Annotated in this window: 381 protein-coding genes, 3 tRNA genes, 4 pseudogenes and 2 riboswitches (1 of these 390 running past the window's edge); of the genes and pseudogenes, 212 read left to right on the plus strand and 176 right to left on the minus strand. The window is 60.2% G+C overall.

All coding sequences use genetic code 11. The annotated features are described in order from the left end of the window. Window positions 1-903: the 5' portion of an McrB family protein gene (locus ACS4NR_RS08345; RefSeq protein WP_456019682.1), read on the minus strand. Its footprint begins 504 nt before the window's first position; the window shows 903 of its 1407 coding nt (coding positions 1-903); its start codon is at window positions 901-903; its stop codon lies off the left edge, out of view. 295 nt (window positions 904-1198) lie between these two features. Between ACS4NR_RS08345 and mexE the strand changes: the two genes are divergently transcribed. The 6 genes from mexE (at window position 1199) to ACS4NR_RS08375 (ending at window position 11711) form a co-directional block, all read left to right on the plus strand. Next, on the plus strand, window positions 1199-2452 hold the full coding sequence (gene mexE, locus ACS4NR_RS08350; RefSeq protein ID WP_456019683.1) for a multidrug efflux RND transporter periplasmic adaptor subunit MexE: 1254 nt from the start codon (window positions 1199-1201) through the stop codon (window positions 2450-2452). A 15-nt stretch (window positions 2453-2467) separates the two neighbouring features. Beyond that, the gene (locus ACS4NR_RS08355; protein WP_456019684.1) at window positions 2468-5659 is read left to right on the plus strand and encodes an efflux RND transporter permease subunit; all 3192 of its coding nucleotides are present in this window, start codon (window positions 2468-2470) and stop codon (window positions 5657-5659) included. After that, a complete protein-coding gene (locus ACS4NR_RS08360; RefSeq protein ID WP_095136002.1) occupies window positions 5656-7077 on the plus strand; it encodes an efflux transporter outer membrane subunit in 1422 nt (473 codons plus the stop codon). The genes ACS4NR_RS08355 and ACS4NR_RS08360 overlap by 4 nt, the downstream gene beginning before the upstream one ends. Window positions 7078-7344: 267 nt before the next feature. Further along, window positions 7345-8400: a tetratricopeptide repeat protein gene (locus ACS4NR_RS08365; RefSeq protein WP_456019685.1), complete on the plus strand. Its 1056-nt coding sequence runs from the start codon at window positions 7345-7347 to the stop codon at window positions 8398-8400. A gap of 141 nt (window positions 8401-8541) precedes the next feature. Beyond that, window positions 8542-10044, plus strand: a complete 1503-nt coding sequence (locus ACS4NR_RS08370; RefSeq protein WP_095136010.1) for an ATPase domain-containing protein — start codon at window positions 8542-8544, stop codon at window positions 10042-10044. Next, window positions 10041-11711, plus strand: coding sequence for an ATP-binding protein (locus ACS4NR_RS08375; RefSeq protein WP_456019687.1), 1671 nt, complete (start codon window positions 10041-10043; stop codon window positions 11709-11711). Before ACS4NR_RS08370 ends, ACS4NR_RS08375 begins: the two co-directional genes overlap by 4 nt. A gap of 71 nt (window positions 11712-11782) precedes the next feature. Here the strand turns inward: ACS4NR_RS08375 and ACS4NR_RS08380 are convergent, their stop codons facing one another. Genes ACS4NR_RS08380 through ACS4NR_RS08400 form a run of 5 tightly spaced genes read right to left on the minus strand, consistent with a single transcriptional unit; the run spans window position 11783 to window position 18336 of the window. Beyond that, window positions 11783-12160 (minus strand): response regulator, encoded by a 378-nt coding sequence (locus ACS4NR_RS08380; protein ID WP_456019688.1) that lies wholly within the window; start codon window positions 12158-12160, stop codon window positions 11783-11785. A 44-nt stretch (window positions 12161-12204) separates the two neighbouring features. Continuing rightward, window positions 12205-13419 (minus strand): hybrid sensor histidine kinase/response regulator, encoded by a 1215-nt coding sequence (locus ACS4NR_RS08385; protein WP_456019690.1) that lies wholly within the window; start codon window positions 13417-13419, stop codon window positions 12205-12207. Next, the gene (locus tag ACS4NR_RS08390) at window positions 13413-14006 is read right to left on the minus strand and encodes a chemotaxis protein CheB (RefSeq protein WP_027612746.1); all 594 of its coding nucleotides are present in this window, start codon (window positions 14004-14006) and stop codon (window positions 13413-13415) included. The genes ACS4NR_RS08385 and ACS4NR_RS08390 overlap by 7 nt, the downstream gene beginning before the upstream one ends. Further along, window positions 14003-14836, minus strand: a complete 834-nt coding sequence (locus tag ACS4NR_RS08395) for a CheR family methyltransferase (RefSeq protein ID WP_027612745.1) — start codon at window positions 14834-14836, stop codon at window positions 14003-14005. Before ACS4NR_RS08395 ends, ACS4NR_RS08390 begins: the two co-directional genes overlap by 4 nt. Next, on the minus strand, window positions 14836-18336 hold the full coding sequence (locus tag ACS4NR_RS08400) for a response regulator (RefSeq protein WP_095136016.1): 3501 nt from the start codon (window positions 18334-18336) through the stop codon (window positions 14836-14838). Before ACS4NR_RS08400 ends, ACS4NR_RS08395 begins: the two co-directional genes overlap by 1 nt. Window positions 18337-18598: 262 nt before the next feature. On the opposite strand from ACS4NR_RS08400, the gene ACS4NR_RS08405 reads away from it, so the two are divergent. The 12 genes from ACS4NR_RS08405 to ACS4NR_RS08460 all read left to right on the plus strand — a co-directional run bounded on the left by ACS4NR_RS08405 (window position 18599) and on the right by ACS4NR_RS08460 (window position 31900). Continuing rightward, window positions 18599-18961, plus strand: coding sequence for a response regulator (locus ACS4NR_RS08405; RefSeq protein WP_456020378.1), 363 nt, complete (start codon window positions 18599-18601; stop codon window positions 18959-18961). Window positions 18962-19043: 82 nt separating this feature from the next. Next, window positions 19044-20336 (plus strand): glycosyltransferase, encoded by a 1293-nt coding sequence (locus ACS4NR_RS08410; RefSeq protein WP_456019691.1) that lies wholly within the window; start codon window positions 19044-19046, stop codon window positions 20334-20336. A 143-nt stretch (window positions 20337-20479) separates the two neighbouring features. After that, a complete protein-coding gene (locus tag ACS4NR_RS08415; protein ID WP_456019692.1) occupies window positions 20480-21349 on the plus strand; it encodes a phospholipase in 870 nt (289 codons plus the stop codon). 68 nt (window positions 21350-21417) lie between these two features. Next, window positions 21418-22323 carry an AraC family transcriptional regulator gene (locus ACS4NR_RS08420; RefSeq protein ID WP_027612740.1) on the plus strand — a complete coding sequence of 302 codons (906 nt, stop codon included), beginning with the start codon at window positions 21418-21420 and terminating at the stop codon, window positions 22321-22323. 341 nt (window positions 22324-22664) lie between these two features. Continuing rightward, a complete protein-coding gene (locus tag ACS4NR_RS08425) occupies window positions 22665-23975 on the plus strand; it encodes an ABC transporter substrate-binding protein (RefSeq protein ID WP_115984764.1) in 1311 nt (436 codons plus the stop codon). Window positions 23976-24128: 153 nt separating this feature from the next. Further along, a complete protein-coding gene (locus tag ACS4NR_RS08430) occupies window positions 24129-25055 on the plus strand; it encodes a carbohydrate ABC transporter permease (RefSeq protein WP_115985131.1) in 927 nt (308 codons plus the stop codon). Window positions 25056-25063: 8 nt separating this feature from the next. Next, a complete protein-coding gene (locus ACS4NR_RS08435; RefSeq protein ID WP_003225143.1) occupies window positions 25064-25894 on the plus strand; it encodes a carbohydrate ABC transporter permease in 831 nt (276 codons plus the stop codon). A 165-nt stretch (window positions 25895-26059) separates the two neighbouring features. Beyond that, window positions 26060-27163: an ABC transporter ATP-binding protein gene (locus tag ACS4NR_RS08440; protein ID WP_456019693.1), complete on the plus strand. Its 1104-nt coding sequence runs from the start codon at window positions 26060-26062 to the stop codon at window positions 27161-27163. 17 nt (window positions 27164-27180) lie between these two features. Then, the gene (locus ACS4NR_RS08445) at window positions 27181-28656 is read left to right on the plus strand and encodes a mannitol dehydrogenase family protein (protein WP_456019694.1); all 1476 of its coding nucleotides are present in this window, start codon (window positions 27181-27183) and stop codon (window positions 28654-28656) included. Window positions 28657-28787: 131 nt separating this feature from the next. Then, window positions 28788-30284, plus strand: a complete 1497-nt coding sequence (gene xylB / locus ACS4NR_RS08450) for a xylulokinase (RefSeq protein ID WP_456019696.1) — start codon at window positions 28788-28790, stop codon at window positions 30282-30284. A gap of 13 nt (window positions 30285-30297) precedes the next feature. After that, window positions 30298-31236 carry a carbohydrate kinase family protein gene (locus ACS4NR_RS08455; protein WP_456019697.1) on the plus strand — a complete coding sequence of 313 codons (939 nt, stop codon included), beginning with the start codon at window positions 30298-30300 and terminating at the stop codon, window positions 31234-31236. Window positions 31237-31282: 46 nt separating this feature from the next. Then, a complete protein-coding gene (locus ACS4NR_RS08460) occupies window positions 31283-31900 on the plus strand; it encodes a transglycosylase SLT domain-containing protein (RefSeq protein WP_456019698.1) in 618 nt (205 codons plus the stop codon). A 142-nt stretch (window positions 31901-32042) separates the two neighbouring features. Here the strand turns inward: ACS4NR_RS08460 and ACS4NR_RS08465 are convergent, their stop codons facing one another. Beyond that, window positions 32043-33344 (minus strand): OprD family porin, encoded by a 1302-nt coding sequence (locus tag ACS4NR_RS08465; RefSeq protein ID WP_166495839.1) that lies wholly within the window; start codon window positions 33342-33344, stop codon window positions 32043-32045. A 374-nt stretch (window positions 33345-33718) separates the two neighbouring features. On the opposite strand from ACS4NR_RS08465, the gene ACS4NR_RS08470 reads away from it, so the two are divergent. From ACS4NR_RS08470 to ACS4NR_RS08505, 8 genes are all read left to right on the plus strand, one after another. Further along, window positions 33719-35773 (plus strand): type VI secretion system Vgr family protein, encoded by a 2055-nt coding sequence (locus tag ACS4NR_RS08470; RefSeq protein WP_456019699.1) that lies wholly within the window; start codon window positions 33719-33721, stop codon window positions 35771-35773. Beyond that, the gene (locus ACS4NR_RS08475; protein WP_183779988.1) at window positions 35764-36627 is read left to right on the plus strand and encodes a DUF4123 domain-containing protein; all 864 of its coding nucleotides are present in this window, start codon (window positions 35764-35766) and stop codon (window positions 36625-36627) included. The genes ACS4NR_RS08470 and ACS4NR_RS08475 overlap by 10 nt, the downstream gene beginning before the upstream one ends. A gap of 33 nt (window positions 36628-36660) precedes the next feature. Next, entirely contained in the window at window positions 36661-39957 is a 3297-nt protein-coding gene (locus tag ACS4NR_RS08480; RefSeq protein ID WP_456019700.1) for a hypothetical protein, read from the plus strand. Window positions 39958-39971: 14 nt separating this feature from the next. Next, a complete protein-coding gene (locus ACS4NR_RS08485; protein ID WP_183779994.1) occupies window positions 39972-40946 on the plus strand; it encodes a tetratricopeptide repeat protein in 975 nt (324 codons plus the stop codon). A 183-nt stretch (window positions 40947-41129) separates the two neighbouring features. Beyond that, a complete protein-coding gene (locus tag ACS4NR_RS08490) occupies window positions 41130-42050 on the plus strand; it encodes a tetratricopeptide repeat protein (RefSeq protein WP_456019702.1) in 921 nt (306 codons plus the stop codon). A 5-nt stretch (window positions 42051-42055) separates the two neighbouring features. Continuing rightward, window positions 42056-43024 carry a tetratricopeptide repeat protein gene (locus tag ACS4NR_RS08495; protein ID WP_456019703.1) on the plus strand — a complete coding sequence of 323 codons (969 nt, stop codon included), beginning with the start codon at window positions 42056-42058 and terminating at the stop codon, window positions 43022-43024. After that, window positions 42970-43998, plus strand: a complete 1029-nt coding sequence (locus ACS4NR_RS08500; protein ID WP_456019704.1) for a tetratricopeptide repeat protein — start codon at window positions 42970-42972, stop codon at window positions 43996-43998. The genes ACS4NR_RS08495 and ACS4NR_RS08500 overlap by 55 nt, the downstream gene beginning before the upstream one ends. 158 nt (window positions 43999-44156) lie before the next feature. Continuing rightward, window positions 44157-45131, plus strand: a complete 975-nt coding sequence (locus tag ACS4NR_RS08505) for a tetratricopeptide repeat protein (RefSeq protein WP_456019705.1) — start codon at window positions 44157-44159, stop codon at window positions 45129-45131. Window positions 45132-45226: 95 nt separating this feature from the next. Here ACS4NR_RS08505 and ACS4NR_RS08510 read toward each other — a convergent pair whose 3' ends face one another. Then, window positions 45227-45532 (minus strand): hypothetical protein, encoded by a 306-nt coding sequence (locus tag ACS4NR_RS08510; protein ID WP_456019706.1) that lies wholly within the window; start codon window positions 45530-45532, stop codon window positions 45227-45229. A 490-nt stretch (window positions 45533-46022) separates the two neighbouring features. Here ACS4NR_RS08510 and ACS4NR_RS08515 point away from each other — a divergent pair, with 490 nt between their 5' ends. Together ACS4NR_RS08515 and ACS4NR_RS08520 are read left to right on the plus strand one after the other, a co-directional pair. Next, window positions 46023-46292, plus strand: coding sequence for a DUF2790 domain-containing protein (locus tag ACS4NR_RS08515; protein ID WP_456019707.1), 270 nt, complete (start codon window positions 46023-46025; stop codon window positions 46290-46292). Window positions 46293-46382: 90 nt separating this feature from the next. Continuing rightward, a complete protein-coding gene (locus tag ACS4NR_RS08520; protein ID WP_456019708.1) occupies window positions 46383-46781 on the plus strand; it encodes a hypothetical protein in 399 nt (132 codons plus the stop codon). Here ACS4NR_RS08520 and ACS4NR_RS08525 read toward each other — a convergent pair. Beyond that, window positions 46778-47047 (minus strand): DUF1652 domain-containing protein, encoded by a 270-nt coding sequence (locus ACS4NR_RS08525; protein WP_456019710.1) that lies wholly within the window; start codon window positions 47045-47047, stop codon window positions 46778-46780. The two genes, ACS4NR_RS08520 and ACS4NR_RS08525, sit on opposite strands and share 4 nt — an antisense overlap. 370 nt (window positions 47048-47417) lie before the next feature. On the opposite strand from ACS4NR_RS08525, the gene eco reads away from it, so the two are divergent. After that, a complete protein-coding gene (gene eco / locus ACS4NR_RS08530) occupies window positions 47418-47903 on the plus strand; it encodes a serine protease inhibitor ecotin (RefSeq protein WP_456019711.1) in 486 nt (161 codons plus the stop codon). Window positions 47904-47925: 22 nt separating this feature from the next. Further along, on the plus strand, window positions 47926-48231 hold the full coding sequence (locus tag ACS4NR_RS08535; protein ID WP_003225174.1) for an NIPSNAP family protein: 306 nt from the start codon (window positions 47926-47928) through the stop codon (window positions 48229-48231). A 30-nt stretch (window positions 48232-48261) separates the two neighbouring features. Here ACS4NR_RS08535 and ilvA read toward each other — a convergent pair. Next, window positions 48262-49257, minus strand: a pseudogene (ilvA, locus tag ACS4NR_RS08540) (threonine ammonia-lyase, biosynthetic); the annotation flags it as partial. A 351-nt stretch (window positions 49258-49608) separates the two neighbouring features. On the opposite strand from ilvA, the gene ACS4NR_RS08545 reads away from it, so the two are divergent. Beyond that, the gene (locus ACS4NR_RS08545; protein ID WP_166495849.1) at window positions 49609-49944 is read left to right on the plus strand and encodes a DUF2834 domain-containing protein; all 336 of its coding nucleotides are present in this window, start codon (window positions 49609-49611) and stop codon (window positions 49942-49944) included. 146 nt (window positions 49945-50090) lie between these two features. Here the strand turns inward: ACS4NR_RS08545 and ACS4NR_RS08550 are convergent, their stop codons facing one another. Together ACS4NR_RS08550 and ACS4NR_RS08555 are read right to left on the minus strand one after the other, a co-directional pair. Next, entirely contained in the window at window positions 50091-51014 is a 924-nt protein-coding gene (locus ACS4NR_RS08550; RefSeq protein WP_456019712.1) for a magnesium transporter CorA family protein, read from the minus strand. Between the two features lie 7 nt (window positions 51015-51021). Beyond that, window positions 51022-52596, minus strand: a complete 1575-nt coding sequence (locus ACS4NR_RS08555; RefSeq protein WP_456019713.1) for a RimK family protein — start codon at window positions 52594-52596, stop codon at window positions 51022-51024. Between the two features lie 92 nt (window positions 52597-52688). Between ACS4NR_RS08555 and ACS4NR_RS08560 the strand changes: the two genes are divergently transcribed. After that, window positions 52689-53807 carry a peptidase C39 family protein gene (locus ACS4NR_RS08560; RefSeq protein WP_456019715.1) on the plus strand — a complete coding sequence of 373 codons (1119 nt, stop codon included), beginning with the start codon at window positions 52689-52691 and terminating at the stop codon, window positions 53805-53807. A gap of 131 nt (window positions 53808-53938) precedes the next feature. Here the strand turns inward: ACS4NR_RS08560 and ACS4NR_RS08565 are convergent, their stop codons facing one another. Beyond that, entirely contained in the window at window positions 53939-55084 is a 1146-nt protein-coding gene (locus tag ACS4NR_RS08565; protein WP_456019716.1) for a PQQ-dependent sugar dehydrogenase, read from the minus strand. A 52-nt stretch (window positions 55085-55136) separates the two neighbouring features. After that, window positions 55137-55478 (minus strand): hypothetical protein, encoded by a 342-nt coding sequence (locus tag ACS4NR_RS08570; protein ID WP_253151762.1) that lies wholly within the window; start codon window positions 55476-55478, stop codon window positions 55137-55139. A 192-nt stretch (window positions 55479-55670) separates the two neighbouring features. On the opposite strand from ACS4NR_RS08570, the gene ku reads away from it, so the two are divergent. After that, entirely contained in the window at window positions 55671-56543 is an 873-nt protein-coding gene (gene ku / locus ACS4NR_RS08575) for a non-homologous end joining protein Ku (RefSeq protein ID WP_096796557.1), read from the plus strand. Between the two features lie 151 nt (window positions 56544-56694). On the opposite strand, the gene lpxO is transcribed toward ku, so the two are convergent. Then, window positions 56695-57594, minus strand: coding sequence for a lipid A hydroxylase LpxO (lpxO, locus tag ACS4NR_RS08580; protein WP_095136757.1), 900 nt, complete (start codon window positions 57592-57594; stop codon window positions 56695-56697). 448 nt (window positions 57595-58042) lie between these two features. Then, on the minus strand, window positions 58043-58510 hold the full coding sequence (locus ACS4NR_RS08585; protein WP_456019717.1) for an anti-virulence regulator CigR family protein: 468 nt from the start codon (window positions 58508-58510) through the stop codon (window positions 58043-58045). A gap of 393 nt (window positions 58511-58903) precedes the next feature. Here ACS4NR_RS08585 and ACS4NR_RS08590 point away from each other — a divergent pair, with 393 nt between their 5' ends. After that, window positions 58904-60490 (plus strand): ABC-F family ATPase, encoded by a 1587-nt coding sequence (locus tag ACS4NR_RS08590; RefSeq protein ID WP_095136059.1) that lies wholly within the window; start codon window positions 58904-58906, stop codon window positions 60488-60490. A gap of 165 nt (window positions 60491-60655) precedes the next feature. Here ACS4NR_RS08590 and ACS4NR_RS08595 read toward each other — a convergent pair whose 3' ends face one another. Continuing rightward, window positions 60656-61591 carry an IS110 family transposase gene (locus ACS4NR_RS08595; RefSeq protein ID WP_103369841.1) on the minus strand — a complete coding sequence of 312 codons (936 nt, stop codon included), beginning with the start codon at window positions 61589-61591 and terminating at the stop codon, window positions 60656-60658. Between the two features lie 330 nt (window positions 61592-61921). Here ACS4NR_RS08595 and ACS4NR_RS08600 point away from each other — a divergent pair, with 330 nt between their 5' ends. Further along, the gene (locus ACS4NR_RS08600; protein ID WP_456019718.1) at window positions 61922-63109 is read left to right on the plus strand and encodes an MFS transporter; all 1188 of its coding nucleotides are present in this window, start codon (window positions 61922-61924) and stop codon (window positions 63107-63109) included. A 122-nt stretch (window positions 63110-63231) separates the two neighbouring features. Here the strand turns inward: ACS4NR_RS08600 and ACS4NR_RS08605 are convergent, their stop codons facing one another. Both ACS4NR_RS08605 and ACS4NR_RS08610 read right to left on the minus strand, forming a co-directional pair. After that, entirely contained in the window at window positions 63232-64269 is a 1038-nt protein-coding gene (locus ACS4NR_RS08605; RefSeq protein ID WP_115984783.1) for an alpha/beta hydrolase family protein, read from the minus strand. 239 nt (window positions 64270-64508) lie between these two features. Further along, window positions 64509-65120, minus strand: coding sequence for an FMN-dependent NADH-azoreductase (locus tag ACS4NR_RS08610; RefSeq protein WP_456019720.1), 612 nt, complete (start codon window positions 65118-65120; stop codon window positions 64509-64511). 125 nt (window positions 65121-65245) lie between these two features. Between ACS4NR_RS08610 and ACS4NR_RS08615 the strand changes: the two genes are divergently transcribed. Then, entirely contained in the window at window positions 65246-66154 is a 909-nt protein-coding gene (locus ACS4NR_RS08615) for a LysR substrate-binding domain-containing protein (protein WP_095136065.1), read from the plus strand. Further along, entirely contained in the window at window positions 66151-66510 is a 360-nt protein-coding gene (locus ACS4NR_RS08620; protein ID WP_456019721.1) for an MmcQ/YjbR family DNA-binding protein, read from the plus strand. The genes ACS4NR_RS08615 and ACS4NR_RS08620 overlap by 4 nt, the downstream gene beginning before the upstream one ends. 118 nt (window positions 66511-66628) lie before the next feature. On the opposite strand, the gene ACS4NR_RS08625 is transcribed toward ACS4NR_RS08620, so the two are convergent. Continuing rightward, window positions 66629-67057, minus strand: coding sequence for a DUF1294 domain-containing protein (locus ACS4NR_RS08625; protein ID WP_095136069.1), 429 nt, complete (start codon window positions 67055-67057; stop codon window positions 66629-66631). After that, window positions 67054-67884 (minus strand): undecaprenyl-diphosphate phosphatase, encoded by an 831-nt coding sequence (locus tag ACS4NR_RS08630; RefSeq protein ID WP_456019722.1) that lies wholly within the window; start codon window positions 67882-67884, stop codon window positions 67054-67056. The genes ACS4NR_RS08625 and ACS4NR_RS08630 overlap by 4 nt, the downstream gene beginning before the upstream one ends. A 295-nt stretch (window positions 67885-68179) precedes the next feature. Between ACS4NR_RS08630 and ACS4NR_RS08635 the strand changes: the two genes are divergently transcribed. From ACS4NR_RS08635 to ACS4NR_RS08675, 9 genes are all read left to right on the plus strand, one after another. Then, a complete protein-coding gene (locus ACS4NR_RS08635; RefSeq protein WP_456019723.1) occupies window positions 68180-69814 on the plus strand; it encodes a methyl-accepting chemotaxis protein in 1635 nt (544 codons plus the stop codon). A 149-nt stretch (window positions 69815-69963) separates the two neighbouring features. Next, window positions 69964-70527: a nicotinamide riboside transporter PnuC gene (gene pnuC / locus ACS4NR_RS08640; RefSeq protein ID WP_095136075.1), complete on the plus strand. Its 564-nt coding sequence runs from the start codon at window positions 69964-69966 to the stop codon at window positions 70525-70527. Beyond that, the gene (locus tag ACS4NR_RS08645) at window positions 70524-71048 is read left to right on the plus strand and encodes an AAA family ATPase (protein ID WP_456019725.1); all 525 of its coding nucleotides are present in this window, start codon (window positions 70524-70526) and stop codon (window positions 71046-71048) included. Before pnuC ends, ACS4NR_RS08645 begins: the two co-directional genes overlap by 4 nt. Before the next feature lie 335 nt (window positions 71049-71383). Then, entirely contained in the window at window positions 71384-71833 is a 450-nt protein-coding gene (locus tag ACS4NR_RS08650) for a hypothetical protein (protein WP_047598518.1), read from the plus strand. Between the two features lies 1 nt (window position 71834). After that, window positions 71835-72407, plus strand: coding sequence for an adhesin (locus tag ACS4NR_RS08655; protein WP_095136079.1), 573 nt, complete (start codon window positions 71835-71837; stop codon window positions 72405-72407). Between the two features lie 73 nt (window positions 72408-72480). After that, window positions 72481-73464 (plus strand): heme utilization protein, encoded by a 984-nt coding sequence (locus tag ACS4NR_RS08660; RefSeq protein ID WP_095136081.1) that lies wholly within the window; start codon window positions 72481-72483, stop codon window positions 73462-73464. A gap of 63 nt (window positions 73465-73527) precedes the next feature. Then, window positions 73528-74208 carry a C39 family peptidase gene (locus ACS4NR_RS08665; RefSeq protein ID WP_095136083.1) on the plus strand — a complete coding sequence of 227 codons (681 nt, stop codon included), beginning with the start codon at window positions 73528-73530 and terminating at the stop codon, window positions 74206-74208. Window positions 74209-74253: 45 nt separating this feature from the next. Beyond that, entirely contained in the window at window positions 74254-75000 is a 747-nt protein-coding gene (locus ACS4NR_RS08670) for a hypothetical protein (RefSeq protein WP_095136085.1), read from the plus strand. Window positions 75001-75045: 45 nt separating this feature from the next. Beyond that, complete coding sequence (locus tag ACS4NR_RS08675) at window positions 75046-76353, plus strand: transporter (protein ID WP_095136087.1); 1308 nt, start codon at window positions 75046-75048, stop codon at window positions 76351-76353. An 86-nt stretch (window positions 76354-76439) separates the two neighbouring features. Here the strand turns inward: ACS4NR_RS08675 and ACS4NR_RS08680 are convergent, their stop codons facing one another. Beyond that, on the minus strand, window positions 76440-77765 hold the full coding sequence (locus ACS4NR_RS08680) for a sigma 54-interacting transcriptional regulator (RefSeq protein WP_456019726.1): 1326 nt from the start codon (window positions 77763-77765) through the stop codon (window positions 76440-76442). A gap of 345 nt (window positions 77766-78110) precedes the next feature. Between ACS4NR_RS08680 and ACS4NR_RS08685 the strand changes: the two genes are divergently transcribed. The 3 genes from ACS4NR_RS08685 to nhaB all read left to right on the plus strand — a co-directional run bounded on the left by ACS4NR_RS08685 (window position 78111) and on the right by nhaB (window position 81515). Continuing rightward, window positions 78111-78377: a hypothetical protein gene (locus ACS4NR_RS08685; protein WP_115984791.1), complete on the plus strand. Its 267-nt coding sequence runs from the start codon at window positions 78111-78113 to the stop codon at window positions 78375-78377. Between the two features lie 278 nt (window positions 78378-78655). Then, window positions 78656-79945: a hypothetical protein gene (locus ACS4NR_RS08690; RefSeq protein ID WP_456019728.1), complete on the plus strand. Its 1290-nt coding sequence runs from the start codon at window positions 78656-78658 to the stop codon at window positions 79943-79945. 67 nt (window positions 79946-80012) lie between these two features. Further along, window positions 80013-81515: a sodium/proton antiporter NhaB gene (nhaB, locus tag ACS4NR_RS08695; RefSeq protein ID WP_456019729.1), complete on the plus strand. Its 1503-nt coding sequence runs from the start codon at window positions 80013-80015 to the stop codon at window positions 81513-81515. 803 nt (window positions 81516-82318) lie between these two features. Here the strand turns inward: nhaB and ACS4NR_RS08700 are convergent. Genes ACS4NR_RS08700 through gnd form a run of 3 tightly spaced genes read right to left on the minus strand, consistent with a single transcriptional unit; the run spans window position 82319 to window position 85625 of the window. Continuing rightward, a complete protein-coding gene (locus ACS4NR_RS08700; protein WP_456019730.1) occupies window positions 82319-83128 on the minus strand; it encodes an HAD family hydrolase in 810 nt (269 codons plus the stop codon). Beyond that, window positions 83125-84648: a glucose-6-phosphate dehydrogenase gene (gene zwf / locus ACS4NR_RS08705; protein ID WP_204894522.1), complete on the minus strand. Its 1524-nt coding sequence runs from the start codon at window positions 84646-84648 to the stop codon at window positions 83125-83127. Before zwf ends, ACS4NR_RS08700 begins: the two co-directional genes overlap by 4 nt. Next, window positions 84645-85625, minus strand: a complete 981-nt coding sequence (gene gnd / locus ACS4NR_RS08710; protein ID WP_150368376.1) for a phosphogluconate dehydrogenase (NAD(+)-dependent, decarboxylating) — start codon at window positions 85623-85625, stop codon at window positions 84645-84647. Before gnd ends, zwf begins: the two co-directional genes overlap by 4 nt. Before the next feature lie 274 nt (window positions 85626-85899). Between gnd and ACS4NR_RS08715 the strand changes: the two genes are divergently transcribed. Further along, complete coding sequence (locus ACS4NR_RS08715) at window positions 85900-86082, plus strand: DUF6026 family protein (protein ID WP_007964649.1); 183 nt, start codon at window positions 85900-85902, stop codon at window positions 86080-86082. Window positions 86083-86281: 199 nt separating this feature from the next. Further along, window positions 86282-88030: a phosphoethanolamine transferase CptA gene (locus tag ACS4NR_RS08720; RefSeq protein ID WP_253149864.1), complete on the plus strand. Its 1749-nt coding sequence runs from the start codon at window positions 86282-86284 to the stop codon at window positions 88028-88030. A 342-nt stretch (window positions 88031-88372) separates the two neighbouring features. Here the strand turns inward: ACS4NR_RS08720 and galU are convergent, their stop codons facing one another. Beyond that, window positions 88373-89212 (minus strand): UTP--glucose-1-phosphate uridylyltransferase GalU, encoded by an 840-nt coding sequence (galU, locus tag ACS4NR_RS08725; RefSeq protein ID WP_007912230.1) that lies wholly within the window; start codon window positions 89210-89212, stop codon window positions 88373-88375. 257 nt (window positions 89213-89469) lie between these two features. Here galU and ACS4NR_RS08730 point away from each other — a divergent pair, with 257 nt between their 5' ends. Together ACS4NR_RS08730 and ACS4NR_RS08735 are read left to right on the plus strand one after the other, a co-directional pair. Next, window positions 89470-89655, plus strand: coding sequence for a hypothetical protein (locus tag ACS4NR_RS08730; RefSeq protein ID WP_007964653.1), 186 nt, complete (start codon window positions 89470-89472; stop codon window positions 89653-89655). Between the two features lie 151 nt (window positions 89656-89806). Beyond that, complete coding sequence (locus tag ACS4NR_RS08735) at window positions 89807-90094, plus strand: hypothetical protein (protein ID WP_456019731.1); 288 nt, start codon at window positions 89807-89809, stop codon at window positions 90092-90094. A 3-nt stretch (window positions 90095-90097) separates the two neighbouring features. Here the strand turns inward: ACS4NR_RS08735 and ACS4NR_RS08740 are convergent, their stop codons facing one another. Beyond that, a complete protein-coding gene (locus tag ACS4NR_RS08740) occupies window positions 90098-90328 on the minus strand; it encodes a hypothetical protein (protein ID WP_027612691.1) in 231 nt (76 codons plus the stop codon). 72 nt (window positions 90329-90400) lie between these two features. Further along, entirely contained in the window at window positions 90401-90757 is a 357-nt protein-coding gene (locus ACS4NR_RS08745) for a hypothetical protein (RefSeq protein WP_095136107.1), read from the minus strand. 212 nt (window positions 90758-90969) lie between these two features. On the opposite strand from ACS4NR_RS08745, the gene ACS4NR_RS08750 reads away from it, so the two are divergent. From ACS4NR_RS08750 to ada, 4 genes are all read left to right on the plus strand, one after another. Next, complete coding sequence (locus tag ACS4NR_RS08750; protein ID WP_041064472.1) at window positions 90970-91272, plus strand: DUF1883 domain-containing protein; 303 nt, start codon at window positions 90970-90972, stop codon at window positions 91270-91272. 30 nt (window positions 91273-91302) lie between these two features. Continuing rightward, window positions 91303-91473, plus strand: coding sequence for a hypothetical protein (locus ACS4NR_RS08755; RefSeq protein ID WP_456019732.1), 171 nt, complete (start codon window positions 91303-91305; stop codon window positions 91471-91473). A 62-nt stretch (window positions 91474-91535) separates the two neighbouring features. Further along, window positions 91536-92201 (plus strand): DNA oxidative demethylase AlkB, encoded by a 666-nt coding sequence (gene alkB / locus ACS4NR_RS08760; protein ID WP_456020379.1) that lies wholly within the window; start codon window positions 91536-91538, stop codon window positions 92199-92201. A gap of 86 nt (window positions 92202-92287) precedes the next feature. Further along, window positions 92288-93355: a bifunctional DNA-binding transcriptional regulator/O6-methylguanine-DNA methyltransferase Ada gene (gene ada, locus ACS4NR_RS08765; RefSeq protein WP_456019733.1), complete on the plus strand. Its 1068-nt coding sequence runs from the start codon at window positions 92288-92290 to the stop codon at window positions 93353-93355. An 80-nt stretch (window positions 93356-93435) separates the two neighbouring features. Here the strand turns inward: ada and acuI are convergent, their stop codons facing one another. Continuing rightward, window positions 93436-94419: an acrylyl-CoA reductase (NADPH) gene (gene acuI / locus ACS4NR_RS08770; protein WP_456019735.1), complete on the minus strand. Its 984-nt coding sequence runs from the start codon at window positions 94417-94419 to the stop codon at window positions 93436-93438. Window positions 94420-94607: 188 nt separating this feature from the next. Here acuI and ACS4NR_RS08775 point away from each other — a divergent pair, with 188 nt between their 5' ends. From ACS4NR_RS08775 to ACS4NR_RS08830, 12 genes are all read left to right on the plus strand, one after another. Further along, entirely contained in the window at window positions 94608-97070 is a 2463-nt protein-coding gene (locus ACS4NR_RS08775; protein ID WP_456019736.1) for an autotransporter, read from the plus strand. A gap of 101 nt (window positions 97071-97171) precedes the next feature. Continuing rightward, window positions 97172-98236 carry an NAD(P)H-dependent flavin oxidoreductase gene (locus tag ACS4NR_RS08780; protein ID WP_456019737.1) on the plus strand — a complete coding sequence of 355 codons (1065 nt, stop codon included), beginning with the start codon at window positions 97172-97174 and terminating at the stop codon, window positions 98234-98236. Window positions 98237-98405: 169 nt separating this feature from the next. After that, window positions 98406-99173: a molybdate ABC transporter substrate-binding protein gene (gene modA / locus ACS4NR_RS08785; RefSeq protein WP_456019738.1), complete on the plus strand. Its 768-nt coding sequence runs from the start codon at window positions 98406-98408 to the stop codon at window positions 99171-99173. Further along, window positions 99174-99854, plus strand: coding sequence for a molybdate ABC transporter permease subunit (modB, locus tag ACS4NR_RS08790; RefSeq protein WP_204894515.1), 681 nt, complete (start codon window positions 99174-99176; stop codon window positions 99852-99854). It abuts the gene before it with no gap. Between the two features lie 3 nt (window positions 99855-99857). After that, window positions 99858-100937, plus strand: a complete 1080-nt coding sequence (modC, locus tag ACS4NR_RS08795) for a molybdenum ABC transporter ATP-binding protein (RefSeq protein WP_456019739.1) — start codon at window positions 99858-99860, stop codon at window positions 100935-100937. Between the two features lie 69 nt (window positions 100938-101006). Then, complete coding sequence (locus ACS4NR_RS08800) at window positions 101007-102035, plus strand: DNA topoisomerase IB (protein WP_204894513.1); 1029 nt, start codon at window positions 101007-101009, stop codon at window positions 102033-102035. Between the two features lie 147 nt (window positions 102036-102182). Further along, window positions 102183-103808 carry an ABC-F family ATP-binding cassette domain-containing protein gene (locus ACS4NR_RS08805; RefSeq protein WP_456019740.1) on the plus strand — a complete coding sequence of 542 codons (1626 nt, stop codon included), beginning with the start codon at window positions 102183-102185 and terminating at the stop codon, window positions 103806-103808. 69 nt (window positions 103809-103877) lie between these two features. After that, window positions 103878-104108: a hypothetical protein gene (locus tag ACS4NR_RS08810; protein ID WP_095136127.1), complete on the plus strand. Its 231-nt coding sequence runs from the start codon at window positions 103878-103880 to the stop codon at window positions 104106-104108. A gap of 124 nt (window positions 104109-104232) precedes the next feature. Further along, a complete protein-coding gene (locus ACS4NR_RS08815; protein ID WP_007964939.1) occupies window positions 104233-104463 on the plus strand; it encodes a hypothetical protein in 231 nt (76 codons plus the stop codon). 107 nt (window positions 104464-104570) lie between these two features. Beyond that, on the plus strand, window positions 104571-104855 hold the full coding sequence (locus tag ACS4NR_RS08820) for a hypothetical protein (RefSeq protein ID WP_166495873.1): 285 nt from the start codon (window positions 104571-104573) through the stop codon (window positions 104853-104855). 208 nt (window positions 104856-105063) lie between these two features. Continuing rightward, complete coding sequence (gene msrA / locus ACS4NR_RS08825; protein ID WP_456019741.1) at window positions 105064-105570, plus strand: peptide-methionine (S)-S-oxide reductase MsrA; 507 nt, start codon at window positions 105064-105066, stop codon at window positions 105568-105570. 202 nt (window positions 105571-105772) lie between these two features. Continuing rightward, on the plus strand, window positions 105773-105934 hold the full coding sequence (locus tag ACS4NR_RS08830; RefSeq protein WP_166495875.1) for a hypothetical protein: 162 nt from the start codon (window positions 105773-105775) through the stop codon (window positions 105932-105934). Window positions 105935-106243: 309 nt separating this feature from the next. Here ACS4NR_RS08830 and ACS4NR_RS08835 read toward each other — a convergent pair. The 8 genes from ACS4NR_RS08835 to ACS4NR_RS08870 all read right to left on the minus strand — a co-directional run bounded on the left by ACS4NR_RS08835 (window position 106244) and on the right by ACS4NR_RS08870 (window position 111169). Further along, window positions 106244-106330, minus strand: a tRNA-Leu gene (locus tag ACS4NR_RS08835). Window positions 106331-106523: 193 nt separating this feature from the next. After that, window positions 106524-106597 (minus strand) — tRNA-Cys (locus ACS4NR_RS08840). 46 nt (window positions 106598-106643) lie between these two features. Continuing rightward, a tRNA-Gly gene (locus ACS4NR_RS08845) sits at window positions 106644-106719 on the minus strand. A gap of 60 nt (window positions 106720-106779) precedes the next feature. Continuing rightward, window positions 106780-107340, minus strand: coding sequence for a CDP-diacylglycerol--glycerol-3-phosphate 3-phosphatidyltransferase (pgsA, locus tag ACS4NR_RS08850; protein WP_003225417.1), 561 nt, complete (start codon window positions 107338-107340; stop codon window positions 106780-106782). A gap of 32 nt (window positions 107341-107372) precedes the next feature. Beyond that, window positions 107373-109196 carry an excinuclease ABC subunit UvrC gene (gene uvrC, locus ACS4NR_RS08855; protein ID WP_095136133.1) on the minus strand — a complete coding sequence of 608 codons (1824 nt, stop codon included), beginning with the start codon at window positions 109194-109196 and terminating at the stop codon, window positions 107373-107375. A gap of 2 nt (window positions 109197-109198) precedes the next feature. Beyond that, the gene (gacA, locus tag ACS4NR_RS08860) at window positions 109199-109840 is read right to left on the minus strand and encodes a response regulator transcription factor GacA (RefSeq protein ID WP_024012761.1); all 642 of its coding nucleotides are present in this window, start codon (window positions 109838-109840) and stop codon (window positions 109199-109201) included. A gap of 127 nt (window positions 109841-109967) precedes the next feature. Next, complete coding sequence (locus tag ACS4NR_RS08865; RefSeq protein WP_347814279.1) at window positions 109968-110411, minus strand: GNAT family N-acetyltransferase; 444 nt, start codon at window positions 110409-110411, stop codon at window positions 109968-109970. Next, complete coding sequence (locus ACS4NR_RS08870; RefSeq protein WP_456019742.1) at window positions 110408-111169, minus strand: carbon-nitrogen hydrolase family protein; 762 nt, start codon at window positions 111167-111169, stop codon at window positions 110408-110410. Before ACS4NR_RS08870 ends, ACS4NR_RS08865 begins: the two co-directional genes overlap by 4 nt. A 615-nt stretch (window positions 111170-111784) precedes the next feature. On the opposite strand from ACS4NR_RS08870, the gene ACS4NR_RS08875 reads away from it, so the two are divergent. Then, window positions 111785-112849: a 3-deoxy-7-phosphoheptulonate synthase gene (locus ACS4NR_RS08875; RefSeq protein ID WP_456019743.1), complete on the plus strand. Its 1065-nt coding sequence runs from the start codon at window positions 111785-111787 to the stop codon at window positions 112847-112849. Window positions 112850-112922: 73 nt separating this feature from the next. On the opposite strand, the gene ACS4NR_RS08880 is transcribed toward ACS4NR_RS08875, so the two are convergent. Next, on the minus strand, window positions 112923-114101 hold the full coding sequence (locus ACS4NR_RS08880; protein ID WP_456019744.1) for a hypothetical protein: 1179 nt from the start codon (window positions 114099-114101) through the stop codon (window positions 112923-112925). A 337-nt stretch (window positions 114102-114438) separates the two neighbouring features. Between ACS4NR_RS08880 and ACS4NR_RS08885 the strand changes: the two genes are divergently transcribed. From ACS4NR_RS08885 to ACS4NR_RS08930, 10 genes are all read left to right on the plus strand, one after another. Beyond that, window positions 114439-115308 carry an esterase/lipase family protein gene (locus ACS4NR_RS08885; protein WP_456019746.1) on the plus strand — a complete coding sequence of 290 codons (870 nt, stop codon included), beginning with the start codon at window positions 114439-114441 and terminating at the stop codon, window positions 115306-115308. Between the two features lie 96 nt (window positions 115309-115404). Next, on the plus strand, window positions 115405-115686 hold the full coding sequence (locus tag ACS4NR_RS08890; protein WP_007912303.1) for a peptidylprolyl isomerase: 282 nt from the start codon (window positions 115405-115407) through the stop codon (window positions 115684-115686). A gap of 135 nt (window positions 115687-115821) precedes the next feature. Then, window positions 115822-117690, plus strand: a complete 1869-nt coding sequence (locus ACS4NR_RS08895; protein WP_095136145.1) for an extracellular solute-binding protein — start codon at window positions 115822-115824, stop codon at window positions 117688-117690. Further along, the gene (locus ACS4NR_RS08900) at window positions 117690-118751 is read left to right on the plus strand and encodes a microcin C ABC transporter permease YejB (protein ID WP_115984821.1); all 1062 of its coding nucleotides are present in this window, start codon (window positions 117690-117692) and stop codon (window positions 118749-118751) included. Before ACS4NR_RS08895 ends, ACS4NR_RS08900 begins: the two co-directional genes overlap by 1 nt. Further along, on the plus strand, window positions 118751-119773 hold the full coding sequence (locus tag ACS4NR_RS08905; protein WP_115984822.1) for an ABC transporter permease: 1023 nt from the start codon (window positions 118751-118753) through the stop codon (window positions 119771-119773). The genes ACS4NR_RS08900 and ACS4NR_RS08905 overlap by 1 nt, the downstream gene beginning before the upstream one ends. A gap of 9 nt (window positions 119774-119782) precedes the next feature. Continuing rightward, entirely contained in the window at window positions 119783-121357 is a 1575-nt protein-coding gene (locus ACS4NR_RS08910) for an ABC transporter ATP-binding protein (RefSeq protein ID WP_456019747.1), read from the plus strand. 141 nt (window positions 121358-121498) lie between these two features. Continuing rightward, window positions 121499-122914 carry a sigma-54 interaction domain-containing protein gene (locus tag ACS4NR_RS08915; RefSeq protein ID WP_456019748.1) on the plus strand — a complete coding sequence of 472 codons (1416 nt, stop codon included), beginning with the start codon at window positions 121499-121501 and terminating at the stop codon, window positions 122912-122914. A gap of 276 nt (window positions 122915-123190) precedes the next feature. Further along, the gene (locus ACS4NR_RS08920) at window positions 123191-124582 is read left to right on the plus strand and encodes a GntP family permease (protein ID WP_456019749.1); all 1392 of its coding nucleotides are present in this window, start codon (window positions 123191-123193) and stop codon (window positions 124580-124582) included. A 7-nt stretch (window positions 124583-124589) separates the two neighbouring features. Next, a complete protein-coding gene (hbdH, locus tag ACS4NR_RS08925) occupies window positions 124590-125363 on the plus strand; it encodes a 3-hydroxybutyrate dehydrogenase (RefSeq protein ID WP_456019751.1) in 774 nt (257 codons plus the stop codon). Between the two features lie 167 nt (window positions 125364-125530). Further along, the gene (locus ACS4NR_RS08930; RefSeq protein WP_456019752.1) at window positions 125531-127486 is read left to right on the plus strand and encodes an acetoacetate--CoA ligase; all 1956 of its coding nucleotides are present in this window, start codon (window positions 125531-125533) and stop codon (window positions 127484-127486) included. Between the two features lie 111 nt (window positions 127487-127597). On the opposite strand, the gene ACS4NR_RS08935 is transcribed toward ACS4NR_RS08930, so the two are convergent. Continuing rightward, a complete protein-coding gene (locus ACS4NR_RS08935) occupies window positions 127598-128710 on the minus strand; it encodes a PilT/PilU family type 4a pilus ATPase (RefSeq protein ID WP_166495938.1) in 1113 nt (370 codons plus the stop codon). A gap of 133 nt (window positions 128711-128843) precedes the next feature. Between ACS4NR_RS08935 and ACS4NR_RS08940 the strand changes: the two genes are divergently transcribed. After that, window positions 128844-131393 carry a PAS domain-containing protein gene (locus ACS4NR_RS08940; protein WP_456019754.1) on the plus strand — a complete coding sequence of 850 codons (2550 nt, stop codon included), beginning with the start codon at window positions 128844-128846 and terminating at the stop codon, window positions 131391-131393. Window positions 131394-131432: 39 nt separating this feature from the next. Next, a complete protein-coding gene (locus ACS4NR_RS08945) occupies window positions 131433-131708 on the plus strand; it encodes a peptidylprolyl isomerase (protein WP_003225447.1) in 276 nt (91 codons plus the stop codon). Window positions 131709-131824: 116 nt separating this feature from the next. Here ACS4NR_RS08945 and ACS4NR_RS08950 read toward each other — a convergent pair whose 3' ends face one another. The 10 genes and pseudogenes from ACS4NR_RS08950 to ACS4NR_RS08995 all read right to left on the minus strand — a co-directional run bounded on the left by ACS4NR_RS08950 (window position 131825) and on the right by ACS4NR_RS08995 (window position 139372). Continuing rightward, a complete protein-coding gene (locus tag ACS4NR_RS08950) occupies window positions 131825-132757 on the minus strand; it encodes a sugar kinase (RefSeq protein WP_456019756.1) in 933 nt (310 codons plus the stop codon). Between the two features lie 130 nt (window positions 132758-132887). After that, on the minus strand, window positions 132888-134102 hold the full coding sequence (locus tag ACS4NR_RS08955; protein WP_456019757.1) for an amino acid deaminase: 1215 nt from the start codon (window positions 134100-134102) through the stop codon (window positions 132888-132890). A 43-nt stretch (window positions 134103-134145) separates the two neighbouring features. Next, window positions 134146-134910, minus strand: coding sequence for an IclR family transcriptional regulator (locus ACS4NR_RS08960; protein ID WP_027612656.1), 765 nt, complete (start codon window positions 134908-134910; stop codon window positions 134146-134148). 212 nt (window positions 134911-135122) lie between these two features. Next, window positions 135123-135512, minus strand: coding sequence for a RidA family protein (locus ACS4NR_RS08965; RefSeq protein WP_007912330.1), 390 nt, complete (start codon window positions 135510-135512; stop codon window positions 135123-135125). Between the two features lie 29 nt (window positions 135513-135541). Next, on the minus strand, window positions 135542-136339 hold the full coding sequence (locus ACS4NR_RS08970; RefSeq protein WP_456019758.1) for an amino acid ABC transporter ATP-binding protein: 798 nt from the start codon (window positions 136337-136339) through the stop codon (window positions 135542-135544). After that, window positions 136336-136998 carry an amino acid ABC transporter permease gene (locus tag ACS4NR_RS08975; RefSeq protein WP_166495890.1) on the minus strand — a complete coding sequence of 221 codons (663 nt, stop codon included), beginning with the start codon at window positions 136996-136998 and terminating at the stop codon, window positions 136336-136338. The genes ACS4NR_RS08970 and ACS4NR_RS08975 overlap by 4 nt, the downstream gene beginning before the upstream one ends. A gap of 9 nt (window positions 136999-137007) precedes the next feature. Further along, window positions 137008-137670: an amino acid ABC transporter permease gene (locus ACS4NR_RS08980; protein ID WP_456019759.1), complete on the minus strand. Its 663-nt coding sequence runs from the start codon at window positions 137668-137670 to the stop codon at window positions 137008-137010. 51 nt (window positions 137671-137721) lie between these two features. After that, window positions 137722-138570 carry a transporter substrate-binding domain-containing protein gene (locus tag ACS4NR_RS08985; protein ID WP_456019761.1) on the minus strand — a complete coding sequence of 283 codons (849 nt, stop codon included), beginning with the start codon at window positions 138568-138570 and terminating at the stop codon, window positions 137722-137724. Window positions 138571-138853: 283 nt separating this feature from the next. Beyond that, window positions 138854-139134 (minus strand): annotated as a pseudogene (locus ACS4NR_RS08990) (type II toxin-antitoxin system RelE family toxin). Then, a complete protein-coding gene (locus ACS4NR_RS08995) occupies window positions 139124-139372 on the minus strand; it encodes a type II toxin-antitoxin system Phd/YefM family antitoxin (RefSeq protein ID WP_456019762.1) in 249 nt (82 codons plus the stop codon). The pseudogene ACS4NR_RS08990 and the gene ACS4NR_RS08995 overlap by 11 nt, the downstream one beginning before the upstream one ends. Window positions 139373-139648: 276 nt before the next feature. Between ACS4NR_RS08995 and ACS4NR_RS09000 the strand changes: the two genes are divergently transcribed. Continuing rightward, complete coding sequence (locus tag ACS4NR_RS09000) at window positions 139649-140077, plus strand: thioredoxin family protein (RefSeq protein WP_456019763.1); 429 nt, start codon at window positions 139649-139651, stop codon at window positions 140075-140077. Between the two features lie 167 nt (window positions 140078-140244). Here the strand turns inward: ACS4NR_RS09000 and ACS4NR_RS09005 are convergent, their stop codons facing one another. From ACS4NR_RS09005 to cobW, 6 genes are all read right to left on the minus strand, one after another. Then, complete coding sequence (locus ACS4NR_RS09005; RefSeq protein WP_456019764.1) at window positions 140245-141804, minus strand: TerC family protein; 1560 nt, start codon at window positions 141802-141804, stop codon at window positions 140245-140247. 415 nt (window positions 141805-142219) lie between these two features. Then, the gene (locus tag ACS4NR_RS09010) at window positions 142220-143866 is read right to left on the minus strand and encodes a phospholipase D-like domain-containing protein (RefSeq protein WP_456019765.1); all 1647 of its coding nucleotides are present in this window, start codon (window positions 143864-143866) and stop codon (window positions 142220-142222) included. 172 nt (window positions 143867-144038) lie between these two features. Continuing rightward, window positions 144039-144770, minus strand: a complete 732-nt coding sequence (locus tag ACS4NR_RS09015; RefSeq protein ID WP_456019766.1) for a vWA domain-containing protein — start codon at window positions 144768-144770, stop codon at window positions 144039-144041. Further along, a complete protein-coding gene (locus tag ACS4NR_RS09020) occupies window positions 144698-145696 on the minus strand; it encodes an ATP-binding protein (RefSeq protein WP_456019767.1) in 999 nt (332 codons plus the stop codon). Before ACS4NR_RS09020 ends, ACS4NR_RS09015 begins: the two co-directional genes overlap by 73 nt. Window positions 145697-145839: 143 nt before the next feature. Next, complete coding sequence (gene cobN / locus ACS4NR_RS09025) at window positions 145840-149688, minus strand: cobaltochelatase subunit CobN (protein WP_456019768.1); 3849 nt, start codon at window positions 149686-149688, stop codon at window positions 145840-145842. A gap of 3 nt (window positions 149689-149691) precedes the next feature. After that, window positions 149692-150762 carry a cobalamin biosynthesis protein CobW gene (gene cobW / locus ACS4NR_RS09030; RefSeq protein ID WP_095136192.1) on the minus strand — a complete coding sequence of 357 codons (1071 nt, stop codon included), beginning with the start codon at window positions 150760-150762 and terminating at the stop codon, window positions 149692-149694. 98 nt (window positions 150763-150860) lie between these two features. Next, a riboswitch (cobalamin riboswitch) is annotated at window positions 150861-151073 on the minus strand. Window positions 151074-152188: 1115 nt separating this feature from the next. Continuing rightward, window positions 152189-152410, plus strand: a riboswitch (cobalamin riboswitch). Window positions 152411-152532: 122 nt separating this feature from the next. Between cobW and ACS4NR_RS09035 the strand changes: the two genes are divergently transcribed. The 4 genes from ACS4NR_RS09035 (at window position 152533) to cobM (ending at window position 154677) form a co-directional block, all read left to right on the plus strand. Beyond that, on the plus strand, window positions 152533-152730 hold the full coding sequence (locus ACS4NR_RS09035) for a CbtB domain-containing protein (RefSeq protein ID WP_456019769.1): 198 nt from the start codon (window positions 152533-152535) through the stop codon (window positions 152728-152730). A gap of 11 nt (window positions 152731-152741) precedes the next feature. Beyond that, window positions 152742-153440, plus strand: a complete 699-nt coding sequence (locus ACS4NR_RS09040; RefSeq protein WP_103366942.1) for a CbtA family protein — start codon at window positions 152742-152744, stop codon at window positions 153438-153440. Then, entirely contained in the window at window positions 153437-153850 is a 414-nt protein-coding gene (locus ACS4NR_RS09045) for a cobalamin biosynthesis protein (RefSeq protein WP_098964192.1), read from the plus strand. The genes ACS4NR_RS09040 and ACS4NR_RS09045 overlap by 4 nt, the downstream gene beginning before the upstream one ends. Window positions 153851-153930: 80 nt before the next feature. After that, window positions 153931-154677 carry a precorrin-4 C(11)-methyltransferase gene (gene cobM / locus ACS4NR_RS09050; RefSeq protein WP_456019770.1) on the plus strand — a complete coding sequence of 249 codons (747 nt, stop codon included), beginning with the start codon at window positions 153931-153933 and terminating at the stop codon, window positions 154675-154677. A 147-nt stretch (window positions 154678-154824) separates the two neighbouring features. Here cobM and nfuA read toward each other — a convergent pair whose 3' ends face one another. The 3 genes from nfuA to ACS4NR_RS09065 all read right to left on the minus strand — a co-directional run bounded on the left by nfuA (window position 154825) and on the right by ACS4NR_RS09065 (window position 158971). After that, entirely contained in the window at window positions 154825-155409 is a 585-nt protein-coding gene (gene nfuA / locus ACS4NR_RS09055; protein WP_003225494.1) for a Fe-S biogenesis protein NfuA, read from the minus strand. A 57-nt stretch (window positions 155410-155466) separates the two neighbouring features. Then, window positions 155467-156492, minus strand: a complete 1026-nt coding sequence (locus ACS4NR_RS09060; RefSeq protein ID WP_456019771.1) for an acyltransferase family protein — start codon at window positions 156490-156492, stop codon at window positions 155467-155469. A gap of 184 nt (window positions 156493-156676) precedes the next feature. Beyond that, a complete protein-coding gene (locus ACS4NR_RS09065; protein ID WP_166495902.1) occupies window positions 156677-158971 on the minus strand; it encodes a fatty acid cis/trans isomerase in 2295 nt (764 codons plus the stop codon). Between the two features lie 156 nt (window positions 158972-159127). Between ACS4NR_RS09065 and metH the strand changes: the two genes are divergently transcribed. Then, window positions 159128-162838, plus strand: coding sequence for a methionine synthase (gene metH / locus ACS4NR_RS09070; RefSeq protein WP_456019772.1), 3711 nt, complete (start codon window positions 159128-159130; stop codon window positions 162836-162838). Between the two features lie 49 nt (window positions 162839-162887). On the opposite strand, the gene ACS4NR_RS09075 is transcribed toward metH, so the two are convergent. Continuing rightward, entirely contained in the window at window positions 162888-169904 is a 7017-nt protein-coding gene (locus tag ACS4NR_RS09075) for an NEL-type E3 ubiquitin ligase domain-containing protein (RefSeq protein ID WP_456019774.1), read from the minus strand. Between the two features lie 177 nt (window positions 169905-170081). On the opposite strand from ACS4NR_RS09075, the gene ACS4NR_RS09080 reads away from it, so the two are divergent. After that, window positions 170082-170300, plus strand: a complete 219-nt coding sequence (locus tag ACS4NR_RS09080; RefSeq protein WP_095136213.1) for a DUF2970 domain-containing protein — start codon at window positions 170082-170084, stop codon at window positions 170298-170300. A 6-nt stretch (window positions 170301-170306) separates the two neighbouring features. On the opposite strand, the gene ACS4NR_RS09085 is transcribed toward ACS4NR_RS09080, so the two are convergent. Beyond that, window positions 170307-171380: an ABC transporter substrate-binding protein gene (locus ACS4NR_RS09085; protein ID WP_456019775.1), complete on the minus strand. Its 1074-nt coding sequence runs from the start codon at window positions 171378-171380 to the stop codon at window positions 170307-170309. A 523-nt stretch (window positions 171381-171903) separates the two neighbouring features. Here ACS4NR_RS09085 and ACS4NR_RS09090 point away from each other — a divergent pair. Both ACS4NR_RS09090 and ACS4NR_RS09095 read left to right on the plus strand, forming a co-directional pair. After that, window positions 171904-173562 (plus strand): nitrite/sulfite reductase, encoded by a 1659-nt coding sequence (locus ACS4NR_RS09090; protein WP_166495906.1) that lies wholly within the window; start codon window positions 171904-171906, stop codon window positions 173560-173562. Continuing rightward, on the plus strand, window positions 173546-174040 hold the full coding sequence (locus ACS4NR_RS09095) for a DUF934 domain-containing protein (RefSeq protein WP_095136219.1): 495 nt from the start codon (window positions 173546-173548) through the stop codon (window positions 174038-174040). The genes ACS4NR_RS09090 and ACS4NR_RS09095 overlap by 17 nt, the downstream gene beginning before the upstream one ends. A gap of 23 nt (window positions 174041-174063) precedes the next feature. On the opposite strand, the gene ACS4NR_RS09100 is transcribed toward ACS4NR_RS09095, so the two are convergent. After that, on the minus strand, window positions 174064-178917 hold the full coding sequence (locus ACS4NR_RS09100; RefSeq protein ID WP_456019777.1) for a dermonecrotic toxin domain-containing protein: 4854 nt from the start codon (window positions 178915-178917) through the stop codon (window positions 174064-174066). A gap of 157 nt (window positions 178918-179074) precedes the next feature. Beyond that, the gene (gene sohB / locus ACS4NR_RS09105) at window positions 179075-180106 is read right to left on the minus strand and encodes a protease SohB (RefSeq protein ID WP_095136223.1); all 1032 of its coding nucleotides are present in this window, start codon (window positions 180104-180106) and stop codon (window positions 179075-179077) included. A 204-nt stretch (window positions 180107-180310) separates the two neighbouring features. Between sohB and ACS4NR_RS09110 the strand changes: the two genes are divergently transcribed. Both ACS4NR_RS09110 and ACS4NR_RS09115 read left to right on the plus strand, forming a co-directional pair. Further along, window positions 180311-181021, plus strand: coding sequence for a histidine phosphatase family protein (locus ACS4NR_RS09110; protein WP_456019778.1), 711 nt, complete (start codon window positions 180311-180313; stop codon window positions 181019-181021). A gap of 63 nt (window positions 181022-181084) precedes the next feature. After that, window positions 181085-181402, plus strand: coding sequence for an SCP2 sterol-binding domain-containing protein (locus ACS4NR_RS09115; RefSeq protein ID WP_108592320.1), 318 nt, complete (start codon window positions 181085-181087; stop codon window positions 181400-181402). A gap of 234 nt (window positions 181403-181636) precedes the next feature. Here ACS4NR_RS09115 and ACS4NR_RS09120 read toward each other — a convergent pair whose 3' ends face one another. The 10 genes from ACS4NR_RS09120 to ACS4NR_RS09165 all read right to left on the minus strand — a co-directional run bounded on the left by ACS4NR_RS09120 (window position 181637) and on the right by ACS4NR_RS09165 (window position 195954). Continuing rightward, window positions 181637-183211, minus strand: a complete 1575-nt coding sequence (locus ACS4NR_RS09120) for an ABC transporter ATP-binding protein (protein WP_456019779.1) — start codon at window positions 183209-183211, stop codon at window positions 181637-181639. A gap of 1 nt (window position 183212) precedes the next feature. Continuing rightward, the gene (locus tag ACS4NR_RS09125) at window positions 183213-184235 is read right to left on the minus strand and encodes an ABC transporter permease (RefSeq protein WP_456019781.1); all 1023 of its coding nucleotides are present in this window, start codon (window positions 184233-184235) and stop codon (window positions 183213-183215) included. Further along, window positions 184235-185299, minus strand: coding sequence for a microcin C ABC transporter permease YejB (locus tag ACS4NR_RS09130; RefSeq protein WP_456019782.1), 1065 nt, complete (start codon window positions 185297-185299; stop codon window positions 184235-184237). Before ACS4NR_RS09130 ends, ACS4NR_RS09125 begins: the two co-directional genes overlap by 1 nt. After that, window positions 185286-187136, minus strand: a complete 1851-nt coding sequence (locus ACS4NR_RS09135; protein ID WP_456019784.1) for an extracellular solute-binding protein — start codon at window positions 187134-187136, stop codon at window positions 185286-185288. Before ACS4NR_RS09135 ends, ACS4NR_RS09130 begins: the two co-directional genes overlap by 14 nt. 226 nt (window positions 187137-187362) lie before the next feature. Further along, window positions 187363-190005, minus strand: a complete 2643-nt coding sequence (locus ACS4NR_RS09140; RefSeq protein ID WP_456019785.1) for a TonB-dependent receptor — start codon at window positions 190003-190005, stop codon at window positions 187363-187365. A 117-nt stretch (window positions 190006-190122) separates the two neighbouring features. Beyond that, on the minus strand, window positions 190123-190626 hold the full coding sequence (locus ACS4NR_RS09145) for an RES family NAD+ phosphorylase (RefSeq protein WP_027613695.1): 504 nt from the start codon (window positions 190624-190626) through the stop codon (window positions 190123-190125). After that, on the minus strand, window positions 190623-191099 hold the full coding sequence (locus ACS4NR_RS09150; protein WP_177439966.1) for an antitoxin Xre/MbcA/ParS toxin-binding domain-containing protein: 477 nt from the start codon (window positions 191097-191099) through the stop codon (window positions 190623-190625). The genes ACS4NR_RS09145 and ACS4NR_RS09150 overlap by 4 nt, the downstream gene beginning before the upstream one ends. A gap of 269 nt (window positions 191100-191368) precedes the next feature. Further along, window positions 191369-194290 (minus strand): TonB-dependent receptor domain-containing protein, encoded by a 2922-nt coding sequence (locus tag ACS4NR_RS09155; RefSeq protein ID WP_456019787.1) that lies wholly within the window; start codon window positions 194288-194290, stop codon window positions 191369-191371. Window positions 194291-194500: 210 nt separating this feature from the next. Further along, on the minus strand, window positions 194501-195448 hold the full coding sequence (locus ACS4NR_RS09160; RefSeq protein ID WP_456019788.1) for a FecR domain-containing protein: 948 nt from the start codon (window positions 195446-195448) through the stop codon (window positions 194501-194503). Continuing rightward, window positions 195445-195954 carry a sigma-70 family RNA polymerase sigma factor gene (locus ACS4NR_RS09165; protein ID WP_027613691.1) on the minus strand — a complete coding sequence of 170 codons (510 nt, stop codon included), beginning with the start codon at window positions 195952-195954 and terminating at the stop codon, window positions 195445-195447. Before ACS4NR_RS09165 ends, ACS4NR_RS09160 begins: the two co-directional genes overlap by 4 nt. Window positions 195955-196249: 295 nt before the next feature. Here ACS4NR_RS09165 and ACS4NR_RS09170 point away from each other — a divergent pair, with 295 nt between their 5' ends. From ACS4NR_RS09170 to ACS4NR_RS09185, 4 genes are all read left to right on the plus strand, one after another. After that, complete coding sequence (locus tag ACS4NR_RS09170; protein ID WP_456019790.1) at window positions 196250-197968, plus strand: hydrogenase maturation protein; 1719 nt, start codon at window positions 196250-196252, stop codon at window positions 197966-197968. Window positions 197969-198208: 240 nt separating this feature from the next. After that, window positions 198209-199072 (plus strand): LysR family transcriptional regulator, encoded by an 864-nt coding sequence (locus ACS4NR_RS09175; protein ID WP_095136762.1) that lies wholly within the window; start codon window positions 198209-198211, stop codon window positions 199070-199072. 112 nt (window positions 199073-199184) lie between these two features. After that, window positions 199185-200330: a sterol desaturase/SRPBCC family protein gene (locus ACS4NR_RS09180; protein WP_456019791.1), complete on the plus strand. Its 1146-nt coding sequence runs from the start codon at window positions 199185-199187 to the stop codon at window positions 200328-200330. Then, window positions 200327-201397: an SMP-30/gluconolactonase/LRE family protein gene (locus tag ACS4NR_RS09185; RefSeq protein WP_456019792.1), complete on the plus strand. Its 1071-nt coding sequence runs from the start codon at window positions 200327-200329 to the stop codon at window positions 201395-201397. The genes ACS4NR_RS09180 and ACS4NR_RS09185 overlap by 4 nt, the downstream gene beginning before the upstream one ends. A 107-nt stretch (window positions 201398-201504) precedes the next feature. On the opposite strand, the gene ACS4NR_RS09190 is transcribed toward ACS4NR_RS09185, so the two are convergent. Continuing rightward, entirely contained in the window at window positions 201505-201669 is a 165-nt protein-coding gene (locus ACS4NR_RS09190) for a hypothetical protein (RefSeq protein WP_166495921.1), read from the minus strand. A gap of 109 nt (window positions 201670-201778) precedes the next feature. Beyond that, window positions 201779-202021, minus strand: a complete 243-nt coding sequence (locus ACS4NR_RS09195) for a DUF465 domain-containing protein (RefSeq protein ID WP_042559423.1) — start codon at window positions 202019-202021, stop codon at window positions 201779-201781. A gap of 203 nt (window positions 202022-202224) precedes the next feature. Between ACS4NR_RS09195 and ACS4NR_RS09200 the strand changes: the two genes are divergently transcribed. Next, window positions 202225-202746: a DUF4142 domain-containing protein gene (locus tag ACS4NR_RS09200; RefSeq protein ID WP_456019793.1), complete on the plus strand. Its 522-nt coding sequence runs from the start codon at window positions 202225-202227 to the stop codon at window positions 202744-202746. Between the two features lie 62 nt (window positions 202747-202808). Here ACS4NR_RS09200 and ACS4NR_RS09205 read toward each other — a convergent pair whose 3' ends face one another. After that, window positions 202809-203078, minus strand: a complete 270-nt coding sequence (locus ACS4NR_RS09205) for a hypothetical protein (RefSeq protein WP_139053717.1) — start codon at window positions 203076-203078, stop codon at window positions 202809-202811. 249 nt (window positions 203079-203327) lie between these two features. Here ACS4NR_RS09205 and ACS4NR_RS09210 point away from each other — a divergent pair, with 249 nt between their 5' ends. From ACS4NR_RS09210 to ACS4NR_RS09235, 6 genes are read left to right on the plus strand one after another with little or no spacing between them, the layout of a single operon-like run. After that, complete coding sequence (locus tag ACS4NR_RS09210; protein ID WP_095136271.1) at window positions 203328-204179, plus strand: STAS domain-containing protein; 852 nt, start codon at window positions 203328-203330, stop codon at window positions 204177-204179. A 4-nt stretch (window positions 204180-204183) separates the two neighbouring features. Beyond that, a complete protein-coding gene (locus ACS4NR_RS09215) occupies window positions 204184-204546 on the plus strand; it encodes an STAS domain-containing protein (RefSeq protein WP_456019794.1) in 363 nt (120 codons plus the stop codon). After that, window positions 204543-204947, plus strand: coding sequence for an anti-sigma regulatory factor (locus ACS4NR_RS09220; protein WP_003225570.1), 405 nt, complete (start codon window positions 204543-204545; stop codon window positions 204945-204947). Before ACS4NR_RS09215 ends, ACS4NR_RS09220 begins: the two co-directional genes overlap by 4 nt. Continuing rightward, on the plus strand, window positions 204944-205954 hold the full coding sequence (locus ACS4NR_RS09225) for an ATP-binding protein (protein WP_456020380.1): 1011 nt from the start codon (window positions 204944-204946) through the stop codon (window positions 205952-205954). The genes ACS4NR_RS09220 and ACS4NR_RS09225 overlap by 4 nt, the downstream gene beginning before the upstream one ends. Then, window positions 205947-206822 carry a sensor histidine kinase gene (locus ACS4NR_RS09230; RefSeq protein WP_456019796.1) on the plus strand — a complete coding sequence of 292 codons (876 nt, stop codon included), beginning with the start codon at window positions 205947-205949 and terminating at the stop codon, window positions 206820-206822. Before ACS4NR_RS09225 ends, ACS4NR_RS09230 begins: the two co-directional genes overlap by 8 nt. Then, a complete protein-coding gene (locus tag ACS4NR_RS09235; protein ID WP_456019797.1) occupies window positions 206812-208755 on the plus strand; it encodes a response regulator in 1944 nt (647 codons plus the stop codon). Before ACS4NR_RS09230 ends, ACS4NR_RS09235 begins: the two co-directional genes overlap by 11 nt. Window positions 208756-210616: 1861 nt before the next feature. Here ACS4NR_RS09235 and ACS4NR_RS09240 read toward each other — a convergent pair. The 11 genes from ACS4NR_RS09240 to ACS4NR_RS09290 form a co-directional block, all read right to left on the minus strand. Then, window positions 210617-213250, minus strand: coding sequence for an excinuclease ABC subunit A (locus tag ACS4NR_RS09240; RefSeq protein ID WP_456019798.1), 2634 nt, complete (start codon window positions 213248-213250; stop codon window positions 210617-210619). Window positions 213251-213429: 179 nt separating this feature from the next. After that, entirely contained in the window at window positions 213430-215541 is a 2112-nt protein-coding gene (locus ACS4NR_RS09245; RefSeq protein WP_456019799.1) for an ATP-binding protein, read from the minus strand. Window positions 215542-215676: 135 nt separating this feature from the next. Next, the gene (locus ACS4NR_RS09250) at window positions 215677-216366 is read right to left on the minus strand and encodes a GntR family transcriptional regulator (RefSeq protein ID WP_456019801.1); all 690 of its coding nucleotides are present in this window, start codon (window positions 216364-216366) and stop codon (window positions 215677-215679) included. Window positions 216367-216717: 351 nt separating this feature from the next. Then, window positions 216718-217377 carry a DUF799 domain-containing protein gene (locus ACS4NR_RS09255; protein ID WP_115984870.1) on the minus strand — a complete coding sequence of 220 codons (660 nt, stop codon included), beginning with the start codon at window positions 217375-217377 and terminating at the stop codon, window positions 216718-216720. Beyond that, window positions 217374-217742 (minus strand): DUF4810 domain-containing protein, encoded by a 369-nt coding sequence (locus tag ACS4NR_RS09260; RefSeq protein WP_003225593.1) that lies wholly within the window; start codon window positions 217740-217742, stop codon window positions 217374-217376. Before ACS4NR_RS09260 ends, ACS4NR_RS09255 begins: the two co-directional genes overlap by 4 nt. Before the next feature lie 28 nt (window positions 217743-217770). Then, entirely contained in the window at window positions 217771-218457 is a 687-nt protein-coding gene (locus ACS4NR_RS09265) for a CsgG/HfaB family protein (RefSeq protein WP_177439976.1), read from the minus strand. Between the two features lie 271 nt (window positions 218458-218728). Continuing rightward, window positions 218729-221827, minus strand: coding sequence for an error-prone DNA polymerase (locus ACS4NR_RS09270; protein WP_456019802.1), 3099 nt, complete (start codon window positions 221825-221827; stop codon window positions 218729-218731). Next, entirely contained in the window at window positions 221803-223218 is a 1416-nt protein-coding gene (locus ACS4NR_RS09275; RefSeq protein ID WP_095136291.1) for a Y-family DNA polymerase, read from the minus strand. Before ACS4NR_RS09275 ends, ACS4NR_RS09270 begins: the two co-directional genes overlap by 25 nt. Before the next feature lie 7 nt (window positions 223219-223225). Next, a complete protein-coding gene (imuA, locus tag ACS4NR_RS09280) occupies window positions 223226-223843 on the minus strand; it encodes a translesion DNA synthesis-associated protein ImuA (RefSeq protein WP_456019804.1) in 618 nt (205 codons plus the stop codon). Then, window positions 223843-224460 (minus strand): transcriptional repressor LexA, encoded by a 618-nt coding sequence (gene lexA / locus ACS4NR_RS09285; RefSeq protein ID WP_166497276.1) that lies wholly within the window; start codon window positions 224458-224460, stop codon window positions 223843-223845. The genes imuA and lexA overlap by 1 nt, the downstream gene beginning before the upstream one ends. Before the next feature lie 205 nt (window positions 224461-224665). Then, window positions 224666-225583 (minus strand): LysR substrate-binding domain-containing protein, encoded by a 918-nt coding sequence (locus ACS4NR_RS09290; RefSeq protein WP_456019805.1) that lies wholly within the window; start codon window positions 225581-225583, stop codon window positions 224666-224668. Between the two features lie 103 nt (window positions 225584-225686). Between ACS4NR_RS09290 and ACS4NR_RS09295 the strand changes: the two genes are divergently transcribed. Then, a complete protein-coding gene (locus ACS4NR_RS09295; RefSeq protein WP_456019806.1) occupies window positions 225687-227429 on the plus strand; it encodes an amidohydrolase in 1743 nt (580 codons plus the stop codon). A gap of 135 nt (window positions 227430-227564) precedes the next feature. Here ACS4NR_RS09295 and ACS4NR_RS09300 read toward each other — a convergent pair whose 3' ends face one another. The 3 genes from ACS4NR_RS09300 to ACS4NR_RS09310 all read right to left on the minus strand — a co-directional run bounded on the left by ACS4NR_RS09300 (window position 227565) and on the right by ACS4NR_RS09310 (window position 230716). Beyond that, window positions 227565-228533, minus strand: a complete 969-nt coding sequence (locus ACS4NR_RS09300; RefSeq protein WP_456019808.1) for a Gfo/Idh/MocA family protein — start codon at window positions 228531-228533, stop codon at window positions 227565-227567. 25 nt (window positions 228534-228558) lie between these two features. Continuing rightward, on the minus strand, window positions 228559-229446 hold the full coding sequence (locus ACS4NR_RS09305; RefSeq protein ID WP_456019809.1) for a Dyp-type peroxidase: 888 nt from the start codon (window positions 229444-229446) through the stop codon (window positions 228559-228561). Between the two features lie 232 nt (window positions 229447-229678). Further along, window positions 229679-230716 (minus strand): AraC family transcriptional regulator, encoded by a 1038-nt coding sequence (locus ACS4NR_RS09310; protein ID WP_456019811.1) that lies wholly within the window; start codon window positions 230714-230716, stop codon window positions 229679-229681. Between the two features lie 210 nt (window positions 230717-230926). Here ACS4NR_RS09310 and ACS4NR_RS09315 point away from each other — a divergent pair, with 210 nt between their 5' ends. The 3 genes from ACS4NR_RS09315 to ACS4NR_RS09325 all read left to right on the plus strand — a co-directional run bounded on the left by ACS4NR_RS09315 (window position 230927) and on the right by ACS4NR_RS09325 (window position 232596). Continuing rightward, a complete protein-coding gene (locus ACS4NR_RS09315; protein ID WP_456019812.1) occupies window positions 230927-231874 on the plus strand; it encodes a SphA family protein in 948 nt (315 codons plus the stop codon). A 253-nt stretch (window positions 231875-232127) separates the two neighbouring features. Next, entirely contained in the window at window positions 232128-232322 is a 195-nt protein-coding gene (relB, locus tag ACS4NR_RS09320) for a type II toxin-antitoxin system RelB family antitoxin (RefSeq protein WP_095136765.1), read from the plus strand. After that, entirely contained in the window at window positions 232255-232596 is a 342-nt protein-coding gene (locus ACS4NR_RS09325; protein ID WP_456020381.1) for a type II toxin-antitoxin system RelE/ParE family toxin, read from the plus strand. Before relB ends, ACS4NR_RS09325 begins: the two co-directional genes overlap by 68 nt. A 46-nt stretch (window positions 232597-232642) precedes the next feature. On the opposite strand, the gene ACS4NR_RS09330 is transcribed toward ACS4NR_RS09325, so the two are convergent. From ACS4NR_RS09330 to gspG, 9 genes are all read right to left on the minus strand, one after another. Further along, complete coding sequence (locus tag ACS4NR_RS09330; RefSeq protein ID WP_456019814.1) at window positions 232643-245137, minus strand: filamentous haemagglutinin family protein; 12495 nt, start codon at window positions 245135-245137, stop codon at window positions 232643-232645. Window positions 245138-245342: 205 nt separating this feature from the next. After that, window positions 245343-246455: a substrate-binding domain-containing protein gene (locus ACS4NR_RS09335; RefSeq protein WP_456019815.1), complete on the minus strand. Its 1113-nt coding sequence runs from the start codon at window positions 246453-246455 to the stop codon at window positions 245343-245345. Window positions 246456-246944: 489 nt separating this feature from the next. Beyond that, the gene (gspF, locus tag ACS4NR_RS09340; protein WP_443536150.1) at window positions 246945-248156 is read right to left on the minus strand and encodes a type II secretion system inner membrane protein GspF; all 1212 of its coding nucleotides are present in this window, start codon (window positions 248154-248156) and stop codon (window positions 246945-246947) included. After that, window positions 248156-249562, minus strand: a complete 1407-nt coding sequence (gene gspE / locus ACS4NR_RS09345) for a type II secretion system ATPase GspE (RefSeq protein ID WP_456019816.1) — start codon at window positions 249560-249562, stop codon at window positions 248156-248158. The genes gspF and gspE overlap by 1 nt, the downstream gene beginning before the upstream one ends. 907 nt (window positions 249563-250469) lie before the next feature. Beyond that, the gene (gspD, locus tag ACS4NR_RS09350) at window positions 250470-252851 is read right to left on the minus strand and encodes a type II secretion system secretin GspD (RefSeq protein WP_456019818.1); all 2382 of its coding nucleotides are present in this window, start codon (window positions 252849-252851) and stop codon (window positions 250470-250472) included. Then, window positions 252848-253396, minus strand: coding sequence for a type II secretion system protein GspM (gspM, locus tag ACS4NR_RS09355; protein ID WP_456019820.1), 549 nt, complete (start codon window positions 253394-253396; stop codon window positions 252848-252850). Before gspM ends, gspD begins: the two co-directional genes overlap by 4 nt. Continuing rightward, on the minus strand, window positions 253389-254573 hold the full coding sequence (gene gspL, locus ACS4NR_RS09360) for a type II secretion system protein GspL (protein ID WP_456019821.1): 1185 nt from the start codon (window positions 254571-254573) through the stop codon (window positions 253389-253391). The genes gspM and gspL overlap by 8 nt, the downstream gene beginning before the upstream one ends. Further along, entirely contained in the window at window positions 254570-255523 is a 954-nt protein-coding gene (gene gspK, locus ACS4NR_RS09365; RefSeq protein WP_456019823.1) for a type II secretion system minor pseudopilin GspK, read from the minus strand. The genes gspL and gspK overlap by 4 nt, the downstream gene beginning before the upstream one ends. A gap of 8 nt (window positions 255524-255531) precedes the next feature. After that, window positions 255532-255990 (minus strand): type II secretion system major pseudopilin GspG, encoded by a 459-nt coding sequence (gene gspG / locus ACS4NR_RS09370; protein ID WP_456019824.1) that lies wholly within the window; start codon window positions 255988-255990, stop codon window positions 255532-255534. A 148-nt stretch (window positions 255991-256138) separates the two neighbouring features. On the opposite strand from gspG, the gene gspI reads away from it, so the two are divergent. Continuing rightward, window positions 256139-256519 carry a type II secretion system minor pseudopilin GspI gene (gspI, locus tag ACS4NR_RS09375; RefSeq protein ID WP_456019825.1) on the plus strand — a complete coding sequence of 127 codons (381 nt, stop codon included), beginning with the start codon at window positions 256139-256141 and terminating at the stop codon, window positions 256517-256519. A gap of 37 nt (window positions 256520-256556) precedes the next feature. Here the strand turns inward: gspI and ACS4NR_RS09380 are convergent, their stop codons facing one another. From ACS4NR_RS09380 to ACS4NR_RS09400, 5 genes are all read right to left on the minus strand, one after another. Then, window positions 256557-256937 (minus strand): hypothetical protein, encoded by a 381-nt coding sequence (locus ACS4NR_RS09380; RefSeq protein ID WP_456019826.1) that lies wholly within the window; start codon window positions 256935-256937, stop codon window positions 256557-256559. 126 nt (window positions 256938-257063) lie between these two features. After that, window positions 257064-257453 carry a hypothetical protein gene (locus ACS4NR_RS09385; protein ID WP_456019827.1) on the minus strand — a complete coding sequence of 130 codons (390 nt, stop codon included), beginning with the start codon at window positions 257451-257453 and terminating at the stop codon, window positions 257064-257066. Window positions 257454-257506: 53 nt separating this feature from the next. Beyond that, a complete protein-coding gene (locus tag ACS4NR_RS09390) occupies window positions 257507-257872 on the minus strand; it encodes a hypothetical protein (RefSeq protein WP_456019828.1) in 366 nt (121 codons plus the stop codon). Continuing rightward, on the minus strand, window positions 257869-259194 hold the full coding sequence (locus tag ACS4NR_RS09395; protein WP_456019829.1) for a hypothetical protein: 1326 nt from the start codon (window positions 259192-259194) through the stop codon (window positions 257869-257871). The genes ACS4NR_RS09390 and ACS4NR_RS09395 overlap by 4 nt, the downstream gene beginning before the upstream one ends. A 348-nt stretch (window positions 259195-259542) precedes the next feature. After that, entirely contained in the window at window positions 259543-259902 is a 360-nt protein-coding gene (locus tag ACS4NR_RS09400; RefSeq protein ID WP_095136351.1) for a DUF6124 family protein, read from the minus strand. Window positions 259903-260686: 784 nt separating this feature from the next. Between ACS4NR_RS09400 and ACS4NR_RS09405 the strand changes: the two genes are divergently transcribed. Together ACS4NR_RS09405 and ACS4NR_RS09410 are read left to right on the plus strand one after the other, a co-directional pair. Then, window positions 260687-262219 (plus strand): AAA family ATPase, encoded by a 1533-nt coding sequence (locus tag ACS4NR_RS09405; RefSeq protein WP_456019830.1) that lies wholly within the window; start codon window positions 260687-260689, stop codon window positions 262217-262219. Next, the gene (locus tag ACS4NR_RS09410) at window positions 262216-263073 is read left to right on the plus strand and encodes an HNH endonuclease (RefSeq protein ID WP_456019831.1); all 858 of its coding nucleotides are present in this window, start codon (window positions 262216-262218) and stop codon (window positions 263071-263073) included. The genes ACS4NR_RS09405 and ACS4NR_RS09410 overlap by 4 nt, the downstream gene beginning before the upstream one ends. Before the next feature lie 248 nt (window positions 263074-263321). Here ACS4NR_RS09410 and ACS4NR_RS09415 read toward each other — a convergent pair whose 3' ends face one another. Beyond that, window positions 263322-264026: a DUF6602 domain-containing protein gene (locus tag ACS4NR_RS09415; RefSeq protein ID WP_456019833.1), complete on the minus strand. Its 705-nt coding sequence runs from the start codon at window positions 264024-264026 to the stop codon at window positions 263322-263324. Between the two features lie 125 nt (window positions 264027-264151). Further along, window positions 264152-264583 (minus strand): type II secretion system protein N, encoded by a 432-nt coding sequence (locus tag ACS4NR_RS09420; protein ID WP_456019834.1) that lies wholly within the window; start codon window positions 264581-264583, stop codon window positions 264152-264154. Between the two features lie 132 nt (window positions 264584-264715). Between ACS4NR_RS09420 and gspH the strand changes: the two genes are divergently transcribed. Further along, window positions 264716-265168: a type II secretion system minor pseudopilin GspH gene (gspH, locus tag ACS4NR_RS09425; RefSeq protein ID WP_456019835.1), complete on the plus strand. Its 453-nt coding sequence runs from the start codon at window positions 264716-264718 to the stop codon at window positions 265166-265168. Then, window positions 265165-265773, plus strand: coding sequence for a prepilin-type N-terminal cleavage/methylation domain-containing protein (locus ACS4NR_RS09430; protein ID WP_456019837.1), 609 nt, complete (start codon window positions 265165-265167; stop codon window positions 265771-265773). The genes gspH and ACS4NR_RS09430 overlap by 4 nt, the downstream gene beginning before the upstream one ends. Window positions 265774-266109: 336 nt before the next feature. On the opposite strand, the gene ACS4NR_RS09435 is transcribed toward ACS4NR_RS09430, so the two are convergent. Genes ACS4NR_RS09435 through ACS4NR_RS09445 form a run of 3 tightly spaced genes read right to left on the minus strand, consistent with a single transcriptional unit; the run spans window position 266110 to window position 268293 of the window. Further along, entirely contained in the window at window positions 266110-267048 is a 939-nt protein-coding gene (locus ACS4NR_RS09435) for a FecR family protein (RefSeq protein WP_456019838.1), read from the minus strand. 31 nt (window positions 267049-267079) lie between these two features. Then, window positions 267080-267631, minus strand: a complete 552-nt coding sequence (locus ACS4NR_RS09440; RefSeq protein ID WP_456019839.1) for an RNA polymerase sigma factor — start codon at window positions 267629-267631, stop codon at window positions 267080-267082. After that, window positions 267628-268293: a secretin and TonB N-terminal domain-containing protein gene (locus ACS4NR_RS09445; protein WP_347814289.1), complete on the minus strand. Its 666-nt coding sequence runs from the start codon at window positions 268291-268293 to the stop codon at window positions 267628-267630. The genes ACS4NR_RS09440 and ACS4NR_RS09445 overlap by 4 nt, the downstream gene beginning before the upstream one ends. Window positions 268294-268500: 207 nt before the next feature. Between ACS4NR_RS09445 and ACS4NR_RS09450 the strand changes: the two genes are divergently transcribed. Continuing rightward, window positions 268501-268815, plus strand: a complete 315-nt coding sequence (locus ACS4NR_RS09450; RefSeq protein WP_086790949.1) for a hypothetical protein — start codon at window positions 268501-268503, stop codon at window positions 268813-268815. 253 nt (window positions 268816-269068) lie between these two features. Here the strand turns inward: ACS4NR_RS09450 and ACS4NR_RS09455 are convergent, their stop codons facing one another. Continuing rightward, window positions 269069-269509 (minus strand): carboxymuconolactone decarboxylase family protein, encoded by a 441-nt coding sequence (locus ACS4NR_RS09455; RefSeq protein ID WP_096797253.1) that lies wholly within the window; start codon window positions 269507-269509, stop codon window positions 269069-269071. Window positions 269510-269821: 312 nt separating this feature from the next. Between ACS4NR_RS09455 and pdxR the strand changes: the two genes are divergently transcribed. The 4 genes from pdxR to ACS4NR_RS09475 all read left to right on the plus strand — a co-directional run bounded on the left by pdxR (window position 269822) and on the right by ACS4NR_RS09475 (window position 273226). Then, window positions 269822-271255 carry a MocR-like pyridoxine biosynthesis transcription factor PdxR gene (pdxR, locus tag ACS4NR_RS09460; RefSeq protein WP_456019841.1) on the plus strand — a complete coding sequence of 478 codons (1434 nt, stop codon included), beginning with the start codon at window positions 269822-269824 and terminating at the stop codon, window positions 271253-271255. A 123-nt stretch (window positions 271256-271378) separates the two neighbouring features. Beyond that, complete coding sequence (locus ACS4NR_RS09465) at window positions 271379-271672, plus strand: putative quinol monooxygenase (protein ID WP_095136364.1); 294 nt, start codon at window positions 271379-271381, stop codon at window positions 271670-271672. Between the two features lie 197 nt (window positions 271673-271869). Further along, window positions 271870-272271 (plus strand): cupin domain-containing protein, encoded by a 402-nt coding sequence (locus ACS4NR_RS09470; protein ID WP_134786585.1) that lies wholly within the window; start codon window positions 271870-271872, stop codon window positions 272269-272271. 241 nt (window positions 272272-272512) lie between these two features. Beyond that, window positions 272513-273226 carry an ATPase gene (locus tag ACS4NR_RS09475; protein ID WP_456019843.1) on the plus strand — a complete coding sequence of 238 codons (714 nt, stop codon included), beginning with the start codon at window positions 272513-272515 and terminating at the stop codon, window positions 273224-273226. A gap of 167 nt (window positions 273227-273393) precedes the next feature. On the opposite strand, the gene ACS4NR_RS09480 is transcribed toward ACS4NR_RS09475, so the two are convergent. Further along, window positions 273394-278289: an NAD-glutamate dehydrogenase gene (locus ACS4NR_RS09480; RefSeq protein ID WP_456019845.1), complete on the minus strand. Its 4896-nt coding sequence runs from the start codon at window positions 278287-278289 to the stop codon at window positions 273394-273396. Between the two features lie 505 nt (window positions 278290-278794). Between ACS4NR_RS09480 and ACS4NR_RS09485 the strand changes: the two genes are divergently transcribed. From ACS4NR_RS09485 to ACS4NR_RS09515, 7 genes are all read left to right on the plus strand, one after another. Further along, complete coding sequence (locus ACS4NR_RS09485; RefSeq protein WP_095136368.1) at window positions 278795-279148, plus strand: hypothetical protein; 354 nt, start codon at window positions 278795-278797, stop codon at window positions 279146-279148. Window positions 279149-279417: 269 nt separating this feature from the next. Next, window positions 279418-280377, plus strand: coding sequence for an AAA family ATPase (locus tag ACS4NR_RS09490; protein ID WP_003218556.1), 960 nt, complete (start codon window positions 279418-279420; stop codon window positions 280375-280377). A gap of 5 nt (window positions 280378-280382) precedes the next feature. After that, complete coding sequence (locus ACS4NR_RS09495; protein ID WP_456019846.1) at window positions 280383-281327, plus strand: DUF58 domain-containing protein; 945 nt, start codon at window positions 280383-280385, stop codon at window positions 281325-281327. Continuing rightward, window positions 281324-281821, plus strand: a complete 498-nt coding sequence (locus tag ACS4NR_RS09500; RefSeq protein ID WP_007968588.1) for a DUF4381 domain-containing protein — start codon at window positions 281324-281326, stop codon at window positions 281819-281821. The genes ACS4NR_RS09495 and ACS4NR_RS09500 overlap by 4 nt, the downstream gene beginning before the upstream one ends. Then, window positions 281814-282893: a vWA domain-containing protein gene (locus ACS4NR_RS09505; protein ID WP_456019848.1), complete on the plus strand. Its 1080-nt coding sequence runs from the start codon at window positions 281814-281816 to the stop codon at window positions 282891-282893. The genes ACS4NR_RS09500 and ACS4NR_RS09505 overlap by 8 nt, the downstream gene beginning before the upstream one ends. Beyond that, entirely contained in the window at window positions 282890-284626 is a 1737-nt protein-coding gene (locus tag ACS4NR_RS09510) for a tetratricopeptide repeat protein (protein ID WP_456019849.1), read from the plus strand. The genes ACS4NR_RS09505 and ACS4NR_RS09510 overlap by 4 nt, the downstream gene beginning before the upstream one ends. Further along, window positions 284623-286260, plus strand: a complete 1638-nt coding sequence (locus tag ACS4NR_RS09515; protein ID WP_456019850.1) for a BatD family protein — start codon at window positions 284623-284625, stop codon at window positions 286258-286260. Before ACS4NR_RS09510 ends, ACS4NR_RS09515 begins: the two co-directional genes overlap by 4 nt. Before the next feature lie 88 nt (window positions 286261-286348). Here the strand turns inward: ACS4NR_RS09515 and ACS4NR_RS09520 are convergent, their stop codons facing one another. The 5 genes from ACS4NR_RS09520 to ACS4NR_RS09540 all read right to left on the minus strand — a co-directional run bounded on the left by ACS4NR_RS09520 (window position 286349) and on the right by ACS4NR_RS09540 (window position 304695). Continuing rightward, complete coding sequence (locus ACS4NR_RS09520; protein ID WP_456019851.1) at window positions 286349-289981, minus strand: RCC1 domain-containing protein; 3633 nt, start codon at window positions 289979-289981, stop codon at window positions 286349-286351. Between the two features lie 339 nt (window positions 289982-290320). After that, entirely contained in the window at window positions 290321-290752 is a 432-nt protein-coding gene (locus ACS4NR_RS09525; RefSeq protein WP_443535491.1) for a hypothetical protein, read from the minus strand. Continuing rightward, entirely contained in the window at window positions 290749-291054 is a 306-nt protein-coding gene (locus tag ACS4NR_RS09530; RefSeq protein WP_456019852.1) for an EndoU domain-containing protein, read from the minus strand. Before ACS4NR_RS09530 ends, ACS4NR_RS09525 begins: the two co-directional genes overlap by 4 nt. An 88-nt stretch (window positions 291055-291142) precedes the next feature. Beyond that, window positions 291143-291616, minus strand: coding sequence for a hypothetical protein (locus ACS4NR_RS09535; protein WP_456019853.1), 474 nt, complete (start codon window positions 291614-291616; stop codon window positions 291143-291145). Then, window positions 291613-304695 (minus strand): hemagglutinin repeat-containing protein, encoded by a 13083-nt coding sequence (locus ACS4NR_RS09540; protein ID WP_456019855.1) that lies wholly within the window; start codon window positions 304693-304695, stop codon window positions 291613-291615. Before ACS4NR_RS09540 ends, ACS4NR_RS09535 begins: the two co-directional genes overlap by 4 nt. Window positions 304696-305109: 414 nt before the next feature. Here ACS4NR_RS09540 and ACS4NR_RS09545 point away from each other — a divergent pair, with 414 nt between their 5' ends. Genes ACS4NR_RS09545 through ACS4NR_RS09555 form a run of 3 tightly spaced genes read left to right on the plus strand, consistent with a single transcriptional unit; the run spans window position 305110 to window position 310573 of the window. After that, window positions 305110-306354, plus strand: a complete 1245-nt coding sequence (locus tag ACS4NR_RS09545; RefSeq protein WP_456019856.1) for an exonuclease SbcCD subunit D C-terminal domain-containing protein — start codon at window positions 305110-305112, stop codon at window positions 306352-306354. Beyond that, entirely contained in the window at window positions 306351-309992 is a 3642-nt protein-coding gene (locus ACS4NR_RS09550) for an AAA family ATPase (RefSeq protein WP_456019857.1), read from the plus strand. The genes ACS4NR_RS09545 and ACS4NR_RS09550 overlap by 4 nt, the downstream gene beginning before the upstream one ends. Then, window positions 309989-310573: a glutathione S-transferase gene (locus tag ACS4NR_RS09555; protein WP_456019859.1), complete on the plus strand. Its 585-nt coding sequence runs from the start codon at window positions 309989-309991 to the stop codon at window positions 310571-310573. The genes ACS4NR_RS09550 and ACS4NR_RS09555 overlap by 4 nt, the downstream gene beginning before the upstream one ends. 173 nt (window positions 310574-310746) lie before the next feature. On the opposite strand, the gene ACS4NR_RS09560 is transcribed toward ACS4NR_RS09555, so the two are convergent. From ACS4NR_RS09560 to ACS4NR_RS09595, 8 genes are all read right to left on the minus strand, one after another. Further along, on the minus strand, window positions 310747-311004 hold the full coding sequence (locus tag ACS4NR_RS09560) for a hypothetical protein (RefSeq protein WP_456019860.1): 258 nt from the start codon (window positions 311002-311004) through the stop codon (window positions 310747-310749). Then, complete coding sequence (locus ACS4NR_RS09565; RefSeq protein WP_095136379.1) at window positions 311001-311210, minus strand: hypothetical protein; 210 nt, start codon at window positions 311208-311210, stop codon at window positions 311001-311003. The genes ACS4NR_RS09560 and ACS4NR_RS09565 overlap by 4 nt, the downstream gene beginning before the upstream one ends. Window positions 311211-311468: 258 nt before the next feature. After that, entirely contained in the window at window positions 311469-311648 is a 180-nt protein-coding gene (locus ACS4NR_RS09570; RefSeq protein WP_095136380.1) for a hypothetical protein, read from the minus strand. Between the two features lie 157 nt (window positions 311649-311805). Continuing rightward, entirely contained in the window at window positions 311806-312981 is a 1176-nt protein-coding gene (locus ACS4NR_RS09575; protein WP_456019862.1) for a lactonase family protein, read from the minus strand. Continuing rightward, window positions 312978-313280, minus strand: coding sequence for a DUF5629 family protein (locus ACS4NR_RS09580; RefSeq protein ID WP_456019863.1), 303 nt, complete (start codon window positions 313278-313280; stop codon window positions 312978-312980). Before ACS4NR_RS09580 ends, ACS4NR_RS09575 begins: the two co-directional genes overlap by 4 nt. 167 nt (window positions 313281-313447) lie before the next feature. Further along, window positions 313448-315028: an aldehyde dehydrogenase (NADP(+)) gene (locus tag ACS4NR_RS09585; RefSeq protein WP_456019864.1), complete on the minus strand. Its 1581-nt coding sequence runs from the start codon at window positions 315026-315028 to the stop codon at window positions 313448-313450. 9 nt (window positions 315029-315037) lie between these two features. Continuing rightward, window positions 315038-316030 carry an AraD1 family protein gene (gene araD1, locus ACS4NR_RS09590; protein ID WP_204896340.1) on the minus strand — a complete coding sequence of 331 codons (993 nt, stop codon included), beginning with the start codon at window positions 316028-316030 and terminating at the stop codon, window positions 315038-315040. 158 nt (window positions 316031-316188) lie between these two features. Then, window positions 316189-317511, minus strand: a complete 1323-nt coding sequence (locus ACS4NR_RS09595) for an MFS transporter (RefSeq protein ID WP_456019865.1) — start codon at window positions 317509-317511, stop codon at window positions 316189-316191. Window positions 317512-317705: 194 nt separating this feature from the next. Here ACS4NR_RS09595 and ACS4NR_RS09600 point away from each other — a divergent pair, with 194 nt between their 5' ends. Next, window positions 317706-319442: an IlvD/Edd family dehydratase gene (locus ACS4NR_RS09600; protein WP_027613081.1), complete on the plus strand. Its 1737-nt coding sequence runs from the start codon at window positions 317706-317708 to the stop codon at window positions 319440-319442. Window positions 319443-319665: 223 nt separating this feature from the next. Next, window positions 319666-320385 carry a FadR/GntR family transcriptional regulator gene (locus tag ACS4NR_RS09605; protein WP_007917986.1) on the plus strand — a complete coding sequence of 240 codons (720 nt, stop codon included), beginning with the start codon at window positions 319666-319668 and terminating at the stop codon, window positions 320383-320385. 180 nt (window positions 320386-320565) lie between these two features. Here the strand turns inward: ACS4NR_RS09605 and ACS4NR_RS09610 are convergent, their stop codons facing one another. Together ACS4NR_RS09610 and ACS4NR_RS09615 are read right to left on the minus strand one after the other, a co-directional pair. Continuing rightward, complete coding sequence (locus ACS4NR_RS09610; RefSeq protein WP_115984926.1) at window positions 320566-322950, minus strand: efflux RND transporter permease subunit; 2385 nt, start codon at window positions 322948-322950, stop codon at window positions 320566-320568. Beyond that, entirely contained in the window at window positions 322947-323990 is a 1044-nt protein-coding gene (locus tag ACS4NR_RS09615) for a WD40/YVTN/BNR-like repeat-containing protein (RefSeq protein WP_253151344.1), read from the minus strand. Before ACS4NR_RS09615 ends, ACS4NR_RS09610 begins: the two co-directional genes overlap by 4 nt. 459 nt (window positions 323991-324449) lie before the next feature. On the opposite strand from ACS4NR_RS09615, the gene ACS4NR_RS09620 reads away from it, so the two are divergent. From ACS4NR_RS09620 to ACS4NR_RS09660, 9 genes are all read left to right on the plus strand, one after another. Further along, window positions 324450-325040 carry an amino acid synthesis family protein gene (locus tag ACS4NR_RS09620; RefSeq protein ID WP_095136389.1) on the plus strand — a complete coding sequence of 197 codons (591 nt, stop codon included), beginning with the start codon at window positions 324450-324452 and terminating at the stop codon, window positions 325038-325040. 28 nt (window positions 325041-325068) lie between these two features. Beyond that, window positions 325069-325902, plus strand: a complete 834-nt coding sequence (locus ACS4NR_RS09625; RefSeq protein WP_103369834.1) for an alpha/beta fold hydrolase — start codon at window positions 325069-325071, stop codon at window positions 325900-325902. Beyond that, entirely contained in the window at window positions 325899-327380 is a 1482-nt protein-coding gene (locus ACS4NR_RS09630; protein ID WP_456019866.1) for an aldehyde dehydrogenase, read from the plus strand. The genes ACS4NR_RS09625 and ACS4NR_RS09630 overlap by 4 nt, the downstream gene beginning before the upstream one ends. Window positions 327381-327392: 12 nt before the next feature. Beyond that, window positions 327393-327878, plus strand: a complete 486-nt coding sequence (locus ACS4NR_RS09635; protein ID WP_166497336.1) for a flavin reductase family protein — start codon at window positions 327393-327395, stop codon at window positions 327876-327878. 133 nt (window positions 327879-328011) lie between these two features. Next, the gene (locus ACS4NR_RS09640; protein ID WP_027613073.1) at window positions 328012-328401 is read left to right on the plus strand and encodes a carboxymuconolactone decarboxylase family protein; all 390 of its coding nucleotides are present in this window, start codon (window positions 328012-328014) and stop codon (window positions 328399-328401) included. 58 nt (window positions 328402-328459) lie between these two features. Beyond that, on the plus strand, window positions 328460-329212 hold the full coding sequence (locus ACS4NR_RS09645) for a GntR family transcriptional regulator (protein WP_007968636.1): 753 nt from the start codon (window positions 328460-328462) through the stop codon (window positions 329210-329212). A 1-nt stretch (window position 329213) separates the two neighbouring features. Further along, window positions 329214-329777: an NUDIX hydrolase gene (locus ACS4NR_RS09650; RefSeq protein WP_253151339.1), complete on the plus strand. Its 564-nt coding sequence runs from the start codon at window positions 329214-329216 to the stop codon at window positions 329775-329777. Between the two features lie 160 nt (window positions 329778-329937). After that, window positions 329938-330243, plus strand: a complete 306-nt coding sequence (locus ACS4NR_RS09655) for an IS3 family transposase (protein WP_008047186.1) — start codon at window positions 329938-329940, stop codon at window positions 330241-330243. Further along, window positions 330240-331076, plus strand: a complete 837-nt coding sequence (locus ACS4NR_RS09660) for an IS3 family transposase (protein ID WP_456019868.1) — start codon at window positions 330240-330242, stop codon at window positions 331074-331076. The genes ACS4NR_RS09655 and ACS4NR_RS09660 overlap by 4 nt, the downstream gene beginning before the upstream one ends. Window positions 331077-331146: 70 nt before the next feature. Here the strand turns inward: ACS4NR_RS09660 and ACS4NR_RS09665 are convergent, their stop codons facing one another. Then, on the minus strand, window positions 331147-331443 hold the full coding sequence (locus tag ACS4NR_RS09665) for a DUF1330 domain-containing protein (RefSeq protein ID WP_456019869.1): 297 nt from the start codon (window positions 331441-331443) through the stop codon (window positions 331147-331149). A gap of 69 nt (window positions 331444-331512) precedes the next feature. Between ACS4NR_RS09665 and ribBA the strand changes: the two genes are divergently transcribed. The 6 genes and pseudogenes from ribBA to ACS4NR_RS09695 form a co-directional block, all read left to right on the plus strand. Further along, window positions 331513-332622 (plus strand): bifunctional 3,4-dihydroxy-2-butanone-4-phosphate synthase/GTP cyclohydrolase II, encoded by a 1110-nt coding sequence (gene ribBA, locus ACS4NR_RS09670; RefSeq protein WP_456019870.1) that lies wholly within the window; start codon window positions 331513-331515, stop codon window positions 332620-332622. 321 nt (window positions 332623-332943) lie between these two features. Beyond that, window positions 332944-333969 carry an ABC transporter substrate-binding protein gene (locus ACS4NR_RS09675; RefSeq protein ID WP_456019871.1) on the plus strand — a complete coding sequence of 342 codons (1026 nt, stop codon included), beginning with the start codon at window positions 332944-332946 and terminating at the stop codon, window positions 333967-333969. Continuing rightward, a complete protein-coding gene (locus ACS4NR_RS09680) occupies window positions 333966-334880 on the plus strand; it encodes an ABC transporter permease (protein WP_027613068.1) in 915 nt (304 codons plus the stop codon). The genes ACS4NR_RS09675 and ACS4NR_RS09680 overlap by 4 nt, the downstream gene beginning before the upstream one ends. A gap of 6 nt (window positions 334881-334886) precedes the next feature. After that, window positions 334887-335696 carry an ABC transporter permease gene (locus ACS4NR_RS09685; protein ID WP_456019872.1) on the plus strand — a complete coding sequence of 270 codons (810 nt, stop codon included), beginning with the start codon at window positions 334887-334889 and terminating at the stop codon, window positions 335694-335696. A 17-nt stretch (window positions 335697-335713) separates the two neighbouring features. Further along, entirely contained in the window at window positions 335714-336868 is a 1155-nt protein-coding gene (locus ACS4NR_RS09690; RefSeq protein ID WP_456019873.1) for an ABC transporter ATP-binding protein, read from the plus strand. 95 nt (window positions 336869-336963) lie between these two features. After that, window positions 336964-337071: pseudogene (locus ACS4NR_RS09695) on the plus strand (metal ABC transporter ATP-binding protein); the annotation flags it as partial. Between the two features lie 5 nt (window positions 337072-337076). Here the strand turns inward: ACS4NR_RS09695 and map are convergent. From map to ACS4NR_RS09710, 3 genes are all read right to left on the minus strand, one after another. Next, a complete protein-coding gene (gene map, locus ACS4NR_RS09700) occupies window positions 337077-337868 on the minus strand; it encodes a type I methionyl aminopeptidase (protein ID WP_456019874.1) in 792 nt (263 codons plus the stop codon). After that, complete coding sequence (locus tag ACS4NR_RS09705; RefSeq protein ID WP_025111624.1) at window positions 337865-338092, minus strand: ParD-like family protein; 228 nt, start codon at window positions 338090-338092, stop codon at window positions 337865-337867. The genes map and ACS4NR_RS09705 overlap by 4 nt, the downstream gene beginning before the upstream one ends. A gap of 184 nt (window positions 338093-338276) precedes the next feature. Further along, entirely contained in the window at window positions 338277-338495 is a 219-nt protein-coding gene (locus tag ACS4NR_RS09710) for a hypothetical protein (protein ID WP_166497342.1), read from the minus strand. Between ACS4NR_RS09710 and ACS4NR_RS09715 the strand changes: the two genes are divergently transcribed. Beyond that, window positions 338494-339429 carry a Ppx/GppA phosphatase family protein gene (locus tag ACS4NR_RS09715; RefSeq protein WP_456019875.1) on the plus strand — a complete coding sequence of 312 codons (936 nt, stop codon included), beginning with the start codon at window positions 338494-338496 and terminating at the stop codon, window positions 339427-339429. The two genes, ACS4NR_RS09710 and ACS4NR_RS09715, sit on opposite strands and share 2 nt — an antisense overlap. A 535-nt stretch (window positions 339430-339964) precedes the next feature. Here the strand turns inward: ACS4NR_RS09715 and metE are convergent. Continuing rightward, window positions 339965-342253, minus strand: a complete 2289-nt coding sequence (gene metE, locus ACS4NR_RS09720) for a 5-methyltetrahydropteroyltriglutamate--homocysteine S-methyltransferase (RefSeq protein WP_456020382.1) — start codon at window positions 342251-342253, stop codon at window positions 339965-339967. A 391-nt stretch (window positions 342254-342644) separates the two neighbouring features. Between metE and ACS4NR_RS09725 the strand changes: the two genes are divergently transcribed. From ACS4NR_RS09725 to yecR, 4 genes are all read left to right on the plus strand, one after another. Continuing rightward, on the plus strand, window positions 342645-344021 hold the full coding sequence (locus ACS4NR_RS09725; protein ID WP_204896328.1) for a cystathionine beta-synthase: 1377 nt from the start codon (window positions 342645-342647) through the stop codon (window positions 344019-344021). After that, window positions 344018-345190, plus strand: a complete 1173-nt coding sequence (locus ACS4NR_RS09730; RefSeq protein ID WP_041062583.1) for a cystathionine gamma-synthase — start codon at window positions 344018-344020, stop codon at window positions 345188-345190. Before ACS4NR_RS09725 ends, ACS4NR_RS09730 begins: the two co-directional genes overlap by 4 nt. 506 nt (window positions 345191-345696) lie before the next feature. Beyond that, the gene (locus ACS4NR_RS09735; RefSeq protein ID WP_027613061.1) at window positions 345697-346011 is read left to right on the plus strand and encodes a hypothetical protein; all 315 of its coding nucleotides are present in this window, start codon (window positions 345697-345699) and stop codon (window positions 346009-346011) included. Between the two features lie 33 nt (window positions 346012-346044). Further along, window positions 346045-346353, plus strand: coding sequence for a YecR family lipoprotein (yecR, locus tag ACS4NR_RS09740; protein WP_047598372.1), 309 nt, complete (start codon window positions 346045-346047; stop codon window positions 346351-346353). 1 nt (window position 346354) lies between these two features. Here the strand turns inward: yecR and ACS4NR_RS09745 are convergent, their stop codons facing one another. Further along, window positions 346355-347980, minus strand: coding sequence for an ATP-binding response regulator (locus ACS4NR_RS09745; RefSeq protein ID WP_456019876.1), 1626 nt, complete (start codon window positions 347978-347980; stop codon window positions 346355-346357). Between the two features lie 113 nt (window positions 347981-348093). Between ACS4NR_RS09745 and ACS4NR_RS09750 the strand changes: the two genes are divergently transcribed. From ACS4NR_RS09750 to ACS4NR_RS09760, 3 genes are all read left to right on the plus strand, one after another. Further along, window positions 348094-348699 carry a response regulator transcription factor gene (locus ACS4NR_RS09750; RefSeq protein ID WP_204896323.1) on the plus strand — a complete coding sequence of 202 codons (606 nt, stop codon included), beginning with the start codon at window positions 348094-348096 and terminating at the stop codon, window positions 348697-348699. 86 nt (window positions 348700-348785) lie between these two features. Next, window positions 348786-351029, plus strand: coding sequence for a hypothetical protein (locus ACS4NR_RS09755; protein WP_456019877.1), 2244 nt, complete (start codon window positions 348786-348788; stop codon window positions 351027-351029). A 105-nt stretch (window positions 351030-351134) separates the two neighbouring features. Next, window positions 351135-351329 carry a PLD nuclease N-terminal domain-containing protein gene (locus tag ACS4NR_RS09760; protein ID WP_027613057.1) on the plus strand — a complete coding sequence of 65 codons (195 nt, stop codon included), beginning with the start codon at window positions 351135-351137 and terminating at the stop codon, window positions 351327-351329. A 96-nt stretch (window positions 351330-351425) separates the two neighbouring features. On the opposite strand, the gene ACS4NR_RS09765 is transcribed toward ACS4NR_RS09760, so the two are convergent. Next, window positions 351426-352424, minus strand: a complete 999-nt coding sequence (locus ACS4NR_RS09765) for a bile acid:sodium symporter family protein (protein ID WP_253150070.1) — start codon at window positions 352422-352424, stop codon at window positions 351426-351428. 84 nt (window positions 352425-352508) lie between these two features. On the opposite strand from ACS4NR_RS09765, the gene ACS4NR_RS09770 reads away from it, so the two are divergent. The 4 genes from ACS4NR_RS09770 to ACS4NR_RS09785 all read left to right on the plus strand — a co-directional run bounded on the left by ACS4NR_RS09770 (window position 352509) and on the right by ACS4NR_RS09785 (window position 357114). Continuing rightward, window positions 352509-353297, plus strand: a complete 789-nt coding sequence (locus ACS4NR_RS09770) for an AraC family transcriptional regulator (RefSeq protein ID WP_095136410.1) — start codon at window positions 352509-352511, stop codon at window positions 353295-353297. A 139-nt stretch (window positions 353298-353436) separates the two neighbouring features. Next, complete coding sequence (locus tag ACS4NR_RS09775) at window positions 353437-355149, plus strand: amidase (protein WP_456019878.1); 1713 nt, start codon at window positions 353437-353439, stop codon at window positions 355147-355149. 225 nt (window positions 355150-355374) lie between these two features. Next, window positions 355375-355863, plus strand: coding sequence for a hypothetical protein (locus ACS4NR_RS09780; protein ID WP_456019880.1), 489 nt, complete (start codon window positions 355375-355377; stop codon window positions 355861-355863). A 273-nt stretch (window positions 355864-356136) separates the two neighbouring features. Continuing rightward, a complete protein-coding gene (locus ACS4NR_RS09785; RefSeq protein WP_456019882.1) occupies window positions 356137-357114 on the plus strand; it encodes a TerC family protein in 978 nt (325 codons plus the stop codon). A 780-nt stretch (window positions 357115-357894) separates the two neighbouring features. Here the strand turns inward: ACS4NR_RS09785 and ACS4NR_RS09790 are convergent. Both ACS4NR_RS09790 and ACS4NR_RS09795 read right to left on the minus strand, forming a co-directional pair. Next, window positions 357895-358995 carry a polyamine ABC transporter substrate-binding protein gene (locus ACS4NR_RS09790; protein WP_027613051.1) on the minus strand — a complete coding sequence of 367 codons (1101 nt, stop codon included), beginning with the start codon at window positions 358993-358995 and terminating at the stop codon, window positions 357895-357897. Window positions 358996-359291: 296 nt separating this feature from the next. After that, window positions 359292-360713 carry a purine-cytosine permease family protein gene (locus tag ACS4NR_RS09795; RefSeq protein ID WP_456019883.1) on the minus strand — a complete coding sequence of 474 codons (1422 nt, stop codon included), beginning with the start codon at window positions 360711-360713 and terminating at the stop codon, window positions 359292-359294. A 324-nt stretch (window positions 360714-361037) separates the two neighbouring features. On the opposite strand from ACS4NR_RS09795, the gene ACS4NR_RS09800 reads away from it, so the two are divergent. Together ACS4NR_RS09800 and ACS4NR_RS09805 are read left to right on the plus strand one after the other, a co-directional pair. Beyond that, a complete protein-coding gene (locus ACS4NR_RS09800) occupies window positions 361038-361523 on the plus strand; it encodes a flavin reductase family protein (protein ID WP_456019884.1) in 486 nt (161 codons plus the stop codon). A 159-nt stretch (window positions 361524-361682) separates the two neighbouring features. Next, on the plus strand, window positions 361683-362726 hold the full coding sequence (locus ACS4NR_RS09805) for an LLM class flavin-dependent oxidoreductase (protein WP_456019885.1): 1044 nt from the start codon (window positions 361683-361685) through the stop codon (window positions 362724-362726). A gap of 194 nt (window positions 362727-362920) precedes the next feature. Here the strand turns inward: ACS4NR_RS09805 and ACS4NR_RS09810 are convergent, their stop codons facing one another. The 6 genes from ACS4NR_RS09810 to ACS4NR_RS09835 form a co-directional block, all read right to left on the minus strand. Continuing rightward, complete coding sequence (locus tag ACS4NR_RS09810; RefSeq protein ID WP_247268984.1) at window positions 362921-363286, minus strand: hypothetical protein; 366 nt, start codon at window positions 363284-363286, stop codon at window positions 362921-362923. A 237-nt stretch (window positions 363287-363523) separates the two neighbouring features. Next, window positions 363524-363808 (minus strand): hypothetical protein, encoded by a 285-nt coding sequence (locus ACS4NR_RS09815; RefSeq protein WP_115984953.1) that lies wholly within the window; start codon window positions 363806-363808, stop codon window positions 363524-363526. 275 nt (window positions 363809-364083) lie between these two features. Continuing rightward, the gene (locus ACS4NR_RS09820) at window positions 364084-364632 is read right to left on the minus strand and encodes a hypothetical protein (RefSeq protein WP_456019887.1); all 549 of its coding nucleotides are present in this window, start codon (window positions 364630-364632) and stop codon (window positions 364084-364086) included. Beyond that, window positions 364633-376299, minus strand: coding sequence for a two-partner secretion domain-containing protein (locus ACS4NR_RS09825; protein ID WP_456019888.1), 11667 nt, complete (start codon window positions 376297-376299; stop codon window positions 364633-364635). 24 nt (window positions 376300-376323) lie between these two features. Then, on the minus strand, window positions 376324-378030 hold the full coding sequence (locus tag ACS4NR_RS09830; RefSeq protein ID WP_456019889.1) for a ShlB/FhaC/HecB family hemolysin secretion/activation protein: 1707 nt from the start codon (window positions 378028-378030) through the stop codon (window positions 376324-376326). A gap of 154 nt (window positions 378031-378184) precedes the next feature. After that, entirely contained in the window at window positions 378185-378634 is a 450-nt protein-coding gene (locus tag ACS4NR_RS09835) for a winged helix-turn-helix transcriptional regulator (protein WP_456019891.1), read from the minus strand. A 188-nt stretch (window positions 378635-378822) separates the two neighbouring features. Between ACS4NR_RS09835 and ACS4NR_RS09840 the strand changes: the two genes are divergently transcribed. Further along, the gene (locus tag ACS4NR_RS09840; protein ID WP_456019892.1) at window positions 378823-379641 is read left to right on the plus strand and encodes an alpha/beta fold hydrolase; all 819 of its coding nucleotides are present in this window, start codon (window positions 378823-378825) and stop codon (window positions 379639-379641) included. A gap of 45 nt (window positions 379642-379686) precedes the next feature. On the opposite strand, the gene ACS4NR_RS09845 is transcribed toward ACS4NR_RS09840, so the two are convergent. The 3 genes from ACS4NR_RS09845 to ACS4NR_RS09855 form a co-directional block, all read right to left on the minus strand. Next, complete coding sequence (locus tag ACS4NR_RS09845) at window positions 379687-380400, minus strand: DUF72 domain-containing protein (RefSeq protein ID WP_456019894.1); 714 nt, start codon at window positions 380398-380400, stop codon at window positions 379687-379689. Between the two features lie 348 nt (window positions 380401-380748). Continuing rightward, entirely contained in the window at window positions 380749-382536 is a 1788-nt protein-coding gene (locus ACS4NR_RS09850; protein ID WP_456019896.1) for a thiamine pyrophosphate-requiring protein, read from the minus strand. Between the two features lie 224 nt (window positions 382537-382760). Beyond that, complete coding sequence (locus ACS4NR_RS09855) at window positions 382761-383036, minus strand: DUF2798 domain-containing protein (protein WP_115984960.1); 276 nt, start codon at window positions 383034-383036, stop codon at window positions 382761-382763. A 125-nt stretch (window positions 383037-383161) separates the two neighbouring features. Here ACS4NR_RS09855 and ACS4NR_RS09860 point away from each other — a divergent pair, with 125 nt between their 5' ends. Further along, a complete protein-coding gene (locus tag ACS4NR_RS09860) occupies window positions 383162-384091 on the plus strand; it encodes a LysR family transcriptional regulator (RefSeq protein ID WP_456019897.1) in 930 nt (309 codons plus the stop codon). Between the two features lie 21 nt (window positions 384092-384112). Here the strand turns inward: ACS4NR_RS09860 and ACS4NR_RS09865 are convergent, their stop codons facing one another. Further along, a complete protein-coding gene (locus ACS4NR_RS09865) occupies window positions 384113-385006 on the minus strand; it encodes a LysR substrate-binding domain-containing protein (RefSeq protein WP_456019899.1) in 894 nt (297 codons plus the stop codon). Between the two features lie 176 nt (window positions 385007-385182). On the opposite strand from ACS4NR_RS09865, the gene ACS4NR_RS09870 reads away from it, so the two are divergent. The 3 genes from ACS4NR_RS09870 to ACS4NR_RS09880 all read left to right on the plus strand — a co-directional run bounded on the left by ACS4NR_RS09870 (window position 385183) and on the right by ACS4NR_RS09880 (window position 387541). Continuing rightward, on the plus strand, window positions 385183-385803 hold the full coding sequence (locus tag ACS4NR_RS09870; RefSeq protein WP_204896099.1) for a LysE family transporter: 621 nt from the start codon (window positions 385183-385185) through the stop codon (window positions 385801-385803). Window positions 385804-385876: 73 nt separating this feature from the next. Next, window positions 385877-386716 (plus strand): glutathione-dependent disulfide-bond oxidoreductase, encoded by an 840-nt coding sequence (gene yghU / locus ACS4NR_RS09875; RefSeq protein ID WP_456019901.1) that lies wholly within the window; start codon window positions 385877-385879, stop codon window positions 386714-386716. 468 nt (window positions 386717-387184) lie between these two features. Beyond that, a complete protein-coding gene (locus ACS4NR_RS09880; RefSeq protein WP_456019903.1) occupies window positions 387185-387541 on the plus strand; it encodes a hypothetical protein in 357 nt (118 codons plus the stop codon). A gap of 101 nt (window positions 387542-387642) precedes the next feature. Here ACS4NR_RS09880 and ACS4NR_RS09885 read toward each other — a convergent pair whose 3' ends face one another. Then, window positions 387643-388269: a TetR/AcrR family transcriptional regulator gene (locus ACS4NR_RS09885; protein ID WP_456019904.1), complete on the minus strand. Its 627-nt coding sequence runs from the start codon at window positions 388267-388269 to the stop codon at window positions 387643-387645. Between the two features lie 104 nt (window positions 388270-388373). Between ACS4NR_RS09885 and ACS4NR_RS09890 the strand changes: the two genes are divergently transcribed. From ACS4NR_RS09890 to ACS4NR_RS09905, 4 genes are all read left to right on the plus strand, one after another. Next, complete coding sequence (locus tag ACS4NR_RS09890; RefSeq protein ID WP_456019906.1) at window positions 388374-389474, plus strand: alkene reductase; 1101 nt, start codon at window positions 388374-388376, stop codon at window positions 389472-389474. Between the two features lie 39 nt (window positions 389475-389513). Then, window positions 389514-390302, plus strand: a complete 789-nt coding sequence (locus ACS4NR_RS09895; protein ID WP_456019908.1) for an SDR family NAD(P)-dependent oxidoreductase — start codon at window positions 389514-389516, stop codon at window positions 390300-390302. Between the two features lie 82 nt (window positions 390303-390384). Continuing rightward, complete coding sequence (locus ACS4NR_RS09900; protein WP_456019909.1) at window positions 390385-391254, plus strand: alpha/beta fold hydrolase; 870 nt, start codon at window positions 390385-390387, stop codon at window positions 391252-391254. 67 nt (window positions 391255-391321) lie between these two features. Then, a complete protein-coding gene (locus ACS4NR_RS09905) occupies window positions 391322-392320 on the plus strand; it encodes an NADP-dependent oxidoreductase (protein WP_456019911.1) in 999 nt (332 codons plus the stop codon). Between the two features lie 13 nt (window positions 392321-392333). Here the strand turns inward: ACS4NR_RS09905 and ACS4NR_RS09910 are convergent, their stop codons facing one another. Beyond that, window positions 392334-393530: an MFS transporter gene (locus tag ACS4NR_RS09910; protein ID WP_456019912.1), complete on the minus strand. Its 1197-nt coding sequence runs from the start codon at window positions 393528-393530 to the stop codon at window positions 392334-392336. 243 nt (window positions 393531-393773) lie between these two features. On the opposite strand from ACS4NR_RS09910, the gene ACS4NR_RS09915 reads away from it, so the two are divergent. From ACS4NR_RS09915 to ACS4NR_RS09935, 5 genes are all read left to right on the plus strand, one after another. Then, window positions 393774-394706 (plus strand): AraC family transcriptional regulator N-terminal domain-containing protein, encoded by a 933-nt coding sequence (locus ACS4NR_RS09915; protein WP_456019914.1) that lies wholly within the window; start codon window positions 393774-393776, stop codon window positions 394704-394706. A gap of 88 nt (window positions 394707-394794) precedes the next feature. Continuing rightward, on the plus strand, window positions 394795-395250 hold the full coding sequence (locus ACS4NR_RS09920) for a (2Fe-2S)-binding protein (protein ID WP_027613020.1): 456 nt from the start codon (window positions 394795-394797) through the stop codon (window positions 395248-395250). Beyond that, window positions 395250-397502, plus strand: coding sequence for a molybdopterin cofactor-binding domain-containing protein (locus ACS4NR_RS09925; protein WP_456019916.1), 2253 nt, complete (start codon window positions 395250-395252; stop codon window positions 397500-397502). The genes ACS4NR_RS09920 and ACS4NR_RS09925 overlap by 1 nt, the downstream gene beginning before the upstream one ends. Before the next feature lie 17 nt (window positions 397503-397519). Then, window positions 397520-398872, plus strand: coding sequence for a c-type cytochrome (locus tag ACS4NR_RS09930; protein WP_456019917.1), 1353 nt, complete (start codon window positions 397520-397522; stop codon window positions 398870-398872). An 11-nt stretch (window positions 398873-398883) separates the two neighbouring features. Then, window positions 398884-399888, plus strand: a complete 1005-nt coding sequence (locus ACS4NR_RS09935; RefSeq protein ID WP_456019918.1) for an XdhC family protein — start codon at window positions 398884-398886, stop codon at window positions 399886-399888. A gap of 87 nt (window positions 399889-399975) precedes the next feature. On the opposite strand, the gene ACS4NR_RS09940 is transcribed toward ACS4NR_RS09935, so the two are convergent. The 3 genes from ACS4NR_RS09940 to ACS4NR_RS09950 all read right to left on the minus strand — a co-directional run bounded on the left by ACS4NR_RS09940 (window position 399976) and on the right by ACS4NR_RS09950 (window position 401354). Continuing rightward, window positions 399976-400188: a GNAT family N-acetyltransferase gene (locus ACS4NR_RS09940; RefSeq protein ID WP_456019919.1), complete on the minus strand. Its 213-nt coding sequence runs from the start codon at window positions 400186-400188 to the stop codon at window positions 399976-399978. Between the two features lie 93 nt (window positions 400189-400281). Beyond that, window positions 400282-400623 carry a YajG family lipoprotein gene (locus tag ACS4NR_RS09945; protein WP_027613013.1) on the minus strand — a complete coding sequence of 114 codons (342 nt, stop codon included), beginning with the start codon at window positions 400621-400623 and terminating at the stop codon, window positions 400282-400284. A gap of 86 nt (window positions 400624-400709) precedes the next feature. Continuing rightward, window positions 400710-401354 (minus strand): ATPase, encoded by a 645-nt coding sequence (locus ACS4NR_RS09950; protein ID WP_456019921.1) that lies wholly within the window; start codon window positions 401352-401354, stop codon window positions 400710-400712. A 170-nt stretch (window positions 401355-401524) separates the two neighbouring features. Between ACS4NR_RS09950 and ACS4NR_RS09955 the strand changes: the two genes are divergently transcribed. The 7 genes and pseudogenes from ACS4NR_RS09955 (at window position 401525) to ACS4NR_RS09985 (ending at window position 409031) form a co-directional block, all read left to right on the plus strand. Further along, on the plus strand, window positions 401525-401773 hold the full coding sequence (locus ACS4NR_RS09955; protein WP_115984976.1) for a hypothetical protein: 249 nt from the start codon (window positions 401525-401527) through the stop codon (window positions 401771-401773). A 103-nt stretch (window positions 401774-401876) separates the two neighbouring features. Further along, window positions 401877-403034 carry a GGDEF domain-containing protein gene (locus ACS4NR_RS09960; protein ID WP_456019923.1) on the plus strand — a complete coding sequence of 386 codons (1158 nt, stop codon included), beginning with the start codon at window positions 401877-401879 and terminating at the stop codon, window positions 403032-403034. 8 nt (window positions 403035-403042) lie between these two features. Further along, complete coding sequence (locus tag ACS4NR_RS09965) at window positions 403043-403537, plus strand: PaaI family thioesterase (RefSeq protein WP_456019925.1); 495 nt, start codon at window positions 403043-403045, stop codon at window positions 403535-403537. Window positions 403538-403826: 289 nt separating this feature from the next. Beyond that, window positions 403827-404201: a 50S ribosomal protein L7/L12 gene (gene rplL, locus ACS4NR_RS09970; RefSeq protein ID WP_095136452.1), complete on the plus strand. Its 375-nt coding sequence runs from the start codon at window positions 403827-403829 to the stop codon at window positions 404199-404201. Between the two features lie 315 nt (window positions 404202-404516). Continuing rightward, a pseudogene (locus tag ACS4NR_RS09975) lies at window positions 404517-405065 on the plus strand (helix-turn-helix domain-containing protein). Window positions 405066-405152: 87 nt separating this feature from the next. Then, on the plus strand, window positions 405153-406697 hold the full coding sequence (locus ACS4NR_RS09980) for a class I SAM-dependent methyltransferase (protein ID WP_166497389.1): 1545 nt from the start codon (window positions 405153-405155) through the stop codon (window positions 406695-406697). A 204-nt stretch (window positions 406698-406901) separates the two neighbouring features. Then, window positions 406902-409031: a TonB-dependent receptor family protein gene (locus tag ACS4NR_RS09985; protein WP_456019926.1), complete on the plus strand. Its 2130-nt coding sequence runs from the start codon at window positions 406902-406904 to the stop codon at window positions 409029-409031. A 31-nt stretch (window positions 409032-409062) separates the two neighbouring features. Here ACS4NR_RS09985 and ACS4NR_RS09990 read toward each other — a convergent pair whose 3' ends face one another. The 3 genes from ACS4NR_RS09990 to ACS4NR_RS10000 form a co-directional block, all read right to left on the minus strand. Then, complete coding sequence (locus ACS4NR_RS09990; protein ID WP_456019928.1) at window positions 409063-409443, minus strand: hypothetical protein; 381 nt, start codon at window positions 409441-409443, stop codon at window positions 409063-409065. A 50-nt stretch (window positions 409444-409493) separates the two neighbouring features. Further along, window positions 409494-409790, minus strand: a complete 297-nt coding sequence (locus ACS4NR_RS09995) for a DUF7660 family protein (protein ID WP_097090373.1) — start codon at window positions 409788-409790, stop codon at window positions 409494-409496. 73 nt (window positions 409791-409863) lie between these two features. Then, on the minus strand, window positions 409864-410232 hold the full coding sequence (locus ACS4NR_RS10000) for a lysozyme inhibitor LprI family protein (RefSeq protein WP_456019929.1): 369 nt from the start codon (window positions 410230-410232) through the stop codon (window positions 409864-409866). Between the two features lie 41 nt (window positions 410233-410273). Here ACS4NR_RS10000 and ACS4NR_RS10005 point away from each other — a divergent pair, with 41 nt between their 5' ends. The 5 genes from ACS4NR_RS10005 to argE all read left to right on the plus strand — a co-directional run bounded on the left by ACS4NR_RS10005 (window position 410274) and on the right by argE (window position 414492). Continuing rightward, window positions 410274-410504 carry a hypothetical protein gene (locus ACS4NR_RS10005; protein WP_456019931.1) on the plus strand — a complete coding sequence of 77 codons (231 nt, stop codon included), beginning with the start codon at window positions 410274-410276 and terminating at the stop codon, window positions 410502-410504. A gap of 252 nt (window positions 410505-410756) precedes the next feature. After that, on the plus strand, window positions 410757-412076 hold the full coding sequence (locus ACS4NR_RS10010; protein WP_456019933.1) for a flavin-containing monooxygenase: 1320 nt from the start codon (window positions 410757-410759) through the stop codon (window positions 412074-412076). A gap of 58 nt (window positions 412077-412134) precedes the next feature. Continuing rightward, window positions 412135-412551 (plus strand): RidA family protein, encoded by a 417-nt coding sequence (locus ACS4NR_RS10015; protein ID WP_003225869.1) that lies wholly within the window; start codon window positions 412135-412137, stop codon window positions 412549-412551. Window positions 412552-412669: 118 nt separating this feature from the next. Further along, window positions 412670-413347: a DUF1028 domain-containing protein gene (locus tag ACS4NR_RS10020; RefSeq protein WP_456019934.1), complete on the plus strand. Its 678-nt coding sequence runs from the start codon at window positions 412670-412672 to the stop codon at window positions 413345-413347. Beyond that, complete coding sequence (gene argE, locus ACS4NR_RS10025) at window positions 413344-414492, plus strand: acetylornithine deacetylase (RefSeq protein WP_456019936.1); 1149 nt, start codon at window positions 413344-413346, stop codon at window positions 414490-414492. Before ACS4NR_RS10020 ends, argE begins: the two co-directional genes overlap by 4 nt. A 24-nt stretch (window positions 414493-414516) precedes the next feature. Here the strand turns inward: argE and ACS4NR_RS10030 are convergent, their stop codons facing one another. Beyond that, window positions 414517-415428, minus strand: a complete 912-nt coding sequence (locus tag ACS4NR_RS10030) for a LysR family transcriptional regulator (RefSeq protein ID WP_095136462.1) — start codon at window positions 415426-415428, stop codon at window positions 414517-414519. A gap of 360 nt (window positions 415429-415788) precedes the next feature. Between ACS4NR_RS10030 and ACS4NR_RS10035 the strand changes: the two genes are divergently transcribed. Continuing rightward, window positions 415789-417204, plus strand: coding sequence for a purine-cytosine permease family protein (locus tag ACS4NR_RS10035; RefSeq protein WP_456019937.1), 1416 nt, complete (start codon window positions 415789-415791; stop codon window positions 417202-417204). Window positions 417205-417307: 103 nt separating this feature from the next. Beyond that, window positions 417308-417931: a glutathione S-transferase family protein gene (locus ACS4NR_RS10040; protein WP_456019938.1), complete on the plus strand. Its 624-nt coding sequence runs from the start codon at window positions 417308-417310 to the stop codon at window positions 417929-417931. Between the two features lie 47 nt (window positions 417932-417978). On the opposite strand, the gene ptrR is transcribed toward ACS4NR_RS10040, so the two are convergent. After that, window positions 417979-418857: a putrescine utilization regulator PtrR gene (ptrR, locus tag ACS4NR_RS10045; RefSeq protein WP_456020383.1), complete on the minus strand. Its 879-nt coding sequence runs from the start codon at window positions 418855-418857 to the stop codon at window positions 417979-417981. 103 nt (window positions 418858-418960) lie between these two features. Here ptrR and ACS4NR_RS10050 point away from each other — a divergent pair, with 103 nt between their 5' ends. Beyond that, the gene (locus ACS4NR_RS10050) at window positions 418961-420352 is read left to right on the plus strand and encodes an aldehyde dehydrogenase family protein (RefSeq protein WP_456019939.1); all 1392 of its coding nucleotides are present in this window, start codon (window positions 418961-418963) and stop codon (window positions 420350-420352) included. 132 nt (window positions 420353-420484) lie between these two features. Here the strand turns inward: ACS4NR_RS10050 and ACS4NR_RS10055 are convergent, their stop codons facing one another. After that, window positions 420485-422029, minus strand: coding sequence for an MFS transporter (locus ACS4NR_RS10055; protein WP_456019940.1), 1545 nt, complete (start codon window positions 422027-422029; stop codon window positions 420485-420487). Window positions 422030-422131: 102 nt separating this feature from the next. Here ACS4NR_RS10055 and ACS4NR_RS10060 point away from each other — a divergent pair, with 102 nt between their 5' ends. Next, window positions 422132-423028 (plus strand): LysR family transcriptional regulator, encoded by an 897-nt coding sequence (locus tag ACS4NR_RS10060; protein ID WP_456019941.1) that lies wholly within the window; start codon window positions 422132-422134, stop codon window positions 423026-423028. Window positions 423029-423031: 3 nt separating this feature from the next. Here the strand turns inward: ACS4NR_RS10060 and ACS4NR_RS10065 are convergent, their stop codons facing one another. Then, window positions 423032-424201: a DUF1624 domain-containing protein gene (locus ACS4NR_RS10065; RefSeq protein WP_456019943.1), complete on the minus strand. Its 1170-nt coding sequence runs from the start codon at window positions 424199-424201 to the stop codon at window positions 423032-423034. 179 nt (window positions 424202-424380) lie between these two features. Here ACS4NR_RS10065 and ACS4NR_RS10070 point away from each other — a divergent pair, with 179 nt between their 5' ends. Together ACS4NR_RS10070 and ACS4NR_RS10075 are read left to right on the plus strand one after the other, a co-directional pair. Next, window positions 424381-424977 (plus strand): paraquat-inducible protein A, encoded by a 597-nt coding sequence (locus tag ACS4NR_RS10070; protein WP_456019944.1) that lies wholly within the window; start codon window positions 424381-424383, stop codon window positions 424975-424977. Beyond that, window positions 424974-425663 (plus strand): paraquat-inducible protein A, encoded by a 690-nt coding sequence (locus ACS4NR_RS10075; RefSeq protein WP_456019945.1) that lies wholly within the window; start codon window positions 424974-424976, stop codon window positions 425661-425663. Before ACS4NR_RS10070 ends, ACS4NR_RS10075 begins: the two co-directional genes overlap by 4 nt. On the opposite strand, the gene ydiJ is transcribed toward ACS4NR_RS10075, so the two are convergent. Next, complete coding sequence (gene ydiJ / locus ACS4NR_RS10080) at window positions 425596-428622, minus strand: D-2-hydroxyglutarate dehydrogenase YdiJ (protein ID WP_456019947.1); 3027 nt, start codon at window positions 428620-428622, stop codon at window positions 425596-425598. The genes ACS4NR_RS10075 and ydiJ overlap by 68 nt on opposite strands. A gap of 159 nt (window positions 428623-428781) precedes the next feature. On the opposite strand from ydiJ, the gene ACS4NR_RS10085 reads away from it, so the two are divergent. Then, on the plus strand, window positions 428782-429666 hold the full coding sequence (locus tag ACS4NR_RS10085) for a LysR substrate-binding domain-containing protein (protein WP_115984990.1): 885 nt from the start codon (window positions 428782-428784) through the stop codon (window positions 429664-429666). A 191-nt stretch (window positions 429667-429857) separates the two neighbouring features. On the opposite strand, the gene ACS4NR_RS10090 is transcribed toward ACS4NR_RS10085, so the two are convergent. Together ACS4NR_RS10090 and ACS4NR_RS10095 are read right to left on the minus strand one after the other, a co-directional pair. After that, window positions 429858-430463, minus strand: a complete 606-nt coding sequence (locus ACS4NR_RS10090) for a DUF6338 family protein (protein ID WP_456019949.1) — start codon at window positions 430461-430463, stop codon at window positions 429858-429860. Window positions 430464-430647: 184 nt separating this feature from the next. Next, window positions 430648-430983, minus strand: coding sequence for a hypothetical protein (locus tag ACS4NR_RS10095; protein WP_047598287.1), 336 nt, complete (start codon window positions 430981-430983; stop codon window positions 430648-430650). 186 nt (window positions 430984-431169) lie between these two features. Here ACS4NR_RS10095 and ACS4NR_RS10100 point away from each other — a divergent pair, with 186 nt between their 5' ends. Then, entirely contained in the window at window positions 431170-431409 is a 240-nt protein-coding gene (locus ACS4NR_RS10100) for a hypothetical protein (protein WP_095136471.1), read from the plus strand. Window positions 431410-431471: 62 nt separating this feature from the next. Here ACS4NR_RS10100 and ACS4NR_RS10105 read toward each other — a convergent pair whose 3' ends face one another. Further along, window positions 431472-431669 carry a DUF2188 domain-containing protein gene (locus tag ACS4NR_RS10105; RefSeq protein ID WP_096796397.1) on the minus strand — a complete coding sequence of 66 codons (198 nt, stop codon included), beginning with the start codon at window positions 431667-431669 and terminating at the stop codon, window positions 431472-431474. A 222-nt stretch (window positions 431670-431891) separates the two neighbouring features. Here ACS4NR_RS10105 and ACS4NR_RS10110 point away from each other — a divergent pair, with 222 nt between their 5' ends. Continuing rightward, a complete protein-coding gene (locus tag ACS4NR_RS10110; RefSeq protein WP_145596853.1) occupies window positions 431892-432254 on the plus strand; it encodes an NUDIX hydrolase in 363 nt (120 codons plus the stop codon). A gap of 4 nt (window positions 432255-432258) precedes the next feature. Here the strand turns inward: ACS4NR_RS10110 and ACS4NR_RS10115 are convergent, their stop codons facing one another. The 3 genes from ACS4NR_RS10115 to ACS4NR_RS10125 form a co-directional block, all read right to left on the minus strand. Then, window positions 432259-432501, minus strand: coding sequence for a DUF1652 domain-containing protein (locus ACS4NR_RS10115; protein WP_095136473.1), 243 nt, complete (start codon window positions 432499-432501; stop codon window positions 432259-432261). Between the two features lie 109 nt (window positions 432502-432610). Next, a complete protein-coding gene (locus tag ACS4NR_RS10120) occupies window positions 432611-433510 on the minus strand; it encodes a polysaccharide deacetylase family protein (protein ID WP_456019951.1) in 900 nt (299 codons plus the stop codon). A gap of 131 nt (window positions 433511-433641) precedes the next feature. After that, window positions 433642-434589 (minus strand): ABC transporter substrate-binding protein, encoded by a 948-nt coding sequence (locus ACS4NR_RS10125; RefSeq protein ID WP_456019952.1) that lies wholly within the window; start codon window positions 434587-434589, stop codon window positions 433642-433644. A gap of 292 nt (window positions 434590-434881) precedes the next feature. Between ACS4NR_RS10125 and ACS4NR_RS10130 the strand changes: the two genes are divergently transcribed. From ACS4NR_RS10130 to ACS4NR_RS10145, 4 genes are all read left to right on the plus strand, one after another. After that, window positions 434882-435868, plus strand: coding sequence for an aliphatic sulfonate ABC transporter substrate-binding protein (locus tag ACS4NR_RS10130; RefSeq protein ID WP_456019953.1), 987 nt, complete (start codon window positions 434882-434884; stop codon window positions 435866-435868). A gap of 60 nt (window positions 435869-435928) precedes the next feature. Next, window positions 435929-436774 carry an ABC transporter permease gene (locus ACS4NR_RS10135; RefSeq protein WP_456019955.1) on the plus strand — a complete coding sequence of 282 codons (846 nt, stop codon included), beginning with the start codon at window positions 435929-435931 and terminating at the stop codon, window positions 436772-436774. Window positions 436775-436822: 48 nt separating this feature from the next. Beyond that, complete coding sequence (locus ACS4NR_RS10140) at window positions 436823-437503, plus strand: SOS response-associated peptidase (RefSeq protein WP_456019956.1); 681 nt, start codon at window positions 436823-436825, stop codon at window positions 437501-437503. 356 nt (window positions 437504-437859) lie between these two features. After that, window positions 437860-438132 carry a hypothetical protein gene (locus ACS4NR_RS10145; RefSeq protein ID WP_204896064.1) on the plus strand — a complete coding sequence of 91 codons (273 nt, stop codon included), beginning with the start codon at window positions 437860-437862 and terminating at the stop codon, window positions 438130-438132. Window positions 438133-438175: 43 nt separating this feature from the next. Here the strand turns inward: ACS4NR_RS10145 and ACS4NR_RS10150 are convergent, their stop codons facing one another. The 3 genes from ACS4NR_RS10150 to ACS4NR_RS10160 form a co-directional block, all read right to left on the minus strand. Then, window positions 438176-438319 carry a hypothetical protein gene (locus tag ACS4NR_RS10150; RefSeq protein ID WP_166497409.1) on the minus strand — a complete coding sequence of 48 codons (144 nt, stop codon included), beginning with the start codon at window positions 438317-438319 and terminating at the stop codon, window positions 438176-438178. A gap of 62 nt (window positions 438320-438381) precedes the next feature. Next, window positions 438382-438693: an AzlD domain-containing protein gene (locus ACS4NR_RS10155; protein WP_166497451.1), complete on the minus strand. Its 312-nt coding sequence runs from the start codon at window positions 438691-438693 to the stop codon at window positions 438382-438384. Continuing rightward, the gene (locus ACS4NR_RS10160; protein ID WP_456019958.1) at window positions 438693-439391 is read right to left on the minus strand and encodes an AzlC family ABC transporter permease; all 699 of its coding nucleotides are present in this window, start codon (window positions 439389-439391) and stop codon (window positions 438693-438695) included. The genes ACS4NR_RS10155 and ACS4NR_RS10160 overlap by 1 nt, the downstream gene beginning before the upstream one ends. A gap of 152 nt (window positions 439392-439543) precedes the next feature. Between ACS4NR_RS10160 and ACS4NR_RS10165 the strand changes: the two genes are divergently transcribed. Next, entirely contained in the window at window positions 439544-439930 is a 387-nt protein-coding gene (locus ACS4NR_RS10165) for a DUF2784 domain-containing protein (RefSeq protein ID WP_166497411.1), read from the plus strand. Here the strand turns inward: ACS4NR_RS10165 and ACS4NR_RS10170 are convergent. Then, on the minus strand, window positions 439927-440454 hold the full coding sequence (locus ACS4NR_RS10170) for a DUF3087 domain-containing protein (protein ID WP_456019960.1): 528 nt from the start codon (window positions 440452-440454) through the stop codon (window positions 439927-439929). The genes ACS4NR_RS10165 and ACS4NR_RS10170 overlap by 4 nt on opposite strands. A 222-nt stretch (window positions 440455-440676) precedes the next feature. Here ACS4NR_RS10170 and ppnN point away from each other — a divergent pair, with 222 nt between their 5' ends. Both ppnN and ACS4NR_RS10180 read left to right on the plus strand, forming a co-directional pair. Beyond that, complete coding sequence (ppnN, locus tag ACS4NR_RS10175) at window positions 440677-442050, plus strand: nucleotide 5'-monophosphate nucleosidase PpnN (RefSeq protein WP_027612974.1); 1374 nt, start codon at window positions 440677-440679, stop codon at window positions 442048-442050. A 306-nt stretch (window positions 442051-442356) separates the two neighbouring features. Continuing rightward, a complete protein-coding gene (locus ACS4NR_RS10180) occupies window positions 442357-443091 on the plus strand; it encodes a substrate-binding periplasmic protein (RefSeq protein WP_456019962.1) in 735 nt (244 codons plus the stop codon). Window positions 443092-443224: 133 nt separating this feature from the next. Here ACS4NR_RS10180 and ACS4NR_RS10185 read toward each other — a convergent pair whose 3' ends face one another. Together ACS4NR_RS10185 and ACS4NR_RS10190 are read right to left on the minus strand one after the other, a co-directional pair. Next, window positions 443225-444619: an FAD/NAD(P)-binding protein gene (locus ACS4NR_RS10185; RefSeq protein WP_456019964.1), complete on the minus strand. Its 1395-nt coding sequence runs from the start codon at window positions 444617-444619 to the stop codon at window positions 443225-443227. Further along, window positions 444620-445183: a helix-turn-helix domain-containing protein gene (locus tag ACS4NR_RS10190; RefSeq protein ID WP_456019965.1), complete on the minus strand. Its 564-nt coding sequence runs from the start codon at window positions 445181-445183 to the stop codon at window positions 444620-444622. Between the two features lie 85 nt (window positions 445184-445268). On the opposite strand from ACS4NR_RS10190, the gene ACS4NR_RS10195 reads away from it, so the two are divergent. The 7 genes from ACS4NR_RS10195 (at window position 445269) to ACS4NR_RS10225 (ending at window position 452509) form a co-directional block, all read left to right on the plus strand. Then, on the plus strand, window positions 445269-446204 hold the full coding sequence (locus ACS4NR_RS10195) for a DMT family transporter (protein WP_095136486.1): 936 nt from the start codon (window positions 445269-445271) through the stop codon (window positions 446202-446204). 247 nt (window positions 446205-446451) lie between these two features. Next, on the plus strand, window positions 446452-449370 hold the full coding sequence (locus ACS4NR_RS10200) for a monovalent cation/H+ antiporter subunit A (RefSeq protein WP_456019967.1): 2919 nt from the start codon (window positions 446452-446454) through the stop codon (window positions 449368-449370). Continuing rightward, a complete protein-coding gene (locus ACS4NR_RS10205; protein WP_003225953.1) occupies window positions 449370-449714 on the plus strand; it encodes a Na+/H+ antiporter subunit C in 345 nt (114 codons plus the stop codon). Before ACS4NR_RS10200 ends, ACS4NR_RS10205 begins: the two co-directional genes overlap by 1 nt. Continuing rightward, on the plus strand, window positions 449711-451390 hold the full coding sequence (locus ACS4NR_RS10210) for a monovalent cation/H+ antiporter subunit D (protein ID WP_456019969.1): 1680 nt from the start codon (window positions 449711-449713) through the stop codon (window positions 451388-451390). The genes ACS4NR_RS10205 and ACS4NR_RS10210 overlap by 4 nt, the downstream gene beginning before the upstream one ends. Beyond that, the gene (locus ACS4NR_RS10215) at window positions 451387-451875 is read left to right on the plus strand and encodes a Na+/H+ antiporter subunit E (protein ID WP_095136489.1); all 489 of its coding nucleotides are present in this window, start codon (window positions 451387-451389) and stop codon (window positions 451873-451875) included. The genes ACS4NR_RS10210 and ACS4NR_RS10215 overlap by 4 nt, the downstream gene beginning before the upstream one ends. Further along, a complete protein-coding gene (locus ACS4NR_RS10220) occupies window positions 451872-452150 on the plus strand; it encodes a K+/H+ antiporter subunit F (RefSeq protein ID WP_003225959.1) in 279 nt (92 codons plus the stop codon). Before ACS4NR_RS10215 ends, ACS4NR_RS10220 begins: the two co-directional genes overlap by 4 nt. Further along, window positions 452147-452509, plus strand: coding sequence for a Na+/H+ antiporter subunit G (locus tag ACS4NR_RS10225; RefSeq protein WP_095136490.1), 363 nt, complete (start codon window positions 452147-452149; stop codon window positions 452507-452509). The genes ACS4NR_RS10220 and ACS4NR_RS10225 overlap by 4 nt, the downstream gene beginning before the upstream one ends. 127 nt (window positions 452510-452636) lie before the next feature. Here ACS4NR_RS10225 and ACS4NR_RS10230 read toward each other — a convergent pair whose 3' ends face one another. Continuing rightward, window positions 452637-453077: a DUF3995 domain-containing protein gene (locus ACS4NR_RS10230; RefSeq protein WP_456019971.1), complete on the minus strand. Its 441-nt coding sequence runs from the start codon at window positions 453075-453077 to the stop codon at window positions 452637-452639. Window positions 453078-453171: 94 nt separating this feature from the next. Here ACS4NR_RS10230 and ACS4NR_RS10235 point away from each other — a divergent pair, with 94 nt between their 5' ends. Both ACS4NR_RS10235 and ACS4NR_RS10240 read left to right on the plus strand, forming a co-directional pair. Next, entirely contained in the window at window positions 453172-453561 is a 390-nt protein-coding gene (locus tag ACS4NR_RS10235; RefSeq protein WP_456019972.1) for a DUF2946 domain-containing protein, read from the plus strand. 92 nt (window positions 453562-453653) lie between these two features. Further along, on the plus strand, window positions 453654-455786 hold the full coding sequence (locus tag ACS4NR_RS10240) for a TonB-dependent receptor (RefSeq protein ID WP_456019973.1): 2133 nt from the start codon (window positions 453654-453656) through the stop codon (window positions 455784-455786). A gap of 131 nt (window positions 455787-455917) precedes the next feature. On the opposite strand, the gene ACS4NR_RS10245 is transcribed toward ACS4NR_RS10240, so the two are convergent. The 3 genes from ACS4NR_RS10245 to ACS4NR_RS10255 all read right to left on the minus strand — a co-directional run bounded on the left by ACS4NR_RS10245 (window position 455918) and on the right by ACS4NR_RS10255 (window position 457738). Beyond that, window positions 455918-456934: an ABC transporter substrate-binding protein gene (locus tag ACS4NR_RS10245; RefSeq protein WP_097090304.1), complete on the minus strand. Its 1017-nt coding sequence runs from the start codon at window positions 456932-456934 to the stop codon at window positions 455918-455920. Window positions 456935-457061: 127 nt separating this feature from the next. Continuing rightward, window positions 457062-457259, minus strand: coding sequence for a hypothetical protein (locus ACS4NR_RS10250; RefSeq protein ID WP_027612962.1), 198 nt, complete (start codon window positions 457257-457259; stop codon window positions 457062-457064). 8 nt (window positions 457260-457267) lie between these two features. Continuing rightward, window positions 457268-457738, minus strand: coding sequence for a hypothetical protein (locus ACS4NR_RS10255; RefSeq protein ID WP_456019975.1), 471 nt, complete (start codon window positions 457736-457738; stop codon window positions 457268-457270). 402 nt (window positions 457739-458140) lie between these two features. Here ACS4NR_RS10255 and ACS4NR_RS10260 point away from each other — a divergent pair, with 402 nt between their 5' ends. Beyond that, window positions 458141-458416: a hypothetical protein gene (locus ACS4NR_RS10260; RefSeq protein ID WP_095136494.1), complete on the plus strand. Its 276-nt coding sequence runs from the start codon at window positions 458141-458143 to the stop codon at window positions 458414-458416. Window positions 458417-458463: 47 nt separating this feature from the next. Further along, the gene (locus tag ACS4NR_RS10265) at window positions 458464-458700 is read left to right on the plus strand and encodes a DUF2789 family protein (RefSeq protein ID WP_456019977.1); all 237 of its coding nucleotides are present in this window, start codon (window positions 458464-458466) and stop codon (window positions 458698-458700) included. A gap of 6 nt (window positions 458701-458706) precedes the next feature. On the opposite strand, the gene ACS4NR_RS10270 is transcribed toward ACS4NR_RS10265, so the two are convergent. The 3 genes from ACS4NR_RS10270 to ACS4NR_RS10280 form a co-directional block, all read right to left on the minus strand. Further along, window positions 458707-458907, minus strand: a complete 201-nt coding sequence (locus ACS4NR_RS10270) for a hypothetical protein (RefSeq protein ID WP_003225978.1) — start codon at window positions 458905-458907, stop codon at window positions 458707-458709. A gap of 112 nt (window positions 458908-459019) precedes the next feature. After that, the gene (locus ACS4NR_RS10275) at window positions 459020-460624 is read right to left on the minus strand and encodes a methyl-accepting chemotaxis protein (RefSeq protein WP_456019979.1); all 1605 of its coding nucleotides are present in this window, start codon (window positions 460622-460624) and stop codon (window positions 459020-459022) included. Between the two features lie 225 nt (window positions 460625-460849). After that, window positions 460850-461254 (minus strand): TraR/DksA family transcriptional regulator, encoded by a 405-nt coding sequence (locus ACS4NR_RS10280; RefSeq protein ID WP_003225981.1) that lies wholly within the window; start codon window positions 461252-461254, stop codon window positions 460850-460852. Window positions 461255-461373: the final 119 nt, after the last annotated feature.

The raw sequence follows: 461373 nt of genomic DNA on the forward strand, positions 1-461373 counted from the left end.
ATCATCGAATGCCCTGCTTTGTTTAACACCGCTGGCGGGATCTCCGATCATGCTGGTAGTGGCGACGAGTCTGGCCAATTCGCCCGGATAAACTTCAGCCAGGGTTTTGTCAGGCTCGCGCCTGGCCTTGATAAACCATGGCCCAACCAGCTTGTCATCGAGCCTCGGGGCTGTGCACCGATCACGAATGAACTGGTTGAGCGCTGTGACGAATGTCTCCCAGGTCAAATGATGAGTTGATGGCATCAACGCCTTTCTCTGGCTGTTCGGCACCTCATCGTTGAACGCTTCCGCACAAAACTCGAAATGCCAGCGCCGCTTGAACGCCGAATCCATGAAAAACACCGATTCGTCGCTGGTATTCATGGTGCCGATCATGAACAGGTTGGGTGGCAGGCATAACTGACGCTGCTTCAGCGCATCGGTCAGTCGCCGATTCAGATCGGGAAAAGGACTGGTGTGGCCAAGCAGCGCGAGCTCGGCCTCAAGGGCATCGATCACCAGATCGGAAACACTGATCGCGTAGCTGGACCAACCCTCGTCATCACGATCAAGCAACTGAAACACATCGCCAAAAATTTCCGCGCAATTACCACGGTTGATCTCATCGACCAGCAGCAGTACGTTCTGCGCTTCCTGAGCGTTATCTTCCTGAGGCTGATGACTGTATGACAGCGCCAGCGCCCGCAATAGTGGCCCGGCATGCACGCGATACTCGATCTGGTTTTCCCGGGTTCTTGGCATCAACCGCGCGACAAACTCGCCATAACTGTAATCAGGGTGGAAGGCCACTGGAACGATCTGGGTACTGTTAACGCCCAGAACCCTGGCCTTTGTTGTCCGGGCCCGATGGCTCTTGCTCGTGCCGGGCGGGCCGAAAAGGATCAACTGATGCTCAACCATGAGTGCTCTTTCTCCCTGAGCCAATGAAACAGAATAAAGTTCGCGAAAAATAGCATCATAAAGCCACTATTCAAATGGAAGACCGCTTTTACTTGGCCAAGCGACCTTTGCACTCCACGCAACACACATTTGTCATCAAAAAGATTGATAGCCCCCTAACGAAAGGTGCATGCTAGAGGGCTCGAATCGGTCTTATATCATTCCGAATGATAGTTACCTTTGCTTCATTCGATTCGTGCCATCACACCCCGCCGAGCATCATCCGCCCATCTTCAATACATTGGCGGATGATTCCATGGAACAGTCACTCAAACATTTGCGCTTCCCCTTGGCCATGTTGGCCGTGCTGGTGATGAGCGCCTGCGGCAAGACTCCGGAGACTGCCGCCACTATGCCCGCTGCCAAAGTCAGCGTGGCCAAGGTGCTGGAACAACCGGTCAACGAGTGGGACGAATTCACCGGGCGTCTCGAAGCCCCGGAAACCGTTGAAATCCGTCCGCGAGTCTCCGGCCAGATCGACGACGTCGCCTTCACCGAAGGCGCACTGGTGAAGAAAGGCGACCTGCTGTTCCAGATCGATCCGCGTCCTTTCCAGGCTGAGGTTCGCCGCCTCGAAGCCCTGGTCGCCCAGGCCCGCGCCACCGCCACCCGCAGTGAAAACGAGGCCGGTCGTGGCGAACGTCTGCGTGCCAGCAATGCGATCTCCGCCGAACTGGCCGACTCGCGCACCAGCGCCGCCCAGGAAGCCCGCGCCGCCGTCGGCGCCCTGCAGGCGCAACTGGATCTGGCCAAGCTCAACCTGAGCTTCACCCGCGTTACCGCGCCAATCAGCGGTCGCGTCAGCCGTGCGGAAATCACCGCCGGTAACCTGGTGACAGCCGACACCACCGCGCTGACCAGCGTGGTCTCCACCGACAAGGTCTACGCCTACTTCGACGCCGACGAGCGGGTGTTCCTCAAATACACCCAACTCGCCCGCAACGGCCAACGTGGCGCCACCACCCCGGTGTACATGGGCCTATCCAATGAAGACGGCAACCCGCACCTCGGTCAGATGAACTTCGTCGACAACCAGGTCAACCCGAAAACCGGCACCATCCGTGGCCGCGCGGTGTTCGACAACAGCGACGGCAGCTACACCCCAGGCCTGTATGCAAGGCTGAAACTGGTCGGCAGCGGCACCTACAACGCCATGCTGATCAACGACGAAGCGGTCGGTACCGACCTCGGCAAGAAGTTCGTGCTGGTGATGGATGCGGACAACAAGACCGCTTACCGCGCCGTCGAACTGGGACCGAAGATCGAAGGCCTGCGCATCGTGCGCAGCGGTCTGAACAAGGACGACACGATCATCGTCAAGGGCCTGCAGCGGGTACGCCCGGGTTCGCCGGTAACGCCTGAAGTGATCCCGATGGCCAGCGAGCAGACCATTGCCGCTCTGGCTCAACAACGTCAAGCGCTGGAAGCCAGCAACCTGCCCAAAGTCGCGCCCGCCAAAGGTGCACAGGGTACGACTGTGAAGCTGGCCGCTACGAACCCACGTGGTTAAGGGACGACAACTCCGATGAATTTTTCCCAATTCTTCATTTCACGGCCGATCTTCGCAGCGGTGCTCTCGCTGTTGATCCTGATCGCCGGTGCGATCTCGCTGTTCCAGCTGCCGATCAGCGAATACCCGGAAGTCGTGCCACCGACCGTGGTGGTGCGTGCCAACTTCCCGGGCGCCAACCCCAAAGTCATCGGTGAAACCGTGGCCGCTCCGCTGGAGCAGGCCATCACCGGCGTCGAGAACATGCTGTACATGTCCTCGCAGTCCACCGCTGACGGCAAGATCACCCTGACCATCACCTTCGCCCTGGGCACTGACCTGGACAACGCGCAGGTGCAGGTGCAAAACCGGGTGAGCCGGACCGAGCCGAAACTTCCCGAGGAAGTGACGCGCATCGGTATCACCGTCGACAAGGCCTCGCCCGACCTGACCATGGTTGTGCACTTGACCTCGCCGGACAAACGCTACGACATGCTCTACCTGTCCAACTACGCGATCCTCAACATCAAGGATGAGCTGGCTCGCCTGGGTGGTGTCGGTGACGTGCAGCTGTTCGGTATGGGCGACTACTCGCTGCGGGTCTGGCTCGATCCGAACAAGACCGCTTCGCGCAATCTGACCGCCACCGACGTGGTGACCGCCATTCGTGAGCAGAACCGTCAGGTGGCGGCCGGTCAACTCGGTGCGCCCCCTGCGCCGAATGCCCAGAGCTTCCAGCTGTCGGTCAACACCCAGGGCCGTCTGGTCAGCGAGGAAGAATTCGAGAACATCGTCATTCGCGCAGGCGACAACGGTGAAATCACTCGCCTCAAAGACATCGCGCGCGTTGAACTGGGCTCCAGCCAATACGCGCTGCGTTCGTTGCTGGACAACCAGCCGGCGGTGGCCATCCCGATCTTCCAGCGCCCAGGCTCCAATGCCATCGACATCTCGAACGATGTTCGCAGCAAGATGGACGAGTTGAAGAAAAACTTCCCGCAAGGCATGGACTACAGCATCGTCTATGACCCGACGATTTTCGTGCGCGGCTCGATCGAAGCGGTGGTTCACACCCTCTTCGAAGCACTGATCCTCGTGGTGCTGGTGGTGATCCTGTTCCTGCAGACCTGGCGCGCCTCGATCATTCCGTTGGTGGCAGTGCCGGTATCGTTGATCGGTACGTTTGCAGTCATGCACCTATTCGGCTTCTCGCTCAACGCCCTGTCGCTGTTCGGCCTGGTACTGGCGATCGGTATCGTGGTCGACGACGCCATCGTGGTGGTGGAGAACGTCGAGCGCAACATTGAACTGGGGCTCAATCCGTTCGATGCGACCAAAAAGGCCATGGGTGAAGTGACCGGCCCGATCATTGCCACCGCGCTCGTGCTGTGTGCGGTGTTCGTACCCGCCGCGTTCATCTCGGGCCTGACCGGTCAGTTCTACAAGCAGTTCGCTTTGACCATCGCCATCTCCACGGTGATCTCGGCCTTCAACTCGCTGACCCTGTCTCCAGCACTGGCCGCCGTATTGCTCAAGGGTCACGACGCTCCGAAAGACCGGTTCTCGCGGGTTCTGGACAAGATCTTCGGTGGCTGGCTGTTCCGTCCGTTCAACCGCTTCTTTGACAAGGCCAGTCATGGCTACGTCGGTACCGTGCGCCGGGTCATCCGTGGCAGCGGCATCGCCCTCTTCCTGTACGCAGGCCTGATGGTGTTGACGTTCTTCGGTTTCTCCAACACCCCGACCGGTTTCGTACCCGGTCAGGACAAGCAATACCTGGTGGCTTTCGCGCAACTGCCGGACGCCGCGAGCCTGGATCGCACCGAAGAGGTGATCAAGCGCATGTCCGACCTGGCGCTGAAACAGCCGGGCGTGGAAAGCGCCGTAGCGTTCCCGGGCCTGTCGATCAACGGCTTCACCAACAGCCCGAACGCCGGCATCGTGTTCGTGACCCTGAAACCGTTCGACGAGCGTAAAGACCCGAGCATGTCCGCCGGTGCCATCGCCGGGGCCTTGAACGGTCAGTACGCGAACATTCAGGAAGCGTACATGGCGATCTTCCCGCCGCCGCCGGTACAAGGTCTGGGCACCATTGGTGGTTTCCGCCTGCAAATCGAAGACCGGGGCAACCTGGGCTACGACGAGCTGTACAAGGAAACCATGAACATCATTGCCAAGAGCCACAACGTGCCGGAACTGGCCGGGCTGTTCACCAGCTACACCGTGAACGTGCCGCAGGTCGATGCCGCCATCGACCGCGAAAAAGCCAAGACCCACGGCGTGGCCGTCAGCGACATCTTCGACACCCTGCAGATTTACCTGGGTTCGCTGTATGCCAACGACTTCAACCGTTTCGGACGCACCTATCAGGTCAACGTTCAGGCTGAACAACAGTTCCGTCTCGAATCCGACCAGATCGGTCAGCTGAAAGTGCGCAACAACAAGGGCGAAATGATCCCGCTGGCGACCTTCATCAAGGTCAGCGACACCTCCGGCCCGGATCGCGTGATGCACTACAACGGCTTCATCACAGCAGAAATCAACGGTGCAGCAGCCCCTGGCTACAGCTCCGGCCAGGCCGAAAAAGCCATCGAAAAACTGCTGAAAGATGAACTGCCGAACGGCATGACCTACGAGTGGACCGACCTGACCTACCAGCAGATTCTGTCCGGCAACACCGCGCTGTTCGTGTTCCCGCTCTGCGTATTGCTGGCGTTCCTGGTACTCGCCGCGCAGTACGAAAGCTGGAGCCTGCCACTGGCGGTGATCCTGATCGTACCGATGACCCTGCTGTCGGCCATCACTGGCGTGATCATCTCTGGCGGCGACAACAACATCTTCACCCAGATCGGTCTGATCGTACTGGTGGGCCTGGCGTGCAAGAACGCGATTCTGATCGTCGAGTTCGCCAAGGATAAACAGCTGGAAGGTCTCGATCCGCTGGCCGCAGTACTTGAAGCCTGCCGTCTGCGTCTGCGGCCGATCCTGATGACCTCCTTCGCGTTCATCATGGGTGTGGTGCCACTGGTGTTCTCCAGCGGTGCCGGTGCCGAGATGCGGCATGCCATGGGTGTGGCGGTGTTCTCCGGGATGCTCGGGGTGACCTTCTTCGGTCTGCTGCTGACCCCCGTGTTCTATGTGCTGATCCGCAACTTCGTGGAGCGCAGTGAAGCCCGCAAAGCGGCCAAGGCGCAATCACTTCAAAAGCCACTGGAGGCGCACCAATGAGTCTGAAAGTCTTCCTGCCGAGTCTGCTGGTGCTGGCGTTGAGCGCCTGCGCCGTCGGCCCCGACTACAAGACCCCAGCCACGGAGGCGGCCAACATCACGGCCGCCACCGATGGCGCCGCCGGGCAAAAGAACTTCGACCGTTCGAAATTCGAAGGCATCTGGTGGCAGCAATTCGATGATCCGACCCTCAACCAGTTGGTGACGCAATCGCTGCAAGGCAACCGTGAACTGCGCGTGGCGTTCGCCCGCTGGAAAGCCGCCCGGGCGATCCGCGACGACGCCAGCAACGATGCGATGCCGACCATCACCAGCCGCGCCAGCAGTGATCTGGCCAAGGGGCAAATCCCTGGCCAGACCACCAACCGGGTCAACAGCGAACGCTACGATCTGGGTCTGGACATGGCCTGGGAACTCGATCTGTTCGGGCGTATCCAGCGCAATCTGGAAGCCAGCGACGCCGACCAGCAGGCGGCCGAAGCCGATCTGTACCAACTGCAAGTCACCATGATTGCCGAACTGGTCGACGCCTACGGTCAACTGCGCGGTGCGCAATTGCGCGAGAAGATCGCCGTGGCCAACCTGGAAAACCAGCAGGAGTCACGCAAGATCACCATCAGCCTGCGTGATGCCGGCGTCGGTGATCAGCTCGACGTCGAACGTGCCGATGCGCGCCTGGCCTCGGTCGAAGCCAGCGTGCCGCAATTGCAGGCGGAACAGGTTCGGCAGAAAAACCGCATCGCCACCCTGCTGGGCGAGCGTCCGGACAAACTGACCGTGGATCTGAGCCCGAAAGACTTGCCGGCGATTGCCAAGGCCTTGCCGATCGGCGATCCGGGTGAGCTGCTGCAACGCCGTCCGGACATCCTCAGCGCCGAACGCCAACTGGCCTCGGCCACCGCGCGGATCGGCGTGGCGAAAGCCGACCTGTTCCCGCGGGTCAGCCTCAGCGGCTTCCTCGGCTGGACGGCCGGGCGCGGTTCGCAGATCGGTTCTTCGGCGGCCAATGCCTGGGCACTCGGCCCGAGCATCACCTGGGCAGCGTTCGATCTGGGCAGCGTGCGCGCCCGCTTGCGCGGTGCCGATGCGGATGCCGAAGGCGCTCTGGCGACCTACGAGCAACAAGTGCTGCTGGCGCTGGAAGAATCGGAAAACGCTTTCAGCGATTACGGCAAACGTCAGCAACGGCTGATCTCGCTGATTCGCCAGAGTGAATCGAGCCGCAAGGCTGCCGATCTCGCGGAAATCCGCTACCGCGAAGGCACTACCGACTTCCTCGTGCTGCTCGACGCCCAGCGTGAACGTTTGAATGCCGAAGACACTCAGGCCCAGGCCGAAGTCGATCTGTATCGCGGCATCGTCGCGATCTACAAGGCCCTGGGGGGTGGCTGGCAGCCGGAAACCGTCGCCAGCAAGTAACGCTTTTCAAAGAGCTCCTTTGGTTGGCCGCAACCAACCAATTTTTTGCCCCGCGTATCATTCGGTCGCGGGGCTTTTTTGTGTCCGCCCCCTCTGTAGGAGCTGCCGCAGGCTGCGATCTTTTGATCTTGTTTTTCAGAAGCGACATCAAAAGATCGCAGCCTTCGGCAGCTCCTACAGGTCAATTCGCAAGCATGGGTTTGACTCATGGCCTTCTCTGACCGAAGCTTGCCCCTCTGCTATAGAACGCCCGTTCACGGAAATCGCATGCCTCAGTCCCGCCGCTACCTGCTCATCAGCCTTGGCCTTGTGCTGCTCGTCGTCATTGCCTGGTTAACCCTGCGCTCTACCGCCCCAGTGGTGCCAGAAGCGATCAAACGCGGCTACAGCGAAGCCCTTACGGCGGCGCGCGCCGGTCAGCCGGGAGCCGCGCGGCAGTTGTATCAGCAACTGGGACGCCCGGATCTGTCGGTCAAGCGCATTGTCTGGCTGCTGGCCGAGCTGCCCAACTATCCAAGCCCGCAAGCGCTGAAACTGGCCGACGCCCATCTGCAGAACGAAGCCCCCGAAGTACGGCTGGCAGCAATCCAGAGCGTGGTCGGACTGGTGCCCGGCGGACAACGCAGTCTGTTGCTCGGACCGATGCTCGACGATGAAGACCAGAGCGTACGGTTCGCCGCGATCAACGCCCTGCTTGGCCTGACGCCGGATCAACTGGGACTGTATTTCGCCCCTCTGCAGCAAGCCATCGATGGCTGGGAACACGTGCTCAAAGGTCAGCCGGAAAGCGCCGCCACCTATGCGCAACTGGCACGCCTGTATCTGCACAACGCCGAACTCAAACAGGCGCAGCAGGCGCTGGACAACACGCTGCGTCTGGAACCGGGCAATCTGCCGGCGCTGGTGATGCAGATCGATGTCCTCGACCGTCAGGGTCAGAGCGACGCCGCGCGCCAGTTGCTCGCCAAACAGTTGCAGGCGCAACCGGATTCCGCCTACCTGCAACACGCGCTCGGGCTGTGGCTGTTGCACCATGACCAGCGTGAGTTCGCCCTGCTCGGCTTGTCCAAAGCGGTGGAACTTGAGCCTGACAACAAGGATTACCGCTACGACCTCGCCACCACCCTGCACGCGGCCGAGGAGCTGGAAGCGGCGCAAAAGCAGTTGCAGGAAGTCGTCCAGCGCCACCCCGCCGACCGTAAGGCGCGGGTGCTGCTGATCAACTACTGGAAGGAAAGCGGCCAGTTGCAGAACGTGCAGATTCTGCTCGCGCAACTGGAACAGATGAACCCTGATGACCCGGCGTTGCAGCAGGGACTTTGAGCCTTTACCCGTTAATTCAATGACACTTTGATATCGAAACCTCGGAACCAGTCATGACTGCAAGCGGTCAAGTAATCAGGTAGAGCACAACGGCTGATACAGCCTGCTGCCTCGATTCCCCTAGTCATGAGAGGGCATTCTTTGTCTACGTCCAACGAGTTGATCAGTGCAAAAGCCGCCACCGGCATCGTCGGCCTGGATGACATCCTCGCCGGCGGTTTGTCCCGAGGGCATGTGTTTTTGCTCGAAGGTGAACCCGGTACAGGCAAAACCACCGTCGCGTTGCATTTCCTGATGGCGGGCGCCCGTGCCGGCGAACGCTGTCTGTACATCACACTGTCGGAAACCGAGCGTGAACTGCGTCAAGGCGCGGCGTCCCACGGTTGGGAGCTGAACGAGAACATTGAAATCTTCGAGCTGACGCCGCCCGAAAGCCTGCTCAACGCGGAGCATCAGCAAAGCCTGCTGTACTCGTCCGACCTTGAGCTGGGCGAAGCCACCAAGCAGATTTTCGAAGTGGTCGAGCGCTTCAAGCCGACCCGCGTGGTGCTCGACAGCCTGTCGGAGATCCGCCTGCTGGCGCAGAGTTCGCTGCGCTACCGCCGGCAGATTCTGGCGATCAAACATTATTTCGTGCGTTACGACGCCACCGTCCTGCTGCTTGACGACCTGACCACCGAGTCGCTCGACAAGACTGTGCACAGCGTGGCCCACGGGGTGATCCGTCTCGAAGAACTGACGCCCAATTACGGTGCCGAGCGCCGCCGCGTGCGCATCGTCAAGTATCGCGGCCAGAAATACCGTGGTGGTTACCACGACTTCACGATCATGGGCGACGGCGTCCATGTGTTCCCGCGACTGGTGGCTGCCGAACACCGCAGCGACTACCCGCGCCTGCAACTGAGCAGCGGAATTCAGGAAATGGATTCCTTGCTCGGTGGCGGGGTCGAAACCGGCTCCAGCACGTTGATTCTTGGCCCGGCCGGTACCGGCAAATCGCTGATTTCGATGATCTTCGCCGCTGCCGCAGTGGCGCGGGGCGAAAAAGCCGCGCTGTTCATCTTCGATGAAGAGCTGGGCCTGCTGTTCGAGCGCATGAAAAACATCGGTATCGACCTCAAGGCCCTGCAAGCCACCGGCAACCTGCTGATCGATCAGGTGGACGCCGCCGAACTGTCCCCCGGCGAGTTTTCGCATCGGGTGCGTCGCTGCGTTGATGAGCGCAACATCAAGACCGTGGTGATCGACAGCATCAACGGCTATCAGGCCGCGATGCCGGAAGAAAACGCGCTGGTGCTGCACATGCATGAGCTGCTGCTGTATCTGAACCGCAAAGGTGCGGCGACCTTCATGACCGTTGCCCAGCATGGTCTGGTCGGCGACATGCAGGCGCCGGTCGACATCACTTACCTGGCGGACACGGTGATCCTTCTGCGCTACTTCGAAGCCATCGGCAAGGTTCGCCGGGCCATTTCCATTATCAAGAAACGCACCGGCAGCCACGAATCGACCATCCGTGAATACCGCATTTCGGGCCAGGGCATGACCATCGGTGAACCGCTGGAAGCGTTCCAGGGTGTGCTACGTGGCGTACCGACTTACCTCGGCGCGAGCAATCCGCTGTTGCGGGAAGAAACCTTGTGACAGCTTCCGTATCACTGTCGGAACGGGCGCTGATCCTGGCGCCCATGGGCCGGGACAGCCAAGTGGCGCTGATGATCCTCAATGAGGCGGGTTACGCCGGGGTCATCACTCCGGATCTGGGCGCATTGTGCGCAGAACTGGAGCCTGGCGCCGGACTCTTGTTGATTGCCACCGAAGCCCTGCGCGGCCCTGAACTGGAAACGCTGCTGCATTTTCTGGAGCAGCAGCCGGCCTGGTCGGATCTGCCGATCGTCTTGCTGACCCACCACGGCGGCCCTGAGCAAGGCCCCTCCTCACGCCTGAGTGAACTGCTGGGTAACGTCACCTTCCTTGAGCGCCCGTTTCATCCGGCGACCCTGGTCAGTCTGGTCTCCACCGCCCTGCGCGGGCGACGACGACAGTACGAAGCCCGCGATCGCCTGATCGATCTGAGTGAAAGCGAACGCCGACTGCAATCGACCCTGGAAACCCTTGAGCAACAGGTCGAGGAACGCACCGCGCAACTGCGCCACAACGAAGAAGCCTTGCGCCAGTCACAGAAAATGGAAGCGGTCGGTCAGCTCACCGGCGGCATCGCTCACGACTTCAACAACATGCTCACCGGGATCATCGGCAGTCTGGAACTGCTGCGCCGGCGACTGGCTCGCGGACGCCTTGATGACCTCGATAGCCTGATCGACCTGGGCGTCACGTCAGCCAACCGCGCCGCGGGCCTGACCCACCGTTTGCTGGCGTTTTCCCGTCGACAATCGCTGGATTCCAAAGCCGTGCAGATGAACACGCTGGTGCTGTCGATGGGTGAGCTGCTGCAGCGCAGCCTCAACGAAAGCATTCAACTCGACATGCGCCTGAACGACGACTTGTGGGTGGCCGAAGCCGACCCCAATCAACTGGAAAGCGCCCTGCTCAACCTGGTGCTCAACGCCCGTGACGCGATGCCCGAGGGCGGCAAACTGGTGGTCGAGACCAGCAACCAGGTGCTTAAGCCGGAGTTCACCGAGGCCTACCCGAATCTCGAGCCTGGCGACTACGTGATGCTCAGCGTCACCGATAACGGCAGTGGCATGCCGCAAAGTGTGGTCAATCGCGCGTTCGATCCGTTCTTCACCACCAAGCCGATCGGTCAGGGCACCGGGCTGGGCCTGTCGATGATCTACGGCTTCAGCAAACAGTCCCGTGGTCATGTCTCGATCGACAGCGAAATCGATCAGGGCACCAAGGTCAAACTGTACCTGCCGCGCTTTCGCGGCGAAGAGCTGGAGCATCCGGTGTCCGATGTTCAGCAGGCCCCGGAAGCAATGGATGGCGAAACCGTGTTGATCGTCGAGGACGACCCTGCCGTGCGCGTGCTGGTCAGCGCGGTACTCAGTGAGCTGGGCTATGCGTTTGTCGAAGCCGGCGATGCCGACGGCGCCGTGCCGATCCTCAACTCGACGCAGCGCATCGACCTGCTGATCAGTGACGTCGGCCTGCCAGGCATGAACGGCCGGCAACTGGCGGAAATTGGTCGTCAGTATCGGCCGGGGCTGAAGGTGTTGTTCATCACCGGCTATGCCGAGCATGCCGCAGTGCGCGGTGGTTTCCTCGACTCGGGGATGCAGATGATCACCAAGCCGTTCACTTTCGATCTGCTGACCGCCAAGGTCCGCGAGATGATCAAGAACTGATCCCCAAAAACGACTGTAGGAGCTGCCGCAGGCTGCGGCAGCTCCTACACGGGCATTTCAGTGTTTCTTGATCAGGCCAGCAATTCCTGAATCTTTTCCTGCAGTACGTCCAGATCGAACGGTTTTTCCAGGATCGGCGCCTTGCGCGTGATCGGGCTGCCGGTCTCGCGGATTTCCTGCGGATAGCCACTGATGAAGATCACCTTCAGATCCGGGCGCAGTTTTACTGCCGGCTCCGCGATCTGCACGCCGGAGATCCCGCCCGGCAGGCGGAAGTCAGTGATCAGCATGTCCAGATGCGGCTTGCTCGCGAGGATCTCGAACGCCTGCTCGCCGTTTTCGGCCTGCAACACGCGGTACCCCTGCCCCGACAGGTAATCTGTCAGCAACATCAAGATAACCGGTTCGTCCTCGACGACGAGTACTACATCTTGTGCATCTACGCTCATGGGAAGCCTTTGTTCGGTCAATAGCTGCTGATACGACCGTGCGGTCACTCAGAGGTTGCGTCGGATATGCCGTTTTCCTGGATTGGCAGACAAACGCGAAACAGGGCGCCTTCGTTGATTTGACTCTCGACGACGATGGAACCGCCATGGGCGGCGACGATCTGCTCGGAAATGAACAGACCCAGCCCGAGACCAGCCACTACCGTCTTGGCGGAAACCCGTTCGAACTGTTGGAAAATACGCTTCTGGTTCTCTTCGCTGATGCCGATGCCACGGTCCTGAACCTCGACCCGCGCCTCGTCGCCCTCACGGTACACGCGCACCTGAATCGGGCTGCGGCCACCGTAGCGCAAGGCATTGGTCAGCAGGTTGGAGACCACCTGCTCGATACGGAATTCGTCCCAATGACCTTCTACCGGGCCGGACGCGGTGAACGACACTTCGGTCTCGGCTGCCTCTATCTGCTGGGCGAAGTTCTGCAGCAGGTTGCTCACCAGTTGCGTCAGGTCGAAACGATTCGGCCGGATCGACAGCTTGCCGGTACGGATCCGCGAGACGTCGAGCATGTCTTCGATCAGGCGGATCAGGCTTTTGATCTGGCGCTCGTCGCGATCGACCATCGCGTGCATCTTGTCGAGGGTGAACGCCGCGGCGTTGTCCCGCGCCAGGTGCATCTTGCGCAACTGGGTTTCGAGTATCAGGCCGTTGAGCGGCGTACGCACTTCGTGGGCGACAATCGACATGAAGTCGTCGCGCATGCGCACCGCCTGCTCCAGCTCCGACTGCGTGCTTTGCAGTTGCTGCAGCAGCGCTTCCTGCTCGCGACGGGCCTGCTCCAGGGCTTCGACCTGTTGCTTCATGGCCTTGCTCTGACGGTACAGGTCGACGAACACGTTGACCTTGCTCTTCACCGCGTGGATATCCAGCGGCTTGTGCAGGAAGTCTACCGCCCCGCTCTCGTAGCCCTTGAACGCGTAGTTCAGTTCACGGCCGGCGGCGCTGACGAAAATGATCGGGATGTTTTTGGTTTTCTCGGTGCCGCGCATCAACTCGGCGAGTTCGAAGCCGTTCATCCCCGGCATCTGCACGTCGAGGATGGCCATGGCGAACTCGTGTTGCAGCAGCAGCGAAAGTGCCTCGTCCGCCGACAGCGCCTTGTACACCGAGCGATCCTCGCGCTTGATCAGCGCTTCGAGGGCCAGCAGGTTCTCCGGCAGATCGTCGACGATCAGCAATTTGGCCTGGATATTACTCAGCATGCGATTCGTTCCAGCTCGACAAGCAGACGGCCGATGCCGTGAATGGGTAGGACATGGTCAGGCTGCTGAATCTTCAGCGCAGCCAGAGGCATGGTGGCGACCTGCGCGTCCTGCGGGTCTTGCACGATGGTCAGTCCGCCGCGCTGCTTGACTTGCGCCAGGCCGCGAGCACCATCGTGATTGGCGCCGGTCAGCAACACGGCAGCCAGGGTTTCGCCGTAAACATCAGCGGCGGATTCAAACAAGTAATCAATGGCCGGACGGGAATGGTGCACGCGGTCTTCAAGACTCAGCGACAGACTGCGATCCTGTTCCACCGACAGGTGATACCCGGGCGTGGCGAAATAAACCGTGCCGGGCATGATGTCCTGCTTGTCGGTCGCCTCTGCCACCGGCAGCATCAGGCGCCGGGAGAACACTTCGGCCAACTGACTGCGGCGCTCCTCCGGCAGGTGCAAGACGACGATGATCGGCAACACGTAACCCTGGCGCAACGGCGCCAGCAAGGTCAGCAACGCTTCGACCCCGCCGGCCGAAGCGCCCACCACGACAGCCTCGACACGAGGCAAATCCACGGCATCATTCATAGTTTGCGGTAGATCCGTTCTTGTTTGACCAACGGTTCGAACTGATTCGAGTAACCGGAAAAATCCAGCGTTTCCTTGCTGCCCAGCACCAGAAAGCCACGGTGGCACAGCGATTCGTGAAACAGACCGAAGGCACGGTCCTGAAGTTTCTTGTTGAAGTAAATCAGTACGTTGCGGCAGGAAATCAACTGCGTTTCGGAGAACACGCTGTCCGTCGCCAGACTGTGGTCGGCGAAGGTCACGTTCTCACACAGGCTCTTGTCGAAAATCGCGTAGCCATAGGCTGCGGTGTAGTAATCGGCAAAGGAACGCTGACCGCCGGCCTGCTGGTAATTGGCGGTATAGGCGCGCACGTTCTCCATCGAGAAAATGCCCTGCTTGGCCTTGTCCAACGAGCGCGGATTGATATCGGTGGCGTAGATGATCGTACGGTCGAGCAGGCCTTCTTCGCGCAGCAGGATCGCCATCGAGTAAACCTCCTCGCCAGTGCTGCACCCGGCGATCCAGATCTTCAGCGACGGATAGGTGCGCAGCAGCGGCACCACCTCCTTGCGGATCGCCAGAAAGTGCGACGGATCGCGGAACATCTCGCTGACCGGAATCGTCAGCAACTGCAGCAACTGCATGAACGCCGTGGGATCGTGCAGGACTTTCTCCTGCAACGCCGAGATCGTCGCGCATTCGAACTGACTTAAGGCGTGCTGCACCCGGCGCTTGATCGAAGCGCCCGAGTAATCGCGAAAATCGTAGCTGTACTTGAGGTAGATCGCCTCGATCAGCAAGCGTAATTCAATTTCGCTGTTGCGCTCCGCGGAGTGACTGCTATCCACTAAATGCGTTCCATCTTCGGTAACCACACGCGAATCAACGAGAACAGGCGATCCAGATCGATCGGCTTGGCCAGGTAATCGTTGGCGCCCGCCTGCAGGCAGCGCTCCTGATCGTCCTTCATGGCCTTGGCCGTCACTGCGATGATCGGCAGTTTGCGCCAGCGCGGATCCTTGCGGATTTCAATGGTGGCTTCAAAACCATCCATCTCCGGCATCATCACGTCCATCAGCACCAGGTCGATGTCCTCGATTTCATTCAACTTATCAATCGCTTCGCGACCATTACGGCCGATCACCACGACTGCACCCTTGTGTTCCAACGCACTGGTCAGGGCGAAGATGTTGCGCACATCGTCGTCCACCAGCAGCACCTTGCGGCCTTCGAAGACCTTGTCGCGACTGCGGGCGGTCTTGAGCATCTTCTGCCGTTCATGGGACAACTGCGATTCGACTTTGTGCAGAAAGAGTGTGACCTCATCCAACAGGCGTTCCGGCGAGCGCGCGCCCTTGATGATGATCGAGCGTGAATACTTGCGCAGCTCGGCCTCTTCATCGCGGGTCAGGTTGCGTCCGGTGTAGACGATCACCGGCGGGAACGAGCAGATGTCCTCGGTCGACATGCGCTTGAGCAGATCGTTGCCGAGCATGTCCGGCAATTTCAGGTCGATCACCATGCAGTCATAAATCGTCGTGCGCAGCTTTTCCAGCGCGTCTTGCGCCAGACCGACGGCGGTGATTTCGATGTCCTCGTCACCGATCAGGCGGGCAATGCTTTCGCGTTGCAGATCGTCATCTTCGACCAGCAACACGCGCTTGACCTTCTGGGTCAGCTTGGCTTCGAGACGGGCGAACACGTCCTTGAGCTCTTCGCGGGTGGTCGGCTTGACCGCATAACCGATCGCGCCCATGTGCATCGCCGCTTCGACACGGTCTTCGACCGAGATCACATGCACTGGGATGTGCCGGGTTTCGGCGTGTTCTTTCAGGCGTTGCAGCACCGTCAGCCCGGAATGGTCCGGCAGGCGCATATCGAGCAGGATCGCGTCCGGCACGAACTCGCGGGCCAGGTCATAGCCTTCGTCGGCACCGTGGGCCACCAGGCACTGGTAACCCAGTTCGTGGGCCAGGTCGTAAAGGATGTGGGCGAAATTCGGCTCGTCTTCCACCACCAGAATGCAGCGCGTGGCGAACGGCGCCTTGCCACGGTCATCGGCAAAACGCGGGATGTGCACCGGCGCCAGCGGCGACACCGCAATCGATGGCGGCTGCACCACCGGTGACGGGGCCGATACCGGCGGCGTGAAGGTCAGCGGGATCGCAGGGCTGTCACCCGGCTCGCTGTATTGCTGCGGCAGCACCAGGGTGAACACACTGCCCTGCCCCGGCGCGCTGCTGACGCTGATCGAGCCGCCAAGCAAGGCCGCCAGATCACGCGAGATCGACAAGCCCAGACCGGTGCCACCGTACTTGCGGTTGGTAGTCCCGTCTGCCTGACGGAACGCTTCGAAGATGCTTTCCTGCTGATCCGCCGCGATACCGATCCCCGAATCGCGCACGATGAATGCAATGCGCTCGTTCGGCTGGCCGGCGATGGTCAGGCTGACCGCGCCGTGTTCGGTGAACTTCACGGCGTTGGACAGCAGGTTCTTGATCACCTGCTCCAGGCGCTGGCGGTCGGTGTACAGCATGATCGGCGCATCCGGTTGCAACTCGACGCTGAACGTCAGTTGCTTGTCCGCCGCCAGTGGTTCGAACACGCTGCGCAGGCCGTCGGCCAGACGCGCGACACTGGTGTTTTCCGGGATCACTTCCAGCTTGCCGGCCTCGACCTTGGAAATGTCGAGAATGTCGTTGATCAAGTTCAGCAGATCGTTGCCCGCCGAATAGATCGACTCGGCGAACTTGACCTGCTCGGCCGTCAGATTGTCCTGCGGGTTCTCCGCCAGCAACTTGGCGAGGATCAGCGAACTGTTCAGCGGCGTGCGCAGTTCGTGGGACATGTTGGCGAGGAATTCGGACTTGTACTTGCTCGAACGCTGCAGTTCTTCGGCGCGCTCCTCGAGCTGCACCTGAGCCTGATTGAGTTCGGTGTTCTTCTGATCCATGGCGTCGCGCTGCTCGGCCAGGGTCTGCGCCTGTTCGGCCAGTTGCTCGTTGGTCTGCTCCAGCTCGACTTGCTGGGTTTCCAGATGCGCCTGGGATTCCTTGAGAATCCGCGACTGTTCTTCCAGCTCTTCGTTGGCGGTTTTCAGCTCTTCCTGCTGCACCTGCAACTCTTCGTTGAGCTGCTGGGTTTCGGCCAGCACTTCCTGCAGGCGCTGGCGATAACGCGCCGCTTCGATCGAGGTGCCGATGTTGCCGGCAATCAGTTCCAGCAAATCGATATCGCGATCGCTGAGCGGGCGCAGGAAGCCCAGTTCGATCACGCCGTTGACCCGGTCGTCATCGCTGGTCGGTACCACCAGCACACTGTGCGGCAGGCCCGCGCCCAGGCCCGAGCTGACCTTGAAGTAGTCGGCCGGTACCGAATCCAGACGAATCAGTTGTCCCTGCTGGGCAACCTGGCCGACGATGCCTTCGCCGCTGTAGATCTGCTGATCTTTTTCTTCCTGTTCGCGGGAGAACCCGTAGGACGCCACGCGCTTGAGGCCGCCGTGCTCTTCGCGTACGTACAGCGCCGCCACCGCAGTGCCGAGGTATTGCGCGCAGAACTGCAGAATATTGCGTCCCAGCAGGTTCAGTGTCAGCTGCCCCAGCACCTGCTCCGCCAGCTCGGTCTGGCCGCTGCGCATCCACGCCTGACGCTCCAGACGCTCGGCGCTGGCTTGCTGCGCCGCAAGGTTGGCGCTGTAGCTGTCAGACAGACTGACCAGATCACGGCGCCCGACATAGGCCAGCAAACCGCTGATCCCGGCTATAAACAGCAGGTACAGGACGATGCTCCAGATCGTGGTACGGCGCACCTCTTCGTTGCGCGTGGTGCGCAACTGCTGCTCCATGTCGATCACGTCTTCGAATTGCTTGCGAATTTCGTCGGTCAGGCGCTTGCCACGCCCGGCCTTGACCGCGCCCCGGTAGTCGCCGCTGGAGCGCTGCAGGTCGATCATCGATTGCGCGTAGTTGCTCCACTCGGTCTGCAAGGCCTGCAGACGCCGCAGACGATCGGTTTGCACGGGGTTGTCGGCGGTCAATTCGAGCAAGGTATTGAGCGCCACATTGATCCGCGGCTTGGCAGTCTCGTACGGGTCGAGGAAGTGCTCGTCGCCGCTGAGCAGGAAGCCGCGCATGCCGGTTTCCAGATCAACGGTGAGTTTCACCGCTTCGTTGGCGTTATTGATCACCCGGTCGGTGTGTTCCACCCACTGGATCACCGAGAGCAAGTAGGTGATCAGCGAAATGAAAAACACTGCACTGATCGCGCCGACGCCCAGGGGCAGACTGATGTTGCGCGTCAGGAGTTTACGGAACCGTGTTTCGTCAACTGTAGACCGAGTGGACATGGGGCAGCCTTGTCGAACTGTCGAAACCCGGGAGTTTGCCCCAAAACGGTACTATGGATCCATTTTTCTCACTGCCATGGTGGCAATTTCCTACATTTGCTGCACTTCCCGATCAGGCAACGGGTATCCTTGCCGCCCCGATTTGCAGCTAATCTTTTTCGTATCCGCTCGGGAACTTGTGGCCATGCGCCACTTACTCATGCAAGAGCCCGGCATTTTCGACCGGTCGCCGTTCCGATTTCATTTCTTGAGAGCTATCCCTATGTCCACCCCAGCGTCCACCATCCTTGTAGTAGAAGACGACGACATCGTACGTATGCTCATCGTCGATGTGCTGGAGGAGCTGGAGTTCAAGGTGTTGGAGGCGGCAGACGGCGAATCTGCGCTGAACACTCTCCGCGATCAGAGCAAGCTTATCGACTTGATGATGACCGACCACGGTCTGCCGGACATGACAGGTAGTGAACTCGCCGAAAAGGCACGTCAAATGCGCCCCACCCTGCCCGTGCTGTTCGCCAGCGGATATGCCGAAAACATCGACGTGCCTGCGGATATGCACGTGATCGGCAAACCATTCTCGATCGATCAACTGCGTGACAAGGTCAAGGGCATTCTGAACCAGTGATTGGCCTTGATTCGGCAGCGGCTGCAGATGTGCTCTAATTGCGCGCCATTTTCAGCCGCTTGCCTGCAAGGAACACTCGTCAATGACTGCATCACCCGCCACCAAAGTTCTGGTCATCGGTTACGTCTGGCCCGAACCGCGCTCTTCGGCAGCCAGCGGGCATGTGATGCAGATCCTCGATACGTTCCTGCAGCAAGGCTGGGATATCACCTTCAGCAGCCCGGCCGGCCCGGGCGAGCACAAGGCTGACCTGACCGCGCTGGGCATCCGCGAAGTGCCGATCGAACTCAACAACAGCAGCTTCGATAGTTTCATCCGTGAACTGGCCCCGGATATCGTCCTGTTCGACCAGTTCATGATGGAAGAGCAGTTCGGCTGGCGTGTCGAAAAGCAATGCCCGGACGCCCTGCGCGTACTGGAGACATCCGACCTGCAGAGCCTGCGCCACGCCCGTCACCAACGGCTCAAGGAACGCTTGAAGGACGACCCGGACAATCAGGACTTCAGCGCACTGTTCGCCCCGGCGCTGCGTGAAGAGTTCGAGTTGATGGCCGACACTGACCTGGCCAAACGGGAAATCGCCGCGTTATACCGCTGCGATCTGAATCTGATGATTTCCGAAGTGGAAATCCAGTTGCTGGTCGAACAGTTTCAAGTCCCGGACGAGCTGCTGCACTGGTGCCCGCTGATGCTCGAACCACCGCGCGCCTCGTTCGTCCCCTTTGAGGAGCGGGCGCATTTTCTGAGTATTGGCAACTTCCGTCACGCGCCCAACTGGGACGCCGTGCTGTGGATGAAGACCGCCGTCTGGCCGCTGATCCGCCAGCAATTGCCCGGCGCCCAACTGCATGTCTACGGTGCCTATACGCCGCCCAAGGCCACAGCCCTGCACAACGCGGCGCAGGGGTTTCATGTGATGAACTGGGCAGAAGATGCGCTGCAAGTGATGTCGCAAGCCAGGGTTTGCCTGGCGCCTTTGCGTTTCGGCGCTGGGATCAAGGGCAAGATCGTCGATGCGATGCTCTGCGGCACGCCCAATGTCACGACGCCCATCGGCGCTGAAGGCATGGGCGGCGCATTGCCCTGGCCTGGTGCGGTGGCTCAGTCGGCCCAGGCCCTGGCCGACGCCGCTGTGGCGCTGCACGAAGACCAACAGCGCTGGACTGACGCACAGCAGGCCGGCGTCGCGTTGTTGAACGCGCGCTATCGGCAGGCTGATCACGGCCCGGCGCTGATCGCTCGCCTGCAACATTGCCGCGACAACTTGACCGCATTACGTCGCGCCAACTTCACTGGCAGCATGTTGCGTCACCACTTGCATAAAAGCACCCAATACATGGCGCAATGGATCGAAGCAAAGAACCAGAAAAGTTGATAACTAAAGTGCAAAAGCACATTGCCAATACTTTGAAAAGAGTGCTGGCTTGTACTTTTTCCGCTTGCACCAAAGAATAACTTCCGAACTGACCAAAAACTTGACTGGTCGGAAATTAAACTTTATCTGCAACGGAATGCACCATGAGTAATTACCCTTTCAAAAACTGGATGGCGGCTACACCGGATATGGACCAACTGACCCTTGGCGAAGTGGTCTGGCCCGGCGCGCATAACTCCGGGCTGGATTACGACTTTTCGTACCCGGCGTACCTGCAGCCCACTAAAAACTGGTTTGTCTGCCAGGATGGCCCGTTCATTCAGCAACTAAGCGAGGGCGTGCGCGCCTTCGACTTGCGTCTGCATGCCGATGAACACTGGCTGGGCATCAGGAAGTTTCATACGTTTCATGGCGTGAAACTGTTCCAGGGACGTTCCTTGAGCGATCTTGTAAAAAGTCTCAACTTTTTCCTCAATGACAATCCGAACGAATTCATCGTATTGGACTTACATGAACTCCAGGGCATCAACGATCAGCCATTCGATTACAAGGGTTTCCATGAAGTCATCACCACAGAACTGGCTTCGCGGCTTATTCCCCGAAACAACAGTCATCTGACCCTGGAACAACTTAAAAAGGCCAGTGCGCTGCAACGCGTGGTGTTGGCAAGCGACTCGCACCCGGATTTCAATTCGCCCCTGTACTGGCCGAAAATCCGCCACGAATGGAGCGGTTCAAATATCACCTCTCTCGAGCAACTCGAACAACACATCACACGCACCCTGGCCAACCCGCCGGCATCCGGCAGCCTCTGGTCGTTGTCGGCCACCAGCTACGGCGAACTGGCCGGCGTCAAGCGGATCACCGACGAACTCGATCAATGGTTTGGCCCGGACTCGGGATGGGCGCCGAAGTGCAGCATTATCAATGCCGACTTCATCGGTGGCACTCCACTGATCGGCCATTGCCAGCAGGTCAACCAGTCTAAAGGTCTCAGAAAGACCCGGGGCTGAGGCGCTGGAACTGTCCGTGGCGCGCGTGCATGATGGGCGCCTGAACACCACAACAAGACGCATCGGACATGACTCGGGCAACCAGAATCACTGATCCCTCCTACGAACTGATGGACGACCATAACGGGTTGTCCATCATCTACCGTCAGCATGGTTTTCCGTGCCCGTTAGTACGCTGGCATTTTCACAAGGAATACGAACTGCACCTGATCGTTGCCAGTTCCGGCAAGGTCTTCATCGGCGACTACATCGGCAACTTTTATCCGCAAACACTGTTCCTCACCGGGCCCAATCTGCCGCACAACTGGATCAGCCAGGTGGCCGACGACGAAGTGGTGGAAAAGCGCGACATGCTGGTGAACTTCACCGATGAGTTGTTCGACAGCGGGCACCAGGTGTTCGCCGAACTCAAGACTTTGGCGCCGCTGCTGGAGCGTGCGCAATATGGCATCGAATTTCGCGACAAGGATACGATCCGTCAGGCCATGACGTTGATGCAGCGAATTGCCGATACGCGCGGCGTTACCCGTCTCGGGCATTTTTTCATTCTGATGGAGCTACTGGCGGCGACTGACGATTATCAATTGCTGTCCGGCGCCACTAACACGCAACTGGCCGACGAGCACAACATCGACCGCACCAACCGCGCGGTCGACTTCATCTTCGACCATTACGCCCGGGAGCTGACCCTGGAAGAAGTCGCCGAGCATCTGGGGATGAAGCCGACCTATTTCAGCCGCGTGTTCAAACAGGCCACCGGGCGCAACTTCATCGAGTTCGTCAATCGGCTGCGCATCAGCAAATCCTGCGAACTGCTGGCCGATGGCGACAAACCGGTGACCGAGGTGTGTTTCGAGTCGGGCTTCAACAATATTTCCAACTTCAATCGGCGCTTCCAGCAACTCAAGGGCATGACGCCGTCGCACTATCGGCGCCTCGCCGTGCAACGCCTGACCGAACAAAACCTCGGCTGACACCACCGCCCCCTGTAGGAGTGAGCCTGCTCGCGAAAGCGGCGTATCAGTCAACTGATCGGCAAACTGACACAGCGCTTTCGCAAGCAAGCCTGCTCTCACAAAAAGCATCCGACGCGATGAAACCTGTACTGATTCGATAGCCCCTTCCCACTGAAAAGCCCTTCCCTGCGTCTACCGCAACAAACCCCAGTGCAAAAAAGTATTGATTTGAGTGCGACGGATGATTTGTCAGTCCGTCGATTGAGGGCTGTAATCAGCGCACATTCTTCCTGCACCGGAAGACACAAAAACAATAACTGTCCTTCTGCCTCCCAACGGACGCAGAAAAGGAGTGCACGATGCAACCCACTGCAAAAGCTCTGCTAGCCCTCACCTGCATGACCCTCAGCAGCGTCAGCCTTGGCGCCCAGACCCTGACCATCGCCACCGTCAACAACAGCGACATGATCCGCATGCAAAAGCTCTCGAAAACTTTCGAGTCCGAGCATCCGGAGATCAAGCTCAACTGGGTGGTACTGGAAGAAAACGTCCTGCGCCAACGCCTGACCACCGACATCGCCACCCAGGGCGGGCAGTTCGATGTGTTGACCATCGGCATGTACGAAGCGGCACTCTGGGGCGCCAAAGGCTGGCTGGAACCGATGAAGGACCTGCCGGCCAGTTACGCCCTCGACGATGTGTTCCCGTCGGTGCGCGAAGGCCTGTCGGTCAAGGGTTCGCTGTATGCCCTGCCGTTCTACGCCGAGAGTTCGATCACCTATTACCGCACCGACCTGTTCAAGGATGCCGGGCTGAGCATGCCCGAGCGCCCGACCTGGGAACAGATCGCCGGTTTCGCCGAAAAACTCACCAACAAGGACAAAGAGCAGTACGGCATCTGCCTGCGTGGCAAGGCCGGCTGGGGCGAGAACATGGCGCTGATCACCACCGTCGCCAACGCCTACGGCGCGCGCTGGTTCGATGAGCAGTGGAAACCTGAGTTCAGCGGGCCGGAATGGAAAAACGCGCTGAATTTCTACGTCAACACCATGAAGAAGTCCGGCCCGCCGGGCGCCTCCAGTAACGGTTTCAACGAGAACCTCGCGCTGTTCAACAGCGGCAAATGCGCGATCTGGGTGGACGCTTCCGTTGCCGGCTCGTTCGTCACCGACAAGACTCAGAGCAAGGTCGCCGATCACGTCGGCTTCACCTTCGCCCCGCATCAGGTCACCGATAAAGGTTCGGCGTGGCTGTATTCGTGGGCATTGGCGATTCCGACCAGTTCCAAGGCCAAGGACGCCGCCAAAGCGTTCAGCGCCTGGGCCACGTCCAAGGAATACGGCGAGCTGGTGGCCAAGACCGACGGCATCGCCAACGTGCCGCCGGGCACCCGCGCCTCGACCTACAGCGATGCGTACATGAGCGCGGCGCCGTTCGCCAAGGTCACGCTGGAATCGCTGAAAGCGGCAGATCCGAGCAAACCGACGCTGAAACCGGTGCCGTACATCGGCATTCAACTGGTGACCATTCCTGAATTCCAGGGCGTGGGCACCCAGGTCGGCAAGCTGTTCTCGGCGGCGCTGATCGGCCAGACCACAGTGGATCAGGCCCTGACCGCCGCGCAGCAAACCACCGAACGCGAGATGAAGCGCGCCGGTTATCCCAAGTAACCACACTGCTCGCTCCTGCCTTTTGTAGGAGTGAGCCTGCTCGCGATGGCGGTTTTCCATCAAACCCCATTGGTGGCTGACACACCGCTATCGCGAGCAGGCTCACTCCTACATTAGATCTCCATAGGTCTGTATGACTCGGTTGTGATCACCATGAATACTTCAACTGCCAAAGCCCACATCGATCTGACCCGGCCGCAGCGCAAAAGCCGCGTGGCCAATCCCGGCTGGTTTCTGGTCAGCCCTTCGGTGGCCCTGTTGCTGCTGTGGATGATCGTGCCGTTGGGCATGACCATTTATTTCTCGATGATTCGCTACAACCTGCTCGATCCGGGGGTGAACGAATTCGTCGGGCTGGAGAACTTCAGCTATTTCCTCACCGACTCCGGGTTCCTGCCCGGCGCCACCAACACCCTGTTGCTGGTGGGCAGCGTGCTGCTGATCAGCGTGGTGTTCGGCGTGCTGATCAGTGCGTTGCTGGAGGCCAGCGAGTTTCTCGGCCGCGGCATCGTGCGGGTGATGCTGATCTCGCCGTTCTTCATCATGCCCACCGTCGGCGCGCTGATCTGGAAGAACCTGATTTTCCATCCGGTCTCCGGAATCCTCGCCTACATCTGGAAGCTCTTTGGCGCGCAACCGGTGGACTGGCTGGCGCACTACCCGCTGCTGTCGATCATCATCATTGTCTCGTGGCAATGGCTGCCCTTCGCGATCCTGATCCTGATGACCGCCATGCAGTCCCTTGACCAGGAGCAGAAAGAAGCCGCGCGACTCGATGGTGCCGGCCCCGTAGCAATCTTCTGGCACCTGACCCTGCCGCACCTGGCGCGGCCGATTGCCGTGGTGGTGATGATCGAAACGATCTTCCTGCTGTCGGTGTTCGCCGAGATTTTCACCACCACCAACGGCGGCCCCGGCTACGCCTCGACCAACCTCGCCTACCTGATCTACAACCAGGCGCTGGTGCAGTTCGACGTCGGCATGGCCTCGGCGGGCGGCTTGATTGCCGTGGTCATCGCCAACATCGCGGCGATCATTCTGGTGCGGATGATCGGCAAAAACCTGACTGACAAAGCCTGAGGCCTGCCATGACTCTTCAACAATCCCGCCGGCTGCAAAGCCTGCTGCTCGGCACCCTGGCCTGGGCCATCGCGATCGTGATTTTCTTCCCGATCTTCTGGATGGTGATGACCAGTTTCAAGACCGAAATCGACGCCTTTGCCACGCCGCCGCAGTTCATCTTCACGCCAACGCTGGAGAACTACCTGCACATCAACGAGCGCAGCGACTACTTCAGTTTTGCCTGGAATTCGGTAGTGATCTCGTTCAGCGCCACCGCCCTGTGCCTGTTGATCGCGGTGCCCGCCGCCTACTCGATGGCGTTCTACGAAACCCAGCGCACCAAAGGCACGCTGCTGTGGATGCTCTCGACCAAGATGCTGCCGCCGGTGGGCGTGCTGATGCCGATCTACCTGCTGGCCAAGAGTTTCGGCCTGCTCGATACACGCATCGCGCTGATCGTGATCTACACCCTGATCAACCTGCCGATTGTGGTCTGGATGATTTACACCTACTTCAAGGACATCCCCAAAGACATCCTCGAAGCCGCGCGTCTCGACGGCGCCACGCTGTGGCAGGAAATGGTTCGCGTGCTGCTGCCGATCGCCAAGGGCGGCCTCGCGTCCACCGTGCTGTTGTCGTTGATCCTGTGCTGGAACGAGGCGTTCTGGTCGCTGAACCTGACCTCGTCGAAAGCTGCGCCTCTGACCGCGTTGATCGCCTCGTACTCAAGTCCCGAAGGCTTGTTCTGGGCCAAGTTGTCAGCGGTCTCGACCCTGGCCTGCGCGCCGATCCTGATCTTCGGCTGGATCAGCCAGAAACAACTGGTACGCGGCCTGTCGTTCGGTGCCGTGAAATGAATATTCCTGAACCAACACCTTCCCCTTGTGGGAGCGGGCTTGCTCGCGAAAGCGGTGGGGCATCCAACAATGATCGTGACTGACACGGCCCCTTCGCGAGCAAGCCCGCTCCCACCAAAAGCTTGCCCGGCGCAATTGAATTAACTTAAGCGGAGGCCCATCACCATGGCCAACCTGAAAATCAAGAATCTGCAAAAAGGTTTCGAAGGTTTCTCCATCATCAAGGGCATCGACCTTGAGGTGAACGACAAGGAATTCGTGGTCTTCGTCGGCCCCTCCGGTTGCGGCAAATCCACCCTGCTGCGACTGATCGCCGGGCTGGAAGAAGTCAGCGGCGGCACCATCGAACTCGATGGCCGCGACATCACCGAAGTCAGCCCGGCCAAGCGCGATCTGGCGATGGTGTTCCAGACCTACGCGCTGTACCCGCACATGACCGTGAAGAAAAACATGTCGTTCGCCCTTGATCTGGCCGGTGTACCGAAAGCCGAAGTCGAGAAAAAGGTCGGCGAAGCGGCGCGCATTCTCGAACTCGGGCCGATGCTCGAGCGCAAGCCGAAACAGCTGTCCGGCGGCCAACGGCAACGGGTCGCCATCGGCCGGGCGATCGTGCGCAATCCGAAGATATTCCTGTTCGACGAGCCGCTGTCCAACCTCGACGCCGCGCTGCGCGTGCAGATGCGTCTGGAGCTGCTGCGCCTGCACAAGGATCTGCAAGCCACGATGATCTACGTGACCCACGATCAGGTCGAAGCGATGACCATGGCCGACAAAGTCGTGGTGCTCAACGGCGGCAAGATCGAACAGGTCGGCTCGCCGCTGGACCTCTATCACCACCCGGCCAACCTGTTTGTCGCCGGGTTCCTCGGCACGCCGAAAATGGGCTTCCTCAAGGGCAAGATCGCCCGCGTCGACGGCCACAGCTGCGAAGTCTCGCTGGACGCCGGCACGCGCATCACCCTGCCGTTCAACGCCGCCAACCTGAGCGTCGGCAGCGCGGTGACCCTGGGCATTCGCCCGGAACATCTGGAGCTGGCACAACCGGGCGACTGCACCCTGCAAGTCACCGCCGACGTCAGCGAACGGCTGGGTAGCGACACCTTCTGCCACGTCACCACCAATGCTGGCGAAGCCCTGACCATGCGCGTGCGCGGTGACCTGGCGAGCCGCTACGGCGAGCAACTGAACCTGCACCTGGACGCCAGCCATTGCCACCTGTTCGACGCCGATGGCGTGGCGCTGACCCGCCCGCTGCGCGCGGCGGCCTGAACCTCGAGACCTTCCCGATGAAACTGAATGAACAAAACCTGCACCGCCTCGCACCCGAGGTGCAACTGCCGGCCTACAGCCTCAGCGACACCCGTCAAGGCATCGCACACATTGGCGTCGGCGGTTTCCATCGTGCGCATCAGGCGTATTACACCGACGCGCTGATGAATACCGGTCAGGCGCTGGACTGGGCGATCTGCGGCGTAGGCCTGCGCGCGGAAGACCGCCGCGCCCGTGACGACCTCAAGGAGCAGGACTACCTGTTCACCCTGTTCGAACTCGGCGATAACGATGACACCGAAGTGCGGGTGATCGGTGCGATCCGCGACATGCTCCTGGCCGAAGACGGCGCGCAGGCGCTGATCGACAAACTCGCCGATCCGCAGATCCGCATTGTCTCGCTGACCATCACCGAAGGCGGCTACTGCATCGACGACAGCAACGGCGAATTCATGGCGCACCTGCCGCAGATTCAACACGATCTGGCACATCCGCAGGCGCCGAAAACCGTGTTCGGTTTCCTCTGCGCGGCGCTGGAAAAACGCCGTGGCGCGGGCATACCGGCGTTCACCCTCATGTCCTGCGATAACCTGCCGCATAACGGCGCGGTGACCCGCAAGGCACTGCTGGCGTTCGCCGCCCTGCGCGATCCGGGACTGCGCGACTGGATCGAACAGAACGTCAGTTTCCCCAACGCCATGGTCGACCGCATCACGCCGATGACCAGCACCGCGCATCGTCTGCAACTGGCCGACAAACACGGTGTGGACGACAACTGGCCAGTGGTCTGCGAGCCTTTTGTGCAATGGGTGCTGGAAGACAAATTCGTCAACGGTCGCCCGGCCTGGGAACAGGTCGGCGTGCAGTTCACCGATGACGTTTCGCCCTATGAAGAAATGAAGATCAAACTGCTCAACGGCAGCCACCTGGCGCTGACGTATCTGGGCTTTTTGAAGGGCTATCGTTTCGTCCACGAGACCATGAACGACCCGCTGTTCGTGCGCTACATGCGCGCCTACATGGACCTCGACGTCACCCCGCAACTGGCACCGGTGCCGGGCATCGACCTGACCGACTACAAAGACACGCTGGTGGCGCGTTTTTCCAATCAGGCGATTGCCGATCAGCTGGAGCGGGTGTGCTCGGATGGCTCGTCGAAGTTTCCCAAGTTCACCATTCCGACGATCAATCGCCTGATTGCCGACGGCAAGGAAACCAAGCGTGCCGCGTTGGTGGTGGCGGCTTGGGCGCTGTATCTGAAGGGCGTGGATGAGAATGGCGATACCTATGGGATTCCTGATCCACGGGCAGAGTTTTGTCAGGGGCTGGTGGCCGATGATGCGTTGATCACTCAGCGGTTGTTGGCGGTTGAAGAGATCTTCGGCACGGCGATTCCGCGTTCGGCGGCGTTTGTGGCGGCGTTCGAGTGGTGCTGCAACAGCTTGCGTGAGGTGGGTGTGACGCGCACTTTGGAGCGGATTTTGACTGAGTGATGCGGTGACGCTACTGACGCCTTCGCGAGCAAGCTCGCTCCCACAGGGGAACGCGTTTCAAAATGTGGGAGCGGGCTTGCTCGCGAATGGCAGCCTCACCCTGGCAAACCTGACACCCTGAGGACCTCACTGTGACCACCCGACAACTCTTCCTCGGCATCGACTGCGGCACCCAAGGCACCAAGGCGATCATCCTCGATGCCGCCAGCGGTCAGGTGCTCGGCGAGGGCGCTGCCACGCACACGATGATCAGCGGCGCCAATGGCCGGCGCGAGCAGGACACCCAACAGTGGCTGGACGCCTTCGCCCTCGCCACCCGCCGCGCCTTGCTCGCAGCCAATATCGACGGTCAGGCGATCCTCGGCATTGGCGTCTCCGGCCAGCAACACGGTCTGGTGCTGCTCGACGATCAGGGCCAGGTGCTGCGCCCGGCCAAGCTGTGGTGCGACACCGAAACCACTGACGAAAACGACCGTCTGCTCAAACACCTCGGCGGTGAAAAAGGCTCTCTGGAGCGCCTCGGCGTGGTCATCGCCCCGGGCTACACCGTGTCCAAACTGCTGTGGACCAAGGAACAGCACCCGGAGGTGTTCTCGCGTATTGCGCGCATCCTGCTGCCCCACGACTACCTGAACTTCTGGCTCACCGGTCGCGCCTGTAGCGAATACGGCGACGCTTCCGGCACCGGTTATTTCAACGTGCGCAGCCGCCAGTGGGATTTACAACTGTTGCGCGACATCGACGCCACCGGGCGCCTGCAAGCGGCATTACCGGAGCTGATCGACGCACATCAGGCGGTCGGCACGCTGTTGCCGGCGATTGCCGAACAACTCGGCCTCAATCCGAACGCGCTGGTCGCCAGCGGCGGTGGCGACAACATGATGGGCGCCATCGGCACCGGCAACATTCAACCGGGGGCGATCACCATGAGCCTCGGTTCCTCCGGCACGGTGTACGCCTACGCCGAGGCGCCGCAGGTCAGCGCGGATGCTTCGGTTGCCACGTTCTGCTCGTCCAGTGGCGGCTGGCTGCCGCTGATCTGCACCATGAACCTGACCAACGCCACCGGCGCGATCCGCGAACTGTTCGACCTCGATCTGCAGCAGTTCAATGACCTCGTGGCCGAGGCGCCGATCGGTGCCGAAGGCGTGAGCATGCTGCCATTCCTCAATGGCGAGCGCGTCCCCGCCCTGCCCCATGCCACCGGCAGCCTGCACGGCCTGACCCTGAGCAACCTGACCCAGGCCAACCTGTGTCGCGCCGTGGTTGAAGGCACCACCTTCGGTTTGCGTTATGGGCTGGATCTGTTACGCCACAATGGTTTACAAAGCCGCAGCATTAGCCTGATCGGCGGCGGTTCGAAAAGCGCGGTGTGGCGGCAGATCGTCGCCGACATCATGAACACCCCGGTGATCTGCACCGAACACAGCGAAGCCGCAGCCCTTGGCGCGGCGATTCAGGCGGCGTGGTGCAAGTCATGGTCGAACGGCCACGAAGACACTTTGGCCGATCTGTGCCAGCGCTGCGTGAAGCTCGATCTGCACAGTGAAACCCTGCCGGTTGCCGCCAATGTCGCGGCGTTCCAGCAGGCCTATGAACGCTATCAACAGCATGTCGCAACCCTATAAAGAGCAAACAATTATGTATTTGGTGTGTGGCGAAGCCCTGTTCGATTTCTTCAGCGAAGACGATGCCAGCGGTCTGGCTTCGAAAGTGAATTTCAAGGCGATTGCCGGCGGCTCGCCGTTCAACGTCGCGGTCGGTTTGCGCCGTTTGGGCGTGGATTCGGCGCTGTTTGCCGGGCTGTCCACCGACTATCTGGGCCGGCGTTTGCAGCAAGTGCTGCAGGATGAAGGCGTGCGTGCGGACTACCTGATCGACTTCGCCGCGCCAACCACGCTGGCGATGGTCGCGGTCGGCGCCAATGGCTCGCCGCATTACAGTTTTCGCGGTGAAGGTTGCGCTGATCGCCAATTAAGCCTCGCCCATCTGCCGCAGCTCGGCGCTGATGTGCGTGGTCTGCACATCGGCTCGTTCTCGCTGGTGGTGCAACCGATCGCCGACACCCTGCTGACCCTGGTGCAACGCGAAAGCGGCAAGCGCCTGATCACCCTCGACCCCAACGTGCGCCTCAACCCGGAACCGAACATCGACCTGTGGCGCGAGCGCGTGGCGACCCTGGTGCAACTGGCCGACATGATCAAGGTCAGCGACGAAGACCTGAGCCTGCTGTATCCCGAGCAGGATCCACAACGCGTGATCGAAGGCTGGCTGCAGCATCGCTGCCAGTTGGTGTTTCTGACCCGTGGCGGCGAAGGCGCAACGGTGTTCAGCCGCGTTCATGGTTCGTGGTCAGTACCGGCGTGCTCGGTGAAGATCGCCGATACCGTCGGCGCCGGTGATACCTTCCAGGCGGCGCTGATCACCTGGCTGACCGAGCAAGAACTGGACTCGGTCGAAGGGGTTCAAGCACTCAGCCGCGAGCAGATCGAGGCGATGCTCAGGTTTGCCGTACAGGCGGCCGCCCTTACGTGCAGCAAGACCGGTCCGGATTTGCCCTATCGTCACCAGTTGAGCTGAGCGCGTAGACTGTCGGCCTTTTTGCGCGCATGGGGATGACGGTTTGATGTTGGGGCGGACGGCGGGACTTTTGATACTGGCGGGACTACTCAGCGGCTGCGGCACCTCGCCGCCGCGTTCGCCGGAAGACATCTGCGAGATCTTCCGCGAGAAGAGCGACTGGTACGACGCGGCGCAAGTCACGCAAAAGCGCTGGGGCGTACCGATCCAGGTGCCCTTCGCGATCATGTATCAGGAGTCCGGCTACCGCTACGACGCCAAGACGCCGCGCAAATACCTGTTGTGGGTGATTCCGTGGGGCCGGGTATCGACGGCCTCCGGCTATGCCCAGGCCAAGGATGAAGTCTGGGCCGATTACCAGAAAAGTACCGGGCGCAACTGGGCCGACCGCGAAGACTTCGATGACGCCATCGACTTCGTCGGCTGGTACATGGACAAGACCACTTCGATCAACGGCGTGTACAAGTACGACGCCTATAACCAGTACCTGAACTACCACGAAGGCTGGGGCGGTTTCCGCAACAAGACCTACGCCAGCAAGGCCTGGCTGATGCCCACTGCGCGCAAGGTGCAGGCGCGCTCCGACGTGTATGCGCGGCAGTATGCCGGGTGCAAGGAAGATCTGAATCGCGGCTTCTGGAGCCGGCTCTGGCATTGGTTGTAGGGATGACTATCAGACCCAATCGCGAGCAGGCTCACTCCTACAAGGGATCGATGGCGAACACGCTATCCGCGGCGACCAAAATTCCTTTGTAGGAGTGAGCCTGCTCGCGATAGCGGTCATCCAGGCGCCATAGTTCTAAGGGTTACAACACCGAAAAGTTATAACTCACAATCAACCGGGTCTCATCCACATCCCGCGCAAACTTTTCATAGTTGGTGCGGTAAGTCGCATTGCGCAGGCGCAGGCTGACATCCTTGAACGTGCCTGTCTGGATCACGTACTTCAACTCGCTGTCGCGTTCCCACTCTTTGCCCTCCTGATCACTGCCCGGGACCTTGATGTGATCACCGTTGACATAGCGGGTCAGGAAGCTCAGGCCGTTGATGCCGATGGCCTTGAAGTCATAGTCGTAACGCAGCTGCCAGGAGCGTTCCTGCGCCGCGGCGAAGTCGTTGACCTGCACGTAGTTGACCAGATACGGATTGCTGCCATCGAGGTACGGCATCGAGTTGTCGCCGTTCATGCGCTGCCAGCCGGCGCTGAAGGTGTGGCCGCTGATGCCGTACGAGAGCATGCCGCTCAAGGCGCGGTTGTCGATGGAGCCGGCTTTGGCATCACCGCTGTCGGCGCTTTTCAGCAAACGCAGATCGGCCTTCAGCACGCCGTCGCCCAGTGGCTGATTGCCGAGCAAACCAATGAAGTGCTGGCGGTAGATGTCTTCCAGCTCGGCGTAGTGATACTGCGCGGTCAGGCGATCGTTGATCTTGTAGTCGAAGCCGTACATGTCGAAATGATCGGCGGTGGTGTTGCAGGCGTAGCGCTTGTTCTTGCAGTGCACGCGGATGTCTTGCGAGTCGGTGGAATCCCGTGCGGTGTACTTGTCCAGACGCGCAGCCATGAAGGTCAGATCCTTCACTTCTTTAGAGGTCAGCATCGCACCGTTGAACATGGTCGGCAGCAAGCGGCCGTCGTTGTACTTGAGCAGCGGCAGATCCGGCAGCAGTGCGCCGTACTTCAACACCGTGTCCGAGACCTTGACCTTGGCGGTCAGGCCCATCTTCGCGTACTGGCCCTTCGAGCCGCGCGGGTTGTCGCCGCTGGACGGCAGCAAGCCGCTGTTGCTGCGATCAGGGCTGGAGTCGAGCTGAAAACCGAGCATGCCCAGCGCATCGATACCGAAGCCGACCGTGCCCTCGGTGTAACCCGATTGCAGATTGAGAATAAAGCCTTGCGCCGACTCTTCACGCTTGGAAGCGCCCTGGTCACTGGAGGTGTGCCCATCACGGAAATCGCGGTTGAAGTACACCGTGCGCGATTCGATTTTCGCCGTGGTGTCTTCAAGAAAACCGCTGGCCTGAACCTGCGCGGCAAAACCTGCGCACAGCACAACGGCTCCGAAGCCAAACGACTGGCGCGGGGTGATGAGGGGAAATGGGGGACGCATGAAAAACTCCAACAGTACAGCGTTTGCGCCGGGGCGCAGTCAGCCAGAAAAATAGCTCCCGTCCCGGGTCAAAAACAGCCGGGAAGAAGTGGACACGCAGGGGTGAGCAGCAATGATGGCAGATGGCTTTGACGGCCTGAAGGCGACTTTAGTCTGAAACTGACTGGCGATTCTTCGGCCTGCGATGGGCTCAAACCAGGTGCTGGCGAGTGGCTCATGACTGCGAAGCCCCCGGTTTCATTGGGTGAAAACGCCGGCATAGGGGTTTTCCCTATACCCTGCGGGTCCCTTCCCTACGGCATTTGCGCCTTGAACGAGGCGGTTTAATCCTCCATCATCCGTCACCTGCTTATTCAACGGACGGAATTCAAGGCATGCTGGACGCCAACGCTACCCACATTACCCTTACCCTCGAAGGCGCCTCCGCCGACCTGCAAGTGCTGAGCTTCACCGGTCGCGAAGCCCTCAACGAGCCTTTCCGTTTCGACCTCGAACTGGTCAGCGCCCGCCCCGACCTGAAACTCGAAGAGCTGCTGCACAAACCCGGCGTCCTGACCTTCGGCGCCACCGGCGAAGGCAAGATTCACGGCCTGGTGTATCGCATCGAACAAGGCGATTCCGGCAAGACCCTGACCCGTTACAGCATCAGCCTGGTGCCGCAACTGGCCTATCTGCGGCACAACCATGACCAGCAGATTTTCCAGAACCTCACGGTGCCGAAAATCATAGCCCAGGTGCTGGAAGATCGCGGCATTCTGGCCGACGCCTACAGCTTCCAGCTCAACGCCGAGTACCCGCAGCGCGACTACTGCGTGCAGTACGACGAGTCCGACCTGCATTTCATCCAGCGCCTGTGCGAAGAGGAAGGCATTCACTTCCACTTCCAGCACAGCAGCAGCGGGCACAAACTGGTGTTCGGCGACGATCAGACGGTGTTCCGCAAACTCAAGGCCGTGAGCTACCAGCAAGACTCCGGCATGAGCGCCGACAAACCGGTGATCAAGCGCTTCAACCTGCGCCTGGAAACCCGCACCACCCGCGTCAGCCGCCGCGACTACGACTTCGAAAAACCGAAGATCCTGCCCGAAGGCGCAGTCAAATCCGAGTTCGCCCCGGACCTTGAGGACTACGATTACCCCGGTCGTTTCACCACCCGCGAGCGCGGAAAATTCCTCTCGACCCGCGCCCTTGAACGTCATCGCAGCGACTACAAACTCGCCGAAGGCAAAGGTGACGAACCGACCCTGACCAGCGGCCACTTCCTGACCCTGGCCGAACACCCGCGCGCTGAATGGAACGACCTGTGGCTGCTGCTGGAAGTCTTCCACGAAGGCAAACAACCGCAGGTGCTCGGTGAAAACGTCACCAGCGACGTCACCGACAACAAAAGCGATTTCCACCAGGGCTACCGCAACAGCTTCCTCGCCACCCCGTGGGACGCGCACTACCGCCCTGCCCTCGAACACCCGAAACCCAAAGTCCTCGGCAGCCAGACCGCGGTCGTCACCGGCCCGGCCGGTGAAGAAATCCACTGCGACCAGTACGGCCGCATCAAAGTCCAGTTCCACTGGGACCGCGACGGCCAGTCCGACGACAAAACCACCTGCTGGCTACGCGTCGCCAGCGGCTGGGCCGGCGCCGCCTACGGCGGCATCGCCATCCCGCGCATCGGCATGGAAGTCCTCGTCACCTTCCTCGAAGGCGACCCCGACCAGCCACTCGTCACCGGCTGCCTGTACCACAAGGAAAACGTCGTCCCCTACGACCTGCCGGCGAACAAAACCCGCAGCACCTTCAAAACCCTCAGCTCCCCGGGCGGCAAGGGCTACAACGAGTTTCGGATTGAAGACAAAAAGGGTGCCGAGCAGATCTACATCCATGCCCAGCGCGATTGGGATGAAAACATCGAGCACGACCAGAAAATCCGCGTGGGCAATGAGCGGCATGACACGGTTGAGGCCAACACCTACAGCGAATTCAAAGTCGAAGAGCACCGCATCACCCATTTGAATCGTGTCAGTGAAATGCGCGCAGATGATCACCTGACCGTCGCAGTCACCCAGCACCTCAAAGTAGGCACAGCGCAATTCGTCGAAGCCGGCAGCGAAATCCATTACTACGCCGGCCAGAAAGTCGTCGTCGAAGGCGCAATGGAACTGACCGCCAAAGCCGGCGGCAGCTTCGTCAAGGTCGACGCCGGTGGCGTGACCATCAGCGGTGCCGAGGTGAAGGTCAATACCGGCGGTGCACCGGGTGTAGGTACGCCGGCCGCGCCGTTGCTGCCAGGGCCGATGAAGGTGGCGGATGCGGATAAGGCGGGCAAAGTCCTCATCCCGCTGCCCAAACGCCTCAACGAGTCCGGTATCACGCCGTTGTGCGGCAAACAAAGCAACGGCGCTTGCAGCCGTAAGGATTGCACATGCATGTAAAAGCACTGAGCGCCCTCCTCGAAGCGCCGCGCTACGCCTTCGAGGGTTTGCCGAAAGAAAGCTCCGACCTGAGCCTGTGTTTCATCATTGATCGCGTCCGTCAGCCAGAAGCCATGAGCCGCCTCTACCGTGTCGGCGAACCCGTCGACACCCAAGGCCTGTTCCTCAACACCGACTTCGCCGAAATCGCCGCTGACGGCCCTCTCTGGCTGGTCGCCCCGTGGGGCAGTCGCCTCGCTGCAGAAGCGGCAGGTCTCTGCGAAGAGAACTTTGCCGGCATCGCCCTCACCACAGCAGATCCAGTCAAAGCACTTGCACACGCCCGCTGGCTCCTGCGTGCCAACGATGGCTCCGGCGGTCAAAGCCTGTTGAGTTATCACAAGCCAAGCCTGTGGGCCGCACTGGCCTACACCACCGCTGAACATTCACATCAGCTCTTCGGCCCTTGGCAACACGTATACAGCCCCGCACCGCTCCACTTCGGGCGCAATCGCGGTCGCTGGCTCAGTTGGCGTGCCCTTTCGGAACTTGAATGGCTGGGCGACGTTTCAGCGTTCAACCTGCCACCCTCAGCGCCAAAGGTTCAGGAGCATTTGGGATGGGTTTATTGGGCAGACGAGCAATACGCTGCCTACGGTGAACCTACCGACGAACAACTGCCCAACCTCGTGGAAAACCTCAGCGTGCTGGTTGCCCACAACATTTACGAAGGTCGTCATTTACTGAAACTGGGCCACGTCACTAACGGCCCGCTGCTCGAAACGCAGCCACAGGCAATGGCCATCCTGCAATCCAAGGAAGAGTCGTTCATCAAAGTGCAGCAGTTGCAGCAACTCACTAACAGCGTTGCTTGATGACCCCGTCCGTAAAGAATGAATGGAAGCGAAATGGAAACTGAAATTTCAGAAGCACCCGAGGTAGATCTCAACGGACCACGTGCGAACGCGTCGACTTCAGCGGTACCGGTCGAAAGCAAGCCTGCTTTGGAACTTGATCCCCAGCCTGAGGCGCCTGACAGTTGCTCTAACGCGTTCGACGAAGTGAAGGCGGCCTGCTCGACGGAATATGGCGAAGTGATTTACGCCACCAAGGAAAAAATGTTCTACCTGTTGCCTAAGCGAGCGGCCAGCTCGATCAAAGAGGCGATGAATGAACTCGAGCAACACATCAGCGCCAGCAAGTCTCCGGAAGAACGACTCAAGGGAATGAACACCGCAGGGCTTCTAGAGTACTTTCTGGAGCCCAAACTGAGTAATTTCCTGCAAGGCGAGCAAAAAAGCCGAATGCTCGAAATCGAGGCTCAGGAACCCGATATCGCGCAGCCCACCATGGCTATGCGATTGAAGGCTGTCAGCCGAGAGGCCCGGAACTCCGCTGCTTTGGACAAACTGCCAGACCAAAGCGAATACGCTCGCAATCGGGAGCTTGCCAATCAACAGCAAGCGAGCCTGCTTGAAGCCAACTCTGACGGCCAGAAACTGCAGCGCCTCTACAACGAATGGAAGAAGCTGAAAGCGATTGCAGTTGCACAGGCAAAAATTGCTGGCTACACCTACGAGAGCGGCAACCTGTTTTCCCCGGGGGCGATCGAAGCAAGAAATCGCGTGCAGACTTACTTGAAAGCCCGCGCTGCGCTCACGAAGAGTGGCAAGTTGACGACTCTGAAGGAGGCAGACTTTCAGAAAGACAAAAAGGCTTATCTGGACGCCACAAACTGCGTAATCGATGGCAAAGCCCGGATGTGTGGTTATTTAAAGGAAGTCGCTAACGAGCGCAAAAAAGTCGAAAAAGACTTCTCTGCTTATATCGATGCGATTTTGAAAGTTGCCGACTACGGATTGGCCCTACCGGAGTTTGCGCTCATTCCTGAGACGGGTGACATCAGCGCAGGTGTCGAGAAGTTCAAAGCATATCTCGAGATGGAGCAGCAACAGATCAAGCTCACCGAGCAGATCCGCACGAAATATAAAGCCTGGATTGACGCCAGCGGCCAAAACGTCGCGCCCCCCACAGGAATCGTGGAAGCGGAGCAAGCAGAGTGGCAGCGCATCCAACAAGATCGCCTTAAACTCCGCGAAGACGCTGAAGCGGCGGTTGCTGCAGCCCTGCCATTACGACATCTCCTGTGGGAACCAGAGCAGTTTCAACCAAAACCGGAAGAGCGCTTGGTCAAAGCAGAATTTCCTTTGCGCGAAGTTGCACTTTTCAATAGTCCCAACAGTCCCGTTAAACACCTGAGTCTGCTCAATCTGGAGGGCATCACAAAGGTACTGAAAAAGGACGCGAGTGAAATCGGCGCCAAAGCAAGCAAGGACTTGAAGAAACTTCCGGGAAACAGCAACGGAAAAGCAACATCGGACACTGACGACAATCCTTTCCATGAGTGGCTGCGAGCGGAAGGTGCACTAGCCATCAAAGATCAGCAGAGTGACTGGTTTGATGAGAAAGGCTGGTTTGATGTAGAGCTGTTCCATTCTTACCTGAAGTCGAAAAACTACAAGGTCGAAACCTTTGAGGATGCAGGAGCCCGCAAGGACTGGGGACTTCGTCTTCGTCAGTTGCTCTTCAAAGAAGAAGTCAGAAGCTCGTTGCGCCTGTTCGACAATAGCCCCCAAGCGCAACTCGTGCGTTGCCTCACACCGCCGCAGTCATCAATCCACACTGGCGCTAAAATAAACGGCCCGACATTCAGTGTCGCGGATAACTTCAAAGCTTCCGCCAAGGCTGAAGCAAGCCTGGCCATTGACCTCGCACGTGGCGAAGTCGAACTGATGAAAATGGATCTTCCGGGCAGAGATCAGGCCAAAGACATCCTGATTCCTTACCTCGACTACGACAAAAATCGCAAAAACCTGAATCTCGGTCGGTTCTCCATCCACCTGGGCGCCAGAGCCTGGGGATACACAGGTGCCACTCTCCTCCTTTCCTCCAGCGTGCAGTTGGGACGTGCAAACGTACAAGGCGGCCTAAATCTTCCGGAAATCACCGACGCAAAACGTCCTGAAACGACAAATTCAACCGCTGGAACCGTGAGAAGCGAACCGGTGCTGGAAGGCAATGCCGCCAAAGTTCGAGTAGAGGACGGCGCCAAAGCTCAATTCAACCTTTTTGCTGGAGTGCAGGCAGGGATCCTACTGACCGGCGCTCTGAACTGGGCACCACCAAAAGACATAGCAGCCTTGCGCACCGCGCCAACGCCCGGAATGGCTAACAGCGTCAACAGCACCAAAGCCAGTCAATGGTCCAGTCTTGCCAGACTCACTGCTGGTTTTACTGCCGCATACGGGCTTGGCACGAATGCAGACATCGGCATTTCTTTGCACGAAGGCCGCTTCATTATGCGGTTCAAGGCATCACTAATTGTCGGTGCGGGAGCGGGAGGCGAATTCCAGTTCGAAGTCGGTTATGACGGGGTTACTGACCTGATTAATCTCGTGCGTCGAGAAATCCACAAAAACCAGGATAAAACGCTAATTTTTGTAACCGATGATGCAGCTGATTACATAGACAAGCTTAACTTCCTTGGCGCTGCAGGCATGGAAGTTGCGATGTTTTATATGCAAGGCGTGGACATGGTGATGTCCTTATACGAGGCGTTAACTGGCGGTGGCAGAGGGGCGACGATTGCACATACGATCATGAACTATCGCAATCAAACTGAGCTTGAACAATGGATATTAGCAGCAACCCCTGGTGCGCTTGGCCCAATGCTCATGACACTAACCTCTGAGGCCAGCTCATTTAAGATTAGAGAGTATGGGATGCAGGAGACTGATATTAAACCTGCGGAAAAGGAATACTCAAAAGCCCAATGCCACTTAATCCAACAGCAAGCTATTGAGCGCATACTTGGACTGATTGTTCGCCAAGCTGAAACACAGGGAACAATCCCCCTTGCACAAGCACAATTTGAAGAGGCGTGCATGAGCATGAATCGCTTTGGGACAAAAGACGCCAGCGACCCTGAGCAAACTTATTGTGAAAATAGACTAGGAATTGATAACTTCATGTCTGAAGCCGTCCTAAGACTAGTTAGCGTAGATAATGACAGAATGCGCAGTCGATACAAAAAGCACGTTGAGGTGCTTGGCGCACGCCTGGATGGATATTGCAAGCGAATAAAATATTATGGCAATACATTCCTGCCGAGCGGTCAAGCCACTTATGTTGGCCCAAAGAATTAAAGAGAAGATTACTTATGTCAATCAAATCCATATTGTGCGCAGGATTATTTACCCTGACATTATGCAGCCAAGTGCATGCCGATCTTTCTTCATCACAAAAAGAGGCAAAAGAGAGAGGATTGGTACTTTATAACCAATACAAACCCGCAGCCGCAGAATTAAAAATTGCTGCAGAAGCAGGAGACGCCGAGGCGCAATATTATTTAGCGGAAGAACTTCGACAGCAAAAACAATACATTACTTCCGAGGCTCAAAAATGGTATGAATCTGCTGCTTTGCAAGGCGATTTGTACGCAATGTTAAGACTTGCGACATCAAACAATGACTTATGCGAGGTCATGAATAATTGTCCTCAAGGCTCGAAAAAACGCGCCGACTGGTTAGAATTATTAAATAAAGAGACCGTACGAAAGTCAGACGATGGTGACGGTGAGGCGATGTATATTAAATATCTGTCTTCTGGGAAATTAGAGTGGCTGGAAAAATCCGCAACAGCTAACTTCGCCAGAGGGCAGTGGCTTTTGGCAAATCGCTACAAAGAAGGTGAAAAATTTTTTCTGCCTTGGAAACGAACGGAAGAAGTCGGACGTTGGTTAAAAGCATCAGCTGAAAATGGTTTTCCCGCAGGAATGCTTGAATACTCCGCATTTCTTTATGAAAACGGCGGCGATATCGGGGTAGCCCGACATTGGATAGAAGAGGCGGCAAAAACGGGGTATGAGTCTGGCGTTAGTAGCTACGGAGCTTATCTTGCTCATGCCCCTTCTCTATATGATTTCCCGCTTGACCTAGTAAAAGGCTACGCACTGACATCGTTACTGAAGGAACTCGATGGCGGTGGAAACATACAGCCTTACGTAGATGAAGTTCTGCCGGAAATTGCTGAAAAAATGAGTGCTGAGCAGCTAATAGAAGCCAAGGTATTCGCTCAGCAGTGGAAAAGCACACATCCACCTCTATCCTTTTATCCCGGAAAATATGGATTTTGACAAAAAAGTCTTTATTGCGCCAAAGGAACGCATTTTAGAAAAATACTGTGTAAGCACGAAAACAGCTACATACCAAAATCGTCAGCAAGATACTCAGCTCCAGCGAGCAAACCAAATTGAAATTTATAAAATTATTCAACACCTCTCTTTGTATTTTCTTCATATTGCTCTGCAACACTGCGAATGCCGCTCTCACCCAGCAGCAAGAAGAAGCCAAAAAAAAAAGGTATTGAACTTTACAATCAATACAAGGCTATTTCTGCAATCGAACCACTCAAAATAGCGGCCGAAGGCGGTGATGATGAAGCACTTTATTATCTGGGTGAGGCATTAAGAAAAAACAACCGCTTCATGACTCCGGAAGCTAAAAAAGCATATGAAAGTTCCGCAAGAAAGGGGAATATCTACTCTATGATTCGCCTCGGGAGAATTGGAGACGACTTGTGTTCAACCATGAAAAACTGTCCACCGGGTGAAGAATCTCCTAGCAGTTGGGTAATCAAAGCTAAAAGCCTTGCAACTCAACGATCAACGCAGGGAGATAGCGAATCAATGTACCTGTTATATGAAATGACAGGGAACGATGACTGGTTGGAGAAATCAGCAGAGAACGGATTCGCATTTGCACAGTTCCGTCTGGCGACTAAATACCAGGAAGGAAGTGGTTCATTTTTACTACCCTCTAGGCGCAACCAAGCTATCGAACGATGGATGAAGGCCTCTGCGGAAAATGGTTACCCACCTGCGATGATGGGATTAGCCGCGATCATGATCGAAAAAAAAGATTTAGCCTCGTTCAGAAGCTGGAACGAAAAAGCAGCTGAGTCGAGCTTCGTAGAAGGTGTATTTGGATATGCATCCTACATAGGCGAAGAGAACTCAAAATACGGCTTCGTATTCGACCCGATAAAATCACATGCTTTACTGTCAAACCTGCTGGAACTTAATGGCGGAGGCAATGTAATACGAGACGTCAATGACACCTTGCCCGATATAGAAAAAAACATGTCAAAAGCACAAATAGAAATAGCGAAAGACCTCGCAAAAACGTGGAAGGCCAACCACCCGCCTCTCTCGTTCTACCCTGACAAGCTAGGATATTAATTTTAGTGAGCGTATATTTTCGGATCTTAGCGATAGTTATTTCTGCGCTCACCGAAACGTGCGCAGTCGCAGCACAAGAAAACGGATTGAGCAAGGGAATAACTTTATACAACCAGCTAAAAATAGACTCTGCTATAGCTGAACTAAAAAAAGAAGCACAGTCGGGAATCTCGGAATCACAATACTATTTAGGAGAGGCTCTTCGAAAGCGCAATCGCTACATGACTTCAGAAGCTAAAGAATGGTATGAGGCCGCTGCTGCGCAAGAAAATTTATATGCCATGATTCAGTTGGGGCGGAGTGGCAACGATCTTTGCAAAGTAATGAGTAATTGCCCTGATTCCGGTAAACCTCCTGTCGACTGGCTGAAAAATGCTCGTGCGCTTGCGGAACCTTTGGCAGAAAAAGGTGACGCGGAGGCCATGTACGTAATGTATGAAATTACATTGAATCGTGATTGGTTAGAAAAGTCTGCAAATGCCGGCAATCCAGATGCACAATTCTGGATGGCAATTGGTGACAAGCAAGGTGAGGGCTTCTTACTTCCCTGGAAACGTAAGGAGGCAGTGGGAAATTGGTTTAAAGCATCCGCAGAAGGAGGAAATCCTCGAGCCATGATGGAGTATGCCGCTTACCTTTATGAGAATGAAGGTGATCTTAAAGTTGCTCGGCATTGGATAAAAGTAGCGGCTGAGAAAGGATACAAAAGCGGCGTGAGCAGTTACGGTGCTTATTTAGCGCATGCTCCCGAACGATTTGGCTTCGAACTAGACTTGGTTAAAGGTTACGCTATCACTTCGCTTTTAAAAGATCTTGATGGCGGGGGCAACGTGCAGGTCTACGTCGAGGAAGTTCTTCCGGAAATCGCAGAAAAAATGACCTCTCAGCAAATAAAAGAAGCGGAAGACTTTGCCATTCAATGGAAGAAATCTCATCCGCCACTTTCGTTTTTTCCAGACAAACTAAGTCGCTGATTTTGATGAAAGCGTTAACATTTCTATTAGCTGCTTCACTTTTTACCATCTGTAAAGCCACCCCATTAAAACAGCAAGAACAAGTAGTCTCGCCGGGCGTAGTCCTATATAACCAACTAAAAATCGACGCAGCTTTTCCCGCATTAGAAAAAGAAGCAAAATCTGGAAATACAACCTCGCAATATTACTTGGGTGAGGCTATTCGAAAACGTAATGGCTACATGACTCCAGAGGCACTTCACTGGTACGAGTCCGCAGCAGAAAATAACAATGTATATGCAATAATCCAACTTGGACGATTCAAAAGTGAACCCTGCCAAGAAATACGCGACTGCTCACCATCAAAAAAAACACAAGCAGAATGGTTTGAACTAGCTAATGAGCTAGTTTTGCCAAAAGCACAAAAAGGTGACCCTGAATCCCTGTATCTGATGTATGAGATCACTCTTAATCGTGAATGGCTAGAGAAATCCGCAAATGCGGGATATCCGACTGCACAATATTGGATGGCTGTAAGCGAACGCCAAGGTGAAGGTTTTTTCTTGATTCCTGGAAAACACGAGGCCTCTATCAAAAAATGGCTACTACTTTCTTCCGAGGGCGGACACCCAAAAGCAATGATGGATTATCTACAAATTTTATTCGAAGAAGGAGATGTCGTAGGCATGCGCCACTGGCTTGAAACTGCAGCAGCGACTGGCGATCAAGCCGCCATAAGCAATTACGGCGCCTACATAGCGCATACACCAGACAAAATAGGCTACCCACTAGACTTGGTCAAAGGTTATGCGCTATTCACGCTTCTTAAGGAGCTTGAGGACAGTGGCGGAATCGGGAGATATGTTGAGAGAAAAAGTGAGGAAATACGCGAAAAAATGACATCAGAACAAACTGAAAAGTCACTAGAAGTGGCAAAAGACTGGAAAGCCACTCATCCACCACTTTCTTTTTTTCCAGACAAGCTTGGCAATTAATCCAGATTATTTATAGACTTCTCGAAATATTTATGGATTGTAGGCCGCCTGCATTTTCTGCCAACTTACAATCATTTTTTATTACCTCCTTTTAGCAACCCATACAGTTCCGACCCGGGAATCTGAAGGAGCAAAATAAAATATCACGCAGAATACTCATGACAACCAGAATAATTTTCACTTTATTATTACTGCTGCCACTTGGCTGTCACGCAAACACCCAGATAACGCCGAACCAAATCTCCGCAAAACAACAAGGCATAAATCTATACAATCAATACAAAGCCACCTCAGCAATCCCGTTCTTAACAACCGCTGCAGAATCGGGCGACCACGAAGCTCAATATTATTTAGGTGAGGCTCTTCGTAAGAAAAACCATTACATGAATAAGGAAGCAAAGAAATGGTATGAAGCGTCAGCAGGTCAGAACGATCTTTATGCTATGATCCAATTGGGCCGTATTGAGCATGACATGTGCGAAATCTCTAACGACTGCTCTCCTTCGCAGAAGCCGGCAATAGAGTGGTTAAACCAAGCAAAACAATTAGCCCAACAAAAAGCAAATTCTGGCGACGCAGAAGCGATGTACATAATGTATGAAATCACTCTAGATGATACTTGGCTAGAACGATCTGCAACTTCAGGAAATGCTCTTGCACAATACTGGCTTGCCACTTCACTTAAGCAAGGTGAGGGATTTTTGCTACCATGGAAGCGAAGTGAGGCAGTTGAAAAATGGTACAAACTTTCAGCTAAAGGCGGCAACCCTAGATCAATGATGGAGTTGGCTGCTCTTCTTTTTGAGAAAGGAGATATTGAAGGCTTCCGACATTGGAATGAGCAAGCCGCAGTATCAGGTTACGCAGAGTCCATATATGGATACGGTTCATACCTGGCTCACGAGCCCGACACCTATGGCTTTCCGTATGACCCTGTAAAGGGATACTCGCTTATTTTTTCTCTAAGTAGCTTGGATGGCGGGGGCGGAATGCAGGAAAATGTTAAATACAAGCTTCCCCTCATTGCTTCCAAGTTGACCCCTTCGCAAATATTAGAAGCTAAAGAGCAATCAAAAAAATGGATATCCATCCACCCTCCCCTGTCCTTCTTCCCTGACAAGCTAAGCCGTTAGCTTGTTTTATACGAATACAAGGGCACGAGAATCATACAAACGGGAGGAGTAGATAGCGTGAGGTTCGTCCAACGCGATCCCACTCCCGTTCTCAGTCAAGGCATCAAAACCGGCGCCTTCCAATCCAGCATCTGTTGCTGCGCCACCTGCAGCAAATCATTGCCGTCCTGAGCCAGCAGGTACAGCGCATGGGTAATGTGTGGAATGTCCTGAACATCGCCATGGCGGAAGCACATGCAGTGCAGGGTTTCGAGCAGGTCGCTGCAGGCGCGGATGCGCTGGACGGCGGACTCGAGGATGTCTTGGGGGTTGGCTTGGGTGTCGATGACCATTGGCGCGCTGTCGGTGACGCCGCTGTTGAGCGGGTGATAGCGGTTTGGAAGCGGATTTAGTATTGGCATACTGATTACTCAACTGTATTAGAGGGTATCCGCCAACACCGTGACCAAACGGTGGGAGGCGGCCGTGTACAGGCTTGGTCAACCGAGAACAGTTCAAACTCAGCTCGCCCGAAGGCGTCCTGCACACAGCCGCCACAGCAGTGCACTTTACGAACATGAGTGTCCGTAGTGCAAATGAAGGCACATATGCAATGAACTCTTCTCAGGTGACCAAACCCGAATCGCTGATTTTGCAGCGACGCCAAACCATACCCGCCCTGCTCCCACCGCCGAAAGCAGACAAGGCATCACCCCTTGTAGGAATCGGCACCGCATCCCCGAGAAATCATCCCTCCGCCAGACAGCCGGCATTCAGCCCGGTTAACCATCGCTTAACGCCGTAGTCCAAGACTGTACTGAACCGCACACCTCAGCCCCTGGCTGACGCCGAGTGCGGCAGGTTCGGCTGTATGGCGCCGAACGCTTATTCCGTCGCACGGGAGTCTGATTCATGAACATTCGCACGCTATTGCTCACCTCCGCCCTCGCCTGCACCGCGTTCGCCGGGCTGGCTCAGGCCAATGACACCAACGCTGCTACCCAGCCCGTTCCTTACCAGTACGGCATGCCGTTGCATGTGAACAAAGTGATCTCGCTGACCGAGCCACAGACTCAGCAGTGCAAGGTCATCACCGCTGACATGAAGTACATCGACAATGCAGGCAAGCCGGCGGAAATCACCTACCGGAAAATGTCTGACGCCTGCAGCTTCCAGAACTGACAGAAGGCTCTGATTTGCGGCTTTGCGGTAGGCGGTGAAGGGCTCGAGGGTTATGCTCGGGATCACTTCTCACTGCCGCAAGGACTCGCCATGCAGTTGTCGTTTCGCACGTTGTCGATCATCACATCTTTGTTGTGTTTCGTGCTGGCGCTGGCTTGGGGCTTTTTCCCGCAGGTGTTGCTGGCGATCTGGAGCATTGAGTACTCGAGCGCTGCCGGTTTTGTTGCGCGGCGCAGTGCGGTGCTGTTTGCGGCGTTGGGGGTGATGTTTTATCTGGTGCGCAGCGCGCCGCCGTCGCTGGGTCGCAATGCCCTGAGTAACGGGTTTATCGTCGGTTGTTTTGGTCTGGCGGTGCTGGGGTTTAGCGAATGGCTTAACGGCCATGCCGGCCCCGGGATTCTGCTCGCGGTGCTGGTCGAGTTCGCGCTGGGCCTTGGTTTTGTGCAGGCCCGGCGCGTGACGGTCGAACTGGGTGAAACGGTGAGTTAAAGCGCTCTGGAGCGAGGGCTGTAATGCTGTGGCGCGGTTTGTAGTGCCAGATCCGAACGCAGGCCGGCAATCAGTTCGTTGATCTCGCGACAGCCGTTGAGATGGCTGGCGTCGATACCGCTGACGTGCAGATCAACCTGGTCAGTCCGGTGGTCGCCGAAGACTTTGACGGTCATCGACAAGTCGGGCGACAGCGTGCACTGGCAGCGTTTAGGCAGAAAACTGCTTTCAATGATATTGCGTAGTTCCAAGGCAGACAGAAACATGGTGAACCTCTCCTTATTGATGAAACTGCCAATCAACTCTTCACGTTGACCGCTTTTGCTGCCCCTGCACGGGTGTGTCCCCGCTGATTCCCTGGTGCGGCAAACGGTTGTACTGCGAAATGCCCATTGGAGTGTAGGCGCCCGACGCCGGTGCGCTGCACTAAAGCGACGCATAAAACGTGCCTTTCATCGGGACGTTTCGCCCCTTGTGAAATCAAGTACTTGGCGCGGTGGCCAGCAGTTGGCCAGTTGCAAAATGCAAGATCGCCCCTCTTGGGTACTGCAATTTGCAAGTCGATGCCGGTTTGCATTCATCGCTGATGACAGTGAGAATGCCCGTCATCCACCCTACACTCGCCAGGAGGCTTTCATGGGTTCTTTACGCGCTCGCGCGACAATCGGTCTGCTCGTTGCCGGCCTGTCCACCCTCGCCCATGCGGCCAAACTCGAAGACGTCGCGCCGTATCCCAAGGCGGAAAACGGCTTTACTCGCCAGGTCATCCACCTGCCCAAGCAGGACCAGGAAGAGAACTTCCAGGTTGAAGTTCTCGCTGGCAAAACCCTGGAAGTCGACTGTAATCGCCAGCGCCTGGGCGGCGCTCTGGACGAGAAAAACCTCGAAGGCTGGGGCTATCCGTTCTATCGACTGGAAAAAGTCATTGGCCCGATGAGTACCATGATGGCTTGCCCGCCCGGCACGCAGAAGAAGCGCGCTTTTGTCCCGGTCGTCGGTGACGGCTTCATGCTGCGCTACAACAGCAAGCTGCCGCTGGTGATCTACGCCCCGAAAGATGTCGAGGTGCGCTATCGCGTCTGGTCGGCCTCGGACAAGGTCGGCACGGCCATCGTGGAATGACCTGAAACAGGGAGCACCAAACGTGATTACCTGCCATGTGCGATACGTGATCGATCCGTACCAACTGACCGAGTTCGAAGCCTATGCCAAGGCCTGGTTGGGCATCGTCGAGCGCTTGGGCGGCACGCATCACGGCTATTTCCTGCCCTCCGAGGGCGCGAGCAACATCGCTTATTGCCTGTTCAGCTTTCCCTCACTGGCCGATTACGAAAGCTACCGGCACATCGCGCTGACCGACCCGGAAAGCACGGCGCTGGTGGAATCACTGGTGCAGAAGAAATTCATCGTCAGCTACGAGCGCAGTTTCCTGCGCCCACTGCTGCCCTGAGTGTTATCACGCCGGGACGCCGCACACCGCGGCGCGCTCGGCGACATGGCGCAGGCTGTCGAAGTTGATATTCGCGCCGGAGTCGATCGCGACGAAGGTTTGCTCGCGAACACCGCTGCGCGCCACGTATTGCTTGATACCGGCCACCGCCAATGCCCCGGAAGGCTCGGTGATCGAGCGGGTATCGTCGTAAATATTCTTGATCGCCGCGCACAGTTCGTCATTGCTGACGGTGACCACCTCGTCCACGCAAAATCTGCACACTTCAAATCCATAAGCGCCGATCTGCGCCACCGCCACGCCATCAGCGAACGTTCCGACACTGGACAACACAACGCGCGCATCCACTTGTAGCGCCGCCTTCAGGCAGGCCGAGTGCTCCGACTCGACACCGATGATCCGCACCTCCGGTCGCAGGTATTTGACGTACGCCGCAATGCCGGCGATCAGGCCGCCACCGCCGACCGGAACGAAGATCGCATCCAGCGGCCCCTGATGCTGACGGAGGATTTCCATGGCCACCGTGCCTTGGCCGGCGATTACGTCCGGGTCGTCGAATGGAGAGACAAAAGTGCGCCCGGTTTGCTCGGCCAGTTGCAGCGCATAGGCCAGGGCAAACGGAAAACTCTCGCCGTGCAGCAGCGCTTCGGCGCCACGACTTCGCACCCCAAGCACCTTGAGTTCGGGCGTGGTCGAGGGCATGACGATGGTCGCCGCGATTCCCAGCTCCCGCGCCGCCAGCGCAACGCCTTGGGCATGATTGCCCGCCGAGGCGGTGATCACCCCGCGAGCTTTCTGCGCATAGCTCAATTGCATCAGCTTGTTGTAGGCGCCACGGATCTTGAAGGAGAACGTCGGTTGCAGGTCTTCGCGCTTGAGCAGGATCCGGTTGCCCAGCACCTCGGACAGCGCCGGCGCCGTTTGCAACGGAGTGCGCACGGCAATGTCGTAGACCGGCGCGGCGAGGATCCTTTTCACGTACTGCTCAAGCAGGGCTTGCTGGTCGGGGCTGTATTTCATCGTCATCTCCGGGCGCTCTGTGTAGGAGCTGCCGGAGGCTGCGATCTCTTGATCTTGCTTTTGATTTGAGCAAAACAAAGTCAAAAGATTGCAGCCTTCGGCAGCTCCTACAGGGAGCGTTCGTTGTTAAAACCCCGGAGACAGAAAATGAAAACCCGCCTCTAGGGCGGGTTGGGTGCTGCAGTCGTGAGCTAGCCCGCCAAGTGAGGAATGGCGGTAATAATGCTTGGCTGGCAGCGCAATACGGTGGAAGTCATGGGCCTGAAATTAGCCCGCCGACGACCGGCGAGTCAATGGCTTATTTGACGCTGGCGCTATAGGCTGGCGATTCTGCTCATCACCCCAAGGAAGGAATGCATGATGTCTGTCGCCCTGCCCCTCACCGCGTTGATTGCGTTTACCGGCTACACCGTGTCGGTGATGTTCCAGGCCGAACAGTCGTTGATCGACTTCGGTATCAGCCTGATGTCGCGCCCGGACACGGCGCAGGTGGTGATTGATCTGTATCTGCTGGCGACGCTGGCCGGGGTGTGGATGGTCAAGGATGCCCGGTCGCGAGGGATGTCGGTCTGGTCGGTGGTGCCGTATCTGTTGCTGACGGCGGTGTTTGTGTCGATTGGGCCGTTGTTGTATCTGGTGGTGCGTGGGGTTCGGGAGCGCAGGAAAGTGACTGTGGCAGATCCGGCGAGCTGATCCTGAGCCTCCGGTGCTGCTGAAATAGCTTTCGCGAGCAAGCCCGCTCCCACAAGGGATTTGTGTCAGGCACAGATCCCGAGCCATCCCGCAATCCACTGTGGGAGCGGGCTAGCTCGCGAAGGCGTCAGCTCAAGCCCCATCAATCACTTGGCCAACCGCCGCAACCCAAACAACATCCCCCCCGCCCCCAGCAACATCACCAGCAGAAACACCGGATACGAAATCCACCACGGCGTGCCCGCCGTCATCATGCTGAACTCGGACATCCCGCCAATGCTCGCAATCAGGTTCAACGGCAGAAACACTACGTTGATCAACGTCAGTTTGCGCAGCAGGTTGTTCATGCTGTTGTTCATCAGATTGCCGCGCGCATCGATCAGCCCGGAGAACACCGTGGAGTAGATCTCCGCCTGCTTGTAGCACTGGTTGTTCTCGATGATCAGGTCGTCGATCAGCCCGATCGCCTCGCTGCCGAAATGCTGTTTTTCCGCATGATTGCGCAGCCGCGTCAGCACCGCTCCGTTGCTGTGCAGGGCGTTGATGTAATAGATCAGGCTTTCGCTGAGGTTGAACATCTGCACCAGGTGCTGGTTCTGCATCGAGGCGTTGAATTTCTGTTGCAGCTCGCAGGCCACCAGTTTGATCACCTTGAGGTGGCCAAGGTAATGGTGGATGTTGTTGAACAGCAGATCGAGCAACACATCCAGCGGTGCATTGAGCGGCTGGCGTGTGCCGATGCCGTGCAGCGGCGTGTCGTCGGTCGCGATCACCAGCAATTGGCCGGGCGCAAACAGCAGGCCACAGGACGACACTTCAAACGCCAGGCTGCCACCGCCGGAGTAGTTTTCCGGGCGCTTCCAGATCAGAAACAAATGATCCGGGTGAAACTCGATTCGCGAGACTTCGTCCGGGTCCAGCGCCGAGGCCAGCGCGTGTTCGTCGACCTTGTAATGGCTGTGGAGCAAGTCGCGCTCGGCCGCATCGGGATTGCTGAACAGCATCACCTCGGCGTCCAGCCGCTCGACCCGCTGCAACGCGCCATGACTCAATGCGAAACTGCTGATCATCGGCGCTTCACCAGGCCTGGCCGCGACGTTTGAGCTCCAGCCGTCGCACGAACTCCTCCAGTACCAGTGAATACAGATCGTCCTGCAAGTAGGCGTCTTCAATGCCGGCGTCGAGGTTGGGGTTGTCGTTGACCTCGATTACTACCACTTTGTCGCCAGCCTGTTTCAGGTCCACGCCATAGAGGCCATCGCCAATCAGGTTGGCTGTCTTCACCGCCAGTTCCACCACCGCTCGCGGCGCCTCGTGGACCGCCAAGGTGCGGCACTCGCCGTTGATGTCCTGGCCCTTGGCTTTGTGGTTGTAGATTTGCCAGTGGCCCTTGGACATGAAGTACTGGCAGGCAAAGATCGGTTTACGGTTGAGCACGCCGATGCGCCAGTCGTACTCGGTGTAGAAAAACTCCTGAGCCAGCAGCAACACCGAGTGTTCGAACAGTTCGGCGGTGGCCTCCAGCAGCGCCTGCTGACTTTCAACCTTGATCACTCCGCGAGAAAAACAGCCGTCGGGGATCTTCAACACCAGCGGAAAACCGAGGCGTTCGCCGACCCGTTCGAAATCTTCCGGTCGTTCCTTGTAGAGAATTTCCGTGGCGGGCATGCCTAACTGATGGCTGTTGAGCAGGTCGGTCAGGTAGACCTTGTTGGTGCAACGCAGGATCGACGTCGGATCATCCATGACCACCAGCCCTTCGCTTTCGGCTTTTTTTGCAAAGCGATAGGTGTGGTTGTCGACGCTGGTGGTCTCGCGGATCAGCAAGCCGTCGTACTCGGCGATCCGCGCATAATCCTTGCGTTCGATCAGCTCGACGTCGATGCCCATGCGCTTGCCGACCCGGACGAAATTCTCCAGTGCTTTGGCGTTGGATGGCGGCAAGGCCTCCTGCGGATCGTGCAGGATCGCCAAGTCGTAACGCGCCACTTGTGGCGAGCGTGGTGCCCGCCAGACTTTACGGCTGAACCCGTCCAGCGCATTGGCGAACTGGTCTTCCTGATCGTCACGCAACTTGTGCAGCGCGCCGGACTTTATGCCTTCGATGTGCCAACCGTTAGTTCGCCGAAACTCAACTAACAGGATTGGACAAGGAAACACTTCAAACAACTGTCGAGCCAGATCCTGCAGCGGCTCGATATGAGTCTTGCCGAAGTAAAGAGTCAAGGTGAAACCTTCGGTATCGTTGTACAGATGATGACTGAGGGCTTTTTCCAGGGTTTTATCGAGATCGTCCAGCGCCAGACCGTAAAGCGATTTTTTCGTCAGTTCGCTGATGGTGCGCACCGATGGAATCACCTTGTGGCCGCGGGCTTCAGCCAGTAGCGAGCAGTAGTAACCGTGACCCAGGTACTTGTAGCTGCGGCACAGGTTGATTACCTGCACGCGCTTGCCCGGCTCGCTGTCACGGGTTTGCTCGAGGTATTCCTGAGCCGTGACGATGTCCTCGCTGGGAAAGTACGAGGCCCAGTCTTCCTTGCGTTCGACGATTATCAACACTTGACTGGAAGTTCTGATGGCTGGATTTAAAAAAGTTGCCGCCGGCAAACTTTGCTCGGATACTTCGCGCCAATGACCCTGTACCGCTGACATAGAGATTGATCCGTTGGAGAACAAGACCATTTCTATTAAGCACGAAGTTTTTCGAAAGTCCCGTTTCGTTACGCAACTTTTACGGTGGTCATATGAGTGCTGTTTTTCGTTTGGCGGTAGTTGAAGATCTGCCAGAGCTGCTGGCCCTGGAAATGCAATGTTTCACCACCGACCGGCTCACCAGCCGCAGCTTTCAGTGGATGATTACCCGCGCCCATGCGCAACTGCTGGTCGTCGAGCTTGATGGTCGATTGCTCGGCTACGCACTGGTACTGTTTCATCGCGGCACATCGCTGGCGCGTCTGTACTCGATCGCCATTGCCGGCGAAGCTCGCGGCAGCGGTTTGGGCAAACAGTTGCTGCAACGTATCGAGGCCTGCGCCGTCGAGCATGACTGCGCGTATCTGCGCCTGGAAGTGCGTATCGACAACCCCACCGCCATCGCGCTTTACGAGCGCAACGGCTACCGACGCTTTGCGTTGATTCACGATTACTACGAAGACCATGCCGATGCGCTGCGCCTGGAAAAGCGCATTGTTCAGCACCGTGATTCGCGCAACATCAAGGTGCCCTATTACCCGCAAACCACTGAGTTCACCTGTGGCCCGGCCTGTCTGCTGATGGCCATGGGCGCGCTGCAACCTGAGCGTTTACTGGAGCGGCGTGAGGAATTACAGATCTGGCGTGAAGCGACCACGGTGTTCATGACCTCCGGCCATGGTGGCTGCAGCCCCCAGGGCTTGGCACTGGCGGCCTGGCGACGGGGTTTTAAGGTGCGTTTGCAGCTGAGTATGGCCGGGCCATTGTTCCTCGACGGCGTGCGTGATGAGCATAAGAAAGACGTCATGCGCCTGGTGCACGAGGAGTTCAGCGCACAAATGCAAGAGACCGATATCGAGCGCAAGATTGGCACCCATCTGGATTTGCCGCGCCTGCTACAGGATGGCGGACAGCCGCTGGTGTTAATCAGCAGCTATCGCCTGACCCGCTCCAAGTCACCGCACTGGGTGGTGGTCACCGATTGCGATGAAGATTTTGTGTACCTGCATGATCCCGACGTCGATCACAGCCAGCATCGTCAGCCGATGGACTGCCAGCATGTGCCGGTCAGCCATGGCGAGTTTGAAAAGATGAGCCGGTTTGGGCGCGGGAAATTGCGGGCGGCGGTGGTTTTGTATGCCCGCGCTACGCCAACTATCGTCAGGCTCTAGAGACTTTTTTTGTGGCGAGGGGGCTTGCTCCCGTATGAGTGCGTAGCGCTCACAGGATTTTGGGGCTGCTGCGCAACCCAGCGGGAGCAAGCTCCCTCGCCACAGGACATCTGTGAAAACTTGAAGTGAAGTTACTTCAGGCCGATCTTGTAAAGTGCACCGTCCTGCTCATCCGTCAGCACGTACAGGTAGCCATCCGGCCCCTGCCGCACATCACGAATCCGCTGTTTCAGTTCACCCAACAGCCGCTCTTCGTGCACCACCTTGTCCCCGTCAAACTGCAAGCGGATCAGCTCCTGACTGACCAGCGCACCGATAAACAGGTTCTGCTGCCAAGGCTTGAAGCGGTCAGCGTCATAGAACGCCATCCCGCTGACACCGGGTGATTTCTCCCAGACATGGTGCGGATCAACGGCGCCCTCGACGCTCTTGCCCTTGGCTTCCGGGATCGGTTGCAGCGAATAATTGATGCCGTGGGTAGCGAGCGGCCAACCGTAGTTTTTGCCGCGCTCGATGATGTTCACTTCATCGCCGCCACGGGGGCCGTGTTCGTTCTCCCAGAGGGTGCCATTCCACGGATTAAGCGCCGCGCCCTGCGGGTTGCGCTGGCCGTACGACCAGATTTCCGGACGCACGCCGGACTGGCCTACAAACGGGTTGTCATCCGGCACCTTGCCGTCGGGGAAGATCCGCACGACCTTGCCTTGCAGCTTGTCGAGATCCTGCGCGGTCGGACGGTCGTTGTTTTCGCCCAGAGTGATGAACAGGTAACCGTCGCGGTCGAACACCAGTCGTGAGCCGAAATGGTTACCGGTCGAGAGCTTCGGTTCCTGACGGAAGATCACCTTGAAATCACTGATCGTCTTCAGATCATCCGACAGCCTGCCTCGGCCCACCGCCGTTCCAGCCTTGTCCCCGGCACCACCGCCCTCGGCGTAGGACACGTACACCAGTCGATCCTGTTTGAAGTCCGGCGACAGCACCACATCGAGCAAACCGCCCTGGCCCTTGGCCCAGACCTTGGGCACGCCACTGATGGGCTCTGAACGCTTGCCGTCGGCTGTAATCACCCGCAGGTTGCCCGGGCGCTCGGTCACCAGCATTCCCTGACGATCCGGCAGAAATGCCAGCGCCCAGGGATGCTCGAGGCCTTGGGTGATCGTGGTGACTTCAAGGGTGCCTTGCTCGCTTTGCAACTCTTTAGGGGCAGCGGCAAAGGCAGGCGCGCTGATCAACGCGCCGGCACACAGCGTGGCTAGAAGGGTTTTACGCAACATGCACGATTCCTTTTGTTCATTTCGAAGGCTGACAGGCGCTCAGGCCTGATGTTCAACGGTTGCTGTCGCCAGCGCGTGGCGGTGGGTTGGGGATGAATCTGGGTGGCGTACTCGGGACCGAGCGTTGCTGCTGGCCATTGCCGATGCCGCCATTGCCGACAGTGGGCGTACTGGGCACCGGCACTGTATTCGGCCCGCGAATCGCCGGCGCGCTGGGCTGCGTGCCCTGCATGCTGTTGGGATTGGCCCGGCGGATCGGGCTGTTATAGGGATTGTTGCTGGTGCCGGTGGGACTTTGCGCGAGCAACAGCGGCGCGGACAGTGCCTCGACGTCGGCATGCGCCAGGCCTGCCCCAAGAAGCAGAACAATCATGCCGGGCAATATTCGGTTCATGGGGTGGCCTCTCGATGCGCAGGTGTTAGAGCCTTCGAGTCCACGCTACGCCCTGGGTTCGGATTTGTTAACCCATCGCCCTTAAACAAGATGTAACACGGCTTGACCGTCAGCACGGCGTCCCCAGGCAAACGCTGGAAACTTTCGCCACAAGCTGCAGGTCACCTGAACATCACTCGCGGAGGACTCACCATGGCTCGGGCAATCTGGAAAGGCGCGATCAGTTTCGGACTAGTTCATATCCCTGTCGCGCTGGTGTCGGCAACGTCTTCGCACGGTGTGGACTTTGACTGGCTGGACAGCCGCAGCATGGACCCGGTGGGTTATAAACGGGTGAACAAGGTCACCGGCAAGGAAGTCACCAAGGAACACATCGTCAAAGGCGTGGCCTACGAAAAGGGCCGCTACGTAGTGCTCAGCGAGGAAGAAATCCGCTCGGCGCACCCGGTGTCGACGCAGACCATCGACATCTTTTCCTTCGTTGACGCCGAGCAGATTCCGCTACAGAACATCGACACGCCTTATTACCTGGCCCCGGACAAACGTGGTGGCAAGGTCTACGCCCTGCTGCGTGAAACATTGAGCAAAACCAACAAGGTCGCCCTCGCCCGCGTCGTCCTGCACACTCGGCAATACTTGGCGGCACTGATGCCGCTGGAATCGGCGCTGGTGCTGGTCAAACTGCGCTGGCCCCAGGAAGTACGCGGCCTCGACGAACTGGAACTGGGCAGCGAGGTGACCAAGCCGCAACTGGCCAAGGGCGAGCTGGACATGGCTAAACGTCTGGTGCAGGACATGAGCGGTGACTGGAGCCCGGAGGACTACAAGGACGAGTTTGAAGACAAGATCATGGCACTGGTCGAGAAAAAGGCCCATGAAGGCAAGATTGAGGATGTTGAAACCGTGGGTGGCGAGGAGGAGCGCAAATCTGCCGATGTGATCGACTTGACCGAACTGCTTAAACGCAGCCTGGGCGGTAAGGCGCCGGCCAAAGCGAAGGCAAAGGACAAGCCTGCCAGTAAGGCAGCCCCGGCGAGAAAGACCAAAAAGGCTTCGGGAGAGTAAGCATATCCGGTTCCTGTCAGGAAGCTGACAGGTTGGCTTTGAGAGACTCATTGCCAGCGGCGCCCACAGTTGGAATGCATTCTTTCCTGAATTCACATTCCCTGTGGGAGCCAGCCTGCTGGCGATGGCATAAACAGGCGCGGTACAGCCATCAGATCAAGATGAAGATCGCCAGCAAGCCGCCGAAGATCGCCCACTTTTCCATGTAGTAACGCGTACGGTTGCGCTTTTTCAGCTCTTTGCCGCGCAGTCGCACTTTGTAGATTTTGGTAAACAGGCGGTTGATCCCGCCGGTACGGTCGCCCGCATCGTTAGGTGCACCCGCCGCCGACATCACGGTGCGACTGAACCAGCTGTTGAACGCCGCTGCCCAGCGATATTTCATTGGGCGTTCGATGTCGCAGAACAGGATGATGCGGTTTTTGTCGGTGGTGTTTTCGGCGTAGTGGATGTAAGTCTCATCGAACATCACCGCCTCACCGTCGCGCCAATGGTAGCTCTCGCCGTCGACATTGATGTAGCAACCGGCATCGTTCGGCGTGTCGAGACCCAAGTGGTAGCGGTACGAACCCGCATACGGGTCACGGTGACGAACCAGTTTCGAACCTGGTGGCAGTTCGGCGAACATCGCGGCCTTGATCGAACCGATGCTCTGCACCAGTTCTGTGGTGCGCGGACACAGTTTCATCGCCGACGGATGGCTGTCGCCGTACCACTTGAGGTAGAAACGCTTCCAGCCAGTTTTGAAGAACGAGTTGAAACCGACGTCATCGTACTGATTGGAACGCTTGATCTCACCGGCACGCAGCAGGTCCTGACCTTCCTGGCGAATTTCTTCCCAATGCGCCTGCAACGGGCTCAGGTCCGGAAACTCCGACGGATCGAGATACGCTTTGTTCGGCTTCTTCGAAAACAGGTACAGGAAGCAGTTGATCGGCGCCAGGAACGTCGAGTGATCGCTCAACTGCCGGCCCAGTTTGTGGCGCACACGACCACGAAGGTGAACGTATGCAATGGAAATGACATAAATAGCGGCAATGATGAGTTTCACGGAAATCGTCACACGTCAAAAGTGAACAAACTGCGCGCCTGCCGGCCAGAGGCCCAGGGTCTATGCAGTGGCATGAATACAGATACTATCCCGGTGGCACTTCCTTGAGCCCATGCCGTTAGCGGCTATTGGGTAATCGGATGGCATTTTAGCCATACTTTGTAACCAATGGTGAACCTGATCTGTTAAAAACTGTCCGCAGAATCTGCCAAACGGCAGGCGCGACAATACGCTCGTGCAGGTGCAGGAGTGCTGACACAGAGCAAAAACAAACGTTGGAATACGCTTCGGCCGAGGGTCGCTATGCCGTGCCCAGGGTCGAAGACGTGGACGCGCCCAATAGGTTGACCATGGACGCCATGCTGCCTAAGGGCCCCGCCGTCATGATCCGTTACCTGACCTTCGGCGCGGCCTTTGCTGGAGACGCTGCCTTAAAACCGGCAACCGATTAATCGAAAGCGCCATTCAGCACTTCGTAAATAAGCCCGCTCGCAATGGCTACCAGAATCAAGTCCGTGCCCGCCTGCCGCCATTCGTAGCCATCGTAATGAGGCAGGCGCCCCGCCAGTCGCCCATCCAGTTTTTTGGCGATACCCGGCGGCAACGGCTTGCCGCGCGCCAGATTCTTCTGAATGCCGGGAGGCAGTGCCGGACCGGGGCTCCAGTAGTCCCTGTAGCCGTTGAGCACGCCCAGCACACCGCTTCGATCGATCACTGGTGCATAGTCCCGATTGCCCGAGTTGGATCCTTTGTTTTTGCCACCCTGATTGCCGTGACCCTGACTGTTCTGGGAGCCGCCCTTGCCGTTCCCTTTGCCATTACCATTGCCATTTCCCGGATCGGCCAGTGCGGTTATTGAGCTCACCGCCAAAGCCATGCAAGTAACAGACGCAACAAGTAATCGTGTTTTAAACATGACCGTCCTCTCATGAGACATTCCTGTTTGAAATGTAGACGATGTTGCTGGTTTTGGTTGCTCCCTTGATTGCTCCAAGCGCGGGACAAGCCAGTAGCCCGGGCCGACCTCAGCCTTGCGCGGCAATGAACACCGTTACGCAACAGCCTTCAGGTTCATTAGCGTCTGCCATACAACTGCCGCATGACTTATGCGACAATGCGCGCAATGTCTGGCATGAATCCCGCCTTTATTGCCCAACAGCCTGGACACCGCGTCCAGATGCTGCTCTCGCCCCACGCCTGCCGGCTTACCGCCAGCACTGATCGGGTCGAAAAGAAAAAGCTCCAAAATGCCCCAGAAATGGCCCAAGCGCCAAATGTGCGGCTCGCAACCCATTGATAGGTAAAGCAATTGATCTCCACAGCTAACATCACGATGCAGTTCGGCGCCAAGCCGCTCTTCGAAAACGTTTCGGTCAAATTTGGCGCGGGCAACCGCTACGGCCTGATCGGCGCCAACGGTTGCGGCAAGTCGACCTTCATGAAAATCCTCGGCGGCGACCTCGATCCGTCCGGCGGTCAGGTCATGCTCGAGCCGAACGTGCGCTTGGGTAAGCTGCGCCAGGATCAGTTCGCCTACGAAGAATTTACCGTGATCGATACCGTGATCATGGGTCACGAAGAGCTGTGGAAGGTCAAGGCCGAGCGCGATCGCATCTACTCGCTGGCGGAAATGAGCGAAGAAGACGGCATGGCCGTGGCCGAGCTGGAAACCGAGTTCGCCGAGATGGACGGCTATACTGCCGAATCCCGTGCCGGTGAACTGCTGCTGGGTCTGGGTATTCCGCTGGAGCAGCATTTCGGCCCGATGAGCGAAGTCTCGCCAGGCTGGAAACTGCGCGTATTGCTGGCGCAGGCACTGTTCTCCGATCCGGAAGTGCTGTTGCTCGACGAACCGACCAACCACCTGGACATCAACACCATTCGCTGGCTGGAAAACATCCTGACCCAGCGTAACAGCCTGATGATCATCATCTCTCACGACCGTCACTTCCTGAACAGCGTTTGCACGCACATGGCTGACCTGGATTACGGCGAGCTGCGCCTGTTCCCGGGCAACTACGACGAGTACATGACCGTGGCGACCCAGTCCCGCGAGCAACTGCTGTCGGACAACGCCAAGAAGAAAGCGCAGATTTCCGAGCTGCAATCGTTCGTCAGCCGCTTCTCGGCCAACGCCTCGAAAGCCAAACAGGCCACTTCCCGCGCCAAGGCGATCGACAAGATCCAGCTGGCGGAGGTCAAGCCTTCCAGCCGCGTGAGCCCGTTCATCCGCTTCGAGCAGAACAAAAAGCTGCACCGCCAGGCGGTCATGGTCGAAAAAATGGCCAAAGGCTTCGACGGCAAGCCACTGTTCAAGGACTTCAGCTTCCAGGTTGAAGCCGGCGAGCGCGTAGCGATCATCGGCCCGAACGGTATCGGCAAAACCACCCTGCTGCGCACCCTGGTCAACGAACTGACCCCGGATGCCGGTAGCGTCAAGTGGACCGACGCCGCAGAACTGGGCTACTACGCTCAGGACCATGCGCACGACTTCGAAGACGACGTGACGCTGTTCGACTGGATGGGTCAGTGGACACAGGGCGAGCAGATGATTCGCGGTACTTTGGGCCGCATGCTGTTCTCCAACGACGAGATCCTCAAGTCGGTCAAAGTGATTTCCGGTGGTGAGCAAGGCCGCATGCTGTTTGGCAAGCTGATCCTGCAAAAGCCGAACGTGCTGATCATGGACGAACCGACCAACCACCTGGACATGGAATCGATCGAGGCGCTGAACCTGGCGCTGGAAAACTACCCGGGCACGCTGATCTTCGTCAGCCACGACCGTGAGTTCGTATCGTCCCTGGCCACGCGCATCATCGAGCTGAGCGCCAATGGCGTGACTGACTTCAGCGGCACCTATGATGACTACCTGCGGAGTCAGGGTGTGGTGTTCTAAATCGCTGCAGGCTTGAAGAATAGCCCTGTCCTTGTGACAGGGCTTTTTGCATTTCAGGGGCGAAAGCTTTATTGGTTCGACTGCCTTCGCGAGCAAGCCCGCTCCCACATTTTGGAATGCAGTCCCCCTGTGGGAGATTCTATGTTGCTCAGCAACCCTAGAATCTCAAACTGATCGGTATTCGCCCTGATTCTTCATCAGGGTGAATGCCACTCGGCAGAGCTTGCGAGCAAGAGCTACCAATGCCTGTGTTTTCGAGAAGCCTCTGGCCAGGTAAGACTCGTAAAAAGGCTTCCACTTGGTTGAGCGACACGCCGCCATTGCGGCGTTGTAGGCTAATCGACGGATCTCCGGATCTCCTTTTTTGCTCAGGAACCTCGGGCCGTTCTTTTTCCCCGAATCGTCCACCGTCAGATCCATACCCAAAAACGCGATGAACGCGTCGCTGTTGGCAAAGTCACCGCGCATATAGGTCGTTGCCAACCCAGTTGCAGTCAGCTCTCCCACGCCCTCGATTGCTTTGCAGCGGTCAATATTGTCATCAATACCGGCCTCTTTGCTGACTTTGCGCAGCAGTTTTTGAATGACCTTGTCGGATCGCTCGAATGCCTTTTGCTGAGCCGTACGTTCTTTTTTCAGCAAGGGTTCATCGGCCCAGCTCAACATCAGACCCGTATGGTTCTGAATCAGCGTCGCGCGTCTGTGCAGCAAGCTTTTCAGTACGGTGTAGGCTTTAGGAGGCGGATTCCAAAGCCGCAGTTTGCTTTGTTCATTCGTCAGATAGCGTGCGAGCACACGTGCATCGCAGGGATCATTTTTGGCTCGCTGACCGACACCGCGACGATAGTGGCTGACTCGATAAGCATCCACCACATAGACCTGATGTCCCATCGCATGAGCCAGATCAACAGTCTCCAAATGGTAGATATTGGTGGCTTCGACAGCGATAGCGCTTTGCGCGGGCAGAGTTTTGAGCCAACGTTTGAGGGCGGCACGATCATTCTTGACCGCTTCAATAGTTTCCAAGTCGGCGCGATAGACAACGATTTCGGCCTTGGCGATATCGATACCAACAACCGTCTGCGAAGTAAGGATTGTCATGACGAATCCTCGGAGCTAGGGTTTAAGAGCTTGTTGGGGTCTACCGTTGCGCTGGCTTGTCTCTGTCGTCGGTTTACCGATGAATTCCTTATTGGCGCTTTGGGTAGAAGGGGCGGGACGAGAAGTCTCCCACGGTCTGTACTGGTCAGAGTCAGAATCGAGTCTGTAGTCCCGCCCACCCCTTCAAGTCTAAACATACAAGCGAGCCTGCTCGCGAAGAGGCCCTCAGAAACACCACCGACTCCAAGTAAATTAGTTAGCCTGCTTCCTTTTATTTCAACGCCAAGCCATGATGCCGACTCTCCCACCGCCGCCCGCGAACGAGTCCAAATGTCTGCGCAGCAACAGCCTCCGCAAAGCTCCCTGGCGATCACCCTGCAGATCGTTTCCATCGTCTTCTACACCTTTGTCGCCTTCCTGTGCATCGGCCTGCCGATTGCGGTGCTGCCCGGCTATGTTCATGAGCAATTGGGGTTCAGTGCGATCGTTGCCGGGCTGGTCATTGGTTCGCAATATCTGGCCACCCTGCTCAGTCGGCCGATGGCCGGGCGCATGTCGGATACGCTGGGCACTAAACGGGCGATTGTTTATGGCTTGTCGGGGATTGTGCTCAGCGGGCTGCTGACGCTGATCTCCACGCGGTTGCAGGCTTTCCCGATGCCGAGCCTGATCATTCTGATCATCGGTCGGCTGCTGCTCGGCGTTGCGCAGGGCTTGATCGGCGTCGGCACCATCAGCTGGTGCATGGGCCAGGTCGGCGTCGAGCACACGGCGAGGTCGATCGGCTGGAACGGCATTGCCTCCTATGGCGCAATAGCGATTGGCGCGCCACTGGGCGTGGTGATGGTCGCCGACTACGGCTTTGCCAGCCTGGGCATTGCCTTGTCGATATTAGCCGCGGGCGCCTTGGTGTTGATCCGCAATAAACCTTCGGTGCCGGTGGTGCGCGGCGAACGGCTGCCTTTTTGGGCGGTGTTCGGGCGGATTGCACCGTATGGGGCCAGTTTGACTCTGGCGTCGATCGGTTACGGCACGCTGACCACCTTCATCACCCTTTATTACCTCAACCGTGGCTGGAGCGGCGCGGCGTATTGTCTGACGGTATTCGGCGTGTGTTTCATCGTGTCGCGGCTGCTGTTCATCTCGGCGATCAGCCGTTTTGGCGGCTTCAATTCGGCGATTGCCTGCATGAGCATCGAGACCGTCGGGCTGGTGTTGTTGTGGCTGGCACCCTCCACCGCGTTCGCCCTGATTGGCGCAGGGCTGGCCGGGTTTGGCTTGTCGCTGGTGTATCCGGCGCTGGGGGTCGAGGCGATCAAGCAGGTGCCCAGCTCCAGCCGTGGTTCGGGGCTGGGGGCTTATGCGGTGTTCTTCGATCTGGCACTGGCGATTGCCGGGCCGTTGATGGGCGCAGTGGCGTTGAATCTGGGGTATGCGTGGATTTTCTTCAGTGCGGCGCTGTTGTCGGTGATCGGGCTGGGGTTGACCTTGTTGCTCAAGCGCCGCTCGATGTCCTGAAGTTTCGTACAAATCACTGTGGGAGCGGGCTTGCTCGCGAAGGCGGTCGATCAGTCGCTATCTACATTGACTGACCCACCGCATTCGCGAGCAAGCCCGCTCCCACGGGGGAATTGAGTCGTTTATTGATCTGCGGTCTGCATCCCCGCGCGGTTCGGCTTGCCCAGCGTTCGAGAAAAAAACTGCCCGGCTTCGGAAATCAGGTTGCGATGGATATCTTCGCGGTTCACGCCGTCAGCGTCGGTGCACAGCGCCGGCATGGCGCGGATCTGCTCTTCGTTGCACGGCGCCATGAATACGAAGTGCCCTGCCCCGGCCAGCAATTTGAAGTCCGGTGCGGTCGGCAGCTTGCGCGCCAGCGCGGCGGCGTTTTTGTCGAAGGCCACCAGTTTGTCGCCGTCGCCGCTGTACAGCAGCACCGGCACATGCACGTCCGCCAGAGTGCTGCGGCCGAATTTCAGGCTCAGCGGCGCCATCAGCAACAGCGCATGCACGCGCGGATCGGCCACTGGCTGCAGGTCATCGCGGTCGACAATCAACTCGCCCTGGGTGTTGCAGGCATCATGGTCGTCCGGGCGCTCCTGGCAGTACCGGCGCAGGCGATCCAGATCCGGCTGCGCGCCGGAGAGGATCAAAGCAGTTTCGCCACCGGCCGAATAGCCAATCACCCCGACCTGATCAGCGTTGATGAATGGCGAAAGCATCGGGTCGCCGAGGGTGGCGGTGATCGCTTCGGAAATCTGGATCGGCCGCCCATACAGATTGCTCAGGGTGCCGAGGCGGCTGTGGTCCTTGGAGTTGTCGCCGGGATGAATCACCGCGACCACCACAAACCCCTTGCGCGCCAACGAGGTGGCGAGGTCATGCAGCGCCAGCGGCGTGCCGGTGTTGCCGTGGGACAGCATCAGCATCGGAAAGCGACCGATCGCTACCTTGGTGTCAGCGCCTGCCTCGACGGTGTAACCCTCAAGCAGGCTGCTGTGTTCGCGGTCGCTGGAGGGATAGAAGGCGATGGCGCGCATCGGTTGCAGATCCAGCGGATCAAGGAACGTCATCTCGTGGTAACCGACACTCCAGACAGGGTGTCGCCCCGGCGCGGCATGCACTGAATTAACGCTGCCGAACAGGCACATCAGTAACGCTGCACAAAGACGCATCATGGGATGGCCCACCCTGTGTTACTCAATCGAATGATCCTTTGTGCTGCGACACGCCCGAAACCCGGTGGTTCGGTAATCCGGCGCAGCGCTGCACTCAGACGTTGATCGTTTGACTGCATAACCCGGGCCAGATTATGCAACAGTCAGAAACAAAAAACTCCGCATCAGGCCCTTGCAGAACCAGAATACAGAGTTTTTTTGAGGGGCTACCTGAACCGCAGCTGGTCTTTACGCAATGCTTATGCAGCGGCGAACAGTTGCTCGCTGATCTTCGCCTGAGCAGCGCTCATCGCGTTGTTGCGCACTTCATCACCGTAGGCCAGACCTTCGGCACGGACGATTTCGATGTCGGTGATGCCGAGGAAGCCGAGTACCAGCTTCAGATATTCTTCGTGGGCGATGCCGCTCGCCTGACCGGCATGGATGCCGCCGGAGGTGGAGACGATCACCACTTTCTTGCCACCGCACAGGCCTTCAGGGCCGGCTTCGGTGTAACGGAAAGTCTGGCCGGCAACGGCGACGCGGTCGATCCAGGCCTTGAGCTGGGTCGGTACGGTGAAGTTGTACATCGGCGCGGCGATGACGACGGCGTCGGCAGCAATGAATTCGGCCAGGGTCGAGGCGCTCAGCTCGGCTTCGTGCTGTTGTGCGGCGTCGCGCAGTTCAGCGGTGGTACCGGCAGCCACCAGGGTGGTCGACGAGAAGTGGCTGATGGCGTCGGCGGCCAGGTCGCGGTAGGTAACGACAGCAGCAGGCTCGGCGGCTTGCCAGGCTTTGACAACTTGGCTGCTCAGCTGACGGGAAGCGGAGTTGTCGCCCAGAATGCTCGAATCGATGTGCAGCAGTTTCATGTGGAATCTCCTGTAAAGAATCGCCGGCGGCGACGGAATGGAGACAATCCTACGGAAGAAACCAATAGCTGATTAGCCGCCGACAATGCGATAGTTCGTCCCACTGATAGAACGGTGGACTTTTCATGCAGGATCTCAACGATCTCTACTATTTCGCCAAAGTGGTCGAGGCCGGTGGCTTCGCCGCAGCCGGGCGTTTGCTGGGCATTCCCAAATCCCGCCTTTCCCGTCGCATTGCCGAACTCGAAGAGCGCCTCGGCGCCCGCCTGCTGCAACGCACCACGCGCCAGTTGAACCTGACCGCGGTTGGCGAGCGCTACTTGCGTCACTGTCAGGCGATGTTGCTGGAAGCGGAGATGGCCGACGAAGCGGTCGCCAGCATGTCCAGCGAGCCACGCGGCCGCTTGCGGGTGTCCTGTCCCACGGGTCTGGCGCGAGAAATGTTGCCATGGGTGATCAGCGAATTCCTCGGCAAATTCCCTCAGGTGCAACTGGAGGTGGTGTTGCTCAACCGCCGGGTGGATCTGGTCGCTGAAGGCTTCGACGTTGCGCTGCGTGTGCGCGAACTCGGCGATGAAGATCCGTTGCTGGTCACCCGCCGTCTGCGCCAGGCGCAAATGGTCGTGGTGGCCAGTCCGGCCTTTGTCGAGGGCAAGACCATCAGCCAGCCGCAAGATCTGAAGTCGCTGCCGGTGCTCGGCGCACTGGAAGCCGATCGCATGGTCCACGTGCGTCTGCTTGATCAACAGGGCAACAGCGTCGAACTGAACATGGAGGCGCGCCTGGGCATCGATGACTTCATCGTGCGCAAGGCCTGTGTGCTCGCCGGCCAGGGGTTTACCCTGCTGCCGATGATGTATTGCGAAGCCGACCTTGAGAGCGGCGCCCTGGTGCAACTGTTGCCCGAGTGGTCGTTGCCCGGCGGCTGGTTGCAGGCGGTGTATCCGCATCGGCGCGGGGTGATGCCGGCGGTGCGGGCGTGGATCGATCACCTGGTCGAATCGTTCAATGCGTGCGGGGAGCGACTGTTATGAACAAGGGAAAGATGAACGAGGCGGACGTCGCCGCCTTCTGCCTCGCCTTGCCAGGTGCACGGGAGGATTACAAATGGGGCGGCGTGCGGGTGTTCTCGATTGCCGGCAACAAGATGTTCGCCCTGCAAGGGCTGCGCGGGGATTCATTGGCGTTCAAGGTCGACAAGGACCTGTTTCTCGGCCATTGCGACCGCCCGGGGATTCACCCGGCGCCGTATCTGGCGCGGGCGCAGTGGATCATCATGCACCGGCCCTACCCGCTGGGCGCGGAGGAATTGCAGGGATTGCTGCAGCGTTCGCATCAGTTGGTGGTGGGCAAGTTGCCGAAGAAAACCCAGGCTGGATTGTTGCTTTAGCTTTTGCCTTTGGTGGGAGCGGGCTTGCTCGCGAAAGCGGTGTGCCAATGGACGAATATGTTGTCTGACACACCGCATTCGCGAGCAAGCCCGCTCCCACAGGGTTTCTTGTGTTGCTTCAGAACAATGAAAGCAGGTTCGAACCGAGAAACAGCTGGTCGATCCAGAACACCTGATGCAGCGCCACAATCACCCAGAACAGAATCTGAAACGAGACCTTGCGCGTCTTGTGCCGGAATACCTGTTGGGCGATCAGCGCGCCCGGCCAGCCGCCGGCGAGTTCCAGGGCATGGAGAATGTTCTCCGGCGTGCGCCACGCATCGGCGCGGGCCTTGCGTTTGTCCGCCCAGTACATGAAAAACGCCAGCACGCTGACCACGCCATAAGCAGTCAACGGCACCAGCGAGATCCCGCGCAGCCACATCGACAGCGAACCAAACAGTGGCAAGGCGCAGACGATCAGCAGCACTGCCAGTTTCAATTTCAGATGTTGAATACCGCCACGGGACGCGTGTCCATCCGGGCGGCGCGCGCGGGAATCATTCATGGTTTGACCGCCGACCAGTCCACCCAGCCGAACTGCCAGGTCGCCAGAATCACCAGACCAAAAACGATCCGGTACCAGGCGAACGCCGCGTAGCTGTGGCTGGCGATGAACTTGAGCAGACCGCGCACGGCGATCATGGCGAAGATGAACGCGGTGACGAAGCCGATGGCGAATACCGGGAAATCCGCCGGCACGAACAGATCTCGATATTTGTAACCCGAGTACACCGCTGCACCGACCATGGTCGGCATCGCCAGGAAGAACGAGAACTCTGTCGCGGTCTTGCGCGACAGGCCGAACAGCAGACCACCGATGATCGTCGAGCCCGACCGCGAAGTGCCAGGAACCATCGCCAGACACTGGGCGAACCCGACTTTCAGCGCGTCCTTCCAGGTGATCTCGTCCACGGTTTCGGCGTGCACCTCATGCTGGCGACGCTCGGCCCACAACATGATCACGCCGCCCACCACCAGTGCGGTCGCGACGGTGATCGGGTTGAACAGGTATTGGTGAATCAGGTCGGCAAAAATCACCCCCAATACCACCGCCGGCAGAAACGCGATCAGCAGGTTGGCCGTAAAACGCCGTGCACTCGGCTGGGTGGGCAGGCCAATCACCACGTCGAGAATCTTGCGGCGAAACTCCCAGACCACCGCGAGGATCGCGCCAAGCTGAATAATGATGTTGAACGCCATGGCTCGTTCGCCACCGAACTCGAGCAAGTCGGCAACAATGATCTGGTGTCCGGTACTGGAAATGGGCAAAAACTCCGTCAGCCCCTCTACAACTCCAAGAATCAGCGCCTGCAAGGCGGTCCAAAGATCCATCAATCCCCCAAAGAGCGATGCACGCGGGCATGCCCCGATAATATTTTTCTAACGTTCACTGCGTTCAGCGTAGCTGTACCGATTCCGCGCGCACAGGATCCACACGGAACGGTCAAAATTCCGTGAAATATCAACTTGGATTCAGGTTTTCACGCACGGGGCCGAAATCCTAACAGACAAGCCTTGATAGTGCAGCGGCGTTATACGACTTGGGTCGCGTATGCCCGACCACTCAAACGTGGTTGGATGCTGGCGTTGATTTATTACAAGAAAAAGAAATCGGAGTGACAGCGTTATGAACAGCTTGCGCAGTGTGTCGATCAGCCGACGCTTGTGGCTCATTTTGATTGTGGCCGTGGTCATGTTGTTGACCTTGGGCGTGTTGATGCTCAAGCAGATTCACGATGACCTGTATCACGCCAAGGCACAGAAAACCCAGCATGTGGTGCAGACCGCCAGCGGTCTGCTGAGTTACTACCACGACCTGGAAACCAACGGCACTCTGACCCGCGACGCCGCACAGAAACAGGCGCTGACCGCCATTCGTGGCCTGCGTTACGACCAGAGCGATTACTTCTGGATCAACGACCTCACCCCCGTGATGGTCATGCACCCGACCAACCCCAAACTCGAAGGCCAGAACCTCTCGGCGATCCGCGACCCGGACGGTTTCGCGGTGTTCAACGAAATGGTTGCGATCGCCAAAAGCAAAGGCGCCGGCATGGTCGATTACCGCTGGCCCAAGCCCGGTGCCAGCGAGCCGGTCGCGAAAACTTCCTACGTAAAACTGTTCGAGCCGTGGGGCTGGGTGCTCGGTTCCGGGGTTTACGTCGATGATGTGCAGAGCGAGTTCCGCGCTCAGTTGATCAAGGCCTCGGTGATCGGCCTGGTCATCGCGCTGATCATGGCCCTGCTGGTGATATTGATTGCCCGCAGCATCGTCCGTCCGTTGCAGGAAACCGTGAACGCCATGGCCAATATCGCCAGCGGTGAAAGCGATTTGACCCGCAGCCTCGATACCCATGGCCAGGACGAAGTCACGCAACTGGCGCATCACTTCAACGCCTTTACCGCCAAGCTGCGCCGGGTCATCGGTGACCTGCAGGTTTCGGCCAGTGCCCTGGGCCAGTCGTCCAGCGAACTGGGCAACGATGCGACTCAGGCTCAGCAGCGCAGTCAGCAGCAATCGCAGCAGATGGAACTGGTGGCGACCGCGATCAACGAAGTGACCTATGGCGTGCAGGATGTGGCGAAGAACGCCGAACATGCTGCCGCTGAAATGCGCGATGCCGAAGCTCAGGCCCAGCAGGGTCAGATCAACATCGACGGCAGCCTGCAACAGATCGACAAGTTGTCCGCGACCATTGATCAGGCGGTCGAAGTAATTCGCACCCTGGCGGCGGAGAGCACGCAGATTGGCAGTGTGCTGGAGGTGATCCGCTCGATTGCCGAGCAGACCAACCTGCTGGCGCTCAACGCGGCCATCGAAGCGGCCCGCGCCGGTGAACAGGGCCGAGGTTTTGCGGTGGTGGCCGATGAAGTGCGGTTGCTGGCGCAGCGCACGCAAAAGTCGACAGCGGAAATCCAGAGCATGATCGAACGCTTGCAGAATCATTCCGAAGCCGCAGTGAAGGTCATCGGCGACAGCAGCAAGGCCTCGCAACTGACCATCGAACAGGCCGGCCTCGCCGGTGCCAGCCTCAACGCCATCGGCCAGGCCCTGCGCAATCTCAACGGCCTGAACGCTTCGATTGCCAGCGCCACGCTGCAACAGGCGCATGTGGTCGAGGACATCAACCAGAACGTCACGCAGGCGGCCGGCCTGTCTCACAGCACGGCGCTGGCGGCCGAGCAGTCGAGTGTGGCGAGCGTGAAGCTGGGGCAGTTGAGCGAGCAGTTGAACCAATTGTTGCGCCAGTTCCGCGTTTGACACCGTTCCCCTGTAGGAGTGAGCCTGCTCGCGATAGCGTCGTATCAGTCAACCACAGAGTGGCTGAACCACCGCCATCGCGAGCAGGCTCACTCCTACAGGTTTTTCGGTACAATCCGCTCCCTCCTCAACTCCCTCAAGGAACCCCCATGTCCGGGCTTGAACTGTTTGCCGCCGCCCTCGGTGTGATCGCCGTGTGGCTGACGGTCAAACAGAATCCGTGGTGCTGGCCGATCGGCCTGGTCATGGTGTTGCTCTACAGCTGGATCTTCTATGACGTGAAGCTGTATTCGGACATGTTGCTGCAAGTGATTTACGCCGCGCTGCAAGTCTACGGCTGGTGGCAATGGACCCGCGCCGGGACGATGCACGACGGACGTGAAGTCACGCGCCTGGATCAGCGTTCGATTCTGCTCGGCCTGAGTGTGGGCGCACTCGGCAGCCTGCTGCTGGGCGCGGCCATGGCCCACTGGACCGACGCCGCACAACCGTGGCTCGATGCCGCACTGACCGCGTTCAGCCTCGTCGCGCAATTGTGGATGGCGCAAAAACGCCTGCAATGCTGGGCGCTGTGGTTCGTGCTGGATGTGATTTTCGTCGGTCTGTTCCTGTACAAGGGTCTGTACCTCACCGCAGCGCTGTATGCCCTGTTCACCCTGATTGCGCTGCAAGGCTGGCGCGAATGGCGCGCCGATCCGGCGTTGCAGCGATGAAGGTAGTTGTTCTCACCGGCCCGGAATCCACCGGCAAGAGCTGGCTGGCCGCTGGCCTTCAGGCGCGCTTTGGCGGCCTGCGAGTGGACGAATACGTGCGCTGGTTCATCGAGCAGAATCCACGCGATACCTGCCTCAACGACATCCCCGCTATCGCCCGTGGGCAGTTGCAATGGGAAGATCAGGCACGGGCGCAGCAACCGCCATTGCTGATTCTCGATACCCATTTGCTGAGCAACATCCTCTGGAGCCAGACCCTGTTTGGCGCCTGCCCGGCATGGCTGGAACCCGAGCTGCTGGCGCGGCATTACGACCTGCACCTGCTGCTGTCGCCGGAGCAGATCGACTGGACCGACGACGGCCAACGCTGCCAGCCACAACTGAGCGAACGCATGGCGTTCTTTCAGGCCACCCGCGACTGGCTGGAACAGCACGGGCAACCGTTGCAGATCATTCAGGGCGATTGGGATCAACGCCGCGTTCAGGCTTTTGACGACGTCGCGCGGTTATTGGCTGATTGATCCATCGAATAGCTCCGTTCAGGGCGAAAGTGTCCATTCCTGAAACACCTCCCTCAGCGCAAAGCTGCGAGTTCAATGGCCTTCATCGTTTTGTCAGAACATCTGTTACGTCAGTGAAACAGTCTTCGGCAAACCCCTGTTCCAGAGCTTTGCGCCGCCCTTGACCGTGTGGCTGCCTGCCCGACTGTTTCAATGCTGAAACAGCTTTTGTATCAGCGCTGCACGGCGCATCGCCAACCCATTGAAAATCAACAACAACTCAAAAGCGGCACAGCTTTCGCTCTCTCCTTCCCAACGCTGACAAGAGCCAGCCCACTGAAGAAGGAATTGCCGCCGTGGGGAATATCAATAAAGGCCTGACCTGCCTTCTGCTGATTGGATCAGCCGCCAGCACATTCATCAGTTTCAACGTCCAGGCCGAAGGCAATGGCGTGATCGTTCTCAACCGCGACGTCCAGCCCATTCCCATCGGGCGCAGCGGTGGCAAAGACCCCTACCCGACCACAGTCAATGCCAACCCTTCGGCTCGCATCAATCAAGCGATGACCAGCACCGAGCTCGATGACGGTGAATTTGCCAGTGTAGCCAGTGGCTCTTCGATTCGCGGCAATATCACCACACCCACCGCCAACATGCCTGGCATGAACACCCTGACCAATCCCAACGGCCTGCCCGGCATGGGCGGCGGTCACGGCGGTGGCGCGGGCGGTTCGATTTCCAACACCGTCAACCGTGCGATGAGTTCAGGTCTTGCTCCGCTGACCCGCATGGCCGGAGGTCAATGAGATGAATCGTTCCCTTCTGCTGCTTGCCCTCTTCGGCTGCGCCAGCGCCATGGCCGATCCAGGCTCCGTGAATAACGCCGACATCCAGAACAGTGGCATGCAGTACCGCGGCAACTTCAACGTCAACCAGGCCGCCGGCGACCAGATGCAACAGACCAACACCAAGGCGATCGCCATTGGCACCAATGCCAGCGCCACGACCATTGTCAGGCAAAAGCTGGATACCCCCGCCAACCCTTCGATGAACGCCAGCGCCACCATCGGCGGCACCTCTTTCAGTAATGGCAACGGGATTCTGGGCGTGAACCAGGGCGCCGGGGCCAACAACCAGATGGCCAACGTGACGCGCATCAGCATCAGTGCTGCCCCGCAAAGCGTTGACGACAGCGCCCTGTCGCAACAGAACGTGGCGCTTTTACCGAGCTCAGGAGCAACTGGCACCTCACCCGGCAGTCGCCAGGTCACGACAAGTGATCAGGCCTTCACCGGCAGCCGAGGGGTGATTCAGGTGAACCAGAGTGCCGGGGTGGGGAACCGTATGGCTAACACCCTGAGCATCCGGGTCGCTGACTGACCCAAACAACAAAAGCAGTGCAATTAGAAAGTACCAACACTTAACCAACTAATAAGCACGACGGAGAAACACCATGAAACCTACAATGGCTCTCAAACCTCTGGTTTTCGCACTTGCAGCAGTAATGGCAATGGCCGCTCAGGCTGGCGGTAATGATCGTGGTAACGGGCACGGCAATGGTCATGACAACCATGGACCAAAAGGCCCAACCCTGGAACAGCTTCTGCAGATCGGCGCAGGTGCCGGGGCGGCAGTGCTCGACGAACAAAACAGCGACGGCAACGTGGTGAAAAACCAGGGCACTCTCAACAACGCCAACGCCAGCGACTCGCTCAATGGTTCTAACGGCAACATGGGCGCCAACGTTGCTGCCGGCGACGGCAACCAGCAAGACAACGCCGCCGCCTTGGCTACCGCCGATGAAAGCTTCATTTTCGGCACTGCAGTTGCTGCCTCCAGTGCAACTCAAGTCAACAACAACAACTATGTGAAAAACTCGTCGACCTTCAATAACGCTACGCTCAACAACGCAGGCAACAATGGTTCCGGCAACATCGGCATCAACGTGTCCTCCGGCAACTTCAACCAGCAGAAAAACAACCTGGCGATCGCCGTATCCGGTGGCCGCGTAGCCACTGCCGCCGCGTCCGCCAATCAGTCCTCTACTGGCCTGGTTGTAGAAAACAAAGGCGTGCAGGCCTACAAAACCGACACCCTTACCGGCACCTACGCGGCCGCTGGCGTGTTTAAAGCCAAAGGCACTGCAACCATCGAAGACGACAACCATGGCGGTTGGGGTAACCGTGGCGGCGGCCACGGCGGCAACGATGACCAGAAAGCCAAGTTCGAAGCCGTGGGTACCTTTGGCCTCGCTGGGGTCACCACTCAGCAAGTGCTGACCAAAGATGGCTGGAAAACGCCTGTCGTCAACAATGCCAACATGACCAACTCGATGAACAACTTCTCCGGCAACGGCGGAGCCAACGTCTCGGCGGGTGTGGGCAACCAACAAAGCAACTCGCTGTCCATCGCTGCAGGTTGCAAAGCCTGCATGTAATCGCGATCGAAACGAAAGCCCCGGAAACGGGGCTTTTCCTCAGTCCGCAAAGGCGTATCGATCATGCGTAAGACTGCCCTTCTCGCTCTGCTTTGCCTGTCCGGCCTGACCCAGGCTGCCCAGATGCCTATCGCTGCCCTGCCCGGCGGCGTGCTCGTCTACAAGGACGTGCAAAGCATTCGTGAACGCAAGTTTGCCGACATCGTCGAACAGAAAACCGATTTCAGTTGCGGCGCCGCCGCACTGGCCACGGTATTGCGCCAGGCCTATTGGCTCGACGTCGATGAGGAGCACATCATCAAAGGCATGCTGGTCAACGCTGATCAGGACCTTGTTCGTACTCAAGGGTTTTCCATGCTGGACATGAAGCGCTACGTAGAAAGCATCGGCATGCGCGCCAGAGGTTACAAGATTCCGCCGGAGAAGCTCGAAGCAGTCACGATCCCGGTGGTGGTACTGTTGGAAATTCGCGGCTACAAGCATTTCGTGGTGCTGCAGCGTTCGGACAAGAATTGGGTTTACATCGGAGATCCGGTTCTAGGTCACAAACGCTACACCCATGATGACTTTGTCAAAGGCTGGAACGGCATTGTCTTCGCCATCGTCGGCCCCGGATACGACAAAACCAATGCATTACGCAGTCCTCCGACCCCGCTGACCGCCAAGAACAAGCTCGATTCTTTCAACCCTGTCAAAGATGCTGAATTGATGGACTTCGGGTTCATACAGAGCGACTTCTTTTAATCGCCGATTATAAAGAAATGGGGCTGGATGTCCCGGGAGCAGCAGATGAAAACCTCATACTGGCTGGCCGCCGCCTGCCTGGCAGCAAGCGCGTCAGGCTATGCCAATGCAGGATTCAAACCCATCGAAATCAAGGACCAGGAGCTCGCCGAGCTACGTGGTCGTTACGTCATGCCGGGGCGGATCATCAGCTTCGGCATTGTCATGAGCAGTACCTGGCGCAACGCCAGCGGTGATCTGATCGGCGCTGCGACGTCGATGCAAATCCAGGCCGCCACGATCAAGCCGGAATTCTATGTCTCGACCATCAAGGAACAGGGCAACGGCAGCACCCCGACTCCGGGCACTGGCAATGTCATTGGTGGTGCGGCACTCAACAGCAGCCAGGGCGTGACCCAAAGCGTACGCGCCGCCGGCGACGGCAACACCGCCAGCAACAACGTGGCAATCAACGTCAAAGAAGCCAACACCCCTCCTCCACTGGCCCCCGCACAAGGCCAGGCGCTGATGTCCGGGCAGACCATCGGTGCCAGCAATGCCGCCGGCAGCGTCGCCGTTTCGGCCAGCAGCGGTGGTGTGCAAATGGCGATTCAGGCTTCGGGCAATCAGGGCACCGCCCTGCAACAAGTCGCCCAGGGTGGCCTGCTGCAGAACACTCGCCTGCTGGGCAGCGCCAACGTGGTCAACAACATGACCCAACTCAATGTTGTGCTTAACAATAACGGCATCAGCCCCGGCGCACTGGACTGCAACCTGACTCAACTCAGGGCACTACGCAATATCGGATATTGAACTACGCTGAGTCTCGATCATTGGGCTTAAAGGGACGGCTTATTCATGTATCGATCAGTATCACTGCGCGCCGCTGTATGTTTGAGTACCCTTCTACCCGCGGCGATGCTGCAAGCAGCTCCCGACGCAGATGTGGAGACCCTGAAACAGGAACTTCTGGAGCTGAAGCAACGATACGAAGTACAACAAAAGGCCCTGGCGGTGCTCGAACAACGGGTCCGTCAGGTCGAGGACCAACCGGCAGCCCCGCAACCCAAACGCCTGGCCAAATCGCCATCCGACATGAAAGGCAATCCAAAAGTCGCGACCGGGACTGGTGCCGCAGCAGCGTCGGGGGGCGCGGCCGGGGGCAGTGGCGCTTCTTACGGCCAGTCGCTGGCCGACGACTCGCAACCGGCACAGAGTGTGTCCAACCTCTACGACGAAGCCAGCGGCTTTTTCGGCGGCGGTAAATTCAGCTTTGAAACCGGTGTGACCTACTCGCGTTACGACACCCGGCAGTTGATTCTCAACGGTTTCCTGGCGCTGGACTCGATCTTTCTCGGCAACATCAACCTCGACCGGATCAAGGCCGACACCTGGACGCTGGACCTGACCGGCCGTTACAACTTCGACAACCGCTGGCAGTTCGACGTCAACGTACCGGTGGTTTACCGCGAATCGACCTACCAGTCCGGTGGCGGCAACGGTGGTGCGTCCAACGTCACGACGGAACAGGATGTTTCGCGTGATCCAACCATCGGCGACGTCAACTTTGGTATCGCCTACAAGTTCCTCGACGAATCGGTCAACACCCCGGACGCCGTGGTCACCCTGCGAGTCAAGGCACCTACCGGCAAGGACCCGTTCGGGATCAAGCTGCGTCAGACCGACGCCAACTCCAACCTGTTCGTACCTGACACGCTGCCAACCGGTAACGGTGTCTGGTCGATCACCCCCGGGATTTCGCTGGTCAAGACGTTCGACCCGGCAGTGCTGTTCGGCAGCTTGTCCTACACCCACAACCTGGAGGAGTCGTTCGACGACATCAGCTCGACCGTCAACCAGAAAACCCCGGGCAAGGTGAAGATTGGCGACAGCTTCCAGATCGGCGCCGGTATTGCGTTTGCGCTGAACGAAAAGATGAGTATGTCGTTTTCGGTGTCTGACCTGGTGCAACGCAAGAGCAAGCTGAAACAGGACGGCGGCGATTGGGAGTCGGTGGTCTCCAGTGACGCTAACGCCGGTTATTTCAACGTCGGCATGACCATTGCCGCCACGGATAACCTGACCATCGTGCCCAACCTGTCGATCGGCATGACCGACGATGCTCCGGACTTTTCCTTCAGCCTGAAATTCCCGTACTACTTCTAAAGCACAAGATCGCAGCCTGCGGCAGCTCCTACAGAGTCAATCCCTGTAGGAGCTGCCGCAGGCTGCGATCTTTTGAGCTTTGGTCTCTAGCGAATCTGATGTTTATGCAGCAGGCGATAAAACGTCGGCCTCGACACGCCCAGCACTTTAGCCGCCACACTGAGGTTGTCGCTGTGCCGGTTCAACACATCGCACAAGGCCTGGCGTTCGGCCCGGGTCTTGTAGTCTTCCAGCGTGCCCATCGGCGTGTTGATCGAATGCTGGCTGATCAACCCCAGGTCACGGGCCTCGATCTGCCGGCCCTCGGCCAGCACCAACCCCCGTCGCACGCGGTTGGCCAGCTCACGCACATTACCGGGCCAATCGTGTTTGCCCATGGCGATCAATGCATCCTCGCTGAAGCTGCGTGGACGGCGGCCGGTCTCATGGCTGTAGAAGTGCGAGAAATGGTTGGCCAGCATCAACAGATCCCCGTGGCGCTCGCGTAATGGCGCAGTCACCACTTGCAGCACATTGAGACGGTAATACAGGTCTTCGCGAAAGCGTTTTTTCTCGATGGCGGCTTCGAGGTCGACGTGGGTGGCCGCGAGGACGCGCACATCCACCGGAATCGGCTGGCTGCCACCGACGCGTTCAATGTGTTTCTCCTGCAGGAAACGCAGCAGATTGGCCTGCAATTCCAGCGGCAAATCGCCGATTTCATCGAGAAACAACGTGCCACCGTTGGCCGCTTCGATGCGCCCGACCTTGCGCTGATGAGCACCGGTAAACGCGCCTTTTTCGTGGCCGAACAGTTCGGACTGAATCAAGTGTTCGGGAATCGCCCCGCAGTTGATCGCCACGAACGGCTTGTTGTGGCGCTGGGACTGGCGGTGCAGCGTGCGCGCGACCAGTTCTTTACCGGTGCCGCTCTCACCGCGGATCAGTACCGGGGACTCGGTCGGCGCCAGTTTGCTCAATAATTTGCGCAGTTCGCGGATCGGCTTGCTGTCGCCGAGCAACTCATGCTCCGGCTGATCAACATGAATCGTGCCTTGCCCCCTCAAACGCGCCATGCCGAACGCACGCCCAAGGGTCACCTGGACCCGCGAGACATCGAACGGCAAGGTGTGGAAATCGAAAAACCATTCGCAGACGAAATCACCGACGTTCTGCAACCGCAGGACTTCCTGGTTCAACACCGCGATCCACTCGGTGCCACTACGGCTGATCAGTTCCTTGACCGCTTCAGGGCGTTCAAGGTGAAAAGGCTGCAGGCGTAACAGCCCGACATCGCATGTCCGATCAGCGGCATTTTCCAGGCTACAACTGTCGACATCCCACCCAACCGCGCGCAAACCAGGTAATAACCGGTGACAGTCGTCGCACGGGTCGACCACCAATAAACGTCGTAACGCAGGCGCTTCGATCATGACTGTTCCTTGGCGCCAAATTTAGGGAAATTATTGTAAAAACAGTCATTTGGCAGACCCGACTGTAACACTAGCAAGAAATTGACAGCTCCTTGTATCGATTGCTTATAGATGTACAAGCTAACGAGTTATAAGAAACGAGGTTATTAGTTAGCTATCGAGTTTGAATCTTTCGCCCAGCTTTCAAAAACTGGCGAAAAATCGAGCAGCGGCAATAAAGTTGAAATTTCTTTGTGTCGTGTGTGACCCGCGACGGGGTTGCGTGCATCAGTACAAGTAACCAGCCGAACGGTAAGCCCAACCGACGGCACATCATTTGATTGGGCACGACAGAGAGACGACCCCATGACCGCCCCGCTCCGTATCAACGAAGCTCTTCTGATTGCCAACCACGCATTCAAACCCTTCCAGTGCGTGGCCTGGGCCCCACAAGACGGCAACGGCGAACTGAACCTGACCGTCATCGACCGTACCAACTCGCACATTGGTCGCAAGCAGATTCCAAGCAGCGCCTATTCCGATCCGGCGCAACTGGAACTGCTGTTGCAACAGGCCCGTGCCGAATTGAGCAAAGAGGGGCATCAACTGCAATCGTGGTCGATGCCACATTGATCAGAGGCTGACGCGGATGACTTTAACGTCATCCGCCCTGTTCTTTGTTAGTTGTCCGCTGCTGTTTATCTTCAATACCTCTGTACAACTTTTTTCAACCTGTCAGGCGCCACTGCTTGGCAGGCTTTCATTTGGTTCAAAAAGACACTGTTATGGCACAGTGCGACCCTCCACCTGTTAGTTCTGTCAGTTGAACTTGCGTGTATTCAGGGATTGAATGTTCCGCTCATGCAGTTACCGCCCATTTGGGCCTGGTCAACTTGCAAGGAGAGGCATGCATGTCACCCGAGAACGCCTTCGCGCGCCCGGCACTACTCAACAGTTCCGGGCAACTCGACAAACAATTCGCCAGCACTGGCGTTGCCCAAGTGTATTTCGCCGGCAGTGTCTCCAGCATGACCCAGGGTATTGCGCTGGATCGACAGGGGCGCGTGCTGGTCGCCGCCAAAGTCGGCACTGCGCAAGGCAGTCGGTTTGGTCTGGCACGCCTCTTCGCAGACGGTTCGGCCGACCTCGCGTTCGGCCAGCAAGGCAGCGTGATTGGCGAGTTCGAATGCGGTTTTGAGGCCACCGGTGGCAAGGTTCAAGTGTTGCCCGACGGACGAATCCTGCTGGCCGGGCTGCATTATCAAAACACCCATCGCACCCTGCCTGCGCTGGCCCTGTTCAGCGCTGACGGAATCCCCGACCCGGACTTTGGTAAAAATGGCTGCAAAGTGGTACGCCTGCCCGGCGACCTGTCCATCGGCTCCCGCGATTGCTGGCTGCCACCCGGCGTACCGGGGGCTGAAGCCTGTGACATCGCCGTGCAGGATGACGGGCATATTCTGCTGATCGCCAATCACCACTTCGAACTCGCCGACCATGCCGGAATGCTGATCCGCCTGACACCAGACGGGACGCTCGATGAAAGCTTCAATGGGCGCGGTTTCGTGATGATTCGACATTTGCTGCTCAACACGTGGCTCAGCAGCCTCGTATTGCAAGAGGACGGGCGGATCCTCGTCGCCGGCTCGATTGATTTTCCCCAAGAGGGTCTGGTGGCGCGCTATCTGCCTGACGGGCGTCTTGATGAACGCTTCGCGGTGGATGGCTTCCTGGCTTTCAAAGCCAACGGCAAAAGCGCGATGGTCAGCCAGGTCATCGAGTCGAAGGAACATCTGCACTGCTTTGGCAGCAGTCGCGATCCGATCCGCTGCCTGGCGCTGAGCCTGCACCCTAACGGCCGCCCGGACTGGCGCAACGACACTGGCCACCCGCATCTGCTGGAAATCGGCCCCAGTGGTTGCCAGTGGAGCGCCGCGCAACGCATGGCGGATGGTCGGATCATGGCGGTGGGTGCGACGATCGGCGGCGTCGAGGCAGACTTCATCGTGGCACGCTACAAAGCTGACGGCCATCTCGATCGAAGCTTCGGCAACGGCCACGGCTGGTTACGCACGCGCCTGGGCCGCAGCCTGGACACCGCCAACTCTCTCGCGATCCAGGCAGACCGGAAAATTCTTGTCGGCGGCTACTCGCTCGACGGCAACTACCGCGCCATGGTCGCGCGTTATCTGAATCAATAACTTCCCGGACTTGAACTTGCCAGACACATGCGGCAACTTGCGCGCTTCTTAATACAAGGAGCAACCGATGTCCGGTTCACTGGTTCAGGCGTTCGCGCATAACTTCCTCGGGCATTCGCCTCGCTGGTACAAGGCGTGCATCGTCGGGTTCCTGATCCTCAACGCGGTGGTGCTGTTCACTGTCGGCCCGGTCGCCGCCGGCTGGCTGCTGGTGATCGAATTCATCTTCACCCTGGCCATGGCCCTCAAGTGCTATCCATTGATGCCCGGTGGCTTGTTGCTGATCGAGGCCCTGCTGCTGAAGATGACCACGCCGCAGGCGCTGTACGACGAATTGGTGCATAACTTCCCGGTGATCCTGCTGCTGATGTTCATGGTCGCCGGCATCTACTTCATGAAGGATCTGCTGCTGTTTCTGTTCTCACGGTTGCTGCTGGGCGTGCGCTCCAAGGCGTTGTTGGCGCTGATGTTCTGCTTTCTTTCGGCTTTTCTGTCGGCGTTTCTCGACGCCTTGACCGTCACTGCGGTGATCATCAGCGCGGCAGTCGGGTTCTATTCGGTCTACCACCGTGTGGCCTCGGGCAATGATCCGCGTCAGGACAGCGAATTCAGCGACGACCGTCATCTGCCAGCCTTGCACCATGAAGATCTGGAGCAATTCCGCGCGTTCCTGCGCAGCCTGCTGATGCACGGCGCGGTCGGCACCGCACTCGGCGGGGTCTGCACCCTGGTGGGCGAGCCGCAGAACCTGCTGATCGGTCATGAAATGGGTTGGCACTTCGCAGAGTTCTTCCAGAAAGTCGCGCCGGTTTCGCTGCCGGTACTGGCGGCGGGTCTGGTGACCTGCGTGCTACTGGAAAAACTGCGCTGGTTTGGCTACGGCACCCTGCTGCCGGACAACGTGCGTACCGTACTGGCCAATTATGCCGCCGAAGACAACGCCGAACGCACCCCGCGCCAGCGTGCTGCCCTGCTGGTGCAAGGTGCTGCTGCGTTGATTCTGATTGGCTGCCTGGCGTTTCACGTTGCAGAGGTCGGGCTGATCGGTTTGATGGTGATCGTGCTGATCACCGCGTTTACCGGCATCACCGACGAGCATCGTCTGGGCAGCGCGTTCAAGGACGCCATGCCGTTCACCGCATTGCTGGTGGTGTTCTTCGCCGTGGTCGCGGTGATTCACGATCAGCAACTGTTCGCCCCGCTGATCCAGTGGGTGCTGGCACTGCCAGCGGAGCAACAGCCGGGCATGCTGTTCATTGCCAACGGCCTGCTCTCGGCGATCAGCGATAACGTGTTCGTCGCCACGATCTACATCACCGAAGTGAAACAGGCCTTCCTGTCCGGGCACATGGGCCGCGAACACTTCGAGACTTTGGCGATTGCGATCAACACCGGCACCAACCTGCCGAGCGTGGCGACACCCAACGGTCAAGCGGCATTCCTGTTCCTGCTGACCTCGGCGATTGCGCCGCTGGTGCGCCTGTCGTACGGGCGGATGGTATGGATGGCGCTGCCGTACACCGGGGTGATGGGATTGCTGGGCTGGTACGCGGTGAGTTACTGGCTCTGACAACACGCGATTAAAACTGTGGGAACGGGCTTGCTCGCGAAGAGGCGTTTCAGGCACTTGATGTGTTGACTGACACTCCGCATTCGCGAGCAAGCCCGCGCCCACATTGCCAGGGCGGTGAGCCAATGACTCTGACAACACGCGATTAAAACTGTGGGAGCGGGCTTGCTCGCGAAGAGGCCGGGTCAGGCACTTGATGTGTTGACTGACACTCCGCATTCGCGAGCAAGCCCGCTCCCACATTGCCAGGGCGGTGAGCCAATGACTCTGACAACACGCGATTAAAACTGTGGGAGCGGGCTTGCTCCCGAAGAGGTCGTGTCAGGCACTTGAAGTGTTGGCTGACACTCCGCATTCGCGAGCAAGCCCGCTCCCACATTGCCAGGGCGGTGAGCCAATGACTCTGACAACACGCGATTAAAACTGTGGGAGCGGGCTTGCTCGCGAAGAGGCCGGGTCAGGCACTTGATGTGTTGACTGACACTCCGCATTCGCGAGCAAGCCCGCTCCCACATTGCCGGGGCGGTGAGCCAATGACTCTGACAACACGCGATTAAAACTGTGGGAGCGGGCTTGCTCGCGAAGAGGCCGTGTCAGGCACTGGATGTGTTGGCTGACACTCCGCATTCGCGAGCAAGCCCGCGCCCACATTGCCAGGGCGGTGAGCCAATGACTCTGACAACACGCGATTAAAACTATGGGAGCGGGCTTGCTCGCGAAGAGGCCGGGTCAGGCACTTGATGTGTTGACTGACACACCGCATTCGCGAGCAAGCCCGCTCTCACAGTTTGTTTCCGGGTGAATCAGCGACCGAGGATGTACTTCTCGATCGCCTGTGCCACACCGTCTTCAGTGTTCGGCGCGGTGACCACATCGGCTTGGCGCTTCACCGCTTCTTCCGCCTGCCCCATGGCAATCGACAGTCCCGCGCAATGGAACATCGCCGGGTCGTTGCCGCCATCGCCAATCGCCGCCGTGTGCTCCAGCGCGATGCCGAGATGCTCGGCAATCGTCGCCAGTGCGGTGCCCTTGTTGGCCTCCAGCGCTGTCACGTCCAGATACACCGGTTGCGAACGCGAAACCTGGGCCATGCCGCTGACCTTGGCTAACAGGCGCGCCTCAAGCTCGATCAGCAAATCGGTGTTGTTACTGGTGGCGACGATCTTGTCGATGCGCTCCAGGTACGGTTCGAAACTCTCGACCACCACCGGCGGATAACCGAGACCGTGCTGTTCGCGCGGCACCATCGGCCCGTGTGGGTCTTTGAGCAACCAGTCGCCACCACTGAACACCCAGATCTCCACATCCGGCTGGTCAGCGAACAACGCCAGGGCAATCAGCGCGGTCGGCACCGGCAGGTAATGCGCCACCAAGAGACTGCCATCCGGATTGACGATGGTGCCGCCATTGAAGGCGGCGGTCGGCAGATCGACACCCAAGGCTTCGATCTGCTGCAACATGGCTTTGGGTGGGCGTCCGGTCGCCAGACTGAACAACACGCCGGCCTCGCGCAGCGAACGAACGGCGTCGATGGTGCGTTGGCTCAGGCTGTGATCGGGCAGCAACAGCGTGCCGTCCATGTCACTCAGTAAAAAGCGGATCGATTCACTCATCCCAGACCATGCCAGACGCGACCATCGCGAGTCAGCAGATCATTAGCGGCTTGCGGGCCATCTTCCCCGGCGGCGTAGGTCTGCACGCTCGCATCCTGTTGCCAGGCATCGAGGAACGGCTGCACCGCGCGCCAGCCGTTCTCGATGTTGTCGGCGCGCTGGAACAGCGTCTGGTCGCCGGTCAGGCAGTCATAGATCAGCGTTTCATAGCCGGTCGACGGCTGCATCTCGAAGAAGTCCTTGTAGGCAAACCCCAACTCGATGTTGGCCATGTTCAGCGCCGGCCCCGGCCGCTTGGCCAGCAGGTCGAACCACATGCCTTCGTTGGGCTGGATCTGAATACGCAAATAGGTCGGCTGCAACTCATCGACCTCGGTATCCCGGAACTGCGCGTACGGCGCCGGTTTGAAGCAGATGACGATCTCGGTGTCGCGCACGCTCATGCGCTTGCCGGTGCGCAGGTAGAACGGCACGCCGACCCAGCGCCAGTTGTCGATCATCACCTTCAGCGCGACGTAGGTTTCGGTGTTGCTGTCAGGCGCCACGTTGGCCTCCTGGCGATAGCCATTCAACGCTTTGCCATCGACCTCGCCGGCGCTGTACTGGCCGCGTACCGAATTGGCTCGCGCCTCTTCAACGCTCCATGGGCGGATCGCGCCAACCACTTTGGCCTTCTCGCCGCGCACGGCGTCAGCACCAAACGCGGCCGGCGGTTCCATGGCGACCATTGCCAGCAGCTGGAACAGGTGATTGGGCACCATGTCACGCAGCGCACCGGTGTGCTCGTAAAAACTGCCACGGGTTTCGACGCCGACGGTTTCGGCGGCGGTGATTTGCACGTGGTCGATGTAATGGTTGTTCCAGAACGCTTCGAACAGGCTGTTGGAGAACCGGCTGACCAGAATGTTCTGCACGGTTTCCTTGCCCAGGTAATGGTCGATCCGATAGATCTGTTTCTCGGACATGACCTTGAGCAGGCAGGCGTTCAATGCTTCGGCGGTTTGCAGGTCAGAGCCGAACGGCTTCTCGATCACCACCCTTCTGAACGCTTCCGGGGTTTCCTCCAGCAGTTTGGCCGAGCCGAGTCGGCGCACCACTTCACTGAAGAAACGCGGCGCGGTGGCCAGGTAGAACACCGCATTGCCGGTGCCGCTGTCGGCGATTTTCGCCGCCAGCGCGGAATAAGTGCTGTCGTCCAGGAAGTCGCCCTGGACGTAGCTGATACCTTTGGCGAGCTTGGCCCACAAGGCCGGATCAAGCATCTGATCGCCCTTGCCGACCTTCGCCGCCACTTCGGTACGGATGAAGTCTTCGAGTTTTTGCGCGAAGGCTTCATCGGTAATGGCGTTGTGATCAACGCCGACGATCCGCAGATTTTCGTCCAGCAAGCCGTCGCGACTGAGGTTGTACAGCGCCGGCATCAGCAAGCGCTTGACCAGGTCGCCGTGGGCACCGAACAGAAACAGCGTGGTCGGTGGTGCGGGTTCTGCCTTGGATTTTCTGCGGATCGTATGGGTCATTTCTTCGGTGTCTCCACGTGGCCGCCGAAGCCGAAGCGCTGGGCCGAAAGAATCTTGTCGCCAAAAGTGCCCTGACCGCGCGAGCGGTAGCGCGAGAACAGCGAGTTCGACAGCACCGGAACCGGCACCGCCTGCTCCATGGCCGCTTCGATGGTCCATTGACCTTCGCCGCTGTCGGCAACAGAGCCGGAGAAGCCGTCGAGTTTCGGATCGCTGGCCAGCGCGTCGGCGGTCAGGTCGAGCAGCCAGGAGGACACCACGCTGCCACGCCGCCACACTTCAGCGATGTCAGCTACGTTGAGGTCGAAACGCTGATCTTCCGGCAGGCGCTCGCTGGACTTGGTCTTGAGAATGTCGAAGCCTTCGGCGAACGCGGCCATCATGCCGTACTCGATGCCGTTGTGAATCATCTTCACGAAGTGCCCGGCACCGGCAGGACCGGCATGAATGTAGCCGTGCTCGGCGCGGTGATCCTCGGACTTGCGATCCTTGGTGCGCGGAATGTCACCCATGCCCGGCGCCAGAGCGGCGAACAGCGGGTCCAGACGGTTCACCGTCTCGGCGTCGCCGCCGATCATCATGCAGTAGCCGCGTTCCAGGCCCCAGACGCCGCCGGAGGTACCGACGTCGATGTAGTGCAGGCCCTTCTCGGCCAGGGTTTTCGCCCGGCGAATGTCATCCTTATAGTTGGTGTTGCCGCCGTCGATGATGGTGTCACCGGCTTCCAGCAAGTCGCTCAGAGTGTTGATGGTGTCTTCGGTCGGCGCGCCGGCCGGCAACATGACCCATACGGCACGTGGCTTGGCCAGGCCTGCCACCAGAGCGGGCAGGTCGGCAACGCCGGTGGAGCCCTCGGCGACCAGGTTATCGATGAAAGCGGTATTGCGGTCGTAAACAACGGTGGTGTGACCGTTGAGCATCAGACGTCGCGCAATATTGCCGCCCATGCGGCCCAGTCCAATAATCCCGAGTTGCATGTGCTGATGCTCCTTACTACAAATAAATGTGTGTCATTGGTTATAGCCCAACGCGACTGATGGAGGTTAGTCCAGAGCGTTGCGATGAAGTTTCCGGGCATTGTGCCCGATCCAGACTGATAACGCCCCGAATCCTGCCGAAGACACACCGACCATGAAAAATAAAAAAGTTCCATTCACGGGCAAAAGAAATCAAAATTGGCGCCGATAGCAAGTCAGTAGCCCCGACGCGGGGACGATTTGCAGTTGAGACACGCCATTTGCGAGGTGAGCAATGGGCACAGTACACACAGCAATGCCGCCACAAACCCTGTACGTCACGATCCGTCGCGATGAATTGCGTCAGTTGAAAGACGAGCGCGACCAGTTGAAGCAGGAGCTGGCGCAGCTGCGCTCGCTGACCCAGGGCGCTCAGCCCAAACCTCTGCCGGTGGTCCAGCGCCATCCGCACGCCTGACCTGCCCCGCCTGCTTCGGGAACGGCGCCTGTCGTTCCCGACATGATGCTCCCCTGCCCCTGATCGGCAACTAACGAAGTTTTCACACTGCCTTGGTGATACTCCGGCGCATTCTGGCCGTGCGTTTGCGCGCGGCTTCCGTTCGTCGGTTTGATGTAGCACTCCGACGGTGGTTAGTGACGATGAGCTGGAGTGCTGAATGGCATTGTTCAAACGCAGCAAAACGACTGCGACAGGTTTCGACTGGGCCGGTGTTCTCTGGCTATTCGCTTTCTTCTGGTATTTCTCGGGTATCACCCAACTGCTGATCCAGCTGACCGGCACCTCCGGTTTCAGCGGGTTCCGTCAGGCCTTCGTGATGAGTGCGCTGTGGCTCGCCCCGATGCTGGCGTTTCCCAAACGCACCAAACTGCTGGCCGCGCTGATCGGTGTCGTACTCTGGGCCTGCTCGATGGCCAGCCTGGGTTATTTCTTCATCTATCAGCAGGAATTCTCGCAAAGCGTCATCTTCATCATGTTCGAGTCGAACATCTCTGAAGCCGGCGAGTATATGACCCAGTACTTTGCCTGGTGGATGGTCCCGGCGTTTCTCGCGCACACTGCGTTCGCCTACTTCCTGTGGACGCGCCTGCGCCCGGTGTACATGCCCCGTGGCCGCGCTTTCGCCGCAGCGATCGCGATCCTGATCGCCGTGGTCGGCTACCCGCTGATCAAGCAGACCCAGCGTACCGGCAGTTTCGCCGGCGGTTTCGAGAAGTTCGAAGACCGCATCGAGCCCGCCGTGCCTTGGCAGATGGCCGTGGCCTACCACCGTTACCTCGACACCCTGGCCGGCATGCAGGACATGCTGCACAGCGCGAGCAAGGTGCCGCCGCTGCATAACCTCAAGGCGGCCGACGCCGATAAACCTTCGACTCTGGTGCTGGTGATCGGCGAGTCGACCAACCGTCAGCGCATGAGCCTGTACGGCTATGGACGCAAGACCACGCCGGAACTGGACAAGCTCAAGGATCAGCTCGCGGTGTTCGACAACGTCATCACCCCGCGCCCGTACACCATTGAAGCGCTGCAGCAGGTGCTGACCTTCGCCGACGAAGAAAATCCGGACCTGTACCTGTCCACGCCGTCGTTGGTCAGCATGATGAAACAGGCTGGTTACAAGACGTTCTGGATCACCAACCAGCAGACCATGACCAAGCGCAACACCATGCTCACGACCTTCTCCGAACAGGCCGACGAGCAGGTGTACCTGAACAACAACCGCAACCAGAACGCCGCGCAGTACGACGGTGATGTGATCGAGCCGTTCAACAAGGCGCTGACCGACCCGGCGCAGCGCAAGCTGATCGTCGTGCACCTGCTCGGTACTCACATGAGCTACCAGTACCGCTATCCGCCGACCTTCGACAAGTTTCAGGACCGTAACGGCGTGCCGGCCGGTGTGCGCGACGATCAGGTGCCGACCTACAACAGCTACGACAACGCAGTGCTGTACAACGATTTCGTGGTGTCGAGCCTGATCAAGGACTACGCCAAGTCCGATCCGAACGGTTTCCTGCTGTACCTCTCCGACCACGGTGAAGACGTGTTCGACTCCGCCGGCCACAACACCCTGGGACGTAACGAGAACAAACCGACCGCGCCGATGTACACCATTCCATTCATGGCCTGGGCTTCGCCGAAATGGCGCGAGAACCACGACTGGGACTTCGCCGCTGATCTGGGCCGGCCGTACAGCAGCTCGCACCTGATCCACACCTGGGCGGACATGGCGGGTTTGAGCTTCGACGAACTGGACCGCAGCAAGAGTCTGGTCAGTGACAGCTTCAAACCGCGTCCGTTGATGATCGGTAATCCGTACGAACGCGAGCAGCGGGCCTTGATCGACTTCAGCCTGATGAAGCCGAAAAAAGTCGACTCTGCCGCAACGAATGTCGTGCTGCAGTAACCGCATGGAAGGCGCCGGTTGCGACAGATCGCCATCGGCGTAACGCACAAATAAAAAGCTCCGTATCGCAAGATACGGAGCTTTTTTTGTTGCGGGCGGACAGGTTGCCCGCTTGTGCGAGGCTCTGCTGTGCCGGCTGAAGAGAATCGGGGCAGCCAGTATGCTCGAACGCACCCTCGCCCTTGAAAAAGCAGCCAGCGCGCTCAGAGCCCGTCAGTGAATCGCGGCGCTCGACTCAAGTTTTTTTCCAGCACAAAAACAAACGCCCCGAACAGGTCGGGGCGTTTGTGGGTGCGTTCGCGCGGGTGCTTTCACACCCTTCGCGAGGCAGATCCGGCGCTATCAGTAAGCCTTGCCGGTCTTGTAGAAGTTCTCGAAGCAGAAGTTGGTGGCTTCGATGTAGCCTTCAGCGCCACCGCAGTCAAAACGCTTGCCTTTGAACTTATAGGCCATGACGCAGCCGTTCTGGGCCTGCTTCATCAGGGCGTCGGTGATCTGGATTTCACCGCCCTTGCCTGGCTCGGTCTGCTCGATCAGGTCGAAGATGTCCGGGGTCAGGATGTAACGACCGATGATCGCCAGGTTCGACGGCGCGTCTTCCGGCTTTGGCTTCTCGACCATGCTGTGTACGCGGTAAATGTCGTCGCGGATCATCTCGCCGGCGATCACGCCGTACTTGCTGGTTTCCTGTGGGTCGACTTCCTGAATCGCGATGATCGAGCAGCGGAACTGCTTGTACAGCTTGACCATCTGGGTCAGTACGCCATCGCCTTCGAGGTTGACGCACAGGTCGTCCGCCAGTACCACGGCGAACGGTTCGTCACCGATCAGCGGGCGACCGGTGAGGATCGCGTGGCCCAGACCTTTCATTTCGGTCTGACGGGTGTAGGAGAACGAGCACTCGTCCAGCAGCTTGCGGATGCCGACCAGGTATTTTTCCTTGTCGGTGCCCTTGATCTGGTTTTCCAGCTCATAGCTGATGTCGAAGTGGTCTTCCAGCGCGCGCTTGCCACGACCGGTCACGATCGAGATTTCAGTCAAGCCAGCGTCCAGAGCTTCTTCAACGCCGTACTGGATCAGTGGCTTGTTTACCACCGGCAGCATTTCTTTGGGCATGGCTTTAGTCGCTGGCAGGAAGCGAGTACCGTAACCGGCTGCTGGGAACAAGCATTTCTTGATCATATAAGTCCTTGAAAGGGCTGTGTGTACGAGTTTCGGCGCAGTCTAATCAGGCGGCGTGCACCTTACAATGCCCCGCACTGGCTAACCGATGTCAACATAGAGAAATATTCTCGCCGATAGTTCCGTTGGCGACTTCGACCCGCAAAACAGAGTAGTTCAAACACGCAAATGCGTTGCTTCACCATACGCTGATCGCCCCACAATGTGAGGATTTGTCGGTATCATGGCGCCTTTGAACCAGCGAACGAGACTGATAGATGGCCGCGGTAAAAATCATCAACGGGTATGTGATCGACAAGAAAGACGGCAAGTGGAACCTGACCACGACCAATGGCGAACACATCGCCGGTCCGTTCGACAGCGAGCAACTGGCGACGGACGTAGCGTCGGTGTTCACCGACACTCCAGCGTCGTCCAAGCGCCGTGGCAAGGATCAGGACTGATCCACTGCGACACACACCGAGCCCTGCCCTTGCGCAGGGTTTTTTATGGCCGGGCGAAAGATCCGTGCAAACAAGTGGCCAATCGCTATAACCTTTTCACTCGGGCGCTGTCAGAGCGCTTAGCCCCTCCCTCGCTGAAGACGACACATCTATGAATATGAACAGAATGCTGCCGCTGATTGCGGTACTGGCCCTGGGTGGCTGTGCTACCTCGCAAACCACCTACCTGAACAACGGCGAACAGGGCTTGAGCATCGATTGCTCCGGCGAAGCCAACTCCTGGGCGACCTGCTACGAAAAGGCTGACGCCTCCTGCGCCGGCACCGGTTATCGCATCGTCGGTACCGACGGCACACCAGCGCCCAAGGAAAGCGACAAAACCCTGGGGGTCGATGTCGGCAACTACAAGAACCGCAGCGTGGTGGTGGTCTGCAAATAGACCCTACATGTGGATCTCGGCGAACTTGATCCCGAGCCCGCGCACGATCTCGATCAGGTCGTCGAGACGGGCGAAGGATTCGACTTCGTCGTTATCGTCCACCAGAAAATAGCTGCGACCGGCGCTCTTCTTGAAAAACACGATCCATTCGCCCGAATTCGCCGGATTCTGAATCACATGCGTGGCAGAGATAAGGCCCTCTGCATGCCGTTCCCGTACTTGCTCTCGCTTCATGCGCGACTCCAGAAATGAAAATGCCGTCACAGCATGGCTGCGACGGCATCGGTGCTGATGAGCGCTATTCTATCAGCCGGAAATACAGGCATTGGCGGCGTTTCGCACGTCATGCGGACGAACCGGCACATTGGACATGCGCTCATGCAGCTTGATGCTGCTACCGCCGGAACGGTCTTCGATATCAAACACCGCAGCCGCGCCGGTGGCAAATTTCCCGGGAACAATCACTCGCACGCCATCCTTGTGCGGTTGCATCTGCAACGCGCCACGACTGCTGGCAAGCTTGTCTGCCAGGCACTGAGCATACTCATGGGGTTTTTTGCCGGAAATCACGCTCATGGTCGGCAGGGTTTCATTGATTTCGGAAACACTCGCGCAACCACCCAAAGCCAATATCAACGGCAGACACACCACACCCCACTTCATACAAACACCTCCCATAAAGACCGTCGGACAGCAGTAATGCCATTTTTCTCCGAGGCTCACTCCATTAAACCCGCATCGAATCGCGAATAACTGTTTTTAATTGTCAAAGCAGCGCTCGACGGCAGGATAATAACCCGTTCTGGCTGATAAACTGCGCCAATCGCACATGCTATCGTTTTGATTTAGTAGAAAAAGCCCTTCTGGAGGCGCCCATGAAATTCATTCACCAGCGCGAGCACCTCAACGAAGACGACATCGTCGTCATCCAGTGCTCGCAAACCTGCAACATCCGCTTGATGAACGACGCCAACTTCCGCGCCTTCAAGAACGGCGGACGCCACACCTACCACGGCGGCGCTTTCGACACGTTTCCTGCGCGCATCACCGCACCGAGTACCGGTTTCTGGAACATCACCATCGACACCGTCAGCCGTCGCGCCATCAGCGTCACGCGCAAGCCGACCCTGACCCACTCGATCAAGATCATCCGCCGCTCCAGCTCCAAACTCAGCTGAGTCGCCCCCAACGCAAAGGTAAGCACGACCGTGGCCCAAACGACCAAATACGTCATCAAATACAAGCTCAACGGCGAACGCCGCTTCGAGTTCGCGCAACTGGAAAACGGCACCGTGGAAGAAGCCAAGGCTGCGCTGGACGCCATCCACGGCCAGACTGACGACGAGATCAGCGATATCGCCGTCAGCAAAGCGCTCTAAGTGCCGACCAGGGAGAAGTGGCATACCCTTGGCACTGTCTGTCACGAGGTTCAATGACCGCCATGCACCCGACCACCCTCGATCTGTTTGCCGACGACGCTCTCGAACAACAGCCCCGCGATGAACAGATCGGCGAGCAATCGTGGGTGTTGCGCGGCTTCGCCCTGCCGGTGATCGATGAACTGCTGCCGGCGCTGGATGCCATTCTCGCCGCAGCGCCGTTACGCCACATGATGACCCCGGGCGGCTTCAGCATGTCGGTGGGCACCAGCAGTTGCGGCGCGTTGGGCTGGATCACTGACCGCAGCGGTTATCGCTATAGCGCTGTGGATCCGCTGAGCGGCAAGCCCTGGCCAGACATGCCTGAGGTGCTGTCCGAACTGGCGCAGACAGCGGCGCAACGCGCAGGGTTTGCCGACTTCCACGCTGACTCCTGCCTGATCAACCAATATGTCCCCGGCGCGAAGATGTCTTTGCATCAGGACAAAGACGAAAATGCCTACGCGGCGCCGATTGTCTCACTGTCCCTGGGATTGCCGGCGATGTTCCTGTTCGGTGGTTTTTTACGCAGCGACAAGAGCCAGCGCATTCCTCTGCTGCATGGGGACATGGTGGTCTGGGGCGGAGTCGATCGCTTGCGTTTTCACGGAGTGCTGCCGATCAAGCCAGGCCAACATCCGCGTCTGGGCGAACGTCGGATCAATCTGACCTTGCGTGTCGCCGGGTGATCTGAAAAGTTTGACCGCAAGGCCCGGAGTGTTACCAACATCGCTGCCGGTTAACCTGAATCAAACAGGTCAACGGACTACTCGCCATGAAAAAGCTTTCGCCCATCATCAACGTTGAAGCCGATCCGCGCTGGGCTGCCGTGGTTGCGCGGGATCCACGGGCCGACGGGCAGTTTGTCTACGCGGTGAAAACCACTGGTATCTATTGCCGCCCGAGCAGCCTTTCGCGATTGCCCAAACCGCAGAACGTCGAGTTCTTCGAAAGTGCTCAAGCTGCCGAAGCGGCGGGCTATCGCCCAAGCAAACGCACGAGCAAGGATCAGACTGAAGTCGCCAGCCAGCACGCCGCGACCGTGGCGATGGCCTGTCGACAGATCGAGTCGAGTGAAACAGTGCCCGTGCTCAATGAACTCGCCGAGGTCGCCGGACTCAGCCCGTTCCATTTTCATCGCGTGTTCAAGGCTGCTACCGGCCTGACGCCCAAAGGCTACGCAGCGGCGCATCGTTCGCGCCGGGTGCGTGAACGGCTCGCAGACGGCGGCTCGGTGACTGATGCGTTGTACGACGCGGGTTTCAATTCCAACAGCCGCTTTTATGAGTCAGCCGACAAGGTACTGGGCATGAAGCCCGGCGACTACCGCGCTGCGGGACGCAACAATGACATTCATTTTGCCGTTGGCCAATGTTCACTCGGGGCGATTCTGGTGGCGCAAAGCGAACGCGGGGTGTGCGCGATTCTGTTGGGTGACGATCCGCACCAACTGGTCTGCGATCTGCAGGATCAGTTCCGTCAAGCCAACCTGATTGGCGCCGATGCCGGCTTCGAGCAGTTGATTGCCAAGGTGGTAGGTTTCATCGAGGCGCCAGCGCTGGGCCTCGATTTGCCACTGGACGTGCGCGGCACCGCGTTTCAGGAACGGGTGTGGCAGGCGTTGCGGGAGATTCCAGTGGGCCGTACCGCCAGTTACGCCGAAATCGCTCAACGCATTGGCGCGCCGACCTCCATGCGCGCCGTGGCGCAAGCCTGCGGCGCCAACCGTCTGGCCGTAGCAATCCCCTGCCATCGCGTGGTACGCAGCGATGGCAATCTGTCGGGGTATCGTTGGGGCGTTGAGCGTAAACGCCAATTGCTGGAGCGGGAAACCCAGTCTTAGCAAATCTTGCCGGGAATGCGCTCGGCTTGTTCTTTGATGAAAAAGCGGCTCCACACCGAGCCGCAATGACGCCTACTCTGTCAGCGATTGACGTCGACCACAACCCTGCCACGCAGCTGTCCGGCCAGCAGTTTCGGCGCCGCGTCGATGGCTTCGCTCAGGGCGATTTCATGGCTGATCAAGGGCAACAGGGCGAAATCCAGATCCTTGGCCAGACGCTCCCAGGCCTCGATCCGCCGAGCCTTGGGCTGGGTCACGCTGTTGATTCCGGCCAGGGTCACTCCGCGCAGAATGAACGGTGCCACCGATGCCGGAAAATCCATGCCCTGAGCCAGGCCGCAGGCCGCCACTGTGCCTTCCGCGCGGGTGCTGGCACAGGCGTTGGCCAAAGTGTGACTGCCGACCGAATCGATCACCCCGCCCCAGCGCTCCTTGGCCAGCGGCTTGCCCGGCTCCGACAAGGTTGCGCGATCAATGATTTCGCTGGCGCCCAGTTGCTTCAGGTATTCATGCTCGGACACCCGGCCGGTGGACGCCACCACGCGATAACCCAGCTTGCTGAGCAGCGCGATGGCGAAACTGCCGACGCCGCCATTGGCACCCGTCACCAGCACCTCACCCTGATCGGGAGTGACGCCGTTACGCTCCAGCGCCAGAATGCACAGCATTGCCGTGTAGCCGGCGGTACCGATGGCCATCGCTTGCGCGGGAGTAAAAGCCTTGGGCAGCGGAATCAGCCAGTCGCCATTGAGTCGCGCCTTCTGCGCCAGACCGCCCCAATGACTCTCGCCCACACCCCAACCATTGAGCAGTACCTGATCACCGACTTTATAGGCAGGATGCGAGCTGACCTCGACCGTGCCCGCCAGGTCGATCCCCGGCACCATCGGAAACTTGCGCACCACCGGACTGCTGCCGGTGATCGCCAGACCGTCCTTGAAGTTCAGCGTGCTGTACGCGACCTGCACCGTCACGTCGCCTTCGGGCAACTGCGCTTCGCTGATCTGTTGCAGGCTGGCGTGATAACCGCTGTCATCTTTGTCGATCAAAATGCCGTTGAACATGGCTGCCTCTCAATCAATGGGTTCAAATCCTCGTGCCCTGAAATAACACAAAGCAACACATTGCCCCACCCGACTTTGCGCCAATTCATAAATCCGCCCGGTAATTCCAGAGCGGACGACTATGCTTTTTCGACGGTCGTGCTTTCGCTGCCCTCCTGCTGAAAGCGGCCCTGTCGATGGAGCTGACAATGTCTTACCCGCGCCCGTTGCTTGCGATGCTGATGCTATGTCTGCTGGCCGTTGGCAATGCCTGGGCAGCTCCTGCCCCGGCCACCAAAACTTCTGCGGCCGACACCGCCCCGAGCGCCCCGACGTGGCCGCAAGTGATCACCAGCGGCAAGGCCAAGCTGACCGTGTATCAGCCGCAACTCGACAGCTGGGATGGCTACACCCTCAATGCCCGGGCCGCCGTCGAAGCCACCGGCGCCGACGGCAAACCCACTTACGGCATTGTCCAGTTCAGCGCGCACACGCTGGTCGACAAGGCCACACGCTGGGTCGCGCTGGATCAATACAAAATCATCAAGGCCGATTTCCCTGCCGATGCCAACCAGGCCGATGTCTGGCTCGCGGCGTTGCAAAAAGATGCCGAAAGCCGCAAGAAAACCATTTCCCTTGATCAACTCGAGGCCGCCGTCGGCGTACTGTCGGCGGAGCAGAAGGCCGACAGCGCCCCACTGGAGAACACCCCGCCGGCGATCATCAGTTCCGACGTCCCTGCCCTGCTTGTCTACATTGATGGCGATCCGGTCTACAGATCAGTGGACGCTACCGCGCTGCAACGGGTGATCAACACTCGCCCACTGCTACTTGAGGACGCCGCAGGCAAGCACTACCTGCACGTGTTCGATGGCTGGATGGTTGCCGACAGCCTCAGCGGCGAATACACCCGCCTGACCACGCCCCTGGCCGATCTGGAGAAAGCCAGACAGGCGGCGATTCAGAGTCGTCAGGTCGATCTGCTGACCGGCCAGAGTGACCCGAAAGACAAGATCCCCAGCCTGGCCAAACCGCCGCAACCGAAAGTCTTCATCGCCACTACCCCCACCGAACTGATCGTTACCGACGGCGCAGCGCAGTGGCTACCGATTCAGGGCACCAGCCTGCTCTACGTGAGCAACACCACCGGGCACATCTTCAAGGAAATCGGCGACCAGAACAGTTACGTGCTGATCTCAGGACGCTGGTTCCGGGCGGCCGACATGCGCGGCCCATGGACGTTTACCCCGGCGGACAAACTGCCGGCAGATTTCGCCAACATCCCCGACGACAGTCCGAAAGAGAACGTCAAGGCCTCGGTCGCAGGTACGCCACAGGCCAGGGAAGCCGCGATCGCCGCGACCATTCCGCAAACCTCGGCGATCAAGAAAAGTGCAGTGAAAATGACCGCACCGCAATTCGATGGCGAGCCGCAACTCAAGGCAATTAACAGTACATCGCTGCAGTACGTGGTCAACAGCGCCACGCCAATCATCCGGGTCGCCAACGACAGTTGGTATGCGGTGGAAAACGGCATCTGGTTCAGCGCCACCTCGGTGAGCGGGCCATGGGCCGTCGCCAGTTCAGTACCGGCGGTGATCTATTCGATCCCGCCGAGTTCGCCGATGCATTACCTCACCTACGTCAAAGTCTATGAATCCAGCGGCGACACCGTGGTGGTCGGTTACACCCCGGGTTATCAGGGGTCGACGCTGGACCCGGCCACCGGTGTGGTGGTCTACGGCACCGGTTATCCGTATACGCCGTGGGTCGGCAGCGTCTGGTACGGGCCACCGGTGACCTACGGTTTCGGCGTCGCGATGCGCTACACACCGTGGACCGGCTGGACCTTCGGTTTCGGCTTCGGCTGGAGCTGGGGCGGCAACACCGTGGCGATGGGTTGGGGCTGGGGCGCTTATCCGTGGTGGGGCAATTACGGCTGGGGTTACGCCTGGGGCCCGCGCCTGTACCCCGCGCCGCTGGCCTGGGGCGGCGCCGCTTATGGATATCGCGGCGGTGCTGTGGCCTGGGGGCCCGGTGGCTGGGCTGGCACCACCGGCAACATTTATCGTCAGTGGGGCGACCGCGCGATCGTCAGCCGCTATGGCGCCGGCTACAACGCCTGGACCGGCAATCGCTGGGCCGGCCAGGTAGGCTCGTCCTATAACTCACGCACCGGCATTGCGGCGGCAGGCCAACGCGGCGCGGTGCACAATGCCTACAACGGCAATTACGCGGCTGGACGCAGCGGTGAAGTGGTCGGGCCGAACGGTGGCGCCATTGCCGGTGGCCGGGTCACCGCAGGTAATGCTCGCACCGGCACCCAGGTCAGCGCCAATCGTGGCGCGGTGTACAACCCCAACACCGACAAGACCACGCAATACGCCGGCGTGAAAGGCCGCAACGGCGGCGCCGCCCGGGTCGGCGACAACGTCTATGCCGGGCGCGACGGCAATGTCTACAAGAAAACCGACAACGGCTGGCAATCGATGGTCAAGGGCAGCCCGGCCCGCACGGCGCCGGTCAACAACAATGCGCAGTTGCAGAACCTCAATCGCGAGTCTGCCGCGCGCAACTTCGGCAACCAGCGCACCAACAACTTCCACAACTCTTCGCAATTCATGAACCGCTCATTTGGGGGGGGCGGGGGCGGCGGTTTTCATCGACGCTGATCGCTGCATTGAAAATTCAGGCTGGCCCTGAGTCCGGGTTTGCTGTTAAAAAACCGCCTCTGCCGTCCTTGCCCCGTTTCATCGTTCGGAGTACCGCTTCAATGAGCCAATGGCCTGACACCCGCATCCTTGACCTGCTCGGCATCGAGCTGCCGATCATCCAGGCCCCGATGGCCGGCGCAACGACGTCAGCGATGGTGATCGCCGTGTGTAATGCCGGAGGCTTGGGTTCGATGCCGGCGGCGATGCTGAGTACCGAGCAACTGCGCGAAGAGCTGAAGACTATTCGTGAGCACACGGACAAACCGTTCAACGTCAATTTCTTCTGCCACCAGCCACCGGCCGCCGATGAACAGCGCGCGCAAGACTGGAAGCATCTGCTGGAGCCGTACTACCGCGAACTGGGCGTCGACTTCGATGCGCCGACACCGGTTTCCAACCGCGCGCCATTCGATGCGGCAGCGTGCGCGGTGCTTGAAGAATTTCGCCCGCCAGTGGTGAGTTTTCACTTCGGCCTGCCCGAGAAATCCCTGCTGGAACGGGTCAAGGCCACAGGTGCGAAAGTCCTCTCCTCTGCCACCACCGTCGACGAAGCGGTTTGGCTTGAGCAAAACGGCTGCGATGCAATCATTGCGATGGGGTACGAGGCGGGTGGTCATCGCGGGATGTTTCTAAGTGAAGACTTGAGCAGTCAGGTCGGTACCTTTGCGCTGGTTCCGCAGATCGTCGATGCGGTCAAGGTGCCGGTGATTGCTGCCGGGGCGATTGCCGATGCCCGCGGTGTGGCCGCAGCACTGGTACTCGGTGCGTCAGCGGTGCAAGTCGGTACCGCGTATCTGTTCACCCCGGAAGCGAAAGTCAGCGCCTCCCATCACCAGGCGCTGCGCAGCGCCAAGGAGAGTGAAACCGCGGTGACCAATCTGTTCACCGGGCGCCCGGCGCGGGGGATTCTCAACCGGGTGATGCGCGAAATCGGCCCGATGTCGGCCAAAGCCCCGGCCTTCCCGCTGGCCGGTGGAGCCTTGATGCCGTTGCGCGCCAAAAACGAAGCGCAGTTCAGCAACCTCTGGGCCGGTCAGGCGTTCCCATTGGGACAAGATTTGAACAGCGCTGATCTGACCCGGCAACTGGCGCAAGGCGCCCTGGCAAAACTGGCTCGCCATTGATCCAGCGAACAGGGTGAGACATGGCACCACCTCACCCGGTGTTCACCAGCACTTCCTGTTTAGCGGCCTTTCGCTATATATTTCGCTATATAGCGTTTCACCTTTCGCATCGGTGCAGTTCACCTCCAACAATCACTGCTCTCTGCACCCGCCCTAACGGAGCCGTTACATGACCATTCGTGCCTCACGTTTTGCCCCGACTTGCCTGGCCACCTTGCTTGCGGTATTCGCCTTCGGTACCGTTCAGGCTGATGAAGTGCAAGTGGCGGTTGCCGCCAACTTCACCGCGCCGATTCAGGCGATTGCTGCCGACTTCGAAAAAGACACCGGGCACAAACTGGTCGCCGCCTACGGTGCCACCGGCCAGTTCTACACCCAGATCAAGAACGGCGCGCCATTCGAAGTGTTCCTCTCGGCGGATGACACCACTCCGGAAAAACTGGAAAAAGAAGGCGACACCGTCAAGGGCTCGCGCTTCACCTACGCCATCGGCACCCTGGCCCTGTGGTCGGCGAAGGAAGGTTATGTCGACGCCAAAGGTGAAGTCCTGAAGAAGAACGAATACCAGCACCTGTCCATCGCCAATCCGAAAGCAGCGCCATACGGCCTGGCCGCCACTCAGGTGCTGGAAAAGCTCAAGCTGACTGAAGCGACCAAAGCCAAGATCGTCGAAGGCCAGAACATCACTCAGGCCTACCAGTTCGTGTCCACCGGCAACGCCGAACTGGGCTTCGTCGCGCTGTCGCAGATCTTCAAGGACGGCAAGGTCAGCAGCGGTTCGGCGTGGATCGTTCCCGCCAGCATGCACGACCCGATCAAGCAGGACGCGGTGATTCTCAACAAAGGCAAGGACAGCGCCGCTGCCAAAGCGCTGGTTGAATACCTCAAAGGCCCGAAAGCCGCTGCGGTGATCCAGTCCTACGGTTACCAGCTCTAAATGTCGCTGACGAGTGCCGACTTCGCGGCGATCTGGCTGACCCTGAAACTGGCGTCCCTGACCACCGCTATCCTGCTGGTCGTCGGCACGCCGATTGCCCTGTGGTTGGCGCGCAGCCGTTCCTGGCTGCGCGGCCCCATCGGCGCAATCGTCGCCCTGCCCTTGGTGCTGCCACCGACGGTGATCGGCTTTTATCTGTTGCTGGCGATGGGACCTAACGGCTTTCTCGGCCACTTCACGCAATGGCTGGGCCTGGGCACTCTGACCTTCAGCTTTACCGGGCTGGTAATCGGTTCGGTGATCTATTCCATGCCGTTTGTGGTGCAACCGTTGCAGAACGCGTTCTCGGCCATCGGCACCCGCCCACTGGAAGTGGCCGCAACCTTGCGCGCCAATCCGTGGGACACTTTTTTCAGCGTGATCCTGCCCTTGGCGCGCCCCGGTTTCGTGACGGCGGCGATCCTAGGTTTCGCGCATACCGTTGGTGAATTCGGCGTGGTGCTGATGATCGGCGGCAACATTCCCGACAAGACCCGCGTGGTCTCGGTGCAGATCTACGACCATGTCGAGGCGATGGAATATGCCCAGGCCCATTGGCTGGCCGGGGCGATGCTGGTGTTTTCGTTTGTGGTGTTGCTGGTGCTCTACTCCAGCCGCAAGACCCGCGCGGGCTGGAGCTGATCGATGATTGATGCACGTCTGAAAATCACTTATTCGGGTTTCAACCTGGATGTCGATCTGCATTTGCCGGGGCGCGGCGTGACCGCGCTGTATGGACATTCCGGGTCGGGCAAAACCACCTGCCTGCGCTGTATCGCCGGGCTTGAGCGTGCCGAGAAGGGTTTCATCAAGATCAACGACGAAGTCTGGCAGGACAGCGAGCGACGGATTTTTGTCCCGCCGCACAAACGTGCAATCGGTTACGTGTTCCAGGAAGCCAGTCTGTTTCCGCACCTGTCAGTGCTGGCCAACCTGCAATTTGGCCTTAAACGCATCGCCAAGGCCCAGCGTCGGGTCGACATGGCGCAAGCCACCGAACTGCTGGGCATCGGTCATTTGCTGGAGCGCCACCCGCAACATCTGTCCGGTGGCGAACGCCAGCGTGTCGGCATCGCCCGTGCGCTGTTGACCAGCCCGAAACTGCTGCTGATGGATGAGCCACTAGCCGCTCTCGACAGCCAGCGCAAAAACGAAATCCTGCCTTACCTGCAACGTTTGCACGACGAACTGGACATCCCGGTGCTTTACGTCAGCCACGCGCAGGATGAGGTCGCGCGCCTGGCCGATCATCTGGTGCTGCTCAGCGACGGCAAGGCCCTGGCCAGCGGCCCGATTGGCGAGACCCTCGCCCGGCTGGACCTGCCAATGGCGCTGGGCGACGACGCCGGGGTGATTATCGAAGGCCAGGTCAGCGCCTACGATGCCGATTATCAATTGCTCAGCCTGCAGCTGCCGGCCACTGAAATGAATATCCGTGTGACTCACGCACCGATGACGGTCGGTCAGGCCCTGCGCTGCAAGGTGCACGCCCGCGACATCAGTCTGGCCCTGCACAACAGCGAGGCCAGCAGCATCCTCAATCGCTTGCCGGTGACCGTAGTCAGCGAGCTGGCGGCGGACAATGCCGCGCATGTGCTGATTCGTCTTGATGCCGGCGGTACACCGCTGCTGGCGCGGATCACCCGCTTCTCCCGGGATCAGCTTGGCATCCATCCGGGCCAGCATTTGTGGGCGCAGATCAAGGCTGTCGCCGTGCTGGCCTGAATTGGTTGGCACGACGGCCACGGCGCGCGGTCAATCGCTGTAACAGAGCGATTCGCCAAGGACACCGCCATGCCCGACACCGTACTAGCCGACGTCTTACCGCCCGACCTGCATTACGTCGACGATACCCAACCCGGCCTCACCCGTAAAAAGCTGCGTGGCAAGTTCGCCTATTTCGATCCGGCCGGGCAGCGCATCACCGACCCTGATGAGATCAAACGGATCAATTCACTGGCAGTGCCGCCGGCCTACACCGACGTGTGGATCTGCGCCGATCCGCGTGGCCATTTGCAGGCCACCGGACGCGATGCCCGGGGCCGCAAGCAGTATCGCTATCACCCGCGCTGGCGCGAGGTGCGCGATGCCGACAAGTACTCGCGCTTGCGAGAGTTCGGCATGGCGTTGCCGAAGTTGCGCAAACAGCTTGAAACCCTGCTGGACGCACCCGGCTTCAGCCGCGACAAGGTCATGGCCACGGTCATCACGCTGCTCGACGCCACGCTGATTCGTGTCGGCAACACCCAGTACGCGCGGGACAACCGCTCCTATGGCCTGACTACCCTGCGCAGCCGGCATGTCGAGGTCAACGGCAGCGCGATCCTGTTCCAGTTTCGCGGCAAAAGCGGCATCGAACACCAGATCACCGTGAAAGATCGACGCCTGGCGCGCATCATCAAGCGCTGCCTGGAGATTCCCGGGCAGAATCTGTTTCAGTATCTGGATGAAAACGGCGAGCGGCACACCGTCAGCTCCCACGACGTCAACAGCTACCTGCAAACCCTTACCGGCGCCGATTTCACCGCCAAGGATTACCGCACCTGGGCCGGCAGCGCGCTGGCCCTGGCGGTATTGCGCGAACTGCAGTGGGAGTCGGAAGCCGAGGCGAAACGGCACGTGGTGGAGATGGTCAAGAGCGTGTCCAAACAGCTGGGCAACACCCCGGCGGTGTGCCGCAAGTGCTACATCCACCCGGCGGTGGTCGAGCGCTTCCTGCTCGGTGCGCTGGCCGAACTGCCACGCCCGAGAGTGCGCAAGGGCTTGCGTACAGAGGAAGTGGCGCTGGCGATGTTTCTCGAGCAAATGATGGACGCGCCTTGATCGAGGCGCACCGCTGATCTACGCTAGCGGCCTTTCCCCCTCTTCAGGACAACCGCAGACAGTGAACAATCAAGCCTTCTGAAAATGTAATCGCGACACGCGCTGAAGCGCGACTGTCAGTCTTCACGATATTTTTCGGAGGTGCCGATGACTCATGTCTCGCGTACGCCTGCCCTCATCTCCCTGAATCAAACAAGTTTTCAGTTCGCCAATGGCGAAACGATTTTCAACGACCTGAATCTGCAATTCGATCACACCCACACCGCGATTGTCGGACGCAACGGCATCGGTAAAAGTGTGCTGGCCAAGCTGATTGCCGGACGCCTGCAACCGACTGCCGGCAACGTGTCTTGCTCGGTTCCATTGGCCTATGTCGCGCAAACATTCACCGCCGACGCGGCGCAGACCGTGGCCGACGCCACGGGCACCGCTGCCGCTCTTCGCGCATTGCAACGGCTGCAGTCCGGCGAGGCGGCGGTGGAAGATTTTGACATTCTCGGCGAACGCTGGGATCTGCCCGAACGTCTGCGCCGATGGCTGGATGACGCGGGTCTACCGGACATTGCCCCCTCGGATTTGACCGAGTCGCTGAGCGGCGGCCAGCAAGCCCGACTGGCGTTGATCGGCGCCTTCCTGAGTCCGGCGCGCCTGCTGGTGCTGGATGAGCCGACCAACCATCTGGATGCCGCCGGTCGGCGCTGGCTGATGCGTGAGCTGCAACGCTGGCGTGGCGGATTGATCGTTGTCAGTCATGACCGCCAATTGCTTGAGCGGATGCAGCGTATCGTCGAGCTGACGCCATTGGGCGCCACGGTGTTCGGCGGCAATTTTTCCGCTTATCAGCAACAACGACAGATTCATCAGGCGGCAGCGCAAGCGACACTGGATCAAAGCAGAACCGAGCGCCGGCGCGAGCAGCAGCGCTTGCAAAAGGAACACGACACCATCCAGCGGCATGCCGCCCGCTCACTGCGCAACGCCAAAACCGCCAACGTTTCGGGCTTCGAACGCGCCGGCCTGAAAGGTGCCGCGAGGCAGATCATGGGCCAGGTGCGTCATGGTCATCAGCAGCGCAAATCCGGACTCGATGCACAGGTGCGCGATGCCTACGCCAAAGTACTCCCGGACGATGTGGTGCTGATGAATCTGCCCGGCAGCGCAGTGCCCGCTGCGCGCAGGGTCTGTACGCTGATTGATGCGCGTGTGCCATGGTTGCCGGCGCAACCGTTCAATCTTGCGCTGAGCGGTCCTGTACGCGTCGCCGTCAATGGTCCGAATGGCTGCGGCAAATCGACGTTGCTCAGGTTGCTCGCGGGTCAACTGCATCCCGCCAGTGGCGAATGCATCACCCATGTTCCTGCGGCTTATCTGGACCAGCATCTGCAGCTGCTGGATGACGGTCTCAGCATCATCGAGCAACTGCTCGCGCTGCAGAGTCCGTTGAGTGAAAGCGAATTGCGCAACCATCTGGCGCACCTGCAACTGGGCGCGCAGCAGGTCACTCGATCAAGTGCTTCACTGAGCGGCGGCGAACGCTTGAAAGCCGCACTGGCGGTGGCCTTGTGGGGCAAGACGCCTGCGCAACTGTTGCTGCTTGATGAGCCGAGCAATCATCTGGATCTGGCATCGGTTGAGGCTTTCGAGCAGGCATTGCAGACGTTTCCCGGCGCAATTGTTGCGGTTTCCCACGACATTGAGTTTCTACAAGCGTTGAAACCGACGCACCGTCTGGATTGGCATGCCACAGAATGGCGGCTGCAACCGACGAACTGACTGTCTATTTTTTGCACGATTGGCCAAGGCTTCTATAGTTGATCTGACACCAATTGCTGTGGTGACGCCATGGAAGACATATTTGTCGTGAAGCACTGCAACAAGATCATCATTCACGGCCGCCGCGCCGGGGAAAGCGAGCACGAGCCCGCCGAGGCCAGCAGCTGGTTTCGGATCAATGACACCCGCACCGGCGGTTTCATCGGTGATGGCTACGATCTTGAGGAAGATGCCCGACGCGAATGCCAACGGCTCAATGCGGCCAGCTCGCTACTGCCGGCGCGACGATCGGCCGGCTGATGCAATTGACAGGTGGGGTCTATACTCAAAGCAGCTGACGGACCAGCGCCCCCCAACGGCAAAGCGCTCGCCGCCCGCGGGCTTTTTGCTGCCTCTCAACGGTTTGTCTGAACGGAGGTGTTCCATGTCCGAAAAAGAGTCCATCACCACCCTCCTCACCCTGCTCGACTCCCGTCAGGCTCGCCTGGCGGCGGCCTGCAAGGAAATCGCCGACTGGGTCGACCATCAAGGCGGCCATCCGACTGCCCTGCGCATCCGCGATCGACTGAACGACATCGAAAAAGACACACCGCTGATCCGCAGCACCCTGTCGTCGCTACAACCGGTCGAGCGGCCACTGCCGCGTTTCAGATGACTGCGCCGCGATAAACGACAGCTAACCGGCGTACCGTCTGGCCGATGTAACGAACGCCCCGGGGTGTGGGAGGTCAAAACCTGTACACGTCACCCAGGAGACGGTTCATGGTTATCCATTTCAAAACAGACGGACATCTGGCTTGTGGTCACAAGGGCAGCAACCTTGCCTCAAGCCTGGAACTCAATCGCGTCAAATGCCGCAGCTGCCGCAACACCGACGCCTACAAAGAAGCACGCAAGACCCAGCGCAATGCCGCACGCCGCGCAGCGCGCCACACCAAGGCTGATCACGGTGCGTCTGACTGGCGTTCGGAGTGGATCGAACGGCTGACCGCACTGGCCGGGCCGCAGCGCCTGCCACGGGGCTTTTTCGGGCAAGCGTTCGTATAACCGCTTGATGTCGTGTTTTTAGTCCATCACTCGACGCGAATTGCCCCGAATTCACCACTCGACCCCATCAACGCCCTGGCCTTATCGTCAGGGCTTTTTGTTGAAAACACCGGCTCGAGCAACCCGTAGCCCTGAGTCAAGCTTGCAAATAGCCAACGCGCCCTCATAACCAGAACCGTATCCACAGTCACCGAGAGGCAAAAAAATCATGACCGGACAAACCGAAACCGCGATTCTCGCCGGGGGCTGCTTCTGGGGCATGCAGGACCTGCTGCGACGCTATCCCGGCGTGTTGCAGACGCGAGTCGGCTACAGCGGCGGCGATGTACCGAACGCCACCTACCGCAACCACGGTACTCATGCCGAAGCCATCGAGATCGTTTTCGACCCGGCCGTGATCAGCTACCGGCAGATTCTCGAGTTCTTCTTCCAGATCCACGATCCGAGTACGCCCAACCGTCAAGGCAACGATCTCGGCCCCAGCTATCGTTCGGCGATTTATTACCTCAACGACGAGCAACGCGACATCGCCGAGGATACCGCCGCCGACGTTGACGCTTCCGGTCTTTGGCCGGGCCGGGTAGTCACCGAAATCGAACCTGCCGGGCCGTTCTGGGAAGCGGAACCTGAGCACCAGGACTACCTGGAGCGGATTCCGAACGGCTACACCTGCCATTTCATCCGCCCGAACTGGAAGCTGCCGAAACGCAGCTGAAAACACACCTGCGTAATCGCTTCACGCACGGCGCTGGCCTCAACTGAAGGCCGGCGTCGGGCGCACCTCTGGAATCAATCATTTTGGTGAGCCCTCTGTAGCACAGTTCAAGCACCCGAGGATGAACATACGTTCATCGCAAGGATGGCCCAATGCGTCTAGCCTGCGGGTTCCAACATAGTGCCTACAGGAGTACCCCACCATGTTCTCGCACGAAAGCCTCCCGCTGATTGCCATTTTCACCATCATGCTACTGTGCGTACTGGCTGCGTTTTTACACCCGGTACACGCATTCTTCAGCTGGCTGCGCAGGCGCAAGGAACGATCAAACGCCCAGGCTGCAAAAGAGGTTGATTCGCGCTGAGTGTTTTTCCCTGACAGGCCCGGGCATGCCTGGGCTTTTTGTTTTCTGGCCGAACAGCAGATACAAAAAAGCCCAGCGTGGGGCTGGGCCTGATTAATCGTCAACGTTAAAAACATCCAGGCTTCTTAGCCACGAGAGTGCAACTCAAGTGACTTACGCCAGACTCCTCTCGTGCTCGCGTTCATGAACGTAAACCCGCGCAGGCACAAGAAGAAATGGAAGGAATTGGCGAGGAGCCAGTTAAAAATAGCGACTCGGAAACAAACAAGGGTTTGCCTCAGCTTTCGCCCGCAAACCCTTGATTTAAGATGGTGCCCGAAGCCGGAATCGAACCGGCACGCCCTTACGAGCGGGGGATTTTAAGTCCCATGCGTCTACCAGTTTCGCCATTCGGGCGGTAGCGCGGTGTAGTGCTCAAATCAGCTATCAGCAAACCTGACAGAGCCGAGCCTTGTGTAGCAGAGCGGGAAATATATACATCACGCCCCGGTGAAGCAAGTTCACAGTAGCTGATTTCAAGACTAAATCTTGCAGCACACTGAAAATAAAAAAGCCCCGTAAATCATGGATCTACGGAGCTTGTTTATAGTGGAGGCCGAGGTCGGAATCGAACCGGCGTAGGCGGATTTGCAATCCGCTGCATAACCATTTTGCTACTCGGCCTCAAACGATCGCTGTTTAGTAGCACAACAACAACCGCGTACAAACTTGGAGCGGGAAACGAGACTCGAACTCGCGACCCCGACCTTGGCAAGGTCGTGCTCTACCAACTGAGCTATTCCCGCTTGGTGTGGCGCATTCTATAGATTTCAGATGCCCCGTCAACCCTTTGATTCAAAAAAGTTTTATTTCTTTTCAACGTCGGTTTTCAGATGCGGCCAGGCGGCCCGCAGGTATTGAACCATCGACCACAACGTCAGGCCCGCCGAGATCATCAGCAAGGCGTAACCTAGCAGTACCCAGAAGCTGAAGTCGCGGGGATTGGCCAGCAGGATCACCAGCGCCAGCATCTGCGCTGCAGTTTTCCACTTGCCGAGATTGGACACCGCTACATGGGCGCGAGCACCGAGTTCGGCCATCCATTCACGCAAGGCCGATACGACAATCTCACGGCCAATGATGACTGCAGCGGGGAGTGTCAGCCACAAGTTGCCGTGTTCCTGCACCAGCAATACCAGGGCGACCGCCACCATCAGCTTATCGGCGACCGGATCGAGGAATGCGCCGAACGGCGTGCTTTGCTCCAGGCGACGGGCCAGATAGCCATCGAGCCAGTCAGTGGCCGCCGCAAAGGCGAATACCGAGGCGGAGGCCATATAGCTCCACTGATAAGGCAGGTAAAACAGCAAAATGAAGATCGGGATGAGCAGGACGCGGAGAACGGTAATCAGATTAGGGATATTCATCGGCACAACTGGCTACGAGGTGAGTTGGCATTCTACTCGCTATGCAGGTTTGCATAAATCGACTCTGCGAGCTTTTTACTGATCCCCGGTGCTTTGGCGATCTCTTCGATGCTTGCACGAGACAGCTCCTGCAATCCACCAAAATGTTTCAACAAGTCCCGACGTCGGGTCGGCCCGACACCCGCAACGCCTTCCAGCGTCGAGGTACGACGGGTCTTGCCGCGCCGCGCACGGTGGCCGGTAATTGCGAAGCGGTGAGCCTCGTCACGAATCTGCTGGATCAGGTGCAACGCCGGTGAGTCGCCACGCAGCGTGAACTCATGCGCGGCATCATTGAGATACAAAGTTTCGAAGCCCGCCTTGCGTGTTGCGCCCTTGGCCACACCCAGCAGAATGAGATCCGGCACTGCCAGTTCGTTGAGCACGTCACGGGCCATCGACAACTGACCTTTGCCGCCGTCCACCAACAGAATGTCCGGCAGCTTGCCCTCCCCGTCCTTCAGCTTGCTGAAGCGTCGGGTCAACGCCTGGTGCATGGCTGCATAGTCATCACCCGCCGTGACCCCTTCAATGTTGTAACGACGATAGTCGGATTTGATCGCGCCTTCCGGGCCGAACACGACACAGGAAGCGACGGTAGCCTCACCACTGGAGTGACTGATGTCATAGCACTCAAGACGCTGCGGCGGCTCATCCAGGTTCAGCACTTCAGCCAGTGCATCGAAGCGCGCAGCCGTGTGTTGACGGTTGGCCAGGCGTGCGCCCAGCGCCTGCTCGGCATTGGTGACCGCCAACTGCTGCCAGCGCGCCCGTGTGCCCCGCACCCGGTGGCTGATGCTCAGCTCCCGACCGCGCAGCTCGTGGATGGCGTCGATCAGAGCCGTGGCGTCTTCCGGAACCACGTTGACGATCAGTTCGCTCGGCAGGTCGCGCTCCGGACTGCTGATGTAATACTGACCTAGGAACGCCGCCATGACTTCGGCAACCTCCTCCTCGATACCCACTTGCGGAAAGAAGTTCTTGCTGCCCAACACCCGCCCGCCGCGCACGCTGATCAAGTGAACGCAAGCGCCGCCCGGGTTGACGAAGGCGGCGATGACATCAATGTCGCCCGTGCCACCTTCCATGCTCTGCTGATCCTGAACCCGGCGCAGCAAGGCGATCTGGTCACGCAGCTCGGCGGCGCGCTCGAATTCGAGATTGATCGCCGCCTCTTCCATTGCCGTTGACAGCTCATTGGTCAGGGCATGACTGCGCCCCTCGAGAAACATTACCGAGTGGCGCACATCCTCGGCATAAACCTCAGGCTCGACCAGGCCGACACACGGCGCCTTGCAACGTTTGATCTGATATTGAAGGCACGGGCGCGTGCGGTTCTTGTAATAGCTGTCTTCACACTGACGGACGAAAAAGGTTTTTTGCAAGAGACTGAGACTTTCGCGAATCGCCCCGGCGCTCGGGTACGGGCCGAAATACTTGCCCTTTGCCTTCTTCGCGCCACGGTGGATGCTCAGACGTGGGAATTGGCCGTCAGACAGAAAGACATAGGGATAGGACTTATCGTCGCGCAACAGAATGTTGTACGGCGGCCGCCACTCCTTGATCAGGGTCTGCTCAAGCAGCAACGCCTCGGTTTCGTTGGCGGTGATGGTCGTTTCGACCTGGGCGATGCGCCCGACCAGCGCTGCGGTCTTCGGCGCCAGCCCGGTCTTGCGAAAATAGCTGGCAAGGCGCTTCTTGAGGTTCTTGGCCTTGCCGACGTACAGCAGGCGCGCATCGCTGTCGAACATGCGATAGACGCCGGGGCGCCCGCTGACAGTCGCCAGGAAGGCGCCGGAATCGAATACTTCAGTCATGATCAGGCGCTGGCATCCACCATGCCGTGGCGCACAGCCAGCAACGTCAGCTCGACGTCACTGCTGATCGACAGCTTTTCGAAAATCCGATAGCGGTAGGTGTTCACCGTTTTCGGTGACAGGCAGAGTTTGTCGGAGATGATCTGCACCTTCTGGCAGCCGACAATCATCAGTGCGATCTGGATTTCCCGTTCGGACAAGGCATCGAAGGGTGAATCGTTGGTTGGCTGGAACGATTTGATCGCCAGTTGCTGGGCGATCTGTGGGCTGATATAGCGCTGCCCGGCAAACACCAGACGGATCGCCTGAACCATTTCCGGCAAACCAGCACCCTTGGTCAGGTAGCCGGCGGCACCCGCCTGTAACAGGCGCGTAGGAAACGGATCTTCCTCGCACACGGTCACCGCGACGACCTTGATGTCCGGGTGGCTGCGCAACAGCTTGCGCGTGGCCTCGAGGCCACCAATACCGGGCATCTTTACGTCCATCAGAACCACATCGGGTTTCAATTCACGGGCCTTGATCAGGGATTCTTCCCCGGACTCGGCCTGTCCAACCACCTGCAAGCCATCGATATCGGCCAGCATACGTGTAATGCCTGTACGAACGAGATCATGGTCGTCGACCACTAGCACCCTAATCAAGCAGACACCTCGCGATATGGTCTTATTGGGATGCCGGACACCTTAGCAAAAAGTGCCAGACAGACCTAGCGGCAAGCATCATTTAAAAAGTTTCAATTCATCATCGAAGGCTTGCCGGCCGTGGGTTTCAGAGCACAGGTGTATCGAAATCGAGTTGCATCCTCAGGAAACACTCGTCCTCACCGCACTCCTTGAAGCCTTTTCTCTTATACAGGCTTTGTGCCGGATTATTTTTGAATACTGTCAAACGCAGTGCCGGGAGTTTTTCGCTGTGAGCCAGGGCGACAACCTGATCAATCGCCCAGGATCCTGCGCCCTGCCTGCGAAAGGCCTCGGCTATTTGCAGCTCGCGGATGTACAAGGCCCGGCGATCATGACTGAGACTGAAAAATCCCACAGGAGCTTCACCAAGAAGGATCAGCCAGCTGTCGCGGCCATCCCAGGCAACGTCGAACGCTTCGTCCTGCCACAGCAGATCGTGGTCAATGTAATAGCGCAGCATGTTCTGGCACGTCAGCTCTCGGGCGAACGCCCGATCTGCCGATTCGGCACGACGCAATGCCCATGTCACCGGCCCACCGCCACGGGTACTACCCGTCCCTGCCATGCGCCGGCATCACGCCGGGCAATAACCAACACTTCATCCGGTCCTTGTGCCGCCACCACCAACGTACCGCTTTCAGACCAGAACGCGCTGCGACCCGCCGATTGCCATCCACCCGTGAGCCCGGCGTGATTGGCCATCAGTAACGCCATTGAGTGGTTTTGGGCATAGCCCTGCATCAGCGCGCTATCCACGCCGTAGCCTTTTTCACCGATCAGCACGCCTGCTGCGTACAGGTCGGCGCCCGCACCAGCAGCCGCTGCCGCGTGGCTGGCATGAGAAAAATCAGCGCAGACCGCCAGCGCGACGGTCTCGCTGCCTATACGTAGAGTCGAACCACCAACCCCAGGGGCATAGAAGCGTTCTTCGCCACTGTGCAAATGTTGTTTGCTGTAAACCTCAAGAGAACCATTCCCGCCTAATGTCAGCGCGCCGATCAATACCTTCGAACGTTCCTTATTGCGAATCGGCATGCCGACGACAGCGGTGAGGCCCAGCTCGCGAGCGCAATCGCGCAAGGGTTGCAGTACCGCATCCTGCGGATCGATTGCCAGGTCTGCCGCCACTTGGCCTTCGTAGCCTGTCAGCGACAGCTCCGGGAACACCAGCAGCTCGACGCCCTGCTCCGCCGCCTCGGCCATGAAGCGCAAATGACGGGCGATGTTCGCCGCCAGATCACCGGCAACGGAAAAGGATTGGGCTGCAGCGATGGTGAATCTCGACATTATTCATCCTTGGGATTGTGCCAAACACTCAGTGTGTCACAACGTCCCTGGCACTCAAGCGATAGGTAACCTCTTGAATGGGCCATAGCAATTTCTGATTGCTCAGGCGTACGGGCCTCTAGTAAGCTCGGCGCATTCATTGGAGACAGACCATGTTCAACGCCCTCTCACAGCTTCGTTCCGCCAGCGCCCTGCGCTCGGTTGCGGCTGCCCGGGTGAATGACGTTTGTGCTCCTGCCAGCTTTTATTTTGGGTATTGGTTTAGCCACTGGCGCGCCTGATACCCACCGGCGCCCATGAAAACGGGTCGCCTACCAGAGAATTCTCAACCCCCGGTCGGCCTCCCGACCGGGGGTTTTGTTTTTTCAGGCCCCAACTTTTTCAGCAACACACCAGACACTTTGAGGATTACCCCATGAACTACGCCACTTATTACCGTTACGACACTTTTAGCGCCTGGCGATTTAGCAGCCTCCGCTCGGGACAGCCTGCCGCCTCCGATCGGTCACCCACAGGTGGCAAGCACACACACGCAGCCAATACGGCCAATTGTCGAACACCCCAATAGGGCCGAGTGAGCGGGAAGCACCCGCCGCCAGCCCAGGAATCCCGAATATGAACTCGTCTGTTTCTGCTCTGCCACTGACCACCCTTGATTCTGCCAACGAAGCACTGACCCTGCGTCTGCCCAGCGCGTTGCAGCTCAAACAGCAATTGCCCCTGAGCAATGCCCTCGCCCAGCAAGTCGCAGCCCACCGCCAGGCGGTCCGCGCGATTCTCGATGGCGAAGACCATCGACTGCTGATCGTCGTCGGCCCTTGTTCGATTCATGACCCGCGCTCCGCACTCGAATACGCCGAAAAACTTTCCCGCCTGGCCCATGAAGTCAGCGACGAGATGCTGCTGGTAATGCGCGCTTACGTCGAAAAGCCCCGCACCACCGTTGGCTGGAAAGGTCTGGCCTACGACCCGCACCTGGACGGTAGCGATGACATGGCTGCCGGCCTGACCCTGTCTCGCGAATTGATGATCGAGATGATCCGTCTGGGCCTACCCATCGCCACCGAACTGCTACAGCCGATGGCCGCCGGCTACTTCGACGACCTGCTCAGTTGGGTTGCCATCGGCGCACGCACCACCGAATCGCAGATCCACCGGGAAATGGCCAGCGGCCTGAACATGCCCGTCGGTTTCAAGAACGGCACCGACGGTGGCGTGAGTGTAGCCGTCGACGCCATGCGCTCGGCAGCACATCCGCACCGACACTTCGGCGTCGACAGCCAAGGACACCCGGCGATCATTCAGACCCCGGGCAACCCCGACACTCATATAGTGCTGCGCGGCGGTCATCACGGTCCGAACTACGATCGCGAAAGCGTCGCCCGGGTACACGCCGACCTGAGCCGACTGAAGATTCCGAGCCGGATCATGGTCGACTGCAGCCACGCCAACAGCGGTAAGGACCCATTACGCCAGCCCGACGTGTTCAACGCAGTTCTCGAACAACGCCTGATGGGCGATCGCTCCTTGATCGGCATGATGATTGAATCCCACCTGTTCGAAGGCTGCCAGCCGTTAAGCCCCACACTGCGTTACGGCGTGTCGGTTACCGATGGTTGCCTCGGGTTCAGTGCGACGGAACAGTTGCTGTCGAGCACTGCCGAGCGTCTTCGAGCCTGATGATCCGAGCAGCCTTTGCGGGCTTATCAAAATCCCGCAAAGGCTGATTCATCGTTCAGACTTCACCACCGGGTTATGCCCACACCCGGATGCGGGTTGTCTCGGAAGCCTGGCTGACATCATCCAGCCGCTCCACTGAATACGACACCTGCACCACAGTTTCCCGGTGTTCTCGCCAGAAACGGTAAGGCACGATGAATACCAAGGGCTGGCCTGCGGTTTCCCGGGTAATGTCCCGATCATCGCGGTGACTGAAATACTCACCATCGCATTTCAAGTAAACCAGCTCCCCCTCCTCGGCCTGGGCATTGCCGATCACCACGGTGATGCCATCCTCGGCATCTACTACCTCCAGTTCGCCATCTTGCGCTTCCAGTACCTGCGGAGCTGCGAGATCGCCGCGCATCAATGGCGCAATCAGAATTCGCGAGCTGGCAGAGTTCCTCACCTGCGCCGCCCCTGATTCCACCCGGTAGCTGACGCTTACCTCCTGCATACGATGAGGGGCGATGCAATCTGCGGGTATCCAGAAAGACAGTGCTTCGCCGACCGCAAACTGCTCCACGAGCAACACATCGTTGATCACCGGCAGTCCTTCGACACCATGCCAGGACAGGATGATCCGGTCCCCGACAGCCATCCGGGCATAAGGTCGTACGATAACGCTAGTGCCTTGCGGAACACGGGCTGGATCGAGCGTCCCACCCACCGTCTCTTCAAGGATCGGAGCCAGCAGATCGGGTTCCGGATCACCCACATTCAGCTGCAAACGACTGGACGGCACCGGCTTCGGCTGCGCGACGCTGTACAGCGTCCAGTAAACCTCCAGCGAGCCGCGCTCCAGCGCTGCGATATGCGAACCCTTTACGACAAAGACGAGTTCCTGACCCACCTGCCTTTCACTGACCGCACGTGTGGTTTCGTGAATATAGGGCAATCCTTCGTCATCCAGTCCTTGCCAGCTCAGCACAAGTTTGTCGCCGCACAACATGTTCGGGTAAGGCGCAACCCTGACGAATGCGTTGTCGAGTGAAGGATCAAGCATTCCGCCCTCCATAACCTCGAGCATCGGTGCAGGCAGCCACGAGTCTGGAGAGGGTGCCGCTGCAGACCCAGGTCGATAGCAGAACTCGAAGTGCTTGCCGTCCACCTTCAAACTCAGAAGACCGCGCTCATCAGAGTCATCCGCTACAGGGGACATATTTGACGCTGATGCCACAGAAGAATCGCCATTGGCTTCGTATATAGACATTCGTAGCTCCATTCCTTGGATAAAACGCCGCCGTGAAGGCCGCGTCGAACGAAATCCATTGAACACCATCCAGCGATTGGCGGAAGTCAGCACAACGCCTTCCATCGGCAGGGTAAATACACCGCATAACGTAGGCTTACGAAGCAGAATCCAGCGATAACGGGCAAAAGATTGCCAAATGTTCCGACTACCCTCTCAAGCAGAAGCGAAAATTCGTACCGCTTTTAGTCCAATTTCCTTTCAGTACAGAGGATTTTTCAGACATCGCCGACCCGCAGGCCTGTTTTACAGTGGCACGCACCAACCACTGACAAGCATCTGCAAAAGAGGCAGGAACATGCAACGGAATGCGACAACCCGCTACCCCATCCTTTTGGTCCATGGCCTGTTCGGGTTTGACCGTATCGGCCATTTCGAGCTTTTTCATGATGTCAAGCAAGCGCTGAGGGAAGCAGGCGGGCAAGTCTTTGTGCCGCAGCTGTCCGCAACCCATGACAACGAAGTTCGCGGCCAGCAATTGATGTTCCAGATCGAACGCGTTCTGCGCGGCACCGGCGCCGGTAAAGTCAATCTGATCGGACATAGCCAGGGCGCGCTGGCATGCCGTTATGCCGCTGCGCTCGCGCCGGAGAAAGTCGCCTCGGTCACGTCGGTCAGTGGCCCCAATCACGGCTCGGAACTGGCTGACGCCTTACGCCTGGCGCTGATTCCAGGAGGCCTGCCGGAGCAGGTGGCGGAGCACGCTGCGACACAGTTTGCTCGATTCCTCTCGCTGCTCAGCGGTCAACCCGGCATGCCGCAGAACGCCGTCGCCGCACTCAATGCCCTGACGACTGCGGGCGTTGTGCAATTCAACAAAAAGTACCCTCAAGGCCTGCCTTCTACCTGGGGCGGCCAGGGGGCGGAACGGGTCAATGACGTTCACTACTATTCCTGGAGCGGCACGCTGCAGGACAATTTGTTGCAGGCTCTGGACCCAGTGCATTCCGTCTGCCACGCATTATCCAGCCATTTCGTCAAGGAGGCCGGACAGAACGATGGCTTCGTGGGTCGCTACAGTTCTCATCTGGGGCGGGTCATACGCGCCGACTACCCTTTCAATCACCTTGGCAGCTTGCGCCGTCCGGGCGGGTTGCGAATACCCGGCGCGGATCCTGTCGACCTCTACGTCGAACACGCGGTACGCCTGAAGGCCGCGCACCTATAGATGTACATCAACGCACCGAGTGGAACTTTGCCGAGAAATCGCTTACTGAATCCGGTAGGCTCCGCACTTTACTGAAATAGATTGGAGAGTTTCCCCATGGCTAAAGCCACTGCCCGCCACATCCTGGTTTCCAGCGAAGACAAGTGCAACGAACTCAAGGCCCAGATCGAAGGCGGTGCTGATTTCGCCGAAGTCGCCAAGGCCAACTCCACCTGCCCGTCCAGCCGTCAGGGCGGCGATCTGGGTTCTTTCGGTCCTGGCCAGATGGTCAAGGAATTCGACACCGTGGTCTTCAGCGCGCCGATCAACGTCGTGCAAGGCCCGGTGAAGACCCAGTTCGGTTATCACCTGCTCGAAGTCACCAGCCGTCAGGACTGATCCCGCGTCCGGTCTGCTGTGCAACGGCCCGCCTTTTGGTGGGCCGTTGTGTTTTGGTTACAGGATACGGCTGGCGACTGACGCGCCGCTCGCGTACAAATTGCGCTTATCGATCACCCGGCTTTAAGGCTGACAATGCGACTGGCTTTCCCGACTTTGCTGTTCACTGCCGTGGCCCTGCTGTTGGGCGCCGCTGGTGTGGACGCTACCCCGCAACACGCGTTGACCGTCTATGGCGAACCTGCCAAATACCCGGCCGGTTTCAGCCACTTCGACTACACCAATCCGCAGGCGCCCAAGGGCGGCACCATGCGCCGCTCGGCGATAGAGATCGGGCATTTCGATCACATCCTGCCTTATATAGACAAAGGCATCGGTGTCACCCAGATTGACGGCATGCTCTATTCGCCGCTGGCCCAGCGTTCGATGGACGAGCCTTACACCGTCTACGGCCTGGTGGCGCAGAAGATGGAGCGCTCGGAGGATGGCCTGTCGCTGCGCTTCTTCATTGATCCCAAGGCACGTTTCGCAGACGGCAAGCCGATCACTGCGCAAGACGTGCGCTACACCTATGACCTGTTGATGACCCAGGGCAGCCTGCGCTATCGCACGCAGTTCGCCGACGTCAAAGGTGTTGAAGTGGAAGCGCCGCTGACCGTGCGTTTCGATTTCAAGAGCAACGAGAACCGCACTTTGCCGCTGGACATCGCCACCCTGCCGGTATTCCCCGAGCACTGGTGGAAAACCCGCGACTTCGCCGGCGGCGGTGGCTATGAACCGCCACTGGGCAGCGGCCCGTATCGGGTCGGCAAGGTTGATTCCGGGCGCAGCATCACTTTTGAGCGCAACCCCGACTGGTGGGGCAAGGATCTGCCGGTCAGTCGCGGCCTGTACAACTTCGATCACTTCAGCATCGAGTATTTCGGCGACACCGATGTCGCACGCCAAGTACTGCGCGGCGGTGCCTATGACTACAACCGCGAGTTTTCCGCCACTGGCTATTCGATCGGTTACGACAGCCCTGCGCTGAGTGACGGTCGTTTGCAGAAGGCCCACCTGGCCACCGAAGCCCCGCAATCGGCGCAGGGCTTCGTATTCAACCTGCAAAAACCGATGTTTCAGGATCGTCGGGTGCGTCAGGCGCTGGCGATGCTCTGGGATTTCGAGTGGAGCAACCGGCAGATGATGCGCAACATGTACATCCGCCAGCAGAGCTATTTCTCCAATACCGCACTGGCAGCCCGCGAGCTGCCGGATGCCGCCGAGCTGAAAATCCTTGAGCCATTGCGCGGGCAGGTTCCCGACGAGGTCTTCACCCAGGTCTTCGAGGCACCGAAAACCGATGGCAGCGGGCTGATCCGCGATAAACAGCTGCAAGCCCTGGAACTGCTCGAACAGGCCGGCTGGAAACCCGAGGGCGACCAACTGGTCAATGCCGAGGGCGAGCCGCTGAGTTTCACCTTTCTGGTCAGTCAGAACGGCATGGACCGCCTGCTCCTGCCTTACAAGCGCACGCTGAAACAGATCGGCATCGAGCTGAATATCCGCCGCATCGACTCCTCGCAATACGTCAATCGCCTGATGAGCCGCGACTACGACATGATCGTCACCGGCTACCCGGTCAGCACGTCTCCGGGTGGCGAGCTGCTCAACTACTTCGGCTCGATATCGGCCAACGACCCCGGCGCCAACAACTACATGGTGCTGAAAAATCCGGCGGTCGACACCCTGATCAACGGCCTGATCCGTGCCTCGACCCAGAGTGACATGCTGCACTATGCCCATGCGCTGGATCGGGTGTTGCAATGGAACTACTACTGGATTCCCAACTATTACCCGCCGGGCACCTCCACCGTCTGGTGGAACCGTTTCGGCATGCCGGCGATCCAGGCCAGCAATGACGAAGCCATCGAGAGCTGGTGGGAAATCAGCAGCACGCCGTTGACCAACCAGCAGATGACCGCCGAGAAAATCGGGCGTGGCAGACCCGGAGGACCGCACTGATGTGGGCATACATTCTGCGGCGCCTGCTGCTGATCATTCCGACGCTGGTGATCATCCTGCTGGTCAATTTCGTGATCATTCAGGCGGCACCCGGTGGCCCGGTCGAACAGGCCATCGCCCATCTGCAAGGGATCGGCGGCGCGAGTGTCGGTGGCGGTTCCAGCGAAACCATGAGCGGCACCTCGCGTGCCAGCCGTGGCCTCGATCCGCAACTGATCAAGGACATCGAAAAGCAATACGGTTTCGACAAACCGGCGCATGAGCGTCTGTGGCTGATGCTCAAGAACTACGCGCAGCTGGACTTCGGCAAGAGCTTTTTCCGCGGCGCGACAGTCACCGATCTGATTCTGGAAAAAATGCCGGTGACCATTTCCCTCGGCCTGTGGGCGACGCTGATCACCTATCTGGTGTCGATCCCGCTGGGCATCCGCAAAGCGGTGCATCACGGCAGCCATTTCGACATCTGGAGCAGCACCGCGATCATTATCGGCTACGCGATGCCGGCGTTTCTGTTTGCGATGTTTCTGATCGTGGTGTTTGCCGGTGGCACGTCATTGAACTGGTTTCCGGTGCGCGGACTGGTCTCGGACAACTTCGAATCGCTGTCGACCCTGGGCAAGATCGCCGATTACTTCTGGCATCTGGTGTTGCCGGTGACGGCGCTGGTGATTGGCGGCTTCGCCACGCTGACGATTCTCACCAAGAACTCGTTCCTCAATGAAATCACCCGCCAGTACGTGGTCACCGCCCGCGCCAAAGGCCTGAGCGAACGACGCGTGCTTTACGGTCACGTGTTCCGCAACGCGATGCTGCTGGTGGTCTCGGGGATTCCGCAGGCGTTCATCAGTGTGTTCTTTGCCGGCTCACTGTTGATCGAAGTGATCTTCTCCCTCGACGGTCTCGGCCGCATGAGTTACGAAGCGGCAGTTTCCCGGGACTATCCGGTGGTGTTCGGCTCGCTGTTCATCTTCACCCTGTTCGGCCTCTTGATAAAACTGATCGGCGACTTGTGCTACACCCTGGTCGATCCGCGTATCGACTTCGCTGCGAGGAACGCCTGATGTTCAAGCTCTCGCCTCTGGGCCGTCGCCGTTTTGCGCGATTCAAGAAAAACCGCCGTGGCTGGTGGTCGCTGTGGCTGTTTATCGGCCTGTTCGTGGTGACACTGGGCGGTGAACTGATCGCCAATGACAAACCGCTGGTGGTCAGCTATCAGAACCAGCTCTACTTCCCGGTCTTCAAGCGCCACACCGAGCAGGAGTTTGGCGGGCAACTGCCGTTCCAGGCCGATTACCGCAGTGACTATGTGCAGAACCTGATCCGCAAGGACGGTGGCTGGCTGCTATTTCCGCCGATCCCGTTCAGCGATGACACGCCCAACTACGACCTCAATCAACCTGCGCCGAGCCCGCCCTCAAAGGTCAACTGGCTCGGCACCGACGATCAGGCGCGTGATGTGTTGGCGCGGGTGATTTTCGGTGCACGGGTATCGATCCTGTTTGCCTTGATGCTGACCGCCGTCAGCGCGCTGATCGGCATTGCCGCCGGCGCACTGCAAGGCTATTACGGCGGTTGGGTCGATCTGCTCGGGCAGCGTCTGCTGGAGGTCTGGAGCGGATTGCCGGTGCTGTACCTGCTGATCATTCTGTCCGGTTTCGTCGAGCCGAATTTCTGGTGGCTGCTGGGGATCATGGCGCTGTTTTCGTGGCTAGCACTGGTGGATGTGGTGCGCGCCGAGTTCCTGCGCGGGCGTAATCTGGAATACGTCAAAGCGGCGCGCGCGTTAGGCCTGAGCGACCGCAAGGTGATTTTCCGGCACATCCTGCCGAATGCGATGAACGCGACACTGAGTTACCTGCCGTTCATTCTCACCGGCGCGATTTCCACCCTCACCGCTCTCGACTTCCTCGGTTTCGGCATGCCCGCCGGCAGTGCCTCGCTGGGCGAACTGATCGGCCAGGGCAAGCAGAACCTGCAAGCGCCGTGGCTCGGGCTGACGGCGTTCTTCACCCTGGCGCTGATTCTTTCCTTACTGGTGTTCATCGGCGAAGCGTTACGTGACGCGTTCGACCCTCGATCCTGAAATGTGACCATGACTGATAACCTGATCGAAATCCGTGACCTGAACGTCGCCTTCCATGGCCAGCCGGCGGTGCGCAGTCTGTGCCTGGACATCCGCCCCGGCGAGTGCCTGGCCTTGGTGGGCGAGTCGGGCTCGGGCAAATCGGTGACCGCGCATTCGATTCTGCAATTGCTCCCCGAAGGCGATGCGCAAACCAGCGGCAGCATTCGTTATCGCGGTCAGGAACTGCTCGGAGCCGATCCGAAGGTGCTGCGTGAACTGCGCGGCAACCGGATCGCGATGATCTTCCAGGAACCGATGACCTCGCTCAATCCACTGCACACCATCGAAAAGCAGATCGGCGAGACCCTGCTGGTGCATCGCGGCCTGGGCGGTAAAGCGGCGCAGCAGCGCATTCTTGAATTGCTGGAACTGGTGGGCATTCAGAAGGCCAAAAGGCGCCTAAAGGCCTATCCGCATCAACTGTCCGGCGGCCAGCGGCAACGGGTGATGATTGCCATGGCGCTGGCTTGCGAGCCGGAACTGCTGATCGCCGACGAGCCGACCACCGCGCTGGATGTGACGGTGCAGCGCAAGATCCTGCTGCTGCTCAAATCCTTGCAACAACGCCTGGGCATGTCGCTGCTGCTGATCAGTCATGACCTCAATCTGGTGCGCAGCATTGCGCAACGGGTGTGCGTGATGAAGGCTGGCGAAATCGTCGAGCAAGCCCCGTGCGAAACCCTGTTTACCGAACCGAAACACCCTTACAGCTGCGTACTGCTCAACGCCGAGCCGGAAGGCGAAGCCCTGCCCCGCGATGAACGCGAGAACGTGCTGGAGGTGGATGATCTGCGGGTCGAGTTCGTCGTCGGCGGCGGGCTGTTCCAGCGCAAACAATATTTGCGCGCGGTGGACGGCATCAGCCTGAATATCCAGCGCGGCAAAACCCTGGGCATTGTCGGTGAGTCCGGTTCGGGCAAGTCGACCCTGGGTCAGGCGATTCTGAGGTTGCTCGATTCCAAGGGCAGTATCCGTTTTCAGGGCACCGCCCTCGATGGCCTCGATCAGAAGCAGTTGCGGCCATGGCGTCGGCAGATGCAGGTGGTGTTTCAGGATCCGTTCGGCAGCCTCAGTCCACGGATGTCGGTGGCGCAGATCATCAGCGAAGGGCTGGAGGTGCACTGTCAGTCCAGCGCCGATGAATGCGACGCACAGGTGATCCGCGTACTCAAGGAAGTCGGTCTCGATCCGGAAAGCCGTCATCGCTACCCGCACGAGTTTTCCGGCGGTCAGCGACAGCGCATCGCCATCGCCCGGGCACTGGTGCTGAAACCGGCGCTGATCCTGCTTGACGAGCCGACTTCGGCCCTCGACCGAACCGTGCAGAAACAAGTGGTCGCCCTGCTCCGCGACCTTCAGGAAAAACACGGTCTGACCTACCTGTTCATCAGCCACGACCTGGCGGTGGTGCGAGCGCTGGCACATGACATGATCGTGATCAAGGACGGCAAAGTGGTGGAACGCGGCGCCAGCCACGAGGTGTTCGACTCGCCGCAGCATCCTTACACCAAAGAGCTGTTGGCAGCGGCGCATCCGGGGTAGGCATAATCTGGCGCATGCCTTGATACCGAGTAGCATCTATCGCGAGCAGGCTCACTCCTACATTTGAAATGCGTTCCAGTGTAGGAGTGAGCCTGCTCGCGATGGCGTCGCCAAAGCCGAAAAATATTCAGGATCTGTCAGATGAACACCACCGAAAGCCTCAAGGACTACCAACGCGTTCGCTCGCTGGCAATCCGCTCGCTGTTCGAGATCATCGAACAGTCCAGCGAAGGCACGGTGATTGTCGATCGTGATGCCAACATCGTCTGGATGAACGAGCGTTACGCCCGGCGTTTCGGTCTTGAGTCGGCGAAAAAAGCCATCGGCCAACCCTGCGAAAGCGTGATCCCCGGCAGCCTGCTGCGTGAAGTGGTGCGCACCGGCCGGCCGATTCTGCTGGACATGCAGGACACGCCGAAAGAGCCGCTGGTGGTGATGCGCCTGCCGATCCACGACGACGCCGGGGCGGTGATCGGCGCCATCGGTTTTGCTCTGTTTGATGAATTGCGCAGCCTGTCGCCGATGCTCAAGCGCTACCTGAGCATGCAGGAAGAACTGGCCTCGACCCGCTCGCTGCTGCGGGCCCGGCAGACCAAATACAACTTTGCCCATTTCATCGGTACCAGCAGCGCCAGCCTCGAGGTCAAACGCCGCGCCCGCCGTAGTGCCAGCGCCGAATCCCCGGTGTTGCTGCTCGGCGAAACCGGCACCGGCAAGGAGTTGCTGGCTCAGGCGATTCACAGCGCTTCGCCCCGGGCGCACAAAGCCTTCGTCAGCATCAACAGCGCGGCAATCCCGGAGGCGTTGCTCGAAGCCGAATTCTTCGGCACCGCGCCCGGTGCGTTTACCGGCGCTGACCGCAAGGGTCGTACCGGCAAGTTGCAGATTGCTCAGGGTGGGACGCTGTTTCTCGATGAGATCGGCGACATGCCGTTGCCGCTGCAAAGCAAACTGCTGCGGGTGCTGCAGGAAAAGGAGTTCGAACCGGTTGGCTCCAACGACGTGATCCAGAGCGATGTGCGAGTGATCGCCGCGACTTCGACCGATCTGCAAGCCGCGATCAAGCGCGGTGAGTTCCGCGCCGACCTGTATTACCGTCTCAACGTGCTGCCGATTCAGGTTCCGCCGCTGCGCGAACGTCTCGACGATCTGCCGGCGCTCAGCGAAGCGATTCTTGAAGAACTGCGCAGCCAGCATGAACTGAGTCGCGCAGCGCTGAACCTGCTCGGACAACACGCGTGGCCGGGCAATATCCGCGAATTGCGCAACGTGCTGGAGCGCGCAGCGCTGCTCAGCGACGACCTGATCCTCACCGAAGAGGATATTCGCGCTGCAATCGGCACCTTCACACCGGTTGAACGCCCGTCTGCAACCACGCTGGACCCGTTGGCGGAAGAAACCTTTGCCGAGGCGCGGCAGCGGTTTGACCGGCAACTGATCCAGTCTGCCCTCGCGCAATGTGCGGGCAAAGTGCCGGAGGCGGCGGCTCGGCTGGGGTTGGGGCGCTCGACGTTGTACAAGAAGATGCTGGCCTTGGGTATCGCCGAGTCTCAATAAAGAGACCCAAGTCTCCAATAAAAGACAACAGCAAAAGCTTCGCGAGCAAGCCCGCTCCCACAGGGGATACGCATTCCAAATGTGGGAGCGGGCTTGCTCGCGAAGGCGTCAGCCTCTCGACAAAAATCTCCAAAGAGAGACTGCCCTTCAACTCTCAACACGCTTAAACCAATAAAACCCTTATATTTCAATGATTTGAGTATCTGGCACAGATCTCGCTAACACCTCTACCGCACCCGCTTCACCCACAAAAATAACAATCCCTGGAGACACTCCATGAGTGTGATCATCGCCTTGGCAGCCCTCGCGCTGCTGATGCTTGCCGCCTACCGTGGCTACAGCGTCATCCTCTTCGCCCCGATTGCCGCCCTCGGCGCTGTCCTGCTCACTGACCCTTCCGCCGTCGCCCCTGCCTTCACCGGGGTGTTCATGGAGAAAATGGTCGGTTTCATCAAACTGTATTTTCCGGTGTTCCTGCTCGGCGCCGTGTTCGGCAAATTGATCGAATTATCAGGGTTCTCCCGTTCGATCGTGGCCGCAGCGATTCGCTTGCTCGGCACCCGTCAGGCGATGCTGGTGATTGTGCTGGTCTGCGCCCTCCTCACTTACGGCGGCGTGTCGTTGTTCGTGGTGGTGTTTGCGGTGTATCCGTTTGCCGCCGAAATGTTCCGTCAGAGCAATATCCCCAAGCGCCTGATCCCGGCGACCATCGCCCTCGGCGCATTCTCGTTCACCATGGACGCCCTGCCCGGTACGCCGCAGATTCAAAACATCATCCCCAGCACCTTCTTCAACACCACCGCGTGGGCCGCGCCGTGGCTGGGGGTGATCGGCACGATTTTCGTGTTCTGCGCCGGCATGCTGTTCCTGCAGCGCCAACGCAACAAGGCCCAGCGCGCCGGCGAAGGTTATGGCACCGAGCTGCGTAACGAGCCGGAAACCGCCGAAGACCTGAAGCTGCCGAACCCATGGATCGCCCTGTCGCCGCTGCTGGCGGTGGGCATCATGAACCTGCTGTTCACCCAGTGGATTCCGCAGTGGTACGGCAAGACCCACAGCCTCGCGCTGCCGGGGATGGCCACGCCGGTGAACACGGAAATCGCCAAACTCACGGCGATCTGGGCGGTGCAGGCGGCATTGCTGATCGGCATCCTGATGGTGCTGGTGTTCGGCTTCAAGGCGATCCGCAGCAAACTCGCCGAAGGCAGCAAAAGTGCGGTCAGCGGTGCACTGCTGGCGGCGATGAACACCGCCTCGGAATACGGTTTCGGTGCGGTAATCGCTTCGTTGCCGGGCTTTCTGGTGCTGGCCGACTGGCTCAAGCAAATCCCCAATCCGCTGGTCAATGAAGCGATCACCGTGACCCTGCTGGCGGGTATCACCGGTTCGGCGTCGGGAGGCATGAGCATTGCGCTGGCGGCGATGTCCGAGCAGTTCATCGCGGCGGCAAACGCCGCGAACATTCCGCTGGAAGTGCTGCACCGCGTGGCTGCGATGGCCAGCGGCGGCATGGACACCCTGCCGCACAACGGCGCGGTGATCACCCTGCTGGCAGTCACCGGCCTGACCCACCGCGAAGCCTATAAAGACATTTTCTGTATTACGCTGATCAAGACCCTGGCGGTTTTCGTAGTGATCGGCACTTTCTACGCCACTGGCATTGTGTGAGGTATTCATGACGACTCTTTCGGGCAAGACCGCACTGGTTACCGGTTCCACCAGCGGCATCGGTCTGGGCATCGCCCTGAGCCTGGCCAAGGCCGGCGCCAACCTGATTCTCAACGGTTTCGGTGATGCCTCGAGCGTGATCGCCGAAGTCGGCCAGTTCGGCGGCAAGGTCGGTCATCATCCGGCGGACGTCAGCGACCCGGCGCAGATTGCCGACATGATTGCTTACGCCGAGCGTGAATTCGGCGGCGTCGACATTCTGGTCAACAACGCCGGGATTCAGCACGTGGCCGCCGTTGAGGAGTTTCCGGTGGAGCGCTGGGACTCGATTATCGCGATCAACCTGTCGTCGGTATTCCACAGTACGCGCCTGAGCCTGCCGGGGATGCGCGCCAAGGGCTGGGGGCGGATCGTCAACATTGCCTCGGTGCACGGTCAGGTGGGTTCGACCGGCAAGGCTGCGTATGTTGCGGCCAAGCACGGGGTGATCGGTTTGACCAAAGTGGTCGGGCTGGAAACGGCTACCAGTAACGTCACCTGCAACGCGATCTGCCCGGGCTGGGTGCTGACGCCGCTAGTGCAGAAGCAGATCGATGATCGTGCCGCCAAAGGCGTCGATCCGCAGCAGGCGCAGCACGATTTGCTGGCGGAAAAGCAGCCGTCGCTGGAGTTCGTCACGCCGCAGCATCTGGGGGAACTGGTGTTGTTCTTGTGCAGCGAGGCTGGGAGCCAGGTGCGGGGGGCGACGTGGAATATTGATGGGGGGTGGTTGGCGCAATAGGTAGCGCAGGCCCCCTGTGGCGAGGGAGCTTGCTCCCGCTGGGTGGCGAAGCCGCCCCCGACAATTTACGACTGCTGCGCAGCCGATCGGGAGCAAGCTCCCTCGCCACAGAATTAAGTGCTGCACCTCGGCCTGCGTGCTTGAACAACACAACAAGAGGCAAACCAATGTCCGACCTCCTCTGGCAACCCGATGCCAAGCGTATCGCCCAATCGCGCATGGATCAGTTCCGCCGCGATATCAATCAGCGTCATGGCCTGGCGCTGAGCAGCTACACCGACCTGCACCGCTGGAGCGTGGATCAGCGCGAAGCGTTCTGGCAGGCGATCGTCGACTGCTTCGACATCCGCTTTCACACCCAGCCCGACGCCGTCCTGCGTGAAGGCGCACAGATGCCCAGTGCCGAATGGTTTCCCGGCGCGACCCTGAACTTTGCCGAACACTTGCTGCGCCGTCGTGACGATGCCGTTGCAGTGATCGCCGTGGCGGAAAACGGTCAGCGCGAACAGCTGACCTGGGCCGAGCTGGCCGAACACGTCGCCGGTTTTCAGGCCAGCCTGCAAGCCGCCGGTGTCGGACTCGGCGACCGGGTGGCCGCGTGCATGCCCAACACCTGGCAGACCCTGGTGGCGATGCTTGCGACCACCAGCCTCGGCGCGATCTGGTCGTGCTCCTCGCCGGACTTCGGCACCCACGGTGTGATCGACCGTTTCGGCCAGATCGAACCCAGAGTGTTGATCACCTGCGCCGGCTACCGTTACGCCGGTAAAGACATCGACCAGACCACCAAGGTCAACGAAATCCTCGCACAACTGCCGTCGCTGCAGCACTTGATCATCGTGCCCTATGCTCGCACGCAGGCCCGTGCCGAGGATTACCGAACCCACGCCAACGTGACGTTGTGGGGCGATTTCTACCAACCCGGCGGCGAGCCGCGTTTTGTTCCGGTGCCGTTCAATCACCCTTTGTACGTGCTGTATTCCAGTGGCACCACCGGCGTGCCCAAATGCATCGTGCACAGCACCGGCGGCGTGCTGCTGCAGCATGCCAAGGAGCATGGGCTGCACGTCGATCTCGTCCCCGGTGACCGGTTGTTCTACTACACCACTTGCGGCTGGATGATGTGGAACTGGCTGGTTTCGGCCCTCGCCGTCGGCAGCGCGGTGGTGTTGTATGACGGCTCGCCGTTTCACCCGGATAACCAGCGCTTGCTCGATCTGATCGACGATGAGCGCATCAGTGTGTTCGGCACCAGCCCCAAGTTCCTCGCAACACTGGAAAGCAGCGGCATCAAGCCTGTGCACAGCCACGATCTGAGCAGCCTGAAGACCTTGCTCTGCACCGGCTCGGCGCTGTCGCCACAGAGCTATGACTACGTCTACCGCGACTTCAAGCGCGATGTGTGCCTGGCGTCGATGTCCGGCGGCACCGATGTGGTGTCGTGCTTCGTCAACGGCAACCCGCTGTCGGCGGTGCGCCAGGGCGAAATCATGGGCAAGAGCCTGGGCATGGCCGTTGAAGTGTGGAACGACGCCGGCGTTGCCGTGGTCGGCGAAAAAGGCGAACTGGTCTGCACCCGGCACTTCCCGGCGATGCCCGTCGGTCTGTGGCACGACCCTGACGGAGAAAAGCTGCGCAAATCCTATTTCAGCCTGTTCCCCGGTGTCTGGGCCCAGGGCGACTACGCCGAGCAACTGCCCCACGGCGGGATGCTGATCCACGGCCGCTCCGACGCCGTGCTCAACCCCGGCGGCGTGCGCATCGGCACGGCGGAAATCTATCGTCAGGTCGAGAAAGTCCCGCAGGTGCTGGACAGCGTGGCAATCGGGCAGCAATGGCAGGACGATGTGCGCGTGGTGCTGTTTGTCCGTCTGCAGGATGGCGTGACGCTGGATGAGGCCCTGCAACAGCAGATCCGCCAGGTGATCCGCGCCAACACCACGCCGCGCCACGTGCCGGCGAAGATCGTCGCGGTGACCGATATTCCGCGCACCATCAGCGGCAAGGTGGTGGAACTCGCGGTGCGCAATGTGGTGCATGGCGAGCCGGTGAAAAATACCGATGCGCTGGCCAATCCCGAAGCGCTGGAGCAGTTTCGCAATCGCCCGGAATTGTCGGACTGATCCCAATCCCTTGTGGGAGCGGGCTTGCTCGCGAAGGCAATCTGTCAGTCGATAACAATGTGACTGATACACCGCTTTCGCGAGCAAGCCCGCTCCCACAGGGGTGAGGTGTTAATCCATCAAGCCCCAGTCGCCTGATGATGAGGGCGCGGGCGCTGGCCCCGCTTCGGCATGCAGCTTCAAACGCAGCCGCAGATTGTTCTGCGAATCGGCATGTTTGAGCGCTTCGTCTTCACTGATGACGCCCTCCACCACCAGCCCGTACAACGCCGCGTCAAAGGTCTGCATGCCGGCCTCGCCAGACTTCTCCATGATGCCCTTGAGTTCGCCCAACTCGTTGCGGCGGATCAGGTCGGCGATGGTCGGGGTGCCGAGCATCACTTCGACCGCCGCCCGCCGCTGACCGTCCAAAGTGCGCACCAGCCGTTGCGAGACGAACGCCTTGAGATTGTTGCCCAGTGCATGCAGCAACTGCGGGCGGCGCTCTTCGGGGAACAGATTGACGATACGGTCCAGCGCCTGATTGGCGTTGTGCGCATGCAGCGTCGACAGCACCAGGTGCCCGGTGTCGGCGAATGTCAGCGCGTGCTCCATGGTTTCGCGATCGCGAATTTCGCCGATCAGCACCACGTCCGGCGCCTGGCGCAGGGTGTTTTTCAGCGCCGCATGGAAACTGCGGGTATCGACGCCGACTTCGCGTTGATTGATGATCGAGCGCTGGTGTCGATGGATATACTCCACCGGGTCTTCGATGGTGATGATGTGCCCGCTGCTGTGGCGGTTGCGGTGATCGATCAATGCGGCCAGCGAGGTGGATTTGCCGGAGTCGGTGGCACCAACGAACAGGATCAGCCCTTGTTTGAGCATTACCGTTTCCTGTAACACCGGCGGCAGCTTAAGGTCTTCGAAACGCGGAATATCGAGTTTGACGTTGCGGATCACGATTGACACGTCGTTGCGTTGCTTGAAGATGTTCACCCGAAAACGTCCGATGCCCGTACGGGAAATTGCCAGGTTCATTTCCAGATCCCGATCGAACTCGCGCCGCTGCTCGGCGTCCATCAGTGAGCTGGCGATCGCTTCGACCTCACCGGGCTTGAACGGCCGCTCGCTGAACGGCGTCAGCACGCCGTCGATGCGCGCACTGGGTGGCGCTCCCGTGGACAGGAACAGGTCAGAGCCGTGCTGGCTCGACAGACGGAGCAACAGTGCATCGATTTCCATGGCAATAAGCACCCGCGAAGCATTCAATGAACAGAAATGACCCGCTGTCGTGACGTAACGGGTCATACAGCGTCTACCGCAAGTGCAAGAATAGTAGATGCCAACGCACTGACCGACGCTCAGGATAGATGTGATGAACGCAACACCCTCCCCCGATGACGCCCAAGCCCTGATCGCCCGTATCGACTGGAGTCGCACGCCGTTGGGCGCTTCTGGCACCTGGCCGCAAAGCCTGCGCACCGCGGTGGACATCGTGATTCACTCGCCGATGCCGATGCTGCTGTTGTGGGGGCCGCAGCTCACGCAAATCTACAACAACGGCTTTGCGATGCTCGCCGGGAGCAAGCATCCGCACGCTTTCGGACAGCCGGCGCACCTTATATGGCCGGAACTTCAGGACTTTACCGACCCGATTTATCGAGCCGTCCTACAAGGCCAGGTGCGCACCTACAGCGAACGGCGATTTACCCTGCAACGCGAAGGCGTAGAGTCTGACTTCTGGCTGGATCTGACCTACAGCCCCATCCGCGATGAAAACACTCAGGTGGCCGGGATCCTGGTGACCGCCATCGAAACCAACGAACGCCGGCGCATCGCCCTCGAATTGCAACGCCGTTCCGAAGAAAGCCTCAAGGCCCAGCGCGACACTGAAGAACGCCTGCAACTGGCGCTGGCCGCCACCGATGCGGTCGGCACCTGGGACTGGGACATCGGCGAAGACCGTTTCATCGCCGACGCCCATTTTGCCCAGTTGCACGGCATCGATCCGGCCCACGCCAGCCAGCTACCGATCAGCGACTACCTGCAAGGCGTGCACCCCGAAGACCGCGCGTTGATCGCCCGCAGCATCAAGCATTGCATTACCCACGGCACCGAATACGCCGAGGAATACCGCCTGCTGAAAGCCGACGGCGAACTGCGCTGGGTGTTTGCCCGGGGCCGCTGTTACAAGGATCACCACGGGCGACCGGTGCGTTTCCTCGGCGCCGCGCTGGATCTGACCGAGCGCAAGCACACCGAGCAGGCGCTGCGTCAGAGCCAGACGGAATTGCAGCTGATCATCAATGCAATGCCGATCCTCATCAGTTACGTCGACCACGAAGAGCGCTTTCGCCTGAACAACGCGGCGTATCTAGACTGGTACGGCCTCACGCCGCAGGAGTTGTATGGCCGCACCATTCGCGAAGTGATCGGCGAAGAAGCCTACTTCCTGCGCGCGCCGTATATTGCCGAAGCGCTGGCCGGGCGGCCCTGCTCGTTCAGCCTGTACACCCCGCATCGCGACGGCAGCAGCCGGCATGCGCTGATGAATTACCTGCCGCGCCACGGCGCCGATGGCTCAGTCAACGGTTTCTATATTTTCGTGATCGACGAATCCGAACGGAAGAAGACCGAAGAAGCCCTGCGCAATCTCAATGAAACCCTGGAGGAACGGGTCAGCGCCCGTACCGAACAACTGGCCCAGGCCAATCAGCGTCTGCAGAACGAGATGTTCGAACGCGAGCGCGCCGAAGATGCGTTGCGCCATGCACAGAAAATGGAAGCGGTCGGCCAGCTCACCGGCGGTATCGCCCACGACTTCAACAACATGCTCACCGGGATCATCGGCAGCCTTGACCTGATGCAGCGTTACATCGCCGATGGCCGCGCCGATGAAATCGGCCGTTTCACCGAAGCGGCGGTGTCGTCGGCCAACCGAGCGGCGGCGCTGACCCATCGCTTGCTGGCGTTCTCCCGTCGGCAGTCGCTGGACCGCAAGACCCTCAACGTCAACGAACTGATTCATTCGCTGGAAGATTTGATCCGCCGCACCAAGGGCGACCCGATCGAACTCACGCTGCGCCTGGCCGACGACGTGTGGCCGATCAGTACCGACGTCAGCCAACTGGAAAATGCTTTGCTCAACCTGGTGATCAACGCCCGCGACGCCATGCCCGATGGCGGCGAGCTGCTGATCGAAACCGCCAACGTCTACCTCGATGGCAACGACATCACCACCCTCGAACCGGTCAAGGCCGGCGACTACCTGATGCTGGCGGTCAGCGACAACGGCACCGGTATGACGCCGTCGGTGCGCGCCAAGGCGTTCGATCCGTTCTTCACCACCAAACCGATCGGCCAGGGCACCGGGCTGGGGCTGTCGATGATTTATGGCTTCGCCCAGCAGTCGGGCGGGCATGTCAGCCTCGACAGCCTGCCGAATCAGGGTACCTGTGTGCGCTTGTACTTGCCGCGCCTGAACCTGCTGGAACCCGAACGGCCTGTCGTGGAAACCCTCGGTGCAGCGCCGACGGCCACTTGCGGGGAAACCGTGGTGGTGGTTGAGGATGACCCGGCGGTGCGCATGCTGGTGCTCGATCTGCTCAAGGAGCTGGGTTACCTCGCCCACGAAGCCGCCGACGCCAGCGCCGCCCTGCCGCTGCTGGAATCGGAGCTGCGTGTGGATCTGCTGGTGACCGACGTCGGCCTGCCGGGGATGAACGGCCGGCAACTGGCGGAAATCGCCCGCCAGCATCGTCCGGGCCTGAAAGTGCTGTTCATGACCGGTTACGCGCAGAAAGCCGCCGAGCGTCAGGGCTTTCTCGAGGATGGCATGGACATGGTGGCCAAGCCGTTTTCGATTGAAGTGCTGGCCAACAAGATCCGCGAGATGATCAACCAAACGCCGTCACTTGAGGCATAATCCCGCGCCCCGCCGTCACCCCGTTACAGGTATCGCACGATGAAAGCCCAAGCCCGCCATATTCTGGTGAAAACCGCCGAAGAGGCCGAACAGCTCAAACAACGCATTGCCAAGGGCGAAGCGTTTGATGTGCTGGCGAAGAAATACTCGACCTGCCCGTCCGGCAAGCGCGGCGGTGATCTGGGTGAAGTGCGGCCGGGGCAGATGGTCGGTGCGATTGATGCGGTGATCTTCAAGAAGCCGCTGCGCACGGTGCATGGGCCGATCAAGAGCAAGTTCGGCTATCACCTGGTGCAGGTGTTTTTCCGCGATTAAGTGCTTTGCTTTCGGGCCTCTTCGCGAGCAAGCTCGCTCCCACAGTCTGGAATGCGGTCCCCTGTGGGAGCGGGCTTGCCCGCGAACCGATTGCGCAGCAAGCGGCCATCCACCGCTTACCTGGGAATCAATGCCCCCGGCACCTGAATCACCCGACTTGCCAGCCAATGCCCCGCCTGCGCCGCCTCGACCGGACTGCCCCCCAGCAAACGCCTGGCCAGATACGCCGCACTGAACGAATCCCCCGCCGCCGTGGTGTCCACCACCTTCTCGACCTGCTGCGCCGGCACTTCGAGCGCCTCGCCATCACAACGAATCAGACACGCCTCGGCGCCACGCTTGAGCACCACTTCCGGGGTGCCGATCTGCGCGTACGCCTCGAACACCGCCTCGCAATCGGCAAAATGGAACAGCGCCTGCTCGTCATCGACGGTCAGCAACGCCAGATCAACATGCGGCAACACGCTGCGATAGGCCGCCCGCGCCTCTTCCGGTGAGGCCCACAAGCGTGGCCGATAGTTGTTGTCGAAGACGATCCGCGCATCGCGCTGGCGGGCTTCGATCAGGGTCTGGATCAAGCGCTCGCGGCCCTTGGCCCCCAGCACTGCGAGGGTGATGCCGCTGAAATACAGCACATCGTAGTCCGGCAGCGCCGCCAGAATCGGCTCGGCCGCCGGGGTCGTGAAGCAATCGCGCACCGCCGCCTCATTGCGCCAGTAGAGGAAACGCCGCTCGCCGTTGGCGTCGGTCTGGATGCAGTACAAGCCGGGCAAGCGACCGGGCAAACGCTGGACGAGATCCAGGCCAATGCCTTCATCGGCCCAACTCTGGCACATGGCATCGCTGAAGCTGTCGTCGCCGAGCGCGGTGACGTAGTCGACCTGGGCTTTGTCGCCGAGGGCGCGGGACAAGTACACCGCGGTGTTCAAGGTATCGCCGCCGAAGCTTTGCTGCAGGCTGCCATCGGCGCGGTGCTGGAGTTCGATCATGCACTCGCCGATCAGGGCGATGCGCGGGGTGTTCGGGCCCAGGGGGCTGAGGGTGGTCATTGGGAGGTGTCTCTGGATAATCATCGGTGTTTGGGCGGCCCTCATCGCGAGCAGGCTCACTCCTACAATTGGAATGCGTTCCCCTGTAGGAGTGAGCCTGCTCGCGATGGGCGCGACTCGGTCTGAAGCCTTAGAAACAAGTTTCCATACTCTCGACCACCATCAACTGCTCATCCACCAGCAACCCCACCCGCCACTTGTCGAAGGTCAGGCACGGGTGCGAGGTGCCGAAGGAAATGATGTCGCCCACCCGCAACTCAACCCCCGACGCCACGCTCATGAACGCATGCTGATCCATCACCGCCGTCACTTTGCACGCACTAACGTCATCGCCGACTGCCGGCACCACGCCGGCCTTGTAACGCAGCAACGGCACCGGCAGGCCGGCATCGAACGCCACGTCGCGCTTGCCCAGGGCGATCACCGCAAAACCCGGCTCTGGCAACGATTGCACGTGCGCCCAGACTTCCAACGCCGGACGCAGGCCTTCGTGCAGATCGCTGCGACGATCCAGCACACAGCACTGCGCTTCCTTGTAGATGCCATGGTCATGCGCCACGTAGCTGCCCGGGCGCAGCACACTGAGGAAGCGTCCGCTCGCGTTCTGCGCTTCGAACGATTCGGCGATCAGGTCGTACCACGCCGACCCCGAGGCAGTGATGATCGGCTTGGCAATGGCAAACGCGCCGCTGTCCTGCAGTTGTACCGCCAGTCGCACCAGCGATGCGGCGAACTCGCGAATACCGCTGACCGCGTGATCGCCGTGGATTACCCCTTCGTAACCCTCGATACCGGTCAGGGCCAGCGCCGGTTGCGCATTGATCGCCTGGGCCAGCGCGATGACTTCCTGCTCGCTGCGGCAACCGCAGCGGCCACCGACCACGCCGTACTCGATCATCACATTCAACTTCACTCCGCGCGAGGCGAAGTAGACGCCGAGATCGGCGACGTTGTCCGGGTGATCAACCATGCAGTAGAAATCGAAATCGGCATCGGCCAGCAGATCGGCAATCAGTGCCATGTTCGGCGTGCCGACCAGTTGGTTGGCCATCAACACCCGGCGCACGCCGTGGGCGTATGCGGCGCGGGTCTGGGTGGCGCTGGCGAGGGTGATGCCCCAGGCGCCCGCGTCGAGCTGACGCTGGAACAGCGCCGGGGTCATGCTGGTCTTGCCGTGGGGCGCGAGCTCGGCGCCGCTGTCGCTGACGAACTTCTGCATCCAGCGAATGTTGTGCTCCAGCGCCTCGCGGTGCAGCACCAGCGCCGGCAGGCTGACGTCACGCACAAGGTGTGCGCCAATGGCAGCGTCGCCCTTTTCCACAGCGGTATTGATGGCAGTCGTCATGCTTGAACTCCTCGCATTCAGTCGCGGCCGCAAGCAGCCGCGGTTATTCGTTGATACGCCGGGCGAGGCTGTTGGCACTCTCGATCAGCACCCGGCGATAGTCGTCGTAATTGTTTTTCGCATCGGCCCGTGGGGCGACGATGCACAGGGTGCAGATGGCCACGCCACTGGGGTCTTTGACCGGCGCGGCGAAGCAATGGGTGAAGGTGTCGGCCACGCTGTCGAACGAGAAGAATCCGTCGATGCCGGCCTGGCGGATCTCCGCCAGAAAGCGTTCCAGCGGCAGGCGCTCGCCGTCGGGCAGGATGTAGTCGTCTTCGTCGATCAGGTCGATGATCTGCTGATCACTCAAATGCGCCAGCAACAGGCGCCCGGATGCGGTCCACGGGATTGGCGCGTTTTCGCCAATGTCGGACGAAATGCGGAAATGCCGCTCGCCCTCCTTCATCAGCGCCACCGTGTATTTGCGCCCGTTGAGCAGGCACATCTGCGCGGTTTCGCGGGTCTGGCTGACGATCTCCTGCAAGGCGTGATCGGCCTCGCGACTGAGGTCGAAGTGACGCAGGTGCGCCTGCCCGAGGAAGTACAACTGACGACCGAGATAAACGTGACCGTCCTTGCCCACCGGCTCCAGAATCCGTCGCTCCAGCAGCGACGCCACCAGCTCGTAGACCGTGGATTTCGGGCTGCCGATACCGTTGGCGATGTCGTTCGGACGCAGCGGCTGGCCGATTTCCTTGAGGAAATCGAGGATATCGAACGCCCGGTCCAGACCGCGGGCCCGGCGTTTGATGGTGTCTTCGGTCATGTCAGTGGTTCCCATAAGAAGTGCCGGGATGGTAACTGGCCTGAGGTGTTGTGTCAGTTGGATCGAGGCCCTCACCCCCCGCCCTCTCCCGGAGGGAGAGGGAGCCTGACCGGATCGATGCAAAAAGAACTGATATACACCAGACTCCGTATCGATAGGGATCAGTCCCCTCTCCCTCCGGGAGAGGGTTAGGGTGAGGGAGAGCCTTTTACTCAAGCCTTTTTCTTGTACGCAATGCAATCGATCTCGACCTTGCAATCGACCATCATGCTCGCCTGCACACAGGCCCGTGCCGGGGCGTGTTCCGGTTTGAAGTACTCGCCGAAGACCTTGTTGAAACTGCTGAAATCCCGCGGGTCATCCAGCCATACGCCAGCGCGCACCACATCTTCCAGGCCGTAACCGGCCTCTTCGAGAATCGCGATCAGGTTCTTCATGGTCTGGTGGGTCTGCTCGACGATGCCGCCAACGATGATCTCGCCATCCACCGCCGGCACCTGGCCGGACACATGCAGCCAGCCATCCGCTTCAACAGCGCGCGCGAAGGGACGGGGCTGGCCACCAGCGGCCGTGCTGCCGGTGCCGTATCGAGTAATGCTCATGGGTACTTCTCCTGATTACAAAGCAAAAATTAGAACCGCGTGCTCTTGAGAAACTCAGCCAGACGTGGCGATTGCGGGCGTTCGAACAGTTCCTTGGGCGGCCCCTGCTCTTCGATCCGCCCCTGATTCATGAACACGATCTTGTCCGAAACCTCGAAGGCGAAACGCATTTCGTGGGTCACCAGCAACATGGTCATGCCGTCTTCGGCCAGGCCCTTGATCACGTTCAGCACTTCACCGACCAGTTCCGGATCAAGGGCCGAGGTGACTTCGTCGAACAGCATCAGGCTCGGGTTCATCGCAATCGCCCGGGCAATCGCCACACGCTGTTGCTGCCCGCCGGACAACTGCCCGGGAAAGTGATTGCGCCGCTCCAGCAGGCCGACCCGTTCCAGCCATTTCTCGGCCAGCACCACGGCTTCGTCCTTGTGCATTTTCTTTACCTTGAGCAGACCGAGAGTGACGTTCTGCAAGGCGGTCAGATGCGGGAACAAGTTGAATTGCTGGAACGCCATGCCGGTCATCGCGCGATGGCGGGCGATGACTTTTTCGGCGTGACGCACACGTTTACCGCCGACCTCGTCATAGCCGATGGACTCGCCGTCGAGCAGGATCTGCCCGCCCTGAAACTCTTCGAGCATGTTCACGCAACGCAGCAAGGTGGTCTTGCCCGAACCGCTGGAACCGATCAGCGTCACGACGTTGCCGCGCTGCATGCTCAGATCGACGCCCTTGAGCACTTCGACTGCGCCGTACTGCTTGTGCAGGCCACGGATGTCCAGCAGCGGCTGAGCGTTGTGAACGTTGGAAACTTGAGCTTGAGTCATGGCAGGGCCACCCGCTTTTCAATATGCCGGCCGAGTAATTCGATGCCGTAGTTGATGACGAAGAACAGAAAACCGGCGAACAGGTAAAACTCCAGGGTCATGAAAGTCCGGGCGATGATCTGTTGGGTGCTGAGCAGTAGTTCGGCAACGCCGATCACCGAGAGCAAGGTCGAAGCCTTGACGATTTCGGTGGACGAGTTGACCCAGGTCGGCAGGATTTGCCGCAACGCCTGGGGCAACAGCACGTAACCGAGGGATTGATAAAACGTCAGGCCGATCGCCTTGCTCGCTTCCATCTGCCCGCGTGGCAATGCCTGCAAGGCACCGCGCACGATCTCGGCAACGTGCGAGCCGCAGAACAGCGTCAGACCCAGCGCACCGGCCTGAAACGCGCTGATCTGCCAGCCCAGCGCCGGCGCCATATAGAAGCAGGCCAGCACCAATACAAACACCGGCGTGCCGCGAATAATGTCGACATAAAAGCGGAACGGCGCGCGCATCCAGAACTTGCCGTAAGTCAGCACCAGACCGGTGACGACGCCGAGCAGCGTGCCGAACAGAATCGCCAGCGCCGACACCTGCACACTGGTCAGAAAACCTTGCAGCAACGTCTCGCGTGCCACCCATAATTCATGCAACCAACTGGGAGATTGGTACATCGCAGCCTCCTATCGGCGGATCGCCAGACGCTGCTCGAGGTAACGCAGCAGCATGGCAATGAGGTAACAGGCCGCGACATACAACGCCGTGGTCACCAGCCAGGTTTCAATCACCCGGTAGCTCTCGACGTTGATCTTGCGCGCGTAATAAGTCAGCTCCGGCACCGCAATCGCGGCGGCCAACGAGGTGTCCTTGAACAGCGAGATGAAGTTGTTCGACAGCGCCGGCAACACGTTGCGCAGCATCACCGGCACGGTGACGTAGGCCTTGACCTGCCACTCACCGAGACCGATCGCCAGCCCGGCTTCGCGCTGGCCTTTGGGAATGCTCAGCAAGCCGCCACGGAACACTTCGGTCAGATAGGCACCGGCATACAGCGACAGCGTGATGATGAATGACGAGATCTTGTCCAGACGGATCCCCAGGCTCGGCAAGGCAAAGTAGATCAACAGAATCAACACCAGAATCGGCGTGTTACGCACCACCGTGACGTACACCGAGGCCAGCACCCGCAAGGCGCGATGCTTCGAGAGCAAGGCAAACGCCATCAGCAGGCCGATCAAGCAGCCGATGGCGATCGACACCAGCGCCAGTTCAAGACCCAGACCGAGCCCGGCCAGCAAGGTGTCGAAATCGCGCCATACGGCAGCAAAGTTCAACTGATAGTTCATGGTCAGCAGTACCTTGAGCGGGGCGCGTGCAGGCGCCCCACTCTCACGGGATCATTTGAATTCGACAGGGAAACCGATCGCCGGCGACGGCAGGTCGACACCGAACCATTGCTTGAAGGATGCCGCGTAAGCCGGGAACTCAACGCCGGTCATAGCTTCATGCAGGGCGGTGTTGACGAAGTTCAGCCAGTCCTGATCGCCGCGTTTGACTGCGCAGGCGTAGGTCTGTGGGCTCCAGGCGTAGGTCGGGCTGCGGTAGCGGCCAGGGTTCTGCACCATCAGGTATTTGACCGACGACTGATCGGTGGCAGCGGCATCAGCACGGCCGGAGTTCACCGCCTGATACATCAAATCGACACTGTCGTACTGATCGACCTTGGCCTTGGGCAGCGCCTGATGCACCAGTTCTTCGGCATAGACGTTTTGCAGCACGGCCACGGTGACGCTGTCGCCAGCGGCCTGCAGGTCTTCGATTTCCTTGTACTTGCTGTTGGCCGGCAGCAGCAGGCCGACACCTTCGCGGTAGTACGGCAGGGTGAACGCCACTTGCTGCGCACGACTGGCGGTAACGGTGATGAACTGGCAACTCATGTCGACCTTGTCGGTCAGCAGATTGGGAATTCGCGCGTCGGACGACTGCACGACGAACTCGACTTTGCTCGGGTCATTGAACAGCCCTTTGGCCACCATCCTGGCGATGTCGATATCAAAGCCCTGCAACTTGCCGTCCGCACCCTGAAAGTGCCACGGCGCATTGGTGCTGCCGGTGCCGACAATCAGCTTGCCCCGGGCCAGAACACTGTCGAGCTTGCTATCGGCTGCCTGGGCCATGCCCATCACAGCGGACGAAGCCGCAAGAACAAAAACACACGCTTTGAACAACGAAGGACGGCGATGCATGGCAAGCACTCCAGGATGATGTTTATTCCGCTATACCGGAACACGGTTTGTTACTACGGAATAGACAGCAGAAAGTGTGCCACAGGAATTGCAGGGAATCTGTATAGGGGTTAAATGTTTTTGGAATCAACGGGATGCAGGAAATGCGAAAAAGGAGTCAGGTGCGGGTACTGATAGGCTGCGCTACCTTAGGCTACAAATAACGAGTAGCAGGTTCCCAGATGGAGCACGAAGGGCTACTTCGGTGCAGTGGTTAGCGATTGAAGGGGCCAGCTCTCCATATCTATCGGCAAGCGGCTTTGTCGTAGACCTCTCCCCGCTCTCTTCTCCCTACCGCAATCACGGTAACAACCAAAACCTCGTTCTTTACGCGATAGACCAGCCTGTATCCAGCACTGCGAAGCTTGATTTTGTAGGCGTTTCCCAACCCTCGGAGTCGATCGGCAGGAACGTGAGGATTGATCAGACGTGTAGAGAGCTTTTTCTTGAACTGATCCTGAAGTGCTGAATCAAGCTTTTTCCATTCCCTCCAGGCTTTTCGGAAAACTCCGGCTCATAGGTCATCTATAGAGACCTTGATGGTGGGATCGTTTTCTCGCTCCTTGCATAGTGCGATCAGTTCCAGATCCTCAAGACGATTCATCATCGCCTCATACTCCTTTACGGGAACACAATAAAACGCTGGCTCATTTCGATTGAGGATTGCAACAGATTGGCCGCCACCGGCGGCCACGGTACCCATGGGGTTTCTTTTCAATTCAGAAATACTCGCAACGATATTAGAAAGGACTACGTGAGTCATGATGGTGCTCCTTGGAGTGCTGTTAATGGTGCTTAAAATAGCACTCCAAGACGGCTTCGACGCCTATCGCTTATTACCGCCTTCTCTTTTATTGAGTGAAAAAAGGTATCACGTCCCGACATTCCACATTTCCGGGCTTCGTGTCGGGCTGGTCCTTCATAAAAGTGGGAAAAATCTCGCGAATCCACAGGCCACCTGTAATTTCTGACAGTAGACCTGTTCTTCACCCTTCTTTAACGTCATCGAACCTTCGAGGTCGTTGAAAAGGAGTTCTCAATGAGCGCTGCCAATACCATTTCCAATCTGGCCCCGGTTTACCGCAAAGCCCTGAAAACCTGGCGCCCGGTGATCCTGTATTTCGCCAATCAACACTGCCCCGCCTGCGAATGGGCCGGGCCGATTTTTCGTCAGATTGCCGAGCCGTACCGTCATCGCGCCAATATCTACATGCTTAACACCCGTGAGTCGCCGCGCCATCCGCTGGTTACCGGCACGCCGACGGTGCTGTTCTACACGAACGGCAGGCTGGTGAAAAAACTCAAGGGCATCGGCACAGAGGAAACACTGGCGGCGGATTTTGCCCGGCATATTGGCAGGACCAGGGCACCGCTAGTGCAGCAGAAACCAAGGCATGACCTGCCGTGGTTGCGCCGCACATTGAGCAGGCTCTGCACAATCACGCGTGCGCATCGGCGGGTGATTTGAGGCAGTGCATTTCCCGTAATCGTTGCGGCGTCTGACACATCGCTTTCGCGGGCAAGCCCGCTCCCACAGGGGGTCAACGTTGTTCACACATTTCGTGTACGACGCGTGCACTGTAGAAGCGGGCTTGCCCGCGAAGGGGTCGGCACCGTCAGCGCAAGGCTGCTGCCTTACGCAGAATCGCGCACCAGCAACACCCGCGTCACCCGTCGTTCCTCAACGGCTTTGACGGTCATTTGCCAGCCTTCGTACTGCAGCCGGTCGCCCTTCATCGGCAAGCGATCCAGCAGGCTCATCACCAGTCCGGCCAAGGTCTGATAGTCCTCGGTCGGTTCGGCGCCGAACCCGGTGCGCTGGCGAACACGCGTCAGGTTCAATGCGCCGCTGACGACAAAACCGCCCTGCTCCTCGATCACGTCCGGGCCTTCGACTTCGCTGGCATCGGGCAGTTCGCCGGCAATCGATTCGAGGATGTCGGTCATGGTCAACACGCCGACGAAGTCACCGAATTCGTTGACCACGAAGGCGATGTGGGTCGACGCCGCGCGCATCTGTTCCAGCGCATTGAGGATCGAATAGCTGTCGAGCAGGTTGATGGTCTTGCGTGCCAGGTGCTCCAGATTCGGCTCGGTACCGGACAGGTACTCCTTGAGCAGCTCTTTCTTGTGCACGAAGCCCAACGGTTCATCCACCGCGCCGTCGCGAATCAGCGGCAGACGCGAATACGAAGAGTGCATCAATTTTGTGCGAATCGTTTCGGCGTCGTCGGCCAGATCGATGGTGTCGACGTCCGCGCGTACGGTCATCAGATTACGAATCGGCCGCTCGGCCAGTTGCAGCACGCCACTGATCATCACTCGCTCGCGGCGGTCGAACAGCTCCGCACTCGGGGCTTCGCCGTCATCCAGCAGGTCGGAGATTTCCTCGCCGACCTCCTCCGCCTCCAGCTTGCGCCCGCCCAGCAGACGCATTACCGCGTGGGCCGTGCGCTCACGTATGGGGCGCAGGCCTTGCATCGAACGCTTGCGCCGGGCCCGGGCGATCTGGTTGAACACCTCGATCAGGATCGAGAAACCAATCGCCGCATACAGATAACCTTTCGGGATGTGGAAACCCAGGCCTTCGGCGGTCAGGGCGAAACCGATCATCATCAGGAAGCCCAGACACAGCATGATCACCGTCGGGTGCGCATTGACGAAGCGGGTCAGCGGCTTGCTGGCGACGATCATCAGGCCGATGGAAATGATCACCGCGATCATCATCACCGCCAGTTCATCGACCATGCCGACGGCGGTGATTACCGCGTCCAGCGAGAACACCGCGTCGAGCACCACGATCTGCGCCACGATCGGCCAGAACAGCGCGTAAGCGGCGTTGGTCGAGCGCTGGCCGACGTGGCCTTCGAGTCGTTCGTGCAGCTCCATGGTGGCCTTGAACAACAGGAACACACCACCGAACAGCATGATCAGGTCACGGCCGGAGAAGCTCTTGTCGAATACCTCGAACAATGGCTGCGTAAGAGTGACCAGCCAGGAAATACTCGCCAACAGGCCCAGACGCATGATCAACGCCAGCGACAGGCCGATGATTCGCGCACGGTCGCGCTGATGCGGCGGCAGTTTGTCCGCCAGAATCGCGATGAACACCAGGTTGTCGATACCCAGCACCAGTTCCAGCACGATCAGAGTCAACAGGCCTAACCAGGCCGTGGGATCCGCTAACCATTCCATAAAATGTCTCGATCTCTCTTCAGTGAATTCAGGCTGCCGGGCACGGCAAAGTGCAACGCGAAGGCTCTGAAGCCGCGTTGTCAACGATAGACGGGTGTCGGAAAACCGGATGCTGCGAGTGCGTCAAGACCGCGCCATGGCGCGTGGAGAAGGTACGACTGGGAGGCTCCAAGAGGGTGTTCATGCAAATCCTGAATGAAAAATGGCCTTGGAGCGTACAGGCTCAAGGCACATTTTCTACAGCGGCAAATCATTTCAAAATCTGTAAGAGCACAAGAAATGTGATTTTCCTGCAGGCCCTTTCGCGAGCAAGCCCGCTCCCACATTGGATCTTCTTTGAACTCAGAACCTGCGTCCGACGAATAACCCCTGTGGGAGCGGGCTTGCTCGCGAAGGGGTCATCAAACACACCACATCATCGCCCGGCAAAGCGCAAGCGCGACAACTGCCGCAGATCGCCCTCTACGTAATAATCATGAGTCCAGCTGTCATCCACCGCCAACGGACTCACCTGCTTCAGCGCCAGCTTCTTCGCGAAATAGCGAAAGCGGTAATGCTCATAAAACCGCAGCAATTCCAGGCCATAGCGATCAGCCAGATCGGTGTCGCCACGAATGATCAGGAAGTTCTCGTCATTGCCGTTACTGGCCGAGGTGCTGAAGTTGTGGCTGCCGCTGATAATCGTCGGGGTATCGCTGGTGAAATCGCTGACCACCGCTTTGGTGTGCACCAGCAGGTTACCCTTCTGGCCTTTCATGTTTTCCTTGAGCCAGCCTTCCAGACCGGTGTTCAGCAATGCCGTAGCGGCGAATTCGGCGGAACGATCGGCGTGAAATCCAGTTATACGGCTCGCGGTGTTTTGCAGACCGTAACGCAGGATATCGTCATGCGGTTTGCCGAGCAGCGCGTTGAGAATCGCATCCGGCAGGCTGAACGCGGTGACGAACAACACGTCCTTTTTCGCCGCCTCGATGATCTCGACGAACTCGCGCAAATCAGCCCCGCCGCGACGTGGCGAGAACCCGGCGAACAGCGGCTGCGCGGAGTCCATCGGATTGTGCTCGGTGATCCAGTTGCGCGTCGCGCCGACGTCGGCGGGATTGGCCCAAACCTCTTCGAACGTTTGCAAATACCGCGTGGCAATCGTCTCATCGTCGAGCGTATGCACCACATTGGCCTGGCGATAAACACCATTGGCGGTGAAATTGGTGCTGCCGCACAGCACGGCCTGCGGTTGACGCTGACCCGCGCCATCGACACGGCTGAGGACGATGAATTTGTTGTGGAAAATATTGTGAGTGACCCGGCCACGTTTGTTCGCCTCAGGCAACCTGGCGAGGTTCTCTTCGTTGAAGGTTGTGCCAGGGTCATCAGGCTGGGCGTGATACAGCACGCGCACCTGAACCCCTCGGGCAAATGCCGAGTTCACTGCGTCGACAATCGCCTGCAACTGATACTCGTAGATCGCAATATCCAGCGCCCACTGCGCGTCCACCGCACGTTCGATAAAGCCCAGCAATCGCTCCAGCAGTCCGTTCTCCAGCCACAGCCGCGCCGCGTCGGGCCAGGCTTCGATGGGCAGATTTTTGTTGGCGCTGATTTGCGCGTCAAGGTCGGGAAACTTGCGCTGGAAGGCCTGACTGGCGGCCACGGCACGGTTGAAGATCACGCTCTGGTTGGCCGGATGACCGTTGTCACTGGTGATGCTCAGCGCCAGCGATTCGCCCAGTTGCGGCGCGTCCGCCGTGCCATAGGCCAGATGCACGCGATAGTGCATCGTCGTGCCCGGATTGACAGCGTAATCGGCCCAGCGGAATTTCTGCAGCGGCGCTTTATCGCTGGGCGTGGCGTGATATTGGGGGAACGTGTGTGCCTTGCCGGGAAACGTCAGGCTGTTGAACAGAAACAACCACGGTTTGTCGCCCTGCTGCTTTTCGATGGCAAACCCGAGCAGGCCTTTGCGTTGCGGCTCAGCCAGATCCATGGCCAGCAGCACGCCATTGGTGCCAGCGTAGGCTTTGACGCGGAAATCGTCCTGAGGATTGGCGACCAATACCCGCATGGTTCACTCCTTGTGATTGGGCTGGGGTGGAGCATAGAGCAGCGCTGCAAGTTTGGATGATATCCGTTTGAACCGAGGTGACCTCTTCGCGAGCAAGCCCGCTCCCACAGGTAAAGCAGCGTTCACAATGCTTGTGGGAGCCAGCCTGCTCGCGAAGAGGCCCGCTCAGACTTCACACATCATCGATATGCCGATATTCCGCATTCAGCGCCGTCGCTAATTCCCGCGCCCGTGCCAGGCGGATCGGCCCACGCTCAATGTCGATCAACAATCCCGGACACTCCAGCGGCGGTATCGACGGCAAGGCTTTCAAACGCCCGTCCGTCACCACCAGCACGCGCTGCTGCTCGGCCGGGAAGCGCTTTTGTCGCTGGGTCAGCCATTGCTGTGCCTGCGTCAACGCTGCCACTAGCGGCGTTCCACCGCCCGCCCCTAGCGCCTCCAGCCAGGTACGCAAGCCACTCGACGCCTTCAACCCTTGTACTTGCCATTTCGGCACGCTGCCGCTGGCGGTCAGCAGGGCCAGTCGCGCCCGTTGCCGATAAGCATCATCGAACAATTGCGCGAGCAAGCCCTTGGCATCGCTCAGCGCCTGATGCCTACGGGTCGAAGCCGAGGCATCGACGATCACCAGCCACAGTTCGTGGGGAGTTCGAGTGCGCAACTGGAACTGCAGATCGTCGCGAGTCTGCGGCCGACCGTTGAGCAGCGTGCCCGGCCAGTTCACCAGACCGCTGCGCGCAGCGTGGCGCTGGCCCTGGCGTCCGTGGTCGAGGCGTCCGGCACGAGGTCTGGCATTCGCCCCCGCGTCGGATCGGGGACGAATGCCGGTTACTTTTTTGGCCAGCTCGGCACTTCGCGGCGAGCGCCAGTGGCCAGTGCCGGAGCGGGCATATCGCCCCACTGCCCCTGGCCCTCGCTTGACTCGGCTTGCGTATTGGCCGAATTCTGCGCGGGTGGCTGCGGACTGGAAGAAGAGGACTCTCTACGGCGATGACGCAGGGCGAATTCCGCGACCGCGTCGATATCCTGCTCGGCAATCGCTGCCGCGCCGCGCCATGCCGCGTGCGCACGGGCCGCACGCAGCCAGACCAGATCGGCACGCAAGCCATCGACACCCGCCGCAAAGCAACGCTCGGTGATGCTCGCCAACGCGTCGTCATCCAGCGCAATGCTCGCCAAGGCGATGCGCGCCTGTTCACAGCGTTCGCGCAGTGCCTGTTGCTGGGCTTCCCACTGTGCGCAGAACGCTTGGGGATCGCTGTCGAAATCCAGGCGGCGGCGGATGATCTGCCCGCGTTCGGTTGGCGCGGTGTGGCCGCTGAGGGCGACGTTCAGGCCGAACCGGTCAAGCAGTTGCGGACGCAGTTCACCCTCTTCCGGGTTCATCGTGCCGATCAATACAAATCGCGCCGAATGCCGATGGGAGATGCCGTCGCGCTCGATCAGGTTGGTGCCGCTGGCCGCCACATCGAGCAGCAGGTCCACCAGATGATCGGGCAGCAGGTTCACTTCATCGACGTAGAGCACGCCGCCGTCAGCTTTGGCCAAAACACCGGGGGAAAACTGCGCCCGCCCTTCACTCAGGGCCGCGTCGAGATCGAGGGTGCCGACCAGACGTTCCTCGGTGGCGCCCAGTGGCAGCGTGACAAACTGACCGCTGGCGAGCAGATCGGCCAAGCCACGGGCCAAGGTCGACTTGGCCATGCCACGCGGGCCTTCGATCAGCACGCCACCGATTTTCGGGTCGATGGCGGTGAGGCACAGGGCGAGTTTCAGGTCATCGGCGCCGACCACGGCGGAGAGCGGGAAATGCGGGGTGTCGGTCATCTTCAATACTCGGTCATGGTCGGTGTGGATTCATTTCAATGTAGGAGTGAGCCTGCTCGCGATAGCGGTGGGTCAGCGACAAATAGGTTGGCTGATACACCGCTATCGCGAGCAGGCTCACTCCTACAAAATGTTGTGGTGTGTCAGGTGTCTTCTTCTATATCCAGCAACAGGTTTTCCAGGGCTTCTTTATAGGCCCCGGGTTCCTGCCACATTCCACGTTGTTGTGCTTCGAGCATGCGCTCGGTCATATCACGCAGCGCATGCGGATTGTGCTCGCGGACAAAGTCGCGGGTCGCCGGGTCGAGCAAGTAGGCGTCAGCTAACAACGCGTACTGATGATCGTCGATCAGTTGCGTGGTGGCGTCGAAAGCGAACAGGTTATCGACTGTCGCCGCCAGTTCGAAGGCGCCTTTATAGCCGTGCCGTTTGACCCCGTCGATCCATTTCGGATTGGCCGCCCGCGAGCGGATCACCCGATTGAGCTCTTCTTTCAGGGTACGGATTTTCGGCAGATCCGGCTGGCTGTGATCGCCGTGATAACTCGCCGCTGCTTCGCCACGCAGGGTTTCCACCGCCGCGAGCATGCCGCCCTGGAACTGGTAATAGTCATTGGAATCGAGCAAGTCGTGCTCGCGGTTGTCCTGGTTCTGCAACACCGCCTGCACCTGGCTCAGGCGCTGGACGAACTGCTCGCGGGCGGCGGTGCCTTCGTCAGAACCACCGTACGCGTAGGCACCCCAGTTCAGGTAGACCTCGGCCAGATCTTCGCGGCTCTGCCACAGACGCCCATCGATGGCGCCCTGCACGCCCGCGCCGTAAGCACCGGGTTTGGCACCGAAGATCCGCCAGCCGGCCTGGCGCCGCGCCGTATCGGCATCCAGCCCCGATTGCAAAAGCGCCTCGCGCTCGGCACGCACTTTCGCCGCCAGCGGATTAAGGTCATCCGGTTCATCCAGCGCCGCTACCGCTTGCACGGCCGCGTCGAACAGCCGAATCAGGTTGGCAAAGGCATCGCGGAAGAAGCCCGAGACCCGCAGCGTGACATCGACCCGTGGCCGGTCGAGCAGGCTCAGCGGCAGAATCTCGAAGTCATCAACGCGCTGACTGCCGGTGGCCCACACCGGGCGCACGCCCATCAGCGCCATGGCCTGGGCGATGTCATCACCGCCGGTGCGCATGGTCGCGGTGCCCCACACCGAGAGGCCGAGCTGGCGCAGGTGATCGCCGTGATCCTGAAGGTGCCGTTCGAGAATCAGCGTGGCGGACTGGAAACCGATGCGCCACGCGGTGGTGGTCGGCAGGTTACGCACGTCCACCGAGTAGAAATTGCGCCCGGTGGGCAGCACGTCGAGACGACCACGGCTGGGTGCGCCGCTTGGGCCGGCGGGGACGAAGCGGCCGTTGAGGGCGTCGAGCAGGCCGCGCATTTCAGCGGGGCCGCAGGCGTCGAGGCGTGGGGCGACGACTTCCCGCAGATTGTCCAGGATCGCGCTCACTTCAGCCCCCCTCGGTTCCTGTAGGAGTGAGCCTGCTCGCGATGGCGTCATGTCAGGCAATTCACTGTTGAATGACACACCGCTATCGCGAGCAGGCTCACTCCTACAAGGGGCGTGCAATGTTTCGGAGATCAGGTGGGTGGCGAACAGTTCGAGGCGTTCGCGGGTGTCACCGGCGGTGCGCCAGATTTCGTCGCTGACGCTTTGCAGCTCCGGCGGGCGCGGGCCGTTCCACGGGTCGGCAAGTGCGCAATCCAGCGGATCAAACTCCAGCTCGAAGGCCTTGACCAACGCCCGCAGCAGACTCGACTGCGCGCCCTTGCCGTCGCCACGCGGGATGCGCAGCAAGGCCAGCAAGGTATCAATGCGCAAACGTCCGGTCGGCGACTCGCCGAAAATGTGCAGGCCATCGCGGATCTGCGATTCCTTCAGATCACACAGATAGGTGTCCAGACGCGGCAGCCAGATCGCGGCGTCGGCGTCGCTGTCCATGCCCGCGTCGAGTTGCAGTTCGCGGTCGATCTGCGTCTCGCGCACCAGTTGCAGGATGTCGCGCTGCAGCTCCCGCGCACGACGCGGATCGAGCAGTTGCGCTTCGTAATATTCGTCGGCCAACAGTTCCAGATTGCGCAACGGGCCGTAGGTTTCGGCGCGGGTCAGCGGCGGCATCAGGTGGTCGATGATCACCGCTTGCGTGCGCCGTTTGGCCTGCGCGCCCTCGCCCGGGTCGTTGACGATAAACGGATAGATGTTCGGCAGCGGTCCGAGCAGTGCATCGGGCCAGCAATTCTCCGAAAGGCCGACGCCCTTGCCCGGCAACCATTCGAGGTTGCCATGCTTGCCGACGTGAATCACCGCGTGCGCGCCGTAGGTGTTGCGCAGCCAGAAATAGAACGCCAGATAGCCGTGCGGCGGCACCAGATCCGGGTCGTGATACACCGCGCTCGGATCGACCTGATAACCGCGCGCCGGTTGAATGCCGACGAAGGTCAGGCCAAAACGCAGACCGGCGATCATCATTCGCCCGTCACGGCACATCGGATCATTTTGCGGCGCGCCCCAGCGTTCCAGCACTGCCGCGCGATTGGCCTGCGGCAGCGCATTGAACATCGCCAGATAGGCGTCCATCGCCAGGCTTTGCTGGCACGGACGCAGGTCGATGCTGTCGAGATCGTTGCTGACGCCGCCGAGCAATTGCTGGATCAGTTCGGTGCCGCTGTCCGGCAACTCCGCCGTCAGCGGGAAGCCTTCCGCCTGCAACGCGCGCAGGATATTCAATGCCGCCGCCGGCGTATCGAGACCGACGCCATTGCCGATCCGGCCGTCGCGAGTCGGGTAGTTGGCGAGGATCAGCGCGATGCGTTTTTCCGTGTTCGGCAGCCGCGCCAGATCGCTCCAGCGCCGCGCCAGTTCAGCGACGAAATCCATGCGTTCGGGTTGCGCCCGGTAGCAGACCACGTCGGACTGGCTGCGCTCGCTGCGCCAAGCCAGGTCCTTGAAGCTGATCGGCCGGCTGATGATGCGCCCGTCAAGTTCCGGCAAAGCGATGTGCATCGCCAGATCTCGCGGGCCAAGGCCCTGCTCGCTGTCGCGCCAACCGGGTTCGTTGTCCTGGGCGCAGATCGCCTGAATCACCGGAATATTGCGCCGGAACGGGCGCAGATGCGGCGCTTCCGGGCTGGATTGCGCGAACCCGGTGGTGTTGAGAATCACCGCCGCCTCGACCTCGTCCAGCCAGTCCTCGACCACACTGAGGCAGCCGGGTTCTTTCAGGCTGGCGACGCCAATCGGCAACGGATTGAGCCCTGCCGCCTGCAAGCGCTGGCAGAACACATCGATGAACGCGGTGTTGGCCGCCTGCAAATGCGAGCGATAAAACAACACCGCCGCGACCGGTTGACCGGGCAGCCATTCGGCTTGCCAGTCGCTCAGTGCGGCGGTGTTTTTCTGTGGGTGGTAAATCGCCGTACGCGGCAGCGCCTGCGGTTCGCCCCAGGCGTAGTCGCGCGCCAGCCAGCGGTTGGCCAGACAATGAAAGAAATCCAGCGCATTGCCCATGCCGCCCTGACGCAGGAACTGCCAGAGGCGGTCGCGATCCTCGGCGGGCACGGTGCTCAGGTCACTGAGCTCCGGATCGGGACGATCATCGCCCGGCACCAGAATCACCTGCACCCCGCGCTCGGACAACTCCACCAGACGCTCGACACCGTAACGCCAATAGGCAATGCCGCCGTGCAACGAAATCAGAATGACCTTGGCGTGACGCAGCACTTCATCGACATACAAATCGACCGAAGCATGATTCTGCACCTGCATCGGATTGGCCAGACGCAGGTTCGGGTAATCCTCGGGCAGTTGCTGCGCCGCTTCGGCGAGCAGCGCCAGGCTGGAATCGCCGCTGCACAGGATCACCAGCTCGGCGGGGGTTTGTCCAAGGTCGGCAATGTTGTCATCCGACACGAAACCGCCGGGCTGGGTCCTGAGCAGGTGCATGGCTTAAACGCTGAGCGCGGCGCGCAGTTGCGCTTCGAGTTGCGCGGCGTCGAGTTCCTGACCGATCAGCACCAGACGGGTGACGCGCGCTTCGTCAGCGCCCCACTGGCGGTCGAAGTGCTTGTCGAAACGTGTGCCCACGCCCTGAATCAACAGGCGCATCGGCTTGTTCGGAATCGCCGCGAAGCCCTTTACACGCAGGATGCCGTGCTGCACAACCAGTTGCGTAAGCGCGTCGAGCAGCAGGCTTTCGTCGGCTTGCGGCAGTTCGATCGAGATCGAATCGAAGGCGTCGTGATCGTGGTCATCGTGATCGTCATCACCGTCGTGGTGGTGATCGTGATGGCTGTGACGGCTGTCGATATGTTCTTCGGATCCGGCACCGAGACCGATCAGCACGTCCAGCGGCAGGCGACCGTTGCTGGCTTCGATGATTTTTACTGCCGGCGGCAGTTCTTCGGCGACTTCAGCGCGAACGCGAGCCAGATCTTCGGCGCTGGTCTGGTCGGCCTTGTTGAGGATCACCAGATCGGCGCTGGCCAGTTGATCGGCGAACAGTTCGTGCAGCGGCGATTCGTGATCCAGATTCGGGTCGAGTTTGCGCTGGGCATCGACCTGATCCGGGAACGCAGCGAAGGTGCCAGCGGCCACGGCCGGGCTGTCGACCACGGTGATCACCGCATCCACGGTGCAGGCGCTGCGGATTTCCGGCCACTGGAAGGCTTGCACCAATGGTTTTGGCAGAGCCAGACCGGAGGTCTCGATCAGGATGTGATCGAGATCGCCGCGACGGGCGACCAGTTCACGCATCACCGGGAAGAACTCTTCCTGCACCGTGCAGCACAGGCAGCCGTTGGCCAGTTCGTAGACGCGGCCGGTGGCTTCTTCTTCGGTGCAGCCGATGGTGCATTGCTTGAGGATTTCACCGTCGATGCCCAGCTCGCCGAACTCGTTGACGATCACCGCGATACGACGGCCCTGAGCGTTGTCGAGCATGTGTCGCAGCAAGGTGGTTTTGCCCGAGCCGAGGAAACCGGTGACGATGGTGACGGGGAGTTTGGCCAGTGTTTTCATCGGATGCCCTTTGGCAAGGTGGCGGGCATGCGGGACGAGATCCGCTGCGAGCGTGCGCGCGGAAGAATTCGCCACCGGATCACCCCGCCCGGTTGTAGTGAGAAATCTGTCACGAGGCAGGTCTCCTGGCTGACGGTGTTCAGGCCTTGCGCCTGGCGTTCGTTGCGCCTTCCCGCGGGCTCAGTGGATTGAGCTGGCAGTGGCGTGGCAACGAACTTCACCGTTCACAGTTGCGGGGGCAGCCGCGGCTTTGACCGCGTTCCCTTCTTAGCTTCGGCGTGGGCCGAAGAACCTCGAAAGCGCAAGGCTACGCATCGGGTGGTGACCGGTCAATGGTTGGATTGGGGGCATATCCGTTGCTGCGGGGGTTGCTGATTACGGTTTCGCCATTGCGGCGGGTCACTTTTGCCAGACTTCGGGTTACGGGGTTTGGTTTTTTTGGATTGGGGGCATATCCGTTTCTGCGGGTGTCGCCGCTGGCGGTTTCGCCGTTGAGGCGGGTCACTTTTGCCAGACTTCGGGTTAAGGGGTTTGGTTTTTTTGGATTGGGGGCATATCCGTTTCTGCGGGTGTCGCCACTGGCGGTTTCGCTCTTACAGCGAGTCACCTTTTCCAAACGCCGAAAAGGTAACCCAAAAGGCTTTGCCCCGGCGTACGGCACTTCGCTGAGGCTCAGTGTTCCCTCGCTACGGTGTCCATCCGGGGGCATCGCCTACGGTTTGCTTCGCTGCACCTCCTCTCGATGTATGCGGCTTCGCCGCATGGCGCTGCGCGCCTAACCCCCTGATGGACACCTTCGCTCGGCCTGCCGAAGGGGCAGAAGATCAAAAGCCACATCAAAAGCCAGAGCCAAAGCAGGTCAAAAGATCGCAGCCTTCGGCAGCTCCTACATGGGATTGGGTGTGTTCAGTTGGAGTTTGGTCGACTGGCAGGCCGCCTTCGCGAGCAAGCCCGCTCCCACAGTTGGAATGGGTGTGTTCAGTTTGAAATTGGTCGGCTGTCAGGCCGCCATCGCCAGCAGGATGGCTCCTACAATTTAGATAGCGTGCACCCCATGCGGCGAAGCCGCCCCACTCAACACAATGAGCGTTAGCTCGAGTACCGCTTTTGATCTGAGGGCCCGTCGGCAGGCTGAGTGGAGGGATTTATCCGGGGGGGGGAGCGCAGCGACCGTTTGGCGCAGCCAAACACAGCGAGAGGAGGTGCAGCGAAGCAAACCGTAGGCGCTGCCCCCCGGATGAATCCCGCAGCGAAGGAACCCGAGCCTAGGCGAGGGCCGGACGTCAGGGCATAGACCTTTTGGTTACTTTTGGGGCGTTTGCCAAAAGTGACCCGCCGTAAGGGCGGAACCCTAAGTGGCCGTTACCGCAGCAATGGATATCCCCCCATACCCATCCGATTGACTCAAATCCCCAACCCATGCTCTCCTACACAACTTGTTACGGGTGCCCTTCACAGGGTGAAACGGGAAACCGGTGAATCATGTGCTTTACTCAAAGCCATGTCAGTCCGGTGCTGCCCCCGCAACGGTAAGCGAGCGAAGCGTCAAATCCACTGTGCCATTACGGCATGGGAAGGTGACGCTTGCAGGTCGGCCAGACGCCAACCCCTCGTGAGCCCGGAGACCGGCCCGCAACACACAGTGCGCATTTTGCGTCACTGAACATAACAAACCCGCGGTGGGCGGGCGCTGTTCGAACCTCTGCGTGCCCGACTCGCAGGGGTTTTCATGCGCTCTGTTGACCCGCTGACACTCCAGAGGGAAGCGCCATGTCGATCATCAGCAGCACCGGCAGCAACACCGACAAAATCTCCAGCACCAGCACATTGAGCCAACGCCTGACCGCCGCGATTTTCGCGTCGTTCCTGGGTGCCGGCCTCGTTTACTTCGCCGGTTTCTCGCACATCGAAGCGGTGCATAACGCCGCTCACGATACCCGCCACAGCGCCGCGTTCCCGTGCCACTGAGACCTGCCGACATGATCAAGCGTATCGCGCAAACCGCAGGCTTCACCGGCCTGCTGGCCGCCCTGCTGCTGACATTGCTGCAAAGCTTCTGGGTCTCGCCGCTGATTCTGCAGGCCGAAACCTTCGAGAAATCCGAACCTGTGGCCGTTCACGAACACGCCGCCGGCACCGCCGCTCACACCCATGACGCCGAAGCCTGGGAGCCGGAAGATGGCTGGCAACGTGTGGTCTCGACCACCGGCGGCAATCTGGTAGTGGCAGTCGGTTTCGCCCTGATGCTCGCCGGCCTGTACACCCTGCGTGCACCGACCAAAACCTCGCAAGGCCTGCTCTGGGGCCTGGCCGGCTACGCGACCTTCGTCCTTGCGCCGACCCTGGGCCTGCCGCCTGAACTGCCGGGCACCGCCGCAGCCGATCTGGCTTCGCGGCAAACCTGGTGGATCGGCACCGCTGCCTCCACCGCAGTTGGCCTGGCGTTGATTGTGTTCAGCCGCCACTGGCTGATGAAGTTGCTGGGCGTGGCGATCCTCGCCGTGCCGCACGTGATCGGCGCTCCGCAACCGGAAGTGCATTCGATGCTCGCTCCGGAAGCGCTGGAAACCCAGTTCAAAATCGCTTCGCAGTTGACCAACGTGGCGTTCTGGCTGGCCCTGGGCCTGATCAGCGCCTGGTTGTTCCGCCGCAAAAGCGATGGTCAGTACCACGCATGACAGATGACCGCGCAGCGCCGACCTTCGTGGTCGGCCTGGGCTGCCAGCGCGGCTGCCCGGTCAGCACGCTGCGCGCGTTACTCGATCAGGCGTTGCAGGCGCATCGCATCGAGCTGGAAGCGGTCAAGGCCCTGGCCAGCATCGATCTCAAACGCGATGAACCCGGTTTGCAGGAACTGGCCAGCCAGTTGGCGTTGCCGCTGTTGTATTTCAGCAGCGACGAACTGGCCAATTATCAGCAACGCCTAAGCCACCATTCGCAGATCGCCTACGAGCGCACCGGTTGCTACGGCGTTGCGGAGAGTGCCGCGCTGGCCCTTGCCGAGCAGTTGATTCAGGCACCGGCAAAACTGCTGATTTCCCGGCAAAAATACGCTCAGGCAACCTTGGCATTGGCCGGCGCTGCGTAAATTCCCGATAATCCCCCGTTTGATCATGAGCAATCTTCATCTGAAGCGTTGCCCTGCCCCGTTTTCCACAGGATTTCTTCATGACCGTCTACTTCATCGGCGCCGGCCCCGGCGACCCGGAACTGATCACCGTCAAAGGCCAGCGGTTGATCCGCAGCTGCCCGGTGATCATCTACGCAGGCTCGCTGGTGCCGGCCGCGGTGCTGGAGGGGCATCAGGCCGAAACCGTGGTCAACAGCGCCGAATTGCATCTGGAGCAGATCATTCAACTGATCACAACCGCCCATGCCAAGGGCCAGAACGTAGCGCGGGTGCATTCGGGTGATCCGAGCCTGTATGGCGCGATTGGCGAGCAGATTCGTTATTTGCGTGAGTTGCAGATTCCGTTCGAAATCATCCCCGGCGTCACCGCCACCGCAGCGTGTGCGGCGTTGCTTGGCGCGGAACTGACATTGCCGGACGTGTCGCAGAGCGTGATTCTGACCCGCTACGCGGACAAGACCGCGATGCCGGCGGGTGAGGAACTGAGCAGTCTGGCGCAGCATGGCGCGACCATGGCGATTCATCTGGGGGTCAATCATTTGCAGAAAATCATCGCCAAACTGCTGCCGCATTACGGCGCGGATTGCCCGATTGCGGTGATTCACCGGGCGACGTGGCCGGATCAGGACTGGGTAGTGGGGACGCTGGAGGATATTGCCGAGAAGGTTGCGGCCAAAGGGTTTCGGCGTACGGCGTTGATTCTGGTGGGACGGGTGTTGGGCAGTGAGGTGTTTAGCGAGTCGTCGCTGTATCGCGCGGGGCATGCGCACCTCTATCGCCCATGAAGGCCCTTTCGCGAGCAAGCCCGCTCCCACATTTGGAATGCGCTCAAATGTGGGAGCGGGCTTGCTCGCGAAGGCGTCATTGAATTTCACGCAAAAAAAACGGCGCTCACGGGGCGCCGTTTTTTATGTTCGCAGTGAACACCTTACTCAGTAGTAGGCATTTTCTTTCTGCGTGTGGTCGGTCACGTCACGCACACCTTTGAGCTCTGGAATACGCTCGAGCAAGGTGCGCTCGATGCCTTCCTTCAGGGTCACGTCGGCCTGGCCGCAGCCCTGGCAACCGCCGCCGAACTGCAGCACGGCGATGCCGTCCTCGACCACATCGATCAGGCTGACCTGACCGCCGTGGCTGGCCAGCCCCGGGTTGATTTCGGTTTGCAGGTAGTAGTTGATGCGCTCGTTGACCGGGCTGTCGGCGTTGACCATCGGGACTTTGGCGTTTGGCGCCTTGATGGTCAGCTGGCCGCCCATGCGGTCGGTGGCGTAATCGACGACGGCATCGTCAAGGAACGCTTCGCTGAACGAATCGATGTAGGCAGTGAAGCTTTTCAGCCCCAGCGCGGTATCTTCTGGTTTTTCTTCGCCCGGCTTGCAGTAGGCAATGCAGGTTTCGGCGTACTGGGTGCCAGGCTGGGTGATGAAGACGCGGATGCCGATGCCCGGGGTGTTCTGCTTGGAGAGCAGATCGGCCAGGTAATCGTGGGCGGCGTCGGTAATGGTAATAGCGGTCATGGAAACTCCTCGCAGGCTTGGGCGCAGTTTACGCCAATCATTGCGCCGGACAAAGTCCTAGTATTTTTGTCGGGAAAGATTCTCGACAGATGCGTGCAACGGTTCGCCATCGATCCGCGCTTTAAGCCACTGATAGCTGCGTTTTTCCACCCATTCGTAGCTCAACCATGACCCCACGCCAATGGCCAGCGCGCAGACGATGAACATCAGATACGGGTTTATCCCGTAGTGCCGCGCGATAAAACCGCCAACCGACAGTATCAGCACGTGCATCAGATACACCGAATAGGAACAGTCACCCAGCCATTTCATCACCCGGTTACGCTCGACGTAACGCTCCAGCGCCATGCAGGCCATCACCAGTACCGCGCTCGGCACACCCCAGTTCAACAGCCTTGGCGCTGGCGCCAGGTGATAGATCGCCAACAACGCGGCGCCCATCGCCAACAGCGGCAGCCACAGGCCGGCGCCAATCCAGCCCCGGCGATAAAGCACGCCGATGCCGATCCCCAGCAAAAACTCGTAGACGATATCGGAACGGTAAAACTCGTTGAGCCAGCCGAACGCCTGACATGCTGAAAACAGTAATGCGGCGACCACCAGCAAGCGCACCTGCCAGCGGAACACCAGCGCACACGCAAACAACACATAGAAGAGCATTTCGTAATTGAGCGTCCAGCCGACATTGAGCGTCGGATAGATCCCATAGCCGCCGGGGTTTTGTGCAGGGATGAATAACAGCGACGCGAGGAAATGCGCCCAGTCCACCGTCTGATCCGGCAACAGCGGCTGGGCGAAGACCACCAACAACGCCATCAACAGCGTGTACAGCCAGTACGCGGGGACAATCCGCGACAGCCGATACAGCAGGAATTGCCCCGGCCGCAGAATCTTGTCCTCGGTGGACAGGAAAATCACCAGACCGCTGATGACAAAGAAAATATCGACGCCGACCGCGCCTTTGTCGATGAAGAACTGCCCGACCGGGCCGCGGGCCTTGAAGTCGAAGAAAATCTGCATGAAGTGGTGGCAGACCACCGTCCACGCGGCAAGCGCCCGCAGGGCCTGCACTGAAATCAACATGATCGGCTCCTGTCCACAACTCTCAAAACCACCACCGACCCCTTGTAGGAGTGAGCCTGCTCGCGATGACGGCATGTCAGGCGACAACCATTCTGAATGGACTGACGCCATCGCGAGCAAGCTCACTCCTACAGGGAATGTGCGGTGTTGCTAAGAATTAGGACAGTCGGCCTGTATTAAACGATCAAAGATTCTCGTAGCGGTTCATGTCCAGCACGCCCTCTTCCACCGGATCGGTTTCGTGGAGGTATTGGCTCAGGTCGTGGAAATAGAACCAGAATTGCGGATGACTGCGACGGATCCCCCAGCGTTCGACGATTTTCTCGAAACGATCGGCATCCTTGGCATTCTCCATGGCATCGACAAATTCCGATACTTGCTCGGCCGGAATGTTGAAGATGAAGTTCGGATAGCTGCTGAGCACGCCCGGGTAAATGGTCAAGGTGTCCAGCCCTGGCTGATAGCGCAGCGACTCGCCCAACAGGAACGCCACGTTGCTGTGCGCGCGATTGCGCAGCAGGCTGTATACCTCGCGTTTGCCGCTGCGGGTTTCGATGCGCAGCATGCTCGCTTCCGGCAATTGGTCGATGACCTTCAAACCGGCGGCCGGGCGCGAAGTCAGACGGCTCAACGCCTGCTCGGCATTTTGCAGGGCCGGGTCGATATTCGGCCGCGAGCAATAGGCGCCGTCACAGCGGTTGATCGGATCCGGCCGCGCATTAAGGTCGCCATAACGCCCCAACAACTGCATGGCGAAGTCGAATTTCGGATCTTTCTCATCGAGTTTCAGTGCGGTCGGTTTGTCGTCGTCGATGGCTTCGTAATCGAGCCACATCTTGAACTGGCCGCTGCTCTGGTACCAATCGTTGAGGTAGCCCTCGCGGGAATCGGCCGGCATCAGGCGCAGGAAGTTCTGCTCGGCACCGTTGCGGATCAGATCGAAATACAGGCGGGTCTGCGCCTGATGGGAGACGTTGCCGAACACATCGAAATTCACCGCCAACTGGTAATAGGTGCGCTCCAGCAGCGGATAGTCGAACAGCCACATGGTCTGTGGCACCTCGCCAATCAGGCCTTTGGTCACCGACGCACTGTCAAAGTGACGGAAAATGCTCAGCAGCGCGTTATCGTTACCGGCCCACAGAGTTGACCAGCTCGGGGCCGGCAGTTCGGCGTAGCTGTCGCGGCGCAGGGCTTCGTATTCGTTGCGCTTGTTGCGGTAGTTGTGCCACAGACTCAGCACACTGCCGACGTCGTCGTTCTGCCCGGGCATTGCCAGCAACGGCGTGGCCTGGCCGCGATAGTTGGGATCGGTGATGTACAGATCGTGTTCCGGAGCCTGGAACAGCGCCCAGAAGTTATCGCGGATCACATCCGTCGCAATCTGCCCACGGCACACCGGCCCGCGAATAAAGGTGCGGACGAAGTATTCGGCGTTGTCGAGCATGAACTGATAACGCGCCTGCGCCGGAATCGCCTCGAAGGTGGCGAACGGGTTGGCCCGGCTCTGCGGGCCGTAACCCGGCAATGCATTGACCTGCCAGTTGCCGCTGTAGAACAGGCTCTTGACCCGTGCCATCTTCGCCGCGCTCAGCGGATAGGTGATGTGGGTCTTGTGCACGATCACCCCTTGCACCGGCCACAAGCGGTAATACACCTGAGTGCCCGGATCGTCATTCGGGCGACGGGTGGCGATCAGGTCGATCGGCTGCCCTGTCGGCGTGCGCGAACGCACCCATTGGAAGTAGTGCCCCGGTTCGCCGTCCTTGAAATAGAGGTGCGCAAGGTACCAGTGTTCGAACAGCCAGCGCCCGACCAGACTCTGCCGCGCGCCCGGCGCATTGAGCAGGTTTTCCCACTGGACGATTTGCAGCGCTTCTTTGGCGCTCGGCGCCAGCCCCTGCTCGTCGATCGGTGCACCGGACGCCAGCCAGCGTTGCAGGGTCTGGTATTGCTGATCGGTCAGCCCGGTCACCGCCAGCGGCATGCCTTCTTTCGGGTGAGCGCCGGCATAGCCGTCAAACTCGGCGGGCATCGCGCACATGTTTTCCCGTTGCAGGCCGAGGACGATGTCTTGCGGCAGCTTGGCATTCGGGGTCAGCGGGGTTTTGTGGCCCAGTTCCAGCATCCGCGCCATCAGCGCCGCCTGGCTGCCCTGGGCATCGAGTACCGAATAAAAGCCTTTCTGCTGCCAGGCACGTTTGCCGAAGGCGTCGTAGAACAGCCGCGTGGTCGGCGCCGCCTGAGTGCGTTCGCCGTCGTAGACCGGCATCTTGCTCGCGCCCCGCCCTGCGCCTTCGCCGCTGCCCAGATTGAGCTGGCACGCCGAGTCGTAGCAGGCGTGGCAGGCCACACACTTCTCGGTGAAGATTGGCTGGATATCACGCGTATATGAAATAGAAGGTGAGATCGCGGGTTCCTGCGCAATGGCGCCCCAGCTTAAAAACAGCAAGAAAATGCTGATGACGCGGTACGACATGCCCATGATCCCGATCGTGAAAAAAACGCCCGCGATTCTACAGTATGACGCTCGTACCAACATGAACGATATTCATGCAAAAGCAGCACGTGCTCCAAAAGCGCACAGGTTTGTTATGATCCCGCCCCTTCGTCATGGTCTTTTCGAGTAGTCCCAATGTCCGATCGCAGCGTCCGCCTTCAAGCTCTCAAGCAAGCCCTCAAAGAGCGCATCCTGATTCTCGACGGCGGCATGGGCACGATGATCCAGAGCTACAAGCTCGAAGAGCAGGATTATCGCGGCAAACGCTTCGCTGACTGGCCAAGTGACGTCAAGGGCAATAACGACCTGTTGGTGATCACTCGTCCCGACGTGATCGGTGGCATCGAAAAGGCTTATCTGGATGCCGGCGCCGACATTCTGGAAACCAACACCTTCAACGCCACACGCATTTCCATGGCCGATTACGGCATGGAAGAGCTGGCGTACGAATTAAACGTAGAAGGCGCGCGACTGGCGCGCAAGGTGGCCGACGCCAAGACCGCCGAGAACCCGGACAAGCCGCGTTTCGTCGCCGGCGTGCTCGGCCCGACCAGCCGCACCTGCTCGCTGTCGCCTGACGTGAACAACCCCGGCTACCGCAACGTCACTTTCGATGAGCTGGTGGAGAACTACACCGAGGCCACCAAAGGCCTGATCGAAGGCGGCGTCGATCTGATCCTGATCGAAACCATCTTCGACACGCTCAACGCCAAAGCCGCGATCTTCGCCGTGCAAGGGGTGTTCGAAGAGCTGCACATCGAACTGCCGATCATGATTTCCGGGACCATCACCGATGCGTCCGGCCGCACCCTCTCGGGCCAGACCACCGAAGCATTCTGGAACTCGGTGGCCCACGCCAAGCCAATCTCGGTCGGCCTCAACTGCGCGCTCGGCGCCAGTGAGCTGCGTCCATACCTGGAAGAGCTGTCGAACAAGGCCAGCACTCACGTTTCCGCGCACCCAAACGCCGGTTTGCCGAACGAGTTCGGCGAGTACGACGAGTTGCCGGTGGACACCGCCAAGGTCATCGAAGAATTCGCCCAGAGCGGTTTCCTCAATATCGTCGGCGGTTGCTGCGGCACCACCCCGGGCCACATCGAAGCCATCGCCAAAGCCGTCGCCGGTTACGCGCCACGGCAGATTCCGGACATTCCCAAGGCCTGCCGCCTGTCGGGCCTGGAGCCGTTCACCATTGATCGCAGCTCGCTGTTCGTCAACGTTGGCGAGCGCACCAACATCACCGGTTCCGCCAAGTTCGCCCGTCTGATCCGTGAAGACAACTACACTGAAGCCCTGGAAGTCGCCCTGCAGCAGGTCGAGGCCGGCGCGCAGGTGATCGACATCAACATGGACGAAGGCATGCTCGATTCGAAGAAGGCCATGGTGACCTTCCTCAATCTGATCGCCGGTGAACCGGACATCTCCCGCGTGCCGATCATGATCGACTCGTCGAAATGGGAAGTGATCGAAGCCGGTCTGAAATGCATTCAGGGCAAGGGCATCGTCAACTCGATCAGCATGAAAGAAGGCGTCGAGCAGTTCATCCATCACGCCAGACTGTGCAAACGCTACGGTGCGGCGGTGGTGGTGATGGCGTTCGACGAAGCCGGCCAGGCCGACACCGAGGCGCGCAAGAAAGAAATCTGCAAACGCTCCTATGACATTCTGGTCAACGAAGTCGGCTTCCCGCCGGAAGACATCATCTTCGACCCGAACATCTTCGCCGTGGCCACCGGTATCGAAGAACACAACAACTACGCTGTGGACTTCATCAACGCCTGTGCCTACATCCGCGACGAGCTGCCGTATGCGCTGAGCTCCGGCGGCGTGTCCAACGTGTCGTTCTCGTTCCGTGGCAACAACCCGGTGCGCGAGGCGATTCACTCGGTGTTCCTGCTGTACGCGATCCGCGCCGGCCTGACCATGGGCATCGTCAACGCCGGTCAGCTGGAAATCTACGACCAGATCCCGCAGGAGCTGCGCGACGCCGTCGAAGACGTGATCCTCAACCGCACGCCGGAAGGCACCGACGCCCTCCTCGCCATCGCCGACAAATACAAGGGCGACGGCAGCGTCAAGGAAGCCGAGACCGAAGAGTGGCGCAGCTGGGACGTCAACAAGCGTCTGGAGCATGCGCTGGTCAAGGGCATCACCACCCACATCGTCGAAGACACCGAAGAGTCGCGCCAGTCGTTCGCCCGGCCGATCGAAGTCATCGAAGGCCCGCTGATGTCCGGCATGAACATCGTCGGCGACCTGTTCGGCGCCGGCAAAATGTTCCTGCCGCAGGTGGTGAAATCCGCCCGCGTAATGAAGCAGGCCGTGGCGCATTTGATCCCGTTCATCGAACTGGAAAAAGGCGACAAGCCGGAAGCCAAGGGCAAGATCCTGATGGCCACGGTAAAAGGCGACGTGCACGACATCGGCAAGAACATCGTCGGCGTGGTGCTGGGTTGCAACGGCTATGACATCGTCGACCTCGGCGTGATGGTTCCGGCGGAGAAAATCCTCCAGGTCGCCAAGGAAGAAAAGTGCGACATCATCGGCCTGTCTGGCCTGATCACCCCGTCGCTGGACGAGATGGTCCACGTTGCCCGCGAAATGCAGCGTCAGGATTTCCATCTGCCGCTGATGATCGGTGGCGCGACCACGTCCAAGGCGCACACCGCCGTGAAAATCGAGCCGAAGTACAGCAACGATGCAGTGGTCTACGTCACCGACGCCTCGCGCGCGGTGGGCGTGGCGACGCAGTTGCTGTCCAAGGAACTCAAGGCCGGTTTCGTCGAGAAGACCCGTCTGGAATACGTCGATGTACGTGAGCGCACCGCCAACCGCAGCGCCCGAACCGAGCGCCTGAGCTACGCGGCGGCGATCGCCAAGAAGCCGCAGTTCGACTGGGCCAGCTACACGCCGGTCAAACCGACCTTCACCGGCACCCGCGTGCTGGACAACATCGACCTCAACGTTCTGGCCGAGTACATCGACTGGACGCCGTTCTTCATCTCCTGGGACCTGGCCGGCAAATTCCCGCGCATCCTCGAAGACGAAGTGGTCGGTGAAGCCGCCACCGCGCTGTACAAGGATGCGCGTGAAATGCTCACCAAGCTGATCGACGAGCAGCTGATCAGCGCCCGTGCGGTGTTCGGTTTCTGGCCGGCCAATCAGGTGCATGACGACGACATCGAACTGTACGACGATGACGGCAAGCCAATGGCGCGCCTGCATCACCTGCGCCAGCAGATCATCAAGACCGACGGCAAACCGAATTTCTCGCTGGCCGACTTCGTCGCGCCGAAAGACAGCGAAGTGACCGACTACGTCGGTGGTTTCATCACCACCGCCGGCATCGGCGCCGAAGAAGTCGCCAAGGCCTATCAGGACGCTGGCGACGATTACAACTCGATCATGGTCAAGGCACTGGCCGACCGTCTGGCCGAGGCCTGCGCCGAATGGCTGCACCAGCAAGTGCGTAAGGAGCACTGGGGTTATGCCAAGGATGAGGCGTTGGATAACGACGCGCTGATCAAAGAGCAATACTCCGGTATCCGTCCGGCACCGGGTTATCCGGCCTGCCCGGATCACACCGAGAAGGCCACGCTGTTCACCCTGCTCGATCCTGAAGCCAGCGAAATGCGTGCGGGCCGCAGCGGCGTGTTCCTCACCGAGCATTACGCGATGTTCCCGGCGGCAGCGGTCAGCGGCTGGTACTTCGCCCATCCGCAGGCGCAATACTTTGCCGTGGGCAAGGTCGACAAGGATCAGGTGCAGAGCTACACCTCGCGCAAAGGTCAGGAGCTGAGTGTGACCGAGCGCTGGCTGGCGCCGAACCTCGGTTACGACGAATGACCGCAACGGTCAGCCCCCGGACCTGCCGGGGACTGACCATTCACCGGGTTTACGCGCCTGACAATTGCCCGGAGGTTCCGGGCAATTGTGCGTTACCGGCAGACAAACCGATCCGTTCGATCTCCTGTCGCGACAATTCGATGAGCCTGGCATTTCGCGCCGCCGCCTGATCGAACAGCCTGCTCAGATATAGCGGATCGTCAGCACTCAGACCTTCGTCCTCGCCCTCCTCCAGCAACTGCGTTTCATCCATTTGCCTGAACGCTTCAGGCTGCTGCTCCTTGAGATAATCCAGCCAGAAATCGCGCTGAATCAGGTCCTCCAGAAATCTCTCGGAGCGTTCCGCGCTGACCACCTCGGCCCGCGCATTGACCAACTGCTGCGGGGTGACACCGGAGGCAAATTTCATGTTTTTCGGCTGCCCGGGCAACTCCAGTCCATCGTCCCACCCCCCGGTCAGACCGATCCGGTAACCGAGGCGAACTTCGGCTTCGTCGAAACCACTGCGCGCAGCCGCCGCTTTTGCCAGTTCATCGACCTTGTCCAGCCGAAACAGCTGTCGCGACAGCGACAACAAGGCCTCACCGCGGATGCCTGGGCGGCCCGCCGGCAAGTCGAGCAAGGCGTTGTAAGTGAAGACCTTGCTCTCCAGACCACTGAACGTAAGGATGCGCCCGTCCACGCAAGTCCCGTGTGTGGCCGAACCGGCGAAAATCACCTCGCGCAGCTCACTGTTGGCCGCCGCCGCTTCCATGACCATCCACACCCGTCGCGTCAGATCGGCGTTGGCTACGCGAAACTCCTGGGTGTCCTGCAATCGATCAAGCAAATGGAAGAATGCCGCGCTATCCGGTTCCGCCGCCAGTTGATCCCAGAGTTTGTCGCGTACGGACGCCTGCTCCGCCGGCAGATTCACCAGCCACGGCGCTTTCTGTTGCGCATGGGCCTGTTCGCTCGGGAGGGTTTCGTCGGACTCGATGCTGTCGGTGGTTTCACTGAGCCCGCCGGCAACGTCGTCAGCCATTTCCTCCAGATCGGAACTGGAGAAACCAAGCACTCGCAGGCGATTACCCGCAGCCTGATAGGTTCTGAGCCTTTCAAGCGACTCCTCCGACAGGTTGTAGTTGTCAGTCAGGTCGGTGCCGTCCATCAGCTCATCGTGCTGACCGTCCAGCGCCTGTTCGGGGATGGCGGTGATGTCGTTGCGACTGAGGTTGAGTGTCCGCAGGTGCTGCGCATCCAGCGTCCCGGCCGGCCATTCGGCCAGGTTGTTATTACGCAGATCCAGACTTTGCAAATGCTCGAAATAGCTGACGTCGAACGCATCAAGATGGTTGTAGCTCAGGTCCAGTGTTTGCAAATGCTGCAGACCGGACAGCGCGGCATACAGCGGCTCGGTGTCAGTGAAGTTGTTGCTGGCCAGCTCGAGTCGCTCGAGCTGCGGCATTTGCCGGACGCCATCAGGCAGCGCGGTGAGTTCATTGCCACTGAGGGTCAGATCGCGCAGGTGAGTGAAGGATTTGAGAAAGCCGTTGCTGCCTTCGGCCGTCACTCGTGTGCCTGTCAGGTTCAAGCTGCTGACATGCCCGAAGTCCTCGGGCAGCGGCGGCAGATCACCCAATTGCAGGCCGTTGAGATCCAGCACCGCATCGCCCCCGACAGTCGATAACCTTGCGCGCCAGCACGTCAGAATGCGCCACGCCGCCAGGCTGCGCGATTGCGAGGAGATGACCCAGTCAACGCCACGGGTTTCCCGGGTATACAGCCAGCCATTGAGTCGGCGAACGAGGGTTTCAAAGGTCTGGCTCCAGCCCGCGATCCGCTCGCCGATCTGCACATCAGTCGCACCCTCGGTACGCAGCGCCTCGATCACCTGCATGGCTTGTTCATCGGTAAGGGCCGGCTGCACTCGCTGCAGGTTCTGGCGCATCCGTGTCAGCCCGGTACTGACAGGTGCCTGCGTCAGCGGCAGCAACTGGCGGGCCACTGACAAACCGTTCTCCGCCGGCGGAAAAGTCGCCGGCACCGGCTGCCGGGCAAACGCATCCAGCGCGCCGGCAGGCAGGCCGAGGGTGTGCTCGAGCCGCAGTTGCCCCAGACGCAATTCAGCTGACGCCGCTGCGGTCAGCGGCGCACCGGTCAGGTTGATATTGAGCAGTGCAGTGCTCTCGAGTACGGCAGGCGGCAACGTGCTGATACGGGTATCGCGCAGATCCAGCCACCACAGTTGCGGCAGACCTTCGGCCCCTGTCGGCCACTGTTGCAGGTGCGTTGCCTGCAGGTCGAGGGCCTTTAAACGTTGCAGGCTGTCGACGTTCAGTTCGTTCAGCGGATTGTTCCGCAGATTCAGCTGTTCGAGCGCAGGCAATTCACTCAATCCGCTCTCCAGGCCTGAAGCGTCGCTCAGCAGGTTGTCGGCCAGATCCAGGTGCACCAGGCGCGAAAGGCTCTGCGACTCGATCGGCCATTCGTGCAAGGCATTGTCACTCAGATCAAGGGTTCGCACTTCGCTGAACGCACTGAGGAAACCGCGCATCTGCGCGGCCGCAACGCGCTGGCCGTTGAGCAGCAGCGTGCGTACATGTGCAAATGCGTCAGCGGGTAACGCCGGCAGGTCGCTGAGCATCAGCCCCGACAAGTCCAGAGTCGAAGCGCTGATGGTCGCGCCATAGCGCTTGAACATGCCCTTGCGCCAACTGGTTTTCAGGACATGGGCCAGGTTTGATCGCGCGACAAGTTCGCGCAGCGATTCCGCCGACACCACCACGCGCTGCTGCCACTGATTGAGTTGGCTATCCAGCGCGGCATATTGATCGCTCAAGGCATTGATGGCGGTGAAACGCTGCTGCTCATTCGGCCATTGCTCGAAGAAACGATTGAACACCCCCTCGGGCGATTGATTCACGCCCTCGCCCAGGCGCCGCAACTCGCCGCGGCAATAATCCCTGACCATCGTCTCTCGATCGATCAGGTGTTCCGGATGGGTCTTGACGTATTCGTACACGCCGGTGAAGTTTTCCCGGGAGAATCTTGACCAGTCCAGCGACAGTCCCGACCAGAGTTTTTCATGGCCCTGCAGCAGTGCTGCCGGCACGGTGCTGATCCCCGTGTCTCTGAGGTTCAGACGTTCCAGGGCCGGTAACTCCAGCACCCCCGCAGGCCAGTCGAACAATGAGTAGGCGACGATTTCCAGTGTGCGCAGATTACGCATGCCGCTGACGTCGAAGGACAGCGGCTGATAGCTCGAGGTGCTGACGCTCAATGCTTCAAGACGGGTCAGTTGAGCCAGGCGTGCCGGCATGTCAGCGGCAAAGGGCATTGCACTGTAGAGCGTCAGGTCAGTGAATTCCGGCATGTTCTGCAACGCCACCGGCACGTTGGTAAATGTTTCAGCGGTGGCATTGATGCGCAGCGCCTTGAGCCTGGGGAAACTGCCCAACAGTTCATCGACGTTGGCATCGGTGATGCACCGCCCCCTGACTCGCAGATCGCGCACATGCGAGAAGTCCGCCGTCAGCACCGGCAACGGGTCATCGCAGATCAGATCGAGGCGTGCCGCACTCACGTGACTATCGGCCAGCGGCGAATTGCGCCAGCTCTGCTTGAGGCTGCGCACCACGCTGGATCGGCCGCCGATCATCGACTCCAGCGTCGACTCAGGGGCCGGCACACCTTCCCATTGCGCCAGCGACGATTCGAGTTCCTGCCATTCACGCAGGCGCCTTTGCAACAGCTCGTAGATCTGCGCGTCAGTCCGGCCGGTTGCCAGTTGTTTGAGGATGAACCCGCCCGCTTGCTGATCGGTAAGCGCCGGATACACGTCCTGCACGCGCGTCACCAGCAACGGATTGACGCCTTCGCCGCGACCGCTGGCGTAATAACCGAGCCCGTGCTGGCGTACCCGCACCGGCGCCTTGAAGCGTTGCTTGTGGCCATGGCGTCTGCTCGCCAGTCGAGCCAGTTCGGCACGGTGTCGGGCCACATACCGGATCAGTGCCCGACGCAGTCCGGCGCTACGCGCAACCTGGGTAAAACCCAGGGCCTGTCGCGACTGGTCGGGCAAGGCATGGAGGATTGAGGCAAAAAAGTTGTCGCCGTGACGCGGAATGCTGTTCAGCTCTTCGCCGCGCTCGTTGTACGCCTGATAGACCGGCCCGCGCTTGACCAGATACTTGGTTTGGCCGGCACTTTCGCTGCCGACACTGTCAATCAACGGCCCGTCGAGGCTACCTTCGCGCACCTCAAGACGCACTTCGTCCGACCAGCCCGGCAGTCGCTCCAGGGCGCGCAAGGCCAGCCATTGGCTTTCGCTGCCACCCGAATTCTCCATGTGCAGGCCGGCGACCGCGTGGTTGAAGCGGCGTTGCCGGGCAAATTCACGGGAGATCTCCAACAGCCGCAACGGCACCCGCTTACCGCTTTGCAGGCGCGCCAGCTCCTCGGCGTTCGCCTCCAGCAGCACGCGGATTGCCGCCGAGCTGCCCAACCCCGGTGTCGCGGCTTGTAGCCTGGCGATTCGCCGATCGTTCAACGCGGGCTCGTCATAGAGCCTGTCGAACATCGCCGGTTGCCGGGTGCGCAGGTAGTCGGCGATCTGTTTGCGCAGTTCCAGCGGCCGGGATTCGACCACACGCGCCGGTTCGGCGCCCAGCAGCCAACGTGTTTGCGGCTCATCCAGCGCGGCCAGAATACGCTCAGGCAGTTGGCCGTCGAGCACTTCGGCGCGGGTCACCTGGATCGGTGTATGCGTCTGGCCCTCGATCAAGCCTGATTCTGCGCCGAACAGCCGGCTGGGGCCGGACAGCTGCGCTCCGTCGAAGACTTCCAGAATCAACCCGCTCGGCCAGCGTGGCATTTGCGTGAGCATTGGCAGCATCAGCAGATACGAATCATCCAGGCTGGCTCCTCGTTCGACCTGATCGATCAGCCGCCCGACCTGCTGATCCGCCTCGTACAGGCGCAGCGTGTCGGCCAGGGCCAGTGGCGCTGGCTGATGATCGAGGTGCATCTGACGCAGAGCATCATCACTGACACCACTGACATTGGCGATTTCGAGCAGTTGCGCATCCGAAAACGCCTCAGTCGAATGCCCGATGCGCCGCAGCAGGGTCAGCCGATCCCAGCTCTGCGGTCGCTCGAGATTGTGGCGCCAGGCCCCCAGTCGATTGTGCTCCAGGATCGGTTGATACGCCGCAGGATCACGCGGGTGGAGGATGCGCCAGCTTTTCAAGGCCTCGTCGTAGTGCGTCTGGTAGACCTTGCCCTGCTGGCGAATGAAGGTCTTGCCATCGAATCGATACACGCCTTGCGCATCGGGTACGACAGTCGCTGGCAGGACACTATCGCTGACGTAAGCATCGAGGTCAGGCTTCCACAGGCGGACCGAACCGTCAGGCCGCTCGACCGGGTGCAAGTGCTCGATCGCCTGCTCGGCGGAGGCCGCCTGGAGTCGGCCTGCGCCCTTGCCGACCGCGCCCATCACGCCAATCAGCGCCAGGTTCTGCGCCACATCGACCAGATGCGCCTTGGCAGCCTGGCGATCACCTTCCGACCATTCGATGGCGCCTTCGAATGACTCATAGAGCAGTTGCCCGGCCATCACGGTCATCATGATTTCGCCCAGTACCGGGACGAACATCGACACCATGTTCAAGGCCATCATCCCGAGTTCGAGCAGATGACTGAGTTTTTCTGCGCGTACCCGGGCATCGACATCCGCAGTGGGGACGGCATGGGCCCGCGCGTCGGCGATGAATTTGGCGCGGTGCTGTTCGTAGAGGTACTGCCACAGATCGGTGTTGTCGGCCCAGATCCCGGCCACGCCTTTGCGCGTGGTCGGCAACGGGTCGAGATACGGGTCAGGCTGCGGCTCGCGCTTGCCGGGGGCTTCGGGTGGCAGCTCCTTGATTCGCGCGATGGTCGACAGTGGCGGTATCAGTTGTGCAACCTTGACCCAGATCGAATGCAGCGGGTCACTCGGAGAGTCCGCAGCCTTTTGGGTGAACTGACTGAAATAGTAAGGACGGTCGGCATAAGCCACGAACTGACTGAAAAACTGCTGGTAAGCGGTCGGGCCTGGCCCGGAAGCCGCAGGGTCAGTCGCGGTGAACTTGCCTTTGAACACCTCACGCATCTGCGCCATGGTGTAACGCTTGAGCGGGTGTTGCGGGTCATGGGGAATGTAGACGATGAACTCGTTGGTGTAGCGGTAGCGCTCGCTGATGCTGAACACCACGCAACCGGTCATCCGCCGCTTCATCAGGCTCAAATCACGAAACCACACGGCCTTGCCGCCGAGCTGCGGGTGGATCTGGCCGTCCACCACCGACAGAATCATCCGGTAGTCGGCGGGTTCGATGTCCTGTTTCAGCAGCGCCCATTCGGCGGCGGCACGCAATGCGGTTTTCTGGCTGGCAATGAAGTGCCGGCGCAAGGTGTCGGTTTTCTCGAAAAACGTTTTGATCCGTGCCTGATAACGGGCACCGACGTCCAGCGAACGACACAGCGTCAGAAACTGCCTGACCGTGATGCCGATTTCTGCTGCCTGAAACTCGCCCGGGGTCGCCGTCTCGACCACGAAACCGGATCTGGCGTGATAGGCACCCGCTTCACATTCCGACGCCTCGAAGTTGTGCAATGCCGCTTGCAGCAAGGGCAGTTTCAACACTTCGAACGTGGAAACTTCAACTTCCAGCACCCCGAGTTCGAGGGGCCTTCTGAGGCACAGCAAGGTCTTGTCGAGATCGACCGTGACGTTGAACTGATCCTTGAGTGCCTTGCCGAGCAGCGCCTGGGCAAATGCATCGACGCTTTCAAGGCCGGCCATGGTTCTGTCGAGTCGGCTCTGGGCGACAAAGGCCGCCGTGACTCGCTCTTTCAAGGCTTGTTGCTGATCATTCAAGAAATGGTGATAGCCGTGCGCTGGACGGGTGCTGGCCGCTTTCATCGCGGCTTGCCGTGCGGGCGAGGCGGCAATCAGCCAATCGGGGATCATCTGCTCCAGCAGTTTGCCATGAAGGCTGGCGCTGACCGGCGCGCGGGGCAATGTCGGGGGATGAGTGGACATCCTGTCTCTCCTGAAAAATGGAAAGACAGGACACCATGTGCGCCGCGCTGATCTGCGGTACATAGTTATCGTATGGGCGCGGACGTGTTACCGGACAAGTCAGGAACCCGCGTGCGACCACGGCACAACCCGCTGGATTGACTATGCTGTCGGGACAGCCTTTCGGACGGGGGATTTATGGACGATCCAGTCGACAACAAGCCACCGAGCTTCTGGCAAATGCTGCACAGCGTGATGGCTGCAGCATTCGGTGTGCAAAGCGGGAAGAACCGGGCAAGGGACTTCACCCATGGCAAGCCCAGCCATTTCGTGGTCCTGGGGATCGGCTTCACCGCCGTGTTCGCCTTGACGCTGTTTGCCATCGTCAAACTGGTGCTGCATTTCGCCGGGGTCTGACGGCGCTCAGTGCATCAGGATCTGCAGGCCGAACGGGTAGCGATAGGACGCGGGGCGCCCCTTGGCAGAGAGTTTGCGAAAACTCACGCCGTAATCCGGCGCGGCGCCCATGGCCAGCATCTGCTGTGCCTGATGCTTGTCGATCAGTTGCAGCAGCGACAATTGCCGGTCACGTCCGCCATACCGGTCGAGATCGACGCCCTGATCGTAATCATGCAACTCCACCAGCGCCCAGCCACCCAGCGTGAAGTGCCCGCCCACCAGCGCGCTCAAGCGTCCATCGACCAGCGCCTGCAACGCCTCGGGCGAGGTGTTGACGGCGCTGAACAGCACGTCCTTGCCGGGGGTTTTGCCGGCTTCGGCAAACGCGCGCATGGCGCCGAAGGCCATTTCATCATTGGCCGACCACACCAGCGACACCTCTGGATAGCGGTTGACCAGTTGCCGCGCCTGTTCATAGGCGCGCTGCCGGGTCCAGCCGCTGTACACCAGCTGCCGCAGTCGCACCTGTGGATGCTCGGCCAGAGCGCGCTGCATGCCACGTTCGCGCAATTGCGCCGACGGCGTGACTTTGAGGCCGGAAAACGCCAGCACCTCGATCGGCTGATCGCGTGCGACCGGCGGATGCAGGCGAATCAGCTCCTTCATCATCAGGTAGCCGCCCTCTTCGTCATTCGGCACCAGGCTGCCGATGCGATCGGTACGCTCGCCGACCAGCGCCTGCTGATCGGGGGTCAGCACCGCGTTGACCATGAACAGCTTGACGCCGCTGCCTTGCGCCAGCCGCAGGATCTGCGGCGCCACGTACTGCTCGTTGACGAACATCAGATAGTCGGGACGGTTCGGCCCCAGCAGAGCCATTCTGGCCTGGGCCACGGTGAGTTCGGGCTGGCGCTGGGAATAGAGAATCTGCAAATCGACGCCCAGGTCGCGGGCCGCCGCCTGCATGAATTGCGAATAGCTGACCCAGAAGGCTTCCTGAGTTGACCCAGGATTGAGGAACAGCACCGACTCCGCTTTCGCTGCGACGCTGACAGCCGCGCCGAACAGCAGCAGGCTGAGATGGACAAACTTCAACATGAAAAATCCGGGCCCAGGGAAAAATGGCCGCGCATTATAGCCTTCGAACCTACGGCTATTGACGCCTGATCCCGCTTTTGTCCGACAATTGTCGGAAGCGGGCCCGAATCGGTCGTTTACTGATGACTGACCCAGAATACCGCTGTCCCTACGACCAGAATGATCAGGAACAGAATGGCCCAAGCATCGACACTGCTATCGCTTTTTCTTGCCTTGGTCGGATTGCTCATTGCATCGCCTCTTGTCGGTTTTATCGGTGATTGCAGAAAGACTCGATCACAGTTAAGACGATGATTGTCCCCGCGACAAATGTGGATTAATCAACAACTATTCTCGTTAGGCGATTTGGTTCTTTACATATACTCAAACATCACTTTTGCGCATAACTGCAAACGGGTATATTGCCCCGGCTCCGTTAGGGAGTGCGCGGCCGTGCGCGCGTAATTGCCGAGGCACCATCGGACTCCAGCAAGCGAAAACGCAGCGTTTTCCGAGTAGCCCAAAGCCTGAGAACAGGACTTATATGTACGTATACGACGAGTACGATCAGCGGATCATCGAGGACCGCGTCAAGCAGTTCCGTGATCAGACCCGACGCTATCTGGCAGGCGAGCTGAGCGAAGAAGAATTCCGCCCCCTGCGCCTGCAAAATGGCCTCTACATCCAGCGTTTTGCGCCGATGTTGCGCGTGGCGGTGCCTTACGGCCAGCTGACTTCCCGTCAGGTGCGCATGATGGCCAAGATTGCCCGCGACTACGACAAGGGCTACGCCCACATCAGTACCCGGCAGAACGTGCAGTTCAACTGGCCGGCGGTGGAAGACATCCCGGACATCCTCGCGGAACTGGCCACCGTGCAGATGCACGCGATCCAGACCAGCGGCAACTGCCTGCGCAACGTCACTACCGACCAGTTCGCCGGTGTCGCCGCCGATGAACTGATCGATCCACGCCCATGGTGCGAAATCGTCCGTCAGTGGACGACATTCCACCCGGAATTCGCCTACCTGCCGCGCAAATTCAAGATCGCCGTCAACGGTTCGACCGCTGACCGTGCGGCCATCGAAGTCCACGACATCGGCCTGGAGCCGGTACACAACGCCGCCGGCGAGCTGGGCTTCCGTGTCCTGGTCGGCGGTGGCCTGGGCCGTACCCCGGTGGTCGGCGCGTTCATCAACGAGTTTCTGCCGTGGCAGGATCTGTTGAGCTACCTCGACGCCATCCTGCGGGTGTACAACCGCTATGGCCGTCGCGACAACAAATACAAGGCGCGGATCAAGATCCTCGTCAAGGCGCTGACCCCTGAGGTGTTCGCGCAGAAAGTCGATGCCGAGATGGAGCACCTGCGCGGTGGCCAGACCACGCTGACCGAAGCCGAGCTGCATCGTGTCGCCAAACACTTCGTCGATCCGGACTACAAGGCGCTGGAGAATCAGACCGCCGCCCTGGCCGAACTCGACAAAGAGCATCCGGGTTTCGCCCGCTGGCGCTCACGCAACACCCTGGCGCACAAGAAGCCGGGCTATGTCGCCGTGACCCTGTCGCTGAAACCGACCGGCGTTGCTCCGGGCGACATCACCGACAAGCAGCTCGATGCCGTCGCCGATCTGGCCGAGCGCTACAGCTTCGGTCAACTGCGCACCTCCCACGAGCAGAACATCATTCTGGCGGACGTCGAGCAGAGTCAGTTGTTCACCCTGTGGGGCGAGCTGCGTGAAAGCGGTTTTGCCACGCCGAACATCGGCCTGCTCACCGACATCATCTGCTGTCCGGGCGGTGATTTCTGCTCGCTGGCCAACGCCAAGTCGATCCCGATCGCCGAATCGATCCAGCGCCGTTTCGACGACCTGGACTATCTGTTCGACATCGGTGAGCTGGACCTGAACATCTCTGGTTGCATGAACGCCTGTGGTCACCACCACGTCGGCCACATCGGCATCCTCGGGGTGGACAAGAAAGGTGAAGAGTTCTACCAGGTGTCCCTCGGTGGCAGCGCCAGCCGTGACGCGAGCCTGGGCAAGATCCTCGGCCCGTCCTTCGCCCAGGACGACATGCCGGACGTGATCTCGAAGCTGATCGACGTGTACGTTGAACAACGTACCGAAGACGAGCGCTTCATCGACACCTACCAGCGTATTGGCATCGACCTCTTCAAGGAACGCGTCTATGCAGCGAATCATTAAGAACAACGAAGTCGTCGACGAAACCTGGCACCTGCTGCCCAAGGACGCGACCCTCGACGGCATCTCCAACTGCGACGACCTGATCGTGCCGCTGGCCCTGTGGCGTGATCATGCTCACGCGCTCAAGGCCCGCGACGGCGGTCTGGGTGTGTGGCTGGACGCCGATGAAGAAGCCGAGGAAATCGGTGACGACGTCGCGCAGTTCCAGGTGATCGCGCTGAATTTTCCGGCCTTCACCGACGGCCGCAACTATTCCAACGCCCGCCTGCTGCGTGACCGTTACGGTTTCAAAGGTGAACTGCGGGCGATTGGCGATGTGCTACGCGACCAGCTGTTCTACATGCACCGTTGCGGTTTCGATGCGTTCGCCCTGCGCGCCGACAAGGACCCGTACGATGCGCTGGAAAGCCTGAAAGACTTCTCAGTGACCTACCAGGCCGCCACTGACGAACCGCTGCCGCTGTTCCGTCGCCGCTGATCGAATACGCCTTGAGCACCTGCTCAAGGCGTACTCCCCTCCTCTTCTGTATCCGAACTGGCCAGCTCATTGGCCGGATGGCGCACCAGTGCCTGATCGGTGAGCTGGCGAATCAGCACCTGACGTTCATTTCTGAAATTGTCGTGAATCGCATTCATCTGCACCGATGCCTGGTCGCGCGTCAGCTCCGCCTGTTCCTCCAGACGCGCCAAGGCCCGCGAGGTCCGAACATAGACAAGGGCGAAAGCGTCGGGATGCGCCGATTCGAGAAATTCGACCCAGAATCGCTGGCCGATACACCATTCGGGAAACGCCGAAGAACCTTCGATACGCATGACGGCCTGATAAGCCTGATCCAGTTCTACCTGCGATACCTCGACATTCAACGGGCTGCTCATCGCCCTTGGCTGCCCAGGCAAATTCAGGCGCTCCGCCAGCCCCACCCGATAGGCCAGACTGAATTCGAGCGCATGCTCGTAGACACTCGGTTGGGCGCGGCTGTTGATCTCTGCCAAGGTCTGCTCTTCCAGCGTTTGCAGGCGAAACAAGCCTCTGAGCAAATGCGTCAGTTGCCGCTCCAGCGGCGCGCCATCGATCCCGGCCGCGACCGTGGCTCGATAACACAGCACTTGGACTTCCATCTCACTGAATACCGCAGAATAGCCATCGACACTGGTGGCGACGCGCGCCGTGCGGAACAATTCGCTGCGCAGCCGCGTGTCTTCAGCGGCCGCCTCGACCACATTCCACACACGCTGGCTGAAATACGGGTACAACCGGGTGTAATCGGCCGTGTGGATCAACTGTGAAAGAACATTGAAGAAATCCCGCGAGCCGGGCGCTGCCCGTACAGCCTCCCAGGTAACGCTACGCGGTATCGCTTCGACGGCAGGCCTGCCGGTCAGCCAGCGGGCACTCTGGCCTTCATACGACACGCCGAGTAGCGGCTGATGTCGATAGACCCGGGCCATTACACCGAAACTGACGCTGTTCGCCTGCTGATACGTCGCAATCTGTCGCAAAGAGTCAGGCGACAAGGGGTTACCCATCAGGCGAACGGCGCGGGTGACCACCAACGGAGCCCTGAGTACCGCCTCCGGCACCGTGCTTATCTGGTTATCGCGCAGATCGATCAGTTGCGGTCGTTGCAAACCGGTGGTTCCCTCGGGCCAATGATCGATTGCGCAACCGCGCAGGCGCAGTCTTTCCAGATCCGGCAGTGAGCTGACATCCGGGGCATGCGCAAGATCAACATTGAAGTCCAGGCTCAGCACCCGCAGCTTTTTCAATTGCGCCAGTGACGGCACCGATGCAGAAGATAGACGAATACGGTTCTCGCTCAGATCCAGATGCGTCAGCCAGGGCATGCGTTCCAATGTCACCGGTAACTGGGTCAATTGGTTCCCTCTCAGGGAAAGGCTGCGCAAATTTCTGAAATGACGCAAAAATGCCGTCAGCCCCAGCGGCGTAGTGCCGTCCATGACCAGATGCGTGACGTGGCTGAAATCCCCGACCAGCACTGGCAACTCTCCCAAAGGCTCCGGGGCGAAGATCAACGTGTCGGGTGGCGCGTCTCCCGAGGCCCCCGGTTCTCTGCGCCAGCAGCGGATGATCGCGCGCATGGCCCGGGACTTCGCCGACTGTGGAACATCAAGCAATGCGCCATCGATCCCGTTGTACTGCGTTTGCCGCGTCACCCAACGACTCAGGACTTCGCGAATACCGAGAAACTCCAGGCGCAGCAATTCCAGTTTCATCAGCACCAGGATCTCATTGCGGCCCAAGACGTTGAGTAGCGCATGGATCTGTGCAGGGGAATGGGCCGGGTAGAGTTCCTGAATACGGCGCACCATCACTGAAACGCTCACCCCTGAGTTCGCCCAAGGCCCTGCCGGGGGCCGGTCAGCCAGGGCCATCGGCGAATAGTCGCCGGGACGTTCGCCCATGGTCCTGGCAAACGTTGTTCGCCGTTGCATGGCAAGTTCGGTGATTTTCTCCCGTAGCCCGTTCGCCCCGGCCTCGATCGACAGGCCCAACGCGACCTTGCGTTGCGCCGACAACCCATGCCAGAGGGCCTGGAAATAATGCTCGCGGGTGCGCCCGGAAAATGTTTTCAGCGCAGCATCAGTACCCTGCAGAACGCTGATGCGGTCCGCCAACACATTGATGATCACCCGCTCACTGGATGAGCTTGACGCCGTCGTTGCAACACTGCCGTGACTGCCCGACCACTCCTGTATCTCGATCGCTGAAGCCCCTGACCAGCCCGGCAAATGTTCAAGGGTATCGAGCACCAGGCGATTGGTACTGTGACCACCGCCACTCTCCAGGTACAGGCCTTCATAGGCTCGACACACAGCAATCGCCTGTTGATAGCGGCGCACCTCCTGCGCCAGCCGCAATGGTACGCGGGCAGCGTCCAGCTCCTGCGCTTCGCCATCCAGGGCACTGCCCGCCAACTCCTCGGCAACACTGGCAGGCAGATCGGCAAAGGTCTTCATCAGCAACGCCACCCGACCATTGCCCGGCGCTTCGCGGCGTCGATAGATTCGCTGGAACAACGGCTCCCGTCGACCTTGTGCCTGTTCGCCGACAATTTGCACCAGCTTGCGCGTCTGAACCACCGAATCCTCGCTCGTCAGGCCGAGCAAGGTCTTGCGCCGCTGGCTGCCGAGTGCAGCCAGCAGAGAACGGTACAGTTTCCCCCGATGCACATCCTGCTGGGTTATCTTCAGGATCGTGGTGGCGGTGGTGGCGCCATAACGATTGATTGGCGTGCCCGCTGCATCGACGACGCTGATAACGCAGTCTGCCGGCCAACTGGCCGAGGTCGTCAGCAGGTGCAATTGCAGGTCAGCGTCCGCCATGGGTGCCGACAACGGGATCTGCAGTTGCTCGATAAACTCCGTCACCGCTGCATCGACGCGAAATCTCCACACCGTGTCGAGCAGCAAGGCCGGCGGATGACCGCGATCTACATGGATCTGACGCAACACGCTGTCTTCGATACCGCTGACAGCCAGAGCCTGCAGCGCTCTGGCATCGGACAGCTCCTCGCGGGGATGGCCGAAGCGGCGAAACAGCTTCAATCGATCCCAGTCCTGAACCAGCTCGCTGTCATGACGCCAGGCCCCCCGATCGTTGGTTTCGAGCAGCGGTGAATAGCGGCTCGCCGATTCCGGCGGCGCCTGTACTTCCCACAGCCCGGTCTGAGGCTCGGGGCGCACCGCATAGTGCAGGTCATCGAGCGTCAGGTACGCCTGGCCATCGACCCAACGCAAGCCGCGACCATCGCGACGCACTCCGGCAGGCAAGGCCCGACGCTGTTGATACACGTGCAGGTCAGGCTTCCAGAGGCGAGACTGCCCCGAGGCCATTTTGACCATGCGCAAGCGCTCGATAAAAGCCGATGACCTGACGACTTTGAACGCTGTGCCCACCGCCCTGGTACTCGCAGCGAAAGCCGCCATCAGGATCAGGTTTTCGACGACATCGAAAAAGTAATCCGTCGCCTGCTCCTGCTCGCCTCTGGACCAACTGGCAATCCCTTCATAGACCTGCGAGAGCAACTGCACCGCAGTGACCGCCAATAACGCCTCTCCTACTACGGGTATGAACGATACAGCGACCAACAGCAGGTTGACCCCGATTGCCTTATAGGTGTCCAGTCGGGCCAGCCGGGTTTTCTCGTCTTCATCGTCCGTTGGGACCACTACGAGCCGAGCGTCGGCCATGGTCTGTTCGGCGTGCTGGCGATACATCAGGCTGAACGGGTCACCCGCAAAATCGATGCCGGACAACGTCACGTAGAACGCGGCACGAGGCAGGATTGAATGACTGTGCGCATACAAACGCCCATCGAGTTCGGTCACCCACGCTGCGCGCTCACTGATCTTGATGTAGCGCATGAAGAATTGGCGAAACGCTGCGCCTTTCAACCGCTGGCTCAACTGTTTCTCGAAATCGCTGAAGGATGAATACTCCTTGAGCGGGTGCAACGGATCACCTGGCAGGTAAACAACGCATCGATAGTCGTCATCGGCGTGCACACTCACCGGGCCGATAAACAGCACACCGTTAAGTGTGACACCCAGCATCTGCAAGCCCTGATAACCCAGGGTGTTGTTGCCCAGTTTGATCGTGGCCTGGTTATCCTTGACTGCCTGCAACATCTCATGCACTTCGACACTGATATGTTTTTTCATCAATGCCACGTGCCGATCCACTTCGAACCGACACCGCAGGTTCGCAGTAAACTTGCCGCGCAACGGATGGGTCTCAGCCTCCACATTGAAGACCGCACGAAGATGAGTCTGATATTGCTTACCCAAGTCGAGGGTTCGACACAACAGCGCAAACTCGTGGGGCTGGATCGATAATATATTCGCCTCTCGACCGGTTACTTTTTCGGGAATATAGATCAAGGAGGTATCGTTATAATTTGTGGCCTGAGCCTCGCTGAGTTCGAAGTTTTCGCAGGCGGCCGTGAGCAGATCCCGATCAACTGGCAACACCAGTTTCCTGCGCAAGCCCAGCAGACTGGAGGTGGAGCGCACGTGCTGAAAGATCACCCCGCCGATATCCAGCGAGTGGCCGAGCTTTTGCGACATGGCGCTGGCCAGTAGCGGTGCGCAAAACTCTTCTGGAGACTTGAGGTTCTTCAGAAACGGGTTCACTTCACTCTGGGCGCGGTGGCTGGCCATGATGCTTTGATAAAGTGTTTGACGCAGTTCATCCGATGCTGAAAGCAGCCAGCCGGGAGCATTGTTCTTGATCAACTCAAAGAACATGCCTTTTTGTTCGGGTGTTAGTACAGGCGCGACAGCCTGGACAGGTAAAGAAGACATACTGAATATCTCGAAAACTGAAAGTAGCAACAGCTTATCGAGCAGGCCTTTTAATAAAAGCGCGAATTACCGATTAAAAACCTTGAATTCAAATCAACTATTCAAACTTAAACCATACATATATACCGCCACCATAAAAAAACCCCTTTTCCCGTTACAGTAAAAGGGGTTTTTCTTTGGCGTTTTCTTACCAGAAGCGTTGCTGGGTCAAGCGGCTCCACCAGCTCAGCAGCACGCGATCCACTGAACCGCTGGCGGCCATGCCGATGCGCTCCTGCAGGCTTTTGCGTTCGGCGTAATGCAGGTGATAAACCTCGGCTTTCTTCGCCCGGTCTGCCAGGTATTCATCGCTGGTCTTGAGCTCGTCCACCAGTTGCTTGTCCAGCGCTGCAACACCAAGCCAGACCTCACCGGTGGCCACTTCGTCGATGGCCAGTTGCGGGCGATAACGGGAAACGAAGTTTTTGAACAACTGATGGGTGATGTCCAGGTCTTCCTGGAACTTCTCCCGGCCCTTTTCGGTGTTTTCGCCGAATACGGTCAGGGTGCGTTTGTACTCACCGGCGGTCAGCACTTCGAAATCGATGTCGTGCTTTTTCAGCAGACGATTGACGTTGGGCAACTGCGCCACCACGCCGATCGAGCCAAGAATCGCGAATGGCGCGCTGATGATCTTCTCGCCAATGCACGCCATCATGTAACCGCCGCTGGCGGCGACCTTGTCGATGCACACCGTCAATGGCACGCCGGCCTCGCGGATACGTGCCAGTTGCGACGACGCCAGACCGTAGCTGTGCACCATGCCGCCGCCGCTTTCCAGGCGCAGCACCACTTCATCTTTTGGCGTAGCGAGAGTCAGCAGTGCGGTGATTTCGTGACGCAGGCTCTCGGTGGCCGAGGCCTTGATATCACCGTCGAAATCGAGCACGAACACCCGGGATTTGCTCTCGGGTTTGTTCTTCTGCTTCTTCTCGGTCTTTTCCGATTTGGCCTGGCCCTTGCGCAGGGCCTTGAGTTGATCCTTGTCGAGCAGGGTCTGCTCCAGACGTTCACGCAAGCCTTTATAGAAATCGTTGAGCTTGCTGACCTGCAACTGCCCCGCCGACTTGCGCCGGCCCTTGCTGCGCAATGCAGCAAAACTGGCGAGCACCACCAGGATGGCGACCACCAGCGTTACGGTCTTGGCCAGGAAGCTGGCGTATTCGGTGAAAAACTCCACAGAGACTCCTTAAAACAATGCGCGGATGCAAAACACGCGCGGGATGGTTGCAGCATACCCATGCCTCGCCCCGTCGGCCAGCCGTGAAACCTCTGGCAACAGGCCTGTAACGAGCATTTCAAACAAGCGTATGTTTTTTCATTGACAGCACTCCGTCATCCTCATAACCTCGCCAAACCTTCAACGTACCGGGATGACGCGGACGTGGGCAGCATCTATCTGATTCGACATGGCCAGGCCTCCTTTGGTGCAGACGACTATGACGTCCTGTCGCCCATCGGCGTGCGTCAGGCAGAGATCCTCGGCCAGCACCTCGCCGAGCTGGGAATCCGTTTCGATCGCTGTCTGGCCGGCGACCTGCGCCGTCAGCAACACACGGCCACCAGTGCGCTGGAGCAATTCAGCGCCAAGGGCCTGGCGGTACCGACGCTGGAGACCGATTCGGCGTTCAACGAGTTCGATGCCGACGCCGTGATCCGCGCCCTGATTCCGGCCATGCTCGACGACGAACCGGAAGCCATCGACATTCTGCGCAACGCAGCGCAGAACCGCGCCGAGTTCCAGCGCATTTTCGCCCTGGTGATCGAGCGCTGGCTGGCGGGCACCTACGATACCCCCGGGCTGGAGAGCTGGCTGGGTTTTGTCGAGCGAGTACGGGGCGGATTGCACCGCATCCTCGAACAGGCCGTCGGCAACCAGAAAATCGCCGTATTCACCTCCGGCGGCACCATCACCGCCCTGCTCCATCTGATTACCCAAATGCCTGCCAGGCAGGCCTTTGAACTGAATTGGCAAATCGTCAACACCTCGCTCAACCAGCTGAAATTCCGCGGTCGCGAGGTGGCTTTGGCCTCCTTCAACAGTCACGCACATCTGCAACTGCTGAAGGCTCCGGAACTCATCACTTTCCGCTGAGTCCGGATAATTGTGACCCTTGCTGTAATCAACCAGCGCTATTACCCAAGAAAGGATCGAACCATGACCTCCGTAGCTGATGCCGTAAAAGCGATGCAAGCCAAGTTCAACCCAGCCGCTGCTGCCGGTCTGGACCTGGTCTTCGGTTTCAACATCACTGACGAAAACAAGCAGTACGCGCTGATCGTCAAAGACGGTACTTGCGACATTCAGGAAGGTGAAAACCCAGACGCCAACTGCACCCTGGTACTGGACAGCGCAACTCTGAAAGACATCGTCAGCGGTGAAACCGACGGCATGCAGGCGTTCATGGGCGGCAAGCTGCGCGTTGAAGGCGACATGATGCTGTCGATGAAACTGTCCGAGCTGTTCCCGTCGTAAGACTTGCGTTCGGTTTGAAGAAAATCCCGCCCCTGTGGCGGGATTTTTGCGTCTGGCCCTCAGGTTTCGTCATAAACAGGTCATAGGTGGGAGGGGGCTTGCTCCCGAAGGCGTCGTATCAGCCGCATTTTTTGCCGCCTGTCACACTGCTTTCGGGAGCAAGCCCCCTCCCACATTGGTCACGTGGTGCTCCATAAACTGCGGCATGCACCTTCTTCTATGTTGGAACTGTCATCAACCAGCAAATGATGCCGCCAACAGCTCCTGCGTATACGGATGCTGCGCATCGCTGAATAGCGCACTGGTCTCGCCACGCTCCAGTACTTCGCCATCCTTCATCACAATCAGGTCATGGGCCAACGCCCGCACCACCGCCAAGTCATGACTGATGAACAGGTAAGTCAGCCCGTGCTCTTCCTGCAGGCGCCGCAATAAAGCAACGATCTGCTTCTGCACCGTGCGATCCAGCGCAGAAGTTGGCTCATCGAGCAGAATCAGCTCCGGCTTGAGCACCAGCGCCCGAGCGATGGCAATCCGTTGCCGCTGGCCACCGGAGAACTCGTGCGGATAGCGATGTCGGGTGGCCGGATCCAGGCCAACCTCACGCAGCACATCGATCACCGCCCGCTCACGCTCGGCAGCATTCAGATCGCTGTGTACCTGCAAGCCCTCGGCAATGATCTGCTCCACACACAAGCGCGGGCTGAGACTGCCGAACGGATCCTGAAATACCACTTGCAGGCGTTTGCGCAGTGGCTGCAGCTGCTTGCCGCTCAACTGCTCCAGTGCCTCACCGGCAAAGCGAATGCTGCCCTCGGCGTCGATCAGGCGCAAAATCGCCTGACCCAAGGTCGACTTGCCCGAGCCCGACTCTCCGACAATCCCCAGCGTTTTGCCGCGCTGCAGATTCAGATCGATGCCCTTGACCGCCGCCAGCCAAGTCTTCGGCCGCAGCCAACCGCCCCCCAGGCGAAAACGCACATGCAGATCGCGCACCTGCAACAAGTCCTGCGCGACATCCCGGCACAGCGCTTCGCCCCCCGGCTCGGCGTTGAGCAATTCGATGCTGTAGGGATGCTGCGGCGCGCGGAACAGTTGCTCGCACGACGCCTGCTCGACGATCCGTCCACCGCGCATCACCGCCACCCGCTGCGCAATGGTGCGCACCAGATTCAGGTCATGGCTGATGATCAGCAGCGCCATGCCCAGGCGCTGTTGCAGCTCTTTAAGCAGCAACAGAATCCTGCGCTGCACCGTCACATCGAGCGCGGTGGTCGGCTCGTCGGCGATCAATAACTGCGGCTCGCAGGCCAGCGCCATGGCGATCATCACCCGCTGGCGCTGGCCGCCGGAGAGCTGGTGCGGATAGGCCTTGAGCCGTTCGCGCGGTTTCTGAATCCCCACCAGTTCGAGCAGTTCAAGAATCCTTTCACGGGCCTGCGCGCCGGCCAGGCCTTTGTGCAGCGCCAGGCTCTCACCGAGTTGCCGTTCGATGGTGAGCAACGGATTCAGCGAGCTCATCGGCTCCTGAAAAATCATCGCAATACGGTTGCCCCGTAACTGGCGCAGATAGCGCTCATGCACGCCGAGCAGCTCTTCCCCGGCATAACGAATGCTGCCGTCGATCCGCGTGATGTTCGGGTCGAGCAATTGCAGGATGCTGTGGGCGGTCACCGATTTGCCCGAGCCGGACTCGCCGACCAGCGCCAGGCATTCGCCGGGACGAATATCGAGGTCGATGCCATGCACCACAGCCTGGCCGTTGAATGCCACACGCAGGTCGCGTATTTCGATCAGGTTATCGCTCATCTCAAGCCCTCGGATCATAAGCATCTCGGCAGGCCTCACCGATGAACACCAACAGAGAAAGAATCAGCGCCAAGGCAAAAAAAGCCGTCAGCCCCAACCATGGCGCTTGCAGATTGCTCTTGCCCTGGCCGATCAGTTCGCCCAGTGAAGCGCTGCCGGCGGGCATGCCGAAACCGAGAAAGTCCAGCGCCGACAAGGTCGCGATCGCCCCGGTGAGAATGAACGGCAGATAGGTCAGGGTCGCGCTCATGGCGTTGGGCAGGATGTGCCGACTGATCACCTGCACATCGCCAACCCCCAGCGCCCGCGCGGCTTTCACGTATTCCAGGCCGCGGCTGCGCAGAAACTCGGCGCGCACCACATCGACCAGACTCAGCCAGGAAAACAGCGCCATGATCCCCAGCAACCACCAGAAATTCGGCTCGACGAACCCGGACAGAATGATCAGTAGATACAACACCGGAAGCCCCGACCACACCTCCAGCAACCGCTGCCCGAGCAGATCGACCCAGCCACCGTAATAGCCTTGCAAGGCACCGGCCGCAATGCCGATCAGCGCACTGGCAGCCGTCAGTGCCAAGGCAAACAGCAGCGACACCCGCGTACCGAAGATCACCCGCGCCAGCACATCCCGCGCCTGATCGTCGGTGCCCAGCCAGTTCTCGCCGCTTGGCGGGCTCGGTGCCGGCTCGGTCAGGTCGTAATTGACCGTATCGAAACCGAACGGGACCGGCGCAAACCACATCCGCCCGCCCTGCCCCTCGATCAGTTGCCGCACCTGCGCACTGCGATAGTCCGGCTGGAACGGCAGTTCGCCGCCAAAATCCTGCTCGGTGTAGCGCTTGAACGCCGGGAAATACCACTGGCCCTGATACTCGACCAGCAGCGGCTTGTCATTGGCGATCAGCTCGCCGCCCAGGCTCAGGCCGAACAACAGCAAGAACAGCCACAGCGACCACCAGCCACGCCGATGCGCCTTGAACCGCGCCCAGCGCCGCTGTCCGATGGGAGATAGAGTCAGCATCAGGCAGTCCTCGCGGTAAAGTCGATGCGCGGGTCGACCAGCGTGTAGCACAGGTCTCCGAGCAGTTTTATCAGCAGGCCGAACAGGGTGAAGATGAACAGCGAACCGAACACCACCGGATAGTCGCGCGACACCGCCGCCTCATAACTCAGACGGCCGAGGCCATCGAGGGAAAAGATCACTTCGATCAGCAACGAGCCGCCGAAAAATACCGTCACCAGCGCCTGCGGTAATCCGGCGACCACCAGCAACATCGCGTTGCGAAACACGTGGCCGTATAACACCTGACGCTGGCTGAGGCCCTTGGCCCGAGCCGTCACCACATACAGGCGCGAGATCTCGTTGAGAAAGCTGTTTTTGGTGAGAATCGTCAGCGTGGCGAATCCGCCGATCACCAGCGCGGTGACCGGCAGCACCAGATGCCAGAAGTAATCGGCAACCTTGCCCCACGGTGACAACTCGGCGAAGTTGTCCGAGACCAGCCCGCGCACCGGAAACCAGTCCAGCGCGCTGCCGCCGGCAAACACGATGATCAGCAGTAGCGCAAACAGGAATCCCGGCATCGCGTAGCCAATGATGATCGCCACGCTGCTCCAGACATCGAACGGCGAACCGTTGTGCACGGCCTTGCGGATGCCCAGCGGAATCGACACCAGATAGGTGATCAACGTGGCCCATAAGCCCAGCGACAAGGTCACCGGCAGCTTCTGCCAGATCAGCTCGGTGACGCTGGCACCGCGGAAAAAACTCTGACCGAAATCCAGTTGCGCGTAGCTTTTGAGCATCAGCCACAGGCGCTCGCCGGCGGGTTTGTCGAAGCCGTACTGACGCTCAATGTCAGCCACCAGTTTCGGGTCGAGGCCTCGGGTGGCGCGGGATTCGCCGCCGATGGTTTCGACATGACCGCCGCCCACCGCAGCACCGACACCGATGCCCTGCAAGCGCGCAATCGCTTGCTCGACGGGTCCGCCTGGGGCGGCCTGCACAATGACGAAATTGACCAGCAGAATCGCCAACAAAGTCGGCACGATCAGCAGCAGACGCCGCAGGCTATAACCCAACATGGGCGTACTCCTTTTCCTGTTGCTGCATCTGTGTGGCGGTTAGCGCCGTCGGGCTGATTTCCCACCAGGTATCGAGCCCGGCGTCATACAGCGGCGCCGTCGCCGGACGACCAAAACGGTTCCACCACACCGTGGAAATTCCCGGTGGGTAGTAATTGGGAATCCAGTAATAACCCCACTGCAACACCCGATCCAGGGCGTGAGCATGGCGCAGCAGGCTTTCGCGGTTATCGGCCTGCACCAGCCCTTCGAGCAAGTGATCGACCGCAGGATCGCGCAGCACCATGTAGTTGTTCGAGCCGGGATCGTCGGCGCCTTCGGAGCCGAAGTAATTGAACATCTCGCGCCCCGGCGCCTGACTCACCGGGTAACCAACGACGATCATGTCGTAGTCGCGGTTGCGTACGCGGTTGGTGTATTGCGCGGTGTCGACCTGACGAATATCGAAGCCGATGCCGATCTGCGCCAGGTTGCGCTTGAACGGCAGCAGCAGCCGTTCAAAGCCCTTCTGGCCGTTGAGAAAAGTGAACTGCAGCGACTCGCCATTGGCATTCACCAACTGATCGCCACGGGGTTTCCAGCCGGCGGCTTCCAGCAACTTCAACGCTTGCAACTGCTCGGCGCGGATGTTGCCGCTGCCGTCGGTTTTCGGCGCTTCGAAGACTTGGGTGAACACCTCATCGGGGATTTTGCCGCGCCACGGTTCGAGGATTTTCAGTTCCTCGGCGTCCGGCAACTCGGTAGCCGCCAATGCGCTGTGCGAGAAGTAACTGCGCTGGCGCAGGTACATGCTGCGCATCATCTGCCGATTGCTCCATTCGAAATCCCAGAGCATGGCGATCGCCTGCCGCACCCGGCGATCCTGAAACATGGGTTTTTGCAGGTTGAACACGAAACCCTGCGAACCCTGCGCGGCACCCGGCGCCAGATGTTCGCGGAGCAATTTGCCCTGCTCCAGCGCCGCGCCGGCATAGCCGATGGTGTAACTGGTCGCGGAAAACTCGCGGTTGTAATCGAAGCCGCCAGCCTTGAGCACTTGCCGGGAAACATCGGTGTCGGCGAAGAACTCGACGCTCAAGTGATCGAAGTTATAGAGACCACGAGTGATCGGCAGATCCTTGGCCCACCAGTCGGCAACACGCTGAAATTTCACGCTGCGCCCGGCATCCACCGCGCTGATCCGGTACGGGCCGCTGCCCGGCGGGATCTCGAAACCGGCGCCCTCGGCGAAGTTGCGCGTGCGCCACCAGTGCTCGGGCAACACCGGCAGCGTCGCCAGATCCAGCGGCAAGGTGCGACTGTCGTTGTTCTTGAAGTTGAAGCGCACTTGCGTCGGCGACTCCACCACTACGTCGGCGACGTCACGAAACTGCTGGCGATATTTGAGGCTGCCCTGCGTGGTGAACAGTTCGAAGGTATAACGCACGTCTTCGGCAGTGATTGGCGTGCCGTCGTCAAACCGGGCCTTGGGATTGAGGTAGAAGCGCAGCCAGCGGCGATCGGCATCCAGCTCCATCTGCTGCGCCACCAGGCCGTAGACGCTATAGGGTTCATCCTTGCTGCGATAGGCCAGCGGCGCGTAGAGCCAGCCGTCGATGTCGGCCACCCCGGTGCCTTTGTCGATGTACGGAATCAGGTGATCGAACGGGCCGCTTTCCAGCGAGGAGCGGCGCAGCGTTCCGCCCTTCGGAGCGTCAGGGTTGGCGTAGGCCAGGTGTTGAAAGTCCGGGGCGTATTTGGGGGCTTCGCCGTAGACCGTTAACGCAGGTTGCGGGGCGGCCCAACTGAATGGGCTTGAGAGCGCAAAAGCGCTGAGCAGAATGAGCCTGGATAGCATTGGCAGATCCTTTCACAAGGTGTTGCGACTGGCCTCTTCGCGAGCAAGCCCGCTCCCACAAGGAAGTTGTGCTCACCGCAGATTCCCTGTGGGAGCGGGCTTGCTCGCGAAGAGGTCAGTACAGTCACCAAACCTTCTGCCTACCTGTGATGTGCAACAGGCCGGCGATTTTTATAGGGCAGGCTTAGATCAATAAGTGACTAAAACCCGCCACCTCTGGACATTCTCAGAACTTGTAGTTGACCCGTGTGTACAGCGTCCGCCCGAACGGGTCGCCGTATTTCGGGTCGTAGCCGCTCTGGAAGGTGTAGGTCTGGTTGCTGAACGGTGGCTCGCGGTCGAACAGGTTCTTCGCGCCGAGTGTCACGCTCAGGGTTTTGCGCCAGGTGTAGGTGCCGGCCAGATCCCAGACGTTGTACGAGCCGACGTAATCGTGGGTCTCGCGGTCGGAGTCGTGGTAACCGCTGGTGTAGCGGTTGGTCAGCGCCACACCGTAGGGGCCATAGTTCCAGCTGCCGGTCAGGCTGTGGTGCCAGCGGGCCACGGCGCCGGCCGAGGAAAAGTCGCCGCCACGGAAATCGCCGAGCTTGTCGATGTAGTCGCCCTTGAGCTGCTGCTGGTACTCGTAACGGCTGACATAGGTACCTTGCAGGCCGATGCCGAAGTTGCCGTACGGGGTGCTCGGCAAGCGGTAGTCAAAGCTGACATCGACGCCACTGGTCTTGATCTTGCCGAGGTTGGCCAGCCCGGTGACGATGTGATCGATCGAGCCATCAGGCTTGCGCACCAGGCGATCCGGGTACAGCTCCGGGTTCTCGAACACCGCTGATTCGGGGAATTCGGCGATCTGGTTGGCGATGTTGATCCACCAGAAATCCAGCCCGGTGCTCAGGCGCTCGAACGGCTGATAAACGAAACCGAGGGTGACGTTACGCGCGGTTTCCGGGCTCAGTTCCGTATTGCCGCCGGTGCGGCTGTAAAACTGCTGGGCGCAGTCGCGGTTGGCGATCCCGCCATTGCTCGGATTGCCGCCTGCGCACAGCCGCGGGTCGTTGTAGTTGGCGACGGTGAACGTGGTGAAGTTCGGGTTGTACAGCTCGTACAACGACGGCGCGCGGAAGCCTTCACTGTAGGCGCCGCGCACCACCAGTTCCTTGAACGGCTGGAAGCGGAACGAGTACTTCGGGTTGGTGGTGCTGCCGAAGTCGCTGTACTTGTCGTGGCGCACGGCGGCGGACAATTCCAGGCTGTCGAGCACCGGCACGTTGACCTCGGCGTATTGCGCCGAGACGCTGCGATCCCCGGCGACGCTGGCATTCGGGTCGACACCCAGGCTCTGCACATCGGCGGCGAACTGGGCGAAGTCCTGATGGAAATCTTCCTTGCGGTATTCGCCACCCAGCGCCAGAGCCGAAGGGCCGGCGCCGAACCAGTCACCGATCTCGCGACTGACACGTCCATCAATCGCCTTCACCCGCCCTACCGCCGTCGAGTAATCGCCGTCCACCGCATTGGCCGCCAGCAGCGCCTGCCCGGCAGCGGTCTGCGCGCCAAACGGGTTGATGATGCCGTTGGCAATACCGGCGCTGACGGCGCGGTCGTTGACGTAGCCGGCCTCGATGGCATTGACCACCTTGTTCTGGTTGTACGATGCACCGACGTTGTAGTCCCAACCCACCACGCTGCCGTCGAAACTCAACAGCAAACGCTGGCCGGTGTTGTCGTCTTCATGCTGGCGCGCGCCAACGGCGGTTTCGCGCCAGTTCACATCCACCGGTTGCGTCGGGTCGAGGGCGAAACCGTTGGGGCCGGGGGTAATGCCGTTACCGGGATAGAACGTCGTGCCGGGATTGACCTGATTGCCCATCAGCGTACCGGGGCCGATCTGCGTGCGGTTTTCGTTGCGCGCCCAGAAGTATTCGAGGCTGACGTTGTGATCATCCGCGAGCTTGCCGGTGGCTTTGGCGAAAGCCGAGGTCTTCTCGGTTTCCGGCACCAGATCGAGGTAGTTCCACAGGCTCTGGCGGCAGATGCCATTGCGCGCCAGCAGGCCCGGGGCGTTGCAGCCGGAACTGGCCAGCGGGTTGGTGGCGTTGCTGCCCTGACTCCAGTTGGCCGGCGATGCGGTGCCCGAGGTGTAATCGAGGCCACGTCCGGGCTGATAGTTGTAGGTGTAGCCACGATCCTCGGCAGCCAGTCGTTGCTGCTTGTCATGACTGACCACGCCGAACACGTTGAAACGGTCATCCTGCAAATCGCCGAAGCCCCAACTGCCGCTGAAGTTACGACTTTCCCCACCGCCGGCATGGGTCGGCGTGTCGTAGTTGGTGCTCAGTTGGCCTTCGGTGAGGCTGGTCTTGGTGATGAAGTTGATCACCCCGCCGATCGCATCGGTGCCGCACAACGCCGAAGCGCCGTCACGCAGGACTTCGACACGGTCGATGGCGGCGAACGGAATGGTGTTCAGGTCAACCCCGGAGCCATTGATCGCATTGGTCGCGTTGTTGCTCAGCCGCCGGCCATTGAGCAGCACCAGCGTCTTGTTCGGGCCGATGCCGCGCAAATCGGCATACGACGCCCCGCCGCTGCTCGACCCCACCGAACGACCGGAGCCGACCGAGGACTGGTTGGCGGAAATCCGGCTGACCAGTTCTTCGGTGGTGCTCACCCCCTGCTCGCGCAGTTCTTCAACTCGCAGAATGGTGACCGGTACCGCAGTTTCCGCATCGACCCGGCGAATCGCCGTGCCGGTAACTTCGACCCGTTGCAACTGGGTTGTCGGCTCTTCGGCAGCGACCGCCGGCAAGGTATTGATCGCCAGCAGCAAGGCCAGGCTCAAACGGGATCTAACGGGTGAAAAATGGATCATGAACAGCCATCCCTGCGTTTTGGTTTATGCAGGGATGTGCAATGGACAGCAGCGTTTTATAGAGCCCGATTTAGACCGTTGGGTGATGAGGTTATGCAAAAAAATGGCACGTGTGGATCAGGCCAGCTCCATCTCCCTCAGCAACCGGGTATCCAGCCCGAACCGCTCCTGGGAAACCATCCTGAACTGCCCCTCCGCCAATTCGCAGCTCACCAGCAGATTCCACGAGTGCCGGGTTGCCGCCGAGGGGATCAGTACAAACGGATGCTCTGCCAATAACGCATCGGCGAACAGTTGTTGATTGGGGGAAGGCTTTGCGGGGCTCAACCAATATGGATTCGGCACATCCTCCGGCTGCACGATTTTCACTTTTGCTTCGCTGACGACCTCAAAACACGTGAGCACATAAGGTTCACTGTCCAGCGCATCAAAGCTGTGATTGGCTGCCACCTCCAGAATGGCCGAAGACGGATCGACTGATGCATAAACGACTCGCCGCCCGGGTATGTTCCATCGGCCACCATTGAGATTCGAACCCATGCCGCTGTCCCACGTCCCGCCATAAACCTCGGGGTCCAGCCGCCAGGCATACCAGTGCTCGTCCCAGGGCAAGGGATTCATGTGTAAACCCCGTATATCAGTTGCCCCAGATACTGCTCCACCATCTGAAACCCCAGTGAATGCCGGATCAACTCCACCGGTACGCGCCCATTCAGGTAGGTGCTGGGTTTGCGCAGCCACTCCTCGGCCCGGGACTGGCGTCCGAAGGCGCGAGTGGCCTTTTCCAGCACCAACGCATATTGGTAGGCGACGACGCTCTGCTGCGGGTCAAGCCGTACCGTTTTACCTTCCTTCAGTAATCGCCGTACGGTGCTGACCGACTTGCCGGTGATGCGTTTGACCATGTCGCCTTGCAGATAAAGCTCAGAGGTTGAAAGCATGTTGACGACATCGCTCAGCTCAAAACCTTCGTCGGTCAGGTCGACGATCAGAAAGGCATCGTCACCTATGTTCCGGCCATTCACGAGCAAGTCGACAGGTCTGCCCTCGGCCCTCTTTACCCCCGTCAGCCGGGGCACCTTGACGCTGGGCATGGCGACATCCTCCATGGGGCATCTGGCACGATCGGTGCGCCAGTGAAGGCGATGGGAATAAGCAGGCGTTTCGTATTCGAGGTGGGGAGTTCGCATAATCCATCCGTTATCAGAGGCCTGAGCGTCCAAGCCGTTTACGACTTCAATGTCAGCTCCGATGCTATAGATCGCGCTTCCGACGACCAACCTGAGAATGTCGTCGGAAATATCCCCGTTTCTGCAAAAAACTCCCCCGTTTCCGTAGGACGTTACTCACAAATTCCGCGCACTCAACTGCCGAAGTGATAACTCACATCCAGCCACCACTGCCGCCCGTATGGGTCATAGTTACCGGTTGGGTAATACGGCCAGCCGGCCGAGTCATCGTGCTTGATCTGGTTGAGCACGTTGTTCACGGTCAGCCCGACGCTGGCGCGGTCATTGAGTTTGTATCGCGCACTGGCGTTGAACACCGTCCACGGCGACAGGCGCCCGTCACCCGCGCCGTTGGTCACCGACCCATAGCGAATGCCCATCAGCGTCGCCGTGGCCTTCTGGTAATCCCAGGTCAGGCTGGCGTTGACCTTGCTGCGCCAGTCGTAATTGGTCCGCGACGTGCGCCAGTCCTGAGTCGGCGCTTCGTCCGACTCCTTGTAGAAATGTGACAGCACCAAGGTATAACCCAGCGCCGAGCTGAACGCGCCGTACTCACCAGCACCCCAGCGGATGTTGCTCTTGAAGTCCAGACCGCTGACCCGCTCGCTGGCGGCGTTGATCGCATTGACCCGTACCCGTTGCAACTGATTGGGATCGATGGCGGCATTGCCCGGATTGCGATCAATACGCGCCAGGGTCGACTGGCAGTTCGCCGAGTTGATGTCCTGGGTGCCGTTGCGGCATTCGTTCTCTTGCTGCAACAGGCGATTTTCGTCGACGGTGGTCAGCAGGTCGTCGATCTCGACCCGCCAGAAATCGGTGGAGAAATCGAAGTTGCGCGACGGCGACCAGACAAAACCATAGGTCCAGGATTTGCCACGTTCGGACTCAAGATCCGGGGTGCCGCGCTGGGTGTAGTCGACCCGCCCACGATCACACGCGCCCTGCACGCCCTGGCTGCAACCGTAGTAGTCGATCTGTGCCGGGTAGTAACCGTTGCTGTCGGACTGGTAGATGTAGTTCAGATCCGGCGCGCGAAAACTGGTGCCGTAACTGCCGCGCAGCAACAGGCTGGTGATCGGGCGCCACTCCAGGCCGAGGTTGTAGGTCTTCTGTTGCTCGCTACGGCCGCTGAATTTGTACTGGTCCCAACGTCCGGCGGCGGTGGCCAGCACGGTGTCGGTGACCGGAATGCTGAACTCGCCGCCCGCCGCGTAGCGCTTGCGCGAACCGCCGGAGCTTTGCGCCGGGCTCACGCCATAAAAAGTGCCGTCATTCAGACCGTCGTCCGGGTCGACGCGATATTCCTGTTTGCCCGCTTCCAGCACGCCGGCAAACCCGACCGGGCCGGCCGGCAGGTCAAACAAGTCGCCATTGATCGAGGCGTTGTAGCTGGTGGAAACCGACTTGCTGCGCTGGGTCAGGTTGCTGCGAAACTGCTCCCACTCTTGTGGCGTCAGCGGGCGATCGAGACGCGAGGCGTCCGGGGCGAACACCGGGTAGCCGCCACTCACGCCCAATTGCGGGCCAAGGTAGAAATCCTGAATCGATGACAGCGGCGTGTAACGCGTGGTTCGGACGCTGCGGTACTCCGAGCGGTTGGCCGCCAGATCATAGCTCCAGCCGGTGTCGGCGATCTTGTCCGAGAGGCCGAGGGTGCCGGTCCACGACGTGTCGGTCCACTTGCTGTTGTTGCTGGTGCGGCCACCGATTTCCTCTTCACCGTAACGGCGATACCAGCGCTCGAGATTGCCGCTGTTCTGATTGATGAAGTCCGGCGAAGTGAAGGTCGGGCCACGGGTGTTGTTCTGGATGTGATCGAGGCCATACATCAAGTCGGCAAACACCTGACCGCTGTCGCTGAAGTGCCAGGTGCCGCGGGTGTAGCCGTCGTAGTTTTCCTTTTGCGTCTGGATCGTCCAGTAATCGTTGTACATCTGATCGGTGCGGCAACGACCCGCGTTGTTCAGCAGCTTGTTATCGAAAGTGCCTTGATAGGCGCCGCAACCGGGGCCGAGGTAGCGATTGTTGCTCAGGTCGCGACGGTAACCGACATCCGCCAGCGGGCCGCTCTGCATGAAGCCGCGATCATCGGCCCAGATCGGATCGCGGTTGGTCAGCTCCAGGCCGAACAAGCCGTCGAAGTCACCCCAACTGCCACCGCCGCTGATTTGCAGGCGCTGATTGTCGCCACCGCCACGCTCGCTGGTGCCGCCCTTGAGATTGACGTCGATGCCATTGATCTGCTTCTTGAGGATGATGTTGACCACCCCGGCAATTGCGTCCGAACCGTAGATCGCCGAGGCGCCGCTGCTGAGAATTTCGATGCGTTCAATGACCGCCGAGGGAATGTTCGCCAGGTTGGTGAAGTTGACCTTGCCATCGTATGGCGTCGGATAATCGGCGACGCGCCGGCCGTTGATCAGCACCAGCGTGTGGTTGGGGCCGAGGCCACGCAGGTTGATCGCGCTGGCCGCCGGCTGCCAGGTGTTGCCGTAGTCCTCGCCCTGGGTCATGCCGGTGTTTTGCGTCTGCGTCGCCAGCGCGTCATAGACGTTCTTGTAGCCGCGCGCTTCCATCTCTTCGTGGGTGATGACGTTGACCGGGGTCGCGCCATCGCTCTGCGCGCGGGCGATTCGCGAACCGGTGACGGTGACTTTTTCCATGCGGTAATCGGCGCTGGTCGCCGGGGCCACAGCGGTGACTTTGGCCGCCACCGGCGTACTCGCCGCGCCTTCGCGCACGCTCAGGCCCTGGGCACTTTGCTCGACTTGCAAGCCGCTGCCGCGCAATGCCTTCTCGACGGCCTGACGCCCGCCCAACGCACCGCGCACGGCACTGCTGCGCTTGCCTTGCACCAGATTCTGGCTGAAGGAAATCGGTACGCCGGTCTGGCGTGAGATATCCAGCAAGACCTCGTCGAGCGGGCCGCTGGCAATGTCAAAGGTATAGACCTGGGCCGCAGAATCCTGCGCATACACCGCGATCGGCCCCAGCCCCATCGCCAGTGCGGCGGCGAGGGTCAGGCGCGGTAATTGTTGTTTGAATGAAATCATCAAGGGCTTCCCTGTTGAAGGCGTCTGCAGGGAATGAGCAGCGGGCCGGCGCTTTTTATAGGGCGGCGATTAGGCCAAGAAGTCATAAACCTATAACCGTATTTCACGCACCTCTGTGTAGGAGCTGCCGCAGGCTGCGATCTTTTGATTTTTGCTTTTCAGATCAAAAGATCGCAGCCTTCGGCAGCTCCTACAGGTAATGCGGTGGGCTTAAGGGCGGGATTGGATGCTGACCCAATAGGGGTTGTGCCAGGTGACGCGGATCGGCAGCGAACGCTCCAGCAATTGCAGGGTGCGGTCACTGTCGTCCAGCGGATAGAGGCCGCTCAGGCGCAGATCGGCCACTTCGGGACTCAGGTGCAGAATGCCGCGGCGATAGCGGCGCAGGCTGTCGATCACTTCGCTCAGCGGCCGGTCGCGCACTTCCAGGCGGCCTCGCACCCAGGCGCTTTCCTGACCGGTGCTGCGCTCCAGAGCCAGAATGTCCTCAGCGTTGAACAGCAGACTTTCCCCCGCCTCCACCACTTGCCGCGAACCGCCGGCGGTGACCACTTCGACCTGCGAATGCAGCATCACCAGCCGCGTAAAATCGTCGCCCTGTTGCACGAGAAATTTGGTGCCCAGCGCCCGCATCCGTCCGTGTTCGGTCGCGACCACGAATGGCCGCGCAGGGTCCTTGGCCACATCCACCAACAACTCACCCGAGCGCAACGCCAGCAAGCGTTGAGTCGCATCGAATTGCGCCACCACCCGCGTCCGCGCATTCAGGCTTAGCGCGCTACCATCCTCAAGGGTGAAATCGCGTCGCTCGCCGGTACCGGTCGCCAACTCCCCCGCTTCCGGTAGCCAGCCGTAGCGGCGCCCGAGCAACCCGGCCAGCACCGCGACACCGAGCACGCTCAAGCTGCCACTGACAAAGCGCCGCCGACTCGACGGCGCATTCAGGCTGTGCAGCAGACTGTTGCGCGGCAGCCCGCGCAAGGTCGGATTGCGCAGCAGGTTCAGGCCGCCGCCCATTTGTTCGATGATCCGCTGATGGCGCGGGTCAGCCGCGCGCCACGCTTCGAATGCCGCGCGTTCGCCAGCACTGGCTTCGCCGGACTGCAACAACGCCATCCACTGCGCCGCCTCGTCGATCACCGTCTCGTCCGGCCTCATGCCTGCATCGCCTGATAGCAACGTTTGAAGGCTTCGACCATGTACTGCTGCACACGGCTGGTGGAAACCCCGAGCCGTTCGCCGATTTCGCTGTAGGTCAAACCGTCGAGCTGATGGTAGAGAAACGCGGCTTTGGCCTTTGCCGACAAGCCATTGAGCAAGCGATCGACTGCCAGCAATGCCTCGATCACCAGCGCCCGTTCTTCCGGCGATGGATGCACCGGTTCCGGCGCCAGCGCCAGGCTCTCCAGATATGCGCGCTCCAGATCCTGGCGGCGCCAGCCTTCATAGACCAGCCGCCGGGCGATGGTGGTCAGCAGCGCCCGGGGTTCACGAATGGCGCTCGGATCTGGCAGAGCCAGCACCCGTAAAAAGGTTTCCGAGGCGATGTCCTGTGCGCTGTGCGGGCAACCCAGCGTGCGGCCAACGGCAGCGCACAGCCAGCGATAGTCCTTTTGGAACATGTGCCCAATCATCCGGTAATGCGGGTTCTGAACATCACCCATGCCTTGCTCCCTGAAACGGGTCCCACCCGCTGCGAAAATCCGTGGTTCTGCCGGGATCGTCCGGCTCTTGATCAGGCGCGACTGTGCAATAGCGCTGCGGACATTTGAAGTAATAAAAAAACAGGATAAGCAAACCTTTGAGAATAAGACGTTCCGTCGCCGCAGAAATATTGACTGACACAACGTTGACCCTGATCAGTTGCCAGCGCGCAACCACTCTCTAATCTGCGCGCTTCATCGAAAGCCAAGGACGGCTCACCGGGAGCCCGCGGCTATCCCTTCAAGGAAGAAAAACATGCGATCACTGAAGATTATTCTGCTGTCCTCGGCCTTCAATGGCCTGACTCAACGTGCTTGGCTCGAACTGCGTCAGGCCGGGCACTCGCCCAGCGTCGTGGTGTTCACCGACGAAGCGTCGGTGTGCGAACAGATCGAACACAGCGGCGCCGATCTGGTGATCTGCCCGTTCCTCAAGGACCGCGTACCGCAGGCGCTGTGGAGCAATGTGCGGCGCCCGGTGGTGATCATCCACCCGGGCATCGTCGGCGATCGTGGCGCCAGCGCGCTGGACTGGGCGATCACCAACGAACTCACACGCTGGGGCGTGACCGCGCTGCAAGCGGTAGAAGAAATGGACGCCGGCCCGGTCTGGGCCACCTGCGAATTCAATCTGCCGTCGGGCTTGCGCAAGTCCGAGCTGTACAACGGTCGGGTCAGCGATGCGGCGATTCGCTGCATTCGCGAAGTGGTCGAGAAATTCATCGACGGCGTGCAACCGGTGCCACTGGATTACACCGACCCAAAAGTCCGGGGTCGCTTGCAGCCAAACATGAAGCAGGACGACCGCACCTTCAGCTGGCACGACTGCTCGCGGTTCATCAAACGCTGCATCGACGCCGCTGACGGCCAGCCCGGGGTCTTGGCAAGCCTGGCCGGCGGGCAGTATTACGTGTACGACGCGCACCTCGATCAGCGCACCGGCATTCCCGGCAAAATCCTCGCGGTGCATGACGACGCGGTGCTGGTCGCGACCGGCGATCACAGCCTGTGGATCGGCTCGTTGCGACGCAAACCACTGCCCGGCGAAGAGACCTTCAAGCAACCGGCGCGGCATGTGCTGGCCGGGCAACTGGATGGCGTGCCGACGCTCGACTGGTCGATCGCCAGCGAGCCGTTCAACGACGAGGCGTATCAGCCGATCCGCTACCGCGAATCCGGGCATGTCGGCGAGCTGACGTTCGAGTTCTACAACGGCGCGATGAGCACCGAACAGTGCCAGCGCATGGTCGAAGCGCTGCGCTGGGCCAAGTCTCGGGACACTCGGGTGCTGTTGATCAAGGGCGGGCGCGGCAGCTTTTCCAACGGCGTGCACCTGAACGTGATCCAGGCTGCGCAGGATCCGGGCGCCGAGGCGTGGGCGAATATTCAGGCGATCGACGATGTCTGCGCCGAACTGCTCAGCGCGCGGCAACTGGTGGTCAGCGGCGTGACCGGCAATGCCGGAGCAGGCGGCGTGATGCTGGCGCTGGCCGCCGACATCGTGTTTGCCCGCGCCGACATCGTGCTCAATCCGCACTACAAGAGCATGGGCCTGTATGGCTCGGAATACTGGACCTACAGCCTGCCGCGCGCCGTCGGCCCGGCGATGGCCGAACAACTGACCCAAGCCTGTCTGCCGGTCAGCGCGACGCAGGCGCTGCAACTGGGCATGGTCCAGGAAATCGGCCCGCGCTGCCCGGATGAGTTTTCGCTGTGGTTGCTGCAACGAGCCAATGCGGCACTGAACGACCCGACCTACGCCGCCGTGCGCGAGCGCAAGTTGCGCGTGGATCAGGTGCTGATCGAGCAATGCCGGGAAAACGAACTGCAAGAGATGCAGGAGGACATGCTCTACAACCGCAACCAGTTTGCCGAGAAGTGCAGCCACTTCGTCTACAAACGCAAGGCCTGCGGCACGCCGGCGCGATTGGTGGAAGACTGGGCGCGGGTGCGTTCGATCGAGTTGGCCAGTTGATTTTGCGGTGACTGCCTTTCCCCTCACCCTAGCCCTCTCCCAAGGGAGAGGGAACTGACCAAAGTGTCTGGCGCCCCGCATCGACCTGAAATATCTCGGTCGATTATGGATTCAACGCTGATCGTTCAAGTCGGTGTATTTCTTCAATATTCCCCAATCAGTCCCCTCTCCCTCCGGGAGAGGGTTAGGGTGAGGGGCTTTTGCCTTTACAATGCCCGCACCTCAGACACCGGCCCGCCCATGGACATCGACCTCGCCCGCACCTTTCTGGAAATCGTCCGTCACGGCAGCCTCGCTGCGGCGGCGCAGAAGCTGTTCGTCACGCAAACGGCGATCACCGCCCGGGTGCAGAAACTCGAAAGTCAGCTGGGCAGTACCCTGTTCGTGCGCAACCGCGCCGGGGCGAAACTGACCGCCAACGGTGAGGCGTTCGTGGTCTACGCCAATCAACTGGTGCAGACCTGGGAAGCCGCGCGGCGCGACCTGCCGCTGCTGGACGGCTATCACAACGTGCTGCACATCGGCGGCGAAGTCAGCCTGTGCAACCCGTTGATGCTCAGTTGGGCCGCCGAACTGCGCGAGAAAATTCCCGGCCACGCCCTGCGCATGGAAATCCGCGACGGCGAAAACCTGCTGCGCCAACTCGAACTCGGCGTGCTCGATGCCGCGCTGGTCTATCAGCCGGAATACTGGCCGGGCCTGCAGGTCGAGCAGGTGCTGGAAGAAAAACTGATTCTGGTGCGCGCGCCGAACCGCCCGGATCCCTACGTCTACATCGACTGGGGGCCGGATTTCCGTCGCCAGCACGACGCTGCCCTGCCGGAAAAGGCCAAAGCTGCGCTGAGTTTCAACCTCGGCCCGTTGGCCCTGCAATACATCCTCGAACATGGTGGCAGCGGCTACTTCCGTACCCGCGTGGTGCGCAGCTATCTGGAAACCGGCGCGCTGGAAGCAGTGACCAAGGCCCCGGAATTCGGCTATCCAACCTATCTGGTGTATGCCCGCGAGCGCGACTCGGCGACGCTGCAACAGGCGTTCGATCTGCTGCGCCAGGTAATCGCCACCGATGACGACTGGTCGCAGCGCTGGAACCCGTTGAGCTGAGTCGGCCGCTTTACACCGGAGCATGGCGCAACTGACCTCAAGGTGCGGCCTGCACAAACGGCCGGATCGGCTAATCTGCCGGGTATAACAACAATACCCACAGGTGAACGCAGTGAGGCAGACCACCGAGGCATTTCGCAGCCGCTACCGTGCGGCGATTCATCCGTTGTACACCCCGTGGCTGCACGGCGCCTTCGTGCTGCTGTTTGGCGTGCTGGCAATCGGCGCCTTCTGGAGCAGCGCGCATCAGGTGCAGCCGCTGGAATGGCTGAGCGTGCCGCTGACCCTGCTGCTGTTCAACTTTGGCGTGTACATGGTCCATCGCCATCTCGGTCACCACAAAAAGACGTTCGCCAAGCTGTTCTATGCCCGACATGCCGGTGACCATCACAGCTTTTTCACCCCCGGGCACATGACTTACGACGGCGCCCGCGACTGGCGGGTGATTTTGTTTCCGGCCTGGCTGATCGTCGTGCATACGCTGGTTTTCACCCTGCCGCTGTGGTGGCTGCTCGCGCAGTTCAACACCAATGTCGCCGGGCTGTTCGGCGGCTGCATGGTCTTGGGTTATCTGGCCTACGAGGTGTTTCACGCCTGCGAGCATCTACCGCCGAATAATCCGCTGACCCGCCTGCCATGGATCCGCCAGATGCGGCATCTGCACGAACTGCATCACCGCCGCGAGTGCATGCAGGAGCGTAATTTCAATATCGTTTTTCCGCTGATGGACTACCTGTTCGGCACCCTTTACTGGGAGCCGCAACCCGCCCCGTTGCGCTATTCGAGATCGCCCATGACCCGCATGCAGCACCAGATCGATATCGCCGGCGAACCGATCGCCGTGCTCCGCTACGCCGCCAGCGTCGACCACTGGCCCGAGTGGCACCCGTCGTCGCTGAAAATCCAAGGCCCGCAAGGCCCGCTGCATGCCGGCGCGCGTTTCGAAGAAGACATTCATGCCGGCGGGCGCGCCGGCCATTTGCGCTGGGAGGTCACCGAGTATCTGCCCGGTCGCCGCTGGTGCGCCCGGGCGCGGGGCGATCATGGCCTGTCGCTGCTGCTGACCTACGAGTGCACGGCGCAGGGTGACGGCACGCGGTTCGTGCGCACTCTGGATTACCGGTTCGAGGGGCTGGGCATGCGCCTGGCCAATCTGCTGCTGCTCAAGCGCCGCATCGAACGTGAATCGGCAACCTCGATGCAGGCCTTGCGCGACATGGCGCTCAGGCACCTGACGCTGACGGGGCACCTTTCATGAAGCGCCTGCTGTTATTGCTGGTGATCCTCGTCATCGCGTTTGTGCTGCTGATGCCGACCAAGGTGCAGCCGGTGGCGTGGAAACCGCCAGCGGCTCCGTCACTGAACGAAGGGGTTTACGCAGAAAACCAGCGGCTCAAGGGCGTCGAACAGGTTGGCCCGAGCGACATCGACGGCCCCGAAGCACTGCTGCTGGAGGGCGATTACCTGATCACTGGTCTGCATGACGGGCGCCTGATCCGCACCAGCCTCGATGGCAAAACGCGCAAAGTGCTGAGTGACACTGGCGGCCGGCCGCTGGGCCTGGCGCGGCATCCCAACGGTTTGCTGGTGATTGCCGACGGGGTCAAGGGTTTGCTGTCGCTCGACGCTCAGGGTCAGTTGATTCCGCTGACCACCGAGGCCAATGGCCTGCCCTTCGGTTTCACTGATGATGTGACGATCGACAAGTCCGGGCACTACGCCTATTTCAGCGATGCCAGCAGCCGCTGGGGCTACGGCCATGACGGTGAGGCGATCATCGAGCACGCTGGCGACGGGCGTCTGTTGCGTTATGACTTCCAGACCGGCAAGACCAGCGTGCTGCTGGACAAACTGCAGTTTGCCAACGGCGTGACCCTCGGCCCGGATGACGCCTATGTGCTGGTCAATGAAACCGGCGCCTATCGCATCAGCCGTTACTGGCTGATTGGGCCCAAGGCCGGCACCCATGATCTGTTCATCGAAAACCTGCCCGGCCTGCCGGACAACCTCGCGTTCAATGGCAGCAATCGCTTCTGGGTCGCGCTGTACGCGCCGCGCAGTGCCTTGCTCGACGGCACCGCCGGGCATCCGCTGCTGCGCAAGATGATCGTGCGCGCGCTGATGGTGCTGCCGAAGCCGGTGGAGAAACGCGGGTTTGTCCTGGGGCTGGATCTTGAGGGCAAGGTGATCGCCAATCTGCAGGACGCCAGCAACGGCAATTACTCGCCGATTACCACTGCGCGGGAATATGGGGACTGGTTGTATCTAGGGTCGCTGAAGGCTACGCACATGGCGCGGTTGCCGTTGGCGGATGCGTTGAAGTGAGCCTGCTGGTTTTGTGTTAGATCAACTGACGTCATCGCGAGCAGGCTCACTCCTACAGTTGACCGCATTCCAACTGTAGGAGTGAGCCTGCTCGCGAAGGCGGTCTGTCAGTTACCGGATCTGTCGAACTTGTCCGGATCTTCGTCTTCAGGAAGATCTTCGTCCGGCTCTTCGGGAAAAGTGGTGGTGTGCGCTGGGCTGTTGGGCTCAGGGTGCGTGGGCACCGGGTCGAAACCGCCCTGCTCTTCACTGGGGAATCTGGGTGTGTTCATGTGGCACCTCGCAGAGAGTCGCTGAATGAAGACTCTGAACATTCGAGGTGCCGAGGGTGGTTGTCGTTCCAATCAATCCGCAACCGTGGGTCGGCGGATCATCCGGGGATCAGGACGGCGCCTGCAAATGGCTGACTATTTCGTCCTTGACCTTCAGACGCTTCTCTTTGAGTTTTTTCAGTGCGTCGTCGCTGGGGGCGTCCGAGGTGGCCGTTTCGGCCTTGACCACGTCGGCGTCAGCCTGGGAATACTTGTTGATCAGTGAATCCAGTCGTGGATCCTGGGTGCGTTTTTGCTGGATCTCTTCCTTCGTGCAGCTCAAGTCCTGAAACAGGTCATGGGGAACCGGCATGGAACACCTCCGTCAGTTGATCGGCAGCCGACGCGACCGATGCGTCAGCCCATATCAGAATGGCCTTGGTTGAGAGGTTCTGTCGACCACCTGTCAGACCAGCGGTGGCCGTTCGTCGCCCTTTCGGAAACACGATCAAACCTTTTCCCTCTCCGCTCCCTCCATTGCATAACGTCAACAAAAACCTGTGTGGAGATACATCAATGGACGGATTCAACCTGCGTCATCTCGTTTTGGCTGTAGCCCTGAGCGCGGGCATGGGCAGTGCCTTCGCCGCTACCTCGAACGACTTCGTCGACAATGCCGCTGCCGGTGGCATCGCCGAGATCGAGACCAGCCGCCTCGCCCTGGAAAAAAGTCAGTCGGCCGACATCAAGGCGTTCGCCAACATGATGATCACCGACCACAGCAAGGCCAACGATGAACTGGCCAGCATTGCCAAGGCCAATGACATCGAAGTTCCGGACACCACCACCCTGGTCAAACAGGCCAAGGAAAAAATCCTCGACATGCGCGATGAATCCTTCGACGCGGCCTACGCCAACAACCAGGTCAAGGCCCACGAAGAAACCATCGAACTGTTCAAGAAAGAAGCCAACACCGTGACCGACGACAAGACCAAAGGCGCTACCGAGCTGAAAGCCTTTGCACAGAAAATGCTGCCGGCGCTGGAAAAACACCTGACCGCGGCCAAAGAGCTGCAGGCCAAGCACCCGAGCAAGTAACCCGGGCGCTGTACAGCAAAAGGCCGCATTGATTAATGCGGCCTTTTGTCGTTTCAGCGCGATCAACCGCCGTCAGTATCGATGTCGGCATCGGTTTCTTCACCGGGCTTCGGGCGATCAGGCTCAGGCTCGAAACCGGGGCTGAACTCGTTGTCGTTGTCGGTGTGTTTGTTCTTTTGATCCACCGCCGGATCGGCGCTCTGCGCCTGCTCGGTGCCACCCGTGGGTTGCGTTGGCGGACTCTGTCCCGGCACTTGCGGGTCGATGGCCGGGTCGTTGCGATTAATCGGTTCGGCGTCCGGTTTCTGTTGTTGTTGCGATTGCTCGTTCATAGCCACCTCGTTTTTCAATGCTGGCGCGTCTCAAACCCGCCGGCCTTGTATATTCGAAGCCGCTACGGTGCCAACGTTCAAAACATCGCTGGTTTCAGGGGCGCCGACTAGAGTTACCGGGCACTTCTTGCGTCAGATCAAAAATATCCCTGAGCAACCGAACAACTATTTTGAACGGCAAAGGTCACTGACTTCGCACCGGTCACTTTTTACAGAACCGACCCCAATACGCTACGGAGCAACAGGCACATGGCAGCACTGCAGAACAGCACATTCGATGCGATGAAAAACAAACAACCACAACTGCTGAGCGAATGGATCAACGGCCTGGAAGCCAGCGGCGCCACCCGCAACCTCAAAGACCATGACCTGCAACAACAGACCAGCGAATTCCTGCAATTGGTGATCAATGGCCTGCAGGATGACAACGGCACCAACATCAATGCGCCGGGTTGGGAAGCCACCCGCCAGTTCCTCGAAAAGCTCTCCCACAGCCGCGCCCAGCTCGGTCAGGATTCGCAACAGACCGCCAGTTTCATCTTCGCCCTGAAGGGCCCGCTGTTTGCCCTGCTGCAAGCGCACTACAAAGAACAGCCAGCGCTGCTCGCCGAACAACTCTGGGAAATTTCCGAACTGTTCGACGCCTTCGGCATGCACACCATCCGCACCTTCCAGAAGTCCCGTGAAGCGGTGATCAAACGCCAACAGGAAGAACTGCTGGAGCTCTCCACGCCGGTGGTCAAGCTGTGGGATGGCGTCCTGGCGCTGCCGATGATCGGCACCCTCGACTCGCAACGTACTCAAGTGGTGATGGAGTCCTTGCTGCAACGCATCGTCGACACCGGTTCGGAAATCGCCATCATCGACATCACCGGCGTACCGACCGTCGACACCCTGGTCGCCCAGCACCTGCTGAAAACCGTGACCGCGATTCGCCTGATGGGCGCCGACTGCATCATCAGCGGCGTGCGTCCGCAAATCGCCCAGACCATCGTCCACCTGGGCCTCGATCTGCAAGGCGTGGTGACCAAGGCCAATCTGGCCGACGCGCTGAAGCTTGCCCTCACCCGCCTGGGCATCAGCCTCGGCAAAGCGGTCTGAGCCGATGGAACGTATCCCGATTCTCCAAATGGGCAAATTTCTGCTGGTGACCATTCAGGTCGACATGCATGACCAACTTGCCCTCACGTTGCAGGACGACTTGTCCGAGCGCATCAGCAACACTTCGGCTCGCGGTGTGCTGATCGATATCTCAGCGCTGGACATGGTCGACTCGTTCATTGGCCGGATGATCAGCACCATCTCTGGGCTGTCGAAAATCATGGACGCCGAAACCATGCTGGTCGGCATGCAGCCGGCCGTGGCGATCACCCTGGTCGAACTCGGCCTGACCCTGCCCGGCGTCAGCACCGCACTGAACGTCGAGCGCGGGATGAAACTGCTGCAGGAACGAGTAGACCGGCGATGACCGTACGCAGCAGCGGTACTCAACCCATCCATATCGAGCAGGATGTCGTGCTCGCACGCCAGACCGCCCGCAAACTCGCCACCGAATGCGGGATGCGCCTTATCGACCTGACCAAAATGGTCACGGCGGTCAGCGAACTGGCCCGCAACACCATGGTGTACGGTGGCGGCGGCGACATGGACTGGCAAATTCTCGATGAAGATCACAAGGTCGGTCTGCGCTTGACGTTCCGCGACGAAGGCCCCGGTATTGCCGATATCAAACTGGCGATGACCGACGGCTGGACCTCCGGCAGCGGCATGGGCTTGGGCCTGACCGGGGCAAAACGCCTGGTCGAAGAATTCGAACTGGACACCGAGCCGGGCAAGGGCACGCGAATAACGATCACCCGATGGACATGAATATCGCAGGGTCACTGACCCAGGTGCTGCTGATCGAAGACAGCAGCCAGATCGGCCACGCCCGGCGCACCGCGCAACGGCTCGCCGAGCAACATGGCTTTGATGAGACCGATGCCGGGCGGGTAGCGCTGGTCGCCACCGAACTGGCCAGCAACGTGCTCAAGCACGCCAGCCGCGGCGAGCTTCATCTGCGGTTGTTGCCGCGCCCAAGCGGGTTCGGCATCGAAATGCTCGCTGTCGATCGCGCACAGGGCTTTGACCTTGACGCCTGCCTGACCGATGGATTTTCCACCGGCGGCACCCAGGGTATCGGCCTGGGTGCCGTGGCGCGGCAGACCGAAGTCTTCGACGTGCACGCCGACGCCCGTGGCGCCGTGCTGCTGGCGCGTCTGTATCCGCGCAACGACCGGCACCCCGACTTGCGTTACGGCGTCAGCCAGCACTCGCTGCACAACGACCCGGCGTGCGGCGACACCTGGCACCTGGCGTACAACGGCGCCAATGTCAGTGCGCTGGTGATCGACGGCCTCGGCCACGGTGAGGATGCCGAACGCGCGGCCAAGGCCGGCGAACGGGTGTTCGCCGAGACCCCGTTCGCCAGCCCGGTGCTGCTGATGGAGGATATGCACCGCGACATGATCGGCAGCCGTGGCGGCGCCGCCGCGTTCGCCCAGTACAATGCCGTCCGCGATGGCCTGACCTTTACTGGCGTGGGCAACATCGGCGCCAGCCTGATCACCGCCGACAAGTCGCGGGGCCTGGCCTCGCACCCGGGCATCGTCGGCGGCCAATACCGGAAAGCCCAGCCCTTTGACTATGCTCACGTGAACGGACATCTATTGATCATGTACAGCGACGGCCTGCAGTCCCGTTGGAATCTTCAAGACTACCCCGGTCTGGTGCACCGCCATCCTGCCGTGATAGCCAGCGTCCTGCACCGTGACTTCTGTCGCGGCCGCGACGATGTAACCGTGCTGGTCGTTGCTCTGGAGGCCGCCCATGGCTGAGTCGCCAAGCCTGAATGCCGCCGAACAGGCTGCGCTGATCGCCCGATTGCAGAGCGAGACCGCGGCCCTGCGCGAGGAACTCGACGAAACCAACCAGGGCGTGCTGGCGCTCTACGCCGAGCTCGACACCCAGGCCGAACAACTGCGCCAGGCCTCGGATCTGAAAAGCCGTTTCCTGTCGTACATGAGCCATGAGTTCCGCACGCCGCTGGGTTCGATCCTGAGCATCAACAGCTTGCTCGCCGACGAGCTCGACGGCCCGCTCAGCCCCGAGCAGCACAAGCAGGTTGCGTTCGTCAGCAGCGCCGCCCGCGAACTGAGCGACATGGTCGATGACCTGCTCGATCTGGCGAAAATCGAAGCCGGACGGATCAGTATTTCTCCGGCGTGGTTCGACATGTTCGACCTGTTCTCTGCCCTGCGCGGGATGTTCCGGCCGATCGTCGATGCCTCGGCAGTGGATCTGATTTTCGAAGAGCCGGTCGGCCTGCCACGGCTGTACACCGACGACAAGAAACTCGCGCAGATCCTGCGCAATTTCATTTCCAACTCGCTGAAGTTCACCACCCGTGGTGAAGTGCGGGTCTCGGCGCGTCTGGAAGGCTCGGACAAAGTACGTTTTGCCGTCAGCGACACCGGGATCGGTATCGCGCCGGAGCTGCACGGCGCATTGTTCGAGGACTTCTCGCAGGTCGACTCGCCGTTGCAGAAACGTCTGCGCGGCACCGGCCTCGGCTTGTCGCTGTGCAAGCGCTTCGCCGCCCTGCTCGGAGGCGAGGTCGGGATGGACAGCAAGCCGGGGGTCGGATCGACCTTTTTCGTGATCATTCCACTGGCGCTCGCCCTGGAGAATGTCGATGAAACGTGACATCCGTCTGTTGATCGTCGACGACAACGTCGCCACCCGCTACGCCTTGCGCCGGCGCCTGGAGCGCCATGGCTACGAGGTGCTGGAGGCCGGCACCGGCAGCGAGGGCCTGGCGCTGATCGCGAGCGAGGTACTTGATGCACTGATCCTCGACGTCAACCTGCCGGACATGAGTGGCTTCGACATCGTGCGGATCCTGCGCGCCGATGCACACACCGCGCTGCTGCCGGTGATCCACGTGTCTGCCGCGTCGATCCAGACCGGCGACATCATCACCGGCCTGAACGCCGGGGCCGACGCCTACCTGATTCACCCGGTAGACCCGGACGTGCTATTGGCGACCCTGCGCACTCTGCTGCGGGTACGTGATACCGAAAACGCGCTGCGTGAGAGCGAGGCCCGGTTTCGCGAGATTTTCGTCAATGTCTCGGCGCCGATTGCCGTGCTCGACGCCAACCTGAAAGTGCATGAGTGCAACCACGCCTTCACGCAGATGATTCAGGACAACCGCAACCCGGAAACGCTCAGCGAGTGCTTTGACCAAGACCAGGGCGCGATCCTCAACGAGTTGCGCCTGCGGCTGGTCGATGGCGAGCGCTGGAAAGGCACGTTGAACATGCGCGTACAGGGCGAGGTTCGCGAAACCGAGTGGCAGATTTCGCCATATCGCACGCCGCAGCTGAGCCTGGTATTCGTCGAAGACGTCACCGAGCATCGCCACCGCGAGCGCTCGCACCTGGCACAGCTGGACGACACCACCACACAACTGGCCAAGGAAGTCGCCGAGCGGGTGCGCGCCGAATCGCAGTTGCTGCAAGTGCAGAAGATGGACGCACTGGGCAAGCTCACCGGAGGCATCGCCCACGACTTCAACAATCTGCTGACCGGGATCATCACCAGCCTCGAACTGATCCAGAAACGCATGGCCGATGCGCGTCCGGACAAGGTGCAGTTCTACGCCGAAGCCGCACTGAATTCGGCGATGAGTGCGGCGTCCCTCACTCATCGTCTGCTGGCCTTCGCCCGCCAACAGCCGCTGGATACCCGGCCGGTGGACATCAATGAGCAGGTGCGCTCGCTGGAAGAACTGCTGATGCGCACCATCGGCGAACGCATCACCCTAAAACTTGAGCTGACTAACAAACCGGCGGTTGCCCTGGTCGACCCGGTGCAGTTGGAAAGCGCTGTGCTGAATCTGGTGATCAATGCCCGGGATGCGCTGCCCAGGGGTGGCAATATCTGGGTCAACACCTATGCGGCGTATTCCCATGGCGACCCGAATCTGGCCGATGGTGCGTATGTCGCGCTCTCGGTGCGCGATGACGGCACCGGTATCGAGCACAGTGTGATCGACAAGGTGTTCGATCCGTTCTTCACCACCAAACCGCTGGGCCAGGGTACTGGTCTGGGGTTGTCGACGATTTACGGTTTCGCCCGCCAGTCCGGTGGCGATGCGCACATCCGCAGCGTCGCACGGCGTGGCACCGAAGTGACCATCATGCTGCCGGCGACGAACGACCCGACCGGTGCCGACATCCCGGCGCCGAAGGTGGATCCGCAGGGTGCCGGCGAGCATGTCTTGATTGTCGAGGACATGCCGGCAGTGCGCATGTTCGTTACCGAAGTGCTGGAAGACGCGGGTTACCGCTGCACGCAGGCGGCGGATATCGAAACCGCGCTGGAGCGCTTGCAGAATGATCCGACGATCGACCTGCTGCTGAGCGACGTCGGCCTGCCGCGCATGAGCGGCCGGGAACTGGCGGACGTGGCGCGGGGCTGGCGTGAAAGCCTGCCGATTCTGTTCATGACCGGTTATGCCGAGACCGCGATCAATCGCCAGGTGTTCCTGGGCAGCGGCATGGAAATGCTGGTCAAACCGTTCCAGATCAGCGAACTGCTGGACAAGGTCCGCCGCACGCTTGATGGCGCCTGACACACCGCTTTCGCGAGCAAGCCCGCTCCCACACTGGGTCTGTGTTGATCACCAGCCTTGTGCACCCCGCAAAACCTGTGGGAGCCGGGCTTGCCCGCGAAGGCGTCGGAACATTCAGCATCTCTATTGCCTGACACACCGCTTTCGCGAGCAAGCTCGCTCCCACACGGGATCGGTGTTGATCACCAGCCTTGTGCACACCGCAAAACCTGTGGGAGCCGGGCTTGCCCGCGAAGGCGTCGGAACATTCAGCATCTCTATTGCCTGACACACCGCTTTCGCGAGCAAGCCCGCTCCCACCCTGGATCTGTGTTGATCACCAGCCTAGTGCTCACTGCAGAATCTGTGGGAGCCGGGCTTGCTCGGAACGCGTCGGAACATTCAGCATCTCATTGCCTGACACACCGCTTTCGCGAGCAAGCCCGCTCCCACCCTGGATCGGTGTTGATCACCAGCCTTATGCACACCGCAAAACCTGTGGGAGCCGGGCTTGCTCGCGAACGCGTCGGAACATTCAGCATCTCTATTGCCTGACACACCGCTTTCGCGAGCAAGCTCGCTCCCACACTGGGTCTGTGTTGATCACCAGCCTTGTACACCCCGCAAAACCTGTGGGAGCCGGGCTTGCTCGCGAAGGCGTCGGAACATTCAGCATCTCTATTGCCTGACACACCGCTTTCGCGAGCAAGCTCGCTCCCACCCTGGATCGGTGGTGATCACCAGCCTTTTGCACCCCGCAACACCTGTGGGAGCCGGGCTTGCCCGCGAACGCGTCGGAACATTCAGCATCTCTATTGCCTGACACACCGCGTTCGCGAGCAAGCTCGCTCCCACACTGGATCTGTGTTGATCACCAGCCTCGTGCACACCGCAGAATCTGTGGGAGCCGGGCTTGCTCGCGAAGGCGTCGGAACATTCAGCATCTCTATTGCCTGACACACCGCTTTCGCGAGCAAGCTCGCTCCCACACTGGATCTGTGTTGATCACCAGCCTCGTGCACACCGCAGAATCTGTGGGAGCCGGGCTTGCTCGCGAACGCGTCGGAACATTCAGCATCTCTATTGCCTGACCCGCCGCCATCGCTGGCAAGCCAGCTCCCACACGGGACCGGTGGTGATCACCAGCCTTTTGCACTGCGCAAAATCTGTGGGAGCCGGGCTTGCTCGCGAACGCGTCGGAACATTCAGCATCTCATTGCCTGACACACCGCTTTCGCGAGCAAGCCCGCTCCCACACTGGATCTGTGTTGATCACCAGCCTAGTGCTCACCGCAGAATCTGTGGGAGCCGGGCTTGCTCGCGAACGCGTCGGAACATTCAGCATCTCTATTGCCTGACACACCGCTTTCGCGAGCAAGCTCGCTCTTACACGGGATTGGTGGTGATCACCAGCCTTTTGCACACCGCAACACCTGTGGGAGCCGGGCTTGCTCGCGATGGCGTCGGAACATTCAGCATCTCTATTGCCTGACACACCGCTTTCGCGAGCAAGCCCGCTCCCACACTGGGTCTGTGTTGATCACAAGCTCTGTGCACACCGCAAAACCTGTGGGAGCCGGGCTTGCTCGCGATGGCGTCGGAACATTCAGCATCTCTATTGCCTGACACACCGCTTTCGCGAGCAAGCTCGCTCCCACACTGGATCTGTGTTGATCACCAGCCTAGTGCTCACCGCAGAATCTGTGGGAGCCGGGCTTGCTCGCGGAGGCGTCGGAACATTCAGCATCTCTATTGCCTGACCCGCCGCCATCGCTGGCAAGCCAGCTCCCACACGGGATCGGTGGTGATCACCAGCCTTTTGCACTGCGCAAAATCTGTGGGAGCTAGCCTGCTGGCGATGGGGCCAGTGGGATCGCCGTGGTTATCGGCTCAAGGCCCGGGCCAGAAACGGTGCGGTTCGGCTCTTCTTGCTCGCGGCGACTTTCTGCGGCGTGCCGGCGGCGACGATTTTGCCGCCCTGATCACCAGCCCCCGGGCCGATGTCGATCACCCAGTCACTCTGCGCCACCACGCGCATTTCATGCTCGACGACGATCACTGTGTGCCCTGCCGTGACCAGGTTGTCCAGTTGCTCCAGCAGCCGGTCGACATCGCGCGGGTGCAGTCCGGTGGTCGGTTCGTCCAGCACATAAAGGGTCGCACCGCGCTGATTGCGCTGCAGCTCAGTGGCCAGTTTGATCCGTTGTGCTTCACCACCGGACAACTCGGTGGCCGGTTGCCCAAGCCGCAGATAACCGAGGCCAATGTCACGCAGCACCTCCAGTGAACGGCGAATCCCCGGCTGTTCGCCGAACACCTCAACCGCCTCATCCACCGTCAGTTGCAGCACCTGGGCAATGCTCAAGCCCTGCCACTGAATCGCCAACGTGTGCGGGTTGTAGCGCGCACCATGACAGGTCGGGCACGGCGCATACACGCTCGGCATAAACAGCAACTCGACACTGACAAAACCTTCACCCTCGCAGGTCGGGCAACGGCCCTTGGCGACGTTGAAGGAAAACTGCCCGGCGTCATACCCCGCCGCCCGTGCCTCGGGCGTGGCGGCGAACAGTTTGCGCACGTTATCGAACAGACCGGTGTAGGTCGCCAGATTCGAACGTGGCGTGCGGCCGATGGGTTTCTGATCAACCTGCACCAGGCGCTTGATCGACTCCAACCCCGCAGTCACCTGGCCGCTGCTGGCCTGCGGCGCATCGTCTTCGAGGCTGAGTTCTTCCGGCTCGTTCTCAATCAGCAGCCGCCCAAGTTGCGCGCCGACCAGTTCGAGCAACGCCTGACTGACCAGACTCGACTTGCCCGAGCCGGAAACCCCGGTCACCGAGGTGAAGCAGCCCAAGGGAAATTCAGCGCTGAGGTTGTGCAGGTTATTGCGGCTGATGCCATCGAGTTTCAGCCAACCGGACGGCTTGCGCGCGGTGCGGGTCTGCCGCTCGCTCTCGGCAAACAGGTAGGCGCGGGTCTGCGATTCGTCGATCTCGGCCAACCCTGCCGGCGGGCCGCTGTACAACACCCGGCCACCCTTCTCGCCCGCCGCCGGACCGACGTCGATCAGCCAGTCGGCGCGGCGCATGGTTTCCAGATCGTGCTCGACCACAAACAGCGTATTGCCGTCAGCCTTCAGCCGCTGCAAGGCTTCGAACAGCGCCTCGCCATCGGCCGGATGCAGACCGGCGGACGGCTCGTCGAGCACGTAGATCACGCCGAACAGTTGCGAGCCCAATTGCGTCGCCAGGCGCAGGCGCTGCAACTCGCCGGACGACAGTGTCGGCGTGCTGCGCTCCAGCGCCAGATAACCGAGGCCCAGATCGGTCAGGGTGCTGACCCGCTCCAGCAAGTCCTCGGCAATCCGCTGCGCTGCCAGACGTTTTTCCAGCGACAGGTTTGGCGTGTGGCGCACGTCCGGCGCACTGGCGTGGCCGCTGGCACCGTGCGCCACGCGCTGCTGACGGGCCTCGCGGGTTTGCGCATGGCTGAGGGTTTCGGCGCTTTCTTCGGCCTGCTGCAGATAGGTCGCCGCAGCCACGGGTTTCAATACTTCGGCCACTTGCAGCAATGGCATCTGCGACAGTTCACCGATGTCGTAACCGGCAAAGGTTACCGACAACGCTTCACGCTTGAGGCGTTTGCCGTCGCACAACGGGCACGGGCTGCCAAGCATGAATTGCGCAACGCGCTTCTTCATCAGCGCGCTTTGCGAGTGGGTGAAGGTGTGCAGGATGTAGCGTCGGGCGCCGGTGAAGGTGCCCTGATAACTCGGCTCCATCTTGCGCTTGAGAGCGACCCGGGTTTCCTCCGGGGTCAACCCGGCGTACACCGGCACGGTTGGGGTTTCTTCGGTGAACAGAATCCAGTCACGCTGCTTTTTCGGCAGTTTCTTCCAGGGAATATCGACGTCGATGCCCATGGTCACGAGGATGTCGCGCAGGTTCTGCCCCTGCCACGCCAGCGGCCAGGACGCCACGGCGCGTTGGCGGATGGTCAGATTCGGATCGGGCACCATCAGCGCCTCTGTTACCTCGTAGACCCGCCCTAGACCGTGGCACTCAGGGCACGCGCCTTGGGGGGTGTTCGGCGAAAAATCCTCGGCATAGAGCATCGGCTGCCCCGGCGGATAACTGCCGGCGCGGGAATAAAGCATGCGGATCAGGCTCGACAAGGTGGTCACGCTGCCCACCGACGACCGCGTGCTCGGCGTACCACGCTGCTGTTGCAGGGCCACGGCGGGCGGCAGGCCTTCGATGGAATCGACGTCCGGCACCCCGACCTGATCGATCAGCCGCCGCGCATACGGCGCCACCGACTCGAAATAACGCCGCTGGGCTTCAGCGTACAACGTTGAAAACGCCAGCGACGACTTGCCCGAACCCGATACTCCAGTGAACACCACCAGCGCATCGCGGGGGATGTCGACGTCGACATTCTTCAGATTGTGTTCACGGGCGCCACGCACCCGAACCATGCCGGCGGGTGCTTTGGAGGTGCGTTTGGAAGTCATGGGCGGGCCTTGATCGGAAAATGTGAGTCGAACACAAAACATGTGGCGAGGGAGCTTGCTCCCGCTGGGCTGCGAAGCGGCCCCAAATCCAGACGAATCAACCCGGCAGGTAAACCGCGGTTTCCGGGTTTACGACTGCTGCGCAGCCGAGCGGGAGCAAGCTCCCTCGCCACAGGGAATCAGGCATTGAGCACCGAGCGAATCATCTGCAACAACGCCTCCGGGCCATACGGCTTGCCGAGCAAATGCGTGTCCGGACTCAACTGGTGGTTGCGCGAAATGATGTCGCGGGTGTGGCCGGAGGTGAACAGCACCGCCACCGGCGGCGTCTGCACTTTGGCCCACGCCGCCAGATCGGAGCTTTTGATCAGCCCCGGCATCACCACGTCGGTGAAAATCAGATCCACGTCGATCCCTTCCAGCAGCATCTGCATCGCCACGTCGCCATTGCTGGCGGTCAGCACGCGGTAGCCTTCTTCGCGCAGCAACTCCACGGCCGAAGCGCGCACCGCGTCGTTATCCTCGACCACCAGAATGGTCTCGTGACCGCCGCCCTGTTGCGGGTCGACGTTCGGCGTCTCATCGAGAACCGGACGCAGGCTGCGCGGAAAGTACAGTTGCACCCGCGTGCCTTCGCCCACGGTGCTGTCGATCTCGACGTGACCACCACTTTGTTTGACGAAGCCGAACACCATGCTCAGACCGAGCCCGGTGCCCTGGCCATCGGCTTTGGTGGTGAAGAACGGTTCGAACACCTGCTCGAGCATTTGCGGCGCAATGCCGACGCCGGTATCGCTGACCATCACCCGCACGAAATCGCCGGCAACGATGCCTTTGCCGGTGCAAAAGTTGCTGTCCAGCCGGGTATTGAGGGCGCTGAGGACGATCGTGCCCTCGCCTTTCATCGCATCGCGGGCGTTGATCGCCAGATTGAGAATGGCGTTTTCCAGTTGATTGCGGTCGACGTTGATGTGCCACGGGTCCAGCGGCACTTGCACATCGATCTGAATGGTTTCGCCCAACGCGCGCTGCAGCAATTCGCCGACGCCGTCGAAGATCTGCCGCGGATCGCATACCGCCGGTGACAACGGCTGGCGCCGGGCAAAAGCGAGCAGTTGCGACGACAGCTTGGCACCGCGCTCGACCGCTGCCAGCGAGGCGCTGACCCGGCGTTGCACGTTGGCATTGTCCGGCTCATGCCGCGCCAGCAGGTGCAGGTTGCCGGCGATCACTTGCAGCAGGTTGTTGAAGTCGTGGGCCACGCCGCCGGTCAGTCCGCCGATGGCTTCAAGCTTCTGCGACTGGCGCAATTGCTCTTCCGCCGCCAGCCGGGCATCCACTTCGTTAGCCACCCGTTGCTCCAGGTTGCGCGTGAATTTGAGCAGGGATTCTTCGGCGATCTTGCGTTCATGGATGTCGATCAACACCCCGGGGAAACGGAACGGCGCGCCGTGTTCGTCGAACTCGCAGGCGCCACTGGCGAGCACCCACAGGTAGCTGCCGTCCGCCCGCCGCACGCGGTATTCGGCGTTGTACGGCTCGCCGGTCTGCAGCGAATGACTGACCCGGTCATGCACCCACGCCAGGTCATCCGGGTGAATCCGCGACTCATTGACCGATTGCGGCAGGTTGCTCAGGTCCTGATCCGGCGGATAGCAAAAGGTCCGGGCGAAACGCTCGTCGGCCGACAGCACATTGTTCTTCACGTCCCAGACAAACGAGCCAAGCAAGGCCCCGGCATTCAGCGCCAGACGCACCCGCTCGTTGTCGGCCCGATAAGCGTCTTCTGCCGCCTGACGCAGGCGCTCGGAGCGCACTAACTCGGTGGTCTCGACCACCATCGCCATCACGCCGGAAGGCACCCCGTCATCGTTGGCCACCGGGCTGTAATACAGATCCATCCAGACATCTTCGGGCACGCCATCGCGCAACAGCACCAGTTCCTTGTTGCGGTAGGACAAGGTGCCGCCCGCCAGACAGGTGTCGACCACGTGCCGGTTGAACTCGGCGACTTCCGGCCACCCCAGTTCCACCGGTGCGCCCAGCAGATACGGGTGGCGACCACCGGCAAACTGCGAGTAGGCGTCGTTGTAGATCATGTACCCGGCGTGGCCCCAGAGCATGACCATCGGCAAGGGCGAGGCCAGCATCAATTGCACGGTGCTGCACAGACTGGCAGGCCAGGTGTCGAGCGGGCCGAGTTCGGTGAGGCGCCAGTCGAACGCGCAAATGCGTTCGGCCATCTCGCCTTTCCAGCCGTCGCAACCGTGGCTATCGGATAAAAACTGCATCGATTGACTCGGTGTCCTGTGGTGTTTGCCCGATGTATCGCAACGCTGAACGAACGCGGCGCCCCTGTGTTTCGAGCGCCGCCGGCCGCATTGGTTTCATTGAAGGTATAGCCGATTTCTCGCTGCGGCCCGGGTTCAGACCCCGATCAGGTGTTTGAGCGGATGGTAGCCAGTTTTCATCTTCGCGGCGACGTCGAGAATCGCCTTCTCGATGCCGTTCAAATGCGTGCAGGTCAGTTCGATGGCGGCGTTCTGGTCGCCCGCCTCGATGTATTCGATCAGGCGCAGATGTTCGTTGTCACGGCAGGCTTCATGGCTGTCGTCATCGAGTGCGGCGACATACAGCGAGGCGCGGGAAATCAGCTTCTGGAACCAGTCGAGCAGCACCGGGTTGTTCAGGCTGCGCGCCAGTTTGAGGTGGAACTCGCCGAGCAGGTAAATCAATTGCTCATGGTCGCCCGCCGCGTGGGCTGCGTCCTCCAGTAGCAGGTGCTCGCGCAGAACCTGCATGGCGGCGGTGTCCTTGCGCCGACAGAGTTCGGTGACGATGCCGATCTCGATCAGCCGCCGGGTTTCGAACAGCGAGCGGATCTCTTCGTTGCTCGGCAACGACACCGATGCACCTTTATTCGGCTCGGTGGTGACCAGCCCCTCGGCTTCCAGTTGCTTGAGCGCGGCGCGTACCGACGTACGGCTGACATTGAACAGTTCGGCCAGCGACGCTTCACCCAGCTTCATCCCCGGACGCAGCGAACGCTTGCTGATCGCCTGGTAAACCCCTTGGTAGACGCGGTCGACCGTGGTTTCCAGTTTCTTCTCGGTCATTCGAACACTCCTTTAGCCTCGGGCAAACACGGTGTTCCAGAGTTGTGCGCTGTTTGCACCGATAAGTGTGGCGCAGGATATCGTCTTCGGCCTCCTGATGCAGGGTCTGGAACGATTAGGGCGAGATGACTTCGATTTGCCGACCCGCTCATTGCAAGCGTGGACGGTCAGCACTAAGGGGGGGCGAGCGATTTTGGCCGGCTGCCAAAGAAATCAATCGAAAAACACATTCCCCCTTGTGGGAGCGGGCTTGCTCGCGAAAGCGTCGGATCAGAAAAAAATTTAGCGACTGACCCACCGCATTCGCGAGCAAGCCCGCTCCCACAGGGGATTTCAGGCGTGCCGGTAATTTCAGTCCGTGCCGTATTTCGGCGAACGTGGGCCGTATAACAGGCCGGCGTGCTGACCGGCCGACAACAGGCGATTGCTCGCCACGCCAGCAATCGGGAAACCGGCATCGGTCGAACTGTTGATCACCTGCTTCACCGCCGCCGTGATCAGCATGCCGACCAGGCCGCCACCGCTGTTGTTGCCGCCCTCTTCGCTCGACGCCCGGGCCGAACCGGTCCACAGCGTGGTGCCTGATTTCAGATCGACCAGTTTGGCGGTGGCCGTCACTGCAGTTTCGCTGCTGATCACCATGTAACGCGTACCGTACTCGGTCACGGTGATGTACAGCGCAGCGTCGGCGCCGAAGATTTCCTTGAGCTTGTTGGCCGGTGCCTGATGAATGTCATCCGGGGTGGTCAGGCCGTTCTGACGGAAGGTTTCGTCCACCAGGGTGATCGGCAGCACGTAATACCCGGCCTCGGCCAGTGGGAACGTCACTTGCGACAACAGGCTGTACGACGCCTTCACGTCGGGCGAGGTGTTCAGCGGTGGCAGCACCAGAATGGTCTTCGGCCGCGCCTGCTTGTACGCCGAATAATCCACGGTCTTCGGCGCTACGCAGCCACCGAGTACGGTCAAGGCCAAACCGGCGACCAGCAGTTTCAGGGTGCGCGAGATCATTTGGCGTCTCCGGTCTTGGCGTTTTTAAGCAGAAAATCCATGTACGGGCCGGACTCGGGGAACAGCGCTTTCTCGGTGCGGAACTGCTGCACCATCTGATCGTCCTTGCCCATGCTCAGGTACAGCAGACCCAAGTGCGCGTGGTAACCCGGCGGCACGGCCTTGCCGGTGGAGCGGATCTTCTGCAGGTCGCGCTCCAGCACTTCGGCCTGAGCTTCCTTCGGCTCTTCGCCTTTGAAGTATTCGTAGACCTGCGGTTGGTAGTCTTCCCACTGGTACAGGGTTTTCGGGCTGCTGCAACCGGCCAGCAAGGCGCTGGCGGCCAGCGTCAGGGCCAGCAGCGACCGCGACAAAGTCAGATTCATGGGTGTTGCTCCTTGCAATGAATAGCGATCAGTTACCCGGTTTCCAGGCACCGGCGTTCATGCCATCGACCAGACGATTGATCGCCTCGCGCATGGCCAGATCGAGGACTTTGCCGTTGAGGGTGGAGTCGTACGCGGCGGTGCCGCCGAAGCCGATGATTTCGCGGTTGGACAAGGCGTATTCACCGGCGCCCTGAGTCGAATACACCACTTCGGAGGTGCTGATGTTGACGATGTTCAGGTTGACCTTGGCGTAGGCGACCTGGGTCTTGCCACGGCCGAGAATGCCGAACAGCTGGTGGTCGCCGGTTTCTTTGCGGCCGAACTCGGTGACGTCACCGGTGACCACGTAATCGGCGCCCTTGAGGCGCTGGGCCTGGCCCTTGATCGCCGCTTCCTGCTGGATTTCGCCCATGTTGTCGCGATCCAGTACCGAGAAACGGTTGGTCTGCTGCAAGTGCGTGATCAGGATGGTCTTGGCCTGGCCGCCGAGACGGTCAACGCCATCGGAGAAGATCCCGCGCATGTAGCTGGAGCGGTTATCGAACTTGCCCACCGCCATCGGTACGCGCGCGCCGGTCCAGACTTGCGTGGCGCTCTCGACCTTGGCCACCGGCAGTGCGCGGGAGCTTTCGGTGGCGCACCCGGCAAGGGAGCTGGCGAGGGTGCCGAGCACGGCAATCGCAACGCCTGAGACCAACATCCGGGAGATCATTCTCACTGTGCATTCCTTCTGAAAAAAACGGTGTGTCCCGGCACGGCTACGCGGTGGGGAGCGGAAAAGGGGCGGCATTATGACAAAGTGCCACCATTGGTGACAGAGATTTTTGACGCCAATCAATTGGCTTGTTTGGACACACACAAATCCCCCATGTGGGAGCGGGCTTGCTCGCGAAAGCGGTGTGTCAGCCACTTATTTGCCAACTGACACACCGTCTTCGCGAGCAAGCCCGCTCCCACAGGGGGGATTTGTGGTGTTCTGGGGTTTAGTGGAAGTCGCGGCTCTGCACGCGGATGCCGTCGAGCAGCGGACTCAGGTCGCTCAGCCGGCCAGCGATCAAATGCCGTACTTCGCCCTCCCGCTCCCAGCGGCCATCGACCTTGAGCAATTGTGAGCCGACCAGCACCTGACGCTGGCGCTCGGCCAGATCGCGCCAGACCACCACGTTGACGTTGCCAAACTCGTCCTCAAGGGTGACGAAGGTCACGCCGCTGGCAGTGCCCGGTCGCTGACGCCCGGTGACCAGCCCGGCGATGCTCACCGGCCGGCCGTGTTCGACGTCCAGCAACTCCCGCGAACTGCGGCAACGCCGCGCCTTCAGTTCGCCACGCAACAGCGCCAGTGGATGCGGCCCCAGCGTGGTGCCGATGGTCGCGTAATCGGCCTGCAGGTCCTCGCCGACGCTGGGTTTGGGCAGCAGCACATCGGCTTCTTCCTGGCTCGGTAACCCGGCAAACAGGCCCAGCTGTTTCTGCACCCCGGCGACTTCCCAGCGCGCGCGATGCCGATGGCCGGCCATCCCGCGTAACGCTCCGGAATCGGCGAGCAACGCTTGGGCGCGGCTGTCGAGCGCGGCGCGTTCGCCAAGATCGGCGACATCGGCAAACGCCCCCCGCGCCCGCGCCGCTTCGATGCGCCGGGCGTCCTCCTCGCGAAAGCCCTTGATCATCCGCAGGCCCATGCGAATCGCCGGTTGCGCGCCGCTGATCGGCTCCAGGCTGCAATCCCAGTCGCTGGCACGCACGTCCACCGGACGGATCTGCAATTGATGGCGGCGCGCGTCCTGCAGAATCTGATCCGGGCTGTAGAAACCCATCGGCCAACTGTTGATCAACGCGCAGGCGAACGCTGCCGGTTCGTGGCACTTGAGCCAGCAACTGGCGTAGGTCAACAAGGCGAAACTGGCAGCGTGGGATTCGGGAAAGCCATAGCTGCCGAAGCCCTTGATCTGCTCGAAGATCTGCGCGGCGAATTCCTCGGTGTAGCCGTTTTTCTTCATGCCGGCGGCCAGTCGCGCCTTGTGCGGCTCCAGCCCGCCGTGGCGTTTCCACGCGGCCATCGAGCGGCGCAACTGATCGGCCTCGCCGGGGCTGTAGTCGGCGGCGACAATGGCGATCTGCATCACCTGTTCCTGAAACAGCGGCACGCCGAGGGTACGTTTGAGCACCACTTCAAGTTCCGGCGAGGGATAGGTTTCCGGCTCTTCCTTGTTGCGACGGCGCAGATACGGATGAACCATCCCGCCCTGAATCGGCCCCGGGCGGACGATTGCGACCTCGATCACCAGATCGTAGAACTTAGCCGGTTTCAGGCGCGGCAGCATCGACATCTGCGCCCGCGATTCGATCTGGAACACGCCAATGGTGTCGGCACGGCTGATCATCTCGTAGGTCGCTTTGTCTTTATCAGGGATCGTCGCCAGGCTGAGATCCAGATGGCGATGACGGCGCAGCAAGTCAAAACAACGACGGATCGCACTGAGCATGCCGAGGGCGAGGATATCGACCTTGAGCAGCCCGACCGCGTCGAGGTCGTCCTTGTCCCACTGAATGATCGTGCGCTCGGCCATCGCGGCGTTTTCCACCGGCACCAGCGTATCCAGCGGTTGCTCGGAAATCACGAAACCGCCGGGGTGCTGCGACAGGTGCCGGGGGAAACCGATCAGTTGCCCGGTCAGGCTCAGCACTCGACGCAGCACCGGGCTGTCGGGGTCGAAGCCGCCTTCGAGCAAGCGTGCCAGCGGTGGTGTTTCATCGCTCCAGTGGCCGCAGCAGTCGGCCAGTGCATTGATCTGATCCGGCGGCAGCCCAAGGGCCTTGGCCACGTCACGCACCGCACCGGCGGCGTGGTAAGTGCTGACCACCGCCGTCAGCGCCGCACGCTGCCGGCCATATCGACGAAACACGTATTGCAGGACTTCTTCGCGACGCTCGTGCTCGAAATCGACGTCGATGTCCGGCGGCTCGTTGCGTTCCTTCGACATGAAACGTTCAAACAGCAGCGTGGTGCGGTCCGGGTCGATCTCGGTGATGCCCAGGGCAAAACACACCGCCGAGTTGGCCGCCGAACCGCGGCCCTGACAGAGGATCTGCTGATCGCGGGCGAAACGCACCACGTCGTGCACGGTGAGGAAGTAGCTTTCGTAGCCGAGTTCGGCGATCAGTTGCAATTCATCGTCGATTTGCTTGAGCACCTTGGCCTGCGGCCCTTTCGGCCAGCGCCAGGCAATGCCTTCTTCGGTCAGTTGGCGCAACCAGGAACTGCCGGTGTGCCCCTCCGGTACCAGTTCTTTCGGATACTCATAGCGCAACTCGCCCAGCTCGAAAGTGCAGCGCCGCGCCAGTTGCACCGAGGCGTCGAGCAACGCCGGCGGATACAACTCGCGCAACACCTCGAGGCTACGCAGATGGCGCTCGCCATTGGGGTGCAGGCGTAATCCGGCCTCGGCCACCGGGACGTGATGGCGGATCGCGGTCATGGTGTCCTGCAAGGCGCGCCGGCCACGGGCGTGCATGTGCACGTCGCCGCTGGCCACGGCGGCGATCTGCAGCTGCTCAGCCAGACTCAGCAGTGCCGCCAGCCGACGCTGATCGTCCTGCCCACGATGCAGCTGCACCGCCAGATACAGACGCTCGCCGAAGGTCTGTTTCAGCCAGCGCCCCTCCTCCACGTCATCGATGCTGTCCGGCACCCACACGGTGAACAACCCCGGCAGCGGCTCGCTGAAATCCTCGCGCAGCACCTGATACTGGCCCTTCTGCGTACGCCGCCGGGCCTGAGTGATCAAGCCGCACAAAGCCTGATAGCCCGCAAGATTTTCCACCAGTAGTAGCAGTTTCGGGCCGTTGTCGATGCGTATTTCGCTGCCGATGATCAGCGGCAGCTCTACCGCTTTCGCCGCTTGCCAGGCCCGGACGATCCCGGCCAAGGTGCACTCGTCGGTGATCGCCAGCGCCTGATAGCCGTGTTTTTTCGCCCGTTGGAACAGTTCAAGGGCGCTGGAGGCACCGCGCTGGAAACTGAAGTTCGACAGGCAGTGCAGCTCGGCATAGCCGTGGCTCATGCAAACCAGCCCTGCAGCCACAACGGCCCGCCCTCGCCCACGGCCCGATAGGCCCAACCCTGCTGACCGGCGCGGTTCTGGATCAGGTAGTAATCGCGGCGCACATCGTCGCCGTCCCACCAGCCGGATTCGATGCGCTCCGGGCCCATGAGAATCCGCGCTGAACCTTCGGCCACGCTCTGCGGTTCGCCGAGCAGCCAGCCCGGACGCTGCACGCTCGGCAAACCGCTGCAACGCTGCTTGTCGACGCCGTTCTGCCAGGCACATTCGGGGCGATGGTCGGCCTGAAAGCGCAAGCCCTGCACCGCGTCATCGCCGAGCCGTGCACGCAGACGTTCGCGCAATTGCTCCCAGGGCAAAGTCTGTTGCGGACGGTCATCGAACAGTTCCTGAAACTGCGGCACGAAACTCGGCAGGTCTTCGGCGCGCAGGCGAAAGCCGCGTACCGGGGCCTCGACCTGGACTTGTTCCAGTCGCCCACGAGCCAGTTCGAAGAGCATCGCCGGATCGCGCTCGGCGCTGAGCAGGCCGACCTTGATCAGCGTGTCCGGCAGCCCGGCGTGCTCCAGATGCAGGTCGAAACGCTGCACGCCGCTGTCACGTCCACAGAGGAACGCCGACAGGTCAGCGGTCAGACGCCGTAGCGGGAACAACAATGCCTGGTGGGATTGCACGTCGAAATTCAGTTCGATGCGCACATCGAAACGATCCGGCGGCAGGTAGAACGCCAAGGCCAGCGGCCGTGCGCCGAACAGGGTGTCGAGGTGTTTGAGCATCGACGCTTCGAAGCGCCGGGCCAGGGCCTGACGCGGCAGGCTTTGCAACTGGTTCAGGTTGCGCAGGCCCATGCGCGCCAGTGCCGTGGCGACCTGCGGCTCCAGCCCGACACGGTCGACGGGTAATTGCCCGAGGTGATGTTGCAAGGCTTCGCCGTCGGGCACCACCAGGCCGTCGTAGGCATTGGCCAGCACCCGCGCCGCCACCGGATTGGGCGCGGCGACGATGCGATGGCGGAAGCCCAACTCGGTCAGCTCCTTGCGCAGCCGTGCTTCGAACTGCGCCCAGGAGCCGAACAGGCCCAGGCTCGACTCGATCTCGAACACCACGGTACGCGGGTAATGCACGCTGACCTGCGCGCTGAAACGATAGGCCCACGCGGCGAGAAACTGCTGCCAGTGTTCGACCTCGGCGAGGTCGTAGTCGGCGGTGGCAAAACCTTTGCTCAACGCTTGTGCGGCGGTCATCGACTGGCCAGCGCGCAAGCCTAGTTGACGCGCCGCTGCATTCACCGCTTGCAAGACCCGGCGCTGGGCCGGGCCACTGAGCAGCACCAACGGCTCATCGGGATCGGCACGCTGACGCAGCACCGCGTCGAGGGCCAATTGCGGGAACAGAATACACACCCAGCGCATGACGACCTCAGTGCCCCACGGTAAACGCGATCGGCGCGGTGCGCGCCAGTCCGCCACGGCACTTGAGCACGCGCAACTGCGCCGGTCTGGCGTCGATGGCAATGCGCAACGCGGCCGGCGACGGGTTGACCGCCTCGCTCAACGGGCGCCAGGCAAACGCCAGGGTCTGGCCGGTTTCTGCCGCTACCTGCAAACGCCGCAACGCCCGATCATCGGCCTTGTGCGGCCAGCACAGCACCGCGCCGCAACTGCCCGAACGCAGGCATTGCTCCGCCGCCCACAAGGCATCGCGTTCGCTGGCCTGGATTACCGACAACTGGCGCAGATCGACCCCGGCGTTCGCCCACGCCTGCGGGTACGGCACGAACGGTGGCGCCACCAGCACGATGCGCTCGCCCGCCGCCGACAGCCGCGCCAGCGTCGGCCACACCAGTTGCAACTCGCCAACCCCTGGGCCGGCCAGGAGGATTTCGCTCAGCGCCGCTTCCGGCCAGCCACCGCTGGGCAGTGCCGCATCCAGCGCGGCATGCCCGGTGGGTTGCGGGCTGGCGGCCGGTGGCGCAGGCCGGCCCTTCCAGACCTGGCCGCCATTGAACAGCGTATCGAGTGCAACGACGGCGCCCATCAGCCTTGCCTCACCAGACCGCAGAACACCCCTTCGATGGCCAGATCCTGATCGTCGCGCACGACAATCGGCTGGTACGCCGGGTTGCGCGGCAGCAGGCGCACTGTAGTGCCGACACGTTCGAAGCGTTTGATTGTGACTTCACCGTCGAGGCGCGCCACCACGATCTGCCCGTTGAGCGCCTCGGGATTGCGCTTCACTCCCACCAGATCACCGTCGAGAATGCCGTCCTCGATCATCGAGTCGCCCTGCACCCGCAACATGTAGTCGGGCGCACGGGAGAACAGCGCCGGGTCGAGCATCAAGCGGTTATGGATGTCGGCATCGGCACCGATCGGCGCACCGGCAGCCACCCGGCCGAGCACCGGAATATCCAGCAGCTCCGGCCGCGCGGGTTGCCCGAGCAGGCGAATGCCCCGGGCCTGGTGCGGATTGACCTCGATAAACCCGGCTTCGGTGAGCGCCAGCACGTGCTTGCGCGCCACGCTGCGCGAGGCAAAACCAAAAGCCTCGCTGATTTCAGCGAGGCTTGGGGACTGACCGTGTTCGGCGATGCGTTCGCGGATAAAGGTCAGGATGGCGGTACGGCGGGGAGTAAGATTGGTCATGGAGTACATTTGTACTCCTGTGGGATTTTACTGACAAGCACCGCCAGTCGGCCCAAACCGACCATCCACAAAAATCAAAAGATCGCAGCCTCGTTTCACTCGTCAGCTCCTAAAAATAAGACGACTCGGGAACTGTGTAGGAGCTGCCGCAGGCTGCGATCTTTTGATCTTTTTAAAGATCGCAGCCTGCGGCAGCTCCTACAAGGAACGGGCGTCAGTTCAACCCACGCTCGGCCAGAAATGCCGAGATGTAATCGATGAATGCCACGACCTTGGCCGTGGCCCGCCGATGGCTGGGGTACACCGCAAGAATGTGCGGGCCGAAGGTGTCGGGGTCTATTTCATAGTCAGCCATGACCCGCACCAGACGCCCGTCGGCAATGTACGGCGCGGCGCTCCACAGCGGTGTATGCAGCAAACCACGCCCGGCCAATGCGCTGGCCAGCAACAGGTCGTAATTGTCGCTGCGTAAGCGCGGCGTCGTCGGCTGTGGCAGGCTCAGCCGCTGGCCGTCGCGCTCGGCCCACCAGAACTCGCGACTGAGCAACGGGTGCTGATACAACAGCCATTCATGCTGTTCGAGGGTTTGCGGATCCACCGGCAAACCCTTGCGCGCCAGATAGTCCGGGCTGCCGCACAACGCCAGGCGATTGCTGCCGACCACCCGGGCGATCAGCCCCGGCAAGTCGTCATGGCCTTCGCGCAAGGCCAGGTCGTAGCCGCTTTCCAGCAAATTGACGAACGCGTCGCACAGATCCACTTGCAGGCTGATCTGCGGGTATTGCTGCAAAAAGCCGTCGCACACCTGATCGAGAAACGCCCGCCCGTACGCCAACGGTGCAGTGATTTTCAGGCTGCCGCGCAGACCGTGCTGCAACTGCTCGATCTCCTCGCTGGCCTCCTCCAGCCGCTGCAACACCAGCCGCGCGGTTTCCAGATAGACCCGGCCGATTTCGGTCAGCAGAATCCGCCGCGTGCTGCGTTCGAACAGCCGCGCACCGAGTTCCGACTCCAGGTGATTGACCGCTTTGGTCAGGGCCGATGGGGTCTTGCCCAGTTGTTCCGCCGCGCGGCTGAAACTGCCGAGTTGCGCGGTAACCACGAACATTTTCAGTGCACCCAGCTTGTCCATGCTTTTTCCATTCAGGCAAAAACGTTTTTCGTGAGGGAGGCGTTCTGTCGGCCAGTGTCAGCCACTAATCTGGCCATCAGACGCAATAACAAGGAAATCTTCAATGAAAAGATTCATCCCGAGCCTGCTGGTTAGCGCTGTAAGTTTTGCCTCGATGGAAGCCATGGCCGCCACCGATCTGGTACTGGTCAACGGCAAGATTTTCACCGCCGACCGTTCGCAACCGAAGGTACAGGCGTTGGCCGTGGAAAACGGCAAGGTGCTGAAAGTCGGCAGCGATGCGCAGATCAAGGCGCTGATCGAGCCTGGCACACAGGTGATCGACCTCGGCGGCAAGACGCTGATGCCAGGCTTGATCGACAGCCATTCCCACGCGATTTTCGGTGGCCTGGAAATGGTCTCGGCCAACATGGAAGACGAAGTCGTGGCCCTCGACGAACTGGAAAAACGCCTGCGCGCCTGGCGAGACGACGGCAAGGCCAGACATGGCGATGTGCTGAGCATTGCCGGCATGAGCTCAGCGTACTGGGCGCAGGCCGAAGCGCTGGGCAAGACCTTCAACCAGGGCGAATGGGCTGACGTGCCGGTGGTGTTCACCGGCAGCGATCACCACACCGCGTGGGCCAACAACGTGATGCTCAAGCGCGCCGGCATTGACGCGGCGTTGCTCAAGAGCCTGCCCGCTGCGGAACAAGACACGATCGGCAAACTGGCCAGCGGCGAGCCCAACGGGTTTCTGGTCGATGCCGGCTGGGACCGGGTCGCCGCGAAAATGCCGGTGCCGAGCCCGGCCGATATGCTCACCGCGGCCAAATCCGCGGTGCGCTTCAACAACAGCCTCGGCATCACCGCGTGGATGGACCCCGCCGCCAACGCTGCGCCGGGCGAGGCCGTGTTCGCGCTCAAACCCACCGAGAAAACCGTCGGCGTGCTGCCGGCCTACAAAGCGCTGTCGGAAAGCGGCGACATGAGCGTGCACGTCGCAGCGTTGCTGGTCGCCAACCCGAAAAGCCTGCCGGCCGATCTCGATACCCTGGATAAGGTGCGCCAACAATTTCAGGGCATCCCCAATCTGACCCTGCCCGGGGTCAAGATCTTCGCCGACGGCGTGATCGAATACCCGGCGCAGAGCGCGGCGATGATCGATCCGTACCGCAACTCGCACAAACAGGGCGAATTGCTGATCGACCCGCAGCATTTCGGCGAACTGGTCAGCGCCATCGACCAGCGCGGCTGGTTGGTACACATCCACGCCATCGGCGACCGTGCGGTGCGTGAATCACTCAACGGCATCGAACGCGCGCGCCAGGATCGGCAGAGCGGCATCACTCACTCGATCACCCACCTGCAGATGGTCAATCCGAAAGAGTTCGCCCGTTTCAAGCCGCTGAACGTGATCGCCTCGATGCAATTGCTGTGGGCCAGTGCCGACGACTACACCACCGACATGATCAAGCCCTACGTCAGCGCCCTCGCCTTCCGCTATCAATACCCGGCGCACTCGTTGCTGAAACAAGGCGCGACGATTGCCGGCGCCAGCGACTGGCCGGTGTCGTCGCCTAATCCGTTCAACGCCATGGCCCAGGCCATCACCCGCGTCGGCCCGCTGGGTGTGCTGAATGCCGACGAGCGTCTGGATCGCGAAAGCATGTTCTACGCCTACACCCTCAACGCGGCGCGCACGATTGGCCTGGACCAGCAGATCGGCTCGCTGACGCCGGGCAAGCAGGCGGACTTTATCGTGCTCGATCGCGACGTGTTCAGCGTCGACAACAAGGCGCTGCATGACACCCAGGTGCTGCAAACCTGGTTCGGCGGACGTCAGGTCTATACCACCAGCCAATAACAACAGGATCCCCCTCGCTTTTGTGGGAGGGGGCTTGCTCCCGAAGGCGGTGTGTCAGGCGATGGAAATGCCAGCAATGCCGGCCTCTTCGGGAGCAAGCCCCCTCCCACAGGGAGATGTGTTGTGGTCCGTGGATCAGTGGCGTTTAAGGATCTGATCCATGACCCAATCGGTCTTGAGGGCTTGTTCGGCAACTGCTGGATGCTGCGAATCACCACGAATATGCGCATTCATGCCCAGCACGTGATGCCACTGAATGTGCTCGTGATGCGCGATTTCCAGGCTGATCTGCTCATCGGCAAATAGCTGCACCGGATGCTCGTCAAACACGGAGAACGCGATCCGACCCTGACTGCCAATGATCTCCACCCGATCCTCGCGCCGATCCGCCACAAAGCTCCAGCAACCCATGCCCAGCGCTCCGGAGGCAAACCTCCAACTGGCGCTGACCGCATCTTCCGCCGCATACAACCCGGCCTGGCGTGCGGTGAAACCGGCGACTTCGACGACATCGCCGAGCAGGTACTGGAACAGGTCGAAACCATGGCTGGCGAGGTCGGCAAAGTAGCCGCCACCGGCCACGCTCGGGTCGGTTCGCCAGTTGGCGCTGCCGTCCAGATCCGCCGCCGATGGCGCCTTGGTCAACGTCCAGCTCAGGTGCCGCACCTCGCCGATGCGGCCCTGCTCCAGCCATTGCCGCACTTGGGCAAAACGCGGTAACGAGCGGCGGTAATAGGAAACAAACAGGTGCAGACCGGCATCGGCAAATGCCTGCTGCATCTCGCGGCTTTGCCCGGCATTGAGCGCCATCGGTTTCTCGACGCAGCAATGCTTGCCGGCGGCAGCGACTTTGAGGCTGTAGGCGTGGTGGCTGTCGGGTGGCGTGGCGATGTACACCGCGTCCACCTCGGGGTCGTTGATCAGCGCATCGACATCGGTGTAGACCCGGGCGATGCCGTGGCGCGCGGCGTAATCGCTCACCGCTTCGAGGCGGCGGCCCATCACCGCCACCAGCGCCGAGCCGGGCGCCTTGTAGAAGGCCGGCCCGCTCTTGCGTTCAGTGACGCTGCCGCAACCGATCATGCCCCAACGCACCACGTCCATGCTCAACTCCCTATGTTTGAAACACTCAGCCGATGCGCAAGGCGCGCAGATCGAGGTGGCCATCCTTGATGGGCGGGCACCAGTAGTAGCCGCCGGTAATCGGCCGGCTGATGCGATACAGACCATCAGTGATGCCGTCTTCCAGACCGCTCATGCGCCGCAGTTGTGCCTCGAAGGCGTCCAGCGAAAAACCGAAGGCGAGGAACATCAGGCCGGCGCGATCGCCATCGATCCACGGCATCGAACGGCGCACAACGAACGCTTCGGGGGCGAAGCTTTCCTGGGCGGTACGTTTGACGTGGGCGGAGACTGGCGCGTCGTCGATCTCTTCGTTGTCGCTGAGGCGACGGCCCATGATGTTGTCCTTGTCTTCGGCAGACAATTTATGGAAACCCTTGAGGTCGTGCTGCCACTGCTGGATCGCGGCAAAGCTGCCACCGACCAGACCATCAGCGCCCTCACCCAGCAACGCGGCGGCAATTGCGGCGTCATCGTGGGGGTTTTCGGTGCCGTCTTCGTAGCCGGTCAAGTCGTGGCCGTCTTTGTGGCGGAAGGCCTCCTGCATGTCTACCAGGCGCAGCGCCGGGGCCAGCGCGGCTTCGAAGGCGTGGCAGCGATTGAGCAGTTCGCCACGGTCGACACCGTGCAGCCAGACCCACAGCGCGTGCTGGGTCGACGGGTTTTCCACGCCGACGCCGCTCATGGCCGGAAAGCTGCGCAGGCCGTCGATCTGCACGTTCAGCGCTTTGGTCAGGGGTTCACCGAAACCGAGCACCGCCGACTTGCCGTCCACCAGGTTCAGCAGGTTGTCGATCGCCTGCGGCAGTGCTTCAACCGACTTGAGAGCGAAGAACAGATGACGTGCTTGCGCAGGAACAGGGGTGGCGAGAATGCCCGGCTGGTAGTAACTCATGTGAACTCCTTGGGAAAGTGCGCGGGAGTTTACCTGTGGCCGGAGGGTTTGTGGGGTTGAAATACTGATGAGTGGCGCACGGAAGCCTGTGGCGAGGGAGCTTGCTCCCGCTCGGGGGCGAAGCACCCGCAAACCCCGCCGGCATGGTGTGTCTGGAGAAATGGCGTGGCAGGTTTTGGGTCTGCTGCGCAGCCCAGCGGGAGCAAGCTCCCTCGCCACAGGGGACCGATGTCTAAGCGGTGCTTGCATCCTGTCGCCACGCACTCGGGCTCATCCCCGTCCAGCGCTTGAACGCCCGGCGGAAGCTGCGCACGTCGCTGTAGCCGACTTCTTCGGTAATCCGCTCGATCGGCATCTCCGGATTGGCCAGCAGACTCATGGTCCGCGCCTGACGCACCTGTTCCAGCAGCGCTTCGAAGGTCAGCGCATGCTCGGTCAAACGGCGGCGCAAGGTGCGGCTGCTCATGTTCAGGTCGCCGGCGATTTTTTCGATATGACTGCCCCGGCTCAAGTCCCGGGCAATCGCCCGCTCCACCGCCTGAATCAGATCAAGTTTCTGGTGCACCTGCGCCGCTTCCAGCTCCAGCAGCGCCACTGCCTGACGCAGCGCCAGCGAATGATGATTGGGCAGGTTGACGTCCAGCCATTGCGCGTCGATCAGCATGCGATTGTGCAGGCAGCCGAAGCGCACATCGGGCCCGAGCACGCGGTGGTATTCGCTCAGGTAATCCGGCGCAGCGTGCACAAACTCCACGGCAATCGGCTTGAATTCACTGCCGGCCAAGGCCCGGCCATACACCAGCAGGCTGGCGAAAAACTCTTCGACCGCGAACACCTGCACATCGGCAAACGGTAAGCGACATTCGGCATCGAGGTGCACCTGATCGCCGATCACATCGACGCTGGACACCACGATCCCGCCGGAGGTGTGCTGGTGGCGGATGCCGAGGGCAAACGCATCGCGCAAGGTCTTGCATAGCGACAGTACGTGGCCGAGCAGCCCCAGCGTACCCAACACATTCTGCGCGCCGACCCACAGCCCCAGGCCCTGATTGGGCAGTACTTTGAGCGCACGCTGAATCATCGCCACGGCCTGGCGGTAGGAAATCCGCTGCGCCGGATCCTGCAGATCTTCGAGGGTGAAGCCCAGGCCACGACACAGACTTTCGGGGTCAATGCCTTTGTTGTGCACGACTTCGGCGAGGGTTTGCAGGAGGAACGGCGAGACCAGCGCCAGTTCGAAAGTGGGGTCTTGGACTTTTACGTTCATGGGGGCTGACATTCCGGATCACGCTTGATTGTTATTTTTGTTACCGGTTATGTCGAAGGAAGTTAGCACAGGGTTGGCCGAGTGTCCGCAGAAGCCCCCCTAACTGTCCGCCAATACCCTGCCCCGTCGGGCGCCAAGCGCTTATTTCTAGGGTGCCGGACGTTACGCGTACCGGCGCCACGTCCCACCACAATAATAATGAGGACAACCATGAGCCCGAACCGCGCCACTTTCCCCTTGCGTCTGGCACTGACTTTGCTCGGTTGCACCGCGTCCCTGCCGGCCCTGGCCACTGAAGCCGGCGTCGACAACATCGGCCCCGGCACCGACGGGTTCTTCATGCTACCGATGGAAGTCGACAGCCTGCCGCAAAACATGGTCGCGTTTAACCTCTACTACAACCATTACAAGTCGACCAAGCTCAACATCAGTTCGTTGGGCGGCAAGGTGCCGAATGTCGAAATCGAATCCACCGCGGTCATTCCGCGCATCGATTATCTGAGCCCGGTGCGGGTGTTCGGCGGACGCTTGGCCGGCTACATCGCCCAGCCCTGGCTCAAGCAGGAAATCTCGGTATTCGGTCTCAGCGATACCCGCGAAGGCATGGGCGACACCACGATTGCGCCAATCATCCTGTGGGACATGGGCAAGCATCTGACCCTCGGCGCCGCCGTGGAAATCACCGTGCCCACCGGTGAATACAGCGTCGATCGGCTGGCCAACACCAGCAACAATTTCTATACCTACAAGCCGCTGTTCTCCTTCACCTGGCTGCCGACCGACAAGACCGAAGTGTCGATGAAGACCACCTACAGCTTCAACGAGAAGAACAAGGACACCGACTACAAGTCCGGGCAGATCTTCCACTTCGATTACTCGGCCAGCTACAAGATCACTGACGATGTGATGCTCGGCCTTAACGGCTATTACCTCAAGCAGACCACCGACGACAAACAGTACGGCCACACCGTGCAATTCGCCGGGCAGGATGTGGACGACGGCGTGCGCGGCCAGGTGTTCGCGATCGGCCCGGCCTTGCATTTCACCTTTCTCAAGTACGCCAGCGCGGAGATTCGCTGGGCCAAGGAGTTTGACGTGGAAAACCGGCCAGAGGGGGAAATGTTGTGGGCGAAGGTGAGTATTCCGTATGCGTTCTGAGTGCATTTGTAGGAAGGTGCGCGCGGATTTGTAGGCTGGAAAGCTGAAAAACAGAGTGGAGGAATAGGCCTACAACGGCGGTCGAGATTGCCGGACAACGGAGGGAAACGTCCGGCAGACTCCAAAAGGGCGCTTGCAGATACTGGGCTTCGTTATCCCATGGTTCTTCAAGAGCTCATGGGGTACCTCGTCTGCCAGTGACGACAATGGGCCATTCCCCCTTAAACTGCTGAGATTGATCATGGAGATCACAATGAGCTTATTACTTTCCCCGTTTTACTCTGACTTCGAATCCGAAGAAGAGGCAGAGAGCTACGATCGCTGGTTTCGTGCCAAGGTGCAGGAGGCACTCGATGACCCCAGCCCTGGCATTCCCCATGATGAAGCTATGGCAATGCTTGACCAGATGCTGGAAGAGATGCGCAGGAAGCGCCGCGCTGCTGCTTGAATGGAGCGATCAAGCTCTGAACGATCTGGCTGACATTATCGATTACGTTGAACAATACAACTCCAACGCTTCCGTGGCTCTACAGCACAAGGTTGGTGCAGCAACGCAAAGGCTTTCATCAATCCGCTATGGTTACCGGGCCGGTCGAGTGCCAGGCACTCGGGAAATGGTGGTCAATCCGAACTATCTGCTGGTCTATCGAGTGAACGGGCGTATCAAAATACTGACGTTAGTCCACACCCGACGACAATACCCACGAACCTCATCAACATAAAAAAAGGGCGACCAAAAGGCCGCCCGAAGTACTACACGAGAGTCTTTTACAACGTCAGCTGCCCGCGTTCCTCCTCAGTCAGCTGCTGTTTCGCCTGTTCATCCAGTGCCCCCGCTCCCAGCACCTGCACCGGGCTGTTCGGGTTGTAGCCGGTCGCCGGCGCACGACTGGCGCCATCGCGGTTCGGCGCCAGTTGTTCGTTGCCGAAACTCAACACCTGCACGGTGAACACCGACGCCTGATTCTGCCGCGCTGCCGCTTGTTGCTGACGCGCCACGTCCTCAGCGGCCTGGGTTGCCGAAGACGCCGCCGAACTGGCCGAGGTGATCGCGCCGGTGTTCACCGACGCCACCACCGGTACCCCACTTGTTTTGCCTTGCACGGCGATGTTGGCGGCGTTGACCACGGTCAGCGCGGCGATGTTGACGTTGCCCGAGACGCGAATGCCCGCCTCGCCCGCATCAATGGTGCCCAGCGGCGCGATCAGGTCGATGTCTCCCGGCGCCACTTCGGCAATCGGGTTAAGGGTGGCGATACCCGCACCGGTGCTCGGCACCGATGGCGACAGGGTTACATTGCCCCAGGTGTCGTAAACCCGTTTCGGCGGGGTGTAGACCACAGTGGTTTTCGAGCCGCGACCGGCGTTGATATCGCCCTCGGCCGACCAGCCGAGAATCGAGCCGCCGAAGGTGGTCATGATCCGGCTCTGGCCGAGCAGAATGCTGCCCTGCGAGTAGAGCTGAATGTTGCCCGAACCCTGGGTGATAATCCCGGCGGTGGACGGTGGTGCTGCGCCTTCGATACCAAACACCTGACCGCCACCCGGCGTGAGCATCTGGATATCGCCGCCGAACAGGGTCTTGACCCCCGCACCACCGTAGAGCGTGATGTCGCCGTCGTAACGGAGCGGATTGCCCGCCACATCGGTGCTCGGGAACAGTGCGGCGATGGCGTTGCGACCGCGCAGATAACTGCCTTTGCGCGGGCCGTCAGCGTCGTTGTATTCGAGGCCGCCGGCGCGCAGTTCGGCGAAGTACACCTGGCGAGCGAAGATCGCCTGCTCGGCACTTGGTAGCGCGGCGTAGAACGCCTGTGCCTGCTCTGCGTCGCCGCTGAAGCCGTAGCCGAGCGTCAGCCAGCTCTGCAACTCGTCGAGGTAGGTCTTGACCACTTTGCCCGGCTGGCTGTTGAGAGAGGCATTCGGATCAGCAAGGTTTTGCGGGCTCAGGTAACGGGCGATGAACTTTGTGTAATCCGGCCCCTGCGCGCCCACGCCCGCCTGCAGTACCACGTTGGCGCCAGGCCGCGAATCCCCGGCCACTATTGCGCCGAGGCTGGTAATGCTGGCGCGATTTTCCAAGAGGATGTTGCGCCCGGCATTAATGTCCAGCGTGCCAGGGCCGGCGATATCGAAGCTGCTGTAGAGAATGTCGCGGCCCGCCGACACCCGCGATACATCTCGCGGATTGTTATGAACGAACAGGTTGCCGGTTGAGGTAATGCCCTCCTGACCGACGCCCATTTCCTCGGGCTGCACGGCTGTAGGTTGGCCCAGGTTAGTTCCGGATGCCACGATGTCACGTCCGGCAATCATCCAGACAGGGCCTGCTGCTTCGTACCAAGTGCGTTTCGAGGTATCGAAACTCAACGTCTCGCCACTGCGTATCCCTACCAGATCGCCGGTCAGGGCATAGAACCGTGCGGGCCCCTGCACATCACTCAAACCGGAATAGCTGTCGGGACCAAAAGCGAACAATGGATAACGCGAATTACCATCCGGTTTAACACCGTCACTGCCGTAGTTGCTGTTGAGTGGCTTGTTGGGGTTATTGCTGGAAAAGGCGAGGAATGACGGCCTGAACGGGGTGGCGATGGCCAGCGGGCTGGCACCGGACTGATTGATTGCGTAGCCGCCGGCGTAGATGGAATCGCCCGCCAACAGTTCGAGTTGCCCGGATGTAGAAGGCGCCAAAAGCAGGGAATACGCGGTTTTCGGCGCAGCATTGCCGACACCGTAAGCCGCTGATGGCCCCGCATAAATCGAACCTTGAGCGGCAACGGCCCGAAGAATCGCCGGGTAGACAAAACGACCATCGGTGGGCGAGGTATTGGCGCCCCTCACAGGAGACAGACTCCCATCGACCTGCGCCGACTGAGTGCTGGGCGTGAGATTGCCACCGGCGGAAAACAGATCGATGGCCGTGTGATCGGTCCACAGTGAGAAGCCGCTCAGGATGCCGCCGGTAAGGATGTTGCCGTTGCTATCGAGCAGTGGCGTGGCGTTGAATTGGCTCACACGACCGGGATCGGCAGCGCCGCCCAGCACCAGGTCGCCACGGGTGCTGAGGCTCATGCCCGAGTCGCCGGGAATCAGCACCAGGCCACCAGAAGCGTTGCTGGTCGTCGAGGTGAAAGGATCCAGCGGTCGGGTTTCACGGACATCATGCAATTGTGAAATCGCACCGTATTGCAGATTGACGCCGCCCAGCGCCCCTCCGGTCAATTGCGCCGCACCGCGCAAGTTGATCAACGCGCCTTGCAGGTCGTGCTTCGGCGGCTGAGTCCCGTTATCCCCGGCCCGCGCTTGCAGCGATGGGTTGAATGCGCCGCCGATGTGAATGTCCATGTCGCCGCCGCCGGTCATCTGCACGCTGCCATCGCCGGCGACACGCCCGGTGCTGCCCACGGCAACAATCAGCCCCTGGCTGCGTGGATAATTGACCGCATCGCCCAACGGTCTGAGCATGCCGGCGTCGCCACCGGCACGCAGGCTGATGTTACCGCCGCCCAGGGTGCCGAATCCGGTGAAGCCCACCAGGTAAGGTTCGGTATTACTGTCAGGCGTCATCAACCGAGTAGCGTAACTGCCAAAGTTGATCCACCACGCTGTGGGCACATCCGGGTTGCCCGTGCCTTGGCGCCACAGCCAGTTACCCACTGACGCACTGGCGATCTGTTCGCGGAAACCGCCATTCACCGATTGTGCTTTTGTACCGACGGAATCACCGGAGACCGAGCCACCGGCATTGATTGTCAGGTTGCCGCCCATCTGCGGATACCAGGCCTGATAGAGGCTGTCGCTGCCACCGTCGACCCATTTTTCATAAGCGGCACCCGCCGTACCCAACACCGAATTGTTATCCGAAAGATGCCCGCGCGGCTGGTTATAGAGCGGATCGATATTCGCTGATTGGGTACCAGCGGTGTACACGCCGAACGGTGAATCCATGCTCAGATTGCCTGCGGCGATCAGGTCGAGATCACCCGTGCCGGTGCGTAGAACACTGAACATCTGCGTATGGGCCTTGGCCGTTTTCCCGGGATTGTTGCCGATGCACAGTTCCGGCTGCAGATCACAAATGAATTGAGCCTCCTCGGGAACCGGTTCGTAGTCCGGCCCCATTCCGCTGCCTGGCGCCCAGACCCAACGGGCCATGGGTACGCACAAGTCGGCAATCTGCTGGCAATACTCGAGCATGTCATCAGGGACCGGCTCGTAGGGAGTAAAGAAGGGATTATCGGGAGCCCAGACCAGCTTGCCCGCCGCCGTGGTGATGTTGACGCCGTAATGACTGTCCGCCAGCCGCAGATTGCCTTCAGGGGTCAGCGGTTTGACCGCACGGCTGTCGGCCGCAGCAAGATCTGCACCCGCCACCACGCGCATCGACCAGGAAGCACTGCCCGACGGCAACATGCTGGCCAGCGCCCAGTTCTTGCCTTGTTGTGTGCCGTTGAACGGCCGCAGTTCGATCAGCGAAGTGCCTTCGGCGAGCTTCACATCGGTCATCGACGGAATCAGCGAACCGCGCAGCAAGGCCAGTTCGCCTTTTAATTTCACCCCGGAGAAGGTCGTCAGATCGGCATCGTAAACGCTGGGCAACGGCACACCCTTGGGCCAGTTCAGCGCTTGCAGGGCGGTGGCCTTGTTCAAACGGATCCCGGCACCCAGGCGAGTGTCGGCAGGCAACGTCACGCTATCGCTGAGCAGCGTACCGGCGGCGAACAGCAGATTACCGTTGCTGTCGTGGATCGCCCCCGCCAGCACGGTGCCGGCGCTGAAGGTATACGCCTCAGCCACCACGGCCTGAGTCGGCAGCAACGTGCCACCGGCCAAGACCGCGCCCTGGAGGGTCACGTCGTAATTGAGCGTGGCGCCTATCGGGAACTGCGTGCCCTCGGCCAACGAAACACCGCTGCCCGGCACGATCAGATCGCCGCCGAACGGCTGCACACCGGCAATCAGTTTCCAGCCGGCATCGTCCTGGGTTTCCGGTGGCGGTGCGAAGCCATCGTTGATGCTGCCGTAAATATCGAGGTTGCCACCGGCGCGAATGACCAGGCTGCCCGCTTCCCCGGAACCATATACGGAGGGGTTCAGCTGCGTGTGCGGATTGAGGCTGGCGTAACGGTAACCGGACAAATCCAGATCGCCCTCCACCACCAGATCACCGTCAGCCGTATTGCTGGCGATCTCCACACCGGGCCGCAAATGGAACACATCGGCGTAAGTGGCGTTGTTCAGCCCGGCGAGTTTGCGCTGCAGTAGATCGTTATTGCCCAGTGCGGCGTTGATAAAGTCATTGCTGTCACCGTGAATGCGTTCGAGCATGGCCTGATCAATCACCTGATACGGTCGGCCACTGACCGCCTGATCGACACCCTCACGGGCATCGGTATAGCGGCGCAAACCGTTGAGTCCGATGGAGCGTGCGCCCTGAATGGTCAACACACCGCTGGCGTCGATGGCGATGTCATTGCTGCCCAGACGCGGCGCGTTCAGCTCCAGCGTGCCGCGCAACGTTCCATCGTGTTGCCCCGCGAGGAAACCGGGCACGGCATCGGTGCCGTGGCGCAGGTCGATCCGCGCGCCGCTGCCCAGCGTGAGCAAGCCATCGCCGGAATTCAGTTCGACCGTGGCGCGGTTCGGCGCATCGATGATCTTGCCGTAGCTGTCGACGCGCAGTACGCGACCATGGGCATCGAGCACGCTGCTGCCAGTCAGCGTCAGACCGTTTTTCGCCGACAGACGAATGCTGCCGACTCGTTCGCCGCTGGCATCGATCAGACCGGTCGCCGTCAAGCTGCCATTGTCCACCGAGACATTGATATCGCCGGCCTTAAGGCCGTCGCCGATCACCAGATTGCCTTGCTTGAGTTGCAGGCTGCGGCTGCCGTACACCTGCCCGGCGTTCAAGCGCTGATTGAGCGCGGCGAACTGCTCGGTGGCGTCACCTCCCAGGCGCTGCGCGCGAATGTCCACGCCACCGGCCTTGTACGGCACCAGCGTGCCCCCGGCGTCGTAATAACCGCTGCTGCCGCCGACAATCTCGCCTTGCAGGTCGACCATCCCGGCCGCATCGGCCAGAGCGACGACGCTGAGGTTACCGGCCTGATTGTTCTTCGCCGACAGGTCGATCCGCGAGCCCGCAGCCTGACGGATATCGCCGTTGGCGCTGTACAGCGAGACGTCGCCGCCCCAGCTGTACTTGCTGACATCGTTGAACGGCAAGGTACGTCCGGCCATGTCCAGCACCGCACCATTGCCCAGCGTCAAATCGCCCTCGGACTTGACGGTCAGCTTGCCGCTGGCCAATGCGATACGGCTGTCCAGCACGACATCGCGGGCTTCAAGATTCAACTCCGCACCCAAAGCATTGGCCACCCCGGCAGCCCCGGCGCCGCTGAGCGTCAGGCTGTTGCCGGCCTTGAGCAGGCTGACCGATGCCGCCTCACCGGTGAGCAACGGCGTGCGCAGGTTCAGATTGCCGCCGCTGTAGCTGTAACCCGTGAGCGGATCGTAAGCGCCCTGCTCCTGATACACCGCCAGGCTGCCCTTGTGATTGGCGGTGATACGCTCGCTGGCGCTCAGGTTGACGTTGGCAAAACCCAGCGCCAGACGATTGTTCTGATCCAGCCCGCTGGCCTGAGGCATCGGGCCGTAACCCAGCTCGATCCGCTGGGCCTGAATATCCAGCGTGCCGCTGCCCGTACCGGCGCCACCGGTGATGACGCTGCCGGCGCTTTGCGTCGCGCCGTTCCAGATCAGGTTGGCGGTACGAATGCTCGCCACATCGTTGGCATCGCCCAGACCGTAGATCGCCGGGGTGACCAGCACCAGGTTCTGCAGTTTACTTTGGCCGGTCTGCGGATCGATTGTGTCGAGGCTGACGCTGCCGTAGAAATTGAAGGCATCGCGGGTGGTCAGGCTCAGCGTTTCCAGGGCCGGCGCGGCAAACTGCGTATCACCGCGCAGCAAGCGGTCGAGTACGTTCTGGTTGAGCGTGAGGCCGGCGGGCACGCGGCTGCTCACCGCTGCAAGTGCTTCGGCGCTGCCGGCATTGACCGAGCCGACCGACAGTGCGAGATGACGGGTGCCGAAACGCACCGCTTCACCGAGTTCGAACTGGTTATCCGTGGCGGCAGTGATGCTGCCGTTCGAATACAGCAGCGCCGGATCGTTGCAGGATGAAGTGGAACACACGCCAATCCGGATGCTGCCCGCACCGCTGATGCCGCTGGCCGCTTCTGGCGCCAGCACATTGGTCCAGCCGTTGGACACCACCAACAGACTCGAGGCTTGCGGCTGGTAGAGGTAGCCGGACGTTGAATCGAAGGCCACATTGCCACGCCCCAGGGTATTGATCCCGGCGCCCGCTTCGACCGTGATGCCACCGGTGGTCGAGGTGGTGCGCAACACGACTTCCGGCGCAGACAGGATGGCCCCTTCACGCAGCGTGATGTTGTCCGAGGTCCCCACGAACTTGATGATGTTGCCGGTCGTGTTGTAAATCACCTCCGGCAGCGCACCGAGTGTCAGACGTCCGGCATTGAGGTTGTTCAGCGTGTCGGCATACACCGACACGCCACTGAAACCCGGCGTCGGCGCATGCCCCGCACCGAGCACCTCGAACTCGGCACCGGCGTAACCACCGCGTAGCGCCGCGGTGCCGATCAGCCCGCCCTCGGCCGCATCAAACAGCGCTCGCCCATCGAACTGCAACGCAGTCTCTTGCTTGCCACCCGTGCTCAGGCGCAGATCGAGCACCTTGCCGTCCATTGGCGCCAACGCACGCGGCACGCCGCGCCGGGCGGCATCGCTGCGGATGAACTGGGTGAACGACGTTTCGTTGTACTGCGAGTAACGGCGCAACACGTCAGCCGACGTCAGGATCACCTGACTGGCCAGGCTGTCGCGCAGGCCGGTATTGGCAATCGACATCTGCCCGCTGCTGGTCCACGACCCATTGCGCAGCTGCAACGCCGCCGTCGTCGCAGCCGATGTCGCCTGACCATTGACCTCGACCCGGAACGCGCCCGGCAACAAGGCAAAAGTGGACGGCAACAACGTGTAAGTCCCCGCTGCCAACCCCGGTACGCCAGCGCCAATAGTGACCTGCTGGCCGATGCGCGGATCGACCGCTCCGGCTTCGGCCAGGACCGGCGCGTAACGGCTCTGATTGCCCGGCACGATGGCGTAGACCGGATTACTCGCCAGCCCCGGCAGACTGAAGGTGCCATCGGTGGCATTGCGCACCAGCGGATTGAAGCGCGCATCGGTAGAGCCGCCGCGTCCGGAAATGAAACCGGCGCCGCGAAGATCGCCACCGCCGGACAGATCGATCAGCGCACCGTTCTGCACCTCGATGTATTGCCCACCGATCGCCACGCCGTTTTTATCGCCCGTGATGCCGTTCAACACCACCGATTTACCGTTGTAGAGATAGTCGATGCCGTCCGTAGTGCCACCGTAGGGCATGACCAATCCGGCGCCGCTCACCGACGTGGTGCTGCCCGGCAGCAGCCGAACCTCATGACTGGTGGTCTGCAAATCGTCGCCCAGGACAATCTTGCCCAACGGGGCCCGCACCACACCGCCCTGTTCGATGTACGCCGCGGAAAAACTCAGATTGCCGAATACCGAGTACGGCACCTCAGCGGGTGCCGCACCGTGGCTGCTGATCCGCAGCGTATGGTCGGACACCGCAACGGCGCCCTGATAGCCAACGCGCACTTCAGCCTGGACATCACTGGCGGGATAGATTTGTGCAGCCCCGAGGTTCAAGTCTCCCGGCGTCCACAGCCGGGTTTTTTCGGCACCGTCATTGGGCGCGAGGAAACGCAGATCGCCACGGCTGTCGAGGTTCACCAGGCCAAATGCCCGTCGGCCGTACGCAACCGCTGGCGCGCCGAGTTGCAGGATCGAGCCCTGTGTACCGAACGACAGGCCATTGCCCACGTCCAGCAAATCCGCTGATGCGTTGAAGGTCGCGTCCGACAGCTGTGTCGTCGGATTATTGGTCAATCGCGGCCGTATCAGGCCGAAGCCAGCGTGGTAAGTGCCCACACCGGACAGACGCAGGTACGGCGCGCTCAAATCGACGCGGGTCGTACTCGTGGAGGCGTCGGCCAGCGACAACGCCCCGGCGTACAGCGTCAGGCTCTGGTTCATGTGCAGATTGACGTCGCCGTCAAACGACAGCAAACCGTTGCTCAACAGGCTCAGGTTATCGAAGCCGCCCGCCATCAGGCGGTCTGCGCTCAAGCGCGTCTGACCGTAGCGCAGGCCAGCGGCACCCTCGCCCGGACGCAGATCCTGCGCGAGCGGTTTGTCCGTCGGCGCCTGGCCAATGATCATCTCTCGCGGCGCCCGCACGGCATTGCTTGCCGAGTCAACGTACAGCGGTGTCTCAAGCGCAATGTCCAGACGACCGCCGGCAGCCCCGACACCGCCCGCCGCTGCACGCAGGTTGCCCTCAAGGAACAGGCCGTTGTAGGAACTCAGGCTGATCCGCCCGCCATCCGTCGCAACGCGGGTCAGCCCCTGGCCGGCGATATCCACAACGGCCTCGCTGCCGGAAGCGTCCAGCCGCGCGCCCTGACGCACGATCACATAGGCATCGGCGGCCGTGGCAGTGGCCAGTTTCGCATCGATTTCACCGCCGATGATGATGCTGCCACCCTTGCCGACCTGACCGTAAGTGCGGCCCAGCGTATCGACTGCCGTAGTGGCGCGTCCGGCGACATCCAGCACAGCCTGTTCACCGATCCAGATTGACCGGTCATGCGCGTTCGGATCGGCCACGACAATGGAGGTCGCCGGTTTGTTCGAACCGAACTGCTGCTGACGGATATCAATCGTACCGCCCCAGGCATTCAGTTCACCGTCCACGGTGATCTGCCCGGCACCGCGCAGTTTGATGCTCTGCCCCGGATCGACGCTGATCCGCGAACCGCGCCCCAGCGTCAACGAGCTGTTGGCGGCATCGATCAATCCGATCAGGCTGGCCCCGCCCTGCAAGGTCAGGCTGGCGCCGGCGCGTTGGGTCAGCAGGCCCTTGGTCGGGTTTTCCTGGAACAGCGTCGGCGTCCACAACTCCAGCGCTGTTTGCGGATCGACACCACTGACCTGATTCGGCGCGGCATCAGCGAAACGGTACACCGGCATGTGCACATCGATTGCCGTACCTTCAGCAACGGCCAGCCCGCTCAAGCCGATCAGGTTGTAGGCGGAAAAGCCCTTGCGCAACAGATCGGCAGACAGCTGCAGGGTATTGTCGGCCAGCGCCTTGTCGGTTTGACCGACGAGTATCTTGTCGGCCTGCACCGTCAGCGTGCCGCCGCCCGTGACACCGTAGCCCCGCAGATCGCCCGCAAGGTTCAGGTGGGTTTTGTCGGGCGCCGAAATCGCACTGGATTCCAGGGTCAGATCCCCGCCCTTGCCGCCCCGGGTCTTGCCGCCGGCCAATACCGCCCCACCGGAAGACACATCGAGCAGGCTGCCCGCGCCCACATCGATATCGCCGCTGCTGCGGATCGACAGCAAACCGCCATTGAGGTACGCCAGACTCGCACCATCGTCCGGGTTGGTGCGCAGGTTGCTCCACACGCCACGGGTATCGAGTTGCACACCGTCGGTCACTTTTACCTGCGTCGCCTTGTCGACCTTCGCCGTGAGCCGAGTGTCGGTGCTATCGCTGCTGAGGAACTGATTGAGCACGTTGCCCAGACGCAGGCTACCGCCACGCGCGCTCAGGTCGGCGCCGATCTGCACATCCGGGGAATACAGGGTGATGTCGCCACCGCTATCGACCGTCAGCACACCGTCAACAACAATCTGATCGCTGGCCGCGACCTTGAGCGCACCGAGCCGGAAACCATTGAGTTGATCGTTATCCAGATACAACTTGCCCTTGCGCGACTCGGACACTGCGGCGCTCAGGTTCAGATCACTGCCGGCGAGCGGACGCGCGCCGCCAATCTGCACCTGGTCCAGCGTCGGATTGAGGGTGTAGAGCAGGCCATTCGACGCCGCGACGAAGGTCGGGTCATAACTGCCAACGATCAACTGCGCCCGCCGCGCCAGTGCGGTCTGGCTCTGCTGATAGCCGTCGAGGACCGGTTTTGGCGCCTGGTTCTGCCGTTCGCCCTGATACACCTCGCCGATCATTTGCCCGTCGAGTACCGCATTGGCCGTGGCGATCACCAGTTGTCCGGCATCGCGACCCACGGTGTAACCCGACTCGAAACGTGAACGCGGAGCAATCAGCGGGCTGTAGTAATAACTGGTCTGGCCCCAGCGTTCGCTGCTGTCTTCATAACCTTTGTAGAGGCCGGTGTAGAGCAGGTCCCCCGGCGCACGCGACACTTCATACAACTTGCCGTCGGCGCCACGCAGCCAGCTCTGACGGATCTCGCCGCTCTGCACATCCAGGGTGCCGCCGGACAGGTTGATCAACGAACCTTTTTCCGTGACCACGTCATTGCCGGCAAAACTCACTGTGCCGCCCTGGGCCATCCATTCGCCGACGCTGTGGCCCTGAGTGCCGAGATAACCACCGACTTCCAACAGGCCACCGGCGGTGTACCAGCGATCTGTGGCGTAGCCGTTGGTGCCGGCCGGTACATACACCAGATCGCGCACATCGACCCAAATGTCATTGCTGTTGAGCGCGCCCTTCTCGCGGTTGACCGAGGCATCGCGCTGCTCGTTGCCTTGCACGTTGATCTTGATGCTGTTGTTTTCCATCGCCACTTTGACGCCGAGGGCACCGGACACATCGATCATTGCGCCGTCGCGCACCAGGCTGCGGCGTTGTGCGTTGACCGCGACCTGGCCACCGGTGGCCAGGGTGATCGAACCGCTCTGGAACTCGACAGTGCCGCCGCTCTGGAGCTCGATACGCGACTGGTCGCCACGGATCCGGTTATTCGCGTTGACAGCCGTCAGGGCCGCGTCGCGCTGACTGTCGAGGGCGCTGAGATCACTGCTGTCGAGCATGATCGCCGTGGCGCTGCCCTGCCCCAGCGCGACGCTGCCGCTGCTGTCGGTGCTCGGGTTGGTCAGGTGAATCGTGCCCCTCGTCGCCACTGACGTGCTGGCGAGCAATACGCCGTTTTGCACGACCTCGTGACCAGTCAGAGTGATGTCGCCCGTGGCAGACTGGATCAGTCCGTTGTTGGTGACATTACCCGCCACGGCACCGGCCTTGAAACCGGGAATGACTTCGTTGCCGAAGGTGGTGGACAGCGCATTGCCCTCGGTGCCCGAGCCCTTGCGAATGTAGAAACGGTCACCGGCGGCCAGCACGGTCTGGCCCTTGGCGGAGTTGATGTTGCCGTCGTTCTGCACTTCGTTGCCGAGCAGCAGCGCATAGCCGCCGGCATCGGTGGAAGCCGCCGGCTTGTGGGTTTCAATTGACGCACCGCGCTCCACCAGCACTTTGCCGGCCGCATCGGTGAAGGTCGGCTGACTGCCGGTACTGTCGAAATACAGCCCCCGATCGCGGAACTGGATATCGGTGATATTCGCTGCTGCCGCCACCAGGTTGCGCACGTTGACCTGGCTGCTGCCGCTGAACACGATGCCATTGCGGTTGATCAGCATCACCGTGCCGTTGCCCTTGATCTGGCCCTGGATCTGGCTGGCCCGTGCGTTCGGGTCGTTGACCCGGTTGAGCAGCGCCCAGTTCGACTGCTGGGCGAATTCAACGGTGGTGTTGCGGCCGACGTTGAAGGTTTCCCAGTTGAGAATCGCCTTGTCGGCCGTCTGCTCGATCTTCACCGTGGTTTTGCCGTCGGCTTGAGTCTGTTGCGGACCCTTGGCGTTCTGCCAACCCTGGGTCAGGCTGTTATCGACTTTCAAACCGCCCTCACCCAGACCGTCCGGCACGAACTGCACCGTGCCCAACGCGGCAGCGCGTCCGGCCGCCTGCGCCGCTTGTTGCGCGGCAATCGCCGCGACGGTGTTGTTCAGGGTCTGAATCGAACGCTGCAATTGCGCATTGGCTTTTTGCTGCTGGGCCAATGGCGGTGTCATCCCCGGCAGCCCACCCACGCTCGGACGCGCAGCCGCGGCCTGCTGCGCCGCTCCCTTGGCGGCAAACCAGCTCGAACTGAACGCCGTCTGCGCCTGCGCAGTGCCCGCCACCAGACACAACGCCACCGCGTGCGCTAACGGCTTGAGCAGCCACAGCGCCGGCTCCACGGCATCACGCTGGAAGGACTGAACGTGGGTACGACGACGGGATGGGCGAGCGAGCATCACTACGAGATCCTTTTTTGATTGCCACACTTTGGTTGCCAAAGATGCCGCAGGCCTGCAAAAAACTGCTGTTACGACATAGGCCGTTGGCGAGGGGCGCGACCGAACGGATGTCACACAAACTTCATGTTCGGCGTGTATTTCGAGCCAAAAAAAATGACGGCAACCCGAAGGTTGCCGTCATCGGTGTTACGACCGCGCGAGCTTACAAAGGACGACCGATAGCGTTGCAGACGCTGGCGTTGTTGATGTCCAGGTTGTTGCCCGAAGTGTTGGTGATGAAGTTGGCGGTCACAGCGGTTTTCCAGGCGTTAGGCACTGCGACGAATTTGTGAGCCTGCGTCGCGGTGTTGTTGCCCGGGTTGCTGTAGTGGGTAGTCAGGAAGGCTTTGACGGCTGCGGCCACGGTTGCATCCTTGTAGCACTGACCGAAGATGAAGTTGGTGTAGGCAGCCAGTTTGTAACCTGAAGCCGGGTTAGCCACCACTGGCGACCAGTTGGCAGGGTTTGCAGCCTGGGCTGGCGTCGAAGGAGCCGACACCGACGACAGTGCGAGGGTGACGTTGAGCGAAGTTGGCTGAACGCCGTTGACGCGGGCAACAACAGCGTTGCTGGTAGCGTCGACACCGTCCGGACCGACATAACCGATCGAACCGTCAACCGCGTTCACGGCAGTGGCGACATCGGCAGTGTTGGCGACGCCGACCCAGTTCGACGGCAGCGCCGAACCGGCTGGCAGACGGGCGTTGGTGAAGGTGGAGCTGGTGGCGAACTGAGTCGGGCAGACCGAGTTCAAGTGACGGCTGAGGATTTCCGAAGTGCCGCTGGAAACGTTGCGGTAAACAACGCGAATCGGCGTGGTGTCGGTCGTGCCGAGCAGTTGGCCCCAAGTGGTTTTGGCACCGGAGAACGCATCGCACAGCTGAGCGCTGGTCAGGTTCAGCGCGGTCTGGCCGGCTTTTTTGTACGGGATGGCAACCGAAGTGGCCACCGAAGGCAGTTGAATCAGCGGGCCGAACGAAGCGCCGTAGGTGGCGTTGTAGGTGTTGATTTCCGCAGTGCTGAGGATCGAGTCGCTACCGGCAAAATGCACGGTGCCGGTGGTGCTGAAACCGGCCGGGTTGTTGGTCAGGAAAGCGGTCTTGCCGGCACCGCTGCCCACGGCGGCGTAGCTGAAGTTGGCTGGCAGGATGCTGTCGGCCGAACCTTTGTACAGAGCGGCTGGCAGAGTAGCGCCACCACCGGTAACGGCCATGGCTTGAGCGGAAGCCAGGGCGGCGACGGTCAGGGAAGCGGCGATCAGAGTGCGCTTGAACATGAAGAATCTCCTTTTCAACGATGGTTGTGAACACAGGTTTTCAGGGGTCTTGCATGACACTGGGAAGACTCACCGCTGACCTTCGCAAGCGGGGTCCGTGGTTAAGTCGCACTGAGAAATTCGCAGTTTCCGGTGACAGATAAAGGAAAAAACCTCGGGAGCTGCGCGGGGTTTTTCCGGGAGTTTTCTCGGGTGTTTGCGGGGGATGGCGAGGGGTCTGGATCGTGGGTTTGGCTGAAACTGGCTGCAGCCGTTGCGGGGTGGTTGCAGATGACAGAAAGGAGAACCCGAGGATGAGGTAAACCTGACTCGGGTGATGCTGAAGCCCTGGAAAAAAGTCTGAATTATTTGTTGTTCTGACTGGCGCATTCGCGAGCAAGCCCGCTCCCACAGGTTCTTGTGGTGTGACACATATTGCATTAACAACTCTGTCCCCTGTGGGAGCGGGCTTGCTCGCGAAGAGGCCAGACCAGGCGACCTCGGAATCAGCTACTGCACCAACTGGTTGATTTCAATGATCGGCAACAACACCGCCATCACAATCACCAGCACCACCCCGCCCATCACCACGATCATCAGCGGTTCGAGCAACGCGGTCATACCCATCGCCCGCCGTTCGATATCGCGGGACAGCGTTTGCGCCGCCCGCTCAAGCATCGGTGGCAGTGCGCCGGTTTTCTCGCCGCTGGCGATCAGATGAATCAGCACCGGCGGAAACACGTTCTCCACCCGCAGCGCCGCCGCGAGATTCACCCCTTCGCGAACCTTGGCCGTGGCGTCGCTGACACTCAGGCTCAAGCGATCATTCGATAATGTCTGCCGCGCCGCCTCCAGCGCGCGCAGCAATGGCACCCCGGCACCGCCGAGAATCGCCAGGGTCGAGGCGAATCGTGCGGTGTTCAGGCCCAACACGAAACGCCCGATCAGCGGCAATTTCAGCACCCGATGATGCCAACTCAACCGCGCCGCCGGATTGCGCAGATACAGGCGCCAGCTCCAGAAAGCACCGGCGATCAGCGCCGCACACAACCAGCCCCACGCCCGAATGAAATCACTGGCGGTGAGCATCGCCAACGTCAGCCCCGGCAGATCCTGCCGCGCTTGGGAAAAGGCGCTGACCACCTGCGGCACCACGTAACTGAGCAGGAAAATCACAATGCCGATCGACACCAGCCCGACCACACCCGGATAGATGAAAGCGGTGAGGATCTTGCCGCGCAGGTTGTTGCGCTCCTCGATGTAGTCCGCCAGCCGCTCCATCACCTGCGCCAGATCACCAGACTCCTCCCCCGCAGCGATCAACGCGCGGTAGATCTCCGGAAAATCCCGAGGCCGCGCGGCCAGTGACTCGGCCAGACGCATGCCGCTGCGCACATCAGCGCGCACCGCACTGAGGGTGTGGGCGATGTGTTTTTTCTCGGCCTGTTCCACCGTCGCGCTGAGCGCGGCCTCAAGCGGCAGGCTGGCGCCGAGCAGACTCGCCAGTTGCCGGGTGGCCCAGGCCAGATCGTTATCCGACATATGCGCACTGAACAGACCGCCGCCGCCATGCTGGGCGACGTTGCTCTCCTTGTGCACCGACAACGCGGTCAACCCACGGCTGCGCAACACGCCGAACGCAGCGCCCTGACTGTCTGCTTCCAGATGCCCGGATTCGATCTTGCCGGTGGCGTCGGCGGCTTCAAAACGATAGCGATTCATCAGGCGTCCCGGGTCACACGGAGGATTTCTTCAGGGGCGGTGGCACCGCTGCGAATCCAGCGCTCACCGTCCTCGCGCAGGCTGAACATCCCGGCCTTGGCCGCCGCCGCACGCAAGGCCTGCTCCCCTGCCCCTTGGTGAATCAGGGTGCGGATGTCGTCGTCGATGCAGAACAATTCGTGGATGCCGGTGCGACCGCTGTAGCCGGTGTGATTGCAGGCGGCGCAGCCCACCGGCCGCCAGGTGCCCGGCGCTGCCGGGTCTTGCTGTTTGCACTGATTGCACAGCCGGCGCACCAGCCGTTGCGCCAATACACCGAGCATCGACGACGCGAGCAGAAACGGCTCGACGCCCATGTCGATCAAGCGGTTGACCGCCGATACCGCGTCGTTGGTGTGCAGCGTCGCCAGTACCAGGTGACCGGTGAGCGAAGCCTGCACGGCAATTTGTGCGGTTTCCAGATCACGGATCTCGCCGATCATGATGATGTCCGGATCCTGACGCAGAATTGCCCGCAAGGCCAGGGCAAACGTCATGTCGATCTTGGCGTTGACCTGAATCTGGCTGATCCCCGGCAGGTCGTATTCCACCGGGTCTTCGACGGTGAGGATGTTGCTGGTGCTGGCATCCAGTCGGGCCAGCGCGGCATAGAGGCTGGTGGTCTTGCCGCTGCCGGTGGGGCCGGTAACCAGCACGATGCCGTGGGGCTGGCGGATCAGGTGATCGAGTTTGGCCAGCACCTGCGCGTCCATGCCCAAGGTTTCCAGATGCAGACGCCCGGCCTGTTTGTCGAGCAAACGCATCACCACGCGTTCGCCATGCCCGGTGGGCACGGTTGAGACACGAATATCGATTGGTCGCCCGGCCACGCGCAACGCGATACGACCATCCTGCGGCAGGCGTTTTTCGGCGATGTCTAGTTGCGCCATGATCTTGATCCGCGACACCAGCGCACCGTGCAGCGCCTTGCGCGGCGAAACCACGTCACGCAGGGTGCCGTCGACCCGGTAGCGCACCACCGAATGGGTTTCGAACGGTTCGATGTGAATGTCGCTGGCCTCATCGCGGGCGGCCTGGGTGAGCAAGGCGTTGATCATGCGGATCACCGGCGCGCCGTCCTGGGTGTCGAGCAGGTCGGTGATTTCCGGCATGTCCTGCATCAGCCGGTCGAGGTCGACTTCGTTTTCTGCCGCACCGACTACCGCCGCCGCACTGCCGGTATCCGCGTAAGCCGTGGCGAGCAAGCCGTCGAGTTCGTCATCGCGCACGCGCTTGAGCGACGTATCACCGAACTGCCGCCGCACCTCGCTGATCGACCAGCCGGGCGTCGACGGGCACACCGTCAGCACGCCGTCGCACAACAGAATGCGCTGGGCCTTGGCCCAGGCGTAGGGAAGCGCACTCATCTCAAAACCTCCCCAACTCCAGGGTCTGGACATGTTTTTGTGGCGAGGGAGCTTGCTCCCGCTCGGGGGCGAAGCCCCCGTAAATCCGGCATGCAGGGTGTATCTGGAGGAATGGGGTAGCAGGTTTTGGGTCTGCTGCGCAGCCCAGCGGGAGCAAGCTCCCTCGCCACAGGAATGTTTTTCAGCTTGCGGGCCGAGTTCATGGCCTTGGACCCAGCGCAGGGAAGTGAACTCATCTCAAAACCTCCCCAACTCCAGGATCTGGACATGTTTTTGTGGCGAGGGAGCTTGCTCCCGCTCGGGGGCGAAGCCCCCGTAAATCCGGCATGCAGGGTGTATCTGGAAGAATGGGGTAGCAGGTTTTGGGTCTGCTGCGCAGCCCAGCGGGAGCAAGCTCCCTCGCCACAGGAATGTTTTTCAGCTTGCGGGCCGAGCTCATGGCCTTGGACCCAGCGCAGGGAAGCGAACTCATCTCAAAACCTCCCCAACTCCAGGGTCTGGACATGTTTTTGTGGCGAGGGAGCTTGCTCCCGCTCGGGGGCGAAGCCCACGTAAATCCGGCATGCAGGGTGTATCTGGAAGAATGGGGTAGCAGGTTTTGGGTCTGCTGCGCAGCCCAGCGGGAGCAAGCTCCCTCGCCACAGGAATGTTTTTCAGCTTGCGGGCCGAGTTCATGGCCTTGGACCCAGCGCAGGGAAGCGAACTCATCTCAAAACCTCCCCAATCTCTCTGCCTGGAGGTGTTCCTGTGGCGAGGGGATTTATCCCCGATGGGCTGCGCAGCAGCCCCGAAACCTGATATCCGAATCCATCTGACTGACCGCGTGCATAGGTTTTAGGGCTGCTTCGCTGCCCATCGGGGATAAATCCCCTCACTACAGGGTTACTTCTCAGGTTGAGGACTCTGTTCAAAAGCGTGTGCTCCCTTCAATCGGCACAGCTTTGATGGTCGCGCGGGGTCCCGAAGCCGGAACCGGACTCGGCACCCCCTGCGCCGCCGTCGGCAGCTGCGGCGCCTGCATGTCCGGCATCGCCCAGCTGCGTTCCGGTTGCAACCCGCCCTGGGCGCGGCGCATGAAGTCGTAGCGGTTGAGGGTGATGCTGCGCCCCGCTTCGCTGTCGCGGATGATGTACGGGCGCAGGAACACCATCAGGTTGGTCTTGCTGATTGCCCGGCGTTCGTTGCGAAACAGCGCGCCGATCCCCGGCAAGGTGCCCAGCCACGGCACCGCTTCGTTGCTCTGGCTGTAACCGTCCTGCAGCAAACCGCCGAGGACCATGATCTGGCCGTCGTCGAGCAGGATGCTGGTGTCGATCGCGCGCTTGTTGGTGACGATCCCCGCCGACGTCGCGCTGGCCGACGCGCGTTCGTCGATGCTGCTGACCTCCTGATAGATATCAAGCTTGACCGTGCCACCCTCGGAAATCTGCGGCCGCACATTCAGCTTCAAGCCCACCTCTTCACGGGTCACGGTCTGAAACGGATTGTTGCTGGTGCCCCCGCCGCCAGTGACATAGCTGCCGCTGACAAACGGAATGGTCTGGCCGACAAAAATACTCGCCGCTTCGTTATCCAGGGTCAGAAGGTTTGGCGTCGACAGCACGTTGGTGCCGCCCTTGCTCTTCAACGCTCTGGCCAACACTTTCAGGTCGAGGATCTTGCCGATGCCGGGAATGTCGACGGTGCCGTTGACGTAACCGAGGTTCAAACCCTGCGGCAGCACATCGAGACTGGTCTTGCCGTTGAGGTTGATCCCCGAACCGCCCAGATTCGCCCCGCCGATCACGCCTTTACCGCCGAGATTGCCGGTCTGCCACTGCACGCCGAATTCGCTGGCATCGTCCTCGCCGACCTCAACGATCAGGCTCTCGATCACCACTTGCGCACGGCGCTGGTCGAGCAGGTCGATGACCTCGCGCAGGTTGCGATACAACGGCTCCGGCGCAGAAATCAGCAAGGTGTTGGTGGTCGCATCAGCCTGAATCGTCACCCCGCCAGCACTGAACGCGACGTTCTGCTCACTGGCCTGATTGCCGCCGCTGCCGGTCGAACTGCTGCCCTGCGCGTAACTGCCGCCGGTACTGCCAGTGCTCGACGTGGTCGAAGTGTTGCCGCTGGTTTGCGTGCCGCTCTGCGCACTCGAACCGCCATTGCTGTTGCCGTTGCTGCCCATGGCACTGAGCACCGAGCGCGCACTGTCGCTGGTGCCGCTGTCACTCTCGCCAGTCAGCAGTCCGCGCAGCGCCTGCGCCAGTTTCGCCGCTTGCGCGTTACGCAAATAAACCACGTGCAGGTTGCTCGGATTGCTCTGCGCGTTGTCGAGTTTGTAGATCAGGTTGCGCGCCAGCTCGGTGCGCTCGGGGCTGCCGGCGCGGATGATGATGGTGTTGGAACGCGGGTCGCCGATCACCGCGATTTTCTGCGTCGGATCGTTGCCCGGCGCGTCGAGCAGATCCGCGACCATCGGCGCGATGTCGGCGGCGATGCCGTTTTGGATCTGCACCACGTCGGTGTCGATCGCGCTCGGGGTGTCGATGGTCTGGATCAACTGGGCGACGCGCGTGAGGTTCTCGGCGTAATCGGTGACGACGATGGTGTTGTTGCCGGGGTAGGCATTGATCGGATTGTTCGGCGACACGATCGGGCGCAACACCGGAATCAGGTTCACCGCGTTCTCGTATTGCAGGCGGAAGGTGCGGGTGAGCATGCCGTTGCCGGCGGGTTTGTCCGGGCTGTAGATCGGCCCGCCGAGCAGTTTCGCATCAGCCTCCGGCACCACCTGCGCGACGCCGCCGACATCGACCACGCTGAAACCCTGCATGCGCAACGCCGCCAGCAGCATGTCGTAGGCTTGGCGCGCCGGCACCTGACCTTCCGAGACCAGCGTCAGGCTGCCCTTGACCCGAGGGTCGACCAGAAACTGCTGGCCAGTGGAACGCGACAACGCGCGCACCACCGCTTGAATATCGGCATCGACAAAATTCAGCGTCACCGGCTGATCACCCAGCGGATTGCTCGGCAGTGTGCTACCGCGCGGGGCGCCGCCACTGCGCGCGCGTTCGGTGATGTTGTGCATCTGCCGTGGTTGCGGTGCGGTTTGTGCCTGGGCACGTTGCCGGTCGAGCAGCGCATCACCGCTGCGCTGGGTGTTGGCCAATGGGCGGCCGAGTTCGCTGTCCACCAGCAAAGGCGGCTGATTTGGCGGTGTGGTGGTGTTGCTGCACGCGCTCAACGCCATCAGCAGCATCGGCAACGCCATGCGCGCCGGTTTGGATCCTGACCCCTTCATGAAGCTTCCTTAGCGCCCAGCGCCTGATCCATGCGAACGGTGCCTGACAATGTGCCGGCAGTGACTTCGGTCGAATCGTTGTCGGCGCGTTGCAGACGGGCCTCGACCACTTGCAGAGAAAGTTGTGCCGGGTTGCTCAGCAGCCAGTCGAGCACCGCATCGGCTGGCGCCGCGTCGAACGTCAGCTGCCAGGCGCCGGCCTCCCCGGCCTGCAATTGATAGTGTCCGGCCAAACCGCTGGCTTGCAGCGTCTGCTCAAGCGACTGCGCGAGACTTTGCCCTTGCGGACGTACGCTGACCTCGCGCAACAGCACTTCAAGCGCTTCGGTCTGCGCGCGCAGCTTTGGCGTTTCGGCTTGCCAATAAGTGATTTTTTTCAGCGGCGGCTGGATCAGCGCGACCCACACCAACAGCGCCAGCAGCACCGCCGCCATGCCGCCGACCATACGTTTTTCGCGCAGGGCCAGCGCTTGCCAGCGCACTTGAAGCTGCGTGCTGAAACGCTGCCAACGGGCGCGGTACACCGCGAGCGATGCCTTATTCATCTTCTGCTCCGCTGTCGTCGGCGCTTTCATCGGGAGTGGTGACTTCGTCGCTCGGGCGCAGCAGCCAGCCTTCATCGTCAGCCGTCGCACTGATCCCGACCTGGGCCAATGCGGCTTGCCAATCCTTGTCCTTGTCATTGGCGCTGCGCCGGGCATCCGCCAGCAGACTCAACTGCAAGATGCCATCGACAAACGTCAGGCGCTCGACCGTGCCGGCCATGAACGGCATGCCACTGCCGGCCTGCAACACCAGTCGATTGAACGGCTGCGCCGGGTCCTCCGCCGCGCCCTTCTGCCGCGCCGCCAATTGCTGACGGGCCTGCTGCAGCGGATTGAGGATCACCGGTAACTCGGGAAAGGCCTGCTTCACCCGCTGCGCCATCTGCGCCTTGAGCTGCTGACCCTGACTGGCTTCGCGAGCCGCATACAGGTTCAAGCCGATGACCCACACCGCCACCGCCAATGCGCACAGCCCCAACGCCCGGCCCCAACCGCGATGCTCGCTGCGCTGCTGTTGCACCGCGCCCTGCAAGCCCCAACCGGGCAAAGGCCCGGTCCAGCGCTGCGCCTCGGCCATCGGCAATTCGGCTTCCGCCGGCGGTGCAGAACCGATCCAGTGCAGCGGCGTGCCACAGCTCAGCAGCCAATCGCCAATCTCGTCGTCGAACAGCGGCTGCACCCGCGCCACCTGCACGCTTTCGCGCAGCAACAAATGGCCGTCCTGCCGACAGGCCACCGTGCCCGGCAGCACCGGCAAGCTGTACGCCGCCGGGTACAAGCCGCGCAGATTCAGCCCGGCCTGCTTCAGCAGTTGCCCAAGTTGCTGCAAGCGTTGACGCGGCGCCCAGGCAATCTGCACCTGCCCCGCTTCATCCCGCGAACTGTGAGCGATATGCATGTCGTTGCAGTCGCCGAGCATCAAGGCCTGCGCCGCGCATTGCACCGCCGCTGCGGTCTTGTTCGCCGGCAATGGCGGCAGATCGATGCTCGCCAGCAGGCTGTCCGCCGGGTGCAGAAAAGCGCTCAGTGGTGGCTGTTTCGCTGACTGCCCCAGTTGGCTAAAGGTCAGGCGCTGCTCACGGATAACCTGCCCCTGCCGGTCCAGCCACGCACAGTCCATTTCACTGTCGAGACTCAACCCCGCCAGTGGCGGCAAACTCACGCGCAACTGACTCATACGCCCACCCGCGACCAAATCACTTGCGGCAGACGATCCTCGCTGCGGTGCAGCAACGCATCGAGACTGACTCGGCGCTGATCACGCCGCGCCTCGCCACGCAGACGAAACCAGTCACTGGTGATGCCGACCTTGACGCTGGTCAGCTCCAGGTTTGGCATGCGCAAGCGGTTGACGAAATCGCCACGGTTGATGAACCAGCGCCCGGCGTCACGCTCATTGATCAGTGCCTGCGCGCGCTCCAGCGACAACCCCGGCACATACGCGGCCAGCACCGGCGCGGTGGCGGTATTGCCATTGAGCCAAGTGGTCGCCGGAATCACCGTCAGGTACGGCGCCAGTTTGCCGATGACCGCATCATTCACGCCCTCGACGCTGCGCAGATCCTCGACACTGCGCAGCATCGGCAACTTCGGATTCTGTGGCTTGCGCGAAGCATTCGGCGACGTGGCGCGGCCACTGTCAAAGGCGTTTTTGCTCGCGGTGTTGTCGGCAATCTGCGGGTTCAACAGATACGGATAAGAGCCGATCACCCGTTGACTGATGCGCTGACTCAACCCGGCGCTGATACCGATCAACGCGCACAGCCGCTGAAACGCCTGCACCTGCGCCTCATCGACACGCTCGTTGGCCACCAGATTGCGCAGGTTGAACTTGCCCTGCTCATCCTCCAGCCGCCCCTCGAAACCTTGCGCATTCAAACGCTGCGCCCACGGCTGATCGAGCCGGGTCAACGGATCACGCTGCCGCGCATCCCAGAGCAATTGCCGACTGATCTCCAGACCACCGTGCAACACCCAGCGCCCCTGCACCCGCTGCTGATCCGCCTCCAACGCACGGGTCGAAACGCTCTGCCGGGTCAACATCCCCGACGCAATCACCGCGACCACCGCCGCAATCAACAGCGCACTGATGATCGCCATCCCCTGCTGGTTCGATTGGCTGTTCATCACCGGCCTTACAGCTGCCAGGAACCGATATCGGCATTCACGCCGTCGCCGTCAGGCTGACCGTCGGCACCGAGGGAAAAGATATCGATCTCGCCGTTGGCGCCGGGGTTGAGGTACTGATAAGGACGACCCCACGGGTCATTCGGCAAACGCTCCAGGTACGAGCGCCAGTTGCTATTCTTCGCATCCGCCGGCCGCTCCACCAGCACTTTCAGACCCTGAGTCATGCTCGGATAAGTGCCGTGATCGAGGCGATACAACTTCAGCGCCTGCATCAAACCACCAATATCCTGCTTCGCCGCCGTGGCCCGCGCCTGATCCGGCCGATCCAGCACCTTGGGCACCACCATCGCCGCCAGAATCCCGAGAATCACCACCACCACCATGATCTCGATCAGGGTAAAACCCTGCTGCCCTCGGGGCATCCGGCTCGGTCGTCTGGGCTGTTTGAACTGCGCGATATCCATCTCGACATTCCCTTGGCTTGATTCGATTCGACGCGCAGTGTTGCAAGAAGATATGTCAGGGATGTTGAAAATCCTCGGGAGTTTTCGTCGTCAAGCCGTCAAGGACGCGGGTTAGGGTCGAGGGCTGTATTCTGGTTTTGGGCCTTATATGCCTACGCGCTCCCGAGAAAGCGGATTCACCCTGATTGAAGTGCTGGTGGCACTGGCGATCATTGCTGTGGCGATGTCGGCGGCTGTGCGCGTGGCGGGGCTAATGACCCAAAGTAGCGGAGTTCTGCGGGATCGCTCAATCGCAATGATCGCGGCGCAAACTCGCATAGCGGAGCTGCAACTGGAAGGCCGATTGCCGACCGGTGTGAAAGCCGTTGATTGTGATCAGGGACGATTGTCGTTGCGGTGCGAGCAAGTAATCGCAGCGGCAGAGAATGGCCGATTACTCAAGGTCGGCATCCAGGTCTTCGACCGCAACCAAGACGCCCCGCCCCTGGCCCGCCTGGAAACGTTGCTCAGCCGGCCCGAAAGTCCCTAGCCCTTAGGAGTCGTCGGACCGTCAAAGACACCTGCTCCTACAAAAAACCTCTGTATTTCCCATAAAGCCAAATCACCCACGATGCACCGCACACGACATAGCTGACATGAAATGGACTCGTCGCCCAGAACCTGAGTCCTCTGGGCAGACGTTGAACGGCGTAGATCAGCAAGGGTTCCTGCCGCTGGATACTCCTGGATGTAATCAACCGGCTGACAGCGGTCATCCGCTGAGTTCTCGAGTAAAAACTTTCCCCTGATGAACCACAGTCCATGGATAGATACAGCCACTCATCAAAGTGTTTTTCCAGAACATCGAGTTTTGTATAAACGGCGTAGAAAATCATTGCGCAGTTGATCAATCCCAGCAGGATCAGCGCCCCACATGCCCAGGCAAATACTATTTCGGTGATTTCCATTATTCCGAATACTCGTGAGTTTCTTGTCCTGAAAACTCACCATCATCAAACACCCTTTTTTTCTGTCTCCACGACACCCGGACGGCTCGCGATAGCACTTGGTAGACGACCGGTTTCTCATGGTGCTTACTCGAACAGTCCTAAATATTCCGCCCAACCATACAAAGCCAGAATTCCCAGCAGGGAAAATGCATTTAATCGATATGGAATTTCGACCCACCGCCGCAAATTCAGCGGAAGGCTCCGGACATCTTCGAGGGCGCTCGGATTATCCAGTAACAGACGCGAAGGACGTTTACCGAGCAAAGCAATGATCAGGTTGAGCCTGTACCTCCGCGCCCAAAAACCCGAGCGTCCTTTCTGCTGGCAGTTGTGGAGCAGAAAGCAATTTTCAAGGTGCAATTCAATTTCGGAAAGCTTGAAATACCCGACATAGATCATCACCAGAACGTTGGAGATGATGAGCACCAGTAACGCAATGCCAGCGGCGGCGAAGAGAAGTTTGATTTCAGTCATTTGAGATTGCTTCGTAGACGATTTCACCTAGGGCTGACTTTCTGTCTGCCCCTTTATAAATAACCTCTGTATTTCCCATAAAGCCAAACCACCCACGTTCCACCGCACACGACATAGCTGACATGAAATGGGCTCGTCGCCCAGAACCTGAGTTCTCTGGGCAGGCGTTGAACGGCGTCGATCAACAAGGGCTCCTGCCGTTGGATACTCTTGGATGTAATCAACCGGTTGACAGCGGTCATCCGCTGAGTTCTCGAGTAAAAACTTCCCCCTGATGAACCACAGTCCATCGATAGGTACAGCCATTCATCAAAGTATTTTTCCAGAGCATCGAGTTTTGTATAAACCGCGTAGAAAATCATTGCGCCGTTGATCACGCCTAATAGGATCAGCGCTCCCCAAGCCCAGGCATATATCATTCGGAATACTCGTAGATTATTTGTCCTAAATACTCACCACCTTCAGTCATCTGAGTTCCTGTCTCCACGGACGCTGCCGCACCGACCACTAGCACACACACCAGTTTCCCCATTCCTTTCAATTTCGCGCATACCGCCAGACCTGCTTTCGCTCCGAGATATCCACCAGCGAGAGCTCCAGCCGTACCGCCGACCATCTTCCCTCCTTCTACAAACCTCACTTGCCTGCATTCCGCCTCGCGGTCGGACGCGCATACCTCGTGGATCTTTGGGCTGGATGCGCCCAGTTGCAGACCTATGCCGAGATAACCACCTCCCTTCATGAACTTCGCTGCTCTGGCAACACCCGCAATGTGGGTTGCATACCCGGGCAATTGTGCCGGTGCACCTGCTTTGCCCCATCGGTGAACAATTCGGCGGCTGGACAATCCCAGTGCACGTTTGAGTTTTGGATGATCTGGCAAACCGGTGCCTTTGCGTACCAGCGGCCCAAGGCTGGCATCCAGTTTCGTCATCAGACGTTTGCGTTTGGCAAAGAACCCTGGGGAGTGCAGATGACGATGTTGGGTGTATTGCTGCTGATGCAGTTGCTCCAACTCTTTGAGGGTATTTTTCAATCCTTCCAGATGCTGGCCGATCATGAATGACGCAACGCCCAGTGAGCCTGCCGATACCTCCAGAAACGGCTCAATGACCTCATGATGCTCAACCAGGAACGAAGCTTCTTCATCCGAAAGGTCTTTCAACGCCTCGTTCACCTTCTCTGCAGCGACCATCATCTGTGCTTCTTCGCGCCGGCACATGTAGTTGCGAGAGTCACTGAACAAGACCATTTGCCCAGGTTTGACCCAGTCACCGAGATGTCGATTGAGTGAGCGGAATTCGCGAAGCAGTGAGTCACCGGGCCTGATTTCGTACAACTCCCGTTCAAGCGCTTCGAGCGTCATGGGTTTCTGAACGATGTGGAAGCCCGATTCGGCGGGTTGCGGCAAGGTGTAGGCGTGCTCCTCCACCAGATGTCGTGCGGGAGGTGGCTCGGGTTTGGGCTTGAAGGCGTTCCAGGAGGCACCGCCGCTATCTGCAACCTTGCGCGGCTTCACCACCGCCCACTCACCGTTACGCACAGCATCGATGAGTTTTCGCTCATTCGCGCCTTGCATGTAGTTCGAACGATGCAGGCCCATGGCGTTCAGCAAATCGTCAAATCCGGGCAAGTCGTCCGGGCGATTCATTGCTTGTCGGAATTCTTCCATGGATTGGTAAGAATCAAGGATCTGGTCGTGCTGACCATGCAGCTCGCTTTGCGGAATGAGTCTGGCCACGTCCGTGTCCCGTTCTGAAAACGGGGGACTTTGGCGAACGGACTCAGTTTTGAATGCAGGATGGATCGCTGTTCGTTGTAGGGGAAATCCGTATTTCTGGCTTGCGGATTCCGGGCTCGAATCATCAGTGTTTTATAGCGGCCGTGCGTGGCGGATCGGCGAACTGCGCGACAGAGGGGAGCGATTTATTTTCCGAGAATAAATCCGTCCCCTCTGTCCCCAGCTCCCAACGGTTTCAGCGACTTACACAAAATCTGTGATCAACATAAATCCCTGTGGGAGCGAGCTTGCTCGCGAAGGCGCCAGAATGAACACCCGATCAATAACCAAGTGTCCCCGACACCTACATCACCCCGGCAACTGCAAATTATCCAAAGCCCGATTCACCGCCAACTCCCCAAGCATGATCAACTGCGCAATCCCCGCCAGCGCATGACGCTGCGACACCGGCAACAAGCTGGCGATGTTCTGCGCGAGGGTTTTGGCCGAAGCAAGCGTTTCACTGGCATCGACCAGCAGTTCTTCGGTTTTGTTGTCCGCCGTCACGGCGTACATCCCGCGAGTTTTACGTGGGGGCGGCGTGGACCCGGGCGGACAGAGGTAATGGTCGAGCGCGCGGTCGGCGGCTTCGTGGAGTTTCTTGGAATCGATGGATTCGTAGGGGGAAACCGAGGCGGTTTCGGGCGGGTTAGGTGTTGGTTTGATCATGAGTGAATCTCCAAATCATAGAAAAGGAGCCATCATCTTTCGCTACCAAACGAAGGGGTGGTGGCCATACGAAGGTTGGTAGACCGGTGACTTGGAAAACCGGCGCGCCCGAAGACGCCCTGCGCATGGCCACCATAAATACACAGCCCCAGAAGGGCCTGTGTCGGGTGACGCTATGCGCCAAGTCTAAGCCGGGCTACCAAACCCGATCACTGATTCGTCAGCGACCGAACCACAATAGAACCCGCCCCTAAGGCGCACAAGCCGGCGGATTCTGGCGTAGCTGTAGGCAAAGGCGCAAGGATGTGTAGCCTGGGAGAGTGTCTGGAGATGTCTATCTAAACAGTCGCGTTTATCGGGGACTTCACTCCGTCACGTTTCACTGAATAGATCGTCCCGTAATCTCGTCAACAAACTACCAATCCTCTGTTCTCAGGGTCTGCGTGGTAGCTCAAGGCAATGCCGTCGTACTTTGGTTTTGTGGCATGCAGCATTTCCTGTACCTGATACGAGGTACAAGTCCAACCATGACTGCATTGGGCGTGGGACAACGCGTCTCCCTTTTACTACCAAAACGCGTTCTTACTGGCGGCCAATGATTTCTATGGTGGTTGCTCAGCGCGGCCTTTTCTGCACTCCCCCTAAGGCTTTCATTCACACAATCGGTATCAGCCAAAAGAGATATCAGATAGGGCTATCAACGATATCGTTTTCCCTTACAGGTTGAGATCTTATTCTAAATAATTCAGAATCAGTTATCCCTGCTAGAAAACAAGGTAGAAAAATGGACTTTTTTATAATAGGTCGCAATGACAGTATCCCGCCATCTACGTCAAACGCAGCATTTTTACGGTATGACAACTGGAATGACTACTCTTACGTCACAATGTTTTACGTGACTCTATGTGATCAAGATTGTAACCAGCATAATTTAGGCAATGTTAAGATTGGATTCAAAGGCCAGACCACTTCAGCATCTACTTACTCAAAATTAATTTCCCCATTTAATTATTTAACAGACGATTTTTTCTCTCTTGGCACAGAGCTTGAATATTACGAAAAGCTGGCAAAGATTGAAAACAAAGAAGCACGGGACACGTATCTTAAATCATTACGCGACATTGTCTGGAGCGAGAAGCATTTAGAAACAGCTTTAGGAGAGGATGTTTTTAGCACATCCTTATTGAGAGGAGTTAGTTTGGCAGCGGTCAAGGAACAGTTCAAAAGAGTTCTAGATGGGGGAGTCATTAGAACTGACTTTTCCTTTTCGTACTTAAGGCTGGCAAATGAAAGGCAAGCAGGAATAGAGCTTACATTTAACGTTAAGTCAGAATCAAAGCCAAGCACCAACATCCATGCTCTTATAGGTCGGAACGGCGTCGGAAAAACAACAATATTAAACGGTATGATTCAAGCGGTAGCTGAAAGCCTGGGAACTGAAGAGGGTTTTTTTAAAGAAGGGCTTTTTGGAAAAGTCCTTATAGGGCCTGATTATTTTAGCAGTTTAGTATCTGTTTCATTTAGTGCGTTTGATCCGTTCACACCACCTCCTGAACAACCCGACCCAGCCAAAGGCACATGTTATTATTATGTAGGACTAAAGAAGATTTCGTCTAACAGCTCTGAATTAAAAACTTTAGGAGAAATTCATCAAGAGTATTTAAGAAGCCTGGCTCTTTGCATGAGTCAGCCGGGAAAAAAGTCGCGCTGGCTAAGTGCAATTTCAAATTTAGAGTCCGACGAAAATTTCGCCGACATGGAACTTTCTCGCCTAATGGACTTGACAGGGCAAGAGTTTAACATCAAGGCACTAGAACTAATCGCTAGAATGAGTTCCGGACACGCAATAGTTCTTTTGACCATTACTAAGCTAGTAGCAACTGTAGAGGAGAAAACTCTAGTTGTGATAGATGAGCCTGAAAGCCATCTTCACCCGCCTCTGCTGTCCGCTTTTTTAAGGGCCCTGAGCGAACTTCTACTCGATAGAAATGGCGTAGCCATTATTGCTACACACTCGCCTGTTGTTTTGCAGGAAATCCCCACCTCTTGCTCTTGGAAGATAAATAGATCGAGATTAGTAATTGGAACTGAACGACCTGAAATCCAAACATTTGGAGAAAATGTAGGCATTTTGACTCGTGAAGTATTTGGCTTAGAAGTAAGAAAGTCAGGTTTTCATAAAATGCTTAAAATTTCAGTTGATGCCGGTGGAACTTTTGAACAGGTAATGCACGAGTACGATGACCAACTGGGGTTTGAAGCTCAAGCAATTGTTAGGGCGCTAATTGCTAGTCGTGATTTAGAGGGCAAAAAATGAGACGTCTAAACTTGCCTGAATTCACATCTTTGCAATCATACAATCTATGCCTGGCATCTGTTCTTGACTTAAACTTAAAGGAGCGCCTAATTCGCGCCTCTGATTTTATCGAGAGTGCATCAAGCATTTACATCAATCGAGCCAGAGTCGGCAATATTTACTCCATTCCTCCGCTGACTCATCAAAGAGACGAAGATCCGATCGTAATAGCGGATATAAGGAAAAGTGAACTTCTTAAATTATATCGGTACCACATGGTTGATAGACAGCCTGGCAGAGGTCTGTACGATGTGATTTTAGTAGCAGCTAATGAAAAGTGCCCGTTCTGCGGCGGTATAGGTAGACCCAAGAGCCTAGATCACTTTCTACCTAAAGCCAACTACCCTCAGTACGCCGTGCTCCCACAAAATTTGGTACCTTGTTGCAGGGACTGTAATACAGAGAAAAGCAACGCTCTCGCCGATGTAGAAGATGAACAATCTATTCATCCGTATTTTGATGATGATAAGTTTTTTTTAGAGCAATGGGTATTTGCAAAAGTGGAACTTACACAACCATGCAGCTTAGTATATTTTTCTGCACCGCCAAACGAATGGCGCGACATCGACAAAAATAGAGCACTGAATCATTTCAGAGATTTCAACATTGGATCTCGATATAGCGTACAGGCTGCGGATGAATTAAGTGCTCTTATTGACTTGCGCCGCGGATATTTATCCAGCATATCGCCCGAGGAATTTTCAGCATACCTGGGATCAGTTTCCAACTCGACGATATATTTTTCGAACCACTGGAAAAGAGTTATGTATCAAGCATTGGCACAAGATAAAAATTTTTACGACGCAACCTGGTAATTTTTATCAGCCTCGAATCCTCAGCCCCCTGATATTAGTATAAGTCAGGGGCTAGTAATAAATAGCGAAGCCCAATTTAGCCGAATCAAATTTCCACTTCAGAAAAAAAAATGAGAAAACCAGACAAAATGTTAGTTAATTTAATTATTCGACAACAAGTCACTCACTTGACCTTGGAAGAAATAGAGGGAGATTTATTTAGCTCTTAAAAGAAGGGATCCACCTCCTTTTAACTTGTTTTATGCCAGCTATATGAAATATGATTCCCACTTCACGCCACGCATAACTAAACGCCCACTTAATTTCGATAACATTGTAAGCAAGCGTGCAAGACCAATGGAGGGATCATTGAACATTAGAAAAGAGCTTGAACCATTCAGACCAATCAATATGCCGTCATTTTTCACAAGAATCCCTTTTGTAAGATCAAAGTAAACATCTGGCTGGCGCGCCTCCGGGAGTGCCATTAGGGTTTGTTCGATGCTTTCTAAAGCCGACCCTCCATATGTGATAACAGCGTTCAATATTCTATTATAAGGCCAATCTAGATCACCAAACTGCACACCCTCAAGCGTACTTGGAATAAGCGCTTTTACGCTCTCGACATTCAGAGAAATAGCTTCAAGAATAGAGGGCGTTATTTCTGTCTTAATCTCAAAAGTTGCTACAGTTCCTTCTTGAAATATGAGGTCATGACCGCTAGCAAATGGAAGCCTAGGCATGGACTTCAACATTAGAACAATATCTTGCTGCTTAGAGCGCCGCCCCTCCGAGTCAATGATCACTCCGCTTACGATGCTGGTCATTTCTGGAAGATGCGCAAGAAGAAAATCTTGAATAAGCCGTTCTCGCGCTGAGCCTGCCGTGACAGAGTGCCCTAGCACCTTAGTCATTTCGTATTGAGCGTTTAAGGCTCTGACAGCACCATGACAATACTGAACTAACGGCTTCATTGATTTGCTCCCTGCAATGAAAGAATGCGCGAAATTCTCCACTAATTGGCGGGTAGCTGCAAACAATCGGAATCCGGTGTAACTCAATGGCAACGCTGCGTCGAACCGGTCGTTCATCCAACAAATCAGGGTCTCCTGAGACTCGGCATCTCCACCCCCTCCCCCAACCTCTCCACCCCCAACCGCACTCTCTCCCCCCCCTGCTCAATCACCACCCCATCCCCCTCCACCGCCACCAACTTAACCCCAGGCCCCACCCTCTCCCCCTGCAAAAAACTCCTCGGCGGTCCATCGTTCAAACTCAAAATCGCCACCGCCCCGCGCCCCCCCGCCATCACCCCACTCACCTTGATGTCCACCGGCGCCGTCTGGTTGGAAAACCACTGCAACGCCGGGCTGTCACTGCGCGCCGCGAGCATTTGCGGTGGCGCCGGAGGGGTGTGGGACTCGGCGGAGGTCAGGAGTAGCGACGACCAGGTCGCGACGCCGACCAGGGCGGCGAGCAGTGCGAGGGCCTGGACGGTTTGCGGGGGGGATATGCGGGTGGTGAGCATCATGGGCTGAATCTCCTTTTAGTCCCTGCTGACAGGCTACGCGGCAATTCTCACGGTTTTATTTCACACGGCTTACATGTTGGCCGTGCAGGATGTTTTTTTGGACCGGGCAGGACGCAACGGAGCGCGCAACCGATGAATGTGGGCAAGCAACAGGGCTTTACGCTGATCGAGCTGATGGTGGTGCTGGTGATCATCGGGATCGCGAGTGCGGCGATCAGTCTGAGTATCAAGCCGGATCCGCTGCAGTTGCTGCGCAAGGACGCCGAGCGTGTGGCGCAGTTGCTGCAGGTGGCCCAGGCGGAGGCGCGCGCCGATGGTCGGCCGATTGTTTGGGTGAGTGATGGCAAGGGCTTTCGCTTCAGTCGGCGCAGTGACAGTGGTCGGGGGTTCGAGCATTTCAAGGATGATCCGCAGTTGCGGCCGCGCACTTGGCAGAGTCCGAAGCTGGAGGTGCGGGTGGAGCCGAAGCTGAAGGTGGTGCTCAATGCCGAGTGGATCAATCCGCCGCTGCAATTGACCTTGTCTGATGGGCTCAATCGGCTGAGTGTGCTGCGTGATGCCAGTGGAAGGATCAGTGTGCAATGAACGATCAACGGGGCTTTACCCTGATCGAGGTGATGGTCGCGATTCTGCTGATGGCGGTGGTCAGTTTGATTGCCTGGCGCGGGCTGGACAGTGTGACGCGGGCGGACAGTCATTTGCAGGCGAGCAGTGAGCAGAGTGACAGTTTGTTGCGGGCGTTGAATCAGTTGCAGCGCGATGTGGAGATGCGTGCGGGGATTGAATTGGCTGAGCCGAAGAAGGTTGGCGTGGATGATGAGCCGCCGAGTGCACCGCCTGCGCTGACGGTGCGGAGCAGTGATAGCAAGGGGTTTCGGCTGGACATTATTCGCAGTGCGGCGGATCAACCTGGGGCTTTGCAGCGGGTGCGTTGGTGGGTCAAGGGGGATACGTTGTATCGGGCGATGGCTGAGGCGCGCAGTCGTTATCCGTTGCCGGCGCCGGGGGTTGGGGTGGCGGTGTTGGATGGGGTGAGTGATGTGCAGGTGCGGGTTTGGGAGGTGGACAAGGGGTGGCGGCAGTTGAGTGGGAATCGGCGGGAGGATCCGTTGGGGTTGGAGGTAAGGTTGACGCGGGAGACAGCGCAGGGGGTGGAGTGGTATCGGCAGGTGATTGGGCCGCTGCAATAATCTGAATCACTGCAAAAACCTGTGGGAGTGGGCTTGCTCGCGAATGCGGTGGGTCAGTTGATGATGATTTGGCTGAGTGGACGCCTTCGCGAGCAAGCCCGCTCCCACAGTTGGATTGGGTTTGGTCAGTTGGGAATGGTTGGCTTGTAAGCTGTCATCGCTGGTAGGTCAGCTCCCACAAGCCGGTAGATATTGGTCGGCTGTCGGGCCGTCATCGCGAGCAGGCTCACTCCTACAATTGGATCGTATGCGGTCTGGCAGAGATTGGTTGGCTGGTAGGCCGCCTTCGCGAGCAAGCTCGCTCCCACAGGGGGTGGTGGGGTTGGTGGGGTTGGGTTAGCTGAGGACGACTACTCCGCCGGGGAGTTCGGTGCATTTGACGCCGTAGGCGTCGCGGATCAGCAGGGCGACGCCGGCGAGTTGGTCGAGGTTGAAGCGGGCCTGAACGCGGCGTTGGCCGAGTTCGCGGTTGAGCAGCAGCAACATGCCGGGGCGGTAGCGGTTGATCTCGTCGATCATCTGGCTGAGGGTTGCGCCGTTGAATACCAGTACCTGTTGGCGCCAGTTCATCACTGCTGCGGTGTCGACGCTTTGCACTGCGCCCACTTGCTGCGCGTCGTAGGTCAATTGCTCCCCCGGCTGCAAACGCAGGCTGCGACCATCGACATTGATGTCCACCGAACCATCGAGGCACGTCACGCACACTTGCTGATCGGTATTGCGCAAATTGAACCGCGCCTGACTGGCCCGCAACCACCCTCCTCCAGCCTGCATCGCCAATGGCAGCCGCGCGGTCTGCACTTCGACTTCGCCGCTGACCAGTTCGAACCCCTGCACACCATCATCGGCAGAGCGCTGGTTGATGCGGGTCTGGGTGTTGAGTTCCAGGCGCACGCCGTCGGCCGGTTCGAAACGCTTCTGCTGGCCGACCTCGGTAATGTAATCGGCGCCGAGCCCTTCGAAGCCACCGGGGATCGTCCCGCGCACCAGCAGGAACGCCGCCGATGCCGCGATGGCGCCACCGAGAAACGCCCGGCGACCGAAGCGCCGTGGCGACTGCAGCATTTCAGCGGCAGGCTGCAGGTTGTGCCACAAGACCTTGGCCTGCTCGAAAGCCTGGGCATGTTCGGCGCTCTGCGCGCACCACTGGCGCAACGCCCGGGCGTCGGCCACGGTGGCGCGGCCGGAGGTCAGCAGGACCAACCAGTCGTGGGCTTCGCTGTGCAGATTGTCGGCCGCCGATGGCTCGGCAGGTGTCAGTCGAAAGATGTTCAAACGCGCAGATTCTCAACGAATTGATCGGGCACTATTCAGAAGACGGTTTTCCGGCCCCGCGACCGAACCGCTGAAACACTTTTCTTTCCAGTTTCGCGGCGCAGAAGCCCAATGCAGCTTTGATTTCCTTCTCGACCATGCGTGTGGAAATGCCGAAGCGCTGGGAGATTTCCAGGTGTGGCGCCTCCTCCAGCCGCGCCGCGATGAAGATTCTGCGACGCCGCGCTGGCAGCTCGTAAAGGGCGCTGAGCAGCGACTGAATTTCCTTTTGCCCACCGACCACTCGCGCCGGATCCAGCGCCTCGTCGCCGATCTTCAGCAGCTCTTCGACTTCCTCGCCGGTGAGCAGGCGCGCATCGGCCTGACGGCGGTCGGCGGCGATGTTCAGGGCCATGCGATAGAGGTAGGCGTTGGGCCGCAGCAGGTTCGGCGGCGTTTCCATGCGGTCGACCCGCAGGTAGGTTTCGTGCAGCACGTCGTTGGCCAAGTCTTCCGAGCCGAGACGGCGCCGCAAGCGCACCCGAAAGTCCTCGTAGGACGTCAGGAACAGCTGGACCATCGAACCTTGTCCGGTGTCTTTCATCCCCCGGAAACTCCTTCCCATTTGGTGCATTCCATGCGTTTCCCTGACGACTCCGGTAACAACAGCAACGTGACCGGCTGGCGCAACGCGCTGGGCGTCGGCCGGTCGATCCTGAGATTGCGAAAGCTCTCCACCAGCGCGGTATCGCGCCGTACATCACCGGTGGTGGTGACCAACCGGTTGTGCTGCACCACGCCGTCGCGCCCGACCCAGACCTGCAACACCGCGCGATAACTGCCGGGACGGGTCAGCGGCGAGCGGCACAGGTTGCGCTCGATCGCCGCTTGCACGGCGGTGGCGTAGCTGCGACTGACAGCGGCACTGGCCGGGGTGGTTTTATCCAGCGCCGATGGCACGTCCTCGACCTGCGCCACTTGCAGGGTGAACGCATCGTCGCGGGCATAACGCGCCATCAGGCCACTGCCGCCGAGCAAACGGCGCAGCGCATCGGCAGCGGTGTATTCGCCATCGACCGCCAACGAGCGCCGGCCACGACTCAACTGACTGTCGACCAGCACCGCCACCCCGGTGGCATGGCTGTACTGATCCAGCGCCCGGGCCAGGTCCTGCGCCGGAATGTGCAGCGTCATGCGCATATCGGCCGGCACCGGTTCGGCTGTCGCAGCTCCGCTGAACCAGCCAAGCAGCAGCCCCAGACTCACCCGGCGCACAAGAGTCGCTGAACGCTGAAGACCGTCCCTGGAACTGCCTCGCTGCACGGCTGACGTACCCCTGAAAACCGTCATCCTGATGGCTGTTTATGAATCTGGTGTGACGGGCGGTGCAAAAAAACCATCACGGGATTCGCGCGAGGCTTGCACTAGACTGCATTCAGAGAACGGCCGCTTCGGGCCGGCCAGGAGGCTTGCATGAAATCACTGTGGAAAATCGCCCTCGGCGGGCTGCTGCTGAGCGCCTTCGCCAGTGCCCACGCCGAACAGCCGCTGGGCTGCGTGGAGGTGACGGTGGGTGGCTACAAGGCGCCGAATTACGATTGTCTGAGTCAGCAGATGGGTAACAACCCCGAGGGCGCTGCGGCTGCGCAGAAGAATCAGGAAGCGCTGAACGTGCCGGTGAACAAGCGGCCACCGAATCAGGTCGGGCTGGCGACGCCGGCGGCGACCAGTACGCGGATGGGGAATACCTTCGGGACGTCAGTCAAACCACAGCGCCCACCGAATTAGGAAAACATCAAAGTCAAAAGATCGCAGCCTTCGGCAGCTCCTACATGGGATCGAATGTAGGAGCTGCCGAAGGCTGCGATCTTTCCACCAAACTGAAGACCAAACTTTGTGGCGAGGGAGCTTGCTCCCGCTGGGGTGCGTAGCGCCCCCAAATCTGCCGAACCGGTTTTGACTGACAGACCGCATGCAAAGGTTTTGCGGCTGCTGCGCAGCCGAGCGGGAGCAAGCTCCCTCGCCACAGGTTATGTGCATGTCAATCGCTCGGGGTCTGGCGAAAGCTTACGGCCAGACGATTCCAGCTGTTGATGGTGGTGACGGCCATGGTCAGATCCACCAGTTCCGCCTCACTGAATTGCGCTTTGGCCAACTGGTAAACATCATCCGGCACATGACTTTCCGCCAACAGCGTCACCGCCTCGGCCCAACCCAGCGCTGCGCGTTCACGGGGGTTAAAGAAGCCGCTGTCGCGCCACACCGCAATCGCATACAAGCGCCGATCACTCTCCCCGGCCCGCCGCGCGTCCACCGAATGCATGTCGGTGCAGAACGCGCAGCCGTTGAGCTGCGAGGCGCGGATCCTGATCAGTTGCAACAGCGGCGCCTCGATGCTCAGGTCGCTGGTCAGCGCCTCCATGGCGATCATCGCTTTCATCGCCTTGGGCGATGCGTTGTAGTAGTCCAGACGCGGGGACATGGCAGGTCTCGGGAAGCGGAATGATGAGTTCACGGTAAGCGCGGAGCTGCCAGCGTTACAGCCCCAATTCCACGTAATATCGCTACACCACTGCCCCCCGGCCAAACACACAACCTTGTAGGAGTGAGCCTGCTCGCGATAGCGGTCATTCAGTCACCGCCATGTTGGATGTGCCGACGTCATCGCGAGCAGGCTCACTCCTACAAGGGAGACGGTGACCAATTTCGGGTTTTTGTGCTGCGCAACTACTGCCAATCACCCAACAGCGTTAATCTGGCCGACACTTCAATCGCCCCCCGGAGCCGCGTCGGTATGGAACTTCACGTCGTGATCAATGGCCGCAAGGACCTCGCCGGCCAGTTGTACAACCAGCTGCGCGGCGCCATCGAGTCCGGGCGCCTGGCCGCTGGTACGCAGTTGCCGCCCAGCCGTCTGCTGGCCGAGCAACTGGGGATCTCGCGCAAGACCATTTCCGACACCTACGCGCAGCTGACGTACGAAAACTTCCTCACCGGAGTGATCGGCAAAGGCACCTACGTCAACGCCCGCCCGGCGCAGATTCAGCGCAAGCAAAGCCACACCGAACTGGCCAGCGCCGAGGTGATCGCGCGCTGGCGCAACCTGCCGGTGTTCTTGCGCCACCCGTCGCTGGAAGGTTCGTTGCGCTACGACTTCATCGGCGGCGCCACCAGCAAGGGCCAGTTCCCGCATGACGACTGGCGCCGTTGCGTGTCACACGCGATGCGCCAGATGGCGGGCTCCAAAGGCTTCTACAGCGTGCCCGAAGGCCTGCCGGCGCTGCGCAATGCGATTGCCCGGCACATCGCTTTTTCGCGCGGGATCAACTGTCAGGACGAAGACATCGTGGTGTGCAACGGCGCGCAGCAGGCGCTGGACCTGATCACCCGCGTGCTGATCTGCCCCGGCAGTCGGGTGGCGATGGAGGATCCGGGCTACCCGCCGGCACGCCTGCTGTTCGGCACCCACGGTGCGGAAGTGGTCGGCGTACCGGTGGATGCCGAAGGGATTGTGGTCGAGCAGATTCCCGAGGGCACGCGGCTGATTTACGTCACGCCGTCGCACCAGTTCCCGTTGGGTATGCCGATGAGCCAGGCGCGCCGCGAGGCCTTGCTGGCCCGGGCTCATGAGCTGGGCGCGATCATCATCGAGGACGACTATGACAGCGAGTTCCGCTACGAAGGGCGGCCGACGGACTCTCTGTTCAGCCTCGACCAGCGCGGCATCGTGGCCTACGTCGGCACCTTCTCCAAGACCTTGCTGCCGGAGTTGCGCCTGGGTTACGCGATCCTGCCGCCGGCGATTCTCGAAGCGGTGGTCCGCGCCAAACAACTCACCGACCTGCACGCCTCGACCCTGCCGCAATGGGCGCTGGCCAAGTTCATCGCCGAAGGTTGCCTGCTCAAGCACATCCGCCGTTGCCATACGATTTACGCCCAGCGCCGCGAGCGGATTCTGGCGCGCATGGCGACGGATCTGGCGCCGTGGCTGGAGGCGATACCGCCCAGTGCCGGGTTCCACATGGCGGTGCTATGCAAGGTGCCGATCGACCTGCCGCTGGTGATCGAACTGGCGAAAAAAGTCGAGGTCGGGCTGTATTCCATCGACATTTTCCATTATCAACAGCCGGTGAAGAGCGGCCTGTACTTCGGCTTCGGCGCCATTGAAACCCTCGATATCGACACCGCTCTGGATCGCCTGCGCGACATTCTGCAACAAGTGGCGTGAATGATTGGTCTGGGCGATTAACCGCCGATTGGTTATTGGTGATCAGCAGGTGCAGGCCTATTCTGCATGGGCGTTATCCCTCAATGAGCAGGATTCGTCCGGCCTGATTCAGGAGTGTGAGCAATGTCCAACGAAGTGATCAACACCGTCGAGGTGCGCGCTGCCGCCGGCCGTTCGGAAGAGCTCGGCCGGCAGTTGCAGAAGATCGTCGACACCTTGCGCCAGACACCGGGCTGCGACGCCTACATGGTCGACCGCTGCCCCGAGGACAGCCAGCGCTGGACGGTGAGTGCGCGCTGGCAGTCGGAAGCGGCGATGCAGGCGCACTTCAACCGGCCCGAGGCGCAGGGGTTTATCGACCTGATCGACAGCCGTCTGGCCAACAGTGTGGATTTTAATAGTTTCCCCATCGTCTGACCGGACGCCTTCGCGAGCAAGCCCGCTCCCACATTGGAATGCGTTCAACTGTGGGAGCGGGCTTGCTCGCGAAGGCGTATTCAGCCGCACCGCCGAACGATCGATTGGTCACCCAATCTTCCCGAATATTGGCCGTTTGAATACCCCACCCCGCAGACTACTGTGGTCACCACCCCCTCCTCCCAAGGTGATCCACCATGAAAGCCCTGCACCTCTTCACCGCCATTCTCGCCCTGTCTGTATCTGCTGCCGCCCTGGCCCACGACCCGTCCGAGAAAGTCACCGTCTTGCAAGACCAGATGTTGAAAAACGCCCCCGGCAAGAAAGCCATGATGATCGAAGTCGACTACAAACCAGGCCAATCTTCGATCGCCCACAAACACGACGGCACCGCCATGGCCTATGTGCTCGAAGGCGAAGTGATTTCCCAGGTCAAGGGCGAACAGGCAATCACCTACAAGAAAGGCCAGTTCTGGTATGAACCGGCCGGCTCCGAACACCTGGTGTCGAAAAACGCCAGCAACAGCAAACCGGCGAAGTTACTGGTGTTCATGGTATTGGCCCCGGACGAACAAGTGCTGATCCCCTTGAAAAACTGATGGTTGTTGGCACAGCCATAAATAAACAGGCGCAAAACGGTGTTTTGCGCCTGTTTATTTCCCGAGGCAATTAACTGATTTGCCTTAAAGCCAATAAAACTAATGCATCGCCACAACTCGAAAAATTGTCAGCTTATTTACAGGTTGGCGGGTTTAGTCTGAATCAACTGTCGTGCGCCCGTCACCTACAGCCGCGACAACTCTGACTTTCCGACTGAAGTTGCTTCACGGGAGACTCACCATGAAACTTGCGTTGGCCAGTACCTTATTGATTTCGGTTATCGCCCTCTCCGCCTGTTCAGTGCCCACCGCGCCGCGAGCGGTCTCCTCCCTCGACACGCTGCTTCCCCACCCGACCGACCGCAGCAGCGCCGCCCAGGTGCAAAGTGGTCCCGGCGTGTCTCTGGGCGTGGTTTACAGCCCGAGCACCCAGACCAACCGCGAATATCTGCGTGACTATCAGGCCAACGCCGGCACCGGTTTCGGCCAGAGCCTGCTGGTGCGGCCGATCCACGACGCCTACGTCAACACCTCGAAACCGGACATGGCCGTGGACTGGGTCAAGGCCTCGCTGCAACGGCAGTTCGGCTCGGTCACGGTGTACCCGGACATGCAGAGCCTGCGCGCGGCGCACCCCGATGTGGTGGCGATCGTCGACGCCCACAGCCAGTTGATCACTTCGCGCAGCTCCGACATCAAGGCCGATGTCAGTGCGGACTTTTATGATGCGAAGTTGAATTACATCGGCACGGCGAAAGGTTCGGAGGCCAAAGAACTGACGCCGGTGTGGGCGGACTTCAAAGGTTCGGACGAGATCGTCGCTGATATTAATCAGCAGCAGGATGTGCAAGTTCGGGCGCTGCAGAAATTTGATCAGTCGCTGAGTAATTTATTGACCAGGGCGACAGATAAAGTGTCGATGCTGGATAACAAACAAGCACATAAGTTGTATTGATAGTCAGGCCCTCATCGCGAGCAGGCTCACTCCTACAGGGGGAAAACGCATTTCAACTGTAGGAGTGAGCCTGCTCGCGAAGGGGCCAGCCCGACCACCACAAAACCAACAGACACAAAAAAGCCCCGGCATCTCACAACACCGGGGCTTCTTCATTCAAACACTACTCAGGCCAGTTCAAGCTCGGCATTCGCAGCAGCCGCAGGCACTACCGCCTGACCGCTCAACGCGAGGTCAAGCAGTTCACGGTTGGCCACCGCATACATGGCGTAGTCAGTGCCGCTCGCAGCACGGATCTCCACCAGCATGGCGCGCCAGCGCTCGATCATGCTTTCGTGCTGTGCCATCCACAGCGCCAGGCGTGCTTCCACGTCCTGAGTGCCGTCGCCCTGTTGCAGGACGGAGATGGTGATCGCACGTTGCTGCCAGTCCACATCATCACGGAACGCTTCACGGGCCAAGGCCTGCCAGTTGTTTTCAACCGGCAGCGCGCTGATCTGTTGCAGATACCAGGTGATATCCAGCGCACTGCCCACGGCGAAGTAGGCTCTGGCCACTTCGGCCGGGTCCTGACCAGTGACGTCGGATGCTTCGATGATCGGCAGCAGGGTGTACAGGTGCGAGGTACCCGCCACCATACGCGCCAGCAACTCCGGCACACCGGCCGCAACATAAGCCTGATAACGCGCCTGCCAGTTTTCACGGATTTCGCCGCTCAGCAGTTCGTCGAGCTTCAGACCCAGCTCCTTCAGGTGCGGACCGAAATGCGCGACGTCACGGGCAGCGTTCTGCTCGTTGCGACGGGCACGCAGGAACCAGCGTGTAGCACGGCGGCCCAGACGCATCAGCTCGTCCATCAGCTCCAGTTGCACGTCAGCGGAAACCTGATAGTCCAGCGCTTCGATCTGACGGAACCAGTGCGGGAGGTGGAAGATGTCACGCACGATCACGTAGGCGCCGGCCACGTTCGCCGGGCTCATGCCGGTCGACTCTTTGAGTCGTTGCACGAAGGTGATGCCCATGTGGTTGACCAGGTCGTTGGCGATCTGGGTGCTGACGATCTCGCGCTTCAGACGATGACGACGCATGGCTTCGGAGAACTTGCTGACCAGGGTCGGCGGGAACGCCGTTTCCATGTCGCGGGTCAGGTAGTCGTCGTCCGGCACCAGCGAGTTCAGCAGCTGTTCCTTGAGGTCGATCTTGCTGTACGAGATCAGCACCGACAGCTCGGGACGGGTCAGGCCATGGCCTGCCGCAACGCGCTCGTTGATCTGCTCTTCGGTCGGCAGGAACTCGATGGCACGATCCAGCTTGCCACGGCCTTCCAGATCGCTCATCAGACGCTTGTACTCGGCAATGCGCTCGTAGGCACGACGCGCCGCCAGGGACAGGGCCTGGGTCTGCTTGTAGTTGTTGCCCAGCACCAGACCACCGACTTCGTCGGTCATGCTCGCCAGCAACTGGTTGCGTTGCTTGTCAGTCATGTCGCCGGCCTGAACCACTTCGTTCAGCAGGATCTTGATGTTCACTTCGTGGTCGGAGCAGTCCACGCCACCGGCGTTGTCGATGAAGTCGGTGTTGGAACCGCCGCCATTCAGACCGAATTCCACGCGACCCAGTTGGGTCATGCCGAGGTTACCGCCCTCGCCCACCACTTTGCAGCGCAGCTCGTTGCCGTTCACGCGCAGTGCGTCGTTGGCCTTGTCGCCCACGTCGGCATGGCTTTCGGTGCTGGCCTTGACGTAAGTACCGATACCGCCGTTCCACAGCAGATCCACCGGTGCCTTGAGCAAGGCGTTCAGCAGTTCGGTCGGGGTCAGCTTGTCGGCCTTGATGTCGAAGCGTTCTTTCATCTGCGGCGAGATGGCGATGCTCTTCGCGCTGCGCGAGAAGATGCCGCCGCCTTCGGACATGATGCTGGTGTCGTAGTCGGTCCAGGCCGAACGCGGCAGGTCGAACATGCGCTGACGCTCGACGAAGCTGGTCGCCGGGTTCGGGTTCGGATCGATGAAGATGTGCATGTGGTTGAACGCAGCGACCAGTTGCAGCTTGTCGGACATCAACAGGCCGTTACCGAATACGTCACCGGCCATGTCACCCACGCCGACCACGGTGATGCTGTCTTCCTGAACATTGATGCCGCGCTCGCGGAAGTGGCGCTGTACGCCGACCCAAGCGCCCTTGGCGGTGATGCCCATTTTCTTGTGGTCGTAACCGGCGGAACCACCGGAGGCGAACGCGTCACCCAGCCAGAAGCCGTAGTCGATGGCGATGCCGTTGGCGATGTCGGAGAAGGTCGCAGTGCCCTTGTCCGCGGCCACTACCAGGTACGGGTCATCGTCGTCATGCCGCACGACGTTGGCCGGCGGTACCAGCGCGCCGTCTTTCAGGTTGTCGGTGATGTCCAGCAGACCGGAGATGAAGATGCGGTAGCAGGCGATGCCTTCGGCCGCGATCTCGTCACGGCTGCCGCCCAGTGGCAGGCGACGCGGCAGGAAGCCGCCCTTCGCCCCCACCGGCACGATGACCGAGTTCTTCACTTGCTGGGCTTTTACCAGGCCGAGGACTTCGGTACGGAAGTCTTCTTCACGGTCGGACCAGCGCAGACCACCGCGAGCAACGTTGCCGAAGCGCAAGTGCACGCCTTCGACACGTGGCGAGTAAACGAAGATTTCGAACTTCGGTACCGGCTTCGGCAGCTCAGGAATCGCGTGCGGGTTGAACTTGAAGCTGAAGTACGACTTGTTCTGGCCGTTGGCATCAGTCTGATAGAAGTTGGTGCGCAGGGTGGCTTTGATCAGGTCCAGGTAGCGACGCAGGATGCGGTCTTCGTTGAGCACCTGAACGTCGTCCAGTGCGGTCAGAATCGCCTGTTCCAGACGCTGTTGCTTGTCTTCCAGATCATCGCTGCCCAGCTTGCGCGCCAGGTAGAAACGGGTCTTGAACAACCGGGTCAGCTCGCGAGCGATGTCGGTGTGGTTGTTCAGGGTGCTGGCGATGTAACCCAGGTCAAAGCCCAGACGGATCTGTTTCAGGTAACGGGCGTAGGCACGCAGCAGCGCCACGTCGCGCCACGGCAGGCCAGCGGTCAGCACCAGACGGTTGAACGCATCGTTCTCGGCATCGCCACGGACGATGTGGACGAACGCGTCCTGCAGGGTGTCGTTGAGTTGCTGGATGTCCAGCTCCAGACCTTCCGCCGCAGTGAACGCGAAGTCGTGAATCCAGAACTCGCGGCCGTTGGTGTGGCGCAGACGGTAAGGGAATTCACCCAGCACGCGCAGGCCGAGGTTTTCCAGAATCGGCAAGACGTCGGACAGCGCCAGCGGGGTGTCGGCGTGGTACAGCTTGCAATGCAGCTCGCGCTGACCGGACACCTGGCCCAGCGGCTGATAGAAGCTCATCACCAGCGGATTTTTTTCGTTCAGGCTCAGCAGGTGCTGCATGTCGACCACGGCCGAATGCGCCGCGAAACGCTCGCGGTAACCCGCCGGGAAGCCTTTCGGGAAGTCCGCCAGCACGTTGGTGCCGTGGGCTTCGCCGAAGCTTTCGACGGTCAGTGCGGCGTAGTCGTCCTGCCAGCTGCGGCAGGCCTGCACGACTTCTTTTTCCAGCAGCAGCGGATCGATGTCGATGCGGTTCTTCGGATCGACGCGCAGGATCAACTGCACGCGAGCCAGCACGGACTCGGAGAAGAAGGTCCAGAACTCGCAGTCGGTAGCCTTCAGGCGCTCCATCAGGACTTGCTGGATCTTCTGGCGCACTTCGGTGGAATAGATGTCGCGCGGCACGTAGGCCAGGCAGTAGCAGAAGCGACCGTACGGGTCTTTGCGCAGGAACACGCGGATCTTGTTGCGTTCCTGGATCTGCACGATCGACATCACGGTGCTGAACAGTTCGTCGACCGGAGTCTGGAACAGGTCGTCACGCGGCAGTACTTCGAGCACCTGCGCCAGTTCCTTGCCCAGGTGAGCCTTGGACTGGAAGCCGGAACGGCGTTCGATTTCTTCGACCTTGCGGCGGATGAACGGGATGACCCGCACGCTCTCGCCATACACCGAAGAGGTGTACAGGCCCATGAAGCGGTGTTCCTTGATGACGTTGCCGTCGGCGTCGATTTCACGGATCGACACGTAATCCGGGTAGGCCGGACGGTGTACACGGCTCGGGTGCGCAGCCTTGGCGAACGACAGCAGAGTCGGTTCGCGCAGGTAGTTCACCGCGTAGTCTTCGATGTGCCGGTCTTCGTTGGTCAGGCCGGTGCGCAGCAGTTTGGTCAGACCGAGGAAGGAGTTCTGGTCGTATTCGATATGGCCGCCATCGGCCTGATCGACAACGGTGAACTCTTCGTAGCCGAGGAAGGTGAAGTGGTTGCCCACCAGCCATTCCAGGAAGCTCTTGATTTCGGTCTTTTCGTCGGCATCGACGGCGAATGCGCTGTGATCGAGCTTGGTGAGGATCTCCTGCACCTTGGCCTTCATCGGCTCGAAATCAGCGACCGCGACGCGCACTTCACCGAGCACCTGCTCCAGCTCTTTGCTCAGCACATTCAGTTCGGCCGCGTTGGCGCAACGGTCGATTTCCAGGTACATCAGCGACTCGTGCAGCACGCCTTCGCCGGTGCTGCCCTTCGGCAGGATTTCCAGCAGCTCGCCCTTGCTGCCACGGCGTACGCTGAGCACGGTGGTCTGCAGGGTGTGGATGCTGTAGCCGCGGCGGTTCAGCTCGGTGCGAACCGAGTCGACCAGAAATGGCAGGTCATGGTGCAGGACTTCGACCGCGGTGTGGGTCGACTGCCAGCCATGACGCTCGTAATCGGGGTTGTAGACGCGCACTTGCGGTTGCGCGTGATCGAAGCGCTCAAGCAGGCGCCACGCGGAAAGAGTACAGCCAGCGAGGTCGGAGAGGCGACGTTGGGTCAGCTCGTCCAGGGAAATGATGCCGAAGAATTGTTCAGCGAACAGCGCCACTTGTGGCAGTGCCTGTTCACTGATGTGCTGCGCCAGTGCCGCTTGCAGTTGGTGCTGGAAGTCGGCTTTGCTGGCTGCGGTGAAGAACGCCATCTGTGGTACTCCGCTTAAGCTTGTTATTGATGGAAAGCGTCGCGTGCAACACCCCTTGCGGGGCTTGTGTCGCCCTGTTCCTGATTCTCGGGCAGAGGAAACAGGGGGACAGGTGGGTGAAGCTGGACGAGACACTCAGGTCACATTCACCTTCCATTGAATGGGCATCTGCAAAAACGACTGTCGAGGCTGCCGACAATGCCTTTACGGGTGCTCATCCGTTGCGCAGCTTAATGGGTGCGACAATGTGTCTGCTTGCGGTGCTGCGACATATTCGGTCATTGGCACGTAAACCAAGGCTTTGGCAACGGTAAACACTAGCAGTCGTGGCGAAAAACAGCGGCTCGAAAGCCCTTATTTACGGTACATCTGCGCCAGAAGTGACCATTGACCTGTGTCGCGTCCGCGACACATCCTCTGACACTCTCACATGCAGAAATTCCCGAGGGCTGGCAGAATCGCGCCCAATTGCGACCAACACCCCCGCCGAGGCAGGAATTCCCCCATGCAAATGACCACCGCCCTACTGATCGTCAACCCGTGCGACGACGAAGAAGACAACATGGCCATGCTCTGCTGCCATAGCGACAAGGGCGACATGTTTCTGATGAGCCGCTACCCGGACGAAGACGAGCTGGAGATCACCCTGGATGGTGAGCCTTCGACGCTCGACGGCGTAAAGGTCACCCTGAGCAAAACCTTGCTGAAGATCGAGATTGCGGCGGCGGATGCCGATGCGTTGAATGGGGATGATGTGCTGGAGATCACTTTCAATCCGGATATGGTTGATCTGCCTGAAGTTGAAGAAACCCTGAAGAATATTCTGGATGGCACCGGGACCTATATCAGCCAGATTTGATATCGGCTGGACTGGCCTCATCGCGAGCAGGCTCACTCCTACAGGTATGGTGTACGACGATCCATTGTAGGAGTGAGCCTGCTCGCGATAGGGCCGGTACGGGCAACCAATCACTCCCCTGCTACAAAATTCCAACAAATCCCCCAGTCATTTCCCGCACTTTGCGCAAAATGCCGTTAGTCGCCGCCCCCCTCGATGGATTAAAGTAACGCCCCCAGCCCCGGCGTTATCCGAACGCCTGCGGCCACCCTTTCCAGGAACAGTCACCGATGGAACATCGTGAAGCGCTGCTGGCGCTGCGAACCTTTCTTTCAACGCAGATTCTCGGCCAGGAAAAACTCATCGAGCGTTTGCTCATCGCCCTGCTCGCCGACGGCCACATGCTGGTCGAGGGCGCTCCGGGTCTGGCCAAGACCAAAGCGATCAAAGAACTCGCCGAGGGCATCGAAGCCCAGTTCCATCGCATCCAGTTCACCCCCGACCTGCTGCCGGCCGACATCACCGGCACCGAGATCTATCGCCCGGAAACCGGCAGTTTCGTGTTCCAGCAAGGACCGATCTTCCACAACCTGGTGCTGGCGGACGAAATCAACCGCGCCCCGGCCAAGGTGCAATCGGCGCTGCTCGAGGCCATGGCCGAGCGCCAGGTCAGCGTCGGGCGCAGCACTTACGAGCTGTCGCCACTGTTTCTGGTGATGGCGACGCAGAACCCGATCGAGCAGGAAGGTACCTACCCGTTGCCCGAGGCGCAGCTCGACCGCTTCCTGATGCACGTGAAAATCGGTTTCCCGGACGCCGCCGTCGAACGCCGGATCCTGCAGCAGGCCCGTGGCGAAGCGCTGAATGGCGAAACCAAACCGGAACGCCGGGTCAGCCAGCAGGCGATCTTCGCCGCGCGCAAGGAAATCCTCGGTCTGTACATGGCCGACGCCGTGGAGGAGTACCTGGTGCAACTGGTCATGGCCACGCGCACCCCGGCCAAGTTCGACCCGGAGATGGCCGAGTGGATCGCCTATGGCGCCAGCCCGCGCGGCTCGATCGCCCTCGACCGTTGCGCCCGGGCCCACGCCTGGCTGGCCGGTCGCGACTTCGTCAGCCCGGAAGACATTCAGGCGGTGCTGTTCGACGTGTTGCGGCACCGCATCATTCTGTCGTTTGAAGCCGAAGCCGCCGGCATCGACCAGGATCGGGTGGTGCAGCGGATTCTCGACGTCGTAGCCGTCGCTTGACCCCTATGAACGCCACCCTGCCGTCCGAACCGGGCATCCGTATCAGCCTCACCGATCTGATCGAGATGCGTCACCGTGTGCGCGAGGTGCAGCTGTTTTCCACGCCGAGCCAGCGCAGCCCGCTGATCGGCCTGCATCACTCGAAATTCCGTGGTCGCGGGGTCGACTTCGATCAGGTGCGGGTCTACCAGGCCGGCGACGACGTGCGCACCATCGACTGGCGCGTGACCGCGCGCACCCAGGAGCCGCACACCAAGCTGTTCCATGAAGAACGCGAGCGGCCGATTTTCATCATGGTCGAGCAAAGCACCCGGCTGTTTTTCGGTTCCGGGCTGATGTTCAAGTCGGTGCTTGCGGCGCAAGCGGCGGCGCTGATCGGCTGGGCCGCATTGGGCCATAACGACCGGGTCGGCGGGCTGGTGTTTGGCGACAACGAGCATTACGAAATCAAACCGCGCCGCAGCAAGCAGAGCCTGCTGCAATTGCTCAACCGCCTGGTGAAGGTCAATCAGTCGCTGCACAGCGAACGCGAGCCGGATCGCGACGCCCTCGGCGTGGCGCTGCGCCGGGCGCGTGAGGTGTTGCGCCCGGGCAGTCTGGTGATCGTGATCTGCGACGAGCGCGCGCTGTCCGACAGCGCCGAGCAGCAACTGAGCCTGCTATCGCGTCATTGCGATCTTTTGTTGTTGCCGCTGTCCGATCCGCTGGACCACGCCCTGCCTGCCGCCGGGCTGTTGCGGTTCGCGGAAAGAGGCGCACAACTGGAACTCGACACCCTCAACTTCGAGCTGCGCCAGACCTATCGCGCCCAAGCCGAAGCACGCATCGCCCGCTGGGAATTGCTCGCGCAAAAACTGCGGGTACTGCTGATGCCGCTGAGCACGCAAAGCGAGATGGTCGAGCAAATGCGCGAGTTCCTCAATCCGCAGCGTCCGGGGAGCAGTCGATGAACGGCCTCGAACAACTGCAACCGCTGATTTCCCCGCCGCCGATCGACTTCTGGCCGCCAGCGCCGGGCTGGTGGCTGCTGCTGTTATTGCTGCCGCTACTGGGCTTCGCCGTGTGGCGTTTGCGCCGGTTCATTCCGACCAGGAAACGCCCGATCGTGCGCGCCGAACAGCCGCTCGATCCGGTGCGCATCGCCGCACTGGCCGAACTGGCGCAGATGCCCAAACCCTACGATGGCGCACCGGCCGGGGCCTGGCTGCAGCAGCTCAACGGCCTGCTCAAACGCCTGTGCCGCAACCACTACCCCTACAGCCAGAGCCACACGCTCAATGGCCGCAAATGGCTGGCGTTTCTCGACAACCGTTGCCCGGCTGCCGGCCTGACGCGCTGGATGGTGCTGGTCGAAGGCGCCTACAAACCCGAATGCAAACTCGACGACAAGGCTATCGCCGGCCTGACCCAAGCCGTCGACACCTGGATTCGCAAGCATGTTTGAGTTCGCCTGGCCGTGGATCTTCGTGCTGCTGCCGCTGCCGTGGCTGATGCGTCTGGTGTTGCCGGTGGCCGACAGCGGCGAGCCGGCGCTGCGCGTGAGTTTCCTCTCCGACCTCGAAGGCCTGGCGCGGCGCCGGGCCCGCGCCAACCTGCCGGCGTGGCGCCAGCAAGCACCGTTCCTGCTGCTGTGGCTGTTGCTGCTGAGCGCCGCCGCGCGTCCGCAATGGCTCGGCGAACCGTTGCCGATTGCCGCCAGCGGCCGCGATCTGCTGGTGGCGGTGGACGTGTCCGGCTCGATGGATTTTCCCGACATGCAGTGGCAGGACGAAGACGTCAGTCGCTTGTCGCTGGTTCAGCATCTGCTCGGGGATTTCCTTGAAAGTCGTGATGGCGACCGCGTCGGTCTGATCCTGTTCGGCAGTCAGGCCTATCTGCAGGCACCGCTGACGTTCGACCGCCATACCGTGCGCGTCTGGCTCGATGAAGCGCGCATCGGCATCGCCGGCAAGAACACCGCCATCGGCGATGCGATCGGTCTGGCGCTGAAGCGCCTGCGCATGCGTCCGGCGCAAAGCCGGGTATTGATTCTGGTCACCGACGGCGCCAACAACGGCGGCGAAATCGATCCGCTGACCGCAGCGAAGCTGGCCGCCAGCGAAGGGGTGAAAATCTACCCGATCGGCATCGGCGCCGACCCCGAAGACAGTGGCAGCACCGGCCTGCTCGGGGTCAATCCGAGCCTGGACCTCGACGAGCCGACCCTCAAAGCGATAGCCAACGCCACCGGCGGCCAATACTTCCGCGCCCGCGACGGCAAAGAGCTGCAAGCGATCCGGGACACCCTCGATCAACTCGAACCGGTGCCCCAGCAACCGACCCAGGCGCGCCCGGCGCAAGCCTTGTATCAGTGGCCGCTGGCCTTTGCCCTGCTGCTGAGCCTGTTGCTGGTCGCCCGCGAATTGTGGCCGGACAACCCGTTGCAACGCCTGTTCACCAAGGAGCTTTATCTGCAAAGTCCGTTGCCTGACTGGCGTGAGCGTCTGAAGCGCCTGCGTCTGCGGAGGCGCCGATGATCGCGCTCTGGCCGCACTGGTTCCGCCCTTGGTGGCTGCTGCTCCTGCCGCTGCTCGGCTGGCTGATCTGGCAACTCTGGCACCGGCAGAAACGCGCCGGGCGCTGGCAGATGATTCTGCCGCCGGCATTCCACGCGACGCTGCTCAGCGGAGGCAATGGGCGCACCAGCAAGCTGCCGTGGGTCGCCCTCGGCGTGGCGTGGCTGCTGAGCATCGTCGCCCTGCTCGGCCCCAGCTGGGAACGCGTCGAACAGACCAGCCAGAAACCTGCCGACCCGCTGGTCGTCGTTCTGGAGCTGACCCCGGAAATGCTCGCCACCGACTCGCCGCCAACGCGACTGGAACAGGCCCGGCGCAAGCTGTTCGACTTGTTGCAGGCGCGCAGCGATGCGCAGACCGCGATCGTCGTCTACGCCGGCAGCGCGCACACGCTGGTGCCGCTGTCGGATGACTTGGCGACCAGTCGCAATCTGCTCGACGCCCTCAAGCCGTCGCTGATGCCGGAAAGCGGTCATCGCGCCGATCTCGGTGTGAGCAAGGCGCTGGCGTTGCTCAAGCAAGGCGCGCTCGGTCAGGGGCGAATTCTGCTGATCGGCTCCTCGCTGACAGATGAAGAACGCCAAGGCATTCGCCGCGCCCTCGGCGAGCAATCGGCGCAACTGCTGATGCTCGGCATCGGCACCGCTGAAGGCGCGCCGATTGCCCAGGAGGACGGCAGTTTCCTCAAGGACGAACAGGGCGCGATCCGCGTGCCACAACTCGACAGTCCGAGCCTTGGCGCATTCCTCGCCAGTGTCGGCGGCGAGTACCACAGTGCGCGGCTGGACGAGACCGATTTGCGCGCCCTCGGCCTGCTCGATGGCCCGCGCAGCCTGCGCGACGATGGCCAGACCGTGCGCCTCGACACCTGGGCCGATCAGGGTTACTGGCTGTTGTTGCCGCTATTGCTGCTGGCCGCCTGCGCCGGACGGCGTGGCTGGTTGTTCTGCCTGCCATTGCTGCTGTGCCTGCCGCAGCCGAGCTACGCTTTTGACTTCGAAGACCTGTGGCTGCGCCCCGACCAACAGGGCCTGCACTTGCTCAAGCAGAAACGCCCGGCCGAGGCTGCCGAACACTTCGAAGATCATCAGTGGCAAGGGGTGGCGTTGTACGAGGCCGGCGATTACAGTGGCGCCGCTCAGCGTTTCGCCGAAGGCAGCGATGCCCACGCCCACTACAATCGTGGCAACGCGCTGGCAAAAAGTGGTGAGCTGGAAGCGGCGATCGATGCCTATGAACAGGCGCTGGAACTGCAACCGGATTTGCGCCCGGCGCTGACCAACAAGGCCCTGGTGGAAACCCTGCTCAAACAGAAGAACATCCCGCCGCCGGTCGAGCCGCAGCCACAACCGGCGCAGCCGAACGTGCCCGGCGATGAACCACCGCCAGCGACCACGCCGCCACCCGCGGTGAAAAGTGACGCCCCGAGCGAGGCTCAGCCCGGCGAATCGGCCAACGAACCGCCACCGACCACCCCGCCGCAACCGGGACCCGATGAAGTGCCGGGCAGCGATGAAGCGGAAGAAACCGACACCGTGCCTACGCTGCGCCCGAGCGAGGACAACCTCGAAGGCGAGCAACGTCAGGCACTGGAACAATGGCTGGGCAAGATCCCGGACGATCCGGGCGAACTGCTGCGACGCAAATTCTGGTACGAACAGCAACAACATCAGGATCAGGAAAAAACTCGATGACCCGTTTCACCGCTCTCTTGCTGCCCCTGCTGCTCTGCACGGCCACCGCCCAGGCGGCCGAGCTGACGGCCAGCGTGGATCGCAGTCGCCTGAACTCCGGCGAGACGGTCGAACTCACTCTTGAAACCAGTGATGTCACGCAGTTCGGCAAACCCGACCTGACCCCGCTGGAACCGCTGTTCGAGGTGCGCGGCACACGTCAGGTCAACCAGTTGAACACCCTCAATGGCGACAGCCGCGCCACCACCCGCTGGATCATCACCCTGCTGCCGAAAGAGAACGGCAGCGTGGTCATTCCGCCGCTGCAACTGGGCGAGGTGCAGAGCCAGCCGATTACCGTGCAAGTGGTCGAGAGCGACACCCGCGAAGAACAGAACAACCTGGATCCGGTGTTCATCGAGGCCAGCCTCGACCAGTCCAGCGTTTACGTGCAGGCCCAGGCGATCCTGACCCTGCGCATTTACCACTCGGTGTCGCTGTACGACGACAGCAGCCTCACCCCGCTGCAAATCGCCGACGCGCGCATCGAGCAACTGGGCGACACCCGCACTTACGAGAAAGACATCAATGGCGTGCGCCATGGCGTGATCGAGATGCGCTATGCGATCTACCCGCAGCACAGCGGCTTGCTGACCATCGCCCCGCAGACCTTCAGCGCCACGCTGGTCGACACTCAGCCCGCTCAGGACACTACCGCGCAGGGCCCGAAACCCGGCAAGCTGCTGCGCGTCAGTTCCTCAGAGATTCCGCTGACGGTCAAACCGAAACCGCTGACCTACCCGGCCGATGCGCCGTGGCTGCCCGCGCGCAGCCTGAGCCTGAGCGAAAGCTGGAACCCCGAGCCGGATCACCTTCAGGTGGGCGACTCCCTGACCCGCAGCCTGACGCTGAAGGCCGAAGGCCTGGCCAGTTCGCAGCTACCGGCCCTGCCCGCCACAGAGGCCAACGGCCTGCGCCGTTACCCGGATCAACCGGTGCTGAACAACCAGAGCGGCGAGCGCGGCCTGATCGGCAGCCGTGAAGAACGCGAAGCGCTGGTGCCCAGCCGCAGCGGCAGCATCGAACTGCCGACCGTCGACGTAATCTGGTGGAACACCTTCGAAGATCATCTGGAGCACACCAGCCTGCCGGCGCGCACCCTGCAAGTGGCCAACAACCCGAGCCTGCAGGTCGACACCCCGACCGGCAACCTGCAACCGGGCACCGCCGATAACGATGTGTTGTGGTGGTGGAAACTCAGCACCCTGATCCTCGCCTGCACCACCCTGCTCGGCTTCGGCCTGTGGTGGCGTGCGCGCTGGCAACCGGCGGTGCATCGCGCCGCCCAAACCGGGCCGAGCCCGCGCACCTTGATGGACGACATCAAACGGGCGTGCCAGGCGAATGATCCGCAAGCGACGCGCCAGGCACTGGATGCATGGGCGCGGCAGCAGCCGGAGACACTGGCGGATATGGCGGCGCGCTTCGTACCGCTTTCCGACGCCCTCGACGGCCTCAACGGCGCGCTGTACAGCGAGACCGGGCAGCATTGGCAGGGCGAGGATTTGTGGCGGGCAATCCGTACCATTCCGGCGGCGGAACGGGTGCAGGATCCGGTGGGTGACAGCGGGTTGCCGCCGCTTTATCCGAAGTAAAAAGCAAAAGATCGCAGCCTGCGGCAGCTCCTACAGGGATCACGTGTAGGAGCTGCCGCAGGCTGCGATCTTTCAGGCGTTGAAGGTGTTATGACGTTTGTTCACTTTCTGCCGCTTCAAGCAGTCGCGTCTCACGCATTCCCAGACCACGGGACAGCGCTGTGGCTTCGTAGAAGATTTTGCCGTTGAGCTGGTCGGCGACACCATCGCTGTTACCGCCGGCCGGGCCACGGCCCCAGGTCACGACTTCGCCGCTGGAGGTCAGCGCGGCGAAGGCATGGGTGTTGCCATAAATGGCGCGGACGTTGATCAGTCGGGCCGCAATGGCCTCCGGGATTTCACTACCTCGATCAGCAGTCCCCCAGGCTACAACGGTGCCGTTGGCCCGCAGCGCGGCAAAAGCAACTCCTGCGCATACCACCTGGACGATGTCAGTCAGTACTGCAACCCGCTGCGGAATTGCCTGATTTCCCCATCCCACGACACGCCCGCTGCTGAGCAGTGCGACGAATGATCCTCTGTTAGCCGTTACCGTCAGGATTTCCTTCAGTATTGCGATGGGCGTAGGAACGTTTGCACCATATGCGCCGTCCCCCCAAGCAACAACGCTGCCATCGCTTCGTCGGGCTGTAAAGGCCCTGTGAGTAGCGCTCAGTTCGATAATGTCTGTGATCTCTCCAATCGTGGCAGGCACATTTCCTCCGGTGGAGCTGTATCCCCACGCCACTACCGCACCGTTGGTACGTAGCGCTGCAAAAGAATAGCCGGTAGCGACTAAATCAACTATGTCAGTCAATGCCGCAATGGCCGCAGGCAAATTACCTCCATAGGTTTGGTGCCCCCAAGCCACTACCGACCCATTGGCACGTAGCGCAGCAAAGGCGTAGAGGTTGCCAATCACTCTGACGACATCCCTCAGCGCAGGTATTGGCTGTGGGAGCGTTGCCCCATTACCAGGGCGTCCCCACGCCACCAGGCTCCCGTCGCGACGTAGCGCAACAAACGCGTAACCGTTGCCGCTCACCGCTACGATATTCCGCAAAAGACTGATGGGTTCCGACACGTCTCCTCCGTATCCACTCAGCCCCCAAGCCACTACCGCACCAGTGGCCTGTCGTGCCGCAAAGGCATAACCGCAAGCACTCAGCGATATGGCATCAGAAAGGTCCGGTAACGAATCCCCCAGATCCCCTCCACGGGCAGGCTTGCCCCATGCCACCAGCGCTCCACGCTCTGTCCGCGCCGCAAAGGCTGCGTTATGTAAAGCTACATCGGACATAAAATTCCCGTTCCCGCACAGGTTCTGCGGATTGATCGTCACCTGATCATCGCTGATCCGCACATGCAGCAGCCGGTCCGGCCGAGTGTCACGGAACGTCGCACCACTGACCTCGCCCTCCTCGCCGTTATACCGCCACCAGGCCTTGACCGGCTGCCGGGTGGTTGCATCCAGCGCGGTCAACCACGCAGTCCCGCCGCCATAAATCTGGTAATTACCCCGCGAGCGCGCGCCCATCACCCGCAAGCGTCCCGTCCCCAGCGAAGCACGCACGTCATAAACCGCCACCCGCGAATACTGGCGACCACCGGCCTGACGCACTACGGTGCAGTCCAGCGAGATCTCCCGCCCGACGTTGGCCAACACCACCGACTGCGGCACGCTGATCAGTTTGTCGCGCCCCGCTTCTCCGCTCTCCACGCGAAACGGCACGATGGCGGTACCGCCTCCGGCAACGCCGATCCAGCGGATCTCGCCGCTGTCGCCCACCCTCAAGCCATACGCCGCAGCCAGACGCACGGTTGCACCTACCGCAGGCACCGCGCTCGCATCAATCTGGTCGCCGCGCGCGTCGTCAATTGAGGGCGGATCGAAATCCAGCAGGGCATTGCCGACCCGCAAGGTCAGTGGAAAGGAGTAACCCAGGGTCTTGCCGTCACGCACGATGAAATAGTCGATGACGATCCGGCGATTGAGGTTGTTGGTCACAAACTGTTTCGGCACCGTGAACGGCACTTCCTTACCCGCAGTTTGCGCTGTAAGACGCAGTGAGCCACTGGTGCTGCCGTTACCGCCCGTACCGCGCCAGCGATAATTCACCAGGTCTTCGGGCTGTGTCTGCAGATACGTCACAATCAATTTACAGCCCAGCGGCGGGACGGCTTCCGGATCGATCAACGACGTGCCAGGCACCGCCTCTTCCACGCGCGGCGTCACGAACAGCGGTTGCACTTCGCCCACCTGCATCTCGAACGGCAACGACTCGCGCACGTTGAGTGTCGCCTCATCATCATTGGCGACGGTATAGAAAACCGAGACCTGCAAGCCGTCGAAACGCTGGATCTCCGCGTTCGAGACATTGCGCAACACCGGCTCGTCATCCGGCACATCGCCAACCGGGCGCGGGTCTTCGTAATAGACGATGGCGCCGCCGGGACGCGTGGCCTCCCAGATCAGCGTCAACAGGTCACTGGCGGCGCGTCCCGCAAACCATGGAATGCGCACGGTGGCCCAGCGTTCGTCCGGGTTCAGCGTACCGGTAGGGGCTTCGTCCACCGTAGGAGACGGCAGTCGGAAAGTCTCCCCCGTTACCGAGATACCGACGGTCTTGGAAGGCCGATCGGCCGCGCCCGTTCGCTTGAGTATGTAGGAGACACTCGCCCGGCCTTTGGCAATGGCTCGTACCTTGTCGTTCGGCACAGTGAACGTCAGCGCAAGACCGACTCGTGTCACCGGCAGCTCTACCGGGCCATGGTTGATCGGTGCGCCCTCGGCGTTGGTTCCTCGCCAGGTCAAGGCGACGACATCCTGCTCCTGGAAGATGCCAGCGGGGGTATTGACCAGAACGTTCACGTCGTCATCGTTCAATTCGTCGAGGTCGATTTCGTAAGTCTGCGGATCGGCCTCCAGCACGATCGGCGCATCGAGCCGATTTCCTTTCAGATCCACCACGACTCGGGTTTGCGCCGACCACAGGGAACGTGGATCGGGATAGTTGCCACACTCATCGATCACCTGGTACGTCACGATCACCCCGGCGCTGTCGCCCGCCTCCTCGATCAGTGGTTGATCGATGGTCACGACCAGCGGGCTGTAGTCAGGGTCGTCAGGGTCGCCAATATGTTTTTGCTCGACAAGGACGTTTTTCTCTACGCTGCCCCACGCCACTTTTACACGGTCGTTGATACGCATGAAGGGGTACGGCAGGATCGTGACCGGCACACCCGCCGCGGCCTCCTCGGGGCCAACGCCATTGTCGATGATGCTTTGGGGAATGTGGTAGCGCAGGTTCTGGTTGCCGGGCGTTGACTGGTCGTCATCGAAGCCGCCGGGGCGATCCAGTTTGGCGAAGAACCTTTTCCGCGGTGTTGACTCAGGTTCCTGAAACGGCTTGGTCACTCGATAAAAAACCGGATAGGCCTCCCCCCTGCGGATATGCCCCTCATCGATAACCCCTTTGATGAGTTCGTTTTCATCTTCCGGCTCGATGTCTTTACTCCAGACCGGCGCCTGCAGGTCGCCCCAGAACACCTCAAGCAGATCACCCGCCTCCATGACCAGCCAGGGAGGGACCAGAAAATCGACGCCTCCCTCCACGGCGGCCACCGGCAAACCACCGTCATAGCCCTGCACGGGAGTCTTGAGTTTGGTGATCCTTATGGGCTTGAGCGCGTTCACACCTGGATCAGAAGATGTAGAGGCTGATGGTGATTGCGTTTTCATACAAGCAACTCCTCAAGTGACAGAAAGCCCCGGCCTGACGCCTTGGCGACTGCGGTATCCCATCACCCGAAGCTGCCGGCCAGCTACTGTCAGATCTGACAGTAGCGACAGACGGCATCCGCAACGACCTCCTGATCTCTCAAGCCTTTGGGCAAGTCCGCCCGTCTGCCAGTAAACTCCACCCTCTTTAGCCGCCTATCACTTCCCCGCCGTGTGAAACGGGGAAAGACTACGTTTTCGCAGTACTTTCTAAACGTGGTCTGTCCCCATTTACGCGTCGCGCTCGAATTCGTTTCTGGCAAGATCAGCAGACCACTCGACGTGGTCTGCCCTCCCCCTTCATTTGCTTGTAAGCAGATGCTCGAGATTTAACACCGACACCCGCCCTGCCTGGTTGTTTTCCTGCTTTGCTCGCTCGATGGCCGACGCAATCAGAGCGAAGCACTTTCCCGCTTCCACACCTGAGCTTGTCATCGACCTGATAGCGTCCAGCGCCGCGTACCTGACGGTTTCGCTTTCGTGAAACATGACATCCAGCAATACAGCCAGGGCGCGTTCATCAGCAACGTCCCCCATGGATTCGCACATGCGCAATATCCAGAATTCACTCTTGCCATTGACGGCCGCCAGCAGCTCTGACCAGTCGGTGTCGGAAAACTCTTCAAGTATCCCGGACGCGTTCACAACTTCGACATCCGACCAGTAATCGGTCGGAAGCTCATCATCAGCGTACCGGCTTATACAAATATCAAACCTGGAATACATACTCATGGCCCCATGAAACTCTGCGCGGTTGAACAAGCTCGACCGCAAGGGTAACCGGCCGTGACATTGTCACCAATCTTGATCACCTCAACTTTGACCCCGTTGACCGTGGACTGAAAGAGTGACGCGCCATCAGAGGTTCTCGTCGCCACAGGCTTAGTGTCGCCAACAAGCTTGACGGCGTTGATCGCTTGCGAGTCAGTCCAACTATCAGGAAAAAGCGTACTGGTTTTGATTTTTGACAGATCACCGTCCGCGAACTGGGTAACAAACTTCACCGTCTTTGTGCCATCCGGATAGGTCGCCATGACCTCAACGGCAAAGTCAGCAGAACCGGGGACAGACCACGTTTTATTTAAACGTGGTCTGTCCCATCGATACTTTCTTTCGAGCGAGTTACTCACCCACCTGAAAAAACGTAATGACGGGGCCGTAGTCACTTTCTGAATTCGAGACTTCCACAAAGAATTTTTGGTCGGGAAATTTCTCTTTCAGCACCATTCTCCAAGAGAATGCAATTACATTGCACAGCTGAAAAAAAACGCTGTCCGATACATTATCTGCGCAATGATCGAAAAGATCATAAACATGCACATTGTTAATGATCCGCTCGACTTCGCGAACATCATTCATCTCAGCCATTCGCGCAGAGAATGTTTCAAAAGCAAAATTTCGCTCCAGAAAAACCCCCTCCCCAACCGTCAAAAAGTCTGGGAAAAACACCTTCGAAAATAACAACATTTGCTCAGGATGACATTGATCACTGATATATGAAAAAACATCCAGCCCCTCTTGTTCAGTCCACTGTTTTTTCCAGGTCTCGTAGTTTACGGCGTCCGTAACAGGGGGAATTGAGTAGATCCCATTCATGGTATTTCTTCCGGATTGACGCTTCTTGGAGGCGCTTTGGTGGATGGTGACTGAACTCTGACTGACCCATCAGGGAGGGTATTTCTACCATACTCAATGACATGAGGCGTTGGTACACCTGCGTGAGCGGCACCCGTGACATCCACGCGTTTGATGATCATGCCTTGCGAATCGTATACCGCATAACTGGTGATGTTTCCTCGATTATCAGCACGATACAGGGTCGCACCCTTAGGCCCCAACAGGCTGAATCTACCGCTGACTTGTGTGGCATGCTCCAAGGGGCCTCCAATCAGATTCGCGGCATTTCGCGGGGGGGTCAATACAGACGGAGTATGAGGCGAACCTCCGCCCGTCGGTCCTTTGTTCGTCACCGTGAGAACTCGCCCACCCACTTTTACACCGAGCGACTTAAACTCACCCAACGCCGCATCGATAAGGAAACGCGAAGCAACGACATAGTTATCACCTTCCAGAGGATACTTGACGGTGTTGCCATTCTCATGCTCACCCTTTGCAAGCTCGTTGCTCTTCCTCAGGCTTTCCTCAGATTTACCGGTAAAGAAAGCTGCCAATTTAATCGCTGCGCCATCTTTTAACTCTTCAACTTCCTTACCTGCTGCAGCATTAATCAGAGCGTTTGCAGTAAAGCTCACCATGAATTTCATGGGTCCCATTACAGCTTGAGCTGCAATGGCAACGGTTTTGAGCTGATCACGTTTATCAGCCGGCAACGAATTGGCCACCACGAGCAGGTCACCCAGTTCTGAAAGGGCCGCCTGCCCCATGGGAATGACCTTCTCGTTCACTGTGGTCGTATCGAGATAGACGACGTTGGTTCCCCCACTACCGTCGTTCTTGGGCTCCATGATGATGTTGCCCTGGTCAACCTCCTTCGCCATTTCCTTATCGTAGTCGGCTGCCAGATCGGCAAATCGCTTGAGTCCAGCACGCACTTCGGGGTCAAGGGAATCCATATCCGATGGATTTTTTCCCTGTCGAACAAAGTTTTTTGTGACGGCCAATGCCTGCTCATCACCAAGCTCATCGCGAAGCGAAGGAGACACCTCACTGATATCAACTAGCTGAGCATTGATTGCCAGTTTCAGATTTTGCAGAAAGCTGGCGCCGGCCAAAGCCTGGTTGAGCATGTTCTTCTTGAAATCGGTAACGCTGTCACCCCAACGGTCCAGCGTCTCCAGCGGATGGCTGACGGCATCAATGGAGGAACTGCTCGCATACAACGTCGTGCGATGTTCCTCATCCTTGGTGATCTCATACGCCTTGTTCACATCACGATTGAGTCCCGCCGTGGAATCCTGGCCGGTAGCCTTGTCGTTACGCACGACAATCTGACCTTCACCCACGGTGGCGTTCAGCGTCTGCTGACGGTCCTTGTCATACTTGTAGCCCTCCACGGCCCAGCTGTTTTTGCTCTCGCCTTCCATGCCCTTGTTCGGCTTGTCGGCTTGGGCGCCACCGCCCCCGCCATAACTGCCGCTGACATTGAGGTAGTAACCGTGCTCGTTATCCTTGCCGGTGATGTTGCGGTAGCCGAGGGTGTCAGTGTCGAGTTTCAGGTTGCCGTTGTCGGCACTGATCACCGAGCCATCGAGTTGCGTATGTTTTTCGGTACGGATGTCGACTTTGCTTTTGCCACTGATAACAGTCTGATTGTCGACCCAGTTGGTCTTGCCGTTGGTCTCGCCATAACCCAGCGAGCCGCTGACTGTTGCACCGAAGCTCACCGCGACCGTCAGGCTGGCGTCGAACTCCTTGCCTTCGACCTTGCCGGTGTTCGGCACAGAGGTCACGGTCAGGTTACGACCGACATCACCGATGACTTCGTCGCCACGCAAAGTCGCGCCAGCGATATTGGTATCGCGACCGCTTTCGAAGCCCAGTTTGTTGCCGGCATACAGATAGGCTTCTTGCTGCTTGACGCCCTCACGGTTGAGATCGCCGATACCCACATTCACCGAACCATAAACACCGAAGCCGTCCTGGCCGGCGATGATGCCGCCCTCCGCACCCCAGCTACGCCGATCGTGCGAACTCTCGTAGGCGTTTTGCGCCGAGAGAATATTCAGATCGTTACCGGCCTTGAGGGAGATATCACGATCAGCGGTGGCGCGGGTGCCGATCAGGGTCAGATCGTTTTCCGCGTCAAGGTTGATGCTGCCACCGGCATTCAACTGGGTTGCCGTCGAAGTGCCCTGAGTCGATTTGCCTACGGTGCCGGCATTGCTGACACCTACGCCGAGTTTGAAGCCGCCGGTGGTGCCCCCTTTGACGCCACCCTTGCTTTGGGTCGAATGCTCGTCACTGCTTTCCGAGCCATGCGCAACGTCAAAGGTGATGTCCTTGCCTTTGACGTTGATGTCACGGCCGGCATTGAACTGGCTACCGCTGACGTTGACGTTGTTGCCAGCATCCAGCGTGACGTCATTGCCGGCAGACAGTGTCGACGGACGTTGAGTGACCAACGTCTGAGTCTGGCTGGAACTTACGCTCGAGCCGCCGATATGTCCGTCAAATTTCGGTCCACTGAAGAACTGATCCAGCGTATCAACCGACTTCAGTACGCTTGAGCCCTTGCTGACCCCATCTTCACCTTTGCCAGTGCCTTTGAGACCCTCCATGGTGTTGCCGATGTTGTAGGCGGTGGTCACGGTGATGCCGTTACGTTTGATGCTGTCACGGATGGTGACTTCGCTGGCCTCTTCCTTGGCATCGATGTTGATGTCGCGATCGGCCTTGAGCTTGATGTTGTTCTCGGCGGTCAGATCGGAACCTTGCTGGTTGATGTCGCGACCGGCGTTTACATTGATGTTCATCCCCGCATCGATGGAGCTGCCCGCTGCGGTGTAGCCCTTGCTGTTGACGCCATGTTGAAGGGTTTCGCTGCCAACGAACGTGGTGAAGGCATTGCTGTCGATGGTCTGCTTGATCCCGACGCTTTTGTCCGTCTCCCAAGTATTGCTGCGCTGCTGATCGATCGAGGCGACTACGTTGACATCGCGGCCGGCATCGAGCGAAACGCTGTTATCGGCACTGATTCCACTGCCAATGACGTTGATGTCGCGAGATGCATTGAGAATCGCATCGTGCCCGGCATTGACCTGGCTGCCAATGCTGTTGGAACTGACGACTTCACGTCCGCCATTGTGCGAGGCACCGACGGTAATATCGGCTCCCAGCCCCGGAGTACCGGCAAAGACACCAATGGTGTCCTTGAGCGACATACCCAGTTTTTTCTTGTATTCCTCGGCTCGGCTGTACGCTTGGTCATCCGCAGACGACAGGGTGATATCACCCTCCTTGTCCACGAGACCGGCATGCAGTTCAGCATCATTGTCAGCATTGACTTCACTGGCGTTCAGACGAACATCGCGTCCTGCCAGGACCACGGCATCATGCCCGGCGTTCAACTGGCTACCGACTTGAGTAACAGCAGTCTGTAAATGGCTGCTGCCACTTTTCGACAAGCCGAATGTACCGGTCTTGGTTTTCTTGGTGTAAGAGCCGGATTCTTCTGTAGCGGAAAGCACAGCCACATCGTTGGTCGCACCGACGACGAGATCTTTGCCGGCGTTCAATTGACTACCGATGATGGTGACACTGCGCCCGCCATCCAGACTCACGGCGCCGTCTTCGTCCTTGGACGAGTTGACGGTCAAGTCACGTCCAGCCTCGATCACGGAAGCGACGTTCTCGCTCTCATAACTTTCTGTCGTGGTGGTTTTGCTGCGCCCGAAAGAGCCCTTTTTCTTCTTGTAGTAATAAGAAGAACTTTCATCTTTGGCCGAGGCAACGGTGATGTCCTGAACCGCATCGAGGCTGACATCTTCCGTAGCCTTGATCCGACTGGCGATGATGCCCAGATCGTTACCCGCGTTCAGCGCGATATCGCGACCGGCGTTCAATACCGACGACTGTTGCGTGATGCTGTGGGTTTCGTTCGCGCGCTTCTTGCTGCGCGAGACGTAGTCACTCTCGTCGGCGGCCGAAGTAATGACAATGTCATGGCCTGAATCGACGCTGAGATCACGCTTGGCATCCAGCCGACTGGCCACAACCGCCACATCCCGATCGGCACTGATCGACAGATCGCGCCCTGATGTCACTTCAGCCCCATACTGGGTAATCGTCTGATTGAGATAGCTGCCGCCCCGCGCATTGGTGCTGCGATCCTGCACGGAGGTGATGTTCACATCGCGATCGGCATCGAGCGTCATGTCGCCACCGCTTTTCAGCACGCCGCCAATGTTGTTGATGTCTTTGCCGGACTTGACCGTAAGATCATTGGCCGCTTCGATCCGTGCGGCGTTGTCCAGGTAGTCACGGTGGTACACACTGCCGCCGCGGCTGACATCGACACTGGTCACATCACGCTGGTTGATCACGCTGCCGTTGGTGGCTGTAAGACTGACGTCCTTGCCAGAAATGATGCCGCCGGATTTGTTGATGATGTCGTTGCCGGCCTTGAGCGTCAGGCGCTCGCCCGCTTCGATCAGACCGGTGTTGGTGAGGTTGTTACCGGCTTCGGCCGACAGGTTGTTGGAGGCTCGCAGCGTACCGGCGTTATCGAGGTTGCCGCCGGCGATAAGAGTGACGTCGCTGCCCTGAATCAACGCCCCGTTAGGCGCCAAGCGGTTGTTGGCCTGCGCCAGATACAGCACCGGCACCAGCACTTTCTCACCGTTGACTTCGTGCTCTTCGAGCCAGACGATGTCGTGAGTCAGTGCCGCCACTTGTTGCGCGGTCAGGGTGACGCCCACCGACAGGTTGTGCTGATCCTTGCTGGCGATGGCGTTGTTCATCAGGTACTTGAACATGCCTTCGTCAGAGGTCTGGCCGTCAATGAAACGCTGGCCGGTGCGGGCCACCACGGCCTGCTGCACCATGCGTTGCTCAAACAGTCCGTCGCCCAGGCGCTTGGCGCTGTTGTCCGGGTCGTAACCGAGTTTGCCCAGCAGATAGTCCGAACTCATGAACTGCTTGAGGTCGGTCAGCGCCGGGTTGGTTTCGATCAGATATTTGTGCGGGTTGGAGCGCACGCTGGTATCGGGCAGGGCCTGCACGCGTGGAACGTCGAAGGAAACGTTGCCACGAGCGGGCATCAGCACACCTACCGGCCCGTCACCGGCAGCGGCATTGACGTTGATGACAGCCGTCTTGTCATTGAGATTCAGCGAAGGACGGCTGGCCAATGCCAGCTCACGGTTCTTCACCGAGACTGGATCGTTTTTATCGAACTGGAGGTCTGTTGCATGCCTGACCGGCATGCCGCCCGCATGTGTCGAGGGTGCGGCCGTGATGGAGCCGATCGTCCAGTCCTTGCCGGCTACGATCGCTTGCTCGCTGCCGTCCTTGCGGCTGAGGCGGAATAGACCGTTGTCGCCGGTCGGCAGGGTGAAGCCCGGCAAGGCCAGTGGGTTGACCTGTTGTTGGGCGAGGTCTGGAGGAAGCTGGGCGTTGATGCGGATGACTGTCGGGGTGACTTGACCCGCGAGTTGCGTGGAACCCAGGCGAGACGCTCCGCCGGCAGCGGCGTTACCGTTGCGAACGACGCCGTTGTCCAGTTTGTTTGTCGCGTTGATATAGACCGTGCCGCCAGCCTGAACGACTGCGTTGGCATTGGCCGTCGGGCTGCTTTCGGTAATCTTCGTGTCGAAGGGGACTGCGTTTTTGATAATGTCCGGGGCTTCAGCACGCACGCCCGAGTCATAGCTTGGCGCAGCGTAACGCAGTTTCCCCCAATCGTATTCGATAGCGATCGAGCCAAACAGAAGGTATCTGATCGCCTCACGACCACCCTGACGCCCTCCTATTCGGGTGAGCGATTCGACGTTATTCATGTCCCAGGTGTGAATATTGGGAACCATCCTGATATCCCCGTTCACAACGCCTGTTTTACCCGAGTCATAATCCGGATCGTTCGCGGCGTTGTAATTCAGGACGTCCTGCCAGAAGTTCCAGCCCTTGCTGGCCTTGGGTGCATCAATCCAACGGGTGATGGTGTAATCCCCGACAGTGGCCCCTTGGTTGGTGAAGTTCTGGACGTTGAATGTCAGATCGCGGCCAGCGCTGACGACCGACGCGTCATTGATGAATTCGCGACCGTTCCCTGTCAGATTGCGCCCGGCGGTCAATGTGCCCGATGCAGAATCCTTGACAATGGTGGAATGGTATTTTTCTTCCCATACCAGGTGGCTGGGCAGGCGACTCTCGAAATTGATGCCACTGAACGAGGTACACGTCGTGCATCGAACACCAATTGTTCCCGAAACGAGTCCGCCACCTGCGGCGACCTCGAACACATCCTTGCGATTCTCGATGTGATCCGCCGCCAGACTCAGATCACCCACGCTTTCAATAGTCGCTGAAACGTTGTTGATCGACGAACTCCAGCCGTTGCTGTCATCCCGGGCAATGCTGATGTTGCCGATGCCATAGATGTCGGCGTAGCGGTTGGTCAGCGTGCCGACGCGCAAGGCCATGTCGCCGCCACTGAAAATCAGCCCGTTCTGGTTAAGAAGTGAATCGGTGTTGACGCGCAGATAGCCGGCGCTGCCCAGCGTCCCGTTGTTGGTCAGCGCTGCGGCATTGACGGTCAGGCTGTCTGCCGACGTCAGTCGGCCCAGGTTGGTCAGGTTGCCGCGACTGGTGATTGTGGCGGTCGTCGCACCGGTGATGCTGGCCGCGCTGCTCAGTTCGATTCCGGACGCGGTGAGGCCAAGATTGCCTACACTGCTGAGCCGACCGTTGCCGCCATAAGTGCCGCTCAACTGGATATCGAAATTGCCACTACTGGCAATCAATCCGTCATTGTTCCAATTGCCACCACGTCCAATCAACTGATTGGAAGCAAGCAACTGCCCGCTAGCAGTCTGCACAAAATTGCCGACATTGACCGTCAACCGCCCAGCCTGAATCACGCTGCTGTTGGTCCAGCTGTCCGCGTTCAGCGTCAGGCCGCCGAGGGTCACCAGCGAGCCGCCGGCGTTCATGACGTTGGCGGTCGAGATGCCGAATTCGCCGACGCCGACATGGGTGATCGAGCCCCCGGAATTGAGCAGGCTCGGCGCGGCAAGGTTGAAGTCGTTGTTGGCGGTTTCCACCAGACCGTTGCGGTTATCGAACTGGCTGCCGATCTGGAAATCGGTTTTGCCGCCAGCGCCGAGCGCGCGCAGTTTGCCGCCCTGGTTGTCGAGGTTGGCGGCACGAACCGCCAGTGTGCCGGCACTTTCAATCAGGCCGCTGCGGTTAGTCAGGTTGCCGTCGACACCCAGCTCGATGCTGCTGCCGCTGATCTGGCCATTGTTGTTGCTCATCAGGCCGGCGATGGTTTTCACCACGCCTTTGGCATAGATCCCGCCGCCGCTGTTATCGAGGGTGTTGCCGCCGGCGTTGAGCAGGATGTTGCCGGTGTTGGCGGCGATCCGTCCGCCGTCGGTATAGATCCCGCCCAGCGCTTGCAGGTCGAGGCGGCTGCCTTCGATCTTGCCGCCCTGGCCGTTGCGCAACACGCCGCTCAGGCGGGTTTGCAGCAGACCGTTGAGGCTTGAGAGCACACCGCCACGGCTGTCGAGGCTGGCGGCGGTGAGGTTGAGATTGCCGTTCTGGGCGATGATCTTGCCGCCCTGGTTTTCGATGGCGCCGCTGCCAGTGTTCACGGTCAGCACGGTCATGCTTTGCACTGCGCCTTTGGCATTGTTCAGCGCGGCGGCGGTGAGGGTCACGCCGGCATCGCGGCTCGACAGCAGGCCGTCGGTGTCGTTGCGCAACGTGCCGCCAACGGTGAGGTCCAGTTGGCTGTTGGCCGAGACGGTGCCGCGTTGGCTGTTGTTCAGATCGCCGCTGGTGAGCAGGCTCAGCAGGGTCTGACTGATCAACTGGCCGCCCTGGTTGTCAACGCTGGCAGCGCGTTTGATCAGCAGCGCAGCGCCGCTGCCGAGTGCGCCGTTGACGTTGGTCAGGGCGCCGAGCAAATCGAGGGTGACACTGTCGTCACCGACCAGACTGCCGCTGGTGTTGTTCAGTGGCCCGCCGGTGAAGGTCAGGGCTTTTTTCGCCATGACGTTGCCGGAGGTGTTGTTCAGGCTGGCGGCACGGATGTCGAGTGTGTCGCCACTTTTGATCAGACCACCCGAAGCGTTGTTGATCGCGCCGCCCGTCATGGTCAGGATTTGTTTGCCGTCACTGCTGACCGTGCCGCCGCTGTTGTCCAGACTGGCGGCCGTGATGGTCACTTCGCCGAGGCCACCGATCCCACCCTTGCTGTGGTTGAGCAGCGCGCCGCTGAGGTCGATGTTGACATTGCCGAGCTGGCTGGAGATCGCGCCTTCCAGGCTGTTGTCGAGGGTGCCGCCGCTGAGGCTCACCTTTTTCCAGCCGGAGAGCAGACCGCTCTGGTTTTTCAGATCCGCCGCAGTAATGGTCAGTTGATCGTTGCTGATCAAGTTGCCGCCACGGTTGTCCAGGCTGTTGCCTTTGAGGCTGAAGCTGTTGACGCTGGATATTTCGCCCTGCTGGTTATTCAGGTCACGCAGCGTGGCGATGCTCAGCACGCCTTTGCTGTTGATCACGCCGTTCTGGTTATTCAGGTCGCGCAGATGGGCAATGCTCAACCCGCCTTTGCTGCTGATCACACCGTCCTGGTTATTCAGATCCTGGGCGGTGGTGCCCAGATCCATCGTCAGGCCTGAGACGCCCACCAGCGTGCCGCCCTGATTGTTCAGGCCGGTGCTGTTGAGGGTCAGTTGTTGCGCGGCCTTGATGCTGCCCTTGTTCTGGTTGTTCAGCAGACCAGCGACCTTGACCTCGATATCGCTGTCACTGAGCAAAACACCTTCGCCGCTGTTATCCAGACTCGCCGCGCGAACCTGCAGCGCCGCCGCCGCGATCTTGCCTTTGATCGAGGTCAGCGCGTTGTCGATCTGCAGGGTGAGTTTCTGATTGCTCAGCAGTTGGCCGCCGCTGTTGTCCAATGACTTGGCGAGCAATTCGAAAGCCAGCTCGCTGGAAATCTCGCCGCCACGGTTGTTCACGTCAGCCAGATTCTTCAACGACAACTGACCCGGCGCACTGATGACGCCGCCCTGGTTGTTCAACGCGCCGCCGTTCAGATCGACACTGACATCAGCATTGCTGCTGAACAGCTTGCCGCCCTGCTGATCAAGACCTTTAACAGTGGCGATCACGGTGTTGCCCGCGCCAAGGCTGCCGGCGGTGTTGGTCACTTGGCCGGCCGTGATGTGCAATTGATCGGCAGAGTAAATGCTGGCCTGGCTGTTGTTGAGGTCGCCGGTGCTGATGTTCAGTTTGGTCTTGCTGCTGATCGCACCGTTTTGCTGGTTGTCGAGTGTGCTGCTGTTGAGCGTGAGATCGCTGTTGGTCAGCAGTTTGCCGCCCTGGTTGCTGACAGCGCCGCGAGTGTCGATGGTCAGCGCGTTGGCGCTGGAAACCGTGCCGCCATTGTTATTGAGACTTTGCGCGGTGATCGCCAAAGCGCCTTCGTTGACGAGGCTGCCCTGTGCGTTGTTCAGATCCGCAGAGAGGTTGATCGCAAGATCTTTCTGGCTGGTCAGACGTCCGCTGTTTTCCAGGGTCTTGCCCGTCAGGGTCAAACCGCTGTCACCGGACAGCAGCCCCTTGTTGCGGTTGATGACTTCATTAACCGTCAGCGCCAGATTGCCGCCGGCGAGCATGTAGCCACTGTCGCTATTGTCGAGCCAGGCGCCGATCAGGCTCACATCAGCCTTGCTCGACAGCTCGCCGCTGCGGTTGTCGATACGGTCGACGTTGAGGTTCAGCGCTTTTGTTGAACCGATGAGGCCTTCCTGACGGTTATCCAGACTGGCGGCCGTGATCGTCAGGCCGTTGTCAGCGATGACCACACCGTTCTGGTTATCGAACATTCCGGTGACGCTGAAATCGACATCACCCCGCACGCGAATGTCGCCGCTGTTGTTGTTCAGACTGTCGCTGCGACTGTCGAGGCTGGCGGAAGCAATCACCCCTTTGACGTTGCTCAGGGCGCGGTCGATGACCAGGGTGAGCTTTTCATTGCCGAGCAATTTGCCGTCGTCGTTGTTCAGGCTTTGCGCATTGAGGCTCCAGGCCTTGGCAGCGGAAATTTCACCGGTGCTGTTGTCGACGTCCTTGAGGTTTTTCAGCAGCAACTGGCCCGGCGTATGAATATTGCCGCGCTGGTTGTTGAGCAGGCCGTTGTTCATGTCCAGGGTCAGGTCGCTGTTGCTGAACAGCTCGCCGCCGTCCTGTTCCAGCGAGGTCAGCGAAGCCTGAAGTTTCTGCTGGCTACCGATGCTGCCCCCGGAGTTGTCCAGGCGCCCGGCAGTCAACAACAACGAGCCATCGGTGGCGATACTGCCGCTCTGACGGTTCTTCAACTCGCCGGTGGTCAGCGTCGAATCGGCCTTGGCGCTGATGATGCCGTTGGCGCTGTTATCCAGGCTGCCACTTTTGAAGGTCAGGCCCTTCTGCGAGACGATCAGGCCGCCTTGGCTGAGTACCGCGCCATTGGCGGTCAGCGCCATCGCTTCAAGGCTCGACAGTTTGCCCAGGCGATTGTCGAGGCTGCCGGCAGTGAGGATCATTTGTCCTTCGCTGCTGATCAGGCCTTGCTGGTTATCCATCGCGCCGTCGAAGGTCAGCCCCAGATTGTTCTGACTGACGATCCGCCCAGCGACGTTATTCAACCCGGTGCCGCTCAGGGTGCTCGCGCCCTTGCTGAAAATCAGGCCGTTGCTGGCGTTGATGATCTGCGCGACTTTCGCCTCCAGCGTAGTGTCGGACAACACTTTGCCGCCCTCGCTGTTGTCCAGGCGCGACCCGTTGATGTGCAGATCCTGCTGGCTGGAGAGCGAGCCGCCGCGGTTGTCGATCTGGTCGACGTTGACCGTCAGGGTCTTGAGCGATCCGACGAGACCGTCCTGATGGTTCTGCAGCGCCTTGCCAGTCAGCAACAGATTGCCTTCGGCGACCAATTCACCGCCCTGCTGGTTCAGGCTGTCGATGTTGGCGTCGACATCGCCCTTGCCGGAAATCCGTCCGCCATCGTTGCTGACATTGTTGGCCTTGAGGCTCAGCAAACCGGTCGAGGTCAGCAGACCGCCATTGCGGTTGTCCAGCGTGTTGCCTTCGAACGTCAGTGTGGCCTTGCTTTCAACGCGGCCCTTGTCGCCGTTATCCAGTTCACTGATCAGCAGTTTCGCCGCCTGATCAGCGCGAAGCGTTCCGCCGCGGTTGTCCGTACTGGCGCTGGTAACCGTCAGAGTGTTGAGGCTGGAAATCTTGCCGGCACGGTTATCCAGGCGCGTGGCCTGCACGTCCATGGCGCCGTTGGCCTGGATCAGGCCTTTGTTCTGGTTGTCCAGGCGATCGCTGATGCGGGTGGTCAGCGTGCCTTCGCTGGTCAACTGGCCTTGCTGGCTGTTGTCGAATTGTTGCGCGCGCAGGGTCAGCGCTTGTCTGGCGCCGATCCGGCCGCCGTTGCTGTTGTTGATCGCGCCGAGGGCGGTGATGTCGAGCAACTGCCCGGCGCTCATCACGCCGGCGACGTTATCCAGCGAAGTGACCGTCAGCACGGCGTCGGTCTGGCCGCTGAGTTCGCCATTGCGGTTAATCAATTGACCGATGTTGCCAGTCAGTCTGGTCTGGCTGTTGATCACGCCTTTGTTGTTCAGCACTTGAGCGGCATTCAGGCTCATCGTGCCGCCGCTCAGTACGCGTCCGCTATTGCGGTTGTCCAGGGTGCCCGCCGTGATCGCCGTGGTTTGTCCGCTGAGGGTGCCGCCCTGGTTGCTCAGGGTTTGCGCAGTGCTGACTGTCAGATTGCGGCTGGCGATCAGGCTTTTGCCGCTGTTGTCGAGGCTCTGCGCACTCAGGCTCAGATCACCGTTGGCGTTACGGCTGCCGTCGGCATTGACCCCGGCCTCGATGACGCCGGCGTTGGTCAGCTGACCGCCGGCACTGAGGTTGATACTGTCGCCGGCAGCCAGGGTCTGGCGGTTGGTCAGATTGCCCTGGGTCTGCACGTTCAGCGCAGTGCCCGCGTACACCGGGCCTTGTGCATCGAGACCGGCCGCCTTGACGTTGACCGCGCCGGTCGCCGAGGTATCGGCCAGGCTCAATTGACCATTGGCATCAAGCTGAATATCGCCACCGCTGGCGATCAGTTTGCCGTCGAGCTTCACGCCGACCCCGGCCTCGGTGCCAACCAGTTTGATCGCTCCCGCATACATGCCGCCGAGTGCCGAGGAGTCAATCGCCAGTTGCGGTTTGGCGCTGCCATCATCGGCGCGGACCGTGGCGTTCAAGGTCTGTGCGTTGACGTCGTTGCGCCCGGCGACGATGGTCAGGTTTTTCGCCTGGATCTCGGCGTTGATCTTCGCGGTGCGGGTGATGATTTCGAAGCGGTCGACGTTGGTCGCGTTAAGCCCGGTGCCTTCAATGGCCACAGAACCCTGATCAACCTGAAAACGATCCAGCCGCCCCGCGCCATCCAGCACCGGTTTGCCGGTGGTCAGCGTCACGCGCGGCGCGTTGATGAAGCCGCAACCGTTGCAAGTGATGCCATACGGGTTGGCCACGATCACTCGCGCCGACTGCCCCGCCACTTCGGTGTAACCGCGCAACTGGCTCGGGTTGCCGCTGATGACCTCGTTGAGAATCGCCTGCGCAGAGCCGCTGTTTTTCAGGTTCGGGTTGCCAATAATGTGCCCGGCTAACTGGGTGTTCGAGGTCTGCGCCGAGCCGTTGTTGAGGATGACGCCCTGCGCGCCGACGTTGTAATCGTGGAACTGGTTATGCGACAGCCCGCTGCCGTTGGGTGTGGCGATATTGATGATCGGCACGCCATTGCCGGCCCGATCCAGCGCGGTGTTCGGGTTGGCCACCACAATGCCGTCGGCCTGCGCCCACATCGGTTGCCAGAACATGACGTTGGCCAGCAAAAACGCCAGACCACGCTTGGGCATACCGCAGAATTGATCACGGCTTTTTACGGCGGCAGATGGCAAGCGAGCGAGAAAGGCGAACTGACGAACGTCCATGTGAAGATCTCAATGCAACAAGCAGGATGGGCGATTTGAAGGCAGGCGCGATGGTCCCGACGGGCGCGCGAATGGCGCCCGGCAGAGCAAAATCGGGTAGGGAGAAAGTTGCGCAAGGCGATCAAGCGTTGCCCGGTCGATCACGGCAAAAGCCATGAAAGCCTGTTCGTTCCCTCGTAGCGGCACACTGATATCAAAATAGTGGCGAGATATTAGATGGCCACTATTTTGGCGTCAATTATTCGATGCGATAAATTGAGTTGCCGATAAACGATCATGGCCAAATTGCGCGTCAATCCCAACGTCGTCCGGAGCCACGACCAGCCCTCCTGACGCAATAATCTGTAAACTCTCCCTCTTTTTGCCGCCTTCTCATACACGCGGCCATCACCTGTTTATGTAGCGGAGTCCACCTTGCGTCTGTTTCACACCTCCGACTGGCACCTTGGGCAAAACCTGCACGGCCAGGAGCGCGATTTCGAGCATGCGTGCTTTCTCGAATGGCTGCTGCGCCAACTGCAACTGGCGCAGCCGGATGTGCTGCTGATTGCCGGTGACATCTTTGACACGGTCAATCCGCCGGTCAAAGCCCAGGAACGCCTCTACGACTTCATCGTCAGCGCCCACGAGCAGCAGCCGTTGCTAACCATCGTGATGATTGCCGGCAACCACGATTCCGGCTCGCGTATCGAACTGCCGGCGCCGTTGATGCGCCGCTTGCGCACCCATGCGCTGGGGCGGGTGTTGTGGCTGGATGACGGCCAGCTCGACGCCGAACGGCTGTTGCTGCCGCTGCCGAATGCCCAAGGCGAGATCGCTGCGTGGTGCCTGGCGCTGCCGTTCCTGCGTCCAGCCGAAGTGACCGGTGCGCATCTGGGCGACAACTATCTGCGCGGTATCGGTCAGGTGCATGAGTGGCTGATCGAAGCGGCGAATGCCAAGCGCCAGCCGGGTCAGGCGCTGGTCGCCATCAGTCACGCGCACATGGCTGGCGGCTCGGTCTCGGAAGACTCCGAGCGCAGCCTGATCATCGGTAACGCCGAAGCGCTGCCCGCCAGCCTGTTCGGGCCGAGCATCAGCTACGTCGCCCTCGGCCATTTGCACAAGCCGCAGAAGGTCAACGGTGAAGAACGCATTCGCTACAGCGGCTCGCCGATTCCGCTGTCGTTCTCGGAGATCGGCTATCAGCACCAGATTCTCGACGTCACCCTCGACGGCGAAACCCTGGTCAGCGTCGAACCGAAACTGATCCCGCGCTCGGTCAACCTGCAACGCATCGGCCCGGCGCCGCTGGCGGAGATCCTGCTGCAACTGGCCGACCTGCCGAACATCGATCTGCTCGCCGAAACCCAGCGCCAGCCATGGCTGGAAGTGCGCGTAACCCTCGATGAGCCGCAGCCGGATCTGCGCCATCAGGTGGAAAACGCTCTGCAAGGCAAAGCCGTGCGTCTGGTGCGGATCGCCGCCGAGTACGCCGGCAACCGTGGCGCCGAGGGTAGCGACGACGGCAGCGCGCTGGTCGAACTGGATCAACTCACTCCGCAAGAACTGTTCAGTCGCGCCTGGCTCGACAACTATGGCAACGAGGTCGATGAGCAGACGCTCAAGGACTTCGCCGAACTGCTGCAGGACGTACAACTGGAGGGCGAGCAGCCATGAAGATTCTCGCCATTCGCTTGAAGAACCTCGCCTCGCTGGCCGGGCCGTTCGAAATCGACTTCACCGCCGAACCACTGGCCAGTGCTGGCCTGTTCGCGATCACCGGGCCGACCGGCGCCGGTAAAAGTACCCTGCTCGATGCCCTGTGCCTGGCGCTGTTCGGCGCCGTGCCGCGGCTGAACAACACTGGCCGTGACGCCAAGGTTCCGGATGCGGACGGCGAAATCGCCACCGGCGACCCGCGCACCTTGCTGCGCCGTGGGACCGGTGAAGGTTACGCGGAAGTGGATTTTGTCGGCGTCGATGGCCGCCGTTATCGCGCGCGTTGGGAAGCCAACCGTGCCCGCGAGAAGGCTGGCGGCAAATTGCAGGCCAGCCGGCAGAGCCTGCGCGACATCGATCAGGATCAACTGCTCGCCAGCCAGAAAGGCGAATACAAGACCCAACTCGAAGCCGCGCTGGGCCTGAATTTCGAACAATTCACCCGCGCCGTGCTGCTGGCCCAGAGCGAATTCAGCGCGTTCCTCAAGGCCGACGACAACGACCGCAGCGAACTGCTGGAAAAACTCACCGACACCGCGCTCTACACCCGCCTCGGCCGCCGCGCGTTCGACAAGACCAAAGAGGCCCGCGAAGCGCACAAGCTGCTGCAGGATCAGGCCACTGGCGTCACTCCACTGGCCCCCGAAGCCCGCGCCGAGCTGGACGAACGCTTCAACGCTGCCCAGCAGCAATTGAAGTTGCAGCAAGCGCAGCTCAAGCAACTGGAACAACAGCACAGCTGGCTCAGGGATTTGCGCCAGTTGCAGGACGCGCAGCAAGCCGCCGCCGAACAATTGCAGAGTGCGCAGCAACAGTGGGAAGGCCTGGCTGGTGAACGCCTGAAACTGACGCGCCTGGAACAACTCGCCCCGCAACGTCACCAGTTCGCGCGCAAGACCGAACTCGATGTGCAGCTGACACCGCTGGCGGCGCAAATTGCCGCGCACACTCGCGAACACGGCGAACTCGGCGAACGCCAGACACAACTGGAACAGGCACTCGAGTCGGCGAAAGTCGCCCTCAGCGAAGCGCAGCAGCGGCACAGCGAAAGCGCCCCGCTGCTGCGTCAGGCATTCGAGGAGCAAAGCACCCTCGCCCGTCTCGCCAAGGACACCGCACTCAGCGCCGAGGCCCGCCAGTCCGCCGAGCAAGCCTGCACCGAAGGCCAGAGCGCGATTCAGGCCTTGCAAGCGAAACAGGCCGAAGTCGCTGAACGCCTGCAGAAAATCGCCGCCGAGCTGGAGCAGAGTGCGGATCTGGCGCCGCTCAGCGACGCTTGGAATGCCTATCGCGATCGCCTGCAACAGCTGATGCTGATCGGCAATCGCCTGAACCAGGGCCAGGCCGAACTGGCGACCCTCGAACAGAACGCCGCGCACAGCGCCGACGCGTTGGCTACGCAAAAACAGCAACTGGAAGTGCTGTTCAAAGAGGCCGGCGCCGAGCCGGACGCCGTCGCCGAGCAGATCGGCATCCTCGGCACTCTGTTGCAAGACAACCGCAAACAGCTGCGCGCCATCGAAGACCTGACACGGCTCTGGGCCAGTCAGCAGGAGCTGGAAAAACGCGGCGCCGAGCTGCAACAGCGTCTGCTCGATGCACAGCAGGAACGCGAGCGCCTGACCCAGGACGGAGTGAAAACCAAGGCCGAACTCACCGTCGCCGAACAAACCCTTAACGTCACCCGAGAACTGCTCGAACGCCAGCGTCTGGCGCGCAGTGCCAGTGTCGAAGAGCTGCGCGCGCAGTTGCAGGACGATCAGCCGTGCCCGGTCTGTGGCAGCAACGAGCATCCGTATCATCAGCCGGAAGCGCTGCTGCAAAGCCTCGGCCGTCACGATGAATCCGAGCAGGCCAGCGCGCAGCAAGCGGTGGATCAGCTCAAGGAAAAACTCACCGAGCTGCGCGCCGACGTCGGTGGCGTGATCGCCCGGCAGAAAGAGCTGTTGCAACAGCAGGAGCAATTGACCGCCCAGCTTCAGGCACTGGCGCCGAGTCTGCAGGCGCATCCGCTGGCGCCTCAGTTGCTGAATCAGGACGCCGACAAGCGCGACGCCTGGCTGACCCGGCAGAACGATCAACTGAACCAGAGCATCACTCAGGACGAGCAACGCCAGAGCGCCCTGCTCACCCTGCAACAGGACGCGGCGCGCCTGACCCAGCAACTGCGCAATGCCGAAACCGCGCATCAGCAAGCGGCGCAACACTTGAGCAACCAACAACGCGAACTGAGCAGCGACCGTCAGCGTCTCGACGAAGAGCTCAGCGCGTTCGCCAGCCTGCTGCCGGCCGACACCCTCGAAGCCTTGCGCATCGAGCCGGCGGCAACCTTCATGCAGCTGGATCGGCAGATTGCCGAGCGCCTGGCGCAGGTTGATCAGCAGAAGGAAGAGTTGGTCGAACAGCAACAACGCCAGCAGACGCTGGACAAGGAACAGGATCGCCAGCTCAGCCGCGTACAGCAGTTGCAAAGCGCCGAGCAGCACTTCAGCGCGCTGGCTGAGCAGCAGCAGGCCTGCCAGGCGAAACTCGCGCAACTGCTGGGCGAACACAGCAGCGCCGAGCACTGGCAGCAGCAACTGGAACAGGCTGTGGATCAGGCGCGCAACGCCGAAACCAGTACCGCTGCGGAACTGCAGAGCGTGCGTACGCAACTTGTGCAAATTGGCGCCGAACTCAAGGCTCAGCAAGAACGCTTGCAGGCGCTGCAAAGCGAAGACAGCGAACTGACGCAGAAGATTGCCGACTGGCGCGCACGCCATCCTGAACTGGATGACGGCGGTCTCGAAGACCTGCTGCGCGTCGATGACACGCAGCTCAGCGAACTGCGCCAGCGCTTGCAGCACAACGAAAAAGCCATCGAACAGGCCAAGGTGCTGCTGCAGGAACGGGATCAGCGTTTGGCCGATCATAAGGCGCAACACAACGGCAATCTCGATGCCGAGCAACTCGTCAGCGCCCTCGCCGAGCTGCAACAGCAATTCAACCTCAGCGAGCAACAGTGCGCCGAACTGCGCGCCGAACAAGCTGAAGATCAGCGTCGGCAAAACGCCAACCAAGCGCTGGCGCAGCAGATCGCCGACGCCTATGCCGAATACCAGCGCTGGGCGCGCCTGAATGCGTTGATCGGCTCGGCCACCGGCGACACGTTCCGCAAGATCGCCCAGGCCTACAACCTCGACCTGCTGGTGCATCACGCCAACGTGCAGTTGCGCCAACTGGTTAAACGCTATCGCCTGAAACGCGGCGGCAGCATGCTCGGCCTGCTGGTGATGGATACCGAGATGGGCGACGAATTGCGCTCGGTGCATTCGCTGTCCGGCGGCGAGACTTTCCTGGTGTCGCTGGCCCTTGCACTGGGGCTGGCATCGATGGCCTCCAGCACGCTGAAAATCGAATCGCTGTTCATCGACGAAGGCTTCGGCAGCCTCGACCCGGAATCGCTGCAACTGGCGATGGACGCCCTCGACGGTTTGCAGGCGCAGGGGCGCAAGGTCGGGGTGATTTCCCACGTGCAGGAAATGCACGAACGGATTCCGGTGCAGATTCAGGTGCAACGCCAGGGCAACGGCTTGAGTACCCTGGAGGTGAAATGAACACGCTGTACTCGTTCCGCCGCTGCCCGTACGCAATGCGCGCGCGGATGGCCCTGCGCTATTCCGAGGTGCCGGTGGAGATCGTCGAAGTCAGCCTCAAGGCCAAACCGGCCGCGATGCTGGCGATCTCGCCCAAGGGCACGGTGCCGGTGCTGGATGCCAATGGGCAGGTGATCGATGAGAGCCTGGAGATCATGCGCTGGGCGTTGGCACAGCATGATCCGGATGACTGGCTGCTCGGCGGTGATTCACGGATTGCCGAGTTGATCGAGGCTAACGATCAGGGGTTCAAGGTGCATTTGAACCGCTATAAATACGCCGAGCGTTATCCCGAGCAGCCGATGGAAGTTTATCGGGCTGAGGGCGCGTTGTTTCTGCAGAGGCTGGATGAGTTGCTGACGGATCGCGATTACTTGCTGAGCGATCACTTGAGTCTGGCGGACGTGGCGTTGCTGCCGTTCGTTCGGCAGTTTGCGCATGTGGATCGCGAGTGGTTTGCGCACACGCCTTACGTTCGCTTGCAGGTCTGGTTGGAGCGTTTCCTCGACTCCGAGCTGTTCACCTCAATCATGAAGAAATAACTTTCTCTTCTTGCTTGCCGAACACCTGTGGCGAGGGGATTCATCCCCGATGGGCGGCGAAGCTGCCCTGAAATCAGACACCTCGGTGTATGAGAATAATCCGGTTTGCCGGGTCTGGGGCCGCTTCGCGACCCATCGGGGATGAATCCCCTCGCCACAATGGTTCGATCAGTCTAAGCAAGAGCGTTGCACATGCCGAGTGCCATGCAATCCACTTCAAACGGCCCAAGAAAGTCGACCGCAGCCTTGATCGGCGGATTGCCGGCCATCAACCCCAGTGAATTGGCCCTTTCGATGTTGTGCGCAATGCTGTGATTGGCCTCTATGGCCCGCGCCAGCGCACCCACCGAACCCTGACCGAAGCCGAGTAATGCCGCGCCATTGGTCATCAGTGCCAGGCTGGCAATGACCCAGAGTCTGTAGCCTTTCATGCGCCGCCCACTCCTGCGAGTTCAGCACGATCAACCAGCACGTCTGCGCGGTGTTCGAACTGGATGCCGGGGTGTGCGACCTCGATCGGTGCGTCGAAGCTGTGTTGGGTTTGCGCGGCGATGCTGACGAACAGCACCAGTGCCAGGTAAAGACCGATGGCCAGGTAGGCGCCGCGCTTGGCTGAGGTAATGATTGAACTGGCCATGATGTGCTCCGTGGGCATGTTTCAGTGCCGTCAGGATCAATCAAAAAAGCCGCGGTAACCACTCAGGGTTTGCCATAGTAAACATCAGCTTGGTTGATTATTTAGCCGGTCTATTTGCGCGGTTCAAGAAACCTATCAGGCTGCGAAAAACACACGCACACGTGTAGGAGCTGCCGAAGGCTGCGATCTTTTGACGTTGAAGATCAAAAGATCGCAGCCTTCGGCAGCTCCTACAGGGAGTGGTGCCAAATCAGACGTTCAGTGTTGGGCTTTGTGATCCAGTGCGGCGTAGAAGTTGGCGCTCTGTTGCAGGTATTTCTGGGTGTAGCTCTGGGTGTGGGATTTTTTGCCGGCGATTTCGGCGTTGGCACTGGCTGGCAATGCAACGGTGGCGGAGATGGCGGAAGCGGCGATGACAGAGAAAAGATTGAAGTTCATGGCGGTAACCCTCGTGTTCGGTTGGCTTGCTCTGCCCGGTTGGGCCGTGAAGCAAACTTAACGCTCGAGGGTTGATCGCTTGAAATGCTTTGTAGCATTACCGGATATCAGCGCGATTAATACAACGAGACAGGCCCCGCAAACCGGGGCCTGTGGCTTATTGTCGCACTAGAAACTTCAGGTCGCTCGGGGCGTCCATCGGCAGTTTTTGCACGGTTTTGCCGAGCAGACCGGTCTTGGCATCGCGCTCGACGACGACAATTTCGTTGCTCTTCTGGTTGGCGATCAGCAGGAACTTGCCACTCGGATCGAGGCTGAACTCACGCGGGTGATCACCTTCCACCGAACGCCTTTGCAGTTCCTTGAGCTGGCCGGTTGCTGGATCGATGCTGAACACCAGCAACTGATTGGCAGTGCCGCGGTTGCTGACGTAGAGGAACTTGCCATCGGCTGACGCATGCAGCGCGGCAGCGGCTTTGTCCGAGGTCGGCTGACCGGCAGCCAGATCGACCATTTGCGTCTGCGTCAGCACGCCGTCGTGGTAGTCGAACACCGCGACCTGTGCGCTCATTTCCATGGTCAGCCAGGCATGCTTGCCGTCAGCACTGAACAGCAAATGACGCGGGCCACTGCCGGCCGGCAGGCTCACCGAAGCGGTTTTTGCCGGGGTCAACGGCAGGTCTGGATTGGCTTTCGGGTCGAACTGGTAGATGAAGACCTTGTCCGCACCGAGGTCGTTGGAGAACACGTAGCGGCCATCCGGCGAGGACACCGTCGAGTGCACGTGGTTCGAGGCCTGACGCTCGGGGTTGACCCGGCTCGCCGGGTGCGCACTCATCTGCACCACCGGTTTGAGTTTGCCATCGGCGCCGACCGGCAACACCGCGAGGGTGCCACCCGGATCTTCGACCACCGAATAGTTGCTGACGAACAGATGGCTGGCATCGCCGCTGAGGCTCGAATGGGTCGGCTCGTTGCCCAGGCTCTGCACTTGATTGATCAGGGTCAGAGCGTGGGTCTTCGGATCGATCGAGTAGCTGCTGACGCGGCCGACCGGATCTTTCTGGCCGGGGCCGTTTTCGTTGACCACGAACAGCTGCTTCTGGTCTTTGGACAGGGTCAGCCACGACGGGTTTTCGCTCTTCACCACTTGCAGCGGCTGGGCGGCAATCTGGCCGGTGGCGCTGTCGAAACTCATTCGATAGATGCCTTGGCTGGTGCCCGCGGTGTAGGAGCCGACCAGCAATTGATAGGTCTCGGCACTGGCACTGGACAGGCCCATCGCACCGACGCTGCCGGCCATCAGCAGCGGCCAGAATTTACGCATGTTCATTGATTGTCATCCTCGTCGTCGCTGCTGCTGACTACATCACCGAGGCAGACCAGACGGTGCTCGCCGGTGGTTTTGGTATCGCTGGCGTAGCCAATGATGAGCCAGCTCTGCAGGTCTTCATCAAACGTTGCGGCTTCAACCTGAGCCGGCGCGAATTCCCAATGCTTGGCCTCTCGGCCGTCGATGCATTCGATGTGCAGGTTGTCGTCTTCGTCGAGGGCGAATTCGAAGGCGTGCAGGCCGTCGATCTCGACCATGCCGCAGTGTTCGAGGGCGTTGAGAAGGGTTTGGGCAGTCATGGCAAACAGTCTTTCTAGGGGGGAAAGGGCCAATGATAGCTCATTGTCGCTGGAGATCCCTGTGGGAGCGGGCTTGCTCGCGAAAGCGGTGTGTCAGGCAATAAATCACTGACTGAAAGAATGCCTTCGCGAGCAAGCCCGCTCCCACAGGGGGTGTGCGGCGCGATTTACAACGCGTCGCGTGACGGCTTGCCGTCGACCAGGCGCTGAATGCGCAACGGATTGCCATTCTTCAGCGGTTCCGGCAGCAAGCTGTCGGGGTAGTTCTGGAAGCACACCGGGCGCAGGAACCGGTCGATCGCCAGCGTCCCCACCGAGGTGCCGCGCGCATCCGACGTCGCCGGATACGGTCCGCCATGCACCATCGAATCACACACCTCAACCCCGGTCGGGTAACCGTTGAGCAGGATCCGCCCGACTTTCTGTTCGAGCAGCGGCGTCAGTTCCGGGAAGCCTTCGAAGTCGGCCTGTTCGCCGATCATCGTCGCTGTCAGTTGCCCGTGCAGACCCTGCAACGCCGCGCTCAGCTCGGCCTTGTCCGCTACCTCGACGATCACCGTGGTCGGGCCGAACACTTCTTCCTGCAGCACTTCATCACCGTTGATCAATAGGCTGACATCGGCCTTGAACAGTTGTGGCTGCGCCTGGTTACCCTGCTGTGGATTACCCGCCAGATGCTCGATGCCGGAATGCGCCAGCAACTTTTGCAGACCTGTGCCGTAACTGCCGAGGGTGCCGGCGTTGAGCATGGTTTGCGCCGGTTGGTCGCCAATCAGCCCGGCGACTTGCTGGACGAAGGCACTGAACTGCGGCGAACGAATACCAATGACCAATCCCGGATTGGTGCAGAATTGGCCGCAGCCCTGCACCACCGAAGCGGTCAGGTCGCGGGCAATGGTTTCCGAGCGCTCAGCCAAGGCTTGCGGCAGAACGATCACCGGGTTGATGCTCGACATCTCGGCAAACACCGGGATCGGTTGCGGCCGCGCCGCTGCCATGTCGCACAGTGCCCGACCGCCCTTCAGCGAACCGGTGAAGCCGACCGCCTGAATCGCCGGATGCTTGACCAGCCACTCGCCGACGCCACCGCCGTAGATCATGTTGAACACACCGGCCGGCATCGCGGTTTTTTCGGCGGCGCGAATCAGTGCATCGGCGACAAGTTCAGCGGTAGCCATATGACCCGAGTGTGCCTTGAACACCACCGGGCAACCGGCGGCCAGCGCGGCTGCGGTATCGCCACCGGCCGTAGAAAACGCCAACGGAAAGTTGCTCGCACCGAACACGGCCACCGGGCCGAGGCCGATGCGGTACTGGCGCAGATCAGGGCGTGGCAACGGCTGGCGATCCGGCAACGGCAGGTCGATCCGCGCACCGTAGAAATCACCGCGCCGCAGGACTTTGGCGAACAGGCGCATCTGACCGCTGGTGCGCCCGCGCTCGCCCTGAATCCGCCCCGCAGGCAGCGCGGTTTCGCGGCAGACCAACGCGACGAAAGCATCACCCAACGCATCCAGTTCATCGGCAATCGCGTCGAGAAACTGTGCGCGGCGCTCGGCGCTGAGGCTGCGATAGGCCGGGTACGCTGCTGCGGCGGCTTTGGCGGCGGCATCGACTTCGGCTTCAGTCGCTTGAATGAAAGCGTACGGCAGCTGTTCGCCGGTGGTCGCGTCGACGCTTTGCAGTTTGACGTTGCCCGCTGCGCTGCGCTGTCCGCCGATGTAGTTGTGGCCGAGAATCTGAGTCATGGGAGCTCCTTAAAGGGTGCCGATGCTGTCCGGTTGAAAAGCCGCTGCTGCCGGGGCGATACCGTTGACCAGCGGTGCGCCGAATTCGGCCTGGCTGATTTCAAACTGGTCGCCCGGTTGGGTGCGAATGCCATCGGCGAACGACAGGGTCGCGGTGCCGAAGAAGTGAATGTGCACGTCGCCCGGACGCAGGAACTGGCGATATTTGAAGTGGTGGTATTCAAGGTTGGCGAGGCTGTGGCACATGTTGGCCTCGCCGCTGAGGAATTCGTTTTGCCACAGCACTTCGCCGTCACGCAGGATGCGACTGCTGCCGGCCAGATGTTGAGGCAATTCACCGGTGCGAAGTTCCGGGCCGTAACTGCAACTGCGCAGTTTCGAGTGGGCGAGGTACAGGTAGTTCTTGCGCTCCATGACGTGGTCGGAGAACTCGTTGCCCACCGCGAAACCGAGGCGATACGGTTTGCCGTCATGGCCGATGACGTAGAGCCCGGCCATCTCCGGCTCCTCGCCGGCGTCTTCGGCGAACGGCGGCAACGGGAAGGCTTCGCCCGGACGCACGACGATGCTGCCGTCGCCCTTGTAGAACCACTCCGGCTGCACGCCCGCGTGCCCCGCCGCTGGTTTACCGCCCTCCACGCCCCATTTGAAGATGCGCATGGTGTCGGTCATTTGCGCTTCGTCGCCGGCCTGCTGGTGCATCTTGTCCCGCGCCGAGGCGCTGCCCAGGTGCGTGAGGCCGGTGCCGCTGACCAGCAAGTGCGCGGGATCGGGATGGTCCAGCGGTGGCAGGATGCGCAGGTCTTTGAGCAATTGCGCATAGTCATGACTGATGCCCAGGCCATGGGTTTGTACTTGCTGCTCCAGGGTGCTGCCGGCCTCAATCGCGGCCAGCGCGAGATCGCGTACGCTGCGGGCGTCCTGCACTTCGCGGATCAGCCCGTTGTCGACCACGCCGACGCGGCGCTCGCCGTTAATCAATTCGAATTGAACCAGATGCATATGTCCTCTCCTGTAAACCAGTCTTGAATTCGGCGCCGATCCATTGTGGGAGCGGGCTTGCTCGCGAAAGCGGTGTGTCATTCAACGATGATGGTGGCTGACCCACCGCATTCGCGAGCAAGCCCGCTCCCACATGGGTTCCATGTTGTTCTGCAGATTCAGGTTCGGGTAGCACCGCGTGCACTGGCGGCGAACTGCTCGACCGGCAGCACATGTTTACGCTCAAGCACCCGGTAAACGATTGCTGTAAGAATCAAACCAAACACCATCACCCCACTGAGGAAATACAGCCCCGAAGCCAGGTTCCCGGTGTATTCCTTCAGCGCGCCGATCACGAACGGCCCGATGTAGCCGCCGAGGTTGCCCACCGAGTTGATCAAGGCGATCCCCGCCGCCGCGCTCGCCCCAGCGAAGAATCGTCCCGGCAAGGTCCAGAACACCGCCGTGCAGGAAAACAGCGCAAACGCCACCAGGCACAGCGCCGCCAGTTGCGCCACCGGCAGGGTCAGCCACGCGCTGAAGAACAAGCCCAGCGCACCCAATACATAGAGCACCGCCAGGTGGCCGTAGCGATCATTCATGCGGTCGGAACTGCGCGGCACGATCAGCAGGCCGACGATGCCGAAGATGTACGGTACCGACGAGACGAAACCGGTCACCAGATCGCTGCCGCCGAACTGTTTGATCAATGTCGGCAGCCACAGGCCGAGGCCATAAATGCTCAGGGTCACCGGCAGATAGAACAGCGCCAGCAGCAACACGCGTTTGTCCTTGAGTGCATGCAGCGGATTGCCGTGACGGGTCTGGCCGTATTCCTGCAAATCCTTTTTCAGCTCGCCGGTCAGCCAGTCTTTCTCGGCCTGATCCATCCATTGCACTTGCTGCGGGCCGTCCGGCAGCCAGCGCAGTACCGGCCAGGTGAGGAGGATCGCCGGCGTGCCGATGACGATGAACAGCCACTGCCAGCCGTGCAGACCGAGGATGCCGTCCATACCGAGCAAGCCGCCGGACACCGGGCCGGTGATCATCATCGCGATCGGTTGGGAGAGGATGAACAGGCCGAGGATCTTGCCGCGATGGCGTACCGGGAACCATTGGGTGATGTAGTACAGAACGCCGGGGAAGAACCCCGCCTCCGCCGCGCCGAGCAGAAAGCGCATGACGTAGAAACTGTGCGGCCCCTGGACGAACGCCATGCCGATGGTGATCGCGCCCCAGGTGATCATGATCCGCGCGAACCAGCGCCGCGCACCGAAGCGCTCGAGCATCAGGTTGCTGAGGATTTCGAGAAGAAAGTAGCCAATGAAAAACAGCCCGGCACCGAGACCGTAGGCCGCATCACCGATGCCAACGTCGGCGCCCATGTGCAGCTTGGCGAAGCCGACGGCGGAGCGATCCACATAGGCAATCAGGTACAGCAGGATCAGGAAGGGAATCAGTTTCAGCGTGATGCGGCGGATCAGCCGCAGTTCCTGGCTCATGGGGTCGGTCTCCGATTGTTGTTTTTATAGAACCTCGGGGGACGCCTCTCGCGGAACACCGCCAGGGCCAATCCCTCCGTCGAAAACGACTATATAGTAATACTAATTACCCAACAACACTTCCAAACCGTCGATTTTGCGCTTATGTTTAGCCGTGACTCGCAAACAATAGTCTTACAATAAGAGAATCGATCATGTCTGAGAAGAAACCCACCCTGCGCTCGGCCCAATGGTTTGGCACTGCCGACAAGAACGGCTTCATGTACCGCAGCTGGATGAAGAATCAGGGCATCGCCGACCACCAGTTCCACGGCAAGCCGATCATCGGCATCTGCAACACCTGGTCGGAACTGACCCCGTGCAACGCGCATTTCCGGCAAATAGCCGAGCACGTCAAACGCGGGGTGATCGAGGCCGGTGGCTTTCCGGTGGAATTCCCGGTGTTCTCCAACGGCGAGTCGAACCTGCGCCCGACCGCCATGCTCACCCGCAACCTGGCGAGCATGGACGTCGAAGAGGCGATTCGCGGCAACCCGATTGACGGCGTGGTGCTGCTGACCGGCTGCGACAAGACCACCCCGGCGCTACTGATGGGCGCGGCCAGTTGCGACGTGCCGGCGATCGTCGTCACCGGCGGGCCGATGCTCAACGGCAAGCACAAGGGCAAGGACATCGGCTCGGGCACGGTGGTCTGGCAGCTCAGCGAGCAGGTCAAGGCCGGCACCATCACCATCGACGATTTCCTTGCAGCCGAGGGCGGCATGTCGCGCTCGGCGGGTACCTGCAACACCATGGGCACCGCGTCGACCATGGCCTGCATGGCTGAAGCACTGGGCACGTCCCTGCCGCACAACGCGGCGATCCCGGCCGTGGATGCGCGACGTTACGTGTTGGCGCACATGTCCGGCATGCGCGCGGTGGAGATGGTTCGCGAGGACCTTCGTCTGTCGAAGATTCTGACCAAGGAAGCCTTTGAAAACGCCATTCGGGTCAACGCGGCTATTGGCGGTTCGACCAACGCGGTCATTCACCTGAAAGCCATCGCCGGGCGCATCGGCGTCGAGCTGGATCTGGACGACTGGACCCGTATCGGACGCGGCATGCCGACCATCGTCGACCTGCAACCGTCCGGGCGCTTTCTGATGGAAGAGTTTTACTACGCCGGTGGTTTGCCGGCGGTGCTGCGCCGTCTCGGTGAGGCCAATCTGATCCCCAATCCGAATGCGCTGACCGTCAACGGTAAATCGCTGGGCGAGAACACCAAGGACGCGCCGATCTATGGCGAGGACGAAGTGATCCGCACCCTCGACAATCCGATCCGCGCTGACGGCGGTATCTGCGTGCTGCGCGGTAATCTGGCGCCGCTGGGTGCGGTGCTCAAGCCGTCCGCCGCCACACCTGAGCTGATGCAACATCGCGGTCGTGCGGTGGTGTTCGAGAACTTCGACATGTACAAGGCGCGGATCAATGATCCGGAACTGGATGTCGATAAAGATTCGATTCTGGTGATGAAGAACTGCGGGCCGAAAGGTTATCCGGGCATGGCCGAGGTGGGCAACATGGGCCTCCCAGCCAAGCTGCTGGCTCAAGGCGTGACCGATATGGTGCGCATCTCCGACGCACGGATGAGCGGCACCGCGTACGGCACGGTGGTTTTGCACGTCGCCCCGGAAGCGGCGGCCGGCGGGCCGTTGGCGGTGGTGCAGGAAGGCGACTGGATCGAGCTGGATTGCGCCAGCGGGCGTTTGCATCTGGACATTCCGGATGCCGAACTGGCAGCGCGCATGGCGGATCTGCAGCCACCGCAGCAATTGTTGGTGGGTGGCTATCGTCAGCTGTACATCGACCATGTGCTGCAGGCGGATCAGGGCTGTGACTTTGACTTTCTGGTGGGTTGCCGAGGGGCGGAAGTCCCGCGTCATTCTCACTGACCCAAAAAGATCGCAGCCTGCGGCAGCTCCTACCTTGGAATGCATTCCCACTGTGGGAGCGGGCTTGCTCGCGAAGAGGGAGTGTCAGTGCCATATTTTTGGCTGACACTGCGCTTTCGCGAGCAAGCCCGCTCCCACATTTGGCTACTGTGTCTGCCTCAATACAGTGCCGTGCCTGCTATGATGCGCGGCATCTCCATCGCTCAGGATCGCGCCGCTCCCCATGGATTACCGCAAACCTTCCGACCGCAAAAGCATGCACTCGCGCATTGTCCAGGAACTGGGCATGCAGATCGTCTCCGGACGCTTTTTGCCCGACGACAAACTGCCCGCCGAAGCGCTGTTGTGCGAGGAATACGCGGTCAGCCGCCCGGTGTTGCGCGAAGCCACGCGAGTGCTGGTGGCCAAGGGGCTGGTGTATTCCAAACCGCGCGTCGGCACGGTGGTCAAGGCGCGCCGCGAGTGGCACATGCTCGATCCGGACGTGCTGCACTGGCTGATGCAAAGCAGCCCGCAGAATGAATTCTTCAATGTGCTGACCAGCGTGCGCAGCATCATCGAACCGGCCGCCGCCGCCCTCGCCGCCCAGCACGCGACCGAGGCTGACATCGCGGCCATCGGCGAAGCCTATCAACGCATGGAAGCAGCGCCGACGCCGGAAGCCTTGCTGCAACCGGATCTGGACTTCCACAGCCGCATCGCTGACGCGACCCATAACGATCTGCTGGCGAACCTGTGCAACATGCTTTCGGTGGCGATTGCCGAGGCGTTGAAGCATTCCAACCAGCGCCCGAATCTGCATGAACTGGCGCTGCCGAGGCACAAGGCGATTCTTACGGCGATCGAGAACCGTGATGCCCTTGGCGCCCGCCACGCGACGCTAGTGCAGCTGGATGATGCGCGCAGTGCGCTTAGCGTCGTGCTCGGCACCGAGCTCTCCTGACACACCACAATTCCCCTGTGGGAGCGGGCTTGCTCGCGAATGCGTGTGTCAGTCGGCACAGACTTATCTGACACACCGCATTCGCGAGCAAGCCCGCTCCCACAGGGGGTCGGCGTGAAGTTCAACGCATGAAAAAGCCGCAACCCTGAGGTTGCGGCTTTGTCGTTTCAGGCATCCGGATCAGTGAGCAAACAGCGAGTTGCCCTTCTGCCCCGCCAGTTTCTCCGGTTTGATCAGGAACTTCGCCAGCGCTGGCAACAGCCACAGCGCACCGAACATGTTCCATAGCAGCATGAAGGTCAGCATCAGGCCCATGTCGGCCTGGAACTTGATAGCCGAGAAGATCCAGGTGCACACCCCAATCGCCAGGCACAGACCGGTGAACAGCACCGCTTTACCGGTGGATTTCAGGGTCTGGTAATAGGCTTCCTGCAACGGCAGCCCGGCGCGCAGGAAACTTTCCAGACGGCTGTAGATGTAGATCCCGTAGTCCACGCCGATTCCCACGCCCAGCGCCACCACCGGCAGGGTCGCGACTTTGACGCCGATGCCCATGAACGCCATCAGCGCGTTGCCCAGCACCGAGGTCAGCACCAGCGGCAAGACGATGCACAGGGTCGCCGCCCACGAGCGGAAGGTGATCATGCACATCACCGCGACGCAGATGTACACCAGGATCAGGATGGTCAGCTCTGCCTGTTTGATGACTTCGTTGGTGGCCGCCTCGATCCCGGCGTTACCGGCGGCGAGGATGAATTCCAGACCGTCCTTGTTGTTGGCCGTGGCGAATTCCTGCACCGCGTGCACCGCGCGGTCAAGGGTTTCGGCCTTGTGGTCATTGAGGAAGATCAGCACCGGGGCCAGCGAACAGCTGTTGTTGTACAGGCCGTCGGCGCGGGCGATCGAGTTGTTCAGCACGTCCGGGTTGCGCGACAGGGTTTCCCATTTCAGGTTGCCCTCGTTCATGCCCTTGATCATCTGCTTGGACACGGTCACCAGCGAGATCGCCGACTGCACACCCTCGGTGTTCTGCATCTTCCACATCAGCTCGTCGATCGGCGCCATGGCTTCGTAGCGCGAGCAGCCTTCGGCTTTGGTCTTGACCATCACCACCAGCACATCGGAGCTGGTCGAGTAATTGCTGATGATGAAGTTGTTGTCCTTGTTGTAGCGCGAGTCCGGACGCAGCTCCGGCGCCCCCTGATCGAGGTCGCCGATTTTCAGGTTCTGGCTGTACCAGAGGCCGCCGCCGAAGGCGATCAGCGCCAGCAGCACCGAGATGCGTGCGACTTTCGGGCTGGCGAAGTTCGACAACAGGCGCCAGAACGGGTGTTCGCGATTCGCGTCTTTCTTGCTCTTGGCAATCGCACGCTTGCTGATGCCGACATAGGAAATCGCCACCGGCAACAGGATCAGGTTGGTGAACACGATCACCGCCACGCCGATGGACGCGCCGATCGCCAGTTCGCGGATCACCCCGATGTCGATGATCAGCAGGGTGATGAAGCCCACGGCGTCGGCAAGAATCGCGATCATCCCCGGCAGAAACAGTTGGCGGAAGGTGCGCCGCGCAGCGGTCAGGGCGTTGTCCGCCTCACTCGATTGCAGGGCGATACCGTTGATCTTCTGCACGCCGTGGGAAATGCCGATGGCGAAGATCAGGAACGGCACCAGCATCGAATACGGATCCAGCCCGAAGCCGAAGAAGTGCATCAGCCCCAGTTGCCAGACCACCGCCACCAGCGTGGTGCTCAACACCGCAATGGTGCTGCGCAGGCAGTTGGTGAACCACAACAGCAGGATCAGGGTGATGACGAAAGCGATGCCGAAGAACATCACCACCATCACCAGCCCGTCGATCAGGTCACCAACCTTCTTGGCGAAACCGACGATGTGGATCTTGACGTTGGGGTTCTGCGCTTCGAACTTGTTGCGGATCTTGTCTTCCAGCTCATGGGAGAACTGGCGGTAGTCCAGTGCCAGCAACTTGCCCTGATCCTGCGGATCCGGGTAGGACTCCAGCAACGGAATGTCGACGATGCTCGACTTGAAGTCGTTGGCCACCAGGCGTCCGACCTGCCCGGATTTGAGCACGTTGTTGCGCAGCAGATCGAGGCTGTCCTGCGAGCCGTTGTAGCTCTGCGGGATCACTTCCCCGCCGGCGAAACCCTCTTCGGTCACTTCGGTCCAGCGTACGCTCGGGCTCCACAGCGACTTGAGGCCGGAGCGGTCGACGCCGGAGATGTAGAACACCTCGTCGTTGATCTGCCGCAGGGTCTCCATGTACTCCCTGGAAAAAATGTCGCCGTCCTTGGCTTCCACCGAAATCCGCACGGTGTTGCCCAGGTTCGCCAGATCGTTGCGGTGCTCCATCATCTTCTCGATGAACGGATGCTTGAGCGGGATCATTTTTTCGAAACTGGTGGACGGCCGGATCAGCGTGGCCTGCCAGAACAGAAAGACGCTGACCACCAGACAGATCAGGATCACTGCCGGGCGGTTGTTGAAGATCAGACGTTCGAGGAACGTCGCCTTGTCCTGCTGAGGAGTGATCAAGGAAGTCATAGCCCCGCCTTCTTATTATTGATTTCGGCGCCGTTTGGCTGCGTGGTGTGCACGCCACCCTGCCCGGTCAGAATCAGATTGCCGTCGCCGGCTGCCGTCACCGAGGACAGCGAAATGCGATCCGGGCGGTTGAAGACGCTGAAGGTTTCGCCGTTGTCGCTGCTGCTGATCACCGAACCGCCGTTGCCGACGATCACGATCGAGCCGTCGGCGAGCAGCGTGGCGCCGGACAGGCCGAATTCCAGCGCGCCGCGTGCGGCTTTCAGCTCAACCTGCTCCCAGGTGCTGCCGAAATCGGTGGAACGGTAGAGGTTGCCGCGCAAGCCGTAGGCCAGCAGTGTCTGCGGTTGCGCCGTACCGATCACGCCGAACAGCGAGCCTTCGTACGGGCCTTCGAGTTTTTCCCAGGTCTGGCCCCAGTCGGCGGAGCGGAACATGCTGCCCGACTCGCCGACGATGAACAGTCCGGCGTCCTTCACCGCCGCGATGGCGTTGAGGTGGAACTGGTCTTCGTTGTCGAGGCGGTCGCTGACGTCTTCCCAGTTTTTGCCGCCATCGGTGGTTTCCAGCAACGCGCCGTACGCGCCCACGGCAAGGCCGCTGTTGACGTCCTTGAACCAGACGTCGAGCAGCGGCGATTCACGCTTGAGGTCTTCGAATTGCTTGGTCCAGGTCAGACCGCCGTCTGCGCTGGCGAGAATTTGTGCGTCGTGGCCGACCGCCCAGCCGTGCTGGTCATCGACGAAGTACACCGCCGTCAGCAGTTGCCGGGACGGCACTTTGGCCTGGGTCCAGGTCTTGCCCTGGTCGTCGGAATAGAGAATGTGTCCGCGATCCCCGACCGACACCAGGCGGTTGCCGGCGTGGACGACATCGAGCATCAGGCTTTTCGCGGCTTTGGCGGATTCGGTGGCATAGACCACGTCGGCTGGCGCCTCGGCGGCCATCACAGGTGCCGATAACGTGGCAAAGCCCAGCAAAGTGAGTGCTGTGGCCAGCAACGCGGTGTTGCGTAACGCCGGCGGGCGGCAACGACTCATAGACCTTCCCCTATTTATTATTGTTAGGCCGTTCGGCCTTAGGGCGCCGCAAGGGTGCTCGTGGTGACTGATGGGTCACAAGCATAGCCGTGAAACCCGCAGTCCAGAGCGCCTTGGGAAGCTGGCTCATCCTATCGGGCTTTGGAAACGTCTGACAATCGGCGCCACGTTATCTTTTGTTAACCGGATGACCTCCTGTCAGCGGTGATTTCCACTGTGGGAGGGGGCTTGCTCCCGAAGGCGATGTGTCAGGTACCAAAGATGTCGACTGATCCACCGCATTCGGGAGCAAGCCCCCTCCCACAAGGTGTAATGGTGTTTGTGAGATTGGGGCTGGCAGTGAGTACAGCGCCATTCGCCGGATGGATCCGGCAAATCTTGCGTAGGGGACTTGCACGATCGGTATTATGGTATACCATCAGACGCACAGACACTCTCAATCCCCCTACGGAGCAGCTCATGAGTTTCGAAATTCGCAAGATCGTCAGCTATGTCGAAGAAACCTTCATCGAAGGCGGCAAGGTCACTGACAAGCCAGTGACCATGGTCGGGCTGGCCGTGGTGATGAAGAACCCGTGGGTCGGCAACGGCTTCGTCGAGGATCTGAAACCGCAAATTCGCGCCAACTGCTCCGACCTCGGCGCAATGATGGTCGAGCGTCTGGTGGGCATCATCGGCGGCGCCGAGAAGATCGAGGCGTACGGCAAAGCGGCAGTGGTCGGCGCCGACGGCGAAATCGAGCACGCCTCGGCGGTGATCCACACCCTGCGCTTCGGCAACCACTACCGCGAGGCGGTCAAGGCCAAAAGCTACCTGAGCTTCACCAACAAGCGCGGCGGCCCGGGCACTTCGATTCAGATCCCGATGATGCACAAGGATGACGAAGGCCTGCGTTCGCACTACATCACTCTGGAAATGCAGATCGAAGACGCGCCGCGTGCCGACGAAATCGTCGTGGTGCTCGGTTGCGCCGACGGTGGTCGCCTGCACCCGCGCATCGGCAACCGCTACATCGATCTGGAAGAACTGGCCGCCGAAAAAGCCCAGTAATCACAAAAAGGCACTGCAGGAGCGCTCCATGATTCGGCTCACCGCTGAACTCACCCCGGCTGGCACCAGTTACCTGGCGACCGGCCAAGGCCAGCCCGTGGTCTTGATCCACGGCGTGGGCCTGAACAAAGAAATGTGGGGCGGCCAGATCGTTGGCCTGTCTGCCCAATACCAGGTGATCGCCTACGACATGCTCGGCCACGGCGCCAGCCCGCGCCCGGCCAGCGGCACCGGCCTGCTCGGTTATGCCGATCAGTTGCTGGAGCTGCTCGATCACCTGAATCTGCCTCAGGCTGCGGTGATCGGTTTCTCCATGGGCGGCCTGGTGGCGCGGGCGTTTGCCCTGCACTACCCGGAGCGCCTGCAAAGCCTGGTGGTGCTGAACAGCGTGTTCAACCGCAGCGAAGAACAGCGCGCCGGGGTTATCGCCCGCACTGCACAAGCCGCCGAACACGGGCCGGATGCCAACGCCGAAGCGGCGCTGTCGCGCTGGTTCAGCCGTGAATATCAGGCGGCCAACCCGGCGCAGATCGCGGCCATTCGTCAGACCCTGGCCGGCAACGACCCGCAGGGTTACCTGACCACCTACGAATTGTTCGCCACCCAGGACATGTACCGCGCCGACGACCTGGGCAGCATTCAGGCGCCGACGCTGATCGCCACTGGCGAACTCGACCCCGGTTCGACCCCGGAAATGGCCGAGCAACTGGCCCGGCGCATCCCCGGCGCGAAGGTTGCGGTGCTGCCCGAGCAACGGCATATGATGCCGGTAGAGTCGCCGCGGCTGGTCAATCAGACGCTGCTGGAATTCCTCGACTACGCACACTCCCGACAAAACCATATAAAGGGGATCGTTGCATGACACTCGCACGCTTCCAGATGTGCATCGGCGGAGAATGGGTCGACGCCCTCTCCGGCAAGACCTTCGAAAGCCTCAACCCGGCCAGCGCCCAGGCCTGGGCCGAACTGCCTGACGCCGATGAAGCCGACGTCGAACGCGCCGTGCAAGCGGCACAGAAAGCCTTCGACAGTCCGGCCTGGCGCGGCCTCACCGCTACCGCGCGCGGCAAACTGCTGCGCCGTCTCGGTGACCTGATCGCAGAAAACAAGGAACAACTGGCGCAGCTGGAAAGCCGCGACAACGGCAAGCTGATCCGCGAAACCCGGGGTCAGGTCGGCTATCTGCCGGAGTTCTTCCACTACACCGCAGGTCTGGCCGACAAGCTCGAAGGCGGCACCCTGCCGCTGGACAAGCCCGATCTGTTCGCCTACACGGTGCACGAAGCGATGGGTGTGGTCGCCGCGATCATTCCGTGGAACAGCCCGCTGTACCTGACCGCGATCAAACTGGCGCCGGCGCTCGCCGCCGGCAACACGATTGTGATCAAGCCGTCCGAACATGCTTCGGCGACCATCCTTGAGCTGGCACGCCTGGCCCTCGAAGCCGGGATTCCGCCGGGCGTGGTCAACGTCGTCACCGGTTACGGTCCGAGCACCGGTGCCGCCCTCACCCGCCATCCGCTGATCCGCAAGATCGCCTTCACCGGCGGCGCGGCCACGGCCCGGCATGTGGTCCGCAGCAGCGCCGAGAACTTCGCCAAGCTGTCGCTGGAACTCGGCGGCAAATCGCCGAACATCATCTTCGCCGACGCCGATCTGGACAGCGCGATCAACGGCGCCATCGCCGGGATCTACGCCGCTTCGGGTCAAAGCTGCGTGTCCGGCTCGCGGCTGCTGGTGCAGGACGAAATCTACGACGAGTTCGTCAATCGCCTGGTCGAACGCGCCCAGCGCATCCGCATCGGCAACCCGCAGGAAGACCACAGCGAAATGGGCCCGATGGCCACCGCGCAGCAATTGGCGGTGGTCGAAGGTCTGGTAGCTGACGCCATTGCTGAAGGCGCGCGGTTGCGCACTGGCGGCAAGCGTCCGACGGATCTCGGTGACGGCTGGTTCTACGAGCCGACGCTGTTCGAGTGCGACCGCAACTCGATGAAGATCATGCAGGAAGAAGTCTTCGGTCCGGTGGCATCGGTGATTCGCTTCAAAGATGAAGCCGAGGCGCTGGCCATCGCCAACGACTCGCAGTTCGGCCTCGCCGCCGGCATCTGGACCCGCGATCTCGGTCGCGCCCATCGTCTGGCGCGGGATGTGCGTTCAGGAATCATCTGGGTCAACACCTACCGCGCAGTCTCGGCCATGGCGCCGATCGGCGGCTTCAAGAACAGTGGCTATGGACGCGAAAGCGGCATCGATTCGGTGCTGGCCTACACCGAACTGAAAACGGTGTGGATCAATCTCTCTCAGGCCCCGATGCCTGATCCGTTTGTGATGCGCTAGGAGTCCTGCGACATGATCGAACCCGGCATTTACAAAGACGTCATGAGCTCGTTCCCATCCGGGGTCACGGTGGTCACCACCCTCGACCCGGACGGCGCCATCGTCGGCATCACCGCCAGTGCCTTCAGCGCGCTGTCGATTGATCCGGCGCTGGTGCTGTTCTGTCCCAACTACGCCTCCGACACCTACCCGGTGCTGCGCGACAGCAAGAAATTCGCGATCCATTTGCTGTCCGCCGACCAGACCGCCGAGGCCTACGCCTTCGCCGGTAAAGGCAAGGACAAGGCCAAAGACATCCAGTGGCATTTGAGCGAACTCGGTAACCCGATCCTCGCCAAGGCCACGGCGATCATCGAGTGCGAGTTGTGGCGTGAATACGACGGTGGTGATCACGCGATCATTGTCGGCGCGGTGAAGAACCTGATCCTGCCCGAGCAACCGGTGACGCCGATGATTTATCACAAGGGCAAACTTGGCCCGTTGCCAACCCTGGCCTGATGGATTCACACAATCCCTGTAGGAGTGAGCCTGCTCGCGATAGCGGACTGACATTCAACATTGATGTCGACTGATCCACCGCTATCGCGAGCAGGCTCACTCCTACAAGGGATTTGTGGTGATGGGAGGAATGATGAGTAACGAAAAGTACGAAAAAGGCCTGAAGATCCGCACTCAGGTGCTCGGCGAAGCCTACGTGCAGCGCTCGATCGACAACGCCGACGACTTCACCCGCCCGCTGCAGGAAATGGTCACCGAATACTGCTGGGGCCATGTCTGGGGGCGCGAGGGTTTGTCGCTCAAGGAGCGCAGCATGATCAACCTGGCGATGATCTCGGCGCTCAACCGCCCGCATGAACTCAAGCTGCATGTGCGCGGCGCCTTGCGTAACGGCCTGAGTCGTGAGCAAATACGCGAAATTCTGCTTCAGGTCGGTATTTATTGCGGCGTCCCGGCAGCCGTGGACAGTTTCCGGCTCGCCCGTGAAGCCTTCGCCGAAGCCGACGCCGAGGCCTCCAGTTAACCCCTCGGCTGTTTAGATGCCCGTCTGGCATGGACAGCCAACTTCAAGAGCGGACCCCATGAAACGCCAGCCACTCGACGACAGCTTCAAGGTCAATCGCAACCCCGTTACCCTGCGCGAAATCGTGCTGGACAAACTGCGTAGCGCGATCATGAATTTCCAGCTCATGCCCGGCGATCGTCTGGTGGAGCGCGATCTGTGCGATCGCCTTGGTGTCAGCCGCACATCGGTGCGCGAAGCCTTGCGTCACCTGGAGTCCGAAGGTCTGGTCGAGTTCGCCGATGCCAAAGGCCCACGGGTGGCGATCATCACCCTCGCCGATGCGGTCGACATCTATGAGCTGCGCTGCGTGCTCGAAGGCCTGATCGTCCAGCTGTTCACCCTGCGCGCCAAGGCCAAGGACATCAAGGCCCTGGAAAAAGCCCTCGACGAGAACCGCAAGGCGCTCAAGGACGGCGAACTGCAACAGGTTATCGACTCGGTACAGGGCTTCTACGACGTGCTGCTCGAAGGCTCGGGCAACCATGTTGCGGCCACCCAGTTGCGCCAGTTGCAGGCACGCATCAGCTATCTGCGAGCGACCTCGGTGTCCCAGGAAAACCGTCGCGGCGCGAGTAACCACGAAATGGAGAAAATGGTCGAGGCGATCAAGAGCGGCGATCCGCTGGCGGCGCATCAGGCCTGTGTCGATCACGTACGCGCCGCTGCGGCCGTGGCCCTCGACTACCTCAAGCGCAAACAGGAAGAGACCGGCGCCACGCCGAACATCACCCTGCCGATCGCGCTGAAAGAACCGCGCATAGGTCACTGACATGTTCAGCCCGAGCTTTTGCCCGAAATGCGGTGGCCCTGACCTCGGTCAGCAGGTACCGCCGGGCGATACGCACGAGCGTCTGATGTGCCGCGGCTGCGGCCATATCCACTACGTCAATCCGAAGATCATCGCCGGCTGCATCATCGAGCAGGACGGCAAATACCTCTTGTGCCAACGGGCGATCCCACCGCGCCCGGGCACCTGGACACTGCCGGCCGGCTTCATGGAAAGCGGCGAAACCACCGAGCAGGCGGCGCTGCGCGAAGTCTGGGAAGAAAGCGGCGTACGTGCGGAAATCGTCTCGCCGTATTCGATTTTCAGCGTGCCGAAGATCAGCGAGGTGTACATCATCTTCCGCGCGATCGCGCTGGAGATCACCGGCCAGTTCGGCCCTGAGACCATGGACTACAAGTTCTTCGCCCCCGAAGACATCCCGTGGGAGCAGATCTATTACCCGGCGATCCGGCAGATTCTCGAGCGTTACATCGAGGAGCGTCAGGCCGGGGTGTATGGGATCTACATGGGCAATGATGACAGCGGCAAGATTCACTTCATCCGCTGAGGATCACCTTCGCCCCTGTGGGAGCGGGCTTGCTCGCGAAGGCGGTCCATCATTCAACATTTCTATCGACTGACACGACGCCTTCGCGAGCAAGCTGAACTGGCCTAATAATTCCGGACACCTCTTAAGGGCGATATGATTTCGCCAACTTGGAGGTCTCATGAACGAAAGAAAGGTCTACACCCGCGAGTTCAAGCTGCATGCTGCCAGCATGGTGCTTGATGATAACTGCCCGGTTCCAGATGTTTGTGCCTCGCTGGATATCGGGCCTACGGCTTTACGACGCTGGGTTGATCAGGTTCGTAAGGAACGCGAGGGCCAGCCAGTTAAAGGCACCAAGGCAATTACCGAAGATCAGCGCCAGATCCAGGAGCTAAAAGCCAAGATCAAGCGCATGGAGATGGAAGCCGAAATACTAAAAAAGGCTACCGCTCTCTTGATGTCGGATCCCGATCGTTTTCGATGATCGCAGAGCTAAGAGAGTCATTTCCGACGGCCGTGGTATGTCGTGTTTTTGGTGTGAAGCGCAGTAGCTTTTATGAGTGGATTCAACGGCGAGCCAAGCCGCGGATCAGACGTGAAGAACTCAAATCGAAAGTAGTTGAGTTACATAGCCAAAGCCGCGAAGCCATGGGCTCCAGAATGATCAGCAAGGGCCTGAAGTCTCAGAAAATAGCTGTTGGAAGGAGCCTTGTCCGAGCGCTGATGAGGGAAGCCAACATTGTCAGTAAACAACGCCAACCCCACCCCTTCAGATCCAAAGGTGTGGAAGCATTTGTCGCGCCCAATCGGCTCAAGCGCAATTTCAAACCGACGGCGATCGATCAGGTTTGGTGTGGCGACGTCACCAGTTTGATGGTGGGCAAACGCTGGTTTCATCTGGCCATCGTGATCGATTTGTATGCTCGCAGGGTCATTGGCTGGGCGTTTTCTCTGGTCAATGACGCTAACTTGGTCAGCAAAGCGTTACGCATGGCGACAGCGGTACGAACGTGTCCCCTTGGGCTGATGTTTCATTCAGACCAAGGATGTCAGTACACCAGCCGCAAGTTTCAAGAGGAATTGGTGCGCCACGGCATTTTGCAAAGCATGAGCCATCGTGGACAGTGCTGGGACAATGCGCCGACCGAGCGTTTTTTCGGCACATTGAAATCAGAATGGATTCCTCGCATCGGCTACAGCCAAATCGAGGAAGCAAAAACGGACATGGTGCGTTTCTTCATGTACTACAACCGCACCAGGCTCCACAGCTATAACAACTACCTGTCGCCAATAGCCATGGAGCAAAAAGCGGCATAAACACCGTAATCGGTGTCCGGGATTACTTGACCAGTTCAAGCCCGCTCCCACAGGGGATTTGTGGTGTTGCTTAAATTGGGGTGATGCCTTCGACGATGATGATTTCTGCCCGCGCCCATTCCTCGCGATAACTTTTCGCTTCCTGATACGCCGCCGAGTGGTAGCACGCCACGGCCTTCTCATAGCTCTCGAACTCGATCACCACGCTACGCTGAGGAGTAGCCCTGCCCTCCAGCGCTTCGCTGCGCCCGCCCCGGGCCAGAAACTTCGCGCCGAACTCGGCGAACGCTGCCGGCGCGCGTTGGGTGTATTGGCTGTAGTGCTCGGCATCGTCGACATCCACGTGGGCAATCCAGTACGCCTTCATAGTGACCTCTTTGTTGATTTTGTATTATGGTATACCAATATTATTTGCAACCAACCCTGAGAGTCCAGCATGGCCTTCAACAGCATCGAAGAAATCCTCGAAGATTATCGTCTCGGCAAAATGGTCCTGCTGGTCGATGACGAAGATCGGGAAAACGAAGGCGACCTGCTGCTGGCCGCCGACTGCTGCACGCCCGAGGCGATCAGCTTCATGGCCCGTGAGGCGCGCGGGTTGATCTGCCTGACGTTGACCGACGAACACTGCCAACGCCTGGGCCTTGAGCAGATGGTGCCGAGCAATGGCAGCGTGTTCAGCACCGCGTTTACGGTTTCCATCGAAGCGGCGGTCGGCGTCACTACGGGCATTTCTGCTGCCGACCGCGCTTGCACCGTTGCCGCCGCCGTGGCGCCGAACGCTCGCGCAGAAGACCTGGTGCAACCTGGGCACATCTTCCCACTGCGCGCCAAGGAGGGCGGCGTGCTAACCCGCGCTGGTCACACCGAGGCTGGTTGTGATCTGGCACGTCTGGCCGGGTTCACGCCCGCCTCGGTGATCGTCGAAGTGATGAACGACGACGGCACCATGGCTCGCCGCCCGGATCTGGAAGTGTTCGCGCGCAAGCACGGGATCAAGATCGGCACCATCGCTGACCTGATCCACTATCGCCTCAGCACCGAGCGCACCATCGAACGCATCGGCGAACGTGAGCTGCCGACGGTGCATGGCACGTTCCGGCTGATCACCTTTGAAGACCGCATCGAAGGTGGCGTGCACATGGCGATGGTCATGGGCGATCTGCGCCGCGAAGAGCCGACGCTGGTGCGCGTGCATGTGATTGATCCGCTGCGAGATCTGGTCGGCGCCGAGTACAGCGGGCCAAGCAACTGGACGCTGTGGGCGGCGCTGCAACGGGTCGCGGCTGAAGGTCATGGCGTGGTCGTAGTGTTGGCCAACCATGAATCGTCGCAGGCATTGCTGGAGCGCGTGCCGCAATTGACCCAGACGCCACGGCAGTTCAGTCGCTCGCAATCGCGGACCTATTCGGAGGTCGGCACCGGGGCGCAGATTCTGCAGAACCTGGGGGTGGGCAAATTGCGGCATCTCGGGCCGCCATTGAAATACGCGGGATTGACCGGGTATGACCTAGAGGTGGTCGAGAGCATCCCCTTCACCGAATAACCCCACAGAAAATCACGCTCCCCTGTGGGAGGGGGCTTGCTCCCGAAGGCGCCGTAACAGTCGACATCAATGTTGAATGACCCAACGCATTCGCGAGCAAGCCCGCTCCCACAAGGGGTTTGCGTTTCAAACCGATTTCCTCGAACTACAAAAAAGGAGCGTCGCCAGATAACCGGTAAGGCAAAGTGCTTGCACAAAGTTTGGAATACCATAATATGATATTCCATAGACCGGGCGACCTGAAAAACCGTCCGGCTACTGCTCCCGACAGGCGGGCAACAACGCAAGCCCGCTCAAAAACACAACAATGAGGGCGTAAAAATGGTGTTGAACAAAGCTGCAACCGCGATCTTTTTTGCGGGACTGCTGAGCGTGACCGGCCAGGCTGCAATGGCCGCCGAAAGCGTGAACTTCGTCAGCTGGGGCGGTAGCACCCAGGATGCGCAGAAACAGGCCTGGGCCGATCCGTTCAGCAAGGCCAGCGGCATCACCGTGGTGCAGGACGGCCCGACCGACTACGGCAAACTCAAAGCCATGGTCGAAAGCGGCAATGTGCAATGGGACGTGGTCGATGTCGAAGCCGACTTCGCCCTGCGCGCCGCCGCTGAAGGCCTGCTCGAACCCCTCGATTTCAACGTCATCCAGCGCGACAAGATCGACCCGCGTTTCGTCAGCGATTACGGGGTCGGCTCGTTCTTCTTCTCCTTCGTCCTCGGCTACAACGAGGGCAAACTCGGCGCCAAAAAGCCGCAGGACTGGAGCGCCCTGTTCGACACCAAGACCTACCCCGGCAAACGCGCCCTGTACAAATGGCCCAGCCCCGGCGTGCTCGAACTTGCGTTGCTGGCCGACGGCGTAGCGGCTGACAAGCTCTACCCGCTGGATCTGGATCGCGCCTTCAAAAAACTCGACACCATCAAGAAAGACATCGTCTGGTGGGGCGGCGGCGCGCAGTCGCAGCAACTGCTGGCCTCCGGTGAAGCGAGCATGGGCCAGTTCTGGAACGGCCGGATTCACGCCCTGCAAGAAGACGGCGCCCCCGTCGGTGTGAGCTGGAAACAGAACCTGGTCATGGCCGACATTCTGGTGATTCCAAAGGGCTCGAAAAACAAGGACGCGGCGATGAAGTTCCTGGCCAACGCCAGCAGTGCCAAAGGCCAGGCCGACTTCTCCAACCTGACCGCCTACGCCCCGGTCAACGTCGACAGCGTGGCGCGCCTGGACTCGGTGCTGGCCCCGAACCTGCCGACGGCCTACGCCAAGGATCAGATCACTCTTGATTTCGCGTACTGGGCCAAGAACGGCCCGGCCATCGCGACACGGTGGAACGAATGGCTGGTCAAATGAAAATGGCGGCCACTGCGCCCCGTCCTGCAACGGTGACCGGGAGCGCCACCGGCGCTGCCGGCTCGACCCACACCTTCAGACAACGCTGGAAAGGTGCCGGCAATCTGGTCCCGGCACTGCTGTTCCTCGGCCTGTTCTTTCTCGCGCCGTTGATTGGCCTGTTGTTGCGCGGCGTGCTGGAGCCGACCCCGGGCCTTGGCAACTATGAACAACTGTTCGCCAACTCGGCGTATGCGCGGGTGTTGCTCAACACCTTTTCCGTGGCCGGGCTGGTGACGATTTTCAGCCTGTTGCTGGGCTTTCCGCTGGCCTGGGCGATCACGCTGGTGCCGCGCGGCTGGGGCCGCTGGATCCTCAACATCGTGCTGCTATCGATGTGGACCAGCCTGCTCGCCCGCACCTATTCGTGGCTGGTGCTGCTGCAAGCTTCGGGGGTGATCAACAAGGCGCTGATGGCGCTGGGGATCATCGATCAGCCGCTGGAAATGGTGCACAACCTGACCGGCGTGGTGATCGGCATGAGCTACATCATGATCCCGTTCATCGTGCTGCCGTTGCAGGCGACCATGCAGGCCATCGACCCGATGATCCTGCAGGCCGGCTCGATCTGCGGCGCCAGCCCGTGGACCAACTTCTTCCGGGTGTTCCTGCCGCTGTGCCGGCCGGGTCTGGCGTCCGGCGGCTTGATGGTGTTCGTGATGTCGCTCGGTTACTACGTCACCCCGGCACTGCTCGGCGGGGCGCAGAACATGATGCTGCCGGAGTTCATCATTCAGCAGGTGCAATCGTTCCTCAACTGGGGCCTGGCCAGTGCCGGCGCTGCGTTGCTGATCGCGATCACTTTGGTGCTGTTCTACTTCTACCTGAAGCTTCAGCCGGAATCCCCGGTTGGCGCCAGCAATGCGAGGTAAGCCGACATGCTCCTGACTCCCAATGCCATGAGCCGGCGGATGCGTTTCGGGCTCTACGCAACCACCGGTTTGATCGGCCTGTTCCTGCTGTTGCCGATCGTTTTCATCGTCCTGCTGTCGTTCGGCTCATCGCAGTGGCTGGTGTTCCCGCCGCCGGGCTGGACGCTGAAATGGTACGGCCAGTTCTTCTCCAACGCCGACTGGATGAGCGCTGCGGCGGCCAGCCTCAAGGTCGCCGTGCTGACCACGATCTGCGCCGTGGCCCTTGGTTTGCCGACTGCCTTCGCCCTGGTGCGCGGGCGCTTCCCCGGCCGGGAAATGCTCTACGGCCTGTTCACCCTGCCGATGATCGTGCCGCTGGTGATCATCGCGGTGGCGGTGTACGCGCTGTTTCTCAAGCTCGGTTACACCGGGACCCTGTTTGCGTTCGTGGTCAGCCATGTGATCGTCGCGCTGCCGTTCACCATCATCTCGATCATCAACTCGCTGAAGCTGTTCGATCAGTCGATTGAAGACGCGGCGGTGATCTGCGGCGCCTCACGCCTGCAAGCAGTGTTCAAGGTGACGTTCCCGGCGATCCGTCCGGGCATGGTGGCCGGCGCCCTCTTCGCCTTTCTGGTTTCGTGGGACGAAGTGGTGCTCAGCGTGATGATGGCCAGCCCGACCCTGCAAACCCTTCCCGTGAAAATGTGGACCACTTTGCGCCAGGACCTGACCCCGGTGATCGCCGTCGCTTCGACGCTGCTGATCGGCCTGTCGGTATTGGTCATGGTGATCGCCGCCGCGCTGCGCCGGCGCAACGAAATCCGCGCCTGAGCGCCCAGGAGTACGACATGAGTGCCGTGATCAAAGACGCTTCCCAGCAGAACGACAACCCCCTGGTCAGCCTGCGCAACCTGAACAAGCACTACGGCGACTTTGCCGCCGTCGACAATATCTCGCTGGACATCAAGGACGGCGAGTTCCTGACCTTCCTCGGCTCCAGCGGCTCGGGCAAAAGCACCACGCTGTCGATGCTCGCTGGGTTCGAAACGCCGAGCAGCGGCGAGATCCTGGTCAACGGTCAGTCGTTGGTCAACGTGCCGCCACACAAGCGCGACATTGGCATGGTGTTCCAGCGTTATTCGCTGTTCCCGCATCTGTCGGTGCGCGACAACATCGCCTTCCCGCTGGCGATCCGCAAACTCGCCGCCGCCGAGCGTGACAAACGCGTCGATGCGATGCTGAAACTGGTGCAGCTCGAACAATTCGCCCATCGCCGCCCTTCGCAACTCTCTGGCGGCCAGCAGCAACGCGTCGCCATCGCCCGGGCGCTGGTCTATGAGCCACGCATCCTGTTGATGGACGAACCCCTCGGTGCGCTGGACAAAAAATTGCGTGAAGACTTGCAGGATGAACTGCGCCAGCTGCATCGGCGCCTGGGCATCACCATCGTCTACGTGACCCACGACCAGGAAGAAGCCATGCGCCTGTCGCAGCGCATCGCGATTTTCAGTCACGGCAAGATTGTCGGTCTGGGCAGCGGTTATGACCTGTATCAGAATCCGCCGAACGCGTTTGTCGCGTCGTTCCTCGGCAATTCGAACTTCCTCAAGCTCAAGGCTCAGGGCAACGCGGCGGCTTCGTTTGAAGGACAGTCATTGTCGATTCGCCTGACCGCCGGCTTGCATATCGATCAGGATGTGCTGCTGATGGTGCGTCCGGAAAAAGCGGTGGCGCTGAGCGTGCAACAAGCGAGCGAAGAGCCGTTGGCGGCAGGCTGGAATGAAGTGTCGGCGCAAGTGGTGGAAGTGTTGTTTCTTGGCGAGAGCCAGACCTGCAGCGTGGTGACTTCGGGCGGTACTTCGATGACGGTGAAAGCGCTGTCGGCGGCGGGCATGCCGCTCAAGGCTGGCGATCCGGTGCGAGTGCGCTGGGCTACGGCGGACGCTTGTGTCTACACCGAATGGGCTGAAAGCGACCTCAATAAAGCGGCCGGTTCACACTGAGGTTCCGTGTAGGAGCTGCCGCAGGCTGCGATCTTTTGATTGTGCTTTTCAAGATCAAAAGATCGCAGCCTGCGGCAGCTCCTACATGAGGTTGCATTTCAACTGTGGGAGCGGGCTTGCTTGCGAAGGCGGCGTGTCAGTCACTGTTTATGTTGAATGACACACCGCATTCGCGAGCAAGCCCGCTCCCACAGGGGTCTGGTGGTGTTCAGGCGATCGGAGTGAAACCTTCAATTTCGTCCGGCCACGCGGTGAGGATTTCGAAACCGGTGTCGGTCACCGCGACCATATGCTCCCACTGCGCCGACAGCGAGCCATCCTTGGTCAGCACGGTCCAGCCGTCCGGCATGTTCTTCACGTGGCGCTTGCCGGCATTGAGCATCGGCTCGACGGTGAAGATCATCCCCGCCTTGAGCTTCATGCCCTGATTGGGAAACCCGTAATGCAGGATCTGCGGTTCATCGTGATAAACCTTGCCGATGCCATGCCCGCAATACTCGCGCACCACGCTGAAGCCTTCCTTCTCCGCCAGGCTCTGGATCGCATGGCCGATGTCACCCAGCGTCGCGCCCGGACGCACCATGCGAATGCCGGCACACATGGCGTCGTAGGTAGTCTTGATCAGGTGCTGCGCCTCAGGCGTCGCCTCGCCGACCACGTACATGCGGCTGGTGTCGCCGAACCAGCCGTCCTTGATCACCGCGATGTCGAGGTTGACGATGTCGCCGTCTTTCAGCGGTGTGCCCGACGGGATGCCGTGGCACACCACGTCGTTGACCGAAGCGCACACGGTTTTCGGAAAACCGTGATAACCGACGTTGGCCGGAATCGCTTTCTGCACGTTGACGATGTAATCGTTGCACAACCGATCCAGCTCATCGGTCGTCACCCCGGCCTTCACATGCGGCACCAGCATCGCCAGCACTTCGGCGGCGAGTTTGCCCGCCGCGCGCGACTTCGCGATTTCCTCGGGGGTATTGATCTTGATCTGGTTTCTCATGCGCTGACGGCTTCCTGAGTCAGTTGATGCAGATCCAGCCCGCCGTTCTGTTCGGCGCGGATCAGCAAGCGGCAAATGGCGCTGTGGTCGAGGTTGGGGTGCAGTTCGGCGAGCATGCCGATGCGCATCCAGTGCTCGGCCTGCGCGTTGATCGAGCGGCTGAGCGCGGTGCTGGAGATGCGCAGGTTCTCGTGCATGTCTTCTGAAATCTTTACGATGCCCATATATGAATCCTATACGATTTGTATATGGATCGTATATTAGCCAGGCCTAACGCTGAATTGCAAATTGACTCCGCAAATCTACAAACGCCATCGTGTAGGAGCTGCCGCAGGCTGCGATCTTTTGATCTTCAAAAACAAAATCAAAAGATCGCAGCCTGCGGCAGCTCCTACAGAATGCAAGGCATCAAATCGCAGGCAAAAAAAAGCTGCCAAATTCGGCAGCGAAAACTTTAAGAACACGCGATGTATTGGCCGCAGCATAGACGCCGGATAATGACAGTGTCATGACAGCCGCAAATTCATTCAACCGCCCCTGCCCAGTCATCAGGATGTCATCAAGATCACGGCAGAATCCTCGCAAACCGTCTTGAGCCTTCGACGGATGTTTTGCAGGGATTCCCATGAAAGAAGACGCCTCGCTGTTTGCCGCCATCGACCTGGGCTCGAATGCGTTTCGCCTGATGATCGGCCAGTCGGTGCGCAGTCGAAAAGGCTTCATGATTCAGGAAGTCAAAACCTTGCGTGAACCGGTGCGGCTGGCCGAAGGCTTCGACGGCGGTGCACTGGACGAAATGGCGCTGGATCGAGGCTGGCAGGCGCTGGCGCGGTTCGGCAAGAAACTGCGTGGATTCGAGGCCGGCAAGGTGCGGGCAGTGGCAACCAGCGCGGTACGCGAGGCCGACAATGCGCAGTTGTTTCTGCACAGTGCCGAACGCCATCTGGGTTTTCGCATCGACGTCATTTCCGGCCATGAAGAGGCGCAACTGGTCTACGCCGGCGTCGCTCATACCCTGCCGGATGCGCAAGACATGCGTCTGGTGGTGGACATTGGCGGTGGTTCCACCGAACTGATTCTGGGCCAGGGCTCGCAACCGCTGCTCACTGAAAGCATCGCCATCGGCAGCGGCACCCTGGGCGCACGCTATTTCCCGGAGGGACGCATTGCTCCCGGCGCGCTACAGGAAGCCGAGCGCGTGGCGATCCTGCAATTCGAAAAAGTCGCCCGCCGCTATCGCGCGCAGGGCTGGCAGCAGACCATTGGCTCGTCGGGCACGGCGCGGATGCTGGCGAAAGTGCTGAAGGCCAATCGCTTGAACGACTTCGGTCAGGATGGCATCACCTATGGCGGACTGTTGCGTCTGTCGCTCCTGCTGCTGAAGGTGAAGAACGTTCAACAGTTAAAGCTGGCAGGCTTGCAGCCGCATCGCCAGAGCATTTTGCCCGGTGGGCTGGTGCTGATGCTGGCGGCATTCAAGGTATTCGGTATTTCGCAGATGGTGCCGTCGGAACCGGGTTTGCGCCTCGGTGTGCTGCATGGACTGATGAGCCGTCACTGACCGATCACTTAACCCAGTGTGGGAGCGGGCTTGCTCGCGAAGGCGGAGTGTCAGTCGAAAATTATTTAGCTGACACTCCGCTTTCGCGAGCAAGCCCGCTCCCACAGGGATGGCGTTCTTTGCGCAACTCGGGATTTCGCAGATGGTGCCGTCGGAACCGGGTTTGCGCCTCGGTGTACTGCATGGTTTGATGAGCCGGCACTGACCGATCACTTAACCCAGTGTGGGAGCGGGCTTGCTCGCGAAGGCGGAGTGTCAGTCGAAAATTATTTAGCTGACACTCCGCTTTCGCGAGCAAGCCCGCTCCCACAGGGATGGCGTTCTTTGCGCAACTCGGGATTTCGCAGATGGTGCCGTCGGAACCGGGTTTGCGCCTCGGTGTACTGCATGGACTGATGAGCCGGCACTGACACCCTACACACTCCAGTGTGGGAGCGGGCTTGCTCGCGAAGGCGGAGTGTCAGTCGAAAATTATTTAGCTGACACTCCGCTTTCGCGAGCAAGCTCGCTCCCACAGGTTTTTTGGGTTGTCTTCTCAGGCCAGTTCTTTGCGCAACTGCCGGGCAGCGTTGACCATGTGCACCAGCGCCGCCTCCGTCTCCGGCCAGCCGCGGGTTTTCAAACCGCAATCCGGGTTGACCCACAACCGCTCTGGCGGAATCCGCTGCGCTGCTTTGCGCAGCAAGTTGGCCATTTCCGAAGCATCCGGCACCCGCGGCGAATGGATGTCGTAGACGCCCGGGCCGATCTCGTTCGGGTAATCGAAGGCTTCGAACGCATCGAGCAGCTCCATGTCCGAACGCGAGGTTTCGATGGTGATCACGTCGGCGTCCATGGCGGCGATGGACTCGATCACATCGTTGAATTCGCTGTAGCACATGTGGGTGTGGATCTGCGTTTCGTCGCGTACACCGGAGGCACACAGGCGGAACGCTTCGGTTGCCCAGTCCAGATAGTGCTGCCATTGCGCGCGGCGTAGCGGCAGACCTTCGCGGAAGGCGGCTTCGTCGATCTGCACGATCTTGATCCCGGCGGCTTCCAGATCCACCACTTCGTCACGGATCGCCAGCGCCAACTGCCGTGCCTGCACTTCACGGGACACATCTTCGCGAGGGAACGACCACATCAGCATGGTCACCGGGCCGGTCAGCATGCCCTTCATGACCTTGTCGGTCAGGCCTTGCGCGTAGCGGATCCAGTCCACGGTCATGGCTTGCGGACGATTCAGATCACCGAAGATCACCGCCGGTTTCACACAACGCGAACCGTAGCTCTGCACCCAGCCGAAACGGGTGAACACGTAGCCATCGAGTTGCTCGGCGAAGTACTCGACCATGTCGTTGCGTTCGGCTTCACCGTGCACCAGCACGTCGAGGCCCAGTTGCTCCTGGATCTCCACCGCATGGCGGATCTCGCTGTACATGGCTTCGGTGTATTCGGCCTCGCTCAGTTTGCCTTGCTTGAACGACTGACGCGCCAGGCGGATCGACGCGGTCTGCGGAAACGAACCGATAGTGGTGGTCGGGAACAGCGGCAGATCGAGGCCGGCGCGCTGCTTGGCGATGCGCTGGGTAAACGGCGATTGGCGCTGGCTGTCCTGCGCGGTAATGGCCGCCACACGGGCCTGCACTGCCGGTTTGTGAATACGCGGCGAGGCGGCGCGGCTGGTCTGTACCGAGCGGCTTTGGGTCAAGGCGCGGAGCACTTTCGGCGCCTCCGGCTGATTAACCGCCTGCGCCAGCACCGCGACTTCCTCGCACTTCTGCACGGCAAACGCCAACCAGCTTTTCAGCTCGGCATCGAGCTGGTCTTCGCGGTTCAGATCCACCGGGCTGTGCAGCAGCGAGCACGATGGCGCGACCCACAGCCGATCCCCCAGACGTTCATGCGCATGCTGCAAAGTCGCCAGCGCGTTTTCCAGATCGCAGCGCCAGACATTGCGGCCGTTGACCACACCCAGCGACAGCACTTTGTAGGCCGGCAGGCGATCAAGGATGGTCGGGTACTGTTCCGCTGCGCGCACCAGATCGATGTGCAGACCATCGACTGGCAGATTGGCGGCCAGACCGAGGTTCTCTTCCAGACCACCGAAGTAAGTGGCGAGCAGTTTCTTCAGCGGATCACGCTGGATCTGGTTGTAGGCACGCTCGAAAGCATTCTTCCACTCCTGCGGCAGGTCGAGCACCAGAATCGGCTCGTCGATCTGCACCCATTCCACACCTAGGGCGGCCAGCCGCGCGAAGATCTGCCCGTACAGCGGCAGCAGGCGATCGAGCAGTTCCAGCTTATCGAACTCGGCACCTTTGGCCTTGCCCAGCCACAGATAAGTCAGGGGGCCGATGATCACCGGTTTGACGTTATGCCCCAGTGCGCGGGCTTCTTCGACTTCTTCGAACAACTGTTCCCAGCCGAGCTGGAACTGTTGATCGGCGCTGAATTCCGGGACCAGGTAGTGGTAGTTGGTGTCGAACCACTTGGTCATTTCCTGCGCGTGCGCACCGCTACAGCAGCTGTCGCTGACGCCACGGGCCATGCTGAACAGGGTCTGTAGGCTGGCTTTGCCGTCATGTGGACGGAAACGCTCGGGAATCACCCCGAACATCAGCGAGTGGGTCAGCACCTGGTCGTACCAGGCGAAATCGCCCACCGGCAGCAGCTCGATGCCGGCGTTTTTCTGCAAGTCCCAATGGGCCTTGCGCAGCTGGCGGCCAACGTCACGCAGGCCAGCCTCGTTCAGTTCTCCTTTCCAGAACGCCTCTTGCGCTTTCTTCAGTTCGCGGTCGCGACCGATGCGCGGAAATCCGAGGGAATGGGCCAGTGCCATGACAAACAACTCCAATGTCTTGTTGATGGCGGCCATTGTCGGGATCGAGTGCTAGTGAGACAAACTCATTTTAATCTTGATGATCACAAGTTTCCCTCATGATCGGATATCAGCTGCATGCCCGCTGAAAACGTCTTTGCCCTGCAGGATATTCATCCGCAGATCAAGCATTGAGGAGCGCTTGCGACGCCCTTTCAATACTCAATGGCGCCTTGATGTAAACCCTCTGAAACCGGGCCCTTGCAGGCTGCAATTCTGTTCTATGGTTAGATCGAAATGGCTGTATCGGCGGCGGGTTAAAGGTTGCGACAGATCAGGTCTGCGCCTATGTTGCACGCGAGCTTTTCCCCGCGAATGGAACGCGATCAACACCACTACAAGAGGTGAAGAAATGTCAAAGGATTCACGCCCTGCCGTACTTGGGCTGATCGGCAATACGCCGCTGGTACAAGTTACCCGCTTCGATACCGGCCTCTGCACACTGTTTCTCAAACTGGAATCACAAAACCCCGGCGGTTCGATCAAGGACCGCGTCGGTCTGGCGATGATCGATGCCGCTGAACGCGACGGCCGCCTGCAACCGGGTGGCACCATCGTCGAGGCCACCGCCGGCAACACCGGTCTGGGCCTGGCGCTGGTCGGCCGGGCCAAAGGCTACCGCGTGGTGCTGGTAGTCCCGGACAAGATGTCCACCGAGAAAGTCCTGCACTTGAAAGCCATGGGCGCCGAGGTGCACATCACCCGCTCGGACGTCGGCAAGGGCCACCCCGAGTATTACCAGGACGTGGCCGCACGACTGGCGAAAGACATTCCCGGCGCGTTCTTCGCCGACCAGTTCAACAACCCCGCCAACCCGCTGGCACACGAGTGCAGCACCGCGCCGGAGATCTGGGCGCAGACCGAGCATGATCTGGACGCGATCGTGGTTGGCGTCGGTTCCGCCGGCACACTGACCGGGCTGAGCCGCTTCTTCAAACGCGTACAGCCGGATCTGCAAATGGTCCTCGCCGACCCGGTGGGTTCGGTGATGGCTCAGTACAGCCGCGACGGCACCATGCCGACGCCCGGTTCGTGGGCGGTGGAAGGCATCGGCGAAGATTTCATTCCGTCGATCACCGACCTCAGCAGTGTGCGCCACGCGTACTCGATCAGCGACGAAGAAAGCTTCGACCACGCCCGCCAGTTGCTGCGCGCCGAAGGCATTCTCGGTGGCTCGTCGACCGGCACCCTGCTCGCCGCCGCGCTGCGTTACTGCCGCGAACAGACCGAGCCCAAGCGCGTGGTCAGCTTCGTCTGCGACACCGGCACGCGCTATCTGTCGAAGGTCTACAACGACCAGTGGATGACCGATCAGGGCCTGTTGCAGCGCAAGCGCTATGGCGACCTGCGCGATCTGATCGCCCGGCGTTTCGAGGATGGCCGGGTGATCAGCGTCGGCCCCGACGACACCCTGCTGACCGCGTTCCAGCGCATGCGTCTGGCGGATGTCTCGCAATTGCCGGTGCTGGTGGAAGGCAAACAACTGGTCGGCGTGATCGACGAATCCGACATCCTGCTGGCGGTGCACGAAGACGCCGCACGCTTCAGTCAATCGGTCTCCAGCGTGATGACCGACAAACTGCAAACCCTCGCCCCCGGTGCCAACCTCGCCGAACTGGAAGCGGTGCTCAGTCGCGGCCTCGTCGCGATCATCGCCGACGCCTCGGGCTTCCACGGCCTGATTACCCGCACCGACATGCTCAACCAATTACGGAGATCCCTCGCATGAGTCAGCACGACGATAAATCCCAAGGCTTCGCGACCCGGGTGATCCATGCCGGGCAAACGCCTGACCCGACCACCGGCGCGCTGATGCCGCCGATCTACGCCAACTCGACTTACCTGCAAGACAGCCCCGGCGTGCACAAGGGCTTCGACTACGGTCGCTCGCACAACCCGACGCGTTTTGCGCTGGAGCGTTGCGTGGCGGATCTGGAAGGAGGCACCCGGGCGTTTGCTTTCGCTTCCGGGCTGGCGACGATTTCCACCGTGCTCGAACTGATCGATGCCGGTTCGCACGTCATCTCCGGCAATGACTTGTACGGCGGCACGTTCCGCCTGTTCGACAAGGTCCGTCAGCGCAGTGCCGGGCATCGCTTCAGCTACGTCGATCTGACTGACCTGGCGGCATTCGAAGCGGCGCTGCAGGACGACACGCGCCTGGTGATTGTCGAATCACCGACCAACCCGTTGCTGAGCCTGTCGGATCTGGCCGCGATTGCGCGCATCTGTCGTGCACGCGGGATCATCAGCGTCGCCGACAACACCTTCGCCAGCCCGTATATCCAGCGCCCGCTGGAGCTGGGTTTCGACATCGTGCTGCACTCGACCACCAAGTACCTGAACGGTCACTCCGACGTGATCGGTGGTATCGCGGTGGTTGGGCAGAATGCCGAACTCGCGGACAAACTCGGCTTCCTGCAAAACGCGGTCGGCGCAATCTCCGGCCCGTTCGATGCATTCCTGACGTTGCGCGGGGTGAAAACCCTAGCGCTGCGCATGGAACGTCATTGCAGCAACGCGCTGGAACTGGCCAAGTGGCTGGAGCAGCAACCGCAGGTCAAACGCGTTTACTACCCAGGCCTGCCGTCGCACCCGCAACATGAGTTGGCCAAGCGGCAGATGCATGGTTTTGGCGGGATGATCTCGGTGGATCTAAACAGTGATCTGGAGGGCGCACGGCGCTTTCTGGAAAACGTGAAGATCTTTGCCCTGGCCGAGAGCCTGGGCGGTGTTGAAAGCCTGATCGAGCATCCGGCGATCATGACCCACGCGACCATTCCAGCTGAAACCCGCGCGAAACTGGGCATCGGCGATGGTCTGGTGCGTCTGTCGGTGGGGGTCGAAGATCTCGAAGACCTGCGCGCCGATCTGGCGTACGCGCTGACCAAAATCTGACCCTGCAACAACGACAAAGCCCGCAGCAATGCGGGCTTTGGTGTTCGAGTAGGCGGCCAGTGCTGGTCTCTGGCTTACAAGGTTTATCAGGCCTCTCACAGTACAAAAGCAACCATGGAAAAAGAGCGGTGCTTTGCTGCCTCACACGGCATAAGGGCTGGATCTCAGCGCGGAGATCTTTCTAACCGTGTACCCTTCGGAACGCGCCCCACGTCCCCTTGCTATCCGCTTGCGCATCAGTCTGCGTCTTCGCCTACACCTTTGAGGCTAGCAAAAGCCGTCGAGTCGCGGGCAGTGTTTTTAGACTGATTTCCTTTCTGCGCCCACCTGCAAGGAAGCGAAAAGACTATCGCCTGCGCAGTTCACTAGCACATTTGTGCTAATCGACCGCCCCGCCCCCCGGCGTTATATTCCCTCGCAACCCCCGATGCTCCCCAACATTGCCGCTGTGCAGTGCGCGGGATCGTCGTGCCTGGAAATCAGAACAACACCAAGGAAGAAACACCATGAAACTGCATTCCAATCTGTGCAAAGTGGCGATCGTCAGCGCTTTGTTGCTTGGCGCCAGCGGCTGCCAGACCGCCAAACCCACCGAAGCCAGCATGAAAGAGCGCGCGCAGACGGTCATCGGTAAACCGGTGTCGAAAATCGACAACATCCGCAGCGACAGCACCCTCACCTACTACACCGCGTATACCCCGGCCGGCGAGTACAACTGCGAATTGCCCAGCGGCGCGATTATCGCCGTGGCGAGCATGGGCATCATGACCCCGCCGCTGTCGTGCCTGCCCAAAGGCGCCTCGCCAATTCCGTTCCAGTAATCCCTCTTCCCCGGTAAAGGACTACGTTCCATCATGAAAACCCTGCTCGCAACTCTCACCCTCACCGCCCTCGCCCTGACGGGCTGCGCCACACCCAAACAGTGGGAAGCCACCGGCGGCAGCAAGAACGACGGCGTGGTTCAGGTCTCCTATGAACTGGGCCAGTTTGAAAGCGGCCAGACCAGCGCCGCACAAGGCCTGACCGTCGCCTCAGAGCGCTGCAAAACCTGGGGCTACAAGAATGCCGAGGTGACCGGCTCGGAGAAAAACATTTGCCGCACCATGGGCCAGTACAACTGCCTGCAAACCACCATCACTCAAGACTACCTCTGCAAGCGCTGAGTCAAACCTGCTCGGCCGGCTCGGTTTGCCGGTCGCGCAGGGCCCGCAAGGTCGCGCGCAGCTCGGCCGGGCGTACCGGTTTGGACAGGATGGCAATTTGGCGGTCGTGCAAGGCCGCCTGTATTTTCTCGATGTCATGCCCGGTGATGATCATCGCCGGCACCGCAAAACCACGCTGGCGCCGCACCTCGTCAATGCACTCGATGCCCGTGGCATGCGTACCCAGATCGTAATCGGCGACGATGATGTCGCAATCGGTGACCAGCCCCTGCCCGCTCAACTCGCCCTGCACCACGCAGCCCCAGCGCTCGAGCAGCGCCGACGTTGCCAGCAACACGTTGCGATCATCCTCCACCAGACACACCTTCAGCCCGGTCAGCAGGCCGGCCTGCCGCACATCGTCACGCATGGCCGGCATCTGCGGCGCCACGGCCACCGGCAAGCCATACAGGGTGACCGCCGTGCCGCGCCCAAGCTGCGAGCGCAAGGCCACATCGACGCCGATCAACTGCCCCAGACGCTTGACGATCGACAACCCGAGGCCGACGCCTTCCACGTCCTTGTCACGCACCTGGCGCACCCGATAAAACTCCTCGAAGACCATCGGCAGATGCTCCTCGGCAATACCGTTGCCGCGGTCATAAATCACGATGGCCAGCCCGGTGCCGCGTTTGCGCACGCCGATCAGCACCGGGCGTTGCGCGCCGTATTTGAAGCAATTGGAAAGCACGTTCTGCACCATGGTTGCGAGCAACGCCGGATCGCTCTGTACCCAGTGCTCACAGGGGCGCAGACGCAACTCCACGCCGGCCCAGCGCGCCGCCTCGGCGTTCTGGCGGATCAGGTCGGCCAGCCACTCGCCAAGATTGAACACCTGCAACCTGGGCAAAATACGCCCGTTGTCGAGGGTGTAGAGGTCAAGAATCGAACGGAACAACTGCGAGACGTTGAGCAGCGAACGGTCGATGTTGTCGACCAGTTGCCGCTCCTGCTCGCCCAGCCGCGATTCACGCAGGCACGCGGTGAACAGACCGATGGAGTGAATCGGCTGGCGCAGATCATGGCTGGCCTGAGCGAGAAACCGCGACTTTTCCAGATTGGCCGCGACCGCCTCTTCGGAGGCCTTGCGCGTGCGCTCCAGCAGCAAGTGTGCGTAGAACGGGATCACCGTGCTGGTGAGCATCAACATCAGCACCATGTACGGTTGCGCCTGCCACACCGGCGTCAACCGATAGACCGCCAGCAACGCCAGCAGCGCCAACCCCGTGGCAATCGCCAGATAGCGCGAGCCATAGCGCATGCCGTTGCCCAGGTTGACCCAGATGATCACCGCGTACAGCGGCAACGCCGCTTCACCGCCCAGCACCAGGCCGAAACAGGTACCGGTGTAATCGTGGACCATCGCGAAAATCCGCCGCGCCGGGTAATGCCCCGGCCAGCTTGCAATGGCCTGGCGCAAGACAATCGACGCCAGCAGAAACAGCGAGATGTAGATCACCACCGGCAGATAGGTATCGAAGCGCTGCCCCGGCAATACGCCCAGCACGCAGATGTAAACCATGGCAATGCCGGCGATGATGATCCGCAGATTGGCCTGATCCAGCTCGGTGTTTTTCTCGAACTTCATGGGCAACGTCCTTGTGCGACAGTCGTCAGATTCAGCAACGGTCGGCAGGCAATCTGCGTTTGCGGTGCTAAGGTGCATGCCGTAAACCACGCTGATCCAGGGAGGGTCACGTCATGACATGCCGCATCATCATAGCCGACGATCACCCGTTGTTTCGCGAGGCCATGTTGCGCACCGTGCAGCGCCTGCTGCCCGAGGCGACTATCGAGGAGGCCGGAGACCTCGACGCCGTGCTGGCCTTGCTGCCCGACGGCAGCGAGCCGGACACGTTGATTCTCGACCTGCGCTTCCCCGGCCTGACCTGCATCAGCCAACTCGCCGAACTGCGCCGAAAACTGCCGCGCACCACGCTGATTGTGGTGTCGATGGTCGACGACGAGACGTTGATCGGTGAGGTGATGGCAGCCGGCGTCGACGGTTTCATCGGCAAGAACATCGCCCCGGATGAGATCGGCGAGGCGATTCTGGCGATCCGCGAAGGCGAAGTGCTGGTCAGGTTCGCCCCTTCCGGGCTGCTGCCGCTGGAGACCGGCACCGCCCTCACCCCGCGTCAGCAGGATGTGCTGCGGCTGATCGCCCAAGGCAAGACCAACAAAGAGATTGCCCGGGAACTGGATATCTCGCCGTTCACCGTGCGCATCCATGTGTCGTCATTGCTGCGCACGCTCAACGTGCCGTCGCGGGCAGCCGCTGCGGTGAAATATTCGGGAGGTGGGTAGCCCTCACGCACATGCACGCCTCCCCCCAAAAAAACACGGCCCTGCCGTAAATCCGACCTTTTTCACGCTGAGCCCTTCATTCGATCATGTCTCGCCTATCCGATTACACCGACGAAGCAATCCTCGAGATCATCCATGCCGCCGGCTACAAACGGCTCAGCGGCACACACAAAAATGGCCAATCCGTTCATGAGGTTCTTCACTCGTGCGGGATGGTGAACTTGAAGAACTCCAAAACGTTAGTCAGCGATAAACGCGGCTGCGCTTTCATTCCCTGCCATGAGCGCGGCAAGTTGAGCCTCTTGTATCTGAAGTCCATCGCTCGGGAACAGGGACTCGATGACGTGACGCACGCCCTTGAAGGGAGCGTGCCACTGAGTCATTTGAAAATCTCTGCCGGTGACACATTGCATTGGCGCAAGGGCAATCTGACGATGACCCAGAGCTGGAGCGTCGTTCGTTCGCGTGCATTGTCTTCAAAGAAAGGGACATTCTTCCAACCGGACGAGACCCGAAGAAAGATGCCGTCCCCGGTGCTCACGCGTTCAACGCTTGAGGAGATCTGCGCGCCCAAAGGCCTTGTTCCTCCGCACCAGACTCCTGCTCGGCGAATGCAAAAGGTCGATTACGTTCATAGCGTCTGCGGCAAAAAAGTTACGCTCAGGTTCAGCGAACTCGACAGTTGGGATGCCACCCGCTGCCCCCACTGCAATCCGTTCAAACGCGCCGCGCTTCTGGCCTTCAACGCATTCCTTGCGGATGTGGAAATGACTTTCGACGGCACTCTGCAACTGCTCGAAGGGAAATCGCAGGTCAATCGCAGCCAGTCCCTGTCGATCACTTGCACCGTTTGTCATCAACACAATGCGCGCAAAAGTTACGACCTGATCCGGTACCGCGGTTTCACCTTTTGCGACAATCCGCACTGTCGCAACACGTATTTGCCTGAAGACCGGATTGGCGAAAACGACCAGTACTACATTGATCTGTTGCGCGACAGAGGCATCAGGAACTTCGCCGATGGACAAAAGCTGTTTCCCAGGGCGATGCGCTATCTGCGCTACCCCTCGAACACCTCCGGCAATGACGCAGACAAACTGACACGCAAGTACGAGATCGTGCAGCAAGCGTTGGACCTGCCCTCGAATGCCCGTCCCACCGAGTACACCGAGCAGCAATTGCGCGGGTTTTTCCAGACCGAAATCGATCACGGCGCGACGACCATCGGCCACATCCGGGCGAAGTTGCCCAACAGCGTCAACAACTTCATCACTCGCCGCAGAAATGCCGGAGACTTTATCCACCATCGCGTCCTCGCCGACATGGACATTCGCTTCAAGCGCAGCTACGAAATTGCCACGCTGCAAGACGCGCTTGAATGCGTACGCGATACCAAGTGCCTGAGTTGGGGGGAGTTCGTTTCGCGCTATCCAGGTGCGAGTGAAAGCATTATCGCGCAAGGCTTCAAAGAGGGAGTCATGGCCTCTTATGGCTGGATCCCGCTGGTCAACTATTCGCGCCTGACAGATCAGGCAATTCTGGACAAGGCCAACGAACTTTGTCAGGACGAAAAGCTCGACAGCCTGAGTCAACTGGAGCGCAGTTACAGCAGTCTTATCCTTAATATTCGCGAGCGCGGCCTGATGGGCGATCTCTGCGCAAAAATGGGCTTTCAGCTGCCTGCCGTATGGCAAGGCAAAAGCCTCGACGATATTGCGCAGCATATTCGCGACTCAGGGTTTACATCGTCTTCGGACTGGCACGCGTCTTCATCCGGGTCCTACAAGTACGCCGCCAGCCAGAACTGGGTCAGGGAAATCTCGAAGCTGTTCAACTGGGGTCAATTCAAAGGGCTGAACGGCTTTCGCTATGACTCTCTGCCAGAAACGATCGTGGCCAACATGCTGCACTTGGCGGACTACGACTTTGTCGATCATCCGCCAATCACCCGTTTCCCCGGCTATGGCGGAGGTCGGGCGATGGCCGATTTCCTCATCGACGCGGCGCCGCTCTGGATCGAGGTTTGGGCCTATCGCACCGAAGATGTGGTGAGGTATGCAAAATTCGTAGATTACCCGGCAAAACGCAAATACAAGGAACAGGGCTATCAGGCCCATGCAATGCCGCTATGCAGTCTGGAAGGCGGCTTGTTTTACCGGCCTCACACCCTCGACGGTATCGCTTACCGCCGCGGAATGAGCAGTTTTGTCCGGCATGCCTGCCAGCGCCTGACAGAGCACGGGTTTCCCATCACCTATACCCAGGATCTGCTGACCGAACTCAGGCAATCGGTGCAGGGCCAGAGTGACTCGCCGGTCATCGGGATGTGATATCAAACAGGTGTTCTGTCTGCCGGGGGGCCGCACAAGGGGTGAAAGAAAATGAACCCTGTGGCCATCAGCTCACCTAACTGAAAGACCATCAGGAGGTAGCCCATGCAAATTGAACCCGTCTGGATCGTACTCGCCGTCGTTCTTGTGATCGTTGAATTGTGGGCGATCAACCGCGTGCGCAAGAGCGCAGGCAAAGGCAGCAACAAAGGCGTGTGGATTATCGCCATTGTGTTTGTGCCGTTGTTTGGCCTGATTGCCTGGGCATTGGCCGGGCCGAAACACGTGACTCAGGATTGACACATCCTCTGTAGGAGCTGCCGCAGGCTGCTATCTTTTGATCTTGAAAGTCAAAAGATCGCAGCCTGCGGCAGCTCCTACAAAGAATGCAGTTTTTTATGGATCTACCTGCGCCATCAACTCCGGCACCGATTCCGGCCGTTTCGCGTAACGCTGCGCCAACACCGCGCAGACCATCAGTTGAATCTGATGGAACAGCATCAGCGGCAGAATCAACACGCCAATCGTGCTGCCGGCAAACAGTACCTGCGCCATCGGCACGCCGGTGGCCAGGCTCTTCTTCGAGCCGCAGAACAGAATGGTGATGCGGTCTTCCTGGCTGAAGCCAAACGCCTTGCCCAGCAGGGTCGACGCCAACAGCACCAGCGCCAGCAGGATGCAGCAGACCAGCACCAGCCCCAGCAGATCGACCAGCGGAATCTGGTGCCAGATACCTTCGTTGACCGCCTCGCTGAATGCGCCGTACACCACCAGCAGAATCGAACCCTGATCGACAAACTTCAGCCAGTTCTTGTTGCGCCCCACCCATGCGCCGATCCAGCGCCGAGCGATCTGCCCGGCAATGAACGGCAGCAGCAATTGCACGCTGATCTTCAGAATCGCATCGAGGGTCGAACCGCCGTCACCGTGCACATCCAACAACAGCGTCACCAGCAACGGCGTAAGGAAGATCCCGAACAGGCTCGACGCCGCCGCACTGCAGATCGCTGCCGGAATATTGCCTCGGGCCAGCGAAGTGAAGGCAATCGCCGACTGCACGGTGGCCGGCAACGCGCAGAGATACAGCATGCCCATGTACAGCTTGTCGCCGATCAGCGGTGAGAGCAGCGGTTTCAGCGCCAGGCCGAGGAGCGGGAACAGCACAAACGTCAGGCCGAACACCAACAGATGCAAGCGCCAGTGGCCGGCCCCGGCGATGATCGATTCACGCGACAGCTTGGCGCCGTGGAGGAAAAACAGCAGCGCGATGGCGATGTTGGTCAGCCAGCCGAACCCGACTGCGACCTGACCGCTGGCCGGCAGAAAACTGGCCAGCAGCACGACGCCGATCAGGGTCAGGGTGAAGTTGTCGGGCAGGAATCTTGGGCGGGTCATGGTTTGCTCATCCGGGGGTTGCCAGTACGTGACTGCGACTCTAACGTGAGCAGAAATTACCGACTAACGCCGAAGAGCCAACAGATGCCGCCTAAAGGACATGAGAAAAGCTTCCGGCGCAGCATTCCCGGGCTGCCCAGCCTGCCACGTCCGCTGTACGGGCGCACCGAATCGCTGCCCAATCGCGCCCTGACCCGGCGTCACAGTCACCCGTGGGTGCAGTTGTCGTATGCGATTCAGGGCGTGCTCGAAGTGCAGACCAGCGCCGGGCGTTTCGTCGCGCCACCGGAGCGCGCAGTGTGGATTCCGGCGGGCGTGCCGCACCGTGTGTTCAGCTCGCCGCACACCGAAATGCGCAGTTTGTATATCGATTGCAGCGTGGCCGGCTGGGCGCTTGAGCGCTGTCATGTGCTGGGCGTCAGCGACCTGCTGCGCGAGCTGATTCGCGCGTTCAGCCTGGTTCCGGTGGAATACGACGAGACCGGCGCGCATGGCCGCCTGGCTCAGGTGATCCTCGATCAACTGGCCGAAGCGCCGCAGATCGACCTGATGCTGCCGCTGCCGCAGGACAGCCGTCTGCGGCAGATCTATCAAAGCCTGGAGCAACATCCGGAACAGCAGACCACCCTGAACCATTGGAGCGAAAAATTCGGCGTCACCGAGAAAACCCTCAGCCGGCTGTTTTTACGCGACACCGGTCTGACCTTCCGCGCTTGGCGCCAGCGCTTGCGTCTGTTGGGTGCGCTGACTCCACTGGAACGCGGCGAACGCGTCACCGACGTGGCTCTGGCCTGCGGTTATGACTCGACCTCGGCCTTCATCGCGGCCTTTCGGCAGCAGTTTGGCGAGACACCGGGGGAATTTTTTCGCTGAGTTTTGTCGATATTTATCGAATTAGCACATGCCATTCGGCAAAGTTCAGGGTAGAGTTTCGTCCATACGCAATTTTCTACACGTCTCGACCATAACCATAATGATCCACCCCTTTAGCGAACCTGTCGGCGGTAACAGCATGATCGAAGTCACTGAAGTCTCCATTGCTCAATTACGCGCGGCGCTCGAAGCCGGCCAGACCACCGCGGTTGAACTGGTGCAGGCCTATCTGTCCCGGATCGACGCCTACGACGGCCCGAACACCGCCACCGCACTGAATGCCGTGGTGGTGCGCAATCCCGAAGCACTGGCCGAAGCCCGGGCGTCCGACGCGCGCCGGGCCAAGGGCGAAATCCTCGGCCCGCTGGATGGTATCCCTTACACCGCCAAGGACAGCTATCTGGTCAAGGGTCTGACCGCTGCTTCCGGCAGCCCGGCCTTCGCCGATCTGGTGGCGCATCGCGACGCCTTCACAATCGAACGCCTGCGCGGCGCCGGGGCGATCTGCCTGGGCAAGACCAACATGCCGCCGATGGCCAATGGCGGCATGCAGCGTGGCGTCTATGGTCGTGCGGAGAGCCCGTATAACGCTGCTTATCTGACTGCACCGTTTGCTTCCGGCTCGTCCAACGGTGCCGGCACCGCCACCGCCGCGAGTTTCTCGGCGTTCGGTCTGGCGGAAGAAACCTGGTCAAGCGGCCGCGGCCCGGCGTCGAACAACGGTTTGTGCGCCTATACGCCGTCGCGCGGGGTGATCTCGGTGCGCGGCAACTGGCCGCTGACGCCGACCATGGACGTGGTGGTGCCGTACGCCCGGACCATGGCCGACCTGCTTGAAGTGCTCGACGTGGTGGTCGCCGAAGACCCCGATACCCGTGGCGATCTGTGGCGCCTGCAGCCGTGGGTACCGATCCCGAGCGTTGCTTCGGTACGCCCGGCCTCCTACGCCGAACTGGCGGTAAAGTCCGATGCACTGGCCGGTAAACGCCTCGGTGTACCGAAGATGTACATCAACGCCGACCCTGAAGCCGGCACCAGCGAAGCACCGGGCATCGGCGGCCCGACCGGGCAGCGCATCAACACCCGCCCTTCGGTGATCGACCTGTGGAAACAGGCCCGCGCCGCCCTGGAAGCGGCCGGTGCCGAAGTCATCGAAGTGGATTTCCCGCTGGTCTCCAACTGCGAAGGCGACCGTCCCGGCGCACCAACCGTGTTCAATCGCGGCATCGTCTCCAAGGAATTTCTGCACCACGAACTGTGGGATCTGTCGGCATGGGCCTTCGATGATTTCCTGCGCGCCAACGGCGATCCGAAGCTCAATCGCCTGGCCGATGTCGACGGGCCAAAAATCTTCCCGCACGACCCGGGCACCCTGCCCAACCGTGAAGGCGACCTGGCCGCCGGCATGGACGAATACGTGCGCATGGCCCAACGCGGGATCACTCCGTGGGACCAGATCCCGACCCTGCCGGACGGTCTGCGCGGTCTGGAAAAGACCCGCAAGCTTGATCTGGAAGACTGGATGGATGCGCTGAAACTCGACGCGGTGCTGTTCCCGACCAACGCCGACGTCGGCCCGGCGGATGCCGATATCAATCCGGTATCGGCGGACATCGCCTGGAGCAATGGCGTCTGGGTCGCCAACGGCAATCTGGCGATCCGGCATCTCGGTGTGCCGACTGTCACTGTGCCGATGGGGATCATGGCCGACATCGGCATGCCGGTTGGTCTGACTTTCGCCGGTCGTGCTTACGATGACTCGAGTCTGTTGCGTCTGGCCTCGGCTTTTGAGGCTACGGGATCGAAGCGTCAGGTGCCGCCGCGCACTCCGCCGTTGGCTGCCCGCAAGTAACAAGGTGGGTTGGATTGAGGCTCGAAAGGGTCTCAATCCGCTTTCGGCGGCCTTGCCCTGTCACTCATCTCTGCATCAATACAACCCTGCCAACACACTCTCCCATAACTGGCAACTGACAGTTCTGACAGTAGCGGTCGAACAGGACGGCGAGTAACGTTCTCGCTTGATAGACTTTCCATTTGGAAAATCCCTGAAACCGTTCAGCACTGAAGGAACGCAAACATGAGCAATGCCATTCTGCTTAAACAACATGGCGTCGATGAAGACTTGAAGCCATTACTCATAGAAGTAGAAGAACAACCCGTTGGCAAATACTACAAGGCCGAATTCAATCCTGATTTTCCGCCCATTCCGAGTTTCAGGCCGGAGCTGTTTATTTATGCATCCTTGGTTCCCGGATCAGTCAGCATCATCGGCCGATATCACGAAGCAGACGTTTTTTACCAGATTACTATCATCATTGATCAGAAGCTCGAAAGTGGCACATATCCAATTAAGAAAGGTGACGAAAGCCCTGTGCGTGCCAGCGTCATTGCTTCTGGAGGGATCATTTCGAGTGACAACGGCGAAATCAAACTTAAGCGAGACGACAAAAACAAATCAATATACGCAGAGTTTGATTTCCAAATAGAGTCCGGTGGCACGCCGCACAAAGTAAAAGGCAGATTAGAACTGCTGGCGTCGGGTCCTCTTGACAAACCTGCACAATAAAAAGTCAGTCGCAGTGACATATTAATGCCAAACGGGTAGGTGCCTGCCCGCAGTGTTTGGCAACTCTGCCTTCCCAATTAACTCGCACTGAAATTTCTCTCGTATAAACGCATCAATGCCGCTTGCCATTGCAAAGATGCCTGCCGCAAAAAACGCCAGACACTTCGTTTTTATCGAACTTTGCCTCAGGAATATACGATTTTTCCTTGGCATTCACTCCTCGCTAGCATGTCCCGGTCTGCCTCCAACGACATAAAAGACAGGGAGATTGCCATGCCCACTGACAATATCAATATCGGCGAACCGTGGATGTGGGGCGCGTTTATCGTCTTCGTCCTCGCCATGCTTGCACTGGACCTGTTCGTCTTCGGCGGACGCAAGGCACACCGCGTTTCAGTGCGGGAAGCATCCTGTTGGGTGATCGCCTGGTGCGCACTGGCCTTGGCCTTCGCCGGATTGCTCTGGTGGTACTTGAACGGCGAGTTCGGCGCCGAAATTGCCCAACGCAAGACGCTGGAATTCCTCACCGGTTATTTGATCGAGCAGTCACTGTCGATCGACAACATGTTCGTCTTCGTGATGATCTTCAGCTACTTCGCCGTACCACCGGAATTGCAGCGCCGGGTGCTGCTGTACGGCGTACTCGGGGCGATCGTGATGCGCGCGGCGATGATCTTCGCCGGGGTGTGGCTGGTGTCGCAGTTCGAGTGGCTGTTGTATGCCTTCGGGGTGTTCCTGATCATTACCGGGATCAAGATGCTGATGTTCGCCGAGCAACAACCGGACCTCGAAAAAAACCCGCTGCTGCGCTGGGTGCGCGGGCACATGCGGATCACGCAGGGCTTTCATGGCGAGCGCTTTTTCGTGCTGCAGAACGGCGTGCGCTGGGCCACGCCGATGTTCCTCGTGCTGGTGCTGATCGAGGCCAGCGACCTGATGTTCGCGGTCGACAGCATCCCGGCGATCTTCGCCGTCACCACCGACCCGTTCATTGTCTTCACCTCGAACATCTTCGCGATCATGGGCCTGCGCGCGCTGTACTTCCTGCTGGCGGACATGGCCGACCGCTTTCATTTGCTCAAGTATGGACTGGCGATTGTGTTGGTGTTCATCGGCGGCAAGATGACGCTGATGCCGTGGTTTCACATGCCGGTGGAGTGGTCGCTGGCGGTGGTGGGCGGGGTGATTCTGGGGTCGGTGGTGTTGAGTCTGATCGTCACTCGCAAGGAAGACCTCCAACGCACCGAATGACACAACATCTGCAGGCGTGAGCCTGCTCGCGATGGCGGCGTGACATTAATGAAAATGTCAGCTGATCGGACGCCTTCGCGAGCAAGCCCGCTCCCACAGTGGATTGACGGTGAATGAAAGATCTGCGACTAGCCGAGAACCAGGGTGGGAGTGGGCTTGCTCACGAAGACGCCGGCACATCCAGCATCAATGTTGGCTGACACGACGCATCGCGAGCAGGCCCACTCCTACAGTGGATTGACGGTGAATGAAAGATCTGCGACTAGCCGAGAACCAGGGTGGGAGTGGGCTTGCTCACGAAGACGGCGGCACATCCAGCATCAATGTTGGCTGACACGACGCATCGCGAGCAGGCTCACTCCCACAGTGGATAGGCGGTGGATGAAGGATCTGCGATTAGCCAAGATCCAGGGTGGGAGTGGGCTTGCTCACGAAGGGGCCGGTACATCCAGCATCAATGTTGGCTGACACGACGCATCGTGAGCAGGCCCACTCCTACAGTGGATAGGCGGTGGATGAAGGATCTGCGATTAGCCAAGATCCAGGGTGGGAGTGGGCTTGCTCACGAAGGGGCCGGCACATCCAGCATCAATGTTGGCTGACACGACGCATCGCGAGCAGGCCCACTCCTACAGTGGATTGGCGGTGGATGAAGGATCTACGATTAGCCAAGATCCAGGGTGGGAGTGGGCTTGCTCACGAAGACGCCGGTACATCCAGCATCAATGTTGGCTGACACGACGCATCGTGAGCAGGCCCACTCCTACAGGGACCGTGTTGTTACTTGTCGGACTTGATGCTGGTCCACACCCGCGTGCGTACGCGTTCGAGTTTTTGCGGTAGTGGCTGGACGACATAGAGGGTTTTCAGGGCCTCAGGCGTTGGCGTCAGGTTCGGGTTGCCGGTGATGTCTTTGTTCACCAGCGGCATCGAGTCCTTGTTCACGTTCGGGTAGCCGAGGAAATCACTGATCGGCGCAATGACTTTTGGATCGAGCAAGGTGTTGAGGAACTCATGCGCCTCTTCGACATTCTTCGCGCTTTTCGGAATGGCGAAAGTATCAAACCAGATCGGCGCGCCTTCCTTCGGCAAGCGCCAGTCAACCACCACACCGTTACCCGCCTCTTTCGCACGGTTGCCGAACTGATAGAAGCTGCCGGAGTAACCGATGGCCACGCAGATGTCGCCATTGGCGATGTCGGTCATGTACTTGGCCGAGTTGAAATAAGTCACGTACGGACGAATCTTCAGCATCAGGTCCTTGGCCTTTTCATAGTCGGCCGGGTTCTGGCTGTTCGGGTCGAGGCCGAGATAATGCAGGGCCAGCGGCAAAATTTCCGACGGCGAGTCGAGCATCGCCACGCCGCAGGATTTGAGCTTCTCCATGTTCTCCGGCTTGAACACCAGATCCCAGCTGTCGACCGGCGCGTTGTCGCCGAGCGCTGCCTTGACCTTGGCCGGGTTGAAGCCAATCAGCACCGTGCCGTACATGTAAGGCACGCCGTACTGGTTGCCGGGGTCGTTGGCATCGAGCAGTTTGAGCAGCGCCGGATCCTGGTGGCTCCAGTTCGGCAGTTTCGACTTGTCGAGTTTCTGGAACACCCCGGCCTTGATCTGGGTGTCGATGAACTGGTTCGACGGTACTACCAGGTCGTAACCGGAGTTGCCGGTGAGCAACTTGGCTTCCAGCGATTCGTTGGTGTCGAAGGTGTCCCAGGTCACTTTGATGCCGGTCTTCGCGGCGAAATCCTTGGGCACCGACGGCAGAACGTAATCCGCCCAGTTGTAGACCCGCAGCTCGCGCTGCTCGGCGTGTACCGCGCTGGCCAGCAGCGTCAGCCCACACACGGTGGCACCCAGAATGCGTTTCATCGTGACCATGGTTGTTTCCCCGGATTGCGACGTGAGATCGATGGTTTTTATGTTCTGTACACGGCAGCGGCTGCAAAGATAGCCAAGGGCAAGGAAGGTTCAGCGTTTCGTTATGGCTTTGATTCTTGCCGACCGCGGGGCCGCGGCACAGTGGTTGACGGGCCAAAAGGGGATCGAAATGGCCAATTTGAATGTCCGCTGGAATGCGGAGTCTGGGAGGAGATCAATTGTAGTGAGGGGATTTATCCCCGATGGGTCGCGAAGCGGCCCCCTTTACATCTCAAAGGGCGCCGCACTCGCTGACTTCACGACTGCTTCGCAGCCGATCGGGGATAAATCCCCTCGCCACGTTGCTTCTGCGTCTGCCCGCGTGTGGCGAGGCAGTAATACAACGGCACCGTCACCACCAGGCCGAACAGCCATGACAGATCGGCGCCGTCGACCAGATTGGCGTACGGCCCGACGTACAGCGACGTATTGGCGAACGGCAGTTGCACAATGATCCCGATGAAATAGGCAATGATCGCGTGCAGATTGAAGCGCCCGTAAATGCCGCCGTCCGCGCGAAAAATCGAGCTGATGTCATAGCTGCCGCGCTTGATCAGGTAGAAGTCGATCAGGTTGATCGACGCCCACGGCACCAGCACCAGCAGCAACGCCAGAATCAGCCCGATGAACTGCGAAATGAAATCCGCCGAGGCCCCCAGCGCTACCACGCAGCAACCCGCCAGCACCACACTCGACAACACCACGCGCACTTTGACGCTCGGCGTCCACTGACTGGCAAAGGTCTGGATCGAGGTGATGATCGACAGCACTGCGCCGTACAGATTCAACGCGTTGTGACTGATGATGTTGAGCAGAAACAGCACCATCAGAATCGGCCCGAGCCATCCGGTGGACTGCTTGACCGCGGCCATCGCCTCGGTGCCTTCCGGCGTTGCCAGTACCGCCACGGCGCCGAAGCTGAACGACAGAATCGTCCCCAGCGTCGCCCCCAGATAAGTGGCCCAGAACGGTTTGGCGATACCGATATCCGCCGGCAGATAACGCGAATAATCGGACACGTACGGCGAGAAGCTGATCTGCCAGATGATCCCCAGCGACACCGTCGCCAGCCAGCCCGACAGGTTGAAACTGCCGCGCGTCAGGAAGTCTGCCGGCAAGTCGTGGGCGAAGATGTAGATGAAACCGGCGAGCAGCGCGCCGCCCATCACCCAGGTGCCGATGCGGTTCAGCGTGTGGATGAAGTTGTAGCCGATCACGCCAATCGCCGTGGCCGCCAGTGCGCCGATCAAAATGCTCAGCGATGCCGGCACTGACGGTGCGATGCCGACAATCGATTTACCGGCAAGCACGATGTTGGAAATGAAAAAACCGATGTAGATCAGCGCCGCAAAGAACACGATCAACAATGCGCCGTAGCGCCCGAACTGACCGCGACTCTGAACCATTTGCGGAATGCCCATGCGCGGGCCCTGCGCCGACGCCAGAGCGATCACCACGCCGCCGATCAGGTGCCCCAGCGCAATCGCCATCAGCCCCCAGAGCAAGTCGAGATGGAACACCTGAACCACCATGGCGCCGGTGACGATGGGCAGTGGCGCGATGTTGGTGCTGAACCATAAAGTGAAAAGGTCGCGGGCCTTCCCGTGGCGTTCCGCGAGTGGGACGTAGTCGACCGTGTGATTCTCGATCAACGGATCTTGCCGGGACATCTGGGACATATGCATGAACTCGAGTTTGTCTGTTCTTATCTTTGTATGAAGCCAAACCGGGGGGACTCTGCGGCCGCCCCTCAGATGCAGACCATATTATGGTATTCCAAACATTTCACAAGACTGATCCGTAGTTTACGGCGCCGTCTGATACGCCATCCTCACTGATACCGCGGCCTGCAGGCCAGCCGAAAGCCCAATAAACGCTGAGTTTCCGACGAAAGCACCACGTTTATCGGTTCAGCCTAAAAGCCCTTGCAAAGAAAAAATACTGGTATACCATCAGACCAACAAATACATAAAAATCGCGTCACAACACCCGAGGACCGTCCAATGATCGATGCTGCCATCTACAAACAAGTCATGGGCTCGTTTCCGTCCGGCGTCACAGTCATCACCACGCTGGAGGATGACGGTCAGATCGTCGGCCTCACCGCCAGCGCCTTCAGTTCACTGTCGATGGACCCGGCCCTGGTGCTGTTCTGCCCCAACTACAGCTCCGACTCCTACCCTGTGCTGATCAAGAACAAACGCTTCGCGATCCACGTCCTGTCCGGCGGCCAGCAAAGCGAAGCCTACGCCTTCGCCCGCAAAGGCAAGGACAAGGCGCAGGGCATCGAGTGGACATTGAGCGAGCTGGGCAACCCGATCCTGGCCAATGCGACGGCTATCATCGAGTGTGAGTTGTGGCGCGAATACGAAGGCGGTGACCACGCGATCATGGTCGGCGCGGTAAAGAATCTGATCGTCCCGGAGCAGCACGCCGGGCCGCTGGTGTATTGCCACGGCAAGATGGGCGCCCTGCCCGTTCTGGCCTGAGCAAAATTTCAGCCCCACACAAATTCACTGTGGGAGGGGGCTTGCTCCCGAAGGCGATGTGTCAGCCACCAGAGATGTCGATTGATCCAGTGCTTTCGGGAGCAAGCCCCCTCCCACACAGTTTTGTAGCCTCAACAATAAAAGATCCGAGGAAGCGTCATGAAATTTTCCCTGTTCATCCACATGGAACGCTGGGACGAAAGCGTCAGCCACCGTCAACTGTTCGAAGACCTGACCGAACTGACCCTGATGGCCGAGGCCGGCGGTTTCAGCACCGTGTGGATCGGCGAACACCACGCGATGGAATACACCATCTCGCCAAGCCCGATGCCGCTGCTGGCCTACCTCGCCGCCAAAACCACCACCATTCACCTCGGAGCCGGCACCATCATCGCGCCGTTCTGGCACCCGCTGCGGGTCGCTGGTGAATGCGCGCTGCTCGACGTCATCAGCAACGGACGCATGGAAGTCGGCCTGGCGCGTGGCGCCTATCAGGTTGAATTCGATCGCATGGCCGGCGGCATGCCCGCCTCCAGCGGCGGCCAAGCCCTGCGCGAAATGGTCCCGGTAGTCCGCGCCCTGTGGCAAGGCGACTACGCCCACGACGGCGACATCTGGAAATTCCCGACCTCGACCAGCGTGCCGAAGCCGATTCAGAAGCCCAACCCACCGATGTGGATCGCCGCCCGCGACCCCGACTCGCACAACTTCGCCGTGGCCAACGGCTGCAACGTGATGGTCACGCCATTGATGAAAGGTGACGAAGAAGTCGTTGACCTGAAGAACAAATTCCAGACTGCGCTGGATAACAACCCGGATGTGCCGCGCCCGCAACTGATGGTGCTGCGCCACACCCACGTGCACTCGGCTGACGAACCGGACGGCTGGAAAGTCGGCGCCAAAGCAATCTCACGGTTCTACCGCACCTTCGATGCGTGGTTTGGCAACAAGGAAATCCCAGTCAACGGATTCCTCGCTCCGAGCCCGGAAGAGAAGTTCGCCGGGCGTCCGGAGTTTGAACTGGAGAGCCTGCACAAGACGGCGATGATTGGTACGCCGGAAGAGATTATTCCGCGGATCAAGTATTACCAGCAACTGGGGGTGGATGAGTTCAGTTTCTGGTGTGACAACAGCTTGCCGCATGCGGAGAAGAAGAGGTCGTTGGAGTTGTTTATCAGGGATGTGGTGCCGGCGTTTCGTTAAGTCATTGCTGACTGCCCGCCCCAAATAAAAAAAGCCCCGAGTAGTTCGGGGCTTTTCAGTTCAGCATGCAAATAATCTTCTGGGATATTCCACCGCCAAATTGAGTAGATTTGTGGGGATCCCTCAGGGTCTGTCCCCATTTATCACAGGTCCACCTTCATAGAAACAATTGAAACCCGGCCTAATAATTTCAATCACAAAAACACTTTCCTAACAGTGTCCATATCAGACTGGATGATCTCTAATTCTTTATCATCAACGCCGATCTCTATAAGACTCTCAACGCTGCACTTTTCGTACGTATCTGCCAAAACCTCCAACATATCAATCGCGTATTGACTTTCCCTTGACAGCCTTAGTCCACGACGAATGCCTTCCAAATAAATAGCAGTCTGAAGAACAGCGTTAGCGCCAGGAGCATCCTTTCGCATAAGACGCTCCAATTCATCTTGAGTATACGCAAACGCTTGTTCCGGACGAAAACCAAGCTCATCAATCGCGTAGCTATAGTTCCCTGCAACCATAGCTCTAGCCTGACTAAACATACTATCGACTCGCATATTCAATTTTCCACTGTCAATACATTCAATTGAATTTTTGAGGGTTAACGGGGACAGACCACATTTTCGGAGTGCTTTCTAAACGTGGACTGTCCCCATTTACCTTTATTGCATTACCTATTGCCCTAAGTAGATAGAACAACACCGGCGCGAGGCCGGTGCAATTCAAATCACTTTTACAGCAAACATCAATATAGGTTATGCAATCGAGGCTAGGCAAAATGTCTAAACATCAAGTTATGGATATATGCCGAGCCGCTCAAGCTCAGAGAAAAAATACTCCATACCTTCCCGCACGCTATCTGTATCTTTCCTTATTACAACATTATTACTTGTCGACATATTTAAAACAAAAGTATAAACATTACTCTCTCTTTCACCATCCACCTTAAAGATGAAAAAACCCTTATTTTTCATCGCCACCAACTCTAGTATTTGAATAAACTCCTCTAGCCCGACGCTATTCATACTTGGCGAACCGAAACGGGCTGCATACTTTTCAGAAAGCTCATAGAAAGACATTAATCCAGCCCTCTTAATGCTTTTGAAATATCTTGGACATTAGTCAGTTCCCCTGTCGCAACTTTATCCACCACATTCCAAATAATTTGTTTTGGCGTGAGAAAACGGGGACAGACCACGTTTCTTAAATAAATTTCAAAGCTGTGGCCCGTGCCCCTTTATCTAAACGTGGTCTGTCCCGGGTAAAAAGGGGACAGACCACAAGGTTAACGGGGACAGACCACATTTTCGGAGTGCTTTCTAAACGTGGTCTGTCCCCATTTACCTCATGCATTTCACTCCTGAAAATACTCATGAAAGGCATCGATGATTTTATCCAGAATCTCATAATTACCTTTCAGGCTTCGAAACTCTTCGGAACTTATCAAGTTTTCGCGAAGGAACTCAGAGAACTCCAGATGACTGCCACCCGAATTTAAAGCCAATACGCCATATTCTTCGCACGCACTTTCAAATGCCAACCAATCACAATCCAGATTACCGATAACCATTGGGTAATCGACGGTTCCTTTGAAAAAATCTAGAAATCCAGCACTTAAATTTTCAATATCTTCCTCAAGGCTCTGACCATCTAATACATAGTAGGCGCCGTTTTGTGGCTCGCCAAACAGGACAAAAACTTTCGTTGAAAAAGTTTCATAGCTCAAGCGGACCAATTTGTGCAAGACGTCAATGGAGCTCAGCAGCGGCCTTTCAAAAAAGTAATACTCAAGCCCGGCACCGCGAAAAACCATCGCGGGCAGATCTTTTTTCAGTTCAAGACGATTCGATAGTATTTTCGCTATCCGACTCGCCTCATTTAAATCGGTCTTTGACAGGCCCATTTACTTACCCTTGAATCGGATTTTGACAATCGTTTTTTTGATTCCTGCTATATCCAATGACGCGGAAGGCTCTTTCGTCGATGTTGACTCTGGGTAAAACCTGTAGGTTCTATCCCCCTTGGTCAGAATTGAAATTCTGCCATCCTTCGAAAATGTTTTATCGTAGCCATTGGCTTCCAGCATTTTTATCGCCTCGGCAGGAGTAGTGAAAGCATCGATTTGGCCTGAGCTATTTCGTGTCCATTTCGGCACGAACTCCACAGCAGTTGCAGAAGCAGGACTTCTTCCGATAAGCAGGATCCCTGCAGCCATTTGCAACTCAGTCATCAACGTCGCCCGCTCATGCAACGTTAACGGCTGACCTGCCTGTTGATCCAACCAACTAGTATCTTTTGCCCACTGGTCTGCCAGCGCCATTTCGCTTGGTGTCAACCAGCCCTCTGCCAAGTTTTTTGCAAAGGCCATCTGTTTGTCAGATGTAAACAAGGCCCCCCAACCATCGACGCCTTGCGATGGTACAGCTATCGAACCAGGATTACCCGTAAGCAAACCCGGCATATCGTAAGCAACGTTCCGGCGAAGAAAATTCAGCAGATCCTTGGCGACCGGAGTATCCAGCGACACGGCACTGCTCTGGATTTCTTCAACACATGCCCGACTTTTGCAATCATTGATTGCCATCGAACGTTGGGCGGACAGATCCTCATACTTCGTGATGATGTCGCGGATCGTTTGCGCACTACAACCAGCAGTTGATCGACATCCCTCAAGCTCTTTGAGCAATCGTTCGGCGGACGGATGGTCAAGATTGTTGTACTGGGTTGCATTGGCTGTCACAGCAGCAGCAGTGGACGCATCCCCACCTGTAATTGCAGCCGTCAGTACTCCAACCAACTGCGAGGCTGCCAGTAACTTGTTTATCCCTTGCTGATAAACCGCACTGTTCTTGTCAACACCTACCGGCAACAGTTTGTCGGCCAGAAAATCAACCAGCGCCTCATTCGCCCCCGCTGCAATCGCACCGGTGCGGAAATCGCCACCCATCGCTTCGGCCATCAAACCGCCCAGCGCGGCATGCATCACAACCTTGGTGACTTTGCCTTGGTCAAATACGGTGATATCACCAATCTTATTAGCTGCAACCGCGCCACCGATGGCAACGACGGAGCCAAGTGCTGAAGAAACCAGGTTGTCCTGAAGACTCCCGCCCATGATCGCCGTTTTCGCCAAGGCATCAAACGTCGCCTTCATAGCTACGCTCTGGACACTGTCCAGATCGAAGTTCAGATCTGTGGGGTTGTATCCGAACTTCGAGGCAATACCTGCCGTGATTGCAGCAAAAACGTAACTTTTGAAACTCTCCGAAGAGATCACATCCTTGAAGGTATCGCCCAAGTTGCCCTTGTTGTTGATTGCACTGGTAGCAGCCTGCCCTACCGCTGCAGAAAACGCCGCCGTGGCTGCCGCAGATGCAGCCGCGGCAATGGTAGCAGCCGTAGATGCGGAAGCACCCGCAGCGATTGCCGCGGACGAAGCCGCTTGACCTGCAGTAGCCCCTATCGTCGCGGCTGTTCCGGTTCCTGCTGTCAGCACAGAAACAATGATGACCACCGCCAGCATCGCTGCCGGCCCCATTCCGGAGTTGCTGTATTTGAACGATTCGTGGGTTTCCTTGACCATGCGCCAATCAACATCACCGCGTTTCTCAGCGTCTTTCAACCAGGCAAGCCCCGGGTCTGCTTTGACCATGGCGTCGATCGTTTGACTGACCGACTTTTGGTTGATGTCGCGCAGGTCGATATTCAAGCCGTCAATAGCATTGATTACCAGATTGCCATTGGCTGTGAGTTCGGTCTGACGCATTGTTTCGTCGGTATTCCCTCGACCCTTCGCAGAACTCCAGACCGAGCTTGAACTGCTCTTCTCGTGACTCTCCTGATGCAGATCCTTGACGCCTTCGAAAGTAACGGAGCCGCCACTGGTGATGGTCAGATCATTGCCACTGTCCAGTTTGGCGGCCTGATAATGTTGATCGCCATCACTCACCAGTACCATGTCACCACCCGAGGTGATCACACTGCCAATGTTGTCGACCTTGGTCACCTCATCACGCTTGGTCTTACTGGAGCCGAAAGAGCCCTTTTTCTTCTTGTCGTACAGCGAGTAATCAGTGTCCTGGGCCGCGAGAATATTTAGGTTGTTACCCGCTACCAGATACGCCTCGTCGCCCGCCGTGACCCGGCTGGAGACAACGGTCAGATCTTCGCCAGAACTAAGCGCCACACTGCCGCCTGCCGTCACCCCCGACATGACCTGGCTGACATGATCTTCCTGAACGGTAAGTTTCTTGCTCTTGGACAAAGAGTGCTGTTCGTCCGCCGCAGAACTGATGATCAAGTTTTCGGCAGCGCTCATCGAGACATCGCGCTTAGCATCAATCTGGCTGGCGATCACTGCCAGGTCGCGACCGGCCTGAGCAGTGAAATCGCGCCCCGCATTGACGTTCGCACCCAGTTGAGTGACGTCACTGTTGTTGTGTTTGCTGTCGTGAAATACGCTGTTAGTGACTTGTGTCGCTGCGATATTGAGATCGCGCTCGGCATCGAGATCCATGTCTCGACCGCTTTGCAGCACACCACCGGAAATATTTATGTCGCGGCCGGACATGATGCTCAGGTCATTGGTGGCTTCGATACGTGCAGCGGTATCGGCGAAATCGTGATGCTGAGTACCGAAACGCGTGCTGCTGTCGGATGAAGTAATGCTGCGCTCGTTGATTACATCCCCATTGAGTGTGTTCAGCGACACTTCACGCCCGGTGATGATGCCCCCGGACTTATTGATAATGTCGTTGGTCGCCAACAGATCCAGACGATTCCCAGCCTGAATAAGTCCACTATTTATCAAATTATTACCCGCCGTCGCCGACAGATTATTCGTCGCCTTCAAAGTCCCGACGTTATCCAGGTTTTCACCGGCAATCAGCGTCACATCATTACCGGCAATCAGCGCCCCGGTAGGACCCAGACGACCATTGGCCTGCGCCAGATAAACCACCGGCACCAGCACTTTTTCGCCGTTCACTTCGTGCTCTTCGAGCCAGACGATGTCGTGGGTCAGCGCGGCAACTTGCTGCGAGGTGAGGCCGACGCCTACCGACAGGTTGAGGGCGTCCTTGCTGGCGATGGCGTTGTTCATCAGGTACTTGAACATGCCCTCGTTGGAGGTCTGGCCGTCGATGAACGCCTGGCCGGTGCGGGCGGTGACGGCTTGCTGGATCAGGCGTTGCTCGTAGAGGCCGTCGCCGAGACGCTTGGCGCTCTGGTCGGGGTCGTAGCCGAGTTTTTCCAGCAGGTAGTCGGAGCTCATGAACGACTTGAGGTCGGTCAGCACCGGGTTGGTTTCGATCAGGTATTTGTGCGCGTTGGACGGCGCCTTGGTGTCCGGCAGACCGGTGACGCGGGTCACCGGACGGGTGTCGATCGACTCCTTGGCGTCGTTGCCGCGGTCTTTCATGCCCGGGCCGGCGGCGTTCACCGGCACGTTGACGTCGACCGTACTGGCGACGGCCTGAACGACGCTCGGGGTGCGGTGGAACGTATCCACTGCACGTGTGCTGTCGGAGACTGCGGGCGGTGCATCAATAAAAAGATTACGCGGGCCGCCGCTGCTGCCAGCCACGACGTGAGCTTCCGTGGCGACGGTTTGCCCGCCCACGGTCCAGGTCGGCGCCGGGCCGGTCGTGGCGACTGGCGCGGTATCCGTGGCGCCCTGCCCGCTCAGGCGGAACAGACCGTTATCCCCGGTTGGCAGGGAGAAGCCGGGCAGGGACAACGGGTTGACCTGCTGTTGGGCGAGGTCCGGCGGCAGTTGGCTGTTGATACGAATAACGGTAGTGCCGGTGTTGCCGACGTTGGTGCTGCCAACTTTGTTGGTGCCTCCCGCCGAACCGTAATCCTGATGGATAACGCTGTTTTCCAGTTCCTTGGACGCAGTGATCGAAACGTTGCCACCCGCCTGTATCACGGCGTTGCGACCGGTGTTTGTACTGACGGCTCCGGTGCTATCGACCGCAACTTCAATAACTTTGTCCGGTGTGCGCTGAGTTAGTTGGCTCGGCAGCGCAACCAGATTGTTCGGGTCATACAGCGAATGTTTTGTTTTCTCGAAACCGTAATCCAATCCGGACAATCCTGCGCCATATTTGCGCTGGCTCACGTCTTCGCCGGTTACAGTGTCGTAGAGTGCGGCCCATAAAAACGTCTGACCGAGCTCTCCCCCTTGGCTGAATTCAGCAGACTCAGCATTGGCTTTGCGAACATTGCCTTGCGGATCAAGGTAGTAAACATTTGGAAAGTCAGGGTTGTTTCGCTGGTTGTAAGGCATCACAACGCCGGAGAAAAACCGATCCGTGCCCCCATCGGTCAGACCAAACGAGTAATAGCTCGTGACTTCGATAGTGCCGGTTTTTGCACCAATGTTCTTCAGATTGTCAGCGGTGATATTGATGTTGCCACCGGCCGCCACGGAGCTTTTGCTGTTTAGGAATGTGCCGCCCTGGAACACGAAATCCTTACCAACATTAAGCACGGCAGACGCGCTGGTATCGCTGTCAGTACTTTGGTAGGTCTCGCGAGAAGCGATGAATATGCTGTAGTTGTCCCCGACGCAGTCACCACAGCTACCAGCGATAAATCCTGATATCAGCTTGCGATCGCCCGACATCACCGGACCTTCCGTACGGTTCTCGAAAACATCGGCGTTGATCGCGAACCCACCACCGCTCTCCATCGAACCGGAGATGTTGTAGACCCCAGCAGCCCGCGCGGCGCCGCCGTAACCCTTGATGGTCACATTCCCCAACCCGTAGAAATCACCGTGCTGGTTGGTCAGATTGCCCACACTGAGCGTCATGTCGTTGCCGCTGAAAATCAGCCCGCGATCATTGAGCAACGAAGGCGTGTTGATGTTCAGGTTCTGCGCCGCACCCAGGGTGCCGTAGTTGGTCAAACTACCGGCATTGACGGTCAGGTCTTCACTGGAAGTGATGCGCCCGGCGTTGATGAGTGCCCCACCCACACTGATGGTCGAGGTCGCACCCGCGGCAAAACTGCCGCCCGCGCCGATGTTCATCTGTGCTGCAGAGAGGTAAGTGCCGCGCTGACTCGACAGCCGGCCATTGCCGCTGTAGCCGCCAGTCAACTGCATATCGATCAGGCCATCACTGGCGATCAAGCCGTCGTTGGTCCAGTTGCCGCCACGCACCTGCAAAAGATCCGAGGCCAGCAACTTGCCACTGGCAGTCTGGCTGAACTGCCGAACATTGACGTTCAAACGTCCAGCCTGGATGACACTGCTGTTGTTCCAGGTATCAGCATTGAGTTCCAGCAACCCACCGGTGGTGATGCTGCCACCCGCACCGATCACATTGGCCGTGGCGATTTCGAACTTGCCGCGGCCGACGTGGTTGAGCTGACCGCCGTCATTGAGGAAGTTTCCGACGTTGACAGTCATGTCGGTGTTGGCGGTTTCCAGCACGCCGTTACGGTTGTCGAGTTGGCCACCGATCTGCAAATCGGTCTTGCCCCAGTTGCCCAGCGAACGCAGACGACCATTCTGGTTGTTGACGCTGGCCGCCCTGACGGCGAGTTGCGTGTTGCTTTCAATGACACCCGCAACGTTGCTCAGTGCGCCGCTGAGGCCGAAGTCGATGCGCTCACCGGCAATCTGCCCGGCACCGTTGTCCAGATTGGTGCCGCTGACGCTCACCAGACCTTTGGCATAAAGCACACCGTTGCGGTTATCGAATCCGGCCGTGGTGATGTTCGCGTCTGTCGCTTGCGCGGAGATTCGCCCGCCGTTGTTGTCCAGCCCGGCCAGCGCCGACAGCTTCAGACCCTGTGCCTGAATGATGCCGCCCTGACGGTTGTTGTTGAGGTCGTAGCCATTGCGCAGCACACCCACCGTCCGCGCTTCGAGTGCGCCTTTGATGCTGGACAGGATGCCGCCGCGGTTATCGATGTTGGCAGCGTTGACGCTCACATCACCGTTTTGCGCGATGACTTTGCCGCTCTGGTTGTCGAGATCGCCGCTGACATCGAGGGTCAGGCCGGTTTCACTTTGCAGCGCGCCTTTGCCGTTGCTCAGGCTCGCCGCCTTCAGTTGCAGGGCGGCGTTCTGGCTGTAGATCAAGCCGTCAGCGTTGTTGCGCACTGCGCCGCTGGCGGTGATTTGCAGCAGATCATTGGCGGCGATGGTGCCCTTGTTGCTGTTGTCCAGCGAGCCGGTCGACAGCTCCAGGTTTTTCTTGCTGGCGAGTTGACCGTTCTGGTTGCTCAGATCAGTCACGCCCTTGATCAGCACGGGGCCTGCGCCAGCCAGTCGGCCACCGTTGTTGTTGAGGTCGCCGCTGAGGTTGAGGGTGATCGCGTTGTTGCTGGCGATCTGGCCGCCACTGTTGTCCAGTCGCGAAACCGTGGCGGTGATCGCCTGCTGCGCATTGATCGCGCCGCCGACGTTGGTCAGCGCCCCGTTCAGCGTGAGGACCTGCCCTACTCCGCTGCTCAGAATGCCTTTGTTGCTGTTATCGAGGCTGCCGGCCTTGACCGTCAGGCTGCCCTCGGCGACCAGCGCACCGGCGCCACTGTTGAGCAAAGCGTCCTTGAGCTCGACCGCGACATCGCCGAGCTTGCTGGAGAGTGTGCCGCTGTCGCGGTTGTCGAGGCTGTCGCCGCTGACGCTCAGCTCTTGCCAGCCGGACAGCAAGCCTTTCTGGTTGGTGATCGAGGTGCCACGCAGCAAGAGTTTTTCGCCGCTGATCAACTTGCCGGCGTTGTTATTCACGGCACGAGCGATGACGTCGAAACCCAGTTTGCTGGAGATCTCACCGCGCTGGTTGTTCAGGTCGCGTAGACGCTTGAGGGTCAGCGGGCCTTTGGCGGTGAGCAGGCCGTTCTGGTTATCGAGGTCACCGTTGGCCAGGTCCAGCGTGACGGCTTGGTCGCCCAACAGGCGGCCGCCGTTCTGGGTCAACGAAGTCAGGGTCAGATCGATGTCACCCGCAGCGGAGACTTCACCGCCATTGCTGGAGTCGAGACTGGTCGCGGTCAGCTTCAGATTGCCCTTGCTGTTGATCAAACCACTGTCACGGTTGTTCAGCGCCATCGCATTGAGCGTGACCGCGCTGACACCCAGTAGCGTGCCGCTTTGGTTATTCAGACCGGCGCTGCTGATGTTCAGCGCCTGCGCGGCACTGATCAGGCCGCTGGCATCGTTGCGCAGCAGGCCATCGACCGTGAGTTCAAGATCGCCACGGCTGACCAGACCGCCGTTGCTGTTGTTCAGGCTGCCCGCCCGGACATCGATCGACGCCGCGCCGATCAGGCCCTTGACGTTGTCCAGCGCGTTGGCAATGCGCAGGGTCAGCCCCTGATTGCTCAGGAGTTTGCCGTTGCTGTTGTCCAGGCTTTGCGCGGTCAAGGTGAACGCTTCAGTGCTGGAGATCGTGCCGCCCTGGTTGTTGACGCCGTTGAGTTGCTTGAGCAGCAGAGTGCCGGGCGCGCTGATCACGCCGTTGATGTTGTTCAACTGGCCGTGGTTCAGGTCCAGGCTCAGGCGCGTGTTGCTGAGCAGCTTGCCGCCCTGTTGATCGAAGCCTGTCACCGACGCGGTGAGTGCGCCCTGGCTGCCGATACTGCCGGCATCGGTGTTGGTGACCTGGCCGGCGACGAGATCGAGCGTGTCGGCGCTGCTCAGCGAACCGCTGCTGTTGTCGAAATCACCGGTCGTGACCGTGACCGCGCCTTTGCCGCTGAGAGTGCCCTTCTGCCGGTTATCCAGGCCGGTACTTTTCAGCACGAGGGCGCCATCGGTGACGATCCGTCCGCCCTGGTTATCGACTTTGCCAGTGCTGTCGAGAGTGAGATCTGCAGCGCTGGACAGGCTGCCGCCAGTGTTGCTCAGTTGCGCTGAATTGACGGTCAGCGCGCCTTCGCTGCTGACTTTACCGAGGTGGTTGGTGAAGTCGCCGCTGAGGTTCAGCAGTGTGTCCTGCTGGCTGAGCAATTCACCGCCGCTGTTGTCCAGCGTACGACCTTGCAGCTTCAGCAGCGTGCCCGTGTCGATCAGGCCCTTGTTGCGGTTGAGCAACTGATCGACCGTGAGCGTCAGTGCCTGGCTGGTGAAGATCTTGCCGCCATCGCTGTTATCGAGTTTTTTACCGGTCAGCAGCAGATCGCTGTTGGTGGTGATTTCACCGCCACGGTTGTCCAGCTCATCGACCGTCAGGGTCATGGCCTTGGTCGAACCGAGCAAGCCACTCTGGCGGTTGTCGAAGGTTTCGGCAGTCAGTTTGAGCACACCGGTGGCGATCAGTTTACCGTTCTGGTTGTTCAGGGTTTTGACCTGAATACTGGCATCGGACTTGCCGGCAATGCTGCCCTGCTGGTTGACCAGCGTATCGGCGGTCAGCGTCAGTTCACCGTCGGCGATGAGAGTGCCGGACTGGTTGTTCAAGGTCTTGTCGGTGGTCAGCACCAGGGGGCCACGACTGCTGATCAAGCCATCCTGGTTGTCGAGGCTCACGGAATGGCTGTCGAGTGCCGCCGCCGAAATTACGCCTTTGAGGTTATTCAGCGCTTGAGCAATGCGCAGCGTCAGCCCTTGCTGGCTGATCAGCTTGCCGTTGCTGTTGTCCAGGTCATTGGCGGCGAGGGTGAATGCTTGCTGGCTGGAGATCTCGCCGCTCTGGTTGTTCACGCCATTGAGGTTTTTCAGCAGCAGGGTGCCGGGCGCGTTGATCAGTCCGTTCTGGTTGTTCAGTTGCCCATGGTTCAAATCAAGGCTCAGGTCGGATTTGCTGAACAGTTCGCCGCCCTGCTGATCCAGCCCGGTGACCGATACGTTCAACGCTTGCTGGCTGGCAATCCGGCCAGTGGCGTTGTTGACCTGAGCGGCCTTGAGCGTCAGAGAGGCTTCACTGGTGAGTTTGCCGCCCAGGCTGTTATCGAAGTCACCGGTATCGACATGACTGGCGCCTTTGGCGCTGATCAAACCTTTCTGGCTGTTATCGAGGCTGGCGCTGGTCAGGGTCAATGAGCTGTCGGTGCTGATCGAACCCGCCCGATTGAGCACCGCGCCACGACTGGTTACCGACAATACGCCGGCTGTGCTCAGGCTACCGGCGCTGTTGTCGATCCGGCTGACATTGGCCGTCAGCGTGCCCTCGCTGCTGATAGTACCCTGTGCGTTGATCAAGGCATCGTCGAGGGTAATCACCAGACTGTTGAGACTGTGGAAGCGACCGCCGCTGTTATCCAGGCTGCTGCCGGTCAGCGTGGTTGCGCCCTTGGCGCTGATCAGGCCTTGATTCAGGTTGATCAGTTTCGCCACGGCGAGGCCCAGTTCGGTGCTGGCCAGCAGCTTGCCGCTGTCGCTGTTGTCCAGGCGCTGACCCTTGATGTTGAGCAGCAGACTGCTGGAGATTTCGCCGTTGCGGTTGTCGATGTCGTCGACAGTCAGGGTCAGCGCTTTTGTGGTGCCGACCAGACCGCCATTGCGGTTGTCGAGCGTCTTGCCGGTCAGGCTCAGATTGCCCTGAGCGACCAGCGCACCGCCCTGTTGTTGCAACAGGCCGATGGTCGCTGTCAGATCGTTCTGGCTGGAAATTCGGCCTGCGGCGTTTTGCACTTCGCCCGCGTTGAGGCTGACCGGACCGACCGCACTGATGAGTCCGCCGCTGTTGTCCAGACGTGTACCGGTGTAAGTGATAGCGGCCTTGCCGGTGATCTGGCCCTTGTCGCGGTTGTCCAGGCGGTCGACGTTGAGCGTCAGTTGCTGATCGGCCTGGATCACGCCGGCACGGTTATCCGCGCTATCGCTGCGCAGTGCCAGCGTGGTTTTGCCGATGACTTTGCCGTCGCGGTTGTCGAGGCTGCCGGCTTGCGCATCGATGGCGCCCTTGGCGGTGATCTCGCCTTTGTTGCGGTTGTCGAGTGCGCCGCGCAGACGCACGGTCAGGCTACCGTCGCTGACGAGCACACCGCCATCGCGGTTATCCAGGCTGGCCGCCTGCAGACTCACCAACTGGCCGGAGCCGAGCACGCCATCACGGTTGTCCAGCGCGCCGCTGAGGTCGATATTCAGCCCCAGATCGCCGAGGATCTGACCGCTGCGGTTGTTCACCGTTGCCGCGTTGAGCCGGGTGACGCCGCTGCTGGAAAACTCGCCGTTGCTGTTGTCCAGCTGACCGAAACTACCGGTCAGATTGCCCGAGCTATGGATCACCCCTTGAGTGTTGAATAGCTGATTGGCGGTGACGTTCAGCGTCGCATTGCCGAGCACGCGTCCCGCATTGCGGTTGTCCAGTGTGCCGGTGCTGATCGTGGTGCTTTGACCGCTCAACGTACCGCCCTGGTTGCTCAGGGTTTGCGCGGTGCTGACGGTGAGACTGCGGCTGGCCACCAGGCTCTTGCCAGTGTTGTCGAGACTCTGCGCACTCAGGTTCAGATCACCGTTGCCGTTGCGCCCGCCGTCGGTGTTGACCCCGGCTTCGATAACGCCGCCGTTGGTCAATTGCCCACCGGCACTCAGGGTAATACTGTCGCGGGCCGCGAGGGTATGGCGGTTGGTCAGATTGCCCTGGGTTTGCACGCTCAATGCCGTGCCAGCGTACACCGGACCTTGCGCATCGAGGCTGGCCGCCTTGACGTTGACCGCACCGGTCGCCGAGGTATCGGCCAGACTCAACTGCCCGTTGGCATCGAGCTGAATATCGCCACCACTGGCGATCAGTTTGCCGTCGAGCTTCACCCCGACTCCGGCCTCGGTGCCGACCAGTTTGATCGCCCCGGCGTACATCCCGCCGAGTGCCGAGGAATCGATTGCCAGTTGTGGCTTGGCGCTGCCATCTTCGGCACGGGCGGTGGCATTCAAGGTCTGCGCATTGACGTCGTTGCGCCCGGCAACAATCGTCAGGTTCTGCGCCTGGAGTTCAGCGTTGATTTTGGCGCTACGGGTGATGATTTCGAAGCGATCGACGTTGGTCGCGTTAAGGCCGGCGCCTTCGATGGCCACAGAACCCTGATCAACCTGAAAACGATCCAGCCGGCCCGCACCATCCAGCACCGGTTTGCCGGTGGTCAGCGTCACGCGCGGCGCGTTGATGAAGCCGCAACCGTTGCAAGTGATGCCATACGGGTTGGCCACGATCACTCGCGCCGACTGCCCCGCCACTTCGGTGTAACCGCGCAACTGGCTCGGGTTGCCGCTGATGACTTCGTTGAGAATGGCTTGCGCCGAACCGCTGTTTTTCAGGTTCGGGTTGCCAATGATGTGCCCGGCCAACTGGGTGTTCGAGGTTTGCGCCGAGCCGTTGTTGAGGATGACGCCCTGCGCGCCGACGTTGTAATCGTGGAACTGGTTATGCGAAAGGCCGCTGCCGTTAGGCGTGGCGATGTTGATGATCGGCACGCCATTGCCGGCGCGATCCAGCGAGGTGTTGGGGTTGGCCACTACGATGCCGTCGGCCTGCGCCCACATCGGTTGCCAGAACATGACGTTCGCCAGCAGGAACGCCAGCCCGCGCTTGGGCATGCCCAGAAACGACTCACGGTTTTTCACGGCCGCAGAAGGCTGGCCTGCAAGGAAGGCGAACTGGCGAACATCCATGTCGATGGTCTCGAAGAATTTGAATTAGATGAAAAAGTCGAGGCGGAAATAGATCGGCGCTTCACGCTCGGTCAGCACATCCGGACGCTCCAGGGAATGTGCAAAGGTCACGCTGGCAGCCACGTGTTGACCACGGGCGAACAGTTCCAGCGAGTTGCTCGACATGCGCCCGTGCTGATCGCCGTTGTAGCGGTCGCCGCGAATCACGCCCTGGTCGTAACCGAGGCTGGTGCCGTATTCAGCGAACACCGGGCGCAGCCATTCGGCCGTGACCGGTCGGCTCCAGCGCAGATCGTTGCGCCAGTAGCCGCCGCTGTCGCCGGATAGCGATTGATCCTTGTAGCCACGGATCGACGCTGACCCGCCAAGGCTGGTGCGCTGCGGACTGAACAGCACATCCTCGCTGCGCTGGCCGGTCATCAGGCTGCTGAAGCTGAAGGATTCGCCCCACACCTTGAACGGTTGCAGGTAGCTCAGGGTCGCGGTGTATTTGCGGTAGCGTGCGTCCGGCTCACCCGGGCCTGGATCGTGGCTGCCCTGCGCATCGAAGGCGCCGATGCCTTCCTGCATGCCGGCGTCGAAGTTGACGAAGGCGCTGCCGATGCGGCGACCGTGGTTGAAGCCGAACTGCGCTTCGCTGATGCGGTTGCTGCTCAGCTTGAGCTTGCTGTCTTCGATGTAGTTGTTGGTGCGCAGGTAGGACAGCCCGGCGCTGAGCGAGGTCTTGCTCACCGAGTCACGATGGATCACCCGCTCGGCGCGCAGCTGATGGTTTTCGCTGTCGCCGGTCTGCTTGAAGTTGTAGCCGTTGGCGGCGATCTGCGAGCGGTAGTCGCTCTGGCTGTAAGTGTAGCTGAAGTTCCACCAGCCCCACGGCAAGTTGTAATTGAGCATGGCGTTGCTGGAGGTGTGCTGGTGATCGGTCATTGCATCGTGACCACCGCGCAGGCTCAACTGATCGGCCAGGCCCAGCGGGCTGTCCCAATCGAAGGTGGTGCCCCACTGCTGTTCGCCGGTGCTGCGCTGGCCGTCGTTGCTGCGCGACAGTCCGGCACGCCATGGTTTCTGCGGCGTGTTGGTGACCAGCACTTCACTGCCGCCGACGTTTTTGCCCGGCGCCAGCTCCATCTTTGCCTGATTGGACGGCAGGCGATTGAGCTGATCGACCATTTGCTCGATCTCGCGCAGGTTGACCAGTTCGCCGGACTTGCCGGGAAATGCCATCGCCAGTTCACGCTGCGAAAGCTTGCTGTTCTCGGCGCCCTTCATGCCTTCGAGTTTGCCTTCGACCACCAGCACTTTCAGGTGCCCGCCGGACAGATCCTGCTGCGGCAGGTAGGCACGGCTGGTGACCAGACCTTTCTCGATGTAATGGTCGGTGATGACCTTGAGCAACTCGTTGAGTTGCGGCACTCCGAGGCATTGGTCGATGTAGGGCTTGAGCAGGCGGGTCTTGTCGCTGTCGGACAGACTGTCGGCGCCCTTGAGCTCGATGTCCTTGATCGGGAAACAGCGGGTATCGGTGGGCGCTGCCGGTTGCGCAGGCTTGGCATCTTTGCCGGGCAAGTCCTTGAGTTCTTCAAGACGCCGCTGCTGCTCTTCGAGCAGGCGATTCTGGCGCTCGCGGATCAGGTCGGTTTCACCGGGGGTGGGTGCAGCGAAGGCAATCTGAAGCGGAGACAGGCACAGCAAAGCTACGCACAACCTCGCCGCGAGGGCGGGTGGGTACATGTTCGATCCCTCGATACGGAATGACATCAAAATAGTGGCGCGATATTAGATGGCCATCATTTTGACGTCAAACAATCGTTTCAACCTTTTGTCGGGTTTGTAACGGGGATTGAATAATCGACGCGGCTGCGGTTTTCCGGGGGGAATCCTGGGTTCAGTGCGCAACACCCAACTTCGTCGTCACGTCCTGAGGTGCCAGTAAGCGGCCATCCGCTGAACGCAATTCCAGCTTCCTGATCGGCTGGCGCTGCTGCGCATCAACCATCACCGAACCCGGTTCACCCGGCGCATACATGTGCTCGCCGCCCCACTGCGACAGCGCAACGATCACCGTCTGCAAGGCCTTGCCGCGCTCGGTCAGCACGTATTCCTTGTAGGCACCGCCATCGGCGGCCGGCACAGTTTGCAGGATCCCCTGCTCCACCAAGGCCTTGAGCCGGGCGCTGAGCATGTTCTTGGCGATGTCCAGATTCTTCTGAAAATCACTGAAGCGGCGGATGCCCTCCAGCGCATCGCGGATGATCAGCAGCGACCACCAGTCGCCGATCAGGTCCAGCGTACGGGCGACCGGGCAGGCGTTGCCGTGCAGGCTTTTGCGCTTCACAGGGTGTTTCTCCATCAAGACCGGGGCGTGGTTGCATCTTACAACTGTGACGCTGGAAAAGAACCACACCCCCGCCTTGGCAATTGAGCACTTGCGTACAAGTGACTTCAGCGGTTTGCGCCGATAGTGATTGGCGGCCATTGCGGTATCCGGCCTTCCTGAACGATCGCCCACAGCAAGGAGTTTCCATGAGCACATTCACTACCGATGACGGCACACAGATCTATTTCAAGGATTGGGGCAGCGGCAAACCCGTGCTGTTCAGCCATGGCTGGCCGCTGGATGCCGACATGTGGGAATACCAGATGGAATACCTGAGCAGTCGCCGTTACCGCACGATTGCCTTCGACCGCCGTGGTTTCGGGCGTTCCGATCAACCATGGACCGGCTACGACTACGACACCTTCGCCGATGACATCGCGCAACTGATCAACCACCTCGACCTGCGCGACGTGACGCTGGTCGGCTTCTCCATGGGCGGCGGCGACGTCAGCCGCTACATCGCCCGCCATGGCAGCGAGCGCGTTGCTGGGCTGGTACTGCTCGGTGCGGTGACGCCACTGTTCGGCAAGAAGGCCGATTACCCGCAGGGCGTCGACACCTCGGTGTTCGACGGGATCAAGGCCGGTCTGCTCAAGGATCGTGCGCAGTTCATCGCGGATTTTGCCGCTCCGTTCTACGGCACCAATCAGGGCCAGAACGTCTCCGATGGCGTGCTGACCCAGACCCTCAACGTCGCGTTGCTGGCCTCGCTCAAGGGCACCGTGGATTGCGTCACTGCATTCTCCGAAACCGACTTCCGCCCAGACATGGCGAAGATCGATGTGCCGACCCTGGTGATCCACGGTGACGGCGATCAGATCGTGCCATTCGAAACCACCGGCAAGCAGGCGGCGGCACTGATCAAAGGCGCCGAGTTGAAGGTCTACGCCGGAGCACCGCACGGTTTTGCCGTGACACACGCCCAAGCGCTGAACGAAGACCTGTTGGGTTTCCTGAACCGCTGATGTTCGTCGGCGCGACAACCTTCTGCGAGTGGTTGTCCGCCTGCCTCAATCTGCCATCAACGCTGCCAGTGCCAACGCGTTACCCAGCGCGGCACCACTGGCAGTGTTGTCGAAGATGCACCAGACTGCGGCCCCCTCTGCTGCCGCGACTTTCATTTGCTCTGCCAGCGCGTGCAGATAACGCTCATCGTAGGCGCTGTGGTAGATGCGTGGCGAACCGTGTAACCGCCAATAGCGCAAACCCGCCCAGCCCTGCGCCGCACCATCGGTAGTGATCCGCGACGGATCGACCACGACCTGAGCAATCCGATACGCCTGCAACATCGGCGCCGCCACCACCCACGATTCATGCCGTGGCTCAAGCACCACGGCACCGGCAAAGCGTTGGCGCAACGCCACGAAAAACGCTTCGACAATTTCAGGTGTGAATGTCAGCGACGGTGGCAGTTGCACCAGCAGACAGCCCAACCGGTCAGTCAGCCCCTCGCATTGTCCGAGGAACTCGTCCAGCGCTTGATCACAGTTCTGTAAACGCAATTCATGCGTGATCTGCCTTGGCACCTTCACCGAAAAACGAAAACCCGGCGGCACCGAGTCCGCCCAGCGCGCATAGGTCTGACGCCGATGCGGGCGATAGAACGAGCTGTTGATTTCCACACAGTCGAACCGCGCCGCATAACGCTGCAGATGCGTGCCCTCGGCCGGAAACTGCGGCCAATACTCACGCCCCAGACTCCAACCTGCGCAACCGATGAACATCAGAAAAACACCTTCGTCGCTTCACGCATGAAAATCTCCATGGTCTTCGTTCACAGATTTCGGGGATGGCGAAATACCTGTGGGAGCTGGCTTGCCAGCGAAGGCGTCGGCACATCTACAATCGCTGCGCCTGACACAGCGCTTTCGCGAGCAAGCTCGCTCCCACAGGGTTCTGCGGCGCTCACAGATTTGGAGCACGATAAAGGACCTGTGGGAGCTGGCTTGCCAGCGAAGGCGTCGGCACATCCACAATCGCTGCGCCTGACACAACGCTTTCGCGAGCAAGCTCGCTCCCACAGGGTTCTGCGGCGTTCACAGATTGGGGGCACGACGAAGCTCCTTCAGGGGTTATTTTTTGCCGGGCAGGACGCTGGCCAGCACCTGCTTGGCGGCTTGCACGATCGCGCCCGCTTCGTCGGGGTCGCCCTTGAGCAAGGTCGTGGCAAATTTCTTCGCCTGTTCGAGTTTGATGTGTGGCGGCAACGGCGGCACGTTGGGGTCGGTCTTGAACTCGATCAGCACCGGCACGTCCGAGGCCAATGCCTGCTCCCAGGCGGCGGCGACGTCCTCTTCGCGGTCGACGAAAATCCCTTTCAGGCCGATGGAAATGGCGAACAGGTGATACGGCACATCGGGAATGCTTTGCGAGGCTTCGAACTTCGGATCGCCCTCCATCACTCGTTGCTCCCAAGTGACCTGATTCAGATCCTCGTTGTTGAACACCGCGCAGATCCACTTCGGGCTGTCCCACTGGCGCCAGTATTTGGCGACGGTGATCAGCTCGGCCATGTTGTTCATCTGCATCGCGCCGTCACCCACCAGCGCAATCACCGCGCGCTCCGGATGGGCGAACTTGGCGGCAATCGCATACGGCACGGCAGCGCCCATCGAGGCCAGGCCACCGGAAAGTGAACACTGCATGCCCCGGCGAATTTTCAGGTCACGGGCGAACCAGTTGGCGCAGGAACCCGAGTCACTGGTGATGATCGCCTGCTCCGGCAGGCGCGGTGACAGCTCATACACCACCCGCTGTGGATTGATCGGATCGGCTTTGGACATCGCGCGTTTTTCCAGGGTCTTTTCCCAAGTGCTGCGCCAGCCTTCGATTTTCTTGCGCCACTTGTGCGAAGTTTTCGGTTCGAGCAACGGCAGCAGTGCAGCGAGGGTTTCGGCGGAGTCGCCGACCAGATTGACCTCCATCGGATACCGCAGGCTCAGCATGTCGGGCTGCAGGTCGATCTGCACGCCACGCGCCTGACCTTCCTTGGGCAGGAACTCGGCATAGGGGAAACCCGAGCCGATCATCAGCAAGGTGTCGCACTCGTGCATCATCTTGTAGCTCGGTTCGGTGCCCAGCAGGCCGATGCTGCCGGTGACCCACGGCAAATCGTCCGGCAACGCAGCCTTGCCGAGTAACGCCTTGGCGACGCCAGCACCGAGCTTTTCCGCAACTGCAATCACTTCATCCGTTGCCTGCAGTGCGCCGGCGCCCACCAGAATCGCGACTTTTTCACCGCTGTTCAGCACATCAGCGGCGCGCTGCAGATCGGCCTCGTAGGGCAGCACTTTCGGCTTGGTGTAACCGACGCCGGAATGCGCGGTGCCATGCGCCCGCGCCGGTGGCTCATACTCAAGATCCTGCAAATCATTGGGCAGGATGATCGCCGTCACCCGCCGCTCGCCAACCGCCGTACGCACGGCGCGGTCGAGCAAATGCCGAACCTGCGACGGCGCCGACGCCTGCTGCACAAACGCCCCGGCGACATCCTTGAACAGCGACACCAGGTCCAGCTCCTGCTGGTAATGACTGCCGAGCGCCGTCCGCGCCTGCTGGCCGACAATCGCCAGCACCGGTTGGTGATCCATGCGGGCGTCGTATAACCCAGTGATCAGGTGCGAAGCCCCCGGTCCCGAAGTGGCAATGCACACGCCCAACTCGCCCGTGAACTTGGCGTGGGCCGACGCCATGAACGCGGCCATTTCTTCGTGTCGCGCCTGAACGAATTCGATCTTGCCATTGGCTCGGGCGAGCGCACCGAACACGCCGTTGATGCCGTCTCCCGGATAACCAAAAATCCGCGTGACGCCCCATTGGCTGAGCCGCTCAACCAGAAAATCTCCCACTGTCGTCGTCATCTCGTTCCTCGCCTGTCACCGGTGCATGAAGCCTGCCCGGGGAGATATCCGCCGGGCAGGCACAAGGGTCTGGACAGTCGGGTCGCCCGCGAAGTTTCGATTGTTTTTACCCGACGGCAATTGCCAAACCGCTCCCTGTTGGAGCTGCCGAAGGCTGCGATCTTTTGATGTTGTTTTTGCAGATCAAAAGATCGCAGCCTGCGGCAGCTCCTACACGGCGATCATCAGCGATGCGGATGCACCGTCATCGCCACCAGTTTGATCACGATCGGCCGCACCACGAGGATGCACAAAAACGCCACCGGCATCGCCAGCTTATAGGCGTGCAGCGCATTACTCAGGTAGTCGTTATCAATCCCGGAGTTGGCGGCGGTGATCACCAGCGACATCAGGAACGCCATGATCGTCGCCATGTACAACGCAAACACATAGGGCGTCGCCCGTGACGACAACTTTCGACGCGGTGGATACAAGGCTTCGGTAGTGGTTCTTTGATTCATATGGCTTTTCCATCCATTGACAGGGAGCCGGCACCTTAGCAAAGCCCCCTGCCCTCAACTAGACGGCCCGCCACAGGTACTTTATAAAGCACAGCTTACGAATCAAACCACGCGGCGGGACACGGATGAATCTGTTGGCGGCGATTGCCAGTTTTATCAAAGTGGTCGAGGCCGGCTCGATTGTCGGCGCCGCCAAGGCTCTGGGCGTCAGTGCGGCAGCGGTCAGCCAGACCCTCAATCGCCTCGAAACGCACCTCGGTGTGCGCCTGCTGCAGCGAACCACCCGCCGCATGGCCCTCACCGAAAATGGCGCGCTGTATTACGAGAAGGTCAGACGTATCGCCGCCGATCTGGAGTCGGCGCAAAGCGCGATCATCGGCGACGAAGGCGAACTGCAAGGCCGCTTGAGCATCGCCTCCACCAGCGCATTCGGCCGCCACGTATTGGCGCCGTTACTCGCCAGTTTTGCCGCACTGCATCCGCGCCTGCTGGTCGAGCTGTCGACCACCAACGGCAAAATCAATCACATCCAGAACGGCATTGATCTGAGTCTGCGGATCAAACCACAACTGGAGGACGGTATCGTTGCACGCCGGATCGTTTCCCTGCCCTTCATCTTCTGCGCCGCCCCCGCCTACCTTGCGCGCGCCGGCGTGCCGCAATCACCGCAGGACTTGCAACACCACGCCTGCCTGGCATTCCGCTACCCGTTGGATGGGCGTTTTCTGCGCTGGGGTTTCGTCCGTGACGGCCAGCATTACGACGCCCCGATCAACGCCACCGCCATCAGCGACGACATCGACGCGCTGGCGCAAATGGCAGTCAACGGCGCAGGCGTTACGCGCCTGGCCGAATTCGTCGCTGCCCCCTATCTCGAGGGCGGTCAACTGGTGCAACTGTTCGAAGATCTTCAGGGTGAAACCCACGGGTATGTCGAACCGATGGACATTTATGCGTGCGTGCAGGAACGTGCAGCGATGACGCCGAAGGTCAGAGCCTTCATGGATTATTTGACGGAGCACTTGAATAGGCGCTGGCCCGTGCAAGCTGGTTGATCCACAGCAGCTCTTGCACTTTCAAGGCTGCAGATCACCCCCGAGCCATTGGCTGGAAGCGCTCATCTGCTGGGCAATCCACTCACGAAAAAGCATGGCGTTGGTGCTTTGTTCGAAGGGTCGCGGTGACAGCAGGCAATAACTCGAACCGTCTCGCACAAAGCCGAACGGCGCGATCAATTGTCCGGACTTGAGTTCGTCCTGCACCATCAGAAACGACGCCATACCGACGCCCAGCCCGGCCAACGCGGCCTGAATGCACAGGTAGAAATGCTCGTAATCGACCCGACTGACACCCGGCGCGTTCATCCCGGCCAGTCGCATCCAGTTATCCCACGCCTGCGGGCGCGTCTTGCTGTGCAGCAGGCAGGCGCCGCGCAAATGATCGCCGTCAGGACGACTGGACGGCACGCAAACCGGGCCGATCCACTCCTCGCAAATAGTCACGCCGTGCACGGTCTCGTCCCAATGGAAATCGTCGCGGCGGATCGCCAGATCCACGCCTGAACGAGCGAAGTCGATCGGCCCTCCGGCCGTCAGCAATTGCACCTGCAACTGTGGATGCGCGCTGTGGAAGTCGGGCAAACGCGGGATCAACCACTTCATGGCGATGGTCGGCTCGCAGGACACCACCAGCACGTCATCGTGGACTTCACGTTGCAGGCGATAAACCGTGCTCTGCAACTGCTCGAACATCGGCGCGGTGACATTGAACAGCATGCGTCCCGCGTGGTTGAGAAAGATCGCGCGGTTGCGCCGCTCGAACAATTCGACGCCGATCGCCTCCTCCAGCAAGCGCACCTGGCGGCTGACCGCGCCGTGGGTGACGTGCAGCAACTCAGCGGCCTTGACGAAACTCTGGGTCTTGGCGGCGGTGTTGAAGAAGCGAAAGGCAGCCAGCGGAGGCAGGTTCATATAGGCGATGATTTCTCACAGATTTTCGCGACTATAAATCGTTTTTTTTGCCAAAGACACTTCTCCATCATGTCACCACTCAGGGCCTGTTACTTCCATCCACGCTGTTGGCGGCGATGCTGCAGGCGCTGTATCTGTGAATTCAAGTAGCGCAAATAACGCGATGGAGCGTATGGATGAGTGAATTGTTTTTGATGATCGCCATCACCCTTCTGGCGGTGATCAGTCCCGGCCCGGACTTTGCCATGGTCACTCGCAACAGCTATGCATACGGGCGGCGCAGTGGTTTGCTGGCTGCGCTGGGCATCGCCTGTGGCGTGCAGGTTCATGTGTTCTACACGGTGTTCGGGGTGGCGCTGATCATCACCCAATCGCCGCTGCTATTTTGGATGATGAAGCTGCTGGGCGCCGGCTACCTGGTCTATCTGGGCATCAAATCCTTTACCAATAAATCGGTGCTGACATTTGCCGATGCGAGCGCTTCTGCACCCCGTGCCTGGAAGGTGTTCTGCTCGGGTTTTCTGACCAATGCACTGAATCCGAAAACCATGTTGTTCGTGGTGGCGGCGTACAGCCAGGTGGTCGAGCCAGGCAGTTCGCTGACGTTGAACTTCGCCTATGGCCTGTTCATGTCGGTCATTCATTGGCTGTGGTTCAGCCTGGTCGCGCTGTTTTTCTCCACTGAACGGTTACGCCGGCGCCTGCTGGAAAAACAGCGGATCGTCGACAAGGTCATCGGGATCGCACTGATGGCTCTGGCGGCGTGTTTGATCATTCCGGGGGTTGCGCAGTCTTGAGCTAGAGCGTTTATGCTGTCGTGTCTGATACCCGTAAGATCATTCTCGGCAAGTTCACCATGAGGCCCATTTCATGAGTAAAGCGCCCTACGTTCCACCCGCCGTCTGGAAACACGAAGCCCCGTCCGGCGGCCAGTTCGCCAGCATCAACCGCCCGATTGCCGGGCCGACGCATGAAAAGACCCTGCCCGTGGGCAAACACCCGCTGCAGCTGTATTCACTGGCGACACCCAATGGCGTCAAGGTGACCATCCTTCTGGAAGAATTGCTCGCGCTGGGCCACTCCGAGGCCGAGTACGACGCGTGGCTGATCCGCATCAACGAGGGCGACCAGTTCTCCAGCGGTTTTGTCGAGATCAATCCGAACTCGAAGATTCCGGCACTGCTCGACCGCAGCGCACAGCCGCCGATTCGGGTATTCGAGTCCGGCTCGATCCTGCTGTATCTGGCGGAGAAATTCGGCGCCTTCCTGCCGCAAGATCCCGCCGGCCGCACGGAAACCCTGAACTGGCTGTTCTGGCAGATGGGCGCCGCGCCTTATCTGGGCGGCGGCTTTGGGCACTTCTACGCGTATGCGCCGGAGAAGCTCGAATACCCGATCAACCGCTTCACCATGGAAGCCAAGCGTCAGCTCGACGTGCTCGACCGACGCCTCAAGGAAAGCCGCTACCTGGCCGGCGACAGCTATACCATTGCCGACATCGCGGTCTGGCCGTGGTACGGCCAACTGGTGCGCAACAACGTGTATTCGGCCGCCGAATTTCTAGCGGCCCACGAATACACCCACGTGCAGCGCTGGGCCGAAAACATCGCCCAACGCCCTGCGGTGATTCGTGGCCAGCGCGTCAATCGCACCTGGGGTGACGAGGCGAGCCAGGTTGCGGAACGGCATCAGGCCAGCGATCTGGATTGACGTCACGATCCCACAAAGATTTGTGTTGGGCATGGGCTTCCGCAATTACCAGCAACCTTTGTGGGATCTGTGCTGGACAGGGCATCCCGGATCACAGCAACCTTTGTGGGAGCGGGCTTGCTCGCGAAGGCGCCAAGTCAGTCAACACTGACATAACAGACCTACCGCTTTCGCGAGCAAGCTCGCTCCCACAGAGGGTTCGGGTTGGACATGAGGATTTGTGAGCCCCAGAAATTACAGTGGGATTTGTGCTGGACAGGGGCTTTCGCAGTTACCACCAATCATTGTGGGAGCGGGCTTGCTCGCGAATGCGCCAGGCCTGCGACGTCAGTGTTGACTGACCCGGCGCTTTCGCGAGCAAGCCCGCTCCCACAGCAACACGAGTGCGCGACGCGCAAATGCCCTGCTTCGCCAAGACCCACCGGATAAACCCGTCTCCACACCACCACTGTCGCCAAAGGATCTGCAATGCCCCCTGGAAAACGTGAACTGGCGCGGATCGAGCGGCGCTTGATTGCCACGCTCACCGACGCATGTGAAACCGCAAAAAGCGAAATCAACGGCTTCACCTGGCTCACCCACACCGCTGACCTGAACGCGTTGGCGGCGACCCTGAACGTCATCTGGGTGTTCGACACCGAAGCCGAAAAAAACCTCGCCCTGACTGACGCCAAGGCACGCCTCTTCGAACTGACGGCCACTGCACTGAGAGAGGCCGATATCGACCTGCCCCCTTCAGAGCGCAACGTGCGTTTCGACTCCGAGGAGGAATGCCAGCGTACTCACGGTGGCAACTGGCGTGAGCGTCTGAAACGGTACTCCTGACCTTTGCGTTGCCGCTGAGGCTGCGCTTCAGGTCCATCTGCTCATAGGCGCTGGTACGTAGCGCAACCGGATGCTGAACGAAACGATAAGCGAGCGCCGCCTCAGACCGCCTCTTCGTCAACCGGCAACGAAGCCAGCATCTCCGCGCGGCACACCTCTAGAATCTCGTCGGCCAGCGCGGAATCATCCGGACAGGCGCGCGACAGCACAATCGCGCCGACAGCCCGCGACAGCAGGTCGATCATTTTCTTTCTGCCCTCGCCCGCCACGGCGTCCGGCCCGGTCGGGTATTTGTCTCCCAGGGTCTGCAGGGTGCGCTCGATCCCTTCGGCAAACGTCGCTTTCACCTCATCCGATTGACGCGCCGCGTCGCCACACAGCGCGGCCATGGTGCAACCGCTGCCACGTCCGTCGCGATGTTCTCTTGTCAAATAGACATCGATGAAGCCAGGCACGTCGAGCGCTTCGGCACCTGCCAGCGACTTGGCGAGACTGCAGGACGCGGCTTCAGCCATCAGGTCGGCCTTGGAGCCGAAATGTTTGTAAAAACCACCATGGGTGAAACCGGCAGCCGCCATGAGATCCGCCACACCGACGCCGTCAAAGCCACGCTCACGGAACAGCTCGGAAGCGGTCTCGACGATGTGTTCTCGATTGGCCTGCGCCTGGGCCTTGGTCACTCGCACGTGCAGTACCTCGTATTCATTGGGAATGCTTGCGCCAATCATACATAGATGCTGGTCATAATCAAAACCGTTGACAGTTTAGATTTCGATCATCATCCTAATTGCAGACACAGCGACTTCTCCAACGGGCACGGAAGAAATACCAGATGAGCAACCAGACTCTGTTCACCCCTTACACACTTGGCGACCTGACGCTGTCGAACCGCGTGGTCCTCGCACCGCTGACTCGCAACCGTGCAGGCGCAGGCTTTGTACCCAGCGAGTTCGCGGCCACCTATTACAGCCAACGCGCCAGCGCAGGCTTGCTGATCAGTGAAGCCACGCAGATTTCCCGACAAGGTCAGGGCTATCAGGACACCCCGGGAATCTACACGCCGGCGCAGATCGACGGCTGGCGCCAGGTGACCGATGCAGTCCATGCCAAGGGCGGAAAAATCTTCCTGCAACTGTGGCATGTCGGCCGCGTGTCGCACGTTGATCTGCAAGAAAACGGCGCCGCCCCCGTGGCCCCTTCTGCGCTGCGCGCCGCCACCAAAGTCTTCGTCAACAATCGCTTTGAAGATGTCTCGGCGCCGCGCGCGCTGGAGACCAGCGAACTGCCAGGGATCGTTTCCGATTTTCGCCAGGCTGCGGCAAACGCGATTACCGCCGGGTTCGATGGCGTGGAAATTCATGGTGCGAACGGCTATTTGCTCGATCAATTCCTCAGGGACAGCGCCAATCTGCGTACCGATGCGTATGGCGGCTCGATTGAAAACCGGGCGCGTCTGTTGCTTGAAGTGACGGCGGCCGTGGTTGATGAAATCGGCGCGAATCGCACCGGTGTGCGCCTGTCTCCGGTGTCGCCGGCCAACGGCGTCTCGAGCAGCGATCCGCAGGCGCAATTCGATTACGTCGCCGAGCAACTCGATGCCCTCGGTGTGGTTTATCTGCACGTGGTCGAAGGCGCGACCGGTGGCCCGCGCGACGTGGCGCCCTTCGATTTCGGCGCACTGCGCCAGCGGTTCAAAAACACCTACATCGCCAACAACGGCTATGACCTGGAGCTGGCGACTTCGCAGCTCGCCGAAAACCAGGCCGACCTGATCGCCTTCGGTCGCCCGTTCATTGGCAATCCGGATCTGGTGGAGCGCCTCAAGCAGGGCGCGCCCTTGTCCGCGTTCGATCCCGCCACCCTCTACGGCGGCGGTGCGGCAGGCTACATCGACTACCCGACGCTGGCTGAATCGAGCGTCAGCGCCAGCTGAGCGCGTTCCGTTTCTCACACCCTGAAAGAGAGATCCCCCATGAGCACCCGCCCTACTGTTCTGATCACTGGCGCCTCCACCGGCATTGGCGCGGTCTACGCCGAGCGCTTCGCGCGCCGCGGCCATGATCTGGTTCTGGTTGCCCGCGACCAGGCACGCCTGGACACACTTGCAGCCCGCTTGCGCAGCGAACACGACGTCACCGTCGATGTGATCCCGGCGGACCTGACCCAACTCGCTGATCTGAGCACCGTTGAAAACCGCCTGCGCGACGACGCCCGTATCGGCATCCTCGTCAATAACGCCGGCGCTGCCCTCTCCGGTAACTTCATCGACCAAAGCACCGACAGCGTTGCGCAACTCGTTGCCCTCAACACCACCGCGCTGGTGCGCCTGGCCAGCGCCATCGCTCCACGTCTGATCAAGGCTGGTGACGGCGCGATCATCAACGTCGGTTCGGTGGTGGGCCTGGCGCCGGAGTTCGGCATGACCGTCTACGGTGCGACCAAGGCCTTCGTCCTGTTCCTGTCCCAGGGACTGAGCCTGGAACTGTCACCTCAGGGCGTCTACGTGCAAGCCGTACTCCCCGCCGCCACCCGTACGGAAATCTGGGATCGCTCCGGCATCGACATCAACACCTTGAACGACATCATGGAAGTCGGCGATCTGGTGGACGCCGCACTGGTCGGTTTCGATCGTCGCGAACCGGTGACCATCCCGCCGCTGCACGAAGCGCAACGCTGGGATGATCTGCAAGGCGCACGTCAGGGCCTGATCGGGCAAATCCGTCAGTCTGCGGTTGCCCAGCGCTACCTGAACCCACAGTGATTGTCTGGTAGCGAGCACGCGCGGCGGATTCGATGCAGGCGCAAGTCACTGCATCGAATCCGGCCCGCGATCCGGAGCAGAAATGAATCAAACCCTGGCAAATAACCACACTGGCGCGTCGACGCCATTCAGCAACGCGGCGAACCAGTCGATCACGGTCAACGGCGTTCGCTTCGCTTACCGCGACATCGGCCCCGCGATCGGCGTGCCTCTGGTGCTGTTCAACCATTGGGGCGCCGTGCTGGACAACTTCGATCCCGCGATCATTGATGGACTGGCACAAACCCGACGGGTCATTACCACTGACTATCGCGGTATTGGCGGCTCTGGTGGAACCGCGCCACTGACTGTCGGTGAAATGGCAGACGATGCCATTCAACTGATTCGCGCGCTGGGCTTGGAAACCGTTGATGTACTGGGATTCTCGCTGGGCGGCTTCGTTGCTCAGGACATTGCCCTGAAGGCGCCTGATCGGGTGCGTCGCTTGATTCTGACCGGTACCGGTCCGGCCGGTGGCGACGGCATCGACAGAGTCGGTTCGGTCACCTGGCCATTGATCCTCAAAGGCTTGCTGACCTTGCGCGATCCCAAGGTCTACCTGTTCTTCACCTCGACAGCCAATGGCCGTCGATCTGCGTCGCAGTATCTGCAACGCCTGAAAGCACGCAAAAACAATCGCGACAAAGGCCCGACACCGAGCGCTTTTCTGCGCCAGTTGAAAGCGATCACCGCGTGGGGCCAACAGCCGCCGCAAGACCTCGGACGCTTGCGCATACCCACGCTTATCGTTAACGGCGACAGCGACATCATGGTGCCCAGCGTCAACTCGATGGCGCTGGCCAAGCGTATTCCCAACGCACAACTGGTGATTTATGAGGATGCCGGGCACGGCGGGATTTTCCAGCACTGCGTTGATTTTGTCGCCAAGGCGCAGGCATTCCTCGACGCCTGACGACACGGCGCAGCAACACCGCAACGCGCCAGCTACCCTCCTTACAACCGCCAAGAGCCGCACTACGATGAAAGCATTTCTGATTGATCGCTATGGAAAGAACACCGGGCGCATTGGCGAAGCGTCTGCCCCTGTGGTGGGTGCCCGTGATGTCTTGATCGAGGTACACGCCAGCAGCGTCAATGTGCTGGATTCGAAGATCAGCAGTGGCGAGTTCAAGCTGATTCTGCCCTATGCATTACCGCTGATACTGGGCAATGATCTGGCGGGTGTGGTGGTTGAGGTTGGCTCACAGGTGACGCGGTTCAAACCGGGAGACGAGGTTTACGCTCGCCCGCCGGAAACGCGGATCGGAACGTTCGCCGAATGGATCGCCGTGGACGAAAACGCGGTCGCACGAAAACCTGCCAATACCAGCATGGCACAAGCCGCGTCCCTGCCTTTGGTCGCGTTGACGGCGTGGCAAGTACTGATCGAAACCGCACAACTGAAAAAGGGTCAGAAAGTACTGATTCACGCAGGCTCCGGTGGTGTTGGCAGCATTGCTATCCAACTGGCCAGACACCTCGGCGCCTTCGTCGCCACGACCACCAGCACCGCGAACGTCGAATGGGTCAAGGCACTGGGGGCCGATCTGGTCATCGACTACAAACAGCAAGACTTCGAAAACGTCCTGCACGACTACGATGTGGTGTTGAACAGCCTCGGCGCGGACGTATTGCAAAAATCACTCAAGGTCCTGAAGCCCGGCGGCCAGCTCATTTCCATCTCGGGACCACCCACTGCACAGTTCGCCCAAGAACAAGGCTTGTCCTGGCCATTGCAACAGGTCATGCGCCTGCTGAGCCTCGGTATCCGGCGCAAGGCGCGCAAGCAGGCGGTCAGCTACACGTTCGTCTTCATGCGGGCCAATGGTGCACAACTGCAAAAAATCGCCACGCTGGTCGAGGAGGCAATCATCAGACCGGTGATTGACCGCAGCTTCTCGTTTGCCTCGACGGCAGAGGCGTTGAAGTACGTCGAGCAGGGGCGTGCCAAGGGCAAGGTCGTCGTTACGCTCAAATGACAACGTTTCCCCGTCAACCGGCCGCGTTCGACTCGACCAGATGAACTTCAGTCGCACTGCGACCGGCGCACCAGGCGAGCACCGACGCAATCACCAACACCGCCGCGCTCAGCTCGAAGGTGGCTTTATAACCGCTCAGATCAAACGCCAGGCCACCGACGATGGCCCCTGCGGCGATTGCCAGCTGCACGATGGCCACGAGCAAGCCTCCGCCAGCTTCGGCATCCTCTGGAAGCGTCTGCGCCAGCCATGTCCACCAGCCCACGGGAGCCGCCGTGGCGACCAGCCCCCACAGGCCCAGCAGCACCGCAGTCAGCAGCGGCGATGCGCCGAAGTTGACCAGCGCCAGTGCGATGACCGCCATCATCAGCGGGATAACTGTCAGCGTGCGGTACAGGCCAGTGCCGAGGAATCTTTCGATCACAAAGGTCCCGATGAAACCGGCAAGCCCCAGCCCCAGCAGCATCAAGGACAGGGTTGCAACGCTGACCCCGGTGACCCCCTCCAGAAAGGGCCGCAGGTAGGTAAACAGCATGAACTGCCCCATGAAAAAGACGCTGACAGCGACCATCCCCAAGGCGACCGGCCATTGCTTCATCAGCCGCAGGGCGTTGCCGCTACCGGCCTGACGCTCAAGCTTGAAGGACGGCAGACTGATCAGCAGCCACACGGCCGCCAGCACGGCGACCGGAACCACGCAGAAGAACGCGCCGCGCCAGCCTATCAACGCGCCGAGGAAACTCCCCGCCGGAGCGGCGATTACCGTCGCCAGCGCGTTGCCGCCGTTGACGATCGCCAGTGCCCGGGACACTTGGTCAGGCTGCACCAGACGCATCGCGGTTGCCGCCGACAACGACCAGAAACCGCCAATGGCGATGCCGATCAAGGCCCGCCCGAACATGAACGACGGATAGCCCGGCGCGAACGCGACCACCGTACCCGAGACGATCATCAGCAAGGTCAGACCCAGCAACAGCTTCTTGCGCTCGATGCGAGCAGCGACCGCTGCAATCACCAGACTGGTCACCAGGGCGAATGCTCCGGACACGGAGATCCCCTGCCCGGCCTGCCCCTCGGTGATGTGCAGTTCGGCGGCAATCGGCGTCAGCAGGCTGACCGGCATGAATTCTGAAGCGACTAAAGCGAAAGCGGCCAACGACATGGCCAGCACCGCGCTCCAGCCGCGTTGTTCTGTAGAAAGAGAAGTCATTGAAACTACCTGTATTGCGAGAGGCGTCCGGGCGATTGCCCGGACGCACTGTTTTTCACAGTGCCAGGATCGCATCGTCGAATCGCGTCAATCCCGTAATGGTTTGACACATTCTCCCGGTCGATTTGCCTCTGCCCTAGTGCATTCCTCTTGAATGCTTGCCTGATCCTCTGAGGTTGCAGGGTGGTGTATAGGAAACGCCTGTGCAGCGGATTAGAGTTCGTTCAACAGGAGTTGCCCGACATGATCCCTACCCCGCTGCGCCACGAATCACCTTTGGCGTTGAACATTGACTCGCGCGTGAGCGTAGCGGGCGACTTCGCCACGTCGATAGCCGGCCTGTCGCTGTTTCGTCGCGATCAGCCGGCGCCACCGACCGTGTGCATGATCGAGCCGAGCCTGATTCTGGTGGGCCGTGGGGAAAAGCGCTTGTGGGTCGGCGGTGAGGGTTACAGCTACGACCCTTCACGGTTTCTGGTCACCTCGCTGGATCTGCCCGCCAATTCCGAAGTGATGCTTGCCAGCCCCGAGCAACCCTGCGTCGGGCTGGTGCTGAAACTGGATGTCGGCATGCTTGCCGAGATCCTCAGCAAAGGTGGCTTGCCTGCGAAACGGCAGCCGTCGACGAACACCGGCGCTGGTATTGGCAACATGTCTTCCGCTCTGGAAGGTGCGCTTGAGCGCCTGCTGGCATTGCTTGACGAGCCTGAAGCGATCCCGGTGTTGGCGCCGCTGGTGCTGCGGGAAATCCACTATCGGCTGCTCCATACCGATCAAGGCGCGCGGCTGCGGCAGATCACGGCCGTCGATGGCCAAGGTTATCGCATCGCCAAAGCCATCGACTGGCTCAAGGTCAACTACACCGAGGCGCTGCGCATCGATGAACTGGCGGCGCGGGTGCAAATGAGCGCGCCGACCTTTCACCATCACTTCCGCCAGCTCACCGGCATGAGTCCGCTGCAGTACCAGAAGTGGCTGCGACTGAACGAGGCGCGCCGGCTGATGTTGATGGAGCGTCTGGACGTTTCGCGAGCGGCGTTTGCGGTCGGTTATGAAAGTCCCTCGCAGTTCAGCCGCGAATACGCACGCCTGTACGGCACCGCACCCAGTCGGGACATCGCGTTGCTGCGTGGCGAACCCTTCGCCGCAGAAACGCTGGGCAACGCGGCCAGTTGAGCAAAGAACACGCTTTACCGGTGAGGCGCCACGCAGCGTTTCACCGCTTATAAAAATGCACGTCAACCGATGATCGAGCGGGTGAACCATGGAACTACGAATCAACCAGAAAACCTATCAGGTCGATGCCGACGCCGATACGCCCCTGCTGTGGGTGATCCGCGATGATCTGGGCATGACCGGCACCAAGTACGGCTGTGGATTGGCGCAGTGCGGCGCCTGTTCCGTGCTGGTGGACGGCAACGTGGTGCGCTCATGCGTCACACCGGTGGCCGGAGTGGTCGGCCGCGAGGTCACCACCATTGAGGCGATCGAGGCCGATGACGTGGGCAAACGCGTGGTCTCGACCTGGGTTGATCTGCAGGTCGCCCAGTGTGGCTACTGCCAGTCCGGGCAGGTGATGGCGGCCACGGCGCTGCTCAAGCAAAACCCCAAGCCAAGTGACGCGCAGATTGAGGCGGCGATGGTCAACCTGTGCCGCTGCGGCACGTACAACGCCATTCATGCCGCTGTGCATGAGCTGGCCGGCAAGGGAGATGCCTGATGAACGTGCGTATCGATCCTGCTCAGGAAGCATCAGCACTGGCTCTGCATGAACCGATCAATGTGTCGCGCAGACGTTTTCTGACCGGCACCGCCGTCGGCGCACTGGTGCTCGGTTTCGGCCTGCCACTGGGCACGACTCGCGTGCAAGCGGCAGTGGCGGCCGCGACTGCCGAGCGCGGCACGCAGGTGCCGGCGTTTCTGGAAATTCGCCCGGACAACCGCGTGCGCCTGCTTTGCCCGTTCATGGAAGGCGGGCAAGGTACGTTCACCGCGATGGCGCAGATCGTCGGTGAAGAACTGGATGCCGACCCGTCGACGTTCCTGGTCGAAGCCGCACCGCCCGGCGAAGCCTATGTGGTGATGGAAAACGGTATGCGCATCACCGGCGGCAGCATGTCGGTGCGCATGAGTTACCCGGTGATGCGCCGCCTCGGCGCCCTCGCCCGCGCCATGCTGCTGCAGGCCGGTGCGCAGAAACTTGGGGTGCCGGTCAGCGAACTGAGCACCGAACCCGGCAAAGTCGTGCACGCCAAGTCCGGGCGTTCGGTGGCCTACGGCGAACTGGCCGAGCACGCCATGGATCTGCCGGTTCCCGATCCGGCCTCGGTGCAGTTGCGTGATCCGAGCCAGTTCCGCTGGATCGGCAAACCGGTGAAGCGCGTCGATGCCTACGACAAGTCCACGGGCAAGGCGCTCTACAGCATCGACCTGAAGGTCGACGACATGCTGCACGCCGCCGTTCAACATGCACCGCGTCTGGGGATGACCGTGGGCAATTTGCGCAACGAAGAGCAGGTCAAGGCAATGAAAGGCGTGCATTCCGTGCATCGCCTGCCGGGGGCCGTGGCGGTGGTGGCCGAGCGCTGGTGGCACGCCAAACGTGCAGTGGAAGCGATTCAGGTCGACTGGCAGGAACCCACGGCCGACAGCCAGGTACGCTCGATGCCCGCGGATTTTTCCAGTGACGCCTGGCTTAAGCGCCTGGCTGACGACAAAGGCCCGGCCAGGGATGATGAAAATGAGGGCGACGTGGCTGCAGTTCTGGCCAGCGCCAAGACGCGGATTGACGCCACTTACCACAACCAGTACCTGAACCACGGCCAGTTGGAGCCGCCATCGGCGCTGGCCCAATTCAATCCCGACGGTTCGCTGGAAGTCTGGCTGCCGAATCAGGCGCCGGACATGTTCCGTGCCGACATCGCCAAACGCACCGGGCTGGATCCGTCGCGCATCACCTTGCATTCGCCATTGCTGGGGGGCTTCTTCGGTCGGCATTTCCTCTACGACGCCGCCAGTCCCTACCCGCAGGCAATCGAGTTATCGAAAGCGGTTGGCCGCCCGGTCAAACTGATCTGGAGCCGCGAGGAAGAGTTCCTGCGCGACGTGCTGCGTCCGGTGGCAGCGGTGAATTTCCGTGCCGCGCTGGACAACGACGGCTGGCCGCTGGCAATCGAAGCGATCAGCGCCACCGAAGGCCCGACCGAGGCGCTGGCCGGCAAACAGGGTGAAAAACTCGACCCGACGGCGCTTGAAGGCTTGTCGGGCAAGTCCTATGCGATCCCCAACAAGCGCATCGCGCAGATCTACGCCAAAGGCCCGGCGATGCTGGGTTACTGGCGTTCGGTGGGCAACTCGCTCAACGACTTCTTCTACGAATCGTTCCTTGACGAACTGGCCGACAAGGGCGGCAAGGACCCGTTCGAACTGCGCCTGCATCTGCTGCGCGACAACCAACGACTGACCACGCTGCTGCAAGCCGTGGGCGAGCTGTCGGGGGGCTGGAAGCGTGGGCCGTTCACCGCGGCGGACGGCAGCAAACGTGCGCGAGGCGTGGCGATGGCGTCGCCGTTCGGGACCCAGACGGCGGTGATCGCCGAGGTTTCCATCGAGCACGGTCAGGTCAAGGTGCACGACATCTGGCAGGCGATCGACCCCGGCAGCATCGTCAATCCGGCGATTGTCGAAGCGCAGGTCAATGGCGCGGTCGCGCTGGGACTGTCGCAGACCCTGGTGGAGGAAGCCGTGTGGATTGATGGCAAACCGCGCGCGCGCAACTACGACTTGTATCCGATCCTGCCGCCTGCGCGGATGGCCCGGGTCCACGTGCGTGTTGTCGAGAGCGGGGAAAAAATGGGCGGCATCGGCGAACCACCGTTGCCCGCTGTCGCGCCCGCCGTCGCCAATGCGGTGGCAACGCTGACCGGCCAACGGGTGCGCAGCCTGCCCATGAGCCGCCACACCTTCAGTTGATCAGCGCCGGAGCGTCCATGAATAACAGCCGATTCGCAAGAACCGCAGGCTGGCTGGCAGTGCCGTGCCTGGTCGCGGCAGGCCTGCTGGCCTGGTATGTCACCCGCGAGCCTCTCTCGCACCTTGAAAACGACCAAACCGCCGTGGCCGATATCGACCCGGCGCTGGTGGCTCGTGGCGAATACGTCGCCCGACTCAGCGATTGCGTGGCATGCCACAGCGTGCCGGGCGGTGCGCCGTTCGCTGGCGGCCTGGAAATGGCCACGCCACTTGGCGCGATCCACGCGACCAACATCACCCCGGAGCCGGAAGCCGGCATCGGTCGCTACAGCCTGGCGGACTTCGACCGTGCGGTGCGCCACGGCGTAGCGCCCGACAGCCGTCGTCTGTACCCGGCGATGCCCTACCCGTCCTACGCCAAGCTCAGTGACGACGATGTGCGGGCGCTGTACGCGTTCTTCATGAAAGGCGTGGCACCGGTCAAGCAGGCGAATATCCCGAGTGCGATTCCTTTCCCGTTGAACCTGCGCTGGCCGATTGCGTTGTGGAACGGTGTCTTCGTCGATACCGAACCTTACGTGGCCAAACCGTCGCAGGATGCCGTGTGGAATCGCGGCGCTTATCTCGTTCAAGGCGCCGGGCACTGCGGCAGTTGCCATACGCCGCGCGGTCTGGCGTTCAACGAGAAGGCTCTGGATGAATCCGCCACGCCGTACCTCGCTGGCGCCTTGCTCGATGGCTGGTACGCGCCGAGCCTGCGTGATGATCACAACACCGGCCTGGGCCGCTGGAGCGAGCCGGAGATCGTGCAGTTCCTCAAGACCGGGCGCAACAAACACGCAGTGGTTTACGGCTCGATGACCGAGGCGTTCAACAACTCCACGCAGTTCATGAGCGATGACGATCTGACCGCGATCGCACGCTATCTCAAGTCATTGCCCGGGGACCGTCAGCGCGACGGCCAGCCATGGCAGTACCAGGCGGTTTCGGCGACGGAACGTCTGGACGCGCCCGGTGCTCATACCTACGTCACGCGCTGTGCTTCGTGCCACGGTTTGGACGGCAAGGGCCAATCCGAATGGATGCCGCCGCTGGCCGGCGCCACTTCGGCACTGGCCAAGGAAAGCGCCTCGGCGATCAACATCACCCTCAACGGTTCGCAACGGGTGGTGGCCGCCGGAGTACCGGACGCCTATCGCATGCCAGCCTTCCGCGAGCAGTTGTCGGATCAAGAGATCGCCGAAGTGCTGACCTTCATGCGCAGCACCTGGGGCAATCAGGGCAGTGCCGTTGAAGCGCAGGCCGTCAACAAGCTGCGTGAACGTACGGATCCGGCCAGCAGCAGCCCGATCATCCTGCAAATGCGTTAGAGGAACGTTTGATGGAAAGCATCGACTTGCTGGTCCTGCGCACCGCGCGGGACTGGCTCGCCGCCGGCGAGCGAGTGTTGCTCGCCACGGTGGCGCGCACATGGGGCTCTTCGCCGCGCCCGACAGGCTCGATGATGGCCTTGCGTAACGACGGGCGTGTGGTCGGCAGCGTGTCCGGCGGCTGCATTGAGGACGACCTGATCGATCGCTACACCACCGCGCATGGCGGCAGCGGCCTCAAGGACAGTGCGCCCGAGGTGGTGCGCTACGGCGTCAGCGCCGACGAGGCGCATCGTTTCGGTTTGCCCTGTGGCGGCACGCTTGAGCTGATTCTCGAGTTCAACCCGTCGTGGCAGGTGCTGGACGAACTGCTGGTGCAACTGGATGCCGGGCAACTGGTGCGCCGCTGCCTGGCACTGGATAACGGTCGCGTCACACTGCAGGCCACGGCCACCCCGGAGCAATTCAGTTTCGACGGCCAACAAATGCTCAATACCCTCGGGCCGGGGTATCGGCTGCTGATGATCGGTGCCGGCGCGCTGGCCGAGTATCTGGCGACCATGGCGCTGTTCAACGGCTTCAAGGTCGCGGTGTGCGACCCACGTGCCGAATACATCGACACCTGGGCGGTGAACGGTGTGGAGCGGATCATCGGCATGCCCGATGACGTGGTGCGCGACTTCGCGGTCGATCTGCGCACCTGCATCGTCGCCTTGAGTCATGATCCGCGACTCGACGATCTGGCACTGCTCGAAGCCCTGCACAGCCCGGCGTTTTACATCGGCGCCATCGGTTCGCGGCGCAACAGTCAACTGCGCCGCGAACGTCTGATCGAGCATTTTGGTGAGACCCAGGCATCACTCGAACGGCTGCACGGGCCAATCGGCATCTACATTGGCAGCAAGACACCGGCGGAAATCGCCGTCAGCGTGATGGCCGAGATCCTGGCCGCGAAGAATGGCGCCAGCCTGCCGAAGGCGCTTTCGATTGCCAGAGCCAAGGCGCAGGAAGCCTGAGTGGCTGGCGGACATGTTAAGCGCCTGCGTGATGACGCTGAATCAACCTTCAACGTGAGGCGGCTGCACGGGTGAACTGCTGTTCCGTCACCACGCTGCCCCACTTATCGCGTCAAAACCCTGCTGATCGCAAAACTCCACTGCCGCGCTCAGCAGTTGCCGTCCGACGCCACTGCCGCGGCAGCCGTCGTCGAGGATGAACCAGCGCAAATGCGCCTGATTGTTGCCCAGATCCTGGCCGTTGATCGCGATGGCAAGCGTTCGATTGCCGACGTCACCACAGCAGCAAATGTCAGGCAAAAAAAGCCCCGCAACCGAATGAGGTGCGGGGCAAAGTATTGGTTGGTTGCGGCCAACCAAAGGAGCTAGGTTAAAACGGTTTGTGCAGCCGGGTCAGATGCAGTCCTGGGCGGCGCGTTCAAAACTGGAAGGCAGGAAATTCGAGGCCAGCAAGTGACGCTCGTAGATGAACACCTTGCCGCCGTTGCCGGCCTTGTAGGCTTCCAGCACGTTGTCGGCCGACACCTTGCTTGGCACCACGATCCGATAGCTGCGCTGGGTCTGCGAGACGGTCGGGTTCAGCGCACTGCCCTGCAGCTTCGGCACCACGCAATCGGCGTATTGCGCTGGAGTCTTGCGGGTCTGCAAGGTAAGCGTCGGGTCGTTCGGTGCGGAGGCGCAACCGGCGAGCAGCAAGGAGGCAACGGCCAGGGTCGGGGCAAACAAAGCACGCATCGGGGTAATCCTGAAAATAAAGGTTCGGTTCAACTGGCAGCGGTTCAGCGTCACGGTGCCGCCGCTGCCCTTTTGGTTTTGAATGTTCAGCTGGACGCCACTAGCGCCTTGAGCGATACATCGAACTGCTTCAAGGCATTGAGTTGCAGGTCACGTTGTTGCTCGATCTGCGCGGCAATCTCATGCGCCGCTTTGTCGTGGACCCAGACCGCCGGGATCTGTTTCTCCACCGAGCCTTCAGCCTTGCCGATGTACTGCAGGTCGGCATCGTAGAAACGCGCGATGAAATGCGCCTCGTACAGACTGTTCTGCTGGGTCAGCAGGCGGTTGAAGGTGTCCAGTTTCACCACGATGTCCGGATGCGCCAGAATCAGCGCATCGAGGTTGTCGTAAACAGTCACCGACATGAACTGGCGTTGCAGCGAGCTGAGCAACCAGTCGATCGCCAGTTCCGGGTCGGAGCTGCTGACGAAGGCGGCGCGGATTCGCGAATCCAGGGCATCCTTGGCACCGTGCAGCGCCATGTCGTGGTATCGCGTCAGGTATTGCAGGTTTTCCCGGGTGTTTTCGCTGTACAACACACCCACGGTCTGTGAATGCTGCAAAGTCGCGCTGCTGCCGGCGATGGGCTGAAGACGACACGCACAGACGTCGCCGGCGTAAGACGGTGCCGTGGCTACCATGCCGCTCATCAGCAGAGCGGTCAGCACCAGTCGGGTCAGGGTCTTCATCGCGCAATTTCCTTGAGCTGCGTTTTCAATGAAGGCAATTTTCCGCCTATTGCCTGCAAAGCTGAACTTGCGTTTCGTGATGGTCACTATTACTTCTAGCGATAGTTGCGCACGATAAAGACAGGTACACACTCATCCCCAATGACTAAAACAACAGTGAGGAAGCCGATTTGAGAACCTTTGACCTGATCCGCGACGCGGTTTTGCCCGACTTTCGCGAGCGGGTGGCGGAATACCTGGTGCAGTACGAAAACGTGTTGCTGGACAAGGCCATCACCGATGCGCGGCTCAAGCGCGATACCGCCAATCAGTTGCGCGGCTATCTGCGTGGGTTGAACACTACGCGGGTGCTGGGCATGGCTTATTGGGAAGAACTGGATCGGCGGGTCGTCGACACCTGGCTGACGCCTCACGAATGAGCGTGGACGCCGGTCGGTGACGATCGTATGCGGCGCCTGCCAAAACGGCCCCGAACGCTTACAATCGGCGGCCTTACCGACCTTCTGACAGGCTCCCCCGGAAATGCCGCTCGACCCACCAACGATGCTGACCATCTCGATCGCTCTCGCAGCCGCTGCCGCGCTGTATCTGGCGGTCGAGTGGCGCAGCATTCGTGAGCCTTCGCTGCTGTTCTGGAGCGCCGGTTTCGCCACGATCACCGTCGGCTCCACCCTGGCCCTGCTGCGCAGCAACGGCTTTTTGCTGATTGGCATCTGGTTCGCCAACGGCTTGCTGGTGACCGCGCACTTCCTGTTTCTGCTGGGGGTGGCGCGGTTCACCCAGATCCGCCTGTCACGCGCCTGGTACCTGATCTTCCTCTGCTGGCTGGTGATGCTGTTGCTGCCGGACGGGCCGCTGTGGTCGAAAGTCATGCTCGCCGCCAACTCGCTGCTGGTGGCCGCCTCGACGCTCAAGGCCAGCCTGCTGCTGCGCCCGCATGGCAAATCGCTGAGCGTCGGTGCGGTGCAATTGCGCTATGTGCTGCTCGGTCACGGCATCTTCTATGTGGCCAAGGCCCTGACCGTGGTGATCCCCGGAACGCTGATCGACCTGGCTGCATTCCGTGGCGTAATCATCCAGATCTCGCTGGTCGAGGGTGCGATGGCGATCATGTTGATCGCGCTGTCGATGACCGGCACCGAACGCTACCGGCGCGAGGAGCAGATCGCCCGACTGGCCGCCCGCGATCCACTGACCGCTCTCTACAACCGCCGCGCCCTCGACATGCGCGCGCCGGGTCTGCTGCGGGGCGTGTCGACGGCGCATCCCGGCGCCCTGCTGCTGATCGACATCGACAACTTCAAGTCGGTCAACGATCAGTACGGCCACAGCGCCGGCGACCGTTTACTGGTGGCCTTGAGCGAAATGATCCGCGCCGAGACCACCGATGAGGCACTGGCCGCCCGTTTGGGCGGCGACGAGTTCGTGATTTTGCTGAGCAACGCGCCCAGTGATCACATCGTCAGACTGGGCGACGCCCTGCGCGATCAGTTTCAGCGCATTGCGATCCAGACATTTCCCACCGCCGAGCCAGTGACACTGAGCATCGGCGCCACGCTGTTCAACCAGCCACCGGCCAGCCTCGCGGCATTGATCGAACAAGGCGACGCCGCGCTGTATGAATCCAAGCGCGGCGGCCGCAACCGCCTGCGCCTGACCGGGCTCACCACTTCAGGATGACCAGACCCATGACCCGTTCCGAGACACCCCTGCAAGACCTCGCCGCCCCCGAAGGCGTCTGCTACGGCTGCGGCGGCCGCAACCCCCATGGCTTGCACGTCAAAAGCTACTGGCACGAGGACGGCGTGCACGTCATGGCCGAACATCTGCCGGACGACAAATACTGCGGCTGGCCGGACCTGGTGTACGGCGGCCTGCTGGCGATGCTGGTCGACTGCCATTCCAACTGGACCGCGATGGCTTATCACTACCGTGACGAACAACGTGAACCGGGCAGCCTGCCGCGCATCGACTGCGTCACCGGCAACCTCGGCCTCAAGTTCATCAAACCCACACCGATGGGCGTCACCCTGACCTTGCGCGCCAGGGTCGAAGGCGAAGTCGGGCGCAAGACGCGGGTGATTTGCGAGGTGTATGCCGGGGAGGTGCTGACTGCGGTAGGTGATTCGGTGTTCGTACGGGTCGATACCGGGCAACTGGCGGACGCGGCACACGGGCGCTGACTCCACACGCTCCCCTGTAGGAGCTGCCGCAGGCTGCGATCTTTTGACGTTGACCTTCAAAAGCAGAATCAAAAGATCGCAGCCTTCGGCAGCTTCTACAGGGGACGCTTGGTGGATATGAATCCTCGCGGCGGCGCGCAAGGAGCCGGCCTATTAAAGCCGATGTTTAGTTTTTTTGGCTTGAGAAGTAATTATTAAACAATCTGAAAAACTGTAATTTCTATCAGGTGCCAAGTCTCCGGTAAGCAGTGATGCTTTTAATTCACTTTGTATTACAGGAGAAAGCCCCATGGTTTCCAAATTAGATATTATTGACGCACTCTCACCAGACTCCGTACTGCAAACAGACGATCTGGTTAAAGCACTAGAGGAGGAGTTCGGAACCACGAAAACGGTACCGAATGCCGCAGCCCCATCGGACTCGTCTTCCGACATTTCGAATCAGTCACGTTTCACAGTAATTCTTGAACCTGTTGAGGCAAGCCAAAAGGTGGCGGTCATAAAAATGGTTCGAGAATACACCGGTCTGGGTCTGAAAGAGGCAAAAGAACTCGTGGATAGCGCTCCAAAACCAGTGGAAAAAGAACTCTCGAAAACTGATGCAGAGGCCCTGAAAAAAAAACTGGAGGCAGTAGGCGCGACAGCGTCGCTCAAGCAGGTTTAGGGAATTCGTAGAACTTGCAGAAGAGCAGTTGAACCGTACGAAACCCTGACCTGACATACCGCCCGAGGCAGCACGCCACTCAAACCCTCCAGAGCGCGCCAACCCCTTGGGCGTTATGCTGTTTGAATCCCCACGCTCCCCTGTAGGAGCTGCCGAAGGCTGCGATCTTTTGACGTTGACCTTCAAAAGCAGAATCAAAAGATCGCAGCCTTCGGCAGCTCCTACAGGTATGACGTTTGAGCAAACCCGGCTAGGCGTGCCGACCCGGAAATCGACGAGGCTATGGCAGAACGCACTTCCAGGAGCTTCCAACCCGTGTCCGACCTGCCGACCCACCGCGCCTATACCCGGCGCTTCAACAGCGTGCTCGCCTACATCGATGCCCATCTCGAAGGTGACCTGTCGGTGAATACGTTGAGTCAGTTGGCGAACTTTTCGGTGTTTCACTTCCATCGGCAATTCAGCGCGTTCGTTGGCGTGCCGGTCTCGCGCTACGTGCAACTGATGCGCTTGCGCCGGGCTGCACATCGGCTGGCCGCGCAGCCGGATCATTCGATACTGGAGGCCGCGTCTGGCGCCGGATTCGAAAGTCCGGAAGCGTTCAGTCGAGCGTTCCGGCGTGACTTCGGCATGACACCCAGCGCCTTCAGGAAGCAACCGAACTGGCAGACCTGGAATGCGGTATGACTCTCCATGTTCCCCCTGTAGGAGCTGCCGCAGGCTGCGATCTTCTATCGCGACTGGCTGCCCGACAGTGGTGAGGAATTGCGCGATCATCCGCTGTTTTTCCATTACCTGAGCGTCTATCCCGAAACCCCACAGGATCAGTGGCAGACGGATATCTACGTGCCTTTGCAATCGTAAGATTCACTTACATGTTTTTCCGCTTGTGGTGCACGTTGCCAACCCCTTATAAGAGCGGCTCTCACTCGCGAATTGAAGGATGCACCCATGAGCAATGCCTGGAACGAAGGGTATTTTACCGACGAGGGTTACACCTATTCGTACAGCCGGGAAATCAACCCGGTGTTCCAGCGTTTTTGTTTGTTGTTGCGCGGTTTTGCCACCCTGGAAGGCAGCGGCGGCTACCACTGCGAACTGGGCTTTGGTCAGGGGGTGTCGATCAACATCCACGCCGCCGCCAACCCGGGCAACTACGTCGGCACCGATTTCACGCCGTCCCAGGCCGCACATGCCATGGCGCTGGCGAACGACTGGAACAGCCAGGCCCGTCTATATGACGACAGCTTCGAGCAACTGCTGGCCCGCGATGATCTGCCGGCCTTCGACAGCATCAGCCTGCATGGCATCTGGTCCTGGGTCAGCCGCGACAATCAGCAACTGATCGTCGAGTTCGCCCGTCGCCACCTCAAGCCCGGCGGCATGTTGTACGTCAGCTACAACTGTTTCCCGGGCTGGTCGCCTTCGGCGCCACTGCGCAATCTGTTCAGCCTGCACAACCGCTTTGCCAGCCAGGCCTCGACCAGCCCGGCCAAACGCATCGATGCCGCGGTGCAGTTTTCCGAAACGCTGCTGGCGGCCAATCCGAAGTACGCCAGAGCGGCGCCGGCCCTCGGTGCGCAGTTGCAGAGCATCAAGGGCCAGAACCGTCAGTACGTGGCCCATGAGTATTTCAATCGCAACTGGGACTGCATGTATTTCATCGACGTGGTCGATGCCATGACCGCGGCCAAACTCGACTACGCCACCACCGCCGTACCGCTGGACACCGTGGCCGCGCTGAACCTGAGTGCAGAAGGCATGGACTTTCTGGAAGGTATCGAGCACCCGATCATGCGCGAACAGGCGCGCGACTACTTTATCAATCAGAATTTCCGCCGGGATCTGTACGTACGCGGCGCCAATCGGCTGTCTGCCGCCGAGCAACGCGATGGCCTGCTGAGAAGCCGTTTTGTCCTGTTGCAAGCCATCGACAGCATTCCCGGCACGGTCTCAGGCCCTGCGGGCGAGGCGTCCTTACAGGCGGACATTTACCGCCCGGTGCTCGCAGCGCTCGCCGCCAATGCCTACGAAGCGAAAACCTTGCAGCAGTTGTCGATGGCCGTCGGCGCCGTGTCTTATGACGACCTGGTGCAGGCTGTTACCGTGCTGATCGGTATGGGCGTCGCCGCCCCGTGCCAGAGTGAATCCGCCGAAAGGCAGGTGCAGGAACGTTGCGACACCCTCAACCTGCAACTGTGCAAGCGCGCCCTGTTCAACAGCAACATTCAGGTGCTGGCCAGCCCGGTCACCGGCGGTGGCGTGCCAATCAGCCGCGTGCAGCAGCTGTTCCTGATTTCGATCAAGCAAGGCATGACCGACCCGCAAGACTGGGCGCAGTTGGCGTGGGCCGTCATCGGTGAGCAGGGCGAAGTGCTGCACAAGGGTGACCAGCCGCTGCTCACGGCCGAAGAAAACCTTGCCGAGATGACCGAACAGGCCCGGGCATTTGCCCAGACACCGCTGGACATTCTTATAGCGCTGAAGATTGCTTGATCCTGATATACGCCGGGCGACTGGCCGCGATAGAAGCGGCCAGTCGCCCGGCGTATATGGCCCTGACTGCCGCCTCCTGAGCCATCCTGCCCCCGCCTGCCACGCAGCACCCCGTTAAAAAAAGCAAAATTGCCATGTGTTTCCGTCGTTCCTTCTTGCGTCGCACTGTTCATTGCCCGTTCCTGTCTGCCTGGAGTTTCTTCGATGCCGTCGCCCAAATCCCTGCCCTCTGCCCTGCTGGGCCTGGCCCTCGCCTGCCCGGTCATGGCCGAGGAACCCAAGAGCATGGAGTTGGGACAGGTACTGATTTCGGCTGAGGAACAAAGCGGCGCCGAGGCCTCCGTGGCCGATGCCCAAGCACGTCTGACGCAAGTCCCCGGCGGCAGCAACGTGGTCGACATGCGCCAGCCGTCGCAGGGCCGAGTGGCGAGCAATCAGGATGTGCTGGCGTATCAGCCGGGGGTCTACGCGCAGTCGGCGGGTAATGAAGGGGTGAAAATCTCGATCCGTGGTTCGGGGATCAACCGCGCACCGGGCGCGCATGCCTCGGGGTTGTACACGATGCTCGACGGCCTGCCGCTGACCGGCCCCGGCGGCACGCCCTACGAATTGCTTGAACCGCTGTGGCTCGACCATGTGGAGGTGCTGCGCGGCGCCAATGGCTTTGATCGCGGCGCCCTGGCGCTGGGCGGCGCTGTCGATTACGTCAGCCACACCGGCTACGACGCGCCGAAATTGCAGGTGCGCTATGCCACCGGCAGCCACGGTTATCAGCAGCGTCAGGTGAGTTCCGGGCAGGTGCTGGGCGACTTCGATTACTACGTGTCGCTGACCGACTCGAACGCCGACGGCTATCAGGATCACACCACCAGCGAGAGCAAAGGCGTGATCGCCAACTTCGGTTATCGCTTCAATCCGAACCTGGAAACCCGCTTCTATTTCCGCTATCGCGAGACCGACAACGACCTCGCCGGCCGCGTGACCAAGCATTCGATCGAGCACACTCCGCGGGCGGCCAACCCGGCCTATGTGGCGCGCGATGACAGCCGCAAACAACCGGGCAGCACCTTCATCGGCAACAAGACCACCTACTACATCGACGATGATTCGAGCATCCAGACCGGGCTGGTCTATCACGACTACCCGATGGACCTGCGCGAAGGCCCGAACCGCCTGAAAGTGGCCTACACCGATGTCAGCGGCACGTTCGACTACAAGCGCCGCGACACCTTGTTCGGCATGGAAAGCCGCAGCACTGTCGGCCTGCGCACCACCAAACACCTGCCCAACGACGGCGCCAGTGAATTCGTGCGCATCCCGTCCGGCAACACCGCCGCGTATGCGCCGGGCACCCGCATGCGCAACTTCACCTATCAGGGTTCGGACACCGTTCTGCACGTGGGCAACGACCTGGAAATCGCCGACGACCTGTGGCTGACCACCGGCCTCGCCGCCATCTACACCCGCCGCGAAAGCGCCGTCACCTACCCGCAAAGCGGTGGCAAGACCAGCCTGAACGACTGGGATTACGCGCCGCGTCTGGGCCTGCGCTATCAGGTCACGCCAGACCTGCAACTGTTCGGCAACCTCAGCCGTTCGGTCGAAGCACCGCACCCGTGGTCGCTGATCTACAGCTCGAACATCCGCTTCCCGGCCGGCAGCGGTGCGGCAACCGGCACCCAGAGCGACCCGATCAAACTGCAGAACCAGACCGCGACCACCCTCGAACTCGGCGGTCGCGGCGACAGCGCGCTCGGCCAGTGGAGCCTGGCGTGGTACTACGCCCAGGTGCGCCACGAATTGCTGTCGGTACTGCCGGACGCCAACGCCGTCACCCCGTACGAACTCAACGCCAGCCCCACCGTGCACCAAGGCGTGGAAGCCAGTCTGCAGAGCACGCTGTGGTCAGCCGAAGACGGACGTAAATTGAGCCTGCACCAGGCCTACACCTTCAGCGACTTCCACTACCGCGACGACCAGCGTTTCGGCGACAACCGCCTGCCCGGCCTGCCGATGCACTTCTACCAGGGCGAACTGCGCCACGACTGGCCGCAGGGCTTCTTCGCGGCGTTCAACACGCAACTGGTGTCCAAGGTCGCGGTGGATTACGCCAACAGCTACTACGCCGATCCCTACGCACTGTTCGGCGCCACCGTCGGCTACAACGCGCCGGAAAACGACTGGCAAACCTGGCTCGACCTGCGCAACCTGACCAACAAGCACTACGCCGCGACGGTGACGCCGGGGTATGACGACAAAGGCCAGGATGCGGCGCGGTCTACGCCGGGTGAAGGGCTCGGGGTTTATGTCGGGGTGTCGTGGAGTTTGCTCTGACGGTTTGCATACTCGGCAACCCGCCGGGTTACTACTCCAACGTAGGCAAATGATTACGCAAAATATTCTCCAGCCCCGGCCGCGTATGTTTCTCCCAAGGGCAAACATCCTGCGCATCGCCTGTGTGCAGATACTCGCCGGCATCAAATGCCTGATAGATGTCAAAGGCTGGCTGGGGCATTTCTTCATGCATGGACACATCAACGATGGGGCTGATAAGTGCATTCATCACTTCATCGCCAAACTCAAAATCACGCGTGTTTGACAGGAAATCTCTGGCTACGGCGATCGAGACTTGATTAAGCAGATCGCGACGCTCGACCTGCAGCCGCTCACAAAAGGGTTGCAGATCGATGGTCAAACCTTCTTCAATCGCTTCCAACATGACCAGATGAAGGTCAGCTTCACTCAACGGCCTACTTATCACACATTTTCCTGCTCTGTTCTTGATGCTCGCCCGGTTCACTCATAAAACTTGCCGGCCAGCAAAATGCTCGCGCAGCGCTGCCATACGTTGGCCGAAGATTCCTCTGCTGCCACCTGCCTGGAACTGTCGATTGCCCAGGCACCTGCTGCCTCAAGAAACGCATCCACAGATCCATTTTCCCAACCCAACGCGCCCCGACCATAGGGTAACAGCGGTTCGTTCATCGTCCGCTCACGGGCGAAATCGGCACCCAGTGCCTGAATAAATGTGATGAACGATCGCTCGTCGTTCACACGCTCTAGCAACTCATCAAGATCATCAGAGCCAGACATCGTGGCAATTTCCTGTTGGCGAATGGTTTGCCCGGGATGCTGCTATGCATCGCCCGGAGGGTCAACCAGTCCGTCAAAACGGCCCCTGCGTCATCACCCGCGTCTCGATGATGCTGCGCAGCGCGTTAACCCGCTTCTGATACAAACCAGTCAAACACCCAACCTTCGCGCCACAGGCCTTGCGGCTTTTGAGGAAGTCCTGCTGCTCACCGATCAAAGCATCGCGCCCGCCCATCGGCAGCAGGCGTTTGTCGAGGCTGAACAGCTCGCCCATGGTTACGTCCAGATCGTTCAGCGTGCGGTTGGCGCAGACCGCTTTTTCGTCTGCGGCTTTGGCCTTGGCGCAGTCGAAACTGGCGGCGTGTGCCGAATTGGCAGCGATCAGCAGCGCACAGCCGAGGGCGGCAGCGGTCACCCGTGAAATTTCTCGAACTCGTGTCATGTCGTCGTATCCAACGTTGTAAGTCAATGGAGGTATGAGAAATGAAAAGCACCGACGACAGCAAGCCTGCAACCCCGCATAACGCACCACCACTCGATTCCTCGGGCAAACCGGTGGATGTGGTGCGCCGCGATCTGCAGGACCGCGACGACGACACCCGCGCCGTGGATGAGGTCATTACACCGACGTCCATTCGCGAAAAAGAACAGGACGCCGAGGAACTCAAGCGCAAGACCGATGCGATTGAACGCAAGGTTGCCGACGGCAACTGAGGCGACGCTCCCCGTCCTGAAGTAGAATTTTCTCCTCTCTGTCCCGGGTTTTCCTGCCCGGGACAACTCACCCCCCCTACCCTGAAACCCTCGGTTTTACTGAGCTTTTCCTGTCTGCTTCAGCAATTTGTATTCACAGCCCAGCTTAATAATATTTTACCGATACACCCCTCCTGCCTAGTCTGACCGCAAGCAAAACGGACAAGCCTGAAGCGATCCGAATCCACTTGCCTTGCCAGGAAGGATGTAGAAATGACCACTGAAATAATAAAAACAGACACGCTTGTCGTGGGCGCCGGACAGGCGGGTGTGGCGATGAGCGAGCACCTGAGCAAACTCGGCGTGCCGCACCTGGTGCTGGAACGCAGCCGCATTGCCGAACGCTGGCGCACCGGGCGCTGGGACTCGTTGGTGGCCAACGGTCCGGCGTGGCACGACCGCTTTCCGGGGCTGGAATTCGATGATGTCGATCCCGACGGTTTCGCCCCCAAGGAGCGTGTGGCGGACTATTTCGAAGCCTATGCGAAGAGATTCAACGCGCCGATCCGCACCGGAGTCGAGGTCAAAAGCGTGGTGCGCAATGTCGGGCGTCCGGGCTTCACCGTCGAGACCTCGGAAGGGGTGATCGAGGCCAGCCGCGTAGTCGCGGCGACCGGACCGTTCCAGCGCCCGGTGATCCCGCCGATCGCGCCGCAAGACCCGCGTCTGTTGCAGATCCACTCCGCCGACTATCGCAACCCGCAGCAACTGCCCGACGGCGCGGTGCTAGTGGTGGGTGCCGGTTCGTCGGGCGTGCAGATTGCCGATGAATTGCAGCGTTCCGGCAAGCAGGTGTATCTCTCGGTCGGCGCTCACGACCGTCCACCGCGTGCCTATCGCAACCGTGATTTCTGCTGGTGGCTGGGGGTGCTCGGCGAGTGGGATCAGGCGGCGATGAAACCCGGCCGCGAGCATGTGACCATCGCGGTCAGCGGCGCACATAGCGGGCGCACCATTGACTTCCGTGGCCTGGCGCATCGCGGCATGACCCTGGTCGGCGTGACCGAGTCGTTCAATAACGGCGTGGTGACCTTCAAGCAGGATCTGCGCGACAACCTCAAGCGTGGCGACGAAAACTATCTGGCGCTACTGGATGCCGCCGATGCCTACATCGAACGCAATGGCCTGGATCTGCCCGAAGAACCCGAGGCACGCGAAACCTATCCGGATCCCGAGTGCGTGAAACATCCGCTGCTCGATCTCGATCTGGCCAAGGCCGGGGTCACCTCGATCATCTGGGCCACCGGGTTCGCCGTGGACTATTCCTGGCTGCAGGTCGCAGCGTTTGACGACAAGGGCAAACCGCAGCACCAGCGCGGCGTGTCCAGCGAGCCGGGGGTGTATTTCCTCGGACTGCCGTGGCAGTCGCGCCGTGGTTCGTCGTTCATCTGGGGCGTGTGGCATGACGCCAAACACGTGGCCGACCACATCGCCACCCAGCGTAAATACCTCGATTACAAGGATGCCGAGCAGCGTGAAGCCGCCCTGCATTCGACCGCCAACACCAAAGCCGCCGATACCGTCGACGCTTGATTGCCCTCTTTCGCGGCGGTGCCCGGTGCGCCGCTGAACACCTAGTCTGGAGCTGTACATGAGCAAGCCAACCCACACCCGCATCCGTATGTTCAACACCAAGGACACCTACCCGAATCAGACGCTGGACAACGACCTGTGCCAGGCCGTGCGCGCCGGCAACACCGTGTATGTGCGTGGTCAGGTCGGCACTGATTTCGACGGCAATCTGGTGGGCCTCGGTGATCCGCGCGCACAGGCCGAACAGGCGATGCGCAACGTCAAACAGTTACTGGAAGAAGCCGGCAGCGACATGAGCCACATCGTCAAGACCACCACTTACCTGATCGACCCGCGCTACCGCGAGCCGGTGTATCAGGAAGTCGGCAAGTGGCTCAAAGGCGTGTTCCCGATTTCCACCGGGCTGGTGGTGTCGGCATTGGGGCAGCCGCAGTGGCTGATGGAGATTGATGTGGTGGCGGTGATTCCCGAGTAAGCCGGCAGACCGAGTCGCGGCTATCGCGAGCAGGCTCACTCCTACAAGGGAACGCATTTCAAGGTAGGAGTGAGCCTGCTCGCGATGAGGCCATTCCAGACACACAAGGAGTAAACAGATGACCTTTTCAATCGCAGCCCGTTGCCCCGAAACCGGCCAGTTCGGTGTCGCCATCAGTTCCTCGAGCATCGCCGTCGGCGCACGCTGCCCGTGGCTGCTGCCGGGTGTCGGCGCGGTGTCGAGCCAGAACATCACCCTGCCGTCCCTCGGCCCGGAAGTGCTGGCGCTGATGGAACAGGGCCAGGCGCCCGACGCGGCGCTGGACCAGGTGCTGACCCGCAACGGCTACAGCCAGTACCGGCAGATCACCGCGATCAACCACCTCGGCCAGACCGCGCATTTCAGCGGTGCGCAGACCCTCGGCGTGCACAACGCGGCCTCCGGCGAACAATGCGTGGCCGCCGGCAACATGCTCGCCGGGCGTGCGGTAATCGAGGCAATGGTCAGTGCCTTTGAAGACGGCGAAGGTCAATTGGCCGATCGCCTGCTCAAGGCTTTGCACGCCGCACAAGCCCTCGGTGGCGAAGCCGGGCCGGTGCATTCGGCGGCCGTGGTGGTGGTCGGCGAACAGACCTGGCCGATCGTCAATTTGCGCGTTGATTGGGCCGACGAAGACCCGATCGGCCAGTTACAAAAACTCTGGGACGCCTATCAGCCGCAGTTGCAGGACTACATCGACCGCGCGCTCGACCCGGCCAAGGCACCGGGCTATGGCGTTGCCGGTGATGATCGATGAACAGCGTCGCGTTGCTCAGGACGCTGGTGGGCTTCGACACCACCAGCCGCGAATCCAACCTGCAATTGATCGAGTTCGTGCGCGACTACCTCGCTGGCTTCGATGTGCCGTGCGAGCTGATCTACAACACCGAGCGCAGCAAGGCCAATCTGTTCGCGACCATTGGCCCGGCCGAGCAACCGGGCATCGTACTCTCGGGGCACACCGATGTGGTGCCGGTCGATGGTCAACCATGGACAGTAGCGCCGTTCGAACTCAGCGAACACGACGGCAAGCTGTTCGGGCGCGGCACCGCAGACATGAAGGGCTATATCGCCTGCGTGCTGGCCCTGGTGCCGGCGCTGGTCGCTGCAGACCTGCGCATACCGGTGCACATCGCCCTGTCTTACGACGAAGAAGTCGGCTGCCTCGGGGTGCGCTCATTGCTCGCCGAACTGCAGCAGCGCCCGGTCAAACCGCTGCTGTGCATCATCGGTGAACCCACCGAACTGAAACCGGTGCTCGGCCATAAAGGCAAACTGGCGATGCGCTGCGACGTGCACGGGCATCCATGCCATTCGGCCTACGCACCGCTGGGGGTCAACGCCATCGAATACGCCGCCGAGCTGATCGGCGAACTGGGGCGCATCGGCCAACAACTAAAGGCCCCCGAGCAGCACGACGCGCGTTTCGATCCGCCCTACAGCACGGTGCAGACCGGTGTGATCAGCGGCGGCAAGGCCTTGAACATCGTGCCCGCCGATTGTCGCTTCGACTTCGAAATCCGTGCCCTGCCCTCGCAGGATCCGACCCTGGTCGCGCAGCAGTTGCAGGCCTACGCCGAGCAGCAAGTGCTGCCGCGCATGCGGGCAGTGAGCGAGCACAGCGCGATTCGTTTCAGTGAGCTGTCGGCCTATCCGGGTCTGGCCACCGATGCGCAGAGTCAGGCCGCGGAGTTGATCGCGGCGTTCTGCGATTCGCAGGAGTTCGGCACCGTAGCGTTCGGCACCGAGGGCGGGCTGTTCGATGCGGCGGGTATTCCCACGGTGGTTTGCGGCCCCGGCAGCATGGATCAGGGGCACAAACCCGACGAGTTTGTCAGTCGTGCGCAACTCGATGCCTGCGATGCGATGCTGCAACGGATGCTGGCCTCGATTCGCGCCTGATCATTTCGGCCTGACGGCCTGCCTTCAGGCGTGCAGTCGGGCCAATTCCTCCCGGCAATGATCAACGAACAACTGCACCGGTTTGGTCAGTTGCACCCGGCGCAGCCAGGCTGCCGACAAGCCCGAGCCGGTCACGGTTTCCGCCAGCGGCACGCACACCACTTTCTGCCCGTCGTAGGTGTATTCGCCGAACGGCCGGGTCACCAGAATCGAAAAGCCAAAACCGCGCCCGACCATGCCGCGCACCATCTCGATCGACGGTGAGCTGAAGACGATGTGCGGGGTCAGTCCGCGCTCTTCGAAAATGCTCACGAAGTAGGTGCGGCTGGGCACCACGTCGAGCAGGATCATCGGTTCCAGCACCAGATCGTGCAGCGAGACTTTCGCCTGTTGCGCAAAACGGTGGTCGGCCGGTAGCAACGCGTAAGGCTGCTGCGGCGGCATCAGCGGCGTGGTGTCGATGGTGGTGTCGAGGTCATGTTCGAAGAGCATCGCCACATCGATGCTGCCGGCGGTCAGCGCCTGCACCAGTTCCTGTTGTTCGCCATCGCGAATGCGGATTTCCACGCCCGGCCAGCGCTGCTTGAACCCGGCGATCAGGCGCGGCAGGTACAGCGGTGCCACCGTTTCGAAACAGCCGATATCGATCTGCCCGGAGACCACATCATTGTCGGCCAGCGCGTTCTGCTCGAACTCATGCGCCACCCGCAGCAACTCCAGCGCCTTGCGATAAAACCGCGATCCACTGGGCGTCAGCGACACACCCTGGGCGTGATGGCGGATAAACAGCTGCACACCGAAGCTCTCTTCCAGATGCTTGATCGCGGTGGAAACCGACGGCTGGGCGATGTAGAGCTTGCGCGAGGCTTCGGCGACGCTGCCGCAATCGGCGGTGGTGACGAAGTATTTGAGCTGGCGCAGGTTGTAGGCGGCCATATGAACCTCTGCAAGTGAGACAACGCTTTTGTGGTGAGGGAGCTTGCTCCCGCTTGAGTGCGCAGCACTCACAATATCAGGGGACGTGGCGCAATATTTGGGGCCGCTTCGCTGCCCAGCGGGAGCAAGCTCCCTCGCCACAGGAAAGGGTTCGCCTCTGAAAGTTTTGTTGTTGATCACGGTTGAACATACCGGACAGCCCTCAACACGCGGCATATATTTTTTAAGGTCTGAAGCAACAAACTTACTAATTTATCTATCCCGAGCCTTTGCACATGATCGCTTCAACAAGAAATGCGCCGTCCGTGTCGGCGCTTACCGAAGTACGTCCACGTACTCATCCTTGCCTTGGAGTTCGTCATGTCCACCTCTGCAACAACATCCGCGCCGCTCATTGAAAAACACACGATAGGATACGTGCCCCCCGAAGATCGCCACGGAAAGGTCAGGGATCTGTTCACGCTGTGGTTCGGCGGCAACATCGCGCCGTTGCCGATCGTCACCGGCGCGCTGGGAGTGCAGTTGTTCCACTTGAATCTGCTGTGGGGCATCGTCGCGATTCTGGTCGGGCATCTGGTCGGCGGCGTGCTGATGGCGCTGCACTCGGCGCAAGGCCCGCAGATGGGCATTCCGCAGATGATCCAGAGCCGCGCGCAGTTCGGCTCCCTCGGTGCTCTGCTGGTGGTGCTGATTGCCGGGGTCATGTACATCGGCTTCTTCGCCTCCAACATCGTGCTGGCCGGCAAGTCGCTGCACGGCGTGGTCGACAGCGTGCCGGTGCCGGTCGGCATCGTCATCGGTGCCCTCGGCTCGGGGATCATCGGCATCATCGGCTACCGCTTCATCCACGTGCTCAACCGCATCGGCACCTGGGTGCTGGGGATCGGCATCGTCGTCGGGTTCGGCTACATCTTCACCCATATTCAAACCGACGACTTCCTCACCCGCGGCAGCTTCAGCCTCTCCGGCTGGCTCGCCACCGTGTCGCTCGCCGCGCTGTGGCAGATCGCGTTTGCGCCTTACGTGTCCGACTATTCGCGTTACTTGCCGGCCGACGTCAAAGTCTCGTCGACGTTCTGGGCCACGTATCTGGGATCGGCGCTGGGTTCGAGTCTGGCGTTCATCTTCGGTGCCGTCGCCGTGCTCGCGACACCTGTGGGCATGGACACCATGGATGCGGTCAAACTCGCCACCGGCTCGATCGGCCCGCTGATGCTGGTGCTGTTCCTGCTCAGCGTGATCAGCCACAACGCCCTCAACCTGTACGGCGCGGTGCTGTCGCTGATCACCCTGGTGCAGACCTTCGCCTACCGCTGGATCCCGACCGCCAAGAGCCGTGCGGTGATCTCGATCATCGTGCTGCTGGCCTGCTGCTTCGCCGCCGTCGGCGCGTCGAAGGACTTCATCGGTCACTTTGTCGACATGGTGCTGGTGCTGCTGGTGGTCCTGGTACCTTGGACCGCGATCAACCTGATCGACTTCTACGCCATCCACAAGGGCAAGTACGACATCCAGTCGATCTTCCAGGTCGACGGCGGTATCTACGGGCGCTACAACCCGCAGGCGTTGCTGGCCTATGCGATTGGCATTGCGGTGCAGATCCCGTTCATGAACACCCCGCTGTACGTCGGCCCGGTGTCGGCGCACATCAACGGCGCGGATCTGTCGTGGCTGGTTGGGCTGCTGGTGACTTCGCCGCTGTACTTCTGGCTGGCCAATCGTGACAGCGCCTATCGGCGGCGGATGATGGGCGGCAAACTGGCGGGCAGTCTGTGACGGTGTCCGCATGACAAAAGAAGGCCCGCCATGCGCGGGCCTTCTGCGTTGTGGTGTGGTATTTGTTGAGCTTCTACAGGTACCCACGAGAAAGGCAAAACTCATGCTGCGAATTCTGGGCAAGGCCTCATCGATCAACGTGCGCAAAGTGCTGTGGACCTGCGCCGAACTGCAGATCCCGTTCGAGCGTGAGGATTGGGGCTCGGGCTTCAAATCCACCGACACACCTGAGTTCCTCGCCCTCAACCCCTGCGCCATGGTGCCGGTGATTCAGGACGGCGATTTCACCCTCTGGGAATCGAACACCATCATTCGTTATCTGGCGGGCAACTATGGCGGCGCAGACCTCTACCCCGCCGAGCCGCGAACCCGGGCGCGGGTCGATCAGTGGATCGACTGGCAGGCGTCGGAGCTGAACCGCTCCTGGTCGTATGCGTTCATGTCGCTGGTACGCAAGTCAGCGGATTACCAGGACCGCGCCGCGTTGGCCAACGGCGTCGAACAGTGGTCAAAGACCATGGGCATCCTCGATCAGCAGTTGCAGAAGACTGGCGCCTACGTCAGCGGCGAGCAGTTTTCCCTCGCCGATATCCCCATCGGGCTGTCGGTCAACCGCTGGTTCGAAACGCCGCTCGCGCATCCGGACTATCCCGCCGTCAGGTCGTATTACGAGCGTCTGAGTCAACGCGAAGGCTTTCGCCTGTATGGCAGAAACGGTACGCCGTGAAGCATGACCGTTGCTGCGTTGCGGCATGAGTGAAGTCGTCGACGCAGCTACTCTTCTGCACGCACCACCCCGCGCTCTTCCAGCAAACGCACGAACATGCTCAAGCTGCGCGACACCGTACCCCGGCGCCACACCAGCCAGGTGGTCAGGTAGCGAAAATCCGCCGTCAGCGGCCAGACACTGACCGTGGCGCTGCCGGGCATGCTCTGCAACATTTTGCGCGGCATCAACGCCAGTCCAGCCCCGGCGCTGACGCAGGCGAGCATGCCGTGATACGACTCCATCTCGAAGATCTTGCCCGGCACGGCGGCGTCGGTGCTGAACCATTTTTCGAAGTGATGACGATAAGAGCAATTGGAGCGGAACGCGTAGATGTTCTCGCCGTTCACATCTGCCGCGCGCTGCACCGGGGCATGATTGAGCGGGGCGATGATGACCATTTCTTCCTCGAACGCCGGCACGCCTTCCAGCGTCGGGTGCAGCACCGGGCCATCGACGAATGCCGCCGCCAAGCGACCGGCGAGTACGCCGTCGATCATTGTCCCGGACGGGCCGGTGGACAGATCCAGATCGACCTTGGGATGCAACTGGTTGTACGCCGCGAGCAGTTCAGGAATCCGCACCGCTGCGGTGCTTTCCAGCGAGCCAAGAGGAAACGCGCCCTGCGGCTCTTCTCCCGCGACCGTGGCCCGCGCCTCCTGCACCAGATCGAGAATGCGCCGCGCATATTCGAGAAAACTCCAGCCGGCGGGCGACAGGCGCAGACGGCTTTTCTCGCGAATGAACAAATCGACGCCCAGATCCTGCTCCAGCTGTTTGATCCGCGTGGTCAGGTTCGATGGCACGCGATGAATCTGCGCCGCGGCGGCGCTGATGCTGCCGTGCTCGGCAACGGCCTTGAAGATTTCCAGCTGCACCAGATCCACAGTCATTCTCCAATCGTGAAAGAAACGATCTTTATTATTCAGTTTCCAGAAAACAAACGCCACCCTAATCTAGGCCCATCCACTGAACTCGCAGGAGCCAGCCATGAGCCAGATTTCCAGCCAGACCCACGCCATCTCGATCAACCCCGCCAACGGCGAGCAGATCGCTCACTACGCCTTTGAATCCGCCGAAGCCCTCGACGCCGCGCTGACCCGCGCCGCATTCGGTTTCTCGAAATGGAAACGCAAGCCTCTGCAGGATCGCTCCCGCGCCCTCACCGCCCTCGCCGGCGCCCTACGCGAAACCGCCGAAGCCATGGCCAGCATGATCACCCTGGAAATGGGTAAGCCGATTACCCAGGCCCGTGGCGAAATCGAGAAATGCGCCAAGCTCTGCGAGTGGTATGCCGAACATGGCCCGGCGATGCTCGACGCCGAACCGACTCAGGTCGAAGGCGGCAAGGCCCGCATCGAGTACCGGCCGCTCGGCCCGATCCTCGCGGTGATGCCGTGGAACTTCCCGATCTGGCAAGTGCTGCGCGGTGCCGTTCCGGCACTGATCGCCGGCAACACTTACGTGCTCAAGCATGCGCCGAACGTGATGGGCAGCGCCTACCTGCTGCGCGACGCCTTTAAACGCGCCGGTTTTGCCGATGGCGTGTTTGAAGTGATCAACGTCACCCCGGAAGGCGTTTCGAATGCCATCGCCGACCCGCGCATCGCCGCCGTAACCCTAACCGGCAGCGTGCGCGCCGGTATGGCCATCGGTGCTCAGGCCGGTGCCGCGCTGAAGAAATGCGTGCTGGAATTGGGCGGTTCCGACCCGTTCATCGTGCTCAATGATGCTGATCTCGACGAAGCCGTGCAGGCTGCCGTCATCGGCCGCTACCAGAACTCCGGCCAGGTCTGCGCCGCCGCCAAGCGCCTGATCATTGAAGAAGGTGTGGTCGAGGAGTTCACCCGCAAATTCGTCGAAGCCACACGCAAGCTGAAAGTCGGCGATCCGCTGTCCGCCGACACCTACATCGGCCCGATGGCGCGTTTCGATCTGCGTGATGAACTTGATCAGCAAGTGCGCGACACCCTCGAAGAAGGCGCGACCCTGCTGCTCGGCGGTGGCAAGGCCCAAGGCCCGGGCAACTACTACGAGCCGACCGTGCTGGCCGACGTCACCGACCGCATGACCTCGTTCAAACAGGAACTGTTCGGCCCGGTGGCGTCGATCATCACCGCCCGCGACTGCGCCCACGCCGTGGCCCTGGCCAACGACAGCGACTTCGGCCTGACCGCGACGATCTACACCGCCAACGTCGCACTGGCCCAGCAACTGACCAGCGAATTGGACACCGGTGGCGTGTTCATCAACGGCTACTCCGCCAGCGACCCGCGCGTGACCTTCGGCGGCGTGAAGAAAAGCGGTTTCGGTCGCGAACTGTCGCACTTCGGCGTGCGTGAGTTCTGCAATGCGCAGACCGTGTGGCTGGATCGTAAATAACCCGGGCTCCAACACGCACTGGTGGGAGTGGGCTTGCTCACGAAGGGGCCGGCATGTTCAGCATTGATTCTGCCTGACCTGACGCCTTCGCGAGCAAGCCCGCTCCCACACTCGAAAATTCCGTACACACCGCTATAGCAAGTCGGGCGCTGTTTTTTGCGGCTGCGCAACCGCCCGCCCCTTGCTCAACAACCCGAGCACCACCGCCGCCGAGGCCAGGGTAATCAGCGTAAGGATGTGCAACAGGTACTGAAACGCCGTGGCATAACCCTGCACCAGACGCTCTTTGGCCAGCCCCGGAACTGTGTTGAGCGCATGCGCCATGTCCCCCGTGGTGACCCGGTGCGCGGTCTCGGCGATCAGCGCCGCATCGACACTGCCTGCCACTGCCCCCGTCAGATCGGTATGCAGCAGCGAAGTCAGCACTGCGCCCACCACCGCCAGCGCGATACCCTCACCCGCCACGCGCACGGTATTGAAGATCCCCGCCGCCATCCCCGCGCGCTCTTTCGGTACGACGCTTACCGATAGTCCATCCATCAAGCCCCACGGCAAACCGGTGCCAATCCCGATCAACAGCATCGCAATGACCAAGGCGGATTTTGGCTCGCCGACGTTGTACAGGCTCAACCCGTGCAAGCCCACCGCAGCGATCAGAAAACCGATCCCCGACAGGATTCCCGCCGAGACAAACCGGGTCAGCGACGCCGCCAGCATCGGCACCACCAGCATGGGCGCCGACAGCGCCAGTAACAGCAGGCCGGCGTCAATTTCGCTCAAGCCTTCCACGCCGATAAAGCGCAATGGCAACATCACCACCAGCACGAGGTAGCAAAAACAGGTGCCGATCGGCAGCATCTGCACGCCGATGAAGCGCGGAAAACGCAACAGGGTCAGATCGAGCATCGGATGTTCGACGCGCCTTTCGATCATCACGAACAACCCCAGCAACAATGCCGAAGCGCCCAGCAGACCGACCACCAGCGCGCTGTCCCAACCGCTTTCCGGGGCCTGAATCACGCCGAAGGTGAGCAGCGCCAACATCGCACTGAAGGTGATCGTGCCCGGCCAACCCAGTCCCGTGGCATCCGGGTTGCGGCTTTCGCGCATGCGGGGCAGGCCGAAGACCATGGCGATTACGCCGATCAGCGCGGTGAAAACAAAAATCGCCCGCCAGCTGAACGCCTCGATTAACGCACCGGCCAGCAACGGCCCGAAAGCCAGACCAATGCCGAATGTGGTGCCGAGTACGCTGTATGCACGGGTTCGCGCATGGCCTTCGAATTCTTGCGCCAGCGACGCTGAGCCGCTGGCCAACGCCGCAGCACCGGCCACGCCCTGCACTGCACGCAGCCCATCCAGCCAGTACACCGACGGTGCCAGACTCTGCGCAATCGATGCAGCGGTGAACAGCAACATGCCGAAGCTGAACAGGCATTTACGCCCATAGACATCGGCCAACGCGCCCGCCGCCATCAGCAAACTGCCGAACGACAACATGAACGCATTGGTGATCCAGGTCAGAGCAACGGGACTGCCGCCCAAATCTCGGCCAATGGCGGGCGTCGCCACCGCGCCACCGGTAAAACTCAAGGGCAGTACCAATGCCGACAGGCACACGGCCGCGAGGATCAGCAGCTTGTTACGCGCGCCTTGTTGATGAGAGACCGTTGTCATGCATTCATCCTTTAAAGAAATTGCCAGGCTGCGACTTTAAGGTCGTGAGATTGATGCGATAATCCCAGCAATTTTGCATGACTTTGTGAAAGGCATTCATAGATGAAATCACCCTCAGTGGCAGACCTTTCCGTATTTCTCTGTACGGCGCAGCACTTGAATTTCAGCAAGGCCGCCGTCGAACTCGGGCTCACCCCGTCAGCCCTGAGCCATTCGGTAAAGGCACTGGAGAATCGCCTCGGTGTGCGTCTGTTCAATCGCACCACCCGCAGCGTGGCGTTGACCGAGGCCGGTGAGCGCTTGTACGCGCGCCTGAAACCGGCTTTCCGCGACATTGACGACGCACTGGAAGACCTCAACCATTTTCGCGACCAACCCGCCGGCAACCTGCGCATCACCTGCGGACGCCAGGCGTGCGAACTGGTATTGCTGCCGATTGCCAGCGAGTTCTTGCAGACGTATCCGGACATTCGCATGGAGGTGGTCGAAAGCGAAGCATTACTCGATATCGTCGCTGGCGGATTTGATGCAGGCGTGCGTTTTGGCGATCGACTGGAGGCCGACATGGTCTCGCTGCCGATTGGCCCGGCGATGCGTTCGGTGGTGGTCGCTTCGCCGGCATTCCTTGAACGCTATCCTGCGCCGAAAAAACCCGAAGATCTGCGCGATTTGCCCTGCCTGCGCCACCGCTATCCCAGTGGCACGCTGTATCGCTGGGAGTTCGAACGCAAGGGCATTGCCCAGGAAATCGAGGTCAACGGCCCGTTGACCCTGGGCGATGTCAGCTTGATGGTCGGCCCTGCACTGCAAGGCCTGGGATTGGCGTATGTGTTCGATGACATGGTCAGCGAACACTTGGCATCGGGGCGTCTGATCCAGGTGTTGGCCGACTGGTGCCCATACTATCCGGGCCTGCATCTTTACTACCCGAGCCGGAGCCACGTACCGGCGCCGCTCAAGGCTTTTATCGACTTCGCGCGCGAGCGCAGTGGCCACTAGGGCTTACAGATATTTCAGCCAGGCGATGTCACGGCGCCGCGATTTCAGCGCGGAAAACCAGTGCACCGCCGGATACAGCGTCACCGCCAACAGCAGCGACACCAGCCAGATCGTCGGCACCGAGTCGAAGCCGAAATAGCTGCCCTGATTCAGTCCGAACAGCGCCACGGCAATCACATACAGCACCTTCAGCACGTACAGGTGCAGCAGATAGAAGAACATCGGCGCTGAACCGAAGACCGTCAGCCAGCGAATCCAGCGCCGGGTCTGCAGTCGTTCGAACGCCAGCAACAAGAGCAATCCAATACTCACCGTCAGGGTGATGAACAGCAGCGACGGCGGGTACTTGGTGATGTTGAAAAACGCCATCAGCGTTTGCACGGTCGTGTCTTCAACCGCCCAGGGCTTTTCGCCGTATCCGTTGAGCAGCCGCAGCCCGACGAAACCCAGCAGTCCGGCAACACCGCCCAGCAACAGACTCTGCTGACGGCTACTGGCATCGGCCACACGGGCGAACCACGGGCCCAGCGCATAACCCAGACCGATCACGCCGATCCACGGCAACAGCGGATACGAAGTGCGCAAACGCAGACTGTCACCGACGTCGATCCAGCCCCGGTCATGCAGGATCGCCCATGGCACATGCAGTGCCGACTCCGGTGCGAAATGCAGGCCATCCAGCAAGTTATGCCCGGCAATGATCGCGAGGCTCAGCGTCAGCAGCAGCCAGCGCGGCAACCAGACCAGCAGCGACAAGGCGATCATGCTCAGGCCAATCGCCCAGATCACCTGCAGATAGATCACGCTCGGCGGCAACTGAAACGTCCACGCGAAGTTGACCAAGGTGAATTCCAGCACCACCAGAAACAGTCCACGCTTGAACAGGAAGGCACTGACATCGGCCTTGCCCGCGTACTTCTCGCCAAACAGCCACGCGGACAATCCGGTCAGCAACACGAACACCGGTGCGCACAAGTGCGCCAGGGTGCGACTGAAAAACAACGCTGGCTCGGTGCTGGCGATGTCCATCGGGTCGGACACCTGACGGTGCAGCAGAAACGTCTCGCGCACGTGATCCAGCAACATGAACAGGATCACCAGACCTCGTAGCGCATCAATGGACAGCAAACGGCCGCTCGGCGGCGGGTTGGAACGGGCACACGTAATCGTCATGGACATTTCGCCATCGAGTCAATGAATCGGGGTCGCAACTGCACGTCCCGCCAAAAAATGGCGTTACTCTATAACATAAAAAGTCGTTTCCCAAGCCAAACGACATTTGCCCAATCACGTCAGGCTTCTATAGTGATCAGGCGCCCCCTGCCCTTTGCGCCTGCTGTCGAGCGTTGGCCATGACCTCAACCGAACACCTGATCATCTGCGAGCACTGCGATTGCGTGTACGAAAAAGTCGTGCTCGGCAAACACCAGAAAACCCTCTGCGTGCGGTGCGGCGGCGTGCTGCAGCGCTATAACGGCCTGACCGTCGAGCAGCGGCTGGCCCTGACGTTCACCGCCGCCATGCTGTGGCTGTTCGCCAATTTCTACCCGGTGATGAGCATCAGCATGAAGGGCCTGAAAAACAGCGCGACGCTGTGGGATTCGGTGCTGGCGCTGAGTCAGGGGCCAATCACGTTCATGGCGATGGTCGCGGCGATTTCGATCATCATCGCCCCGGCGTTTCAACTGGTGCTGCTGATCTGGGTGCTGAGTTTCGCCCTGTCATCGCGCCGGGCACCGGGCTTCAAGCTGTGCATGCGCTGGCTGGAAACCCTGCGTCCGTGGAGCATGCTCGAAGTGTGTCTGCTGGGGGCGATGGTCGCGGTGTTCAAACTCGCCGGGCTGCTCGATGTATTGCCGGGCATCGGTCTGTTCGCTTTGGCGGTGCTGAGTCTGATGATGATCCGCATTGCCGGCCGCGACATTCGTGATTTGTGGGACATTCTATGAAGCGACCCGCGACCGCCAGCGAACTGAATCTGTGCCTGTGCCACAGCTGTGGGCTGGCCTGTGACATGACCGACGAGCCGCACGAGTGCCCGCGCTGCGATGCACCGCTGCATCGGCGCAAGACCAATTCTCTGACGCGCACCTGGGCCTATCTGTTCGCCGCGCTGGCGTTCTACGTGCCGGCCAATCTACTGCCGGTGATGAACACGGTGATGCTCGGCAACGGCGCCGACAGCACGATCATGAGCGGCGTGCTGGAGTTCTGGGAGGGCGGCGCGTGGGACATCGCGCTGATCATTTTCATCGCCAGCATCGCGGTGCCGGGGATCAAGTTCGTCGCCCTGTCGCTGCTGCTGATCACCGTGCAGCGGGGCAGCGACTGGGCGCGCCGCGAGCGTTCCAGGCTGTTCCGTTTCGTCGAGCTGATCGGCTACTGGTCGATGCTCGACGTGCTGGTGGTCGCACTGGTCGCGGCGCTGGTGAAATTCCAGGCGCTGGGCGATATCGAGCCACGCCCGGGCATCCTGTTTTTCGGCATGGTGGTGGTGTTCACCATGCTCTCGGCGATGAGTTTCGACCCACGGCTGATCTGGGACAACGCCCCGGGCGACGAACCGCTCAGCGACGCACCATCTCAAGCAGCACCTGCAACGGATGGCGCAGCGCCCGATCCGACTGGCGCTTGACCTGACTGCGGCACGAATACCCGGTGGCCAGTGCTTCGCCCTGCTCCGCCGGTGCCTCGACCTGCCGCGCCCACGATTGCTCGTAGATCACCGCCGAAGTTTCGCGGTTGCGCGCTTCATGGCCGTAGGTGCCGGACATGCCGCAGCAACCCGTGGCCTGCGTCGCCAGTTTCAGCCCGACTCGCTCGAACACTTGCTCCCACTGGCGGGTGGCGGCCGGCGCGTTGGTTTTCTCGGTGCAGTGTGCCAGCAGACGGAATGACCGGGCCGCGTCGGCAGTGGCCTGCTCCGGCATCACCTTGAGCAACCATTCCTGCACCAGCGCGACTTCCGGGCATTGGTCCATGCCGGGCACTTTCAGGTATTCCTGGCGATAGACCAGCGTCATCGCCGGATCCAGCCCCAGCAGCGGCACGCCAACGTTGGCCAGCTCGCGCAGTTGCCGGGCATTGCGCAACGCCGCGCGGTTGAACGCCGAGAGGAAGCCCTGCACATGCAACGGCTTGCCGTTGGCACTGAATGGCGCCAGATACACCTGATAGCCGAGCCGCGAAATCAGCTCCAGCAGATCCGCCAGCAGCGGCGCCTCGAAGTAACGGGTAAAGGCGTCCTGCACCAACACCACACTGCGCTCGCGCTGGGTCGGGGTCAGCGCCGACAGATTGGTGACCGTCGCCGGCTGCACGTTCCAGCGGCGCAGCGCAGCGTGGAAATCAAAGCGGCTGAGCAACGGCACATCGACCATGCCACCGAGACGTTCCAACTGTTTGCGCACAAATGTTGCGCCCATCAAACCGTTGTACAGCGCCGGAATCCGCGCCATGTACGGAATGCTGTACTCCAGCGAAGCAATCAGATAATCCCGCGCCGGGCGCAGATAACGACTGTGATACAGCTCAAGAAACCGCGAACGAAACTCCGGCACGTTGACCTTGACCGGGCACTGCCCCGCACAGGACTTGCACGCCAGGCAACCGGCCATGGCGTCATACACCTCGTGGGAAAAGTCTGCGCTCTGCCCACGGCTGTTGCGCCAGCGCGTCCACAGGTTGCGGAAAAACGCCGGACGCCGGATCGCATCGGACAGCACATCCACCCCCGCCTCGCCTTGCAAGCGCAACCATTCTCGGATCAGCGACGCGCGGCCCTTGGGCGATTGCGCACGCTCGCGGGTGGCTTTCCACGACGGGCACATGGCGTCGTCGGGATCGAAGTTGTAGCAGGCGCCGTTGCCGTTGCAATGCATGGCTGCGCCGTAGCTTTGCCAGACTTTTTCGTCGATCTGCCGATCAAGTTCGCCGCGCAGGGTCACTTCGTCGATCTTCAACAGCTGCGCATCGGTGTTGGCCGGGGTGGCGATCTTGCCCGGGTTGAACTGGTTGAACGGGTCGAACGCGGCTTTGAGTGCCTGCAACGCCGGGTACAACTCACCGAAAAACGCCGGCGCGTATTCCGAGCGCAGCCCCTTGCCGTGTTCGCCCCACAACAGGCCGCCGTAGCGCTGGGTCAGCGCGGCGACACCGTCAGACACCGGACGCACCAGCGCCGCTTGCTGCGGATCCTTCATGTCGAGAATCGGCCGTACGTGCAACACGCCGGCATCGACGTGGCCGAACATGCCGTACTGCAAACCGTGGCTGTCGAGCAGTTCGCGCAGTTCGGCGATGTACTCGGCCAGATGCTGTGGCGGCACCGCGGTGTCTTCGACAAACGGCTGCGGCCGCGCTTCACCGGCAACGTTGCCGAGCAGACCCACCGCGCGTTTGCGCATGCCATACACCTTGTTCACCGCCGCCTGACCGACCGCCAGCGTATGGCCGAGGCGTTCGACGGTGGTGTCGCTGCTCAAGTGTTCGAGGAAGGCTTCGACCCGGCGTTGCAGATCTTCAGGATCGTCACCGCAGAATTCCACCAGGTTAATCCCCAGTGTTGGCCGCTCGGCGCTTTCCGGGAAGTACTCGGCGACGCCGTGCCAGACGATGTCCTGCATCGCCAGCAGCAACACCTTGGAGTCCACGGTTTCAATCGACAGCGGCTTGAGCGCCATCAACGCCCGGGCATCGCGCAACGCATCCATGAACCCGGCGTAGCGAATGTTCACCAGCATCGTGTGTTTGGGGATCGGCAGTACGTTGAGCTTCGCCTCAACCACAAACCCCAGCGAGCCTTCAGCGCCGCACAGCACGCTGTTAAGGTTGAAACGATTGTCCGCCTCGCGCAGGTGCGCCAGGTCGTAGCCGGTCAGGCAGCGATTGAGATCAGGGAAACGCTGCTTGATCAGCTCACCCTGCTCATCAATGATCTGCCGCGCACAACGATAGACTTCACCCACCCGATTTTCACGGGCACACAACGCTGTCAGGTCGTCTTCCGCCAACGCGGCACCGTGCAGGCGTTCGCCGCCGCGCAGGATCATGTCGAGTTCGAGCACGTGGTCGCGAGTCTTGCCATAGGTGCAACTGCCCTGGCCGCTGGCGTCGGTGTTGATCATGCCGCCGACGGTGGCGCGGTTGGAGGTCGACAGTTCCGGAGCGAAAAACAGCCCGGCGGATTTCAGTGCGGCGTTGAGCTGATCCTTGACCACCCCGGCCTGCACCCGCACCCAGCGCTGCTCGACGTTGATTTGCAGAATGCGGTTCATGTGCCGCGACAGGTCGACGACGATGCCATCGGTCAGCGACTGGCCGTTGGTGCCGGTGCCGCCGCCACGCGGAGTGATCACCACTTGCTGATAAGCCGGTTCGGCGATCAACCGTGCGACCCGCGCCACATCCTCCGCATCCATTGGAAATACCGCTGCTTGCGGCAGACGCTGATAGATCGAGTTATCGGTGGCGAGCACTACGCGACTGGCGTAATCGGCACTGATCTCGCCACGAAAACCACTGGCTTTCAGGGCCTTGAGGAACTGCTGGTAATCGGCGGTCAATGCGGTGGCGGGTGACAGCTGGGCAATCATCGGTGAGGAAATCTCGGTCAAAATCGGGCCGTGTGGCGGTGAACAGTTGTGCGCAAGGAATGATTGCGTCACGCTCCCGCCATCTCATGGTGCTTATATTCATTGCTTGGCGCCATCGGGACAAACGTAAAATCGACCCGCAATCCATGACTAAAACGAATGAATCCGCGAACCCTCACCCCTTCCATGTCGCTGTTGCTGGCCTTCGAGGCCGCCGCACGCCATGAAAGCTACACCCGCGCCGCCCACGAACTGTCGCTGACGCAAAGCGCGGTCAGTCGTCAGGTGCAGATTCTGGAAAAGATGCTCGGCATGCGCCTGTTCAGCCGCGAAGGCCGGCAAGTGGTGCTCACCGATGTCGGGCGCATGTATCAGCGCGAACTCGCTGAAGCCCTCGGGCAGATCCGTAGCGCGACCCTGCAGGCCATGGCGTTCGGTTCCGGCATTCACAGTTTGCGTCTGGCGACGCTGCCGACCTTCGGCTCGAAATGGCTGCTGCCGCGACTCAAGGACTTCTACACCGCGCACCCGGGCATGACCGTGCACTTGCATTCGCGTATCGAAGCGATCGACTTCGACACCAGCGAAATCGATGCGGCGATCTGTGTCGGTGCGGGGGACTGGCCGGGCCTGAGCGCCCTGCCCCTGCACACTGAAGAACTGGTGGTGATTGCCAGTGCGCAATTGTCGTTGGCCGAACGCGATGAAGCGGAACAGCACATCGCCGGGCAGTTACTGCTCAATGTCAGCAGCAATGCCCAGGCCTGGGCGGAATGGTTCACGCATCATGGTTTGCCACACCGCAGCATGCGCATCGGCCCGAGCTTTGAAATGACCTCGCACCTGATTCAGGCGGTGCGAGCGAATATTGGCGTGGGTCTGGTGCCGCGGATTCTGGTGGAGGATGAATTGCTTAACGGCGAGCTGCTGCAACTGGGGAAGCCGATCACCAGCCGGCGCAGCTATTACCTGGTGTATCCGCCGCGTAATGAGGCGTTGCCGTCACTGAAAGCGTTCAGGGACTGGTTGGTGGATACGCTCTGACCGGTGATCCCACAAATGCCAGACACAACGAAACGCCGCTTGATGAGCGGCGTTCAGTCAATCCCGGTACTGGCGCCTTAGCGGTGGCGGCGCACTTGGCCCTTTGACAAGGGGCTTGGCCAGCAGCTTGCCGTCCGGGCCATAAAAGAGGCGCCTGACGCCAGGCGGCATGGGAGTAGGCTCTTTTGCGCTCATGATGAAACCTCTTCGACAGAACTGAATTCGACCCACTGAACTTTCGAGGAATCTATCACCAATAGTTCGGCGCCAAAAGGCAACGCCACGCCATCCTCCCCCAGCCAGCCTGGATTCAGCATGATGAACTGTCCTTCCAGAGGGCCTGAAGGCCACTCGACGGGCCAGCCGAATAATCGCCTTTCATCCATCAAATGCAGCGTTACCAGGCGATTGTGCCGGGCAAAGGTGCTGTACCACTCGCTGGGGTATGAGTTTTTATTCGTTACATTTTTACTTCGTAACCATTTGTGCAGTTTGTCATTCGAGGCCAGAGCACACGACAACAAGCCGAGCCCCATGGAAACCATGAACGCCCACACAGCCTGGGCTTTGCCATCCCACTTTCCGACAGAAAAGCCTTTCGAGCCTACCCATAGACCAATAGCCCCGATCCCCAAAACCACCCCATGAATCACAAACGTGAAAATCAACGCCTGCACAATCTGCCCAAACGTATCAGGCCGCTTGAATGAAGTGAGCGTGTAGAAAATCCAGGTAGAAACAAATCCGGGAATCAGATACTGCAACAACGGAATAACTTCTTTGACCAGATCATCCATGATCCGTGGCTCCTTGAAAGGCATGCCCCTCCGGTTACCGGGCGACACTCAAAAGCCTAGCGCACACTGAAATACGCCTCGCGCCGATCTGTCACAGCGCATTTCGCAAAGCAAAAAAAAAACAGAAACCATTGATCCGGTTTCTGCTTTTTTTACGGCTGACTTTTGTTGCTGAGGCTGGGTTTTACAGGCAGTCACGCACCGATTTGCGCAACGACCCGGACTTGGCCCATGGCGGCCCCTGATACAGAGAAACCCGGCTGCCGTCCTTGTATTTGATGATGTCGAGGATCTCGTCGGCGGTGACGAGGCTCGGCGCCTTGATCCGGTAGCCGTTGGAAATGGACGTCTGCGTGGTCTTCGGAACGTCCTGCTGCCACAACGGCAACAAGCACGCGGCATAGTCTTTAGGCGCTTTGGTGGTGGTTTTGCTGAGATTTGGCTCGCCCGGCACCAGCGATGCTGGCAATGAGCAACCCGCCAGCAATGCCAACGCCAAACTCCCGATCCATATCCGCATGGTGTTTCCCTGATCTGAAAAAACGCGAATGTAACGTGTAACCGGGCGTACATCCAGCGCGGCACGTCGCCCACAAGGCAGATTGGACAAATATTTACAGGCATGCAGCTCGGTGGCAGACGAGCTGCACATCACCGAAGAAAAATGCGACTACTCTGTTCTACCGAGAATGTTCCGGAGGTGATCATGCGGCTCAATGAATACGAACACGAACTTCAGCGCGACCTGCAAGCCGTTGCATCGGATCTGAGATGGTCGGCGGTCGACCTCAAACGCATCGCCGAACAGCTGCGCAAGAGCGGCAATGAAGCGGATGCCCAGGCGGTACTCAGGTCCTGCGAGGTGCTGCAAAGTGATGAAGAACGCCTGCAGCTGTATGCCAAGGAAGTGAAGACGCGCTCCATCAGCCGGACAAAGGTCCACTGATACCACCCCCTGCCCTCAACAAAAGCCCCGGTAATCACCGGGGCTCTTTCGTTACATTTGCTTCAACTTGCAGTGTGACTTCGCGCTCGCACCGAGCGTTTTCTGTAACCCGGCAACGCAGCGGCATAGGCCAGCGCTTCCTCTCTGCTACCAAACGACGCAAGCCGGTCGCCTTGAGTACAAACCCGCCATGGGCCGTTGTTCACGCTGAGTACGTCGTAGCCGTTCATGTGCATTTTGTTCAAGACCGGAATGCTCATGGGCACCTCCTTTTTGCTGACAATGGATTCAGCTCTGCCTTTTTAACTTACACCCGGATGCCGCAGTTGTGCCGACCGGATGTCGCCATCGCGAGGCGCCAAGGCTCTGGCACTTTCAGCCACGCCAAACACTCAAAACCTCAAGGGAACCTTTGAATCCGGGCCCGGCTCGAATATTGCAGTTTTATTTCATTTATGTGACAGGCAGTAAACAGGTAACAGATGAAAGTACGCGCCACCGTTATTTGCGAGCAGGATCGACACGTTCTCCTGGTGCGCAAACCCCGCTGCCGCTGGACATTGCCCGGCGGCAAGGTCGAGCCTGGGGAAACCAAAGCCGGGGCGGCGACGCGCGAGCTGCAGGAAGAAACGGCACTGGATGCCGAGCAGATGTTGTATCTGATGGAACTGCAAAGCGGCAGCACCCAGCATCATGTCTATGAGGCCTCGGTGCTCGACCTTGAGCAGTTGCGTCCGCAAAACGAGATCATCGAATGCATCTGGCATCCGCTGGACGCGGTGCAGAATCTGCCCACCAGCGACGCGACCTTGCGCATCGTGCAGGCATTTCAGCGGCGATTGTAAGGAATCAGCCGGCGAATGCCCGGCGCCCGGCGCTCATTTCCGTGCGCAATTCACCGATGAAGTTGGAAATATCGCGGATCGTCACCAGATGTTCCGGCGACACACCATTGAGCAACAACTCGACTCGCCCGGACTGCGGCTCGTACACCTTGATCCGCAGCAGCCCCTGCTCCACTTGTGTGCATTCGCATTCAAGCGACGGAAAGCCGGATTCGACAATCCGGCAGATGTCGGCAATGGCTAGCATGGGCGCACGCCTCGCAGGCGATGAGTCGGTCGACCGATTCAGCATAGATGAGCGATCAATAATCTGCCGCCCCGGCAAGTGCCAACCCGATCACATTTCCAGCGCGGCCTCAGTGGTCGTCATGATCCCAAATCCAGTTCCACATCCCCGGCAACTGCACCGGCTCCGAACTCTGCTGAACCGTGCGCGCCAGCGCCGCTTTCTGCAGCGCCGCGGGATCATCGTAGAAGGGTTTGTCGGCCAGTCTCACGCCCGTGGCGGCGGCGCTGTCGAGCAGGATCTGCAGGTACTCGCGGGTATGCCGCGCGGTGTAGCGGTTGAGATCATGAAAGGTCACCACCACCGGAATCACTCCGTCCACAGTCGGAAATTCGCCGAGGGCAATGCGCTCGCGGACTTCCGATAGCTGGCGCAGCATATTCGCCCGACGTCGGGGACTGGCATTGAAGCCCCAGATCTTGCCGTCGTTGGCGCTCAGATCAGTCAACAACACGTGCAAGCCATGCTGCTGATACGCGGCGAAGGTGCGCTTGTCGTAATTCCAGAATGGCGGACGCAGCAGGATCGGCGCAGCTCCGGTGATCACGGCGATATCCGCCGTGCCATTGCTCAACGACTGCTCGAGTTCTTGCGGATCGAGCGAGCGATGGTTGGTGTGCCAATGGGTGGCGGTGTGGAATCCGAGGATGTGCCCTTCGGCATGCTCGCGCCGCATGATGCCGCGACCGATGTCACTGTTGCCGGCGCGTGGCGCACGGGTCTGGACGAAGAACACCGCTTTGATGTCCGGCTGCACCGGGTTGACCTTGAGGCTGTCAAGCACCGTCGCCGACGGATTCCAGAAACTCGAGGCGCTGGGGCCGTCATCGAAGGTCAGCAGAAAACGCACCGGCGCCTGAGCCTTGAGCCGGGTTTCGGTTTGCGCGGTCATTTCGATCGGCGCGGCAATGCAGCCGGCCAGCCCAAGCGCGATGGCCGCTGCACAGAGAAGATTGAACGCGTATTTCATGTTTTGCCTTGCGCCTGACCGTTGCGGCCCTGTTGTCGTCCGGCAAAACTCCCTCGCCCTGATCCATCCCTGCGCCCGGCTTCGCGAGCCAGGTCTGGATAGGGTACACAGGCTTTGGTTCCGGCGCTCGCTCAGTCAGCCAGTGCCTGTTGAAACGAGGTATCGATGACCCCGGCGGTGGCCAGCGGCGCCGGCAGTGCCTTGACCTTGAACAGGAAGTCCGCGGTGCCTTGCAGGTCGACCGCCGCCTGCTGATCCACCGGCCCGACAGTCATGTGCGCCTGACGCAACCAGTGCCGTGAAACCTGCTGATCGAGATTGGCTTTCTTGGCCCACAGGTCCGCGTATTCGTCGGTGTGGCTGTCGACCCAGGCCCGCGCCTGTTTCAAACGCCCGAGAAAATCGGCAATCGCTGCACGCTTGCTGTCGATCGACGGCGCCGACGCGGCAATCGCGCTGAGGCCCGGCATCAGGTTTTTCGCGGTGAGAATCGGCCGCGCACCGGAGAACACGATTTGCTGGGAAATGTACGGTTCCCATACCGGGAAGGCGTCGATGCTGCCCTGTGGCAATGCCGCCGCCGCATCAATCGGCATCAGTTTGACGAAATCGACGTAGTTTTCCGGCAGACCGCCCTGCTCCAGGGCGCGCAAGGTCAACTGCTGGCTCCAGGCGCCGGGCCAGTAGGCGACTTTCTTGCCCTTCAGATCAGCGATGGTTTTCACCGGCGAATCCTTCGGCACCAGCAAGGCGATGGTGTCCGGATTCTGCCGCGACACCCCGATCAGTTTGACTGACGCCTGTTTGGCGGCGAGAAACAGAAAACCCGAATCGCCGAGAAAGCCCAGATCCAGCGAGCCGGTCTGCAACGCCTCGGCCAGTGGCGCGGCGGCCTGGAAGTGCTTCCAGTCGACGCTGTAAGGCGCGTCTTTCAACACGCCGGACGCTTCGATCGAGGCGCGGATGTTGTAGTAGTTCTGATCACCGATGTGCAGAACCAACGGCTCCGTAGCGTAGGCAAACGGAGCGGCGAACAAGGCAGTCATCAGTGTGTTGCGGAGCAAACGGGAGAGCTTCATGGAAGGTCCTGCGAAGGGATTTTGCATAGACCATAACGCTGTTGATAAACCGATTTTAAATTCGATAAATGCATAAGCTCAGCGCTCGGAATGCTCACTGTCCGCTGCGCAACAGTGCCTTGCCACAATGTTGCCCAAGCAACAGTTCAAAGGCGCTAAAACCGGCGAAAACCCAGTAAACATGGGTCGAGAAGCACATGGCACAGAGCCTGCAATATTCCATTCATGCAGGATTCCGTCGATAAAAATATATTTTTTGACATAACAACCAGAGCCTTTGCCGGAGCGCCCCATGACATCGTTCTTACCCTTTACTCGCCTCAAAACGCTGCTGCTCGCCAGCGCCATGGCGTTGAGCCTGCAACCTCTAGCCCAGGCCGCCGAAGCGCCACCTGCGGAAGTCCATCTGGATTACGCCTACTACTCACCGGTGAGCTTGGTGCTCAAGCATTTTGGTTTTCTAGAAAAGGCCCTGCCACAAACCAAAATCAGTTGGGTGCTGAGCCAGGGCAGTAACCGTTCGCTGGAATACCTGAACAGTGGCGGCGTCGATTTCGCCTCCAGCGCCAGCCTCGCTGCAGTGCTGAGCCGCGCCAACGGCAGCCCGATCAAATCGGTATACGTTTACAGCCGCGCCGAATGGACCGCGCTGGTGGTGCGCAAGGATTCGCCGTACCAGAGCGTCGCCGACCTCAAGGGCAAGAAGATCGCCGCCACAAAAGGCACCGATCCGTACCTGTTCACCCTGCGCAGCCTGCAACAGGCCGGGTTGAAGAAAGACGACGTGGAACTGGTGCACCTGCAACATCCGGACGGTCGCACCGCACTGGAAAAAGGCGATGTCGACGCCTGGGCCGGACTCGATCCGCACATGGCCGCCAGCCAGGTGCAAGCCGGTTCACGTCTGCTGTATCGCAACCCGTCGTTCAACAGCTACGGCGTGGTCAGCGTCACCGAGCAGTACGCCAAGGAACATCCGCAAACCATCGACACCGTGATCAAAGCCTACGAGCAGGCGCGGGACTGGGCGCAGAAAAATCCCGACGAGTTCGCCGCGCTGCTTGCCAAGGAATCCGGTCTGCCGCTGGACGTGGCCAAACTGCAATTGTCGCGCACCGACCTGAGCAGTCCGCAACTGACCGCCAACGATGTGCAGGCTTCGAAGGCGGCGGCACCGATTCTGGTCTCGGAGGAACTGGTGCGGCGTGGAGTGAATGTCGATCAAGTCATCGATCAGTTGCTCGACAGCGGAGTGCAGCAAGCCGTCGCCCGCCAGTAATCGACCAGACTCACAGCCCATCCGCGCCCGACGCGGATTCGCTGTGAGCGGAGCCCGCGTATGACCACTCGCAGTAACGAACTGCCCGCGCCGCCTCGCAGCTTGTCGAGACCGCGCCTTTCATCCCTCAACCCGACATGGCGCCGACGCCTGAAAGGTCTGGCCCTGCCACTGCTGATCGTGGTCGTCCTGGAATTCATCGTGCGTCTAGGCTGGCTGCCGTCCTATCAAATGCCGGCGCCCAGCGAGATCGCCCTGACCCTCACCGACCTCGCCGAAGGCGCGCTGTGGAAACACATCGGCGCCAGCCTGCTGCGGGTGTTGCTCGGTTTTGCGATTGGCGCCAGCCTGGCGCTGGTATTCGCCGCCTGGGTCGGTTTGAGCCGCGAGGCCGAGGCGTATCTGGAACCGACGTTCGCCGCGCTGCGTTCGATTCCGAGTCTGGCCTGGGTGCCGCTGTTGCTGCTGTGGCTGGGCATCGATGAAACCTCGAAGATCGTGCTGATCGCCATCGGTGCGTTCTTTCCGGTGTACGTCAACGTGGTCGCGGCGATTCGCAACATCGATCGCAAATTGGTCGAGGTCGGGCGCATCTATGGCTTCAGCCGCCTGCAACTGGTGCGGCGCATTCTGTTGCCCGCCGCCCTGCCCGGCCTGTTCACCGGGCTGCGCAGCGGCATGAGTCTGGCGTGGATGTTTCTGGTGGCCGCCGAGCTGATCGCCGCGACCAAGGGCCTGGGTTATCTGCTCAGCGACGGCCGCGAAACCTCACGGCCGGACATCGTGCTGGCGGCGATCATCGTGCTCGCCGTGCTCGGCAAACTCAGCGACGGCCTGCTCGCGGTGCTGGAGCGCCGCTGGCTGGTCTGGCGCGACACGTTCACCGGTCAGGAGGCGCAGGATTGATTGGCCAGAGCCAACTATGCTGAAAGCGTCCAACCGGAGATTCGGCGCATGTGCGGAAGACTCTCGCAGTACCGCGGCATTCACGACTTTGTCGCGGTGCTGAGCATTCCCGATGCGCTGATCAATCACGTCGGCGACGCCGCGCTGGAACGCTACAACGCGGCGCCGACCACTTCAATCGCAGTCCTTCATCAACATGATCAACAGCTGTATGCCGACAACCTGCGCTGGGGCTGGCGCCCGCACTGGGCCAAAGACCGCGCGGCGCCGATCAACGCGCGCGTGGAGAAAGTCGCCCATGGGCCGTTCTTTCGGGCGATCTGGCGTCATCGGCTGATCGTGCCGGTCGACAACTGGTTCGAATGGGTCGACGGCCCGGACAAAACCCGACAGCCGTGGCTGATCCGTCGTGCCGATCACGGGCCGGTTTTCTGTGCGGCCATCGGACAGTTTCCGACACCCGGCAGCGATGGTCGGGACGACGATGGATTCGTGATCATCACCGCCGACAGCATCGGGGGCATGCTCGATATTCATGATCGCCGACCGGTGGTCTTTCGTGCGGAACTGGCTGCCGAATGGCTTGATCCGGCAACACCTGTGGAGCGCGCGGAGCAAATGCTGCTGTTCGAAGGTGAAGCCAGTGAGGCATTTGCCTGGCACAAAGTCGGCACAGCTATCGGTAATTCGCGCAATCAGGGTGCCGGGCTGATTGATGCAGTGGCTTAAAGATCCGTGATCTCACGCGTTTACCCTGTAGGAGCTGCCGAAGGCTGCGATCCTTTGATCTTGCTTTGAAAAAAAGATCAAAAGATCGCAGCCTTCGGCAGCTCCTACAGGTGATTACAGCTGATCACAGGTGACGCATGATCTTTACAGCTGTTGTTTCATTGTTGAGACAGCCCGAAAAAAACAGTCGTTTGAGCGAACTAACCGCCTGTCTGACATTTCAACCGTCATACATACATTTAGATGCACTACGGATAGCATGCGCGCCGCATTTCCATTTGGCATACCAGTTGACCAAAGAGTCAGCAAAACCAGGAATCCCCTACAACTTTTACCAAGCCTTGCAGAGAACTAAGTTGCGCGACGATTTTGCAATCAAACAGGCCAACGGCCTGGAGTGTATTTATCTGTCCATGACAGAACGCTTTCAACTCGACTGTTTTATCGGCCACTACATCAAGACCCGAAACCTGCGTTCGGTGCCGGACATCGAACGCGTCTTGCGCACGACCCTCGAGAGCTATCCCGGGCACCCACCGGTGATGGTCAACGAACTCAATGCGTGGCTCGACAAGACCCTGGGCTATCGGGCATCACACCCGGACTTCCCGCACCTGGAAGACCTCTGAAAAAAAGCAGCCCCGCTATTGCGGGGCTTCTTGCAGATGGCTCTCAGAGTTTCACGTCAGGCCCGGTGAGCTCCTTGCCATCGTCGTGCTTCCACGTCTGTTCCTTGCGTTTCTCACGCTCGATTTCTTCTTCGCTGGGCTCGTCTACTTCTTCATCTTCATCCGCACGCTGTTGCTCGGTCGTCATGTGCACCTCGCTTTGTCGCAACTAGTCATCCAACAAGCGTAGAACAGTTTTTTCCCGCCAACTTACAGCCACCAGCGCAACAAAAAGAAAAACGCCATGCTCAAGAGCATGCTGAGCAAGGTATTGCGGGTGTACAGCACCAGCCCGATTGCCACCAACGAACTGAGCAAATACGGATTATCCCACTGCAAATTCAGCTGTTTGTCCGGCATGAACACGATCGGCCCGCAGATCGCCGTGAGCATGCCCGGTACGGCGAACCCGAGAAACTGCCGTGCATTGCTGCTCAAACGCAGCGGCAGGCGCGGTTCGAGAAACACGTAACGGTTGAGGAACACCAGAATTCCCATGCCGAAAATCACTGCCCAGACCATCATGTGTGCCCCCGATACAGCTTGTTGCAGACAAATCCTGCGGTCATCCCGGCCAGCCCCGACAGCACCAGTGCCGAGCCCCACTGCCAATAACTGAACAGCACCGAGCAGAACAGCGACACCGCCACGCAAACCACGGTCGGCACGTTACGCACCACCGGGGTGATCAACGCGATGAAAGTGGCGGCAATCGAGAAGTCCAGCCCCAGGTGCTCGAGTCCCGGAATGCTGCTGCCCAAGACAATGCCGGCCAGGGTGAACAGGTTCCAGGCGACATAGAACGTCAGGCCGACGCCCAAGGCGTACCAGCGATTGAACTGCTGACGATCATGCTGGCTGGTCAGGGCGAACAGTTCATCGGTGAGCAAAAAGCCCAGGCCGATACGCCAGCGCCCGGGCAGCGGCGCGATCACCGAGCGCATGCTCATCCCGTACAACAAATGCTGCGAGGTCAGCAGCAGCGTGGTCAGCAGGATCGAGAAAATCCCGGCACCGCCCTTGAGCATGCCGATCGCCACCAGTTGCGCGGCCCCTGCGAACACGATGCTCGACAGGCCCTGCCCCTGCAACGGCGTGAGATTGGCCTCGATCGCCATGGAGCCGGCCAGCAGCCCCCACGGCGCCGTCGCCAGTGATAACGGCATGATCGCCGCAGCGCCGCGAAGAAACGCACGGCGCGGCATAAGTGAGTCAGACATAACGCTCTTCAACCGAGGAAACGGTCGCAGACTCTGCCAGCAAATGCCCCTTGGCGGCTTGAACAATCTTGCGCACTTGCGCTAAATCGCAGCGCCCCGGCGTCGCTGTCGGCGTACCATGGAGGCCTTCACAACCGTGTCAGGGAGACGACATGCTGTACCGAATCGCAGCCGACGGGCTGGTGCTGTTTCATCTGTGCTTCATTCTGTTCGTGCTGTTCGGCGGGCTGCTGGTGCTCAAATGGCCACGCGTGATGTGGCTGCATCTGCCAGCCGCCGCATGGGGCGTGGCAGTCGAAGTGTTGCACCTGACCTGTCCGCTGACCTACTGGGAAAACCTGATGCGCCACGCCGCCGGGCAGACCGAATACGCCGGCGGCTTCATCGAGCACTACATCTGGCCGATCATCTACCCCGCCGGGCTGACGCCGCAGATCCAGTTGGCGCTGGGCAGCGTGGTGCTGGCGATCAACCTGCTGGTTTATGCACGCCTGATCCGTGCGTGGAAACTGCGCCGCGCCAGCCGTATTCCGTTTTAACGCGCGGCAGGTTTCAAGGTTTGCAGCCAGGCCGGATCCAGGCGTTTCTGGTCGATCTCCAGACCCAACGCCTGCATCCGCGCCTTGTGCGCTTCGACTTCCCGGTGCAATTGCGCGTGATCGCTGGAGTTGCCGTCCAGTTCGTGCATCTGGGTCAGCCCCAGATGATAGAAGCGCAAGACCTTCATCGCCGTCGGATCGTTCTGTTCCACCGCAGCGGTCACCTGATGCATCACGTTGGTCACGCTCATCAGGCTGCGCTTGAGCCGCCAGCTATAGACCGCCGGAGCCATCCACGACTGCTGCCAGAACTGCCCGCGCAACAGCGCCGCCGTCAGCAGAAACGCGACGAACACCCCACCGACATTGAACCGCAAATTATCGCCGCCGGGCTCGCCGAACAGCGCCACCGCCGCCGTCGACAGTGCCATTGCCAGCACCAGGAACAGCACGGTAATGATCAGCGTGCTGCGGCGCGTCTGCTGGCGAAACGTTGCTGGGTCCATCGGCTGGATCTCGAACATCAGGCATGACTTCCTTGAGCGATAAAAAGGGCAACGGAAAAAACTCGCTGCGCATTATCGCCTCTCTCTGCGATTTAGCTATGCTGGGGGCCCTTTTCATCTTTTCAGCGTCCAACGGGGACATGGCGGTACAGCGCAGATCGTGCCATCTTCATTCATGGATACACACTATTCGGATGCCATTTGCTTTCATTGGAATGACATCGTTTTAAGGATCATTGCATGACCCAACGACACGTAATCAACGCCTCGGTCAGCCCGAAAGGCAGCCTGGAAACCCTTTCTCAACGTGAAGTTCAGCAACTGAGCGAAGCCGGATCCGGCAGCACCTACACCCTCTTCCGCCAGTGCGCCCTGGCCATCCTCAACACCGGCGCGCATGTCGACAATGCCAAGACCATCCTTGAAGCCTACAAGGACTTCGAAATCCGTATTCACCAGCAGGATCGCGGTGTGCGCCTTGAGCTGCTGAACGCTCCGGCCGACGCCTTCGTCGACGGCGAAATGATCGCCAGCACCCGCGAGATGCTGTTCAGCGCCCTGCGCGACATCGTCTACACCGAAAACGAACTCGACAGCCAACGCATCGACCTCAGCACCTCGCAAGGCATCAGCGACTACGTGTTCCACCTGCTGCGCAACGCGCGCACCCTGCGTCCGGGTGTGGAGCCGAAAATCGTCGTGTGCTGGGGCGGTCACTCGATCAACACCGAAGAATACAAATACACCAAGAAAGTCGGCCACGAACTGGGCCTGCGCAGCCTCGACATCTGCACCGGTTGCGGCCCCGGCGTGATGAAAGGCCCGATGAAGGGCGCGACCATCGCCCACGCCAAACAGCGCATTCACGGCGGGCGCTACCTCGGCCTGACCGAGCCGGGCATCATCGCCGCCGAAGCGCCGAACCCGATCGTCAACGAACTGGTGATCCTGCCGGACATCGAAAAACGTCTGGAAGCGTTCGTGCGTGTCGGCCACGGCATCATCATCTTCCCGGGCGGCGCCGGTACCGCCGAAGAGTTCCTGTACCTGCTGGGTATCCTGATGCACCCGGACAACGCCGGCCTGCCGTTCCCGGTGATCCTGACCGGGCCGAAACATGCCGCGCCGTATCTGGAACAACTCGATGCCTTCGTCACCGCCACCCTCGGCGATGCGGCGAAGCAGCACTACGAGATCATCATCGACGACCCGGCCGAAGTCGCGCGGCAGATGACCGCCGGCCTCAAAGCGGTGAAGCAGTTCCGCCGCGAGCGCAACGACGCGTTCCACTTCAACTGGCTGCTGAAGATCGACGAAAGCTTCCAGCGCCCGTTCGATCCGACCCACGAGAACATGGCCAACCTCAAGCTGCACCGCGACCAGCCGCCCCACGAACTGGCCGCCAACCTGCGCCGCGCGTTCTCCGGGATCGTCGCCGGCAACGTCAAGGACAAGGGCATCCGTTTGATCGAAGAACACGGGCCGTACCAGATCCGTGGTGACGCGGCGATCATGCAACCGCTCGATGCGCTGCTCAAAGCCTTCGTCGCCCAGCACCGGATGAAACTGCCGGGCGGCGCGGCGTATGTGCCGTGCTATCGCGTGGTGGCGTAACCCTCCAGCCACCCATCCCCCTGTGCCAGCCACCCATGCAGGCACAACAAAACCAAAGTGGGAGCGAGCCGCTCGCGAATAGGCCAGGTCAGCCACTTCAAATGGTGACTGATCCACCGTTTTCGCGAGCAGGCTCGCTCCCACAGGTTGTGTGCCAGCCACAAATACCAGGCACACCACAATGTTTCTGCGTACGCCGGCTCTGCCAATCCGCCTTGGTTTCTGACGCCAAAGCCCCGTACATTCCTCACGACAGCCACCCTCGGCCCGTACTAAGCTTCGCGATCAATTTTTCAGGGACGATTCATGAAACGGATTGCCGCGTGCCTGCTGTCACTCCTGACCTTGGCGGCCGATGCGGCCGATCTGCAACTGCTCACCGACAATCACCCGCCCCTGCATTTCCAGCAAGGCGATCATCTGGTGGGGTATGGCGTGGACGTAGTGCGGGCGCTCGCGGAACAGACCGGCGACCGGATCGACCTGCAGCAGGTGCCCTTGCTGCGTGCCTTGCGCACCGCCAGCGAAACAGCCAGCACCGGTGTGTTCACTGTCCTGCGTACCGATGAGCGCGATGAGCGCTATCAATGGGTCGGGCCGCTGATTGAAGTCGAAACCGCCCTCTACGCCCGTGCCAACAACCAGCCGCCGGTAAAAAACCTGCAACAGGCGGATCAGGCCGGGCGCATCAGCGTGCCGCGCAAATGGCTGATCTACAGCTACCTGCAACGGCAAAACCTGAACAACCTCGATGGCGTCGAAACCCCGGAACAGATGATGCGTCTGTTCAGCCTGGGCCGGACGGATTTCGTGGTCTCCGACACCCTGTCCACCGCCGCCCTGGCCCGCACCCAAGGCATGGAACCGGGACGCTTGCAGTATCAGATGTCGCTGATGAAACAGGACACCTACATCGCCTTTTCGCTGCAGACCGATCCGGCTCAGGTCAAACGCTGGCAACAGGCGCTGGATACCTTGCGCGCCGACGGGCGCCTGGAGCAGATTCGCCAGCGCTGGCTGATGGACGCACTGCCGAGGTGACTGAGCTGCTCCGTTCTACTGTAGGAGTGAGCCTGCTCGCGATAGCGTCAGCCCCTTCAGTACTGATGTGACTGACCCACCGCTATCGCGAGCAGGCTCACTCCTACAGAGACCCGTGCAAGCCGGCCCGCTTTCAATCCACCAGCCGCGCCGCCAGCAGCTTGGCCTGCGACGCCACATCCGTTACCGCCGTGCTCTCCCACCACATCCCGCGCAGCGGTGGCCCCATCGCGAACAGTCGGCTGCCGGCCTGCCCTTCAGCGTCCAGCACCGCACCGTCCTCCTTCGCTGCAATCCCCAACGCCAACGGCCCAGGCCGCACCAGCCCACGCGCCAGCAACTGCTGCGGCAGCGGTCGCGCGACGCGGCGCCAGTCGTACTCGATGCCACTGGAATTGATCAGCGCCGCACCCTGCACCACACAGCTTTCTGCCTCGCCCCGACGCCGAATTCGAATGCTCACACCCTCGCCCGCCACCGGCTCTAGCCCCTGGAACGACGCCGCCTGAATCCGCAACCGCCCCTCGTGGTACAAGCGCTCAACGAACGCCGCACTCAACGGCGGCGACCGGTGATGATGACTCTCCCACCACGGCCGCACATGGCGTACGAATTGTCGACGCTGCACGTCAGTCGCCTGACTCCACAGCCGTCCGATATGGGCCCGCACCGTGTCCAGCGGCGCCTGCCAATCGATGCCCTGAGCGATCGCCTCGCGGCAATGCCTGCGCAGCTCGCGCAACAACTGTCGAGGTGTGCGAATGCTCTGATCTTCGGCAAGAAAATCCACCCACGCCGGCGGTTGCCGACGCACATGGGGCAACAGTCCGTGACGGGAAAATACTTCGATCGGCCCGCGATGACCGGCCTGCTCCAGTGAAACCACGGCATCGACCATGGTCAGGCCGGAGCCGATGATCAGCACAGTCGACTGCGGATCGAGCTGACGCATGGCGGTGACATCCCACGGATCAAGCGCTGCGGCGTTCAGGCCACTGGACTCTTTCTGCGGCGTGCGCGCGGCGGGGAACATGCCCGTGGCGAGCACGGCATAGGCGCCGCGCAACCGTCGACCGTCGTTCAAACTCACTTGCACCGAATCGGCCTCCCTTTGCAGATCGACGACTTCGGCACAGATGTGCTCGACGGTCGAACCGTGCCGCGCACCAACGACGCGCGCCTCGGCCAGGCGCTGCTGCACATACACGCCAAACAGCCCGCGCGGCGGGAACAGTTCACTGACCGGCACATTCTGCTCGGCAGATTCCAGCCAACCACCGGCAGCGATGTGCGCGGTCAGCCATTGAGTCAGGTCATCGGGATTATCGGGGTCGACACTCATGCGCGCTGCATTGCCGTTGAGCGTATGGCCCAGTTCGACGGCGCTGTAAGCTTCACCGCGACCGAGTTCGGCGCGCGGTTCGATGATCAGGATCCGGCGCTGGCCGGGCAGTCGCAGCAATTGCACGGCCAGCATCGTGCCACTGAGGCCACCGCCGATGATCAGGATGTCTGCGCTCTGATGCATTCAAATCACCACATTGCGCACAAAACGCACCGCCACCGGCCCATCATTGCGATAGCCGTGCGGCTGGTTGCTGGCAAACATGAAAAACTCGCCGGTCGCAATGATATTGGTCACATCCCCCACCGTTAACGTCAGGCAACCTTCGAACACATAAATCTGCTCGCTCCAGCCATCGGCATCCGGTTGCGACGGATAGACCTCGCCCGGTTGCAGGCACCATTCCCACTGTTCGACTTCACGGGTGGCGGTGGCCTTGGACAGCAGCACCGCTTTGCTTCCGGGAATGGAGCCTGCCCATGCTACTTCGTTGATGCGGCTCGGGTCGCGCGCGTCGGGGGCCTGGATCAGGTCGCTGAAGGCCACATCGAGCGCTTCGGCGACGCGGTCGAGGGTGGTCAGGCTGACGTTCTTTTCCCCGGCCTCGATCGCCACCAGCATGCGCCGACTGACACCGGACTTTTCGGCCAGCGCGGTCTGGCTCATGTCAGCGGCGTGGCGCAGGCGCCGGACGTTGTGGCTGACGTGTTGCAGAACGGACGCCCGTTGGCTGGAATCTTTGTGCACTATATTGCTCACTCGGTGGGGTTGGGCAGTATACTGCGCAACGTTGGACGCATTGTGCGTCCTGCCTTTTATAGTGCGCAAGGTCATGACGTCAGTGAACAGCTCCCCCACGCCTCTTCGCTTCTCCCGTTTCAGCAAGGCCGAGTGCGTGCTGGTGCTGATCACCATGGTCTGGGGCGGTACGTTCCTGCTGGTGCAACACGCCATGACCGTCAGCGGCCCGATGTTCTTTGTCGGCCTGCGCTTTGCCGCTGCGGCCGCCATTGTCGCGCTGTTCTCCTGGCGCCACTTGCGTGAACTGACCCTGTTCGAGCTCAAGGCCGGATCCTTCATCGGTGTGGCGATCATGCTCGGTTACGGCTTGCAGACGGTTGGTCTGCAAACGATCCCGAGCAGTCAGTCGGCATTCATTACCGCGCTGTACGTGCCCTTCGTGCCGTTGTTGCAATGGCTGGTGCTGGGCCGTCGACCAGGGTTGATGCCGAGCATTGGCATCATGCTGGCGTTTACCGGGTTGATGTTGTTGTCCGGGCCGTCCGGGGCTGCGCTGAACTTCAGCCCCGGCGAAATCGCCACGCTGATCAGCGCCATCGCGATTGCCGCCGAGATCATTTTGATCAGCACCTATGCCGGTCAAGTCGATGTACGCCGGGTCACCGTGGTGCAACTGGCGGCGACCTCGGTGCTGTCGTTTCTGCTGGTGGTGCCGACCGGCGAAGCGCTTCCGGATTTTTCCTGGACGCTGCTGGTGACCGCACTGGGACTCGGCGCGGCAAGTGCGGCGATTCAGGTGGCGATGAACTGGGCGCAGAAAAGCGTTTCGCCGACCCGGGCGACCTTGATCTACGCCGGTGAACCGGTGTGGGCCGGGATCGTCGGGCGGATTGCCGGGGAGCGCTTGCCGGCGATTGCCTTGGTGGGTGCAGGGTTGATCGTGGCGGCGGTGATTGTCAGCGAGCTGAAGACCAAGGGTAAGGTTGTCGAAGAAGACGCTGAGCTGGAGCGGGAGACCCAAGGTTAATCCGCGATATCTTTAGTGCCTGAACCGTAGCTATCGCGAGCAGGCTCACTCCTACAATTGAAATGCGTTTTCCCTGTAGGAGTGAGCCTGCTCGCGATGAGGCCATTCCAATCAATATCCATCTACCTGAAACAATGCCAAACAGAAAATTCCAGACTACTTTGTAGGATTCTGAGACATCCTTGGGTTTGGTAATCAGGGAGCTGGCACGTATGATGCTTCACAAACTTCCGCAGATTAGAAGCCTATGTCCCTGATAGTTCTACTGCTTCTGCCATTCATTGGCAGCTGTCTGGCAGCGGTGCTGCCACACAACGCGCGTAATACCGAATCCCTGTTGGCGGGTCTGGTCGCTCTGATCGGCACCGTGCAGGTCGCGCTGTTGTACCCGCAAATCGCCCACGGCGGGGTGATCCGCGAAGAATTCATGTGGCTGCCCAGCCTCGGTTTGAACTTCGTCCTGCGCATGGACGGCTTCGCCTGGCTGTTCTCGCTGCTGGTGCTGGGCATCGGCGCGCTGGTCTCTTTATATGCGCGTTATTACATGTCGCCGGACGATCCGGTACCGCGCTTCTTCGCCTTCTTCCTGGCGTTCATGGGCGCCATGCTCGGGCTGGTGATCTCCGGTAACCTGATCCAGATCGTGTTCTTCTGGGAGCTGACCAGCCTCTTCTCGTTCCTGTTGATCGGCTACTGGCACCACCGCTCCGATGCCCGACGTGGCGCCTATATGGCGCTGATGGTCACCGGTGCCGGGGGACTATGCCTGCTGGCGGGGGTCATGATCCTCGGCCATGTCGTTGGCAGCTATGACCTGGACAAGGTCCTGGCCGCCGGCGATCAGATTCGCGCACATGCCCTCTACCCTGTCCTGCTTCCCCTCATCCTTATCGGCGCCCTCAGCAAAAGCGCGCAGTTCCCCTTCCATTTCTGGCTGCCGCACGCAATGGCGGCGCCCACCCCGGTTTCGGCTTATCTGCACTCGGCGACCATGGTCAAGGCCGGGGTGTTCCTGCTTGCGCGCCTGTGGCCGTCGCTGTCCGGCAGTGAAGAATGGTTTTACATCGTCAGCGGCGCCGGTGCGTGTACGTTGTTGCTCGGCGCCTACTGCGCAATGTTCCAGAACGATCTCAAGGGTCTGCTGGCCTACTCGACCATCAGCCACCTCGGACTGATTACTCTTTTGCTGGGCCTGAACAGTCCGCTGGCAGCTGTTGCCGCGGTGTTCCACATTCTCAACCACGCGACCTTCAAGGCCTCGCTGTTCATGGCCGCGGGCATCATCGACCACGAAAGCGGTACCCGTGACATCCGCAAACTCAGCGGCCTGATCAAACTGATTCCGTTCACCGCGACATTGGCCATGGTCGCCAGCGCGTCGATGGCCGGCGTGCCGCTGCTCAACGGCTTCCTGTCGAAAGAAATGTTCTTCGCCGAAACCGTGTTCATCAACGCCACTGCGTGGGTCGAAGCAGCGTTGCCGATTGTCGCGACCATCGCCGGTACCTTCAGCGTCGCGTACTCGCTGCGCTTTACCGTCGACGTGTTCTTCGGCCCGACCGCTACCGACCTGCCGCACACCCCGCACGAACCGCCGCGCTGGATGCGTGCGCCGGTCGAGCTGCTGGTGTTCACCTGTCTGGTCGTGGGGATCTTTCCGGCCCAAGTGGTCGGCCCGCTGCTCGCAGCCGCCGCGCTGCCGGTGGTGGGCGGGACGTTGCCGGAATACAGCCTGGCGATCTGGCACGGGCTGAACGCGCCGATGATCATGAGTCTGATCGCCATGTCCGGCGGCATCGTGGTCTATCTGCTGCTGCGCAACCAGCTCAAGCGTGGTCGCTTCAAATATCCGCCGCTGGTGGGCCGCTTCAACGGCAAGCGCCTGTTCGAGCGCAGCCTGGTGCTGATGATGCGCATGGCCCGTCGGGTCGAACGACGACTCGGCACCCGCCGCCTGCAAATGCAACTGTTCCTGATGGTTTTGGCGGCAGTGCTCGCCGGCCTGATCCCGATGTTGCACAGCAGCCTGAGCTGGGGCGACCGGCCGAAGATTCCGGGTTCCATCGTGTTCGTCACCTTGTGGCTGCTGGCAATTGCCTGCGCCCTCGGCGCCGCTTGGCAGGCCAAGTATCACCGTCTCGCCGCCCTGACCATGGTCAGCGTCTGCGGGTTGATGACCTGTGTGACCTTCGTCTGGTTCTCGGCGCCGGATCTGGCCCTGACGCAACTGGCGGTGGAAGTGGTGACCACGGTGCTGATCCTGCTCGGCCTGCGCTGGCTGCCACGGCGGATCGAAGAAGTCTCGCCACTGCCATCGAGCCTGCGCAAGGCCCGCGTGCGGCGCTTGCGCGACTTGCTGCTGTCGACTGCCGTCGGTGCCGGCATGGCGCTGCTGTCCTACGCGATGCTGACGCGGCAGACGCCCAACGACATTTCCTCGTTCTACCTCAGCCGGGCCATGCCCGAGGGCGGTGGCAGCAACGTGGTCAACGTGATGCTGGTGGACTTCCGCGGCTTCGACACCCTCGGTGAAATCACCGTGCTGGTGGCCGTGGCGCTCACCGTGTTCGCCCTGCTGCGCCGCTTCCGCCCGCCGAAAGAAAGCCTGCAGTTGCCGGCCCAGCAACGCCTGCTCGCGCCGGACGTGGTCACCGATCTGGTCAACCCGCGCAGCGCCAGCGACACCGCGCTCGGCTTCATGATGGTGCCGGCGGTGCTGGTGCGCCTGTTGCTGCCGATTGCGCTGGTGGTGTCGTGCTACCTCTTCATGCGCGGCCACAACCAGCCGGGCGGAGGTTTCGTCGCCGGACTGGTGATGTCGGTAGCGTTCATCCTGCAATACATGGTCGCCGGGACGCAGTGGGTCGAGGCGCAAATGAGCCTGCGACCGCTGCGCTGGATGGGCACCGGGCTGCTGTTCGCCACCGCCACCGGCCTCGGCGCGATGGCGGTCGGTTATCCGTTCCTGACCACCCACACCTGGCATTTCGCCTTGCCGCTGCTGGGCGAGATCCATATCGCCAGCGCGCTGTTCTTCGATATCGGCGTGTACGCCGTGGTGGTCGGCTCGACGCTGCTGATCCTCACCGCCCTCGCCCACCAATCGGTGCGGGGTCACAAGACCGCGTCGCTGCCCAAGTCCGTCGCCAGCAAAGGAGCCGTCTGATGGAAGAAGTCATCGCAATCGCCATCGGCGTGCTCGCCGCCTCCGGCGTCTGGCTGGTGTTGCGGCCACGGACGTTTCAGGTGGTCATGGGCCTGTGCCTGCTGTCCTACGCGGTCAACCTGTTCATCTTCAGCATGGGCAGCCTGTTCATCGGTAAAGAACCGGTGATCAAGGATGGCGTGACCCAGGACTTGCTGCACTACACCGATCCACTGCCGCAGGCCCTGGTGCTGACGGCGATCGTCATCAGCTTCGCCATGACCGCGTTGTTCCTGGTGGTGTTGCTCGCGTCGCGGGGCCTGACCGGTACTGACCACGTCGACGGCCGGGAGCCCAAGGAATGATGGCGATAACTCACCTGATCGCCGCACCGATCCTGCTGCCGCTGCTGACCGCCGCGATCATGTTGATGCTCGGCGAGAAGCACCGGCCGTTGAAGGCGAAAATCAACCTGTTCTCCAGCCTCGTCGGCCTGTTCATTTCGGTGATGCTGCTGCAGTGGACGCAAACCACTGGTGTACCCGGTTCCATCGGCGTGTACCTGCCGGGCAACTGGCAGGCGCCGTTCGGCATCGTGCTGGTGGTCGATCGCCTGTCGGCATTGATGCTGGTGTTGACCGGGATCATCGGCGTCAGCGCCCTGCTGTTCGCCATGGCGCGCTGGGACGGCGCGGGATCGAGCTTCCACGCGCTGTTCCAGATTCAGTTGATGGGCCTGTACGGCGCGTTCCTTACCGCCGACCTGTTCAACCTGTTCGTGTTCTTCGAAGTGCTGCTCGCGGCCTCTTATGGTCTGTTGCTGCACGGTTCGGGTCGGGCGCGGGTATCGTCGGGGCTGCATTACATCTCGATCAACCTGCTGGCCTCGTCGCTGTTCCTGATTGGCGCAGCGCTGATCTATGGCGTCACCGGCACTCTGAACATGGCCGATCTGGCGCTGAAGATTCCGCTGGTGCCGGAAGCCGACCGGGGCTTGCTGCACGCCGGCGCGGGGATTCTCGCCGTGGCATTCCTGGCCAAGGCCGGCATGTGGCCGCTGAATTTCTGGCTGGTGCCGGCCTATTCCTCGGCCAGCGCACCGGTGGCGGCGATGTTCGCGATCATGACCAAGGTCGGCGTCTACACCCTGCTGCGTCTGTGGACGCTGCTGTTTTCCGGGCAGGCCGGGGGCTCGGCCTTCTTCGGTGGCGACTGGCTGATCTACGGAGGCATGGCGACCATCGCCTGCGCCGCGCTGGCGATTCTGGCCGCGCAACGCCTGGAGCGCATGGCCAGCCTGAGCATTCTGGTGTCAGCCGGGATTTTGTTGTCGGCGGTGGGTTTCGCCCAGCCAAACCTGATCGGCGCGGCGCTGTTCTATCTGGTCAGCTCGACCCTGGCACTGAGTGCGCTGTTCCTGCTGGCGGAGTTGATCGAGCGTTCGCGCTCGGCCAACGAAATCCCGCTGGAGGATGAAAGCGAGTTGCTACCGCGTCCGCAGGAATCGCTGCAACCGCCCAAAGGCATCAACCTCGACGATGAACAGAAAGCCGTGGTCGGCCAGGTCATTCCGTGGACCATGGCGTTTCTCGGCCTGAGCTTCATCGCCTGCGCGCTGCTGATCATCGGCATGCCGCCGCTGTCCGGATTCATCGGCAAGCTCAACCTGATCGGTGCGCTGCTCAATCCGTTGGGGCTGGGTACTGATGCGCCGATCTCAAACGCTGCATGGGCGTTGCTGGCGTTGCTGATCCTGTCCGGGCTGGCCTCGTTGATGGCATTCGCGCGCATGGGCATCCAGCGTTTCTGGACGCCCGAGGAGCGTCCTTCGCCGCTGCTGCGCAAGCTCGAATGCGCACCGATCTTCCTGTTGCTGGGGCTGAGTATCGCGCTGACCTTCAAGGCCGAACCGCTGCTGCGTTACACCGAGGCCACCGCCGACGCGCTGAACAACCCGCAGCAATACGTGATGGCGGTGCTCGGCACCCGCGCCGTGCCCAGCCCTGAAGCCAAAGCGGCGATGCTGGAGGTGCAGCCATGAAGCGTGTATTTCCGGCACCGTTGCTGTCACTGGCGTTGTGGGTTTTGTGGCTGACGCTGAACCTCTCCGTCAGCCCGGGCAACCTGCTGCTCGGCGCGATACTCGGGTTCGCCGCACCATTGATGATGCGCAAGCTGCGTCCGAAACAGGTGCGTATCCGCCGCCCGCTGACCATCTTGCGCCTGTTGGTGATGGTCGGTCGTGACGTGATTCTCTCCAATCTGATCGTCGCCTGGGGCGTCCTCAACGCCGGTCGCCGCCCGCCGCGCTCGCGCTTCGTCAAAGTCCCGCTGGACCTGCGCGACGCCAACGGTCTGGCGGCGCTGGCGATGATCTGCACCGTGGTGCCGGGCACCGTGTGGTCGGAGCTGGCGCTGGATCGCAGCATCCTGCTGCTGCATGTTTGGGATCTGGATGACGAGGCGCACTTCATCCACCACTTCAAGACTGCCTACGAGCAGCCGTTGATGGAGATTTTCGAATGAGCCCGCTGCTGTCGAACGCGATTCTGCTGACGCTGTTCCTGTTCTCACTGGCGATGGTTCTGACCTTGATTCGTCTGTTCAAGGGGCCGTCGGCACAGGATCGGGTACTCGCTCTGGATTACCTGTACATAGTCGCCATGCTGATGATGCTGACGCTGGGCATTCGTTATTCCAGTGACACTTATTTCGAGGCGGCGCTGCTGATCGCGCTGTTCGGCTTCGTCGGCTCGTTTGCCCTGGCGAAATTCCTGCTGCGTGGCGAGGTGATCGAATGACTGCTGAATTGTCGCTGTGGGTGGAGATTCCGGTGGCGATCCTGCTGGTGCTCAGCGGGGTGTTTGCGCTGATTGGCGCGACCGGATTGCTGCGTATGAAGGATTACTTCCAGCGCATGCACCCACCGGCGCTGGCCTCGACGCTGGGCGCGTGGTGTGTCGCACTGGCGTCGATCATCTGTTTTTCGGCACTCAAGTCCGGGCCGGTGATGCATGCCTGGCTGATTCCGATTCTGCTGGCGATCACCGTGCCGGTGACTACGTTGCTGCTGGCGCGGGCGGCTTTGTTCCGCAAGCGCATGGCCGGGGATGATGTGCCGGCTGAGGTGAGTAGTCGCAGGACCGAGAGTGGTAGTTAGTTTCTACATCCAGGGTGTCTGAACTGGCCTCTTCGCGAGCAAGCCCGCTCCCACATTTGGAATGCATTTCCCCTGTGGGAGCGGGCTTGCTCGCGAAGAGGCCGGTACTGCCAACACATGAACCGGGTCAGACCCAGGCCACCGCCAACAACCCCGCCCCCAACGCCAGACACAGCGGCGAATACACCCAGGTATCCAGCCGCGCAAACCGCGAACCCTTCACTTCCTTGAAAAACCCCACCAGATTCGAATCGCCGATCGCCCGGGCGAACATCAATAACGCAATCGCACTGATCACCCATTGCAACGCCTTGTGATGCACCGCCGGCATGCCCCAGCCGACGCGCATGCACACCAGCGCGGCGATCAGCAATAACGCCGCCGCCACCAACAAGGTGATCCAGCCTGACGGTTTGAATGCCGGTCGCACCGTTGCCACCAATCCTCGCACCGGCACTTGCGGTACCGCCGCCACCGCCGCCCACTGCCCACCCAGCGCCCAATACACGTGTACCAGGGCGATTGCCGCAAATATCGTCACCAGCCATTGAGCCAACACAAAGGTCATGGTCGAGAATCCTTTCTGGGGATTTGAACAAAACATCCTAGTCGGCATTTTTTGAAGTGCACGACCGATCAGCGGTACGGTAAAGTGCCGCCCCATGAAATTCACCCGTTCCGATCGCTCACTGCTGGCCTGGATGCTTTATTGCTGCGTCCTGTTCAACGTCTTCGCCTGCAGCATCGGTCACGGACAAATGGTCGGGATGCAGCTCAACGGCATCGGCGGCCAGTTCTGTGCGGTCGACCCGGCCACTCAAGCGCCGCTGACCAGCAATCCCAGCGAAGAACAATTGCCGACCCTGTCCAAGGCGTTCGGCTGTCCGCTGTGCTCGGTCGGCGGCGGCATGGGCCCGGCGTTCAACTCCAGCCTGACCCTCGCGGTTCTGCCCGAGCAACACAGTCCGCCACTGGCGCCCATCGTCAGTGCCGACCTCCCTGCCCGCTTCACCTGGCCTTCGGCCAACCCTCGCGCCCCGCCGCTCGCCTGAGTGTCCTTGCCTTTTTGATTTTTCAGCTCACTGCGCCAACGCGCGGCGTTCGCCTGTGCGCTGATTTCTAGACAAGCATTCAGGATTCAACGATGAAACATATTCCTTTGCTGGCGAGCCTGTGCGGCTGCCTGTCCCTTAACGCCTGGGCGCAATCCACCGTGGATCTGGCGCCGATCACCATCGACGGCGAATCCACCAGCGAACCGGGCCTGAGCCTCGACCAATCCAGCGGTATGGCTTCGCGCCTCGGCTTGAGCGTGCGCGACACGCCGGCCTCGGTGGCCGTCGCCAACCGCAACGACATCGAACGCCACGGCGCACAGAACTTTCAAGACGCCGCCAACACCCTGCCCGGGGTCAATGCCAGCGCGCCGCCGGGCTTTGGCGGATTCGTCTCCTATCGTGGTTTCACCAGCAGCCAGATTACCCAGATGTTCAATGGCATCAACGTCTCCGGCGGCCTCGCCCGACCGGTGGATTCATGGATCTATGACCGAGTCGAACTGGTCGGCGGTCCTTCATCGCTGATCAACGGCGCTGGCTCGGTCGGCGGCTCGTTGAACTACGTGACCAAATTGGCGACCCGCGACGAACAAGCCGCCGAAGGTCGCATCAGCTATGGCAGCTACGACACCACGGAAACTGCGTTCGGCCTCAACCACGCGCTGACCAACCCGAGCGCCGACGTGCAGCACTACGCGCGGCTCGATGTCAGCCACAACACCAGCAACGGCTACATCGACCGTCAGGAGCGCGATGCCTGGAGCGTGGCGTTCTCGTTGCTCAGCGACCTCACGCCGGATCTGTCGCACACCCTGGCCCTGGAATATCAGGACGAACACGAAGACAGCCCGTACTGGGGCACGCCGGTACTCAACCCCAAGGCCGGCGAGTTGAAGATCGACAAACACAACCGCTTCAACAACTACAACGTCGAGGACGGGCGCTACGAACAGCGCACGATCTGGGTGCGCTCGATCATCGATTACCGGATCAACGACAGCACCACTCTGCGCAATACGCTGTATCACCTCGACAGCCAACGCGACTACCGCAACCTCGAAACCTATCAGTACAACGCCGACAATAGTGCGGTGAACCGCTCCACCGCCTATCAAGTGCGGCATCAGGGCGAGCAGAACGGCAACCAGTTCGAACTGCGCCACGACAACACCCTGTTCGGCCTCGACACCACCTGGTCCGGCGGTTTCGAGTACAAGGTCAACCAGACCACCAACTCGCCGCTGAATATCAAAGGCGCGAGCACGGTCGATCCGAACCACTACCGGCCCGGGCACTTCTACGACATTCCCGGCACCAACCCGGCGCTGATCAGCGACAAGACCAACGAGGTCACCACCAAGGCGCTGTTCGTGGAAAATCGCCTCGCACTAACCGACAAACTGGCGTTGCTCACTGGCCTGCGTTACGACGATATCGACCTCGACGTGACCAACCATCGCAGCGTGACGGCCGCCAATCCCAAGCACCTCAAACGCAGCTGGGAGCCGGTCACCGGGCGCGTCGGTCTGACCTACCAGTTCATCCCGTCGGCCAACGTCTACGTGCAATACAGCACCGCCGCCGAACAACCGAACGGCACGCAGGACTTCGACGTGTCGACCGGCAAGCAATGGGAAATCGGCAGCAAGTTCGACTACCTCAACGGCCGTGGCTCGGCGACGGTTGCCGCGTACACCATCGAACGCAAGGACTTCGCCGTGACTGACCCGCTGGACCCGACCACCAGCATTCCGGTAGGTCAGCAAACCTCGAAAGGCATCGAGATCGCCAGCTCCCTGCGGATCACCGACAAGCTGTTGGCCGAAGGCAACTTCGCCTGGGTCGATGCGCAATACGATGACTTCACCGAAAAGAACGCCGCCGGCGTGGTGGTTTCACGCAAGGGCAACACGCCAACCAACGTTCCGGACCGGGTCGGCAATCTATGGCTGACGTATGATTTTTCGCCGCAATGGCAAGGTGGGGTCGATGCGCGGTATGTGGCGTCGGTGTATGCAGACACAGCGAACACCATGACCGTGCCGTCGTACACGCTGTTCGGCAGCTTTCTCAGCTACAAGGTCGACTCGCACACCACCGTCACCGGCCGGGTGCGCAACCTGACCAACGAGGTGTATGCCGAGTTTGCGCATGTTTCGCCGGCTTACTATCTGGGTACGCCGCGTACCTTTGAATTGGCGGTACAGACGAAGTTCTGAGTCGACACTTATCCTGTGGCGAGGGAGCTTGTCGAATCGTCGCACCGTCCCGCTCGGCTGCGAAGCAGTCGCCGATTTGGGGCTGCTTCGCAACCCAGCGGGAGCAAGCTCCCTCGCCACAGAAGCCCATCTCATTTCAGATCAGCCGCCACCTTCTCCGCCACATCCTTCGGCACCCAAGCCTGCCACACCTCCGGATGCGCCTTCATGAAGGCCTCAGCCGCCTGCCGTGGTGCGGTGTGTTTCTCACTCATCTCGGCCAACGCCTTGTTCAGCGGCTCGATCGGGAAATCCACCTTGCTGAAGAAATCCGCGATCTGCGGATATTGCTTCTGGAACGGTGTAGACACGCCAATCGACAGCTTCGACGCCAGCGAACGGGTCGGTTTCGGATTAGGGTTATCGGCATCGGTCAGGGTCTTCCACGCCTCGGCATCGAACGGTGGCTCTTCCAGCTGCACCAGTTTGAATTTGCCCAGCAGCGGCGTCGGCGACCAGTAATAGAACAACACCGGTTTGCCCCGACGGATCGAAGAGCTGATCTCGGCATCCAGCGCCGCGCCCGAGCCACTGCGGAAGTTGGTGTAGTCGTCCTGCAGGCCGTAGGCAGTCAGTTTCTGCTTGTTCACCACTTCCGAGGTCCAGCCGATCGGGCTGTTGAGAAACCGACCCTTGCTCGGGTTTTCCGGATCCTTGAACACGTCCTTGTATTTCTTCAGGTCGCTGACACTGCGCAAGTCCGGCGCCAGCGGCTTGATGCCCTTGGCCGGGTCACCCTTGATCACGTACTCCGGCACCCACCAGCCTTCAGTGGCACCCTTGACCGTATCGCCGAGACTGACGACCTTGCCCTCCGCTTCAGCCTTGACCCACACCGGACTGCGCCCGGCCCACTCTTCGCCAATGACCTGAATGTCATTGTTGGCCAGCGCGGTCTCAAGCGTGATGGTGGTGCCCGGCAGCGTATCGGTCGGCAGGCCATAGCCCTTCTCGACGATGATCCGCAGAACATCGGTGATCAGGCTGCCGCTTTCCCAGTTCAGGTCGGCAAAATGAATGGGCGCCTGTGCCGCCGCTGCCGGCTGCGCGGCCGTCAGCACACCGAACGAAACCACGCTGGCGGCCAATAGCCGTCGAATTCCTTTCATGCTTTGCACCTCGTGCTGTTCACAGCAATAGCAGGATGGCCTGGCAGAAGACCGCAAGCCTCTGAATACTCAGTCAACTGACTGTAGCCGAGGTTCCTGCTTTTTCCGGGGGCCAACCCCGGCGAGGTTATGTTTCAGACTTTTCCTGCAAGCTTTGCAGCTCGCGTCTGACCATGCTGGCGTATTCCGCAGGCCGCAAGGTGTAGATCTGCGCTGCCACCCAGTTCAGCCACGCGCCCTGCAATTCGGCTTTGGCGTTGAACAGGCGCAATGCCTCCTCACGCGCACGGTCGAGGTTCTGCGAATGGAAGTCGGCGCGACTCACACCACCGATCACTCGCTGGCCTTGAACGTGATCAGTTCGCCCTTGCGCCACTTCGCCGCTTTACCGGTAACGGCTTTCAGGGTCTTGGTCAGGCCTTCCTGCAGTTGCTGATGTGCGGCAAACGCCGTCACCACGCTGTGGCCTTCCTTGAACAGGATCGCGTGGCCGTCCGCTGTATCGACAAACGCGTAATCGCCGAGGCCGTATACCGTCAGTTTGATTTCGCGAAAGCGGATATCCATCTTGCCGCCTTCACGGCTGGGCAGAACGGCCGCGCTGAAATGATCGCCGACCTTGAGCTTGAGCCCCGGTTTGTCATCGACCACCAACGCACTTTCGGTGTCGATCTCGGCCACGTAAATGCCTTCGGCGTTCTGTTCGGTGATGTAAACAAAACGCGACTGGAACAGCTTGACCAGCTTTGCACGCAAATCACCCAACACGAACAAAGCATGCATATCGAGGTTACTGACTGCCAAAGAAACATCCCCACATCTGAAAAAGTACCCGGCGCCAAAACGCGCACGGCAAAAAAACGGCCAGGCCGATGCTGTTACCGAATGACTTCAGTACACCTGAAACAAGCGGAGCGCCCATACATCACAAGTTCGCAAGACTACTGGAAAGTCAGGCGAGAAACTTGCCTCGACGTTCGCCAGGCCTTGAAGGAAAAATCTTCATTGAAGCGCAACGAAGACGGACTACAAACTTTAGGGAAAAAACTGACGAAAAAAAGCCCTTTTCCGACATATCGCCGGTAAAAAATTGCTTTAGATAGGCACCTGTCGCCAGCAGACACTGGCGATTCTAGAGCAGCGATGCTCCTTCCGACTACCCGAACCGGCCCTTAAACGTCGGTCAACTCATGAAAAGGACTTCATATGTGCACTCTGACCCACTTTGCCCAGCCTTCCAACCCAGGTGTCGACACGCCGTTCGTACTGCAAGGCACCCATCTGGCTGAACTTGCGGAGCACGGAGCAGGCAATCACAGACCGCGATTTCAGGTAGTTCCGGCGGGTAACGCTTTCTTTCATATCAAGGAATCTTCCACCGGTCGTGTAAGAGGTTTCCGCGAAGACCACAACGAAGCGTGCGCCCTCGCCCGCTTGCTTGAATCACGGATCGAACTCTTGTCCAACGGCTGCCTCAGATAAAGAGCGAGCGACAGCGCCATTCCGGCACACGCAAGAAGGAGTACACGATGGAACTGCCTGCATATGATCTGAAAACCCTGTTCGACCAACTGGGCCTGCCGTCGGAAAACGGGGCAATCGACGATTTCATCGAAGCGCATCCGCTGGACGCCAAAACCAAGTTGATCGATGCCGACTTCTGGACGCCACAACAGGCGCAACTTCTGAAGGAGTGGCTGCGCGCTGACGGCGAAGAAGCAGGGATGGTCGATGAATTGAACGTACGCCTGCACGACGGACGTTAATAAATGTCAGTGCAGGCTGTCGCCAGGCTCGGCCATCAGTTGCGCGAGCCAGGCAGCCTTGCACTCCTCCGCCTCGTCGCGACTGGCGAACGCGGTGCCACGCCGCTCACCGTTGAGCAACACCACCCAGCACACGCTCCGGCCCATTGCGCGCAATCCGGCGGGCACACCACTGCCAATCATCACCGCGACATCGACTCTGCACATACTGACCTCTCGATTTCATTAGCTACCTAACTAATAGCCATGTTAATGACTTCGTCGCGGAGGAAACAGCAACCCACGTGCACAGATTCATTGCGCGAGCGGTAACAATCGATCAGCGCGGATTCTCTGGTTTATAGCCCAGACGCAGACCGCCCCAATGCCGGCCCTTGACCATGATCGGCACCGACAAGTCGTGCATCAACTCGCCGGTATCGCGGGTGTAGGTCTGCAGCAACACCGCCTGTTGATGGCTGCCGCAGCGAATCCCGGTGCGGTCGGCGAACTTGCGTTTGGTGCGGTTACCCACCGCGTCCACCTGCTGGTCACCGGTCAACGGCTGACTGAACGCCAGGTTGTGCGTCGGCACATAACCCTGCTGCGTGCAGGCGATGGCGAACACCAACCCCTCATGACGCGGCAGCAACGGCTCCTGAATCGCCGGCAATACCTGATCGGTGTAGCGGTCGAAACGGGTCTGAAACTTCGCCGGTTGCGTTCCGGGAATCGGTTGATATTGACGGTCGAACAAATCCTCAAGGCTGATCCGCCCCTGCTCGACATCCGCCTCGAACCGCGCCGCAATCTGACTCGCGCCCTCCCGCGCCAGGTCATAGACGCGCTGGTGATAGTCATCCAGACCGACTTCGGCCAGACGCTCGCTGATGGTTTCCGCCTGCCCTTCCATCTGCACAGCGGCCTCGGCCAGACGTCGGGTCTGCTGATCGCTGATCGCCAGATCACTGCGCATCTGCTCGATGGCCTTGAACAGGCTGTCGAGTTGCTCGCGATTGGTTTCCGCACCACGGGCGATTTCGCCGACCTGAGTTTCTACGCCCGCCGCCAGCCGCGCGATGTTTTCCAGATGCTGGCCGGTGTTTTCAACTTGTTCGACACCGATCTGCAGATCGCTGGACAGCTCGCGGATCTGCTCCACCACTTGCGCCGTGCGCTGCTGAATATCGGCGACCATCTCGCCGACTTCGCCAGTCGCCGAGGCCGTCCGCGCTGCCAGACCCCGCACCTCATCCGCCACCACCGCAAAACCACGGCCATGCTCACCCGCCCGCGCCGCTTCAATCGCGGCGTTGAGGGCCAGCAGATTGGTCTGGCTGGCGATGGACTGAATCACCAGCGTCACCCGTTGAATGTCGTCGCTGCGCAGGCTCAGGGCTTCGATCAGCTCACGGCTGGCATTCGCGCGTTGACTGAGTTGATGCATGCGCGCAATCGAATCCACCAGTTCGGTGCGCCCCGCCGCGCTGCTGTGATGCGCCTCGCTGGCGGCGTCCAGCGCTTCACGGCTGAGCTGCGAAGTGGCGTGTTCGGTGGCGATCATCACTTCGGCGTTGCTGACAATCTGCGCCGCTGCGTCGAGTTGCGATTCGAGTTTGCTCGCCAGTTGCTTGACGGAAAACGCCACACCGGCAGCTGACAGTGCGTTATGACTGGTGGTGTAGGAAAGATCGCGGGTGAGTTCGGAAATCGCGCTGCCTGCATCGACAGGCGCAGCATCAGGGGTGGCCCGCGAGCGCAGGCGCGGCAGCCAGACAATCAGCACCGCCAGCGGCATGCCGATGTACAGCGACCATCCACCCAGCGTCATGCCGGCGAGCAACAGCATCAGGGCGATGCTTTGCAGGGTCGGAGCGATCCAGCGGTTTTTCGGCAACAGCACTGGTGCGGGCAAAGCCCCAACCAGAGATCCATCTCTCGTCATATCAACACCCCACGCTTGTTCTCATTGTTGTGACTGCATTAAACGCCACTAGAACGCCATTATCCATGGTCCGTTAGTCGTGGAGTCTGCAGCAGGTCAATGGAACGACGCGCAAAATATCGCAGACGAGCAAAAGCAAAGATCGCAGCCCCGTCAGCTCGTGTAGGAGCTGCCGAAGGCTGCGATCTTTTGCAGGCGCCCCCGATTCAGGGGGCAGCCATGGAATCAGGCCTGACGCTGGTGCTTGTCGATCTGCTCGTGACGCTCTTGAGCTTCGATGCAGTACTTGGTGGTCGGGCTGATCAGCAGGCGTTTCAGGCCGATGGCCTCGCCGCTGTCGTCGCACCAGCCAAAACTGTCTTCCTTGATGCGCTCAAGGGCTTGTTCCAGTTGCGGCAGCATGCGCTGGTCGCGATCGATCGCATTCACCAGCCAGGTGCGCTCTTCTTCAACCGAAGCCGCGTCCGCCGGATCGGCCGGAGTGTCCAGGCTTTCGATGGCGATACGGTTTTGCTCAATGCGCTCGTGGGTTTCGACTTTCATGTTCTGCAACAGCTCAGTGAAGAAAGCGTGTTGCTCGGCATTCATGTAGTCATCTGCCGGCATGGCCAGCAACTTGTCCTTTGTCATTGATATCTCTATAAAAAAACGTGCATTAAGGCGAAATAGGGAGCGTTCCGGCGAACCGTGTCCGGTCGACGAAAAGGCATCGTTTATTGCAAACGCCACCCGGCACTCAATTTACGAAG

This window comes from Pseudomonas sp. JQ36 (assembly GCF_053851495.1).

Excerpts from the sequence above, each read along its gene's own strand:
- ACS4NR_RS08550 (WP_456019712.1), bottom strand. The coding sequence starts at position 51,014 with ATGATCAGCAGTTTCGCATTGAGTCATGGCGCGTTGCAGCGGGTCGAG.
- hbdH (WP_456019751.1), top strand. The coding sequence starts at position 124,590 with ATGACGACTCTTTCGGGCAAGACCGCACTGGTTACCGGTTCCACCAGC.
- ACS4NR_RS09885 (WP_456019904.1), bottom strand. The coding sequence starts at position 388,269 with ATGATTGGCGCAAGCATTCCCAATGAATACGAGGTACTGCACGTGCGA.
- ACS4NR_RS08715 (WP_007964649.1), top strand. The coding sequence starts at position 85,900 with ATGGGCACAGTACACACAGCAATGCCGCCACAAACCCTGTACGTCACG.
- ACS4NR_RS08995 (WP_456019762.1), bottom strand. The coding sequence starts at position 139,372 with ATGACTCACGTAGTCCTTTCTAATATCGTTGCGAGTATTTCTGAATTG.
- ACS4NR_RS10095 (WP_047598287.1), bottom strand. The coding sequence starts at position 430,983 with ATGCGGATATGGATCGGGAGTTTGGCGTTGGCATTGCTGGCGGGTTGC.
- ACS4NR_RS09580 (WP_456019863.1), bottom strand. The coding sequence starts at position 313,280 with ATGACTGCCCAAACCCTTCTCAACGCCCTCGAACACTGCGGCATGGTC.
- ACS4NR_RS08815 (WP_007964939.1), top strand. The coding sequence starts at position 104,233 with ATGTCCGAAAAAGAGTCCATCACCACCCTCCTCACCCTGCTCGACTCC.
- ACS4NR_RS10035 (WP_456019937.1), top strand. The coding sequence starts at position 415,789 with ATGTCCACCTCTGCAACAACATCCGCGCCGCTCATTGAAAAACACACG.
- ACS4NR_RS08670 (WP_095136085.1), top strand. The coding sequence starts at position 74,254 with ATGAAAACCTCATACTGGCTGGCCGCCGCCTGCCTGGCAGCAAGCGCG.
- ACS4NR_RS08685 (WP_115984791.1), top strand. The coding sequence starts at position 78,111 with ATGACCGCCCCGCTCCGTATCAACGAAGCTCTTCTGATTGCCAACCAC.
- ACS4NR_RS10060 (WP_456019941.1), top strand. The coding sequence starts at position 422,132 with ATGAAATCACCCTCAGTGGCAGACCTTTCCGTATTTCTCTGTACGGCG.
- ACS4NR_RS08775 (WP_456019736.1), top strand. The coding sequence starts at position 94,608 with ATGTCTTACCCGCGCCCGTTGCTTGCGATGCTGATGCTATGTCTGCTG.
- ACS4NR_RS09115 (WP_108592320.1), top strand. The coding sequence starts at position 181,085 with ATGACCTCCGTAGCTGATGCCGTAAAAGCGATGCAAGCCAAGTTCAAC.
- ACS4NR_RS10280 (WP_003225981.1), bottom strand. The coding sequence starts at position 461,254 with ATGACAAAGGACAAGTTGCTGGCCATGCCGGCAGATGACTACATGAAT.
- pgsA (WP_003225417.1), bottom strand. The coding sequence starts at position 107,340 with ATGAATATCCCTAATCTGATTACCGTTCTCCGCGTCCTGCTCATCCCG.
- ACS4NR_RS08505 (WP_456019705.1), top strand. The coding sequence starts at position 44,157 with ATGACAACCAGAATAATTTTCACTTTATTATTACTGCTGCCACTTGGC.
- ACS4NR_RS08445 (WP_456019694.1), top strand. The coding sequence starts at position 27,181 with ATGAAACTGAATGAACAAAACCTGCACCGCCTCGCACCCGAGGTGCAA.
- ACS4NR_RS09905 (WP_456019911.1), top strand. The coding sequence starts at position 391,322 with ATGAAAGCATTTCTGATTGATCGCTATGGAAAGAACACCGGGCGCATT.
- ACS4NR_RS09195 (WP_042559423.1), bottom strand. The coding sequence starts at position 202,021 with ATGCCGGTTCCCCATGACCTGTTTCAGGACTTGAGCTGCACGAAGGAA.
- ACS4NR_RS09800 (WP_456019884.1), top strand. The coding sequence starts at position 361,038 with ATGATCGATGCTGCCATCTACAAACAAGTCATGGGCTCGTTTCCGTCC.
- ACS4NR_RS09855 (WP_115984960.1), bottom strand. The coding sequence starts at position 383,036 with ATGAATCAAAGAACCACTACCGAAGCCTTGTATCCACCGCGTCGAAAG.
- ACS4NR_RS09250 (WP_456019801.1), bottom strand. The coding sequence starts at position 216,366 with ATGACCGAGAAGAAACTGGAAACCACGGTCGACCGCGTCTACCAAGGG.
- gspG (WP_456019824.1), bottom strand. The coding sequence starts at position 255,990 with ATGGATATCGCGCAGTTCAAACAGCCCAGACGACCGAGCCGGATGCCC.
- ACS4NR_RS10170 (WP_456019960.1), bottom strand. The coding sequence starts at position 440,454 with ATGTTCGAGATCCAGCCGATGGACCCAGCAACGTTTCGCCAGCAGACG.
- ACS4NR_RS08700 (WP_456019730.1), bottom strand. The coding sequence starts at position 83,128 with ATGAGTGAATCGATCCGCTTTTTACTGAGTGACATGGACGGCACGCTG.
- ACS4NR_RS10020 (WP_456019934.1), top strand. The coding sequence starts at position 412,670 with ATGACCTTTTCAATCGCAGCCCGTTGCCCCGAAACCGGCCAGTTCGGT.
- ACS4NR_RS09330 (WP_456019814.1), bottom strand. The coding sequence starts at position 245,137 with ATGCTCGCTCGCCCATCCCGTCGTCGTACCCACGTTCAGTCCTTCCAG.
- ACS4NR_RS10125 (WP_456019952.1), bottom strand. The coding sequence starts at position 434,589 with ATGAAGCTCTCCCGTTTGCTCCGCAACACACTGATGACTGCCTTGTTC.
- ACS4NR_RS08630 (WP_456019722.1), bottom strand. The coding sequence starts at position 67,884 with ATGGATCTTTGGACCGCCTTGCAGGCGCTGATTCTTGGAGTTGTAGAG.
- ACS4NR_RS09710 (WP_166497342.1), bottom strand. The coding sequence starts at position 338,495 with ATGGGAATCCCTGCAAAACATCCGTCGAAGGCTCAAGACGGTTTGCGA.
- ACS4NR_RS08960 (WP_027612656.1), bottom strand. The coding sequence starts at position 134,910 with ATGACCGAAGACACCATCAAACGCCGGGCCCGCGGTCTGGACCGGGCG.
- ACS4NR_RS09665 (WP_456019869.1), bottom strand. The coding sequence starts at position 331,443 with ATGAAGGCGTACTGGATTGCCCACGTGGATGTCGACGATGCCGAGCAC.
- ACS4NR_RS09485 (WP_095136368.1), top strand. The coding sequence starts at position 278,795 with ATGCAAATGACCACCGCCCTACTGATCGTCAACCCGTGCGACGACGAA.
- ACS4NR_RS08820 (WP_166495873.1), top strand. The coding sequence starts at position 104,571 with ATGGTTATCCATTTCAAAACAGACGGACATCTGGCTTGTGGTCACAAG.
- ACS4NR_RS08405 (WP_456020378.1), top strand. The coding sequence starts at position 18,599 with ATGTCCACCCCAGCGTCCACCATCCTTGTAGTAGAAGACGACGACATC.
- ACS4NR_RS09900 (WP_456019909.1), top strand. The coding sequence starts at position 390,385 with ATGAATCAAACCCTGGCAAATAACCACACTGGCGCGTCGACGCCATTC.
- ACS4NR_RS08665 (WP_095136083.1), top strand. The coding sequence starts at position 73,528 with ATGCGTAAGACTGCCCTTCTCGCTCTGCTTTGCCTGTCCGGCCTGACC.
- ACS4NR_RS09925 (WP_456019916.1), top strand. The coding sequence starts at position 395,250 with ATGAACGTGCGTATCGATCCTGCTCAGGAAGCATCAGCACTGGCTCTG.
- ACS4NR_RS09325 (WP_456020381.1), top strand. The coding sequence starts at position 232,255 with ATGAAGCTATGGCAATGCTTGACCAGATGCTGGAAGAGATGCGCAGGA.
- ACS4NR_RS08745 (WP_095136107.1), bottom strand. The coding sequence starts at position 90,757 with ATGAAGTGGGGTGTGGTGTGTCTGCCGTTGATATTGGCTTTGGGTGGT.
- ACS4NR_RS08490 (WP_456019702.1), top strand. The coding sequence starts at position 41,130 with ATGCCGCTCTCACCCAGCAGCAAGAAGAAGCCAAAAAAAAAAGGTATT.
- ACS4NR_RS09430 (WP_456019837.1), top strand. The coding sequence starts at position 265,165 with ATGAACGATCAACGGGGCTTTACCCTGATCGAGGTGATGGTCGCGATT.
- ACS4NR_RS10120 (WP_456019951.1), bottom strand. The coding sequence starts at position 433,510 with ATGAAATACGCGTTCAATCTTCTCTGTGCAGCGGCCATCGCGCTTGGG.
- ACS4NR_RS09245 (WP_456019799.1), bottom strand. The coding sequence starts at position 215,541 with ATGCAGTTTTTATCCGATAGCCACGGTTGCGACGGCTGGAAAGGCGAG.
- ACS4NR_RS08950 (WP_456019756.1), bottom strand. The coding sequence starts at position 132,757 with ATGACCACCCTCAGCCCCCTGGGCCCGAACACCCCGCGCATCGCCCTG.
- ACS4NR_RS08890 (WP_007912303.1), top strand. The coding sequence starts at position 115,405 with ATGGCTAAAGCCACTGCCCGCCACATCCTGGTTTCCAGCGAAGACAAG.
- ACS4NR_RS09185 (WP_456019792.1), top strand. The coding sequence starts at position 200,327 with ATGAAGCGCCTGCTGTTATTGCTGGTGATCCTCGTCATCGCGTTTGTG.
- pdxR (WP_456019841.1), top strand. The coding sequence starts at position 269,822 with ATGGAACTTCACGTCGTGATCAATGGCCGCAAGGACCTCGCCGGCCAG.
- ydiJ (WP_456019947.1), bottom strand. The coding sequence starts at position 428,622 with ATGATTGCCCAGCTGTCACCCGCCACCGCATTGACCGCCGATTACCAG.
- ACS4NR_RS09120 (WP_456019779.1), bottom strand. The coding sequence starts at position 183,211 with ATGAGCGATAACCTGATCGAAATACGCGACCTGCGTGTGGCATTCAAC.
- ACS4NR_RS09995 (WP_097090373.1), bottom strand. The coding sequence starts at position 409,790 with ATGTCTGGCTCTGATGATCTTGATGAGTTGCTAGAGCGTGTGAACGAC.
- yecR (WP_047598372.1), top strand. The coding sequence starts at position 346,045 with ATGAAAACCCTGCTCGCAACTCTCACCCTCACCGCCCTCGCCCTGACG.
- ACS4NR_RS09910 (WP_456019912.1), bottom strand. The coding sequence starts at position 393,530 with ATGACTTCTCTTTCTACAGAACAACGCGGCTGGAGCGCGGTGCTGGCC.
- ACS4NR_RS08985 (WP_456019761.1), bottom strand. The coding sequence starts at position 138,570 with ATGCATCGCCGTCCTTCGTTGTTCAAAGCGTGTGTTTTTGTTCTTGCG.
- ACS4NR_RS08470 (WP_456019699.1), top strand. The coding sequence starts at position 33,719 with ATGCTGGACGCCAACGCTACCCACATTACCCTTACCCTCGAAGGCGCC.
- gspE (WP_456019816.1), bottom strand. The coding sequence starts at position 249,562 with ATGAGTGCGCTTCCCTACGCCTGGGCCAAGGCCCAGCGCATTCTGTTG.
- lexA (WP_166497276.1), bottom strand. The coding sequence starts at position 224,460 with ATGTACTCCATGACCAATCTTACTCCCCGCCGTACCGCCATCCTGACC.
- ACS4NR_RS08875 (WP_456019743.1), top strand. The coding sequence starts at position 111,785 with ATGAACTCGTCTGTTTCTGCTCTGCCACTGACCACCCTTGATTCTGCC.
- ACS4NR_RS10155 (WP_166497451.1), bottom strand. The coding sequence starts at position 438,693 with ATGGTCTGGGCAGTGATTTTCGGCATGGGAATTCTGGTGTTCCTCAAC.
- ku (WP_096796557.1), top strand. The coding sequence starts at position 55,671 with ATGGCTCGGGCAATCTGGAAAGGCGCGATCAGTTTCGGACTAGTTCAT.
- ACS4NR_RS08660 (WP_095136081.1), top strand. The coding sequence starts at position 72,481 with ATGAAACCTACAATGGCTCTCAAACCTCTGGTTTTCGCACTTGCAGCA.
- ACS4NR_RS08555 (WP_456019713.1), bottom strand. The coding sequence starts at position 52,596 with ATGTCAGCGGTACAGGGTCATTGGCGCGAAGTATCCGAGCAAAGTTTG.
- ACS4NR_RS09080 (WP_095136213.1), top strand. The coding sequence starts at position 170,082 with ATGGACGATCCAGTCGACAACAAGCCACCGAGCTTCTGGCAAATGCTG.
- ACS4NR_RS09965 (WP_456019925.1), top strand. The coding sequence starts at position 403,043 with ATGACCCGTTCCGAGACACCCCTGCAAGACCTCGCCGCCCCCGAAGGC.
- ACS4NR_RS09065 (WP_166495902.1), bottom strand. The coding sequence starts at position 158,971 with ATGTCGTACCGCGTCATCAGCATTTTCTTGCTGTTTTTAAGCTGGGGC.
- ACS4NR_RS09200 (WP_456019793.1), top strand. The coding sequence starts at position 202,225 with ATGGACGGATTCAACCTGCGTCATCTCGTTTTGGCTGTAGCCCTGAGC.
- ACS4NR_RS08895 (WP_095136145.1), top strand. The coding sequence starts at position 115,822 with ATGCGACTGGCTTTCCCGACTTTGCTGTTCACTGCCGTGGCCCTGCTG.
- ACS4NR_RS08625 (WP_095136069.1), bottom strand. The coding sequence starts at position 67,057 with ATGAATGATTCCCGCGCGCGCCGCCCGGATGGACACGCGTCCCGTGGC.
- ACS4NR_RS10240 (WP_456019973.1), top strand. The coding sequence starts at position 453,654 with ATGAAACATATTCCTTTGCTGGCGAGCCTGTGCGGCTGCCTGTCCCTT.
- ACS4NR_RS09930 (WP_456019917.1), top strand. The coding sequence starts at position 397,520 with ATGAATAACAGCCGATTCGCAAGAACCGCAGGCTGGCTGGCAGTGCCG.
- ACS4NR_RS09290 (WP_456019805.1), bottom strand. The coding sequence starts at position 225,583 with ATGGACAAGCTGGGTGCACTGAAAATGTTCGTGGTTACCGCGCAACTC.
- ACS4NR_RS09440 (WP_456019839.1), bottom strand. The coding sequence starts at position 267,631 with ATGAAAGACACCGGACAAGGTTCGATGGTCCAGCTGTTCCTGACGTCC.
- gnd (WP_150368376.1), bottom strand. The coding sequence starts at position 85,625 with ATGCAACTCGGGATTATTGGACTGGGCCGCATGGGCGGCAATATTGCG.
- ACS4NR_RS09755 (WP_456019877.1), top strand. The coding sequence starts at position 348,786 with ATGTCTCGCCTATCCGATTACACCGACGAAGCAATCCTCGAGATCATC.
- metE (WP_456020382.1), bottom strand. The coding sequence starts at position 342,253 with ATGGCACTGGCCCATTCCCTCGGATTTCCGCGCATCGGTCGCGACCGC.
- mexE (WP_456019683.1), top strand. The coding sequence starts at position 1,199 with ATGGAACAGTCACTCAAACATTTGCGCTTCCCCTTGGCCATGTTGGCC.
- ACS4NR_RS10140 (WP_456019956.1), top strand. The coding sequence starts at position 436,823 with ATGTGCGGAAGACTCTCGCAGTACCGCGGCATTCACGACTTTGTCGCG.
- ACS4NR_RS08910 (WP_456019747.1), top strand. The coding sequence starts at position 119,783 with ATGACTGATAACCTGATCGAAATCCGTGACCTGAACGTCGCCTTCCAT.
- argE (WP_456019936.1), top strand. The coding sequence starts at position 413,344 with ATGAACAGCGTCGCGTTGCTCAGGACGCTGGTGGGCTTCGACACCACC.
- ACS4NR_RS09265 (WP_177439976.1), bottom strand. The coding sequence starts at position 218,457 with ATGATCTCCCGGATGTTGGTCTCAGGCGTTGCGATTGCCGTGCTCGGC.
- ACS4NR_RS09295 (WP_456019806.1), top strand. The coding sequence starts at position 225,687 with ATGAAAAGATTCATCCCGAGCCTGCTGGTTAGCGCTGTAAGTTTTGCC.
- ACS4NR_RS08805 (WP_456019740.1), top strand. The coding sequence starts at position 102,183 with ATGACTCATGTCTCGCGTACGCCTGCCCTCATCTCCCTGAATCAAACA.
- ACS4NR_RS08615 (WP_095136065.1), top strand. The coding sequence starts at position 65,246 with ATGCAGGATCTCAACGATCTCTACTATTTCGCCAAAGTGGTCGAGGCC.
- ACS4NR_RS09510 (WP_456019849.1), top strand. The coding sequence starts at position 282,890 with ATGATCGCGCTCTGGCCGCACTGGTTCCGCCCTTGGTGGCTGCTGCTC.
- ACS4NR_RS08440 (WP_456019693.1), top strand. The coding sequence starts at position 26,060 with ATGGCCAACCTGAAAATCAAGAATCTGCAAAAAGGTTTCGAAGGTTTC.
- ACS4NR_RS08420 (WP_027612740.1), top strand. The coding sequence starts at position 21,418 with ATGACTCGGGCAACCAGAATCACTGATCCCTCCTACGAACTGATGGAC.
- ACS4NR_RS10205 (WP_003225953.1), top strand. The coding sequence starts at position 449,370 with ATGGAAGAAGTCATCGCAATCGCCATCGGCGTGCTCGCCGCCTCCGGC.
- ACS4NR_RS09915 (WP_456019914.1), top strand. The coding sequence starts at position 393,774 with ATGATCCCTACCCCGCTGCGCCACGAATCACCTTTGGCGTTGAACATT.
- ACS4NR_RS10200 (WP_456019967.1), top strand. The coding sequence starts at position 446,452 with ATGTCCCTGATAGTTCTACTGCTTCTGCCATTCATTGGCAGCTGTCTG.
- ppnN (WP_027612974.1), top strand. The coding sequence starts at position 440,677 with ATGACCCAACGACACGTAATCAACGCCTCGGTCAGCCCGAAAGGCAGC.
- ACS4NR_RS09255 (WP_115984870.1), bottom strand. The coding sequence starts at position 217,377 with ATGATCTCGCGCACCCTGAAACTGCTGGTCGCCGGTTTGGCCTTGACC.
- ACS4NR_RS09210 (WP_095136271.1), top strand. The coding sequence starts at position 203,328 with ATGGCAGCACTGCAGAACAGCACATTCGATGCGATGAAAAACAAACAA.
- ACS4NR_RS10065 (WP_456019943.1), bottom strand. The coding sequence starts at position 424,201 with ATGACGATTACGTGTGCCCGTTCCAACCCGCCGCCGAGCGGCCGTTTG.
- ACS4NR_RS09420 (WP_456019834.1), bottom strand. The coding sequence starts at position 264,583 with ATGATGCTCACCACCCGCATATCCCCCCCGCAAACCGTCCAGGCCCTC.
- ACS4NR_RS09685 (WP_456019872.1), top strand. The coding sequence starts at position 334,887 with ATGCTCCTGACTCCCAATGCCATGAGCCGGCGGATGCGTTTCGGGCTC.
- ACS4NR_RS08465 (WP_166495839.1), bottom strand. The coding sequence starts at position 33,344 with ATGCGTCCCCCATTTCCCCTCATCACCCCGCGCCAGTCGTTTGGCTTC.
- ACS4NR_RS09390 (WP_456019828.1), bottom strand. The coding sequence starts at position 257,872 with ATGATATATGCCTGGGCTTGGGGAGCGCTGATCCTATTAGGCGTGATC.
- ACS4NR_RS08380 (WP_456019688.1), bottom strand. The coding sequence starts at position 12,160 with ATGAGCGTAGATGCACAAGATGTAGTACTCGTCGTCGAGGACGAACCG.
- ACS4NR_RS10055 (WP_456019940.1), bottom strand. The coding sequence starts at position 422,029 with ATGACAACGGTCTCTCATCAACAAGGCGCGCGTAACAAGCTGCTGATC.
- ACS4NR_RS09225 (WP_456020380.1), top strand. The coding sequence starts at position 204,944 with ATGAATATCGCAGGGTCACTGACCCAGGTGCTGCTGATCGAAGACAGC.
- ACS4NR_RS10105 (WP_096796397.1), bottom strand. The coding sequence starts at position 431,669 with ATGAGCATTCCGGTCTTGAACAAAATGCACATGAACGGCTACGACGTA.
- ACS4NR_RS09090 (WP_166495906.1), top strand. The coding sequence starts at position 171,904 with ATGTACGTATACGACGAGTACGATCAGCGGATCATCGAGGACCGCGTC.
- rplL (WP_095136452.1), top strand. The coding sequence starts at position 403,827 with ATGGTTTCCAAATTAGATATTATTGACGCACTCTCACCAGACTCCGTA.
- ACS4NR_RS09760 (WP_027613057.1), top strand. The coding sequence starts at position 351,135 with ATGCAAATTGAACCCGTCTGGATCGTACTCGCCGTCGTTCTTGTGATC.
- ACS4NR_RS09870 (WP_204896099.1), top strand. The coding sequence starts at position 385,183 with ATGAGTGAATTGTTTTTGATGATCGCCATCACCCTTCTGGCGGTGATC.
- ACS4NR_RS08485 (WP_183779994.1), top strand. The coding sequence starts at position 39,972 with ATGTCAATCAAATCCATATTGTGCGCAGGATTATTTACCCTGACATTA.
- ACS4NR_RS08595 (WP_103369841.1), bottom strand. The coding sequence starts at position 61,591 with ATGACAATCCTTACTTCGCAGACGGTTGTTGGTATCGATATCGCCAAG.
- ACS4NR_RS09335 (WP_456019815.1), bottom strand. The coding sequence starts at position 246,455 with ATGTTCAAGCGCACTCTGATCGCCGCTTCCCTGACCGTCGCCGCCCTG.
- ACS4NR_RS09170 (WP_456019790.1), top strand. The coding sequence starts at position 196,250 with ATGCGATCACTGAAGATTATTCTGCTGTCCTCGGCCTTCAATGGCCTG.
- ACS4NR_RS08965 (WP_007912330.1), bottom strand. The coding sequence starts at position 135,512 with ATGAGCATTACTCGATACGGCACCGGCAGCACGGCCGCTGGTGGCCAG.
- ACS4NR_RS09465 (WP_095136364.1), top strand. The coding sequence starts at position 271,379 with ATGTCCAACGAAGTGATCAACACCGTCGAGGTGCGCGCTGCCGCCGGC.
- ACS4NR_RS09655 (WP_008047186.1), top strand. The coding sequence starts at position 329,938 with ATGAACGAAAGAAAGGTCTACACCCGCGAGTTCAAGCTGCATGCTGCC.
- ACS4NR_RS09680 (WP_027613068.1), top strand. The coding sequence starts at position 333,966 with ATGAAAATGGCGGCCACTGCGCCCCGTCCTGCAACGGTGACCGGGAGC.
- ACS4NR_RS08565 (WP_456019716.1), bottom strand. The coding sequence starts at position 55,084 with ATGTTGCGTAAAACCCTTCTAGCCACGCTGTGTGCCGGCGCGTTGATC.
- ACS4NR_RS09880 (WP_456019903.1), top strand. The coding sequence starts at position 387,185 with ATGCCCCCTGGAAAACGTGAACTGGCGCGGATCGAGCGGCGCTTGATT.
- galU (WP_007912230.1), bottom strand. The coding sequence starts at position 89,212 with ATGATCAAGAAATGCTTGTTCCCAGCAGCCGGTTACGGTACTCGCTTC.
- ACS4NR_RS09920 (WP_027613020.1), top strand. The coding sequence starts at position 394,795 with ATGGAACTACGAATCAACCAGAAAACCTATCAGGTCGATGCCGACGCC.
- msrA (WP_456019741.1), top strand. The coding sequence starts at position 105,064 with ATGACCGGACAAACCGAAACCGCGATTCTCGCCGGGGGCTGCTTCTGG.
- ACS4NR_RS08800 (WP_204894513.1), top strand. The coding sequence starts at position 101,007 with ATGCCCGACACCGTACTAGCCGACGTCTTACCGCCCGACCTGCATTAC.
- ACS4NR_RS08400 (WP_095136016.1), bottom strand. The coding sequence starts at position 18,336 with ATGTCCACTCGGTCTACAGTTGACGAAACACGGTTCCGTAAACTCCTG.
- ACS4NR_RS10150 (WP_166497409.1), bottom strand. The coding sequence starts at position 438,319 with ATGACGACCGAGCAACAGCGTGCGGATGAAGATGAAGAAGTAGACGAG.
- ACS4NR_RS08585 (WP_456019717.1), bottom strand. The coding sequence starts at position 58,510 with ATGTTTAAAACACGATTACTTGTTGCGTCTGTTACTTGCATGGCTTTG.
- ACS4NR_RS10015 (WP_003225869.1), top strand. The coding sequence starts at position 412,135 with ATGAGCAAGCCAACCCACACCCGCATCCGTATGTTCAACACCAAGGAC.
- ACS4NR_RS08680 (WP_456019726.1), bottom strand. The coding sequence starts at position 77,765 with ATGATCGAAGCGCCTGCGTTACGACGTTTATTGGTGGTCGACCCGTGC.
- ACS4NR_RS09010 (WP_456019765.1), bottom strand. The coding sequence starts at position 143,866 with ATGCGGGTATTGGTCGCCAATCCTCAGGACGATTTCCGCGTCAAAGCC.
- ACS4NR_RS09765 (WP_253150070.1), bottom strand. The coding sequence starts at position 352,424 with ATGACCCGCCCAAGATTCCTGCCCGACAACTTCACCCTGACCCTGATC.
- ACS4NR_RS10225 (WP_095136490.1), top strand. The coding sequence starts at position 452,147 with ATGACTGCTGAATTGTCGCTGTGGGTGGAGATTCCGGTGGCGATCCTG.
- ACS4NR_RS08905 (WP_115984822.1), top strand. The coding sequence starts at position 118,751 with ATGTTCAAGCTCTCGCCTCTGGGCCGTCGCCGTTTTGCGCGATTCAAG.
- ACS4NR_RS08360 (WP_095136002.1), top strand. The coding sequence starts at position 5,656 with ATGAGTCTGAAAGTCTTCCTGCCGAGTCTGCTGGTGCTGGCGTTGAGC.
- eco (WP_456019711.1), top strand. The coding sequence starts at position 47,418 with ATGGGTTCTTTACGCGCTCGCGCGACAATCGGTCTGCTCGTTGCCGGC.
- ACS4NR_RS08475 (WP_183779988.1), top strand. The coding sequence starts at position 35,764 with ATGCATGTAAAAGCACTGAGCGCCCTCCTCGAAGCGCCGCGCTACGCC.
- modC (WP_456019739.1), top strand. The coding sequence starts at position 99,858 with ATGATTGATGCACGTCTGAAAATCACTTATTCGGGTTTCAACCTGGAT.
- ACS4NR_RS09820 (WP_456019887.1), bottom strand. The coding sequence starts at position 364,632 with ATGGGCCTGTCAAAGACCGATTTAAATGAGGCGAGTCGGATAGCGAAA.
- ACS4NR_RS09535 (WP_456019853.1), bottom strand. The coding sequence starts at position 291,616 with ATGAATGGGATCTACTCAATTCCCCCTGTTACGGACGCCGTAAACTAC.
- ACS4NR_RS08980 (WP_456019759.1), bottom strand. The coding sequence starts at position 137,670 with ATGAACTATCAGTTGAACTTTGCTGCCGTATGGCGCGATTTCGACACC.
- ACS4NR_RS09540 (WP_456019855.1), bottom strand. The coding sequence starts at position 304,695 with ATGGACGTTCGTCAGTTCGCCTTTCTCGCTCGCTTGCCATCTGCCGCC.
- ACS4NR_RS09155 (WP_456019787.1), bottom strand. The coding sequence starts at position 194,290 with ATGATTTCATTCAAACAACAATTACCGCGCCTGACCCTCGCCGCCGCA.
- ACS4NR_RS09135 (WP_456019784.1), bottom strand. The coding sequence starts at position 187,136 with ATGCTATCCAGGCTCATTCTGCTCAGCGCTTTTGCGCTCTCAAGCCCA.
- gspL (WP_456019821.1), bottom strand. The coding sequence starts at position 254,573 with ATGAGTCAGTTGCGCGTGAGTTTGCCGCCACTGGCGGGGTTGAGTCTC.
- ACS4NR_RS09785 (WP_456019882.1), top strand. The coding sequence starts at position 356,137 with ATGCCCACTGACAATATCAATATCGGCGAACCGTGGATGTGGGGCGCG.
- ACS4NR_RS09600 (WP_027613081.1), top strand. The coding sequence starts at position 317,706 with ATGTCTGAGAAGAAACCCACCCTGCGCTCGGCCCAATGGTTTGGCACT.
- ACS4NR_RS09075 (WP_456019774.1), bottom strand. The coding sequence starts at position 169,904 with ATGTCCACTCATCCCCCGACATTGCCCCGCGCGCCGGTCAGCGCCAGC.
- ACS4NR_RS09220 (WP_003225570.1), top strand. The coding sequence starts at position 204,543 with ATGACCGTACGCAGCAGCGGTACTCAACCCATCCATATCGAGCAGGAT.
- ACS4NR_RS08885 (WP_456019746.1), top strand. The coding sequence starts at position 114,439 with ATGCAACGGAATGCGACAACCCGCTACCCCATCCTTTTGGTCCATGGC.
- map (WP_456019874.1), bottom strand. The coding sequence starts at position 337,868 with ATGAGAAACCAGATCAAGATCAATACCCCCGAGGAAATCGCGAAGTCG.
- zwf (WP_204894522.1), bottom strand. The coding sequence starts at position 84,648 with ATGACCCATACGATCCGCAGAAAATCCAAGGCAGAACCCGCACCACCG.
- ACS4NR_RS09770 (WP_095136410.1), top strand. The coding sequence starts at position 352,509 with ATGCCGCCTAAAGGACATGAGAAAAGCTTCCGGCGCAGCATTCCCGGG.
- ACS4NR_RS09500 (WP_007968588.1), top strand. The coding sequence starts at position 281,324 with ATGAACGGCCTCGAACAACTGCAACCGCTGATTTCCCCGCCGCCGATC.
- ACS4NR_RS10070 (WP_456019944.1), top strand. The coding sequence starts at position 424,381 with ATGACCTCAACCGAACACCTGATCATCTGCGAGCACTGCGATTGCGTG.
- ACS4NR_RS08730 (WP_007964653.1), top strand. The coding sequence starts at position 89,470 with ATGGCCGCGGTAAAAATCATCAACGGGTATGTGATCGACAAGAAAGAC.
- ACS4NR_RS08610 (WP_456019720.1), bottom strand. The coding sequence starts at position 65,120 with ATGAAACTGCTGCACATCGATTCGAGCATTCTGGGCGACAACTCCGCT.
- ACS4NR_RS09235 (WP_456019797.1), top strand. The coding sequence starts at position 206,812 with ATGAAACGTGACATCCGTCTGTTGATCGTCGACGACAACGTCGCCACC.
- ACS4NR_RS09505 (WP_456019848.1), top strand. The coding sequence starts at position 281,814 with ATGTTTGAGTTCGCCTGGCCGTGGATCTTCGTGCTGCTGCCGCTGCCG.
- ACS4NR_RS08435 (WP_003225143.1), top strand. The coding sequence starts at position 25,064 with ATGACTCTTCAACAATCCCGCCGGCTGCAAAGCCTGCTGCTCGGCACC.
- ACS4NR_RS10275 (WP_456019979.1), bottom strand. The coding sequence starts at position 460,624 with ATGACGAGAGATGGATCTCTGGTTGGGGCTTTGCCCGCACCAGTGCTG.
- ACS4NR_RS09315 (WP_456019812.1), top strand. The coding sequence starts at position 230,927 with ATGAGCCCGAACCGCGCCACTTTCCCCTTGCGTCTGGCACTGACTTTG.
- ACS4NR_RS08390 (WP_027612746.1), bottom strand. The coding sequence starts at position 14,006 with ATGAATGATGCCGTGGATTTGCCTCGTGTCGAGGCTGTCGTGGTGGGC.
- ACS4NR_RS08945 (WP_003225447.1), top strand. The coding sequence starts at position 131,433 with ATGAAAGCCCAAGCCCGCCATATTCTGGTGAAAACCGCCGAAGAGGCC.
- ACS4NR_RS10180 (WP_456019962.1), top strand. The coding sequence starts at position 442,357 with ATGAAACGGATTGCCGCGTGCCTGCTGTCACTCCTGACCTTGGCGGCC.
- ACS4NR_RS09275 (WP_095136291.1), bottom strand. The coding sequence starts at position 223,218 with ATGCGCTGGGTGTGTATTCTGTTCCCGCAATTGGCCCTCGACGCGGTG.
- ACS4NR_RS10090 (WP_456019949.1), bottom strand. The coding sequence starts at position 430,463 with ATGGATGATCTGGTCAAAGAAGTTATTCCGTTGTTGCAGTATCTGATT.
- ACS4NR_RS09040 (WP_103366942.1), top strand. The coding sequence starts at position 152,742 with ATGATCAAGCGTATCGCGCAAACCGCAGGCTTCACCGGCCTGCTGGCC.
- ACS4NR_RS09890 (WP_456019906.1), top strand. The coding sequence starts at position 388,374 with ATGAGCAACCAGACTCTGTTCACCCCTTACACACTTGGCGACCTGACG.
- ACS4NR_RS09310 (WP_456019811.1), bottom strand. The coding sequence starts at position 230,716 with ATGAACGTAAAAGTCCAAGACCCCACTTTCGAACTGGCGCTGGTCTCG.
- ACS4NR_RS09230 (WP_456019796.1), top strand. The coding sequence starts at position 205,947 with ATGGCTGAGTCGCCAAGCCTGAATGCCGCCGAACAGGCTGCGCTGATC.
- ACS4NR_RS09815 (WP_115984953.1), bottom strand. The coding sequence starts at position 363,808 with ATGTCTTTCTATGAGCTTTCTGAAAAGTATGCAGCCCGTTTCGGTTCG.
- ribBA (WP_456019870.1), top strand. The coding sequence starts at position 331,513 with ATGGCCTTCAACAGCATCGAAGAAATCCTCGAAGATTATCGTCTCGGC.
- ACS4NR_RS09405 (WP_456019830.1), top strand. The coding sequence starts at position 260,687 with ATGGACTTTTTTATAATAGGTCGCAATGACAGTATCCCGCCATCTACG.
- ACS4NR_RS09585 (WP_456019864.1), bottom strand. The coding sequence starts at position 315,028 with ATGACTCAGATTCTCGGCCACAACTACATCGGCGGACAGCGCAGCGCA.
- ACS4NR_RS08870 (WP_456019742.1), bottom strand. The coding sequence starts at position 111,169 with ATGTCGAGATTCACCATCGCTGCAGCCCAATCCTTTTCCGTTGCCGGT.
- ACS4NR_RS09620 (WP_095136389.1), top strand. The coding sequence starts at position 324,450 with ATGAGTTTCGAAATTCGCAAGATCGTCAGCTATGTCGAAGAAACCTTC.
- ACS4NR_RS09550 (WP_456019857.1), top strand. The coding sequence starts at position 306,351 with ATGAAGATTCTCGCCATTCGCTTGAAGAACCTCGCCTCGCTGGCCGGG.
- ACS4NR_RS09140 (WP_456019785.1), bottom strand. The coding sequence starts at position 190,005 with ATGATCCATTTTTCACCCGTTAGATCCCGTTTGAGCCTGGCCTTGCTG.
- ACS4NR_RS08480 (WP_456019700.1), top strand. The coding sequence starts at position 36,661 with ATGGAAACTGAAATTTCAGAAGCACCCGAGGTAGATCTCAACGGACCA.
- ACS4NR_RS08645 (WP_456019725.1), top strand. The coding sequence starts at position 70,524 with ATGAAGGTAGTTGTTCTCACCGGCCCGGAATCCACCGGCAAGAGCTGG.
- ACS4NR_RS08880 (WP_456019744.1), bottom strand. The coding sequence starts at position 114,101 with ATGTCTATATACGAAGCCAATGGCGATTCTTCTGTGGCATCAGCGTCA.
- ACS4NR_RS10115 (WP_095136473.1), bottom strand. The coding sequence starts at position 432,501 with ATGCTAGCCATTGCCGACATCTGCCGGATTGTCGAATCCGGCTTTCCG.
- ACS4NR_RS10050 (WP_456019939.1), top strand. The coding sequence starts at position 418,961 with ATGAGCCAGATTTCCAGCCAGACCCACGCCATCTCGATCAACCCCGCC.
- ACS4NR_RS09205 (WP_139053717.1), bottom strand. The coding sequence starts at position 203,078 with ATGAACGAGCAATCGCAACAACAACAGAAACCGGACGCCGAACCGATT.
- ACS4NR_RS09530 (WP_456019852.1), bottom strand. The coding sequence starts at position 291,054 with ATGGCGACCTATCCGGATGGCACAAAGACGGTGAAGTTTGTTACCCAG.
- ACS4NR_RS10235 (WP_456019972.1), top strand. The coding sequence starts at position 453,172 with ATGAAATTCACCCGTTCCGATCGCTCACTGCTGGCCTGGATGCTTTAT.
- ACS4NR_RS09595 (WP_456019865.1), bottom strand. The coding sequence starts at position 317,511 with ATGAGCCAGGAACTGCGGCTGATCCGCCGCATCACGCTGAAACTGATT.
- ACS4NR_RS09810 (WP_247268984.1), bottom strand. The coding sequence starts at position 363,286 with ATGCGAGTCGATAGTATGTTTAGTCAGGCTAGAGCTATGGTTGCAGGG.
- ACS4NR_RS09850 (WP_456019896.1), bottom strand. The coding sequence starts at position 382,536 with ATGACGACGACAGTGGGAGATTTTCTGGTTGAGCGGCTCAGCCAATGG.
- ACS4NR_RS09575 (WP_456019862.1), bottom strand. The coding sequence starts at position 312,981 with ATGAACATGCGTAAATTCTGGCCGCTGCTGATGGCCGGCAGCGTCGGT.
- ACS4NR_RS09240 (WP_456019798.1), bottom strand. The coding sequence starts at position 213,250 with ATGACTTCCAAACGCACCTCCAAAGCACCCGCCGGCATGGTTCGGGTG.
- gspF (WP_443536150.1), bottom strand. The coding sequence starts at position 248,156 with ATGAATCGCTATCGTTTTGAAGCCGCCGACGCCACCGGCAAGATCGAA.
- ACS4NR_RS08675 (WP_095136087.1), top strand. The coding sequence starts at position 75,046 with ATGTATCGATCAGTATCACTGCGCGCCGCTGTATGTTTGAGTACCCTT.
- uvrC (WP_095136133.1), bottom strand. The coding sequence starts at position 109,196 with ATGACTGAAGTATTCGATTCCGGCGCCTTCCTGGCGACTGTCAGCGGG.
- ACS4NR_RS08915 (WP_456019748.1), top strand. The coding sequence starts at position 121,499 with ATGAACACCACCGAAAGCCTCAAGGACTACCAACGCGTTCGCTCGCTG.
- ACS4NR_RS09560 (WP_456019860.1), bottom strand. The coding sequence starts at position 311,004 with ATGAAAGGCTACAGACTCTGGGTCATTGCCAGCCTGGCACTGATGACC.
- ACS4NR_RS09635 (WP_166497336.1), top strand. The coding sequence starts at position 327,393 with ATGATCGAACCCGGCATTTACAAAGACGTCATGAGCTCGTTCCCATCC.
- ACS4NR_RS08600 (WP_456019718.1), top strand. The coding sequence starts at position 61,922 with ATGTCTGCGCAGCAACAGCCTCCGCAAAGCTCCCTGGCGATCACCCTG.
- ACS4NR_RS08415 (WP_456019692.1), top strand. The coding sequence starts at position 20,480 with ATGAGTAATTACCCTTTCAAAAACTGGATGGCGGCTACACCGGATATG.
- ACS4NR_RS09095 (WP_095136219.1), top strand. The coding sequence starts at position 173,546 with ATGCAGCGAATCATTAAGAACAACGAAGTCGTCGACGAAACCTGGCAC.
- ACS4NR_RS09415 (WP_456019833.1), bottom strand. The coding sequence starts at position 264,026 with ATGAAGCCGTTAGTTCAGTATTGTCATGGTGCTGTCAGAGCCTTAAAC.
- ACS4NR_RS09385 (WP_456019827.1), bottom strand. The coding sequence starts at position 257,453 with ATGACTGAAATCAAACTTCTCTTCGCCGCCGCTGGCATTGCGTTACTG.
- ACS4NR_RS09475 (WP_456019843.1), top strand. The coding sequence starts at position 272,513 with ATGAAACTTGCGTTGGCCAGTACCTTATTGATTTCGGTTATCGCCCTC.
- ACS4NR_RS08430 (WP_115985131.1), top strand. The coding sequence starts at position 24,129 with ATGAATACTTCAACTGCCAAAGCCCACATCGATCTGACCCGGCCGCAG.
- ACS4NR_RS08460 (WP_456019698.1), top strand. The coding sequence starts at position 31,283 with ATGTTGGGGCGGACGGCGGGACTTTTGATACTGGCGGGACTACTCAGC.
- ACS4NR_RS09735 (WP_027613061.1), top strand. The coding sequence starts at position 345,697 with ATGAAACTGCATTCCAATCTGTGCAAAGTGGCGATCGTCAGCGCTTTG.
- ACS4NR_RS08735 (WP_456019731.1), top strand. The coding sequence starts at position 89,807 with ATGAATATGAACAGAATGCTGCCGCTGATTGCGGTACTGGCCCTGGGT.
- araD1 (WP_204896340.1), bottom strand. The coding sequence starts at position 316,030 with ATGCATCTGGTTCAATTCGAATTGATTAACGGCGAGCGCCGCGTCGGC.
- ACS4NR_RS10245 (WP_097090304.1), bottom strand. The coding sequence starts at position 456,934 with ATGAAAGGAATTCGACGGCTATTGGCCGCCAGCGTGGTTTCGTTCGGT.
- ACS4NR_RS09730 (WP_041062583.1), top strand. The coding sequence starts at position 344,018 with ATGAGTCAGCACGACGATAAATCCCAAGGCTTCGCGACCCGGGTGATC.
- ACS4NR_RS08385 (WP_456019690.1), bottom strand. The coding sequence starts at position 13,419 with ATGCTGAGTAATATCCAGGCCAAATTGCTGATCGTCGACGATCTGCCG.
- ACS4NR_RS09215 (WP_456019794.1), top strand. The coding sequence starts at position 204,184 with ATGGAACGTATCCCGATTCTCCAAATGGGCAAATTTCTGCTGGTGACC.
- ACS4NR_RS09980 (WP_166497389.1), top strand. The coding sequence starts at position 405,153 with ATGAGCAATGCCTGGAACGAAGGGTATTTTACCGACGAGGGTTACACC.
- ACS4NR_RS08510 (WP_456019706.1), bottom strand. The coding sequence starts at position 45,532 with ATGCCAATACTAAATCCGCTTCCAAACCGCTATCACCCGCTCAACAGC.
- ACS4NR_RS09190 (WP_166495921.1), bottom strand. The coding sequence starts at position 201,669 with ATGAACACACCCAGATTCCCCAGTGAAGAGCAGGGCGGTTTCGACCCG.
- ACS4NR_RS09705 (WP_025111624.1), bottom strand. The coding sequence starts at position 338,092 with ATGGGCATCGTAAAGATTTCAGAAGACATGCACGAGAACCTGCGCATC.
- ACS4NR_RS08930 (WP_456019752.1), top strand. The coding sequence starts at position 125,531 with ATGTCCGACCTCCTCTGGCAACCCGATGCCAAGCGTATCGCCCAATCG.
- ACS4NR_RS09775 (WP_456019878.1), top strand. The coding sequence starts at position 353,437 with ATGATCGAAGTCACTGAAGTCTCCATTGCTCAATTACGCGCGGCGCTC.
- ACS4NR_RS09690 (WP_456019873.1), top strand. The coding sequence starts at position 335,714 with ATGAGTGCCGTGATCAAAGACGCTTCCCAGCAGAACGACAACCCCCTG.
- ACS4NR_RS08545 (WP_166495849.1), top strand. The coding sequence starts at position 49,609 with ATGATGTCTGTCGCCCTGCCCCTCACCGCGTTGATTGCGTTTACCGGC.
- ACS4NR_RS09780 (WP_456019880.1), top strand. The coding sequence starts at position 355,375 with ATGAGCAATGCCATTCTGCTTAAACAACATGGCGTCGATGAAGACTTG.
- ACS4NR_RS08500 (WP_456019704.1), top strand. The coding sequence starts at position 42,970 with ATGGAAGAAATCTCATCCGCCACTTTCGTTTTTTCCAGACAAACTAAG.
- ACS4NR_RS10260 (WP_095136494.1), top strand. The coding sequence starts at position 458,141 with ATGTGCACTCTGACCCACTTTGCCCAGCCTTCCAACCCAGGTGTCGAC.
- ACS4NR_RS08410 (WP_456019691.1), top strand. The coding sequence starts at position 19,044 with ATGACTGCATCACCCGCCACCAAAGTTCTGGTCATCGGTTACGTCTGG.
- ACS4NR_RS09450 (WP_086790949.1), top strand. The coding sequence starts at position 268,501 with ATGAAATCACTGTGGAAAATCGCCCTCGGCGGGCTGCTGCTGAGCGCC.
- ACS4NR_RS09805 (WP_456019885.1), top strand. The coding sequence starts at position 361,683 with ATGAAATTTTCCCTGTTCATCCACATGGAACGCTGGGACGAAAGCGTC.
- relB (WP_095136765.1), top strand. The coding sequence starts at position 232,128 with ATGAGCTTATTACTTTCCCCGTTTTACTCTGACTTCGAATCCGAAGAA.
- ACS4NR_RS10165 (WP_166497411.1), top strand. The coding sequence starts at position 439,544 with ATGCTGTACCGAATCGCAGCCGACGGGCTGGTGCTGTTTCATCTGTGC.
- ACS4NR_RS09175 (WP_095136762.1), top strand. The coding sequence starts at position 198,209 with ATGGACATCGACCTCGCCCGCACCTTTCTGGAAATCGTCCGTCACGGC.
- ACS4NR_RS08830 (WP_166495875.1), top strand. The coding sequence starts at position 105,773 with ATGTTCTCGCACGAAAGCCTCCCGCTGATTGCCATTTTCACCATCATG.
- ACS4NR_RS09715 (WP_456019875.1), top strand. The coding sequence starts at position 338,494 with ATGAAAGAAGACGCCTCGCTGTTTGCCGCCATCGACCTGGGCTCGAAT.
- ACS4NR_RS09045 (WP_098964192.1), top strand. The coding sequence starts at position 153,437 with ATGACAGATGACCGCGCAGCGCCGACCTTCGTGGTCGGCCTGGGCTGC.
- ACS4NR_RS09305 (WP_456019809.1), bottom strand. The coding sequence starts at position 229,446 with ATGAGTTACTACCAGCCGGGCATTCTCGCCACCCCTGTTCCTGCGCAA.
- ACS4NR_RS09895 (WP_456019908.1), top strand. The coding sequence starts at position 389,514 with ATGAGCACCCGCCCTACTGTTCTGATCACTGGCGCCTCCACCGGCATT.
- ACS4NR_RS10075 (WP_456019945.1), top strand. The coding sequence starts at position 424,974 with ATGAAGCGACCCGCGACCGCCAGCGAACTGAATCTGTGCCTGTGCCAC.
- cobN (WP_456019768.1), bottom strand. The coding sequence starts at position 149,688 with ATGCACCTGCTCAGGACCCAGCCCGGCGGTTTCGTGTCGGATGACAAC.
- gspH (WP_456019835.1), top strand. The coding sequence starts at position 264,716 with ATGAATGTGGGCAAGCAACAGGGCTTTACGCTGATCGAGCTGATGGTG.
- ACS4NR_RS09830 (WP_456019889.1), bottom strand. The coding sequence starts at position 378,030 with ATGTACCCACCCGCCCTCGCGGCGAGGTTGTGCGTAGCTTTGCTGTGC.
- ACS4NR_RS10030 (WP_095136462.1), bottom strand. The coding sequence starts at position 415,428 with ATGGCCGCCTACAACCTGCGCCAGCTCAAATACTTCGTCACCACCGCC.
- ACS4NR_RS08515 (WP_456019707.1), top strand. The coding sequence starts at position 46,023 with ATGAACATTCGCACGCTATTGCTCACCTCCGCCCTCGCCTGCACCGCG.
- ACS4NR_RS09610 (WP_115984926.1), bottom strand. The coding sequence starts at position 322,950 with ATGACTTCCTTGATCACTCCTCAGCAGGACAAGGCGACGTTCCTCGAA.
- acuI (WP_456019735.1), bottom strand. The coding sequence starts at position 94,419 with ATGTTCAACGGCATTTTGATCGACAAAGATGACAGCGGTTATCACGCC.
- modB (WP_204894515.1), top strand. The coding sequence starts at position 99,174 with ATGTCGCTGACGAGTGCCGACTTCGCGGCGATCTGGCTGACCCTGAAA.
- ACS4NR_RS10210 (WP_456019969.1), top strand. The coding sequence starts at position 449,711 with ATGATGGCGATAACTCACCTGATCGCCGCACCGATCCTGCTGCCGCTG.
- ACS4NR_RS08605 (WP_115984783.1), bottom strand. The coding sequence starts at position 64,269 with ATGATGCGTCTTTGTGCAGCGTTACTGATGTGCCTGTTCGGCAGCGTT.
- ACS4NR_RS09035 (WP_456019769.1), top strand. The coding sequence starts at position 152,533 with ATGTCGATCATCAGCAGCACCGGCAGCAACACCGACAAAATCTCCAGC.
- ACS4NR_RS09645 (WP_007968636.1), top strand. The coding sequence starts at position 328,460 with ATGAAACGCCAGCCACTCGACGACAGCTTCAAGGTCAATCGCAACCCC.
- modA (WP_456019738.1), top strand. The coding sequence starts at position 98,406 with ATGACCATTCGTGCCTCACGTTTTGCCCCGACTTGCCTGGCCACCTTG.
- ACS4NR_RS08355 (WP_456019684.1), top strand. The coding sequence starts at position 2,468 with ATGAATTTTTCCCAATTCTTCATTTCACGGCCGATCTTCGCAGCGGTG.
- ACS4NR_RS09565 (WP_095136379.1), bottom strand. The coding sequence starts at position 311,210 with ATGGCCAGTTCAATCATTACCTCAGCCAAGCGCGGCGCCTACCTGGCC.
- ACS4NR_RS10215 (WP_095136489.1), top strand. The coding sequence starts at position 451,387 with ATGAAGCGTGTATTTCCGGCACCGTTGCTGTCACTGGCGTTGTGGGTT.
- ACS4NR_RS10270 (WP_003225978.1), bottom strand. The coding sequence starts at position 458,907 with ATGTGCAGAGTCGATGTCGCGGTGATGATTGGCAGTGGTGTGCCCGCC.
- ACS4NR_RS10185 (WP_456019964.1), bottom strand. The coding sequence starts at position 444,619 with ATGCATCAGAGCGCAGACATCCTGATCATCGGCGGTGGCCTCAGTGGC.
- ACS4NR_RS10000 (WP_456019929.1), bottom strand. The coding sequence starts at position 410,232 with ATGACACGAGTTCGAGAAATTTCACGGGTGACCGCTGCCGCCCTCGGC.
- ACS4NR_RS08620 (WP_456019721.1), top strand. The coding sequence starts at position 66,151 with ATGAACAAGGGAAAGATGAACGAGGCGGACGTCGCCGCCTTCTGCCTC.
- ACS4NR_RS08655 (WP_095136079.1), top strand. The coding sequence starts at position 71,835 with ATGAATCGTTCCCTTCTGCTGCTTGCCCTCTTCGGCTGCGCCAGCGCC.
- ACS4NR_RS09935 (WP_456019918.1), top strand. The coding sequence starts at position 398,884 with ATGGAAAGCATCGACTTGCTGGTCCTGCGCACCGCGCGGGACTGGCTC.
- ACS4NR_RS08425 (WP_115984764.1), top strand. The coding sequence starts at position 22,665 with ATGCAACCCACTGCAAAAGCTCTGCTAGCCCTCACCTGCATGACCCTC.
- gspD (WP_456019818.1), bottom strand. The coding sequence starts at position 252,851 with ATGAAGGGGTCAGGATCCAAACCGGCGCGCATGGCGTTGCCGATGCTG.
- ACS4NR_RS09860 (WP_456019897.1), top strand. The coding sequence starts at position 383,162 with ATGAATCTGTTGGCGGCGATTGCCAGTTTTATCAAAGTGGTCGAGGCC.
- ACS4NR_RS08970 (WP_456019758.1), bottom strand. The coding sequence starts at position 136,339 with ATGACTCAAGCTCAAGTTTCCAACGTTCACAACGCTCAGCCGCTGCTG.
- nhaB (WP_456019729.1), top strand. The coding sequence starts at position 80,013 with ATGTCCGGTTCACTGGTTCAGGCGTTCGCGCATAACTTCCTCGGGCAT.
- ACS4NR_RS10110 (WP_145596853.1), top strand. The coding sequence starts at position 431,892 with ATGAAAGTACGCGCCACCGTTATTTGCGAGCAGGATCGACACGTTCTC.
- ACS4NR_RS09640 (WP_027613073.1), top strand. The coding sequence starts at position 328,012 with ATGAGTAACGAAAAGTACGAAAAAGGCCTGAAGATCCGCACTCAGGTG.
- ACS4NR_RS10130 (WP_456019953.1), top strand. The coding sequence starts at position 434,882 with ATGACATCGTTCTTACCCTTTACTCGCCTCAAAACGCTGCTGCTCGCC.
- ACS4NR_RS09455 (WP_096797253.1), bottom strand. The coding sequence starts at position 269,509 with ATGTCCCCGCGTCTGGACTACTACAACGCATCGCCCAAGGCGATGAAA.
- ACS4NR_RS09300 (WP_456019808.1), bottom strand. The coding sequence starts at position 228,533 with ATGGACGTGGTGCGTTGGGGCATGATCGGTTGCGGCAGCGTCACTGAA.
- ACS4NR_RS10040 (WP_456019938.1), top strand. The coding sequence starts at position 417,308 with ATGCTGCGAATTCTGGGCAAGGCCTCATCGATCAACGTGCGCAAAGTG.
- ACS4NR_RS08365 (WP_456019685.1), top strand. The coding sequence starts at position 7,345 with ATGCCTCAGTCCCGCCGCTACCTGCTCATCAGCCTTGGCCTTGTGCTG.
- ACS4NR_RS10220 (WP_003225959.1), top strand. The coding sequence starts at position 451,872 with ATGAGCCCGCTGCTGTCGAACGCGATTCTGCTGACGCTGTTCCTGTTC.
- cobW (WP_095136192.1), bottom strand. The coding sequence starts at position 150,762 with ATGAAAACACTGGCCAAACTCCCCGTCACCATCGTCACCGGTTTCCTC.
- ACS4NR_RS09615 (WP_253151344.1), bottom strand. The coding sequence starts at position 323,990 with ATGAGTCGTTGCCGCCCGCCGGCGTTACGCAACACCGCGTTGCTGGCC.
- ACS4NR_RS08525 (WP_456019710.1), bottom strand. The coding sequence starts at position 47,047 with ATGTTTCTGTCTGCCTTGGAACTACGCAATATCATTGAAAGCAGTTTT.
- ACS4NR_RS09260 (WP_003225593.1), bottom strand. The coding sequence starts at position 217,742 with ATGAATCTGACTTTGTCGCGGTCGCTGCTGGCCCTGACGCTGGCCGCC.
- ACS4NR_RS09945 (WP_027613013.1), bottom strand. The coding sequence starts at position 400,623 with ATGCGTGCTTTGTTTGCCCCGACCCTGGCCGTTGCCTCCTTGCTGCTC.
- ACS4NR_RS08940 (WP_456019754.1), top strand. The coding sequence starts at position 128,844 with ATGAACGCAACACCCTCCCCCGATGACGCCCAAGCCCTGATCGCCCGT.
- ACS4NR_RS10085 (WP_115984990.1), top strand. The coding sequence starts at position 428,782 with ATGAATCCGCGAACCCTCACCCCTTCCATGTCGCTGTTGCTGGCCTTC.
- ACS4NR_RS09410 (WP_456019831.1), top strand. The coding sequence starts at position 262,216 with ATGAGACGTCTAAACTTGCCTGAATTCACATCTTTGCAATCATACAAT.
- ACS4NR_RS08520 (WP_456019708.1), top strand. The coding sequence starts at position 46,383 with ATGCAGTTGTCGTTTCGCACGTTGTCGATCATCACATCTTTGTTGTGT.
- ACS4NR_RS09085 (WP_456019775.1), bottom strand. The coding sequence starts at position 171,380 with ATGTTGAAGTTTGTCCATCTCAGCCTGCTGCTGTTCGGCGCGGCTGTC.
- gspK (WP_456019823.1), bottom strand. The coding sequence starts at position 255,523 with ATGAACAGCCAATCGAACCAGCAGGGGATGGCGATCATCAGTGCGCTG.
- ACS4NR_RS09960 (WP_456019923.1), top strand. The coding sequence starts at position 401,877 with ATGCCGCTCGACCCACCAACGATGCTGACCATCTCGATCGCTCTCGCA.
- yghU (WP_456019901.1), top strand. The coding sequence starts at position 385,877 with ATGAGTAAAGCGCCCTACGTTCCACCCGCCGTCTGGAAACACGAAGCC.
- ACS4NR_RS09625 (WP_103369834.1), top strand. The coding sequence starts at position 325,069 with ATGATTCGGCTCACCGCTGAACTCACCCCGGCTGGCACCAGTTACCTG.
- ACS4NR_RS08780 (WP_456019737.1), top strand. The coding sequence starts at position 97,172 with ATGAGCCAATGGCCTGACACCCGCATCCTTGACCTGCTCGGCATCGAG.
- ACS4NR_RS10135 (WP_456019955.1), top strand. The coding sequence starts at position 435,929 with ATGACCACTCGCAGTAACGAACTGCCCGCGCCGCCTCGCAGCTTGTCG.
- gspI (WP_456019825.1), top strand. The coding sequence starts at position 256,139 with ATGCCTACGCGCTCCCGAGAAAGCGGATTCACCCTGATTGAAGTGCTG.
- ACS4NR_RS08935 (WP_166495938.1), bottom strand. The coding sequence starts at position 128,710 with ATGGAAATCGATGCACTGTTGCTCCGTCTGTCGAGCCAGCACGGCTCT.
- ACS4NR_RS09495 (WP_456019846.1), top strand. The coding sequence starts at position 280,383 with ATGAACGCCACCCTGCCGTCCGAACCGGGCATCCGTATCAGCCTCACC.
- ACS4NR_RS09020 (WP_456019767.1), bottom strand. The coding sequence starts at position 145,696 with ATGACCGACACCCCGCATTTCCCGCTCTCCGCCGTGGTCGGCGCCGAT.
- ACS4NR_RS08720 (WP_253149864.1), top strand. The coding sequence starts at position 86,282 with ATGGCATTGTTCAAACGCAGCAAAACGACTGCGACAGGTTTCGACTGG.
- ACS4NR_RS09605 (WP_007917986.1), top strand. The coding sequence starts at position 319,666 with ATGGATTACCGCAAACCTTCCGACCGCAAAAGCATGCACTCGCGCATT.
- ACS4NR_RS08570 (WP_253151762.1), bottom strand. The coding sequence starts at position 55,478 with ATGAACCGAATATTGCCCGGCATGATTGTTCTGCTTCTTGGGGCAGGC.
- ACS4NR_RS09650 (WP_253151339.1), top strand. The coding sequence starts at position 329,214 with ATGTTCAGCCCGAGCTTTTGCCCGAAATGCGGTGGCCCTGACCTCGGT.
- ACS4NR_RS08975 (WP_166495890.1), bottom strand. The coding sequence starts at position 136,998 with ATGTACCAATCTCCCAGTTGGTTGCATGAATTATGGGTGGCACGCGAG.
- ACS4NR_RS08740 (WP_027612691.1), bottom strand. The coding sequence starts at position 90,328 with ATGAAGCGAGAGCAAGTACGGGAACGGCATGCAGAGGGCCTTATCTCT.
- ACS4NR_RS09825 (WP_456019888.1), bottom strand. The coding sequence starts at position 376,299 with ATGGATGTTCGCCAGTTCGCCTTCCTTGCAGGCCAGCCTTCTGCGGCC.
- ACS4NR_RS08900 (WP_115984821.1), top strand. The coding sequence starts at position 117,690 with ATGTGGGCATACATTCTGCGGCGCCTGCTGCTGATCATTCCGACGCTG.
- ACS4NR_RS09005 (WP_456019764.1), bottom strand. The coding sequence starts at position 141,804 with ATGGAATGGTTAGCGGATCCCACGGCCTGGTTAGGCCTGTTGACTCTG.
- ACS4NR_RS09725 (WP_204896328.1), top strand. The coding sequence starts at position 342,645 with ATGTCAAAGGATTCACGCCCTGCCGTACTTGGGCTGATCGGCAATACG.
- ACS4NR_RS08920 (WP_456019749.1), top strand. The coding sequence starts at position 123,191 with ATGAGTGTGATCATCGCCTTGGCAGCCCTCGCGCTGCTGATGCTTGCC.
- metH (WP_456019772.1), top strand. The coding sequence starts at position 159,128 with ATGTCCGATCGCAGCGTCCGCCTTCAAGCTCTCAAGCAAGCCCTCAAA.
- ACS4NR_RS09145 (WP_027613695.1), bottom strand. The coding sequence starts at position 190,626 with ATGAATCCCTTGCCCTGGGACGAGCACTGGTATGCCTGGCGGCTGGAC.
- ACS4NR_RS09745 (WP_456019876.1), bottom strand. The coding sequence starts at position 347,980 with ATGAAGTTCGAGAAAAACACCGAGCTGGATCAGGCCAATCTGCGGATC.
- ACS4NR_RS09985 (WP_456019926.1), top strand. The coding sequence starts at position 406,902 with ATGCCGTCGCCCAAATCCCTGCCCTCTGCCCTGCTGGGCCTGGCCCTC.
- ACS4NR_RS09845 (WP_456019894.1), bottom strand. The coding sequence starts at position 380,400 with ATGTTCATCGGTTGCGCAGGTTGGAGTCTGGGGCGTGAGTATTGGCCG.
- ACS4NR_RS08810 (WP_095136127.1), top strand. The coding sequence starts at position 103,878 with ATGGAAGACATATTTGTCGTGAAGCACTGCAACAAGATCATCATTCAC.
- nfuA (WP_003225494.1), bottom strand. The coding sequence starts at position 155,409 with ATGACCGCTATTACCATTACCGACGCCGCCCACGATTACCTGGCCGAT.
- ACS4NR_RS10010 (WP_456019933.1), top strand. The coding sequence starts at position 410,757 with ATGACCACTGAAATAATAAAAACAGACACGCTTGTCGTGGGCGCCGGA.
- pnuC (WP_095136075.1), top strand. The coding sequence starts at position 69,964 with ATGTCCGGGCTTGAACTGTTTGCCGCCGCCCTCGGTGTGATCGCCGTG.
- ACS4NR_RS09840 (WP_456019892.1), top strand. The coding sequence starts at position 378,823 with ATGAGCACATTCACTACCGATGACGGCACACAGATCTATTTCAAGGAT.
- ACS4NR_RS10100 (WP_095136471.1), top strand. The coding sequence starts at position 431,170 with ATGCGGCTCAATGAATACGAACACGAACTTCAGCGCGACCTGCAAGCC.
- ACS4NR_RS09480 (WP_456019845.1), bottom strand. The coding sequence starts at position 278,289 with ATGGCGTTCTTCACCGCAGCCAGCAAAGCCGACTTCCAGCACCAACTG.
- ACS4NR_RS09490 (WP_003218556.1), top strand. The coding sequence starts at position 279,418 with ATGGAACATCGTGAAGCGCTGCTGGCGCTGCGAACCTTTCTTTCAACG.
- ACS4NR_RS09630 (WP_456019866.1), top strand. The coding sequence starts at position 325,899 with ATGACACTCGCACGCTTCCAGATGTGCATCGGCGGAGAATGGGTCGAC.
- ACS4NR_RS09660 (WP_456019868.1), top strand. The coding sequence starts at position 330,240 with ATGATCGCAGAGCTAAGAGAGTCATTTCCGACGGCCGTGGTATGTCGT.
- ACS4NR_RS08690 (WP_456019728.1), top strand. The coding sequence starts at position 78,656 with ATGTCACCCGAGAACGCCTTCGCGCGCCCGGCACTACTCAACAGTTCC.
- ACS4NR_RS09750 (WP_204896323.1), top strand. The coding sequence starts at position 348,094 with ATGACATGCCGCATCATCATAGCCGACGATCACCCGTTGTTTCGCGAG.
- ACS4NR_RS09380 (WP_456019826.1), bottom strand. The coding sequence starts at position 256,937 with ATGGAAATCACCGAAATAGTATTTGCCTGGGCATGTGGGGCGCTGATC.
- ACS4NR_RS09795 (WP_456019883.1), bottom strand. The coding sequence starts at position 360,713 with ATGTCCCAGATGTCCCGGCAAGATCCGTTGATCGAGAATCACACGGTC.
- ACS4NR_RS09130 (WP_456019782.1), bottom strand. The coding sequence starts at position 185,299 with ATGTTGGGTTATAGCCTGCGGCGTCTGCTGCTGATCGTGCCGACTTTG.
- ACS4NR_RS09160 (WP_456019788.1), bottom strand. The coding sequence starts at position 195,448 with ATGAGGCCGGACGAGACGGTGATCGACGAGGCGGCGCAGTGGATGGCG.
- ACS4NR_RS08635 (WP_456019723.1), top strand. The coding sequence starts at position 68,180 with ATGAACAGCTTGCGCAGTGTGTCGATCAGCCGACGCTTGTGGCTCATT.
- ACS4NR_RS09555 (WP_456019859.1), top strand. The coding sequence starts at position 309,989 with ATGAACACGCTGTACTCGTTCCGCCGCTGCCCGTACGCAATGCGCGCG.
- ACS4NR_RS09790 (WP_027613051.1), bottom strand. The coding sequence starts at position 358,995 with ATGGTCACGATGAAACGCATTCTGGGTGCCACCGTGTGTGGGCTGACG.
- ACS4NR_RS09520 (WP_456019851.1), bottom strand. The coding sequence starts at position 289,981 with ATGAAAACGCAATCACCATCAGCCTCTACATCTTCTGATCCAGGTGTG.
- ACS4NR_RS09515 (WP_456019850.1), top strand. The coding sequence starts at position 284,623 with ATGACCCGTTTCACCGCTCTCTTGCTGCCCCTGCTGCTCTGCACGGCC.
- ACS4NR_RS09570 (WP_095136380.1), bottom strand. The coding sequence starts at position 311,648 with ATGAACTTCAATCTTTTCTCTGTCATCGCCGCTTCCGCCATCTCCGCC.
- alkB (WP_456020379.1), top strand. The coding sequence starts at position 91,536 with ATGCACCCGACCACCCTCGATCTGTTTGCCGACGACGCTCTCGAACAA.
- gspM (WP_456019820.1), bottom strand. The coding sequence starts at position 253,396 with ATGAATAAGGCATCGCTCGCGGTGTACCGCGCCCGTTGGCAGCGTTTC.
- ACS4NR_RS10265 (WP_456019977.1), top strand. The coding sequence starts at position 458,464 with ATGGAACTGCCTGCATATGATCTGAAAACCCTGTTCGACCAACTGGGC.
- ACS4NR_RS09150 (WP_177439966.1), bottom strand. The coding sequence starts at position 191,099 with ATGCCCAGCGTCAAGGTGCCCCGGCTGACGGGGGTAAAGAGGGCCGAG.
- ACS4NR_RS08560 (WP_456019715.1), top strand. The coding sequence starts at position 52,689 with ATGAGTGCTGTTTTTCGTTTGGCGGTAGTTGAAGATCTGCCAGAGCTG.
- ACS4NR_RS09000 (WP_456019763.1), top strand. The coding sequence starts at position 139,649 with ATGAGCGCTGCCAATACCATTTCCAATCTGGCCCCGGTTTACCGCAAA.
- ACS4NR_RS09525 (WP_443535491.1), bottom strand. The coding sequence starts at position 290,752 with ATGAGTATGTATTCCAGGTTTGATATTTGTATAAGCCGGTACGCTGAT.
- ACS4NR_RS09470 (WP_134786585.1), top strand. The coding sequence starts at position 271,870 with ATGAAAGCCCTGCACCTCTTCACCGCCATTCTCGCCCTGTCTGTATCT.
- ACS4NR_RS09950 (WP_456019921.1), bottom strand. The coding sequence starts at position 401,354 with ATGAAGACCCTGACCCGACTGGTGCTGACCGCTCTGCTGATGAGCGGC.
- cobM (WP_456019770.1), top strand. The coding sequence starts at position 153,931 with ATGACCGTCTACTTCATCGGCGCCGGCCCCGGCGACCCGGAACTGATC.
- imuA (WP_456019804.1), bottom strand. The coding sequence starts at position 223,843 with ATGGGCGCCGTCGTTGCACTCGATACGCTGTTCAATGGCGGCCAGGTC.
- ACS4NR_RS09400 (WP_095136351.1), bottom strand. The coding sequence starts at position 259,902 with ATGATCAAACCAACACCTAACCCGCCCGAAACCGCCTCGGTTTCCCCC.
- ACS4NR_RS08955 (WP_456019757.1), bottom strand. The coding sequence starts at position 134,102 with ATGACGACTGCCATCAATACCGCTGTGGAAAAGGGCGACGCTGCCATT.
- ACS4NR_RS09125 (WP_456019781.1), bottom strand. The coding sequence starts at position 184,235 with ATGCTGACTCTATCTCCCATCGGACAGCGGCGCTGGGCGCGGTTCAAG.
- ACS4NR_RS10160 (WP_456019958.1), bottom strand. The coding sequence starts at position 439,391 with ATGTCTGACTCACTTATGCCGCGCCGTGCGTTTCTTCGCGGCGCTGCG.
- ACS4NR_RS08750 (WP_041064472.1), top strand. The coding sequence starts at position 90,970 with ATGAAATTCATTCACCAGCGCGAGCACCTCAACGAAGACGACATCGTC.
- ACS4NR_RS10005 (WP_456019931.1), top strand. The coding sequence starts at position 410,274 with ATGAAAAGCACCGACGACAGCAAGCCTGCAACCCCGCATAACGCACCA.
- ACS4NR_RS09865 (WP_456019899.1), bottom strand. The coding sequence starts at position 385,006 with ATGAACCTGCCTCCGCTGGCTGCCTTTCGCTTCTTCAACACCGCCGCC.
- ACS4NR_RS09060 (WP_456019771.1), bottom strand. The coding sequence starts at position 156,492 with ATGTTGATTTCAGTGCAGGCCCTGCGGGCGCTTGCCGCGTGGACGGTG.
- ACS4NR_RS10230 (WP_456019971.1), bottom strand. The coding sequence starts at position 453,077 with ATGACCTTTGTGTTGGCTCAATGGCTGGTGACGATATTTGCGGCAATC.
- ACS4NR_RS09675 (WP_456019871.1), top strand. The coding sequence starts at position 332,944 with ATGGTGTTGAACAAAGCTGCAACCGCGATCTTTTTTGCGGGACTGCTG.
- ada (WP_456019733.1), top strand. The coding sequence starts at position 92,288 with ATGAAAAAGCTTTCGCCCATCATCAACGTTGAAGCCGATCCGCGCTGG.
- ACS4NR_RS09165 (WP_027613691.1), bottom strand. The coding sequence starts at position 195,954 with ATGGGTGATGTTCAGAACCCGCATTACCGGATGATTGGGCACATGTTC.
- ACS4NR_RS10195 (WP_095136486.1), top strand. The coding sequence starts at position 445,269 with ATGACGTCAGTGAACAGCTCCCCCACGCCTCTTCGCTTCTCCCGTTTC.
- ACS4NR_RS08455 (WP_456019697.1), top strand. The coding sequence starts at position 30,298 with ATGTATTTGGTGTGTGGCGAAGCCCTGTTCGATTTCTTCAGCGAAGAC.